Here is a 461,373-nt window from a genome sequence, read left to right on the forward strand (position 1 = left end):
GTTGGTGAGGATAATGCGCGAGGAGTCTCCGCCGAGAGACGTGTGCACGATCTCGCGATAGGTGGTTTCGACGGCGCCATACTTTTCAGGGGCGTTGGGCAGGGCGACCGGAGAGGTGGCCCAGGTTCCTACCCAGTGGTCTTCCGCCGCGGAGGCGGAGAGTGGAAAGCCGGTCAGAAGAAGGAAAAGGGCCGTAGAAAGGACAGTAATTCTCTTGTGCAGGTTCATGAGCTTCCTTGAGAGAAAATTCTTGACGGTCCATGCTACCGCTAATCCCATCCGCAAGACATCGGGCTTCCCGGGCTATTTGGCTGGACACGACTTCTTGGAACCCGAGCGGGTGAAGTATAGTTGCGAGGTTGATGTGAGATGTCTGTTGAGGATTGTGAAATCGACATGAAAGAGCTGAGGGGCCGGAGAATAATGACGATGCGATGGCTAACAGTTATGCTGCTTAGCATGACAACTGCGATAGCTGCACATGGATCGGTGACGAAGGCATCGTTTGGCACTACGCCGGACGGGACTGCAGTAGATATCTACACTTTGAAGAGCGATGCCGTTGAGGCTCGCATCATGACGTACGGGGCGCGCATCGTCTCGATCAAGACAGCGGATAAAAATGGCAAGATCGCCGATGTGGTGCTCGGGTACGATTCGTTGGCTGGCTATCTCGCGGACAAGAAGACGTATTTTGGCGCCGTCGTTGGACGCTATGGGAACCGCATCGCGAAGGGCGAGTTTAAGCTGGACGGCAAGACCTACCATTTGCCCACGAACAATGGCGTGAACTCGCTGCACGGTGGGACCGTGGGTTTCGATCAGCTGGTATGGAAGGGCCGCGAGATCCCAGATGGCGTGGAGATGACCCTGGTGAGCAAGGACGGCGATCAAGGGTATCCCGGCACCCTGACGGCGCATGTTCGCTACACACTGCACCAGAATGCCCTGCGGATCGACTACAGCGCCTCGACCGATAAGGACACGGTGGTGAACCTGACCAACCATTCCTACTTCAACCTGGGCGGACGCGGAAGCGGAACGATCCTGAACGAAGAAATCATGATCGGCGCCGACAAGTACACGCCGGTAGACAAAGGACTGATCCCTACGGGAGAGCTCGCACCGGTTGAAGGAACGCCTTTCGACTTCCGCAAATCCACCGTGATCGGCAAGCGGATCAACGACGACTACCCCCAACTCAAGCTGGCTGGAGGCTATGACCACAACTGGGTTCTGCGCGGATCGAACGGTGAAGTGAAGACAGCCGCCCGCGTCTATGATCCCGCCACGGGGCGTGTCCTTACGGTCACGACGACGGAGCCGGGCGTGCAGTTCTATGCGGGTGTCTCGCTGGACGGGTCGTTCAAGAGTCCGCAGGGATGGGCTTACGCAAAGAACACGGCCCTCTGCCTGGAGACGCAGCACTTTCCCGATTCGCCGAACCATCCTTCCTTTCCAACGACGGAGCTGAAGCCTGGACAGGCAAGACACAGCACAACCACCTTCACCTTTTCGACACAGAAATAGGTCGCCGGGTACCGAAGCATGAACAAGGTTGTTGCCTCAGCGGATGCGGCGGTTGCAGATATCGCGGCCGAGTCGACGATCATGCTCGGAGGCTTCGGCCTGTGCGGTATTCCGGAAAACCTGATCGCCGCCCTAGTGAGGCGGCGCATCACGGGACTGCACACGATCAGCAACAACATGGGAGTCGATGGCTTCGGCATGGGGTTGATGCTCGAGGCAGGAATGATCGCCTCGCACATCGGAAGCTATGTGGGGGAGAACCGCAAGCTCGAACAGATGGTTCTCAGGGGCGAGCTGAATCTTACGTTGATTCCTCAAGGCACCTTGGCGGAGCGGATACGGGCCGGGGGAGCCGGGATTCCGGCCTTTTATGTCCCTACCGGCCTTGGCACCGTCGTCGCCGAAGGGAAGGAGACGCGGGAGATCGGAGGGCGGAACTATGTTCTTGAGACCGCACTGCGTGCCGATGTTGCTCTGGTGAAGGCGTGGAAGGGAGACCGGCTCGGAAACTTGGTCTACCGCAAGACGACCCGAAACTTCAATCCGGTGATGGCGACGGCTGCAGCTCTGACGATCGCGGAGGTAGAGGAGCTGGTGGAGCCCGGCGAGCTCGATCCGGATCACATCGTTACGCCGGGAATTTATGTGAAGCGTGTTGTTGTAGGAGAGATGTATCGAAAACCGGTTGAATCCCGTTTTATCAAGGAACAGATCGCGGGAGGCGCAGCGTGAACGGTAAGGAGAGAATCGCTCGTCGGATTGCGCGTGAGGTCAGGGACGGCTTCTACGTGAATCTCGGCATCGGTCTGCCGACGATGATCGCCTCCTATCTTCCGGCTGGAATGGATGTCATCTTTCAATCCGAGAATGGGATGCTTGGCGTGGGTCCGCCGCCGAATGAGGCGGAGGCCGATCCGGATCTGATCAACGCCGGGAAGCAGCCGGTGACGGAGCTTCCGGGCTGCTCGTACTTTGGCAGCGACGAGTCCTTCGCGATGATTCGCGGGGGCCACATGGACATGAGCGTCCTCGGCGCCATGCAGGTGGATGAGGAGGGAAATCTTGCGAACTGGACCATTCCCGGCAAGATGGTGAAGGGAATGGGAGGAGCGATGGATCTGGTCGCCGGGGCGCGGCGCGTGATCGTTGCGATGGAGCACCAGACCCGGGAGGGCGAGTCGCGGATTTTGAAGCGCTGCACCCTGCCGTTGACGGGCACGCACGTGGTGCATGACATCGTCACGGAGCTGGGATGGATCGAGGTCACTCATCAGGGCCTTGTCCTGAAGGAGATTGCTGAGGGCATCAGCGCGGCCGAGGTGCAGGCTCGAACCGAGGCGAAGCTTTCGATTGCATCCAACCTGAAGACGATGAGCGTGGCTTAGACGATGCAAACTGCAGTGAGAACGCAAACCGCACGCCAGGACATCATCGAGATCTTCCAATATGCCTTTCAGGCCTCGCGGGTCGAGCAGGTCATCGAGGAGCGTATTCGTTTCGCAGGCGAGTCGATGGAGATCGATGGCTTCCAGTACGATCTCACGAAGTTCGGTCGATGCGTTCTGATCTCTCTGGGCAAGGCAGCCGAACCGATGTGCTCGTCCTTCCTGGCGCGAAGCGGGGAGGCTGCGGAGCGTTTCGAAGGCGTGATCGTCGCTCCCGATCCGGTTGCAGTTCCGTCGAACCGGTTTGTCGCGTTTCACGCGGGGCATCCAAGCCCGAACGCTGCTTCGGTTGAGGCTGCGGAGGCGATTCTTAGGGTGCTCTCCGCCCTGACGGAGCGCGACCTGGTGATCTTTCTCATCAGCGGCGGCGGGTCGTCGCTGGTGGAGCAGTTTCTCGATCCGGACACTCCGCTCGAAGTGATTGCCGCGACGCACAAGGCGCTGGTGGAGAGCGCAGCTCCGATTACAGCGATCAACACGGTGCGCAAGCATCTGTCCTCGGTGAAGGGAGGAAGGCTTGCTGCAGCGGCGGCTCCGGCGGAGCAGCTGACGATCGCGGTTTCGGACGTTCCCGCCGGAAAGCTGGATGCTCTGTCTTCTGGGCCGACGACTCCTGACGGGAGCACCCTCGCGGATGTCTATGCCGCGGTGGCGCAGTATGGATTGATGGAGCGGCTGCCGCGTGAGGTCACAGTACAGCTTGCCGCCCATTCGCTGGCGGAGACTCCCAAGCGCGGGGAGGCGATCTTTGCTCGCTCCCGCTGGTCGGTCCTGCTGGACAGCTCCTCGCTGGAGGCGGCTGCGGGACGACGCGCCGCGGAGCTGGGCTGGCATGTGGTCATCGACAATACCTGTGACGACTGGAGCGCGGACAAGGCCGCCGCTTATCTGGTCCATCGGCTCCGAGAGCTGCGACGGGGCCAGGAGCGTGTCTGCCTGCTCTCTTCGGGCGAGGTGACGGTGACGGTTCCGCATGGCGTCTCGGGGAGTGGCGGAAGGAACCAGCACTTCGTCCTCGAGGCTGCCAGGCTGATTGCGGGCGACAGGATCACGGTCCTTAGCGTCGGCAGCGACGGCGTGGACGGAAATAGTCCGGCGGCAGGTGGCTTGGTAGATGGAAGCTCGGTGGAACGGGCGGCTCAGGAGGGCGCTCCTGTCGAGGAGGCGCTCGGCGGATTTAATAGTTACTCTCTGCTTTCGAGGCTTCAGGATGTCATCGTGACTGGCCCCACTGGGAACAACCTCCGAGACCTTCGGGTGCTGCTTGCCCCCTGAGGGGTCCCCCCCGTACTTATTTGCGCAAAGTCTTCGAAAAATTGGACTTAGGTCCGGACTAGCGTTTGCAGTTCCTCCGCTTTTGGGTAGAGTCAAACTTTACATCTGCGATTTGAGGGCCTTTGGTCTCCTGTCAGGTTTTTGGGCGACACGGGCGAAATACAGGGATTCCTCGACTCCGCTTCGCTCCGCTCGGAATGACGTTTTGTGAGGGGTGCTCAGATAACGGATCAAGAACGGCGGATTGAAGGTGGGTACAGTTTTTCCTTGAGGTTTCTGCTTGCTTCTATTCTTGCAGAGCCAGCCGAACTGATCGGCAACTTTAAGTTGCTGAATCGAATTGGCTTAGAGCTTATTGTGACTTGACAGGTGGCCGCGGGTTATTCGGTGCGCAGGGCTTCCATGGGTTCGATGGCTGAAGCTTTGCGGGCGGGAAGGTAGCTGGCGAGGATGGCGGCGAGGAGCATGGCTGCACAGGCGGCGGTGAGGGCGACTGTCGTATTGGAGAGGGTTGAGATCAGCCCTTTACTTCCGGCGTAGATATTGTCGTTGAGCATGGAATGGATGAGGCGGGGAAGCAGGAGGCTGATCGCGGCTCCTGCGGCTAGACCGATCAGGGTGAGGTTGAGTCCGCGGCCGAGGATGAAGGTGAGAATCTGGCGACGGGTGGCTCCAACGGCGAGGCGGACGCCGATCTCACGGGTTCGCTGGGTGACTTGATAGCTGAGCAGGCCGAAGAGTCCGATGACCGTCAGCAGGAGTGCGAAGCCTGCAAAGGCAGTGACCAGCGAGGAGAAGAAGCGCGGACGAGCCAGCGAGTTGTCGATGATGGACTGCATGGTGACGAAGCGCGAGATGGGGATGTCCGGGTCTGCCTCGTGAATGGCCCGCTGAACGACCGCGGCAAGATCGACGTCTGCCGCGCTGCGTATGGCGAAGCTGGTACGGAACCAGCCATTGAGCATCTTGATGGTGACGTCGGATTGCTGCACGAAGGGCTCATACACCAGGAGCCGAGGATCCTCCGCAAGGGAGTGCGAGTGCGCATCGGCAACGACGCCGATCACGGTTAGCGGCGGCGCATTTTTTCCGAGAAAGGCTTTGATGTTCTCTCCCACCGGAGAGCGGCCCGGCCAGTGCTGCTTCGCGAATGCCTCGCTGACGAGGATCACAGGGGCTGAGTCGGCCCGGTCGGCTTCGGAGATATCGCGGCCGGCGAGGATGGGAATTCCGACCGTGTGGAAGTATCCGGGGGAGACGAGACGCAGCTCGACGGTAGAGGGCGTCCTGGAGTTCTTGGCATCGGGCAAAAGGATGTTAAGGCCTCGATCGAAGGGGAGTCCATTGATGGCTGCTACCTGCCTGACGCCGGGGTAGTGCTGGACCTGTTCGAGAACCTTCTGGATAAATTGCGTTGTCGGGAGGGTGGTCGCGTAGTCGGAGCCCTTGAGATTGACCTGCGCCACGCTGAGGTGTTGTGGCTGGACTCCTGACGGAGTGGAGCGAAGCCGCAGGAAGCTGGCGAGAAGAAGCGAGGCGGCGGAGAGAAGAAGGACGGCGACCGCGATCTGCGAGACGAGGAGGAGATTGCTGACGCGGGTGTCGGCCGCGGACGCTCCGACGGAGTGAGATGCCTGGAGAGCAGCCGAGGTGTTGCGGCGGAGAATGAGCCAGGAAGGCAGCAGACCGCACAGGAGGGTGACGGCGAGAACGATGGGTAGGGTAAAGGCCAGCAGGGTTGAGATGCCGGTGTGACTTGCCTGCGGGAGAGGAATGGGAGAGCTGTTCAGCAGGGCGGGCAACATGAGATGCGAGAGCGCGATTCCGAGTGCGGAACCGATGAGGGCGAGCAGGAGGCTCTCCGACAGCAGAAGCCGGAGGATGCCGGCGCGGGATGCGCCCAGGGCACTTCGCAGGGCGATCTCCCGTTGACGCCGGGTGGCGCGCGCCGCCATGAGTCCCGCGAGATTAAGACAGGCGACGAGCAGGACCGCGAGAACTGCACCGGTAAGGGCAAGAAGGCTGGTGCGAACGTTGCTGACGAGAACCTGCCGCAGCGGCCAGACGCGAAACTCCGGAACTGTTTTGGTGACGCCGAGCCACTGCCATAGGAAGGGAAACTCTTTGTAGAGGGACTTCTGGAAGGAGGCCAGCTCCTGCTGTGCCTGAGCAACCGTGACGGCAGGGCGCAGCCGGGCAAGCATGTTGTAGTTGGTGCCCGCATAGCCAGGATCGTGCGTGTCGAGCCTGAGAGGCCCCCAGATGTCGGCGACGGCGCTGAGCGATCGAGGGTCGTCGCTGCTGAAGGCGAGGCTGGGCGGCATGACGCCGATCACGGTCACGCTCTCTCCGTTGAGATGGACGACCTGATTCAGGACGGCAGGATTTCCATTGAAGAGGCTTTTCCATGTGCCATAGCTGAGGAGGATGGCCTTAGGACCGTTGCGCAGATCTTCCTCGGCGGAGAAGTTGCGCCCCAAGATGGGTTGAACGCCAAGTGTGGGGAAGAAGTTATGGTCGACCGCCTGTGCGGCGACCTGGACGGCGTTCTGGCTGGCGTTGTCGCCGAGGGCGAGGTTTGCTCCGGCACTGGTCTCGGCATAGACAGCCGCATTCTGGAAGGACTGGGAGTGCTGGATGAGGAAGTTTGCGGTGGGTCCTGTCTGCTCATTCGTAGGAGCCTGTTGCGGCTGGGTGAAGGCCACGCCCACCAATCGATCCGGCTGCGGATAGGGAAGAGGCTGAAGCAGGACGGAGTTGACGATTCCTGCCATGGTGATGGTGGCCCCGATGGAGAGGGCGAGGGTAAGGACTGCGGTCGAGGTGAAGCCGGGCGAACGGCGAAGCTGGCGGGCTGCGTAGCGAAGATCGGCAAGAAGTGCGGCGAGATGTCGGTCCATGGGCTCTCCCAGGCAGAGATTCAACGAGTGAGGTGCAGGTGGATCACCATACTTTATTGTTGCAATAGAAGGAGTTAGGCGGATTTGGCCGGTCGATTCCTGTCTGTTTTGGAATCAGATGTTCAGTTTTGAACACAACGGTGCAGGCCGGATTGTCAGTCCTGGATCAAAGCAGGATTAGGACGCTGGGTCAGAAGTCAGCGGGTGCCAAAGCAAAACCACAGATCCTTCGACGGCGCCTCTCGCGATGAAACCGCGAGAGGCTTCGCTCAGGATGACACTTTTAAACAGTCTTCAAGCTTTCTACGTTCCTCAAGCCTCTTCTTAGGTTACAGCCTTCGGACGGCATTAGCTCTGAAGAATTGTGAACGCTTCCGGCTCTGGCTTGGTCTTCGTGAAGGCACCCTTCATGGCTCTCCACGATTTACCCAATTTATCGGAAGCGAAAAACAGGTGCCCCGCGGTGAGCGGGCCGACAACGCGATGGTGTCCGACGGCGGCGAGTCCCATGGAGGCGATGCACCCGCACTGTGCGCAATCCGGCTCTCCACCAAACTGGCAGGGTGTGATCTTGGTCTTCAGATCGGCGGAGATGGTGTGAGTGGTCCTGGCGAAGATGCAATCCTCGGGGCTTTCGGGAGGAGAGAGGATCTCGTGGACCAGGCCTTCTGCCATATCCAGGATGGGATAGAGTTTCCGCAATCGAAGGAGGTCTTCCACGACGAAAACCCGTTGCTCGGGCGTGAGAATCTCCGGCCCCGTGGCTCCGATCTGCGGCGTGAACAGGCTGAACCACACTTTATTGATCTGGGGTTGGGCGCTCCAGAAACGCATGAACTCTTCGAGATATCCGGGACGCGACGCGATGTTTCCGGTAATGGTGGAGTGAATGGTGATTTTTGCGTCGGCGATGTTTTTGAGGATTCGCTCGTAGGTTGCGGGTTTGCGGCGTTCGTCGTGCTCCGGCTGGAGACCATCGATGGAGACCACTACGTTGAGGCGTTTAAACCTCTTCCACTCCGCCGGAATGACACGGAAGGCGCTGGTGACGACCTGCGTGTGCACGCCGCGGGCATCGAGCTGGGGGAGAAGGAGCTCCAGTTCGCGATAGCGGACCAGGGGGTCTCCACCGACGAGGGAGACATGCAGAGGCTTCTCGCGATCCACAATCGCGAGAATTTTTTGAACGAGGTCGTCGCCTTTAAAGTCGGAGAGTTGCCTCAGATCTGTTTCCCCACCCAAATGGGCTGCATCAAATGCGTAACAGCCAGGGCAACGAAGGGGGCACTCCTTGGTGATCTCAATTGAAAGGGATGGCTTATGTCCGGCGAGAATTCCGGCCCATGCTTGAACGACCTCACTTGTTTTCATCGGACCTCTATCTTTTCTAATAAGATGCTATTCCTTATCTGCCTGTTCGATCTAAATGGCCTAAATATGTTGCAATGGACAGGAGACAGGAGTTGCCCTTGACCGCAAACGGATACAAAACGGAAGACGAGCTAAGACGCAACCTGGTCAAATTCGGCAAATGGCTCTATCGCCTCGGATTTATGCCGGGCAGTTCGGGCAATCTGTCTGTGCGTGTGAATCCGGAGTGCGTGCTTGCAACTCCGACGGGGTGCAGCAAATACCTGCTGAAGCCAGAGGACATGGTGCTGGTGGATATGGAAGGGCGACAGCTGGGCGGATCGAGAAAGGTCACCAGCGAGATCGGGATTCACCTTGCGGTCTACGGCGCGCGGAAAGATATTAATGCGGTGGTTCATGCACATCCTCCGCTGGCGACGGGCTTCGCCTGCGCCGGGCGGGCACTGGATCAGCCGCTGTGCGCAGAAGCGATCATGATGCTGGGGCCGGTTCCGCTGGCACCGTATGCGACGACCGGAACCAAGGATCTTGCCGCGAGCCTTGCAGCGCTGATTCCGGAACACACCGCCATCCTAATGGCCAATCATGGCGCAGTGGCGTACGGCAACAGCCTTCTGGATGCTTTTCTAAAGATGGAGACGGTGGAGCACTTCGCGCATATCTGCCTTGTAGCGCATCAGCTGGGGTCCGCCTGTCCGCTGGAAGAGCCGGCAGTGGAGCAACTGCTCCAGGCTCGAGCGAAATACCTGCAAAACGTCTAAGCCGCCTGATCCTCCGCGAGGGAGCTACGCATCCTGTCGAAGAGTAGCTTCGACGGCGGCGCGATGGCGGAGGATGGCCGCGTTCAGATGCGTCTGCATGGCGGCGCGAGCCTGTTCTGATTCGTTCTTCATCACGGCCTGCAGAATTTCCTTGTGCTCCTTGACGGAGAGAGGCATGGCCTGCGGAAGCTGAAGGACCTTCGCGACGCCACGCTCCAGCTGGCCTCGAATGACCGAGACCAGATCGAGGATGAGCTTGTTGTTGGAGGCCCGGGCGAGGCTGAGGTGAAAGTCCAGATCGAGTGCGGCGAAGCGCTTTGCATCGCCGACCGACTCCTCCATCCGCGCAACGAGGTCCTGCAGCTTTTTCAGGTCTGCTCCCTGCGCATTGCGGGCGGCGCTTGCGGCGGTGACACCCTCGAGCGCGATACGGACCTCCATCAGGTCCTCGATGTCGTGCTGCTCGGTGCTCATGCGCCAGTGGAGCACGGTCTCCATGAATTTAGAGCCGTCCATCGCGACCGAGGTTCCCTCGCCGGGACGCGCAGAGAGCACTCCCATGATGGAAAGGCAACGGAGCGCCTCGCGCAGAGAAGAGCGGCTGGCGGCAAACTTCACGCAGAGATCGCGCTCGGAGGGCAGACGCTGGCCAGCCTTTAGATCGCCATTTGAAATCAGCGAGATGATCTGCTGCACGATGTCGTCGCTGATGGAGCTTTTGCGGATTGGGCGTACTTTGAGGCGCGTGTTTTTCTTTTGCAGACTCTTCGTCTCGTTCATGGAAGCAAACCTTCTACACCATACATCATGAGTCGAGCTTCAACTCCGGAGTGAAATTCTATCTTGACATTGGTATGACAATATGACAATCTTTCGGTAAATTCACCGCTCAAACACTGGCTTTCGTCGACAAAGTCGCGATGGCTATCCGGTTTTTCCGGAAGGAGATTTGTCGTGGCAGATGTTGGTTTTCTGGGTCTTGGAATCATGGGTGCGCCGATGGCGCGGAACCTTGTTGCCGCCGGTCATCGGGTGATTGTGTGGTCGCATAATGCGGAAAAGGCGGCCAGCTTCGCATCGCAACACGGCTGTGCGCTGGCAAAGACTCCGGCAGAGGCGGCCTGTAGAAGCCAGGTGAGCTTTCTTTGCGTGGGCGATACGGCGATGTCCCGTGAAGTGATTCTGGGTGACGATGGATTGGTTCACGGGGCGGCACCGGGAACCCTGATTGTGGACTGCAGCACGATTTCGCCCGTTGCCAGTAAAGAGATCGGAGCGCAGCTGGCGGGGAGGGGAATCCGTTTCCTGGATGCTCCCTGTACGGGATCGAAGCCGGGCGCCGAAGCGGGAACGCTGACCTTCATGATCGGCGGGGATCGCGAGGCGTTCGAGGAGACCCGGCCTCTGTTCGAAGCGATGGGCAAGTCCCTCTACTATTGCGGCGTGCAGGGGATGGGACTTCATGCCAAGGTGACGCAGAACCTTATGCTCGGAAATATTCTGCAGGCGTTCAATGAGGGACTGGTTCTAAGCACGAAGGGCGGTGTCGATCCAGAGGTCATGATCGAGATCCTCAACAATACGGGAGCGCGCTCCGGTTATGTTGCCTCGAAGGCGGACTCGGTCTTGAAGGGAAACTTTTCGACGACCTTCTCGGTGCGCTGGATGGAGAAGGATCTTGGCCTCGCCATTGAGCTTGCGTCGGAGCTAGGGGTGCCACTCTACACGACGTCCGCCTCGCAACAGCAGCTACGCACTGCAATCGCGATGGGCTATGGAGAGGACGACATCAGCGGATCGATCCGCGCCCTGGAAGAGATTGCGTCCTGCCAGGTACGAAGCACGAAAGCGTAATAGCGAACTACAGAAGCATTTGATCTTGCTGGTCTGATCTGAAATCTGTGACTCCATGAAGGAGGTTGCTATGTACCGGAGACTTTTCCTTGCTGTTTTTTCAGCCCTCACGTTGATGGCGTGTGTGGCTTCTCCCAGGCTGTTTGCCCAGAGCACTACGGCATCTTTACTCGGCGTTGTGCGCGATCCCGGAGGCTCCGTTCTGCCCGGTGCGGAGGTAACCGCGATGAATACGCAGACGTCGTTCACCCGGACCGTGCAGACGGATGGGGAGGGCAACTACCTGTTTACGAACCTGCCCATCGGGCCTTATCAGCTGAAGGTGACGATGTCCGGCTTCGAGACTTTCTCGCAGACAGGAATCACGCTGGTTGTAAACCAGAATGCGCGTGTCGATGTGGGGCTGGTCCTGGGGTCGACTTCGCAGACGGTCCAGGTGGATGCGCAGGCCTCCGGCGTCGATACCCATTCTGCGACGATGGGCGAGCTGGTGAGCCACGAGCGCATTCAGGAGCTTCCGCTGAATGGCCGGAACGCGCTGACGCTTGCAGCCGTTGTGCCCGGCGTAACCAATATCATCAGCCCGCCCACGGTGCAGACACAGAGTCGCTCCGGCGCAGGCATCACGGTTGCCGGAGGCCGCGATACACAGAACGAGTTTCGGTTCGACGGCGCCTCATGGAAGAACATCACGCAGAATACTTCTTTGAATCTGCCGAACCCGGATGCGTTGCAGGAGTTCCAGATCTTTACCAGCAGTCCCAGTGCGGAGTATGGACGCAACTCCGGCGGTATCTTCATCGCCGTCACACGCGCGGGAACCAACAAGTTCCACGGCTCTGCATACGACTACCTACGCAACACCGTATTGAATGCGCGCAACTACTTCACGCGCCTGCCTACAGCCAAACCCTCGCTCAAGCAGAATCAGTTCGGAGGAACCTTCGGCGGCCCCATTCTGCAAGACAAGCTCTTCTTCTTCGGTTCTTACCAGGGCACACGTGTCCGCCAGTCGCAGATCATCTCGCCTGCGTTTATTCCCACCGCAGCGCAGCGCAATGGATCCTTCGGGGCAAATACCGTCCTCAAAAATCCTATCCACGGCGGCACCTATCCTAATGGCCAGATTAATCCGGCTGACTTCGATCCTGTCTCCGTGAATCTGATGAACGCCTTCATCCCGACTTCGCCCACCGGGGCGGGTGTCGTTCAGCTGATTTCGAGTCCTACCAACGACGATCAGTACATCGTGCGCGGCGACTACAACTTTACCGAGAAGAATCTTCTCTTTGTTCGTTACTTCCGCGACAAAGGAATCCTCACCAGCCAGGCGGGCACGCTCACTCCCTACGCTCCCAGCGATACTAGTCTGAATCTGCAGAACTGGGCCTCGCAGTTCACCCATACCTTCAGCCCCGCTCTGCTCAACGAGCTTCGTATCGATGTCTCTCGCATTGACTCCAACGTCACCCAGAAGGACAACCGCCAGCTCTCCGACTTTGGAGCCAAGTTCCCCGGCGTCATCACACCGCAGCTTCCCAACCTCAACATCAACGGCTTCGTGAACATGAACACCACCGATCTGTTCAACGAGCACGACAACATCTACCAGCTTGGAGATACGCTGCGCTGGAATCGAGGAAAGCACTCCATCAGCATTGGCGGAGAGATCGAGCGGCTCGAGCTCTACAACTTCGGCTCATCCGGCAACAACGGCACATTTACTTTTGATGGCTCACAGACCGGCAACTCCTTCGCGGACTTCCTTATCGGCCGCCCCGTTCGCCTTCTGCAGGCCAGCCCCTACCACCGCAACGCCAAAACCTGGGACGGGTACATCTTCGCGCAGGATGACTATCGCGTCACGAACCGCCTCACTTTGAACCTAGGCCTGCGCTACTCGATCTTCCAGCCCTTTGGCATAACTCAGAACCACACCAATACCTTCCGCGCCGGTCAGAAGTCCACCGTCAATCCCAATGCTCCTCTCGGCATGGTCTTCCCCGGCGACACCGGCATCCCCAGCGGTCTGGTTCCCGGCGATTACAACAACATCGCTCCGCGCATCGGTCTGGCCTTCGATCCTCGTGGCGACGGCCGCACCAGCATTCGCGCAAGCTACGGCATGTTCTTTGAAGACCTCCGCTCAGATGTCTTCACGTACGCTGCCGTCAATCAACCCTTCGTCATCTCCAACACGGTCAATGCTCCCCGCAGCATGGTCGATCCCTACGCTGGAACCGTAGATCCATTCCCCTACGTTTACGATCCCCAGAACTCCAAGTTCACCTTACCGATGAGCCTCTTCACCGTGCCCACTGCGACGTTGAACGCTCCCTACGTCCACAACTTCAGCGCCTCCATCCAGCAGCAGCTTCCCGGAGGCGTGCAGTTCAACATCGGCTACGTGGGCAAACTGGAACACGGCCTCATCCGTATGTTGCAGGCGAATCCCGCCGTCTACACCGGTCCCTCGTCCACCGTCGCGAACACGGATTCCCGACGTCCGCTGCTGCCCGGTGTCTACGCCAGCGTGCGGCTTGTCTGCACTTGCTCTCCCGCGACCTATCATTCCATGCAGGCGTCGCTCTCCAAGCGCTATAGCAATGGACTCACCTTCATGACTGCCTATACCTACGGCAAGCTGCTGGATCAGTACTCTGCGACCAATCTAGGCCAGACCCCGCAGGACCCTGCAAATCCCGGCGCTGATCGAGGACGTTCCGACTTCGATCGTCGCCACGTCTTCGCCGGCTCCATCGTTTATCAGATTCCCTTCTACCAGGACGCCAATCCCATCCTGCGCGGCGTCTTCGCCAACTGGGGAGTTAACAGCCTGATTCAGCTTTCCAGCGGCAACCCTTTCTTGATTACCACTGGCCGCGATGCCTCTTTGACCGGCGTCAACTACGACCGCCCGAACGTCGTCGCCATCCCCTATCGCGCTTCATACACCAATAAGACGGATAAGATCAATCGCTTCTTCAATACCTCTGCTTTCACTGCCAATCTCCCAGGCACGTACGGGAACACGGGCCGGAATATCATCTCCGGTCCTGGTCTCGCCAACGTCAATTTATCTCTTGTAAAAAGCATTCCGATCACGGAGCACTTCGGAACGGTGCAGTTCCGCGCGGAGTTCTTCAACGCCCTGAACCACGCAAACTTCGGTCAGCCGGATGGCAATCTTAGCAACGCGTCCACATCCTTCGGCAAGATCACGACCGCTGGCGATCCACGTATCATGCAGTTCGCGCTACGTTATCAGTTCTGAGTCTTTGAAGATCCTTGTTGTTTTCATTTTTTCTTTCGGAGTAATGTCATGATGACTCGCAGAGATTTTTTACAGACGACGACTGCTGCTGCCGCCTTTGCCATGACCGCGCCGGGGGGGGCCGCGCCGTTGGTCTCCGCCGACTCCGAATGGTTCGATCGCCCCATGCGCTGGGCCCAGCTCAATCTAACGGAAGACGATCCCGCGAAGATGGATCGCGCCTTCTGGTTCGATTACTTCAGGCGCATCCATGCCGATGGGGCGTGTCTCTCAGCAGGTGGTGTCGTAGCTTTCTATCCAACGAAGATTAAATATCACCATCGCAGCAAGTGGCTCGATGGTAATGAAAGCTTTTACGCCGAGATGGTGGAGGGCTGTCGCAAGCAGAATATGGTCGTGCTCGCACGTACCGATCCGCATGCGACGTATCAGGATGTGTATGAAGCACATCCTGATTGGATCGCCGTGGATGCGAACGGAAAAAAACGTCCGCATCCCGACTATCCAAATATGTGGCTCACCTGCACGCTGGGTCCGTACAACTTCGACTTCATGACTGACGTTACCCGCGAGATTGTGGAGATGTATAACGTCGGGGGCATCTTCTCCAATCGCTGGACCGGCAACGGCATGTGCTACTGCGAGCACTGCGTTCGCAACTTCCGCCAGGCGTATCACGAAGACCTGCCCCGTAACCATGATCCGCGAAATCCCGTGTATCGCAACTACCTGATGTGGGAACAGGCGCGCCGCTTCGAGTTGTGGAACCTGTGGGATACCGAGATTCGCAAGGTTCGCCCTGACGCTCGCTATATTGCGAACTCCGGTGGCGGAGCCTTGAGCGGGCTCGACATGAAAAAGGTCGGGGAGCTTTCGCCGACGCTCTTCGCCGACCGGCAGTGCCGTGAGCGCGTGATGGTGCCGTGGGCCAACGGCAAGAACGGCAAGGAGTATCGCTCCACGCTGGGCAACAAGGCCATTGGCGGCATCTTCAACGTCGGCATCGTGTCGCCCTACCGCTGGTTGAACTCCACTAAGAGTGCCGCCGAGACTCGCGTCTGGGTCCAGGATGGAGTGGCGAATGGGCTGCGTCCCTGGTTCAATATGGTCTCCGGCCAGTTGCATGACAGGCGCGGACTGAAGGTGATTGAAGACCTCTACGTCTGGCACTACAAGAACGAGCGCTACCTGCGCAACACCGCTCCCGTCGCGCGGGTCGGCATGGTGTATTCGCAGCAGACGGCCCAGTTTTACGCTGGGGCGGCCGATGCGCATCGGCTGGTGGAAGATCCGCAGCTGGGTTTCTACCAGGCGCTGATTGAGGCACGCATTCCGTTCGAGATGGTGCATGACCACACTTTGACTGCCGCCAATGTCGATCGGTTCAAGACGCTGATCCTTCCTAACATTGCTGCTCTTTCTGATGAACAGTGCCAGCAGTTGCGCGAGTTCGTTCAGCGCGGCGGAAGCATTGTTGCTACGTATGAGACTTCACTTTGCGATGAGCATGGCGAGTTGAGAAAAGACTTTGGTCTCGCCGATCTCTTTGGAGCTTCTTTCGTCTCGCGCGTGAATACAAAGACGGCGTTGCAAAACACGTATCTCTATCCGCAGAAGCAAAGTCCTCTCTACGCCACGCTGCTGCGCGGCATGGAAGATGCCGACACGCTGATCGGAGGCACCTGGCAGCTGAACGTCAAACCGCACGCCGATCGTGCCCGGCAGCCTCTATCGCGAATTCCCGCGGTTGCGAATCTTCCCATGGAGAAGACCTTCTGGACGGTAGAGAAGACAGACATACCGGACGTCTTCATGAACCAAGTGGGTGCGGGGCGGGTGGTCTACTTCCCCTGGGATATCGACCGCGTTTACTGGGATGTGATGGCGCACGATCACCAGCGCCTGTTGCTGAATGCGATTGAGTGGGCCACGAACGAGCCGTCTCCTCTGCGTGTGACCGGGCAAGGGATGTTCGATGCTACGGCCTGGGAGCAGAAGAATTCCATGACCGTCCATCTCGTCAATTTCACCAACCCGATGGCCATGCGGCCGCAGATGCATGAGCTGATCGCCTCTCCGCCGCAGTCGGTTGAGGTTGAGATTCCCAAAGGAAAGCGCGTCGCTCGCGTGCACACTCTGATGAAAGAAGGCGCCATGCCGCATACGCTGACCGGCAGCACGCTGAAGTTTCATGTGCAGTCGGTTCTGGATTACGAAGTCATCGCGATCGACTTCGCATAAGATCGGCGTGGAAGGGAAATATTATGAGACGACCCTCTGCACTCGCTGTGGCCATTGGCTTCGTTCCCCTGGTTGGCATGTGCCTCACGGTGCCGTGGTGGGACCGTGTCACGCCCATGGTCTTCGGGTTGCCCTTCAATCTCTTCTGGCTCATTCTGTGGATCGTCTTGAGCAGCGGTTGCATGGCGCTCGCAAACCGCGTAGAGGAGCGCAGAAAGAGAGGCTCGGCCCTATGACGCCCAGCGTCATTGCGATGAGCGTGATCTTCTTCATCGTCCTGGTAGGGAGCGTGGTGGGCTTCTGTGCGGGCGCCGGTCGCAAGATGGACCTGGAAGAGTGGTCGATCGCCGGCCGCAGCTTTGGCCTGCTCTTCATGTGGCTGCTGATGGCGGGGGAGATCTATACGACCTTCGCCTTTCTGGGCGCAAGCGGATGGGCCTACTCGCGTGGCGGGCCGGCGCTTTACATCATGGCCTATATCACCCTGGGCTACGTCGTCTCCTTCTATATCCTTCCCTATATCTGGGAGCTTGGCCGACGTCATGGCCTGCAGACGCAGTCCGATTTCTTCGAGAAGCGATATCGCAGCAAGGGGCTTGCGCTTCTGGTCTCCCTTTTCGGCGTGATCTTCGTCATTCCGTATTTGCAGATCCAACTCACCGGCCTTGGCATCATCGTGCAGGTGGCCAGCTTCGACCAGATTCCGCGCAATGCCTCGATGCTTATCGCGGTTTCGCTGGTGGCGCTCTTTGTCTTCTTCGGTGGCATGCGTGCGGTGGCATGGGTCAGCGTCATCAAGGACTTCCTGATGATCCTTGCAGCGCTTTCGATTGGCATCTACGTTCCGCTGCATTACTTCGGAGGCGTCAGCCCACTCTTTCACACGCTTGCGGCAACCCATCCCACGCACCTGGTGATGCCAGGCGCAACAAAGACAATGGGGCACGCCTGGTTCATCTCCACTGTCATTTTGAGTGCGTGCGGCTTCTACATGTGGCCGCATACGTTCGGCGCGGCCTTTACCGCTAAAAGCGGAGAAACCCTGCGCCGCAACGCGATCGTTACGCCGCTCTACACGCTGAGCCTTGTCTTCATTCTGATTGCGGGATTTGCAGCCCTGCTTATCGTTCCCGGCCTCACCAATGGAGACATGTCGCTGCTGATGCTGGCGCGCAAGACGTTTCCGGCGTGGTTTCTCGGTGTCATTGGCGGTGCTGGTGCGCTTACCGCGATGGTTCCCGCCGCGATCATCCTGCTTACGGCGTCAACACTTTTCGCCAAGAATGTCTTCCGGCCCTTGTTCGCACCACAGCTTACGGAGGACAGCGTTGCGCGACTGGCGAAGGCAACCGTTCTGGTGCTTGCCATGGCGAGCTTCGGGCTGGCTCTGCATAGCTCCAGCACGCTTGTCGCGCTTCTGCTTCTAGGCTACGCGGGTGTCACCCAGTTTTTTCCGGGGGTTGTTCTTGGCCTCTTCTGGCCTCGCGTCAACGCCTTTGGGGTTGCCGCAGGTCTCGTCTCGGGCCTGCTCGTTGTCGCCATGCTGATGCTCTCGCATCGCGATCCCTTTCACGGATTTAATGCGGGGTTTCTCGCACTCGTTCTCAATTTCGTGGTGACGGTTCTGACAAGTCTTGCAACTCCCGCGCAGAGCAATCCGCTTCCCCTTAATGAGGAAGCGGAGCTCGGCGCATCTGTGCGCTGATTTCCGGGCTTTTCCTTATTGCGGTGAAGCAGGCGCCAGCCCCACTTCAAAGAAATGAACTGGCGTCGTCGCTCCCTCCATGGTGATTTCGAGCCTTTGCGTTGCGCCCTGTGCCACGCCGATCTTCCCCAGCGAGAGTGTTCCTACTTCTCTTTCACCCGCGGTTGCAGTGATTGGAGCGGTCAGAACCTGGGATCCAAACCGCACAACGAAGCGCGCGCCTGGGGTGAGGCTTGTCTTCGGCGTGCTGTAGCGCACGTCTACCGAAAACTGCGTGGGTCTATCGGCCCGCACGTTCCAGGAGAGCGCATTGCCTCGCTTCTCTAGCCCATCCACGTAATAGCGAGCTGTCTTGCCATCGCCGTAGCTGAACCCCTCTCCCTGTGTCGCTGCATCGAAGCCGAGCAGTATGTTTCTGTCGAATTCCGGTTGCAGAAGCCGGCCCAGAACTGCCTTCACCGGAACCTTACTCTCGACCACGATGACGGAATCCGCGCCGTCGGGCGCCTTCTCCGGCAGCAGCAGGCTGAGGTCGGTTGCGTTGACTCGAGTCACTTTGAGCGGCTGCCGTTTGGGGTCGCTCAAGAGGTATGCAGTCTGCACATCGCTTTGGAGGCCGCCTACGACGAGCTTTCTATCGCCGGGCCAATGGAACACATGCAGGTACAGCGTGTCTCCCTTCAGCGTGGAGTCGCCCCATGCCTGGCGATCCAGCGGGGTTCGGGTGGTGCCGCGGATACTCTCCTGGTTCACATTCATCCATTGGCCGATTCCCTCAAGAATGGAAACGTCGGGAGGGTTAATGGTGCCGTTCCCGCGTGGGCCGATGTTGAGCAGGATATTGCCGCCCTTTGCCGCCGCCTTGGCCACTAACTGAATGAAGTAAGGAACGGGCTTATACGTATTATCGAGTTGGTCCCAGCCATAGGATTCGTTCGTGGTCGGAATCGCCTCCCAGTCTCCGGCGGTAGGCCGCAGCTCCGCAGGACGGTCGGCGGTATTCAGGTAGTCTCCCAGGTTGATGGCTTCATTACGGGCGGCGCGACCGTTGATCACAATATCCGGTCCGGCAGCACGCACTGCCTTGACGATGGCGGCCTGCTCGAAAAACGGTAGCTTGGTCGGCGTATCGAACCAGAGAATGTCCGGGTGATAGCGAGAGATCAGCTCCTGGAGCTGTGGAATGGCTTTGCCGTAGACGTACTTCTCCACGCGCGGGATCAGCTCTGGATGCTCGATATACCAGTCGACGCCGCCGAACAGCTTCTTGTCGCCACCTGGATTGTTGTAGTCCCAGTCGTTGCCGGGAGCATTCGGGTCTTCCCAGTCGAAGGCATGCGAATAGTAGAAGCCCACGTGAAGTCCCTGTGCCCGCGCAGCGTCCACCAGCTCACGGAGCGGATCGCGCTTGAAGTGGGCGACGTCGCGGATGTTGTAGCCGTTCACGTTCGAAGGCCAGATCGCAAAGCCATCGTGATGCTTCGAGGTGATGATGATGTAGCGCATCCCCGCGGACTTGATCAGGCGGACCCACTCGTTCGCATCGAACTGATCGGGATGAAACTTCGCTGCTACCTCGTCGCGATATGTTGCCAGCGGAATGCGATCGACGCGCATGATGTGCTCGGCGTATCCGGGATTCGGGTTACCTTTCCACTCCCCTCCAAGTACGGAGTAGGCGCCCCAGTGAATGAAGCATCCGAACGTTGCTTCGCGCCACCATTCAAGCCGTTCATCGTGCGTCTTGAGCGCTTCCGCGTACCATCCGGTGCGAGCATCCTGGACCGCGGCTGCATCCCGCTTGGTCGCATCTCCCATCTGCAGCGGCTCATTGGCCGCCTCGCTGCGCCGCTGATCGGCTGCGGGGCTCTGCGCGGAGACGCAGGCGCTGAAGGCCATCAGAAGGATTGCCAGACAAACGACAGATACACGGGATTGAGTCATGCAGAAAATACTCCTTGAAGTGCTTGAAGTCAGGTACCCACCTCGCGGAGGTGAAACCGGCACGGGGAGATTCTAGCGGCAAGCATATTCCATATGCAAAACTAATATTTTTTAAGTAAAACATTGAATTGTCTTTAAACGACTCACAAACGACAACGCACAGGTTCTGCCGCCGTTTTGCGGGAGGGAATAAAATCGTTACCACCATGAATCACCGCGGGAGAGATCTACGCGAGGGCTCATCGTCAGAAGGAGAATCTGATTCGTAATGAGTGCGTCGTCGCCGAGTTCGTGTAACTCCTTTCTGATGCTTATTCTGTGTGCAGTCGTAAGCTTTTCTGCGCCGGCCTCTGCGCAGCAGGGAAGCCCGGCTCCCGCCGCCGATAAACCGGCCGAAGGCGCTAGTTCGAAGCCTGCGGCGAGCCAAGGAGAAGCTTCCTCTGCAAAGACGCCGCTCACTCCCGAAGAGAAGAAGCGCGCCGATCTGCTGGCTGACACGGAAAAGCTTTACAAGCTTACGCAGGAGTTGAAGGCCGAGGTGGCCAAGAGCAACAAGGACACTCTCTCGGTGCCGGTCGTCAAAAAGGCTCAAGAGATCGAACGGCTGGCGAAGAGCATAAAAGAGCGGTCCCGCAACTGATCTTCCCTCAGCGATCCGATCTGCGAACCTGTTTGCCTCTGTTTCTTCGAACGACGTACCGGTATGCTGATGGAGCAGTACTTCGGGCGCTCGATTGCCCGCTTAAGCCTGCTCCAGGAGGCACTAACGCGTGACATCTCTTCGCGCTCAAAGTGACTGGCCCCCGGTGGTCGTCGCCAGCGTGTTTCAGACGGGCTTGAACCTTATGCGCGATCTGCTTCGTCGCGGCGTGCGGACGGTTGGCATCGATTGCGACAGCAGCCACGAGGGCTTCAGCTCTTCATACGGAAAGTCCTATCTCTGCCCTAACCCGGACACTCATCCGGAGCAGTGGACGGCATTCATGATCGAGCTGGCGCAGAAACTGGGTGGAAGGCCGGTCATCATTCCGGCCGCAGACATCTTCGTCTCCGCCCTGGGCAAACACGTCGAGGCGTTAAAAGAGCACTACATCTTCTCCCTCGACTCCATTGCGGTCCAGGCCGCACTCGCCACCAAGGAGCAGCAGTACGCTCTTGCCGCCCAGCATGGCCTGCCTATCGCGCGTACAGCTTACATTCAATCGCGCGCCGATCTGGAGAACTTCGCCGCGCAGGCGCGCTTCCCCTGCCTGGTTAAGCCCCGCCACCAGCGCGAGTGGGACGCTCTTCCTGAAGGCAATCCTCTGCGCGGCCTCAAGCTCTTCACCGCCGATACGCCGGAAGAGCTTTTCGCCAAGTACTCTCACGCCGAGATCCTGCGTCCCGAAGCTGTCGCGCAGGAGATTATCGCCGGAGGCGATGACGCCAAGTACTGCTACCTCTCCGTCTATGGAGCGGGCAGCCGCCGGCTGGGCCATACTGTCGTCCATGAGCTGCGCGCGCATCCGGTTCTCTTCGGCAGCGGCTCGATGGTTGAGCCGGTCATCGACCCCGAGGTCGCAAACCTCTGCGACAAATTTCTTCGCGGCATCGGTTATGTCGGAATCTGCGAGATCGAGGTCAAACGCGATACGCGCGACGGCATCGTTCGTCTTATCGAGGCTAATCCGAGGTACAGTGTCACTGCCGACGCCTCCGTTTATGCCGGTGTCGATATCGGCTGGCTGCACTATCTCGACCTTATCGGGCAGCCTGTCGAGCCCGTCGAGCCGACCCATCTTGGCTATCGTCACGTTGTTCTGCGCCGCGACATTCCTGCCCTGCCGCGCTATGTGGAACGCGGTCTGCTCACCTGGGGCCAGATCCGGCAGACTTATCGCGGCGAGCTCGCCTTCTTCGACTTCGACCGCCACGACTGGCGCCCCACCGCGGCAACTCTAAAAGGTTGTACGCGCGTAGTCGCGGGAACGGTGCTTCGCTCTTTGGGCTTGCGACGAAAGCTTTCTTAGAGGGCAGGTTGAAGCATCCAATCCAGTCAGACTGTAAAGAGGAGAACTTTTCCCGAATGTCGAAGAGAGAACTCGCCGCCACGGCGCTCAAGAACTCAGGTGCCCTGGCCATCCTCGAAAGCTTCCGATCCAAGCCCGGCATCCTGATCGTCAATCACCACCGTGTCGGAGACGCAGCCTCGTCACGTTTCGACCGCGATGTCTTCAGCGCCTCCGCGGACGCCTTCGACATGCAGCTGAACTACTTCAAGCGACATTTCCCGATCGTGGCCGGCGAGGAGCTTGAAGCGCTTGTGGCAGGGAAGACTCCGCTCAAGCGGACCTATATAGCGATCACCTTCGACGATGGCTATATCAACGATTACTTAGTCTCGTTTCCGATTCTCAAGTCCAACGGCTGTGCTGGAACTTTCTTCCTTGTCCCTGAGTATGTCGGAACATCCCTTGTTCCGTGGTGGGACGAGATCGCCTATCTGGTTCGCAACTCACCTCGCTTGCAGATCACGCTCAAAAGCCCGGTCCCCACGACTATCAGCCTCAGCGGCGATCGAGAACAGGCCATCCGAAACGTGCTGCGCCACTACAAGCGCCCAGACAACGTAAACGGCGAACAGATTCTCAAGGAGCTTCGCGAGCAGGCAGGTTGTGCTGTTCCTGCCACGGGGCGGCGCTTTATCACCTGGGAGGAGGCCCGTGAGATGAGGGCCGCCGGAATGGTGGTCGGATCGCACACCCAGACCCACGGAATCCTCGGGCAGATGCCTCCGGACAAACAGGGCTGGGAGCTCAGCGAATCCAGGAAAAATATCGAAGCAGGCATTGGAGCGGAGGTGCGCAGCCTCGCGTATCCAGTTGGAATCCGGGGCGCCTTCGATGAGAAGACGGAGGCGATCGCGCAGTCCCTTGGCTACAGGATGTGCTTCTCCTTCTATGGAGGAATCAATACTCCGGCAAACATGCAGCCGATGAATCTGTTGCGTATGGCGACCAATCGCGATCCGCTCTTGTTCCGAGCGGAGACGGTGCTTCTTTCGCGGCTCGGAAAACTGCCCTATTAGGAGTCGGTGACGACATCGCCCTTCATGCGCTCTTCCGTGGGCTGCAGGGTTTTTCGCCGGCTGTAGGCGTTCACAAGGGCAGCGGGAAGCGCCGGCATCTGAACTCCCGGGTGGTAGGGACCTCCACGATTGAGCCAGCCGTCCCAGAGCCCCGCAAGAATGGCCTGGGAGCTCTCCGGTCTTGTCGTCAGACGATTGCGATGCCGGATGAATCCGTTGAAGCTATACCACGCCAGCCGCATGCTGGCCGCCAGACCAAGATGCTTCCTCCAGAACCGGCTCTCGTTTCTGGCCACGTAATACCAATAATGAGGCTTAATCTCGAACGGCTTCGTATTTCGGTTCTTCTCCAGATGCCGCACGACCGAATGGGGATCGACCACGTTCCGGAATCCTGCCTTCGTGCTTCGGGCAGAGTAGTCGATGTCTTCGAAGTAAGCGAAGAAACGGGGATCCAGCATTCCAATCTTCCGCATCAGCTCTGTCCGGACCAGCATCGCAGTTCCAATCACCAGGCCGGAGTTCGGATAGCGTGTATTCCACTCCTCGGCTACGGTGGGGTCATGGGTTTCGTTGTAAAGCGTGTCCTTGAGAGAGAGCACGCCGCCTGCAAAGGTCAGCCTGTCTTCGTCGAGAGCCGCAATCTGGGGCGTAACCAGCCCGATGGAAGGATCGGTTTCCGCCAGCGCAACGATCGACGAGAGGGTTTTCCGGTCAACGACCGCATCGTTATTCAGGAGCCAGACGTACTTTGCATCGATCTCCAGCGCCCGCTTCATCCCCAGGTTGCACCCTCCGGTGTACCCGGTATTGATGGGGGATTCCAGAATCTCTACCGTGTCCCCCGCGAGAGCGCGAAGCTTGACCAGGGAATCGTCTCCAGAGGCATTATCGACGATCAAAACGCGAAAGTTCGGGTAATCCATCTGGTGGACGGAGGCGACCGCTGTCGCAGTCTCTTCCGCGTCCTGCCAGTTCAGGAGGACGATCAGTACCAGAGGAAAATTTTCTCGAGATTGAAAATGCGATGAGTTTAAAGTAGCCATTTCCTGGTTTTATGAGATGCCGAAGCTCGGATTTGGGGCCGCCTACAAGGAGAGTACCCCAAAATTGACGTCTGTCTTTATTTACAGTTGCGCAGTGGTTCGACCATACTGGTCGTCATTCTTTTTAGCGCGAGGGCGAGCATTCTAAATCTTATTTCCATACAAGCCTTTTCTCCTGGCACGTCCCTCGTGTGTCTTCTATTGGAGCCAGCTGTGAAGTGGGCGCAAAGCTATGATCCTGCGCGCCATTGGCTCCTCTCTGCGGCATGGGCAGCGCTTCCGCTTTGCGTGCTGCTGGTCACCATGGGGGTCTTTCGGGTGAAGGGCCACCTGGCGGCTCTCGCCGGTCTGGCGACGGCCTTTGCAATCGCGATAGGCATCTTCCATCTACCTATAAAGATGGGGCTGCTCTCCACTGCCTACGGAGCGGCCTACGGACTCTTTCCTATCGCCTGGATCGTCTTTCCTGTTTTGTTTCTTTATCAACTGACCCATCGCTCCGGCAGCTTCACGCTTCTGCAGCAAAGCCTTGTTGGAGTCACGCAGGACAGCCGGCTTCAGCTCCTGTTGATCGCCTTTGCCTTTGGGGCCTTTTTCGAGGGATCCGCGGGCTTCGGAACCCCGGTTGCCATCTGTGCAACGATTCTTATCGGTCTCGGTTTTCCTCCGCTTCAGGCGGCGGGACTCTCCCTGCTGGCCAATACCGCTCCGGTTGCCTTCGGAGGACTGGGAATCCCGATGGTGGCGCTCCACGGAATCACCGGCCTGGATACGCTTCTGCTCTCGCGTGTGGCCGCACGCATGATCGCTCCCTTCTGCATCCTGGTTCCGTTCTGGCTGATCTGCGCGTATGCGGGATGGGCGGCGATGCTCGAGATCTGGCCGGCCATTCTCGTCGCCGGAGGAGTCTATAGCCTCACTTTGCTTCTGGTCGCGACCCTCCACGGTCCCTGGCTGGTCGATATCTTCTCCTCGAGCTTCACCATCGTGGCTCTGCTGCTGCTTCTGCGGGTGTGGAGGCCGAAGCGGATCCTCAACCCAACTCTTGAAGTGGTTCCTCCGATCTCTCGCACGTCTGCGAAGCGGCAGAAGGGATTTCTCAAGCAGGCGATCCTTCCGTGGGCTATTCTCTCTCTCTTCATCGTTCTTTGGGGACTGCCGAAGTGGTCGCGTTGGCTGGACTCCATCAGCACGATTCCTATCGTCATCCCCGGCCTGCATCACGTCGTCCTGCGCATGCCTCCGGCCGTGCCGACTCCCGTCGCTGAAGCTGCCATCTTCAACTTCAACTGGCTCTCCGCCACCGGAACCGGAATCTTCATCGCCGCCATCGTCGCAGGCCTGGCGATGGGCATCCGTCCCGGCATCATTGCGAAGACATGCGGCGAGACCTTCGTCTCCATGCGCTTCACCTTCATCACCATCGCTGCCCTGATGGCATTGGGTTTTGTGACGCGCTACGCCGGCATGGACGCAACGCTTGGCCTGGCATTCGCACGCACGGGCAAGTTCTATCCCTTCTTCGGAACCCTTATCGGATGGATTGGAACCGCTTCTACGGGGTCTGACACTTCCTCAAATGTTCTCTTCGGAAGCCTGCAAAAACTGACCGCACAACAGCTCGGCATCTCCGCCTACCTGATGGCGGCAGCCAACTCCGCGGGAGGAGTGATGGGAAAGATGATCGCACCGCAGAGCATTGTCGTGGCCACGACCGCGACCGATCACTATGGAAAAGAAGGAACTCTGCTGCGCTTTGTAATCCTGCACAGCTTCGCACTCGCCTGCCTTGCGGGGCTCTTAGTGCTGCTGTACACCTCGGTGCCAGCGATTACGAATCTGGTGCTGCGGTAGATCGTCTCGCAGACCATCACGAACCATTTGCCATGCCTCGCCGCACCATTCGCGTGGCAAATGGTTGGAACTCTGTTTGCGACGCAGGACTCCTCCATTCCTTCCTCGGAAGGGAAGACGAAACTGGGAGCCATGCCTGCTCAGCTTGCCATTGTGCCGCGCCAGACGGGTTCTGAACTGCAGAACGCACGCGCGACCTCCTGCTTCCACCTGATTGAGCGACACAAAGGGCATTCCTCGCGATGTTTTTCCAGCTGTTCCTGGACTGCAGCCATTTCGCTCTGCGCTCGGACCTGATCGGCCAGGGAGCTCGCGAAATCTTCTATGTCGTTCAATCGGCGATAGGCGTCTATCAGGCGCACGCCTAATCGATCCATACTCGGGCACCGTAAATCATCCATGACGAACCCCTTGCGGAACTCTGCGTTGGAAGTAAGCCATCACATACCTGGTTTTGAGGAAGTCGGCCTAACCGGAAAGTATTACTTAGGATCAGATGGAGTCGTTCGGCTGGTGCGTTAGATGTCGTGATAGGGAAGTGGGATGCCCGGAAATCTCAAGGAAATTCCGCTCATCTATAGGAACGAAGAGAGCGGCGCAAGCTATGTGTTGAAGTCGCGCGACATAACACCGTTCAAGGACGGGTTTCTTGCTCATGCGATTCGGATGCGTTCAGGATCTGACCGACGGACGGGGGCATCGGCTTATCTGCATTCTTGAGTAAGAGAGTTACTTCCCATCTTTCTTTATCAGACAGAGCATGCGAGAAAGAAGGCATACCCGTCAGTCGGATCCCGTTTGATACAACCCAGTAACTAAACCCAGGATCGTCATCGCTTACGCCAACTACCCCATGCGGGCCATGCTTTTTCCAGAGTTGAGGTGGGGCCGGAAACATTTGACTGGCAAGGGCAGCATCGTGGCCCGGATTCCCGTGGCACATGGAACAGTGCTGGCGATAGATGTCAGCGCCGGATTTAAATACGTCTTCACTGGCAGCAAAAGGAGGGCTTTGATTCTGGCGAGCGGTACGTGCTCTAACCGCAGTTCTGACAATTGGTTTTTCAAAGGGAAAAGGTGGATCTGTAACCGCAACTGGAACCGGACCAACCCTCAGATAAACATAGGCACTGAGGATGAATAGGATGAGCAAGATTGCAATGCCGAGAAGTACTTTGCCGTACCGTATGCCGGAGATGTTCTGAACCATGATGGAACCTCTTCTACAGATACAGGTTAAGCACATTCCTCAATCGGCCGGGAAGACTGTCAGTTACCATTCCAATCCATATCTACCTGCCTTTGTGCGAGCCTTGCTTTCCTCTTAAGGATAAGAAAAATGCCCGCAAAGATTGTCATGCAGATGTCATCCCTATCCGCAGCTTATTCGCAAGCATGCGCATCCCCGCCCTATTTCTAGGGCAGAGAATAAAGAGTGGGTTTTTAGTGGGTTTTGCCGATGGGCTAGATTTTATCTAAGGCTTTTTGTGGAGCACCGAGTGGGAATTGAACCCACGAATACTGGTTTTGCAGACCAGCGCGTTAGCCACTTCGCCATCGGTGCTCGTCGCTCCGCCGGACAGGAGATCCAGCGGAGGGCGTTGCAGAACAGATTACCTTACTTGGGCTGAGCCGTCGTACGGAGGTAGGGCTTTACCGTTTTGTAGCCGGGGAAGACCTTGTCCGCATCTTCGTTGGAAACGGCGCCGGTGATGATGACATCCTCACCCTGCTTCCAGTTTGCGGGCGTCGCAACCTTGTGCTTCGCGGTCAACTGCATCGAGTCCAGCACGCGGATGATTTCGTCGAAGTTGCGACCGGTGGTCATGGGGTAGGCCATCGTCAGCTTGATGCGCTTGTCGGGACCCACCACGAAGACCATACGCACAGTCGCATTGTCGGCAGGCGTGCGGCCCTCGCAGCTGTCGCCGGCATCTCCGGGAAGCATGTCATAGAGCTTGGCTACTGCGAGCTCCGTGTCGCCGATCACGGGAAAGTTAACGGGCGATCCGGTTACCTCTTCAATGTCCTTTGCCCATCGGCCGTGATGCTCGACCGGGTCGACGCTGAGGCCGATGGCCTTGGCTCCGCGAGCCGCGAATTGGCTTTCAAGCGATCCAACCGCACCCAGCTCCGTGGTGCAGACCGGCGTAAAGTCCTTTGGGTGCGAAAACAACACGGCCCAGTTATCGCCGATCCACTCGTGAAAGCGAATCGTGCCGTGAGTCGTTTCAGCGGTAAAGTCAGGAGCCACATCATTGATACGCAGTGCCATGTTCGTTCTACTTTCCGGGGACTTGCCCCACGTTCTGAAGTTGCTATGGGCCGAGACAGAAAACCCACCCCCGCGTGACCGCCTGGGTGGGTCTCTGTGCTATTCGAAGACGCTTACTTCGATTCGCTCATACACACACCCGCGCCTAGCTAAAGCGACAGCGCATCGGAAGTGTGTTCGGAGTCATCATCATCGCGTCAAAATATTTCGTACCGCGGCTAGCTCGGCTAGCATCAAGCAGGTTGGCCTGATTGCGGTCTAATCAAAACCATAGAACTCGGGAGCCTCCATGTCAACTCTACCGTCGCCGCCCTCTACAGCACACGTGGCCTTCGATTATGCGCTTGTGGACGTCTTTGCCGAGCGGCCGCTGGAAGGAAATCAGCTGGCCATTTTCACGGACGCGCGCGGCCTGACCGATGCGGAGATGCAAGCTTTTGCACGCGAGACGAATCTCTCCGAGACCACCTTCATCCTTCCCCGCTCCCCGGAGATCGATCGCGAGCGCGGCGTCCGGGTTCGCATCTTCACGACCGAGGAGGAGCTTCCCTTCGCCGGTCATCCTACGCTGGGCACCGCGAGCTGGCTCTATTGGAATCACCCCGAGCTGCGCGGTGCAGAATCGATCGCGCTCGACCTGACGGCGGGACGCATTCCCGTTCGGTTCGCGCCTCCGGATCCACATCAGCAGGGAATCTTCGGAACCATGCGGCAGAACGATCCGGTCTTTGGACCGGCGCAGGATCGCGCTGAGCTTGCAAAGGTGCTTGGTCTTCCCCTCGACGATATCGATCCCGCGTTTCCCATTCAGACCGTTACAACGGGCAATCCCTTCTGCATCGTTCCGCTCAGCTCGCTGGATGCGGCGCACAGGGTCGTCGTTCCCCAGAGTCCTTCTGTGCAGGCTTACCTGCAACGGCACGACGCGAAGTTCTTCTACTTCCTCACGCGCGCCGACAGCAGCAGCGGCGTCGACTGGCATGCGCGCATGAAGTTCTACAACGGAGAGGATCCGGCAACGGGATCTGCGGCTGGACCCGCAATTGCATGGCTTGTGAAGCATGGTCTCGCAGTCAGTGGGGAGACGATCCTCTTCGAACAGGGAGTGGAGATGCAACGTCCGAGCCGGCTTTCGCTCTCGGCGAAGCTCGCAGGAGACAAAGTTACGGAAGTGTTTGTCGGCGGTCGCACCATTCCTGTTGCAACGGGACGTTTTTTCCTGCCGTGATGCACTTAATTTCAACAGGCGCCTTTTGTGAATCGTCAATAAATTCGCGCCGAATTCACTATGCGGTGGATGTGCAAGGTCTAATCTTTTCTCTTTTCGCTCTAGCTTCGCCGTTGCGCTGCAGGCTGTCTCTTCATACTCTTGGCAAGCGTTAACGATTGTTTCGCACGCAACGTGCGAACACATCGCTGATGAGGTCTTTCGCCTGTATTACTGACAACCTGAGTTGAGAGACGCTCGACTGCCGCACAGTCGCGAGTCCTCGAAGCGCATCATCGCTGTCTGCAACCGCAGCCGACCGCGAGCCGACTTGTGGCTCCGCACCTACGGCATCTACGCAGACCGATCCTTTGCGTTCGACGAGTCTCGCGGGGCAACCTGCGCCGGACGAGTATCTCTCTCCCCCTGCGGTCCGGCTTCGATATGCCGGGCGGTGGGCACTGTTCCCACGTGGAAGCAGACAGGAGAGCTTTGCCTCTTCCGTCTGCTCCATCCGGGAGTGGACAGCCATCCTACGCCCGAATCGTCTCGGGCCGGGCCTGCGGGGACGCCTGAACCATCCGGGCTTGCGGACTGCTAACCAGCGATCCGCAAGCCTGGCCCATCCGCCGGAGCAGCCGTTACGGCTGCCCACCGGCAGAAGCGAGACTGCCTTGCGGCCGAAAAAGACGATCCTTTGCGTAGATGACAACGAACAAACGCTGTCTGTCCGAACTTTCCTGCTGGAAACCCGCGGATACCGAGTCATCCCTGCCCTCTCTCCCCAGCACGCTCTCGAGGTGGTCGAGCAGTCGATTCCCGGGTCGCTCGATCTCCTGCTCAGCGATCTCAACATGCCTCTGATGGACGGCAACGAACTGGTCCGTCGCGCGAAGCAGTTGCAGCCGGCGTTGCCGGCGATGATCGTCTCCGGGACCACCGGCTCCTCCGATCGTGCTTGCTGTGCCGATGTGTTTCTTCCCAAGGGAGCAAGCTCTCCGGCGGAGATGATTGAACGCATCCGCGTTCTCGTCGCTCGCAAGCGCGGCCCCAAGAGATCTGCCCTTACCCCGACCGTGGTCTTCGATTCCGCGATCGCATCCTGAAGACAGGAAGACGCGCCATGGGATGGGGGAAACAAAGAAGAGAGTGTTGATCGGAACCCAACACTCTCTCACCCCCGTCCCGACGTGGTCTTTTGCTTCTACGCCTCTACCAGTCCATAGCGACGCTGCCATTGCTGTTTCAGCCTTGCCCAGATCGCTTCGCGCTCTTCCCGTGTCATCGCAGGATCCGGCTTTTCTACGAAGCGTGCTGCTTCGGCTTTGGCCTGCTCGAGTGTCTTGCGGTCGCGCAACAGATTGGCGACGCGGAACTCGGGCATTCCCGCCTGTCGCGTTCCGAAGAACTCGCCGGGCCCCCGCTGTTCCAGGTCCAGCTCTGCCAGCTCGAAGCCATTCTGCGTTGCGACCATCGCGTCGAGCCTCGCTTCGGCCTGCTCGCTTACCCTGCCGCCTGTCATCAGGATGCAGTAGCTCTTTGCGGAGCCACGACCCACGCGCCCTCGCAGCTGATGCATCTGCGCCAGGCCAAAGCGCTCGGCATGCTCGATGACCATGACGGATGCGTTGGGAACATCGACTCCGACTTCAATAACGGTTGTCGCGATCAGGACATCGATCTCGCCGCGCTGGAAACGCCGCATGACGATTTCTTTTTCGTCGGCGCTCAGGCGTCCATGCAACAGGCCCAGACGAAGCCCCTTCAGTTCACCTGTGCGGAGCTTCTCGTGCATATCGGTGGCAGCGCGTAGCGCCTTCTTCGGGGCAAAGAGTTTTTCCGTCTTCGTAGTCTTCTTCGGCTTCGCTTTCGAGATTTTGCCGCGCGAAGATAAGAGAGGCGTCGTGCCTTCCGGAGCCTGCGTTCCGGCCTCCGTCTCGGCACTTGCCTCATCGCGTGCGAAGTCCAGTTCCGGCTGGTCGTCCCTGGTGCCCTCGATCACGGGGTACACGATATAGGCCTGCTGTCCGGAGGCTACCTGCTTGCGAACGAATCCCCAGACATCGGCGGCGCGCTCCTCTGTCGTTCGGCGCGTCACGATAGGAGTTCGTCCCGGCGGGAGTTCGTCGATCACGCTGGTATCGAGATCGCCGTAGAGTGTGAGAGCAAGGGTCCTCGGAATCGGAGTCGCCGTCATCACCAGGACATCTGGCTCTGCCGACCTTCCGTCCGGGCCAGGCTTCTTCATCAGCTGGAATCGCTGTTGCACGCCGAACCGGTGTTGTTCGTCTACGATCACCAGGCCCAGGTTGTCGAAATCGACCTTCTCTTCGATGAGCGCGTGGGTTCCGATTGCAAGCTCCGTCTCCCCGCGATAAATTCTGCCCCGCGCCTCGCGTTTGGCAACTTCATCCAGCGAGCCGGTCAACAGCGTCACGCGATAAGGCCTGCCAGTGCGCGGAGAGATTGCATCCCCCAGCAGCTTGCGCGCAGAGAGATAGTGCTGGGTCGCAAGAATCTCGGTAGGTGCCATCAAGGCTGCCTGGCAGCCATTCTCAATCGCAATCAGCGCCGCCTGCATCGCAACAATGGTCTTGCCCGATCCTACGTCGCCCTGCAGGAGCCTTCGCATCGGTTGGGTCCTGCGCATGTCGGTCGCGATCTCTCCCAGAACGCGTTTTTGCGCCGCGGTGGGATGGAAGGGAAGCACCTGCTTCAGCGCCGTGCGGACTCGATCATCGGTGCGGAAGGCGGTTCCTTCGCGCTCCCTCAGTCGGCGGCGTTTCAACTCCAGCCCGAGCTCGAGGTAAAACAACTCTTCGAAGATCAGCCGCTGGTGTCCGGGAGTCGTCGCTGACATCAGCTCCGTGATGGGCGTGCCTGCCTCAGGAAAATGGACCGCGCGAAGGGCTTCGAGTCTTCCAGGAAGGCGCAAACGCTTAAGCATTCCTGCCGGCAGAGTCTCCGGCACATTGCCTTCCTTCTCCTTCAGCTCGTCGAAGAGAGCCCAGACGACGCGCCGCAGCCAGCGTGAGGTCAGCTTCGCTCCCCAGGCCGTCGTTCCTCCCAGAAATTCATACACGGGAACGATGCGCCCTACCTCGAGCGAGACGAACTCCGCGTCCGGAGAGTCCGCCGCAGGCAGGATCTCAAACTGCGGCTGGATCATCTTGAACTTTCCCGCGGTGGAGCGCGAAGCTTCAAGCTTGCCGTAAAGCGCCACCATCTGCCCTGCATGAAACTTGTCCTTCAGGTAGCTGCCGTGAAACCACATGCACTTCACGGTGTCCATGCCCTGACCGATGGTCATCTCAAAGATCGGCATCGAACGAGTTCGCAGCAATGCAGAGCCACGTACTTCACCGACGATCGAAGCCATGCTGCCGGCCTTCAACTCTCGAATGGGGAGCGGATTCAGGCGGTCTTCGTAGCGGAAAGGCAGATGGTAGAGCAGGTCCTCCACGGTCTCGACTCCACGTTTCGCCAGTGCTTCGGCGACCCGTTCCCCCACCCGCTTCACATATTTAATAGGAGTCGATAGTTCCAGCACAGATCGATGCTACCAAGCCTCGGGACACGTGGCGGATGCTTCTATGGCAGGCCTTATAATTTGGAACGTTCCTTGACAGATTTTCAGCGTGATGGACAAACGTTTGCTCCCATTGGAGGGCTGCAATGACCTTGCTTGAGAAGTGGTTCGATGAAGTGTGGAATAAGGGCCACGCGGAAGCAATTGATGAGATGACCACATCCAGTTTCAGGGCCCATGGGCTTGAGCACCCCGATGGTACAGAAGTGCAGGGAAGAGATGCATTCAAGGCCTTCCATAAGCAGTTTCGCTCCAGTTTCACCGAGATCCATGCGGACGTACAGCAGACCGTCACCGAGGGAGAGTTAACCGTGGCGCGCTGTGTCATGACAGGAGTGCACACCGGCGACGGGCTGGGGCTGCCTGCCACCGGTAAGCGGGTAACATTTACCGGCATGTGCCTGGCCCGGCTTGAAGATGGCAAAGTCGCGGAGGCCTGGAATAACTTCGACCTGGCATTGATGTATCGGCAGCTTCAAGGGTAAAGCTGGGTTTTGTCCCGAAAGGTTATCCGAGGGCTCCTGCTAAACTGGGCCTAACTCGACATACGGAATTCCATGGCCATCGTTGAACTTCAGCAGGTCCGCAAAGCCTACGACACCAAAATCGCTGTTGATAATCTGAGCTTCCGCATTGAGGAGGGAAGCATGTTCGGCCTGCTTGGCCCGAACGGCTCGGGCAAAACCTCCTCGATTCGCATGATGATCGGGATGACGCTCCCGGACTCCGGCTCGGTTGACCTCTTCAACCAACCTTTCGATCGCAAGAATCTGCATCGCGTAGGCTATCTGCCGGAGGAGCGCGGGCTCTACAAGAAGATGAAAGTCATCGACCAGCTCATCTTCCTGGGACAACTGCATGGCCTCGACGCGATTACGGCCAGCAAACGTGCCCATGCCTGGTGCGAGCGCATGGAGATCACCGAGGCCATCCCGAAGAAGACCGAAGAGCTCTCCAAAGGCATGCAGCAGAAGATTCAGTTCATTGCGGCCTTGCTGCACGAACCGGAGCTCATCATCATGGATGAGCCCTTCAGCGGCCTCGATCCTGTCAATGCCAGCCTTCTGCAGGACACGCTGCTCGACCTGAACAAGCAGGGTCGCACAGTGCTCTTCTCCACGCATCGCATGGATCAGGTTGAGAAGCTCTGCGACACCATCTGCCTCATCCATCGCGGGCATCCCGTTCTCTCCGGCCCTATGCAGGAGATCAAGTCGCGCTATCCGAAGAACCGGGTCCAGATGGTCTTCGAAGGCGATGCCTCTTTCCTGAAACATCCGTCTGTGGAAGGTGCAAAGAACTACAACGGCATGGCCGAGATCAAACTCCGCGACGGCGCCGACGCGCAGCCGCTGCTTGCCGAGGCGGTGGCCCGAGCCCGCATCACTCGTTTCGAGGTGATGGAGCCCACCCTCGAAGAGATCTTCATCGAAACCGTAGGAGACCGCGTCGATGCATAATGTCTGGCTCATCGCCAAGCGCGAATACCTGGAGCGCGTGCGCACCAAGGCTTTTCTTATCTCCACGCTCATGATTCCACTGCTGATGGGCGGAGGTATCGTCGGGTCGGTCATTGCTGGTAGCAAGGCGAAGTCCACCTCGCACATAACGATCGTGTCCCCCGATCAGCAGCTTGCCGTCGATCTCCAGAAAGAGCTGGAGCATGGCAAGGATAGCGAGATGACGGTGGACGTCATCTCGCCCGGTAACAGCGCGACCAAGGCATCGCTCGATTCGATGCTGGCCGACAAGCAGATCGACGGCTATCTCTGGATTACCCCGGCGGCCGATCCCAATGCCCGACCCAGCTTTTCCTACACGCCGCGTTCGGCAGCCGACATCAGCACCAAGAGCACCATCACGACGGCGTTGCGCACGGTCCTGATGCGCGAACGCCTCTCTCATGACGGCCTGGTGGCGCACGATGTCGATTCGCTGATGGAACCGGTGAAAATAGACACTACCCAGGCTGGCAAAAACGCCGATACAACCTCGAGCTTCGTCGCCATCTATGTCCTGTTCTTCCTGATGTACATGGTCATCCTGCTCTACGGGATGAATGTTGCCCGCTCCATCATCGAAGAGAAGACCTCGCGGGTCTTCGAGGTGCTTCTGGCGACCATCACGCCGGAGGAGATGATGGCCGGTAAGGTGATCGGAGTAGGCTCTGTGGGCCTTACGCAGGTTGCGGTGTGGCTGGCTACGGCAGTTCTGCTCACCAGCGGGTCGTGGATCGGAGCGATTGCGGGCGGCAACATGCATGTCTCGCTCAGCGCCATGCAGATCGTCTTCTTCGTCGTGTATTTTCTGCTTGGCTACCTGCTTTATTCCTCCATCGCCGCGGCGCTTGGCGCGATGGTCAACTCCGAGCAGGAGCTTCAACAGCTCAACATGATCCTTGTGATGCCTCTGGCGGGTTGCATGTTCGCGCTTGCTCCGGTCATCAGCAATCCCAGCGGCATGATTGCGCGTGTGATCTCGCTGATCCCGTTCTGCACGCCGCTCATCATGTACCTCCGCATCTCGCTGGCCACGCCACCGGCATGGGAGATCGGGCTTTCCATCGTGCTGATGATCGTTACGATTTACGCCATTCTGTGGGTCGCCAGCCGAATCTACCGTGTGGGCATCCTGATGTACGGCAAGCGCCCCAATCTGGCGGAGATCATGCGTTGGCTCAAGTACAGCTAACGAATTTCGCCGGGTCGTGATTGGCCGGTTGGAGAAGTAAACTCGTTTACGTGCCCGAACCCGCAGCCCAAGGCTTTACGTTTAAGCAACGCGTTCTTCTCGCCATCGTTCCACCGCTGGCGTACATGATCATCTGCCTGCTCGGAGTTACCTTGCGGTATGAAGATATCTGCGAGCCGGGCATGGTGCCGCAATATCACACGCCTCCGCCGCTCATCTATGCCATCTGGCACCGTTGCCTGCTTGCCTGTGCCTGGCGCTTCCGCAATGGAAACCTGCATATTCTTATCAGCCGCAGCTTCGATGGCGAGTTGATCGCCCGCACCGTCGAGCGGCTCGGTTTCGTCGCCGTTCGCGGTTCCAGTTCACGCGATGGCGCTGTCGGCCTGCGAAATCTGCAGCGTGCGTACTACGAGAACCAGTACATCGCCGTCACCGCCGATGGCCCCCGCGGTCCTTCGCAAAAGGCGAAGCCCGGCGTTACGCAACTTGCTGCCTCGGTCAACGCGCCCGTCGGAGCAGTCTACGTGCATCCGGACCGAGCCTGGACCCTTAGATCATGGGATCGCTTTCTTATCCCAAAACCCTTTTCCCGCGTTACCGTGGGCTGGACTGTCCCGGTTCCCGCCGAAAGGGAAGCTGTACAGGCCGCTCTGGATCGTTCTGTCAAAATCGCCGAATCACGCACGGCATAGAGGTCTGGCGGTTGCAAAGCATTCGGAATCCACACCCCGTCTACAAACTAAAATCACTGGAGTGCGCGTATCCGACTTTCATTTCGATCTTCCGGAAGAGTTGATCGCCCAGTCTCCGCCTCCCGTGCGTGGCTCCAGCCGCATGCTCGTCCTTAACCGCGCTGCCGGCGAGTATCGTGACGACTTCTTCCGCAACTTGCCGCAGCTCCTCCATCCCGGAGACCTGCTCATCCTCAACGACAGCCGCGTCATTCCCGCGCGTCTCTATGCAACGCGTGTTCGCGGCCCGCATACGCAGGCCAGCTCGCCTGATCCGACTGGTCGCATTGAAGTTCTTCTGACCCAGCAGCTCAACGAGCACGAGTGGACCGCCCTGGTGCGTCCCGGCCGCAAGATACAGCCGGGCGAACGCCTGCACTTCGCAGCAGGGAACGACGCTACGCCTCTTCTCGAAGCCGAGGTCATAGCTGCTGCCGATTTCGGAGAGCGCACCCTGCGCTTTGCCCCCACATCCGAATTCCGCGCCATTCTTGATCGCATCGGCCATATGCCGCTGCCGCCTTATATCCACCGCAGCGATACCGAAGAGGATCGCGACCGCTACCAGACGGTTTTCTCCCACGAGCCAGGCTCTGCCGCAGCTCCCACCGCAGGCCTCCACTTCACCCCGGGGATCCTCGACCAGCTTCGTGCACGCGGCGTCCAGATTGAGACAGTCACGCTTCACGTGGGCCTGGGCACCTTTCAGCCGGTCCGTGCCGAGCGCGTCGAAGACATTCGTCTCCACTCCGAGCACTACACCCTTCCTGCTGCAACCGCCGATGCCATCAATGCGGCCCTGCGCGAGAAGCGTCGCATTATCGCTGCGGGAACCACGACCACGCGTACGCTTGAGCACTGCGCGCATATCGCGTCTGCCGACGCGTTTGAACCGCACGCCGGTCTTCGCCTGCATCCGCATTCGGGCGAGACCAGCATCTTCATCAGCCCCGGCTATCCGTTCCGCGTCGTCAGTGGACTGCTGACCAACTTTCACCTTCCTGAATCCACGCTGCTGATGCTGGTCAGCGCCTTCGCGGGAAGGGAAAAGGTGCTGGCGGCTTACCAGCACGCCGTCCGCGAGAGCTACCGTTTCTTCTCGTACGGTGATTGCATGCTGATCCTCTAGCGAACAAGTATTCAGCCAACGCGCTACCATCGAAAGGCTATGGCAAAGACGCCCACCAAGTCCGCTGAAACGAAGTCCACCGCGCCCAAGGCGAAGAAGCCACCCATCTACCTGCTCGACTCGATGGCTTTTATCTTTCGCGCCTATCACGCCATGCAGCGTTCGCGGCCTATGTCCACGCGCACCGGTATTCCTACAGCGGCGACTTATGTCTTCGTCAACATGATTAACAAGCTGCGTAAGGACTTCCAGCCTGAGTACCTTGCCGCCGTCTACGACGTGGGCGCTCCCGTCCATCGCAACGAGATGGCTGCGCAGATGAAGGACGTCAAGAAGTTCAACATCAAGACACAGCAGTTCGAGATCACCGAGTACGGCGGCTATAAGGCCAACCGTACCGAGACCCCGCCCGACCTCATCCAGCAGCAGCCCTACATCCGGCGCGCACTCGAAGCCTTCCGCATCCCCATCCTCTACTACGAGGGGTTCGAGGCCGACGATGTCATCGGCACGCTCTCCTGCAAGCTGGCTGCACTCGGCCACCATGTCTATGTCGTCTCGTCCGACAAGGACATGATGCAGCTCGTCAACGAAGATGTTTCGATTCTGAACCCCACCAAGGACAACCTTATCCTCGATCCCGCCGGCGTTGAGGCTGCTCTTGGCGTTCCTCCTGAGCGCGTGATCGATGTGATGGCACTGCGTGGCGACTCCATCGACAACATCCCCGGCGCGCCCGGCATTGGCGACAAGGGCTCGGTCGAGCTCATCCAGCAGTTTGGCACGGTCGAGGGCGCAATCGATGCCGCAACCGCCTCCCCCGACAGCATCAAGCGCAAGACCTATCGTGAATCGCTCGCCAACAATCGCGATAACATCCTGCTCTCGAAAGATCTGGTCACCATTCATACCTCGGTGCCGATCGAGTATTCGCTCGACGACATGCGCACGCAGGCGCCTGATCTCGCTGCCTGCCGCGATCTCTTCTCCGAGCTCGAGTTTACGACTCTCCTCAAGGAGCTGGCGCCCGCTCCCGACAATACCGTTATCACCTACGAGCTCAAACCCACCGCGGTCCAGCTCAAGCACCTTCTCGACGAGGCGCGCTCCCTCAATCCTGAAACCAAACTTCCCAACGGCCTCGCCATCGCAATCTTCGAAGACGCGCAGGCCATCGCCGAAGAGGTGGCAGCGGAACCCTCTGAAGAAAGTGGTGAGCCTGAGCCGCCCCCGGCCGAGAACATGTCCCTGTTCGGAGTGTCCTCGGTTCTGCAGGAACCGGAGGCCGCACCTGCGAAACCAGCAGAAGATCCAGGCTGCAGACTCGGACTTGCAGTCAACGACCAGTTCGCCATCGAGGTCTCACTCGACGAACCGGGCATAAAAGAGGCGCTTGCCGATGCCTCGCTGCCGAAAGATGTTCACGATCTGAAAGCTGTTCTCCGTGCTTTGGAAACGCACAATCTTCAGCTTGACGGCGTTCGCAACGATGTCATGCTTCTGAGCTACCTCATCAATCCCACGCACGGATCCCACACGCTTCCTGATATCGCCGCCCGCAGCACCAGCCGCGCGCTCGTCCATCAGCCGACGAAGGAAAATCCTGCGGACCCGAAGCGTCTCCCCGAGGCCGCAGCTGCGATCGTTCGCCTGGTTACGACACTCGCCAAACAGGTCACGGACTATGCCCCCGTCGCGCACAATATTCTCGCCGATGATCCCGCGCTGGGCGGCGCGGTGACAACCGAGATGCTCTTCGCCGATCAGCCGAAGACAGGGAGCAAGGAGCAGGGAACACAGAGCAAATCGGTCTCGCCTCTCCTTCATGTCTACGAGACCATCGACAAGCCCCTGGTTCCCGTTCTCCTGCGTATGGAGCAGACCGGAGTCCGCATCGATCCCGGCTTCCTCCGCGAGATGTCCACCCGGCTTGCCGTCGAAATCGACAACCTTGCCGAGAAGATCTACAGCGACTCCGGCCACCGCTTCAATATCAACTCTCCCAAGCAGCTCGGCGATGTCCTCTTCAACAGGATGCTGCTGCCCAAGCCCATGAAGTATGGCAAAGGCAAGGTCGTCTCCACTGCGCAGGACGTCCTCGAAGAGCTAGCCGAGAGTCACCCCATCGCCGCTCTGGTCATCGAGCACCGACAGCTCCAGAAGCTCAAGGGCACCTATCTGGACGCATTGCCGGTGCTGGCCGACTCCGAAGGCCGCATCCATACCACCTTCAATCAGGTGGGCACGGCGACCGGGCGTCTCTCGAGCACTAATCCGAATCTTCAGAACATCCCCATCCGCACTGCCGTAGGCCGCGAGATTCGCGCCGCCTTCATTCCCGCGAAGGGCAACGTGCTCATGTCCGCTGACTACTCGCAGATCGAGCTGCGTCTCATGGCCCACTTCTCGCAGGATCCCCTGCTGCTGGACGCCTACCGCACCGGCAAGGACATTCATACCCTTACCGCCTCCGAAGTCTTCGAAGTCGATGCCGCGACGATGGACAAGGAGACCCGCAATCGTGCCAAGGCCGTCAACTTCGGCATCGTCTACGGCATCTCGCCCTTCGGTCTTGCCGCCCAGCTCGGTATCGACCAGAAGACCGCGCGCGAGTACATCGAGCGCTACTTCGAACGTTATAAGGGCGTGCAGAGTTTCATCGAGGAGATCCTGGCTACTGTCCGGCGCGAGCAGGCCGTGCGTACCTTCTTCGGGCGCGCCCGTCCTATTCCCGACATTCAGTCCCGCAATCCCAACATGCGCGGCTTCGCCGAGCGCACAGCCGTCAATACACCGCTCCAGGGCACTGCCGCCGACCTTATCAAACTCGCCATGCTACGCATTGACTCCGAGCTGACCCGTCGCAGGCTTCGCTCCCGAATGACCCTGCAGGTCCACGACGAGCTTCTCTTCGACGTCGTTCCGGAAGAGGAAAAAGAGATGGAGACCCTCGTGAAGCACGAGATGGAGCACGTGGCGGAGTTTTCGGTTCCCATCGTCGTCGAGGTCGGCACAGGGAGGAACTGGCGCGACCTGAAATAGAGGTCTAGCTAAAGCCCACCCAGGCATTTTGCGGCGCGGCGCAGACCCGGTTACGGCCATCCGACTTGGCCTGGTATAACGCCCGGTCCGCGGCCTCCAGCAACCACTCCTGCTTGTCTTGCGTCGTTGGGTAAGCAGTTGCGACTCCGCAGCTTACTGTCGCCCGAATGCTCTGATCGTAGGGTCCCTGCGCGGGGTCAAGCGCTGGAAAACCCGCCAGCTCGACCATCTTGCGCAGGCGCTCTGCTACCTGGACCGCTGCCGTCTCGTAGGTGCCCGGCAGCAGGATGACAAACTCCTCGCCGCCAAATCGCGCCGCAAAATCATCTTTCACACGCAGGGCCTGCTGCAGCAGCGAACCAATCCGTTTGAGCACCTCATCGCCGTACAAATGGCCGTAGCGGTCATTTAGCTGCTTGAAATAGTCCACGTCGACGACGACGAGGGACAAGGCAGTCCCCGTGACCATGGCTCTCTTCCAGAGCTCGGAGTACTGGGTGTCGAAAGAATGTCGATTCGCGAGTCCGGTCAGGGCATCGCTCTCCGACCGTCGCAGCAGCTGGGCATTCAATCGGTTGAGATCCGTCACCAGAAGCTCGCCGCGTAGGTGCAGAAGGTAGTTCAGCCGCTCTTCCCGGCAGGCGCTATAGTTCGCAACCAGGGTGATCGCAGTGGCACCAATCGCCAGGCCCAACCCAAAGATCTTGTCCCCGGGCTGGAGCATCTGGTCCTTCAAGAGATACAGTGCATCCCCACCGAGCATCACCACGGAGGTTGCGATTGCATAGGGAAGCCTCAATCGCATCACGATGTTCGTGAACAGGATGACCGCCAGGACTGCCATCTGGACATAAGCAGATGCCACGCGGCTGCGATTCGATTCCAGGTAGAGCTGCGTTAAACCGGCCAGGCAAGCCGCCACCGCGATGCTTGACTCGCGAAAGACCTTCTCCAGGCGACGCAGCATGCTCGCATTGACCAACAGGCATACCGGGGTTACGACCAGCAGCCGGATGATAAAAGCCCGCCGAAACTGTTGGGGCGCGCCGTAGTAGTCCGCAATCAGAAACAGATCGAACAGGATGATCGCGATCAGGCCTTCGAGCCACAGGCGTCTTGACCTGCGCTCCATGGTTTCCTGCTCGAAGCGGCCCTCCAGCTCCCCTGGAAATGAGAGCCATTGAAAACGCAGCCCGGATAGCTTGCTGATCTGCCGGTTGACGATCTCGATCTGGATGGGCGGGCTTATCGACATAATGAATCGTTGCGCCTGACTACTATCGGCGTTCTTTTTCTTCTCCTTCGACCGTCTGCGGGCACGGCAGAGTACATAAGTGCTCATCTGCAATACATTGGACGCCTGAAATGCGTTGGACGCCTGAGCCGGATCTGTTTCTCCAGAAAGTCATTGTTTTGAATGGATGCAGTTTCACACCGAATTGTCTTTTTAGCAAAAAAACCTGTTCTGGGCCATTGTGGGTGGGAGACACCTCCTTCGACTGATAAACTGAAGCTTCGCACTGAGCATGTCGCGCCGGTGTGGAACTCTCTGCAGTAACTAAAGGAAGATTCAAACTCGTGGACCAACAGACTCGCCAAGCTCTCAAGCACGACCAGTTCGTCGACACCACACAGCACGGCCTCGAATGGGCCACCGAGAACCGACGTTCCCTGATCCTGGTCGGCTCCATCGTCGCTGCTCTCATCGTCATCCTTGCTATTGGCGCTCTTATCTTCAACCATCGCAGCGAACAAGCCAATAACGCCTTTGGGGAGGCTATGCAGTCGTATCAAACCCCGCTTGCCGCTCCCGGCCAGCAGGTGCCTCCAGGTGTGAAGACCTTCCCCTCGGCTGCCGAGCGCGCCAAGGTCGCCAATCAACTCTTCGTCAAGGTTGCCGACGGCTATGGCATGACCCCAGCTGGCAAACTGGCGCGTTACTTCGCTGGCTTGACCTACATCGAGGCCGGGCAGAATGCCCAGGGCGAAAGCACGTTGAAGCAGGTTGCCGGTGGCTGGAACAGCGATCTCTCTTCTCTGGCCAAACTGGCGCTCGCCCAGCTCTACCGTCAAACCGGCAAGGACCCACAGGCTATCGAGGTCTACAACGATCTGACGGCTCATCCCAGCTCCGCCGTCCCCGCGGGAACCGCCCAGCTCCAGCTCGCCGACCTGTACGAAGCGGAGAACAAGCCTGAGATGGCAAAGAAGATCTACGCACAGCTAAAGGATAAGGACGCCAAAGGCGCTGCCGGTATGATCGCCGCGCAGAAGTTGAACCCGGCTCCTGCAGGTGCGGGTGCGGGCGCTCCTATCGCCGCGCAGTAGACCTTTAGTGGTTGTGTTCGTCGTGGAGAAGGGCCGCAGCGGCGGCGCGGCCCGCAACTACCCCTCCCGATCGTCCTGCTTCTGCCTCCGAACGAATCTTCGAGAGCAGCCGCCACTGATCTTTCTCCTTCACCACGGGAACCCACGCTGGAAGCGGCATTCTCAGATAATCCGAGAACGCGCCGGCATGCGGCTCGTATAACCCGCGAATGGTGTGCAGGCGATCCGCCGAAGCCTGATCCCCGCAGAGCCGAAGCCTGACTTCACCCAGAACATCACAGAGCCGATCGAAATCCTTCTTCGGAAGCCGCTCCCTGCCTGCCTGATCCGCCCATACCTTCTGCTCCTGGATATGGAAGACGTTGCCAAGGTCGATCAGGGCATGCCGTGCCATCACAAACGTCAACTGCGCCTGCCTAGAAGCGGGGCCCTCGAGCACCGAGATAAGCAAAGCGCACGTATCCAGAATGGAGATCAGGGCCGATAGCCAGCTCTGGTTATCGTGCTGCGACCGGTAGTAGCACAGGATCGGATAGGAGATGTGCGACTCCAGCAGCTCCGCCGACCACCGCTCCCATTCCTCCAACAGGTCGATCAGGGCTTCTTCTCCGCCGTCGAAGCCATGCCTTCGCAGCAGCTCTGCCGCGGTTGGAGGGGACCCGGCCCGAGCATCCAGCAATGCAATGCTTACCTCCCGGCGCGAGAAGGATTGATAGAGCACCGGCAGATAGCCGATGACCAGGGCCACAAAGCCCAGGCCCACGCCGGACTCGCAGATGATCAGCGTTCGGGCTCCCATGCTGTGGGGGACCACGTCTCCCAATCCCAGCGTGAACATCGTTGTGCCGCTTACATAAAGAGCGGTGCGAAACTTCGAGAGCCCCGCCGCGCTCTGCACGCCCATTACATCGGTAAAGGGCGTTCCCAGGGCGAAGTAGAAGAGGGCGAATCCCAGAATCAGAAGCATCGCCCACAGAAGCAGGAGAAGGATCAGGGAGAGCGGACCGTAGAAGCTGTAGATCTGCTCCCGCGTCCTGGTGGAGCGGATTCGGTCCGTGAAGATCTTCCATGGCTGCCAGGTCGCGATCAGGAACAGTCGCGTGATGCGAAACCTTCCCGTGGCTCTGCGGGGCAGAATAATCGTCTGGAAAGCGTCCAGGAAGACTGCGGAACAGCAGACGGACCCGGCAATGAGTGCAAGAATCTGCAAGGTTAAATTATCCCTTCGGGTTGATCATGGCAGTCTTTCGCCACCTTAGCAGAGCTGCTCGATCTTCGCCATTTCAGCGCCTGTCTTTAGAGTTTTTTCGACTATTCATTCGACATTTCCCACATTCCGGGCTAATCTGATCGGCAAGTCAGGGCCAGTCTGGTATGCGAAGTGCTCATCCTTAACCGTGTTCTTGAGATCGCACCCAATGGTATCCCCCTCCCAACGCGTTTTGATCGTCGATGACGATCGTCTCGTCGCCGACACCCTTAGCCTGATCTTCGCCAGAAGCGGCTTTGCCGCCAATGCACGTTACTCGGCAGACGAAGCCCTCGAATGTGCGCGGGAGTTTCCTCCTGATCTGCTGCTCTGCGATATCTCCATGCCGGACCGTGACGGAATTGCCTTGGTGGATGACATCCACCGGGAATTGCCATCCTGCCGCATCCTGGTGCTGACAGGCTTTTATGGGAATCTCTATCGCGTCAGGGAGCACACGAAGAAACTGGCCCGGAACGTGGGAATTCTCACCAAACCTTGCCAGCCTGACGATCTCCTTCGCGAAGCGAATGCAATGCTCGCCATGGCTTAGAAATGAGCCGGTCCTATGCATGATCTAGGACGCATCTTCATCGCGCTTGGCCTTCTTCTCGTCGTGATTGGCGTTATTTTTCTTGCATTTACGAGGATGAACGTCCCCTTGGGCCGGTTGCCCGGTGATTTCTCGTGGAAGGGCCGCGGCTGGGCGGTCTCCTTTCCCCTCGCCAGCTCCATCGTGATCAGCGTGGTCCTCAGCCTGCTCCTCTGGGCAATCAGCCACTTTCGCCGTTAGAAGTTTTTTCCGCTGGATCATGCTTTTCTTCTCCAGCAGAGCCGTTTCCACCATGGCCTGGCCCTGACTTTACCCTGTCACCGCCTGCTAGACTTTGCTTTGTATGTCTATTCGGGAGCAGAATCCGCCCACCCTCGCCAGCCTTCGCGCTGGCCGGGAGAGAGCCCGCTCCTCGCGATCCCAGCGCATCCCGGATTCTTCTGAAACGCAGCCTGGCCTCCTCTTCGGCTCGGACAATCCTCCCGCGCGTGAGGCTCCACCCCCGCCACCTGTGGTCCAGCCACCCGCACGGGCTCCGCTTGTCGAGCGCCGCATCTGGACCGTAGCCGACCTGGTCGGCAGTATCCGCCAGCAGATCGAGACGACCCATGCAGACCTCTGGGTCGAAGGCGAGATCTCCAACTGCCGCCCCGCTCCCTCGGGCCACATTTATTTCACGCTCAAGGACGCTGATGCCCAGCTCCCGGTCGTCCTCTTCCGCCGTCAGGCGCAGCTCCTTCGTTTCCGGCCCTCCGATGGTCTTGCCGTTCTCGTTCGCGGACGCATCTCCGTATACGAGTCGCGCGGCCAACTCCAGCTCATCGCCGAGACTATGGAGCCTCGCGGCGCCGGGTCTCTACAACTTGCTTTCGAGCAGCTGAAGGCCAGGCTTCTTGCGGAAGGTCTCTTCGACGCGTCGAAGAAGCGCTCCTTACCTGCTTTCCCGCGTTGCGTGGGCATTGTGACCTCGCCTGCCGGAGCCGTTATCCGCGACATCGTCACCGTTGTGCGCCGCCGCCACGCGCGGCTGAACCTGCTGGTCTATCCCGCGGTCATGCAGGGCGCCTCCAGCCCGGGCTCGGTTGCGGCTGGAATCCGCTGGTTCAACCGCAATCCCTCGCTCGTCGACCTCATCGTCATCGCCCGCGGCGGAGGCTCCATGGAGGACCTCGCCTGCTTCAACGACGAGGCGCTGGCCCGTGTCATCGCCGCCTCTGAGCTTCCCGTCGTCTCCGCCATCGGGCACGAGACCGACTTCACCATCGCGGACTTCGTCGCCGACCTTCGCGCCGCTACTCCGTCCGCCGCCGCCGAACTCATCACTACCGCCCAGCACCGCATCGAAGAGCGCGTTGATGCGCTCTCCTTGCGGGTTCGCCGCGCCATCCGGCTTCACCTGCTCGAGAGTCGTCAGCGCTACGCCCGCCTGTCTGCTCCGTCTGTCCTGCGGCGTCTCTTCGACTCCATCAATCGACGTGGCCAGCGTGTCGACGAGCTGGCCTTGCGACTTGACCGCGCCTCATCGCGGCAACTCCGTGTTCGTAGCGAACGGCTTCGCCTTCTCGATCAGCGCCTTCGCCGGCAGGATGTCGGCCTTCGCCTGGCTGCGTCCCATCGCCGCATCGAACGCGCCACCGTACGGCTTGACCGCATCGTCACCGAGACGCTCTCCCTTCGCCGCGCCCGTCTGCACGCTGCCGCCGCGCGTCTTCAGGCGCTCTCGCCTTTAAACGTTCTCGCTCGCGGCTACGCTCTTGTCTATACCGAACAGGGAACGCTCCTCCGATCCGCAGAGGAAACCGCGACGGGGCAAAGGATTCGCGCACGTCTCGCATCAGGAACTCTTTCAGCCCAGGTCATCACGACCGATTCAATGGAGAACAGCAAGTGATGAAGAAGCTCTTTGGAACCGACGGCATCCGCTCCGTCGCAGGGCAGTACCCACTGGACGCCCCCACCGTGCACGCTATCGGCCTTGCGCTGGCACACAAGCTTTCAGCGTCCTCTCCCTCCCCGCGCGTGCTGCTCGGTATGGATACCCGCGAATCCGGCCCCGCCATCGCGGCCCAGCTCACCGCAGGCCTCACCGCAGGCGGAGCCACAGTCGAGAGCGCCGGAATCATTACCACTCCAGCCATCGCTCATCTCACCCATACGCACGGCTTCGCCGCGGGCATCGTCATCTCAGCCTCGCACAATCCCTGGCAGGACAACGGCATCAAGGTCTTCGGCTCGGATGGCTACAAGCTGCCCGACGCCACGGAGCTCGCGATTGAAGAAGAGATCTTCAAACACCTGAATAACGCAGGTACTCCATCTTCAATGCGCGGCAATCAGGCGAAGGTGGATCTGGACGCCCCCGCCGTCAACGAGGCCGACCGCGCCGATTACATCCGCTTTCTGCTCGATGCCGTACCCGGTCTCTCGCTCGACAACCACCGCATCGTCATCGATTGCGCCAACGGAGCCGCCTCTGCCGTCGCGCCCGAACTTTTCTCTCAGCTGGGCGGCAGCGAGATCCTCATCACCCATGCCTCGCCCGATGGCCGCAACATCAACGAGCAGTGCGGCGCTCTGCATCCGGAGATCGTCGCCGCCCAGGTCCGTCATCACAAGGCATCCCTCGGCATCACCTTCGATGGCGACGCCGACCGCGCCCTCTTCGCCGACGAGCATGGCTGCGTCGTCAATGGCGATGCCGTTCTTCTGCTCGCCGCGCGCGATCTTCAGGCACGGGGTCTGCTGACCAACTCCACCGTCGTTGCCACCACCATGTCCAACATGGGGCTCGAAGCCGCGCTCAAGCGCAGCGGCATTCATATGCTTCGCGCTGCCGTCGGAGACAAGTACGTCCTCGAGCAGATGCTCTCCACCAACGCCGCGCTCGGTGGCGAACAGTCCGGACACATCATCTTCTCCGGCCGCTCCACCACCGGCGACGGCCTTCTTACCGCGCTGCTCCTGCTCGACGTCGTCCACCGCAGCGGCAAGACTCTCTCCGAGCTCATCGCCGACCTCAAGGTCTTCCCGCAGGTCATCGTCAACGTCGAAGTCCGTGAGAAGAAGCCCCTCGATGCGATCCCCGCAGTCGCCGCAGCCATTGCAGCGGCTGAGGCCGAGCTCGCCGACTCCGGCCGTGTAGTCATTCGCTACTCCGGAACCGAAGCCCTCGCTCGGGTCATGATCGAGGCCGAATCCGAGCCTATTATGCGTCATCACGCCGATACGATCGCCGACGCTATCCGGGCTGAACTCGGCCTCTAGTTCTTCTTCCGCAACCGTCCAGCTTGACGATATCCTTTGTCCGGTCGCAGAATAACCAAGCTCCCCCGGGCCTTCGGGCCCATCCAGTCACAAGCTACGCTTAGGCCCGCACGGAACTTCATCCTCGGAGGCCACATGCTCTGTGCCACCCGTTTCCTCAAGAACGTCCGTCAGATTCAATCCATCGCGCCCGAGGTCTTCGCCTCCAAGAAGCCCTCTGAGGGCTTCTCGAGCGTCGTGCCCTTCGATGTCCTCAACCGCTTCCACAAGATGTCCGACGCCGAGCTGAAGACCTACCCCGTTCTCCGCGACGCCCTCCATCAGCTCCGCAAAAAGAAGCCCGCGCCCGAGCCCTCCAGCGTTCGTCCCCGCGGCCTCATCTTCTCCGACGATCCCTTCAAAGGCACCATCTTCTTCGCCCAGATTAAGTTCCAGGTCGACGCCACCAACTTCCTCATGACCACGGACGACGAAATTGCCACCATGCAGCAATACGCTGCCGCCGCTCTGCCCGTCATCTCGCAGTACTGCGCCAAGTATGGGGAAAACTCCCTCACCATCTCACCCAAGGTTCTCCATCTCACCGTCAACACCCCGCAGGGAAAATACGACGACGACGACCTCCAGGGCTGGATCCGCGGCCTTATGCTTACCACCGGCACGCCCGTTCGCAACACCTGCATCGTCGTCTTCAATCCCGGCGGCATGGTCAACACCGACGGCGACATCTCCCAGGGGACCCTCGGCTACCACGACAAGGTCAATGTCATCACCCCCCAGCAGCCCTTCCCTCAGGTCGTGCCCGCGCCCTACTGCTTCGTCAACGTTCCCGCCCAGACCGTCACTGTGGACGACCGCCTCGACCAGTACGCCGATACCCTGTCCCACGAGATCGCCGAGATGACCGTCGACCCCTACACCTCGTGGACCAATCCCGAGGTCTGCGATGCCTGCGCCGGGAACTGCAACAAAGACTGGCGCAGCTTCTTCTCCATTCCCCCCGGCGGCGGCTTCACCTATCTTCGCTCCGCCTCCGGAATTCCACCCTTGCCCTTCACCTACGACTTCTACACTGCCGCGATCGCCCAGACTGCCTACCCCGACAACTGTCCTTCCCCCGACTGGGGGTGCAACTACGCCCCTTCCACAAAACAGGGCGTCGGAGAACTTCTCTTCTACGAGCGGCCGACCGGTTACGCCGAGCTCTACTCCGTCGATGCCCAGGCCAACCTCGCCATTCAGACCGTCTACCCCGACTGGCGCGACACCTGGTCCCTCATCGTCCCCGGCCCCTACACCTCCAAGCCCGCTGGCAGCCGCAAAGACCTCCTCTTCTACACTCCCGGCCACGGAGAGTTCTACAAGACCGGCCTCATCGGCGACATGCACCAGTTCAGCGTCCACGATAACTGGCGCACCACCTGGTCTCAGATCGTTCCCGGCTCCTTCTCCGCCGCCAATGCCATGGACCTGCTCTTCTACGAGCCCTCCAGCGGCTTCGGCGAGTTCGACCACACCGACGGCAACGGCAATCTCAGCCTCATCATCAACGAGACCGGATGGGCAACAGACTGGCAGATCATCCTCCCCGGCAAGTTCTCCTCGAAGCCCACCACCGGCCTGCTCTTCTATTCGCCCTCCCGAGGCGTCGGCCAGATCTACGACATCGACGCCCATGGCATGTCCGAGCTCCAGACCTACACCAACTGGCGCAATACATGGACGATCATCGTCCCCGGCCACTTCTCCGACAGCGGCTACACCGACCTCCTCTTCTACTCCCCCTCCGAAGGCACCGGTGAGTTCTACTCCACCGACGGCCACGGCGGCATCAACCTCCTCAAGACCTACACCGACTGGCGCGGAAGCTGGACCATGATCCTCCCGGGCAAGTTTTCCAACAGCGGCTACACCGATCTGCTCTTCTACTCCCCCTCCGAAGGCACTGGCGAGTTCTACTCCACCGACGGCCACGGCGGCATCAACCTCCTCAAAACCCACACCGACTGGCGCGCCACCTGGTCCATCATCCTCAGTCTCTAAAGATTGAAGATTTTGGCCGAAACCAGGGTTAGGGAGATATGGGGGCGGTACTACGCTAAAATGCACTCATGTACGAAGACTTCAAAGTGACCGATCGCTGGACCGGCGAACAGCTCCACTGCCAGTGGAAGGGGACCATCGTCGCCATTGCCACGCGTCATGCCGATGCGACCGACATTCGCTTTTCGGTCAACAGCCGGCCCGTGTGGATCTCTCTTCCCAACGTCGCCTGGGTCGAGCAGAAACACCGCACCGGAAACGTCATCACCGACTACCTCGCTGCCCAGATCGCAGGCCGATACCTCAAGCAGGCGATCGAGTCTGGTTACGACAATGGCCGCGAGATGTACACCATGACCGTCGACGAAGTCCTCATGCATGCCGACGCGGTCGTTCGTGAGGTGGGACATACATCCAACCTCCCCAGTCTCCCCGTCATCAACGAAAACATTCGGGCTGAAGACGAGATGGGAATTCATCTTCCCGGCGAGCCGGCCTAGCTGCCATGATTACGCGCCGACGGTTCCTGCTGCTGTTTCCGGCCTATTCGGCCTCGGCTCAATATTTCACCTCACCCTTCCGCCGAAAGAAGCCTGTTCCTCCCGGTCCGGTTCGAGTCTTCATTGGAACCGACACCGCCAAAGGAGTGAGCAAAGGCATCTACCATTCCATCTTCAATGCGGCAAACGGCCAGCTCAGTGTTCCTATCCTCGCTGCCGAGACGCGTCGGCCCTCTTATCTTGCCCTCTCACCCCCTCGGGGTGGCCGCCAGTCTCTCTATGCGGTCAACGCCGTGCCTGATCCTTCGGCCACCGTGACGACCTTCGATCTCGATTCCAGGACAGGAACCCTCACCGAGAAGGGCAAGGTCACCTCCGCCGGCGCCGGTCCTGCCTATATCTCCGTAGATTCCACCTGCCACTCCGCCTTCGTCGCTAACTACGTCGGCGGAACCATCGCCTCCTATCTCATTCAGCCCGATGGCACCCTTTCGCAGCCGGTCGATACCTTCAACTACAACGAACCGAAGTTCGGCCATCATGGTCCCGTTGCGGGACGCCAGAACGGCCCCCACCCGCACTCCGTCTTCGTCTCACCCGACGATCGCTTTCTTATCGTCAACGACCTGGGAAACGATGCTCTCAGCGTCTTTCAGATCGACCCCACCACGGCAAAACTCACTCCTGCCACCCCATTACTTACCGGTGTTCGTCCCGGCTCCGGCCCTCGGCACATTGCCTTCCACCCCAATGGCCGCTGGATTTATCTGATCAACGAGCTCGACTCTACCCTTGACCATCTCCTCTGGACCACTACCCACTCCATCACCCATCCCCAGGGTCTTCTGGTCAATACCAACACCACGGTCAAGACGATTGCCCCTGATTTCCCCGGCGACAAGAACACCGCCTCCGAAGTGATGATCTCCCCGGATGGAAACTTCCTCTATGCCAGCAATCGAGGGGAAGACACGCTGGTCGTCTTTTCCATCGGCGACGATGGCGCACTCAAAGAGATCCAACGGATTCCCTGTGGAGGCAAAACCCCGCGTCACTTTACCTTCGACCTGACCTTCAACTGGATCCTCTGCGGCAACCAGGATTCGGCATGCATCACGGTCTTTCGCCGTGACCAGGGGAACGGAAAGCTTGCCGGTCCCGTCGAGACGGTCCCGGTCGATTCTCCCCTCTTCACGCTCTTCGCCTGAATTGCCGCAAAACTACATCGGGCCCGGAGAGCGTGTCCGCATCTCCGAGCCCGATCGTATTTCCGGATCCTGATAGGCCCTGTAGGCTATCCCGTTGCTTACAGAGTCTTCAGGTCCAGAACGAACCGATACTTTACATCGCTCTTCAGCACGCGCTCCCAGGCTTCGTTCACCTTGTCGAAGCTCGCCATCTCGATATCGGAGACGATGTTGTGCTCGCCGCAGAAATCCAGCATCTCCTGGGTCTCGCGGATTCCGCCGATCATCGAGCCTGAGAAGTTCTTTCTTCCCAGAACCGCAAACGCCGCGATTGCCAGTGGATTCCCCGGAGCTCCTACCAGGCAGAGAGTACCATCCCGCTTCAACAGCGAAAGGTAAGTGTTCATATCGTGGTCTGCGGAGACGCAGTCCAGGATGAAGTCGAAACTGCCCGCGTGTTTGGCCGCCCAGCCCTCTTCCTTCGTCAGGATGACTTCATCGGCGCCAAGCTTTTTCGCATCCTCGATCTTCGAAGCCGAGGTGGTAAACAAAACCGTCTTCGCTCCGAAAGCATGCGAAAACTTCAATCCCATGTGTCCCAGACCGCCCAGACCGACAATGCCGACCTTCTTACCGGGGCCGACCTTCCAGTGCTTCAACGGGGAATAGGTGGTGATACCGGCGCAGAGCAGGGGCGCAGTGGCAGCAGCATCCAGGTTCTTCGGGATCGACAGCACGAATCCCTCATCGACGACGATGTGGTTGCCGTAGCCACCGAAGGTCAGATTGCCGTCCTTGCCGCGCGAGTTGTACGTGTACACCGTCTGGCCCCGCTCGCAGTACTGCTGTTCGCTGTCCTTGCAGGATACGCACTCGCCGCAGGAATCCACCATGCAGCCCACGCCAACCAGGTCGCCTGCCTTGAACTTCTTTACCTTCGAGCCCACACGGGCTACGGTTCCGATCACCTCATGCCCGGGAACCATTGGGTATAACGAGTTTCCCCACTCATTCTTTGCCTGGTGAATATCCGAGTGACAGATGCCGCAGAACTGCACGTCGATCAGAACATCCTGTTCCCCCGGCTCGCGATGCTCATAGGCAAAGGGCGATACCGGTGTTGTCGCCGACTGTACGGCGTAACCATTTGTTGCAATCATTCGTTTCTCCAATTCCCGGAGGAATATCGGTTGGATGCGTCCATCTGCGCGAAAGACGCAGGTGCAACATACATGTAACAAAACGGAGGCAATTCTCCGTTTTGCTGTGCAGGCTCAGAATTTTTTTTATTCCCTTTATTCGTTGTAATGCAACAGGCTAAGCACGTCGTATTCCGGGAACTTCTCCCTGCCCTTCAGAAAATCCAGCTCGACTGCGAATCCCAGGCCGGCGATCACTCCGCCCATCTGGCGAACCAGTTGTACGGTCGCGGCCATGGTTCCTCCGGTGGCCAGCAGATCGTCGACGATGATGACACGCTGCCCCGGCTGGATCGCGTCCAGGTGAATCTCCAGCGAATCTGTGCCGTACTCCAGGTCATAGCTGACACGCGCCGTCGGGGCAGGCAGCTTCTTCGGCTTTCGCACCGGAACGAATCCCGCGTTCAAACGGTAAGCCAGCGCGGGGCCGAAGATAAACCCGCGTGCCTCGATACCCAGCACCAGGTCAATCTCCTTGCCGATGTAATAGGCTGCAAACGCGTCGATCAGCTGCGCGAAACCGGTCTTGTCCTTCAGCAGGGTTGTAATGTCATAGAACAGAATTCCCGGCTTGGGGAAGTCCGGCACGGTTCGTACGAGTGCTTTCAAGGGCTCGCAATTCATCAGGGTTGAGTTCGGCATTCTTCTCCTACCATGCTCCTTCAATCACAAACGGTCCAAGCTTTTCGTCTTCGCTTTGATCCAATTCCTCTTCAAGCACTGCATCCACGCGACTGCCGCGCGAACCCTTCCACAGCGCACTCTTCAACTCTGCCAGCACCTTCGGCTCACCCGAAGCGACCATCTCGACATGTCCGGTATCGGTGTTGCGAACCCATCCGCGCAGGCCAAGCTCAGCGGCCTCGCGATGCACAAACCAGCGAAACCCAACGCCTTGCACGCGGCCTTTTACGAGGTAGTAGCGCACCATGGAATCTTCAGTTTCGCAGAGCGTCCCAGCCCGCGCAAGCAGAGGTACAACAAAACAAAGAGGCAGAGCCATTAACTCTGCCTCCCCGCATAGAACTTTGCCCCGAACCTAAGCGCGGCTCATGTAGGCGCCTTCGGCCGTATCCACGCGAATCTTCTCGCCCTCGTTGATAAACGGAGGAACCTGCACCACCAGGCCTGTCTCCAGCTTGGCAGGCTTGGTGACCGAGGATGCGGTCGCCGACTTGATGCCCGGCTCCGTTTCCACCACCGTCATCTCGACTACGGTCGGAAGCTCGATGCCGACAGCCTTGCCGTCATGGAAGCTGACCGCGATGGTCAGATTCGGCAGCAGATAGTCCACGGCATCGCCCAGCGTCTCGCGCTTCAGGTGCGTCTGCTCGAAGGTCTCCATATCCATGAAGTAGTAATCGTCCCCGTCGTTGTACAGGAACTCCATCTTCACCTCATCCACGACCACGCGATCGATCGGGTCCGGCGAGCGAAAACGCTCTACAAACATTGCGCCCGTGCGGATGTTGCGCAGCTTTGCCTGGATGAAGGCACGGAGATTGCCCGGCGTCCGGTGCTCCACCGAAAACACGAGGTGAAGATCGTCCTTGAACTTGATAACCATGCCCGGGCGCATCTGCGTTGCGGGAATCGACATAGAAAAACCCCTGATCTTTCGCTGAAACTCAGCTTGTTTTGAGAGTTTTGCCGGAGGCGTGCCTGTATGGCAACCGAATCATCCGAACTCCCTTTATTGTATCGCAGGCCCCTTGGGAAGCCCGGTTCAGTGGCCTCCGAACAGCTTCTTGAAGAAGTGTCCGATTGCATGAAAGACATCCCCTGAAGATGGCGCAGGCGGTGGTGGCGGAGCTTCCGCTCTTCCCGCAACTGCTTCGGGCGTACCGGATGCAGCCGGCTTCTCGTTCTCTGCAGTCGCGGCAACCGCCTGTTTCGCTCCAGCATCCTGAGTGGAGCCCACGCTGGGATTCGTATCCGAAGCCGGTTCGCCATCCGCTGCCGTCGCCGCGCCGTTCGCTCCGTAGCTCAAGGTTGTCGAGACCTGCGCATGCACTGCGCCAGCAGGCGTCTGCGGAGGCCCGCTCACCGGAGCCAGTCCCGCGCTCTGTGCCGCCGGGAAGGGGTGCTGCTCGGCAGCGGCAGTCTTCGCCGCTACAACGCTTCCCGGCGCAGCCACTGTCGCGCCGGTAACTCCCGCATCCGCTACCGAGGTCACAGGCGCGGTAGGGCAGCCACACGGCTCGCTCTCGTTATCGACAACCTCTTTCAAGCTTCCGTGTTCGAACAGAACGTGCTGCCCCGGCCGAACCTCGTAGCTTGCTTCGCCAAACTGATCCGCCACATTCAGCACGGGCGCAGCCGCCCCGCGATTCTCAACGCAGGTATCTCCATTGCGTGCCACCCGCATTCGCAGATCCAGCGTTCCCGCCGACTTGATCGTGAAGCGCAGATCGGGTGTCATGACCACATCGCTGGTCGTGATCCGCGTCGCCATCTCAATTGCGCCGCGATCGAGCGCAAGCATCAAGGGAGCGTCCACCGCACCTTTGCCTGCCGTCAGGTGCAGTCCGCTGGTCGAGCACACCCGCACCATCCCGCCACGTTGCAGCGCCACCTCGGCGGTGTGATCCCGTGCCGTAACTGTCGAGGCGCCCACCAGAACGGCGCGTCCGTTCGACACCTCAAGCGCACCCGCGACCGAAGCATCCGCCAGTCCGACCGAGCCGATCGGCTGCTGCGCCATACAGCGCTTTGATGTTCCACCGATCGACAGGACGCATATCGTCGCCCAGGCCGCATAACCGGAAAAGGCCGTCATTCTGAGTGCAGCGAAGAATCCCCGCATTTGTCTTTGCCTTTATCCAATTCCTGCCGATGCTACATCTTTAGAAAATTCGCAATGATCTCTTTGCCATGCAAGGTCAGCACGCTCTCGGGATGGAACTGAACCCCTTCAATCGGAAGCTCACGATGCCTGAGAGCCATAATCGTCTCCTCACCCGTCACCGCATCGGTCGTCCGGGCCGAGACCTCCAGCTCCTGCGGCAGTCCCTTCGGGCTCACAATCAGCGAGTGATATCGCGTGCACGTCATCCGCGAAGGAATTCCCGCGAAGATCGTCCGCCCATCGTGGTCTACTTCGCTGGTCTTGCCGTGCATCAGCTTCGGCGCACGAATCACCTCGCCGCCAAACGCCGCGCCGATCGCCTGGTGTCCCAGGCATACGCCAAGAATCGGAACCCGTTTGTCCGATTTCGCGAAGCGCCGTATCAGCTCTATGCTGATCCCAGCATCCTGCGGTGTGCACGGTCCCGGCGAGATCAGGATGCGCTCCGGATTCAGCGCCTCAACCTCTTCCGGCGTCAGCTCGTCGTTGCGCCTGACCACCATCTCGGCGCCCAGCTCGCCCATATACTGCACCAGGTTGTAGGTGAATGAGTCGTAATTATCCAGAACGAAGACCATGGCTGAATATGATTTTAGCTCCTGTACCCCGCGCCCTGCTCCCTGTACCATTATCCGCGGTTATGGAAAATCGACGTAAGTTCCTCAAATCTGGTCTGGCGGCGACCGTTCTGACAGCAACATCGTCCCTCGCCGCGCAGACGAATAGCGCCCAGCAGCCCTCGCCCGTCAAGCGCAAGGGACGTATCCAGCAGTCCGTCTCCCGCTGGTGTTACAAGCAGTTCACCCTCGATCAGCTCTGTACCTATGGAGTGCAGATGGGGCTGAAGGGCATCGACCTGCTGGATATGCCGGATTGGGAGGTGCCCCACCGCTATGGGTTGGTGTGCACCATGGGCTATTGCGGTGGAGGAACGATCTCCGACGCGCTCAATCGCACGGAGAACCATGCCGCCATTGAAGAGGCCTTCCGCAAAAACATTCCCATCGCCGCTAAGGCCGGAGTGCCGAATGTCATTACATTCTCCGGAAACCGGCGCGGCATGTCGGATGAAGAAGGCGCGCGCAACACCATCGCCGGACTGAACCGGTTGAAGAAGATCGCCGAAGACAACGGCGTGAACATCTGCGTTGAGCTGCTGAACAGCAAGCGCAACCACAAGGACTATATGGCCGATCACACGGCCTGGGGCGCGCGTGTGATGCGGGAGGTTAATTCACCGCACGTGAAGCTGCTCTACGACATCTACCACATGCAGATCATGGAAGGAGATCTGATCGCCACCATTCGAGAGAACATCGATGTTCTTGGCCACTTTCACACCGGAGGCGTTCCGGGCCGGAACGAAATCGACGATACGCAGGAGATCTACTATCCGGCGCTGATGAACGCTCTAGTCGATCTGAAATTTTCCGGCTACGTCGCCCACGAATTCGTACCGAAGCGCGACCCGCTGACCTCGCTCAGACAGGCAGTCGATCTTTGTGATGTGTAGGAGTTCAGCAGCCCTGATCTTTCGCGAGGCAAACGCGGGCGGCTCTTAGGCGTCTTATAGAGCGATTGGAGAACGTTCATGCAATTCGACTTTAGTCGTTGGAAACACTTCACTGCCATGGCCATCATCGGCGACGGCGTCATGGGAATGCTCCATCCCCGCCGTGGAGCTCAGGCATGGCACTACGGTCCTCAGCCCTGGCAAAACCTCATGCAGTCTCTCGAGGAGCGTCCCAATCTCACGCGAATCATCTCTGCCGCACAGGTAGTGGGCGGGGTCCTCTGGGTTCTTCACAGCTCCAGGGAAGAGGCCAGCGCCTCCGCCAAACTCGAGGGCTCATCTCACCACATCGCCTGATTACACTCTTTCCATGGCGGTTCATCTTCGTCCAATTACGCCCCCACTCGTCTGGGAGTACAAGACGGTGCGGCTCCGCGCGCTCAAGGACTCACCCACCTCCTTCGGCAGCACCTACCTGCGCGAGTCGCAGCTTACCGACGCGGAATGGGTTGCGCGGATCCAAAACCTCAATGGCATTCGCGGCACCGGCTATCTGGCGCAGGCGGAGGAGAGCTACGTCGGGCTTGCACTCTGCCTCCTCGATGAAAACGATCCGAAGAAAGCGGAGCTCATCTCGATGTGGGTCGCGCCGGAGCAGCGGAGACTAGGCGTTGGACGTCTTCTGATCGATGCGATTACTGTATGGGCACGGGAGCACGGAGCCCGCGCCCTGCACCTGATGGTCACCGACGTCAATCACTCCGCAATGGACTTCTACAGAAGCCTCGGGTTCTCGCCGACTGGCCACACCGAGCCTTATCCCAACGACCCGGCCATTCAGGAATACGAGATGTCGAAGCCACTCGGATAATGCTCCGAAATCTTCGCCCAATCTCTCATCCGCGAAATTGGTTATCACGCGAAGGCGCGACTCATCCCGTTTCGGATAGTTACATTCCCCGCGCCCGCTCTATGGCCATCGCCGTACCCGGCAAGATGTACGGGTTCAACCGCTACATTCCCCGCGCCCGCTCTATGGCCCGCACGACTGCCTGAGCCTTGTTGCGGCACTCCTCGAATTCCTTCTCGGGAACCGAGTCTGCCACAATCCCCGCGCCTGCCTGGATGTATCCATGCGGCCCATTCATGTACAGCGTGCGGATCGCGATGCACGAATCCAGATTGCCGCTGAAGTCCGCATACAGAATGCTTCCGCCATACACGCCGCGCCGCGCCGGCTCCATCTCCTCGATGATCTCCATCGCGCGAACCTTGGGAGCTCCGCTTAGGGTCCCGGCAGGGAAACACGCACGAAACGCATCGATCGGCGCAAGTCCCTCGCGCAACTGTCCCTCAAGCGCGCTGACTAGATGCATCACGTGGCTGTACCGCTCCACGAACATCAGGTCTTTTACCTTTACCGAGCCGAACTCGCTTACGCGCCCCACGTCATTGCGGCCCAGGTCCACCAGCATGATGTGCTCGGCGCGTTCCTTCTCATCGGCCCGCAGCTCTGCTTCAATCCGGCGATCCTCCACCTCATCTGCGCTCCGATGCCGCGTCCCGGCAATCGGCCTGTACTCCACCTCGCGCCCATGCACTCGCACCAGCAGTTCCGGCGACGATCCCACAATGTGGTGCGCCACAGGCTTCTTGGCTGAAGACTTCTTCTTCGTTCCCTCTTCCAGCCCGAACCGCAAAAAATACATATACGGGGAAGGGTTCACAACCCGCAGCGCACGATAGATCTCGAACGCGTCCACTTCCGGCTCGCAGTCGAACCGCTGCGACAGCACACACTGAAACACATCGCCGGCCGCGACGTACTCCTTCGTCTTCTCCACTGCTTTCAGGAACGTCGCCTTGGAAGTCCGCGCCGTCAGCTTCAGTTTTCCCGCAGGCTTTTTCTTCTTGAACGCAGGCAGAGTGCCGGAGAACTTCTTCTCCAGCCGGTTCAGCCTTCGCACCGCGCGCGCATAAGCGCCCTGGCTCTTCTCCCGCGCCAGGTCGGTGGTGACGATAAGGTGAATCTCCTTCTTCACATGGTCGAAGACCAGCACCTGGTCGAAGAACATCAGGCATGCGTCCGGCACTCCCAGCTCATCCTTCGTGGTCGCGGGAAGCTTCTCGATCTGGCGCACGACGTCGTATGCAAAAAATCCCACCGCACCGGCGGTAAAGGGAGGCAGTCCCGACAGCTTCGCCGGTTTGTGTCCACTCAGCTCCTGCTTCAGCTCCTCAAAGACGTCGCCGGTAAACTGTCGTTCCTTCTGACCTTCGCGGACCGCAATGGCGTTGCCGCGAGCCACCATCTTCTTGTACGGCTCGATCCCGATAAACGTGTATCGGCCCACATGCTCGCCACCCTCCACGGACTCCAGCAGGAACGCCTCCGGCTCCTCTGCCGCGATCCTCAGAAACGCTGAAACCGGCGTCTCCAGGTCCGCAGCCACGGTTCTGTAGACCGGGACCAGCGTATGCGAGCGGCAGAGCTGCAGAAAATCGCGCTCTAAGGGCAGGGAATTCGTGGCGGAGACTGGCATAACTGTCTCCATCATACCCGCGCCTCCCCCCTGCCTCGCGGCTTGCCGAGTCCATGACGAACGTGGTACGCCATCCCCCTTGGTTGCATTGAAACTCCCGTTGCCGCGTCCTATACTCAGCAGGTTTGGCCACAGACCGGTCTGGTCAAAGCTGTATGCTTGCTTACCTTGGGGCTTTATCGGAGGCAGGACGATGGCCGGAGAATCGCTGATACCAGCAACAGAGAAAAAGGAAATCACGATGCAAACCTTGACCCTCGAGCAGGAGACCAACCCCTGGGAAGCCCAGGCTGCTCGGTTCGACTTCGCTGCCAAAAAACTCAACCTTGAGCAGGGCCTCTGGAAGGTCCTCCGCCAACCTTCCCGCGAGATCATCGTCCACATTCCCGTCAGCATGGATGATGGCACCATCGAGGTCTTTACCGGCTACCGCGTCCAGCACTCCGTCGCCCGAGGCCCGGGCAAGGGCGGCATCCGCTATTCCCCCGACGTCTCCCTCGACGAGGTCCGCGCCCTCGCCTCCTGGATGACCTGGAAGTGCGCCGTCGTCAACATCCCCTTCGGCGGAGCCAAGGGGGGAGTCATCTGCGATCCCAAAAAGCTCTCCCAGGGCGAGCTCGAGCGCATCACCCGCCGTTACACCTCCGAGCTGATCGAGTTCATTGGCCCTGAAAAAGATGTCCCCGCGCCCGACATGGGAACCGACGAGCAGACCATGGCCTGGATCATGGATACCTACTCCATGCACATGCGCCAGACCGTCAACGCCGTCGTCACAGGAAAGCCGGTCAACCTTGGTGGCTCGCGTGGACGTACCGCCGCCACCGGTCGCGGCCTCTCCGTCGTCTGCGACGAAGCCCTCAAGACACTCGGCATGCCCGTCGAAGGCTGCCGCGTCATCGTGCAGGGCTTCGGTAACGTCGGCTCCAACGCCGCCCGCCTTCTCGCCGACAAGGGTTACACCATCATCGGCATCGCCGAGTACGACGGCGGCCTCTTCAATCCCGACGGCATCGACATTCACGCCCTGCTCGAGCACAAGAAGCGCGCCCGCACCATCGTCGGTTTCTCCGGTGCAAAGGCCGCCGATAAAGACGAGCTCCTCACCTACCCCTGCGAGATCCTTATTCCCGCCGCCACTGAAAACGTCATCACCAGCAAGAACGCCGACAAGCTCCGCTGCAAGATTCTTTGCGAGGGCGCTAATGGCCCCACCACACCCATCGCCGACGATATCCTCGCCGAGAAGAAGGTCTTCATCATCCCCGATATCCTCGCCAACGCCGGAGGAGTCACCACCAGCTACTTCGAGTGGGTGCAGGACCGCATGGGCTACTTCTGGACCGAGTCCGAGGTCAACCAGCGCCTCGACCACATCATGGCCGAGAGCTTCCGCGACGTCATCACCTACGCCCAGAACCACAGCGTCAACAACCGCATCGCCGCCTACATGCTCGCCATCGACCGCGTAGCCTACACCACGCGCCAGCGCGGTATCTACGCCTGAACAACAATGAGCCCCGGAGAAGCGATGGTCTAAACTCCGGGGCTGGTTGCTGATTGGACCTCGATGGACGAGACGCGTCCGATCATCCTCATCACCAGCCTTAGTCCCACCAGCCCGTAGCCTCAATGGCGATGGATGCGATCAAATTTATGTAGGCTGCCTGTCTAGGATTCGTGATGGCTCACTCTTAGCCTCCGGATTAGCTTAAGGACATCTTTAAAGCAGAGGGCGCCAATCAGGAGGAGGATCGGCACAGAGAGCAAACCGCCGAGCGTTATAACGTGGTCGAGGCGGAAATCTGCCGAAGCATGAGAACGGCGTGGCATGCCCAGGTAGCCAAGAATAAATCGCAGCAGGAACGTTCCTCTCCAAACTTCAGGAAGCAGAAGGAGCCTGATGCAGATCACGCCGAACGTCGCCTCTACAAGCAACCGAATGACGAGCAGGACTTTTCTCATCCGACTATTGTTTCAGCATTCCAATGCTCTCCAAAGTGGAGTTCACGTCCGAGTGAAGCATCGTAAAACGCTCGTTGCGTAAGCGCCACCTAACCAAACGGTGAGAGGAGTATTGATTTACCTTCGCGACGGCCCCATCGTCGCTAAGGCGGGCCATTCGAACGAAGTTCGAACCGTCTCGTTAGCGGCACGGCTTTAGCCGTGCCGTACCCATCACAGAAGAAAGCGGCTGAAGCCGCTGAAGTCCACGCCTAAGGCGTCACCACCAGCTTCACCTTCTGCGACACCCCCGCTCCGCCCACACTCCCCGTCACCGTAATCGTGTAAGTCCCCGGCCGAGTCCCCAGATCCGTGCACGTTCCTGTCCCACATCCTGTCATCGTCCCCATCGCCATCACGGCACAAACCGCCGCCAGCAGCCCCTTCGCCATCCGTCGTCGCCCCGGAACCAGCACCAGCAGCAATCCCGCCACCGCTGCACTCTTCGCCGGAGCACCATAAGGCGTCGAAGACCCGCAATCCCGCGGAGCCGACGTTGCAATCCGAAGCGTAGCAGCGCCCGCTCCAGCCGCCGCACCCGAGCTGCCGGACACGTACGAGCACGAGGCTTCCTCCGGCAATCCGCTGCAGCTCAGGCTCACCGCCTTCGCCATCCCCGAGCCCATATTCACCACTACCGGAATCACTGCCGTATCGCCCGCCGCCACCGTGACCGTCCCCGTGCCAATCGTCAATCCTGTTCCGGGCCCCTGTCCTGACTGCTGCTGGTTCACCACCACGCTCAACGCCGCCGAGACGCTCCCGGCCGTCATCGCATCGCCCGCATAGTGGGCGACGATATTGTGGCCTCCGACGCTCAGCGCCGACGTGTTCCAGGTAGCCGCGCCTGCGCTCACCAAAGCGGAACCCAATGTAGCTCCGCCCTCGACGAACGTAACCGTTCCCGTCGGAGCAGTCTTTCCGCCCCCAGCCGCAACCTTTGCCGTGAACGAGACATTCGCACCCGCAACCACGGGATTCGCGCTCGCCGAAAGCGTAGTCGTCGTCGCTGCCAGCGTCCCCTGCACCATCTCGTGTAGCACGGTGCTCGTCGACCCCAGCGAGTTCGCGTCTCCCACATATCGCGCCGTAATGGCATGGTCTCCCGCCACCAGCATCAGCACGGAAAGCGCCGCCGTACCGCTTCCGCTCAGTGTTGTCGAGCCCATCGAAACGGTTCCATCCAGAAACGTCACTGCCCCGGACACCGGCCCATGTGCACCCGCGACCGTAGCCGTGTAAACCAGCCCTCCGCCTACCGCCACCCCCGGGCCAAAGAACAGCCTTCGGAGTAGAATTCCTCGCAGTCAAAAAGGGAGGCGGGAATGCTTACACGATCCACGGCACTCTTTATCGGAACGGTTCTCGTAGCGTCCATGGCCCTGGCAAAGGGCAAGCCGAAAGAGATTCTCCCGCCCTACGTCCTCTCTGCCCACACCGTCTCCGTCGTCATCGACCCACACGCCGGTATCTCCGTCGAAGACGATCCCAACGCCAACCAGATCGCCCGCAGAGACGTCGAGGCGGCTCTGCAAAACTGGGGCAGGCTTGACCCAGTCCTCGCCGGCCAACCCGCAGATCTCATCATCGTCATCCGCCGTGGACACGGTCGCCAGGTCGACGAAACCATACCCGACCCGCGCCAGAACGACCGCATCGGCGGCATCAACTCCTCCAATGACAGCATGTCGGTCGGAGGCCGTCAGGGCACCCCTCCCGGATCCTCTGGGCCGCCCGCCGCGCGATTCCCCCAGGCGCCCGCCGCCCCCCAGACCGAGATTGGCGGCGAGGACGACTCCTTCGCGGTCTATAACGGCACCATCACCAGGCCTCTCGACGCACCCCCTGCATGGAGATACACCGCCCACGATGCTCTCCGCCCCCACAACGTCCCCGCCGTCGACCAGTTTCGCAAGGCAGTCGCCGCCGCCGAGAAGGCCGCGAACCACCCCTAGTGTGTAGCCACATTTGGAGTGAAGTGAGCGCCAAGTGAAGCATAAATAGCTGATTTATATAAAGATTGTCATCCTGAGCGACTGCGCCTTCGCAGCTTCATTGCGAAGCGCAGTCGAAGGATCTGAGGTTTGATGACAGCCTCATCTGCTCGACTCAATCTCCAGCTTTCTCACCTTCAACACTTATCGGTGAGTAGGTCGATACCCGCTCGCAACAGCAGCCTCCCGGGCGGCCCACGCAGACGCCTGCCTTGATGTGGCAGAATGATGTCATTGACCGCCCGGCGCGAGCCCGCCTCCGAGCCTGTGCCATCATGCGATGAATCTTCCTAACTCCATCACGATGAGCCGGATCGCAGCCATTCCGCTGCTCATCTGGATCCTCTCGCCCGCCTTTCCCTTCCACGGCCACGGTCAGGCCGGGCTCCGGGGCGGCGAGCAGGAGATCATCGCCTCCATCGTCTTCATCATCGCCTCCATCACCGATGGAGTCGACGGCTACCTCGCCCGTCGCCGCGGACAGATCACCACCATGGGGATGCTGCTCGACCCCCTCGCCGACAAGCTCCTGGTCTCGGCCGCCTACATCGTCTTGGTGGCCTACAACCCGCGCATCGTCCCGCCCTGGATCGCCGTCCTTGTCATCGGCCGCGAGTTCCTCGTCTCCGGCCTGCGCTCCATCGCCGCCACTGAGGGCTTCACCATCGAGGCCTCCGAGATCGGCAAGCTCAAGACCGTCATCCAGATCGTTTCCGTCGTCGCCGCCATCCTCGCCCACCGCTGGGACTACTGGCTCTGGTTCCCCAACTTCCACGGCGGCTTCGTCATCGGTGTCCGCTTCATCGCGCTGACGGCCATCTACTGGATGACCATCGTCTCCATCATCTCTGCGATCGATTACTTCGTAGGCTTCTGGAAGAAGATCGACCACGCCAGCGAGCGCCAGCGCCGCCGCCGCGTCGTCCTCAGCCGCAAAGCCAAACCCTCCCAGCCCAGCCCCGAACACCCCTCCCGCATCGGCTGAATGGGATTGCCGAGGACAGCAAAGAACCCCAACTGACGAGAACCCGGCTTATCGCTACGGATGCCAAAATTGAAGGGGTACGACGAGGCAATGGCAAACGCTCACCCAGTAACATGTCAGATTCGGTACACGCTCGACTTGAGCAAGCTGAGTGCGTTTGAGAGCTATGCGCGCACTTGGATCGTGCTCGTCGAGCGCTATGGCGGGATTCACCATGGATATTTCATTCCTCGAGCGTCCCCGGACAGAGTTGGGGTGAGCTTTCCGGGACTTGGACATGATGGCCCAGCGGATGTTGCCGTGGCGATGTTCACCTTTTCAGACGAAGAAAGTTATCGGAGCTATCGCGAGAGGGTCGCAGCGGATCCCGAGTGCAAATCGGCTGCGGAGATCGTTCGAGAGACGGGTTGCTTCCTTCGCTACGAACGCCTCTTTCTCGAACCCGTGAAACTGGCATGAGAACGAGCGACACGACAGCCATTTGGTCGTGAGAAACTCGCTTCCCGTCATCGGCCGAAGGCATGCACTCGCCCCGTATTAGATCCAGAAAGGGTCCGCCCGAAAGGGACTTCACTTCGGCAGTTCGTTGAACCCCCGACCACTCAAGATCATGGGGATACATCTTTCTGCTCGCGCTGTTCTGGTGTTTGTCTGCTTAGCGCTTGAGATGTGGAAGATGTATGACTTTCTCCGGCCCGGCGTGAGTGCTTCAAACGATGCTCTCAGAGCCGCGTCGTCACTCAGCAAGGCCTCTAACTCCTCAGGAATGGCGTACTCGGATAGCTTCTTGCGCTCGACCTTCTTCCCGGACTCCTCCAGTTCGATGGCTTCGTAGAGGTACTTTCTCAGAGACGACTGCAAGGCCGTAATCTCTCTGAGTGAAGTGAACTTGATCCATCGCGCGGCCTGCGTGTGTTCTCCGACTTTGCTAAGAATATCTATGGGATCTTTGAGCAGAGCACCTTTGAAGAACGAGAGCGCACACGACTCCTTGAGCGGGATGATAATGGCGACGTTTTTCTTCAGAAAGGTGAAGGAGGGTTTGCCCCACTTGAGTTCTTCGATCAGATCACAGTCAAGGGCAATCTTTCGCAGCTTATCCGTTTCCTTCTGCCACTTCTTTGCGTAGGGAACCTGCATCGCTTCCGCCGATCCTTCAGCCCGTCAAAATTGACGTGTTCGCAATGAACCGCCGGCGAATCCAGTTCTATGGAAAGAGAATTGAACTCCTAACGGACGTGAAGTCAGCATACCGCGCCGCGTCGCATGATGCCCGATAAACGCCCTTGCCCGTAGCAAACTGATCCTCCGACCTCCGCCGTCCACCACTCCTGCCGGGTGCTCCATTCATTCAGCTTCATCGCATGGGGGTCCTTTCGCCCAAGGCGCGAATAAAATAAGCGGCTTTAGCCGCTGAAATTTACGGTATGCATTCGAGACAAAGTGTCACAATACAGGTAATAATCTTGTTGTCTGTCACCTTGTTTTGAACCCGCCTTGAAGTATCTCTTCTCCATGTTCTTGAGGTGAAATCAAAATGCCATTCCAGCTGAACATCAATCGGAAACCTCAAACGGCGGACGTCGCGGATGACACGCCGTTACTTTGGGTGCTGCGCGACACACTCGACATGAAGGGCACCAAGTACGGCTGCGGGATCGGCATGTGTGGTGCGTGTACCGTGCTGATGGACGGCAAGGCCATCCGCTCCTGCCTGACTCCGGTGTCGGCAGTGAAGGGGAGCATTACAACGATCGAAGGTCTGGGGGAGGACGGCAAACTGCACGCCCTGCAACAGGCCTGGGTTGACCTGGACGTTGCGCAGTGCGGTTACTGTCAGGGTGGACAGATCCTGAGCGCGGCCTCGCTGCTTGCGGAGCATCCCAAGCCCACCGACGAGCAGATCATCACGGCGATGACGGGCAATATCTGCCGCTGCGCTACATATAACCGCATTAAGGCGGCGATTCACCAGGCTGCGAACTCACACGTCGAGACGAAGGGAGACACCCATGCCGGTCTCTGAGACATTCGTACAATATGACGCCGATCTGCAGGCCATGATCGCGGAGATCGAGACGATGCCAGCTCCGACTGCGGGGATGGGGCGTCGATCGTTTATCAAGCTTGCGGGATTTGCCGGCGGCGGGCTGGTGCTGGCCTTCAATCTCAATACTCGCGTTGCCCGAGCGGCCGACGCCCACCCAACAGCAGAGTCCGAGACGCTGAATGCTTTTGTGCGCATTGCGCCGGACAACACGGTCACGGTCGTCTCCAAGGGGCCAGAGATTGGCCAAGGTATCAAGACAGCGTTCGGCCTGATCATCGCCGAAGAGCTCGACGCGGACTGGAAGACCGTCAAGGTCGATCAGGCTCTGATCAACCCCAAGGTTTATGGCTATCAGGGCGCCGGCGGATCCACCTCGATCCCGCGCGGATGGGATCAACTGCGGCAGGCGGGCGCCACCGCGCGCGCCATGCTGATCGCTGCGGCGGCCAAGCAATGGAATGTGTCGGCGAGTGAGTGCACGGCCGCGGCCAGCTGTGTGAGTCACAAGCCTTCCAAACGCATGATGTCGTATGGCGAGTTGGCGAAGGCGGCGGCTGCACAGCCGGTGCCGGATGTGAGCAAGGTGCCGCTGAAGACGCGAGGCGAGTACAAGCTGCTGGGCAAGCGTTACACCGGAGTCGACAATCTGAAGATTGTCACCGGCAAGCCTCTGTTCGGTATCGATGTGCAGATGCCTGGCATGCTCTATGCCAATTACGTGAAGTGCCCTGCCGTCGGCGGCAAGGTGAAGAGCGCCAATCTGGACGAGATTAAAAAGATGCCGGGCGTGGTCGATGCGTTTGTGCTTGAGGGCACCGGCAATCCGCTTGAGGTAATGCCGGGTGTTGCGATCATCGCCAAGTCTACGTGGGAGGCCTTCAAGGCGAAGTCTGCACTGAAGGTCGAATGGGACGAGAGCGGTGCGTCGAAGGATTCGCTAACCCAGGCAGACGCCAAAGCGAAAGAGCTTGGGCCCAAGATGCCTGCACCGGCCAACAATGTGGGCGATGTCGATGCCGCCTTTGCCTCCGCCGCCAAGGTGGTCGAAGCGAATTATGACTACGCGATGGTCTCGCATCAGCAGCTGGAGCCACAGAACAACACGGCGTGGTGGCATGACGGCATCATGGAGGTGTGGTCGCCAACCCAGCAGGGGGACCGCGGCCTGGCGATGCTCGTCAAGATGCTGAACCTGCCGGAAGAGAAGATCAAAATTCACCAGACCCGCGCCGGTGGCGGCTTTGGCCGCAGGCTGATGAACGACTACATGTGCGAGTCCGCGGCGATCGCGCTGAAAGTCAACGCTCCGGTAAAGCTGCAATGGAAGCGCGAAGACGACTTCGCTCACGACTTCTTCCGCGCAGGCGGCTATCACTTCCTGAAGGGCTCGGTCGACAAGGCGGGCAAGCTGACGGCCTTCCAGAACCATCTCGTCACCTTCTCCGCCGACGGCAGCCGCCCGGTATCGGGTGGCGGGCGCAGCAGCAACAGCTTCCCCACGGACATGGCGCCTAACACGCGCTATGCCGTCAGCCTGATGCCGTTGCAGATTCCGTGCGGCCCTTGGCGCGCTCCTACGGATAATGTTCAGATGTTCGTGGCGGGGAGCTTCCTTCATGAGCTCTCCGTGGCAGCAGGACGCGACCACGTGGAGTTCCTGCTGGAATGGTTCGCGCGGCCGCTCGCTGCTGCTCCTACTCAGGGTCCGCCGCCCGACCTCAGCCGTACCTTCAATCCCACCCGCGCCGCCGGCGTCCTCAAACTGGCAGCGGAGAAGTCGGGTTGGGGTAAGAAACTTCCTGCCGGACGCGGCCTGGGCATCGCCTTCAGTTGCGCCTACGGTGGCCACATCGCCGAAGCCGTCGAGCTGAGCGTCGATGCGAAGAAACACATCATCGTGCACAAGATCACAGTCGTCGGTGACATTGGTCCCATCATCAACATGAGCAGCGCCGAGAACCAGGCGCAGGGCGGCGCTATCGATGCACTGTCCACCGCGATGGGACTGGAGATCGGTTTTGAGCAAGGCCGCATCCAGCAGACCAACTTCGGCGAGTATCCGATTTTGAGGACAAACAGCGCGCCTCCGGTGGACGTCCACTTTATCCAGTCGGAGTTCCGCCCTGCCGGTTTAGGCGAACCCTGTGTGCCTCCTCTGGCCGCAGCACTGGGGAACGCAATCTTCGCAGCCAACGGGGACAGGGTGCGTACCATGCCCTTCAAGCGCGCGGGGTACACGATTTGAAGTGTCCGATAAGTGCCGAGAAACGCTCTTTCCGGTAGCAAGCTGATCCTCCGACCCCCGCCGTACTAACTCCTGCCGGGTGCCCATTCATTCAGCCTCATCGCATGAGTGGGCCCTTCGTTGCAAAGCGCGAACAGCAGTGTTACAGGCACGGCTTTAGCCGTGCCGTATCGGCGCGACCAAATAAGCCGCTTTAGCCGCTGCGGTACAGCTCTGCCAAAGTTTTCTGTTATAAAACCCGGCCTCGTCTTGAGATAGAGTCGTAGATCTATGTTGGTCCGAATCTGCACGCTCCTCTTCCTGGCAGCATGCGGTCCTTCTGCCTGGGCCCAGCAATTCCGCGAGTGGACCTTCCAGGCCCCTGCCGGCTGGCAGCTCTCCCAACAGCCAGAGACCGCCACCCTCACTCCTCCAGACGCCGCGACCGGCACCGTCTATCTCCGCCTCTTCCCCGCGCAGAATCTCAACGGTACGCTCCAGTCCTGGCTCGAGCAGCGCGTCCAGCAGGAGACACAAGGGCTCACCCTCATTCAGACCACACCCGCCGGGCCCCTCAGCACCAGCGGTCTTCAGAAGATGGTTGTCATTCAGCAACCCGACGGACAGAAGGCGGTCCGCATGTACATCGGCAAATCGCCGTCCTCCGGCATTGGCGAGTTGATGGTCTTCCACGCCGCCGTCGCCGTCGCCAAAAACTACACCCCGGTGCTCAACGCCTTCGTCAGCTCCATCCGGTTCGCGCCCGTCGAAGCTCCTCCCCCGGCCGCTCCCCATTCCAATTCCATCCAGCCCAACCCCATCCAGCCCGCTCCTGCTCCCACCGCCCCCTCAGGCAACTCCCCCGAGGGCCTCGTCAACGGAGGCACAGGACTCCAGGGCTGGTATGCCAAATCGGCCACCCGCGTCATGCCAGGCATGAACTTCACCACCTCGGTCAAGACTGTCTGGAAGTTCTACCGCTTCTTCCCCGACGGATGGGTCTACACCAGCCTCCCGCAACAGGGCTCCCTCAACGACATTCAATGCCCGCAGGCTGGAACCGGCGAAGGACGCTGCGTCCGTTATCAGATCACTGGCCGCTCCATCCGCATCGGCAACGATGAGTCCAAATCCATCGAGCCCGTCCCCGGCCCCGATGGTGAGATTCGCGTCAGCGGTGTAGGCATGTGGCCCCTTCGTCCTCTTCCCAGCACCCCCACAGGAACCTACCAGGCCGTCAGTGGCAGCGGAATGATGGGCACCGGCTCCCTCCGCCTCGAGGACATGACCTTCCTGCCCGGAGGCCGCTTCACCAGCTCCCGCTCCACCTCCGTCGCCAGCAACACCGCGAACACCAGTGCGGGCGCCTATCGCAGCGGCTCGGCAAGCGGTCAGTACCGCATCAACAACAACTTCGACCTCGAGCTTCAGTTCTCCGACGGCACTCGCACAATCACCCGCATCGTCGCTCCAACGCAGGACATCGAGATGCTGATGATCGGCGGGACGACCTTCGTAAGAAAAGGCGCGCGCTAGCCCACTTCCCATCGGCCCAGCAAAATTTATCCTAAGCTTGCCAAGAGTGCATCAATCAGTTTTCCCTCTTCGCGGGGATCGGTGTCTTTCTCTATGCAAACCGAGATGTGACCCTCACGGTAAGGACGCACATATTGATAAAAATTTCCGTAGGACACGATCAAAAAGCGCAGACCCCCGCAGTCGATGTCTCCACGCTGCTTTGCCAGCACTAAAAGCGTTGGGTTTACAAGCAGCTCTTCATAGCGATCACTCTCGCTGTCGGAAGCTTCCTCGACCATCTGACGTTGCCGGAAAATCAGCCGCTTTTCTTGATAAACAGCGACATACCGGATATTGCGCGACAGGTGGAACGCTTGCTCGATGAAGTCAAGAGCCGCTTTCTCATTCATACAGCAAGGATGGTATCAGTCCTGAGAAACGCTCTTCTCGTCACTCGAACCCAGATGGTCGCCGCCAGCGACGTCCATCTTAAGATGGATCTCCAGCACGATCCCTCAGGCGTAGACTGCCCGCAATGAACACCGAACCTATCGGCAGTATTCCTCGGCCGCTGCCCCTGCTTCACGCGATTGCGGCATTTCGCTCTGAACGTATCACCCGCGACGTATTGGACGAGGAGTATGCAAAGGCCCTTCGGGACACCTTGCAGCGCTTTGCCGAAACCGGTTCGCCTATCATCACCGATGGCGAGCAGACCAAGCCAAGTTTTGCCACGTATCCCCTGGCAGGGTTAGAGAACCTCGCGCCGGATGGCGTGGTCATTCCCTTCGCAGACGGCCATAAGCGCCAGTTGCCCCGTTTAACCAAAGGCCCCTTTCGCTATGCCGTCCATGCCGGTGCATACACTCGATCCGCCCGGCTCAACGCCACTCTCCCCATCAAACAGGCTGTTATCTCTGCCTCTGCTCTGAGCCTCCTCTATCCGTCCTCCGCCATTGCAGACTATCCACAGGATGCTTTTGTTGCCGATCTGATCAACGAGGCTGAAAAAGACATTCGTGATGCGCTCGATGCAGGCGCCGTTGTTGTGCAGATCGACTTCACCGAAGCCCGCCTCTCCTTGAAGCTCGATCCATCGGGAAAACTTCTCCGTAGCTTCATCGATTTGAACAATCAGGTGCTCGATCGCTTTACTGGTGAGGAGCGCAAACGGATTGGAGTTCACGTCTGCCCAGGAGGAGATTTCGATTCGACGCATAGCGCGGATGTCAATTATGCAGGACTGCTGCCTGACCTCTTTCAGATGAATGTCGGGCGCTTCTACCTGCAGATGGCAAGCGAACCAGATCGGCCCGGCACTCTTCGCATCGTCAAGGACGTCATGAAGCCGGACCATCTGGTGTTCATCGGCGTTATCGATCCCATCAACCCCATCATCGAAACCGCCGACCAGGTGCGGAGCCGGGTGCTTGAAGCAGCGTCGATCCTGCCTCCTGAACACCTCGGCACCACTGACGATTGCGGCTTCGCGCCGTTTGCCGACGATACTTCGACTGCACGCGACACAGCGTTCAGCAAAATACGCGCACGCGTAGAGGGAACCAAACTTGCCGCCGAAGAGCTTGGCATCGCTTCCACACGTTAAAGCAACAACGCTCTCGTGGAAGACGGCAGATTCCCTAGTCGCCTCCGGACTTACCTGAAGATCTCAGCGGTCTCGAATACCTCGGAAGGTGAGGATTTCAGACTTATGCTTTGCAACAGTAGAGAGCAGGCTGGCCAACAGCAATTTGTTCTATGGTTGAGTCGCTCTTACAGAGGGCACTTGTCGCGAAGTGCGGTAGAGTATAGGGGCAAGGGACACATCGCGATGCACGGGGACAAGCGTCAAATTCTTGTAAAAAAGGCCACCGCCTTATTTTCCGAACACGGTTTCCAAGCGGTTGGAGTGGATTCGATCATCCGCGATTCTGACGTTGCCCGCATGACCCTCTATCGGCACTTCGCCAGCAAGGACGAGCTGATTGGAGAAGTCCTGTCGCAACGCCACGAGCACATCTTCCAAAGCATCGAAGAGAAGATGCAGCCGATCACAGACCCAAAGAAACGGTTGAAATGTATCTTCGACTGGTATCAATCATGGTTTTGTACGGCTGAGTTCGCTGGGTGTTTATTTGAGCGGGCGCTTGCCGAGTTCGGCACGAAGAGGCCGTTGATCTCAGAGCCCGCGGTTCTTTTCCGGAATTCAATGACCGATCTGATGGCTGGCATATTGCAAGATGTTGTGTCTCCTTCGTCGGCGAAGCAACTGGCGCATGTTTTCATGATGTTGCTGGATGGCGCGACGGTGGAAGCTCGAGCGACGAATGATTCGCACTCTGCGGCCATAGCCTGGGGTACAGCGGAAAAGCTTCTTGAACAAGAAATCGGCAAGACAGGTAGGGTCGCCTCGCCGAAAGTTCGCAGCCATGCGCTTCTGAAAAAAAAGTCCAAATCCCAAAAAGCCTAAACCTCAAGCTAAAAATCGACGGTAATGAAGGTTCAATATTTTTTATTTTGACGAGAGGGAGACCGGTCAGTATCATTTTCTCCTAATGCCAGCTAAACCTGTGCTGTTCCTATAGTTAGGAGACCCGTGCAATGCTGAACCGCTGTTCGCTCATTTACCGCAAGTTTTTAGGAGTCATTGCCCTCTTCATGCTTGCTATCTGCCTTGCACCGGCTGCCGACGGACAAGTCGATGTAGTCGCATCCCTTAAACAGAAATATCGCATCACCGAGATCAATATGCAGGGGGTTGCGGCTAATCCCGGAACTGTATTCACGATCGAGGCCGATGGCATCAATGCGGAGCCTTATCCGACGATGATCACCTTCGAAAATCCGGTGATAGATGGTCAGGTAAAGCAGCGATCCAAGGGCTTCGGCCTGCTCAAGAGCTCGAACTTACAGATCCTGCAGCCCGGGCAGAAGGTGTATATCACCAAGATCAATGGCCACACCCAGGGGGACGGGGATTCTCTCAAGGTTACGATCCTGACCACCGATGCCGTTCTGGCCACGTATTCCAGCGGTGCATATAGTCAGTATCAGGCTGCCAAGCGATATTCCACCACATTGGCATTCAAGCTACCCAAGGGCGCTCTCGCAGAAATGTCTTTGGACGATGCGTCCAAAACGATTGAAGCTGTTCTCTCAGTCAACGCAGCCGATCAAGTCCGGGCCCGTGATTCCGGGACGGTGGCTCGTTCCTGCGAACCGCACTGCGCCGTTTCCACCACCACAGGTGCAGTCTTGGGCGGTGCAGTTGTAGCTCCAGTCAGCACACAGCCCACCACACAGCCCACCACGCAGACCATCTCCATAGGGCAGACCATCGATCAAGTGACTGCAACCATGGGACAGCCAACCCAAATCGTTGATCTGGGACCTAAAAAAATCTTCAAGTACCCCGATATGAAGGTGATTTTCGTCAACGGCAAGGTCAACGACGTACAGTAGTGCAATCATCCGCCGTTCTTCATGAACGGCGGATGCCTCAACGAAACGAAGTGCCGAACGTTCCGTCCAGGTCTTGTCCTCATAAACGCGCTTGTCGTACAAAAGCGATGCATTGTCGTTTGGAGAAAACGTAGCTTTAGCCCCAGTGTTGGTGGGTTGACTTTAGCCGTGCTACCGCGCCACGCAAATGCAGCTTTGCTAAAGTTCTCCTGCCATGAAATTTCTCCTCGTCCTCGCACTGGCCTCTGCCACGCTCCACGCCCAGCAGACCCCCGACGTCCCTGACTGGGCCCAGCCCGGCTCCTCCACCCACAAACAGGTCCCTCCACCCGCCGACTTCCACCGGCCCAGCAAAATCTTCAATACCCCCATCGGCATCTTCGACGGGCAAGCAGACATCGGCTCCGCCGTCGTCCCCGGCTCAGCCAGCTACGACGCCGCGACGAAGCAGTACACCATCCACTCCGCCGGCTATAACATCTGGTACTCCCGCGACGAGTTCCGTTTCCTCTGGAAGAAGATGTCGGGAGACGTCTCCCTCGCCGCCGACGTCACCTTCCCCAATCCCAAGGGCTACAACGACCGCAAGGGCGTCCTCGTCATCCGTCAGAACCTCGACGACGATTCCAAGGAAATCATGACCGGCGAGCACGGCACCGGCATGGTTCATCTCGCGGCCCGACCGGAGAGAGGTGCAAACTTCCGCGACTACGAGTACCGTCTCTCCGCCGTCGGTCTACCCTCCAGCCCCAATCCCTCAAGCCGTGTCGATATCCTGCCCAAGCGCGTCGGTATTGAAAAACACGGGGACGAAGTCTACCTCTACATCTCGCTCGAAGGCGAGCCGCTCCACCAGTTCGGGCCCCCGATTCGCCTGCACTTCGACGGTCCTTTTTATGTCGGCATAGGCTTTACCTCACACCTGCCTGCCACAGTCGACACCGGTGTCCTCTCCAATGTCATCCTCGAAAACTCCGCCGGAAAAGTCCGCTAGTTTTTCTCTCGCCATGAAAATAACCATCTCCCTCGCCTCGACCCTTCTTTTCCTGGCTTCCGTCGCCCAATCTCAACCCACCACCGACTTCCACCAGCATCTCTTCAGCCCCGCCTCGCACCAGCGCGCTCCCCAGGTCCAACCCTTCGTCGCCCACGACCTCGTCACCCTGCTCGACGCTGCAGGAGTACGCCAGGCCGTTATCCTCTCCCTCGCCTATCAGTACGGAAACCCCAACCAGCCGCCGATCGAAGATGAGTACACGAAGGTGAAGGCGGAAAACGACTGGACCGCGCAACAGATCTCCCTTTACCCGGGCCGTCTCTGGGCCTTTTGCAGCGTCAACCCGCTCAAGGACTATGCCCTCGACGAGATTGCCCGCTGCGCTCGTGACCCCATCCTGCGCACCGGTCTCAAGCTCCACTTTGGAAACTCCGACGTCGATCTCGACAACCCGCAACACGTCGCACAGCTGCGCCGCGTCTTCCAGGCCGCCAACGATCACCATATGGCCATCGTCGTCCACATGCGCTCCTCCGTCACGAGGAAGCGCCCCTACGGGGCCAAGGAAGCGCGTGTCTTTCTCACCCAGCTTCTCCCCGCTGCACCCGATGTAACCGCGCAGATCGCACACCTCGCGGGCTCAGGCGGATACGACGACCCCGTCGTCGATGACGCGCTCTCCGTCTTCATCGAAGCCATCGCAAAGCATGACCCCCGCATGAAGAACGCCTACTTCGATATCTCTGGAGTCGCGGGGGCCGGGCAATGGGAGGCAAAGAAAGACCTCATCGCCGCCCGCATCCGGCAGGTCGGCGTAAAACGCATCCTCTGGGGCTCCGATGGAGCCTTCGGCGGTGGTCCCACTCCACAACAGGCCCTGAAGGCCTATCAGGCTCTCCCGCTCACCAAACAAGAGTTCCACACCATCGATACCAACGTTCCACCCTATCTGCACTGATGATGTCACTCCCTCCCTGACAGCCCCCTTCAATAAGTCATCTCGACCGGGGCGCAAGGAGCGGAGTGGAGAGATCTGCCTTTCTGCGGCTCTGTCAAGCATCTAAAGCATGTAAACCATTACAAATCAGTAATATAAATCTGCCGATCAGTTGTCTCTCCCTTGCTATCCTGAATACAGGACGAAAAAGGGAAAAGGCCCACCAGACGGTGGGCCTTTAGGATCGTGGAGAAAAGTAGGTTCAAGGCTAAAGTCTATTTTTAGAAGACTTTGCGCAATTAAGTATGGGGGGCTACTACTGCAGAATCGGTACCCCGCCCAGCTCCCCGGCAATCCGCGCCTGCCACTCAGCCGGACCGGTGTGATGGACGCTCACGCCCTTTGAATCCACCGCCACCGTGACCGGCATATCGACCACGTCGAACTCGTAGATGGCCTCCATGCCCAGGTCGTCGAAGCCCAGAAGCTTCGAGCTGCGGATCGCCTTCGAGACCAGGTATGCGGCACCGCCGACCGCCATCAGGTACACGGCCTCGTGCTCCTTGATGGCCTCGATCGCAGCCGGTCCGCGCTCAGCCTTGCCGACCATGCCCAGCAGCCCGGTCTCGGACAGCATCTGCCGGGTGAACTTGTCCATGCGCGTCGCCGTCGTCGGCCCAGCTGGCCCTACTGCCTCGTCGCGCACGGCATCCACAGGGCCGACGTAGTAGATGAAACGGTTCTTGAAGTCGACCGGCAGATCTTCTCCGCGGTTCAGCATGTCGGTCATGCGCTTGTGCGCCGCATCGCGGCCGGTGAGCAGCTTGCCGTTCAGCAGCAGCACCTCGCCCGGCTTCCACGTCTTCACCTCGTCATGGGTGACGGTGTCGAGATTCACGCGTCGTGCCTTCGAGGAGTCGTAGGTCAGCTTCGGCCACGCCTCCAGCGACGGCGGCTCCAGCGCTACCGGCCCCGAGCCGTCCAGATGAACATGCGCATGTCGAGTGGCCGCGCAGTTGGGAATCATCGCCACGGGCAGGTTGGCCGCGTGGGTGGGGTAGTCGAGAATCTTGATGTCGAGCACGGTGGTCAGACCGCCCAGCCCCTGCGCTCCAATGCCCAGCTGGTTGATCTTGTTGTAGAGCTCGATGCGCAGCTCTTCGATCTTGTTCTTCGGCCCACGTGCGATCAGCTCCTGCATGTCGATCGGGTCCATCAGGGACTCCTTCGCCATCACCATCGCCTTCTCCGCGGTCCCGCCGATGCCGATACCCAGCATCCCCGGAGGACACCATCCGGCGCCCATCGTAGGAACTGTCTTCACCACCCAGTCGACGATCGAATCCGAGGGATTGAGCATGACGAACTTCGACTTGGCCTCCGATCCGCCGCCCTTGGCCGCGACCGTCACGTCCACGTCGCCGCCCTCAACCATCTCCACCGAAACCACCGAAGGGGTGTTGTCGCCGGTGTTCTTGCGAGAGAAGGCGGGATCGGCCAGGATACTGGCCCGCAGCTTGTTGTCGGAATGGTTGTAGGCTTGGCGAACGCCTTCGTCGACCATCTGCTGCACCGTCATCAGCGGCTGGCCGCCGTTATCCCAGCGAGCCTCCATGCCCACCTTCACGAAGGCGGTGACGATGCCGGTGTCCTGGCAGACGGGCCGATGCCCCTCGGCGCACATGCGCGAGTTGATCAAAATCTGCGCCATCGCGTCCTTCGCGGCAGGCGACTGCTCGAGCTCCCAGGCGCGGGTCAGGTTGGTGATGAAGTCCTCAGGATGGTAGTAGCTGATGTACTGAAGAGCGTCGGCGACAGACTGAATGAAATCGGCTTGCTTGATGGTGGCCATGAAGTGCGAAGTCCTTATTTCCGGATACGCTCAATTCTAGGATGTCCCGCGTATCGTTGTCTCATTCTGGCTGTAGAACTCAAGCATCTAATGTTTTAGAGGGACGAAGATGTCCGATATCCGTACCGAAACCGATTCCTTAGGTGAAGTTGAAGTCCCTGCGGAAGCTCTTTACGGAGCCCAGACCACACGCGCGGTCTCCAACTTCCCCATCAGCGGACTGAAGGCAAATCGCTTCCTCGTCCGCGCGCTCGCGATGATCAAGCTTGCGGCGGCGGAGGCGAATGCGGAGCTGGGTCTGATCACGGCGGAGCAGGGAAGAGCCATCGTGCAGGCAGCGCAGGAGATTCTGGATCACAAGCACCATGAGCACTTCGTGGTCGACGTCTTTCAGGCCGGAGCGGGCGTGAGTCTGCACATGAACACCAACGAGGTGCTGGCGAACCGGGCGAACCAGATTCTGGGTCAGGAACTTGGGACGTACAAGAAGATCCATCCGAATGACCATGTGAACTACGGGCAGTCGACCAACGACGTCTTCCCGACCGCAATGCGTCTCAGCGCTTTGCTTGCGCTGGAAGAGCTGTATCCGGTTCTTGAGAGGCTCAGCGAAAGCTTTGCCGCGAAGGCTGTCGAGTTCAAAGACATCCTCAAAGCCGGACGTACCCACATGCAGGACGCCGTGCCGATCACGCTGGGCCAGGAGTTCGCCGCGTATGCGGTTGCGATGCGTGAGGCTACGGCTTCCATCCGGCGCAACGCTGTAGCGCTGCACTCGCTTGGGTTGGGAGGCTCAGCCGTCGGGACCGGCCTCAACACGCATCCCGAATACCGCGAGAAGGCCATCGCAAAACTTGCCCACCTCACAAAGCTTGAACTGCACCCCGCCGACGATCTTCGCTATGCCATGCAGTCCTGTGCTCCGATGGCAGATGTCTCGGGCGCGCTGCGCGGCCTTGCGCTGGAGATGATCCGCATCTCGAACGACCTGCGGTTGCTCTCGTCCGGGCCGAATACGGGCTTCAACGAGATCCATCTTCCCAGCCTGCAGCCGGGTTCGAGCATCATGCCGGGCAAGGTGAATCCCGTGCTGGCCGAGCTGACCGCGATGGTCGCCTTCCAGGTAATCGGCAACGACACCACGACGGCGATGGCGGTGCAGGCAGGACAGCTGGAGTTGAACGTGATGATGCCCGCCATGACGCACGCCACGCTCCAGTCGATCACGATCCTGACCAATACCCTGCGCGAGCTGGATGCGCACTGCATCCGGGGGATTACGGCGAACCGGGAGCGCAACGCCTTTTACGCCTCCAGCACCATCGCGCTCGCGACCGCGCTGAACCCGTATATCGGTTATCGCAAGGCAGCGGAGCTGGTGAAGGAGTCGGTGGCCTCAGGCCGGTCGATCGTCGATCTGGCGCGCGAAAAGAAACTCCTCAACGAAGACCAGATCGCCGAGATTCTTGATCCCAAAAACATGACCGAACCTCACGTCAAAATCTCCTGACGGCAAGGTTCGGTCGTTGTTTCTGGATGAGCGCTACTTGATGCGGCCGAATCGATAGACGACGCCGAGGTTGACGCCTAAGTTGTTCTGGATGGTTCCTCCCCAGGTCGAGCCCAGATAGGTAGGAGTAATTCGGAAGGCGAGGTTCGGGTAGAAGTTGTAGTCCAGGTTTACGCCCGCAGAGAAGACCGCGCGGGTCTCGGAGGGCCACAACCCGAGCTGTTCGGCAGGAATGCCCTTGGATCCGCTGTCGAATTTGCCGATTCCCGCGCCCGCCGTGCCGAAGACGCTCGCTGCCATCTTCTCCCTGAGGTAGAAGCGGTAGTTCGGGCCTGCCATGAAGGTGTACTGGGAGATCTGCGGATTCTTGATGTTGAATTCCGTGTTGCCGACCTTGGCATTGCCATAAGCGCCGCGCACATCGGCGAGGATGCCCAACTTCGGGTTGAAGAAGCGAGTTCCAGAGACCCAGAAGGTAACCTCGTTGTTCCTCTGGAGGTCTTCTCCGGAACGGAAGCGAAGGTAGCCGCCACCGGCCCCGCCCTCCCACTTGTGGCTGTAGGTGTCCTGAATGGTGCGCTCGATACGCGCTCTGCGATTGGCATTGGTCTCTCGCCTGCGCGAAAACTGGGCTTGAAGGGGAGTCGATCCGCTGGCAACGAAAACGGCGGCCAGCGCTGCTGCCGCACACTTCACACTAAACCTGAAACCGAACATCAACGATTACTCCTGCACTAGCTGGGCTCTTGCTATGGTGGAACTTAGGGCCCGCCGCTGGAAACTCTCGCCGCGAGCCATCTCTCTTATTAGAACATCCGCGGCATCCGTGGAGCGGGGACAACGGATTTTCCATAGCGAATTCCTCGGGAAAGGTTTTGATTATGGCGAAAAAAAGTAGTGGAGGGGGTTTTGGCAAGCTGCTGCTGGGATTTGTCCTGGGAATTGCGGCGGTCGCTGCCGGTGGGTACGCCTATCTCAATTTCGGAAGCCTGCCTGTTGCTGTGAGCGATGCGCCTTTTCTGTTGGAGAAGCAGCTGGTCAGAATTCCATTGCATAGCCGCATCGACAGCGAGAAGAAGGACCCACCGTTCGGCATTGGCGAGGACGTCTTCGAAGGGGGTGCCAAGATATATCGGGCACAGTGCGCATCCTGCCATGGCACGCCGGGACACGATGTGGGGTATGCGAAGTTCATGTATCCCTCCGCTCCCCAGCTCTGGAGAAAGCACGGAAGCAAAGGTGTCGTTGGTGTGAGCGACGATGAGACTGGCGAAACCTACTGGAGAGTCGCTAACGGAATCCGGCTGACGGGAATGCCCGCCTTCAGGCACGTTCTTTCCGATACGGAGATGTGGCAGGTCAGTCTTCTGCTGAAGAACGCGGACAAGGAGATGCCGGACCCGGTGGAGCGACTTTTGCGAGGAGAAACGGCTAGTAAACCATAACTAAATTGTTCTTAAAAAGCTTACTGTATTCAATCAATTGCACGGCTGAAATTTATTTGCTTGACTCGCTGCAACTCAAGCTACATCATGAGTTACCGAAAATAAAGATAGTTTACATTTTGTCGTTATAGATCCTTTTAGATACTTCCGGGTCGCATCCTGTAGCGGATGCAGTGTTGTATCCAAAAAGGGGATTTACGTGGAATTTTTAAGAAAAATTGTTAGTTTCGGCTTTGGTTTAGTTCTGGTTAGCCCTCACGCTGGATTTACTCAGACATTTGCATATACAGGAAATCTCCAGCATGACAGAGCAGTCCACACTTCAACACTTCTGCCCAATGGTCAAGTACTGATCGCGGGCGGGCAAAATTCAGATGGAGGTACGATCAATAAAGCAGAACTTTATAACCCCTCAACCGGAACATTTGCCTATACTGGAAATTTGCAGCACGACCGTGATTATCACACCGCAACTTTTATACCAAGCATTGGCAAGGTTCTTATTGTGGGTGGCCTGAATGGTGATCATGAGGCTATGAATACAGCAGAACTGTACGACCCGTCGACTGGACAATTTTCTTATACGGGTAGCCTTCTACATGCTAGAGGAGATCATACTGCAACATTAATAACCAGTGGCGCTTTTGCTAATTATGTACTAATAGCTGGTGGTGTTACGAAACGTAATGGGACAGTGCTAAATACCGCTGAACTCTATAACCCCTCCACTGGAACCTTCTCTTCCACCGGTAATCTTTTGCAAGCACGTTCGGGGTTCACTGCCACGCTTTTGCAAGATGGCTCAACTGTCTTAGTAGCTAATGGCGCAACTGGATCTAGTGCCCTAAATACTGCTGAAATATACAACCCGCTAACTCAGAGTTTTTCTGCTGTTGGCTCTACGGTTCATCCTCGAGCTTATGGAACTGCGGTTCTATTGCAATCAGGAAAGGTGTTTATAACTGCCGGTTATTTTTCTAATCCCATTAGCTATGCTGGGACTGAATTATACGATCCCGCCACCCAAACCTTTAGCGAAACTGGAAATTTGATAGCAGGTCGCACAAATGTAACCGCAGTACTTTTGAATAGTGGTCAAGTTTTAGTTGCAGGGGGATCGGCTATAAGCATACAGAATCCTGCCCTAAACTCAGCTGAACTTTGGACCCCCAGCGTCGCAACATTTTCTTATACAGGATCGTTAAAGCATGACCGTGCAGGAGCTGGAGCGACTTTATTGCAAGATGGGCGTGTATTGATTACCGGAGGTGTAAATGACGATGGAGATACTATAAACAGCGCGGAAATTTATACGCCACCACCTCCGCCCGTAGCCCCACAATTCAATTAAAGATAAAGCCGGAGATAATCGCTGTCTTTCTCTATTGAGATTATCTCCGGCTTTTTTATTTGGATCGTAGTTATTTAAAGTTGTACGTAACACCAGTGACAAACTGCAAGCTGTTCTTGTTGAAGCCAGGGGCGGGAAGGTTCAGATAGTTATCCAGCAGGTTCACGCTGAGGCTGAACCGGTGGTAAACCGGAAGCGCCAGGCCCAAGGATCCGATCGCCGACCAGGCATCCGTGTTGTTCCACGACTGGATGAACGTGGCGCTCTGCGTCAAGATGATCTTGGCGGGCAGAGTCCTGTGATACGCCTCTCCAAAGGTAGAGCCGATGAGGTTCAGGTTGGGGGTGGGCGGAATCTGCGGTGCAGGTGGTGGTGCCACCTGGACAGGAGCGATATATCGCAGCTGGGAGTAGTGCAGGTCGGCCTTCGCATCGAGCTGCTGGATTGCGTCCTTCAGGATCGTGTAACCGGCGCCACCTCCGTAGATCTGCTGGAGCTGCATACCTTGAGAGAAGTTATGGTCCAAAGACAAGCCGCCCAGGATGTAGAAGCGAGGAGTCAGGTACTTGTCGTGCTCAAAATCGGTATGGAAGATGCTGGTCTTCGCTGCCGAGGCTGGCAGGTTGGTCGGATTCGGAATTACAGGCTGCGTCAGCTTGCCATAGGTTTCGAGCAGGTTAAAAGTCGTGCGGGTGCGAAGAGGAAGATAAGTGACCGCGGGAATCTCGCGGACCAGGGAGAGCGCCGCGGTTAGGGTCTGGCCATAGGTGCTCGACTGCAGGACGGTTGCGCCACCGGTCGCGGAGCCGTCCCAACCCTGGAAGAAGCCCGGATTTCCATTCAATTGTTTGTTATAAGTTGCACCATCGACGATATAGCCCACATTTTTGTTCGCGATCGTCTCCGCCGCGCCGCCGGGGGTGGTCTGCTTTACCTCTCCATCTTCGATCTCGATGGGAGTGGCCTGCTTCGGGGTACGGGTAATCTTTTCGTCCTTCTTCAGAACGACGAAGTTGCTGCTGGAACGCAGCTCCTTCACTTTATCCATGGAAATTGTGACCTCGCCTACGGCATCGCTCTTGAAGACGATATTGCCGCCTTCACTATGGTCAAACTTGCCGGTTAACTGGTCGCCGTTTTTGAAGACAACGACATCGGGTGTGGAAGCCGGCTTGTCTTGGGCTCGTGAGGCCAGGGGAAGCATCGTTGCCGCGAAACCGATGATCCCGAGGTGCCGTACAAATTTCTTACAGCCTCGCTGAAGGGAAAAAGAGTTGATATCCAGATGAGGTGTCATTGGGTACTGAATGCCTAACTTTAAAAATTTTTGGATTTTGAGCTAACTCCCACAGTTAGAGGGAGGTTCCAAGGTTCGGGTTGTCAGCGCTCATGAGAAAAGCGGGTCAGAGGACTGACCAATTTCTGGGGGAAAAGTAAGGGAACGAAGCATGACGAAATCACGGTCAGGATGCTTATGGTGTGCTTTCGGTGCATTTTTTTAGGTAAAAACCCTTGCCAATTGTTATTCAATCGGCTTAGTATCCGTTTCGGCTTCGGTACAGTGCGCTTATCGCTCACCCTACTTGAAGGCGAAAGTGTCGTAAATGAACAGCTTGTCTAACCTTTCGTTTCAGTATGAATTTTTCATTAACCAACTGCCTGACAGGGCGGCACCAGCCCTGCCTGCGCCATGGAAAGGTAAAAACGATGGCATGGTACGCCTATTGCATTGCAGAAAGACAGGCCTTTCCGGAGCTTTGCCGGCATCGTCGCCCGATGCCGCTGGCCGGAGTCACGGGTCTGTTTGGTAACCAGACCTTTCTCTTTCCAGCCAGCGATCTTGCGGTGATCGTCTCCGAGCACAATGCGGAGGACAGCGCACGCATGGATCAGCAATCCCAGAAAGATCACGCTCGTGTGATCGCTGACTGCTTCAAGCACTCTACGGTCCTGCCTTTCCGCTTCGGAACTTCCTTTCAGGACGACGACGCTTTGCGACGCTCTGTCCGTTCCAACCAACGCCATTTCCTGGCCAACGTCGAACGCCTTCGCGGCAAGGCCGAGATGCACCTCAAAGTCCTGGTCGACGACACCTGCCCAGGCAATACGCTTCGCGATATGACCGTTGGACAGCAGTATCTGACGAGCCTTCGTGAGAGCGCCAGCCGTCAACGGGAACGCCAGTCCAGAGCGCGGGCGCTTTCGGTGCAGATGCATCGCATGTTCCTTCCCCTGGCAGAGGAGATCACCTGCCGGCGGATGGACTCCGGCAAGATGCTTCTCGACATCGCCCACCTGATCGACAACAAGACCATCGAGCGCTACCAGAACAAGTACACCTCTGCCATGCAGCAGATGAAGGAATGCCAGATGCAGCTCTCCGGTCCCTGGCCTCCTTATCACTTCGTTCAGCGCACCAACCAGCACCAGCATCAGCATTCGGCCTGAAGAAGGCCAGGGAGAAAGGAGCGAATCGTATTCCGGCAGCCGGAAAGGATTCGCTCCTTTGTCTTTGGAAACAGGCTGGTTACAGTTCGAATCCATCGTCCAGGTACTCGCCTGCACCAGACTACTTTTTCCCCAGGCGCAGCATCGCACCATAGAGAAAAGCGCAGACAGAGTCCAATTCACACGCCTCCGGGTGACGTGTGTATTTGGGTCCGCCTATGGGACAAGGGAGAATGTGAATGTCGAAGATGAATGGTCGAGTTGTTTTTGTTGCATTTGTTCTGACCGCGGTTGGTTTTGTCGGCGGGTCGAAGCTAAGAGCTCAGGAACGGAATCCGATGGCGCAGCAGGCGCCTCCGGACGATAACAAGATCACCAAGGAATCTGAGGGCGTCTATCTCTATCGCGTGAAGGTGGTACAGCGCGATCTGGACGCGGTGAATTACCTGCATCGCAGCGGATCGACCCGGATCGCCTTCAAGGGTACGCCCCTGCTTCCCCTGGCGAAGGGAGATGCCAAGGTCACCAGCGAGCGCGGAGGCATCACGATCGATGCTCGTTTCGAGGGCCTGACCCCGGCGAATGGCTTCGGTCGCGAATATCTCACCTATGTTTTGTGGGCGATTACGCCCGATGGCCGTCCGGAAAATCTCGGCGAGGTGCTGCCCGCGGGAACGAAGAATAACATCAGTGTCACGACCGCTCTTCAGTCCTTTGGTCTCATCGTCACGGCAGAGCCTTACTTTTCGGTGACGCAGCCGAGCGATCTCGTCGTGCTGGAGAACCAGATCATTCAGGACAAAACCACGGGCGTACTCGAGAAGGTGAACGCCCATTACATGCTGTTGCCGCGAGGAACCTACGCAGAGACCGAGGGTGCAAAATCGGTCCTCGATCCGATTACACGCGATGAAAAGATGCCGCTGGAGCTGTACGAAGCCAACAACGCCTTGCGCATCGCTCAGCAGGCCGGCGCAGATAAATACGCGGCCGACATCTATAACGATGCGACTCTGGATCTCAAGAACGCGACGGACATTCTTACCGGAAAAAAGCCTGACACCAAGATGGGAATCACCTATGCACGACAGGCGGTGCAGCGATCTGAGGATGCCCGCCTGGTAACGTTGCGCAAGCAGGCGGCGGAACGGCAGCGCAACGCCGAACTCGCTCGCGATCAGGCGCAGAACCAGGCGCAGCAGTCCGCACTGGAGGCGGAGCGAGCGCGTGCAGCACAGGCGCAGGCCGATGCTGAGCGCGCACGTGCCGAGGCAGAGGCGGCCCGGGCCCAACTGCAGGCAGCTGAGGCTTCGAAGAGCGCAGACAGCGCTCGTGCGGCCCGTGAGCGTCTGCGCGCTCAATTGAATAGCGTTCTGGCGACGAGTGAGACCGCACGTGGTCTGATTGTGAACATGTCGGACGTCCTCTTCGACACAGCCAAGTACACCCTCAAGCCCGCCACGCAGATCAGCCTGGCGAAGGTCTCGGGAATTCTGCAGGCGTATCCCGGTCTGAAGCTTCAGGTCGAGGGATATACCGATAGCACGGGAAGTCCGGAGTTCAACCAGAAGCTGTCGGAGAATCGGGCCGGTGCGGTGCGGGACTTCCTGGTGACCCAGGGCGTCTCGAACGACAACATCGTCGCGACCGGCTATGGCATGGCCAAACCCGTGGCGGATAACAACACGGCGCAGGGGCGCGCGCTGAATCGGCGGGTGCAGCTTGTCGTCTCCGGGGATGCGATCGGGGTTCAGCAGAAGGGGCCGGATGCAGATGCAACTCCCATGCCGGCGCCTGCTCCCGCTCCGGACTCCAGGGGAACCTCCAACCCTCCTGAGTAAACAAGAAAGCTGAAGGCAATTCACAAAATGCTGGAGAGCCCAACGCGGCTCTCCAGCATTTTGTTTATAACGGAGTTATGGGATATCTAAGCGGAAAGACTGTACTGATCACGGGAGCGAGCTCGGGAATCGGCCGGGCAACGGCGCTGGCGTTTGCTCGCGAGGGAGCACGTGTGGCCGTCTGCGCGCGCCGGGAAGATCGCTTGAAGGAGCTCGAAGCAGAGCTTGGCAACGCAGGCGCGCCCGCTGTTCTGACCTTTGCACTCGACGTCACCAGGCGTGCTTCGGTGGACCAGACATTCGCCTCCCTTTCAGCGGAGTGGAGCGCGATTGACGTGCTCGTAAACAATGCCGGCCTGAGCCGTGGCCTGGCGAAGGTGTTCGAAGATGACCCTGAAAACTGGGAAGAGATGATCGACACCAACATCAAAGGGCTGCTCTATGTCACCCGCGCCGTGGTGCCTGGGATGGTCGAGCGTGGCAGAGGCCATGTGATCAATATGGGTTCGACGGCCGGCTATATTACTTATGCCAATGGAGCGGTCTATTGCGCCACCAAGGCTGCTGAGAAGTCCATCAGCGAAGGCCTGAAGATCGATCTGATGGGCACGGCGGTTCGAGTGACCTCGGTCGATCCCGGCATGGTGGAGACGGAGTTCAGCGAGGTCCGGTTTCGCGGCGACGCGGAGCGAGCCGCGAAGGTGTATCAGAACATCACGCCGCTGCAGCCCGAAGATATCGCGGATACGATTGTGTGGGCGGCTTCACGGCCGGCACACGTCAATATTCACACTGTTGTTATGACGACGATCGACCAGGCAAACTCGGTCGTCTTCCATCGGCACAGCTAGGCTTCTGCTGTTCGCCTACAGGTGCACGGTCCAACCCAGCTCGGCCATCTTCTCCTCAATGTCGGCCAGCGCATAGGTCAGGGCTGAACGGCGGTGAGGACTGGAGGTCCGCTCGGAAAGGATGCGCTCGCGCTGCAACTCGAGCGCCTGCATACGACGCTTGCGTTCGGCAACGTCGGAGCTGCTCTCCTGCGTGTCCGCCTTAGGGGCGGAGGCTTGTGCTTGCTGTTCTTCCACGGATTTACTCTCCCATCCACGCGACATGGTCTCATTCTACGCCGAGGAGGTGAAACTCCAGCGAGTTTCGCTGCATCCTCGCCCTGCTGTGGCCCGCAGGTAAGTCAATCCGGGAAAGATAATCGTACCTGCGGGAATGGAGCAGCTGGGATGGGACAATAGATCCCGCACTTCATGTAATCTGAAGTGTCGCGCAGGGGGAGGGACCACGGTGATCGTTGAGATCGAAGGCCTGAGGAAGGTTTACGAGGGCAAACAGCGCGTGGTCGCCGTTGACGGGATCGACCTGTCGGTAAGTCCGGGTGTGCTTTACGGATTTCTCGGTCCCAACGGTGCCGGTAAAACTACTACTATCAGCATCTGCACGACCCGCGCCTTGCCGACTGCTGGCAGAGTGCGGATCGCGGGGATCGATGTCGTCAAATCGCCATCGCAGGCGAGGCGATGCATCGGTGTGGTCCCTCAATACAACACGCTCGATCGAGCCTGCACGATCTACGAGAACATTCACTTCCATTGCCTGTATTTTGGCTTCTCGCAGGCCGATGCGAAGAAACGGACCGACCGCCTGCTCGAACAGTTTCACCTGACCGAGCGTGCCCAGGCCTATCCGGCGCAGCTTTCCGGAGGCCTTGCGCAGCGGGTCCAGATTGCGCGTGCCATCGCCCATCATCCCAAGGTTCTCTTTCTCGATGAACCGAGCGCCGGTCTCGACCCCCAGAGCCGGATCGCCATGTGGGAGGCGGTACGGAACCTTCGCGAAGAGGGAATTACCGTCGTTCTGACAACGCATTACATGGAAGAAGCCGATGAGCTCTGCGACCGTGTTGCCATCATCGACCATGGACGAATTCTTGTAGAAGATACGCCCTCCGCCCTGAAGAACTCGGTGGGAGCGCAGCGCATCTATGAATTGGACCTTCGCAGCGAACAGGGCATTCCCCAACTGCTGCAGACACTCCAGCGGCAGCCGGGCGTCGCCAGCGTAGAGAGCACCCAGAAGGGATTGCGCGTCTTCGCGGAAGGAACCGAGGGTCTGCTGTCCGAGGTCGTCCATGCTGCAAATCCATACGGCCTGCGCGACCTTACCATCACAGAACCCAGCCTGGAGACGGTCTTCATTCGGCTTACAGGCAGAGAGCTTCGCGAGTAATACGAGATTCTATGACTGAACTTGCCACAATCGAAACACAAGCTCCCGCCCCTATGACCGCCGGTGGTTCCCTCAGGATGCAGTACGCCCGCGCCTTCGCGGGCCTGTTTCGACGCGATCTGCACGTCCTGCGACGAGAGCTCTTTCCCTTTGTCATCCGCGTCTGCATGAATCCCATGCTGTTCCTCTTCGTCTTCACCTTCATCATGCCGCACATGAGCGGAGGCGCCTCGATGAATCCCACCGCGGCTGCGATGGGGGCGAACTTCAGCACGGTTCTCCTGCCCGGCCTGATGGCGGTTGCCATCATGTTCAGTGGAATCGCGGCAGTAGCGCTCCCGCTGGCACAGGAGTTCGGCATCACCCGAGAGATCGACGACCGCGTAATGTGCCCATTACCGGTAGCCGCTGTCGCCATCGAGAAAATCGTCTTCTCCGCGATGCAGAGCATCATCGCCGCCGCTGTCGTCTTTCCACTTGCGTACTACATCCCGTCCACGCCGGTTGTCGCGCACGTCAACAACTGGCCGTACCTGATTGCGATTCTGGTGCTCGCTTCGGTCACCTCGGGCGCGCTCGGCCTCACCATCGGCACGACCGTTGAGCCCAAGCAGATCGGCCTCATCTTCGGTGTCGTTGTAATGCCCATTACCTTCCTGGGCTGCGTCTACTACCCCTGGACGGCGCTCAGCCATATTCGCTGGCTACAGATCGGGGTACTCGTCAACCCGATCGTTTACATGAGCGAGGGCCTGCGCTCCGCGCTTACACCGACGCTTCCGCACATGCATCCCGCATTGATTCTGGGCATGTTGGTCGTCTTCCTGGTTCTCTTGACCTGGCTTGGGATTCGCGGGTTTATGCGCAGGGTGATCGGCTAAACGAGCCGCAGGTCTCAATCGAAGGCAGCAGCCGACACATTCTTGGCCAGCAGATCGGTCGCGATCTGCTTTCCGTGAAAGCGGCCGTTCTCGATGAAGATCTCGTTGGTCCGTTCGCCTGCGACAACAACGCCTGCAAGGTAGATTCCCGGTACGTTGCTCTCGAGCGTCGCCGGATCGCAGGCAGGGCAGCGATCGTTTGCTTCATCCAGTCGCACACCGAGAGCTTCCAGAAATTTGAAGTCCGGCTGATAGCCGGTAAGCGCAAAGACAAACTGGTTGGGCAGAGTACGCTCGCCCTCGGGAGTAGCCAGTGTGACGTTGTCTTCGGTAATGCGCACGACCGAGCTTGAAAAGTAGGCCGTGATCTCTCCATTTTTGATGCGATTGTTGATGTCTGGAAGAATCCAGTACTTCACATGGCGATGCATCTCTGCCCCGCGATGGACCAGGGTCACCCTCGCGCCGTGCCGCCACAGGTCAAGCGCTGCAATCGCAGCTGAATTCTTTCCGCCGATGACGACTACGTCGAGTCCATAGTACGGATGCGGGTCGTGGTAATAGTGCGAGACCTTGTTCAGTTCCTCGCCGGGAATGTTGAGATAGTTCGGCAGATCGTAGTATCCGGTCGCGATCACCAGCTTTCGCGCACGATGCGTAACAGGTCGGCCAAAGCGATCGACCGTGTGGACGGTAAAGTTACCGTCACTGCCCGTGATCCGCTCCACGGTCTCGTATTGCCGGACGTCGAGCTGATAATGCTCCGCCACCTTGCGGTAGTACTCCAGCGCCTCGTCCCGGCCGGGCTTCTGGTTGGGGCTCGGGAAGGGAATATCGCCAATCTCCAGTAGCTCTGGAGTGGTGAAGAAGGTCATGTTCGAGGGGTAATGAAAGAGCGAGTTACAAAGACAGCCCTTGTCGATGAGGATGACGGTAAATCCCGCCCGCTGCGCTTCGATGGCGCAGGCCATCCCGGTGGGACCTGCGCCGATGACTGCCAGATCCAGGGTCGCTTCCGTGGGGGCCAGCTGCTCGTTCATCTATTCATCTTACTGAACAGGATCGGAACGTGATCCCCGGGAAGGCTCGGCTCCTGGCTATTTCCAGCCTAGGCCTCCAGCGAGACGAGCTTGTGGGCTATGGCAAACAGTGCCAGCTCCAGGCGCGTCGAGACGCCTGTCTTATCGAAGATATTCGAAAGATGGCGCTTTACGGTCTCTTCGCTGATGGTGAACTGCTTGGCGACATCTTTATTGCTGCAGCCTTCAACGATGCAGGTGACCACCTCGAGCTCCCGCGGAGTCAGCCCGTAGGTCTTCTTTTCCTGGACGGCGGCAGCTTGCTTCATCAGCTCATTGAGAGCAGCTACCAGGTTCATCACGCGTTCACCGCCGATCCAGTAATCGCCGGAGAGCACGGCCCGCATCGCCTTGGTCAGGTCTCCGGCCACGGAATCCTTCAGGATAATGCCGCGTGCGCCAATCTGCAGGGCTTCAATAATCTGTTGGGTCGAGATGGTGCTGGTCAGCAGGATAATCTTCACTCGCGGCGACCGGTCCATGATGGCTCGCATCGCCTCCAGGCCCGGCAGTCGCGGCATCTGGACGTCGAGCAGAAGTACGTCCGGTTCAAGCTCCAGAGTCTCGGTAATCGCTACGTCACCATCCTCGGCTTCGCCGACGATCTCGAACTCCGGCTCGTTCTCAAGCATGTTTTTTACGCCAAACCTGACCACGGGGTGATCGTCGGCGACGACGATGCGGACTGGTGTGGTTGCTGCGTTGGACCTGTCGACAGATTTTTTCCCGGACTCCTTCATGCGTGACTTCTCCTCGCCGTCTCTTCGGCGGTCCCGTCGTGTTGTGTAGATCTACGTTTGCTCACGATACATTCGAGTCTGCCGCAGGCCCGCAGCAGTTCATCGAGTGTATCCATGAGAGTGGTCGTGACGCCATGTACTTCTATGTACTCCGCAAGGTTGGCCATCTCTATCGCGCCAACCATTCTGCAGCTTCCTTTAATAGCATGTGCCTGTTTTCGGCAGATTTCATCGTTTCCATGAGTCGCCTCCTGCCGTATTGTGGCAATGCGGCGCCTCCCATCTTCCAGGCACAACGCATAAAGCTCTGCAGTCTTCTTCTCGCCCATGGAGCCAAGGAGCTGTTCATAGATTTTCTGATTGAGGATCGGGGCGCGGTCTGCTTCCGGTTGCATTCTCGAGGAAAGGGGAATCCCCTCTCCTTCAAGAAGACGATCCAGTGCATCCATGGAGAAAGGCTTTCGAAGAAATCCATCGAAGCCATCCAGCGCTGCTTTGCCAGCCTCGCTTCCGCTCATCGCGATCACGCGGAGATTGTCTCCGCACATCGACCGTATTTTGTCGGCAAGGGGCTTGCCAGTAATCCCCGGCATCTGCAGATCCGTGAGTACGGCGTCAGGTTGAGCTTCCTTGTCCCCGAGAATCAGTAAGGCTGCCTCGCCCGACTCCGCCAGCTCAGCCACATACCCGTGCCGCGTGAGCAGCAATTGAAGCAACTCGCGGGTCATGGAATCGTCGTCCACCACAAGAACCCGGCTCGATCGACGCTCAATCATCCGTGAAGAGTATCAAGTGGGAGTTTTCCATGCCAGTGGACCGGCGCAGGCGGTACAGTAGTTTCCATGGGTCCGGAGGATCTTTCGCAGTCGCAGCAGGGTCAGGCAGATGAGTCATCCGTTGTGTCAGAGCTACGTCTGCTGACCGCCAGGGTAGAGGCACTGGAGCACCAGCTGGCAGAGATGAGGGGCACATCAGCTTCTCCAAGAGCCGTCTCTAAGGCTTCACCAGTACCGGTACAGATCCCGGCACCGCCTCCGCCAAAGCCAGACTCTATCCCGGATTCTCCGGTTGCCGCAGTCTCCACCCCCTCTTCCTCGCTGGAAAACAGATTAGGCGCGCAGTTCTTCAACCGTATCGGCATCATCGCCGTGATGATCGGCGTCACGTTGTTTCTCAAGCTCGCGATCGACAATCAGTGGATTGGCCCGGTCGGACGCATCCTCATCGGCCTGGTCGCCGGCGCGGGAATTGTCATCTGGTCGGAGCGCTTCCGGCGCAAAGGCTTCCCGGCCTTCTCCTACTCCCTCAAAGCCATCGGCTCCGGCGTGCTCTATCTCACGCTCTGGGCGGCCTATCAGCTCTACCATCTGTTACCCGCGGAGGCTGCGCTGGGCGGCATGATCCTGGTGACTGGGTGGAACGCCTACATGGCGTGGAGCCAGAATGCCGAGCTGCTCGCAGCCTATGCCCTTGCCGGTGGCCTCTCGACCCCGCTGCTGCTGTCGACAGGAGGAAACCACGAGGTCTTCCTCTTTGCGTACCTCCTGGCGATCGACGCCGCTACAGTCGCCCTGGTGCGGGTCAAGCCCTGGCCACGACTCCTGCTTGGCGCCTTTCCCGCAACGGTCCTTTACTTCATCGTCTGGTACTTCAGGTTCTATGCGGAACCCTCATTCGCAGTCACCACGATCTTCGTGGGCCTGTTCTTCCTAGCCTTCGCTGTCGTTCCGATCGGTCCCGGCGTGGGCGAACCCGAACCTCGTCGTGGCCTGATGGGATTCCTCGGCCGATTCACCCCACAGATCCTTCTGCCGCTTGGCAATGCAGCCTTTGTCTCCCTCGCGCTTTACTCGGTGATGCAGGACTCCAGCCGTCACTGGTTTCTGCCGTGGTTGATGTTGATCCTCGCCGCGGCCTATCTGCTGATCGCCCGCCTGCCCCAGGACGCGGTGCCAGCGGCAATGCATCTTTCGCTGGCTGTCGTCTTCCTTACCATTGCCATTCCGCTTAAGGCGAGTGGCCATTGGATCACCGTGGCGTGGCTCGTCGAGGGAGTTGCCTTGCTTTGGGTAGCCGCTCGCGTCTCCTCTTCTCACGCGACCGCTCTGGATAACCCAGCTCCCGGACGCCTCGACGCCGGCAATGTGCTGCGCTGGCTCTCTGCTGGCTCGTTTGTTCTTGGCCTGGGTGGGTTGATCGCAATGCCGTTTTGGTTCGACGGAGGAATTGCGCCGTCGCTCCTCAATCGCAATCTCGCGACCGCGATTACAGCCGCCGGCGCCTTTGCAGCAGCAGCATGGCTCGCTCTGCGCACACGCCGTACCGATCAAGCATCGTGGCCCGCGTGGTCGCAGTTCGCATTCCTTGCCGTCATTGCGGTGAACCTTGTGGCCGTTCTTCTCAGCCTGCGAGAGATTGGAACCTCACGTGTCAACGGGCAATCTCATCCACCGTTTCTTAACCCCGACTTCGGCATGGCGCTCATTGGTCTGGCCATCCTGTCGGCGGTGGCATGGCTTGCGCTGCGCATCGCTCTCGAGGATAAGGCGACGCTGTTGTGGGCGCACCTCTCCGGCGCCTCCATCATTGCGATCAATTTGATCGCGATTCTCACCGGGGTTCGAGAGATCGAGGCTCTATGGCCCCTTGCAGCGGCGAATCCCGACTCCGAGCTTCAGCGAGCCCTCGCCGTCTCAGCGTTTCTCATGGTCTATGGAGCTGTTCTGCTCGCAGTCGGCTTCTGGCGTCGCACCTCGTTTATTCGCTGGCAGGCACTTATTTTGCTGGTCTTCACGATCGGGAAGACCTTTCTCTATGACATGCGCAATCTCACCCAAGGCTACAGGGTTGTCAGCCTCCTGGGTCTGGGCGCGCTTCTGATGGCCGTCAGCTTTGCCTATCAGAAAGATTGGCTCGCTCTTCGCGATCCCGAGCCGGCGCAGAGATCCGAAACAACAGGGACAAGCCAGTGAAGCTGTTCCCTCTGATCTTCCTGCTGCTCTGGCAGGCGAGCGCGCCGCCGGCAGAACGCCAGTACTTCCTCTATCAGCGCGCGATTGTTCCCGCGGTCGTCGGGCTCAACTGCGCGGTGCTAGATGCCGCGACCTTCGCCCACGCATCGGCCTCCCTGAAAGATTTGAGGTTGTTCCCGCAGACCGCGCAGGCTCGAGAGATTCCCTATGCCGTCACTCTCAGTGAATCCGTGCAGCCTGACTCCGAGCCCGCACGCGTATTGAACCTGGGCCTCCAGGGGCGCGTCCTCACCTTCGATCTCGCGATGCCGCAAAGACCCTACACGGAAGTCGTTCTCGACCTCGCCGGCGCTGATTACATCGCTTCCGCGACCGTCACGGGCATGGAGCAGCCTGGAGGCTCCGACGGAACCCGGCTCGGCGAGTTCACCCTCTTCGATCTAAGCAGCCAGCGCCTCTCCCGAAGCACCGCACTGCCGCTGCAGGAAGCCAGCTTTCCTTACCTACATGTCGAGCTCAACATCTCCCCCGCGCCGGGCGTACGTGGCTTCGAACCTTCTCCTCAGATGGTGCGTGGAGCATCCGTTCCGCCCAGCCGCGAAGCACAGACCGTCTTCACGGTCGCCGCAGAGACACATACCGTCACACAGCGGGGACGTGAAACGATTGCCCGCTTTACCCTGCCGGAGCGGGTTCCCGTCGAGCAGGTGAGCTTCGTGCTCGCATCGGAGTTCAAAGGGAATTTCAGTCGCGAAGTAACCATTAGCGATCATGCCTCCGGCACTCCGGCCTCAGCCGGTGAAACTACCGCCGGCAGCATCTCTCGAGTTCGCTTGACCGAGGCTGGCCGGGAGATTCGCCAGCAACGCCTCAGCATTCCCACCACGATGGGCTCCAACCTGCAAAGCGCGGCTGAAGTCGAGATCGCGATTCATAATGGCGACGATCAGCCGCTTCCCATCAGCGCAGTCCGGCTGGAGATGCGACAGCGCAGGCTATGTTTTAGCGCCTCATCGACAGCCTCGCTCACTCTCTTCTACGGAGACCCGGCGCTCCTGGCGCCTGAGTATGACTTCGCCCGTACCGCCGTTCTCACCAATCAGACTCCCGAGGCTCGCGTAGGACCGGAGCAAAGAAATCCCATTTACACCGAGCGGCGCGATACGCGACCTGCCACCGAGCGCCATCCGGAACTCGTCTGGGTTGCCTTCCTCGCCGTGATCTGCATCCTCGCCGTGATCGCCATCCGCTCTTCTCGGCATCTTCCACGCTGAACTTCAGGCGGAGCTTCGTTACCGCATCGCGGCATCGACCTCTTTCATCCAGTTGGGCGACTTCAGGATCTCGCGCGGCTTCGATCCATCTGCCGGTCCCACCAGACCGTCGTTGTACATCATGTCGATCAAGTGGGCCGCCCGACCATATCCGATGCGCAGCCTTCGCTGCAGCAGCGAGGTCGAAGCCTTGCCGAACTCGAAGATCAGCCGGACAGCATCGTCATACATCGGATCGTCGGCCTCTCCGTCGGCACCGCCATCCAGGTCGCGGCCAGCCTCGTCCTTCGGTCCTTCGAGGAAGCCTTCCACGTACTCGGCCTGTCCCTGCGCCTTCCAGAACTCGGTGACCGCAGAGATCTCCTTCTCCGTGACGAAGGGCGCATGCACACGCTGCACGCGGCTTGTGCCCGGCGGGAGGTAGAGCATGTCGCCTCGGCCCAGCAGGCTCTCGGCGCCGTTGGAGTCGATGATGGTGCGCGAATCGACCTTCGTTGCCAGCCGGAAGCTCATGCGAGTCGGCACGTTTGCCTTGATCAGGCCCGTGATCACGTCGACCGAAGGCCGCTGCGTCGCAAGGACAAGGTGAATTCCCACGGCGCGGGCCATCTGCGCCAGTCGCGTGATCGCTTCTTCCACGTTGGCACGATCGAGCATCATCAGGTCCGCGAGCTCATCGATGATGATCATGATGTAGGGCAGCGGTTCCTGGTTTACATCTTCGAAGAGGTGGCCGCTGCCGCTATCGAACAGCTTATTGAACTGGTCGATGTTGCGGACATGATTCGCAGCCAGCAGCTTCAGGCGTCGCTCCATCTCGCGCACCGCGTTGCGCAGCGCGTTGGCCGCAAGTTTCGCCTCCGTGATGATGGGAGTAAACAGGTGGGGAATTCCCTCGTACATTCCCAACTCAACCCGCTTTGGATCGACCAGGATCATGCGCACCTGCTCAGGCGTCGACTTGAAGAGCACGCTCATGATCATGGCGTTGATCGCGACGGATTTGCCTGAGCCGGTCGAGCCTGCAATCAGAACGTGAGGCATCGCGGCCAGATCGCCGGTGACGATGCGACCGTTGATGTCTTTACCCAGTGCGATCGGAAGCCGCGATTTCGACTGAGCAAAGCTCTCGCACTCGACCACATCGCGCAGCCAGATCGTCTCTCGCTCCGTGTTGGGAACCTGGATACCGACCGTCGATTTTCCCGCCATCCTCTCGATCAGGATGCTCTCAGCGGCCATCGCCAGGCAGAGATCATCCGCCAGGCCGGTTACGCGCGAATACTTCACACCTGCATCCGGCTTGAACTCGAAGGTGGTCACCACGGGGCCCGGATTAATGTGGGTGACCTGTCCATCAACGTCGAACTCCGCGCATTTTTCCACCAGCACGCGGGCCTCTTCTCGCAGAGCGTCCTCGCGAACCGTCGCCTGCTCTTCGCTGCGATGCAGCAGGGAAGAGGGCGGCAGCTTGTAGCCGCGAACGCTCTTGGGAGTGATTGCCACAGCCTTGATATCGGCATCGGCTCGTCTGCCGAACGAGATGCCGCTCTCCGTCGGCGCCGCCTGCACGGGCTGAATCTCCTCCACGGGCCTCTTCACGGCACGTGGTGGAACTACCTCGCGGTTCGCAACCGGCGCGGACGCCTGGCGCTCGACCTTCGGGATGAAACCGGCGTCGTTGAAGTTCGAAGCATCGTCGATGGCTCGTACCGGTGCAGCTGCCTTCGCAAGCGCATCGGCGTAAGGAGCGGCCGCAGCGGCCGCGGTTCCCAACGGTGTGACCGGTGGAGCATCGACCATGGTCCGCGGCATTCCCTGCCACACCGAAGACTCGGCAACCGAAACCACTTCGTCCGATTCGGGCACGGTCCGTACCCTCTTCTTGCGGCGGCCCAGCCAGCCGAACAGACCTCCCAGCAAGGTCGGGCTCGGCTCCTTCATCTTCGCTTCGGCCTCGCGGGCCTTGTGTTCGGCCATTTCGCGCTCACGCTGTGCACGTAGCTCAGCACGCTCACGCCTGCTGCCGTACTGGTCAATGGGTAGGTCCGCTCCCCGACGGCTCTCACGCCAGGTCGACCAGCGTTCCCACATCCTCTGCGCGAATCCGAAGCGCATCGTCGCCCATTCGCGAGCCGTGTTGAAGGTGAAGGTCGTCGCAAGGTACAGAGACAGTGCAACCATCAGCCCGAGGACAATGGAAGCACCAGGAAGATTCAGAAAGGCAACCAGCATGTCTGCGAGCAGACGTCCGCTGGTCCCTTCGATGGGCAGGGCTCCACGCCACAACACGTGTCCTGGAAGCAGGGCGATCGCAGCAGGACCGAAGATGACCCACATCGCCAGCCCCACGGCCTTGGCCACCGGCGAGCCAGCAGGTTTCGACAACATCCAGCAGATCCCAAGCCGTCCCAGCACCAGCGGAAGGAAGAACGCCGCTACCCCAATCGTCTGCAGCACGGCATCCGAAAAATAAGCTCCCGCGATTCCCGTCCAGTTGTGCGCAGGTCTTCCCGTCACATACGAGCCGAGCGTATTGAAAGAGCGGTCTGTCGGGGTATAACTTACCAGCGCCAGCAGAAGCAGCCCGGCAGCTACCAGAACCGTCAGGCCGATAATCTCGTTCAGGCGGCGGTTGCGGGTCGGGGTCGAGACGAGTCTAAGGGTCTTCATCAGGGGTTCGCGCAGCCTCTCTCACATGCCGGCAGCCGAGTCTCTTCGTGCCCGCCGGTCGTAGCAGGTTCGCCACCGAGGCTGTAAACCACCAGAGCAACTTCGATTATCCCAGACCCGGGCAGCCGGAATGCGAAACAAAATCGAAAAACGGGCCGCAGGTACCCGGATGCAAACCTCAGCCAAAAACGTGCATCTATCCTTACAACTTCCCGCCGAATGATCTTCGGCGGCCCTTAGAATCCGGTGAGCAGGGGAGCGGGATTTTCGCGATTTCTCCTGCTTGCCGCCGGCGAAGGAGAATCGCTGACAGCCGGCGGACCCTGCTCAACTGGCCATTAAAATTTGAAATGAAAGAGGTTTCAGCATGTCCACTGACGCTGCCAAGCGCAATGAGATGAATCTTGCCCTGCGAGCTGTCATCAGCACTCTCATCGACAGCCAGAAGGGATTCGCGGAGATAGGGGATCACCTGAAGGACGAGACCCTCAAGCGATACTTCCTCGCCGAATCCCTGAAGAGAGCCAGCTTTCGTGGCGACCTCGAAGAGGTTCTCCATCAGAATGGCGTTCACGACATCAAGGAATCTGGAACAACGGCTGGCACCATCAACCGTGTCTGGGGTGATTTGAAGGCCAAGCTTGGCGGAGGAGATCACACCCTGCTGGCAACCGCCGAAGAAGGGGAAGACGCAATCAAAGAGGCTTACACCGATGCCCTGAAGCAGGATCTCCCCCTGCCCGTCCGCCAGATGCTGGCCGAACAGCAGGACCACATCCTTACGACACATGATTATGTGCGAGATCATCGCGATACGGCAGCCGCGAAGTAGTAGATCGAATCAAGAGTGGCGAACGGAATGACTCCGCTCGTCACTCTCGTTCTTTAATATCCAAGATGGTGCAGATAGAAGACCACGCCCGAAGCGACCAGGCAGTAGATGCCGAACAGATACCATCGGCCCTCTTCGAGCCATGCGCTTAACCATTTCAGGGCTACCAGGCCTGCGAAGAATGCAAGCACCATCCCGATCAGGCTCGTCGCCACGCTGCTCTGCAGATCGATGACGGTTCCCGCCGCCGCGGCCTCGTGCGAAGCCTTCACCAGTCGCATGACCTCACGCAGAACCACGGGGGGCGTCAGCAGGACGGCAAGCGCAAAGCTGAATCTCTCCGCGCGATCCTTTCCGGCTCCAGCCAGCATGCCGGTTGAGATGGTTGCCCCTGAGCGGGAGAAGCCGCGGAAGGGAAGGCATAGACCTTGCACCGCTCCCATCCACCCCGCCTGTCCCATGGTCACGCTGTTGCCGTAAACCTGCGTCGTTGCAGCGCCCTTGCGTTCCCGAAGGCCGGCGATCAGGATCAGAATCCCGGCTGCCAGAAGCGCCGGGGCAATCAGGTCCAGCCTGCCGAAGAGCTCTTCGATCTCCGCCTTCGGGGCGCCATGAAACATCGTCTTCTCGATTGCGACCTTCAGAGCTCCGCCGATCACCACCGTAAGAACCGTCGCCCAGACCGCGCGGATCAGGAACCGCTTGAACATATCGCCGCTTGCGAAATAGCTCTTCTTCCACTGCTTCCAGAAGTATGCGATTACCGCAAACATCGTTCCGGTGTGCAGCATCACCAGCAGCAGCGTCATCTGGGGAGAAGACGGATCCAATCCCATCAGTTTTTCAGCGACAACGACGTGAGCGGAGCTCGAGACCGGCAGCAGCTCTGCGAGTCCCTGCACAATGGCGAGCACAACAACCTTCAAAATCGGCATAAGTTTATGCTACATGCTCAGCCTTAATTCCCCGTGAAGATGCGTATCAGGCGTGATCGGAAAGTACCTTTTCGAACACGGCAGAGGTCTTCGTCTGAACGAAGCCCTCTCTCAGGTAAAACCGGTGCGCCCGCTCGCGAGTCATTCTCGAGGTCACACGAATTACCGGGACGTTCCTCTGCCGGCTCCAGCGGTCCACTTCGGCGCATAGCCTTTTACCGACTCCAAGCGAGCGGACACCCTCCTTCACCACCAGCCCCGTAATCAGCGCATGAACAGGCGACTGCAGGTGACGAACAACCTCCGCCTCAACCCATCCCACAACCTCATCGTGGATGCATGCTACAACCGCCAGATGATCGTCTGGGAGCGGAAGCATCGCTTCGATGCGCTCCTTCATCTCGCCGGAGGAGGCCTCATAGCCCAGCTGGCCACTCAGTTCCGCAATCGCGCCTGCGTCTTCAGGCACAATCTCGCGGATCGCAACCTCGTTCCGGTCAGTCGCGATCGTTGCCATAGATGGCGATCCCTTGCTGGACTTTATAGGCGATGCTCACGGCCCGGGCCGTATAGTCGGTCTGCGGAAACTTCGCCTTCATATCGGCGGCCAGCGATTGAGTCTTCGCTGCAGCGCCATCAGCCTTCTTTTTGTCATCCTGCACCGTGTACATGGTTACGACGGTAGCTTCGCGATAGACCGCGTTATAGAGCGCCTCTGCGGTTCGCGGACCGTCCGGAAACTGTTTCACATACTTCTCGTACTGTTCTGCTTCCATCTCCGGGCACTTTGGCAGACCCTGCCAGTCGCCGCACAGCTTGTTGTCAATCATCTCGAAGGCAGCCATCGCGGCGTACTTCGAGCCTGGATAATTCTTGATGACTTTTTTCATCTCGCCCTCGAAGAGCTTGGGGCGCAGGATGGCATCCTGCTCCTTGGCTGAAGGCAGCGTGCTGATGTCGCGCTTCTCCAGCTGCCAGCGAATGTCCGCTGAGCGCCACGCCGCCTCAGGCGCAAAGGTCGATTGCGGAAAATACTCCGCCACCCGGCGATATAACAGGTGAGCCTCCATCGCCGCGTCCTTCGGAGCGTTCGGCTTTGTGGCTGCGTCCTCGAGATTCGCTGCGGTGCCATAAAGAATCACGTCGCCATTGGGCGTTGTCGGCCCAACCACGCCCCTATCGCGAATCCATCCCGACGCGGGAGTAGGAGCAGCCTCGTCGCCAAACTCCGGCTTGTCCTCAGGATCTTCCTGGACATCCGTGTTCGCGAAGACCTTTACCCACGGCGAGCTGCGCTCTACGACGACAACCTCGTGACCGGGAGCCACCAACGAAACCTTTTGCGAGTTCGCATCCGAAGCCACATAGACAGTGGCCTCGTGCAGCACCGTCGCCCGGGCTGCGCGGTCATAACCGGCATCGTTCTTGTTCTTCTTCTGCGCCCCGGCCACCGAGCACACCAGCAACAGGGCAGCACCCGCACTCATCCGACGCAACCATTCGTTTCGCATAGCCGACATATTAGATTAGACGGAGTCGCAACGGCGTTCGTTCCTATACGGTTGCCCCGGCCGCAATCTCGCTGTCGAGACGCTCGCGCAACGCAGGCTCCAGGTTTCCCCCGCTCAACACCACCGCAACCTTGCGAGCCTTGGGCAGCTCATGGGCATGAAACAAGGCCGCCGCCAGGGCCACAGCACCACTGGGCTCCGCGACTAGTTTCGTTGCAGCCAGAATGACGCGCATCGCCGCAAAGATCTCGTCCTCTGCGATAACTGTGATTCCGTCGACATGGCGCAGAATATGCGCGAAGTTCAGCACCCCCAGGCTCTGCGTCCGCAGTCCATCGCCAATCGTCCGGACCGTCTTCTCGGCCGGCCACTCCACCAGCGTCTTCGAATAGAAGCTCTCCCGCGCATCTGCGGCCAGCTCCGGCTCGGCTCCCCACACCTTTACTTCCGGCGAGGCCAGCCCCTCCTGGGCCGCCAGCTTCACCGCGGTAGCAGTCCCGCTCAGCAGACCTCCGCCGCTCACAGGCGCGATCACGAGGTCCACATCCGGAAGCTGCTCCACGATCTCCAGCCCGCACGTCCCCTGGCCCGCAACGATCTGTGGCGCGTCATAGGGCGGAATCATCGCATATCCGAACTGTGCGACCAGCTCTTCCGCCTTGATTCGTCTCTCCGACGATGCCGGTCCAACCTCGACGATCTCCGCGCCTAACGCCTTCGTAGCCGCCTTCTTTACCTCAGGCGCGTTGGAAGGCATCACGATCACGGCCTTTGCGCCCAGCGCCCTTGCCGCGTAAGCGACTCCCTGGGCATGGTTGCCGCTCGAATAGGTAATGACTCCCCGAGACCGCTCCTCGGGTGAAAGCTGCGAGACCATGTTGTACGCCCCGCGCAGTTTGAAGCTGCCGATCGGCTGCTCGCTCTCCGCCTTGATGTAGAGGTCGAACGCAGGCTCCGCCAGTTTAGCCATCTGCAAACGCGCTCGCTCTACGCGGTAAAGTGGCGTTCTGACGGCGACACCGTTGATTCTTTCCTTGGCGGCCCGTATCTCGTCCAGGGTTACAAACTCGCTCATAGAGAGCATCATAAATTGCTTCGTCGATCTAAGAGGATAGAACCTAGAAGACCCGGCCCACTGAGAAAAACCACCTGTGATGATCGCTGTCGCCGATACTGAGGCCACCCATCACCGGACCGATGAGTGTCTTGATCACGACCGCACCGGCCACGTCATTAGGAGTATGAGGTGTCTGCGCATTTCCCCCATACATCTTGCCGATCTCGTAGACGCCTACGGCATAGATTGCGTCTGCAAAGATCGGGTTAAGTCTTGCCAGCAGGTGTAGATATCCAACCTGACCCAGGAAGTAATCCGTACCCAACAGCTCGTTCCTCGAATAGGCGCTCAATCGTAAAGGGCCGCCAAGGGTAAGCCCAGCCAGCCCAAGATTGCTGGCTCCGAAGCTTGTGCCCCCAAGAACCTGAGTGACGATGACACCCTTCGAGCGAATCGGCATAAAGTGTTCCAGCCGTCCCGTCATCTGAGAGAGGCCTCCCCCCTCGTTCGGGCGCTTCGTGAAGTAGTTATAGGTCGCCGATACGACACTGCCCGCGGTTGGCACCATTACGTCGTTCTGACCCAGATACTGAAACCGGACCCGGCTGACGAAGGGGATCAGGCTGAACTCCTGCAGTCCACCTGTGCCGATCGTGCGATGCGTATTGAACCACTGAACGTCCTCGCCCACACGCAACTCCGTTCGCCTATTGAACAGATAGCCAAGATCCAAGCCCAATCCGTTGCGATTCTCCCTGTACTGCTCTACCTGCTGACTTCCCTCGTAGTACGGGTTGATCTGGCGTGAAAGATAGGCGCGAGGCGCCACAAAGGCGCGCGAACCTGCTTTCCATGGCCTAAATAGCTCACCATTCAATCCTGCAGGCTGCCCTAGCGTGCCCTCCAGCCTTAGTTCCGAGCCCGGACCTGCGACATTAAAAAATGTCGCGCGTACGCCGATTCCCAGTGAGACGTCGTTGGCGTTGTTCGCGAGAATAGGAAACCCTAGATTCATGAACGGTGGTCCCCACGTTTTATTTCGTGGCCGGATCAAAAGGCCGTCCTTACCGTCCCGTTCCGTCATGTTGTAGTTGATCGTGGAGTAGAGTCCCGTTCCCTGCAGATCGGCAATGCTCTGCTCGATCTCGGTCGGATCGATCGGCTTTCCTACATATTTCTGAAACCTGGCTTGGATATCGCTCTGCTGCATCCCGCCAATCCCGTAAACCTCGACGAATTGAGGCACGGGAACGTGTGTCCTGCGTCGTGCATGCCGCTCGGCCATATAGGCGGCCCAGTCCGCGTCGTTCAGAGCGTATTTCTTGAGCGCTGTTGCCTCTAACTCCGCCGCCTTGTATCCCAGCGGAACAATCTGTTCGTTCTTCTCAAAGTCCAGCGTGCCGATCTTGCTCACATCCGAGGAGACAACGATATCGGAGTCTTTAAGGCTATTGATCTCGTTGGCCGCCACCATAATCGAGACGTTCCGCCCCACCACACCCGTCAGGGTTCCAAGAGCCTCCTGATTCGCCGGGCCTACGTTGAGGTAAGACGAGATTACGACCTGCGCGCCCATCGCCCGGGCAACGTCCACCGGCAGGTTATCCACGGCGCCGCCATCGGAGTAGAGGTCGTTGTCGTGATGCACGGGCGCGAACATTCCCGGAATCGACATCGTAGCTCGAAGAGCCTGCGACAGGGATCCATCTTCGAATACATGCGGTTGGCCGGTATGCAGCTCCGTGGCCACACAGCGGAACGGAGTCGGCAGCTCGTCGAAATTCTTCAGATCCCAGTAGGGAAGTAGTGCACGGTCAAATAGAAGCCCGACAGCCGCGCCCGAGTTGAGCGCACTCGGAAGACGAACTCCGTGGACTAAGCCGAACTCAAGCCGATTGGGATACGCAAGCTTGTCCTCCTTGCGCCGATAGCTCAACGCCGGAAAGGGAACCTGGCCGCTCAACACGGTGGCCCAGTCGATCTGTCTTACGAACGCCTTGATCTCATCCGGATCCATGCCTGAGGCATAGAGTCCTCCCACCAGGCCGCCCATGCTCGTTCCGGCGATGTAATCAGCCGGGATATGGTGCTGCTCCATCCACTCGAGCACGCCGATATGCGCAAACCCCAACGCTCCGCCGCCCTCAAATACCAGGCCGATCTTCGGCCTGTCTTTTGCCGAATGCGCGGGAGCGGGCTTTGTCTGCTGAGCGGGCGTAGGCTGCTGCTGGGCTGCCGCTGTTGTGCCCAGCGCCGACAGAACCCCCGCAAAGACCAGAGTCAGGTCACGGCAAAATGAAGAACTCAACATAGGTCACCATGCTTTCTCATCTGCCCGCTGTCTTCTTGTGTCTGCCGGAATATTGCCGGTTTGTCCGCTTTTTCTAGGTATTTCACAGTCGAAGTTCATCTTACGCCGGGTCAGGGCGGTTTTCTCCGGAACGTACCCTTGACGGCACCCTGTCTTCCATCAGAAGAAAAGCGCCCTAAAGGGCGCCTTTTCTTCTTAAGTTTTTGTAGTGCAACGGAGATCAGATCTCGAGGATCACCGGCATAATCAATGGCCTCCGGCTCATGCTCTTCTGGATAAACCGCTTCAGGTCCGTTCGGATCTTCTCCTTGACGACCCCATAGTCTGCCTTCTCTTCGCTGGAGGAGCCATCCAGTGTGCGCTGTACGACCTGACGCGCTTCTGCGATTAATTCCTCCTCCGGCACGGCCATCCCGCGCATCACGATCTCCGGCAGGTTTTCGAGCCTTCCCGTGCCTTTGTTGATTGCGATGATCGGCAGCACAATTCCGTCTTCGCTCAGGTGCCTGCGGTCCCGGATCACCAGGTCTTCCACGACATCGGAGGCCGCGCCTCCCGAATCGATGCAGACCCTGCCCACGGTTACACTTCCTGTCTTCGTCGCGGAATTCCTGTCCAGCTCCAGAACCTCGCCATCCTCCATCAGGATGGCCTTCTCAATCAGGCCCATCGACGAGGCCAGCTCCACGTGGCGCTTCAGATGACGGTAATCCCCATGGATAGGAACGAAGAACTTCGGCCGGACGAGATTGATCATCAGGCGCAATTCTTCCTGGCTTCCATGTCCGCTCACATGGATCAGCCCCGCTGTTCCATCGTCGTAGATCACCTTCGCGTCGCGCCGCTCCAGATGGTCAATCACGCGGTAGATCGACTTTTCGTTGCCAGGAATTACTCGGGAGCTCATGAGCACCGTGTCGCCAGCATCGATACGGGCAAACTTGTGATTGTTGACGGCAGCCCGGCTGAGCGCGCTCATGGGCTCACCCTGGGTCCCGCTGATCATGATGCACAGCTTCTCCGGCGGAAAGTCCTTGATCTGTCCGGGATGAATCAACAGACCGGGTGCAGGCTCCAGATAACCCAGGTCCTGTGCGATCTCGGTCGAGTTGTCGAGCGAGCGGCCAATGATTGCAATCTTTCGTCCATGCGCGGCTGCCAGTTCCATCGCCAGCCGAATCCTGTGGATCGAGGACGAAAAGCAGCTGAAGAACAGCTTCTTCTCCGTTTGAGCGAAGATCTCGTCCAGGCGCGGACGCACTGCTCTCTCGCTGGGCGTGTAGCCGCGGCGATCGACATTGGTGGAGTCCTGCAGCAACGCAAGGACGCCCTGCTTCCCAAGCTCCGCGAACGCCTGCAGGTCGAACGGCTGTCCGTCCGTGGGGGAAAGGTCTACCTTGAAGTCGCCCGTATGCAGAACCACGCCCACAGGCGTATGGATCGCCAGCGCCACGCAGTCGACCAGCGAGTGGGTCACCCGGATCGGCATGATCGAAAACGGTCCCAGTGTCACCCGCTGCCCGGGAATGATCTCGTTCAGCTCCGCATCGTCCAGCAGATGATGCTCTTCGAGCTTGCCCTCCACGAACGCCAGCGTGAACTCTGTGCCGTAGACGGGAACGTTCAGCTCCGAGAGGATCCACGGCAGGCCGCCGATATGATCCTCATGTCCGTGAGTCAGAACGATGCCGCGTACCTTGTCGCGATTTTCAGTCAGGTAGCTGATATCGGGGACGACGATGTCCACACCCAACAACTCGTCTTCGGGAAACATCAGTCCAGCGTCGATGACGAGTATGTCATCCTGCCAGCGGAGGGCCATGCAGTTCATTCCGAACTCGCCCAACCCCCCCAGCGGAATCAGCTTCAACTTATCTTGTGCCATGAATCTTAAATCTTAGCACCGTAGGCTCTACTCTTCTTCTCTCAGGAAGGATTGCTGAGGTTCCCGTGGCACGGGAACCTCGTCGTGGCACATCAGCAATTTCACGTTGAATTAATCGCAGAGAGAAGCTGGATCAGGGATGTCTCGACGTTCTTTCTTCATGTGCCTGATCACTGATCCATTTCATTACCGTTCTTGCGCTGTATTCTGCAGCGCATCAATGACATGCCTCTCTTCGATCTGCAGAAGCCGTACAACTGTAACTCCATCCTCAGACAACAGGAAGATTGTTCCGGTGTCGGGCCGTTTCACCTGCTGCTTTACTCCGGCAACCGTAGCCAATAAAACCTGCTTCGAAGGCCTCGACGTATCGACGACGTTGTAGCTTCGTGAGACATGGGACGGTTCCGGCAGCGCGTTTTTAGTGATGCTATCTGAGCTCAATAAGAGGCCTGTCGTTCCCAGCACCTCAGCGCCTCCCGCGTTTGCCAGCTGCGGCGACTCGCTGAAAAGCGGCCGTTTGTACTTCCTCAAGTCCAGAACGGCATAGCCGGGGTGATTGTGATAATGAACCAATACCGCGGAAGCATTCAAATTCTGAACAAAGTCGAAAGGACCGGACGCAGCAACCGGCACCCGCGCGATACGCTTAATGTCCCTCGGATCAGTGACATCTAAGACAGTCAGGTCGTCGCCGGTCTTCGATTCGATGTAAAGGAGGGTTCGCCCATCGCTGGTGTCATGAAGGTATATCGCGGCTCCATCCCTCTGTGCCAGCTGCGGGAACGTGGATGGAGATTCAACAACAATGGTCTTAGAATGTGCCTTCGTTGCACCCGGCATGCTGCTTCCGCCCGCCAAGATGCCTCCGAATATGAGTGTCTTGATCGCGATATTCATCTCTGTCCTTCTGCTCTGCCTTTCTGCAACTCGTCTCGCTGCGAACAAAGGAGAAACACGTGAGACTGTCGTTTTATTCCGACTGTGCAAAACCGAGGGACAGGCGAAGATGTTGTAGAGCTTGGTTAGTCGCCTGCTCTTAAAATTTTTTGAGGATGGCCTCAGCCACCCTCAAAGTCAAATAACTTACAAAGCGGTCTTTACCGCAGCACGTCTTCCAGCACCAGCGAGAGCTCCGTCTTCTCATCCCGATACTTCACAATGACCGGTGCAGCAATGCTAAGTCCCCACTCCGCGCCCTTGCCCTTCGTTACGGTTCGGGACCCCGGAACGACCACCGCCCCCTCTGGAATCACCAGCGGCGACTCCGCCGTCGCCTTATAAACCTCGCCCTTCTCCAGGTCGTACACCGGCGTCCCACGTGTCAATACGGTTCCAGCCGCGATGACGGCGCGCTTGCGTACGATCGTACCCTCGTACACTCCCGTATTGCCGCCCACCAGGGCATCGTCCTCGATGATCACCGGGCTCGCATTCACTGGCTCCAGAACGCCGCCGATCTGCGCTGCCGCACTCAGGTGGACGCGCTTGCCGATCTGCGCGCAGCTTCCCACCAACGCGTGAGAGTCCACCATCGTCCCCTCATCGACATACGCCCCTACATTCACATACGCCGGCGGCATTACCACCACGCCCTTGGACAAGTACGCCCCGCTCCGTACACTCGATCCGCCCGGAACCACGCGCACCCCATCGGCCACAGCAAACCGCCGCGCCGGATACGTCGCTTTATCGACGAATCCGAACCCGTCCTGGCAGCCCATCTCCACCATCTGGCCTAGCCGAAAGCCCAGCAGAATGCCACGCTTTACCCACGCATTGACCCGCCAGCCCAGCGGAAGGGAATCGTCGGGCTCCGCCGACCGCAGCGAACCAGCCTCGAGGGCTCCTCGCAGCTCCAGAAATGCCGCCTCTGCGTCCTTGTTCCCAATTGCCTCCGCGCCCTGCGCGAACCAGTGCTCAACCCTCTCCTGCAACGAACCGTTCAAGCTCACCTCTCACCTCTTCTCAGAAAAAAATCATCGTCTATCCGGGTGCCCCATCTTCGCCGCGAAGCGGCTAAGGTGGGCGTTCGAGCGAAAGCTCGAACCGTATTCCATTCCAGTTTCTGCAGCTATGTCTTTGTCCGGGACAGCATGGAAATAAAAGACTTCTTTAGGAATTGACCGCCTGGAGCAGTCCAATCTCTGCAACCAGTACCTCCAGCCGCTTCCGACCAGCATCGCTCACCGGCACCATCGGCAACCGCAGCACATCCTCGCCGCGTCCGATCATCTTCAACACAGCTTTCACCGGAGCCGGACTCGGCTCCCAGAAGTGCGCCAGCATCAGCCGGAAGTAGCGGCGGTTGAGGCTCCGCGCCTTCTCCCAGTCGCCTGCCAGTGCCGATCGCACCATCGTCGACATCTCTGTCGGAAGTACGTTTGACGCCACCGAAACTAACCCTGCACCCCCAAGAGCCAGCACCGGAAGCGCCACCGAGTCGTCTCCGGCGAAGACCTTAAAGCCTTTGGGAACAGTCGTCAGGAGTTCAGTAATCTGCGTGATATTTCCGCTCGACTCTTTGATCCCGATTACGTTCTTAAGCTCTGCCAGCCGAAGCACCGTCGCCGGCTCCAGGTTCGCTCCCGTTCTGCCAGGAATGTTGTACAGCAGCACCGGAAGGTCTACCGCCTCCGCAATCGCGCGAAAGTGCTGGTACTGGCCCTCCTGACCCGGCTTGTTGTAGTAAGGATTCGCGGTCAGGACTCCCGTGAGCCCTTTCACCTGCGCCAACTTCTTTGCCTTCTCCACAGCTTCATGGGTGGAGTTGTTCGTGCATCCGCCAAACACCGGAACCCGCCCGGCTGCTGTTTCGACCACCACTTCCACTACCCGCAGCCACTCGTCCTCGCTCAGCGTCGCCGCCTCGCCGGTCGTGCCGCAGGGAACCAGAAAGCTGATGCCGCTTTCGATCTGCCATTCCACCAGCGCGCGCAGCCCGCCCTCGTCCACGCTCGAGTCCCCGCGAAAGGGAGTCACCAGCGCCGTTCCACAACCCATCAATTCCATAATGAATGCAAGTTTACCGCGTTGCGGCAAGCCATGGACCAGGCAGAGAGCTCTCCCTGGGCAAATCTTTTGCAGCAAAAAGCCCCGACACATTTGCCGGGGCTTCTGTTTATCGATCCGCCAGCCCGTTAGCCGCGATACAGCTCCGAAGGAACGTGATACTCCGGCATGTACAGCGACGCTCCATTCACCGTGCCTGGCGCCGTGTCCATGCACTTTACGAACGCCGTCTGAAACTTTGCCATCTCCTGCTTGGTCCCAACCGTGACGCGAACGTAGTTCGGCATCGCCGGCCACGAACGGCCGATCGCGATATTCTCCTTGATCATGGCTGCCTGGAAGTCACGGCCTGGCCTCTTTACATCGACCATGAAGAAGTTTGCCTGCGATCCCGGAAGCACCTTGTAGTTGTGCTTCTCCAGGAACTCAAGCGTCTCCGCCCGAACATCGGCGTTGATCTTGCGACGCAGCGGCACCAGTTCCTTATCCTGCAGGCTGGCGCGGGCAGCGGCAGAGCTCGTGATCGAGATGCTGGCGAGGCTGCGGGCCGGGGCCGCAACCGTCGAGAACTTCGCCAGCAGATCGGGCCGCGCAACCGCGACACCTGCTCGGAGACCCGCCATGCCATAGATCTTCGAGAAGGTCCGCAGGACAATAATGTCCTTGTCCGCCGCAACCTGATCAATCACCGAATCCTGTTCCGAGAAGTGGTGATACGCCTCGTCGACGATCACCACCGAGCCCGCAGGCTTGTTCGCCAGCAGCCACAGAATGTCCTCGCGCGGAGTAATCGTCCCCGTCGGATTGTTGGGGTTCACGATGTAGTAAGCGCCGGGAGAAGGGTGTGCCTTCACCATCGCCTTTACGTCGTGGGCAAAAGCGGCGTTCAGGGGAACCGGAACCTTAGGGGCCTTCATGGTCTCTGCGGCGCGGAAGCCCTGCTCGTAGCTCGGGTCGCCATAGACGAGCGGCTTATCGGGTCCGATGTTCGACATCAGGGCCAGGTCCAGCGGACCGCCCGATCCAGGAGTCAATGCAACATAGCCCGGCTTCAGGCTGAACAGATCGTTGAAGACCGCAATCGTCTTCATCGTCTCTTCCTGGTGATAGCGGCCTCCCAGCGGAGCTGTCTCGCCGATCGCCGAAAGCGCCGACTGCGCCGGTCCAAGAGGATTTTCGTTGGAGCTGATGATGACGGTGTCGGGATTGAGACCGCGCGTCGCGCCCATACCGCCGCCAAAGCCGCGGCGCGTGCCGGGACCCTGCGCCGGAGCGCCCGTCGTCTGTTGGACCGCGGCAAGAGCCGGAAACGAGGACGCCGCGGCCGAGGCTGCCCCGAGAATTCGCATAAAGGACCTGCGTGAAACACCTGTGTGAATGCTGGAACTCATAAGGCTTCCTCCGAACGCGTTGAACGCGGGATATCGATTTTAGGGTGCAGGAATGTGACGACGCAGCGACGCGAAGTCGTGCGATAAGGCCAAGGTCGTGAATCGAACTTGCCCTGCGGAGCGTCACGGCTCACGCAGTAACTACGATGTGGTGGGGTTCACGGATACTGACGCATCAGCTCCGTGTTGAGTTTCAATTTACAGCGAAAACTGAGTTGACGCACAAAAAAAATCCCATGCCGGTAAAAAAATCTTCAAAAGCTGCGGATAATGCGGCTTTTTCGCCGTAGAAAGCGCAAAAAGATGCGGATGCCATAAAGCATCCGCATCTCTGATTCTCCGCTTCCGCGCTGCTTACTATACCCACGCACCCTTCCGCATAAGCGGCTCTGCCGTTCCATCTGCGTTGATGCCGTCTACATCCATCTCCGCCGATCCGATCATCCAGTCGACATGAATCAGGCTCTCATTTGCACCCAGAGTAGCCAGTTGTGCAGAGTCCATCTTCTCCCCGCCGATAAGGCAGGTCGAATACGCTTGACCCAGCGCAATATGGCTCGCCGCGTTTTCGTCGAAGAGCGTATTCCAGAACAGAATTCCGCTCTGCGCAATCGGCGAGTTATGCGGCACCAGCGCTACTTCGCCCAATCGTCGCGCGCCTTCATCGGTCGAGATCAGACGATTAAGAACGTCCTCACCTGCCGTCGCCGTAGCTTCGACGATCCTTCCGCCTTCGAAACGCACAGCGATGTTCTCGATCAAAGTGCCCTGGTGCGACAGCGGCTTGGACGCCCGCACCGTGCCATCGACACGATCCTTATGAGGAGTCGTAAAGCACTCCTCCGTCGGAATATTCGGCTGGCAATAGATGCCGTTGCCCGCTGTCGTTCCGCCGCCGGCCCACAGGTGATCATCAGCCAGTCCCACCTTAAGATCCGTTCCCTGACCCTTGAAGTGCAGGGCAGAGAAGCGCTTCCCGTTGAGCATGTCCACGCGCTTCTTCAAGCGTTCGCCGTGCTGCTTCCACTCCGCGACAGGGTCTTCCACATTCACGCGCGAGGACGCGAAGATTGCATCCCACAGCTTCGCAATCGCGGACTCCTCCGGCTCATCGGGAAAGACCAGCTTCGCCCAGTCGGGAGTCGCCGCGGCTACGATCGTCCAATTGATCTCGTGCCGAGTAATCAGCTCCATTGCCGGCTTACCCGCCTTCGACGCCGCAACATTTGCGCGCGCTACCTTCGCCGGATCCTGTTTGGCCAGCAGCGCCGGATTCGCACCCGCAATCGCCAGCCGTGCCGCTCCGCTGCGAAAGCCATTCGCGATTCCATCCTGCAGCCACGTCGGCGCATAATCGAAGCTCGCATCCTGCCCGTACTGGAACCGCGCCAGCACGCTCGGATCATCGCCGTAGAAAGTCGTTACCAGCTTTGCGCCTGCCTTGTAGGCCTGCTCCGTAATCTTGCGCGCCAGGGGTAGGGCATCCATCGGAGCCGACATAATCAGCTCCTGGCCCTCTTTCAATCCCAGCCCGACCTTCACGGCAACCTCTGCCAGACGATCCAGCTTTTCGTTTAGGGTCAATTCGTTAAATGGCGTAACTTTGACTGCCTCAGCAACACTCATGATGGCTCCTCACTCTTCTTTAGACGCGTGTGGCGCTGTGGAGGATCGCACCTACATCTGCGTATAAATATCTTGGAAATCGAAGCATCCGCGGCGTGTCGAGATCCACTCCGCAGCCCGAACCGCTCCCTCGGCAAAACCGCGCCGGGAATGCGCTTCATGGGTCAGGATCAGCTTGTCTGCGTTGCTCTTCGCCTCCAGTAAGTGCAGGCCGGCCGCATCTCCCACTCGATGCGCCTTGATCGGAACGTCCGCCACGCCTGCAGCCGACTTTACTGTAGCGGCGAGCGTCAACGCTGTTCCTGACGGAGAATCGACCTTCGTCACATGGTGCGTCTCTTCAATCGAAAACTCGTACCCGGCGCTCTTCAACAGCTCGCCCATCCGCTTCGCCATCTGCAGCATCACCTGCACGCCGACGGAAAAGTTCGTGCCATACAACAGGCCCGCCTGCTTTCGCTCTGCCAGGCCGCGCATGTCGGAAAGTCTGTCATACCATCCCGTCGTTCCTACGACCATCTTCGCGCCGTTCGCCAGCACCGCGCGCATGTTCTGCACCACCGCCTCAGGCGCGGTAAAGTCGATCACCACATCGAAGCCCGCAACGAACGGAGGTGTCAGCGCCGAAGCGTTTGCATTCTCCTTCGCATCCAGCACATGGACGCTATGCCCGCGTTCAGCCGCCACCTCGGCCACCAGCTTTCCCGTCTTGCCATGCCCCAGTACTAGTACGCGCATTGAAATTCCTTCCTAAACTCTGCTCTCCGCAGGCACCCGCGCTTCTACGTCAAAAATCGTCTCATCGGGATTGGCGAAGAAGTGTTTGTGCAAACTCCGCACCGCCTCCTCCACATCTTCCTCGTCGATCATGAAGCTCATGTTGATCTCGCTGGCTCCCTGCGAGATCATCCGCAGATTCACGTGGCTTACCGCCGTAAAGACCTGTCCCGCGATGCCGTTGTGACCGCGAATATCCTCGCCCACCATGCAGATCAGGGCCTTCTTGCCCTCCATCTTCACATCGGCAATCTTCGCCAGCTCCTCGCAGATCTCCGGAAGCCGCTCGTTCGAATCCACGCTCAGCGAGATGCTCACCTCGCTGGTCGAAACCATGTCGATCACGCACTTGTACTTGTCGAAGACGTCGAATACGGCCTTCAGATATCCGTGCGACATCAGCATGCGGCTCGCGACGATATCGATGATCGTCAGCTTCTTCTTCGCTGCAATGCACTTGAACGGGCTCTTGCACGGTGGCGCCACCGCTGTGATCTTCGTGCCCTCATTCTCCGCGTTGCGCGAATTCAGCACCCACACCGGAATGCTCTTCTGCACAGCCGGAAGAATCGTCGCCGGATGCAGCACCTTCGCGCCGAAGTAGGCAAGCTCCGCCGCCTCTTCAAAGCTGATCGACTTCACCCGCAGCGCATCCGGGCAGATTCGAGGATCGGTGGTCATAATGCCGTTCACATCCGTCCAGATCTCGATCGCTCCCGCATGCAGACCGCCGCCCACCAGTGCAGCCGTGTAGTCGCTCCCGCCGCGTCCCAGCGTCGTCGTAATTCCCTCAACGGTCGAGCCGATAAAGCCGCCCATCACCGGGGTCCGGCCTTCTTGGACCAGCGGAAGCACCAGCTCCGTCAGCTTCGCCTCAATCGCAGCCTCCTGAGGAGCCGCTTTGCCGTAGTGCGCATCTGTGATGATGCAGGTCCGCGCATCGACATGCGTCCCATTCAGCCCGCGCTGATCGAACGCCGCCGCCACCATGCGGCTCGAAAGCCGTTCGCCGAAGCTCACCACCAGATCGCTGGTCCTTGCCGTCAGCTCGCCCACGGCAGCGATCCCGCGCAGCAGATCGTCCAGAGCGTCGAACTCCTGGTGGATTGCCACCTGCAGGCCCGCAAACCGCTGTTCATCCAGCAGCTCCGTCGCCGTGTCGATATGGCGATTGCGCAGGCGTGCACTGATAGCCATGGCGCCGGATTTGTCCCCGCGTCCCGCCGCTGCGGCGCCGGCCAAAAGCTGGTCGGTCACCTTCGCCATCGCCGAAACCACGACGATCGCCTCAAGCCCCTTCTTCCTCCGTCCGCCGACGATCGCCGCCGTCCGGTCCATCGCCTTCGCGTCTTCGACCGAGGTTCCACCAAACTTCATCACCACAAGCTGTTCCCGCGCTGTGCTCAAGCCAACACCACCTGATCCTGCGCAGCTCCTGTAGGAACCCCCAGCTTATTCAGCTTGCCCATGCGAGCCAGCACCTCCGCGTTCAGCACGGCTGCGCCTGCGGCCCCGCGAATCGTATTGTGCGAAAGCACGACAAACTTCCAATCCAGCAACGAGCACTCGCGCAGCCGTCCAACCGTCGCCGCCATCCCATTGCCGCGCATCCGGTCCAATCGTGGCTGCGGACGATCCACCGCTGCATCGAACTCCACCGGAACCTCGGGAGCTGTCGGAAGTCCCTCGCCGCGCAACGGGGCGAATTCGCTCCACGCCTCCAGAATCTCCTCGCGCGTTGCCTTTTTGCGGAACTTGATGCTCACGCACTCGGTATGGCCATCTTCTACGGCCACGCGATTACAGTGCGCGCTCACCTTCGCGTCCAGCATGGCAATGCTGTCGCCGTTCACGTGGCCCAGCAGCTTGCCCACTTCTTCCTGCATCTTCTCTTCTTCGTTCTTGATGAACGGAACGACGTTGCCCAGGATGTCCAGCGAAGGCACGCCCGGATAGCCTGCGCCGCTCACCGCCTGCATCGTCGTAACGAACAGGCTCTCGATCCCGAACCGCTCCTCCAGGGGCTTCAGCGCCAGTACCAGACCGATGGCTGAGCAGTTGGGATTCGTCACAATGAATCCGCCGCTCTCCCGCCGCCACGACTGCGCCTCGATCAGCGGCAGATGGCTCGCGTTGACCTCCGGCACCACCAGCGGAACATCGGCGGCCATGCGGAACGCGCTCGAGTTCGAGATCACCGCGCAGCCCGCCGCAGCGAACTTCGGCTCCAGCTCCCGTGCGATATCCGCATCCAGCGCGGCGAAGATGATCTTCGGAAGCTCACCCTCGCACAGCTCCGGCACATTCGGCTGTACCTTCATCGCCGCGATCCTCGCCGGCAACTGGGTGTCCAGCTTCCACTTGCAGGCCTCGCCATACGTCTTGCCCGCGCTGCGGTCGCTTGCCGCCAGCCAGGCAATTTCAAACCAGGGGTGATTGTGCAGAAGCTGAATGAATCGCTGACCGACCATGCCGGTAGCGCCAAGAATGCCAACCCGTCGCCGTTCCATAGTCTTTTAAGAATAACGCGGCACGTTCGCTTGCGTCACGAATCCGTCATAAAAGACCTGTCTACAGTCTTCTGCAGCACAGCCGCCAAGGGTCACACGTCCCCCCGTCGGGTCCGATACGTGTGTCCGCCGCCCATCCACACTAGGATCGCCACCACCAGATGGATCACAAACCACAGGCTCAACCCTTGGTCCAGGTAAATCAGGTAAAGCACAAGGGCCCGGGGCAGAAGGACTGCGAACACCAGCGGAATCCATCCCACGAGATGAAAGGGAATCAGGATCCCCTGGATCCAGGCCACCACCAGCGAGACCCGTGGAAGAAAAAGCGCAAAGACCAGAAACCAGAAAGGAAGCCGATGAGAGATCAGTTCCAGCCTGAATCCGTGCCCCACGACCTCCTGCCACAAGACAGATGCCATCCCCATCCGCAAGCTCCTATTTCATCGAGTAAGTAAATTCAGCCTTCGCACTCTCCTTCGATGCAATCTTTACCGCGATCGTCTGCTCTCCCATCTTTTCGTGGACCGCCGCCAGCGTATACGTGCCCGGAGGCAACCCTCTGATCTCAAAATGTCCGTCCGCATCCGTTACCGCAAAGAACGGCGTTGCCGAAACGTTGATAAATGCATTCATCCACGGATGGTTGTTGCATCGCACCGGCATCATCGCCTCCGGCTTGTCGAATCTCTTTCGCTCCGGCGCGCCCTTCGGTCCCTGCGACACATCCACCCCCGGATTGTCCTTGGGCATCGTATGAATGTTGTGCATCGTTCCGTCGGAGTTTCGAAACTCCACCGTGCCGCCTGTCATCAGTGCGATCACATGCGGAACATAGCGGCAGCCCTTCTGGTCCAACACCACCGGACCAGGCGAAACCTGCCCCATCATCATCGCGGCGGGTGGCCCGTCTTTGACGTACACATAAACATTCGCCAGCTTCCCGTCATGCACGACATACTGTTCGGCAAGATTCTCGCCGCCCGTAGCCGAGCACACAGGGTCCTGGCTCATGTCGATCTTCAGGCGTTCCGGGCTCTTTCCGGTGAAATGGACCGTGCCCTCCAACGCTCCCGTCGTTGCGGGATCGATCGGAACTCCGGTCCTCGCCTCCGTCGGGCTACTCGATGGCTTTACCTCGTGGACAACCTCATTGTGGTTTGACCTGCAGCCCACAAGCCCGATGGCAACCGTCGCGGCCGCCAGTCGCCAGCCAGAAAATCTCATCTGCGCCTCTCGTTAGTTCACTGCTGCGGGAGAAGCCATCGCCTCCAGCACCGCATCGGCGAACGCCTTGGTCCCGCTCTGGCCGCCGACATCGCGCGTTAGTACCTTGCCCTCGCGATACACCTGCTCGATCGCGTTCTGTACCAGCTCCGCGGTCGCACGCTCGTTGATGTGATGCAGCATCAGCACGGCCGATTGCAGCAGCGCCGTCGGATTCGCCATATCCTTGCCGGCAATATCAGGCGCCGACCCATGTACAGCCTCGAAGATCGCGCACTCATGGCCAAGGTTCGCTCCCGGAACTAGTCCCAGGCCGCCGATGAACGCGCTGCACAGGTCGCTCAGAATGTCGCCGTAAAGATTCTCAGTCAGGATAATGTCGTACTGATAGGGATTCAGAACCAGCTGCATGCAGGTGTTATCGACGATGTGTTCCTTGTACTCCACCTCGGGAAATCCTTCGCCCACACGGCGGCAGCAGCGCAGAAACAGGCCGTCGGACAGTTTCATAATGTTCGCCTTATGGATCGCGTGGATCTTCTTGCGTCCATGCTTACGCGCATAGTCGAAGGCGAACTGGGCAATCCGTGTCGAGCCTTTGTCCGTAATAATCTTCAGTGACTGCACCACACCGGGCACAATCTCGTGCTCCAGCCCGGCGTACAGATCCTCCGTGTTCTCGCGAACGATGATGAGGTCGATGTCGGGATACTTTGTCGTCAATCCCGGCAGATTCTTCACCGGGCGGAAGTTCGCAAACAGGTCGAACTTCTTTCGCAGCGTGACGTTGATCGACGAAAATCCTCCGCCAATAGGAGTCGTCACCGGCCCTTTGAGCGCAACCTTGTTCTTCTCGATCGACTCGTACAACGCCTTCGGAATGTACTCCCGCGTCTGCTCAAAAGCTTCGGCCCCTGCGGCAAAGCGGTGCCACTCAAATCCCACTCCGTTAGCCGCTCCCGCGGCCTCTACGATCGCTACGACCGCAGCAGAAACCTCCGGTCCAATACCATCGCCCGGAATCAACGTAATCTTGTGCATTCTTTCAACTGCCATATCTCTCCAGCTTTCTCTTCCATAGCTCTCGAACCCCTGCCCGAGAACCTGTCCAACATCCTAAAACCCAGCCGTCTCGACCCCGACAACCCTAAACCTCGGACCACTCGAACCGCGTCATCTCGACCACCGAACCACGTCATCTCGACCGAAGGCGCGCAGCTTTATCGCGCGCCGGAGTGGAGAGATCCCTGTATTTTGTCTTCGCCCGTTCCTCATCATCTAATGCGCAGAAACGGTTCAGGGGATCTACTTCATCTTCTTCTTCTGGTCTTTGCTGTTGCCGGTCAGCAGCTGCTCCAGCTCCTGCTTGAACTCGCTCACATCCTTGAAGTCTCGGTACACGCTGGCGAAGCGGATATACGCGACCGTATCGATATCCTTCAGCCGCGACATGATCAACTCGCCTACCTCTGAAGTTGACCGCTCTCGCTCCGGCGAATCCACCACGTAGGCCTCGGTCTCATCGACGATCTGCTCCAGCTTGATCGCCGACACCGGCCTCTTCTCGCATGCGTGCAGCAAACCGCTCAGAACCTTCTGCCGGTCGAACTTCTCCCTCCGGCCATCCTTCTTCACTACCATGTAGGGAATTTCATCGATGCGCTCATAGGTGGTGAACCGCTTATTGCAGCCCTCACACTCGCGCCTGCGGCGGATTGAGTCCGCCTCCTTGCTCTCTCGCGAATCGACGACTCGATCCTGGATAAAACCGCAATAAGGACACTTCATCTTTATACGATTCTAGCAGCGGACCTTAGAAGGCCCCTCATGCCTAGCGTGGTGCTGTTCTTCTGAGCGCGGCGAATCCCAGTATTTCGTTCGTAGAGCCACAGCAGCCGGGTGCCCCATCTTCGCGACGGCTTCATCGTCGCTAAGGTGGGCCAATCGCGCAGAGAGCGATCCATCTCTACTCCTGCACCACCTCAGCCTCTTTCCCCGCCTCTTCACTCTCCGACGTAATCTTTCGCAGGCTCACGTGTTCAAGCTGAGCACAAATCAGCCCGGCCGGGATAATGCAGAGAAAGGTCACCACCAGCAGCAGGGCTCCGCAAGCCGTCGCCGCCTCAATCGGTGCGCCGTAAAAGGTGTGCATCGCGGTCGCTGTAACTGCGATCTGCGTAAACCAGCCCACGATGGGCAACTGCAGCACACTCCCGCCAATGCTCGCCGCCATCAGCAACATCGCTCGAGAAAAGGAAAGCTGTCCCAGCTCCGGCGTTGCAACAAACGCGTGCGCCGTCTGCACGTAAGCCGAAGCAATCATTCCCCACATCAGCAACGAGATTCCCGCCACCACGGCAAACTCGCGCCAGCTCTTCAACGCATTCAGGCCATCGCGAAAGCCGACGATCTTCTCCGCAATGCTCTCGGCCACCGGCTTTGACACCGGACCCAAAACCGTCCGCGCAAACCCAGCCACCGCGCCGCCCGCGACCCGCACCATGCCGGCAAACAAGGCGATCACCAGCGTAAACGCCAGGCTCCCGATACCGGCCCGCATAAAGACCTGCTGATGCGGCATGTCCTTCGGCATAAATGCCAGCGCGGTCGAAAAGATCGTTGCCGCCGCACCCAGGTCGAACATCCTCTCGAGCGTATAAACCGCGATCTGCGAGCTCAGGGGAAGCTCAATCTTCTTCGCTACCAGATAAGGACGTGTCAGGTCCGCCAGCCGGCCAAACAGTGCGACCGCCGTAAATCCAATGAACTGCGGCCCCACCAGAGCGGTCGCCCGCACCTCTTTCGTCGGTCGCACCAGAATGCTCCACCGAAACGCTCTCAACCAGTACGTCGCGTAGATCAGGACGATTCCCGCAATCGCGTGTCCCCAGTGAATATGCCGCAGCTGCTGCCAGAAATTGGTCCAGTCGAAATGAATGCGGTCACGATAAACAAAGACGATTGCCGCAAGCACAACCACCAGAACTGCCCACAGCACCCCACTACGCCTTTTCATGGAAGACCGCCTGCCTCGCCTACATTCAAAACTGTTGTTTTACTTTGCTTGCGCGATCTGTTCACCCGCGCCTGCCATCCGCTTACGCCGGTTGAACTCGCGGATCACCCGGGCCACGTACGCCCGTGTCTCACGATAGGGAGGCACGCCATGGTATTTGTCTACTGCCGCCGGACCCGCGTTGTAAGCCGCCAGCGCCAGTGCCACATTGTTGTTGTACCGCGTTAGCAATTGATCGAGGTAAGCCGTCCCCCCGGCGATATTCTCTTCCGGTCGGAATGCATCTTCCACTCCCAGCTCCCCTGCCGTCTTCGGCATCAGCTGCATCAGCCCCTGCGCGCCCACTCTCGAGACCGCTCTCACGTGGCCGCCGCTCTCCGCCTTCACCACGCTCGCCAGCAAATCCTCATCGATGTTGTGGTCATCCCCGGCGCTGGCCAGCATCGTATGCATCTCCTCGCGCGTCAGGACCGTGGCTACGACGGGATGTTGCTTCGGCACATCGCTCACAGGCGCCGGAGTCGCAGGCGCAGGCGGATCGGGAATCGTCTCTACCCGAACGATGGCATCTGCTGCCACATCCAGATAATTCGCTGCTGCATCCTCTACCGTTCCCTGGGGCGAGAAGAAGAGCCGCACGTGATCGCCGCGCAACTCCCTCCGAGCGCAGTCCAGCTCGAACCCATTCTTCAGCGTCACGTGCTCGGTCGCCCACGCAGGCACACCCATCGCCACCATGAACAGAACCGCCATTGCCCGCCGAAAATTCGACTGAATCATCCTCTAAAGCCTACCATCGCCTCGTTCGTTGACCTACTTCCATAAACCTCAACCATGCACGGAATTGCATGAAACCTCTTATGTGGATTCCTCAGACTGTCGCAACTTCCGAACATGAATCAACGCCTTCGTTAGAAAGGGAGATCCCGGCGAAATCGAGGAGACCCGCCATTCTACCCGCACCACCTGGTAGACCGTTGGTTCACCATCCTCGCTATCGACCGTCAGAACCTCTCCAACTGCCGGTGCGCGCAAATGCCACTGGACGGGAAGCGACGTGTCGTCCTCCGAAACGATGAAAACCTGAAAGCCGCGTCGCGCGTCCCCACTCACGCTGGCCCTTATCCTGGAAACCTCACCACGAGAACTTGATTCCGCGCTCTCCCGGATCAGGGTTTCACGAACGGTTTTCGCATCTGCGCCTCGCTCGAAGAGTATCTTCGCAACCCGCGACTGCGGGTCACGCAGAAGTCCCAGAAACAGGTGTTCGGTGCCTATAAAGTGATGCGAAAGCTCCGTAGCCTCCTCCGTCGCATAGCTGAAGACACGTCTAGCCTCGTCCGACAGCGGTAGATCGACCGAAGTGGGAGTCTCCGGCCCTTGATAGAGACGCTTTGCAATCTCTTCTCGCAGACTCAACTCCCCCTCCCCGTTGCCGAGCCAGCGCAGCACCGTATGCTTGTCCTCCCGCAAGAGACCGAGCAGCAGAAACTCAGCCTCAATCGATGGGTTGCCGAAGGAAGATGCCTCGTAACGGGCAAAAAAAATCACCCGGCGAGCTCTCTCGGTAAATCGCTCAAACATGGGAGCTCCCTTGAAGATGCTGGAATGGTCGAAGCCGTAGCCCGTCGTAATCTTTCGTGTCAGCAACCCCAAAGTCAAGATGCAGATAAGCGGCTACTTACTGGTCGCGAGCCACTCCCCCGCCAGCGCGGCCTCCACAGCAACAGCCACTCCATCCTCCGCATGGTGGCCCCCCACCGCCCACCCCCGCGCAACTCCCACTTTCTTTAGCTCTTCCGGAGCATTCGCCATCAGCACAGCGCTTCCCGCCGCCTCCAGCATGGACACATCGTTCCAGTTGTCCCCAATCGCCAGAATCTCTTCTTTGGCAACCCCGCGCTCCAGCGCCAGGTCTAGCAAGGCACGTCCTTTGCTGCAACCCGCCGGCAGAACGTCCACAATGCTCAGATTCCGCACAGGATATTCCGTTCGATGCAACGCCGCTTCCGCTCGTGGCCGAACCTCGTTGCCTGTGCGCCGGACCTCATCTCTCCGCAGCGGCTGAAGCCCCACGCCCAGCACCTTCGGATCCGTCAGCAGCCGGGCCTCCGCCTCCCGCATCCGCTCAATGGTGCCGGTCAGCATCATCTGGATCATCCCCTCCCGTCCCAGGGCTGCCTCCATCGGAACCACGCGCTCAATGTACGGCTCGTTCGCCGCCATCCATCGTTCAATGCTTCCATTCAACTCGTCGACCTCTTCCACCACCAGCGCTCCGCGCGTGTCCTCACCATTCGCCTGTATCCGGTCAAAGGTAATCAGCAAGTGGCGTCGAAACTCTCCCATATGTTTCACCAGCCACTCCGCGGTCGATTGCTCCAGCAAAGTCCGTTCCAGCAGCCGGGCTCCAAGCGTCCGAACCACCGCGCCGTTCGAGCTGATCAACCCGTTCTCCTCGCGCAGTCCCAGCCCCCTGAGCACCCGCATCGCAAAGCTGTGCCTGCGTCCGGTAGCGACAACAACCTCCACCCCTGCCCGCTCAGCGGCCTTCAGCGCAGCCAGATTCCGCGCGCTCACCTGCCCATCTGCGCCCAGCAGCGTCCCATCCATATCCACTGCAACCATGCGCATCTGCGTGTCGGCCATGCGCTCATTCTCTCACCGCAATCATCACGAAGACCGGTTTGCAGGATGCTCAGTCATTCAAGCTCGTACTCCACGAACGCAGTCCTCTAGTAGCATCGAACTCATGCCCCGCATCGCCTCCCTTGAGTGCTCCCGCTGCCATCATCACGTCTCCGCCGAAACCGTTGAAGCCGCTCCCCAGACCCTCTGCCCTGTCTGCGCAGGCTCCCTCTACGTCCGCTACGACATGGACACCCTCAAGCGCACAGCAAAGCGCGAAGCCATCGCAACGAAAGCCGCGGCCAGCCCCGCCAGCTTAGGCATGTGGCGCTACGCCGACGTCCTCCCCGACGTAACCCCGGTCACCCTCGGCGAAGGCTGGACCCCCATGGTCCACTCCCGCCGCTACCCCGGCCTCTACATCAAGGAGGAAGGAGCCAATCCCACCGGCACCTTCAAGGCCCGTGGCCTCGGCCTCGCCGTCACCATGGCGAAGCACTACGGCCTCCAGCATCTCGCCGTACCCTCCGCAGGCAATGCTGCAGGAGCCCTTGCCGCCTACGCCGCCGCCGCTGGGATCGCGGCCCACATCTTCATGCCCCAGGACGTTCCCTTCGCCAACTACGTCGAAGGCATCGTCTACGGAGCCGACGTCAACATGATCGACGGCCTCATCTCCGACTGCGCCCGCATCGTCGGCGAAAAGATCAAAGCCCAGAAAGAAGCCAACACTCCCGTCAACGAAGTCTGGTTCGACATCTCCACCCTCAAGGAACCCTTCCGCGTCGAAGGCAAAAAAACCATGGGCTATGAGCTCGTCGAGCAGCTCGGCTGGACCTATCCCGACGCCGTCTTCTACCCCACCGGAGGAGGCGTAGGCCTCATCGGCATGTGGAAGGCCTTCGAAGAGATGGAGCAGCTAGGCTGGGTCAGCGGCAAGCGCCCGAAGATGTACGCCCTGCAAGCCACCGGCTGCGCCCCCGTCGTCCGCGCCTTCGATCAGCACAAGCCCGCCAGCGAGTTCTTCCAGAACGCCGACACCTTCGCCGCCGGTCTCCGCGTCCCCAAGCCCTACGGCGACTACATCATCCTCGACATCCTCGAGAAATCCGGCGGCAAGGCCATCGCCAGCGACGACGCCACCATCCTCGAAAGCATCCTCGACTACGCCCGCAACGAAGGCCTCTTCCTCTCTCCCGAAGGAGCCGCGGCCACTGCAGCCTACGACCAGCTCTTAAAATCCGGCGAGCTGAAACCCACCGACAAGGTCGTCCTCTTCAACACCGGAGCCGGCCTCAAATACACCGACATGACCGCCGAAGCCATGCACCTCCGCCGCCCAGGAACCCTGCCCACCAGCCTGCCCGTAGGAGGCATCATCACCCCGCAGTAGGAATCTCATTCGCTCAGACAGAACAGGGTTCTATGCATTTCTTTTGTAAATTGATCCTTCGATCGATTTGTGTTTTCGCCTTTACGGCGGGACTTCCTGCGCTGACTGCTCAACAGACCCCTTGGCCGTCCTCCCCTGGTCACATACAGATTCCGATCTGGCCGGGAGCGGCTCCGGATGCACGCATGGCTAGTGGTCCAGAACATACGGAGACCGTTTCGGATCCGAAGGAATTCGTCGCCGGTAAGCCATGGCTAACAATCAAAGATGTCTCGCGGCCAACACTGACGGTCTATTCACCAAAAGGAAGGAATACCGCAGTGGTGGTTTTTCCAGGTGGCGGTTACCAGGAACTAGCCATCGATCTCGAAGGAACCGAAGCCTGTGATTGGCTCACTAACAAGGGGGTCACTTGCGTGTTGTTGAAATACCGGGTTCCGCTCCCGCGTTCGAGACCCTACTGGGGTGCCTATCCCGAGTCGCCAATGGCGTTGGAAGATGCACAGCGCACAATGGGACTCGTCCGAGCTCACGCTAAGCAATGGAATATAAACGCTCATAAAGTGGGCGTACTAGGATTCTCTGCCGGGGGCCATCTGGTTGCGGCATTGAGTGTTCATTTCGATAAGCGCATCTATACGCTCATCGATGCCGCGGACAACGAGAGCTGTCGTCCCGACTTCGCGGTCGCTCTGTACCCTGGTCATCTGTCGTTCAGGCAAGGGACCCTCGATCTTAATCCGGACATCGCGAAGAACGTCAATGCGCGGACGCCGCCAACATTCCTGCTCCAGAACGAAAACGATGATGTTGACAGCGTGTGCGACGCGCTAAGTTACGAAGCCGCACTCATTAGAGCGAAGGTTCCCGTCGAATTTCATTCCTACGCCGAGGGTGGTCATGCGTTCGGACTTCGCCAAACGAAGTACCCTGCGACGGGATGGCCGAACCTGGTTGAGGTCTGGTTACACACCATCGGGATCCTTGCATCCTGATGAATCTAGTCCAAAAACTCTAAACGACTGTCCCACCCGGCATTCAACGGAGCAAGAAGTTGCAGTCGAAATTCGAAGCCTGCAGTCAAACAACCTTCCCACAAAACGTTTTACAATCTGTTCTTCAACGAGGACACCGCCATGAACATCGTTGGAACGGTTGAAAGCCTCTGGCGCTACCCTGTCAAAAGTATGAGAGGAGAACAACTGCAAAGCGCCTTTGCAGGCTTCTCCGGTATCTATGGAGATCGCATCTACGCCTTTCGCGATGCCGCCGCTCCCGCTGGATTCCCCTACCTCACTGCTCGCGAACGCGAGCATATGCTGCTCTTTCAGCCACTCTTTCGCAACGCCACCCACGCGGCAAAACCCGCGAATCAAGACGAGGCCGAAGCACTTCCTCCCGGCGTCACCCCCATCTACGCCGACGCCGACGATCTCCTCGTCGATGTTCAAACCCCCGATGGCGCAACCCATGCCGTCGACGATCCCGCACTCATCCACCTGCTCAAGCAGGGCCTTCACGAACGACATCAGCTTCACCTCATGCGTTCCGAACGTGCCCTCACCGACTGTCGCCCTGTCTCGCTCTTCTCCCTGCAAACCGTCCAACAGCTCGGCGGTGACCTTGGAATCTCCCTCGACAAGCGGCGCTTCCGTGCCAATCTCTATCTCGACCTCCACGCAACGGACGGATTTGTCGAAGATCAGTTCGTCGGCCATACGCTTCGCATCGGCGAAAAAGTCACCCTTGCAATCCTCGAACGCGACCCCCGCTGCAAGATGATCACCCTCGACCCCGACACCGCCGAAGCCAATCCGGCAGTTATGAAGCACGTAGCCCACGCCCGCGACGGAAAGGTCGGAATCTACGCCGCAGTTCTCGTCGAAGGCACGCTCCGTGCCGGAGATCAGGTCTCCCTCCTCAATTGAACGTTCAGGCAACTCGCTGCGTAAGGAATCCATGCGCCAACTCGCCGCACTCCTCCTCTGCCTTGTCTCTCTCTCCGCCCTCGCCCAAACCTCCGCCGCGGATCCTACCCAGCGCATGCAGCAGATCATCGCCAGCTACACCGGCGACAAATCCTTCATGGGAACTGTCCTCGTCGTCAAAGACGGCAAGACCCTCATCGACCAGGGTTACGGCTCCGCCGACCTCGAGTGGAACATCCCCAACGACCCTTCCACGAAGTTTCGCCTCGGCTCCATTACCAAGCAGTTCACCGCCGCCGGCATTCTTCTCCTGCAGGAGCGCGGCAAGCTCAACATCGACGACCCCATCAGCAAATACATGCGCGACGCCCCCGCTGCCTGGTCGAAGGTGACGATCTACAACGTCCTCACCCACACCTCCGGCATCCCCAGCTTCACCAGCTTCCCTGACTACCGTTCTACAGAGTGGAAGGACACCAATCCCACCGAGCTCGTCGCCCGCTTTCGAGACAAGCCGCTCGAATTCGAGCCTGGCACAAAGTTCAACTACTCCAACTCCGGCTACGTCCTCCTCGGCTATCTCATCGAGAAGATCTCCGGTCAGACCTATGCCGACTTTCTCCAGCAAAACATCTTCACCCCGCTCGGCATGAAGGACACCGGCATCGACCCCAACGCCGCCATCCTGCCACACCGGGCCCAGGGCTACGCCCAATCGCCGAAGGGAATCGTGCACGCCGGCTATATCAGCATGACCGTCCCTTTCTCTGCAGGAGACCTCTACTCCACCACTGGCGACCTCCTCAAGTGGGAGCAGGGGCTCTTCGGCGGCAAAATTCTCAAACCAGCCTCACTCGCCAAAATGACCACCGCTTTCAAGAGCGGCTATGGCTGCGGCCTCTTCCTCCGGACGATCGAAGGCCACAAGCTCATCACCCACAGCGGAGGCATCGAGGGCTTCAACGCCTCGCTCAACTACTATCCCGACGACAAGCTCACCGTCATCGTCCTCGGCAACCTCAACGGCGGCGCTCCTCACCAGATCGCCTCCTCCATCGGTAAGGTCTCCATCGGTCAGACCGTCACTCTCAACTCCGAGCGCAAGCCGGTCGCCGTCCTGCCTGCCCTCCTCAGCGAGTACGTCGGGACCTACCACATGACCGACGCCCCCATCGACGACATCATCGCGATCAAAGACGGGCACCTCACCTCGACGCTCGCGAAGCAGCCGGAACTCGACCTCTTCGCCGAATCCGAATTAAAGTTCTACCTCAAAGTCGTCGACGCCCAGGTCGAGTTCTTCCGCGACCCCGCCACCCACGCCGTCAACCGCCTCGTCATCTACCAGGGCGGGGCAGAGCACGAGGGAAAGAAGCAGTAAGAAAAACCATGTTCTTTCCTATCAGGTACACCCGACCGAAGCAGTACGACAAGCGCTCCTCTCGTCATAAGGATTGCTTCCGGTAACCCGACTTATCGTTCCTGATCTTGCGTGTTTCGGCTAAAGTCAACACGGAGGCCGAGCGCCGATGTCATCTGTATCCCCTTTTTCAGACGAAGCATTAGAGCGAATTCTAAGCTTTGAATCCGCAGACAGCGATCGTCTGATTTCCCGAGAAAACAGCCGCCTTGAGTTCAAAGAGTCCTTCAACCTTGGTAGCGCAGATGAGTATGCGAAGACGGCAGCCGCCTTCGCGAATACGCAAGGCGGGTACATTGTTTTCGGAGTCAAAGACTCGCCCCGGCAGATGGTCGGGCTGAAAAGCAATAATTTTGAGAACTTCGATGCAGCCAGACTGACGAATGCCCTCAATGAGCGTTTTTCTCCGGAAATTCATTGGGAAAGCTACATCCATACAGAACGCGGTTACAAGGTTGGCCTCCTCTTCTTCTCTGAAGTAGTTCAGAAGCCCGTCGTCTGTACGAGAAATGGCGGATGTCTCCAACAGGGTGCGATCTACTATCGATACAGGGGACGTAGCGAGGCGATCAGATATCCAGAACTACGCAAGATACTTGATCAAGAGAGAGCGCGTGAGCGGGATCTATGGATGAAGCAGCTGCGGCGAATCAGTGAAGTTGGAGTCGATAACGTGGCGCTCCTCAATCTGAAGTCCGGTGAGGTTTCGGGTACCAACGGCAGATTCTATGTCTCCGAGGATTTGCTGCCCAAGCTCCAGTTCATCCGTGAAGGACATTTCGTCGACAATCAAGGAGCGCCTGCCCTCCGATTGCTGGGTGATCTTCAAGGGGCAGAGGGGCCTATGATCCAAGCAACGGTCCAGATGCCTACGCCGATTCGCGAGCCACAGATAATAAAAGCCTTCATCGACCGAGAATCGGTTCTTTCACCAACCGAGTACCTAAAGGCGATCTGCTTCGAACAGTCTTATTTCTTTCCCATCTATTTCTTCATTCAACAAACGACTGAAACAATCGACGATACCGTCGATCTGCTTGGAAGTCTGGATGTGCGCGGCACCGTCCGCGACAAACTCATCGAGAGACTTCAAACTCGTGATGAGAGACTGGCTATCGGAAAGCTCGGCGAAACTAGCCTCGCCGCTGTTGCACGTAGATCTATGGTCGAGCAGCTCAGAGCGCAATCCTTGCCTGCTGATCTGGTAGCCGAGCAGCCGATGCGTTTTTTCGAAGCCGTAACCCACATCAATGCTACAGATTTCGATCAGGACTACGTGTTCAAGCTCATTGACCAACTGATCTTGCCGCAAGCTCAAAAAATGAGCGCACCGACAAGGACGCACTTCCGCAAAGCACTCTGTCACTTGGATCTAACTTGGTACAAGCCGAGCCTACTCTGAGGACGGCGTCGGTCATCTCTTTGATTAGTCCTCATAAACGCCCTTCGCGCTACCGAAAAACAGCCTACGAAGCACGCACATCTCGTGCTGGGGGCCCACATTCATACCCCTCGCCTCTCCCGCGCATCCAACTCAGCGGAGGTTTTCCTTGTGATGCGATCCAGACTGTCTTCCACACTAGTCCTCTCCTTGGTGCTTGCGACCCCAGCCCTCCCTGTCCATGCCCAGAGCGACTCTCAGGCACAGACCAACCAGCAAATGACCAAGGACCAAAAGCAGGAGCTGAAGCAGCAGGAGAAGGCCAACAAAGCCCAGGCCAAGGCCGACAAGGCAAAGCGGAAGGCTCTCGACAGCGACAAGCAGAAGGACGCCGACAAGGCCCAGGACAAGGCCAATAAGGAGAAGGAAAAGACCCCGCCCGTTCAGTACGATCCCGTCCAGCGCTGATCCTCTTCCTGTCAAGTCGATTCATCACTTATCTCTCTAATAAAAAACCACTTAGCTTGTCCCGATTGGCTCCTCCCCGAACGCTATAATGGAATCAGCGGAAAGCCCCGGCCATCCGGGGCTTTCCTGTCTCTCAAGCACAGGAAAACAGGATGTTCTGACCCCTTCGCCGTGCGGCAAAAGCATGGCGATGAGATGGAAGTCCGGACCTAAGCCTAATTTTTACAAGACTTTGCGCAAATAAGTACGGGGAGGGGTAGGTGTCAATTCGTCAGCAGATCCGCCCGGTCCTCACCCTCGCTCTGCCCCTCATCGCCGCCGAGATCGGCTGGATGTCGATGGGAATCGTCGACACCGTCATGGTCGGCCACATGCAGAACCCGGCCATCAACATCGCCTCCGCCGCTCTCGGCCAGGTGCTCTACAACACCCTCGCCTTCGGAATCGCCGGGGTTCTGCTCTCGCTCGATACCTTCCTCTCCCAGTCCCATGGAGCCGGACGCTACGACGATGCCAACCGCTGGCTCTACCACGGCCTCATCCTCGCCGCCGGTCTCGCCGCCGTACTCTTTGGCCTGGTTGAGCTCGCCCCGCTCCTGATGAAGCGGACGCCCATCAACCCGCAGGTCCTCGGCGGAGCCGTGAGCTTCCTTCACTCCCTCAACTGGGGAACGGCCAGTCTCTTCCTCTACTTCACCCTGCGTCGCTACCTGCAGGCCTTCAACCACGTCCGTCCCATCGCCTTCGCCCTGATCACCGCGAACCTCTGCAACGTTCTCGGCAACTGGATCCTGATCTATGGACACGACTGGGGAGCGATCCATATTCCGGCGCTCGGCATCGTCGGCGCAGGACTGTCGACCTCGCTCTCGCGCACTTATCTCGCCCTGTTCCTCATCGCCGCCATCTGGCGCGTCGAGCACAGGCACAGCTACGGCCTGCGTTCCATGCTTCGCCATATCGAGACCTCCCGCCTCAAGCAGCTCACCCTGCTCGGAGCGCCTGCCGGAGCACAGATCTTCGTCGAGATCTCCATCTTCGGAGCGGTTACTTTCCTGATCGGAACCCTGGGGCCGCTCCCGCTCGCCGGACACGAGATCGCGCTCAACTGCGCCAGCTTCACCTTCATGGTGCCCTTCGCCATCTCGGCAGCTGCCGCCGTCCGCGTCGGCCAGGCCATCGGACGCGAAGCGCCCCGCGAGGCCGCCGCCGCTGGCTGGACCGCGATCCTCCTCGGAGCGGCGTGCATGGCGACCTTCTCCATCGTGCTGTCAGTCTTCGCTCATCCAATCGCCCGGGCCTTCACTCCAGACCAGACAGTCATCGCCGCGACCATCCCTCTGCTCTTCGTCGCCGCCGCCTTCCAGTTCTTCGACGGTCTCCAGATCACGGCCACCGGAGCCTTGCGGGGGGCAGGGAACACTCATGCCGGGCTCATCGTCCAGATCATCGGCTACTGGATCATCGGACTTCCCGTTGGCGCCTGGCTGGGCTTCCGTCTTCACCACGGAGCCGTCGGTCTCTGGCTCGGCCTGTGCGCTGGCCTCATCGTCGCCGGTCTTGCCCTGACCGCTGTCTGGAGTCGCACCACGCGCGTGCTCTCAAAGAAGACTCTTATCGCCTGACGCTCTTTCGCTCGAGCCTGATGACTCGAGCCTGGATCTTCGATAGATGGCTTAAGTACTTTGCTGCGCCAGCGCAATCGCAGTCCGCTCAAGCACTGCCGCCTGCCGCTCAAGGCGACGGAGCTGATGCTCCGCCGGAGTTTCCTCGACTGGAGGCTCCTTCGACTTGAAGAGGGCGGACGTCGGCGTATCAGCGGAGGACACTGGTTGTGGATCGAATATCCCATGCCCGAGTTCCTCAACCCGCGCGGCGATCTTTTCCGCGCGGCTGCGGGCCTCGCGATCTCCTCGGCCCAGCGAGGCCAGCGTGGTGATGGCACGTGTCATGCGGCGCAGGTAGGTCACGAAGGTGAGCGCCTCTTCCCATCGTTCTCCTGAAGCGAGCGGCACTCGCGGCTCAAGCATGATGCGGTCCAGCGCCTCCTCGGCGTCGTTGATCGCGAGCCCGCAAGCGCGGCGAGCTGGAGCCAGTACTCTCCGGTCGGCGGCAATCCGGTCGTTGTCCGAGGCGGCGCTCTCTAGCGCCGTCCAGAAGTTGAGCATGGCGCGGACATACGCGGCATCGGCAAGCGCTCCGCGCTCGAGCAGTCTCTTCAACTCCACCTTCACTTTTTCCGGCCATAGAAGCCTCATCGCCAGAACCGCGACCGTCGCGCCGAGCAGGGTCATGCCGATGCGGACGCCGGCGAAGTGCCAGTCGCGAAGATGAGGCAGGCTGAGCAAAACGAAGGTCGGCGTGAGGAAGAAGGAATACCACGCATAGTCGATCGCGTAGGTCGCCAGCGTCAGGATGCTGGTGACGGTAATGACGGCGATCAGGCCCTCCTGGCTGTGAACCCCGGCCGCGAAGATCGCAGCCAGGATTCCACCGGCGACGGTGCCGACCACCCGCTGTACTCCTCGGCGCAGTGAGCCTGTCGGCTGCAGCACGATGATAGAGGTCATTCCCAGCCACGCGCCGTGGCTGATGTGGACCATCCTCATCAGCAGAACATCTGCCGCGCCGACGACCAACATGCGAAGCGCATGCCGCATCATCATCGATTGCGGCGTCCAGTTTGCCCTGGCCGACTCGATCATGGTCCGCCAGACTCTGGCGACGGATTGCTCCGCTGGCCTGGACAATAGAGATCGCGTCTCCTGCGGCGTAGAGCCTGGAGAAACGATATGCGGCTCAATCCCGCTCCACAGCGCCCGGATTGCCTCGAAGGCCACTTCAACGTTCAATAGCCCGTCCCTCTCGTCCTGGGCAAGATGAACGAGCAAAGATTGCGAGGAGGTATCCAGCGCCTGGATGGCCGCTTCGCGTTTATGAAGATGTTCGATGGAGTGCGAGCCCTCGGGAGAGAACGAGGAGGCGCCATCTGCAGGCCTCTGAAGCAACGCCTGGGAGATCACGTGCTCGGAGCGCTCCAGCCAGCGCAGCCCATCCAGGATTGCGGCTTGTGACTTCGCATCGGAGGTAGATTCCAGCAGTTCGGTCCATCGAATGGTTCCGGCGAAGAGGAGATCGGCGGTCTCGAGAAGGACGGTCAGCGATCGTGCGCGAAGCGTCCTTGCGGTAATGCGGGCGCCGGTGGTGCCAATCGCTGTACGCGCTGCCTCCATGTTGAGGCGCATGCTGCGCTGGAACTCGTGCATGCGGTGTCTCTCGGCCTGACGATCGGCGGTGGCGGACGAGGTGACATGGACTTGTGAAGTAAAGGCGGCAAGCATCGCATAGCAGTTCGCCACACCCAGCCTGGCGGGACGGAAGGGGTCAAGCGGCCAGAGAAAGAGGCTGAGCGTTGCGGCCCATAGTCCGCCGAGGACGTAGGCCAGCGCGCTCCACAATGCCCCCGACAGAGTGTGCGTGGATCCTCCGAAGCCGGCGAAGTAGAGGACCATGATGATGACGGAGGTAGATGCGAGCTGGTTGGAGAGCACGCGTGCAAAGGTGATCGCGAAACAGAAAGCTGACGTGACCAGGACTGCCAGCCAGAGCGGAGTTGCGGCCAGCGACCCGGCGATGCATGCGATCGCTCCGCCGACCAGCACGGTCAGCATCGTCGTCAGGCGGCTGCGGTAGGGTCCGCCATTGTCGACCAGGATGGCTTCAAATCCGCCAAGCGCGGCCCATCCCATGGGCTTGCCGAAGTATTGGCAAACGACCATGGCTGCCAGTACGGCGATTCCGGCGCGGAGGCCGCGGGTCCAGTGCAGACGCCGCAGCGTGGCGGCCCATTGAGCGAACAAGCGCATGTGGAGAAAGTTTAGCCTTGATTGTTGCGTCAGCCTGCCGGCTGGTGTTCCGGCACGTGAGCTTTGGAGCGGGTCGTGAGTGTGATAGCTGCGACGAGAATCAGGCAGCCTCCAGTCCACGCTGTAGGTCCGAGATGTTCGCCGAGCGCGAAGACGCCGAGCAGGCTCCCCATCAGCGGCTCCATATTGAGTAGGACACCAGCCTGCGACGCCGGGACTTGGGTCATGCCCCAGTTCCAGAGCAGAGTGGTGGTGGCTGTGCACAAGACGCCGCTTGCTGCCAGTGCGAGCCATGCCTTCGTCGAGACGTGAGCCACAGGCGGCGCGCCGTAACGCAGCGGAACCCATACCAGCAGCATCAGGGTCCCCAGCAGAATTCCATAGGCGGTAACGACGATAGGGGAGTGGCGATCCATCAGGCGCTTGTTAAACAGAATCCAACCGAGTGCGATGGCAAGCGAGAGCACGACCAGAAGATCTCCCGTGAGAGAGGGCTGTCCCGCGCCGGTGGCGTGCCGTCCCAGCGCGATGAGAGTGGCTCCAGTCGTCGATCCCACGAGGGCGAACCAGCCGGTTGCATCCAGCCGCTCGTGCGCGAAGAGCGTGGCCCCTACGGCGAGGATGACGGGCATCGTCCCCACCATCAGAGCAGCGTGCGAGACAGTCGTGAGTGAGAGTCCGTAGAACTGGATCAGGAACTGGACGGGAACGCCGAGAAAGGCTGCCAGCGCCAGAACTCCCCATTCCCGCGGGTTCAGCCCCGGCCGATGCATTACCAACAGCGGCAGGAGTGGAAGCATCGCAAAGAGGAAGCGGTAGAGGACCATGTGAGCGAAGGACATCTCCGCCAACGCGATCTTGCCGAAGAAGAAGCCGCAGCCCCAGAAGGCGCTCGCCAGCGCACACGAAAGGAAGCCGATGGCGCGATGCTTGGGAGTGACTGGCATATCTCCACTGTCGCATTAAATGAGAAGGACGCGGCTGAAGCCGCGCCCTTCTGCTGTCATGAGTTGTCAGTTACCAGACGCGACAGCTGTTGGCTGGAACCATGGGTGAGCCCTTCTTGCACCCGAAAGCCGAAGCGAAGCCGGGCTGGTTGACGATGGCACCGTTGGCGCGGAAGTGGTCGGGGGAGTGCGGATCGGTGAGGACCTGCTGGCGAATCCCCTCGGGGCGGGAGTTCTCGCACCAGTTCTGCGCATAGCCGATGTAGAACCTTTGCGGAGCGTTATAGCCGCTGATCTTCGCGTTCAGATCGACCTTGTTGGCCTTCGCCCGCTCAAGGTAAGCGAGATAGGCCAAGACAAGGCCACCATTGTCGGCGGTGTTCTCGCCGAGCGTGAGCTTGCCGTTGACCTTGACGTCGTCCACCGCGGTGAAGTCTCCGTATTCGTTGATCAGGCAGTCGGTGCGGGTTTCAAACTTCTTCGCGTCTTCGGGAGTCCACCAATCGACCATGTTGCCCTTGGCGTCGAATTTGCGGCCCTGGTCGTCGAAGCCATGGGTGAGCTCGTGGCCGATTACGGCTCCGATGTGCCCGTAGTTCACCGCGTCGTCCTGCTTCCGGTCGTAGAAGGAGGGTTGAAGGATTCCAGCGGGGAAGTTGATGTCGTTCATGCTGGGATCGTAGTAGGCGTTGACGGTGGGCGGCGTCATGCCCCACTCGTTGTGATCGACGGGCTGACCGATTTTGTTGAGTTGACGATCATTCTCGAATGCAGTGCCGCGGAACTTATTTCCGAGCGCTTCGTCGGCTTTGATCTCAAGCTTCGTGTAGTCGCGCCACTTGTCGGGATAGCCGATCTTGTTGGCGACTGCGTGCAGCTTCTCTTTGGCTCGGACCTTGGTCGTCGCGGACATCCAGTCGAGCTGGTCGATGTCGTGGTCCATGGCGTTTTCGATGTCATGGACCATCTCCAGCATCTTGGCTTTGCTGTCCCCGGCAAAGTACTTGGAGACATAGACCTCTCCCAATGCCTCGCCCAGCGCGCTGTTGACTGCGTTTGAGCAGCGCTTCCAGCGTGCACTCTGCTCCGGCTGGCCGGTGAGGGTGCGTCCGTAAAAGTCGAAGTTTTCGTCATCGAAGCGCTTCGGCAGACGATTCGCCGCGCCGGTCAGCAGGTGGTAGCGCATGTATGCCTTCAGGGTGTCGAGGTCGGCGCTCTTCAGATTGGTCATCAACGCCGTAGTGAACTCCGGGTTGGTGTTATTGATCTCGGTGATCTCGGGGGAGTGGATTGCTTTACGGAACTCGTCAAAGGAGGCCCCGTCGACGGTCTCGGTAAAAACCGCGAGGGTTTGCAGGTGGTAAACCTTCTCGGGATCGCGCCGCTCGGTGATCGGCATCGAGGATTTTGCCAGCTTCGTCTCGAATGCCATGATGGCTTCGGCGTCCTTCTTGGCTTGTTCGGCGGGCGTTCCTGCGAGCGTCAGCATTTTGGCAACGTGCTCGACGTACTGCTTGCGAATGGTCTCATCCTTGGCTCCGGTGCGGAAGTAGTAGTCGCGCTCGGGGAGCCCAAGACCTGCCTGATCGAAGAAGGCGATCTGTTTGCTTGCGTCTTTGAAGTCCTGCTGCTCGCCGTAGCCGAAGAAGACGTCGATGCCGTTCCGCTGCAGTTCTCCGATGAGCGGAGCAATGTTGTCGATCGAACTAAGCGCATCGATCTTGTCCAGATACGGTTGCAGGGGAGCCAGCCCTTTTGCCTCGATTGTGTCTGTGTCCATGCAGCTCTTGTAGTAGTCGCCGATCTTCTGCTCGTTGGGGGTGCGGCTGGATCCGCCCGCCGCGGCCTTGGAGAGGATGTCGTTCAGCGATTGGGTGTTGACGTTATAGAGCGCATAGAACTGGTCGACCGCCGATTGGTCGGAGGGAATGGGATGGTTGGCGGCAAACTTGCCGCAGGAGAACTTATAGAAGTCTGTGCAGGGATCGACCGAGGTGTCGAGGGAGGTGGCGTCGAAGCCCGGGATCGGCTTGTAGACTTCGGCGGGTTTCGCTGTCTTGTCTGTTTTCGCCGAAGGCGCCTGTGCTCCTGCAACGGTAGCCAGTAAGACTGCGGCGACACCGATAATAATGTGGCTCCTCTGCGGCCCCTGTGCCTTTTTCTGTTCCGTCATCCCTGCGTTCCTTCCTATTCCATTTGAATTCTTAGTCTTTTGTACCATCGCCTTTGGAGTTGGCAACGAACCCGAGACTGCTCGCTTCCATTGGCGGGCGTCGCTCGTCTGTGAAAGAGTAGTAGCCAGTTGCCCCTTGGGGTACGCATCGCCCGTCATGCTGGTTCCCTGCATCATCCCCGCGAGTCTCTGGTTTGGCAAGGCGCAAGGCCGCCTCCTGCTCGCTGTAATGCTGGTTTTTGTGACGAACGGCGGGTGGGCGAAGGGGCCAGAGCCGATCAAGAGCATTCCGCTCGCGCCTCTTGGCTTTCAGACTCCCCTGACCCAGTTCATGCTGGCGGGCAGCTCAATGCTGACCGTCGACTATGTCGATACCAAGCATATTCTGCTGACTTACAGTGCGAAACGCCTGTTGAAGCGACTTCCTGAGTGTCCCCCTGCGGACCAGGACCGGGTCGTCGATGTGGTGTTGCTGGAATTGCCCTCGGGGAAGGTCGTGGCCCAGACGTCATGGCGTACTCATGACCATGGCCAGTATCTCTGGAATCTTGGACGTGGCCGGTTTGCGTTGCGAGTTCGCAATACGCTGTCGACGTTTGCCCCTGTGGCGAACCTGGCGAAGAGAGATGCCTTTGAGCAGTTGCCGTTTATCAGGACGGATCGGAGGATCGGCGGAGTTCTGTTGTCACCCGACGCAGACCTGATGATTCTGGAGACGATGGACCCTCCGCGAGCCGATGGAGAAGAGGCGAGACCGCAGGAGACTCCGGTTCAGATCAATTTTTTCAGGTTGACTACCATGAGTGGAGGAGAGATTGAGGCACACCCTGGTGGTGCGCTGCGCTCCCGGGTGCCGGGACGGATTCCTGCAAACTCAGCCGGCTATATTGCGATTTTGGACGAGGGGCAGCAGCATTGGGGCTTCAACTTTCAAAGTTATGGCGGAAAGACCAAGGAACTGGCGGCATTTGATTCAACCTGCAGACCATCGCCAATGCTGGTGAGCCGAAGCGAATTTATCGCCTTTGGATGTCATCTGAGTCATACCCCGCAGGTGATGGGAGCCTTCAATTTGCGGGGAGAAGAGATGTGGGAGCAGAACATCACGGAGAGCTATGTCTCTCCCACGTTCGCCTATGCGCCAGGAAGCGGCCGTTTTGCTTTCAGCCGCGTGCTCACCCGAACCTCGCTGGTCGATCTGGACTCCGTCTCCCCGGAGATGTTTGAGGGGCAGGTGGTTGTGGTGTATCAGACAGACAGTGGCCGGCAGCTGCTTCGCATCGATGCAGCCCCCGTCGCGCGGGCGGGGCAGAATTTCGCGCTTGCGCCGGATGGTCTAAGCCTGGCGGTCATTCGGAATGAAGCGGTCGAGATCTATAGCTTGCCTCCGCTGACATCCAAGGACCGGGAGGCGGTGCAGATGGCAGAGGCGTCTGCTCCGCAGATCGACGGGGATCCGTCGCTGCTGCTTTCTTCCGGGGCAGGGAGCAATTCGGCCCCGAGCGAGAGCGATCCAGCGCCGTCTCCTACACCGGAAGCAGCGCCTCAGAGTTCGGATGGGAGTGCATCCGACTCTGCACCGGCACCTACGCCACCTCCCGCGGATTCGGTTTCGGCCGGGATATCTGGAACGGCTGCACCAGCAAATCAAGAGAAAGAGGGCGCCGGTGCTGCACCTGCCGACAACTCGCCTGCCGACGGCACGTCCGAGCAGCCACGGAAGCCTCCGACGTTGTATGCGCCCGGAGAGAGTCATGGTGACAGTTCTTCGAAACCGGACCCACCAAAGTGAGGAAAGCAAAGGGCCAGCTTCATTGAAGTTGGCCCTTTTGCCTGAATCAAAAGATTTTGAGTAACGCGGTAGAGCCTCTTAGGCAGCCTTGGGGGCGACCACAGCCTTTACACGGGCATTGAGACGCGCCTTGTAACGGCTGGCGGTGTTCTTGTGGATGATTCCCTTTTGGACGCTCTTGTCGAGCACCGAGACGGTGGCGCTGTAGGCGGCACCCAGAGTCTTGGCGTCGCCTTTGGCGATGGCCTCGCGCAACGAACGCAGGGTTCCGCGGAGCTTGCTCTTGTTAGCGCGGTTCACCGCGGTCTTGGTCTCTGTCTGACGTGTGCGCTTCAGCGAGGAAACATGATTTGCCATTCTGAACTCTCTTCTACCCAGAACATGTCGGGGGAAATTTGGGATGCAGGCCTCAGGCTGGCCGGAAACACAGCCTGACCGATCCCCTGCAAACTCTAAGTGTAGAGAAAATGGGGTAGAGGGTCAAGAAGAACCGGGAATCTCCCTTTTCAAGAGACCGACGGACAGTGCTCCTGTGGCCAGTTACTCCTTTAGATTCATTTTCCTTGAGCAGCGGCCTTGACTGGCGGGTCCAGCGGGGCTAGTCTGTGCCCATCTTCGGCACACGATTGGCAACTTTCGCCAACCCGGTCGCAGCGCCTCAGTGGACAGTCCATTTTGTGCGTTTTCGCCGTCTCGCAACCTCGCCCACATCCTGTGTATCCAATCAAGAAGATAAAACCCCAGCTGTCCCTGACGGAGGTCAGAGCCCCACTTGATCAAACAAACCATTGAGATCACCCCAGGTATCGAAACCCTCTACGGAACCCACGACGAAAACCTACGCCTGCTGGAAGATGGGCTGCACGTGACGATTGACCTCAGGTCGGACGCGATTCACGTAACCGGCAACGCCGACAGCGTTGCCCGGGTAGATCGTGTTTTTGCGGATTTTGAGGCTTTGCGAAAGGCAGGAGTGAATCTGCACAACGGAGAGTTGCGCGGAATGCTCAAGATGATCGTCGCCGATCCGGCGGCGACACTGAAGTTGCTGATGGATTCAGGAAAACAGCGTTCGGCTGGCGTGAAGCGAATGGTGCAGCCGCGGTCCATCAATCAGAGTCGCTATGTCGAGGCGATCGAGCAGAACGACATGGTGTTTGGGGTAGGACCGGCGGGCACGGGAAAGACTTACTTGGCGGTGGCGATGGCGGTCTCGGCGCTGCTGGCCAAAAAAGTCAGTAGGATCATCCTGGTTCGCCCGGCGGTGGAGGCCGGCGAACGACTAGGCTTTCTGCCCGGTTCTTTGCAGGAGAAGGTCGATCCGTATCTTCGTCCGCTCTACGACGCACTCTACGATCTTCTTGATCCGCCGAAGGTGGACAAGATGCTGGAGACGAACGTCATCGAAGTCGCGCCCCTGGCTTTTATGCGCGGGCGAACCTTGAACGACGCGTTCGTCATTATGGATGAGGCGCAGAATACGACGACGGAGCAGATGAAGATGTTCGTCACGCGTCTGGGCAACAACTCAAAGGCCGTCATTACAGGAGACCTGACGCAGACCGATCTTCCGAATCCGAAGAAGTCCGGTCTGTTGGAGGCATTGCATGTGCTCGATGGCGTCGAGGGCATTCGGTTCTGTCATTTCGAGGACACGGATGTTGTGCGGCATCACCTGGTGCAGCGAATCGTGAGGGCCTACGACAGCTATGGCCGCTCGCAGCAGGAGCTTCCGCTATCGATGGGCGAATCGGTGCTTTCGGAATCGGGGATGGCAGGCGACAAGAACAAGCGTGCAGCTAAACCGCAGTAATCGCAGTGAGATACTATCGTCAGCAGGGATGAGTATGGAGGTTACGTACTTTCTCCCTGCTGACGCCGCACTTTGTCCGCTAACCATCGAGCGATGATTACCATCGAGCCTCCAAGTACACGATCCAACTCAACGGCGCTGGCCAAGCCCGGCCTTGTGCGCTTCCTTCGCCGTGCGCGGGAGGCGGTTGGCCTTGAAGGAGACGTGGAGGTGCTGTTGACCTCGGATGTGGAGATCCGGCGGCTGAATCGCACCTTCCGCGGCAAGAACAAGGCGACGGATGTTTTGAGTTTTCCGGCGCCCGAGGAGATTGCTGGCGAACATGCGGGCGATCTGGCAATCTCACTCGAGACTGCCGCGCAGCAGGCAGAAAGTTTTGGGCACTCGCTGGGGGCGGAAGTTCGCATTCTGCTGTTGCATGGCCTGCTGCATCTGGCAGGGATGGACCATGAGGTCGATTCGGGAGAGATGGCAAAGCGGGAATCTGAGCTGCGACGGGAGCTGAGACTTCCGACCACTCTGATCGAGCGAGTCTCGCAATCTCAGTTCGCTGCGCGGAGAACGACCACTGCAGGGAGACGCAACCGATGAACTGGATAAACCTGGTTTACGGCGTCATGCTGATGGTGCTGCTGGTGGTCCTTGCGCTGGCCTCATACGTTGATCGCGTCTACTCGGAGATGGGCAAGTTTCTCGCCCGGGAGTACCAGGACAATATCGACAGCTGGGAAGAGCTGATCGAGCCGCGGCTGCGACTGGGTCGCGAATCCATCGCACTCTCTGCCTCTGTGCTTCGCCAATTGTCGCTCGCGGCAATGTCGTTGTTCTGGGGGCTTCATCTGTACCAGGTGACCAGCGGCATGGTTGAGACTCCGAGCGGCGGCGCAGTGGCGCGAGCCGTGGCGGAGTTGATCCTGCTCATCCTTGTCTTCGATCGGCTGATTCCGCAGATTCTCTTTGCGCGCACGCGCGGACTTTGGGTTCGACGGATCAAGCTGTTGTTGCAATTGTTTTTTTATCTGATTCTTCCTGTCACGATCGTGTTGCAGCTCCTGCTCTCGATCGCGGCACTCGCCGAGCCAGAGGATGAAACCGAAGAGGAGCACCCGTCGGAGGCGATGGAGGCCCTGCTGGAGGCCGGTGAGGAAGAGGGCATCCTGGAAGAATCGGACCGCGAGCTGATGCGTTCGGTCTTGGAGTTTGGCGACAGGGTGGTGCGCGAAATCATGACGCCGCGTCCTGAGATCTTTGCGGTTCCTGGCACGCTGACCCTAAGGGAGTTTACCGCCGAGATTAATGAACATGCGTTTTCACGGGTTCCCGTGTACGCCGGCTCTTTGGATCATGTGACTGGAATTGCGTTTGCTCACGATCTGCTGAAGGTTCTGGATATCGAGGCAGGCACGCGAACGGTGGCGCAGATCCAGCGGCCCGCCGCCTTCGTGCCGGAGACGAAGATGGTAGCCGAACTTTTGCGCGAGATGCAGCGCGAGAAGCAGCACATGCGGCTGGTGATCGACGAATATGGCGGTGTCGCGGGCCTGGTGACGATCGAAGATCTGCTGGAAACAATCGTAGGGGATATCGCGGATGAGCACGATGAACCAGAGCCGGATGAGGCTCCGGTGAGAGAGCCGGATGGATCTTTTGTTGTGCCGGGCAGCTTCGAAGTCTCACGGCTGCGAGAGTTATTTGCCGATCAGCTGGAGCGAGCGTCTTCGCGGCCTGCGGAAGACGGTGAAACTCCAAAGGAGGCTCTTGAAGCACGAGAGGAGGAGCGAGAACTTCCGCTTCTTGCGGAGCCATACGAGTCGACGACACTGGGTGGACTTGTTTCGGAGATGGCGGGAAGAATTCCAGCGCCCGGAGAGGTTGTGCAGGAGGATGGGTTGCGCATGCAGGTGCTGGCCTCGACCGACCGGAGGGTCGATCGTTTGCGAGTAAGCCTGGGCGGCAATGTTGCGAATTCATCAACAGTTACGGCATGAGGCTTTAGCATTTCCTGAAATGACCAGAGTCCTGACGATCCGGCAGAACGAACGGCGCTTGATAGTATCGTCATAGTGGGCAGGTAATCGGGCCGAGGATATTTACAAGATGACCAAAAGTGCAGGGAAGCCACATGTATTTCATACCCTGGATATCCTGCGAGGAGTTGCCGCCGTCGCGGTGATGGCCTTTCACTTCGGTCTATCCGGCTCTGGATTGCTTGGGGTAAGTGTCTTCCCTCACGGGTATCTGGCGGTCGATTTCTTTTTCGTTCTCAGTGGATTTGTTCTGGCATTCGCCTATCAGGACAAACTTGATCTCGGCTGGTCGAGCGGCTCCTTTTTCCTGGTCCGAGTCATTCGTCTTTACCCCCTCTATTTTGCCGGACTGGTCCTGGGGTTTGCATTCAGTGTGTTGCAGAGCGTGTTCGGTCGTCACCAGGTCTCTGCGACGACAACGTTCCTGACCCTTGTGGCCAGTCTGCTGATGGTGCCAGCGTTCGGGCTGAAGCAGCAAACAGGCGAAGCGACGATCTATCCCTACAACAAACCTGCGTGGTCCCTCTTTTTCGAGATCATGGCCAACGTCTTCCATGCGCTTCTCTTGAGAAGAAGGAGTTGGAAGTTTCTGGCAGGAACACTTTGTGTTACCGGAGCCGCCCTCATCTATTCGTGTCTAAGGTATGGGTCGATTGGCTTCGGGGTAAATCGGTCGGAATTTTTATATGGCTTTGCGCGCGTGCTTTTTTCGTACACCGTTGGTATCTCCCTGCTGCGGGTATGGAAATCCGGGAGAGGGCGAATGCGTGTTCCTCCGCTGCTGATTGCCATCCTTCTTCTTATCGCCCTCGCTGTTCCCGTTTACCCTCGCTTCACGGCGCTTTATGATCTCGCGGCCACGTTCATTCTCTTTCCCATACTGGTTTTGGCCGGTGCCTGGTCTCAACCCGGTCCCTGGTTTATGAGAAGCTGCGAGTGGCTGGGGACCGCATCGTATGCGATCTATGTGCTGCATGTCCCCATCGCTGATTTTTTTGCAGAGGCCGTACGCCGGGTCTCGCATCGCGAGCCGGCGCTCTTCGCGCCGTGGACCGGAATCGCATGCATGCTGCTTGCGATCACGGCAGCCCTGCTTCTCGATAAGTTCTATGATGGCCGTGCGCGCACATTCCTTCGCAAGAAACTTTTACGCGGAAATGGCGCACCAGCGAGGCCAACCCCGAACGTCAAAGTAATCTCGTAAGCGTGAAGCGATTATGAATTTAGAGGGAGTCAGCCATGATGCCCGGCAAACTCAGGACCGGATCTTCACAGGATGAGTGAAGATCCGGTCCTCAGAGATTGAATAGATTTACCTGGAAGTGCCTTTAATCTGCACCGCAACGAAGCACAACTGATTCCGATTGGGATCAGTCGATGGAGATCTTGCGCAGGAGATTGAAGTCCGAGAGCATCTTTCCGGTTCCCAGAACGACCGAGGCCAGCGGATCGTCGGCGATTGAAACAGGAAGCCCGGTCTCTTCGCGGATTCGCTTGTCGAGGTTCTTGATCAGAGCGCCCCCTCCCGTAAGGACGATGCCGCGGTCCGAGATGTCGGCAGAGAGCTCGGGCGGGGTACGTTCGAGCGCGACGCGGATGGCATTGATGATGGTAGAGATGGATTCGGAGAGCGCCTCACGAATCTCGGAGTCGTCGATCGTGATCGTCTTGGGGACGCCTTCGATAAGATTGCGGCCCTTGACCTCCATCGAGAGCGGCTTATCGAGCGGGTAGGCGGAGCCGAGCTGCATCTTGATCTGCTCGCCGGTGCGCTCACCGATGAGCAGGTTGTATTTACGCTTGAGGTAGGTGATGACGGCTTCGTCCATCTGGTTACCGGCCATTCGGACCGAGCGCGAGTAGACGATGCCTGCAAGCGAGATGACTGCGATGTCGGTAGTACCACCGCCGATGTCCACGACCATGTTTCCGCCGGGCTCGGTGATGGGAAGGCCTGCGCCGATGGCGGCGACCATGGCCTGCTCAACGAGGTGGACTTCTGAGGCCTTGGCGCGATAGGCGGAGTCCATGACCGCGCGCTTTTCTACTTGGGTGATCTCAGAGGGCACGCCGATGACGATACGGGGATGCACCATCATCTTGCGGTTGTGCGCCTTCTGGATGAAGTAGTTCAGCATCTTCTCGGTGTGGCGGAAGTCGGCGATGACGCCGTCTTTCATGGGCTTGATAGCGACGATGTTTCCTGGAGTGCGGCCGAGCATCTCCTTGGCCTCTTTACCGACGGCTTCGACCTCATTGGTCACCTTGTTGACGGCGATGATGGAGGGCTCGTTGACGATGATTCCCTTGTTATGGGCGAAGACGAGGGTATTGGCGGTTCCGAGATCGATGGCTAAATCGCTGGAAAAGAGGCTGAAGAGAGACCGCATGTTATGAATGCGGGAGTACCGGGTCTGGAAGGAGTTCGAAGACATTTGGGCTGAGTGGCTTCCTGGTGGAACGGTGATTACGGCTATTGTACGGCCAGAATCAAGCGGTTTGCGCCGTGACTCGCATGGTGCAAGTTCATTTTGGGATAAGTGGGTGCTTTGACTCGCCCGCAGGCCTGCTCCTGGCTCAAACCTTCAACTCTTCCCCAAAATGGGTTCGCTGTTTCCGAAGTCTGAAGTCGTTTTCGAAGAAGCAAAATGGGGCGCACGGGAGATCATTGCGGGTAGTATAGCCGCTGCCTAAGGCACCCGTTTGCAGCGGGCGTGGATACAATCAAATTGGAGCGATAGACAATCATGGTGATCGGTGTACCAAAGGAAGTGAAAGATCACGAAAGCCGTGTGGGTGTGACCCCGGCTGGAGTGAAGGCGCTAGTGGAGGCAGGACATAAAGTTCTGGTGGAGCATGACGCAGGGGCGCTCTCCGCGATGCCGGATGACGAGTATCAGGATGCGGGAGCGGAGATTGTGGGTTCCGCGTATGATGTCTGGCGCCTGGCCGATATGGTGGTGAAGGTAAAGGAGCCGATTGAAAAGGAGTACAGGCACTTCCGGGAGGGGTTGGTGTTGTTTACGTACCTCCACCTTGCTCCGCTGGAGGAGTTGACCAATGCTCTTCTGGAGAAGAAGGTTACCGGGATCGCCTATGAGACTGTCCGGGATCGTGCCGGCACGCTACCCCTGCTGACCCCGATGAGCGAGGTCGCAGGCCGGTTGAGTGTGCAGGTGGGCGCGGAGTATCTGACCAAGGAACATGGCGGCCGCGGCCTGCTGCTCGGCGGGGTTCCGGGGGTCCCCCCGGCGTCCGTTTGCATCATCGGAGGAGGAATTGTAGGCACAAATGCCGCCAAGATCGCTCTGGGGATGGGGGCGAAGGTCACGCTGATAGACCTGAACCTGAACCGCCTGCGGGAACTGGACGATATCTTCAATGGGCGGGTCTTCACGATGGCATCAAACAGCTATAACATCAGCCGCGCAGCGTGCGAGGCCGACCTGTTGATTGGCGGCGTATTGATTCCAGGAGCAGCGGCTCCCAAGATTGTGACCAAAGCTATGGTCGCGAAGATGAAGAAGGGCGCCGTGATTGTGGATGTTGCGATCGACCAGGGAGGCTGCATTGAGACCGCGCACCCCACAACGCACAGCGACCCCTCGTATGAAGTGAATGGCGTAGTGCATTATTGCGTGACAAACATGCCTGCTGCCGTTCCGAACACGTCCACACTGGCTCTGACGAACGCGACTTTTCCTTATGTGATGAAGCTTGCGAAAATGGGCGCAAAGGCCGCAATTCAAGAGGACAAGGGGATTGCGGAGGGCGTGAACACCTATGATGGCATGCTGACCTACGAGGCAGTCGCGGCCGCACAAAAACGGGAGTGGAAGAAAGTAGCAGAGCTGGTCTGACTGTTTGAGCGGAGGTATCGATGAACGATAACAAGCGGAAGGTGCTGAGCATCGCGCTGGGAACCTGCCTGCTTGTGTTGCTGGCAGCCCTGGCAGCTCTGAATGCGTTCAATAAGCGATTCCTCGATCCCGAGACGACGGGGCAGATCTTTATCTACACCGGTCTGTCGATTGTGGCGTTTCTGCTCTTCGTCGCCGTGCTGGTTATGCTGGTCCGCAATGTATTGAAGTTGTATGCAGACCAGCGTAGCCGTGTGATGGGGACAAGGCTGCGTACGCGGATGTTGTGGGGAGCAGTGCTGGTGAGCCTGCTTCCTATCTCGTTCATGTTCGCGTTCAGCTATCTGCTTTTGAATCGCGCGGTCGAACGCTGGTTTTCGCAGCCGGTGACGGAGATGCGGGACGCGAGCACGAATATGGCATTCGAACTCGCACGGTACACGACGGCGAACGCCAGAGCGGAGGCGGAGTCCATTGTTACGACTCTGCCAGATCCCGGCGGGCAGCAATTGGCGTCGAAGTACTCGAGCGAAGTGCAGACCATTCTGCGCCGGCACGAGATTACCCTGCAGAGCGGATTTGTGGTGGTCTATCGCGATCAACGATTTGTGGCGTCGTTTCAGGTTCCTGAAGGAGATGGAGCTGAGGCTCGCGTAAAGCCGTGGGTTCCGGAGAGAGGTAGCCTCGGGAAGAATGCGAAGCGGAGTTCCGATATTGTTGCCGATGCAGTGGGTGGTTCGAAGAATGATGCGATTCTCGCGGCAGCGCGACGGAGCGATGCCCCCGCTTTCAGCTTAGGGGATATGGATTACGCTCTAGGCACGGCGACAGCGAAAGAGGGAGTCGTCGTAGTGGTGGGACTGCCGATGCCGCATGGGATGGCGGATACGATGAGCAGTCTTCGTGCTGCGGCCGATACTTACTGGGCGCTCTTCCGCAGCAGGCGTCAACTGCGGAATCTCTACATGCTTTTGCTGTTGATGATGACAAGCCTGGCACTATTTTCCTCAAGCTGGCTGGCGCTCCACCTGTCCAAGCAGGTGACGAAGCCAGTGGAATCGCTGGCAGATGCCATGGCCGCGATAGCGGCTGGAGACTATGCGCATCGCGTGAAGGAGAGCGCCACCCAGGAGTTAGGGGAGCTGGTGCGGAGCTTCAACCACATGGCCGCCGATCTTGAAGGAAGCCGCAGGGCGGTGGAGGAGTCCACGATCCAGCTAAGTGCGGCGAATGCGGCGCTCGAGGCGCGCAGGGGCGAGCTTGAGACGATGCTCGAGACCATTCCGAACGGAGTAGCTACCCTGGACGCCGACCGGCGAATCATCCTGACGAACCGGGCACTGAGCGAGATGATCGATCCGGGAGGGCAGCGGCCGTTTTTGGGACTGGCGATGGAAGAGGTCTTCCCTGTCGATGTGGCGGAAGTACTGGACCGTCTGGTCAAGCGAAGTCACCGGATGGGTTCTGCCTCGAGCGAAATCGAGATGGCGGTTCCAAGGGAAGAAGGGTTTGGAGCCCCGCGCAACCTTCTTGCAACGGTAGCCTTGCTCGAGACCCCTATAGGGAATGAACGGATGCGACGTGAGCACAGGGGATATGTGATCGTGCTTGAGGATGCGACGGAGCTTCTACGGGCGCAGAAGCAGTCGGCGTGGAAGGAAGTGGCACGACGGGTAGCGCATGAGATTAAGAATCCGTTGACGCCGATTGGCCTGAGTGCGGAGCAGATTCGCAGGCATATCGACCGGCTGGCGGAGACGCTGCGCTTTCATCAGCTCGATTCGCCCTCTCCAGGAGTGATTCGGAGATGCAGCGAGGTAATTTCGAGCTCTGTAGAAAGCATGCGCTCGCTTGTCGACCAGTTCTCTGCGCTGGCGGAGTTTCCGACTGCCCAGCCACGGCCTGCGGACCTGAACACCATCGTAGAGAACTCGTTGGCGATGTTTGCAGGACGCATGCAGGCGATCACCGTCGTCAAACGGATGAGCAAGGGGCTTCCGCTGGTGATGGCCGACCCTGAGGCTTTGAAGCGCGCCCTTGGCAATCTGATCGACAATGCGGCCGAGGCAATGCAGTCGAGCTTGTTGCGAGAGCTCAGGATTACGACGAGCCTATTGGAAACAGGCATGGTGGAGTTGACCATCGCGGATACCGGCTCCGGTCTGACAGACGAGATGCGGGAGAGATTGTTCCTGCCCTATTTTTCTACTAAACAGCGCGGCACGGGGCTGGGGCTGGCGATTGCGGCGAAGATCATTCAGGAACACCAGGGAACGATTCGCGCGGAGAAGAATGTCCCGGCAGGAGCAAAGTTCATTCTCGAACTGCGCGCCGTAACCGTGGTGGACGGTGAACCGGAGGCTTCCCCGGCGGTCAATATGAATGGAGGGGTGACGGCTTGAATCATGTACTGATCGTCGACGACGAGGGAGAGATCCGCGAATCGCTCGAGGGAATTCTGCGCGAAGAGGGCTACCTCGTAACCACGAGTGCGACCGCCGCTGAGGCGCTGGAGTTGGTGCGCGACGCTGACTACGATGTGGTGCTCCTGGACATCTGGCTTCCGGACCGGGATGGGCTGGAGACACTGGGTGAGATCCGCCGGATTGAGAATGCAAATATTCCGGAGGTGGTGATCATTAGCGGTCACGGCACGATCGAGGCTGCTGTGCGTGCGACTAAGCTGGGCGCGTACGACTTTCTGGAAAAGCCGCTGTCACTCGACCGCACGCTGATTGTCGTCAAAAATGCGATGCGAGCGCGACAGATGCGTGAGGATAATGCAGAGTTCGCGCGGCAGCTTTCGACAAGGGGAAACGTAACTGGTCAAAGCGTGGCGATGAAGGCGCTACGCCAGCAGATTCAGTTGATGGCGCCGACGAATGGACGAGTGCTTATCTTTGGCGAGAGCGGTACGGGCAAAGAACTGATTGGAAGGGCAATGCATTCCGCAAGCCTGCGGAAAGAGCGACCCTTTGTAGAGCTGAATTGTGCGGCTATTCCCGAGGACTATATCGAGAGCGAATTGTTCGGCTATCGACATGGGGCAGTTCAAGGCGGGCCGCCGGAGAAGCGCGGCACCTTCGAACGTGCCGATGGAGGGACGTTGTTCCTGGACGAGGTGGGCGACATGAGCCTGAAGACGCAGGCCAAGGTACTGCGTGCTCTCGATGAGCAAAGATTTCTTCCGGTGGGCGCGTCGCATCCTGTGCACGTAGATGTACGTGTGATTGCCGCGACGAATAAGGATCTCGAAGAGGAGATCGCTCGCGGTAACTTTCGCGAAGACCTGTTTTACCGCCTGAACGTAATTCCGTTTTATGTTCCACCCTTGCGTGATCGGAAGGAAGATATTCCGCTGCTGGTGAAGGAATTTCTCGAAGAGTTTGGCCCACGCTATGGGCGGCCGCACATGGAGATGGCCGAAGAGGCCCTGACGGCTCTTCGACAATACCACTGGCCGGGCAATGTACGTGAGCTTCGCAACCTGGTTGAGCGAGTGCTGATTCTGAACCCGAAGGTGCAACGCATTGAGAAGAAGCATCTGCCGATGCTGGTCTATCGCGGGCCGAAGCTGACGGAGTCAGGAAGAATCAATACGAAGACGGAGGAGTTCTCGAGCCTGGTGGAGGCACGAGAGGCTTACGAGCGTGAGTTCATCCTGAAGAAACTGGATGAAGTGCACGGCAACGTAAGCCGCGCCGCGGAAGGGTTGGGGCTGGAGCGAAGCCATCTCTATCGCAAGATGAAAGCGCTCGGAGTCAGCGTTAAAGAGTAGCTTCGGACATCAGACAAACTGATTGAGATTCATGCCGAGCGAATATGCTTCTGTGTCGGCTTCGATCTCCTGCCATGTCACGGTGCGTCCCGTCTCGGCGGATTTGCGGGCCATGATGCAGCTGCGAGCTGTTTCGACGCCAGCGACAATCTGATTCTGGAGCTTGCCGGTGACGATGCTCTGGACGAAGTCGCGGTCCTTCATCGCGTCGGCTTCGGCGAGGTTATCGCTGAAGGCTCCATTGGCGGCAAATTGGCCAGTAGACGCTGGTGTACCTGAATTCCAGGTCCATGGCTGGGTCCCGCGAATCTGAAGGGCCCCGCTGTAAGGAGCATCGGCGAGTCCCTCAGAGCCGAAGAAGCGCTCAGAGACGTCGAAGAAGTGATTCTTGTTGAACTGCGTTGAGGAGAAGCTGAGTTCGATATCTCCGGGGTAAGTAAAGATCACCTCATAGTTGTCGGAGGTATTCCCAGGATTTTGAACCACTTTGCGGCTGCTCTTGCCATAGGCGGCGATCGGATGCGTACCCATCACCCAGTTGCAGATGTCGATGACATGAATGTTCTGCTCCAGCAGCATATCGCCGGAGAGATTGCGGTAGAGCAGCCAGTTTCGCAGGCGGTATTCATCGGACGAGGGTGCGCCGCGATCGACCATCACGGCGGGAGGGGAGTTGTAGAACGCTGCGATCTGGGCGATCTTTCCGATCTGTCCTTCATGAATGCGTCGCACAAGCTCGACGAAAGGGGGCGCGGAGCGAATCTGGAAGCCGACGGCCATGCTCACTTTTCCATCTTCACGGCGGCCTATGTCGAGCGCCCGGCGGGTCTGTGGAATATCAACTCCGACCGGCTTCTCACAGTAGGCGTGTTTGCCCGCAGCGGTTATGGCGTCGAGATGCTCAACATGGAAGAAGGGTGGCGTAGAGATCTGTACCGCATCGACCTCCTTGCAGGCCGCGATGGCTTTATAGGCTTCGTGGCCGTGGAAGGTGCGTTGGGGATCGATAGCAGGCAGATTGAGAGAGGCATTGATGGCATCGAAGTGCTGCTTCCCGGCAGCAAGCTGGTCGGGAAAGATATCGGCAAGCGCGACGATCTCAACCCCGGCATTCTTCGCGAACGAGGTCGCTACGGCTGTGCCGCGCCGGCCGCATCCCAGAAGACCCCAGCGTACTCGGGAGTTTGCAGCGTAGCTGAATGCGGTTTCGGGCTTTACGAACATCAGGCCGTAGGCTGTGGCTGCTCCCTGTACGAACTTGCGTCGATCCATTTCGATGTGACCCTTCTAGGTTTTATTAGGTGTTTTTGAGCTGCGCGAGGATGCGCTCCAGATAGACCTTCTCCTGGCGAACGTCTTCCACTTGCTGCGGTCCGGAGGTCTCGCGCTCGATGCTGACGGCACCCTTGTAACCGGCCGCGCGAAGTCCGCTGAAGACCTTGGCGAAATCGACCTCGCCTTTGCCGATGACGACTTCTTCACCGAGTTCCAGAGGATTCGTCGGCCACTTGCCATCCTTGGCGTGCATGGCGCGCACATAGGGGCCCAAAATCTTGACTGCATCGACAGGGTTGGCCTTGCCATAGAGGATCAGGTTCGCCGTATCAAGGCCCACGCCTAAGGCAGGATGGTTGATGTCGCGGATAACTCGCAACATGGTCGTTGGAGTCTCCTGACCGGTTTCCATCAGGAAGCTCTGCCCATTACCGGCACAGTGTAGGGTTAGCTCCCGTATAGCCTGGACCGTTTCCTCGTAGAGTGCATCCTTCGGGTTTTCCGGAATGAAGCCGCAGTGGGTCTGGACTTTGTCGATACCGAGCTGTTTTGCGAAATCGGAGACCTGCTTCAGCGCATCGATGCGTGCGGCTCGATAGGCCCGCGGAACAACGCCAATCGTAGAAGGGCCATCCACGAAGTTCCACTTAAGCGGTAGGGGGCGAACGACCTCGACTGTGGTAGCGACGATCTGGTGTTTGTCGAGCGCGTCGCGCATGGTAGTTGCTAAGGCGGGCGTGAATTTGCCGATGTAGTCGTCTAGCGAGAGGAAGCAGGTGGGGATGTCGAGCTGGCGGACGAGAGCTATCTTCTGTTCGGGATTGGGGAATGGCTTGATGAGTAGGCCCAGAGCGAAGGGCTCATACTTCTTCGCTGCCGTGGGCTGGGCGGTGATTTCATGCGTAAGAGCGAGTGCGGCCGCAGCCTGAGTCGTGAGTTTTAGAAACCTGCGTCGATCGGTCTTCAGGCCGGAGGCCAGGGATTCGGAGTCCAACAGTTCTCCACCTTTCCTTGATGTGTATATGCGGAAATGTGATGCTGCCGTTAGCGATTACGAAGCCAAATCTTTCACGTGGGAGGAGAATATGGTCTTTTTCCGGGGAGCGTCAAGTCTGGGCTGAGGTTCTCACTCTTCAGTTTGTTTCGCAGCAATCTCTTCTAACTGACGACGCCAGTCGAGATCTTCGATGAAATCGGCGGAGCTGCGCCAGTCCTCGTGAATCTTGACGAAGAGCTCGAGGAAAACCCTCGTGCCAAGTAGGGATTCGATCTCCTTGCGTGCCGTGGTGCCGATGCGTTTGAGCATCTCGCCGTTCTTTCCGATGAGGATGGCTTTTTGCCCAGCTCGTTCGCAGAAGATGGCGGCTGCGATTTTGGTGACGGGCAGCTTGCCGTCCTTTGTCTTCCTCATCGACGCAGGCTCTTCGAACTTCTCGATGACGACTGCGGTGGCGTACGGAACCTCTTCGCCTGTCAGCAGAAGAATCTTCTCGCGGATGATCTCGGCCACCAGAAAACGCTCGGGTTGGTCAGTAAGCTGGTGCTTTGGAAAGTAGCGCTGGCCTTCGGAGAGTTGTGCCACAGTCTGATCGAGAAGAAGATCAAGGCCCTGCTTCTTTCGCGCCGAGATGGGGATGACAGCAGCGAAGCTGTGCATGGAGCTCCAATGAGCAATCAGCGGAAGGAGATCGGCTTTCGCCACAGCATCGATCTTATTCAGGACGAGGATCACGGGGCAGGTGAGCTTGAGCACAAAGGACAAAGCGAAGTCATCTTCTGCAGCGGAGAGTTTACGGCGCTGGGCGGTGGGAGACTTGTTGGTGCCATCGTTCTCCTTGGGAAGACGATGTGTGACGTCTACGAGGAAAAACACAAGGTCGCGCGACTCGAGGGCATCATGGACCTCCTGCATCATGCGGCGATCCAACTGAGTGGCAGGTTTGTGGATGCCAGGGGTATCGACGAGGACGACCTGCGCGGCGGCACGGCCAGGGTCGGTGGAAGTTTTTTTGCGGAGAGGGACTTCCAAAACGCCGTGGATACGGGTGCGCGTCGTCTGAGGTTTGTGGGTGACGATTGCGAGCTTCTGGCCGAGAAGAGCATTGAGCAGGGTCGACTTGCCCGCGTTGGGGCGGCCGATGATGGAGACGAAACCGGAGCGAAATGCCATTCCCCTTATTATGCGCTGGGAGCGGTGACTAGGACTGCGTACGCGCGCAGTTTCTATTTTCCCTTTTCCTGGGCAGACGTCTCTTTCAGGTATTCGGCGCTCAAGGTACCCTTCTCTTTTGCCTTCCCAAGCAGCGTGGGGTAGAACTGCACAAATGTTGTATCTACCGCTGCATGCTGTTGATGGCAGGAGTAGCAGTCCGCCGTGCGCTCAAAAGGCCGTCCGCTTACCTGGTTCTTGAAGTCGTAAAAGGTCCAACCGCTCTTTGAGGAGTCCTTGACGTGAACCTCCAGCCCCATGATCTCTGCGGACTGGGTATGACCGCGTTTGTTGATGGAAGCTGCACCTTCCGCTCCACGGATCTCGAGAATCAGTACCGTTTTGTCAGGCCAAGTGCCGGTTTCGCGGAAGACACGATAGGCGCTGGGATTAACAAAGACGTTGTCGAATCTGGAGTGTGACGGATTCTCCGTGGCCGAGTAGCTCATGTCGATTCCGGAGGTAAGAAACACCCACTCACGGTACCTATCGGGGAATTTCAATTCGCCGTTTGCCGTGTAGGCCGGTCCATCGTCAGCAGCCGGCGCATTCGATGTCTGTTTCGCAGACGGAACGGCAAAGAAAAAAAGAAGCAGCATCGAAAGAAGCATATGTGTTCCTTCTTTTCAAAGAAGATTTTTTTGGGATTGTACGCGGGAACCTTGGATTTTGGCCCTTTTTGATTGATCAGATTCGCCTGGGCTACACTTCTCGCGTATGGAAAATGGCGTCTTACATCTCTCATGGGGAGATAATCTTACCCCCATCCTGTTTGCAGGCAGGTAGATGCGCGGATGAGAACCTGCTGGATCTCGGCCGCGTTGCTTTGCACCACCCTGCCGGCTATTACTCAGAGCACACCTGTCTTCCGTTCAACCGAGATTCATCCTGACCGGACCGTAACCTTTCGCTTCTTCGATCCAAAGGCGAAGCGCCTGGATCTGGTGCTGGAGAACCGCCCCGACCGGATCCCAATGCAGAAAGAAAACAACAATATATGGACTGTGACCACTGCACCGTTAAGGCCGGAGATCTACGGTTATCGCTTCGCCATTGATGGACAGGCGAAGACGGTTCACGATCCTCAGAATCAGGCGCGGCGATATGGAAACGATCTCCTTCTGATCCCGGGCAGTCCCCCGGAACCCTGGGAGGATGCTGGAGCGCCGCGAGGTGCTGTCAAAAGTCATGAGTATGTATCGAAAGTGGTTGCAGGGCTACCGGGGAATCTAAGCGAATTCGTGGTCTATACGCCTCCAGGCTATGACGCGAAGGCGAAGCCGTATCCCGTGCTGTATCTGCTTCATGTTTGGGGAGACCGGGCCGATAGCTGGGACAAATTTGGGCAGGCAAACCTTGTACTCGACAATCTCATCGCGCAGGGTAAGGCCCGGCCCATGATTGTCGTCATGCCTCTCGGGTATGGAGAGATGAAATTTGCTGATAATTATGAGCTGTGGAATGATCACGCCGCAGTGGAGCGAAACCTGAGACTGTTTGAAAAAGCCCTTCTCACAGAGGTGATGCCGCTGGTCGAATCGATGTATAACGTGCGAAAGGATTCGGACGGGACAGGAATCCTGGGAGCCTCGATGGGTGGTCTCGAAAGCGTCATCGTCGGCCTGAATCACCGTGACCGCTTCGGATGGGTAGGAGGAGAGAGTTCGGCATTGAAAAATCTGGATTTCGAGGCTGAAATACCGTCATTTACGAAATCCGCCCGCAGGGTTTGGATGGTCTGCGGCCAGGAGGATGAGCTGCTGGAGAGCAACCGACGGTTTGCATTCTGGCTTCGAAGTAAGGGGCAGCCGGTCGAACTGCGGGAGCCAGAAGGAACGCACAGCTATATCATCTGGCGCGAGGGGTTGGTGCAGTTTGCCTCGAACCTCTTCTGATTCCGTTTCGGGCTCTACGCGGCAGGCATCACAGATGCCAATCTGCGCGATAGGCTCACTCGCGGGATAATTAGGAAATTCCCATGGAGTCTTTCTTCTCTCGATTCAAAAATGTGCTGGTTCTGGTGGCTGTGCTGCTGGCACAGACCATCGGCTTGGCAATTCAGGTGCGTCGGCCGGCGGAGGTAGGCGCTCCGGACGGGAGGAAGGTGACCCTGCTGCGGTCCTGGGTTGTGGCTGCGGTAACGCCTTTCGAGCGGTTCTTCCACGGCATTGGCCATAACGTTCGCTTTGGCTGGTCGAACTACGTCGACCTGCGTGACACGCGCCAGCGGAATCAGGAGTTGAAAGACGAAATTGCCCGGTTGCGCCTCGAACAAGCGCAGCTGGCCGAAGATGCGCTTCAGGGACATCGGCTTCAGACCTTGCTGAATTTTCAGCGAAGTTACGTGAGTTCGACAGTTGCCGCGCAAGTGATTGGAACCAGCGGCACGGATCAATCGCGTGTGCTGTACATCGACAAAGGTGCCAATGACGGTTTGAAGATTGATCAGGCCGTGATGACGCCCGATGGAATCGTGGGCAAGATTCGCGCGGCGTTTCCGCATACCGCTCAGGTACTGCTGATTAATGATCCGACTTCAGGTGCTGGAGTTCTGTTGGCGTCTACGAGGATTCGCGCCATTCTGCGCGGCAGCCAAGGCGGACACGTCGTGATCACCAACCTGACACCCGATTCTCGCATCAAGCCAGGGGAGAAGGTGCTGACCTCGGGCGGAGATCAGATCTATCCGCGCGGTTTGAGCGTGGGAACCATCGAATCGATTGCAGCGGACCCGGAGCACCAGCCTTATACGGTGATCCAGATAAAACCATCCACAAACCTCTTTCAATTGGAGGAGGTTCTGGTGATTACCGGGACCCAAGGCGATCTTCCGTTGCTTGCGCAGAAAGATCTGGCGAAGGGGGTCGCAACTGCGAAGGAGATGGCAGCAGCCAAGGCTGCCGCCGAAGAGGAAGCGGCTGAAGCCGCCGCGCAATCCGCGGCACAGATCATCTCTGAAAAACTGCCGAGCGTTCACGATGGAGAGCAAGCGGGTACCGACGCTCCCACCGATGCGGCCAAAGCCGCGGCGACAACCCCGGCCGTTCCGAAACCGTCGCAAACTCTGCGTCCTGACCGCTATACATCGGGCACGACTCCCCCGGCATCTTCTCTGAAGCCCGGCGCGGAACATGACGCAACTTCCTACTCAGCACCCTCCGCGCCGGTACCGCCTACCAAACGTGCCGCTCCGCAGGCCCGGCCTGAAGGAGACGAGGATGGGAGCGCGCCGGCAACCAATCCGCGACCCTCCGCCAGACAGAATCAACCGAAGCCAGAGAACGTCAGTCCGGACAACTAACTACCTTATGCCCAGTCTTAGCTATACATCCCGCCGAGAGCTCGAAGAACACAGTTTTTCGCCTGCGGTCACGCTGCTTGTGCCTGCGGCGTCCATTGTGCTGCAAGTTTTGCTTTCGAAGCTCTACTGGCGATTTTCGATGTTGGACCTCCCACTGATCGTGGCGATTTTCTTTGCCGTGTCGCGGCGAAGCCCCGCAGTGGGAACTTTGACCGGTGCAGCGATCGGTTTGGTGCAGGATGCCCTGACAGGCCGGCCCATCGGAGTCAATGGCATGGCAAAGTCGGTGATCGGATACATCGCCGCAAGCATTGGGGTTCAGGTGGATGTGGATAGTCTGACTACCCGGCTTGTGATGAACTTTGCATTTTCGATTTTGAATAGTGTCATTCTGTTTTTGATTGGACGCAGGCTCCTGGGGGTAGCGGAGATTCATCTGCAGCTGATTCCGGAGCTGCTTCGCGCCCTGGCGAATACCTGCGTGGCGATTCCGGTCTTTCTTCTGCTGGACACCACCAAAAGGGCGGATTGACGGGATGCGACGTCTAATCTACATCTCAGGAGAGATATGGAGCTGAATCCGCAAACCGAACTAGCGCTGGGGAAGCACGAGAAGCTGCCCCTGGGCAAGCTGCATATTGCGCAGTATCTTATTGCGGCGCTGCTTGTGGCGCTCTCCATCGGTCTGTGGCGGCTGGAGATCGTGAGCGCAGACAATTTTCGGGCCATGGCCGAGGCAAACCGGATTCGCAAGGTCCCGGTGATGGCTCCGCGGGGAAGACTTTTCGATCGCGAGGGGCGGCTTTTGGTGGATAACTATCCTTCAGTCTCGTGCTATCTGCTTCGGGAGCAGATGAAGGATCTGACCGCCGATCTGCCAAAGATTGCCTCCGGACTGCACCTCACGGTCGATCAGATCGAACTGACGATCAAGAGATACCAGTCCTCGCCGAAGTATCAGCCCATTCCCTTGAAACAAGACATTACCCCGGACGAGCAGGCCTTCATTGAGGCGCATCGAAACGAGCTGCCCGAGCTGGAGACGCTGGAAGAACAGCGAAGAGTCTATCCTCGCGGCGGATTCGCGGCGCATCTGATCGGATACGTCGGGGAGATCTCGGAAGAGGATTTGAACAAGGAAAAATACGCCTTCTATCAGCCGGGCGATGTTGTCGGAAAGTCGGGAGTAGAGGCGACCTACGACGCCCTCCTGCGTGGAGTGGACGGCAGCCGTGATGTGGTCGTCAACTCGCATGGCAAGGAGATTGGCCACCTGGGAGAGACGATGGCCCAGCCCGGCAAAGACCTGAAGTTGACAATCGATCTAGATATCCAGATGGCGGCCGAGAGGGCCATAGAAGGGAAGAACGGCGCAATTGTTGCCATGGACCCGCACACCGGCGAGATTCTGGCATTGGCCTCGCGCCCGACCTTCGATCCCAACCAGTTTGCCGTAAGGCTCTCAAAGAGCTACTGGAATGAGATTCTGACCAACCCCGAGCACCCGCTACTGGATAAGGCGATCCAGGCGCAATTAGCTCCGGGGTCTACATTCAAGATCATCATGTCCGTCGCCGGTCTGCAGGAGGGCATCGCACAGACCATGCACGTGCCTTGCAATCACGGGGCGACCTTCTACGGGCACTATTTCTCCTGCGACCGCAACCACGGCATGGTGACGATCGACAACGCGATCCCTTATTCGTGCGATACCTTCTACTACACGCTCGCCAACCGTCTCGGGATTGACACCATAGCTCGGTACGCCACGTCTGTAGGCATAGGGCAGAAGACCGGCATCGACCTTCCCGACGAAGCCACCGGCATCATGCCTTCGACGGCCTGGAAGCTCAAGTCTCAGCATGAAAAGTGGTACGCCGGAGAGACGATATCGGTCGGTATCGGTCAGGGCGCCGTCACGGCAACTCCCATCCAACTCGCCCGGGCGCTCTCCGGCATTGCCTCAGGGGGAGTCTTCCGCCGTCCGCATGTCGTCTTCCCGGATGAGGTTCCTCCGGATCAATTGGAGGCGATTCATGAGACCTTTCCCGGTTCCGGCGAGAAGACGATTCCTCTTTCCACCGAGAACTGGCAGATCATCACCGATGCCATGTACAACGTGACATCTTCACCGATTGGGACTGCCTACGCCGCCCGCCTGGAAGGCATCGACTTTGCAGGCAAGACCGGTACGGCAGACATCGTCGGCGGGCGCGAGAAGAACAGCAAGAACAAGAACACCATTCCAAACGCATGGTTTGTAGGAATGACACCTCGGCGCAACCCCGACATCGTAGTAGCAGTTCTTTGGGAGCACGGCTATTGGGGCAATAACTCCGCCAAGCTGGCCTCGGGAATTATCGACACCTTCGTGGGAAAACAGCGGAAGAATGCCAATAACATACGGATCGCCACAGTCGCTCCTGCACCAGTGACCGCAGGAGCAGCAGAGTCCTGGGATGGTGCTGCGAAAACTTCAGGTGCTGATCAGTCCAACTGATCAACGGATCTTTGTTGCGAGGACGATGGGGAGCAATCTGCTCCGGCTACACTGGGTACACAATCTCTAAAGATGGTTCGTCTTTCCTCTTACCGCGATTTCGACTGGGTCCTGCTCGGATTTGTTGGCGTGCTGTCAGTGATCAGCGTGCTCGAGATCAAATCCGCCACGCTGCATACAAAATTCCACGGCTTCGACCACAAGCAGATCGTGTTCCTCGCTGCCGGATTGTTGCTGATGTTCCTAATCTCCGCGATTGATTACCACCGTCTACTGGATATTGTTCCGTGGGCTTATGGAATCAGTATCCTGTCGCTGATCACTGTAAAGTTTGCGGGTCAGAAGGTGCTGGGGGCGCGGCGATGGATCAATCTTGGCGGCGGTGTTCATTTTCAACCATCTGAGTGGGTGAAGCTGGTGCTGATTGTCGCCGTGGCGCGCTACTTCTGGACCTTGTCCGGAAAACAGCTGACATGGCCGGACATCGGCAAGGCCGCTGCCCTGGTGTGTCTTCCCATGGCGCTCGTTTTAACCCAGCCTGATCTGGGAACAGCGCTTACCTATTCGCCGATCCTGATGGCGGGCCTGTTCCTGGGAGGAATCCGTCCGCGGCAGGTTGTCATCATTATGATCGTCCTGGCGCTGACCGGTTTGATTGCATGGAAGAGCGGCAAGCGGCTGAAGCCGTACCAGCAGGCACGCATCAATGCGTTCATCAACCCTGATTCAGATCCCCGGGGCTCTGGCTATCAAATCCGGCAATCGCTAATCGCTGTAGGCTCAGGCGGTATCTGGGGGAAGGGCGCTAACAAGGGCACGCAGACGCAGGGGGACTTCCTTCCGATTCCCTACACGGACTTTATCTTTGCTGCCTTCTGCGAAGAGCATGGCTTTGTGGGAGCCATGGGCGTGCTCCTGTTGTACTTCCTGATTCTGATGCGCCTGATTCAGAATGCCCAGACGGCGGCAGACCTGCCAGGGGCTTACATCATTATGGGCGTGGTGGCGGTGATCGTCTTCCAGATCGCGGTTAATGTGGGCATGGTCGTCGGGTTGATGCCGGTGACTGGAATCCCTTTGCCTTTAATGAGTTACGGCGGCTCGTCCATTCTGTTCACATTCCTTGCCTTAGGGATCGTCATGAATGTCCGGATGCGCCGATTTGTGAATTAGGCTCCCTCGCAATCTCATCCCTATTGAAAAGGTAAAGTCAGGGGCAAGGACAAAAGTATTGAATTAAGGGGATTTTTCCGCTTCGATGCAGGCGCGGTTTTGAAGTGGGAAGAGACTGGCGGCTGCCGTGACTTTAGTGCAATACTAGAGACAGCGCCCTGACAGGCTGTAGATGCCGGGTCAGTGATATCCCGCTCCCTTTCAGGCGCAGGCCGCCGGAGCGGCTAACAAGATTTGAAGAAAAGGCCGGCCAGGCGAGAGACGTCGATCCGTTGGCCGGACAGGTTTTACGGAAGATGAATGCATCCGGATGGCAAACGGCCCCGCCTCAAACCAAGTATTTTGAGGTTGTTCTGGTCACAAAGTCCGCATGCCGGCAGTTGCTCGAAGATTCTCCTGGTGTATCCGATCTCTATCGTTCCGTCCGGGCCGCATTCTGCGGAAGGGCTGCAGGAAGAGTTGTTTACCCATCTTTTGATCGTTTATTCGAGTCTGCACTTGTTCCAAATCCTGTCCGACCATCGGCGAGCTTTATCTAGTAGTTAGGTAAGCTCTCGATCGCTCTCTGCTTCGTCTGCCGCCCATTGGCTGGGCAGAAAAGAGCAGAAGAAAATGTCGAAGGAAATTTATATTTCAAGCACGCCGCACGAGACGCGGCTTGCCATCGTCGAAAACGACGCCCTCTCAGAGATTTATTACGAACGCGAGAATGAATACACACTCGCCGGCTCGATCTACAACGGTCGCGTAACCCGGGTGCTTCCGGGCATGCAGTCCAGCTTTGTAGATATCGGCCTGGAGCGCGATGCCTTCCTGTACATCACCGATTTCATGGAAGAGGCCGGGGATTCGGCTGAATTTGACAGTGATGGTTCGGCACGCGGCAGCCGTCGTGGTGGAGGCAATCGGGAACCGGCAACCCTGGAAGGAACGGCAGCGGGAGAAGAGCAGGGCCGCTCGGAACGAGGAGATCGGGGTGGACGCGGACGACGCGACCGCCGGGATCGTGGAGGCAATCGCGATCGTCAGGCCAGTTCTGAACAGGGAACCCCGCAGGGAACCGTGGAGTCTTCGGCCGAGAATGGTTTTGCTGCCGAGACCCTGGAAACCTCTGAGGATGGAAATCTCGAGAGCCAGGTTGAGGGTGTGGGAGAAGGAGCTCCCGGAGCGGATGGCAGTCGCAGGTGGCGCGGACGTCGTGGACGCCGTCGTGGGCGTGGCCGTCAACAGGCTGGTGATGCAAACGTAGAGGTGCCGGGTACAGAAGAGCCACTCGACGAGCCACCGCTCGAGATCGAAGCAGTGGCAGCGCCGGAAGTGGTCTCCGAACCATACGTGCAACCAGAGGAAGACGCCGAAAAACATAGCGAAAACTTCAATCGCCGCGAGAGAAGTGGGCGCGACGATCGTGGGCGGGGTGGACGCGACCGCGACCGTGCTGGCCGTCGTGGACCACGAGGTTTTGCGCCGAAGACATCGTCCTACAGCCTAGAGAACTCCTCGGAAGAGGGCTTTGGCCAGGATGAAGTTGCCCATGAGCCGATTGTGCTGCCGGGCGAGTCGCTCTCGAAGTATCGTAAGGGCGGAGAGACTGCGCCTGAGGCTGCGAAGACCGTTGCTCCTGCTGTAACGCCTTCAGCACCGAGTTACGAGATTCCGGCGGGCTGGGATGGAGGGTCGATTCTTCCCGGAGAATCGCTTTCACGGCATCGCAGAACGGAGCAGCCGAAAGCGACGCAGGCAACTGAGACAGTTGCAGCTGAAGTCACCAGAGAGTCCTTGCAAGAGGCATCCGCTAGTTCTGCCGCCGAGAAGAAGCATGAAGAGTCGACGGAGTACGAGCCGACGGAGGCATCAGCCTCTCACCGTTTCGATCCGGTTCCACCCAGTGAATTTCGCCAGGGTGCTCCCGTGGAAGAGCTGGCTTCGCCGGTAGAAGATATCGCGTTCGAACACTCCGAGCTGCCACACGCAGAGATTGAGCAGATTGAGATCGCTGCTCCAGCGGAGCAGTCTGTTTCGACCGAATTGTTCGAAGCCCCAGTTGCCCCGGAGGGCGATGGTGGTCATGAAATCACATCGATCCATGCGACTGGGGAGATGGTCTCTCCTTCGCCTGTTGTCGATCCGGTAGAGGCTGAAGCCACGCAGCAGGCCTTTGAACCCAGTGTCGGCGTGGTGGAGGAAGAGGTCATCGACGACCAGGACTACGACACGGCGATGCTGCATGCCTCCTCGATTGAGGAACTCGACGATCTGGACGAGGAGGAGACGCTGGAAGGGGCAGCCGATCTCGGCAGTATGATTCGCGAGATGTCGATCGATCAGATCACGAGCACAAATCTCGAAGAAGAGGATGAAGACTTCGAGGAAGAGGATGCCGTGGATGACGGCAGCTTCCTGAGCCTGGACTCTGAGGACGCAGCCTCTGAAGATGTCGAAGATATCGAAGAGGATCTTCCTCAAGACGAGTTCGCCGATGAGAGCGAGCCTGCTGTACTGACGGATGGCGCAGCTCCCGACCAGGGACAGGCGCGCGAGCGCGAGATTGACCGTCGTCGTGGTCGCCGGGAACGCAGGGGTGGAGGACGTGACCGTGGGCGCCACGCCGGAGGCAGCGGAGACCGCGAGCGTGGCGGAGGAGACCGCCGCCGGGGCCGTAGCTCCATGCAGGCGACTGACCTCCCGGCGATTACCGAGCTTCTAAAACCGGGCCAGGAGATCCTGGTACAGATTGCAAAGGAGCCGATTGCCAAGAAGGGCGCTCGCATTACGTCGCATATCGCGCTGCCGGGGCGGTTCCTCGTGTTCATGCCGACGGTGAACCACACCGGCGTCTCACGCAAGATCGAGTCGGACAGCGAGCGGCGGAGGCTGAAGGAGATTCTGCTGAGCGAGAAGGGCGATGCTGCTGGCGGCTTTATTGTTCGCACAGCTGCCTCGGGAGCGACCGAAGAGGAGCTACGTTCGGACCTGCGCTTCCTGCTGAACTTGTGGGCCGATATCAAGCAGCGGTCGGAGTCCTCGAAGTCGCCCGCGCTGATCTATCACGATCTCAACCTGGTGGAGCGCATCCTGCGCGACCAGGTGACGGATACCTTCTCGGCAATCTGGGTCGACACGGAAAGCGAGTACGAGCGGGTGCTGCGCTTCCTGCAGCGTTTTCAGCCGAGCCTAATTCGCCGCGTGAAGCTGTACACCAAGGAGACGCCGCTGTTCGAGCAGTTCGGCATCACCGAAGAGATCAACAAGGCGCTGCGTTCTAAAGTATGGCTGAAGTCGGGCGGATCCATCGTAATCAACCAGACCGAGGCGCTGGTCGCGATCGACATCAACACCGGCAAATATGTCGGCAAGACGGCACGGCTGGAAGATACGATCGTCAAGACGAACCTTGATGCGATTCCTGAGATCGTGCGCCAGATTCGGCTGCGGGATCTGGGCGGCATTATCATCATCGACTTTATCGATATGGATGAGCGCAAGAACAGGCATCGAGTGATGGCGGCGCTTGAAGAGGAACTGAAGCACGATCGGGCTCCGTCGAAGATTCTTCAGTTCAACGATTTTGGTCTGGTGGCAATTACGCGCAAGCGCGTGAAGCAGTCGCTGGAGCGAACGCTTTCGACGCAGTGCAATATCTGCGCCGGGACAGGAATGGTGAAGTCGCCGGTAACAGTGTGCAATGACATTTATGTCGAAATGCGCAAGATGTCCAAACACCTGGACCGCGGAGATGTGATGCTACGCGTGCATCCGGATGTGGTGAAGCAGTTGAAATCGTCCACCAAGTGGCTTCAGGAGATGGAGGAGGTGGTCGGCAAGACGATTCTGGTCAAGTCCGATCCGAGCCTTCACCCGGAACAATTCGATATCCACTAAAAGAAAACTTGCAGATAAAGAAAGCTTACAGACGATCTTGGTTCATGGACTAGAATGTCGTGAAGTGATTCTAAGATAGTGACAATTGAGACGGGTACTCGTACTTGGGTACCCGTCTCTTTATATTTGAGGTTATCCCAAATTCGATTTGGAGCGTCTTACACAACATATTGATTACGGTTGTGTTAAGCCTGGTACAGGAGTTCGAAGGATGCTTTTGACAAATGATTCGATCAAAAAGAATTGTTTCGCTGGCGTGATCGCACGTACAGCGACTATTGCCTTTTTAAGTGTTACGACGAGCCTGTGCCTTTCTGCGCAGTCTCCGGTCGCATCATCAGGGAAGGCCGTGGATTTGAAGACGAGTCTGATGGCCCCGATCGATCTGACCAAGCCAGCCGACCTGAGTTATAGCTCGAGCACTGGTGAGGAGGAGACGGCCTTGGCGAAAGACTTCGATCTGAGGCCTTCTGAGGATCAGCCGCCACCGCGGAGAAGGTATGGCCGTCGCACCAACTACAGCGATCGCTGGCACCATGCGGACGGTTCCAACAAGTACACTTTCGCAGCCGGAGGTGGTTTTGGTTTGCCCACAGGCTCAAGTGGCAAAGAGCTAGACCTGAATTGGAAGTTTCAGGTGGCCGGCGGCTACAACTTCAACAAGAAGTTTGCAGTGTTGTTGCAGTACGACTATGACAAGTTCGGACTTACGGGCGGCAATCTTGATCGGCAGTACCTCCGGTACACTGCACTGGACTTGGTCGACAATACTGGCGCATCAATTAGTTTCGCCGGTCTCGATGGAAACGCCCACATGTGGTCCCTTACTCTGAACCCGATGTACACCTACTATCAGGGGGATGCGCTGGGAGCGTATGTGATCGGCGGTGGGGGCTTCTACAGGAAGGTGACGAACTTTACTTTGCCGCAGACCGGCGTCTACTGCGATCCTTTCTTCGGGTACTGCTACCAATTCACGCAAAACCAGACCTTCGATCACTATTCGAACAATGCGGGCGGTGTGAGCGGAGGAATCGGATTTACCTATCGACTCTCCCGCTTCGCCTCTCAAAAGCTGTATGCCGAGGCGCGCTATGCCTGGGTCGACAACCAGCCCAGCGCCAACTCAGTTGTCTCCTACTATCCGGAGAACAACAAGCGCACGGGATACTTTCCTGTCACCGTCGGTATCCGCTGGTAAGGTTCGTGGGTGGAACGAGAAGGCCCGGCATTGGCCGGGCCTTTCTGTTTACGGGGCACTACTTCCGCATAGCTGCTTCGATCTCTGAGACTTCGTGCGGAAGCTTCGCGATCAGGTCGATGAGCTTGCCATCGGGGTCGACATAGACGACGTCTTCGATACGAACTCCGATGTTCTCTTCAGGAAGATAGAGGCCAGGCTCGATTGTGAACACCATGTTCTTGTCCAGGGGCTTCGTATAGTCCCAAGGATCATGTACGTCGATGCCGACGAGGTGCCCGATGCCGTGGACCATGTACTGGCCCAGGGGCTGTCCGTGCAGATCTTTGCCATGCTCGTTGATGTAATTGAAGGCGATCGTATCGAGGGAATCGGCATCCTTGTGCTGAGGGTCGTTGATCTTGGATTTACCTGCAACAAAAGCCGCCGCCGCCGCCCGCTGGGCCCCGAGGACGATCTCGTAGATCTCGCGCTGGCGCGGCGTGAAGCGACCATTGACCGGCATCGTGCGGGTGATGTCGGAGGCATACATGCTGTACTCTCCAGCTTCGTCGATCACGACGAGATCGCCGGACTTCATCGTGCGGGAGTTTTCGCTGTAGTGCAGTGTGGTCGAGTTCGGTCCCGAGCCAACGATCGGCGGATAGCTGGCGCGTTCGCAGCCGTCCTCCATCATCTTCGCAAGCTCGACCCCAGCGACAGTACGCTCGCGAACGCCGGGTTTGATCGAACGCATGCCTGCGAGCTGCGCGGCGATGGAAGCCTCTGATGCCTTGCGTATGAGTTCCACCTCGGCGGCAGATTTGATGGCGCGCAGAGCGATAAGAGGCTCGGAGACATCCCCTGCTGGGGCGATGGCGGAGGTTCCCAGCGTGGCTGCGGTGAAGCCCAGCGAAGCCTGTGATGGTGCGGAGTTCTTTTCCACCCAGACGTTGCGCATGCGCGTCCTGTCGGCAAGTGCGAGCTTGTTCAGCACCTCCGGAAGCTCAAGCATCGGCAGGACTTCATCGAAGCCGGTGGAGGTTGCGGCTCCGGGCGTCGCCGCGTCCATCTTGGCGCCGGTGTACTTCTCTACACGGGGATTGCGCGAAGGGAGAAACAGGATCTCGCGGTAGGGTTGGGCGGCGCGTGCTCCGAGACCGCCGGTGCCTGGTGTTTCAGCTACAGCATCGGCAGCGGGAATCACAACCATGGCTGCACCCGGCTCGTTCCATCCGGTGAGGTAGTAAAAGTCCTCGTCCTGCCTGTAGTCCTGGTACTCCATTGTTGGCTCTTCATTGGCAAAGAGAATCGCCACGCCGTCCTTCATCTTCGCTGCGAGGGCTACGCGACGTTGGCGGTATTCGGCCTTCGGGACCGAGTCCAGGGCATGCGATACGGTGCAGACGCTCAACAGCGTAACGAGAATCCTGATGCGGTTTTTCACGGATACTCCTTTTTAAATGCCCATCGGGTACGGCTTCTCGTGGAACTCCTGGCCCGCAGTCCCGAAGCGCTCAAAGCGGCCCTGCAACAGGCTCAGCAGACCGGTATACCAGTAGCCGAAGACGAAGAGCACGAGGAATGGCACCGTGAAGTAATTCTCCGTCGAGATGGCATACCAGACCGTGAACGCGAAGTAGCATCCGATCGCAAGCTCGATCCACGGAATGATGCCGAGGCGCTTACGATACTTCTTGGCCTGGCTCTTTTCGCCTCTTTTATTCACGCGATATTTCGGGGTACGGGCGAAGGCCGATTTCACTCCAAAGAGAGCTTCGAGAACTGCCTTGGCATTGGTGATCGTCAAACCAACACCGAGCGCCATCAGGAATGGGAGATACAGGAGGGTCTTACCCCAGTTCTTAGGGAAGAGCTCCTTCTGTGAGACGAGATAGAAGCTCGAGATCGACATGGTGCTCGCCATAAAGAGCGGAAGGTCGATCAGCAGCATCTGCAGCAGGCCTTGCCAGCTACGAATGATCATCGCGGGCATCAGCAGAGCGCTGAGGACAATCATCAACGGATAGCTGAGATTCGCAGTCAGGTGATACCAGGCTTCGAGTTTGGTGTGCCAGGGCAGGTCGCTCTTCATCACGCGTGGAAGAATCTTCTTGCCCGTCTGGATGAGTCCCTTGGCCCAGCGCGCCTGCTGAGTCTTGAAGGCCGTCATCTCGATGGGAAGCTCTGCCGGGCACTCGACATCCTGCAGGTACTTAAAGCGCCAGCCGACCATCTGCGCGCGGTAGCTGAGGTCGGTGTCCTCGGTCAGAGTGTCGTGCTGCCATCCTCCAGCGCTGCCGATGGTCTCGCGTCGCCACATGCCTGCGGTGCCGTTGAAGTTGAAGAACACCCCGGCGCGGGAGCGGCCGCCGTGCTCCAGCACGAAGTGGCCGTCGAGCATGATGGCTTCGACCTGGGTAAGGAAGCTATAGTCGCGGTTCAGGTGTGTCCAGCGCGTCTGCACCATTCCGATCTCGGGCTCGGCGAAGTGATGGATGACCTGCATCACCCACTCTCGAGGAGGCACAAAATCGGCGTCGAAGATGGCGACGAATTCGCCGCGTGCCGTATGTAATCCTGCATCCAGCGCTCCCGCTTTGAAGCCGTGGCGGTTGGTGCGATGGATGTAGTGGATGGGCTGCGGGTCCATCCCGGCGAAGCCGGTGGCGTAGCGGTCGACGATCTGCTGGGCGACGACAATGGTCTCGTCGGTGGAGTCGTCGAGGACCTGAATCTCGAAGCGGTCGCGGGGATAGTTCAGACGACAGCAGGCATCGATAAGCCGATCGATGACGAACTGCTCATTGAAGATAGGAAGCTGAATTGTAACGAAGGGAAGTTCGCCTTCAGGCCAGCGGGCAGGTGGCTCGTCCCATTTGGTGGCGTTCTTGCGGTTCTTGTAATAGAGCCACACCAACTGGTATCGATGGATGCCGTAAAACGCCAGGATGGCCATGACGATGAAATAGGGAATCAATAGTGAGGTGTCGAAGGCGTTCCAACGGTAGAGCCCTTTGAAGGTCTGATCGAGATAGTGCGACTTCCAATAGTGGCTGAACCCATGCGGGGCCAGCAGCAGCCCAAGGATCGACGTCAGACCCGGCATTGAGGATGGAATAAAAGAAGGCAGTTGCTGGCTCCGGCGAAGAGTGTCCTTTGGTATCGAACCGATTCTACCTAATTCAGGAACATCGTCCGGTAGAGTGTATCCCGTTGCACCGGCTTAAAGCCTGCATCGCGAATGATACGGCGCAGTTCCTCTTCGGTGGTGCAGTTGGAGGTTCCAGCCGCTTTCACGACATTTTCCTCCAGCATGACCGAGCCGACGTCGTTGCCGCCAAAGCGCAGCCCCATCTGCAGCACCTTCAGGCCCTGAGTGACCCAGCTGGATTGCACGTTTTCGATGTTGTCGAGGTACATCCGTGAGATGGCTAGGGTCTTCAGGTACTCGACCGAGGTGGCCTCATCCCATCCCCGTCCGCCGAGCGCGGTGTTGTTCGGCTGGAAGCTCCAGGGGATGAAGGCGGTGAAGCCCCCGGTCTCTTCCTGCAGCCTGTGCACGACTTCGAAGTGATTGATGCGCTGCTCGAAGGTCTCACCAACGCCGAACATCATGGTTGCCGTGGTGCGCATTCCCAGCTCGTGGGCGGTGCGGTGAACATCCACCCAGTCCTGCGTCTTGCACTTCAGGCGGGCGATGCGATGGCGAACGTCGTCATCCAGAATTTCAGCGCCGCCGCCAGGGATAGACTGCAGACCGGCATCGCGCAGGCGCATGATGGTGTCACGCAGTGAGAGCTCGGAGTACTCGGCGATGGCGAGGATCTCGCTGGCCGAGAGGCAGTGCAACCAGATGTTGGGGAAGCGCTCGCGAATGCCGCGGAAGAGGCGTTCGAACCAGTCGATCTTGAGGTCAGGGTGCAGGCCGCCCTGCATCAGCACACCGGTGCCTCCCATCTCTTCGGTCTCGCGGATCTTGTCGTAGATGGTTTCGAAGTCGAGGATGTAGCCTTCCGAGGCCATCTTTCCTTTGAGGGGACGATAGAAGGCGCAGAAGGTGCAGTACTCGGTGCAGAAGTTGGTGTAGTTGATGTTGCGGTCGATGATGTAGCTGACCACGCCCTCCGGATGCAGGCGGCGACGGATCGCGTCGGCCTCCATGCCGATGCCGATCAGGTCGTCACTTCTGAAACAGTCCAGGGCTTGTTCGCGGCTGATTCCCATAAGTTCATTTTACGCTTTGCCAGCGGGGATCACTACTTTCTAAGCAGGAGTCCAAGGATGATGAATAACAGGACCGTGATGACGCTGACGCCAAGCCTGATCCAAAGGTTAAGCCCACCGATGCGCTCTTCCAGGGTTTTGATTCGGCGGTCAGCCTGTTCGAGCGAAGAGCGAACCTGGCGAACGTCATCGCCGACCCCCGCAATCTGTGCGCTCTGCTCCTGAAGCTGGCGATAGAGCCCGGCATGAGCTTTTGTGACCTGACCGAGGTCAGCCTGGACGCCTTCGGACATGGCCGCGAGCGCCGCCATGTTGGCCTGCTCGCCGGCGGACTTCGAGGCAAAGTAACGGTCGGCTACCGGAATGAGCCGCGCTGCGTGAGGCAATAGTTCGACGAGCTGCATCAGTACCCTTGGCCACATAGATTTGTCGAGTCTACCTTTCCACTGTGTTCAGCTGCCGTGCTCGCATGGTCTGCAGGGCCAGCATGACGCCGGTCGCGAGCAGGATTGCGGTAAGAATGATCTGCGACCATAAGCAGTAGATGCACCATTTCTGGAGAACGAAGGCCTCGAGGTAGCTCAAAAAACACGCGCAGAGAAAGCCGATGAGCGATGCCTGGAACGCGAGCCAGCGCCATCCGGCCAGCGCGAAGGCGGCGATCAGCACGTAGCCGATAATTCCGATGGTTGCAACCGGAATGTGGTGGCCGCCGGTGGCGGGTTCATCGAAGGTGCGAGGAGGGAGGACCGCGAAGCGGCTGTGATTGACTGCACCGCAGTCGAACTTTTCCGTCACCGCGCAGGGCGGAGCCTGGGAGGGGTCCATATAGTGCACATGAAGCGCCATCGCCGAAACGACAAGACCTGCAACTGCCAGCAAAGCCACCAGATACTTCATCGTTCGATTCTAACTTCGTTTTGGACTACCTGTGCTAGCGTAGGGCGATGTCCCGTTGGAGAGTTGTACGCAGAGCCATCCTGGCAGTATCTTTTGCTGTCTCTCTCGCAGCGAGTTCACACTCCTTCTCACAACAGCTGCCGGTTCTCTCGGCTGATGCCGCTAAGATCCAGCAGCAGGTGGAACAACTCGTGCCGGGAAGCAAGATCAGTGTGATTCCCCGTCAGGGACAGGAGGCGTTTGGCTCGTTCGTATCGAAAGGGCAGAAGGAATTTACCTTTTACGACGTCGACACCAGGACCGATGCGACGCTGAAGTACGAAGAAGTTAAAGTCATCCGCAACGGCTATGGCGGGTACAACCATCTCCGCCACCGTCACACGGACAAAAAGCGCGCTCTGATCGTCGGAGTGGTGGTCGTTGCTGGATTGCTCGGTCTGGTATTAGCCGTAGCCCTCTCCAGCTAAAATTCATCCGTTCTTCATTCTGTTACAAAAGCGGCTTAAAATGAGCGCGTGACTACTCGCCGCGAATTCCTTACCCTCCTTGGCGCCGCAGGCGCTGCCGCCGCTGCTCCTGCATCGCTGATCGCCGCTCCTGCAAGCGAGTCCTTCACTTTTCTTTTTCTCACTGACACTCACATCCAGCCGGAGCTGGATGCGGCCAAGGGCACGGAAATGGCCTTCAAAAAAGCGCGTGGGATTAAGGCCGACTTCGCCATCCAGGGTGGGGATCACGTCTTCGATTCGCTCGCTGTGCCCAAGGAACGCGCGCTCTCGCTCTTCGATCTCTACGGCAAGACAGAACAGGATCTGGGGATGAAGGTTCACCACACTATCGGGAATCACGATGTCGTCGGGATCTTTCCCAAGAGCGGTGTGTCTCCGACGGACCCCCTTTACGGCAAAAAGCTCTTCACGGACCGGTTTGGCAAGACGTATTACTCGTTCGACCATAAGGGGCACCACTTCTTGGTGCTGGACTCGATCGGCGTCACCTCCGACCGAGCTTACGAGGGCCGTATCGATGCGGAGCAGATGCAGTGGATCTCGCAGGACCTAGCTGCTCTTCCCAAGGGAACTCCGGTTATCGTCTCCGTTCACATCCCGCTAGTTTCGGCGTTTTCTTCCTATGTTCCGATTCCGGCCTCGCCGGAGGCGCACCATGGCATGACGGTAGCGAATGCCAACGAGGTTCTGCCGCTATTCGAAGGCCACAATGTGCTGGGCGTGCTGCAGGGTCATACGCATATCAACGAGCGGGTGGAGTGGCACGGCATCCCCTATGTCACCAGCGGAGCCGTCTCCGGCAACTGGTGGCAGGGCGTGCGCATGGGAACCCCCGAAGGTTTTACGGTAGTGACGGTTTCCAACGGCAAGCTGACCACACGCTATGAGACCTACGGCTTCAAGTCCGTCGATCCTCACAACACCTAGCTTTTTGGCAGGTAGGCAGCCAATCTTCGCTTCATGATCTTCACGGCGTCGATGTTCTCGTCCACGAGTACGAAGCTGCGGCCATGCTTAGCCGCGGCCTCGCCCGTAGTTCCGCTTCCGGCGAAGAAGTCGAGCACGGTCTCGCCTGGGTTGGTGTGGACTTTCACAATCCGCTCGAGGATGCCCAGCGGCTTCTGTGTGGCATAGCCCGTTTTCTCCTTGCCCGTGGGAGAGACGATGGTGTGCCACCAGACATCGGTAGGGGTCTTGCCGCGAGCGGCCTTCTCTTCGCCGACCAGGCCCGGAGCCATGTAGGGAATGCGGTCGCACTCCTCGAGGTGGAAGGTGTAGCGCTTCGGATCTTTGGTGTACCAGAGGATGTTGTCGTGCTTGGCCGGCCATTTTTTCTTCGATCGCGCGCCGTAGTCGTAGGCCCAGATGATCTCGTTCTGGAAGCAGTCGCGGCCAGACATCGCCTCTTCCGTACTGAAAATCTCATCGAGCATCACCTTGCAGTAATGCACCTCGCGATAGTCGATGTGGAAGAAAAGAGAGCCAGTTGGGGCGAGGATGCGGTAGGCCTCTTCCATGCGAGGACGCAGGAAGCCCAAGAAATCGTCGAACTGATCGAGGTAACCGGCTCCAGCCCTTTCACCGGTTACCCGTTCGGTGCGGTAGCGGCGGCCTCCGAAACCGGTGCGATCCCCAGTCTCATCCCGGACAGTCCGGAGCTGGGGCCGGGTCTGCTTACGGCCGGTATTGAACGGGGGATCGACGTAGATCAGTTCCACGGATTCACTTCTCATCTGCCGCAGCGCCTGTAAGTTGTCTGCCAGCAGAATGCGGTTGCCGCCTTTGTCCATCCAACCCCTTTCGTTTCCTCCTAACACTAACTCAGTCTTTGCCTTCTTCCGATCAGCGTGTATTGTTTTCTGCGGGTCAGAATTTTTCGTGGCAATAAAGGACCTCATCTTCGCTATGTTGTCGGATCGCGGCCGGGTACGGCGCGGCAACGAGGATATCTGCGCTGCCTCGCCTGCATCCGGGGCCTTTGTCGTCTGCGACGGCATGGGCGGGGCTGCCGGGGGCGAGGTTGCCAGCCATCTTGCCGCCGAGACGTTTTTGTCGCAAATGGCGCTGAACGGGACTGTGGCGAAGCCTGTTGAAATCCGGATCAACGCGGCAGTCCAGGCGGCGAATCGCGCTATCTTCCAGCAGGCCCAGAAGACTCCGCAGCTATACGGCATGGGCACTACGCTGGTTGGCCTGGTGCACGCAGGGACGGCTGCGGACGATACCCCTGCCCCGCTGCCGGAGGACTCCCTGTGGCTGGTCCACGTGGGGGACAGTCGTTGCTACCTGTGGCGTGACCGGAATCTCGAGCGACTTACCGACGATCATTCGCTGGTGGAGGAGCAAGTCCGGGCCGGGCAGATTACGGCTGCCCAGGCGATCGAGTCGCCGATGCGCAATCTGATTACGCGCGCCGTAGGATCGCATGCTACGGTTGAGCCGGAGATTCGCAGCTATCCTCCGCGGGAAGGCGACCTCTACGTGCTCGCGTCGGACGGCTTGACCCGCGACCTCTCAGAGGATGAGATTGCTTCGATCCTTTGCCGGGTTCCTTCGACCGTCACGCAGGCGGTGTTGCACTCTACTTGCAGGGAGCTCATTGAGGCAGCCAACGCAAAGGGTGGTGGCGACAACATCACGGTGCTCCTGGTCGCCCTGAGGCGCGTGAGCGCCTGAGACATCCTCGAAGCTGATAGACTGCGGTCGCGTCCAACCATCCTATGAGTCATCCTACGAACGAGATCACAACCATCGCTGTTCTGGGTGCCGGGACCATGGGAAATGGCATCGCTCACGTTGTCGCGCGCGCGGGCTATCGGGTTCTGCTCTGCGATGTCGCGCAAAATCTGCTGGACCGCGGGCTTTCCACGGTCGAAAAAAATCTCTCCCGTGAGGTCTCCAAGGAGAAGATCACGCGGCAAGAGGCCGACGAAGCTCGTGCCCGTATCATCCCTGCACTGGATCGCGAGGCGCTTGCGATTTGTGACTTTGCCGTCGAAGCTGCTACGGAGCGGTTTGAAGTGAAGACCGATATCTTCCGCGACCTCGACCGCATCCTTCGGCCTGAGGTCATTCTCGCCAGCAACACCAGCTCGATCTCGATCACAAAGCTGGCGGCCCAGACCTCACGGCCTCAACAGGTCATCGGCATGCACTTTTTCAATCCGGTGCCGATGATGCAACTGGTCGAGGTGATCCGCGGTTTACAGACCTCGCAGGAGACGTTCGAAAGGGTTCAGGCGCTTGCCATCGCGCTGGGAAAAACGCCGGTCGAGGTGAACGATGCCACAGGTTTTGTCTCCAACCGCGTGTTGATGCCCCTGATCAACGAGGCGGTCTTTGCGGTGATGGAGGGGGTCGCGACGCCGGAGGCCGTGGACAAGATCTTTCAGCTTGGCATGGCTCACCCGATGGGCCCGCTGACCTTGGCCGATTTCATTGGCCTCGACGTCTGCCTGGATATCATGCGTGTGCTGGAGCAGGGAATCGGCGATCCGAAGTATCGTCCCTGCCCACTGCTGGTTCGCATGGTGGATGCAGGATGGCTGGGCCGCAAGTCAGGACGTGGGTTCTATACCTATTCTTAGGGACTGGGCCATCTGTTGCTTAGACTGCATGAAGGTAAACTACTCATCAGGAGATTTCATGCCGAAAGAGATGTTCTTTGAAGACTTTTATGTCGGCCAGAAGATGAACTCGGTCGGAAGCGCGAAGGTGACCGCTGAAGAGATCAAGGAGTTCGGCCAGAAATACGATCCACAGCCCTTCCATCTGGATGAGGCGGCGGGCGAAGGCTCCTTCTTCAAGGGGCTGGCGGCCTCCGGTTGGCTGACTGCGGCGATTGTGATGCGGCTGCGGGTGCAATCGGTTCCGGTCTCCGGCGGCATGATCGGCGCCGGGGTCGAGGAGATGCGCTGGACCCAGCCGGTGCGTCCTGGCGATGCCATTCGCACCGAGATCGAGGTCGTCGGCGTGCGGCATTCCAACTCGCGCCCCGACTATGGTGTCGTGCGCACGCGAACCCTCGCCTATAACCAGCGCAACGAGGTTGTTCTACGCTCGACGGTGAACTTTCTCGCGCCTCTGCGCCACTCCGTACAGAAGTGATCCTTACAGAGTGACCCCAGCTGAACGCGCTCTGCTTCCATCGCTGATCGATAAGGTGGTTGCCTTGGAGACGATCCAGGATGATCGCCTGGTGGCGCAACTCCTCTTCGTCTTCGACGAGGGAGAGACGCCTGACCTGTTCTGCCTCGAAGTGACGCGGAGTCCTGATGGCACGTGGATTCAGAAGGGTAGCGCCGGTTATTCCATCCTGCTTTCCGAGATTGCGCGGATCGAATTTCCGGTACCTCAGATTCCGGAACCAAACCAGTAAACCTGCCCGAAAACCCACAACGATCGGGCGTATTGTAGATCCATGATGCGTATGACAGTGCTAGCCTCCGGGTCCAAGGGAAACAGCACGGTCATCTCCTCTTCGCGAACGCGGGTTCTGGTGGATGCCGGGCTTTCCTGCCGCGAGCTTTTGAAGCGAATGCTGCTCGCCGGGGAAGACCCGGCGGCGCTGGACGCCATTCTCATCACGCATGAGCACCAGGATCACGTTGCCGGGCTGGGGGTTCTCGCCCGCAAACTGGACATTCCGGTTTACCTTACCGAGCCGACGCATCGTGCGTGGGTTCGCATGCTGACACCGCGCACGACGATGTCGTACGCACAGTGGCTCGACCATGTGCAGCAGGAGAAAGAAGCTCGCGCGAACGCCGTGGCCTCTGCGAGCGCACTTGAGCCAGGAATCTGCGACAGCATGTCAGCTGCAGCCGAGAGCGCTTCCTCCGGGACGGAGGGGGCTTCGGATTGCGCTGAACCTGAGGAGCCGGAGAGCGTGCAAAAGATTCCTGTGAAGGCCGATCCGACCTACCTGCCTGCGGTCGAGTACTTCCGCTCCGGACGCCAGTTCTCGATTGGCGATATCGAGATCACTCCCTTTACGATTCCGCATGATGCGGCTGATCCCTGCGGCTTTGTCTTTGCATCGGAGGGGATTCGCATGGCGTTGGCCACCGATCTTGGCTACATGCCGCCCAATGTCAAGGCTGCCCTGAAGCGCATCGACGTCCTGCTGCTGGAATCCAACCATGATCTCGAGATGCTGAAGGACGGACCCTATCCCTGGAGCGTTAAACAGCGTGTTCTTTCCCGGGTTGGCCATCTTTCGAACATGGCCACGGCAGAATTCCTGGAGCGAGACTACGATGGCAATGCGACCTACATTGTCCTAGGACACTTATCGGAGTCGAATAACGCACCGGAGCTGGCACGTTTGGCGGCGGAACAGGCTCTTGTGCATCATCCTGCGCTGTTGGGAAATCGAATTCTACTCGCAGAACAGATGGCTCCTTTGGCCCCTATCTCTCTGTAGATAAGTAGATTATCTCCAGATTGATTTAGACCTGGTATCGGTGCCGCCACCTGGGAAAACGAATCTTTTTCCGCTTTTGGGCTATCGAACAGGTAGAATGGAAGTCTGAAAAGACGATGAAAAGATTTGCATCAGTACCTGCCGCCAGTGTCCATGAGCGTTCCACTTCCTGCACCGATCAGGTCGTGGGAGCGATTCTCTCTGGTTGGCGCTATGACATTTCGGGCCTTTCGCCGGCGATGCGGACTGACTATGAGCAGCATTTTGAAGAGTGCAGCCATTGCAGACGGAGGCAACGCGTCGCCCGAACTATCGATGTTTTGTTGATCTCTGTTAGCACTTTATCGATCGTCGCGTTTCTGCTCGCAGCCGTAATCATTCACCGGGTCGAATTGATCACTCATATCGGCAAGGTTGAGCTTCACCTTTACCAGACCCATGCAGTAGCGATTTCGCTTGAAGCCGTTGCCGTGATTGGCCTCGTCCTCTCTACGCTGCTCTGGGTTTTGGTCGCGATTGCTACACCGCTCCCGGGGTTTCTGGGGGAGATCGTCCAGCAGCATATCCCCTCCGACCTCCGCAATCGGTTTACCAAGGCAGCCTGAGTTCTCTCAGCGAATCAGTATCAGGAGGGCCATCGAGCCCTCCTTCTTCTTGCTCCTATCCCCGCCTCGGCCTCGGCATTTGGTAGTTTAGAAGGAAAGACCTCATGTCATCCTCTCATCAACCTGAAGGAGAGATCCTTCCATCCGGTGATCCGCCGGGAGCCTATATCGCGGAAGATATTCCGACCCCTCGCCGGCGCGCGCGCAGTATTCTGTCGGCGCCGGGAACGTATGTGCTGGTCGGGATCAACTGTGCCGTCTTTCTCTGGATGGTCCTTCACGGGGTCGATCCGGCATCGCCGACTCCAGCTCAACTGATCCATTTTGGAGCTAATGTTCCAGCCCTGGTGCTGCACGGGCAATGGTATCGCCTGCTGAGCGCCACCTTTGTCCATGTCGGCCTGATCCATCTGTTGACCAACATGTGGTGTCTATGGAATCTGGGGCTGCTGGGAGAGCCGCTTCTGGGCCCATGGGGCATGGTGGCCGTCTATATGCTAACCGGGGTGGCGGGTAACCTACTGAGCTTGCTGGTCAATATCCTGATGCGGGATTTCGTCTCGGTAGGCGCGGGAGCTTCCGGGGCCGTCTTCGGCATCGCGGGAATCCTCATTGTTCTGCTCTCGAATCACAAGCTGCCAATTCCTGCATTTGAACTGCACCGCCTACGCCGGTCGGTCATTCAATTCGCGGGGCTCAACCTGGTGATAGGGCTTGCGACCATTGTGTTGCCGCTGATTCGCATCGACAATTCGGCGCACGTCGGAGGTTTTTTGTCCGGCCTCGCGCTTGGTGTCCCACTGGTTCCGCGTATGACCAGCGGCCGATCACGCTATCTGGCGCGGCAGAAGCTTACCTTCGCGGTGGCGGCGCTTCTTCTTGCGCTCTTCGGGCACTGGATCGCAAACCTGCGATAAGGCAGGGACTAGGGCTGGGAATAGGGACTAAAGATAAAGCATAGGAGAAGGCCCTGTTTAGCTCAGGGCCGTCTGGGCAAACTTTCTGACCATGGCCAGCAACAGCCTGCGATCGCTCTCGCCCAGGTTGGCGGAATAGCGTTGTATCTGGGTCAGGAAGCGGATCTCGTCTTCTTTGAGGTGAAGCGACGACATCTCCTTGCTGACGATCTCTTCGGCGAAGAACTCCGCCAGTTGCAGGTCAAGGGCGCGGGCGATCTTCTGCAAGGTCTCAAGCGAAGGGACGGTATGGCCATTCTCGACCCGGGAGAGATAACAGCGGAGTAATCCGGTGCGCTTTTCTATGTCGCCCTGCGACATACCCTTCTGGAGACGGTAGCCCCGGATCGTATTTCCAATATTCAGTGCAATCGAAAGAGTCTCGGCGGACTCATTTACAAGCTCGGCAGGAAGTGTTTGCATGGTGGCCATTAGCCACAAAGTAAACATCGCCAGAGCGGGGGTCAATCCCTATCTTTCGCCGTTACTGTGGTTTGTACCAGCCGAGGTTCATCTGCATCAGGATGGATGCCATAACCTGAAGTCCTACTTGAACCCCGCTAGGTTCTGGAACCTATTACGACAACAGACGGTTGGCGATTTATCAGACGTTTACGAGGCGTTTTGCGAAGAATTCAACCCCGGCGACCGGGTTGTCGTTGTAGCGCTGGACGGGGATAAAACCAAGGCTGGCGTAAAGGCGTCCAGCCTCCGGCATCGCTGCAGGAACCGTATCCAGATACATTGCCTGGTAGCCTCCCCGGATGGCCCAGGCGAGGGCCTCTTCGATGAGCTTGCGTCCTAGGCCAAGGCCGCGGAAGTTGGAGTTGACCCACAGGCGTTTCATCTCGCAGGCCTGCTCGTCCCTGGCGATCTCCCGCAGGGCAATGCAGCCGGCGGCGATGCCGTCGCTTTTTGCGAGCAGGATTGTTGCATAGCCTTCCGGCAGGCGCTCCAGCTCCTGCTCGTAGTTCGTGAGGCAGATGCTCGCGGCGCCGGAGGGGTTGCTGGCCAAGTGATCTCCGTATTCACGCATCAGCTGTCGCGCAGCGGCGATGTCTTCCTCTTCCCTGGCTTCCCTGATGGCGATCTGCGGCATTCGCTGTTCCTAGGTAGAAGCGGTTCAGGCCATGTGCATTCCACCGTTCACGTCCAGCGTGTGGCCGGTGATGTAGCTGGCTTCTTCCGATGCGAGGAAGGCGACGGCGTAGGCGACCTCGGAGTCGGTCCCGACGCGTCCGAGCGGGATGTACTGGGCGTTCATCTTCTTCTGTTCTTCGGTGAGGACGGCGGTCATCGCGGTTTCGATGTATCCCGGAGCGACGGCGTTGACGGTGATGGTGCGGCTGGCGAGCTCGCGGGCCAGCGACTTGGTCATCCCGATCAGTCCGGCCTTCGAGGCAGCGTAGTTGGCCTGTCCGGCCTGTCCCGTCTGGCCGACGACTGAGGTGATATTGATGATCCTTCCCCAGCGGTTCTTCACCATCGATGACATGACTGCCTGCGTGAGCAGGAAGGCTCCGGTGAGATTGGTGGTCAGAACACTGTCCCAGTCGGCGCGCTTCATGCGCAAGGAGAGCATGTCGCGGGTGATGCCGGCGTTGTTGACCAGGATTTCTACCTTACCGAAGTGGGCAATGACGGCCTTGGCGCACTCCTTGATGGAGTCTTCGCTGGCTACGTCGAGCGCGAAGGCTTTGGCGGTTCCGCCAGCAGCCACGATCTCTGCTTCCACGGCCGACAGTTTTTCGATATTTCTCGCGGCGAGTGCGACCTGCGCTCCTTTACGAGCCAGCTCGAGCGCCACGGCTCGTCCGATTCCCTGCGAAGCTCCTGTAACCAATGCGATGCGATTGCTGAGAGTACTCAATATTCCTCCAACTTCTATGTCTTTGCATTATACGAATCGACAGATTGGTCGCGGCGCAGGCACCAGATGTAAACCTCAAGCTCGCGAGCGAAGTGATTTGAGAATGCTGAACATCTCAGGGATAAGATGCCGGGAATTTTCCAAGGCTTCAAGTGACGTATTCTGTGGTTCACCATGTCGGACGAGAAAAAAGCCCTTTCCCCCTCTGCTGAGACCGATGTTTATGCGATTCACGGAGCCGATCCCGAGGTTCTTGCTTATGCGATGGCCAAATACTCGCGCTCCGCGTTGAGCATGAAAGAGTCGCTGGTCGAGATCAGCGCGCAGCGTGCCGAGCAGTTTCTGAACACGTTCTATTTTCAGTACGGGCACCGCTCGATCGCCGATCTTGCACATATCCCGTTTGCCATCGAGCGCCTAAGCCTGCTGGCAGCGATCGAGCTGGTGGATGAGCAGCGCTGGGACGGGCAGGAGCGTTCCACGCGCTATCAGGATTTTCGGCGCTCCGGCTGGTATACCCCTGAGCTGGGCGCAAAGACGCCCGTCTTTACCGCGGCAATCGAGGCGATGTTCAAGGCATACCAGCAGGTGGGGGCTGGCATGCTGGACGCGCTGAAAGCAGCGATCTCGCGGCCGGAAGAGATGAAGCCGGAGGCTTACGAACGCACACTCAAGGCGCGTGCGTTCGATGTGGCCCGTTATCTTCTTCCGCTGGCGACGAATACTTCGCTGGGGCAAATCGTAAATGCAAGGACGTTGGAGACGCAGGTCTCGCGGCTGCTGACGAGCCCATTTGCCGAGGTTCGCCAGATCGGAGAGAAGCTGCGACGCGCTGCGACGGAGCCTGCGTGGAATGTTTATCACGCCGACGCGCAGGTGCTGTGTGAGGAGATCGGCTCAGTGGACGGAAACTGCGCGCATCGCGCGACCGAGATGCTGATGCGTCCGGTAAAGACGGCGCCTACGCTGGTGAAGTACGCGACGCCGAACGCCTATCTTGAAGAGAGCCGTAAAGAGCTTGCCGTTGCAGCTGCGACGTTGATGAAGGGGCAGGCGATCGATCCTGCTCCCGTGGTCGATTTGCTGGACGATTCGGAGCCGCTGGAGGTCGAACTTGCGACCTCGCTGCTCTATCCGAACTGTCACTATTCCTACCGACAGTTGCGATCGAACGTGGCTGCCCTAACGGCATCGCAGCGTGACGAACTGATTGCGCTGGGAACGAAGCATCGCGGCAGGCACGATGAGCTGTTGCGGGCCTTCAGTGCGGGTCGCGGATTTCGCTTCGACATCCTGATGGATATCGGAGGTTTCCGCGATATGCACCGTCATCGCCGCTGTGTGCAGCTGTTACAGCCGTTCACGGATGCGCATGGATACGAGGAGCCAGTCTGCCCCGGTCAACCGACGTTGGCCGAGGCGAATCTCGCGAAGGAGTATAAGTCGGCGATGGATGCGGCACTGGGTGCTTATCGCGCGCTGCGCGATTCCGGTATCGATGAGGCAGCTCAGTCGGGGCAATATTGCCTTCCGCTGGGAACGCGCTGCCGGGCCATGTTCAAGATGGACTTCGCAGAGGCGCTCTATATCTCCGAGCTGCGTTCAGGGGTTGCGGGCCACTTCAGCTATCGGCGCGTGGCGTGGGAGATGTACAAGGCGGTGGCGGAGCGGCATCCGACGCTGGCCTCGCAATTCCGGATCGAGGATGTGAACGAACCGGTGGACCTGCTGCGGCGGTGAGCTACCGATTCCGTTCCGCTTTAGTTGTATTCGCCTTTTATTTGCTTTTAAGATTTTAAATGCTAGAATCCGCTTTGACATTACCGAGGAGAACGATCACGTGGCAGATGACCGCAACAAGGCAATAGAGACGGCGCTTTCTCAGCTTGAAAAGCAGTTCGGCAAGGGCTCGATTATGAGGCTCGGAGCCAAGGAGGCGATTGTCCCGATTGCGGTCATCTCCACCGGTTCGATCTCATTTGACGCGGCGCTGGGAGTTGGCGGTGTTCCGCGCGGACGCGTGGTAGAGATCTTTGGCCCTGAGTCGTCGGGTAAGACGACGATTACTTTACAGATTGTGGCGGAGGCCCAGAAGGCGGGCGGCTTGGCTGCGTTTGTGGACGCGGAGCACGCGCTTGACCCGGCCTACGCCAAGAAGCTGGGCGTGGACGTCGATAACCTGCTGGTTTCGCAGCCGGATTATGGCGAGCAGGCGCTGGAGATCGTCGAGGCGCTGGTACGTTCGGGAGCGATCGATGTTCTTGTCGTCGATTCCGTTGCCGCGCTGGTGCCGAAGGCAGAGCTTGACGGAGAGATGGGCGATTCGCACATGGGACTGCAGGCAAGGCTCATGAGCCAGGCGCTGCGCAAGCTCACCGGAACGGTTGCGAAGTCTCGGACCTGCCTGATCTTCATCAACCAGATTCGTGACAAGATCGGCGTGATGTTCGGCAACCCGGAGACAACGACCGGAGGCCGCGCGCTGAAGTTCTACTCCTCGGTGCGTATCGACATCCGTCGTATCGGAGCGGTGAAGGAAGGCGATGTCGTCACCGGTTCGCGCACCAAGGTCAAGATCGTGAAGAACAAGGTTGCAGCCCCTTTCCGCGATGCCGAGTTCGACATTCTGTACGGCGAAGGAATCTCACGAGAAGGCGACGTGCTGGATCTGGCAGTGCTGCATAATGTCGTCGAAAAAAGCGGTGCATGGTACAGCTATTCGGGCGAACGCATCGGACAGGGACGTGAGAACGTTCGCAACTTCCTGAAGGAAAACAAGGATGTTTTCAGCCGCATCGATGCTGAGGTTCGCAAAAAACTCGGCATCGTCGCGACCAACGGAGACGTCGAGGTTCCCGCTGTCCCGGCGAATGGCGCGACAGCTGCAACCGAAGCCGTCAAGGGCAAACGGTCCTAGATTCTGGCCGCCGCTATGGATTTAAAGAAAAGCCCCGCCAAAAGCGGGGCTTTTTCTTCCTGGTTCAAAATTAGCGATCGAGATCGACGTCGGGAGAAGGGACGCTTAGGTCGAGATTTGGGCTATCCAGATCCTCTGGAGCGATTCCTCCAATCGAAATTCCAATCTCCGGGCCTAAGTCGGGCAGGGGAGGAAGACCAAGCAGGCTAACAGGGCCTCCAGGATTCACTTTGAGAGTGCTGGGTCCGCCAGGCTGGGTCCTGAAACCCTCGGAGCCTCGAGGACCGGGGCCGAAGCCGGGACCTTCGGGTCCACCTTTGAAGTGGAACATGAAGCGCTGATTATCGCGCTGCTCGGCCTGCAGCTTGGTCCATTGGTCGGCGGAGAGGACGCCACGGATGCCGAGGAGCATGCGGGCGTTGGCTTTTTCGAGCTCGGCGCGAGCTCCAGCCACGTGATCGATCTGGGCGAGCACCTTGTTGGTGTCAGGGGGATTGGCTGAGAGCATGGGCTCGAGCATGACCTCCTGTTTCTCGACATTTGCTTTGAGATCGATGAGCTGGAGGCGGCTTTGCTGAAAGATATCGTCCATACGCTTCTGTTGATCGGAGGTGAGAGTGAGTTTCTGGACGATATCAGGATTCTTCCACCACATGCCGGGAGGAGCGATACGGAGATCCGGGCGCATTCCTGGATCCCCTGCGTTGATGGCGCGGTAGTGAAAGTCCTGAGCCCTGCCGCGCGGAGCCCTGGGACCTTCGACATGGACGCCGGGAGCGGGTGGGGCGGCAGGAGCAGGCTGCTGGGAGAGCGCTGGAAGAGAGAAGAAGACGGCGGGAATAAAGGCGAAGAGATGGTTTCGGGTCATATCAGTTCTTCCTTGGGGTGGAGTCGATCTGGCTGGAGCGACCCGCCGTGGGATCTGCGAGCGGCTGCATGGGGGATGGAATTGGTGAGGAGAGGGTCTGGTCGACCTCCTCCAGGAGGGCTTCATCTCCGATGAGGCTGGATGGCTGCGAAGTGGCAGCTGTTGCGGTATGAGTTGGCGTGGCGGATTGGTGATCGTGAAGCGCGATGGGAATTGCCGCAGCCAGAAGAAGTGCGGCGGCGAGCATCCATCCGGCCAGGTTACGAGAGTATGTGGGCAGGGTTGCGGCGGGAAGAGTCATCGGCGCCCATGAGTGGCTGGCCGAAATCTGATTGGCCCAGGCAGTGGTGGTATCCCGAAAGAGGGCAAGGGGGGTGCGAAGAGAGACCAGCTTATCGGCGCATGCAGGGCAGCCGCGGAGATGCTCCCGGAAGAGGTCGAGCTCGGGCGAGGTCTCCTGTGGGGAGGCGATCAGAACCTCGGAGAGCTGGTGATGAGTGAGATGGTTTTGGAGACTCATAAGGCTTTCCTTGTAAGTTCTGCATGACGCGTTCGGATGTGAGCGAGAGCGCGGTAGAGATGGCTTTTAACGGTGCTGAGGGGAATGCCGGTGGCGGAGACGATCTCAGTCAACTCCATCTCCTCTACGAAGCGAAGAAGGAAGATGGTGCGCTGCCGGGGGGACAGGGTGGCGATGATCTGCCAGATGAGAGTGACCTGCTCGGAGGCGATCAGGCGCGAATCTGCAAGCGAGCCGGGATGAGGAACAAGGGCTGCGATCTCACTGGGATCGACGGCCTGGACGTTAACGCGCCGCCAGAAACGGAAGCGATGGGTGCGGGTATGGTCGCGGATGAGGTTGAGAGCGATGCGGGTGAGCCAGGTGGCTATGGAGCAGTCGCCGCGGAAGCTGGAACGAGAGTTCCAGGCGCGGAGAAAGGTCTCCTGAGTGAGGGTCTCGGCGAGATCGGAGTCGCGGAGGGAAACGAAGAGGAAACGGAAGACGCGAGGGCGGTGGGTTTCGATGACGGCGGCGAGATTGTCAAAGGGCGTGGGGAGCACGGCAGCCTGTGGGGCTTCGAGGAGGTCCGGGGATAGGGCTTTTGTAGACATGCGTCCGCCGCAGGCTGAAGCGATTGCGCTTTCGCCTGGCTAACAGAACAGACGGGAGGCCGCAGGCGAAGACTACACGGGACCGGATATTTTTTTCGAGACAGGATATGCTGCTTTGGAATGCATACGATAAAAGCAATCTATCCGGGCACGTTTGACCCGCTGACGAACGGGCACCTTGACCTGATCGCTCGGGGGGCCAAGATTGTGGATCAACTGGTGGTGGCGATCCTGCGCAATTCGGAGAAGGGAACACCACTATTCACGGTTCCAGAGCGGGTGGAGATGATCACGGAGGCGACGCAGGGCGTGGGGAATGTATCAGTTGCGACCTTCGACGGCCTGTTGGTGGATTTCTGCAGGGAGCAGGGGGCGAAGGCGGTTCTGCGGGGGATTCGGGCGATCTCCGACTACGAGTATGAGTTTCAGATGGCGATGATGAATCGCAAGCTGGACCCGGAGTTGGAGACGCTGTTCATGATGCCGGCGGAGAAGTACACATATGTAAGCTCGCGGCTGATTAAGGGAGTGTTTGAGCTGGGGGGAGACGTCTCTTCGCTGGTGCCTCCACTGGTGGTTGAGAGGCTGAAGGCGAAGGTTGCGGGGCGTTGAGAGGTGCAGCCCGGCGCCGCCGCTCTCTTTTAAAAGGTATTACCGAGGCAGGGCAAAGGCGACGTAGACTCCGCCAGTTGCGCCGCGTGGGTTCAGGCTGGAGCCTCCGGACGCGATGACGAGGTACTGGCGTCCGTTGACCTGGTAGGTGACTGGGGTGGCGTTGCCGGCGAAGGGCAGGGTGGCTTCCCAAAGAAGCTTGCCGGTGGTTTTGTCGAAGGCGCGGATCTTGTGGTCAAAGTTGGTGGCGGCGATGAAGAGCAGGCCACCTGCAGTGATGGTGGGGCCGCCGTAGTTCTCGCTCCCCGTGTCGGCCATTCCTTGGGCGGCGAGCTCCGGGTATTGGCCGAGGGGGATCTTCCAGAGATATTTACCGGTCGCGAGGTCGAGGGCGTTGAGGGTGCCCCAGGGAGGAGCGGTGGCGGGGTAGCCGTCAGGGTCGTTGAATCGACGGTAGCCGGTCATGACGTATCGCGATGCCGTTGATGCGTCGGCTCTGGGCTCAGCAGAAGGTGAATCAGACGATCTCTCTTCCTTCGCAGGGAGAGGATCGGTGGGAGTATCGAGGTATGACAGAAGGTCGCTGAGAGATTTTCCCTGAAGCGGCAAGGCGGGCATGCGTCCGCGGCCTTCGTGAATGGTGGCGGTGATCTCGGTGGGCGAGAGTCGTTGAGTGATGCCGAGGAGCGCAGGAAAGGTCGGAGGCGAGCCCTGCCGATGATCGCCGTGGCAGGTGCTGCATCGGGTGAGGTAGACAGAGCGGCCCGGTGATTCGCCGGTGTCAACGGCAAGAGTCGCCATGGAAGCGTGGTTGTTGGCGTTGATGTAGAGAATGCCGGTCTGGGGATCGAGAGCGGGTCCTCCCCACTCGGCGCCCCCTTCGAAGCTGGGTGAGATCAGCGTGTCCTTCCCGACGCTGAGAGGAGTGAACTGACCTTCGTTGCGCATCTCGCGAAGGCGGTTGACGGCCCACTCATGCGCGGCAGGCGTTCGCTGGGTGAGGGTTGCTTCGGTGACAGTCTGTGGCGCGAACGGTTCGGGCAGGAGCGGATGAGGCTGGGTTTTGGCGGTGACCTCTCCGGGAGTAGTGCTGGCAACGGCAGGGCGCTCTTCGATGGGGAAGAGAGGTTTACCGTCGGTACGGTTGAAGAGATAGAGCACGCCTTGCTTGGTGGTCTGCGCTATCGCAGGAATTTGCTTCCCATCACGTTTCACGCTGAGAAGGATGGGAGGGGCAGGGAAGTCGCGATCCCAGATATCGTGATGGACCCCCTGAAAATGCCAGAGACGCTTGCCGGTTGCAGCGTCGAGAGCGAGGAGTGCGTTGGCGTAGAGGTTGTCGCCGAGACGGGAGGCTCCGTAGAAGTCTGGCACCGCGGAACCCGTAGGGACATAGACGACACCACGGTCAATGTCTACGGCCATGCCAGCCCAGTTGTTGGCAGAGCCGGAGGTCTTCCAGGCGTCGGCAGGCCAGGTCTCGTAACCCGGTTCGCCGGGATGCGGGATGGTATGGAAGGACCAGCGCAGGACACCGGTGCGGACATCGAAGGCGCGAATGTCGCCGGGAGGTGCTGGCAGCGTTTCAGGAGTACTGCTGCCGACGATGATGAGATCTCTGTAAACGACGCCCGGCGAGGTGAGCGCGATGGACTGCGCCTGGGGATCGCGGCCGAGCCCTTCGCGCAGATCGATGCGGCCGTTATGGCCGAATTCCTTAGCAGTTTTTCCGGTGGCTGGATCGAGGGCATAGAGGAAGTTTGCAATTCCTGCAAGGAGCCGCCTGTCCTTCTTGACTTCGCTCGTCCAGAAGGCAACGCCTCGACTGGGGCGGGTGGATTTGATGTCAGAGTCAAACTTCCATATCAATCTTCCAGTTGCAGCATCGAGAGCGATGATCTTCTGACTGGGCGTACAGGCGTAGAGCACGCCATCCACAACGATAGGGGTAGTCTCGAGGCCGCCGGATTCGTTGGTTTCGAATTTCCATGCGACCTTGAGCCGCGAGACGTTGGAGCGGTTGATCTGGTTAAGAGTGGAGTAATGAGAGTTGCCAGGAGTAGCCCCAGTCGTAGGCCAGTCGGTCTGGGCCTGCATTGGAAGACAGGGCAGAAGAGCGCATAACGAAAGGATCGTCGCCGAAAGATTCACGGCGCCATCATAGTGCATGGATTGCTTTTGGATTTATGAACTAGACGGAAGAAGCATGGTCGGCAGGGAGATCCTCACCATTCCAGATTCTGGCTTCGGTCCACGGCTTGGCGGGACCGGACCAGAAGGGATCGCTGGACGGCAGACCAAGGGGCAACCATGCGGCAGCGCATAGATAGAGGCTACCGGTGGAGATGTAGGGCTCGCCGAGGCTGGGCTGATGACCTGCGAAGCCGATAGTGAGCCAGCCTTTAGCGTCAAAGGTCCCGGGACGTTCGATCATGCGGCGCATTACGGCGGTGAGAGCGCAGCGAACCTGTTCCGGTGAAACATGTTCAGGAAGCTGTTTGCGCAAGGCCATGTCGGCGAGGAGATGGAAGGCTCCGAAGCGATAGGTGATCGAGCGGCCAATAACGGGGAAGGTGGCCTCGGGGCTGATGAGGCGCTCCTGGATGGCGGCGTAGCGCCGTGCGCGTTCGAGTGCGACGGGTTTGAGGTCGCGCCACATGGCAGACTTCTCCGGAACGGTTTCGAGCACCTGCAGGAGCATGGGCTGGATAACGAAACTGTTGTAGTAGTCCCAGTGGAAGTGCGCGCCATCGCCGTAGGTTCCATCGCCGACGAACCACTCCTTGTGCATCTGGAAGGCGTAGTCGACGCGGAGGGCGTCCCAGGATTCGCCCATGAAGCAGAGGCCGGCCTCGACCATGGCGGAGAAGAGAAGCCAGTTGGATTGGCCGGGGAGAACTTTGCGAGTCTCCTGGAGGGCTTTGACGAGATTGGCCCGCGTCGTGCGATCGAGCGGCTCCCAGAGCTGCTTTGGAGCACGCAGAATACCGAGGACGAGGAAGGCGGCATCGACGACAGACTGCGAAGTCATTCCGAAGTTCATGTAATCGGGCGAAGCAGGATCGGTTCCGTAGCGGAGGCCGTTGCGCGCCCATTCGCGATATTTCGATTGAAGAGATGCTTCAGTCTTGTCTTCGACAGTGCTTTCGAGCCAGGGAGCGATGCCGCAGAGCAGACGGCCGAAGGCCTCAAGATGCGTAGACTTTCGCCGTTCCTGCTCAAGCCCGGCGCCAGCCTCGACCGGCATCGTCGCACGGAGCTGCGCGTTGCCTACTGCTTCGAGGACAGGATTCGAGACGCGGCGCATAACTTCAATCAAGTAGGGACGATCTCCGCCCAGAGGCGATGTCGTTTGCGATTGCGCTGCACCAGCTGGAATTGTCGATGCAGCGCCGATGGCGAGAGCTCCTTTGAGAAACCCCCGTCTGGTAGAAGTCGTGTCTTCGTGTGAAGTGATCAATGTAAGTCCATCCGTTGTCATTGCCACCTTACTTCAGATGAGTTCAGGATCACAACGGACGGCGTATCAGCAGATGCAGCCAAAACGCGACGGCGATCGTCATCGTGGCGGGAAACGGGGCTCCATCTTTCGGATGATATGGAACTGTCTTTCGATAGAAAGATCGTGACTAAAACGTGACAATTCAATGATTTTGTACCTGAACTGCTAACAGCGGATGCTTGACAAAGATGCTCTTCAAACTCGTTAATGGCATCGCTGGAAAAAGTGTTTTTGCGAAGCTCCGGACGTGCGTTTTCGCCGGAAAAGGGAATGAACTTCGAGGAGACTGCCAATAAAAAGGCAGCTCTTATGAGCGCATTCAGTAAGTTTTTTTGGGGAGGTTGAGAGATGCAATATAGGTTCTGGAAAGTTTGGAACATTCTTCTGCTGGCGGTTACGGTCGCTTTTTCAGGTCTTGAGGCGCGTGCGCAGAGCAGCTTCGGACAGATCTCAGGAACGATCGTAGATCCAACCAGTGCATCGGTTTCCGATGCAGCGATCACGATCACTTCTATGAATACGCAGGCGACGCGCTCTGTGACATCGGATCAGAGCGGAAACTATATCGTCACGAACCTGCCAATTGGGGTCTACTCGATCACGGTGACGAAGACGGGATTCCAGACGGCAAAGCAGTCCGATGTCTCGATCAGCGCAGACGCAAAGGTGACGTCGAACTTCACGCTGCCCGTGGGGCAGGCTACCGAGACGGTCGAGGTGCAGGGTGGAGCAGTCGAGTCGCTTAACACAACGTCAGGCGAGTTAGCTCGCGTGATCGATTCCAAGCAGGTTGAAAACCTTGCATTGAATGGTCGCAACTATACGCAGCTTCTTACCCTGGTCCCTGGTGCTGTGGTAACGAATCCGGACATCTTCTCGGTAACGACTTCGCTGGCGTCGACAAACCAGACGATCAATGGTAATCGGTCCGATACGGGCAATCTTACGGTTGATGGTGCTTATAACCAGGTCGCGGGTTCAAACGGCTCCCTGATGAACAATGTCGGCCCTGACTTTATTCAGGAAGTTAAGATCGACACCTCCAACGCTTCGGCGGAGTTCGGTCGCACCTCGGGTCCGTCTTTCAACATCGTTACCAAGAGTGGAACGAACTCGTTCCATGGAGGAGCGTTCGAGTATCTCCGCAACAACTACCTCGACGCCACCAACTACATTGCACGGCAGAAGACGCAGCTGATCTATAACGACTTCGGATTCTTTGTAGGCGGTCCCATCATCAAGGACAAGCTGTTCTTCTTCGTGGGTGAAGAGTGGAAGCGCCTTCGCCAACAGGCGGTTGCGCAAACCTTCACTGTGCCCACGACGGCAATGTTGAACGGAGACTTCTCGGCCCTATGCCGAAGCGGCTTCAATGCCAGCGGGGTGTGCTCTACGTCGTCCGGTCAGCTCTACGAGCCCGGCACTGCAAATCCCATTCCAAATAACAATATAGCGTCGCGCATCACGCCGGATGGTCGCGCCATCGCCAATGTTTATAACACCATTTCGGCTGCGGGGCTCAGCTATCGGGACGGCGGCATTCCGAGCAACAACCTGACTCTGGCTCCGAGCAACCCTCTGGATTTTCACCAGGATCTGGTGCGATTTGATTACGTCATCAACCAGAAGCACTCCGTTTATGGCCGCTGGATTCATGATCAGAACACGCTGACCGATCCGTTCGGCACCTTCGCTAATGCTGGTATTTTGAATACGACTCCAACCATTCGCAATCGGCCAGGACAGAGCTATCTGGTGGCATACACCTGGGCGGCACGTCCTAACTTGATCAACGTGGCTCAGGCGAACACCAGTTGGGCGGCGCAGCGCATTCCTCCCACCGGTGACAATTGGAAGCGCGAGACGTACGGTTTTCAGTACGCAAAAATCTACCCCAATGCGGGTACATACCCCAACGGAATTCCACAGGTAAACATTACAAACTTTGCTGGAATGCAAGGGCCTAACTTTGCCCTGCTGTCACCCTCCACCGACATCCAAGTCGCAGACACTCTCACCTGGATCAAAGGCAATCACACCGTCAAGACAGGTGTTGTTGTTATTCGTGATCGCGTCGATCAGAATGGGCGCGCCAACTACACGGGCACTGCAAACTTCCAGCCCGCAACTTGCACGGCTGCCAGGGCTTCTAATGTCAACACAACCTGCTATTCGCTCGCGGATGCTTTTTTAGGAAACTTCAACAGCTACTCCGAAGCGAGCGCCGATCCGATGGGCCACTTCCGGTTTACCCAGCCAGAGGCCTTTGTTCAGGATTCGTGGAAAGCGACCCGCAAACTCAGCCTGGAGCTCGGTCTACGTTGGCAGGGCATCTTCCCCTTTTATACGCAGGGCAACAATATCTCTAACTTCGATCCAGCTGTTTATGCTGCATCGACGCCAGTTACGATTCTTCCCAACGGTAGAATCGACACGACCAAGGGCGGCAATCCCTATGCCGGACTCGTTCGAGCCGGCGACGGTGTTCCTGCCGATCAGCAAATTCGCGTACCTAATGTAAACACGGCACTGTTTCCCCTGATTCCCGCCGGCGCGCCGCGCGGATTCTATAAGATGCATGGTGCGTTCGGTCCGCGGTTAGGATTTGCCTATTCGGTAGACGACAAGACGGTCGTCCGTGGCGGCATTGGTCTTTTCTTCTATCGCGCTCAGGGTAACCTGATCTTCAGTCAGTTGAATATCGCGCCGTTCCTGTCCAATACCAACCTGGACTTCGGCAACCTCGCTACACTCAACAGTGTTGCTGTTGCCGCAACGACTCAGGGAACGATCAACGCTATCGATCCAACTTCACACAATCCCTACACCTACCAGTACAGTTTTGGTGTACAGCGTCAGCTCACACGTACTGTCCTGCTGGAGCTCAACTACGTTGGCAATGTGGCGCATCGCCAACTTGCCACGCCAAACGTCAACTTTCCCAACCTAGGAGTCGTGGCGGCGAACAGAGCGAATGGTATCACCAACACCACCTACTCCAATCCGTATCGAGGGTTCACGACCATCAACATGAACCGCTTCTCCTCAAACTACAACTACAATGCGTTGCAGGTGTTTGCTTCCAAGCGTGCAGGCTTTGTAACCAGCACGATTGCGTATACCTTCTCGAAGGCTCTGGGCGACTCCAACAACGGTAATAACAATACCCAAACGTTCGAGAATTGGAGCAACCTCAGTTACAACTATGGTCCACTCTCCAACGATCGCCGACACGCCTTTGTCGCTACCTTCGTGATTCAGGGACCGGAGTTCCGTGGTCATAACTTCGTGATTCGCGAAGCCATTGGAGGCTGGCAGGTGAGCGGTGTAGCCCGTCTGCAGAGCGGCGGATACAGCAACGTGCAGGCTGTATCGGCTCTAGGTGTCGGTAACGTGCGTCCAAATTACACTCCGGGCACGAAGATCGTGGCTAATAACCACGCAGGCCGCAACGGCTATGTTTGCGGTGCGACAAACTCCGGCTGCCCGAATCCATTCACAGTTCCCACCGGAGCAAATTATGGCAATGCTCCTTACGCCGCTGTATTAGGACCGGGGCTGGCGCAGACGGATGCGACGCTCTCGAAGTTCTTCCCGATTACTGAGCGTGTTCGTGTCAAGTTCCAGGCCGACGCCTTCAACATCCTCAATCGGACGAACTTCAACGGTCTGAACCTGACCACCACAAACAGCAACTTTGGAACGATCTCTTCTGCCTTCCCGCCACGGCAGCTGCAGCTTGGTCTGAAGGCTCTCTTCTAGAAAAAAACCCATCAACAAAGGAGGAGCAGCCACAAAGGCTGCTCCTCTCTTTTGTGCTTGATGTTATTCAGCCTTTCCAACCGATCGATCTTTGTAAGTCTTTTGAAACAAAAGGAATGCCTGCTTCTTCTCGCCCTTCTCTGAGAGCAGACCCTTACGGTTGTATCCGTCCTGCAATTTGGGAATATTGCGAACCGGGGATCGGAAGTCCATCAAGACCCACGGCACGAGACCCCGAACCTGCGGGATCTTGTTGATCATCACGAACTGATGTTCATAGACGTTGACTTGTTGTTCTTCGGCCCAGCGCTCATTCTTGCCGCCGTGGACACCGAACTTTGCCTCGGCGCCAAACTCTGAGAACAGAATGGGCTTCTGCGGAAGCGTCCATGTCATCTTGTCCGCATCTTCGGGCCGTCCTTCGTACCAGCCTATGTATTCGTTCTGGCCGACGATATCGAGCGCATTGGCCAGCGGGTCATCCTGCACCATCTGCGTGCCCTTCGGATGAGGTCCGATGAGGGCTGAGGTGATGGGACGAGTGGAATCCAGCCGCCGCGCTTCATTGGCGAGGTCAGTCAGGAACTTCGTGCGGGTGGGATTGTTCGGAGTCTCATTAGAGACCGACCACATAATGACGGAAGCCTTGTTGCGGTCGCGTCGAATCATCTCATTCAGCATGTTCGTCGCCTTGGCGTAGACCTCGGGCTTTTCGTAGGAGATGCGCTGCCAGATCGGAATCTCAGACCAGATCATCACGCCTTCGCGATCCGCCATTCGTTCCATTCGCTCGTCGTGAGGGTAGTGGCACAGCCGTACGAAATTGGCGTTGAGATCCTTGAGAAAGCCGAAGATGTTCTTTACGTCCTCATCGTTATTGACCCGGCCGGTGCGATAAGGAGCCTCCGCATGCATGTTGGCGCCCTGCAGAAAGACTGGCTTGCCATTCAGCAGAATTCGTGTGCCGTCGACGCGAATATCACGAAAGCCAATATCGTCAGTGAGCGAATCTTGGCCTGAAGAGATCTGCACCTTGTAGAGTTTCGGAGTTTCAGGCGACCAGAGGTCAAGGTGATTCGCTTTGACCTCAAAGGCTGCTCGGCCCTCAGCGTCCGTCTTCACGGTAGTATCGACGCCGGCTTCCACGACTTTGACCGTGACGGGAGTCCCGGTGGGCGCGCCTTCGACATGGACATATCCGCTCAGCGTCTCCGCGTTGGCAGCGGAAAAGGTGGCATCGTGCTTGAGATGAACGTCGTAGTCGTCGATGAACTGTGCGGGAAGGGTCACCAGAGAAATATCCCGATGCAAGCCGCCGTAGTTGAACCAATCGATGCCGATGCCGGGAATGTCGTCGACGTGACGAGTCGAGTCAACCGCGATCACGACAAAATTGCTGCCCGGCTTGAGCGCGGCGGTGACCTCGCAATCAAATGGCGTGAATCCGCCTTCGTGATCGCAGATCCGCTTCTGGTTTAGCCATACGAAGGATTTGTAGTTGGCCGCGCCGATGTGCAGAAACGTTCGCGCGCCGGGCTTCGGCTGGAAGTCGAAGTCCCGCTGAAACCACACGACGCCTTCGTAGTGAAACAACGTGGGATCCTGAGTATTCCAGTCTCCGGGAATCTTCATCGTCGGCGCTGTCGAGAAGTCATATTCCTCGTTGTGCAGCCCGCTGCTGATGTTCGGGTGGGTGTTCATGCCATAGCCGTTATCCCGAACCTTCCCCTCCAGGGTGTAGAGTCCCCTGGCGGGCGGCTGGTCAACAAGGTAGTGCCAGTCTCCATTCAGTGACGTCACTGTGCGATGATCGACGCCTACCAGGAGGGTCTTGAGGGGCTGTTGCGCGTCTGCGATGACGGTGGTGCAGCAGACGAGAAAAGCAGTGGCAGTGCAGGAGAAGAGCCTCTTCTGCGCAAACAAGGAAAAATGAATCATGTCCCACCTAACTCTTTCTTATGGAATGTGAAACGGAGCGGGAGGCGAAGGAAGCATTGCCTTAGCAAAGGCGTTTTGAGCCCTGTCCGCCTCGCCGAAAATCGTACCAGAACACAATCTCTGTCGGTTTGATCGGGCTGCCGATCATCTCGGCTTTATCTCGATGAACAAATCTGCCACACTAGAGATATGAGCACAGCGACGGCAACCAAGATCTTTGCGGACCGCATCGGCCGCATTGAAGTTTCGGCAACGATGGCAATCACGGCTGCGGCCCTGAAGCTGAAGTCGGAGGGCGTGGACCTGGCGGACTTTGGCGCGGGAGAACCGCACTTTTCGACTCCACGTCATATTAAAGACGCTGCCATTGATGCAATCGAAAAGAACTTCACCCGTTATACGAACGTTGCCGGCATCCCTGAGATTCGTAAGGCGATCGTCGACCGACACGCGGCGGATTTCGGTTCTGCGTATACGCCGGAGGAGTGCGTCTTTACGACCGGCGGAAAGCTGGCGCTCTTCAACGCGGTGCAAGTACTGGTCGATCACGGCGACGAAGTCATCCTGCCTGTTCCCTACTGGGTTTCGTTCAAGGACATTATTCAGTATGCGGGCGGCGTCGTGGTTCCTGTCGAAACCGAAGAGGCGCAGAACTTTCGTGTGACGGCAAAGATGATCGAGGCGGCAATTACGCCCAAGACCAAGGCAATCATTCTGAACACACCGTCGAATCCCTCCGGAGCCGTAGTTTCGCCGGAAGACCTGGAAGCCATCGTACGCCTGGCGCACAAGCGCGACATCTTCGTGCTGCTGGATGAGTGCTACGTCTACCTGAACTTTACGGGCAACATCGTCAGCGGCGGCAGTTTCAAGGACTGCAAGGAGCATGTGGTCGTCCTGGGATCGCTTTCAAAGACCTATGCGATGACAGGATGGCGTGCAGGTTTTGCCCTGGGCCCGAAGGCAATCATCTCAGCCATGAGCAAGCTGCAGTCGCAGAGCACGTCGAATACAGCCAGCATGGTTCAACGGGCATCGATCGCAGCGGTGAGCGGATCGCAGGATTGTGTAGCAGAGATGCGGGCGGACTACATCAAGCTTCGCGACCGCGTACTCGAGGGTTTCAAGACAATTCCGGGTCTGACATGTACAGTTCCGGAGGGCGCATTCTATGTCTATCCGAACGTAAAGAACTTTATCGGCAAGGGGGGAGTAACCTCAGCCACCGATCTTGCAGCGAAGCTTCTCAGCGAAGCTCATGTCGTGGTCGTTCCCGGTGAGGCATTCGGCACGAAAGAACACATCCGCCTGTCCTATGCGGTTTCGCACGATGTAGTGGATGAAGGTGTGAAACGCATGCGACAGTATTTTGCTTCGCTTGGCTAGACAGTGATCAAGAAGGGCCGCATTGGGAAGATCCGGTGCGGCCCTTTCTATTAGGACGGGAAAATGGGGCAAGCTGGAGATCTGGATGGGGAAGCGAAGTTTCGATTCGCTCCGGTGATTCTTGCGGGTGGAAGCGGAACACGTTTCTGGCCACGGAGCCGCAGATCGCGGGCGAAACAGGTTCTGGCTCTCGATGGGGAGCGAACCATGATCCAGCAGACTGTGGATCGCCTTTTGCCTCTGGCATCGGCTAACGATATTTGGGTGATCACGAACGATCTTCTGAATGAGGAAATCCTTGATCAGCTTCCGAATGTGGCTCTAGAGCATGTCCTGAGCGAGCCCGCGGCAAGAAATACGGCCCCAGCATGTGCCCTGGCAGCTTTTCTGTTAGAAAAAACGGAGCCCAATACAGTCATCGGCATTTTTCCCTCAGATCATGTCGTGAAGGATGGAAACAGGTTCACGGAGATCGTGAAGGCTGGCGTGGAACTTGCCGCCAGCGGCGAGAAGATCGTCGTACTGGGCGTTCCAGCGACGAAAGCCGAGACGGGATATGGCTACATCGAGCATGGTGATGCGGTCGAGCGAGTGAATGGCATCGATGTCCGAAGGGTAAAGAGGTTTACGGAGAAGCCGCACCAGGCGCTGGCAGAGGCTTTTGTGAGCTCCGGAAACTATGCCTGGAACAGCGGCATGTTCCTGTGGAGCGTGAAGACACTGGTGGGAGCGATACGCGAACACAGCCCGACTATTGCCGTGCACATGGAGAAAATTGCCGCGGCGTATGGAACAGCGAGATTTGTGCAGGTTTTCGCCGAGACCTATCCGGAGTGCGCAAACATCTCGATTGATTATGCTGTTCTGGAGCCACGGTCGGCGAAAGGAGAAGAGGCATCGGAGATCTATTGCCTCCCCGGAGATTTTTGCTGGAACGATCTGGGATGTTGGTCGGCACTGCATGAGCATGTGGCGGACTGTGGGCCTGAAGATTTGGCAAAGAAGAATGTCTTCGACAAGACGAATCAGCCCTGCATCGACATCGATGCACAGGGCAATTACGTGTATGCGCCGGGCAAGGCAGTTGCACTTGTGGGCGTGAGCGACCTGGTCGTAGTGGAGACCGAGGACGCGTTATTGATCACGACTCGCGAACGCTCCCAGGACGTTGGCAAAGTCGTCGCAGAGCTGAAGCGGGCGGGCCGAGAGGATCTCGTGTAGATAGGCCAGAATCATAAAGTGAAAAGCGAATTTGCCACACAACGAATTGGAACCCAAAGGCCACGAGGAAACAGAACACAGCGGATTTATGACAGAGATGAAGACGGTTGTGAAGTTTGGAACGGATGGCTGGCGCGGCGTAATCGCCGATGACTTTACCTATGCCAATGTTCGTGTAGCCGCAGCGGCGATTGCGAACTACGTGCTCGAATATGAGGACGCGAAGGCCGGCGCGTGTATCGGATGGGACACGCGGTTTGGTTCCCGATCGTTTGCGGTAGTGGTGGCCGAAGTGCTCGCGAAGGCCGGGGTCCCTGTACAGATTGCCAGTAAAATAACGCCGACTCCCGCGTTGTCCTATGCGGTACGCACGAGAAAGGCTGCGGGCGGAGTCATGATCACGTCGAGCCACAATCCTGCGGAGTGGAACGGCGTGAAATACAAGGCAAGCTATGGCGGGTCGGGCAAGCCTTCGATCATGACGTCCATCGAGAGCTATCTTTTGAAGCCGATTCCGCAGGCAGAAAAACCGGCTCCAATCGAAGAAGTCGACTTTGGACCGGATTATATTGCGGCGCTTGAAAAGTTTGTCGACCTGAAAGCAATCAAAGCAAGCGGATACAAGTTCCTGATTGACGTGATGTACGGTGCGGGGCGTGGGGTGGTTGCGGGAATTTTCTCCCGTGCGGGGATTCCGTTTGTCGAAATACGCAATGAGATTAATCCCGCATTTCCAGGAATCAACCCAGAGCCCATCCTTCCCCACATTGCGGCAACGCAGCAGGCTGTTGTTGCTGAGAAGTGTGATGCGGGTCTAATCACAGATGGCGATGCTGACCGCATCGGCGCAGTGGACGAGCATGGCAACGTAGTAGACGCGCATCGAATCTTTTCTATCCTGTTGTGGTGGCTGCTTGAGCGAAAGAAGTGGCCGGGTGAGATAACGCGCGCCTTCAACACGACAAAGATGATCGATCGCATCGCGGCTAAGTATGGGCGCAGATTGAACGAGCATGGAATCGGATTCAAGTATGTGGTCGACCTGATGCTCGAGAAAGAAATTCTGATTGGGGGCGAAGAGTCGGGCGGCGTCGGAATCAGCAAGCACCTTCCGGAGCGCGATGGCTTGTTGAACTCGCTGCTGCTGGCTAACGTCATGGCCGATGAAAAGAAGACCCTTGGCGAGCTGGTAGCCATGCTGCAGGCCGAGTTCGGCGTGCACGAATATGGACGTGTGGACATGCACATCGATGAGGTGGTGAAGCAATCGGCAATCGAACGGGCGAAGGCGGGGATTGCGGAGATTGCCGGCATGAAAGTACTGCGGAAGGAGACCTTGGACGGGATCAAGTTCTTTCTGGAGAACCCGGAGTGCTTAGGTAAGCCGAATGCCGCGGAGACCTGGTTGTTATTGCGAGCATCGGGTACCGAACCGCTCCTTCGAGTCTATTGCGAAAGCTGTTCTACGGAGTCGGTGACAAAGGTGCTGGAAGCTGCGCAATCGTTTGTGTTGAAGGGAGCTGCAGTTTGAGTGAAGTAGTTCGTGTGGAGACGAGGGGCCTGCTCTTCGATATGGACGGGGTGTTGGTGAGCTCGATCGGTTCCGTGGTGCGGTGCTGGAGAATCTGGGCGAAGAAGTACGATGTGCCGAATGCTGAGACCTACGAGGTTCCACATGGGATGCGAGCGATCGATATCATCCGGAGTCTTCGGCCGGATATCGATCCGCTGCAAGGCCTTCGCGAGATTGAAGACCTGGAGATCGCCGACACCTCGGATCTGAGGGTGCTCCCAGGCGCAAAGGAACTGCTGGAGAGTCTTCCTCCAGAGCGATGGGCGATCGTAACGTCGGCGACACGGCGACTGATGCTTGGCCGGCTCGAAGTCGCTGGTTTGCCTGCTCCTGAGCGGATTATCAGCGCCGACGATGTGGAGCGGGGGAAACCCGACCCAGAGCCTTATCGCCGTGGTGCAGATCTGTTGGGTTGCCGGCCGGAGGAGTGTGTCGTGGTGGAGGACGCACCGTCTGGCGTAGGAGCGGGCAAGGCGGCTGGATCCCAGGTGCTGGGCGTCGTCGGAACGCATACCATGGCGCAACTCCATCAGGCGGATTGGGTGGTGCAATCTCTGGCGGGAGTCGTTGCAACGTCGCACAATGGCGGTCTGGAACTGCGCTTTACAGCGGAGAATCGCTAGCGTGTCAGCATCGACTCCACGAGGCGAAGATCCTCTTCGGTATCAACGCCGATGGTATCGAACGGAGTAGGTTCAACGTAAAGGCTGACGCCGTTTTCCAGGAATCGAAGCTGCTCCAGGCGCTCAGTATGTTCGAGCGTACTGGAGGGTAGCGAGGGGAAACGCTGCAGCGCGGCCTTGCGATAGGCATAGAGGCCGATGTGTTTCCAATACTGTGCGGGATTGCCGTCACGGTTGTAGGGAATAGTGGAGCGTGAGAAGTAAAGCGCACGTCCGTCGGAGGCAGTGACAACCTTGACGGCATTGGGGTTGTGAATATTTTCCGGCGTGCAGAGCACCTTCAGGGTCGAGACCTCGACCTGCGGCTTCGCAAAGGGTCGTAGAAGTGCTGTAAGATGCCCCGGCTTCAGCAGCGGTTCGTCACCCTGAATATTGACGTAAATATCGGCATCCACAAGCTGGGAGATGGCGTGGACGCGATCGGTCCCGCTGGGGAGTGTGGGTGAGGTGAGCTGGTACGACCAGCCGCTCTCACGGCAGAGATCGGCGATCTCTTCAGAGTCTGTAGCGACGAGAAGATCATCGAGCTGGGGGCAGGCGCGGGCGGCGTCCCATACCCAGGCGAGCATGGGTCGGCCGGCGATGGGGCGGAGGATCTTGCGTGGCAGCCGTGTAGAGGCGAGTCGCGCGGGAATTACGCCTATGACGCGTAAAGGATGGTCTCCGTTGGGCTTTTCCGCCTGAGAGGAATCAAGTATGATGGAATCTGGCTGTGCCGCGGCGATTCTCCTCGATCCGCGATGGTTCTTACGGAACCGGAAAACAGCCTTTCAAACATCGGCGGTGTAGCTCAGATGGTTAGAGCGACGGACTCATAACCCGTAGGTCGACAGTTCGATTCTGTCCACCGCCACCAAAATGCTGTTCCTGCCCGTATCGCGGAATCTCCGTACGAGAGTATCATTTTGCTAGTGTGTTTCGTCTAACGCCTGTTGGGTGATCTCCATCGCCCGGAGAGTCCTTTATCTATGCCGAAGATTTCGAAGATCCTTCTGCTGTCCGTTTCGGTAGTGCTGGTGCTGACTGTATTTCTCGGCGTGAACGCCAGTGGCGTAAGTGCCGCGACTGATGACCAGGATGGAGCTTACCGCCAGATTAATGTGTATAGCGAAGTGCTCCGGCATATCCAGACGGACTACGTGGAAGAACCGAATATTCCAACCGTGACGAATGGAGCCTTACGGGGTCTGCTGGAGTCACTCGATTCAGACTCGAGCTATCTGACTCCGGAAGATTACAAGGCCTACAAAGCGGACAAGGGCGGCAAGGCGCAGGTTGGTATCAATGTCTCCAAGCGATGGGGATATGCGACCGTAGTCTCGGTAGTTCCCGGAAGCCCGGCCGACAAGGCGAATCTAAACGATGGCGACATCATCGAAGCCATCGGAACGCAGGATACCCGGGATATTTCGTTGGCGATGATACGGATGTTATTGGAAGGCGCTCCGGGAAGTGAGCTGTCGATATCGGTCGTCCGCCCCCGCAAGGCTGCTCCCGAAAAGGTAACCATGACGCGTGCGGTGACGAGCATGCCCCCGGTTACCGAGACGATGTACGAAAATTCCTCGATCCTTTATCTGAAGCCCGGAGTGCTCGATCACGAACACGTGCAGCAGGTTGAGAGCAAATTGAAGGGAATGCAGAAGGCGGGCAATAAAAAGATTTTGCTGGATCTGCGCGATGTTGCAGCGGGTGACAATGCCGAGGCGATGCGAATGGCGAATTTTCTGCTGAAATCCGGAACAATCGCCACGCTCGAAGGCCAGAAGGTGGAAAAACAGACCTTCGCGGTGGAGTCATCGAAGTCGATCAACACGACCTCACCCGTGGTGGTTCTTATCAACCGCGGAACCGCAGGTCCTGCCGAAATCGTTGCCGCAGCTTTGATGGACAACAAGCGTGCAGACCTGGTCGGTGAGAAGACGTTTGGCGAGGGCTCGCAGCAGAAGACGTTCGAGCTGCCGGACGGGGCCGCGTTGGTTCTCTCCGTAGCGAAGTACGAGTCGCCTTCAGGCAAGAAGCTTGAAGATGAAGGCGTGACGCCGGGGATCCAGGTAGCCTCAAACATCGACGACAATGGGCCTGTGGATGAGGACGCTACTCCGCCGGAATCTCAGCAGCCTGAGACAAAGAAACCGAGTGTCTCAGTGGATGAGCAGTTGAATAAGGCCCTTGACCTGCTCAAGAGCAAAGCGGCCTGATTTTTTTTACGGGATCTGTTGAAATTGGGGTCTCTGGAATCGGATAGGACATCTGCTGCCTGGCCTGTCGATCATGCTATGGTGAAGGGCAGTGCCGAGCTTATTCAGACGCGAAGATGAAGTCGCGAAGTTTGCATCCGAGCCAGTCTGGCAGCGACTTATAAGGCAACTGGCAGCCGGGCCGGAGTATCCGAGCAGGCGGCGGGCTCGTCTTGTGACCTTCTATGTCCTCCTCGGCCTCTCCGCGGTCTTCGGGGCGATGTGCGGTCTGATGCTTGTCTACTCGATCGACCTTCCCGAGATCGATGACCTTACTCGTTACAGGCCGAACACGACGACAGAGTTGCTGGATGTGCACGGCCGTCCATTTGGATCCTTTGCTCTGGAACGACGGGTTGCAGTGCCGTATTCGGAGTTTCCTCCCGTCCTGAAGCAGGCGATTCTTTCGATTGAGGACAAGAGCTTTGAGAGCAACTGGGGTGTAAACCTGGTACGCGCGGTAGGGGCGGCCTATCGTGATCTTCACTCTCAGGGCAAGGCGCAGGGCGCCTCGACGCTGACCATGCAGTTATCGCGGAACCTGTTTCTCTCAAGCGAAAAGACCTATGGAAGGAAGTTCCAGGAAGTCATCCTCTCGATGCAGATCGAGAGGCGATTCACGAAGAACCAGATCTTCGAGCTATATGCGAATCAGATCTATCTGGGGCGCGGAACGTATGGGTTTGAGGCAGGCTCGGAGTATTACTTCAATAAACATGTCCGTGACCTGAGCTTGCCTGAAGCTGCTCTGCTGGCAGCTTTGCCGAAGGGGCCGGAGTATTATTCGCCAGCGCGTTATCCGGAGCGCGCTCTGAAGCGTCGCAACCTGGTGCTGAGCGAGATGAAGCAGGATGGCAGGATTACTGCCGAGCAGGAGGAAAAGGCAATGACGGCTCCGCTCGGCTTGCACATCGAACCGCCTGCCAACAGCGTGGCGCCCTACTTCGTAGAAGAGGTTCGTCGACAGCTCGAGAAAGAATATGGTGTCGAAGAAGTCCATGGGGCGGGGCTGCGTGTGTATACGACGCTTGACCTCGACCTCCAGGCGGTGGCGAACAAAGCAGTTCTGGAAGGAACTGCGGCCTATGAACGTCGCGAAGGATGGAAAGGAAATCTTCCGAACATCGTGCTCTCGGGCTGGGATGTTGAAAGTTACAAGCATCCGGACTGGGTGCAGCCCGTTGCGAAGGATGCATACATACACGGCGTAGTGACGGCCGTCGAGCCGAGGAGGTTGACGGTAAAGCTGGGTTCACAGATCGCTGTCCTGACTCCTGAGGACTGGCAGTGGACAACATATGCCGAGGCCGACAGCTTTCTGCGCAATGGTGATCTTGTCTATCTTAGGATCACCGCTCCAGGACCTGAGGGAACGTGGAAGGCTACGCTGCAGCAGGACTCCGGAGCGCAGGCAGCATTAATGGCGGTCGACAATGCCAGCGGTGAGGTAGTGGCGATGGTTGGTGGCCGCGACTTCAATCTGTCCCAGTTCAATCGGGCTACCCAGGCCAGGCGTCAGGTAGGCTCGTCGTTCAAGCCCTACGTTTATACGACCGCTATTGAGGCCGGCGCAAAACCGACGGACATCATCGTGGATGGACCGGCCACATTTCCAACACCAAACGGACCCTATACTCCTCACAACTATGAGGGGAACTACATGGGCCCGATGTCGCTGCTATATGCGTTTGCGGACTCGAGAAATATCCCTGCTCTGAAGCTGGCCTCTCATGCAGGGATTCGCAAGGTGATCGATACAGCGCATCGGTTCGGGATCACAAGCGATATTCCTCCATTCCTGCCCGTGGCGCTTGGCTCGGCGGACATTACCCTGTACGAACAGGTGGGCGCGTACAGCGTCTTTCCGAACGACGGTATACGAATCGCACCGCATTACATCCGCAAGGTCTCGCAGGCAGATGGCCTACCCCTCGATGAGAAGCCGACCGATGTGCGCGAAGTGATCTCGGTAGAGACAGCGCGGACGATGATGCAGATGTTGCAGGCGGTGGTGCGCATGGGGACTGGCGCCAGGGCTTCGCAACTCAATCACCCACTGGGGGGCAAAACCGGTACGACGAACAACTATACGGATGCCTGGTTCATCGGGTTTTCCCCGTCGGTAACGTGCGGGACTTGGATCGGCTACGACAACCGGCAGTCTCTCGGAGACAAGGAGACCGGAGCACGGGCGGCCCTTCCCATGTGGATGGACTTCATGCGTGCCGAGATTGCGAACAAGCCGAACGAGGTCTTCCCGGCGGATGGAACGCCCAAAAAGACTCTCAGCGTGGCTGTGAATAAAACAGTGGCGCAGGCCAGGCAGGCGGAGCCCCCTGGCTCCGATGATGGAAGTGATCATGAGGCTGGGAGCTCGACGGCTCCCCGCTAGCCTCGGCCCTTGTGGTTTGCCTGATCTATTCAGATCAGAGATCCGGAATGATCAATGTGAAGCCAGCAAGTGGCACAGATGGAAGTAGCGCGCGGCGTGACGCACATCGCGTCCGATCTGTTCGCGCAGAGCCTCCGGAGAGGGCCAGCGGATCTCATCGCGCAGGCGCTTGAGGAAGGCGAGTTTCAGTGGCGTCTGTTCGGTTAAATCGATGGGATGAAAGTTGAGAAGGTGGGACTCGATGGTAAAAGAGTCCTCTCCGAAGGTAGGCCGATTGCCTACGTTGGTAACGGAATCAAAGTGTTCGCCGGCAATGGTGAGCTCGGTGATGTAAACGCCGATTGCAGGAATGAGCTCAGGATAGGGGGCAAGGTTAATTGTGGGAACGGTGTACCTCGTCCCATAACCTCGGCCAGAAGCTGGCGTGCCGGTTATCGTGAAGGGGCGGCCAAGAAGAGCCCGTGCATGGCTGACGTCCCCGGCTGCGATGAGTTGACGAATGCGGCTGGAGGAGACAGCATGACCACGCAGCATCCGTGGCGAATAGATAGAGACCCGAAAGCCAAGCTCGCGGCCAAGAGCATCGAGTGATTCCACGCCGGCCTCGGCGCGATAGCCGAAACGGAAGTTTTCGCCTTCATGGAGTTCAAGGATATTGAGTCTTCGTTTAAGTACCTCTTCAGCGAAGGACCGTGCGCTGGTACGAGAGAGCTCCTGCGTGAAGGGAAGAACGAGTACGGCATCGATGCCGGTGGAAGCCAGCAGGTCGAGCTTCTGCGCAAGCGGTGTAATAAGGGGCTGTCCTGTCTCGGGACGGAGCACATGGGCAGGATGAGGATCGAAGGTGATGGCCAGCGAACGGGCCTTAAGCGCACGGGCCCTGGCGATGACCTCGCCGATAACCCATTGATGCCCGCGATGGACACCGTCAAAGTTGCCGATGGTGGCGACGCTTGGACCAAAGGTGGCAGGAAGTTCAGAGAGGGAGCGATAGACCTGCATGCGGCTCGTAGTCGTACTCGGCATCAGGCGATCTCGAAGGTTAGTTGAAGGCCATCATAGGCGAGGCGGACATAAGGGGGAAGCTCAGCCTCAGTGGCGGCATGGTCTAGGTCGTGGCTGATGTGGGTGAAAAAGGCCCTCTTAGGCTTTAATTGCTCGACAAAGGCCAGAGAGCGTTCAAGATGCGAATGGCTGGGATGCGGTTGGCGTCGAAGCGCGTCGAGGATGAGAATATCGAGATCCTGGAGCAGGGGGACGCTTTCGGGAGGGATGTCGCTCATGTCGGTGAGATAGGCGGCGGAACCGAAGCGATAGCCAGTGATCGTCTGATTCCCGTGGGTGACGGGGATTCGCTGGAAGCAGGTGCCAAACAGGTCGAAACCGGCGCCAGGAGCCTCATCGATGCGATGAAGCTGAACACGGGCGCTGGTGGAATAACGATCCTCGGTACTGAAGGTGTAGTCGAAGATGCGTTCGATGGTACGTGCGGTCTCATCGTCGGCATAGAGCGGCAGACCCTCTCGTATCTGAAAGCTGAGAGGCCGCAGATCGTCGAAGCCGAGGACATGATCGGCGTGGCCGTGGGTGTAAAGAATGGCGTCTGCGTGTCGGATATTCTCGCGGATGGCCTGTGCATGGAAGTCCGGGCCGGTATCGATCAGGACAATGTGACCGTTATAGGCAAGGCGCAGCGAGGGACGGGTACGGCGGTTGCGGGCATCCCCGGCAGGCGAGACCGCCGAGGCGCAAACCGCACAGTCGCACCCGAGCGTCGGGACGCCCATTGAGGTGCCGGTGCCAAGGAAGGTAAGCGTCGCCTCCATTCGTTAGCGGACGATGCTCGGCTTTCCAGGGCCAGAAACAGCCGGGTTCGGGGTCTTGCCTGCTGCGGACCGCGCAAGCGCCTGGGTAATCTCGAGGAAGCCCATGCGCACTTCAAACAGGGCGCTATCGAGAAGGCGTTCCTCCGAGGTCGTCAGATTTCCTTTGGTTTTTTCAGCCAGGATGTTGAGCATATCGATGCTCTGGCGTGCGCCCATCAGATCGACCTGGGGCTGCTGGCCCTCGGGGGTGGCTCCGCCAAGCTGAACGATGGTCGTCATGTAGATGGATTGGACGAGTGTCTCGAAGTTCATCGCGGGAGGATGGTCTGCTCCCGGGTTGGCAGCCCGAATCGCCGTGTCAAGGCGCTCGGAGGTAGCCTCATAAGCGGCGCGGGCCTGTCCAGCCTGCTCGGCAGTGGGTCCGACAGGCAGTTCTTCGTCTAGATCGCCCTCTTCTGTAATCGGAATCTCGGCCTCGGTCTCGAGGGCGGATGAGACTTCAACAGGACTCGTTGTCTGTGCCGTCTCGCGCTCGTCAGTCTCCGGGGAAGGATCAGCATCGGGCCGCGGCTCGCCATCAAGGTTGAATTTTCGACGATCGGTAACGACAAACGGTTTGTTTTGCTCGGACATGATTAGTCTCTCTTTGGGGAATCAGATGCTTGGGACGGTGATTCGGTCTCCGTCGCGAAAAAAGGGGATGAAAACGGATATGCCACTCCGCCCGCATACTGAAGTGGCTCACGGCGATCAAGTGCCTCGCGACGCACGTAGCCAAGTGCAAATTGAAGATTGGATCCCGCGGAGTTGGAGAGCGGAAGAGCAGTGACGCTGGTTAGCTCGCCCGCCTGCTTGCCGGCAGACTCGAGAATCGCGCCGGCCTGGGGAAGCGTTCCTTCCAGGCGGAAAGCGCTGAAGGTTCGATGAACATTACCGCGAGACCGTATGCGTTCGACGATCTCCTGACCCAGGTAGCATCCCTTGTTGAAGTGCAGGGCGCGCGTCTGATTGGTCTCTTGAGGCAGGTCGCGATCGCGAATATCAGTGCCATAGAGCGGCGTTCCCTCAAGGATGCGAAGCCACTCGAGGACAGCAGAATCACAGGGAATGGCACCCACGCTTTCGAGCGTCTGTCGCAGGGCGTGGGCATCCTCTTCTTTATCCGTCCACAGCTCATAATGGGGAACAACGGGGCCGTGGGCACGGAGGAGGGTGACGGTAGTGGACTTCCACGGGTACACACGCGTCTCAAGCTCATTGAGCGAGTCCGTGGACAGGTCGATCTGTGCGAGAAGCGATGATGCCTCGGGGCCAATGAGAGTAAATCCGTGGCGCGTGTTGCTGATATCGGCCAACTCGACGTCATCCATGATGATGTAGTGGTCGAGATAAGGGATCAGTGTGGCGACCTGCCGGCGATTGGTCTCGATGCGGAGCTCATCCGGCAGGGCAAAAATTATGCCATCGGCCTGGATGCGTCCCTGTGCGTTCAGGAAGAAGTTATAGGCGCCAGCGCCTGGAGCGAGGTCCTGCACAGAATTGGTCGCCATGCCGTTGAGCCAGCGAACCCGATCCGATCCGCTAACGCGAATCCAGCCAGTCTCTTCGAGAGCGGCAATGCACGCCTTCTGCAGGAGTCCATTAAGCTGCGGATGAGGGCTGGAGGGCCGGACGTCGTGTACTTCTGAGGAGGGCGTATTGGAGGTGGCTGCCAGTGTCATAGGCGTCATCGCGCGACGGCGCGAGGGAACTCTGCGTACACTTGATTATAGCGGTCGGATCGAGAGGCGGGTTTGCAGCGAAGGATAGTCGAGGCGAGGTTCGGGCGGATACGGGTTTGGATTGCGGGAGCGCTCCTGCTAACGAGCTGCAACATAGCCGCTTGGACCCAGGCCCCGGGACAGGACAGCGGCGATGAGAACAAGCCGCATGCTCCCATGACAAAGGACCAGGCGAAGGAGCTGTTTCGCTCGGTCGATCAGATTTTGAACTTCGTCAGTTCGGATACGAAGCTTCCCATTGAGCACAGCGTAAAACGCAAGCTGATCTCCCGCGAAGAAGTTAACAAGTACCTGAAAAAGAAGTTCGATGAGGACGAAAGTACCCGAAGGATGGAGCGCTCGGAGCTGGTGCTGAAGAAGTTCGGCCTTCTGGACCGGGACTTCCATTTGCGCCCGTTTCTGCTGTCACTGTTGACAGAGCAGATCGCGGGATTTTACGACAACAAATCCAAGACGGTGAACTTGCTTGACTGGATCGAGCCGGACGAGCAGAAACCCGTTCTGGCTCACGAGTTGACCCATGCATTGCAGGATCAGAAGGTAGACCTCACGAAATGGTCGGATGTAAGCCTGGAAGGAGTCTCCCATAACGTGCAGGAAGACAACCGTCACCTGCAGGTCGATGAGGCAGACACGGCACGCGAGGCTGTCGCCGAAGGACAGGCGATGGCAACGTTCATCGACTATACGCTGCAGCCCTCCGGCAAGACGCTGGCCGATGCACCGGCTGAGATGATGACGCGCCTGAAAGGCCTGGTAGGAGACACGACGGGATCGCCCATATTGGCGCGAGCTCCCCTGTTGCTGCAGGAGTCGCTTCTGTTTCCCTACAGCGATGGCCTGAATTTTGAGCATGCCGTGCTGGTGAAGGGCGGTAAAGACGCAGCCTTCGCTGGAGTGCTCGCAAACCCGCCCTCTTCAAGCTTTGAAATCCTGCACCCGGAGCAGTACATGGCGCATGCTCCGGTTCCCGTTCTCCGAATGCCGGATATTCATCCGCTCATCGACGCCGAGTGGGAGCCCTACGATCTTGGTGTGATGGGCGAGCTGGATGTGAGAATCCTGGCGGAGCTCTTCGGCGGGCGCGAGCTTGCCGAGGGCCTCGCTCCGGCATGGAATGGCGGCATTTACTATGCTGCGCAGCGCAAGGCGGCGACACCCGCTATCAAGCAAACCACGGCTTCGCTCGGGTTGTTTTATTACTCGCGGTGGAAGAATTCTGACTCCGCAAGCACCTTCCTGCGAATTTATGGCGCACAGCTCGCCAGGAAATATTCGGGCGTAGTGCGGCGTCAAAAAGATGAGGCAGGAGACAACGAGCAGGTCTACTCGACCAGCGAAGGAGATGCCTTGCTGTCGATCTCTGATTCCAGCGTCTTCGTGAGCGAAGGATTTGATCTTGCAACGGCTCGCAAGCTTCGGGACAGCATCGCGGAGGTGCAGGCGAAGGGCCCCGTGCGCATGGCTCAGGCAGGTACTGAGCCTGCTCTATCCCTATCGCACCTGCTCCGGTCTTATGGCATGGTAAGTCCGTCCATGTTCGGACGGTATACTTCCGAAGGGCGTTCCACACTCAACCCAGCGCATTGAAATAGGAGACAGGCACTTTGAAGAAGGCAGAGATTGGAATCATTGGCGGCAGTGGTCTTTATGCCATGCCGGGGCTGACGGATGTACACGAGGAAAAGGTGACGACTCCGTTTGGAGATCCGTCAGACGTCTTCGTTCTGGGAGAGCTGGAGGGGCGCAAAGTTGCATTTCTGGCCCGGCACGGGCGCGGGCATCGCCTGTTGCCCACCGAGCTGAATTTCCGTGCCAACATCTATGCAATGAAGGTGCTGGGAGTCGAACGCATCCTCTCGGTGTCGGCTGTCGGCTCTCTCAAGGAAGAGCACAAGCCCACGGATTTCGTGATGCCCGACCAGTTTATCGACCGCACCTTTGCTCGAAAATCGACTTTTTTCGGAGAAGGCATTGTGGCGCACGTCGCCTTTGGGGATCCGGTCTGCTCCACGGTCTCGACAGCCTTCCAGAAGGCCTGCGATGCGGTCGGTGTAGTCGGAAAGAGCGGCGGCACATATGTGTGCATGGAAGGGCCGCAGTTTTCGACGCGAGCGGAGTCGAACCTGTATCGCAGCTGGGGCGCCGATGTGATCGGAATGACGAACCTGCAGGAAGCCAAGCTGGCCCGCGAGGCCGAGATCTGCTACGCAACCATGGCGATGGTTACGGACTACGATTGCTGGCGCGAGGGGCACGACGATGTAACCGTCGACCAGATCGTTGCCGTGATGCATCAAAATTCTTCGAACGCCGAAAAGGTGGTTCGCGCAGCGGTAGCAGCGATGCCGAAGGAAAAGACCTGCGCGTGCGGCGATGCACTGAAGTATGCGATCCTCACCGATCGCAAAACGATTCCCACTGAGACTCGGCAGAAGCTAGCTTTGCTGCTCGACAAATATCTATAAGTACTCCAACCTCGCATCGAGCATATAGAAAGAGGATTAATGTCCATACTCGTCGTAGGATCGGTAGCGTTCGACAGCATTCAGACCCCCAGCGGTTCGGTGGAAAACTGCCTGGGTGGCGCGGCGACGCATTTCGCTCTGGCCGCTAGCTACTTCACGGACGTTCGCGTCATTGCGGTCGTCGGCAAAGACTTCACCGAAGAGCACGAGGCGGTATTTACCCGCCGCAAGATTGATACCCAGGGCCTCGAGCATGCGGATGGCCTGAGCTTTCATTGGACCGGATCGTATGTGAACAACCTGAATGAGGCACAGACGCTCGGCACCGACCTCAACGTCTTTCAGACCTTCGAGCCCAAGATCCCCGAGGCCTATAAAGATAGCGACTTCCTCTTCCTCGCGAACATCGACCCCGTTCTCCAGGCTCGCGTACGCAGCCAGATGAATAACGTGCGCATGGTTTGCGGTGACACCATGAACTACTGGATTGCAGATCACGCGGCGAATCTCGCGAAGGTCCTGCGTGAGCTCGATGTGCTGCTGATCAACGATGGAGAGGCGCGCATGCTGGCTGGAGATCGCAACCTCGTTGGAGCCGCGAACAAGGTTCTGGCGATGGGGCCGAAGACCTTGATCGTCAAGCACGGTGAGTATGGCGCGACCGCCTTCTTTGGAGATCGATCGTTCGGGTCAGGGACGCGTGCGTTGCATCCCTTCCGCGCACCTGCGCTCCCCCTGGCTGAGGTGGTCGATCCGACCGGCGCCGGTGATTCTTTTGCAGGTGGCTTCTATGGATACCTTGCCTCCCAGCCGGAGCTGACGCCTGAAGCCTTCCGAACGGCGATGTTTTACGGAGGCGTGATGGGTTCCTTCGCCGTGGAGCGATTCGGCACCGAACGGCTGCAGAATGCGACTCGCGAAGAGATTGATGAGCGGTTCAGGCTTTTCAAGGAGATCTCGCATCTTGAGTACGCGAGCTCATAGGCGAAGGCTGCGCGGTGAGACGGTCGAGCGCCCTGCGCCGCTTAGCTTCGAGGTACGTCCATCGAAGCGCGAAGAGGCAATGCCAGTCGCAATAGCCGCGGTAGCATTCTCTTTCATTGCCCTGATTGTCTGTATGGGGCGCAATTATCTTCTACTCTACGGCGATGCGGTGGCCCATCTTGGCATCGCACGCCGCATTCTTGACACTCGGAATCCCGGACTGATTCAGCTTGGGGGCGTGTGGCTCCCGCTGCCTCATCTGTTGATGCTCCCATTCGTCCAGAAGATGGAGTGGTGGCAGAACGGACTAGCGGGAGCGTGGCCCTCGTTGTTCTGTTACGTCTTGAGCGTGACAGGCCTTTATCGTCTGGCGCGGCGATTGATGGCGCCGCAGTGGGCTTTGGTTGCCACAGCTTTCTACGGCCTGAATCCTAATCTTCTTTACCTGTCGACCACGGCGATGACGGAGCCGTTGTTTCTTGCCATTGTCATCTGGACAACGCTGCTGGCGATGGAGTGCGCAGCAGCTATACGCGACGCTCGCATTCCCGCGGTCAACGGACGATTGATCGGCCTCGGCGTACTGATTCTTGCCGCCGTTTTAACCCGCTACGATGGCTGGATCTTCGGAGCGGCGGTGTGGTGTGTCCTGGCTTGGAAGATCTTTCGAGCAGATAAGGTTCGACCTCGCGTCACCGCCTCTTTTGCGCTTTTCACCCTTCTTGCTGTCGCTGGACCGATCGCGTGGCTTGTTTATAACCAGCACTTCTTTCATGATCCTCTCGATTTCATGCGGGGACCGTACTCGGCTTTAGCGATCGAACGACGTACATCGGGCTCAGGTTCGCCTCATCCCGGTTGGCATAATCCCTTTTGGGCCGCGGTGCTTTATCTGCGGACGTCACAACTGGACGCAGCGGCCTGGGAGACGGGCTTTGTCGTCACTGCCATGGCAGTCGCTGGGCTTGTCCTGGCGGTTCGTCGGCGGCTCGATCCGGTTTCGACGCTGGTCTGGATTCCGCTCCCTTTCTACATCTATTCCATCGCCTACGGATCGATTCCGATCTTCATTCCGCCTCTGTTTCCGCATTCGTATTACAACTCCCGCTATGGCATGGAGATGCTGCCTGCATTGGCAATCTTCGCCTCTATCGCAGCCGGATGGCTGCAACAGCGCTGGTCCTCCTCGCAGCCGCTACTGGTGCGGCTGATGCCGCCGGTCGCTCTGTTTCTGGTCGCAATCAACACCATTGCAATGACGTACCGGGTTCCACTGGTCCTCAAGGAGGCAATGATGAATTCAACGACGCGCATTGCCTTTGAGCAGGCGATTGCGAACGAGCTGAAGACCTTTCCGCCGGGCGTTCCGATTTTGATGTACAACTCTGACCACGTGGGGGCGCTGCAACGAGCGGGCATACCCCTCAAACAGACCATCAGCGAGACGGATTACGATACCTGGAAAGTTGCACTCGCTGACCCGGCAAAGCATGCAGCCTATGTCATCGCGATTGCGGGTGACCCTGTCTCGTCGGCAGTAACAGCTCACCCGGACGGACTGACGGAGTTGGTCGTATTATGCACGACCGGGCAGCCATGCATGCGAGTCTATCGTTCTTCGCACTTCTGACACGCCTTATCTTGAGATCTGGACGGCGCAAGGTGCTACCATCTCTCGCAGAACCCAGATGCTTGTTCCCCAGTTTCATTTCAGTCAGATCGATCAGGAACTGCTGTCGACAGGCACGGCTGCACGGCTGCTGACGGCCTGTCTGCTCGGCGCGGCGATCGGCATAGAGCGCGAGCGGCGTCACAAGGCAGCGGGGCTGAGAACGAATCTCTTACTGTGTCTGGGATGCGCTTTCTTCACCATGCTTTCCGCAGTGCTTGCCGGAGACGGCAATCCGGACAAAGGCCGCGTAGCTTCGAATATCGTGCAGGGCATTGGCTTTCTCGGGGCCGGAATTATTCTGCATACCCGGGATCGCGTGATGGGTTTAACCAGCGCAGCTACCGTGTTTGCTGTTGCTTCGATTGGAATGGCCTGCGGAGCTGGTCTGTATATCGAGGCTTTGCTGGCGACGCTGATTACGCTCTTTGCCTTGGCCTTCGTCGGTTACATTGAATCGAAGGCAGGCTGGAAACGTATCACCATGCTCTATGAAGTGCGTGGCACCGATCGCAAGGCGATGTATATCGGTGTGCTCAGTGTTCTCGATCGAATGGGGATACGACTCGATGTTCTCGAACACGACAGTGTGGAGGGGTTCGAACGAATGACATTCTCTGTCCCGGCAAGCCGAAGCCTCCACGTGGAGCTGATCCGTGATCTTCGCAGCAGCGGGAAAGCCGAAGAGGTTGTGGTCTTCCGCGATCCTGAGGAAGAATAAGGATAACGATGATCCCCTTTGTGAAAGCTCATGCATGCGGCAATGATTTTCTAATTCTTGAAGAGACGGTTGCAGCGCGGCAGCATGCCGCATTGGCACGAAAGCTCTGCAGTCGCAACACCAGTGTCGGCGCTGACGGCATCGAGTTCCTGGAGCGCAGGCCGAACGGTGAGTTCTTTCTCCGGCTATTCAACGCCGATGGAAGCGAAGCGGAGTTGTCTGGCAATGGAACCCGTTGCGTAGCTGCCTGGCTGGCGAGCTCAGAGGGAATCGATGAGGTCGTCCTCGGGACACACGGCGGACCGAGAAGCTGTCGAATTGTTGAAGACGCGGATCCGCTCTACCTGATTGAGAGCGAGATGGGAGTTCCGCGTGTCATGGAGCGCACGATCGAGCTTCCCGGCGTCGGCCATGTAGCCGGAGCGATGGTGAATGTGGGAAATCCCCACTTCGTAATCTTTGTCGACTCTGAAGACTTCAGCGCGTATGGACTCTCCTGGCAAACGTTGGGAGGACAGATCAGCGTGAGCCCGCTGTTTCCGCATGGAACCAATGTGGAGTTTGTGAAGGTTCTCTCTGCAGACGAGATCGCGTTTCGGATCTTCGAACGAGGCTGCGGGCCGACGACCTCCTCGGGCACAGGAACTTGCGCGTCTTCAGCGGCTGCGATGGCGCTACGCAATGTCAATCGCGAACTGAAGGCCGTGGCCGAAGGTGGTGCACAGCGCACAGTATGGTTGGCAGGCAGCCAGGGGATGCAGCTGACGGGTCCTGCCGAGGTCATTTGCCGTGGAGAGGTGGCAGGGCTGTGAGTTCCTCGGGCCGCATTTGGATTAAGCCGCGGGCGCTGCGTCCCGGCGCGATGCTGGGTGTGATCTCACCTGCGAGCACGCCAAAGAGAGAGCTGGTGGAACGCGGCCTGGCCGAGCTGGAGGCGGCGGGATACCGTACCCGACTCGGCAAATATGTATTTGGCGGCGGTCCGCTCTACTACGCGGGAACTCTGGCTGAGCGGCTTGAGGATATGCATGCGGCCTTCACCGACGACAGCGTGGATGGAATCATCTGCACGCGCGGAGGATGGGGCTCGGCTGAGCTTCTGCCTTATCTGGATGTGGATCTGATCCGTTCCAATCCGAAGGCGTTTATTGGGTATAGCGATCACAGCTCGCTGCATAGCTGGTTTCAGAATGAGGCGAACCTGACGACCTTTTATGCTCCGATGGTCGCAGCCGACTTTGCCCGCGACGGCGGTGTCGACCAGACGAGCTGGCGCAATACCTTTGAAGGTGCAAGCGAATGGTCGCTGGGTGCGTCGGACGGTCTGCGCGTGCTGCAACCGGGCACCGGCGAGGGCAGGTTGCTGGGCGGCTGCATCTCGATCCTTGCGGAAGGCCTTGGAACGCCGTTCGCCCCGCAGCTTCGAGGGAGCGTGCTTTTTCTTGAAGATATCGGAACGAGGCCGTATCAGTGGGACAGGATGCTGCTTCATCTCCGTTATTCAGGCAGGCTTGAAGATGTTCGCGGCATCGTCTTCGGCGATATGGCTCAGTGCGTGGGATCTGACGAACAGAATCTGCTGGAGCAGGCGATCCTGCACGGTCTGCGGGGGTTTGAAGGACCGGTTGCGATCGGACTGCGGTGTGGTCATGTAGATGGTGCAAACAGGACGCTTCCGCTGGGAGTCTCTGTGCGGCTCGATCTCGAGGATGAGAAGAATCCGCGGCTAAGCTTCCTCGAGGCCGCGGTTTCGGGTTAGTCTTTCTGAGGCGCAATGCAAAAACACATCTACCTCATAGGAATCTGCGGCACGGCGATGGCTTCGCTTGCCGGAATGTTGAAGCAGCAAGGTCATGAGGTGACCGGCTCGGACGCGGCTGCCTACCCGCCGATGAGCGATCTGCTGCGTGAGCTGGGCATTCCTGTGCACGAGCCTTATGCGGAGCGAAACCTCGATCGTCGACCCGATCTTGTGATCGTGGGCAATGCGATCTCGCGCGGAAACGTGGAGCTGGAGCGCGTGATGGATGAACGAATTCCGTTCTGCTCCATGGCCTCTGTGCTGCATCACGAATTTCTTGCAACCCGCGAACCCCTGGTGGTTACGGGAACGCACGGCAAGACGACGACGACGAGCATGCTCGCGTGGATCTACCAACGGGCTTCGCTACAAGATCCGGAGCTCGCGCCTTCGTTTTTGATCGGCGGCGTGCCGGAAAACTTTGGAACGAGCTTCATGGTTCGTCCGACGAAGCCCTTCATCCTCGAGGGCGATGAGTACGATACGGCTTTCTTCGACAAGGGGCCGAAGTTTCTCCACTATTTTCCGGCCGCCGCGATCCTCACCCATGTCGAGTTCGATCATGCCGACATTTATGCCGATCTGGACGCTGTGAAGACGGCGTTCAAGCGGTTCGTGAACCTGGTGCCGCGGCGCGGCCGCGTGGTGGCTTACGACGGCAGCGAGAACGTCACCGAATGTGTTGCGAAGGCGTTCTGCGCGGTGGAGCGTTATGGATTCCACGAGGACTCGTGCTGGAGAATCTCCGATCTGCGCCACGATGGTCCGTTGACACGATGGACCTTGTCGCGCGGCGGCGAATTCTTCGCGGAGCTTAGCCTGCCGATGGCGGGCGAACACAATGCCCTGAATGCGACTGCTGCTGCGGCGCTGGCGGCGGGGCAGGGCGTTCCGGTCGAGGCGATCGTAGAGGCCTTGCGGACGTTCCACAGCGTGAAGCGCAGGCTCGAGGTCAAGGCGGTCGCAGAGGGCGTCACCATCATCGATGACTTTGCGCATCATCCGACGGCGATCCGCGAGACGCTGCGTGCGCTGCGGGAGAGTCATCCGGGGCAGCGGCTGATTGCGGTGCTGGAGCCGCGATCCAATACCCTGCGGAGAAATGTCTTCGAAGGCGCGCTTATCGAGAACCTTGCGCTGGCGGACCGGGTGGTGCTGGCCGGAGTCTTCAAGTCGGAGAGTATTCCGGCGGCTGAGAGACTCGATCCTGAGCGGGTGGTTCGTGGGCTGGTGGAGCGTGGCGTTCCCGCCGCGGTCTATCAGGATGCCGATGCGATCGTGGCGGCACTGGTTCCCGAGGTTCGTAACGGCGATATCGTCGCGATTCTTTCCAACGGCGGTTTCGGAGGGATCTACCAGAAGTTGCCGCGGGCAATCACCGAGGCTGCGGTGGCGGACCGGATGGCAGTCAAGTTTGGGTAAGCCCCCTACTGATTTTTGACAAAGTCTTGATTTCAGGGTGTTTAGGTGCGGACTTGTTGTTCAAAGTATTGAGTCTAAACAGCTTAATTTTCAAATTATTGTAAATAAACAGCTTATTGGGCAGCTCTATGCTCTTCCGTGCTAAGGATTCTGTTCTTCCCAGAGGATCCGAGAGGTCGGGCCTGGAATGGGAGAGTCTTCCTCTGCGGGACTTGTGTTTCCTGATCGTTGCCTGTTTCGGCCGATCTTTGAGGTCCATGCGTCCTTAGTTAAATTTTAACCAACTCACCGGAACTAATCGGCAGGTATTGCCCGTTTATTTTGTGTGTCTTATAAGGTTTATGGCTTGACAGGGCTGGCGAGGATGCCTGTGAGCGGGAGAGCGTGAGATATTCTGCGAAGTGGAATGTTTGCGACTCTGAAGCTGTTGTTTGTCTATCTGACCCTGGGGGTTCCGGCCGGGGTTATTGGGATTCCTTATTCGCTGCTGGTTGGTAACGTCAAACGGCTGTATCGCATTGCAATGTGGATTGCCAACGCTGGGGTTCGGGCGGCGGGGATCCGGATTGAGGTGACGGGGCTGGAGAATGTTCCGGTGGGAAGGCCGTGCATCTTCATGTGCAACCACGTGTCGAACCTTGACCCGCCAGTCGTGCTGCCGATGCTTCCAGGGCAGAGCTCGGTGTTTCTGAAAAAGGAGCTGATGAGCATTCCCATCCTCGGGCGCGCGATGCGGATGGGGAGGTTCATCCCGGTGGAGCGGGGAGGGAGGCGAGATGCGGCGCAGGCGAGTGTGACGGCAGCGGGGAAGGCGCTTGGCGATGGGCTAAATATCCTGGTCTTCCCGGAAGGGACGCGATCGCGGGATGGCCGGCTGTCCGTGTTCAAGAAGGGGCCATTCTTTCTGGCGATGGAGACGCAGGCTCCGGTGGTTCCGGTGGCGATCTCGGGGACCGAGAGGATGATGCGGAAGGGGAGTGCTGCGATTACGCCGGGGGTGGCGAGGGTGCGGCTTCTGCCAGCGATCGAGCCGAAAGATTTCGAGACGAGAGAAGACCTGTTGCGGGCGGTCCGGGAAGAGATTGCGGAGGCACTGCCGGAAGAGATGAAGCCTTGGGATGGGTGAGTGGGTACTTCAGGCATTCTTTCTTTGTTAGTGGCACCCCGATTCGGCTTGCTCGATAACAGATAGAATCCGTTGCCCAGAGAAAACAGGCAACAGCAAGAACAAAGGCCAATACAGGGATCTCTCCGCTGCGCCGCGCGATGAAGCTGCGCGTCTCCGGTCGAGATGACGTGAGTGGCTGAGTTATGTGGTGTGCGATGAAGCTGTGCGCCTTTGGTCAAGATGACGTTTGTTGTTGTTTTGAGCAGGTTAAAGATTCCGAGATGAGTCTGCTTTAGCCGCGATGATGGTTGCGACGAAAAATGGGCACCCGATTCTGCAGGTGGATCAGCAGTGCAGTTGGACCCAGAGGGATTGTGGAGAGACGAAGGTCGCTCCGCCCTGCCATTCGACGTTGCGGGTGAGTTGAGCGGTTGTGAAGCGAGATAGCAGGGGAACGGTGATCGCGACGGCGATCATGCGGAGCAGGCCTGCTCCTACGCAAGCGTGGGGGCCCATGCCAAAGGCGAGGTGGGTAGCGCCGCGGCGGGTGAGGTCGATCCTTTCCGGGTGAGGGAAGGATTCAGGGTCTCGGTTGCCGGAGTTCAGGCGAAGAAGGATGCGCTGTCCTTTGCGAATCTGAGTACCGTTGACGCTCATATCTATGGTCGCCAGTCTGGTGAGAATGCGGGTGAAGCCGGAGTAGCGTATCAGCTCTTCCATCGCCTGTTCCGTCCACTCTGGATGAAGATGGAGGCGTCGCCATTTGCGCGGGCGCTGCAGCAGGGCGAACCACGCGTTGCCGAGAAGTGCAGGCATGGTTTGTGTAAGAGCGACGAATCCGGAGCTGCGCAGGCTTTCCGGTCCAGGCGGAAAGAAGGGTCGGAGTTGAGCGGTCGCAGATTTTGCCGGAGTGCGGAGGCTGGTGTCATAGGGATCCGCAGCGAAGGCGGAGCTGGCGCGCGCGTATTTACAGAGCTCCGATGGTTTATCGTGCCGGAGGTGCGTAACGGTGGAGGCGAGAGAGAGACAGAGAGGACAAACGTATTCGCCAAGCAGATCTACCGATTTGCCTTCGGGAAGAGACTGGACGAGTTGTTCGGAGTGGCGGACCAGTTGATCCTTCCAGAGGCGCAGGTCGGAAGCTGAAAGAGCGGCAAGGGTCTCGGCGCGCATCTCCTGGTTCTCTTCGCCGCCATGCTTTGCCGAAGTGTCTGCCTTCGTGAGGGATGCAGGAATTAGAGAAGGGTTTCGAAGCGCAGAGACGATATCGGAGTAACGGCTGAAGACCCAGGCTTTGAGGGTTGTGTCGAAATAAGGAGGCTCGGCGAGCTGAGAGGCAGAAGAATCCGGTCGATCGTGACTCCACAGTGCTTGCGACGGAATTTCAGTCGAAGCGGTCATAACAGGGTCAGTATAGAGGGCCTGCGAGCCGGAAGTTGTCAGGCGATTGTATCTCTGGTTCCGCCAATACCCCACCTTAGCCGCGATCAAGCTGTGGCGAAGATGGGGCACCCGGTTGGGTAGCCTAGAGAAAACAGGCAACAGCAGGAACAAAGGCTAAATACGGGGGTCTTTCCGCTCCGCCGCGCGATGAAACCTGCGCGTCTCCGGTCGAGATGACGTTTTTAGTTTTTTTAACAGGTTTGAAGATGAGATCAGGGTTTCCATTCCAGGCGGTCTCCTGGAAGGAGGACGATATGGCTTATCGAGTCCCAAGTTCTGGGGAACTTCACCTCAGCGTAGCCTCCGTCGACCAAGGGGCGAATCAACGATGCGGTCTGGAGCGCCCGATCTGTGGCAGCGTTGCGGCCGCCTGAGGTTGAGGAAGCTATCTCGATCACGTACCCCATCGGTGTGCCGAAGGGCTGGGGCTCTGTCCTGCTGTTGATCCGAACGGAAGACAGCAGACTTACGGCGGTCTGATTTCCGAAGGAGATGCAGTCCAAGGCGGCCTGGGAGTCGGGACATCTGGTGCGTCCGTTTTCTTCGACCCTGCGGGTCGCCTCGTCGAGGTCGTGGATGCTGCTCGCACCGAGGAGGATGGCGATCGGTTCCTCTCTGGCATCGCCGATGGACTGGAGGAAGAGCCTGAGCAGGGGATGGGGTTTGAAGCGGGCCGAGAGATCGAAGAGGAGATTTGCGTCTGCTGCGAGAGATCTTGCAGCTCGCCGATTGGCGGTGTGGGAGAGAAGAAGCTCGACGCCGATGCTGGAGGGTGCGGTCACGCGATAGTCGGCCTCGAGAGAGCCTTTGTAGTTTGCTCGCGCGGTCGAGGTTGCGTTTTGGATGAGAGGCCGCTCGATCCTGATCAGCATGCCGGGAGCGAGATCGACGAATCCGCTTCCGCCGAAGGAGTAGGAGAAGAAGGCTGCTTCATTCGCGGGTAAGGGAATGGTTTCGGCGATCCTGCGACGCATGCTGTAGAAGGTTTCCTTGCGGGGAAAGCAGGATTGGTGTTCAACCTCCAGAAGATCGCTAAGGAAATGGTTCCACTCGGCGTGCATGTCGAGATTGCCTGCACGCCTCTGCCAGCCCTGGGCGCTGAGGCTTTTGATGGTCCACTGGTTTGACTTATTGCCGGGGCTGAGGGAGAAGACGGAGCCCTGGATGACGCAAGGATGGATTGGGCGGTCGGCAGGTCGTTTGCCGCCTGGAAGGGTGAGGGTGCTGGTCTGGAAGTCCTGATCGCTTGCCTGGGTAGAGAGGGACGGCACGAGCAGAGAGTAGCCGGAGTTTTCCTCGAGTGTGTAGGTCCCGCCGAGCGCGGGAGCGCGATGGACGCAACCGTTGTAGAGGAGAAGGGACGGGAGGAAAGCGAGAAGGGCTACGGTTGAGGACGTTCGCAGATAAGACAAGGTTCAATTCGTCTTTCGAGAGCAAGGTGTTGTGTTGAGGGTGAGGAGGGGGCCGGTCTAGTGAGATGCGCTGGTTTCCGGTTTTCGATGGTCGACGATCCGGTAGCCTTCGGGGATTTCGAAGAATTTGGGATCGGGCTCGGAGGTTGTGAGCCTGTCGACGGTGAAGACTTGTTTGCCGATGGTGGGGCTATCGACTTTGGAGATGAGATTGATGCCGAGGTGGGGGGAGTACCAGAACTCGCGGGTGCCGACGAGGGGTTGGTCGTTGCCCATGACGCCGGGGTTGAGGGTGGTGGTGTCGCGGTAGCCGGTCACGTCTTCGCCGCTGGTGTTGCTGGTTCCCAGGTCCTCGTGCTGGCGGTAGCCCTTTCCGTCGGGGAGAGGACCGGTGACGCCGAGAGACGGCTTGTAGACCGTGTCAGTACGCATGTTGAAGTTGAGCAGCTCACAGATCCTGGACCGGACGGCGCAGTTGTACCAGGTGTGTTGTATGGGGTCCATGATCTGGAGGATCTCGACCTCCGATTTCTGGGTGCCTCCCTTGGGTACGAGGAACCAGCGCTCCTGGTAGATGCGACCTTTGCCGTCGCGCATGATGGGGCGCTGGTTGGTGAGGGTCATGGTTCCGCTGCCTGCGAGGGAGCGGGACCATTCGGTGATGAGGTTGAGGCTGAAGGGGGCGCCGGTGATGGGCGGGACGGTGATGCTCTCCATTCTGCCGGTGGTTCCTCCGTCGTGGATCACATAGACGTTATCGTTATGCGGCGGAGGGTTCTGGGCGGAAAGGAGGGGTGCCAGGAGGACTGTGGCGAGGAGCATCGCGGACGCAGGGCGCATGAGGGTGGGTCTCCGTGACGGAGACAGTATAGGCGCGATCCAAGATAGTTCTTTTGAATTTTTCTGCTTGCCGGGTGTGGGGTCTATTTGACGATGGCGTTATAGCCGTCTGCGCTGAGGCGCTGCTTCATGACGTCAGCGTCCTTGCGGGTGGGGAATGGGCCCAGCTGAACGTGGAGGAGCTTGTCCTGAGGCTCGTGACGGACGGCTACGGTGTAGCCGCGGCGCTTGAGGGCGTTGACGAGGATGTCGGCGTCTTCCTGATGGGAGACAGCTGCGATCTGGACGAGTGCAGGAGCGCCTGGGGCTGCGGAATGCGCGGTGGCGGGGACGGCCGGGGCCTTGACGGCTACGATCGCTGGCTTGAGCTGCGACGGAGTGGGTGGGGTGGCAACGGTGCGCTCGAGATGCGCCTGAGGGGCTGGGGTTGCGGCGATGCGGGCAGGAGGCGTGGACTCAGCTTTTTCGGATTGCGAGGCTTCTGCGGCGGCGTCGGCGGGGGTGAGGTCCTCGGATTGGCTGGCGAGGGCGGGGGACGGCTTGGTGTCGCCGGAGGTCTTGAGGGGGGCGGTCTCGTTGGTTTCAGCGGCGGTCGCAGAAGCCATTGCGGAGCGGTGGCCCATGCTGTAGCCGAAGCCGAAGAAGACGGCGCAGATGATGGCGAGCAGGAAGAAGATGCCGAGGAGTGTGGAGGGGCTGAGGGAAAGCTCGCGGGCGTTGGAGTCGAGGTCTTCGTCTTCGAGATAGCGGGAGTTCACGATGGGGTTCCTTGAGTTGGGCAGGAGCCGTCGTGATGGCGCCTACTCGATGGGGTCGGCTGGCGAATTTCTCGCGGGCGGTGGGACGGGAGCCTGCGAAGCGCCGGTTCCGCCTTGATGCCCGAAGAGGATCTTCGTAGCGTCCGCGGTCTGGACTGTTTTATTCAACAGGTTCATCAGCTCCATGGGAAGCGGAAAAACGATGGTCGTATTCTTCTCGACACCTATCTCGGTAAGCGTTTGGAGATAACGGAGTTGCAGGGTCATGGGCTGGGTGGCCATGAGGGCGGCGGCATCGACGAGCTTCTGGGCGGCGTTGAATTCGCCCTCGGCGTGGATGATCTTGGCGCGGCGCTCGCGCTCGGCCTCGGCCTGCTTGGCCATGGCGCGGAGCATGGTCTCGGGCATGTCGACCTGCTTGACCTCGACGGAGACGACTTTGACGCCGAAGGGGGCGGTGTGGCCGTCGAGGATGGTCTGGATGCGCTGGTTGAGGCGGTCGCGGTGGGCGAGGAGCTCGTCGAGCTCGACCTCGCCGAGGACGGAGCGGAGGGTGGTTTGGGAGAACTGCGAGGTCTGGTAGATGTAGTTGGCGACCTCGATGACGGCCTTGGTGGGATCGATGACGCGGAGGGTGATGACGGCGTTGACCTTGAGGGTGACGTTGTCACGGGTGATGATGTCCTGCGGGGGGACCTCCATGGCCTCCTGACGGAGGGAGACGCGGACGATCTGGTCGAGGGGGCGGAAGACGAGGATGACGCCGGGGCCCTTTGAGGGCGAGATACGACCGAGGCGGAAGACGACGGCGCGCTCGTACTCCTTGAGGATTTTGATGGAGCTGATGAGGTAAAGGGCAACGATGACAATGAGAAGGAGAATGGGTGTATCGATCACGGAAACCTCGTTTGGACCGCCGGATGTGATTGTACGCGGTTTGTTTCGGTGGGATTGGGTATGGCTGTTCGTGGAAGCGATGGCGGGTTACCCCAGGGGCTGAGGCTGCGGCGAAGAATGGGACACCCGATTTCGGTAGAGAGAAGCAGTGTTGAGCCGCGTTAAATTCTGGAGATAGTGAGGGATATCGGGGCCAGAAGGTTGACGAGGGGTGGAGGTGGTCCTAGTGTCTGTAGGTATTGGGACCGAAGCACGTTCAACGAGGAGAGTTTATGGGCGGCGGCGTGGAACAGGTTCGTCTGCAGGAAGCGAAGAGCGGGGCTAAGGCGTGGAAGGAGTGGGGGCCTTACCTGAGCGAGCGGCAGTGGGGGACGGTGAGGGAGGACTACTCTCCCAACGGGGATGCGTGGAACTACTTCACGCACGACCAGGCGCGATCTAGAGCGTACAAGTGGGGTGAGGACGGGATTGCGGGGATCTCGGACGACCACCAGCACCTGTGTTTTGCACTGTCGCTTTGGAATGGGAAGGACCGATTCTGAAGGAGCGGCTGTTCGGATTGACGAACTCCGAGGGCAATCATGGAGAGGACGTCAAGGAGTATTACTTTTATCTCGATTCGACGCCGACGCACTCGTACATGAAGTATCTGTACAAGTATCCGCAGGCGGCGTTTCCGTATAACGACCTGGTGAAGACGAATGCGGGGCGGACGAAGTTCGAGCCGGAATATGAGCTGATTGATACCGGGATCTTCGATGAGGATCGCTACTTCGATGTGTTTGTGGAGTATGCGAAGGCCGATGCGGACGAGATCCTGGTAAGGATTACTGCCGTAAACCGGGGCAAAGAGGCGGCGGTACTTCACATGCTGCCCACGCTGTGGTTTCGCAATGAATGGTGGCAGGAGAAGAATCGGCCGAAGCCAGAGCTTCGCGTAAAGAGCGAAAGGGTGATTGCGGCTGATCATCCGCGGCTGGGGGAGTACTTCCTGCATTGCGATGGCTCAGGGGAGCTGCTGTTCACGGAGAATGAGTCGAACCAGAGGCGATTGTCGGGAGCGGGGAACCCGACGCCGTTTGTGAAGGATGCGTTCCATGAGTACGTGATTCATGGAGCGAAGGATGCGGTGAATCCAGAGCGCACCGGGACTAAGGCGGCTGCGGTCTATGAGATGAATGTCCTGCCGGGTGGCGAGATGGTGGTGAAGCTGAGGCTCTCGCGCAGTGGAGAGATGGTGGCTGGATTCGGGGCCGGTTTCGATGCGGTATTTGCGGACAGGATTAAAGAAGCGGATGAGTTTTACAAGGCAGTGTGTCCTCCGTCGTGCGAGTCCGGAGATCAGACGATTATTCGGCAGGCGCTGGCGGGCATGCTGTGGTCGAAGCAGTTCTATTACTTCGATCTGGACCTCTGGCTGCGGGAGCATGGGTATAGCCCGACGGGACCGGGACGCAGGATGACGTTGCGGAACGCGCCTTGGTTTCACATGCTGAACGCGGATGTAATCTCAATGCCGGACAAGTGGGAGTACCCGTGGTACGCGGCGTGGGATCTCGCGTTCCATACGGCGGCGTTGGCAATGGTGGATGTGGAGTTCGCCAAGGATCAGCTGGAACTGATGATCAGCGAGACGTACCTGCATCCGAATGGGCAGCTTCCGGCCTATGAGTGGAATTTCGGAGATGTGAATCCCCCTGTCCACGCGTGGGCGGTGTCGTATGTATATCTGACGGAGAAGAGCCTGCATGGAGGAGAGGGCGATCTCGAGTTCCTGAAGAGCTGTTTCAGCAAACTGCTGTTGAACTTCACCTGGTGGGTGAACCGGAAGGATCGCTCGGGGCACAACATCTTCGAGGGCGGATTCCTGGGGCTGGACAATATCGGCGTCTTTGACCGGAGCTCTCCAATGCCGGATGGCGGCTACCTGGAGCAGGCGGATGGAACGGCATGGATGGCGATGTTTTCGCAGAGCATGTTGAGCATCGCGCTGGAGCTGGCGGCCCATGATGAAAGCTATGAGGACGTAGCGGTGAAGTTCCTGGATCACTTCCTGTGGATTGCGGGCGCGATGGATCCGCAGGGGGATAGTTCCAACGAGCTATGGGACCATGAGGACGGATTCTTCTATGACGTTCTGTATGACCCGGATGGAACGGGCTGCAGGCTGCGGCTGAAGTCAATGGTGGGCTTGCTCCCGCTGGCGGCGGTCTCGATTCTGCCTGCGGCGCTGGTGGAGAAGTATCCGCGGCTTATGGAGAAGGCGAAGAACTTCTTCGAGCGCAGACCGGAGCTGGCGGCGAACCTGCACGAACCGGATGTTCCTGGAGAGTACGGAAGGTTCATGCTTTCAGTACTGAATCGTGAGAATCTGAAGCGGGTTCTGGAACGAATGCTGGACGAGGAGCAGTTCCTGGGGCCGTATGGGATTCGCTCGATCTCGCGCGAGCATTTGAACCACCCTTATCTCTTTGACCTGGATGGCACACGATACACGGTGCAATATGAGCCTGCGGAGTCGACGACCAGGCTGTTTGGAGGGAACTCCAACTGGCGCGGGCCGGTGTGGATGCCGGTGAATGCGCTGCTGATCCGGTCGTTGCTGTTGTTGTTTCAGTATTACGGGGATTCGTTCAAGGTGGAGTGCCCGAAAGGTTCGGGGGTGGAGAAGAACCTGTTCGAGGTGGCGCGCGAGATCGGCGATCGGCTGGCAAATATCTTCCGCGTGGATGGGACGGGAAGGAGGCCGGTGTACGGGGAGACCGAGAAGTTTCAGACAGATCCGAACTGGAAGGACTACCTGCTGTTCTATGAATATTTTCATGGCGACAATGGCGCCGGCATTGGGGCGAGCCATCAGACCGGATGGACGGGTCTGGTCGCACGTTTTCTGCATTTGTTTGACAGTGTGAAGGCGAGCGATGTTCTGAATGAAGGCACAAAGTCGCTGATATGGGCAAAACCGTTGGCGGCGGCTGAAGGTGTGGTGCCGGGAGAAAAACTCGTTGCGATCAAGTAAGACGGGGTCGCTGCACGCGATGTATATGCCGTAGCGGTCGATTTTCCGGCGGTACGAGACGGATGTAAGAAAGATTGCGCTGGTCGATTTGGTAGCTCTCTGTAAAATGATGAGCAACAGACCCGTGCTTAAGCCGAAATTTACCTTGTGGTAATGCAACCCGCCGCTTTTGTGGCCCTATGGGAGTTCGTAAATGGCACCTGCAAGCTTTGATGGATTGAGGATTCTCTCACTCGAGTCGCGACGGTCCAGCGAGATGACGAAGCTGATCCGGACCTACGGGGGTGAGCCGTTCGTGGTGCCGGCCCTGCGCGAAGTGTCGCTGGAGTCGAACCGGCTGGCGCTGGAGTTTGTCGAGATGTTGATTGCCGGGGAGTTCGACCTGGTGATCTTTCTGACGGGTGTCGGCGTGCGGGCCCTGGTGAATATCGTGGAGGAGGCCGGCAAGCGGGACAAGTTTCTAGAAGCGCTGAAGAAGACCCGCATTGCAGCACGCGGGCCAAAGCCGGTTGCAGCGTTGAAGGAGCTTGGGATTCCGGTTGCGGTGGTGGCGCCAGAGCCGAATACCTGGCGTGAGGTGGTTTCTTCGGTTGAAACGGAGTTTGGAGAGGCTCTTACCGGGTTCCGAATTGCGGTTCAGGAGTACGGCACCTCAAACCCTGACTTGTTAGAGACGCTGACCGAGAAGAGCGCCAGCGTAACCAAGGTTCCGGTGTACCAGTGGGCTCTGCCGGAAGATCTGCGTCCGTTGCGCGAGGCGGTGTTGGGAGTGGCGAGTGGAGGAGTGGACGTGGTGCTGTTTACCACGGCGGCGCAGGTGATCCACTTTTTCCAAGTGGCAGAGCAGATGGATTCCGTGGACGATCTGCGGACGGGACTTCGATCGATTGTCGTGGCTTCGATTGGGCCGACGACGACTGAAGCGCTGAACCAGTATGGAGTTACTCCCGATTTCGAACCGTCGCACCCGAAGATGGGTTTTCTGGTAAACGAGGCGGCGCAACTGGCGGGCAATCTGGTGGAGGAGAAGAAGAACAGCTACACACGCAGCATGAGCACGCGTCAGGCAGGACTTCGTTTGACGGTGTCTCAGACGCCAGGGACGGCGAAGTCGCCCTCGTCGGCCTCGTTCGAGAACCAGCAAGCGATGGCCCCGATCGACTTTCTTCACGAGATCACGAGCCGCATCGCTTCGGCAGATTCCTTCCATAAAGTCCTAGGCAGAATTGTCGATTTTGTGACGACGGTGATTCCGTGCGACTCCTGTTTTATCTATGTGCTGGAGGGCGAGAAGCTGACGCTGCGAGCCTCGAAGAATCCGCACGCGGATGTGGTGGATCACCTGGGCATCAAGATGGGCCAGGGCATCACGGGCTGGGTAGCAGAACATCGCGAGCCGGTTGCGCTGGCCTCGAATGCTTCGGAGGATCCGCGGTTCAAGCCGTTCAAGAATCTTCCAGAGGACCGGTTCGAGGCGATGCTGTCGACGCCGATTCTTTGCGCGAGCAAGGTCGTGGGTGTCATGAACCTGCAACATCGACTTTCCTATCAGCACACTACGAACGAGGTGCGTTTGCTGTCGACGATCGGCTACCTGGTGGGAGCCGAGGTGGAGCGGGCACGCCTTGAGAACGAGAACGCGCAACTGACGGGAAGGCTGGAAGCACGCAAGGCCGTGGAGCGAGCCAAGGGAATTCTGCAACGCGATATGCGGGTGGGCGAAGAAGAGGCTTACCGGATGATGCAGCGGGAGAGCCGGCAGAGAAGAAAGTCCATGCTGGAGATTGCGGAGGCGATTTTGCTTGGCGAAGAGATTCGCAAAGGGCAGATGACCCCAGAGCAAAAGCCCGCTGCCGGAAGTTGATTCATTCTCCGAGCGTGTAGGGAAGTGCGAAGCGCCCGATCTGCAGAATGGGATGATCGGCGGGGGGCCAGATGCGAAAGCTCTCGACACGAGATCCAGTGCCAAGGTGCTGGGCGAGGGCGGTTCCACGGTTGATGCCAGTGGCAGCATCGTAGAAGGTTACGGAGAGCGAATCTTCTTTGCGGGTCCAGCCGATGACGTAAGAACCGGGCGCGAGGGCTACGCCACCGAATGAGATGGGCGACTGTACCAGAAGGAAATGCGAGTACTTGCCATCGGCGGAGTAGCCGGCGGTGATGAGCACAATACCGGCGATCAGCTTTCCGCGCGTGTCGATGATTCCGGAGGCGGTGCGCATCTCGGTTTCGATACGCTCGCGCTCGACGGGAGCTCGTGCAGGCAGAGCGGCCGCCAGTTCTTCGGTGGTGGCAGCTCGCCATGAAGCTTTTGACTGCGCAGTAAGCACGCACGTTGGCGTGAGTGAGAGCGCGAGGACGAAGGCGAGGAGTTTTTGAGCATGCATGGTGGATGCCTGCCTTATTTGAGATGAACGATGCCGCGCTGGAGGGCGACGGTGGCGGCATGCGTGCGATCGCCAACGCCGAGCTTTCCGAGCAGGCTGTTGATATGGGTTTTCACGGTGGCTTCGGAGATGTTGAGATCGGACGCGATCTCTTTGTTGGAACGGCCGGCGACGATGCGCTCGAGCACATCCTGCTCTCGCGCGGTGAGAGCCTGGCTGCTCATTCTTCCGGCGAGCTTATCGGCAATGGCGGGCGAGATGCGCGTTTTGCCAGCATGAACGGCTTTGATGGCGGATGTCAGCTCCTCGACGGTCATGCCCTTGAGAAGGTAGGCACGAGCGCCGGCTTCGAGAGCGCGGAAGATATCTTCATCGCCGTCAAAGGTGGTGAGCACGATGAATCGCGCCGCGGAATCTTCGTTGCGGATGCGGCGAATGGCTTCTACGCCAGACACACCGGGCAGCTGAAGATCCATGAGAGTGATGTCGGGCTTGAGGGTGCGGTAGAGGCTGATGGCCTCGTCGCCATCGGCTGCCTGACCGACGACGGCAATGTCGGGCATGATGTTGAGAAGAGCGACGAGGCCCTGGCGTACGACGTGATGGTCGTCGACAACAAGGATGCGAATTGGTTCAGCCATGGATGCGTTCCTCTTTCTGGCTGGTTAGGGGAATCGTGAGATGGATTTGCGTCCCCTGGTCCGAGGAGCTGACGACGGAGAATTGAGCGGCGATGTGCTGGGCTCGCTCGCGCATGCCCTGAAGTCCGAAGTGTCCCTGGGCGGAGAGCGCCTCCTGCTCGGCGGGAGAGAAGCCTCGGCCGTCGTCGGAGATGTTGAGCACGAGGCGTGTCGGGTCATAGGTAAGGTTTAGGGTAGCGGACGTTGCGTGAGCATGGCGGACGATGTTGGTGAGAGCTTCCTGGGCAATTCGCAGGATTTCGTTCTCCGTGTTTGTGTCGAGCGGGCGATAGGTGCCGCCGATGCGAATCTGAAGTTTGAGGCTTTCGGACCGGAACCGTTCGACGAGCTGGGCGAGGCGTGTGGGCAGCGTGTTTTGCGCAGTGGCGGCGCGTAGATCCCAGATACTGCGACGGGCTTCGGCGATGCCCTCGCGGACGTAAGCGCCGGTCTGTTCGAGCTGCTGGCGCGCGGCGTCGACTTTTTGTTGAGCGAGGAGTTGGGTGGCGAGCTCCAGCTGAACGGAGACTCCGACGAAGCTCTGGGCCAGAGTGTCATGAATCTCGCGGGCCACGCGGTTGCGTTCCTGAAGCACAGCTGTGAACTGTGACTGGAGGCGGCGCAGTCGCAGATAGTAGACGAGATAGATGAGTCCAGCAAGGAGCGCAGCCGCAAGGAGAAGGAACCAGAGGGTGCGGTAAAACGGAGGCCGGATGGAGAAGGCGAGCTCCGCAGAGTGCGGGTTCCAGAGGCCGTCGTTATTGGCTGCCTGAACGAGAAAACGATAGTGGCCGGGAGGAAGGTTGGTGTAATACGCGGTGCGGCGCGAACCGGCTTCGGTCCATTGTTTGTCGAAGCCCTCAAGCAGATAGCGGTAGCGAACGCGGGCGGGAGCGACGAAGCTGAGGCCGGCATATTCAAAGGCCAGACGGCTATGACCGGGTGGGATGGTCACGCCGCTCACCTGGTCGGTGTCGTCGACGGTGAAACGCTCGATCACGACGGGAGGAGGAACTCGATTGAGGAAGAGATGGGCGGGATCGACGATAGCGACGCCTTTGCGAGTGGCGAACCAGAGTTGTCCTTCCGCTGTTTGCCATACCGAAGGATGGCCGATGGCGGAGACCTCTTCCGTGGGCATGCCGTCTGATGTGCCGTAACGGTTGATATGGAGGGTGCAGGCGGGCGAAGCAGCGCAGGCCAACAACTCAACGGAACGCACGCGGAGAATTCCGTGGGCCGTGCCAAGCCAGAGCGAGCCGGTGTTGTCGCCAATGATGGAGTCGATTGTCTGCGGAAGATCGCCGCGATGCAGGGCGATGAAGCGGCCCTCGACGGTGCGAACGGTAAGTCCGTTGCCTCGGGTCCCGATCCAGAGATTGCCTTCGCCATCTGGAAAGAGAGCGGTGATGATGTTTCCGGAGAGGCCATCCTTTGTAGTGAAGGTTCTGATGGACCCGTTGTGAAGCAGCGACAGGCCGTTGAGGGTAGCGATCCAGAGATCGCTTGAGCCGGGGGAACGAACCAATGCGCCGATGAGATCGCTACCGAGGCCATTGTTATGGGTGAGGGTGGCGATCTTGTCTCCGTCGAGATGGGCGAGGCCGCGACGAGTCCCGATCCAGAGCGTGCCGTCCGGGTTGAGAAGCAGGGAGCGAACGAAGTCGTCCGGCAGGCCGTCGGCGGAGGTGATCGACGTTACGCGGTTTCTTTGAACATGGCTGAGCCCATCGGGCGTTCCTACCCAGAGATCTTCCGCGGGTCCAGGTGCGAGAGAGAGGACGATGTCGCTTGGAAGACCTTCGCGGGTTGAGATCGAATGTTTTTTTCCGGAGAGCCAGCGATCAAGGCCGTCCCCGTTGGCTCCGATCCACATGGCGCCGTCGCTGGTCTGCGTGATCGCGGTGACCATGCCGGTGGTGATGTCGGGCAGGGAGTGGAAGTTATGGTGGCGAAGGACGTGAAGGCCGCTGGTTTCGGTGCCGACCCAGAGATCGCCTTCGGCGTCTTCCTGGAGAGAGAGGATGCTATCGGTGCCGAGATCGATCTGAAGACGCGGTTGGGAGAGCGGATCGTCGAGGTGATAGAGCCCCTTGCTGGTGCCAACCCAGAGGTCTCCCCGAGAGCCGGAGAGAAAAGACTGGATCCGTGCGCCATTAAGCGCGGTCGAGCCTAGTGTACGGAGGCTGCCGTTTGCGGTGAACGACAGATCGGTCGTTGTGCGCTGCCAGGAGGTGTGGTCGGGAAGGTATCCGAAGGCGTGAACGGGCTGGTTCGCAGGCGAGAGTTTTTGATAGGCAGGCGCGAGGGTATCTCCGCGATATTGCAACAGGCCGGATGCGGTGGCGATCAGAAGACTATCGCCGGAGAAAGCGATTGCCGTGGGGGTAGAAGGAGTGACGACGGATGAGAAGGTGTTGCCATTGAATCGCGCCAGGCCGGAACCGGTGAGGACGTACAGGGATCCATCCTGGGAGGCGATCGAGAGAACGTCCGGCGAGGGTAGAGCCTGCGCAGTGCTGTAACGGTGAAATGCACCGCCGCTGTAGCGCAAGACGCCATCAGCGGTGCCGATCCAGATCGTGTTGTCCGCGTCGCCCTGCGCGAAACAGGAGATATCGTCGCTGGTGATCGCAGGCGTATTTTCGTGCTGAAAGATCTTGAACTCGATGCCGTTGAAACGAGCGATGCCGCCTTCGGTTGCGATCCACAGATAACCGTCCCTGGATTGGAAGATGGCGTGGATGCTGTTCTGTGGCAGACCATTTTCCGTCGTCCATGATTGATGACCAAGGTTCGAGGGCGTTTGCGCGGAGGCGGAGAAGCTCAGCAGAAAAAGCGACAGCAGGGAGAATGCGCGATGGAGAGAAGACCTCATGTGGAGTGCTGTAGGGATGGTAGTGCGTTTGGCTGCCGGGGTCTTCTAATTTCTGCTGCTATGGCTTCTTCTCGGTCTTGTCGTCATCGCGAAGGGAGTGCAGATAGCTGACGAGATCGTCGGCCTCGCGGGCCTCAAGAATCTGTCCGAAAGAGGGCATCTGCTTTCCACCCTTGAGAATCTGAGAGCGAATCTGCTCCTCGCTGAGGCGACGGCCGACTGCGGTGAGGTCGGGGCCTTTGGTGCCACCCTGGTGCCGGATGGTATGGCATTGCGGGCAGCCATTGTCCGTGAAGGCTTCCGCGCCGCGAGTTCGGGGATCATTGCTCGCGGGTGTGGAGGGCTTTGCGGCCGAGTCCTGTTGGCAGAGCGCCGGTGTGGTGGAGAGAAGAAGCAGCAGGGCTAGGCGGCAAGGGTTCATTGGGCCGGCGTTCCACCCGGTTTCTGCTGTGAGGGTTCAGGCGCGAGATCGGAGTGGGTATGCCAGGGGACGGTCTCGTTGGCGACATCGGTATGGCGGCGCAGGTACTCGAGCGCGTAGGTGCTGGCGGTGGGATCGTCCTTCTGATCGGCAAACATTGCAGCCTCATGGGCAGCTTTATCGTTGATGCCGAGACGGCGATAGACGATGGAGAGAATATAGTGCGCGGCGAGGTCGTCGGGGTCGATGGACTGGAGCGTCTCGTACTCGGTGCGGGCGTCATCGTACTTGTGTTGTTGGTAGTAAGAGAAGCCCAGCTCACGGTGCGCATCGCGGGAGCGAGGGAACTGCTCACTCACTTCGCGAAGGTCGGCGATGGCGGCTTCCAGGTTTCCCTGATTGCGTTCGACGAGAGCGAGGTAGTAGAGAGCGCGCGCATTGTGCGGGTGGAGCTGCAGAGATTTTTCCAGATCTGTGCGCGAGTCGCTATAGCGCTGCCACTGGAAGTTTGCGATGGCGATATTGGTGTAGGCATCGGCGTAGTCGGGGCGAAGCTTCGCCACCTGCTCGAAGGCTCGTACACTTTCGGCGTACTGTTGCGCGTCGAGCATGGCAATACCGTAGTTGTTCCAGCGCATCCATAGGGGATTGTCGGCAGGGTCGGGCTGAGCGGCGGCCGGATTGGCGCCCAGCTGGAAGGTGCGAGTGCGAGAGGCCATGTCGACGACCGGCTGAGGATATTGTTTCTTTTGCATGGCGAAATCAATGAAGCGCTGATCGAAGCGCCGGTAGTTGACTCGGGCGGTGACGGAGATAGGACCCTTCGCATCGGCAGGGATGCGGAACTGATAGCGCACGATCTGCGAACGGCCCGAAGCGATGGTGTTGTTGTAAGCGGCGACACGGGTGTCCCATACCTGGTGAAGATCGTTGATGCCGCCCTTCACATTGACCAGTCGATTGGTGAAGCTGTGTGCGCGGGGATCGAGATCGCCGTTTGCCTGGATGGCGCCAGAGTGAGAGAGGTTCTGGCCCGTAGAATCCTTCGCTTCAAACTCGACCCAGCTCTCGTACATGTCGCGTTGCTCGGGGACGTGACTGTGAGCGATCCCCTTGTTCTGGATGACAACGGATACGGTGACGGTATCGCCCGGTGCGATGGAGAAGGGTTCTGCGCCGAGGGGGGCGGACATACTGCCGCCGTTCTTCTCCAGGCCGAAGAGGTCGATGTTGAAGACGTTGTTGCGCAGAAAGGCCACAGTCTTTTCCATCTGCTCGTCGTAGTTGTAGAACTTCGACATGATGGTGTTGGCGCCGAGCCAGCGATGACTGGCGAACTTGCCTTCCTTGGCTCCGGGATCGGCAAGCGTAAGATCCGTGCGTGCCATGTGGCAGGTCTGGCAGGTGGAGACGGAGTCCTTGGTGTAGAAGGGCAGAGGCGATTGTTTTGCGAAGCTGGACTGCTGCCACTCGTCGTAGAGGAAGATGGCGCGTTGCCACTTGTAGTTGTTGAGCTGTTTTGGAAGCGCGGCTTTGTGGCACGCGGCGCAGAACTCGCTGGTGCGGTAGAAGTCTTTCATCACCGCCTTGGAGTGGCGATCGAGATGGGTGAGAATCTGCTTGTCGGAGACCTCGCCATAGACGGGTTTGTCGTTATCATCGACCAGCACGGCTGGTTGAGCAAGGACGTAGCTTCCGGTACCGCGTGTGTCCGTTTTCTGGATGGAATGACAGACCGAGCAGGTAACGCCGTCTTCATCGAATTTGCGATTTACCGATGAGCCCTTAGTCAGAGCACCGGAGGTCAGAGCGGTTGGATTGTGACAGCCTTCGCAGTGGCGTGTAAATTCGACGCCTTTTTCCTCGGTCAGAAGATTTACGTTGCGGGTGTACCAAGGTGTGCGAAACGAGTTTGCATGGGCGGATTGACGCCATTCGGCATGAGCCTGCTGGTGGCAGCGACCGCAATATTTTGCAGTGGGGAAGGCCTTGGAGTTGATGAATTCTCCGTTGTCCGTCGTGGCAAAGGAGGGGAGGAAGGGTTGTCCGGCTCCGAAGCGATAGTTGTAATGCTCGGCAGTGGATTGAGAGTAAGCCTGTCGCTGCGAGGGTTGCGCGGGATCGTTATCGGCGTACGCCTTTGGGATGCGCGCTCCTACGATGAAGCATGTTGCGCTCGCGGCCAGAAGGGTTCCGATCAGGACGCGGCCGATTCGCCGGGACAGAAAGCTGAGTTTCATTGCGGGCCGATTTTATTGAACTGGAGACTGAGTTGGCTATCCATCAAAAGGTTGAGCGGCTATGGGCGCGTGCCTTTGCCTTCGGTCAAGGTGATGATCTGATCGGGTTTAGGGGAGGGAAATTTTTCGATGATGCCGCTGGGCCAGTGGACCTCGATGGCATCGATCGTGGAGGTTTCTCCCAGGCCGAAGTGGATGCGGGGATCGTGGGTGGAGGCGTAGCTGGCACCGGCGATGACGTCTCCCCGTTGCTTTTTGCTGCCTGCGGTGAGGTAGACGGTGGCGCCTACGGCGTCGCGTGGACTCTTCGGGCCGCCAGCGAGCTTCAACTCGATCCAGTGGTGCTTATCGGACGAAACATTGCGGAGAAGCAGGGGATGACCATCGATGACATTGATGACAGCATCGAGCTTTCCATCGTTGAAGAGATCGCCGATCGCGAGGCCGTGTCCAGCGACGACGCGCGCGAGGCCTGAGCCTTCGACGGGGGGCACGGGATCGAATTTCTTGCCTTCGATGTTACGGAAGAGCAGCGGGCGCTGAGCGTAGGTCGTTCCCCAGGGCATACGGTCGACGAGCGGATAGACGTGGCCGTTGGCGGTGATCAGATCTTTCCAGCCGTCGTTATCGAAGTCGAGGAATGCATCTCCCCATCCGAGGAAGGGAATTGTGGGCTCGGCGAGGCCAAGCTGATAGCTGACGTCGGTGAAGTTGGCATTTCCATCGTTGCGATAAAGCGGGTTGTAGTCATCGGAAAAAGTGGTGTTGTAGAGATCGACAAGGCCTGTGTTGCGGTAGTCGCCGATCGCGATTCCCATCGATGCCGTTTCGCGTCCGCTTTCGTTGAGAGCATAGCCGGAGGCGTAACTGACATCCTCAAAGGTTCCATCTCCCTTGTTGAGGTAGAGATAGTTTGGCGTGGAGTCGTCGGCGACGAGGAGGTCTACCTTGCCGTCGTTGTTGACGTCGACAAAGGCGGAGGCCAAGCCATAGTAGGTGTTTTTGTCGGCCACGCCTGCCTTTTCGCTGACGTCAGTGAAGGTTCCGTCGCCATTGTTGTGAAAGAGATGATCGGATTCGCCCTTCAATCCGCGCGGCCCGCACATAACGTCTTCGCCACGAAACTGGCAGAAGCTGTTGGAAATATTTTTCTTATCGGGAGCAAGAGCCGTGGCGACATCGTAGTGGACATATCCGGGAACGAAGAGATCGAGTTTGCCGTCGCCGTCGTAGTCGCCCCAGGTGGCTCCTGTGGACCAGTTGCCGAGGGTTACACCGGCTTTTTCGGCGACGTCGGTGAAGGTTCCGTCGTGGTTGTTGTGGAAGAGGCGATTCTTGCCGAAGTTGGAGACGTAGATGTCGGGCCAGCCATCGTTATCGTAGTCGGCGATGGCCGCGCCGAAGCCCCAGCGTTCGTTGGTCACGCCAGCTTTTTCGGCAACGTCGGTGAAAGTTCCGTCGTGATTGTTGTGGAAGAGAGCGGCCTTTGGCGCAGGAGTTTTGTCTGCAAGCGCGTCGTAGTTGGATCCGTTGACGAGATAGATGTCGAGCCAGCCATCGTTGTCATAGTCGATCAGGCCGACGCCGGAGCCGTTGGCTTCGAGGATGAAGCGTTTCTCCGGAGTGCCCATGGAATGGGTCCACGCGGCAAGCCCGGACTTCGCGGTGATGTCTTCGAAGATGACGGGGCCGCTTTTGACAAAGCCACCAGCGGTGATAGGGCGATGTTGTTGATCGTAGACGGCTGAATGGGTTCCACCGGTGTTGACGCCACCAGCGGCAGGAGGCTGGCCGCCTTCCTGCGGACGATCTTGTTGAGAACCGGATTGTGCGAGGCAGAGCGCTGGTGTCATGGCGAGCACATTGCAAAGAGCGGCGGTGAGGAAGAACCGAATCATGCTGAATCCTTGTTGGGCGCGTGGAGGCAACGATGCTCCGGGCCGTCAACATATTTACCACGCCATGCGCACGAGATGTAAATCTCGGGTTTTCGATCAGGCCCAGGGAGACGCCACCCGAAGATTTCTGTTTGTTCGCGCGAAATGCCAATTGTGTTTAATGGAACCCTGAATCGGGATTGCAGATATTGGCAGGGAGGCTTTGAGTGAACGTAGGTAAAACGATTGCGGTCTGGGCGTTGATTTTTGTGGCAGCGGTGGGCTTTGTCGAGGCCAGGGCGCAGGAACAAAAGCCGGATCTGGTGCTGCAGGGAACCATTGTCGAGACACAGCGTGAGACGTATGTCGAGGTTCCGTTTACGGTGCCGGCAGGAGTAGTGCGAGTAAGCGTGGAGTTCAGCTATACAGGACACGAGAAGAAGGCGACGCTCGATCTTGGGTTGCTGGACAATGAAAGATTTCGCGGATGGAGCGGAGGAAACAAGAGCGCATTCACGGTTTCGGAGACGGATGCGACTCCATCGTACCTGCCGGGGCCGGTGAAGCCGGGGGTCTGGAAGCTGCTGCTTGGCGTGCCGAGTATGCCGGCGGGAGTGCAATCCAGGTATACCGCGAAGGTTTATTTCGGACGTGAGGGGCAGAGGATTGGAGCATCGACGTTTGGTGCGACGGCGGTTCCCGAGCCGGTGCGCGAGGGGCCGGGATGGTTTCGTGGTGATCTGCACATGCACGACGCGCACAGCGATGGAAGCTGCACGAGCGAGGCGGGGAAGAAAGTTCCTTGCCCTCTATTCAAGACTGTAGAGGCGGCGCAACCGCGGGGGCTGGACTTCATCGCGGTCACGGATCACAACACGGTCTCCCACTTCAATGAGGTGCGAGAGCTGGCTCCTTACTTCGACAAGATGCTGCTGATTCCGGGACGGGAGATTACGACATTCGACGGGCATGCGAATGTGTTTGGCACGACGGAGTTCATTGATTTCCGGCTGACGAGCAAGTCTGTGCCTACTTTCAACGATCTGCTTAATGAGGTGGAGAAGAAGCACGCACTGATCTCGATCAATCATCCGGGATTGCCGACGGGGGCGGCGTGCATGGGTTGCGGCTGGTCGGTGAAGGATACGGATTTCAGCAGGGTGCATGTGATTGAGGCGATCAATGGAGGGTTTGTGGATGGACCGCTGTCGGGGATTCCGTTCTGGCAGAAGCGGCTGAATGACGGATTTCGCGTGACCGCAATCGGCGGAAGCGACAACCATAATGCTTCGTATGCTCCAGAGCATGAATCGGCAATCGGGAAGCCGACAACGGTCGTCTATGCAGCAAATCTTTCAGAAGGCGCATTGCTGGAGGCGATTCGGGCGGGACATGTGTTTGTGGATGCGCAGGGGTCGCGGGATCGTGTGATCGAATTTATGGGGACTTCTGGAACGCAGACCGCGAGGATGGGAGACGCGATGAAAGCTCCTGCGGGATCGCGGGTGCACTTCGCTTTGACGATGGAAAACCTGGTGGGAGCGCGGGCCGAGGTGGTTCGGGATGGTGTGGCTCGCGGGCTCGGGGACGCGGTGCGGAATGCGAAGGAGACGCGGGAGTTTGATGAGGCCTCCGACGGCGGGAGGCACTGGATTCGGGTGAATGTGCGAGGAGAGGATGGTAAGTTGCTGGTGCTAGGGAATCCGGTGTATCTGAATTTCTAGATGGGTTTGATTTTCGCTACGCGAAAGTTGGCCATCTTAGCGAAGATGAGACCGTCGCTAAGATGGGCCCCGGTTTTTCGGGATCGCTTCCATCCCACGATCTCAGAAACCTTTGTCGCGGAAGAGATAGATAAGCTCGATAACGAGGATGATGACGACGGCGGATTCGAGGAAGAAGGCCCTGCTCTGGTTGAACTGATCGACCATGAAGCGGTAGAGGTCTTCGGCGGTGTTGATCTTCTGGTTGACGAGATCTTTGTAATCAGGGACGCCGACTTTCGCTGCGGCGAGGCGGTAGAGACGCGCGGCGAACATGTCGCTGAGGAACTTGATGGCGTTGTCGGCGTGCTCGGTTAGTTCCATGACCTCGATCAGGACGGTATGGAGGCGCCTGGCGGAGCCTGCGCGACGCCAGCCGGAGAAGACGCCGGAACGCTGCTCGAAGGAGTCGTAGACGGTATCGAGAACACGGGTGAGTAGATCGTCGTAATGGCGGAACTCGAGGAGCTGGGAGTTGGCATATTCGAGTAGCTGAATGGCTGCTTCAGCACCTGCGGGAGTGTCGTAGAGAAAGGCGGCATTCCAACCGATGACAGCGAGGTCCGTGGGGTAATAGGAGATGCTGGACTGCAGGACTTCGTGACACTCCTGCGTGGCTAGCGGCAGGGTATCGCCGCGGACGACCTGGGCGATACGGGGGCCGTGGGCAGCGATGAGGTCGGCTGCGTTGGGAGAGCCGGTAGCTTCGCGGACCTGGACGATGAGGTAGTCCTCGGAGAGCCATTCCGCGTATGGCTTGATGAGTGCAGGGGCGGCAGTCTGAAGGCGCCGGCGGACCAAGGCGGAGGCATGGGCGGCGAAGTCGATCTCCCAGGCCCAGCGGCTGGCGAGGGCGATCAAGGTCTCCCAGGGGCCAGAGAATGGGAGATGGAGAACGACACTAACGACACCATAGTCGTAGTACTTGATCTCTCCGAAAAGCCGTTCGCCTGTATCGAGGACCAGAGGCTCGGTGGGCTCGACGACCGGTGGCCGCTTGTAGCGCACGTAGCCTGGTGCGGGGTGTTTGAGGGCGGGTTGCTGGACGGTGGGGGCGCTGAGAAGCTCGCGGAGCCGGTCGAGACGGATCTCCTCAGAGACATCGAACTGCAAAAGGATGTGAACGGAGCCCGAGAGAGCAAAGGGTTGAGGCACGAATTGGATTTGATCCAGCATTCTGTGAAGGATAGCGCCGCCCACGGGGACGAGAAAGAGGCTGGGTTATTCGACGAGCGTGTTGAAACCAACCCAAGGTTGAAACCGAATTGCGGAACACCTGTTCCCGTCGCCTATCGCTGCTTACGAAAGTGTTTTGCCGGCCGATGGCCACGGATCAGGCCATTTTCTTGGTTCAATTCTTTTTCAAAATCAGTGTGTGCGGTTATTTTTATAAATTGTTAATTATTTTCAAAAAACTCTTGACATGGGTTCTAATCGGCAAAGATCATTCGGTTTCGAAAGGTAACCAGCATGATTTCGATGACGCCGAGGCTTAGAGCACTCGTGTTTTGCCTGTTGGGGATGGTCCTAACACCATTTTTGAATGCGCAGATATCCAGGGGTACTTTGAATGGCCGCGTGACGGACGCAGATGGAGCGGTTGTGCCGGGAGCCAATCTAGTTGTGATGGAGACATCTACCGGGGCAAAATCCGTTGCGGTTCCGAATGGGGATGGCAATTACACGATTCCGTTTCTCGCGCCCGGAACGTATCAGCTCACGGTGACGTCAGCGGGCTTTAAAAGCTCGGTCCACAACGACATTATTGTTGGAGCGAACGAGCATGTTGCCGTGGATGTCGTGTTGACGATCGGCGGCCGCAACGAGGTGGTTTCGGTTGCGGCGGACAACACGATGCTCGAGACGACGATTGCCTCTACGGGGCAGGTTCTGGACAAAGAAGATATCGAAAACATGCCGGTCAATGGACGTACTCCCATGATCCTCGCACAGTTGACCTACGGGGCGCTCTCTACCGGCAACCCGCAGTTCAACCACCCTTTTGACAACAGCGGCCCGTCGAGCATCGCTCTTGGAGGCGGGGCTTCCAAGCAGAACGAGATTCTGATCGATGGTGCTCCGGACGGCGGTGCGGATGGCACGCTGGCCTTCAGTCCCCCGATGGATGCCATGCAGGAGGTGAAGGCCGAGACCTTTCAGGCCGATGCCGCGTACGGACACAGCAGCGGCGGAACCATCAATCACATCACGCGCTCTGGAACGAACCAGTATCACGGCTCGCTGTATGAGTATCTGCAGGTCTCCGCGCTGAACGACACGCCCTACTTCAACAAGCATGTGGCGGGAACGCCTATTCGCAAGTCGGTGACGCGGTTTAACCAGTGGGGCGGCACGATTGGAATGCCGCTCTCTATCCCGCATCTCTACAACGCCCACGACAAGCTCTTTCTATTCTTTGCGTATGAGGGAATCTCCGATAATACGCCTTCGCCCAGCATCATCACGGTCCCGACGGAGGCGGAGCGCAAGGGGGATTTTTCAGCGCTTCTGTCTCAGGGAATCGTGATCTATGATCCGGCGACCGGCGTCAAGGATGGAAACAGGGTCAAGCGCCAGCCGTTTCCGAACAACGTTATTCCGGCCTCGCGTCTGAACCAGGTAGGGCTCAACCTGGCGAGTTACTTTGCCGCGCCAAACATTCCAGCAGGCAAGCCGGACGGTGAGCTGAACTATTTCTTTCCCGGCAACAGCACCGACACCTTCGACAGCGAGATGGGGCGCATCGATGCGAACATCAGCACCAAAGACAAGATGTTCTTCGCCTTCCGTCACAACAATCGCTATCACGCTTCGAATAACGCCTTCAATAACATCGCTACTGGAAGCGTCCTGATTCAGCCCAACTGGGGCTCGACGCTGGATTACGTTCACACCTTCAGCGCAAATACTTTATGGGACAACCGGTTCAACTGGTCTCGGAACACGGAGTCCCGTCCTCTTGCTGTGTCCTACGATTTTTCTCAACTCGGATTTCCCCCAGCCCTCGCACGGGCTTCAACGGCACTCGGATTTCCTGTGACCAGTGGAACCAAGTTCGTCGACTTTGGCTATTCGAAGGGTGACTACATCCCTTATGACAACTTTCAATACTTCACGATGTTGAGCCACACTGTCGGAAAACATAGCCTCTCTGTCGGCGGCGACCTGCGGTTGGAGAGGGAATACAGCTTCCGGTACGGGAATTCTGCGGGCCTTTATCAGTTTGGATTGAACGGTGGGCAGGGTTGGACCAATGGTCCGAACGACAACTCCGGCGCCGCCGTGATTGGGCAGGAACTGGCTTCGATGCTTCTCGGTCTGCCTACCGGGGGAAGCTTCGACATCAATGGAAAGCAGATCTCGCAGGCGAAGTACTTCGCTCTGTATCTGCAGGACAACTATCGGATCGCGGCCAAGCTGACTTTGAATTTGGGCTTGCGTTACGAGCGCGACCTTCCGACGACGGAGCGCCACAACGCGGCGGTTAATGGCTTTGACGCCTCGGCAACGAATCCCATCAACACACAGGCGCAGACGAATTTCGCTGCGAACCCGGTTGCCGGAGTTAACTTTCCGTCTACACTCACTGGCGGCCTTACCTATGCCAGTGCAGACGATCGGGCACTCTACCAGACGAGTTCGACCAACTTCAGCCCGCGCATCGGCTTTGCCTACACTCCTGTGCAGACCATGTCGATCCGTGGAGGCTTCGGCATCTTCAACGACAGTGTGGGGCGCACCGATCCGATTGCCACTGGTTTCAACCAGACGACACAGCTGCAAGCCTCGCTGGATGGATATCTCACACCGAACGGTACGCTCTCGAACCCTTTTCCATCAGGCCTGGTCGCGCCTCCAGGAAGCGCCCAGGGGCTTGCCACGAATCTGGGACAGGCCGTCAGCTTTTATCCTCACAGGCTGTTGAACGATTATGCCGAGCGGTGGGATCTGGACCTGCAGCAGCAGCTACCGGGAGGAATTCTCTTCGAGATGGGCTATGTCGGACAGCGTGGCGTGCATGTTGGGGTTAGCCGCAATATCAACTATGTTCCGAGGGAGTATCTGAATGTGGGGCAGTATCGTGACCCGGCGGTGTATGCCAATCTGACTGCGAATGTCGCCAATCCTTTCCGCGGTATTGCCGGCTCTTCCATGAACGGATCGACCACTACGCGGCAGCAGTTGCTCCTTCCCTATCCAGAGTTCACCACTGTGACGATGAGCAGCTATCCTGCCGGTGCGTCTTACTTCAATGCTTTTGAAGCTCGCCTGGAAAAGCGCATGTCGCATGGTGTCCGCTTTCTCGCGAACTATGAATGGTCCAAACGGCTGGAGCGTGTCGCTTATCTGAACCCGCAGGACATAGCCCCGGAAAAGCGCATAGCAGCTGACGACCGCCCGCAGCATCTGGTGGTCTCCGGTACCTGGGAGCTTCCCTTCGGTCGTGGACGCCGTTATACGGTCGGTGTTCCGGTGGCAAGGTATCTAGCAAGCGGGTGGAATGTTACAAGCATCTTCACCTATCAGCCCAAGGGCGCGCCGCTGGCCTGGGGAGATGTGATCTACAAGGGGACCAACCTGAATGATCTCCAGGTCGATCCTCACGCACCCGATGGTGCGTTCGACGTAACCCAGTTCGATCGCGTGACCGGCAATCAGCCGGTTACCGGGACTCACATTCGCACGCTTCCCACACAGGTCACCAATGCGCGGCAGGATGGGATCGTTACGCTTGATATGTCGGCGATCAAAAACAACCGCATCACCGACAGGGTCCAGGCGCAGCTTCGGGCTGATTTCTTCAATGCTCTCAACCATCCGAATTTTTCGGCTCCGAATCTGACGCCGACCAGCGCGGCATTTGGGACCATTACCTCGCAGGCCAATCTTCCGCGGACGATTCAACTGGGATTGAGGCTAACTTTTTGAGGGGGTATTTCTGGATCAGCGCCAGCGGAATTCAGGTTACAACGATGAGTATTTATATGGACGTCGGGGATGGTTAGCCGGCACCCAAGACCCCGGCCTTCATCCTTGACTAAGTCGTTTGATACCAGATATTTTCGAGGCCGTGCCAATTTGCGAGTGTTCGGCCGAGATGCGTCGATTGGAGCGGCGTGGCTTTTGGGAAAAGAAAGTCTTCTGTCGTCTTGGGTTCTTTCCTTGGGAGTGCTCCATTTGTAGAGTGCGTCGCCTCTTCCGAGATCGAGGCCGAAGTTTAGGTCAATGAACACCTATATTGTGTTGGGTCTTCATACCCTGCGAGTATGGAATCGTGAAATGGCGGAAGGCCAGAATGAAATTAAAAATCCTTGCAGCCGGTCTCCTGTTCCTGCCAATAGTCGTCGTCAGCCAAGATGGGGCCGCGCATGGCGCAACAGAGTCAACGGAATCTAAATGTGTCCTCGCGACAGCCAGGAACGGACAGACGCTAACAGTGAAGGGAGGAGCCAGAAGTACGGCACACGACCTGATATTTGATATACCCGGCTGTGGTGATACTGTGCTGCTTACGTTCGCTGGCGAAGAAGGCAGCGGTCTGAGCATCTCCGAGCTACGCCAAGACAAGGAGCTGAAGCGCTTTAAGAAGTACACAAACTCGGTCTACGAAAGCAAAGGGTCGAACATCTGTATGGCGTGCGCCAAGTATGGCGACGTTGAGGCAGAGCTGACCGGCAAATTGGATATTGCGCAGATGCCTTCAGGTTCAACCAAGGACCTACTTGGTTTTATCCGTGATGTATCGGGGAAAATTATCGGTAAGTTTGGCTGGGGACACCCTGTTCCCTTCGCCTCCTATCGGCTTGTCATACAGTCTGTGACCGATGTGAAAGCCAAAAAACTATCCAACCCCGTTTGAGGGTGGGGGTGGGTCAGGTCTTGAAACAACCACTAATAAAAGCCCTTTGCCGCTCAAAAATTCCCACACTAGAGCAAAAGGCTGTTCGCGAGAGACGATTAAAGGCACTTTCCTCGCGTTTAGTGGATTGTTCGGGTTGAGACGTTTTGAAGGTATTGCCGTTCGCGGATGAACTGCTCGAATCGCTCTTCCATGTTTTCTCCACACAGGGATGCAAATTGTGAGATAAATCACGTAAGTCATTGAATGGTCGGGGCGAGAGGATTCGAACCTCCGACCCCCTGCTCCCGAAGCAGGTGCGCTACCAGGCTGCGCTACGCCCCGACTCTGTGTGGCGATAATTGGCCGGAGAGGGGTGCGTTCCGCGAAACTCAGGAGTCGGGCGAAGTTCGGGATCGCCACGGGCTTGCCTGTTGGAGCGCTGTTTCCGACTGGTTTAGTTTACCAGACTTTAGCGTTGGGTTGCGGGAGGGGGGAGAGGCTTCTATAGTTAAAGGGATGGTTCTGTTTACCCAGCGCGGCTGTTGTTGTTGCCGGATGCTCCTGTGTCCGTGCGTGCGCTGTTGTCGGTAGACGCGACCGCTATTCCTTCCCTCTTTTACAACGAACGGTGTTGGCAGATTGGCCGACATCATCGATTTCAGATCGGATCCCAGGGTAAGTGCCATTCCTGGAGTTTCGGAAAGTGATCTCACTTATGACCCAGACAGTTGCTTTTGATCCAGATACGGCTCTTTCGCCGGCGAAGCTGAATCATCTGCAGGCCCTTGAAGCCGAGAGCATCGCCATTTTGCGTGAGGCGGTGGCGGAGTTTGCGCGACCGGTGATGCTGTACTCCATTGGCAAGGATTCAAGCGTGATGCTGCGGCTGGCGCAGAAGGCCTTTTATCCGGGGAAGATTCCATTTCCGTTGCTTCATGTGGATACGAGCTACAAGTTTCCCGAGATGATCTCGTTTCGCGATGCCTATACGAAGGAGATTGGAGCGGAACTGATCGTTCACAGGAACGAGGAGGCGATTGCGGCGGGAGCGAATCCTTATACGCTGGGGACGCAGAACTGCTGCGGCCTGCTGAAGACGCGGAGCCTGCTGGATGGACTGGCGGAGGGTGGCTTTGATGCGGCCTTCGGCGGCGCGAGGCGCGACGAAGAAAAGAGCCGGGCCAAGGAACGTGTTTACAGCTTTCGCGATGCAGCCGGGCAGTGGGATCCGAAGAATCAGCGTCCTGAGCTTTGGAGCCTGTACAACTCTCGGCTGAGGAAGGGCGAGAGCATACGGGTGTTTCCGCTGTCGAACTGGACGGAGCTGGATATCTGGCTCTACCTCTATGCGGAGAAGATTCCGATTGTTCCGCTGTACTTCGCGAAGGAGAGGCCGCTGATCGTGCGTGGCGGGCAGATGACGCTTTATCAAGATGGGATGAAGCTGTTGCCGGGTGAAGAGGTGCGAAGCGAAAAGGTAAGAATGCGTTCGCTGGGCTGCCTGCCGTGCACGGGAGCCATGCGGAGCGAGGCGGATACGCTGCCGAAGATCATCGAGGAGCTGCTGACCTTCAAGAGGAGCGAACGTGAGAATCGCGCCATTGACCATGATGAAGAGGGGTCGATGGAGGTAAAGAAGCGGGAGGGCTACTTCTGATGAGCACGATTGCAACTACAGGATTTGAAGAGTTTCTCGAGGCGCATCTTGGGCAGGAGATGCTGCGGTTTACGACGGCCGGAAGTGTGGATGACGGCAAGAGCACGTTGATCGGCAGGCTGCTGCACGATACCAAGAGCGTGTACGAGGATCAGCTGGCAGCGGTGAAGAAGAGCCGCGTGAATCGTGCGGCGAACGGGCATGTGGATTTCTCGCTGCTGACCGATGGCCTGAAGGCGGAGCGCGAGCAGGGCATCACGATCGATGTGGCCTATCGGTATTTTTCGACGGCGCGGCGGAAGTTCATCATCGCGGATACGCCCGGACATGAGCAGTACACGCGCAATATGGCGACGGGGGCTTCGACCGCGGATGTGGCGGTGGTGCTGATCGATGCGAAGGCGTACCTGCGCGAAGGCAAGTTGCTGCCGCAATCGCGGAGGCATACGTATATTGCATCGTTGCTGGGAATTCCGCATGTGGTCGCGGCGGTCAACAAAATGGATCTGGTTGGGTATGCCGAGCAGACCTTCCGATCGATTCGCGAAGAGTTTGTCGAGTTCGCTTCGCAGCTGGGATTGAAGAGTGTGACCGTAATCCCGGTGAGTGCGCTCGAGGGCGATAACGTCGTCACTCCAAGTGCGGCAATGCAGTGGTATGACGGCCCGACCCTGCTGGAGTTTCTGGAGACGGTTCCGCTTGCAGCTGGAGACAATAACGGTCCGTTGCGGTTTCCGGTGCAGCTGGTTCAAAGGCCGGATGCGAACTTTCGCGGCTTTGCGGGACAGGTGGCCCGAGGCGTGCTTCGCGCAGGCGATCGCGTGATAGCGTTGCCTTCGCAACGTGAGACGGTGGTGAAACGCATCGTGACCTGGGATGGCGATCTTGCGGTAGCCGCATATCCGCAGAGTGTGACTGTAGAGCTGGAAGACGAGATCGACCTGAGCCGCGGCGAGATGCTGATCGCTGCGGGAGTCGATGGGAAGCGAGAGTTTCCGGAGATAACCCGACGCCTGCGTGCGATGGTGGTGTGGATGCATGAAGAGCCTCTGATGGTGGGGCGGACTTATATTGCAAAGCACACAACGCGGACGGTACGGGCAACGGTGAAGGCGATCCGGTATCGGGTGGATGTGGGATCGCTTGAGCACGGACAGGCGGATCATCTGTCGATGAATGAAATTGCCGAGGTAGAGCTGGAGACCAGTCTTCCGCTTTTCTTCGACGCTTATGTGGAGAGCAGGACGACGGGTTCGCTGATCCTGATCGATGGCTTGACGAACGCAACGGTTGGCGCGGCGATGATTGTGGGACCTGCAGAGAACGCAGGCGGGCAGGACTCTCGAGCGGCCATGGTGTTGGTGGCGGGACGAGCTGGATTGGCGGAACGCGTGCGCGATGCCCTGGAAGCCCGCGGGCAGCGCGCTGTCGTGATTGATGATGCTTTGATTCCGGACGATGCATTGGTAGCCGCAGTACGGGCGCTCGAAATTGCCGGAGTGACGGCGATCACGGCTCGTGAACTTTCCGCTGACAGGCTTGCCGCTGTCGTGCATGCGGTAGAGGGATTCGCCGAAGGTGCCGTTGTTGTTGGCGAGGGATTCGACGAAGACGAGATTCTACGACTCTCGGGGGTACGGGGATGAGCGTGATCGAAGCAGAAGTAGATTATGAAGCTTTGGCAGCGGAGGATCTGGTGGCGCAGGTCGCGGAGATGGCTGCGAAGGGTTCGGTGTGCCTGACGTCGAGTTTCCAGACAGAGGACATGGTTGCGCTGCACATGCTCAGACGGCATCTGCCGGAGGTTCCGGTGATCTTTCTCGAGACCGGGTATCACTTTACCGAGCTGATCGCATATCGGGATCGCATGGCAGCGGAGTGGGGTCTGAAGCTGGTGAACGCGATGCCTGCTACCACCGTGAAGGAGTTCGAGGGACAGTTCGGAAAGCTGCATATCGTGCAGCCAACGGCATGCTGCCAGGCTCGGAAGGTTGAGCCGTTGATGCGGTCACTGGAGCCCTATGACTGGTGGTTCACGGGACTGAGGAGAGAACAGTCGCCGACGCGCGCGGGGTTGAAGAAGGTTGAGGATCACAAGCTTCCGACAGGCAGGCATTTGAAGAAGGTAAGCGTGCTTGCGGATTGGGACTGGGCGCGGGTTACTGCGTATGCAGAACGCGAGGGCATTCCTCAGTTGGAGCTTTATGCGCGCGGGTATACGAGCATCGGCTGCGAGCCTTGCACTGCAATTCCCGAGGCAGGTTCAGATGCGCGAAGCGGCCGGTGGGGTGGGAAGAAACTGGAGTGCGGGATCCATACATTCTCTGAGAAAAGCTAAGAAGAGCCTCCGCTAGCGCATAGCAGCTTTCGAGGACTAAGCTCTAACTAATGATGGAGCGGCGACAGGTCGTTCGGCTATGGCGGCAGGGTGGGGCTCGCGTACTGGCGACTGTGATTCGCGTGGAAGGCTCGAGCTATCGGCAACCGGGGGCGAGGCTGTTGCTCGGCGCCGCTGGAGAATACGCGGGAACGATCAGCGGTGGATGTCTTGAAACAGAGGTGATTCGCAGAGCAACCTGGAAGGTGCGCGAGGGCGCGGTGGTGGAGCGCTACTCAACCATGTTCGACGATACGGACGAAGTTCCTTTTGGCCTTGGATGTGGCGGGGTCGTGGATCTTCTGCTGGAGCCGGTAGAGACGCCGGAGTGCCGAGCACTCCTGGAGGCGATGGAGCGGTCTTTCTCCAGAGAGCAGTCGATCGTGATAACGTGGCTGCCGGGTGAGGGCAAGTTGCTCAGTCGTGTGATTCTGGGGATGGATGGTGTAGTGAAGTTCTCCAGTGAGGGGCTGGCGGAAAAGAAGCTCAATTGTGCTCGTGGATTGCGGCCGGGGGAATCTTATGAAGGAAGATTCGTTGAGGAACTGCGCGGCCCGCAGCGGCTTTTTGTCTTAGGCGCGGGTGATGATGCGCGTCCTCTGGTTGCGATGGCGTCCATGATGGGGTGGCATGTGACCGTTGCGGACGGACGGCAGCAGTTGGCACGGCCGGAACGGTTTCCAGGCGCCGAGCGGGTCGTGACTACAAGTGCAGAAGATGTCCGCGAACTTAATATCTGCGAAGACGATGCCGTTGTGGTGATGACGCACAGCTATGAACAGGATCGTATGCTGTTGGCTGCGCTGTTGCCCTTGGCACCGAGGTATCTGGGCCTGCTGGGCGCTCGCCACAGGAGCTCCTTATTGGTGAGTGAAGCGGCGGCAATGGCTGGTCTTACAGTGGAACAATGCTGCGAAAGAATATGGGCTCCCATCGGGTTGGATCTAGGCGGGGAAGGTCCCGAGGCGATTGCTCTGGCAGTAATGGCGGAGGCGCAGGCGATGAGCATGGGCAAGATGGCGTCTTCGCGACGGCTTACTCCAGACGATGTTGCGCGATATGTGAATGAGGGTGGGGCTTCGCGCTATCTGCGGACGCAATGTGCGGTGGATGTTGCCTCGTGAGCGTGGCGGCTATCGTATTAGCGGCTGGGGCCTCACGGCGATTGGGGGAGTTGAAGCAGCTGGTTCGTCTTCAGGACGAGACGCTGGTTGAACGCGCTGTACGAGTGTGTCGCGAGGCAGGATGTAATCCGGTAGTAGTAGTTCTGGGGGCTTCGGCGGATCGAGTGCGCGAGACGTGCTCCTTCAAGGATGCGTTGGTTATCGTGAATGAAGGGTGGTCCGAGGGCATGGGGGGCTCGGTACGCGTGGGGGTAAATGCGCTAGGTCCGGGTGTGAACGGATGTGTGATTACGACGTGCGATATGCCTGCGGTCTCGCCGGAGCATCTACGGAAGTTGATAACCGCAGACGAAGTCACGGCATCCTTCTATGCGGGGAGACATGGGGTTCCGGCGTATTTTCCGCGGGCGATGTTCAGGCGATTGATGGAGCTGCAGGGGGATACAGGGGCTCGTGAAATGCTGAAGAATGCTTCCGCGGTGGAACTTGCAGGTGGTGAGATGGATGTGGACACCGTCGAGGACCTGGCGAATGCTCGAGAGACATTCGGATAAATCTTGTGTACATCGCGCTGGGGCTAGTGCGCCTTCAATTCGACTGGCTGGCGCAGGTCGTTGATGATCTCTTGAATAGCCTGAATCACAACATCGGGTCGGTCGATGATGACTCTGTGCGAGCTGTTTTGTGCGATTTTCTGCCTGCTATTGCCAGATAATGCCAACAAGCTTGCTTGTAGCTCGGCATATCCGGTAGCTGCATTGGGCGTGCTGATTACGATGAGCGGCAAATCTCCCAAAAGGTGAGCGTGTTGGGCGGTGAGCTGTTCGATGTGAGCGACGCAATCGTTAACCATGGCCTCGCCCGGTTTCAACGGGTGCTGTGACACTGCCCATCGGTGAAGCTGCTGATCGCGTTTGGGGAGTCGGCTGAAGTTAGGATCGTCTTCATAGCTCATCGCAATTGGAGCCTTTGAGATGAGAACAGGCGGCGTATAGGAATGTGGTGGAGGAGAGGCTCGATGGCTGGGATCGTCTGAGCTGCCCAGGAAGGCGTGGTCCACGATTACCATCCCCTTGATGTTGTCCGGATGTTCCATCGCATAGAGCCGTGCCCAAAGCGCGCCGGTGGAGAATCCCACCAGCATATAAGGGCCTTCGATCGGTATTCGGGTAATGAGGTTATGGAGTTCTTCGACCCGGTGTTCGCAGGTGGGTGCTTCGCCTGTAAAAGGATACGGGTCGCTCCACGCAGTGCCCGACGGATCGAAGCTACAGACACGGGTAAACTTCGCAACTTCGGGTTGGATGAGCGCCCAATCGAAGGAGAAGGCGGCGCCTGCGATCATCACCGTGGGAGAGCCTTGACCCGTGCAGTAGAGGTGAACGCGGTATCCGCCGACGTCGACGAGCCCGCCGATTGGGGCAGGCTTCGCCGGTGTCGGCGCAATTGTTTGTGCGGCTACGATTCCCGCTACCAAACTTAGAGATGCAACGCCGTGAACCAGTTTGGAGATGCGGAAGATAGAAGTCCGGTTCTCTTTCCAGAAGAGCGCCAGGCTTGTTTGTTGCATGTTATCGACGGCCACGAGAGGTTTTCTTGCCTCGCTTGAGCGTGAGAGTAGGTGGTTTGCGCTTGCCAGGAAGTTTTTTACCGGTTGTGGCCCGTTTATGGCTCGAAGATTTTTTCGTGGTGGTTTTTTTCTTTTTGCCCTTGGTTGGCTTCTTCTTGGTGGGACTTGCGGCAGGATTGATCGCGGCGATAAGTTGAGGAGCGATGGGTGAGCCAAGGCCGGTGCAGGCATCCCAGCCGCTCGAGGCTTTAAAGGCTCCGTTGTTGCCCTGGACGATGTCGCGGAAGGCTGGCTTGGCCTTGGCCGTGTAGATGACGGGGTTGATAAAGCCGGCGATCTTCCCGTTCTGTTGATTGGCCAGTGCGATGAGACCGGCCCACAGGGGCGCGACTGCGCTGGTTCCACCGATGACCACGGTCTGTCCATCGACACGGATGGTGTAACCGGTCTGCGGATCGGCATTGCCGGCAGCATCGGGAACGCCACGCCCTCCTGCGGAGGCGATCGGTTTAGGAACTCCAACGCTGGATTGCCAGGATGGCAGGGCGAAGATGTTGCTAACGCCTCCGCCCGTGGCTCCGCCGTTCTGGTCGTTCCAGACGGTCTCTGAGGTGATGGCGCCGTTGGAACTTTCGAGATTGGTCCCGCCGCAGGCGAGCACGTGCGGACTGGAGGCGGGAAAGTCGACGTGATTCTTATTGTCGCTTTCGCCGTCGGAGGAGCCGTTGTCGCCTGAGGCTACGGTGATGGTGATGCCCAGTGCTGCTGCGGACTGGCAGGTGGCGTCGAGCGCGTTCATCGCCTGCGCGGTCCAGTTCGCCTCGGCGGCTCCCCAGGAGATCGAGATGACGCTTGGCTTGTAGGTTGTATCGTGGACGGCGGTGGCGATGGCATCGATGAAGCCCTGGTCGGTGTTGGGAGCAAAGTAGACGACGATGCGGGAGCCGGGAGCGACTGCCGCAGCGACCTCTATGTCGAGCATGACTTCTCCATCAGCACCATTCGCGTCGCCTGGCGTGTTTTTCCCTCCCGATACGGAAACGGCTACGACCTTCGGTGCCTTCTGGCCGAGAGATTTAAAGTAGGCCGTGATGTCTGCCTGGCGGAAGCCGCCGCCGAGTTCGATAAGTGCGATGGTCTGATCTGCTGCAGTCGCCTTGGCAGGAACCCCATAGAGTTGGGCAACCTGGACGGGAGTGTAAGAGATGTTGGCCCTGACATGGGGGCGTGCAAATCCTCCGGCCTGAGCGATGTTTGCGGCGGCGGCTCCGGTTTGGCCGGCGATGCGGAAATGGGGTTGGGCCTGAGGGCGGTTATCGAGTCCGAGGACGGCGACGACATAGCCGATGAGTTCGTCGGGCAGATGGATTCCGCCCTCGCGGACCCGGCAGGTACGGCCATGGAGGTCTCCGTGCATCAGGGAGACCCCGAAGGCTCGCTGTAGATTGGCGATGGTGCCGGCGAGCTTGATGGTACGGCGGCCGGGAGCAGGGGTTCCGGGCTGAACGGTGAGCCCGTATTCTTTGGCGAAGGCACGGACCAGGCGAACGGCGGCAGGATCGGGTCCGTGGCTGGCGCGGAACTGGGCGTGAGTAAGGCGTTGTCTGCCCGTCAAATATGCAGGGGCGAGGGATTTTTTGCGTCGTACGATCACCGAGACGGTGACCCGAGTGCCTGGGGCCGCAGGCGTTTGTGAAGTAGCCGGAGCGGCGGCGGGCTTTTCGCTGCCAGGGAGAACGGTGCGGGGCTGGGTGGAGAAGCGGGGAAGAGATTTGCGGGGAGCCATCAGTTTCCTCCAGTGCGAGTGTGATGCTCAAAACATGAGTTTACGTACAGGAGGCCAGTTGGCGTTATGGCATGTCGGAGGTTTTAGCAAAAAAGAGAAAATGGTAGTGGAGATGGGCATCGGGTCCCTATTTTCACGATTGGAAGTATAGTTTTGAATATGACGGAATAGGAGCGACGGAGTGGGGAAGAGGATTGATGCGCATCACCATCTGTGGCGGTACTCGGCAGACGAGTACGGATGGATCGATGGGACGATGATTGCGCTGCAACGGGATTTTCTTCCGTCCGATCTGACGACGGAGATGCGCGCTGCCGGTGTGGACGGCGCTATCGCGGTGCAGGCAAGGCAGACCCTCGAGGAGACGCGATGGCTGTTGGAGATGGCGGAACAAAACGATGTGATCTCAGGTGTGGTGGGATGGGCTCCCATTGCGAGCGAGAGGTTTGCGGCATCTCTCGAGGAGTTCAAGGATAGATCGAAGCTGAAAGGACTGCGGCATGTCGTTCAGGCAGAACCGGATGATTACTATCTTCTACGCGAGGATTTCAACCGCGGGATCAGCGGACTGCTTGAGACCGGGCTGGTATACGAAGTTTTGATCTATGAGCGGCATCTGCCGCAGGCGATCGAGTTCGTGGACCGTCATCCGAATCAGGCATTCGTTTTCGATCACATTGCCAAGCCTCGGATTCGTGATGGCGTATTGGAGCCATGGGCAACTCGGATGCGAGAACTGGCGAAGCGGGAAAATGTCTCGTGCAAGGTTTCAGGGATAGTTACAGAGGCCGACTGGAAGGGGTGGACGCTGGAAGGGATCCGGCCTTACCTCGATGTCGTGGCGGAGGAGTTTGGGCCGCAGCGCATGATGGCGGGTTCGGACTGGCCGGTATGCCTTGTGGCAAGTGGATATGCGCGGTGGTTTGGAGTTCTGGAGGAGTACTTTGCCGGGTTCAGTACGCAAGAGCGCGAAGCGGTGTTCGGCGGCAATGCTGTCCGGGTGTATGGGTTATAGCTAGGGTGGAAATCACAGAGCCGAGAACAGGTTCAACCATGTAGGATTTGTCGCGACACACAAACGAGTTTCAGGAGGCGGAGAAGGAATGCAGACTTCAGTACCGGTGACGACACGAAGCAACTCAAATACGGCTGGGGGGAAGCACCCGGTATTTCCTGTCGGGCAAATGCTGCCGTTCGTGCTGGTGACGGTGCTGTTTTTTCTGTGGGGGATGTCGAATAACCTGACGGACATCCTGGTCCAGCAGTTCAAGAAGTCGTTGGAGCTGTCGCAGTTCAGCGCGCAGCTGGTGCAGACAGCGAATTTCTTCGGCTATTTCTGCATGGCGATTCCAGCTGGTCTTGTAATGCGCCGGTGGGGCTACAAGACTGGAATGGTGACAGGGTTGTTGATCTTTGGGACAGGGATGCTTCTGTTCCTGCCCGCCGCAATGCGGGGCGAGTATGTGATGTTCCTGGTTGCGTTGTTCACGGTCGGTTGTGGTGCTTCGATCCTGGAGACGGCGGCGAATCCATTCATCGCGCAGTTTGGCGATCCGGTGACCTCGGAACAGCGATTGAACTTTGCCCAGGCGTTCAATCCTCCGGGCACGGTGGCGGGCGTCCTGGTGGGGACCTACTTCATCTTCTCCGGGGTAGAACCGAATGCGGCCGATATCGAACAGATGAAGGTGGCTGGAACTTACCACGCCTATCTTCATGGCGAGATCATGCGAGTGGTACCGACGTACATGGCGTTTGGGCTGGTGGTGCTGTTTTGCGCGCTGATCTTATCGAGAACGAAATTCCCCGTGATCCAGGTTGAGCACGAGGGGGAGGGTGAGGATCACGGAAGCTTCGGCGAGCTGCTGCGAAATCCCGCAATCTGGATAGCGGTTGCGGCCAACTTTTGCAATGTGGGAGCGCAGATCTCGTCGTGGAGCAGCCTGATTCCGTACATGAAACAGTACACCGTCGTGAGTGAGCGAACCGCTGCTCATTATCTGACGGCAGTATTGGTAACGATGTTAGTCGGAAGGTTTATTTCCACCCCTTTGATGCGCTACATACGGCCTAGCCTGATGCTGGGTGTCTATGGTGTCTGCAACGCGGTGATGATGCTGGTGACTGTATTAAAACCAGGCATGATCGGGGCGTGGGCGGTTGTGGCGAGCGGGTTCTTCATCTCGATTATGTTTCCTACAATCTTTGCTCTTGGATTGAAGGGATTGGGAAGAAATACGAAGCTGGGTGGATCGCTGCTGGTGATGGCGATTGTGGGTGGCGCGGTCTTCCCGCCGATTGCCGGATTGATTGCGCGACAGACTGGCAGCCTGGCTCTGGGGTACTTCGTTCCGCTGGTGGGGTTTGTGGGAGTTGCGATCTTCGGGTTCTACCAATCGACTCAGAGGACCCTGCTCTCAGGACCGGCTTACTGAGGTATCGCTGGACAAGGGTGCAATGAGGGATGGAACTCCATTGCGCCCTTCGTCTAGGAACAGAGTGCGCCGCATACCTCATTAGGGTCTACAAGGCGGGCAGAAGTGTGTTTACTGCTTCGTGCAGGAAAGAAAGTTAGAAGTGGCGTAACGTCTCGCTGGCTGCCTGAGATTTATAGGTAGGGTCCGGGGGAATTACTTCGTTATCCACGTTTTTCTCAAGCGAGCGGCTGACAATGTCCCGGGAGCCGAGGCCGATGGCGAGTGAGAGGGTCAGGACGATTCCGCCGAAGAGAATGCCGAAGGCGAGGTCGACGACGGTGCCACCAATTTCGAGATGGTCGAGGACGGTTGCCGCAGTGAGAACAAGGACGAGCCACTTGACTCCCACGGAGAGAAAGCGAGCATACTGCAGGCGCGCGTTAACCGCCTCGATGAGGACGGTGCGGGCAAGGAAGCGGGCTAGAAGGGTTCCGGCGATGAAGAGAATAATGGCTCCCACCGAATGGGTGAGATACGGGAGCAGGAAGAAGGACATCTGCGAGTTGCCGGCGTAGGCGGCGTCGAAGGCCGAGATCCCGATAAGGAAACCTAGGACGACACTAGCCCAGAATACGGCCCGAGCGACGAGAAGCGTGGGCCCATGAGCGGGTGCCCAGTCCAGCGGTATAAGAGAATTGCGAGACAGGCGCTCGTCAAAACGGATTGTGGTAAGCAGACGCTTCAGAAGGGCTGCCAGCAAAGCGCCAATGAAAGTGAGGATGAGGACTGCTAGCAGAAGGGCAAGCAGGCCGGGCAGAAAGTTGGCCAGGGTAACGAGGGCCCGGTGTGCGGATTGACTCAGGGCGAGTTCGACTTGTTGCCACATGGGCGGATCTCCTTACGTTTCTATATGCGCTGAAATGACAGCTATGGGTTGAAGCGGTCGGGCCAGCGCCAGCGCGATACGAGGTACGGTTTATCAGTTTCAAAGGCCTGAGCGACATCTTCAATATGACGCTCGGGCGGAACGCCGCTCTGAACCAGAATAAGATGCGAGGCGACCCATGCCAGATAGAGGGGCGTGAGTGCGCCGAGCAGGTGACCACGATTGATGGTTCGCAATCGGTAGGCGAGCACGAAGTCGTAGACGATGCGCGCCCACAGGCTGTCGGCGACACGAAAGGCTTCCTGTGGCATGACCGAGAGACGCTTGAGTCCAAGAAGTGTCTGGGGGGGAAGCACCAACGCCCAGATCTCGTGCAGGTTTGAGTAGGCGAGGTGAAAGGATTCAAGCATCTGGTTTACGTCCAGTGGCTCGGAAGGCAATAGAGCGGCAGGAATATTGCGAGGAGGCACGACGGAGCGCATGCGCTGCCAGAAGGAAGCTCTGGCGTCGATATCGGCGAAGAACGAGCCTAGGATCTGGCTGAGAAGAGCGTTGAGGTCGGCGGTCGCTGGTTGAGGCGTCGCGCGTGCGGGAAGGTCGGCTTCGGCGACTGTAAAGCCGGCGAGAGCAGCCTCGGAGACTGGCCAGAGAAGAGCATCGTTCTGGTTCGCCGCAGTAAAACGTTGTGCAGAGACGGCTAGACGCTCGGCCATGCGGAGCGAAAGGCCGAGGTCGATGGCGAGAGGGAAGCGGGGTCTCGTACCGAACAGGGCGCGGGTAAGGGGATACAAAATCGCGGAGTTGACCAGGCCTTCGCGTGGACCGAGGTGATAGCGCGAGACGATCAGATCCGTCAGCGAAGAGTTAGTGGTATGGGCCAGTTCGCGGATAGACTCCGGCTGGATGGTATGGGAGTCGGCTCCAAGCAGAAGACAGGTGGAGACATCATGTTCCTGGGCGAGTTTATAGGTGTTGAGGTAGTCGGCTGCGGTGAGCACCCAGCTTGTCGCAGAGGGGGCGGCTGGCGCATAGGGAAGCAGACGAAGATTGTCAGAGGTATGAACCGAGTTGAGGTTGGCCATCTCTGGTACTGCGATGAGTACCGGTTGGCTGGGAAACGCAGCTGCCAGGTTCAACAACGCCGGCTCCAGGGTTTCAATGGAGACCGTGCTGAGATGGATGAGCAGATTTGCGCTTGCCGGCGAAACAGTATCCGGAACTGCGGCAGCGGTATTAGTCGGCGTAGAGGCCATCGTACGTTGCGAGTGTCCTTGTGTCCGTCCAGTGCATTCGAGGCGGTCTTAAGAGGTGAGATGCTAGCCGGCAGCTAAAGTTAACTGCTGGCAGGATTCAAAAATATTAAGCAGATGCATCGAGCGCATCCGCAACGCTAACCAGAAGAAAGTATACGGGGCAAGCGTACCTGGATAGGGTTGATTGATGATATGCGGAAAGAAATGTCCTCAAAATACTTCGGTGGGTCGGGAGACAAGGAAAGTCAGCTTTGCCTTTCGAAGGTGGCAGGTGGACAGTACAACCCCTGGCTGCTGTTCGAGTTCTAACAGGAAAGACCGGAGCAGTCGAAGTTTCTTTCTGATTCTAGCCTGTTATTTCCCCTAACTTTCCTGATTAGGTTGTCCATGCCGCGTGTTCCAATCTCTACGTATCGCCTCCAACTTCATAAGGAATTTACCTTTGACGACGCTGCGGCGACTGCTGACTACCTCCGTGATCTGGGGATCTCCCATGTATATTGCTCTCCCTATCTGCAGGCCGCTCCGGGAAGCACCCATGGCTATGACGTGGTGTCGCACCAGGCGGTGAACGAAGAGCTGGGAGGAGGAGAGGGGCACGAACAGTTCTCGAAGCGGCTGAAGGACCTGGGAATGGGCCAGGTGCTGGACATTGTGCCCAACCATATGTCACTGGGCAAGGAGAACCGGTATTGGTGGGATGTCCTGGAGAACGGCGCCTCGAGCCGCTACGCATCGTTTTTCGATATCGATTGGCAACCGGTTGAGGAGAGACTGAGGGATAAGATCCTTGTGCCGGTGTTGAGCGATCAATATGGCAGGGTGCTGCATCACGGTGGGATTCGCGTGGTTCGGACAGGAGACAAGTTTCAGGTAGAGGCCGCAGGGCAAGCGTTCCCTGCCGCTCCGCAGTCGCTCCAGGCGATCCTTGGACGGGCCGCCGAACTGTCGCGATCCAAAACGCTGAGCTTTTTGGCGGTCTCCTTTGGAAGGCTACCATCGCCTCCCTATGAAGATCGACGCAAGGTGCTGGCGCTACACAACGACAAGATAGTGCTCTCAACGTTGCTGCGAAGACTGTGCAGTGAGGAACAGGGCGTCTGCGACGGAATCGATCGGGCTCTCGAAGAGTTGAATGCGAGCGAGGATCTGCTGGACGACTTCCTCAACCAGCAAAATTATCGACTGGCCTACTGGAAGACTTCAGGACAGCAACTGGGATATCGCAGGTTTTTCGATGTCAACTCTCTGGTTGGACTGCGCGTGGAACGGGAGCATGTCTTCGAAGAGACTCATGCGCTGGTGCTGGACTGGCTGGAGCGCGGGATTCTCGATGGAGTTCGCGTGGATCATCCTGATGGTCTTCGTGATCCCCTGGAATATTTTGAGAGATTGCGAGGTCGGGCACCGGATGCCTGGATCGTGGGTGAAAAGATCCTGGAGCCTGGGGAGTTTCTACGCGAGAACTGGCCTATCCAGGGCACGACCGGATATGACTTCATGAATGCCGTAGGGGGTGTGCTTTTATGGCCTCAGGGACTGGCGGAATTGACCGGCGTCTACCAGGGGTTTCTGGGCAAGGAGATGGCGGCAACTCTCACGGACTACCCAGCGCTGGCACATGACAAGAAGATCAATGTTTCACACGAGGCTCTGGGGAGTGATGTAAACCGATTGACATCGATCTTCGTTGAGATCTGTGAGTCCAATCGTGATCAGAGAGACTACACGCAGGCCGAGGTGCGGCGGGCGATTCGCGAAGTGGCGGCATGCACCAATATCTATCGCACTTATGTGGTTCCAGAGCGAAACGAGATCACGGATGAAGATCGTATGCAGATTGCAGAGGCAACGGAGTGTGCCAAAGCTCGACGGCAGGATATTGACGGAGGACTGTTCGATTTTCTTCGCGACGTGTTGACCATGGGTGTCACGGGACGGAGAGAGAACGAATTCGTGCTGCGTTTTCAGCAGTTCACCAGCCCGGTTATGGCAAAAGGTGTAGAAGACACGGCGCTGTACTGTTACAACCGTCTATCGGGAATGAATGAAGTAGGGAGCAATCCAGAGAGCAGTGGTCTTAGTGTCGCGGAGTTCCATGCTTATTGCGAGAAGATGCAGGCGACGCACCCTCTGACCATGACGGCGCTCGCCACGCACGATACCAAACGCAGCGGCGATGTGAGGGCTCGGTTGGCGGTTTTATCTGAGGTCGCTCCACGGTTTGGATCGGCAATTCACCGCTGGTCACGAATGAACACAGGCTTTCGCAGGAGAACGGCTGCCGGAGCGATGCCCGATGCCAATACCGAGTATCTCTACTATCAGACACTGATTGGCGCATGGCCCCTTAGTGTGGAGCGTGCGCAAACGTACATGCTGAAAGCGGTGCGTGAAGCGAAGCTGCAGACAACATGGGTCGCCAACAATAAGGAGTTTGAGAGCACCCTGATGGAGTTCATCGCGAAGACCCTTGAGCACGCGCCATTTCTGAAGGACCTCGAGCAATTTGTCGATCGGGTAAAAGATGCGGGGAGGGTGAACTCACTGACGCAGACGCTTGTGAAGCATACGGCACCCGGGATTCCCGATCTCTATCAGGGAACTGAAGTCTGGGACTTGAGCCTTGTGGATCCTGACAACAGGAGGCCCGTGGATTACGACCGCCGCCGTCAACTACTCGCAGACATACAGGCGCTTGACGGCCAGAATGTGGCATCGCGTGTGATGGCGCGGGCTGAAGAGGGGCTGCCAAAGATGTGGCTTGTGCATCAGGCGCTCCTTCTTAGACGAGAGCATCCGGAGTGGTTTGGCGCTGAAGCGGCTTACACGCCGATCCCTGTTGAAGGCTCGAGATCGGACTATGCCATTGCCTATTTGCGAGGGGATAGGGTGGCGACTGTAGTTCCCCGATGGACAACAAAATTGTCTGGAGCATGGCGGGACACCAGTGTGCTGCTTCCCAGGGGTGTATGGGTGAATCGATTGACAGGAGCCGCGATGGAGGGGGGACGGGTAGCTTTGAGGACACTGCTTCGCGAGTTTCCGGTGGCATTGCTGGTGCGGGAGAATAGCCATGCATGAGTTTCGTGTTTGGGCCCCTAGAGCGGACAAAGCCGCAGTGCGCATCGGAGAGAAGAGCTATGCGATGACCGTAGCAGACGATCGCGGAAGGTGGAGCGCGAAGGTAGAGGATGCCGGTCCAGGGACGGATTATGCCTTTCTACTCAATGACGATCCGACTCCCTATCCTGATCCAAGGGCGATGTGGATGCCCAATGGAGTTCATGCGGCTTCTCGCGTGTATGACAGAGGGAAGTTCACATGGAGTGATGAACGATGGCAGGCGCCGCCACTTTCAAGTGCCATCCTGTATGAAATGCACGTGGGCACGTTTACCCAGGAAGGAACGTTCGATGGCGCAATCACCAAACTTGCGCACCTGGTGGAGTTGGGCGTGACTCACATCGAGATCATGCCGGTTGCCGAATTTCCCGGTGACTTCGGATGGGGATACGACGGCGTGGCCCTGTTTGCGGTGCGCCAGGCATATGGCGGCCCAGATGGGTTAAAACGTCTCGTGAATGCGTGCCATTCACATGGTCTGGCGGTACTGCTGGATGTTGTATACAACCACTTTGGCCCAGTGGGGAACTATACGAGCAAGTTTGGACCATACCTCACCAACAATCACTGCACGCCATGGGGAGATGCGGTAAATCTGGAGTTCGAACAGAGCGACCAGGTGCGACGATTCTTCTGTGACAATGCGCTGATGTGGATGGAGGAATATCACATCGACGGCCTGCGTCTGGATGCTGTGCACGAGTTCGTAGACCGTTCCGCGATTCACTTTATGGAACAGCTTGCAAGAGAGGTGGAAGAGCTTTCGACGCGGCTTGGCCGGCGCCTGGTGCTCGTGGCCGAGAGTGATCTGAATGATCCACGAGTCGTGCGGCAACGAGAGGCAAACGGTTATGGAATGAATGCGCAGTGGAATGATGACTTCCACCACGCATTATTTACCGTGCTGGATCCAAATGGAGAAGGAAAGGGCTATTACAGCGATTTTGGCTCAATGGAGCGATTGGCGAAGGCCCTGACGCAAGTGTTCGTGTACGACGGCATCTACTCCCCTTATCGCAGACGTGTCCACGGACGCCGAGTCGAGGGCCTGTCTACGCATCACTTCGTTGGATTTATCCAGAACCACGATCAGGTTGGAAACCGCGCGACAGGTGACAGGCTGGAACATATTATCGGCCTGGATCAGGCAAAGGCGGCGCTTGGCCTGGTGATGACAGCGCCGTTTCTTCCCTTGCTGTTTCAAGGAGAAGAGTTCGCCGCCTCTACGCCATTCCAATACTTTGCCCATCATGAAGACGAGCAGATGGCGCGTTCGGTTTCAGAGGGAAGAAAACGGGAGTTTACAGCCTTTGGATGGCGGCCTGAAGATGTTCCCGATCCGGACAGCAGAGAGACGTTTGAGAGGTCAAAGCTGAAGTGGGACGAGGTCCAAAACGGCACCCATGCAGAGATGATGGATTGGTGCAAGCGGTTGATCGCTCTGAGGAGGGGATCGGCCGCGTTGAACGATGGCGAGCCTGGACAGACGAAGGTGCGTTATGACGAGGCGAAGCGTTGGCTTGTGATGGACCGAGGTCAAGTGCGTGTGATGTGCAACCTGGGAAGTACCGCGGTAGAGCTTGAGAACCAAGGCGGATATCGTCAGGTCCTGTCCTCGCATAGCGATATCCATATAGAGGGTGAAAAGGTTCTCTTGCCTCCCGCACGGTTTTCCGTTCTTTCGAGAGAGTAGGACGAGTAAGTTTCCCGCTGTGAGATGACAGATCTAAAGCGGAACTGGAAGGTTTGTGCTGCCCTATAACTTCTCCGGTTCCACCTTGAATCTGGTCACTCTCAGGAAACTTTTCATATTTCCCATCGTCTTTCACGTACAGACCCTTACGGAGAGACGGGCGGCCGGGCGCGAGCGCGACCGGTTATAGAACAGTTTGCATATTTGCATGGGACGGATAGACATGATGCGCATGAGAACGAGCGTTTGCACGGCTTCGTTGGCAGCGGCCCTGATTTTAGGTGCGGGAGCGGGGCAGCACACGTCCGCTGTAGCACAAACTGCACCAGCGGCCGGAAGGCAGATCGGAACCGTGAAGGCGATCTCGGGAAATACCCTTACCCTCGCGGGTGATGGCGGAGCGCAAGTAAGCGTTACAGTAGCCGATGGGGCGCACATCCTACAGCTCGCACCTGGAAGCACGGACCTGAAGTCGGCGCAGCAGATTACGCTTGGGGACATTGCAGTGGGAGACCGGGTTCTAGTGACCGGCAAGGCGGCAGACGATGGCTCGCTGTCAGCTATGCGAGTCATCTTGATGAAGTCTACCGATATCGCGCAAAAGAATGAATCGGAGAAGGCAGACTGGCAGAAGCGGGGATCGGGAGGCCTGGTCAGCGCGGTGAACGGCTCCTCTCTGACCATCACTGCTGGAGCGAGAAAGATCCAGATCGAGACAACTCCAGCGACGAAGTTCAGGCGCTATGGAGCAGATTCGGTGAAGTTCGAGGATGCGAAGCCTGGGACGCTCGATCAGATTCGACCAGGAGATCAGGTCCGGGTACGCGGCAGTAAATCCGACGATGGTTTGACGATTCAGGCTGAGGAGATTGTGAGTGGATCGTTCAAGAATCTGGCGGGAACGATCGCGAATATGAATGCAGCTGGCGGAACGCTGACCTTGAAAGACCTAGCCACGAAGAAGACGATGACCGTCAGCGTAACCTCGAACTCCGACCTTCGGAAGCTACCGCCGGAGATGGCAGCACGATTCGCCGCTCGTGCACGGGGCGGTGCTTCAGGGGCCAGAGCAGCGAATGGTGGTGGGGCTCCTCCTGCGGAGAGAACGGCGACGGATGCTGCTGCGACTCCGGGACGTGAAGGTGGGATGGGTGGCACAGGACGTTCCGCGGGAGGCGATCTCTCTCAATTGCTGTTGCGGCTGCCGACGGAGTCCCTTGCCGACCTGAAGACCGGTGACGCCGTGATGATTGTCGCCTCGGAGCCAAGTCCGGGGAGCGACAAAGTCACCGCGGTGACGATGCTCTCGGGAGTGGAACCGATTCTGGCGGCTACTCCGAACGGAACACCGGCAATGACTCTTTCGCCCTGGAATATGGGCGGAGGAGGAGCCGCGGCTTCGGACGGCGCGGGTGGCGGTCCGCAGTAGAACGTATTTACCGATTTTCTCGTTTATTGGTTTGAGGAGAAGGAATGAGATTCACCAGGACACTGAAGTTCTTTTTGTTTTTTTTGACTGCCTTGACATCTCTGGAGATGAGAGCGCAGCAGCCCGCGGGCACCTCGGTGCATGGAGTCGTTACCGACCCGGATGAAGCAGTGATCCCCGGGGCTGTCGTAACCCTGACTCCTGCAAAGGGCAAGGCAATCGTAATTCACTCAGGAAGCGATGGAGCGTATACCGCCTCCGGCATTGCTCCGGGTACCTATGTGGTGACCGTGACGATGAACGGTTTTGCCACGTTCGTGCGGCAGGGCGTCCGTGCCGCGGCAGGCCAGTCGCTCGCGCTCGATATCAAGATGTCCCTGCAGGTGGAGTCGCAGGAGGTTCAGGTCACGGCGCAGAGCCAGCAGGTAAGCGTGGATGCCGACAGCAACGCCAGCTCCACGGTAATCAAGGGCAAGGATCTGGACGCGCTCTCGGACGATCCGGATGAACTTTCTTCGGAGCTTTCGGCTCTCGCAGGCCCGGCCGCGGGACCAAGCGGAGGTCAGATTTACGTTGATGGATTCACGGGTGGCCAACTTCCTCCTAAATCATCGATCCGCGAAATCCGCATCAATCAGAATCCGTTTTCGGCTCAGTATGACAAGCTTGGATATGGACGCGTAGAGGTCTTCACCAAGCCAGGCACCGACAAGTATCACGGAAACTACAGCATTCAGGGAGGGGACAAGGCATTCAATACGTCCAATCCTTTTCTCGGCCAAAGCAACGACCAGCCGGACTACCACACCGTCTTTATGATCGGCAGCATCAACGGCCCGATCAATCACTTTTCGTCCTTCACGGTGGGCGGATCGCATCGTGATATCCAGGACAACTCGATTGTGAATCCGGGCGGCTATTATGCCAGCTCGGCGGACGCTACCACGCCGTGTTCTCCTGGGGATCGTAGCTGCTCCTACTTCCCCTCGGTCCCGGAATCGATTCGCGCAGTGCCTCATCCGCAGACACGCAGCGATATCTCTCCCCGGGTTGATTTTGCTCTCGGTGACAAGAACACACTTACCGTTCGCTATCAGTACTACGTGAACGGGATAAAGAATGCTGGCATTGGAAATACGAATCTGCAGAGCTCCGGATACAACACCGAGGCGACCGAGCACACGGTGCAGATCAGCGATACGCAGATTGTGAGCTCGCATGTCATCAACGAGACCCGGTTTGAGTACCAGAGAGAGTATTCAACCCAGGATCCGCTGAGCACTGATCCCGCACTTTCCGTACAAGGCATCTTTACTGCAGGTGGATCCAGCCAGGGAACGCAGCGCAGCACCGCAAACCACATCGAGGTGCAGAATTACACCTCAGTCGCTCTCGAGAAGCATTTTCTGCGGCTGGGTGGAAGGCTTCGCACGACGGGCGAATCAGTAACCTCGAGGCAGGGGGAGAACGGCACCTTCACGTATTCCTATCTTCTGGATCCGTGTACGGATCCGAACCCGAGCATCAAGAAACCGAGCAACTGCGCGCAGAACGTTACTACACCCTGCGATCAGGCGAACGCCAGCATCTCGTCGTATCAGTGCGGAATACCAGGCCAGTATGCAAAAGCTCAGATCAACGAGCCTACGGTCCACGCGCGTCTAACGGATGTGGGCCTGTATGCGGAGGACGACTGGAAGGCACGGCAGAACCTGACGATCAGCTTCGGCCTTCGCTATGAGGCGCAGAACGTGATTAATAGTGCCCACGATATCGCTCCGCGCGCGTCGTTTGCCTGGGGAATTCCGCGAGGCCAAGGCAAGTCTCCGATCACAGTCGTGCGCGGAGGATATGGAATCTTTTATGACCGGTTTACGATCGATAATTATGTAAGTACGTTGCAATTGGACGGCAATGCCCAAGTGCGGTCGACCTTCATCAACCCCGGAAGTTCGTGCGGTCCAAATAACACGAACGGTTGCGGATCTTCGACAACGAGCCGCGCGACGATCTATTCTCTGGGCAACGGTATTCGAAGCTCTTATACGCTGCAGGCCGCATTAGGAGTCGACCAACAGCTTGGCCGAGTTGGAACAATCTCGCTCAACTATCTGAATGCGCGCGGTGTTCATGAATATCTGAGCCGGAACTTTTTCGATGCGAGCACCGCTGGATCTCCCTATGACTATCAATTTCAATCCGGCGCAGTCTACCGTCAGAATCAGTTGATGGTGAATGGAAATGCGCGAGTCCATGCGGTGAATCTCTTCGGCTTCTATGCGCTGAGCTTTGCGGATGCGAACACCTCCGGTGCAACCTTCTTCCCGACAAGCAATACCAATACGCGGGTCGACTATGGTCCTGCCACTTTCGCGCGGCGGCAGTTTGGTGTTGTCGGCGGAAGCATGCAGTTCCGGTATGGCATTACGGCAAGCCCATTTGTGATTGCACAGGCAGGAACGCCTTATAACATTACGACCGGTCTCGATCCATTTGGATCGTCGCTCTATAACGCCCGGCCGTACTTTGTGAATGGCGATCAGGGTAATTGCGCGAACTCGGCAGACTTCAGTGCAACCCAAACTGGAAGCCTAGCGCCGGTGCCGATCAACTACTGCACCGGGCCAGCGAACGCGACATTCAATCTTCGTCTCTCGAAGGTCTTTGGCTTTGGCGAAAAAACTGGTGCAGCGGCTGCAAGCGGTTCAGGACAGCAAGGGCAGAATCGGCGCGGCGGAGGCGGCGGCAATCGCGGCGGAGGCGGTGGTGGAGGCGGCCGCGGTGGCGGAGGCAGCCCGATGGGAATGGGAGGCGGCAACTCCGGACGGCGGTACTCTTTTACCATTGGAGCGCAGGCTCTCAACCTGTTCAATATGGTGCCGTACGGTACTCCGACGAGCAGCTTGAGCTCTCCTCGCTTCGGCCAGTTCACGACGTTGGCGACGGGACCGTTCAGCTCTCAGACGGCGGTGCGGCGCATCATGTTGCAGGCTTCCTTCAACTTCTAAGCTGACAAAAAAGAAGAGGCGCGACCAGGAAATCGGCGCGCCTCTTCTTTTTTTTGCCTCTACCAACCCGATGTCCGCAGAAGTGGGATATGCCGATCTCGGCGCGATTTTTTTCTCAATCATTTGCACTGACCTCTGGATAGGTAGAGGCAGGAATATCGTTTGTTGACTCATCACCGGTTCGATGTCTCCTGCGTAGCTTCGTTCGTAGCGATCGAATATGTTCTAATTTCCGCCAGGTTTTGGGTTTATGGAGGATGGATGCGGAGATGGATCACGGTTTGTTTCGTATTGCTTGCAGCGCGAATCGTGCCAGCGCAGATCCCGGATGGCGGCAAGGCTCAGATCGAAGGTGCGGCCGGAAGCCTGATTCTCGACAATCGGGTAATTGGGATGAGGTGCACTGCGGGTGAGCAGGGGCTGCATGTTGAGGTGAAAGATATGCTCTCCAATCGCACGGTACAGCTGGACGGGCCATTCAGCGTTCTATTTGGCGACGGCTCGATTGTGCGCGGGGATCGAATGCATGTAATCGAGCGCCCTGTTGCCGTGGACATCAAGGCCGACCCCGAGGCCTCTCGCGAGTCCGAACGAATTGCGGGTAAGGAAGTTCATGCTCTGTTGGAAGATGAGCGAAGTGGCCTGCGGGTTCGATGGGAGGCAGAACTGCGCGATGGCTCGAGCTACATACGCCAGATCTTTACGCTGGAGGCTCCAGGGCATGACCTCGCTATAAGCCTTCTTCGCCTGATCGATATCAAGCCCTCAGAGGTGGTGCTTCACAACCTGCGCGTGGTGGGAACTGTCGCTGGTTCACCGATTGCTTCAGATGATTTTTTTCTTGGCTTCGAACACCCGCTTTCCGTGAGCCGGGTTGTGCGCGGCGAAGGGACAGCAGAGCTGGAACGCACACTTCCGCTCGTGAAAGGCCAGTCGATTCTCTATTCATCCGTTGTCGGAGTGGTATCCGGCGGTCAGCTGCGGCGCGACTTCCTGACCTATCTCGAGCGGGAACGCGCGCACCCATACCGAACTTTTCTTCACTACAACTCGTGGTACGACATGGGGTATTTCACGCCGTACGATCAGGCGCTGGCGATCGATCGCGTGCGGACCTTCGGCCAGGAACTGCACGAAAAGCGTGGAGTAACCATGGACTCGTTTCTCTTCGACGACGGCTGGGATGATCATGCCTCGTTGTGGAGCTTCAATAAAGGCTTTCCCGACGGCTTTGTGCCGGTGCGCAAAGCCGCACAGGAATATGGGTTTGCGCCGGGCGTGTGGATGTCACCGTGGGGAGGCTATTCCAAGCCGAAGCAGGAGCGTGTGAAGTTCGGTGAAGCGCAGGGATTCGAGATCGTCGGAGGAGGTTTCGCTCTGTCAGGGCCGAAATACTATGAGCGGTTCCGCGAAGTCTGTTTGAAGATGATTCGGGAACAGGGAATCAATCAGTTCAAGTTTGATGGCACAGGCAACGTCAACCATGTAGTTCCTGGAAGCCACTTCGATAGCGACTTCGACGCGATGATCCACTTGATCGGTGAGTTGCGCGAGGCAAAGCCGGATCTTTATATCAATCTGACGACGGGGACCACGGCATCGCCCTTCTGGCTGCGTTATGCAGATTCCATCTGGCGTGGCGGCGAGGATGACGATCTAGCTGGAGTGGGAACGAAACGAGAGCGCTGGATCACGTATCGAGATGCCCAGACCTACGATCGGATCGTAGCAGAAGGGCCTCTGTTTCCTCTAAGCTCGCTTATGCTGCATGGGATCATTTATGCGCGTGATGACAAGCGGCTCAATGACGATCCAGGCAACGACTTCGCGAATGAAGTGCGCTCCTACTTCGGCAGTGGAACCCAATTGCAGGAGATGTACCTGACCCCGGATCTTCTTTCCGCGAAAAATTGGGACATGCTGGCTGAGGCAGCGCGTTGGTCGCGAAACAATGCGAACATCCTGAAGGACACGCATTGGGTGGGTGGCAATCCTGAATGGCTGCAGGTGTACGGCTGGGCTTCGTGGTCGAAGGGAAAGGGAATCCTGGTGTTGCGCAACCCTTCAGAAAAAGAGCAGCAGATATCGCTGGATATGGCCGCTGTTCTTGAGCTTCCTGGTGGAGCGGCTCGGCATTTCTTCGCTCGAAGTCCCTGGAAAGAAGATGCAGGCAAGCCTGTAATTTCCCTTCAGGCAGGCGTGTCGCATCGCTTCGAGTTGAAGCCCTTCGAAGTTCTGACTCTGGAGCTTCAGCCCAGCCACTAAAGCTCCCACGCGCGATAGGACGAAAGAAAGAAAAGCGCCTCGTAAAAAGGCGCTTTCCTTAGGCATCGCTTTTCTATTTGGCAGCCTTCTCCGGCTTTGTAAGTGGAGTAGTAATGTCATCGAGGTAGGCTGGTGTTCCATTGCTTCGCTGCAGCGACGGGTACCGCTCCCCTTCGTGGTAATCGATAGCCGCCGTTGAGACAAAGGTGTCAGCCTGCAGGATGAAATGAATTGGTTCGGTTTTGCCTTTCGCCTCCTGGATCGCAGTCTTCAAGGCATCGGCGGAGAAGATATTGCCATTAACGGCAAGGATCTTCTGGCCAGGAGCGAGGTTTGCCTTGTCGGCAGGCCCTCCCCAGCGGACGTCTGAAATGACGCCTTCGCCGGTGAGACGCAATCCCAGGGAGTACCAGACGTTGATTCCGCTTGCGCGACGGCCTCCTGCAGACACCATCGTGTGCTCGGAAGGGCTGGGCTTGTCGGTGAAGACTAGCTTGTAGCCGCCGCGCTCAATCCCGTCGAGGTCAGCGTGCGGATTGACGTTGTCGATGCGCTCATGGATGAATGCCGCCCAATCGTATTTGACGACCTGGTTGAGGTCGGCGACCAGCTCGTCACGGTTATAGGGAACGATGAGAGGACCCGTGTTGCCGCCTTTGGCGAGGAAGATGTGCAGGAAGTCGGTGAGGGACTTCTTGTTATTGGTCTGTTTGCGGATGAGGGTATCGGCATCGAGCCAGAACAGCTCACCTTCCTGGTAGTAGTCCTGACCGCGTCGCCAGTTCGACAAGGCAGCGTTGCCCCCGCGAAGGATGCTGGCAGCGATTGCGGTGTCTTCGGTCGAGCGCCACTGGCGGCCCGGCTTGTAGTCGAGGTTCGCTGCGGACATAGCCAGCAGATCGCGGTACTCCGCTTGTGACTTGAGCCCGGAACGTGCGGCCAGCACGTTGCCCATATACTGTGTCATCCCCTCGTAGACCCATAGGAGAGAGCCCTGCTGCATCTTGGCAAAATCGTTCTGATAGAGGTTATAAGGCCGGCGATATTTGCCATTCCAGGAGTGCGTAAACTCGTGCGCTAGCAGATCTGCTTCTGCGAGCTGATGGGCGTCGTCGGAAAAGCCTTTTTCGCCTACGCCATTGTCGGAGGACTGACCGTGTTCAAGTCCCTCACCGCCGGCCACGTCAGAGAGCGTCAGCAGGAAATGGTAGACGTTGTAGTGTCGTGAGTCGTAGGCGGCACCGGTCTCGCGAACAAGGTTGTTCAACTCCGCAAGCAGAGCAGGGCGCAGATTAGAGTCTCCGGGTTGGTCTGAGACGACATCGATGTAGTGCTTCGGCGTGACTTCAGGGGCAAGGGCAAACTCATGGAAATATTCGCCGGTTATAACAGGAGAATCTTCGAGCTGCTCTACAGTTGTGGCGGCATAGTGGTTCGTACCGCCAGCGGGATGCTGAGGATCGTATCCGTCCGTCGGAGTAAGCGCTGTGCCAATTCCCCAGCCCTTCGGGACGGTGACGGATGGTTGAATGGCGATCTCTTTTACCGGAATGTTGGCCGGATAAAGGAGGAGTTTCTCCCATTCCAACACCGCAAGCTTCTGGCTAATACGAGCGGTGACGATGCAATCGAGATGAGCGTGAAGGGTCGTGACGCCTGCAGGGATCGTGACATGAAACTGGTAGAGGTCCTGATCATCCCGCCTCCAGGAAAGAGGCTTGCCATTCGCTGTGAAAACAACGCCAGTGATGTCACTCACCGGCCCGGTAGGGCGGTGGTTTCCGGGAATCCACTCCGGCGTCGTCAGAGAGACGGTTCCTGCGCTGACCGGAATATCGACCTCAGCGTGATAGATCTTGCGCGGCGCGTCTGACAGATCGGCGGTGATTTGAATTGGAGCCTTCTGGGCGAAGGCAGATGTTGCTGCTAGCAAGGCGAGGGGAAGAACGTCAGAGCGGATGAGCATGAGCGGGCTTAATCCTTCGAGACGGAGTATTTGGGGTATTAAACAAAGGACGGATAAGCCCGCATCTGAGACGCAGGGAGGCGAAATTTACGCGGAAAGCGTGGATTCAACGGCGGTAACGATCCTGGGGTCGTCCGGCGTAATTTCGGGTGAAAACCGTGCGACCACATTCCCCTCGCGATCGATAAGAAATTTCTCGAAGTTCCAAAGGATTCCCGGTTCAGGATTGGTTGTTGCGCCGTCGTGTTTGTCGCGCAGGAAGCCATTGAGTTGTTCGCGGAAGCCGGGGCGAGTCTCTCCAATGGCGTGCGGCTGCTGATCAACAAGAGTTTGATAGAGAGGATGGGTACCCGGGCCGGTGACCGCGATCTTTGCGAACAGGGGAAATTCCACCGAATAATTCGTTCGGCAGAAGGAGGCGATCTCTTCGTCGGTTCCGGGTTCCTGGGCACCGAAGTCGTTGGCGGGAAAGCCGCACACCACCAGGCCGGTGTCCTGGAACTGCGAATAAAGCTTCTCGAGAGCCTCATATTGAGGGGTCAACCCGCATTGTGATGCGACATTTACGATGAGCAGGGCCTTGCCACGGTAGTCTGAGAGCGTTACGGCTTCACCGGTGATGCGCTGGACAGGGATGTCATAGAGGTTTGCCATGATGGCTCCAGTGTAGCTCCGAACAAACAAAGTTGATCGGACTACTGACGAAGCAAGTTACTATCGAATACGGCCATGTCTTTTACCGATGTACTTTTTGGGCGGCCTCTGGCGTCCAGTGACGAGCGCGCCGAGCATATCGGAGTTGCTGCGGGAATACCCATCTTCGGGCTCGACGCTCTGACAAGCGCGGCGTATGGTCCCGAAGCAGCCATGACGCTCCTGATTCCAATGGGAATCGTGGGGCTCGACCACATGATCCCGGTAATCACCGCGATTTTAATCTTGCTGGTGATCGTATTTTTCAGCTATCGCCAGACGATCGCGGCCTATCCGGGAGGCGGTGGCTCCTATACGGTTGCGAGCGAAAATCTGGGCGAAGGTGCGGGCCTGCTTGCCGCCGCGGCCCTGATGATAGACTACATCCTGACAGCGGCCGTGGGTATCTCCGCTGGTGTCACTGCGCTTACTTCGGCGGTGCCTCAACTCCATTATCACCGGCTGTCCATCTGCCTGGTTATCCTTGTGCTTCTGGCGGTCGTGAACCTGCGCGGGGTGAAAGATACCGGTGCGGCCTTCATCATTCCGACGTTCCTGTTTGTAGGCTCGTTGCTGGCCGTAATCGTCGTGGGTGCGTTTGATTTCTATCTGAGCGGCGGACATCCGGTGCCTCGAGTGATGCCGCCTCCCCCAGCGGCGGCAACGATAAAGTATCTGAGCCTGTGGCTGCTGATGAAGACCTTCGCCAGCGGGTGCGCGGCGATGACCGGAGTCGAGGCTGTATCGAATGGGGTGATGGCATTCGAAGAGCCGCGAGCTAAGAAGGCTCAGAGGACACTCTCGATTATTGTTGTAACCCTGATCGTTCTTCTCTTCGGAATCACCTGGCTGTCAAAGGCATATGGCGTCACGGCGATGGAACCCGACGCCCATAACTATCAAAGCGTGCTTAGCATTTTGACGACAGCAGTCTTTGGTCGCGGATGGTTTTATTTTGTGACCATGGGAAGCGTGCTCCTGGCATTGTCCTTGAGCGCAAACACTGCCTTCGCGGACTTTCCACGCCTGGCACGGGCCATCTCCATGCACGACTACCTGCCGCACGTGTTCACCCTTCGCGGCAGGCGGCTTTTGTACTCGCATGGCATTTATGCGTTGACAGGTTTTACCGCCGTCATCCTTATCCTCTTCGGAGGTGTCACCGATCGTCTGATTCCGCTCTACGCGATTGGGGCATTTCTGGCATTCACGCTCTCGCAGGCGGGAATGGTGGTGCACTGGCTGAAGACGGAGAAGCACCCGGGACGGCTTTGGCACATGTTCGTCAATGCCTTCGGTGCGGTTGCGACGGGCATCACTCTCCTCGTTGTGCTGGTGGCGAAGTTCGCGGCTGGAGCCTGGGTGACTGCGCTTCTGGTGCCCTTCCTGATCGGTATTATGTTGGTGGTAAAGCGACACTACACTCGTGTCAGACGCGAGATGAAGGACATGACGCCGCTGAATCTCACCAACCTGCAGGAGCCGGTTGTGGTCATCCCCATGGCTCGCTGGGACCGCATCGCTGAAAAGGCGTTGCGCTTCGGGATGCTGATGTCCAAAGACCTGAAGGTCGTCCATGTTCACTCAGACGATGAGCCCATGGGCCTAGAGGAAGAATGGGATGAGAAAATTATCGCCCCCATTCAGAAACAAGGTCTTCGCGTGCCGGAACTAGTCACCATTCCCTCAAGCTATCGGTTCATCATCAATCCTCTGATGGACTATATCCTTGAGCTGGAACACAACAATCCGGGTAGGAAAGTCGCGGTGCTCCTGCCCGAACTGGTTGTGCGGCACTGGTGGGAGAATGCTCTGCATAATCAGCGCGTGCAGCTGCTGAAGCTGCTCCTGCTTTTGAAAGGAAACCAGCGGATCATCGTAGTGAATATTCCCTGGTATCTCTAAGTCAGTTTTCGAAGGACTCTATTCCGTCGTACTGAGCTGTAGGGATTCTGGACCTTGCGTTATGCGCAAGGGAAGGCCCCCATCGAAGTTTGCGCAAGCTACAAAGGAAGGTTGGAGAACGACGGAAGATTACTATGCCGTCGTTGTGATCGGAGCTTTCTTGTACGAGGGGGATAGTTCTCGCAGATGGGCTACAGCCTCCGGTATTAAACGGAGCGCTTCTTCGACCTCCGCCTCCGTAGTGAGCTTTGAAAGCGAGAAGCGGATACTCGCTCGTGCACGGGCCGCCGAGAGTCCCATGGCTGTCAGGACGTGTGAAGGCTCGCTTGCACCGGACTGGCAGGCACTGCCACCGCTAACCGAGAGACCCTTTAGGTCAAGCGCGATCAGCAGGGCTTCCGCTTCAACATGGTCAAAGTAGATGTTGGTCGTGTTGGCGACGCGCGGTACGCCAGCGCCACTCACCCCGGTTTCTTCAATCTGCGAAAGGATGCCCTGCTCCAGCCGGTCACGAAGAGCCGCAAGCTTGGTGTGGCCGTCGTTCTTCAGCCACTCGGCGGAGATCTCCGCTGCCTTGCCAAGACCAACGATACTCGGAACATTTTCTGTCCCCGCGCGACGCTGTCGTTCGTGCGATCCACCATGGAACATGGGCGACAGCTGAACGCTGCGCCGAACGTAGAGCACGCCGATTCCCTTGGGGGCATAGATCTTGTGTCCTGAGAGCGTCAGCAGATCCACGTTCTTCAGAAAGCCGTGTGGGCTGACATCGAGCGGAAGTTTGCCGCCAGCCTGAACCGCGTCTGTATGGAAGAGAGCTCCGCCGGCACGAGCGATTCCCGCGAGAGCATCGATGGGCTGGATGACCCCGGTCTCATTATTGGCGTACATGATGCTGACCAGACGGGTATTCGGCTTGAGTGCCCCAAGCAGGGCAGCCGGCTCGACGATTCCCTGCGGTGTAACCGGGAGGAAGGTCACCTCGACCCCGCGGGATTCGAGAGACTGGGCAGCATGCAGCACGGCATGATGCTCGATCGCAGTCGTGATGAGGTGATCGCCTGGAGACAGGACGCCAAAGAGAGCGAGATTGTCGCTTTCGGTCCCTCCGGAGGTGAAGACGATCTCGGCTGGACGGCAGTGCAGCAATCCGGCGACAGCTTCGCGGGCGCGGTCGACAGCCGAGCGGGCCTGCTGACCCTGCTGGTGAATCGAGCTGGCGTTCCCGTAATGCTCGAGGTAGAAGGGCCGCATCGCCTCAAAGACCTCCGGAAGCAGAGGCGTGGTCGCGTTCGCGTCCATGTAGATTCGCTGCATAGAGTTATTTTACTTCTAATCCGAGAAAGGCCTTTATTTGGGATGAGCGTTGTGTCTGCCTGCAAAGGGTTCTGATAGCCTGAGCGCGACATCTGCGGCCTGGACCGTGTGTCGAGCAAAGGGAGAGAAGAAAATGCACAAACGAATCATGATGGTATGGGTACTGGCAGCCTGTTGTGTCACGGGAGCGAAGGCGCAACAGTCCGGTGCGGCAGCTCCAAAAGTCGAGGCCGGAACGATGATCGAACCGGCAAAGTCGTTCGATACGGCACTGAGCGCCTTCGAAGGACAGTTTATGGGACTGGCGAAGGCCATGCCCGCGGAGAAGTACAGCTTCGCGCCGAGCGCTGCGATCTTCGTACCCACGCAGAAAACAGATTATCTATCGCCAAATAACCAGGGGGTCAGGACCTTCGGTCAGATGGTGGCGCATGTCGCACAGGCGAACTATTTTTACGGCGGCATGGTAGGCGGAGCGAAGCCCGATGTCGACGTAAAGGCGATCGGAGCACTTAAGGACAAAGAAGCGATCGTCGCCGCGCTGGAGAAGTCCTTTGTCTTCGTGCACCAGGCAATCGGCACCCTAACGAGCCAGAATGCCTTTGAAAGCGTTCGCGGAACCCAGACCCGGGCAAGCCTCGCCGCTGGCGTGATCGCCCATGGCTTCGATCACTACGGCCAACTGGCAGAGTATCTGAGGATGAATGGAGTCATTCCACCGGCCAGTGAGAAAAAGTAATCGCGACGAAGGGACAGAAAAGAAGCGCGCTCATAATGAGCGCGCTTCTTTCTGGCTACGCTGCTCTCAGCGGCTGCCGATGGGAGTGTAGGCGGCAGGATACGCCGGCCCGACGTACTCCGCGCGAGGCCGGATCAGGCGGTTGTCATCGTGCTGCTCGATCACATGAGCGGCCCAGCCGGCGATACGGCTGACGGCAAAGATCGGTGTAAATAGGTCGATATCAATGCCCAGCAGGGTATAGGTCGATGCCGAGTAGAAGTCGACGTTGGCATTGAGCTTTTTTTCCTGCTTCACAAACTGCTCGATCTTGCGCGACATCTCGAACCACTTCATGTTTCCGGAAGTTTTGCTGAGCTCTTCCGACATGCGGCGGAGATGCGTCGCACGAGGATCCTCGGTGTGATAAACCCTGTGACCGAAACCGGAAATCTTCTTCTTGTCGACGAACATCTGGCGCACATACTCGACTGGGTCCGCTCCCTCCTTGTCGATGGCATAGAGCAGGCGCATAGTCGCCTCGTTGGCTCCGCCGTGGAGTGGTCCCTTAAGAGCGCCGATCGCCCCGGTAATAGCCGAATGAATGTCTGCGAGCGTCGCTGCAATCACGCGCGCCGCAAAGGTGCTGGCATTCAGTTCGTGATCCGCATGAAGGATCAATGCGATATCGAAGGTTCGCGTTGCTGTCTCCGAAGGCTTTTCTCCGTTCAACATCCAGAGGAAATTGGCTGCGTGCGACAGCGAGGGATCCGCCTCGACGATATCCTTACCCTTGCGGATTCGGTCGAACAGCGCGACGATCATCGCGATCTGCGAGGTCAGCCGGTAGGACTTCCGCACATTCGCATCGTGCGAGTTATCCGCTTCGTCGGCGTCGTAGAGGCTCAGAAGCGAGACAGCGGTGCGCAGCACCTGCATGGGGGTAGCGGTAGGCGGAACGCTGCGAAGCAGGTCGATGATTTTGGAATCGACCTTGCGAGCTTCGCTCAGCTTCTTTGAAAACTCCGCAAGCTCAGCGGCGTTGGGAAGTCGTCCGAACCAGAGCAGATAGGTTGTCTCTTCAAAGGCCGAGCGCTGGGCAAGTTCGTGAATATCGATGCCACGGTACGAGAGCACTCCAGTGTCTCCATCGATCCAGCAGATGGATGAGTTGGTGGCTACAATGCCTTCCAGGCCCTTCGGTGCAGCGACAGTGGACATAATGAAACTTCTCCCCCCACGAAACTAATTACATCTGGTTATAGCGCAGCGGAGAAACGATTGTCACGGGAGTGGGCGAATATCGTAACCGCTGTGCGATCCTGGAGCTAGCCCTGACGTAAGGGAGAAAAGGGGTTCAAATCCACCGCAGCTTTCTCGCCCGAGAGAATTTGAGCCATCACTAGAGCCGTAACTGGAGCCAGGAGAATGCCGTTGCGATAGTGTCCCGTCGCAAGAAAATGCTTCTCCCCCACCTCGCCAAGGAGCGGCAGCCCGTCACTTGTTCCCGGGCGCAGCCCCGCCCAGGTCTCCACCTCGACCGCATCGGCAAACTCTGGTAACAGCTCCGCTGCACGGGCACGAAGGCGGGCGATCTCGCCTGGATGCACTGTTTTGTCGAACCCCGCGTCTTCGACCGTTGCGCCTATTACGGCGCATCCGGCAGAGGGGCCCGTGATTCGGGGAACTATATAGATGTCAGGGGTGCGAACGACGAGATGCAGGGGCAGGGAGCGGGGAAGCTCGACGGAGAGCATCTGTCCCTTTCTGGGAATTGCATGTACATGTCCAGAAGGAAGCTGAGTCAGTCCCCAGGCCCCGGTGCAATCTACCACGCGTGAGGGAAGCAGGACCTCGGAGGCAGTGTGGACCGCGATGCCTCCCGCACCGGAATCAAGGCAGTGGACGGGGGTATGGCTGCGAAGATCGATTCCTGCTGCACGAACCGCAGCGAGCAGAGCCTGTGCCAGCTCACGGGGATTCAGGCTTTGCTCGCTGAGCAAGGCAAAGCGGCGAGACTTGACTGTGAGCTGCGGAAGCAGGAGAGAAAGAGTTTCAGCACCCAGGAGAGTAAGGTCTCCGGACGTCTCAATCTGAGGTGGATGAATCTCCTGCAGGGTCGTGCTTGTTTGAAACTGGACGGCGATTCCTGAGAGGTTAAAGAGCCGATCGAGAAATCTGGGATAGAGTGCGCCGCTTAACTCGGAAAGAGGCCGCAGTTCCAATGGATTGTCCGGATCGCTCACGGCCAGCATTCCAGCGGCGGCGGTCGATGCCTCCGTGAGAGGTTCTCCCTGTTCGAGAACGGTAACGCGCGCTCCACGGCTGTGAAGCTCAAGCGCGAGGGAGAGTCCGATGATGCCTGCTCCAACGACGCAGATGTCAGAAGAAACCATAGGTACAGTTTATGGTCTTCGACGAGCGGAACAGATATATAGTCTGTTTGTACCCACACGTCGTCGTTTTGCCGGCGAGGAAAACGAAAATGGGGGAAGCGAATGACTTCGCTGGGTCGGAAGGAGAGTGCGATGGCGGATACAGAGTACGTAGAAGAGAGGTCGGTCTCTGGAGCGCTGCTTGCAGTTGTGGCGATCTCATTGCTAGCAGCCCTGGGCGGATTGATCTGGTGCTATAACCTGCAGAAGAATCTGGGAATCGCCGAGCGCAAGCTTGCCGTAGCAGATCAGAAGAATGTCGATCTGGGCCAGAAGCTTGAGGCGACGAATGCGCGCCTGCGTGCAACCAGTGAGACGTTGGGTCAGAGCGTCGGCATGACCCAGAAGAAGATCGAATTGAGGGCGCAGAGCATCCTTGCCCAGCAGAAGATCGCCGACGAGAAGTTGGAGCAGGCGCAGGCAGCGACCCAGAAGCAGATCGGCGCTGTCTCCAGTGAGGTTTCCAGCGTGAAGACGGACGTCGGTGGGGTCAAGACTGATGTCGCTGCAACCAGAACAGATCTTGAAGCCACCAAGACACAGCTCACCCGCGTGGTGGGAGATGCAGGCGTTATGAGCGGCCTCATCGCGAAGAACCACGATGAGCTCGAGATCCTGAAGCATAAGGGCGATCGAAATTATTACGAGTTCACCCTGCAGAAGGGACAGCAGCCGACGCTGCTTTCAACCATCAAGTTGCAGTTGAAGAAAGCCGATCAAAAGCACTCCCGCTATACCCTCAACGTAAGCGCCGACGACCGCAATATCGAAAAGAAGGACAAGAGTCTCGACGAGCCGGTTCAGTTCTATACCGGGAAAGACCCTGTGCTCTATGAGCTGGTGGTGAACTCGATTGAGAAGAACAAGGTCTCCGGATATCTTTCGACCCCGAAGGGTGGTAAAACCGCTACGCCATAGCGGAGTTAGTTTTTGCAGACACGAAAACGGGGGACGCGATTAGCGTCCCCCGTTTGCTTTGCCTGTTGTTGTTTTACTTCTTCTTTGCGGCCTTCTTGGTTGCCTTCTTGACCGGTGCTTTTTTGGCTGCCTTCTTCGTTGCCATTTGCCTATTCTCCCTAGTGATTAGACATTGACTCTGCAATACACTTCATTGCAGCTAACGAAGGTATAGATTTACGAAAATTAACTGTCAAGAGAAATCGATGCGTTTCGAAAACTTTTTTCAAGGACATCTTTCCCTCCGATTCTGCTTCGCATGGAAATTTTCGCAAAGAGGAGAGTGAATGTTGTCTTCAGATGCGATGAGTCAGGACAGAGTTCTATACTTTTTTAGCTTCAGAGGTGCGGAATGAATGATGTCGTGATTGTCTCCGCGGTGCGGACACCGGTAGGAAAATTTCAGGGAGCACTCGCCGATCTCTCTGCCGTGGAACTTGGCGCGATTGCGGTTCGCGAAGCTGTTCGTAGAGCGCGGATCGACATGGTCAGCGTAGACGAGTGCGTGATGGGATGCGTTCTTCCGGCGGGGCTCGGGCAGAACCCCGCGCGTCAGGCAGCGCTTCGCGGCGGCCTCGCCGATACAGTCTCTGCGGTTACGGTAAATATGGTTTGCGGAAGCGGGTTACGCGCCGTCGCTCTTGCTGCGCAAAATATTATGGCAGGTGATGCAGAGATCGTCGTTGCTGGAGGCATGGAGTCGATGTCCAATGCGCCGTACCTTCTCCCTGCAGCACGGAAGGGACTTCGCATGGGCGACGCTACGGTAGTCGACTCTATGATCCGCGACGGCTTATGGTGTTCCTGCGACGATCAACACATGGGGATGACTGGCGAGCTGGTTGCGGAAAAATACGGCATTACGCGGGAGCAGCAGGACTCCTTCGCTCTCGAATCGCACCGCCGCGCAGCCGCCGCATGGCGGGAAGGCCGCTTCGATGCGGAGGTGGTTCCCGTCACCCTGCCTTCAAAGAAAAAGGGTGGTGATCCGACGGAGTTTCGTCGCGATGAGAGTGTTCGCGAAGATGCTTCGCTTGAGGCGCTGGCAGCTTTGAAACCAGCTTTTAAAAAAGATGGAACGGTTACGGCTGGTAATGCACCCGGAGTAAACGACGCCGCTGCCGCGTTGGTGATCATGTCGTCGCGGAAGGCAGCCGACCTGGGGCTTGAGCCGCTGGCAACAATTCGAGCACAGGCTGTGAGCGGCGTTGAGCCACGCTGGGTAATGATGGCACCTGTCATCGGTGTCCGGAGGGTGCTTGAAAAGGCCGGATGGGATCGTGACGAGGTCGACCTCTACGAGCTTAACGAAGCCTTTAGCGTGCAGGCTCTTGGGGTGACTCATGAGCTTGGGCTGACGCTCGATAAGGTGAACGTGAACGGGGGAGCGGTTGCGCTCGGTCACCCGATTGGCGCCAGTGGCGCGCGTGTGCTGGTGACACTGGTGCACGAGCTGATACGGCGCAATGGAATAAAAGGAGTTGCAGCGCTCTGCCTGGGAGGTGGCAACTCGGTAGCGATGGCGGTGGAGAGAAACTAGGAGCTTACACACGGCAAATGCTGTCCTGGATACTCCAGCGCTCAGGTGTGCATCCAAATCATCCATGAGCGAAGCGAAAGATCGATTTACAGGACGGGTTGCAGACTACGAACGCTATCGAACTCGCTATCCCGCACAGGTGATCGATATTCTCTCCGAGCGATGTGGTCTTACGCGAGAAGCTCAGGTTGCAGATATTGGCGCCGGTACGGGGATGTTGTCTGAGCTCTTTCTGGAATATGGAAATTCCATTGTCGCGATCGAACCGAACGACGAGATGCGCGCAGGCAGCGAGCGTCTTGCTCAGGCGTGGCCTGGGTTTCTGGTGAAGAAGGGCATCGCGGAAGCCACGGGGCTTGAGGATTCCTCGGTTGACTATGTCGTAGCAGGTCGAGCATTCCATTGGTTCGATTCAGAGCCTGCGAAGGTCGAATTCAAAAGAATCCTGCGACCTGAAGGCTGGGTGGTCTTGGTCACGAACAGCCGCGTTCGCGACGAATCGCCACAATCGCTGGACTACGAGGCTCTACTGCGAGAGCACGGGATCGACTACAAGGAAAACCGTGAGCGTTACGAGATTGCACCGAAGATCGATTCCTTCTTCGCTGGTGGTGAGGTGTTCCGTGAGGAAATTTCCGGTGAGCAAAGGCTTACGCTCGAGGATCTGATTGGCTTGACGCAATCGCTCTCCGTCTCTCCGCTACCGGGCGATCCACGCTATCCGGGAATGCAGAAGGCGCTCGAGGAGTTCTTTTCAAAATGGGAGAGAGAAGGAACGGTCGTTGTCGCGACAGTTTGCCGGATGGCCTGCGGCAGATTCACCCAGCAAACGAAGTCGATGATGGGATGACCTTTATCAAGCTCGTTCTTACAGCTCTAAGGAGTATTGAAGGCCTCGCTGCGCAGATGAATTGCCATCCCAATGGGGCGTAGCAAAGTGAAGGGCAGGCTCTAGCATTCGATGATGTTCAAGGCTAAGCCTGCCAAGGAAGTCTCCTTATAGCGCGACTGCATGTCGATTCCCGTCTGATACATCGTCTCAATCACCTGGTCGAGCGACAGTTTGTGATCACCGGTCTCGTGGATGGACATCCGGGCGGCGTTGATGGCCTTGACCGCTCCCATTCCATTGCGCTCGATGCAGGGGATCTGGACAAGCCCTCCAATCGGGTCGCAGGTCATGCCGAGATTGTGCTCCATTGCGATCTCCGCCGCGTGTTCCACCTGTTCGTTGGTTCCATCCATGGCCGCAACCAGACCTCCCGCAGCCATCGAGCAGGCGACACCAACCTCTCCCTGGCAACCAACCTCGGCTCCGGAGATACTGGCATTTTCTTTGTAAAGAATTCCGATAGTCGCGGCGGTCAGGAAGTAGCGCAGGATTCCATCTTCATTGGCTCCTTCCACAAACCGCATGTAGTAATGCGCGATCGCGGGAATCACTCCCGCGGCTCCGTTAGTCGGTGCGGTGACGACTCGGCCTCCGGCGGCGTTCTCTTCGTTGACCGCCATCGCATAGACCGTCACCCAATCCATAGGAGCCAGCGGATCGCTTGTGCTGCCGGTCTCGAGTCTCCGCGCGAGCCGCGGCGCTCGGCGGCGAACGTTTAGGCCTCCCGGAAGAATGCCGTCGGTGACAAGACCACGTTCTGTGCAGGTTTGCATGGCGCGCCAGATCGCAAGGATGTTCGCTTTCACCTGATCCTCACCCGTGATTGTAGAGGTGTCTTTAACTGGAAGCGGGCGACGGATGGAGCTGTCGGCAAGCAGAGCGACCTCATTGGCCAGCAGAAGATCGGCGATGGCGAGCTTGTGTCGGGCAGCTATGGATAGCAGCTGGGCGGCGTTCGAGAAGGGATAGGGTACCGTGCGGGTTGACGTTATCTTTGCGCTCTGTTGTGCCTCGAATTCGTCTGCGGAGAGAATGAAGCCTCCGCCGATGGAGTAGAAGACGTCTCGAGCCAGCAGCGAGTCGTCGGTGGCAAACGCTGAGAAGCGGATTCCGTTCGGGTGAGTCGATCTCTCAGGATCGGGATACATCTGATCTCTGTGAAACAGCAGGTGTTGAGCCTCGGTGAAGGGAATCGCCTCGCGATCGAGAAGATAGAGAGTCCCTGTCGTGCGGATGGCGGCGAGTTCCGCATCGATGACCGCGGGATCGACCGTATCGGGAGCTTCGCCCATGAGCCCCAGAAGAATCGCACGGTCGGTTCCGTGCCCGTGCCCCGTCAGCGCGAGCGATCCATAGAGATCCACGGTGACTTGTGAGACCTCGGCAAGTCTTCCTGTTTGCTCGATCGCCTGAGCGAACCGCAGTGCCGCTCGCATCGGACCGACGGTATGCGAGCTCGAGGGACCGATGCCGATCTTGAAGAGCTCGAACAGACTGGTATTCACAGACACATTGTAGGCGTCGCTGAAGAGCTTTGCTCCTATTCCTTGCTTCCATCGAATCGTGTCTGCCACTTCAGTGGAAGAAGAGATCTGAGGGCTCGATGCTATACTCGGCCCACACCAAACTGCCTCAAGGACATATCAGGCTCGACGATGCTTTTTAAGGCCCGCAGTGCCGCCGTTTATGGAATCGACGCTCACCTGATCGATGTCGAGGTCGACTTCTCACAGATCAAGCTTGATAAGGAACAGTTCAGCACAGTGGGGCTCCCTGACGCCGCCGTGCGCGAGAGCCGTGACCGTGTACGCTCTGCGATCAAGAACTCGGGCTTCGAGATACCGCCGACCAAGATTACGATCAATCTCGCTCCTGCCGATCTGAAGAAGGAGGGCTCCGGTTTTGACCTTCCCATCGCAATCGGAATTCTCGGAGCTTACGGTGCGCTGGCGATCAAGGACCTGGACGATTTTCTGTTAGTCGGGGAGCTCGGACTGGATGGCTCATTGCGCGCGGTTCCGGGAACGCTGCCGATCGCGGTTGCGGCTCGATCGAATGGAATCCGCAACGTCATCGTCCCGGCCAGCAACGCGCGAGAGGCCGCAGTCGTCGAGGGCGTGAATGTCTATCCAGTGAAAAGCCTGATCGAGGTTCGCGAGCTTTTGAACTCGGCCGCAAACGGAACGATGAGCGTCGCTCCGCTGGCGGTAAAGGCAAGCGAGCTGCTGAACGAGACGCAGCATTTTCCATTCGACTTCAAAGATGTTCGTGGCCAGCATGTCGCAAAGCGCGCTCTCGAAGTCGCTGCGGCAGGCGGCCACAACATTCTGATGATTGGACCTCCAGGATCCGGCAAGACGATGCTTGCGAAGCGACTGCCTTCCATCCTTGCGCCGCTGAGATTCGAGGAGGCACTGGAGACGACGAAGATTCACTCCGTTGCCGGAGTACTCGACGGGGAGCAAGGGCTTGTGGCCCAGAGGCCATTCCGGTCTCCTCACCATACAATCTCCGATGCCGGGCTGATCGGTGGAGGCATGGTGGTGCCTCGCCCCGGTGAGGTCTCGCTGGCGCATAACGGGCTGCTGTTCCTCGACGAGCTTCCAGAGTTTCCTCGCAATGTGCTGGAGGTTTTGAGACAACCGCTCGAGGATGGAACTGTGACCATCTCGCGCGCCGCAATGAGTCTGAGCTTTCCAGCGCGTTTTATGCTGGCGGCGGCAATGAATCCCTGCCCGTGCGGCTATTTCAACGACAAGCGTCGTGAATGCATGTGCACCCCTCCCATGATCCAGCGCTATGTCTCCAAGGTTAGCGGGCCGCTTCTCGATCGCATCGATATCCATATAGAAGTTCCCGCAGTCGAGTACAAGGAGCTGCGGGGTGGAGCGGCAGCTGAGGGATCGACGGAGATTCGCGAGCGAGTGCTCGCGGCTCGCCGACGCCAGCATGACCGATTCGCCGAGACAGCGGAACGAACGAAAGGATCGAGCAAGGGAGCAGCTCGCAAGGTCTTCGCTAACGCTCAGATGAATACGCAGCAGATCCGGACCTTCTGTGTGCTTGAATCCGATGCCGAGCGTTTGCTGGAGCGCGCCATGCAACAGCAGGGGCTTAGCGCGAGGGCCCATGATCGAATTCTCAAGGTAGCGCGGACGATTGCGGACCTGGATGTGGCGGAGAGCGTAGGCACCCGACATATTGCTGAGGCGATCCAGTACAGGACATTGGATCGAAGCTACTGGGCTTGAGCGGACTACTTATATCCGTTTATCGGCAAGCTCTTGAACCCTATTTTGATTCTGAAGCCCACGGACGAGCCGGTAAATAAAGGGCTATAACACCTCTTCCAAATTCATGATCACCTCAATATAAAGGGGTTACGTGTTCAAGCTCAAACTAAAGCTCCGCTTTATGGAATTTCTTGAAGAGGAAGTTTCCAAAAATAAGTATTGACCTGTGGTCATTGAGGATTTACTTTTCTAAGGGTTGAGGCTGTTTCCATAGATACGTAAGGGAATGGTTCAACATTCAGGGCACCAGGCATACCGGGTGTTCCCCTCTGCTCCTTCTGTTTTATGCCCAGGCGCTTGAGCCGCTGACGATACCAGGAGAAACAGGGTTAGATCGAACGTATCCCTTCCTTTTAAGAGATGCGTTAGATTATCTCGTCTGCTCGACGTTTTGGGGTGGATCAGGTTTGATTTGAGAGATTTACAAAGAAATTCGAATCCATTTTCTAGGGTTCGACGTCTAATGAACAGTGGCAGGCGGAAGACAACGGACCTGCTGAACGATGGCTTTTAATTGCGGGGAGTGGGCGCAAGGCGCTTTTTGCCGCAACGGAATTGAATAAAGGAGAAAATGATGCGCTCGGATCTTGTTTTTGGAGCCCTCACTCACGTGAAGAACCGCTATGAGCTTTGTCAGCTGGCGTCGAAGGCGACCCGGAAGCTGCACAAACCAAATACCCGCTTGCAGGACACAACGAACGAAGTTCTGGACCGCTTCAAGGATTCAGTTCCGATGGGCGATGCTGAGACCCCAGTCCAGAAGATAGAGCTGCAGGAGCGCCGCGCGGCTTAACGCGCGGCCTTCGGCCACTTAAAAACTTAACCCCTAACCCTTTCCGCATCACCCAATTCCATCCTAAAACTTCAGATCTCTTCCAGGCCCTTTGCAGGATCTCCTTTCAGGCATATCCCGCCCAGTTCCCAGACATTTAAATACATCGCAAGGTAAAACCATGACAATTTCAGAGTTGAAAGAACACAATATTGCCGAGCTGGGTAAACTGGCGCGCGGCCTGGATATCGCAGGCACCAGCGGCCTTCGCAAGCAGGACCTCATCTTCAAAATTCTTCAGGCACAGAGCGAAAAAGAAGGTCATATCTTCGCTGAAGGCGTGCTTGAGATCCTTCCTGACGGCTATGGCTTCCTTCGTTCTCCCGATTACAACTATCTGCCCGGCCCCGACGACATCTACGTTTCCCCATCCCAGATCCGTAAGTTCGACCTGAAGACCGGCGACACGATCAGCGGCAATGTACGTCCGCCGCACGAAGGCGAGAAGTACTTCGCACTGGTAAAGATCGAAGCGATCAACTTCGAGTCCCCGGAAGAGACCCGCAACAAGATTCTGTTCGACAACCTGACGCCTCTCTACGCTGAAGAGCGCGTAAAGATGGAGACAGTGCGGGACAATATCTCCGGCAGGGTTATGGATCTTCTGACCCCGGTAGGCAAGGGACAGCGCGGCCTGATCGTGGCTCCTCCCCGTACCGGAAAGACCATGCTGCTGCAGTCGATCGCCAACTCCATTACCTCCAACCATCCTGAAGTCGTGCTGATCGTCCTGCTGATCGACGAACGTCCGGAAGAAGTCACGGACATGCAGCGTTCAGTGAAGGGAGAGGTGATTTCGTCCACCTTCGACGAGCCGGCGGCCCGTCACGTGCAAGTAGCCGAGATGGTCATCGAGAAGGCCAAGCGCCTGGTCGAGCATAAGCGCGACGTGGTCATCCTGCTGGATTCCATCACACGACTCGCTCGTGCTTATAACACCATCGTCCCTCCGAGCGGAAAGGTTCTCTCCGGCGGTGTGGATTCGAACGCTCTGCAGAGGCCGAAGCGATTCTTTGGAGCTGCCCGAAACATCGAAGAGGGCGGTTCTCTGACGATCATCGCGACAGCTCTGGTTGATACGGGTTCGCGAATGGACGAAGTGATCTTCGAGGAGTTCAAGGGTACCGGCAACATGGAAGTCATTCTGGACCGTAAGCTGGTCGACAAGCGTGTCTTCCCGGCGATTGATATCCAGCGCTCGGGCACGCGTAAGGAAGAACTTCTCATCCCGAAGGAAGACCTGCAGCGAATCTGGATTCTGCGCAAGGTTCTGAATCCGCTTTCGCCGGTCGAAGCCATGGAGCTGTTGACCGACAAGCTGGCCAAGACCAGGAACAACCAGGAGTTTCTGCACAATATGAGCTCGATCTAAAAGTCGATATAAGTTGTCACCGGGTCCGGGTGGTGCTGGTCCGGTGATGCAAAAGGGCAGTCCTTTGAAGGGGCTGCCCTTTGTGTCTGTGTAGGAAGGCCGGATCCGGGGAGTCAGAATTAGCGGAGCCCGCCGGATGCAAGCAGGGTCTCGCCTGTGAGCCAGCCCGAGTCGGCAGAGGCGAGGAAGACGGCGACAGGCGTGATGTCGCCAGGCTGCCCGGCACGTCCGAGCGGAGTCTGAGCCTCCCGCTTCTTCTGCCAGTCTCCTCCGATGAAACCGATTGCGCGCGTGCCTTCTGTCTCGACCAGGCCGGGATTAATGGAGTTGACGCGAATCTTCCGCGAACCAAGTTCTTTGGAGAGAACCTTGGTGATTGCATCTACAGCACTCTTCGAGGCGGTATAGGTGACCCCGCTGGGAGGATAGGTGGAGGTTACGCTGGAGTCGATATTGATGATGCTGCCGCCATCTTCGCCGAAGTGTTTAACAGCTTCGCGGCTGGCAAGAAGAGGACCGAGTACGTTGGTATTGAACTGGCGATGAAAGTGTTCTTCGGTAAAGTCGTCGATGGGAGCGAATTGATAGATTCCGGCGTTATTGACCAGGATGTCGAACCGGCCGAAGGCCCTTATAGTTTCGGAGAAGATCCGCTGCACATCTGCCGCGTTGGCGATATCGCCTTGAATCGCGATCGCCTTTCCACCCTGGCCAGTAATTCCAGCGACGACCCGATCAGCGCCTTCCTTGCTCGATGCATAATTAACGACGATCGAAGCTCCTTCTTGGGCAAAGCCGCTGGCGATCCCGGCCCCGATTCCCTTTCGATGCTCCTGTTACGATGGCCACCTTCCCAGACAATTTACCCATGAACGCTCCTTCTTTCTGTGGATGAGATTTGAAATAGCGAAGAGGCGCAGCTTTGTGGCCGCGCCTCCTTGTACTACCGGTGGATAATTTAGCGGAGCCCGCCTGAAGCTACGACAGTCTCGCCAGTGAGCCAGCCTGAGTCGGTAGAGGCGAGAAAGACCGCAATGGGAGTGATGTCACCGGGCTGGCCGATGCGTCCGAGCGGGGTTTGTCCCTCGAATGTGGTCTGGAAGTCGGAGCCTATGAAGCCAGCCGTGTGTGTGCCTTCGGTTTCGACCATGCCGGGGTTGATAGAGTTGACACGAATCTTCTTCGGCCCAAGCTCCTTCGCGAGCACAGCGGTGATGGAGTCAAGGGCTCCCTTGGTAGCCGTATAGATCGAGCTGGTCGGTGGATGAATTTCCGTTACGGCCGATCCGATATTGATGATGCTTCCGCCATTGTCACCGAAGAGCTTAACCGCTTCCCGGGTGGCAAGAAGAGCTCCCAGGACATTGGTGTTGAAGATATTGTGGAAGCCTTCTTCCGTGATCTCTTCGATGGGAGTGAACTTGTAGATGCCGGCATTATTGACGAGTACGTCGAGCTTACCGAAGACAGTTTTCGTCTCGGAAAAGATACGCAGGACATCCGCCTCTTTGGCAACATCTCCTTGAACAGCAACAGCCTTGCCGCCAGCCTTGGTAATCTCGGCAACAACTTTGTCGGCCCCTTCCTTGCTGGAAGCGTAGTTCACGACGACAGACGCGCCCTCTTTTGCCAAGCCTCTTGCAATATCGGCTCCGATGCCTTTCGATGCCCCTGTGACCACGGCAACCTTACCCGCTAACTTGCTCATTTTCTTACGCCCTCTCTCGGTAATACTTAGACAGCCATCTAATTGATGTGAGGTGAGAGCAAAGGATTCTTCCTGCCAATAAATATTGGGTAACACAGGGGGCCGGAAGGGTTATGGATCGTCTCGCTTTTGGAGCGCAAGCGGTCAAATGGCGAGAATACACACGCCATAACCGGTCCCGAAGGGTTCTATCGGGAATGGTGGGGGAGCTGGACTACCTGCTGAGGCTTCGTTCGAGAACCTGGAGAAATTGCGCAAGCCAGGCTGGGTGCGCCGGCCACGCCGGACCGGTAACGAGATTACCGTCGGTAATTGCTTGGGTCACTTCGAGAGAGACGAAGATTCCTCCTGCAAGCTCCACTTCAGGGGCGCAGGCAGGATAAGCATTAAGACGTTTGCCGGAGAGGACGCGCGCGGCGGCTAAGAGCTGCGGACCGTGGCACAGCGCGGCGATGGGTTTATCCGAGTTGGAAAAATGACGGATGATATCGAGCACACGGGAGTTGAGGCGGAGATACTCAGGGGCTCTGCCGCCAGGGACAACGAGGCCGTCGTAATTTATCGGATCGATCTCGTCGAAGGTCGCGTTCAGAACAAAGTTGTGTCCGGGCTTTTCGGAGTAGGTCTGATCTCCTTCGAAGTCATGGATCGCTGTACGGACGCGGTCGCCGGACTTCTTGTCAGGGCAGATGGCGTGAACGGTGTGGCCGACCATCTGGAGCGCCTGAAAGGGAACCATGACCTCGTAGTCCTCGACGAAATCACCGACGAGCATGAGGAGCTTTGCCGGCTTGAAGGGCACATGATACGAAGCATCTGTCACGGGAGACATGCGAGACTCCTTTTTCTGGCGCTAGTAGCCGTTGGCGATCAGGTAGTGTTCGGTGAGGATAAAGCCAACAGCTTTTTCTCCGTGGCGTTCTGCATATTTTCCGAGCACATCGACCTCGATATTAAGGGCATCGCCGGGTGAGAGCGTGCGAAGACTGGTGGCCGCATAGGTGTGAGGAATGATCGCGATCTCCACCTTGTTTCCATCGATCGCGGCGACGGTGAGGGAGATGCCTTCCACAGTAATGGATCCCTTTTCGACGACGTAGCGGATGAGGGTGTCTGGGATCGTGAATCGCAGCCGATAGTCGGTGATCTCGGTATCGGGAGTGAGAGGCTCGAGAGAGATGAGGGTTCCTGTGGAGTCGACATGGCCCTGGACGACATGCCCGCCGAGAGGAGCCCCTGCTGGAGTGGGAAGCTCAAGGTTCACAACCGCATCGGGTTTGAGACGGGAGAGAGTCGTGCGCGCGATAGTTTCGGCGGCAAGGTCGGCGGAAAAGCGCGCAGGAAAGGCATTTGGTTCGATGTCCAGCGCGGTGAGGCAGACGCCACTAACGGCAACCGAGTCGCCGGTGGAGAGGCGACCAACGAGTGCTGCTGGCGCGCCGATGGTGATCCGCGTGATTCCGGCGTCAGGCATGACGCCGAGGACCGTTCCCGTGGTTTCGATCAAGCCGGTGAACATAGTTACAGAGTAACGCGAAGAACGAGAAGAGAACGACTGCGAAGCTAGCGATTTAGGGTAACCGGTAAAACCGTTTTGAGTGGTTTTCCAAGGGAGCAGCTACTCCTGCGGAGCCGACTCGGAGGCAGGTCGCTGTCTAAGCTCGGGATGCCGCTTAAGGTAGTCGGCGGCGAGGGGGCAGATGACATCGACGCGCAGATGATTATCGCGGGCGTATTCGAAAGCGGTTCGCACGAGCATTCCGGCTATACCTCTTCCACGGAGAACGGACGGAACCTCTGTGTGAAGGAGAGTGATCCAGCCGCGATCATCGGTCTCGAAGTCGAGGTAGGCAAGTTTGCCATCTTCTTCGTACTCGAATCTGCTGGGCGTGACTTTGTTGGGGGTGCTCATGGTCGCGGCTTATTCAAGATTACTACTCAACGGCGGGGTGGTTTGGAAGAAGGGGAGGCAGCCGGCGGTGATGCGTCCGTCGGGCCCCATTTGGGATCTGCACGTGCCCAGTCGAATTGAAGCCAAGGAGGGGGTTGAGATTGTCGGCACATTCAGGGAGCCGCCCATTTTTGAAGGGAGTCATTTTTCCAGCCACGGATCGTGAAGGTAGCCGGCGACACAGTTGTCGGGGCCGAAAGCAGTGTGGGTGACGTGATGGAGGGAATGTTCGAATTCAGCGGTGGACGCGATGCCTTCAGCAAACGGAACCGCATCTTCGCCCAGAGTTATTCCTGCATGGAAGAGGATTGCCTTGCCGACGAGATTCTGACCGAGGAAGGCTCCGTTGAGATGAGGACCGGCTTCCAGAAGGACGCTGAGAATCTTCCGTTCGGCGAGTGCAGCGAAGACGGCGGGAAGCGAGAGGCGGCCTGCAGAGTCAGGGATAATCTCGACCTCGACGCCGTCTTTGCGGAGGTCGTCAATCTTCTCAGCCGGAGCGGACGCACTGGTGAGGATTAGAAGGTCGCGATTGGCGGAGCGAAGAAGCTGCGAGGTGTGCGGAAGGCGCAGGTGGGTGTCGAGCACGACGCGGAGCAAAGGCCTGCGTCGCGGAGCTTGGGTGCGGTCGGTCAGGAGGGGATCGTCGGCGAGAACGGTACCGATACCAGTGAGGATGGCGTCGGAGGCGTGGCGAAGACGTTGAACCTCATCACGGGCAGCGGATCCGGTAAGCCAGTGCGGCTGGTTGGGGAGACGTAATGCAGAAGGCGGAGCAAGCTTGCCATCGGCGGAGAGCGCAGCCTTCAAGGTGACGAAGGGTTGCCCTGTCCGGATGAAGTGCGCGAAGGCCTCGTTGAGATTGCGAGCCTCGTGCTGGAGCTCGCCGACGCTGACCTCGATGCCCGCGGCCCGTATTCTTTCGAGGCCTCGGCCGCTGACGAGGGGATTGGGGTCGGTGGTTGCGACGACGACACGCGCGATGCCGGCGGCGATGAGGGCGTCGGCGCAGGGGCCGGTGCGACCTTGATGGCTGCAGGGCTCGAGAGTGACGTAGGCGGTGGCTCCCTGGACGGAGAGGCCGCGAGAGGCGGCCTGTTTGAGGGCCACGATCTCGGCGTGGTCGTAGTTGTCGTAAAGATGTGCGCCTTCACCCAGGATCTGGTCGTCGCGGGAGATGACGCAGCCGACCTGAGGGTTGGGGCTGGCAAGCGCGACGGTGTTGGCGGCAAGGTTGAGCGCGCGCCGCATAAGCTCCGTGTCGCGTTGTTCGTGTTCGGAAAAGTCCATCTTCTAAGGATAAAACGCGACTCAGCCCACGAGCGAATCGATGAAGGCGGTGCTGTCGAAGGGAATCAAGTCGTCGATCTTTTCGCCGATGCCGGCGTAGAGAACGGGCAGCTTGAGTTCGGTGGCGATGGCGAGGACGATGCCTCCCTTGGCGGTGCCGTCGAGTTTGGTGAGTACGATGCCAGTGACGCGGGCAGCCTCTGTAAAAAGGCGCGCCTGCTGCAGGCCGTTTTGCCCCGTGGTTGCGTCCATGACGAGGAAGGTCTGGTGCGGGGCTCCTGGAACGAGCTTCTCGGCGGTGCGGCGCATCTTGTCCAGCTCCTTCATCAGGTCGGTCTTGGTGTGGAGGCGACCGGCGGTATCGGCGATGAGGACATCGGTGGATCGTGATTTCGCTGCGCTCAGCGCATCGTAGAGAGCCGCCGAGGGATCGCCGCCCTGCTTGGTCTTGATAACAGGAACGTCTGAGCGCTGTGCCCAGACCTCAAGCTGCTCGATGGCGGCGGCACGGAAGGTGTCGGCTGCGCAGAGCAGGACGCTGCGGCCCTGCGAGCGATAGAGGTTGGCGAGCTTGCCAGTGGTGGTGGTCTTGCCGGTGCCGTTGACTCCGACCATGAGTATGACCTCAGGCGGAGCTACAGGATGCTGAATAGGACGAGCTACGTTGTCGAGAATCTGTTTGAGTTCGGCCTTGAGGATCTGACGAAGCTGGGCCCCGCTCTCGATGCCGGTACGCAAAGCGCGCTGGCGAAGGTTCTCCATAATGATGGCGGTCGTGGCACTGCCTATATCCGCTGCGAGGAGGCGAGGCTCGAGCTCATCAAGGGAGGCCTGATCGACCTCGCGGGTGAGCGCGACGACGGAGCTGATGGAGTCGGAGAGAGACTCGCGGGTGCGCGTGACCGCCTGCCTCATGCGGTCGAAGAGGCTGAGTTTCGGTTGTTCGGGCGCCGGCTCCGGCGACTCGGATTCTGCTGGACGTTTGCCGAAGAGAGAAGAGAAGACCATGCTTGGTCTAGTTTATCGCCTCAGGAGGGGCCTGGTTCGCGCAGCTTTGACGGATTCGGGCTTAGTAACCGGCGCGGGCAATGAGAAGCAGATAAATGATCAGGATCGCGACCAGAACCAGTGCGCCAAGAACGACGTGCAAGGGCCTGAAGCCGAGCACCCGCCGCTCCCGTGGAGGGTCAGGCGGTGGAATGTGCCCTTCGGAATGATGGTGTCCGTGATTGAGTTCAGCCATGATTCTCCGGCGAAGATTTCGGGAAGTCGATCGTACCGGAACCTTCGCCGCGAGTCTAGCCTGCAGAGGCCAGCGGTATTGTCAGGCTGGAGGCGGGATGATTGTCCTGCTGTTGGGGAACCATTTTGTGACCTTTGCCCTTGACGAGAACAATCGCGCCAATCAGGATGACGATCAAAGCGATGGCTGCGAGAATGACGACGGGTAAAAAGCGCGAGTCGCCGGTCCGCGCTTCGGGCGTCGGGTCGTTGAGGGTGGGTTCGATCTTTTCCTCTTCCGAGGAACTCAGCGGGTGCTTGCGAAGTGGATCCATCGGATCAGCCATGCACCTTTAGATGCGGAAAGTGAGCAACGTGTAAATGGTCTAATTGTGTTCGTTGCGGCCGGGGCGGGACATAAGTTCCCGTATTGCTTCGCTTGGATGTTTATTGCGATGAAGAATCGCGTCCATCTGCTCGGTAATAGGCATCTCAACGCCGTAGCGTGAGGCGAGACCTAGCGCCGCAGTAGTGGAGCGGACACCTTCGGCAACCTTGCCGCCCATGCCAGTGAGGATTGCGTCCAGCTGCTTTCCGCGTCCAAGCTCAATACCGACGGAGCGGTTGCGGGAGAGTTCTCCGGTGCAGGTCAGGATGAGATCGCCGACTCCCGAGAGCCCGGATAGGGTCTGTCGACGGCCGCCGCAGGCTACAGCAAGGCGAGTCATCTCCGCAATTCCCCGCGTGATAAGAGCGGCGGCTGAGTTGTGGCCGAGATTGAGCCCTTTGACGACGCCGGCTGCCAACGCGATGACATTCTTGAGGGCACCGCCAAGCTCGACCCCGGTGATGTCGTCGTTGGTATAGATTCGCAGGGCCGGCGAAGAAAATTCGCGCTGGATCATCTGGGCGATGCGAATGCTGCTGGCTGCGGCAACGATCGCGGTGGGGCTGCCGGCGGCGACCTCTTGGGCGAAGGAGGGACCGGAGAGGACGGCGCAGGCATTGTCCGTGACCGACGCGATGACCTGCGACATGCGCAGGAACGAGTCTTCTTCGATGCCCTTCGAGGCAGAGAGGATGACCTGTTTGGGAGTGAGCAGCGGGGCGATGTGCGAGATTACCGATCGCAGGTGCTGCGAAGGCATTACACAGACGATGAGATCGGCCTCGAAGATCGCAGTGGGAAGATCGCTGGTGACATGGACGTCGACGGGAAGAATGAAACCGGGAAGATAAGTAAGGTTCTCGCCTCCGTCGTGCAGCTGTTCGGCCAAAGCAGAGGAGTGAGACCACAGGCAGAGTGTGTGTCCGCCACGGCGGGCAAGGGAGATCGCCAGTGCAGTTCCCCAGGCCCCGGCTCCAAGAACGGCAATCCGACTCAAGCAACCACCTTGCTTGAACCGAAACGATTCTCTGTGCCGGAGAGAAGCCGGCGGATGTTTTGAGAGTGTTTAACGATGACGATGAGAGGGATAAGAATATAGCCTGCTATGACGATCGGGGTTCGGGCCGGTGCGTGTGGCAGGGCAAAGATGGGAAACAGTGCAGCAGCGATGATCGATGCCAGCGAAACATAGCGTGTGGAGAACACAATCACCAGGAAGACTCCCAGAACATAGAAGACGGTGGTGAGGGGAACGAGCGCGAAGAAGACGCCGAGCGCGGTGGCTACACCCTTGCCTCCGCGAAAGCCCAGCCAGACAGGGAAGCAGTGGCCGAGAACGGCGGCTAGCCCGGCAGCGACTGCGATGTCGTAGGCCTGGGGGAAGCCGTAGGGATCAGCGATACGCTGGGCGATGACAACGGCGAAGAATCCCTTGAGGACGTCGAGAACGAGGGTGAGGAGGCCAAGACCTTTTGCCCCGGAACGTGCGACGTTGGTGGCGCCGATGTTGCCGCTGCCCGTCGCCCGGATGTCCTGATGCCGGAAGATGCGGACCAGAAGGTACCCACAGGGGATAGAGCCTAGCAGGTAGGCCAGCGGAATGGAGATCAGCCAAGGCGTCATGGTGTCTGAATTTCGAGTTTATCAAGTTGCCGTGTTTTGCGTTACGGCTGGCAGAGAGAGCGCGGTTAAAGTAGTGTCTTCCGTATGAACTCAAGGGCGTTCTGCGAAGACCACCAGCGGATGTAGTCGCGGTCGCCGGTGAGATTCAACTCTTTTACTTGCGTGTCGCGTCCATCTGCCAATCCAATGTAGACCAGTCCTACGGGTTTCTCCGCATCTGGGCCCGGAGGCCCTCCGCCAGGACCGGCGAGGCCGGTGATGGAGATTCCAAGCGAGGTTCCGGTTCGTTCGCGTATTCCCTCGGCGAGAGCTCGAGCAACTTCGGGACTGACAGCTCCGTGAATATCGATCATCTCACGGGGCACCCCGGCAAAGAGCATCTTGGTCTCCGGCGTATAAACGACCGCTCCGCCGACAAACGCTCGCGAACTGTTGGGAACTGCGGTGAGGCGCTCGGACAAAAGACCTCCGGTGCAACTTTCAGCAACGGATAGGGTGAGATGGCGCATCTCGAGCATCAGCAGGACGACCTCTTCAAGACTTTCGCTCTGCGAAGAAAAGATGGCCTCGTCCATCTCGGCCTCGATACGTTCTGTAAGCTCGTCAACGCGAGCCTGTGCCTCCAGCAAGGTCTGTTTGGCCGTCATGAAGTGCAGCTGAATCTCACCCTGGCCTGCAAGAATCGTAGTCTGGACATCACTGTATTCGTTGTAGATGGGCGAGGTCCGGGAATCGACAAGCGACTCGGCGATGAGCGCCATACGGAGGGTGCGGCGCGCGATATGACGCGGCGGAAGAATTGCAGCTAGGAGAGGGTTTACAACCTCTTCAAAGAGAGGCTTGAGCTCGCGTGGGGGCCCGGGCAGGAGGATGACAATCTTTCGGTAGTCGTCGAAGACGGTGTCGAGGAATTGGCCTGGGGCGCTGCCTTTGGAGTTCGCAAGAACAGTTGCCCCGTCGAGAATGTCGGCCTGTTTGACGTTGTTGCGCGGCATGGCCATCTGGCGTGCGGCGAAACGTTTGTAGAGAGCCGTCAGAATTTCTGCATCGCGATGGAGCGAGATGCCGAGCGCGGCGGCAACGGCCTCGCGGGTGAGGTCATCTTCGGTAGGGCCGAGGCCTCCCGAGAAGATGACGATATCGACGCGGCTCAACGCGACGCGGGCAGCATTGGTGAGGTGGGCGAGGCTGTCGCCAACGATGGTTTTAAAAGCCACCTCGACACCGAGGCTGTTGAGTTGTTCGGTGAGGAAGAGGGAGTTCGTGTCCTGCCGGTGCGGCGTGAGCATCTCGGAGCCGGCTGCAATGATTTCAGCGATCATGTTGGATTTCTGTGTCCTCTCATGTCCACGAACAGGGCAGACACGAGGCGCGGAAAAAGAGGCCTCGTCCTCCATGATAGAGAGTTTTTTTGCTGTAGAGGATTGGTCAGCCGGATACTGCGACGTGGCGAAAGGTCAGATTGATGCGAAAAGAGCCGGTAAGGGCGTGGATTCCAGCGGCAACAGGGGCGACTCCGTGGAAGATGAGTCGCGCAGGGCCTCCCCAGACGAGGACGTCGCCGTGCTCGATGCGGATGCGTCGCGGCGTTTCGGCGCGACGCAAGGTGCCGAGGAGAAAGGTTGCGGGAAGACCCAGTGAGACGGAGACGATGGGCTGCGTGTAGTCCTCCTCGTTCCTGTCCTGATGAAGGGAGAGCCGGGCTCCGACGGAGTACCGATTGATGAGGCAACTGTTGGGAGTGAAGCCGGGAAAGCCGCCCGCAGCAGCAGCTCGCTGAGCCAGGGAGAGCAGAGACGATGCCATGGCGGGCCAGGGAGTCCCTGTCTCCGGATCGACGGTTGTATAGCGATAGCCCGTGCGATCTGTCGTCCAGCCGAAGGTGCCGGCATTCGTCATTGCTACAGACATGGTGTGCCCGCTCGGAACGACCATCTGGCGGAAGGGCGAGATCGCTTCGACACTTGCGATGGCGTCATAGAGTGTCGCGGCCTCTTCATGACAGAAGGTGCGAAGAAGTGTGACCCCTTCGATAGGATGCTCTTCTGTGGGCTCTGCAGGCTCGGGCCAGAGTTTGTCGTTACTGTGCATCGTGAAAGATGACTCCAAGGGTGAAGCGATGGCCGGAGCGGATGACGCTGACGCCATGGCGCATGGCTACTCGATAGACGCCACGAGTGCCGCGTTGCGGGCGATGATTCACGGCGAAGAGGACAGCCTCGCCCTGGTGCAGAGGAACGACGGCGGCACGGGACTGCATGCGCGGCCGCTGTTCCGTCAGGACGAATTCGCCACCGGTGAAATCGCGTCCGGGCTCGCTAAGAAGGAAGGCAGCCTGGATGGGGAAGACGAGTTCGCCGTAGAGATCCTGGTGGAGGCAGTTGTAATCATCCTGCTGGTATTTGAGAAGAAGCGGTGTAGGACGTGTCTGTCCAGCCTGATGGCAAAGCTGCTGGTACTGCCGGTGTACAGGCGGGTACGTCACCGGATTTCCCAGGTGGTGATTCCACTCGTTCGCAATCGAGGCGAGAGGAGGATAGAGAACATCACGAAGCGACTGAATCAGCGATGGAAGAGGGTAGCTGTAGTACTGATACTCGCCACGCCCAAAGCCGTGACGAGCCATCACCACACGGCTGCGAAATCGAGATGGATCGTCATAGCCTGAGGCAAGTTGGAGGCATTCCTCTGGAGTAAGCAGCGGGCCGGTGGTGGCATAGCCTTGCTCGCTAAGGGTGGCCGCGATACAAGCCCAATCAAGAGATGCGATCTTTTCCGTAAGGTCCATGGCTTTACTCTGGCCTTAAAGGTGAGATGCAACACTCCGGTTTGTATCGTCGATATCGGCAAAGAAAACGGCGGCCCGCTGTCTGCAGACCGCCGTCAGATTGCGAAGAGCGCGGTTAGACTTTGGGAGCCCAGCCCTTTTCGTACTCGCGATCCCAATGCTTCATCGCTTCGGTGTCATTGAGAACATGGCCGTTCGCGGTGTTGAGTGACAGGCCGCGGTTGAGCTCCCAGGCGACGTTGGAGAGCTGCAGCATGGTCACGGCGACGTTGCCAACCTCAATAGGCGCATGAAGCTTCTCGCCCTTGCGGATACCGGCGATGAAGTTGGCGAAGTGGAGATCGGTCATCGAATCGGCACCTACGAGATCGGCTGCGGCGGATGACTTTTCTGCCCTGAACTCACTGGTCTTTGTGCCTTTGAGATCGTAGATCTCGTAGCCGCCGCGGTCGACGACGACGGTCCCGGTAGTTCCCATGATGGAGGCACCGCGGTCGCGGTTATAAAACTTCATTCCCTGACAGCACTTGCCCTCCCAGGAGATGATCTTGTCGTCGTACTCGAAGCTCGTGACCAGCGTGTCGTAGAACTGCCAGTCGTCCTTGAACTGATAGCGACCACCGGAGGCCGAGACGTGTTTGGGGAAGTCGACGCCGAGCGCCCAGCGGCAGACGTCTACCTCGTGGGTTCCGTTGTTGAGAGTCTCGCCCGTGCCCCAATGTTTGAACCAGTGCCAGTTGTAAGGATGGCAGTTGTCCATGTAGGCCTTGCGTGGCGCTGGTCCCTGCCAGAGGTCCCAATCAAGGGTGGCGGGCACGGCGACGGGCTTGCCGGTGCCGATGGACTTGCGAGTGTTGCTGTACCAGGCCTTGGCATAGTAGGCCCGGCCGATCAGTCCTTCGTGGATCTTTCCAACGATCTCCATGGTATGCGGGGAAGAACGCTGTTGGCTTCCCATCTGCACCAGTTTTTTGTACTTGTCGCGCGCGGCAACGAGCATCGCTCCTTCGCCGGGGTTGTGGCTGCAGGGCTTTTCAACGTAGACGTGTTTGCCTGCCTCAAGGCCGGCAATGGCCATTGGTGCATGCCAGTGGTCCGGTGTCGCGATGGTGATGGCGTCAACGTCCTTCGAAGCCAGGACTTTGCGAAAATCCTTCTCGGTCGCAGGTTTGTACCCCAGTGAGGTCGCAGCCTTGCCCGCGAATTTGTTGAGAATAGTAGTATCCACGTCGCAGATATGAGTGATGCGGGAAGCTTTCTCATTGGCCTTGAGGGAGGAGAGATGAGCATAGGCGCGGCTGTTGAGTCCAATGACCGCGAAGTTGACGCGATCGTTGGCTCCAACGATCTGGGCGTAGCTCTTTGCATTGGTACTGACGGCTGCCCCAGCAGCCGTAATGGCGAGTGTGTCGAGAAATTCGCGTCGGGTAATCACTTTCATCTCCTCCAAGGAGTTAGTTCGATCTTTGAAGCAATAGGGACCAGTAGGCCCTATAACGTTCCAAAGGGGATGCGGAATAAATGTACACGACCGGATAGAAGATGGGCCAGAGGGAGCAAAAGACAGAAAAGGCGTACCGAAGCCGGTACGCCTGAAGTGAAGAAGATGCCAGTAGTTAGAAGGTCAGGCGGAGTCCAAGCTGCGTTTGTCGCATCGCCGAAGCCCCGGTGATGCGGCCGGCGGTTGAGAGATTTGCCAGCGATGAAGTTGGTGTGGAGAGGTTCACATTATTGAATACATTGGTGAACTCGCCACGGAACTGGAAGGTGTATCGCTCTCCGAACTTGAAGTTGCGGAACAGGGCGGCGTTCACGTTCTTGTATCCGGGACCGTCGAGCAGGTTGCGAGGTGCGGTCCCATCGGTCCCTACCTGGGGAATGGTAAAGGCGGTGGGATCAAACCAACGCGCTTTCACATCATTCCGTGAACGCTTCGGGCTGAGGATCGGGTTCCCCGTCACGTTGGGGCGGTCGTTGTTCGTTCCATCCAGGTTGACGTCGGTCCCGGAGGTGACGGTGAATGGATCGCCGCTGCGCAGCGTGATGATAGGAGAGAGAGACCAGCCATTGACGAGGTTCTTCATCAGGAACTGGGAGCCGTGATAGTAGTCCAGCATCCAGACGAAGGAAGCGACGAAGGTGTGGCGAAAGTCGTTGTCTGCTCGTCCGCGTTCGAGATACATCTTGGTGGGGTTCTCGACCGTCGCGGTGCTGCTCTGCATACCGGCGCTGGACCAGTTCTTCGCCCAGAGATAGTACGAGCGCAGGCTGAAGTTATTGCTCATCCGCTTGGTGGCTGTGACCTGCAGCGCATGATAAGCAGACGTCTGCTGGGAGGCGAAGATGCTGATCCCCTGATAGGTTCCCGGCAGAATCGGACGACGCGCATCGACATTGGTGGAGGTGCTGGTGGTGATGCAAGTTGGATTGCAGTTCACTGGATTCTGTGGTGTGGCGAAGGTGGGATAGTTGCTATCGGTGCCGAAGGGCAGGTGGCGGCCGAGGTTACCGACATAACCAACCGAGGTGGCGAAGGTGTTGGTCCATTGCTGCTCGACGCTCAGATTCGCCTGGTAGGCGGAGGTCCAATCGAAGTTTCTGTCAATGCCTCCGAGACTAAAAGGATAGGTGAAGATCGGTGTTCCGCCCGGCACGTAGTTATAGGGGAAAGGCGATCCACCTGGATAGTTTCCGTAGGGGTTGGTCATCGACTGAACGTTGTTGAACTGCTGGCGAACGGTGAAAGGCTCGCCCGCCCCGGCCCATTCGTTGCCCGAGATCGAGCCCCAGAACCATCCGAAGCCACCGCGTACCGCGGTCTTTCCATTGCCGTAGACGTCCCAGGCGAAGCCGGCACGCGGACCAAAGTGATTCCAGCGGGTCGGAAGAACTCCACGCGGCACTCCTTTATCCCCTATGGTGACCAGGCCGAGCGGGGCTGTCGGAATTCGAGTTGACTGCTGACCCAGCCTGAAGGTTGTGATCATGTCGTTGGTGTCCACAGGCGGTGTTTGAACATCCCAGCGTAGCCCGAGATTGAGTGTAAGATTCGGGCGGACTCGGAAGTCGTCAAGGATAAAGAGGCCGCCGTTCCAGCTGTTCATACGCTGAATACTCGGAGCGTCCTGGTTCATGGTGTTGGGCAATCCAAGAATAAAGTCCGAAAGTGCATTCCCGCTGCGTGCACTGCTTGAGGAGGTAAAGGAGAAGACGCCGTAGTTGTTCAGCAAGGATTCCTGAATGTCCTTGTCCAGCGCAGCGTTGCCTCCGAAGCGGATAGAGTGACGCCCCTGCGTCCAGAGCACGGTATCGCGAACCTCGTAATAGTTCGATCCCGCGCGTGGGCCTGAGATCGCCTCGCCAGCAGTGAAGTAGCCGCTGACACCGATCTGCGGCAGGGAAGGAGTGCCCTGTACCTGAAAGGCGGAGCCGTAATCACCGATGGCAACGGCCGGGGCGTTGACGCGGCCGCCGAGATTTCGCGCATAGCTGAGCCATGCCTCGTTTACCCAGTTGGGGTTGAACGTATAGGTGTCGCTCAGCACAGCATTCCACTGGCGGAAGACGTAGTTCTGCTTCGACCAGGTGAGATTGCCTCCAGCATTGGCCGTGTTTACACCACCATTCTCGAAGACCTCCCCTGAGAAGCGGTGATTGGGCGAGAAATTGTGGTCGACCTTGAACAGGTATTCGTCAGTGTTGTAGGGAAGCGTGACGTAGCCCTGGAAGTAGTTGTCGGCGGCATTGGGCAACGGAATGGAGGGCAGGGTTCCGTTCGTGTTGACCAGGTTCTGCACCGTCGGGTCGAGCATGCTCTTGGGGATAATATTTCCGGCCAAGGGCTTCCGTGTAATCGGATTGCAGACGATGAAGTTGCCTGCCTGCGTGTCAGCAGCGTTGAGCTTCTGCGTGCAAGAGGTGATGGCTCCGCTCTGGGTCGGAAGGTTGGCCGAGAAATCTCCGCCGCGCTGGGCACCGGTGGGAACAACCCCGGAGTTTAGAAAGGTGGTTGTGATCTGACGAAGCCCGCCATAGCTGAAGAAGAAGAAAGTTTTGTCTTTGAGGATGGGACCGCCGATAGTGCCGCCGAACTGATGACGATGCAACGGCGAGGCTTCAGGCGAGTTATAGCTCTTGGCATTGAGTGCGGTCTCGCGCCAGAACTCGAACGCCGAGCCATGCCACTTGTTTGAGCCAGACTTGGTGATGACGTTGATGACACCGTTGGGGAAACGTCCATACTCGGCGCTGTAGTTGTTGGTCTCGACGCGGAACTGATCGACGGCGTCGGGATTCGGTTGCACGTTGCCGGTGTTGCGCAGGCCAGTCATGTTCGTGCCGCCATCGAGGTAATAGCTGGTCGAGCCGGAATTGGCGATCTGCACGCCGCCGTTGATCAGCACCTGTTGCTGCGGATAACCGAGAGTGAAGGATTGATCGTTGGTCTGGACGCCGGGCACGAGCGAGAGCAGGTCGTAGACGTTGCGATTGACGATAGGGAGATTCTCGATCTCGAGGTTCTGCACGGTGGCTCCCACCTCGGAACTGGTGGTGTTGACCAGTGGCACGGAGGTGGAGACATCCACCGTCTCGTTGGCGCCCCCAACTGAAAGCTGCGCGTTTAGATTGGCCGACTGGCCGAGATCCAGCACGACGCCGGTCTGCTGGAAGCTCTTGAAGCCGGTGGCTGTGATCTTGACCGTGTAATTGCCAACGGGCAAAAGATTGATGCGGAATTCGCCGGAGGCGTTGGTGTCAGCCGGGAACGCAGCATTGGTGCCGGTATTCGTGGCAACGACATGGGCTCCGGGAACGACACCGCCGGTCGAATCGGTAACAGTTCCGGAGAGCGTGGCCGTGATTTGCTGCGCAAAGAGTGTGGTCGCTGGAAAAATCAGGACAAACGCCAAAACGGATAGAAAAGTGTTTCTGAGCCTACGTATTTTCATGGGGGGGTAAAGCGGTGGCCTTCCTTCTATGGGTGCAAACGTCATTTTCTGAATAAAAACGACGTCTGCCAGTCTGCCTACCGCCCATGGTGAATGTCAACCAGAGAAAGTACATTTCATTATGTGAAAGTTATTCGATAGGCAAGCGAGGCGCACGAAGGCGCTGGTTTGAACCCGGGATAGCCGGAGAATCAGTCGATCAGGGAGCGGCCTTCAATATCGAGAGCCACGTGATAGAGTGCATCGCGGGTCGCTAATACAGCGCACCCGTCTTCGACGAAGGTCAGCCCGACGAGGTTGTTGCCGGAGACGGCAAAGGTGGCTTGGCGCGACGGGGTAATACGGACGATTCCACGCTGGCCCTGCAGGCTGGCAGCGACATACAGGTTGTCATCCACGTCAAAAGCCATTCCCTGCGCCCTGCCGAGACCCTGGAAGAAGACGGAGAGATTGCCGTCTCGATCGATCGCATGGATGGCTTGATTGGAAGATGTGGTAGGTCCGGTTACCAGGAGCGTCCCAGCGGCGTTGAAGGCCAGGTGATAAGCGGAGACGGAAGGCTCAAGCGTTGCGAAGACGAAGATCTCACGTTCCGGATTGATCTTGAAGATGGTCCCGGAGCGATCGCCGACGTAGAGATTGCCGTCGCGGTCGAAGGCAATTCCGGTCGCGATTCCCATCCCCTCGGCGTAAGTCGCGATGGCTCCTTCCGGAGAGATGCGATAGACCGTGCCTTCGGCGCGCGAGCTGGCGTAGAGGTAGCCCTCGCGATCAAAGGCAAGCCCTGTGGGGTTCATCAGCTCGCGAACGAAGGGAACCATCTGAAAGTCGCGCTGAATGCGGAAGATGGAGACCGGTGTTGCTTGCCCGCGCGATCCGGACAGCGTCGTAAAGACCTGGCCGGTGGCATCGACCGCTGGGTTGGCGACGGGATGAAGATTCTCGGCCATCGGGACCGCGATATGCACCAGGAGAGGGTTCGAGACCTCACCGTTGCGGTGCAGGACCAGATCGCCGGAGATGCTGCCATCCGGTACGAGAACCGTTGCGCGGTCAGGCCGGCTGAAAAGGACGGGTGCAAAGGTGTCACCGATGCTTGCATGGGGAAGACGGCTTCCCGCCGGATCAAGATGAGTGCCCTGAAGCTCGATCTCGCCACCCGGCATCGCTGCGGGTGGCTGAATGCGATTCAGATGGGGACCATCTGCGGAAATTGGGTGAAATAGACTCATCCGTCCTTCTAAGGTAGAACGATGGCTGTGGCAATACAAGGACATCGCTCAAGAGATCAGAAGAATAACTGGATAAGCTGCGCGCACAAAAGCGCAAGTATACCAGCAGCAACGTCATCCATCATGATTCCCGTTCCCTCCGGCAGACGTTCAAGCTGGCGAACCGGTGGGGGTTTCAGAATGTCAAAGATACGGAAGAGCAGGAGTGAGATAACGGCATGACGCCAGTCGGGTGTGATCGCGATCAGTGCGATCAGTTGTCCTGCGACCTCGTCGACGACAACATGGCCGGGATCTTCCCGTCCGGACTCGCGCGCAACGATCGTGGAAGCGCGAATGCCGAGGAGCGTAATTACGGCGGCTGCGATCGTGGTTCCGATGGCAAGTGTGAGTGGCGAGCGGTGGAAGGTGTGCGCGGCGCCATACCAGAGCAGCACGGCCGCGATGGAGCCGTACGTTCCCGGGCCGGGTTGCAACAGGCCAGCGCCAAAGAAGGTTCCAAGAGCCCAGGCCCAGAGGGTCTTCTTCTCAGACGGAGGGTGAATCTGTTTGCTGGAATTCGCCACTAGTCTTCGTCATCGCCGCTGGGCTTGTTGCGTTGCGTACGGGACAGCTCTTCGAGGAGATCGGGATCCTGGATGGGGGTGGAGACTTTATAGTCTCCCGAGGCCCACTTGCCGAGGTCAAGAAGCCTGCAGCGATCGCTGCAAAAAGGAAAGTTCTCGTTGTCGATGAGGACAACGTTGCGACAGGTCGGACAGAAGAGTGCTTTCGGCATTGCAGTATCGATTGTAAATCCGCTCTGCGGCGGCGTGCACATACTCTATGCTCACTTGACCACAGAGGGATTAGATTGCTATGCGATGGAACGCAGCAGACCGCCTTCGGCGCGCAGAGCGGCTCCATTGGTTGCTGCGGAGAGCGGGCTGGCGATGAAAGCTACCAGGCTGGCGATCTCTTCGCTTTCGATCAGGCGTTGCAGCAGGGAACTGGAGCGGTGTTTCTCGAAGAACTCTTTTTCGGCCTGTACAGGAGTCGGGTTCTTGATGCTCGACATGCTCTCGAGGAACTCCACGATCGCTTCCGAACGTGTTGGCCCGGGCATGATGGTGTTTACTGTGACGGCAGTGCCTTTGGTCAGCTCGGCGAGACCGCGCGAGATCGCGAGCTGCGAAGATTTGGTGACGCCATAGTGGATCATCTCCGAAGGCGTCATGATGCCGGACTCGGAAGAGATGAAGATGACGCGGCCAGAATTTCGCTCGAGCATGCGCGGGAAGTAATGACGCGAAAGGCGGACTCCACTAAGGACGTTGGTCTCGAAGATCTTGAGCCAATCGGCGTCGGTGATCTCGGCAAAGGGCTTGGCTTCGTAGACGCCGAGGTTATTGATCAGGATGTCGGTATCGGGGACCTGCTGGATCAACGATGTTGCACCTTCAGCAGTTGCAGCATCGGCCACGACGGCGTTGACGTTGCTGATTCCTGCGAGTGCTTTATCGAGCTTCTCTTTGCTGCGGCCAGGAACTGTAACGGTGACGCCTTCGGCAGCCAGAGCCTTGGTGATGGCGAGGCCGATGCCTGCGGAGCCTCCGGTTACGATTGCGGTTTTGTCTTTGAGCTGCAGGTCCATCGAATCTCCTCGTTCTAGTCAGATAGATGTCTAGATCTGGAGGATGGATTCATACGGCTTTGCGCTGCTATTCAACGATACGGGCGACTACGTCGTAGTCGTGCGACTCGGTGATCTCGGCGCGGTAGAAAGTGCCGGGGACTAGTTCTTCGTGGGGGCCGAAGTCGTTGATGAAGACCTTGCCGTCGATCTCGGGGGCGTGTTGGATGGTGCGGCCCTCCCAGAGAAGCTCGGTCTCTTCGGACTCGCCTTCGACGAGAAGGTCGACCTCGCGGCCTACCCATTCTGCCTTTGCCTTCGCGCTGATCTTCTGCTGGAGCTTCATCAGCTTGCGGCGGCGGGCCTGGATGGTGCGCTCGGGGACCTTGAGTTCGGCGTCGAGCTCGAACGCTTTGGCGCCCTCTTCGTCGGAGTAGGTGAAGACTCCGAGCCAGTCGATGCGCGCGGCCTTGATGAAGGCTTCGAGTTCTTTGTAGTCGGCTTCGGTCTCGCCGGGGAAGCCGACGATGAAGCTGGTGCGGATGACGATGCCGGGAACGATGCGGCGGGCCTTCTCGATCAGGTCAAGGAAGATCTTTGCGTTGCCGCCGCGCTTCATGCGCTTGAGGACGCTGGCGCTGGCGTGCTGGAGTGGGACGTCGAGGTACTTGGCGATGTTGTCGTGTCTTGCCATCGTCTCGAGCAGCCGCGTCGTCACCTTGTTGGGGTAGGTGTAGAGGAAGCGAAGCCATTTGAGGCCGGGCAGCACGGCGAGGGCGTCGAGCAGTTGCGCGAGGCCCTCGGTGAGGCCGAGGTCTTCGCCGTAGCAGGTCGTGTCCTGGCCGATGAGGGTGATCTCGCGGACGCCTTGCGCGATGAGCTTTTCCGCCTCGGAGACGATGGAGGACATGCGGCGCGAGCGGAATTTTCCGCGCAGCTGCGGGATGATGCAGAAGCTGCAGGGGTGGTCGCAGCCCTCAGCGATCTTGATGTAAGCCGAGGCGCGCGGCGTGGCGAGGATTCGGGGCGTCTCGTCAGAGTAGAGGTATTCGGGCAGTGCGGCGGTGGCTCCATCCCAGGAGGTTCGGGAGAAGCGGCCCTGTTGCTCACGATGCGTACCTTCGGCACGGAAGGAGACCGCGGGTCCTTCGACTTCGGAACCCGCTTCGTGAGTTCCTTCGCTTAGGATGACACTTCCTTCTGCGGCACTTCTTTTTTTGCCGAGCTCTCTTTCCGTCTCGATCTGGAGTTGCTCGCCCTGCTCGGTTGGATGCGAGTGCTGGTGGACGGCGCTATGGGCGCGGCCGGCGAGCGCCTGCGGCTGCATATTGGCCTGCGGCAGGATGTTGAAGGGCGAGTCCTGTGTCTGCGCGGGTTGAGGAGACAGGCCCGCTGCGTTCAGGATGGCCTCGAGCTCTCCGGTTCCGACGACGGCGTCGACTTCGGGGATGTTCTTTCGGATCTCGTCGCGATAGCGCTCGACGAGACAGCCGGCGACGATAAGGCGTTGGGCGCGGCCTCCGTTGGCCTGCTTGTGCTGGACCATCTCGAGGATGGTGTTTACGGACTCCTGCTTGGCGGAGTCGATGAAACTGCAGGTATTGACTACGAGGATCTCGGCGTCTTCGGCGTTGGGGGTGAGCTCGCCACCGGCAGAGTGGAGGAGGCCCATCATGACCTCAGAGTCGACCAGATTCTTGGGACAGCCGAGGGAGACAAAACCGATCTTTGGCCGGGATCCATTCGGATCGGCCGTGGGACTGGTTTCAATTGTTGCCGGAAGAGTCACAGTCTTTTAGTTTACCAGCCTTCAATCCCCGCGAGGAGGTGCCCCTCCCCCTATCCTTTTAGTGCAAAGTCTTGATTCAAAAATATTTAGGTCCGGACTAACCCTGTAATATCCCTGGCGGAAAATATGTCCCGCGCAACTTCCTGGAAATAGGGGCAAAACGAGTCGTTCCCTGGCCGATTCGCCTTTTCGTTGTGGCTCAAGTTTCGGGGTTCAGAGCCTTTTCTTCTATTTTATCGAAGCGGGCGAATTGTTTCGGCAACTTTGTGGTCCGCTGAAATCTCATTAAGCTGTTTATTTTGTTTGCCTTAAAAACCTGGTGCCAATGGAGGAGGTTGACACAGATCTTCGGTTAAAAGAATTTCGCCCATCGAGACCGCACAGGATGCGAACTCGATGGGCGACCATAGGGATTCATTTGCCTGAATCGATACGTTGAAGTTTCAATGGGGACAACGATTACGACAGGCGACGCTTGAGGGCTCCTGCAGCGCCGATCAGACCGGTGCCGAGCAGCATGAGGGTGGAGGGCTCCGGAACCGCCGACGGACTGCTCAGCGCTGTTGCCTGGAAGGTCACGATTCCGTTGGTGTTGGTTGTAAAGAAGAGAGAGAAATCAGTTGGGTCGAAGGCCGAATTTGCAGAAACGATCGAGCCGCCGCCGATGCAGTTGTTGAAAGACCCAGCCAGCTGGCAGGAGATGCTGTCAAGTGTCAGGGTAAGGAGGGTGCTGCCACTACCGAATGCAAGCGAAGAGCTGCCTGCAACGTAGCTCGCATAGTTGATGGGCGAGGTGATTGTGCCGGCTTCATTGGGAGTGAGAAGGGTATTGAAGTCACCCTGGATCGTATTTGCCGCGCCGACATTAATGGTGTTGGGATTGAAAACCAACTCGGTTCCGGTGTCCTGAACGGAGGCGCCGGTAACAGAGAACTGGCCTGAAATAGGTGTGGCATAGAGGGCCGGGGCAACCGCCACGGCTGACAGAACTACCAGAGAAGACAAAAGTTTCTTCACGAAATAAATCTCCTAAAAGATAAAAGTTGGGTCGCGCAAAAAACCACTTTCTATTGCTGGTAAGTAGTAGATGCCCCTAAAGTTGTATTGCCTAGACTGAAAGATTTTTCTGGTTAATGTGCACAATTTTGCGCAAATAGGTTTCTCCATTGTTTGTGCAGATATCGCTGATTTGGAATGGGGAAACCTTCATGTAATTTTTAAAAACCGAATGCAAAAAATTGCAGCTTGATTCTTGAATTGCGGCCGATTATCGGAGTGGCTCTCGCTGGGATGGAGCCCCGGGAAATTCGTCCTCAACTCAGAACCCCACGTCATTTGGGCGAATTGAGAGTTTCCCCGTGCTTCTTCCCGGCTTCCGATAAAGCGGGACTATGACGGATGAAGTTGAATTGGATTGCAGGGAACAACGTATGCAAACGCCTTCTTCTTTATGACTTGCGAGCCGAGACCGGAGTGATTGCGTGAGGAGGGTTCTGCGGAGAAAGGGTGACCGGCTCGGTTACAGATGAAGGGACATTTATTTGGATCTACGCTTTGCCGTTTTTGCGCGCTTTTCTCCCCGGGATTGCAGGGTGTAAGCGTTGACGATGGAGGCGATGAGTCCTGGAAAGCGAGCATCGACCTCGGCGCAGCGCGAGGTGTTGTACATCTCGACGCCTTTACGCTCGGCGCGGATAAGCCCTGATTCGCGAAGAACCTTGAAGTGCTGCGAGAGGGTGGACTTTGGGATAGGCCGATCGATGATGTTCTGGAAGGCGGAACAGGTGGCGGAGCACTGGGAAGTGGCGATCTCCGCGAAGATAGCAACGCGTATGGGATCAGAGAGCGCGTGGAGGACAGACTCTACGGCGATGTCTTCGATCGAAGGATGAAATAAGGGCTTCACTCTAATCCTTATGATAGGTGGCGAGGAAGTTTCGATTCAATAGTTCATATTTCCGGAACTTTTGGAATATGAAGTGAATCAAACCATCTGCAAAACCCTAAAGGAGTGATATGTCGAAAAAGCTTGAAGGAAAGATTGCACTGGTAACGGGTGGCAACAGCGGGATTGGACTGGCTACGGCAAAGCGTTTCGTTGCCGAGGGCGCGAAGGTGATTATTACCGGACGGCGCAGGGAGAACCTGGATGCGGCGGTGAAGGAGATTGGGTCGAATGCGACGGCGATCCAAGCCGATGCGAGCAAACTGGAGGACATCGACAGGGTCTATGCGGAGATCAAGAAGCAGTATGGACGCGTGGATGTTCTGTTTGTAAATGCGGGAGGCGGAGAGTTTGCCACGATCGACCAGGTGACCGAGGAGCACTTCGACAAGACATTCGATACGAATGTGAAGGGGGTTTTCTTTACCGTACAGAAGGCACTTCCCCTGATCCCTGCTGGCGGCACGGTCATCTTGAATGCGTCGATCGTCTCGGTGAAGGGTATGCCGGCGTTTGGCGTGTATAGCGCGACCAAGGCGGCGGTTCGTTCGTTTGCGAGGACGTGGACGAATGAGCTGAAGGATCGCCAGATTCGGGTGAACGTGGTGAGCCCAGGTCCGATTGACACTCCGGGCGTGGATGGACTGGCGCAGGATGCGGAGCAGGCCAAGCAGCTGAAGGCCGGGCTCACCTCGCAGGTTCCGCTGGGACGCATGGGAACGGCGGACGAGATTGCGAAGGCGGTAGTGTTTCTTGCCTCGGATGACTCGAGCTTTGTGGCGGGCGTGGAGTTGTTTGTAGATGGCGGTATGGTGCAGGTCTAACGATCTGATCGTTGCATTCGAGAATCAGAGATCAGTTTTTGACAATCAACGAACGAGATCGTTTGACAATCAACGAAGGAGATAGAGAAATGGGAAAGCTGACTGGAAAAGTGGCGGTGGTTACCGGGGCGTCGAAGGGAATTGGCGCCGGTATTGCGAAAGAGCTTGCAGCCGAGGGAGCATCGGTTGTGGTGAACTACGCGTCGAGCAAAGAGGGCGCGGAGAAAGTAGTTGCTGAAATCGTAAAGGCTGGTGGCAAAGCAATCGCGGTCGGAGGCAGCGTGTCGAAGGCCGCGGACGTGGATGCGCTGTTTGCCGAGACGAAGAAGGCCTACGGCAAGCTGGACATTCTGGTGAACAATGCGGGCGTGTACGAGTTTGCGCCTCTGGAGGGCGTTACCGAGAAGAGTATCGACTTGATGTTCGGCACCAATGTGACGGGGCTGCTGCTTGCCACAAAGGCTGGCGTCGCATTATTCCCGGCGGAGGGTGGCGTCGTGATCAACATAGGATCGGTAGCGAGTGATCAAACGCCACCGATGTCGGTGGTGTACAGCGGCACCAAGGGTGCAGTGGATGCGATTACGAGGGTTCTGGCGAAGGAACTTGGACCGAAGAAGATTCGCGTGAATGCCGTGAACCCGGGCCCCATTGTGACGGAGGGTTTCAAGGCGTCCGGCGTGGAGGGCAGTGACTTCGAGCAGCAAATGCTGCAGGGAACCCCGCTGGGGCGTATCGGAACTCCGGAAGACGTCGCGCCGGTTGTTGCGTTTCTCGCCTCGGACGAAGCGGGATGGATCACCGGATCCCTGATTCAGACAGCGGGTGGGATGCGCTAAACGCAAGACAGCGGGAGGGCTCCGTGAGTATGGATTTTTCGGAGCCCTCTCAAAGGCTTTGCGAGGAAGTTGTGGCGATGACCTCTTTATAGAAGTGTGCACTCAGCCTGGGAGTGCGTTTCCGCGTTTTGAAGACGCTCGGGAATAACTCAGCGGCTTCAGTGTTTTTCAAGTATCAGCGTATGAAAGAAATAATCAAACGCTACTTTGTCACACTTTTGAGGTTGGTGATGGAATTTGTTTCGCTTGTCGTACAGACAAGAGCTGGTGGAAGAGCATTATGAATCGACGGGATTTTCTTGCGGGAGCGTCTGCTGCTGCCTTCTTTCGCGGGGTCTACCTTCCTGCGGCTCCAGTGCAACGAAAGGTCGTCGTCGTTGGTGGAGGGCTGGCGGGTATCTCCTGCGCATACGAGTTAAGAAAGCGCGGTTTGGAAGTGATCGTCCTTGAGGGGCAAGGGCGCGCAGGAGGCAGGGTTCAAACGCTGCGGGAGGGACTGGATCCGGCGGTCTCTGCCGAAACGGGGGCTACACGCATCCCGGATACCCATCAATTCACGCTGGACTATGTGCGCGAGTTTGGACTGACGCTGGAACCGTTCAAAGGCGGGGATCTGGCGGATGTCGTTCATCTACGCGGACAGAACTTTGTTGCCGGGAAGGGCCCTGAACCGGATTGGCCACTTCAGCTGCGTCCGGAGGAACGCCGCCTGGGCCGCGCAGGCTTAGCGGAGCGCTACCTGGGGGCACCTCTGAAGCTTGCGAAAGGAGGTGAGCTTTCGCCCAACGTACCAGAGTCCATTCTGGCGCAGGATCACTTCACGCTTCGCGAGTACCTGGTGAACCAGGGCCTCTCCTCGGATGCAATTGAACTCATCACTTTGGGAGTCGATACGACAGTGAGCGCCGCATTGCTTCTGCTGGTCGAGTTCAACGAACAGGTATCCCAGGGATACTTTCATATTCGCGGTGGCAACGATCTGCTTCCTGCAGCGCTGGCCAAGCAGTTGGGCGGAGCGATCCGATATGGATGCCGCGTGACCAGCATTGGGCAGGACGACAGCGGTGCGTGGGCAGTCATCGAACACGAGGGCGGCCGCGAGACGGTTCGTGGCGATTATGTTGTGTCCGCCCTCCCGTTTTCAGTCGCCAGGAATCTGTTCCCTGAAGCGCGCCTGTCCCCTGAAAAGCAACGCGCCATCCGGGACCTGAAATATTTCCCGGTGGACAAGGTGTTTCTTCAAATGCAGAGACAGTTCTGGAAGGCGAAGGGCCAGAGCGGGTTTGCCAATACGGATCTACTGTCGGAGCGATTCTGGTCGCTTGGCCCGGACTCACCTGAACAACGCGGCCTGCTGTTGTCATACGTGATTGGAGCGAAGGCCGCGAAGCTGGACGAGATGGATTTACAGAGCCGTGTAAAGCAAACGCTTGCTGATGCAGAAAGCGTATTTCCTGGTGCGCGCGAAAACTTTGAAGCGGTTCGAGCAAAGAGCTGGAGCCAGGATCCGTGGCAGCGAGGTGGTCTTACGGCATTCGGTCCCGGCGAGCTCAGCCTGATTCCCGTGAACGCGCGCAGAGAGGGCCGCATCTTCTTTGCCGGCGAACATACGTCTCGCTGGAATGGCTGGATGCAAGGTGCCATCGAGTCGGCGCATCGGGTGGTCGAGGAGATCTTTGTATGAAGTTGAAGACAGCCGAACTATGAGATCGAGACAGGAACTCATGGTTCGGCTGTCGAGAGAATCTACGCTAGGCCGTTTCGGGCAATGACTTCTTTGTAGAAGTGAGCACTCAGCTTGGGTGTGCGCTTCTGGGTTTTGAAGTCGACGTAGTGTAGGCCAAAGCGATAGGCGTAGCCGTCGGCCCACTCGTAGTTGTCCATGAAGCTCCAGCAGAAGTAGCCTTTGACGGGAACGCCTTCGGAGACTCCGCGGCGAAGCTGGCTGATGTAGTTGCGGAGATACATGACGCGGTCGCTGTCGTAGACGTGGCCGTCGGGGGTGAGGACGTCGGTGGAGGAGGCTCCGTTCTCGGTGATGTAAATCTCTTTGACTCCCCAGGTTTCGGCGATGAGCTTTGGACCCCAGTAGAGGCCCTGGGGGCCGACATGCAGCCATGAGCTCATCATGTGCGGATAGGAGGCTGGATCGCGGATTACGGCGTAGCCTGCGGGAGAGCTGTCGGCGCGGATCCAGGTGGCGGTGTAGTTGTTGAGGCCCACGAAGTCGATGGGCGAGCCGATGGCCTTCATGTCTGCTGCGGTGAACTTAGGTGCGTTGGCGCCGTGGTGCGCGAGATAGGCGTCGGTGTATTTGCCTTCCATGACGGCGGTCAGGTAGCCGGCGTTCTCTTCGCGCATGGCCTTGCGGGCTGCGGCGATGTGCTCGGCGGTCTCGATCACCGGGGAGCAGGCTTCGGCGTTTTCGGCGAGGCCGACTTTGATTCCGGCCTTGGCGTGGGCGCGGATGGCCTGGACCCCGAGGCCGTGGGCTAGGACGGCGTGGTGGCGGACCTGGTTGACCTTGGCGACGGAGAGCTTGAGGCCGGGCGCATGGCGGCCGTCGCGGTAGCCGATGTCGACGAAAGACTTCATCTCGTTGAGGGTCATGAAGTACTTGACGCGGTCGGAGAGGTGCTGGGCGACGTATCCGGCGTAGACGGCGAAGGCCTCGGAGGTGTCGCGGGACTGCCAGCCGCCTTTGTCTTCGAGGGCCTGGGGGAGGTCCCAGTGGAAGAGAGTGCAGTAGGGCTGGATGCCGTTCGCGAGAAGCTCGTCGACGAGGCGGCTATAGAAGTCGATGCCCTTGGGATTGGGGGTTCCGGTTCCGTTGGGGAAGATGCGCGGCCAGGCGACGGAGAAACGGTAGGTCTTGAGGCCGAGGGCCTTCATGAGCTGCACGTCTTCTTTGTAGCGGTGGTAGTGATCGTTGGCGACGTCACCGGTGTCGCCGTTGTTGGTCTTGCCCGGGGTGTGGGAGAAGGTATCCCAGATGGAGACGCCGCGGCCGTCTTCTTTGACCGCGCCTTCAACCTGATAGGAGGCGGTTGCCGATCCCCAGAGGAAGCCCTTAGGGAAGGGTTGCGGTGCGGGTGCGGCGGAGTGAGGGTTCGCGGGGGCTGCCGCGGCGAGGGCGGGAAGAGCGGCGGGCGCGAGGGCGGCGGAGCCGAAGAGCTTCGCGAACTGACGTCTGGAAAAACGATTTAGCACTGGACTTTCCCCTGGTTGAGGTGTCAGGGGAGTTTAGCTGCTTCTGTCTTCGGTTGCCAAATCGGACGTTAAGATTGTTATCGGCTGCGGATGAGCACTGCGGTGGCGTCATCGGCCCGGTCCGATGTCTGGCCTGCCGCATCTCCGAAACGCTGGACCTCCTCAATCAATCCTTCGATGCAGGCATCCGGTTGAAGGAAGTGCTCGAGCAAACGGGCGGAGCCGTATTCTTCGTCGGCACGGTTCATCGCTTCCGTGATCCCGTCGGTGTAGAAGAGGAGTTTTGTTCCGGGGTTGAGTTTGATGGTGTATTCGGGATAAGAAGACTCGCCTAATCCCAGTGGGAGTCCGGTGTCGATGTCGAGGAACGCGCACTCTCCGTTGATGAGCAGGGGGAGCAGATGCCCTGCGCTGGCGATGGTGATCTCGCGCGAGCGTGCATCGAGCACAGCATAGATCATGGTCACAAACTTCCCCATGGGGAAGTCTTCGCACAGGGTCTGGTTGAGACGCTGCAGCGTCTGGCTGGGAGAGGCGTCGAGCTTCGCGAGCGAGCGCAAAATGGCACGCGTTGCAGACATAAGAAGCGCTGCGGCCATACCCTTTCCGGAGACGTCGGCCAATGCGATGCCGTAGCGGTCGTTGCCGAGATCCATGAAGTCAAACCAGTCACCCGCGACGACGCGGGCTGGATGCCAGGCGGTCTCAAAGGCGAATCCGGGGACGAGGGGAACTGCTTTGAGGAAGAGTGCCTGCTGGACAGCTCGCGCTTCTTCGGCGTCGTTCTGGATGCGTTCGCGTTGCAGACGCTCGTGTTTGAATCGGCGTGCGTTTTCGATGGCAACGGCGATGTGTCCTGCCAAAGCCTTGAACACCTGCAGCTGATCTTTGGAGAAGGCATTCGTCTGTTTGTGATCGATGGAGAGGACGCCAATGACTTCGCCGTCCACCTTGAGTGGCAGGTCCGCCGAGGAGCGAGTCTCGGGCTCACAGGGGATGTAATACGGATCGAGGGTTACGTCGGGGGCGTAGCGCATGTGTCCGGTGGCAGCGACGTGGCCGACCATGCCCTCGCAACCAATTCGACGGCGGGCGCCCTTCTGGTAAAGGGTGCAGCCGCGAACGCCACGGAGAACCATCTCGTCGGTCTCGGGATCGCGCAACCAGACGGAGACTTCAACGCACCCGATGGAAGCAGCGATGTCGTTGACGACGCGGTCGAGAAGAGGATCGAGGTCAAGGGTGGAGGTGATCAGGTGCGCTGCCCGCTGCAATTTCATGAGGGCCTGAACGAAGTCGCAGGATGTGTGAAGGCGCAGCCTTGGAATACGGGGGGTGCCGATTGTTCGAGGTGAGGTCGTTGCCATCCGACGCTCCTTGGAGGGCAGACCGGCGGGTGCGAGTCTGACTCTGGCTACTGATTGAAGTTTAGATGTTTCGGAGCGCGCCGCGATGCCAATCTTTGGCCCGTGCCGGTTTCCTCTGGCCCCGGATGCCTTGCCGCTTTGGCGATTGCGAACCGAAAGGCTCAGGGAGTTCTCACTCGTGGTTCATGCTTCCTTTGCAGCAGCGGAAGTTACGGTGAGGTATCGGGTGCAGCCGCCGTGGCGGTCGGCCAGCTTCAGCTCGCGAGCACGGTTCCGAGGGTTTTGGCGTCGTCCCCGACCTTGCTGCGAATCAAGCGGTTCATAGGCTCAGAAAAGAAGGCGGATACCAGCCATCCCAGGACGCCTGCGGTTACGACGGCTGCGATGAAGAGTAAGGGTACGAGATGGAGGGGTTTGCCGAGCTTCACGAAGATCGCGAAAAGGGCCATGACGACGAAGATGTGAGTCAGGTAGATCTCGTAACTTTTGCGGCCGAGGATGAGAAGGGGAGACAGCAGACGTGGAGCTTGCCAGGAGGATTGTGTGGCCGCGACGATCACCAGGCAGGTGCCGACAGCGAGCAGCGTCATGTTCAAACCGTTTCTGCCGAGACCCCAGATATAGGCCTTGATGGAGAAGCACAGGCTGAAGGTAAGCAATGCCAGGCCGATGGCTCCGCTGAACCGGATGGATCTCTTGGAGAGACGTTTGTTCGAGAGAAGCAAGGCGGTCAGGAAGCCGAGGGCGATTGCGTCCATCCCTCCCAGATAGGAATATTCGCGCCAGACTGGATTGGGGTTGAAGGCTCTGGCTCGCGCGAACGGGCCTGCGAGGACAAAGAGCATGAGGAAGGGGATGAGGAGCTTTTTGGTTCGCAGGAGACGAACGGCCAAGGGAAAGAACAGGTAGAACATCTCCTCGACGGAGAGCGACCAGAGAATGTCCCAGCCGGCGGGAAGATAGTCACGCGTGGCTTCGAGGAAGTTGATGTGAAAGGTGAGTGCGGCAAGAAGAGCTCGACCAAGTCCACCGGTCTTTGGAGAGACGATGTATCCGGTGACGTGCGCGAGGTGCAGGCCGCTGAGAATGCAGAGCAGGAGAAGCATTAGCGGCGCGATGCGGGCGAAGCGGAGGAGGTAGAAGTCCTTTACGGAGAGGGAGCTCAGAGTTGGCCAGCGTCGAAGGCTCGTTGACGTAATCAGGAAGCCTGAGATCACGAAGAACATCTGGACTCCGAACTGACCGTTCCATACGAGAGAAGAGACGAGCTGCGCGGGCAGCCCCTTTGTGTAGGGAACCTTTGCGGAGAGCAGACGCATGTTGACGTGGTTCATCAGGACGAAGAGGATCGAGAGCCCGCGCAGAAGATCGATGCCGTCGATGCGACTCCAGCTTCGCGAGGTTACGGATGACGGGGATGAGTTCACGTTTGGATGAGGATGATACTTTCTGATTTCTCTGCGATGCGCAACTTACGGGAGTTTCTTTGCCTCTGCAATGGGGTCCCAGTGATCTTTACCGCGGAGAAAATTCTGCGGGAGAAACTGCTTTGCTGCCGCGGTGGTGAGCTGGTGTGACCATGGGGCCCGTGCCGTGATGTTGGCGCCAGGGCCGGAGTTATCGAACTCGGCATAGTAGGCTGTCTGTTCGTTGGTCACCTTGCCCCAGTTGTTCCAGCCTTGCGGGGCAAGAGTGGCGGGCAGCTCAGTGTGGAGATAGACGACGCGCGAGTAGGGGCGCCAGGGGCGGCCGAGGAAGAAGTGATGATCCGCGAGCGCGGACTCGTCGGCGGTGACGCTGCTGTTAGCGATGACGTAGCCGGTGGTCTGTTCGGCTGAGGTGCGTGATTGCGCGGTGAGGTAGCCGGGGGAGAGCTCGTGGAGCTGGCTGTGGTCAAAGACAGCCTGCGCGTTGCCGAAGATGAAGTCGACGGTGCCCTCGATGTAGGTGTCGAGGTAGTACTGGCGTCCGTAGTCGGCGAAGAGCGTGTCCTGATGGCCGAGGATACGGCAGTGCTTAATGACAGCGCGGTCAGAACGAATGGCGAGGGCTACTGCCTGACCGGTGTTGCCAGCGGTGTTCTCGAAGGTAAGGTTGTCGGCCTCAAAGCCCGGGGCGTCGATACGGACGGTCTCGGTGAAGAAGGTTCCGCCGGCCTGCTTGGCATTGAAGGAGTTAGTGATGACGACGTCTTCGGGATTCTTACCCATGCCGACGAAGGTGATGTTGGGGTGATTCTGGGTGACGATGACGCGCTCGTGATAAATGCCGGGCTCGATCTCTATATAGACGCGGCCCGGCTTTCCGTCTTTACCGGCGAAGGGGTGGTGGTCCATGGCCATCTGGATTGTGGGGAACTCCGCTGTGCCTTCGATGCCCGTCTTGACGCCATGGGCTACACGGACGTGGACGTCCTGAGCGAGAGAAGGCACGGCAAAAGAGCTTACGGAGGTGGCAAGCAAAAGTGGCAGGACCAATCGCATGGGTGCAAGGGTAACAGCTGAAGGAGGCGGCTGGAAATGAGGGGCTTAGGGGAGTTTTGGGTGTGGATTTCCGGATGCTAGAATGAGACGTGTGCCGGGTCCTACGCGACGTAATCCCGCCAACCCCGCCAGGTCCGGAAGGAAGCAACGGTAACGGGTCATTACGGGCGCAGTAGGTCGCCCGGTACATTTTTAATGCCTCACGAGAATTGTGCCGGTCGTTGCGCAATGTGGCAGTAAGTCACCGAATACAGTTTTATTTGAAGCATTTTCAAGTGACTGCTTGAATCGATCTGCCCTCTTTCCTAACTTCAAAACATTTGAACCCAGGGATCGGTTACCCATGCGTCCTGCGGGTAGAGGCATGCGTCATGAGTGACATGCCATGTTTTCTCGGAGAGAATGGTTCACGGAAGTCATTGCGATTAAGCATTACCCAGGATTGAGGTGAAGGTTTGAGTCTGACGTTGAAGCCCCGGACACAGATGCGGGCAAAGATTACTTCAGTAGGAGCTTATGTTCCACCGCGAGTGCTTACGAATGGGGACCTGGAAAAGATGGTCGAGACCAACGACCAGTGGATTGTGGAACGGACGGGAATTCGCGAGCGGCACCTGGTGGCACCAGGGGTAGCGACAAGCGATCTGGCCTTTGAGGCTGCAAAGTGCTGCCTGGCGAAGCGAGGCGTCGATGCAAGCGAGGTCGAGGTCATCATCGTCGCTACGGTGACGCCGGACATGCTGTTTCCTGCAACGGCCTGCCTGGTGCAGGAGAAGCTGGGAGCGAAGGGCGCGTGGGGGTTTGATCTGTCGGCGGCTTGCTCAGGGTTTCCTTATGCCCTGCAGGTAGGGGCCAAGCTGATCGAGAGCGGGATGCATCGGAAGATCCTGGTGATCGGTGCCGATGTGATGAGCTCCATCATCGACTATACGGACCGGGCAACCTGCGTGATCTTCGGCGATGGTGCGGGAGCGGTGCTGCTGGAGCCGTGCGAGGAGGGCGAGGTCGGCCTGATCGACTACTGGCACGAGATCGACGGAGCGGGCGCTGTGGCGCTGAATATGCCGGGAGGCGGAAGCCTGCATCCCTCCACGGCAGAGACGGTGGCGAAGAAGATGCACTACGTCCATCAGGATGGACAGGCAGTCTACAAATTTGCTGTCCGCAAGATGGCCGAGGCTGCCGAGACCGTGCTGAGTCGGAATGGACTTGAGGGAAGCGAGCTTTCCTGCTTTATCCCACATCAGGCTAACAAGCGGATCATTCTTTCAACCGCAGACCGTCTGGGACTGCCGGTGGAGCGAGTGGTGATCAACATCGACCGCTTCGGCAATACGACGGCAGGAACGATTCCACTGGCGATGCAGACGGCGCTGGACGAGGGACGCCTGAAGAAGGGCGATCTGGTGCTGCTTGCCAGTGTAGGCGCCGGATTCACAGTCGGGGCTACGCTTCTGCGCTGGGAGTTCTGAGGAAAGACAGGCGGACTGCACTGGATCGAGAGTCCTCCCTGAGACACCGTTTCAGGACGTCATGAAATCGATGCGGGACGGAGATCCTCGGACTCCGTGTGTCGTGAGGAAACTTGCGCCCGGGCACGAGCTAATTCCCTGAGAGCTCGCTCTTTTTTTCTTTTTTAGACAAGCAGATCCTTTGCGGAACTGTGACGGATGAAGTTGCGTAATTACTATCTGAAAGATATATATCTATTAGATATGTCAAAGAAGAAAACGAAAATTCGAACAGGGAGTTCTACGACAGATGCGGTGCTGGGTGTGCTGAGCATGGCTCCGATGTCCGGCTATACGATCCGCTCCGTCGTCTCGCAGTCGATCGGACACTTCTGGAGCGAGAGCTTTGGCCAGATCTATCCCGCGCTCAGGCAGCTGACTTCAGAAGGATTCGTGGAAAAGAAGACCGAGCGGCAAAAGGGGCGTCCGGACCGGAATGTGTACTCGCTGACCGGAAAAGGAAGAGAACGGCTGCAGGAGTGGCTGATGACGCCATCGGCAGAGGCGGTTCCGAGAAACGAGCTTCTGCTGAAGCTGTTTTTCGGAGGGCAGGCTCCCGTGGGTGCCAGTCGAGAGGATGTAACGGCCTTCGTTCAGAGGCAGGAAGCTGCTCTTAATGTCTATGCCGGGATTGCAAAAGATTTGAAGAAGAACAGGGCCAACGATCCACAGCTCCCTTTCTGGTTGATGACGCTGAGCTATGGCAGCCACTACAGCGAAGCAATGGTGCAGTGGGGAAGAGAGACGCTCAGGCAGTTGAGTGCGATCGAAAAAGCAGGGATGAAGAAACAATAGAGGAGGAGAGATGAACGGACATATTCACGATCCCCTGTGGGTGAAGGTGTTTCTGGCGATCCATATCGCGGCAGGGACGATGTCGTTTCTGCTGGCGCCGGTCGCATTAGCGACGGCCAAGGGCGGAAAGCAGCATAAACGCTGGGGAAAAGTATATCTGTGGTCGATGGGGGCTGTTGCTGCGACGGCAGTGCCGATGGCGTTCTTCTTTCCGGTGAGATTCCTGGCCCTGGTGGCGGTCTTCAGCTTTTATATGGCGTTTGCGGGATATCGCGTGCTGAGGTTGAAAGACCTGTCCCGTGAAGGAGACGCGAAGCCGATTGACTGGACTGCCGGAGTCGTTACTTTTGCGGCGAGCGCTCTGCTGGTCTGGCTTAGTGCGTTCAGGCCAGCGTCGGTTGAAGTAATTCCTACCGTTGGGGTCATCTTTGGGTTGATCGGGATTAGCGCGGCGATGCGGCAGATGATCTCGTTTGTCTACAAACCGAAAGAAAAGATGTTCTGGTGGTACGGGCACCTGGGGAACTTCATCGGCAGCTATATTGCGGCGTGGTCGGCCTTCAGCGTAGTGACACTCGGCCAGATACTGGGGAATACGTGGTACCTGTGGCTGTGGCCCTCGATCCTTGGAGTCCCGGCTGTGGCTGCGACGACGGTCTACTACAAACGGAAGTTCGCGCCGAAGCTCCGGAGCACGAGCGCGGCCTAGCTTCCAGCTGCTGTTACATCCGGGGCAAGATCGTGTGAGCTTCCGACGGTCTTCGAAGCCTTGTAGAGCTGCCAGAAGGCAATGGCGCAGCTTACGAGGATGACGCTCCAGGTGACGATAAGAAGTGTGGTCGCATACTTCTCTGAGAGTTGATTCCAAAGGCGAAGGATGTGCCTGCCGTAATAGAGGCCGAGCCCGACTGCGATGAAGTGGCGGGCCGTACGGCTGAGGATGAAGGCCCAGAGGAATTTGCGCTTCGACATCTTCAGGGCCCCAGCTGCAAGGACAAAGGGAGACAGGGGCATAGGCGGGGGAAGGAGTGCGGGGATTGCGACAGCCAGGATGGCGTGATGCTCCATCCACTCCCGGACGAGTTTAAAGATTCGTGGGGGGACGCGTTTTTCAAGGAACGCCATTCCACCGGACTGTCCGACACGATAGCTCAGATAGCCGCCGATCGCGGAGCCGACGGAGGCCACAAGGACGAGCACGAACCAGTTCGCGTGCCGGGCGGCCATAAGGACAAGCATGATGTCGGTGATACCGGGGATCGGCAGGGGTACGAACGACGAATCGATGATGGAGACCAGGAAAAGGCCGAATGGGCCGAAGGTGAAGAGGAAGTGCAGGAGAGGAGAGCGGTGCGTGTGAGGAGCCACGACCTTGAGCGCGGCGCGGGCCGCGTAGTCAGCCACGATCGAAGTGGCAGCCGTGGTAGTCATACAGGATATGACGCTCAGGGATGGTGCAGAGTCGCGGTGAGTTACGGAAAAACTATACTCCAGCGCGATTTAGAGGAAGCGGAGGCTGGGAAGAGGGGGCAGTATACCGGACTCAGAGGCGTAGCTGCGGAAGAGCTCGATGGTGCGAATGCAATCCGGGGTCAGGGTGTAGTGGATGTTAACCGAAAGGTAATGATGGATGGTCTCGGACGGGATCGCGATTCGCGGAGTCCACTCGCGGACGAGGTCGTCGATGTGGGCGAGGCCGTGGTCGCGGGAGCCGGTGAGGTCGTCGGTGAGCTGAGGGGACGTGAGGTGGCTTGCGGCGAGCGCCTCGGGCCGGACAGCCCAGACTGCCGCAACCCACGGAAGTCCGGTGCGGGTGAGCCATTCGTGGGCGAGGTCGATCCACTGACAGGGGCCGACGACGGCTTCGATCTGCTGGCGGGATTCGAGGGCGAGCAGAGCGGGATCGCCGATGAGGAGGGCTGCATCCGCGTTCTGGAGCATCGCAATGGGATCCGCGGATGCGGTCAGGAATTGCGGCTCGGTGTGGAGGAAGTTGCGGAAGAGAATCTCGGCGTAGGCGCGCGAGCTGCGGGAGGCATTGTCGGCGGCAACGGTGCGGACGTCTTCGAGAGGACGATTTCCTTTGACGATGAGCTGGATGGAGCGGACGCGATCGAGGGAGGCGATGGTGCACCCGGGAACGACGGCGAGCTCTGGGGTCAGCGAGGCGATGGGGATGAGGCCGAGGTCGGCGCGGCCCGCAAGGAGCTCGTCGGCGCAGAGGGAAGGAAGGGTGTAGTGGAGCTGATAGCGTTCGGCGAGCGAGGCGGCGAGCGGAGGGTGCTCGAAGTCCCACATGAGAGGAGCCGGATTGAGGAAGTTGATGGCGGCTACGCGAACGGGATGGAATGAAGTGCCCAAAGATCTAGTGTAGAAGATGCGCGAGGAGACAGAGGATGCGGCGTGCGATCATCGGCTTCCATAAGGATGAGGAGAACCACTGGGTCGCCGAGCTGGAGTGCGGGCATGGGCAGCATGTCCGGCACGATCCTCCGTGGACGGTTCGCGAGTGGGTGACGACCGAATCGGGGCGGGCGTCGCGGATCGGTATCGAGCTTGAATGCCGCCGATGTGACGAAGAGCCGTGAAGTTTCTGTTAGGACTGAGCCGAATGGGGTTGTAGGATTCTTGGCGTGTGCGAGGAGCTGACGCAATGGATGGACTGATCCGGGTTGGCCGGCTGCTGTATGCCGTGGCGATCTTTTTCTTTGGGATGCAGTGCCTGGCGTCAGCGAGCGGAAACAGGTTTCTGGTTCCGTCGGCTGGCCCCCCGTGGACGCAAGGCGAGCGTGGCCTTGCTGTGTTGGTGGGCATCGGGATGATGGCAATTGCAGTGTGCCTGGTTCGGCAATGGTACGGACGGCTGGCGGCGAACCTGCTTGGATTTGGGGCGCTCGTGCGCGGGCTGGTGATCTATCTGCCATGGCTGCTCAAGGTACCGAGATATCCACGGCCGTGGGTGAGCCTTTTTGAGTTGGTGGCGATGGGAGGAGCCGCTCTGGTGATCGGGGGTACGCTGCCGGGGGTGGTTCGCGAAGGGAGAGAATCGGAGCTACGGCTGGTGGGGCTGGGACGCTGGATGTTCACGGTCGCGCTGGCGGTCTTTGGAGGGCTGCACCTGATCTATACGCCGAATGTGGCGGTGCTGATCCCGGCGTGGATTCCCTGGCACATGTTGTTGGCGAAATGGATAGGATTTGCCTTCCTGCTCGCGGCGGTGAGCCTGATGACGAAGGTGCAGGCCGGATGGGCAGGAGCCATGCTGGGACTGATGTTTCTGCTGTGGGTGCTGCTGCTGCACGTACCGAGGGTTGCGAGGGCTCGGCATGATGGGAGCGAGTGGACGAGCGCGTTTGTCGCTCTGGCGATGAGTGGAGCTTCGTTTGTGCTGAGCGGGGTGTTGGCAAGGAAATGGAGTCGAGCGTGAGGGAAAGAGGAGTGATGGATCGTCGAAGATTTCTTTCTACAACGGGCGCAACGGCGCTTGTGCTAGGTTCGGGAGCTAAGGGGTCGCCAGCGGCTGCTGCGCCAAAGCCAGCGAAGATGCCGAAGGCGATGATGAAGCTCGGTTGCCAGAGCGCGCCGACGACCGATGCTCATTTGAAGTACCTGGCACGGTATGGGGTAAAGCATATCTGCGGGTATCCGCAGACTTCGGAGGGTCGGATCGCCTCCACGGTGGACGAGCTGAGTCGGATGAAGGAGCTGGCGGAGAAGAACGGAATCGAGATCGTCTGTGTCGGGCCGCCGATCCTGGAGTCGAGCTATATCGACCGGGAGAAGCACCCGGCGATCATGCTGGCGAAGAGCCCGGAGCGCGACCGCGATATCGAGCAGTTACAGATCTTGATCCGCAACTGCGCCCAGGTGGGGCTGCCTTCGATCAAGTACAACATGAGCATTCTTGGCGTGCTGCGGTCGGGCAGAGTACCGGGACGCGGCGACGCGAGCTACAGCCAATGGAAGCTTGCGGAGGCGAAGCCGAAGACTCCGCTGACGATTGCGGGACACGTGGATGCGGATGCTTTCTGGGAGAGGATCACGTATTTTCTCGACCGAATGATTCCGGTGGCGAACGAGAACAAGATCCGCATGGCATGCCATCCACAGGACCCTGGGGTTCCGCCAGAGGGCTACCAGGGTGTGGATCGGGTGCTGGGGACCGTGGATGGTTTGAAGAAGTTTATTTCGATCCGGGAGAGTGAGTATCACGGCCTGAACTTCTGCCAGGGGACGGTGTCGGAGATGCTCGCCGATCCGGGAACCGAGATCTTCGACGTGATTCGTTACTTCGGCACGCGGAAGAAGATCTTCAACGTTCACTTCAGGAATATCCGCGGCCATCGGAATGACTTTGTCGAGGTGTATCCGGACGAGGGCGATGTGGATCTGTGGAAGGCGATCCAGGTCTACAGGGAGGTCGGCTACCCCTATATGCTGATGCCGGATCATGTTCCTGTAGCCGAGAGCGATCCGCAGGGGCTGCAGTCGTTCGCTTACTGTTATGGATATATTCGCGGATTGATCCAGGTTGTGCAGTCGCAGGCGTAGCGACTAGGAAGAGGAACGAATTGAAGTTGGGCCAGCAGGAAGAGAGAGCGACCGAGGGAGTACGGGCGGAGGCGCAACTGGCATGGCTGGCGCTGGTGCTGACGCCGGCCATGGGGGCGACGCGGACGTGGAGGGTGATGCGGCAGCTTGAGGAGCCGGAGCGGCTCTTCGAGGCTTCGCTGACCGAGTTGGAGGGGCTGGGAATGCCCGCGCACTCTGCGCAGTTTGTCTCTGAGGGCAAGGCAAGGGCGGCAGCGGAGGATGAGTGGACTCGCGTGACGCAGAGTGGTGGAACGATTCTGACGCCGGTTGAGAAGGCATACCCGGAGAGGCTGCGCGAGATCTACGATCCTCCGGCGGTGCTGTGGATTCGCGGCGATGCTCGGCTGCTTTCGCGCCCAGGCATTGCGGTGGTGGGAACGCGTCATCCTTCGCCCTATGGAGCTGGGATGGCCGAGATGCTGTCGCGCGACCTGGCGGCTCGAAGGCTAACTATATTAAGCGGGATGGCTCGCGGGGTGGACACGGCGGCTCACAAGGGGGCGCTGGAGGCACGCGGCAAGACGGTTGCGGTGTGGGGTACTGGAATCGACGTAATTTACCCGAAGGAGAATAAGCGGCTGGCCGAGCAGATCGTCGAGAGTGGAGGGACGATTGTGAGCGAGTATCCACTGGGAACGTTTCCGGCTCCGCAGAACTTTCCGATCCGCAACCGCATTCTGAGCGGGATGAGCGTGGGAGTTCTGGTGATTGAAGCAGCGGAGCATAGCGGGACCCGGATCACGGCGCGGCTGGCAATGGAACAGAATCGCGATGTCTACGCGGTTCCCGGGAATGTGACGAACAAGAACGCCTGGGGACCGAATACGCTGATCAAGCAGGGCGCGAAGCTTACGGCGACCTGGGAGGATGTCTGGGAGGACCTGGCTTCCGAGATTCGTCTGCAACTTGAAGAAGAAATTGGGGTTACAAGCAGTAGTGAATCGAAAGACGGTGGATCCGCATCTTTATTTACCGAAACGCGGCTTTCCGATCATGAGCGAATGGTTCTCGAGCGTCTGAGACAGGATGAGACGACGCAGCTGGATGAGCTGATCGAGAACCTGGATGGCGAGCTTGGATCGGCAGAGATCTTTACCGCGCTGTTTGAGCTGGAACTGGCAGGGCGCGTAAGGCAGCTTCCGGGAAAGAACTATATCCGGACGATGTGAGCTGGTCCGGGAAGGGCAGGCGAGCAGTGGAAAAAATCTTTCTTACCCCCTGCTAACTAACTGTGGTGCATTGGTTTGTCGTATCGGAGCACGAAATGCTGTGCGTCCGTTGAGCCGGTTCGAGGTAGTAACGTTTTGGCACTGTCTTCGTCTGTTGGGAATTGCGGGAGGATGACGTATCCGGCGAACCGTGTTAGGTTCGCAAGGGAATCCTCGCAAGATAAGACAGAGAAGAAGTGAAGAAAAGATGGAACCTCCGGCTACGGCGGGACGTTCTGGTGAATGAAGGGAACGAATGGCTAAGTCACTCGTGATCGTAGAGTCGCCGGCGAAGGCGAAGACGATCGGGAAATATCTCGGCAGCGACTACGTGGTGGAGGCCTCGATTGGCCACATCATGGACCTGCCCAAAAACGATATTGGTGTGGAGCTGAAGAAGAGGACCTTCGAGCCGACGCTGATCATCTCTCCTGGCAAGGAGAAGGTCGTCGACCGCCTGAAGAAGCTGGCGGCGAAGGCCGATGCAGTGTACCTGGCGCCTGACCCGGATCGCGAAGGCGAGGCGATTGCGGCGCATCTTTCGATGCAGCTGACGCCGGTGGTGAAGAACAAGAAGATGGTCCGCCGGGTGACGTTTAATGAGATCACCCAGAAGGCGGTAAGAGCCGCATTTGAACATGCGCGGGATGTGGACGAGAACCTGGTGGACGCGCAGCAGACTCGCCGTGTACTGGACCGGCTGGTGGGCTATCAGATTTCACCGCTGCTGTGGGACAAGGTTCGGCGCGGACTGAGTGCGGGGCGAGTGCAGACAGTGGCGCTCCGTCTGATCGTCGAGCGGGAGCAGGAGATCAACGAGTTCAAGGCGGTGGAGTACTGGACGATCGACGCCGATCTTCTGCCGGGAGCAGGCAAGCAGGGATTCACGGCGCGATTCGTGGGAGTGAACGGCGTGCCTTCCCGTGTGGCCAACGGAGTGGACGCGGACGGCAAGGAGCAGTTTCTCGCCAACGCCCTTCCGGATCAGGATGCCGTGGACGAGGTTGTCGGTGAGCTCAAGACCGCGAAGTGGAATGTACAGTCGGTCGAGAAGAAAGAACGCCGAAACAACCCCAAGGCACCGTACACGACGAGCAAGCTGCAGCAGGATGCCGCTGGGCGGCTGGGTTTCAATGTGCGCCGCACCATGGGCGTGGCACAGCGTCTGTATGAGGGCGTTGAGATTGGATCCGAGGGTACGGTCGGTCTTATTACCTACATGCGTACCGATTCAACGCGTGTAAGTCCGGATGCCATCACCGAGGCGCGAGAGTTTATCGGTAAGCTGGGGAATCAGTATCTTCCAGCCAAACCGAATGAGTATGTCGGTAAGAAACAGGTGCAGGCCCAGGACGCGCACGAGGCGATTCGTCCGACTTCGGTGAAATTTACCCCGGACTCGATTCGGCGATACCTCTCCGATGAGCAGTACCGACTGTACAAGCTGATCTGGCAGCGCTTTGTCGCCAGCCAGATGACGCCTGCGATCTTTGATCAGACGACGGTGGAGATCGAGGCGAAGGCGAAGCTGACCTATGACTTCAGGGTCACCGGCAGCGTGCTGAAGTTCGACGGGCACCTGAAGTTTGAGGAGGAAGAGAAGCGGGTTCGTCAGTCGGCGAAGGAGAAGGCCGCGAAGGTAGAGCGACTGGCGCAGCAGAATGATGTGGAGGCTGATGGCGAGGAGGATGCTGACCGCAGGCTCCCGGAGTTGACGGCAGGTGAGGCTCTGAAGCTCGAGAAGCTCGATCCGCAGCAGAAGTTCACGCAGCCGCCGCCGCGCTATAACGAGGCCAGCCTGGTGAAGACGCTGGAGGAGAAGGGCATTGGCCGTCCTTCGACGTATGCGTCCATCATTAATACAATTCAGGATCGCGACTATGTGAAAAAGATCACGGGGCGGTTTGTGCCGACCGAGATCGGGATCGTCGTCACCAAGCTGCTGGTGAAGAACTTCCCGTACATCTTCGATACGCAGTACACGGCGACGCTTGAGGGCGAGCTGGATGCCGTGGAAGATGGCCAGGAGCGCTGGACAGATCTGCTCAACGGCTTTTACGACCACTTTGAAAAAGAACTCAAGGTCGCCGAGAAGAGCATGGAAGACATCAAACGGATGGAGGAGCCGACCACCGAGGTCTGCGACAAGTGCGGCTCTCCGCTGATTTTGAAGTGGGGCAAGTTCGGCAGCTTCTTCTCCTGCTCGAACTTCACCAAGTCGAAGCCGATGAATGTTGCAGCGGGTCCATGGAAGAAGGATCCCAAGGCGGTAGCAAAGAAGATCACGTCCGCTTTCACCTTCCCGATGACGGTGAAGGCGGTGACGGAAGATGTCACTGACTTCAGTCGTGAGGCTGCGGATACGAAGGAGCTTGCCGCCGCGATCAACGAAGCTCAGTGTAAGGGCAAGAAGGTAGTGGTGGAGACCTTCAGCTGCGATTTCACCAAAGAGAACTATGCAGCGAAGCCGGATCTAAGCGCCCCGGGAGCCGATGAAGTTGCAGAGGAGGAGTTCTGCGACAACTGCGGCCGCGTGATGGTGCTGCGCAACGGACCCTGGGGGCCGTTTATGGCGTGTCCTGGGTACAACGAGGATCCGCCGTGCAAGACGATCCGCAAGCTGAGCCAGAAAGTGCAGCAGAAGCCCCCGGTGCAACTGGAGGAGAGCTGCCCGAAGTGCGGTAAGCCATTGCTGTTGCGGCATGGACAGTACGGCGAGTTCGTCAGCTGCAGCGGATATCCGAAGTGCAAATACATCAAGCAGGAGCTGCTGGATGTGAAGTGCCCGAAGGACGGTGGAGATATCGCCGCCAGGAAGACCAAGCGCGGAGATGTCTTCTACGGCTGCGTGAACTATCCGAAGTGCGACTTCGCCTCGAACCAGAAGCTGATCAATGAGACGTGTCCGAAGTGCGAGAGCGCCTATCTGTTGGAGGTGTCCAACGACAAGGGAACCTTCTGGGTATGTCCGAACAACCACGAGGCCCTGCCGAAACGCCGGAAGAAGAAGGGCGCGGAAGAAGAGGCTCCCACAGCGCCACCATGCAGCTACGAGAAGAAGGTTGGCGAACCGGTATTGAATCCGGAAGGCGCAGCGGCCTGATACGATTCGAAGATAGTCTGGAGAGTAGATGGCAACTGCGGCTGATGCGGAGCTGGTACTGAAGCTTTACGAGATGCGACGCGAGGAGACACTGAGAAAGTCGCGTCGCTTTATGGTCTTCGATTTTCAGCCAAAGACGCTGGAAGAGCTAAGAGCGGTCTCACGCGATGTGGGCTCGCAACATAACGCCGCGTGGAGGCAGGCAATCGGGTATTGGGAGATGGCTGCCTCGCTGGTGCTGCGCGGGGCACTCGATGCGGATCTTTTCCTGGATTCGAACGGCGAAGGCATCCTGATCTACGCAAAATTCCACCATTTTCATGTGGAGAGTGAAAAGCAGTCAGGCAATCCTTTCATGCGGCAAACAACCGCCGTGATCGAAAAGTATCCGGCCGCGGCGAAGCTTCATGAGGGCTTTCTACGATCTTTAGGGCTGACAAAGGCATAGACTGCCGGTATACCGCTTTTCCTTTTTTGCATCGTTTCTGTTACAACTACTAAAGTAGTCTATGGCGACTGATGTATGTGCGCCGCCTGAAGTTGCCTGGGCGGCTTTGCTGTAAATTATTGAAAAGACGGGTTGCAGACTATGGCGAAGGCAGTTTGGAATGGTCAGGTGCTGGCTGAGAGCGAGACCTACGAGACGGTGGAAGGCAACATTTACTTTCCCGATGAGTCGGTAAAACGAGAGTTTCTCAGGCCGAGCTCAACGACGTCGAGCTGCCCCTGGAAGGGTCAGGCGCGCTATTACACGATTCTTGTGGACGGCCAGGAGAATCAGGACGCTGCGTGGTATTACCCCGATCCCAAGCCTGCGGCTCGTAACGTGAAGCATCATATAGCTTTCTGGCGCGGCGTCGAAGTAACGAAGTAGCCTCCCTCTTATTTCCGCGGGACTGCGTCCAGCGAGCGAGCCGATCGTTTGAGATCGACGATTGTCGTCGTGACTTTTTCTGCATGAGATCTGACAAAACCCCGCTGAAGATTATTGTTAAGGTCTATGAGCCAGACTTTGACAGAGAATGACGACGACAGTGTTCGTCTGAATGAAGCGAAAAAGACGCTTGATCCTGGAACGGATGCGGAGTGGTCCAGCCTGCGCACTCTTGGGCACCGGATGGTGGACGAGATCTTCAACTACCTCCAGGGCAGGCGGGAACAGCCAGCGTGGCAACCGATTCCTTCAGACCTGCGGCAGGCGATCGAGAAGGAACCGATTCCCCGCCAGGGTGAAGGCGCTTCAACTGTCTACGAGAGCTTTGTGAAAAACGTACTGCCGTACGGAATCGGCAATACGCATCCTCGCTTCTGGGGATGGGTGATGGGGAGCGGAACTCCGGAGGGAGTGCTGGCGGAGATGCTGGCTGCCGGGATGAATCCGAATGTGGGTGGATTCGATGACTCCGCGACGATGGTGGAGGAGCAGGTGATCCGGTGGATGGCAGAGCTGATGGGAATGCCTGCCGGAACAAGCGGACTGTTGATGAGCGGCGGCACCATGGCGAACCTGATCGGGCTGGCGGTGGGACGTTATGTAAAGGCGGGCTTCGATGTGCGGGCCGAAGGGGTTCGTGGCGGGCCAGAGCTGCGGGTGTACTGCTCCAGCGAGGCGCATAGCTGGCTGAAGAAGGCGATGGAGCTGATGGGAATGGGGCGCGTGGCTCTACATGCCGTTGGCGTAGATGCCGGATACTCCATGAAAGTGGATGAGTTGCGAGAGGCGATTGTTTCGGACCGAGCTGCCGGTCTCAGGCCGGTTTGCGTTGTGGCAACGGCCGGTACCGTGAATACGGGGGCCACGGATGATCTTTCTGCCATTGCGGATCTGTGCGTGCAGGAAGACCTATGGTTCCACGTGGATGGGGCATTTGGCGCGCCAGCGTACTGGTCAGAGAGATTACGCCCGATGGTGCAGGGAATCGAGCGAGCGGATTCGCTGGCGTTCGACCTGCATAAATGGGGCTACATGCCCTATGACATTGGCTGCGTGCTGGTGCGCGATGCACAGGCGCACCAGGCTGCCTTTGCCACCGGGGCCAGCTATCTGTCCGGGATGGAGAGAGGACCGGCTGCTGGCGGGCTTCGGTTTGCAGACCGCGGCGTTGAACTGTCGCGAGGATTCCGGGCGTTGAAAGCATGGATGAGCCTAAAGTCGCAGGGAGTGGAAGCGATCACCGCTGCGATCGAGCAGAATGTCGATCAGGCACGATACCTGGCGTCTCTGGTGGGGGCATCTCCCGAGCTGGAGCTGGCGGCGGAGGCTCCTTTGAATATCGTCTGTTTTCGTTATGCGGGTGCCAGCGACGCTGAGAACAAGGAGATCCTGATGCGGCTGCAGGAGAGCGGGATTGCGGTGCCTTCCGGAACCATGCTGGAGGGCCGGTTCGCGATTCGTGTAGCGATCTCGAATCACCGTTCGCGACGAAGTGATTTCGATCTGTTGGTAGAGGCAGTGACGCGAATTGGGCGGGATGGAGTTGGGAAGACAGGCAGCGCCGCGCAAAGCTAGTTGCGCGGACGCCGCCTTCTGCGATCAGTAAGCCTGAGCCTGCTCCAGGGGGAGGCGGACTTGGAAGCAGGTCGTTCCAGGTTTCGATTCGACTTGAATGTAGCCCGTGTGACGCTCGAGGATACGTTGCGCCGTATCGAGCCCGAGGCCGAGCCCGCGACCAGGGGCCTTGGTGGTGTAGAAGGGTTCGAAGATGCGGCTCTTGAGCTCCGGCTCGATACCGGGACCTGTATCCCACACCTCGATGAAAGCCATCCTTCCCTGCTGCCGGGTACAGACCTTCAGCGTTCCGCGATCGTTCATCGCGTCGAGTGCATTTTCAATCAGCGCGGTCCATACCTGGTTGAGCTCTCGCCCGTAACCGGCGACGGGAGGAAGAGTCGGATCGAAATCCGTTACGACCGAGACATGCTGCAGGCGCGATTTGAACATGGCCAGGGTGTTCTCCAGCGATTGCGCCAGATCGATGTCCTGGATCGGCGCCTGATCCATGTAGGAGTAGTCCTTGATCGCCCGGATGAGATCGAAGATACGCACGGTTGAGTTCACTACCGTCTCGGCCATACGCTCCACGCGTAGCGAGCTGGCGAAGGTAGCGACGGCGACCGGAAGCGCCTCGGAGGTGACAAGGCCGGCCAGTTCGTCGAGTTGAGTCGAGGCGATGCCAGTCTCAGCCAGCGAAGGTGCAATAGCCCATGGATTGGGAATGTTGTGCGTCTCGAGCCAGGTGAGCAGATCGACCTCACGATCGCTGATGGCGAGAGCATCAGACGAGCCTCCATTGGAGGCTTCCTGTTCCGCGAGGATGGAGCGCGTGCGTGCCACCCAGGAACGATACTGCGAGGTGAGCGTATCGGAGAGGCAGAGGTTGCCAAGCCGATATTTCTGATCTCCGTATTGGCGCAGTTCGGAGAAGAGGCTGGACGCCGAACGCTGCGCGGCGGAGGCCGGGTTGTTGAGCTCGTGCGCGAGATTGGCTGCAAGCTTGCCGAGAGCAGCGAGCTTTTCTGCCTGTTGTTCCATGCGCGTGACTTCGCGAACGCGATCCATCATCGTAGACACACAGCGTTGAGCCATGGAGGGAATCGCTGCAAGCATCTCGGGGAAGAGAGATTCGTGAATCTCGAGCGCCCATCCTGAACCGACCAGATAGGCCTCGCCTCCATAGACCTTCATGCGAGAGAAGGGAAGTTTTGCGGTCATCTGACCGGCGCGCCCAATCCACAACGCCATGGGGCCGGCGTTATGACGGCGTACATGGACCTCGCCCTTGAGGATGAAGATCATCCGATCGCAAGGACTGCCTTCGGTGAAGACCATTGCGCCATCTTCCCCAACTCGCTCCGTGCCATGAGTCGCGAACCAGCGATACTCTTCTTCGGTAAGACCGTCGAGTGCGGAGATGGTGCGTAATGCTGCAATGATCTCTGCCTGCGGCGTCGGGTGCGGAGGGGGAGCGGTGAAAACCTGGAGCCCGAGCTGCTGGGGAAGTATGGCTTCGTAACTGCTGGGGGCGGCCATGAGCGAATCTCCTTCTGCCGTCGTGGGCAGGAAAAACAGGAACCGGCGACTCTTGTTCCATTGTGACAGGTTTGTAAAGGGGAATGGAGCAGAGCTCGTGAGGAATTCGTTGTGTTTGTGACGAAAAGAAACGCGGCATCCATGGGATGCCGCTCCTAACCCAGACGATGAAAAGAATTTAGGGCCTGCTGCGACCGCTCGATTCGATCCGACTCAGTTGGGCGAGCATGCGCTGGACCTGTTTAGGATTTTGTGCGGCAACGTCATGTTTTTCTGAAGGGTCAAGCTTTCTATCGTAGAGCTGCGGCTGAGGAGCATTTCCCAACTCCGTTTTGGTGTTTTCGTCGTATGCCGGATTCTTGCTGCTACGAATCAGCTTCCAATCTTTTTCAACAAGGGAGAGCGCTCCGGCTTCTTCAACGAGAGTGTCTCGACCGTGGATAGACATGCCAAGGAACGCGGGCAGCACGTTCATGCTGTCCGGTGCATCCTGACTTGCGATCGGTTGCCCGGTAAGCGAAGCGAAGGTCGCGAGAAGATCCACCTGATCGATCAGGGCGTTTGATGTGGTGCCCGGCTTTATGTGGTCCAGCCATTTCGCGATGAACGGAACGCGGGTTCCTCCATCGAAGTTGCTGTATTTTCCACCGCGATAAATTCCTGCTGGTTTATGGGTACCTAATTTTTCCACGGCCTGATCCTGGTAGCCGTCGTCTACAACCGGACCGTTATCGCTCGAAAAGATAACGAGTGTATTTTTTTCGAGGCCATTCTTTTTGAGAGTATCCAGGATCTGGCCGACGCTCCAGTCGAGCTCCGCAATGGCGTCTCCGCGCGGGCCCATCGTGGTCTTTCCCTGAAAGCGTTTGTTGGGAAGGCGAGGCACGTGAATATCCTGCACGGGGTAGTAGAGGAAGAATGGCTGTTGCTTGTTCTGCTCAATAAAGTGGATCGCCTTCGCTGAAAGCACATCGACGATATCTTCATCGACCCAAAGTGCGGATTTGCCTCCCTCCATGTAGCCGATGCGGCTGACGCCATCGACGATAGCCATGTCGTGTCCGTGGCTGGGTTTCATCTTGAGTAGCTCAGGATTGTTGCGCCCTGTTGTCTCGCCGGGGAAGGGTGCTTTGTAGCTGACGTGAATGGGATCGGAAGCGTTGGCATTGACAACGCGATGATCTTCCACGAAGACGCAGGGAACTCGATCTGGTGTAGCGGGAATGATGAAGGAGTAGTCGAAGCCAACCTCGAGCGGGCCAGGTTTGATCTCAGTATTCCAGTCGAGATTTCCATTCCCTAATCCGAGATGCCACTTCCCAACGATTCCGGTCTTGTAACCGCTCCGCTTGAGCACGCCCGGTAACGTGAGTTGTTTGGTATCGATGATCAGAGCGGCGTCGCCGGGAAGGATGCCTGTGCCCGGTTTACGCCAGGCGTATTGACCCGTCATGAGGGAGTAACGCGAAGGCGTGCACGTCGCCGAAGTGGCGTGCGCATCGGTGAAGCGAAGACCCTCCTTCGCGAGGGAGTCAAGGTTAGGAGTCTTGACCGATTCTGCGCCATAGCATCCGATGTCGCCGTAGCCGACATCGTCGGCGTAGATGAAGACGATATTTGGATAGGAGGAGGGCTTCGCAGCGCCAAGCAGTCCTGTAGCGGTGACTGCGCTTATCGTCTGGAGAAACTGTCTTCGGTTCATCGCACACTATGGTACGCGATGGATTGCAGTTCCTTGCATGTTTCCGTGAGCTAGGAAACGGGAAACTCCAGGTCGGGATCGGAGTAGTGGCCGCTGGTCATTGCGCCTGCGTTGCGGGGAAGGCCGATCGCTTCGATAGCGGGAGCCAGGGCAAGAACCGATGTGCAGAGGATCGCGATATGAAAGTCGCTGATGTGCGGATTTGCGGGGAGGTGCCCGCTGGCCCTCGCCACGAGGCGAAGCATGACAGCACCGACAGCTACTCCCATACCCATGGAGAGCTGCATGACGGCGGACAAGAAGCCATTGGCTCGGGACATTCGCTCAGAGGGGATCTCGGCGTAGGCCAGGGTCGTCATGCAGGTGAACTCGAGTGAGCGAGCGGCTCCGTGAAAGAAGAGGATCGCCGAGATCAGTGCAGGATGCGTGTGGGGCGTGAAGGTAGCGCAGAGCGCGACGGAGACGGCGACGATCAGTCCGTTGAAGATGAGTAGCCGACGGAAGCCGAAGCGGCGAAGGACGGGCAGCACGATCGACTTCATACTGAAGTCGCCACCGAAGAGAGCGAGCAGATAGAGGCCGGACTTGAAGGCGCTGAGGCCGAAGGCGACCTGAAACATCAGCGGAAGCAGAAAGGGAAGGACACCGACGGCGATACGAAAGAGGCTTGCACTGTAGACACTCAATCGATACGACTTCAGCCGCATGGATTCCAGATCGATGAGCGAGACAGGATTGCGACGCGCGGTGACGACCGCCAGGTATCCGCTGAAGAGACTGAGTAGAAGGACGGCGACCGCTGTCGTCCAGCGGCTGTCTCCGGCGCCAAGCGTCTCTAGCGCGAACACTACGCCGGTTGAGGCAAGGCCGGCGAAGAAGAAGGTCAGCCAATCGAGCGGATGCTTCTCGTCGGATCGCGTGTTCTCAATCCAGAGAATCGTTAGAACGAGTGCAAGGATGCCGATGGGCAGATTGAGTAGAAAGATCCAGTGCCAGGAGAAATAAGTCGTGATAAAGCCGCCGACAGGAGGTCCGATGACCAGAGCGGCGAGTCCGGGCCAACTGATATAGGCAATCGCCTGGGCGATCCTGTCTTTTGGAGTAGAACGCAGGACGATTAGGCGCCCCACGGGCACCATCATGGAGCCGCCAATACCTTGCAGGATCCGCGTGAGCGTAAAGGCAGTGAGAGTAGGAGCGGCGGCGCAGAGAAGAGAGGCAAAGGTAAAGATTCCGATGGCGGAGGCGAAGATGGTGCGGGCGCCGAATCGATCTGCTACCCAACCGCTGATCGGGATGAAGACGGCGAGGGTAATCAGGTAGGCCGTCATGCCTATGTTGAGCCGGACCGCTCCCACACCGAAGCTCTTCGCCATCTGCGGCAATGCAGTAGCGATGATGGTGCCGTCGAGGTTCTCCATAAAGAAGGCGCCGGCGATGAGCGTAGTGACGTAGAGAGGCGAGCGAGGGCTCTTCATTGGTCCTTTTTATAGTCGAGTGAATTTCACAGTCGAGTGACGCAAAGAGGCCCGGCTCAGGAGCCGGGCCTCAGAAAGACAACCCAACTTATGCTTTGACGACTGCTCCGTTTTCGACCTTGACCGGATCAAGGAAAGGCATAGCCTTACGAAGCTCGGCGCCGACCTTCTCGATGCCGTGTGCAGCTTCTTCCTGGCGGATGCGCGCGAACTCGTGGCGACCGGTCTCGTTCTCTTCGATGAACTTCTTGGCGAAGGAACCGTTCTGAATCTCCTCGAGCAGCTTCTTCATGGCCTTCTTCGTCTCGGGTGTGACGATGCGTGGTCCGGCGACATAGTCGCCCCACTCCGCGGTGTCGGAGATGGAGTGACGCATGTAGGCAAGGCCGCCGCGATACATCAGGTCGACGATGAGCTTGAGCTCATGAAGAACCTCGAAGTAGGCGAGCTCAGGCTGGTAGCCTGCCTCGGTGAGAACTTCGAACCCTGCCTTGACGAGAGCAGCGGTGCCTCCGCAGAGGACAGCCTGCTCGCCGAAGAGATCGGTCTCAGTCTCCTCGGTGAAGGTTGTCTCGAGAACTCCGGCGCGGGTGCAGCCGATGCCCTTTGCATAGCTCAGGGCGAGCTCGAGCGCCTTGCCTGAGGCGTTCTGCTCGACAGCAACCAGGCCAGGTACGCCGCCGCCTTCGGTGAAGACCTCGCGGACGCGATGGCCGGGAGCCTTGGGGGCGACGAGCGAGACATCGACGCCTGCTGGAGGAAGGATGGTGCCGAAGCGGATGTTGAAGCCGTGCGCGAACATCAGGGTCTTGCCGGGAGCGAGGTTGGGTTCAACCTCGGCCTTGTGAACCTTTGCCGCAGTCTGGTCAGGGGTGAGGTTCATGATGACGTCCGCCCACTTGGAGACGTTGGCGACGGTGTCGACCTGAAGGCCGGCTTTGCGTGCACGTTCGGCGTTGGGCGAGTCGGGGCGAAGGCCTACGCGGACCTCGACGCCGGAGTCCTTGAGGTTGAGCGCGTGCGCGTGGCCCTGCGAGCCGTAGCCGATGATGCCGACTTTTTTCGCCTGGATGAGGGAGAGGTCTGCGTCTTGATCGTGGTAAGTCTTTGCCATTTCTGTTTTCCTTTTCTTTATTTCGTTAATCGTAAATGGAGGGAGCTAAGCTTCGTCTTCGGCGAACTGGTTAGGAAGATCGTCTGCCTCTGGGCGTTCGGGAAAGGCGATGGGAGTCTCTTCGGTTGTCTTGGTGCCGAGAGCTTTGAGGACGCGGCTGGTGTGATGGCCGCGACGCATAGCCATGCGGCCGGTACGCGAGACCTCAAGAACCTCGAAGCTGGATTCGCGCAGCACCTGCAGCAGGCCTTCGATCTTGCTGGCGGCTCCGGTCATCTCGAGCATGATGGATTCTGGCGCGAGGTCGACGACTCGGGCACGAAAGACATTTGCGAGCTCGAAGATCTGCGAGCGCGAGTGCTGGCCGTGCGGCGAATTGGGACCGGCAGCGACCTTGATGAGGCAGAGCTCGCGGATGACGGCTTCACTGCGGCCCAGCTCGTCGACGTCGCGGGTGATCTCGAGCTTATAGAGCGAAGCGCGGATGCGGTCGGCAGCGTGCTCGGGCGCGTCGCAGACAATGGTCATGCGCGAGATGCCCTCGCGCTCGCTCTCGCCGACGGTGAGCGAAACGATGTTGACGTTGAGACGGCGAAAGAGCGAGGCGACCCGGGTGAGGACGCCGGGTTTGTCGTCTACGAGAGCTACGAAGGTGTGGAGCATTTGACCTCAGAGGAAATGGTGTAGGAAGCAGGTGCGAGAAAACTCTCAGGAGATACCGGCACTGGCGGTGTGGATGGCAAGGGTGGTTTTGGATACGACGGAATGAATGTCTTTGGAATTTCGTAGAGAATCAGTTCGCCCGGCTTTGCCTGCGGCCTTGCATTACTGCAGAGATTCCCGGTTGTAATTCCATTCTGGTGAATCTCCGCGATGGAATAGTTGGTGTAGAGTTCACCCCTTGAGCGGCAGTCCCCGTACATGTTCGAGAGAATACGAATGACAGTGGCATTGCCTGTGGTCACGTCGATGATGCCATCTGTATCAGTAGGCAAGGCGACGGAACCGATCTGGTCTTCACGGAGAGCCACGTTCAGGCGTTCATCTGTGACGGGCTTATTGGTTCTGGCGTTGATGACCTTGATCGTTACGTGCGGCGTGTTATCGAACTGGCCGTCATGGATGACGAAATTTATCCCGCCATCAAGATGGCCTGTGAATACGAGCCAATCCTTCTCAGTGGCTTTGATCAATTCCCGGTATTGCGGTGTATCACGAATCTGATTGCTCCATTGAATGGGCAAGACTGTTGTGCGGTCGTTGTCAAAGATCACCGGAGTACCGTTGCCCTGGGAAAAATGGGATCGAATGGTGACTGTCCTGTTTTCAAATCGCGCTGCATTTTTCCGCAGATCGGCAAGGCTCGTAAAGGGCCCAGTCTGCTGTGCGACGGCGGCCGAAGTGAGCCAAGTCGTGCCGCACAACAGGGACATCGCGGAGAAGCGAGCGAAAAGCATCTACTCGTCCTCTGCGGTTTCGATCAGCGGGTTGGGGCGGCGGACCATCTCGTGAAGTGCAGCTCCGGGAGCAATCATCGGGTAAACGCCATCTTCTTTCTCAACTGCAAAGTTGATGACGAAGGCTGTTGGAGAGGTGCGTGCCTTGGCGACTGTGGGTGTCACATCTTTACGCTCAGTGACGTGCGCGCCGGGGATGCCATGAGCGTCGGCGAGCTTGACGAAGTCAGGCGAAAGGATAGGCGAGCAGGCGTAGTTCTTGTCATAGAAGGCCTCCTGCCACTGGCGCACCATGCCGAGGAAGCCGTTGTTGATGACGGCGACGTTGATGTGGAGGTTCTCCTGCTGGATGGTGGAGAGTTCCGAGGCGGTCATCTGGAAGCCTCCATCCCCGGCGATGCACCAGACGTCGCAGTCGGGCCGTGCGATCTTGGCGCCGATGGCTGCGGGCAGAGCGTATCCCATGGTGCCGAGGCCACCTGAGGTGATGAGCGTGCGCGTGTCCTCGTGCTTGAAGTACTGCGCCTCCCACATCTGGTGCTGGCCTACGTCGGTGGCGATGATGGTCTTGTCGAGGCGGCCCGCAGCCTTGGCCTCCTGCCAGATGTCGTTGATGACGTGCGCAGCGTAGAGGTGACCGTTGTCGGGCAGGTTGATGATGTCGCGTACAGTGGCATCGCCCTTCATGGAACGGATCTCGCGCATCCAGTCCTTGGTGTTGTTATTCGCACTCGCTTCGGCAAGGTAGTTCTTGTCGTGGATGAGGGGCTCCATCGTGCGAAGAACCTCTTTCAGGTCGCCAATCAACGCGACGTCCACCTTGACGTTTTTGTTGATCTCGCTGGGGTCGATCTCGATATGAATCTTCTTTGCATTGGGGGCGTAGCTGGTAAGGTTGCCGGTCACGCGATCGTCGAAACGCATCCCGAATGCGAGCAGAAGGTCTGCCTGCTGGATGGCGTGGTTGACCCACGATTCGCCGTGCATCCCCATCATGCCCAATGCCAGCGGATGCGAGGCAGGGAAGGCTCCGAGGCCGAGCAGCGTAGTGGCGACAGGAATCTGGTAGCGCTCGGCGAAGGCCAGAACCTCGCGTTCGGCGCCGGAGTGGATGATGCCGTGACCGGCGAGGATGACAGGCTTCGTCGAGGCCCGCATCAGCTCGATCGCGCGGTGCATCTCGGCGGATTCGGCACGCAGCATGGGATGAGGGCGGAAGGTGGCGGGTGCGGCTTCGTCGAAGTTGAAGAGCGCGGTGCCCTGCTGGGCATCCTTGGTGATGTCGACCAGCACGGGGCCTGGGCGGCCGGAGGCAGCGATCTGGAAGGCTTCGCGGATCATCGGGGCGATGTCTTCGGCGCGCGTGGCGACGAAGTTGTGCTTGGTGATCGGCAGTGTGATGCCGGTGATGTCGACCTCCTGAAAGGCATCGGAGCCGAGGACTTTGGAGGAGACCTGCCCGGTGATGCAGACGATCGGGATGGAGTCGAGCATCGCCGTAGCGATTCCGGTGACAAGGTTGGTCGCGCCAGGGCCCGAGGTGGCGATGGCGACGCCGACCTTACCCGAGGCACGCGCATAGCCATCGGCCATGTGCGAGGCACCCTGCTCATGCCGCGTGAGGACGTGGTGGATAGGGAATTTGCGCAGAGCATCGTAGGCGGGGAGGATGGCTCCGCCGGGGTAGCCGAAGACCGTGGTGACCCCTTCGCCTACAAGCGTGGCCCATAGGATCTCGGCTCCGGTTAAGGTGGGATGCTGGTTCTTCTCTGTCATAAGCTACTTACCTCTTTAGAAAACTGTGAATGATCGGAACAAAAATTCTCAAAATGGCCAGAAATCCAATTACTCCAGCAATACTTGCTTCGATTCTGGCACCGCCGTCAGTACGCAAACGACTCAACACTCTATGTCGAAAAGGAGAGCCAGTGGGATAGGTCGACTCAGCATCTCTTATTGGGTTGATGATCATCGAGATCATCAACCCTGTAAAAGCTACGAGACCAACAATGGCAAAGCCTATTTCGAATTTGCTCACGTAGTAGCCTCAATGATTAAGTAGTAACTGCCCCTTCACTCGCGCTGCTTACACTGTTGGCATACTTCGCAAAGACTCCACGCTTGAAACGCGGCTCTGGCTGCTTCACTTCCTTCAAACGTTTTGCAACGTCTTCTGCAGGAACCTCAAGCCGCAGCTCTCGCTTCTTGATGTCGAAGGTGATGGTGTCTCCTTCGTGCACGGCGGCGATAGGGCCGCCCATAAAGGCTTCGGGAGCGATGTGGCCGACCATCAGGCCGCGCGTGGCTCCGGAGAAGCGTCCGTCGGTGAGAAGCGCGACGGTCTCCGAGAGCTCCGGGATGCCCTTGATGGCTGCGGTGACCGCGAGCATCTCGCGCATTCCGGGGCCTCCGCGAGGGCCTTCGTAGCGAATAACGCAGACGTCGTTGGGATTGATCTTTCCAGCCTCGACGGCGGCGAAGCAATCATCCTCGGAGTTGAAGACACGAGCAATACCCGTGTGCAGCACACGCTCGTGGCCCGCGACCTTCACAACACAGCCTTCAGGAGCGAGGTTTCCTTTGAGGATGACGAGGCCGCCGGTGGGCTTGAGTGGCTTGTCGATCGGATAGATGACGGGCTGGTTGGGTGTCTCGACGGCGTGGGCGGCCTCTTCGGCCAGCGTTTTGCCAGTGACGGTGATCTGGCCGCCGTCGATCAGGCCTGCATCGAGAAGACGCTTCGCAAGGAGACGGGAACCGCCCGCATCCTGGTAGTCCTTCGCGGCGTACTTGCCACCAGGCGAAAGGTCGCAGATATGCGGCGTGCGATCACTGATCGCGTTGAAGTCGTCGATGGTAAAGGGAATGTTGAACTCGCGCGCGATGGCAAGAAGGTGAAGTACGACGTTGGTCGAGCCTCCACTGGCGCACGCCGCGGCATAAGCGTCCTCGATGGTCTTGCGGGTGACGATCTTCGACGGGCGAAGATCCCTGCGGGCGAGGTCCATCACAAGACGTCCGGCTTCGCGCGAGGCGCGAGCCTTCTCCGGTGACATGGCGGGGACACCCGTAATCTCGATGGGCGAGATGCCGAGGAACTCTCCGGCCATGGCCATGGTATTGGCGGTGAACTGGCCACCGCAGGCTCCGGGGCCGGGGCAGGCGGCAGCTTCGACGGCTTCTAACTCGTCATCGGTAATCTTGCCTGCGGCGTGCGAGCCAATGGCCTCGAAGACCTGCAGGACTGTGATCTCTTTGACCGTGCCGTCGGGCTGAGGCAACTTGCCGGGCGCGATGGAGCCGCCATAGAGCATCAGGCCGGGAATGTCGAGGCGGCCGAGCGCCATGATGGCGGCTGGCATGTTCTTATCGCATCCGGCGATGCAGATCAGACCGTCGAAGGAGTTGGCGCGAGTGACCAGCTCGATGGAGTCGGCGATCACCTCGCGCGAGATCAGCGAGGCCTTCATGCCCTGCGTACCCATGGTGATGCCATCGTGGACGGTGATGGTGTTGAACTCCATCGGTGTTCCGCCCGCCTCGCGCACACCCTGCTTCACGGCCTCGGCTACCTGGCGGAGATGGAAGTTGCAGGGGCCGACCTCAGTCCAGGTATTGGCGATACCGATGATGGGCTTGTGCAGATCTTCCTTGGTGAAGCCGACGCTGCGGAAGTAGGAGCGCGCAGCCGCGCGATTAGGACCTTCGGTGAGGACAATGGAGTTCTTCTTTGCCGGATCGAGTTCGTTGCTCACTTGCTCTTTACTTCCTCTCTAAGTTGTTGCGGCGCGGCTGGAGAAATGCTGCTCAGAAATGACGACGTTATCAGGCGGCGTTTTTCGGTAAGGACCAGAAGTCCTTGTTGTGTTTCGATTCGAAGCTGTCGAGTTTCTTTTCATGGCGCAGCGTCAGGCCAATGTCGTCGAGTCCGTTCAGTAGGCAGTACTTGCGGAAAGGGTCGATGTCGAAGTGCGCGTTGAAGCCAAGTTCATCGGTGACGGTCTGGGCTTCGAGGTTGATGGTGATCTTGTGCTCAGGGTTGGCGGTTGAACGCTCCAGCAGCGTCTTCACCTCGTCTTCCGTCAGACGCGCGAGGATGATGCCGTTCTTGCCTGCGTTCGAAAAGAAGATGTCGGCGAAGCTGGGCGCGATCACGGCGCGGAAGCCGTACTGGTTGATGGCCCAAGCGGCGTGCTCTCGCGAGCTGCCGCAGCCGAAGTTCTTCTCGGCGATAAGAATCTCGGCCCCCTTATGCTCGAGCTTGTTGAGCACGAAATCCTTGCGCTCCTCGACGTGATCGGGCGTCGAAAGATCGTAGCGCCAGTCGAAGAAGAGGAACTCGCCGTAGCCGGTGCGCTCGATGCGCTTGAGGAACTGCTTCGGGATGATCTGGTCGGTGTCGATGTTCGGAAACGGCAGCGGCGCGGCCTTCGAGGTGAGGATGTTGATCGGTTCCATTAGCGTGGGGCTCCTTCCGTCTGCTTCCACTTGCGGATGTCTGTGAAGTGACCGGTGATGGCTGCTGCTGCTGCCATCTCGGGCGAGACCAGGTGCGTGCGTCCACCGCGTCCCTGGCGTCCCTCGAAGTTGCGATTGCTGGTGGAGGCGCAACGTTCTTCGGGCTGCAGGATGTCGGGGTTCATGCCAAGGCACATGGAGCAGCCGGGCTCGCGCCACTCGAATCCCGCAGTCTTGAAGATTTTGTCGAGGCCTTCTTCTTCTGCCTGGCGCTTGACCGCCTGCGACCCAGGAACCACCATGGCGCGGATCTTTGTCGCGATGTGGTGACCTTTGACGACTGCGGCTGCAGCGCGCAGGTCTTCGATGCGGCCGTTGGTGCAGGAGCCCAGGAAGACCGTGTCGATCTTGATCTCTTCCATCGGAGTGCCGGGTTTCAGTCCCATGTACTCGTAGGCACGCTCGAAGCTCTTGCGATCAGCCTCGGTCTTCGCGTCAGCAAGCAGGGGAACTTTGCCATCAATGGTGGCGTGCATGCCGGGTGAGGTTCCCCATGTGACTGCAGGAGCGAGCGTGGCTGCGTCGATGTGGAGTTCGCGGTCGAAGGTTGCGCCTTCTTCGGTGGGCAACGTCTTCCAGTGCGCGACGGCCTCATCCCAGGCTGCTCCCTGCGGCGAGAAGCGGCGGCCCATCAGGTAGGCAAAGGTGGTCTCGTCGGGAGCGATCATGCCGGCGCGCGCACCTGCCTCGATGCTCATGTTGCAGATGGTCATGCGGCCTTCCATCGAGAGTGCGCGGATGGCCGAGCCTGCATACTCGACGGCATAGCCAGTTGCGCCATCGGTGCCAATCTTGCCGATGATGTCGAGGATGATGTCCTTGGCGGTGACGCCGAAGGGAAGCTCGCCATCGACGGTGATCCGAAAGGTCTTCGGCTTAGACTGCGGCAGAGTCTGCGTAGCCATGACGTGCTCGACCTCGCTGGTGCCGATACCGAAGGCCAGGGCTCCGAAGGCTCCGTGCGTCGACGTGTGCGAGTCGCCGCAGACGATGGTCATGCCCGGCTTGGTCGCGCCCAGCTCCGGCCCGATCATGTGGACGATGCCTTGCGAGGCATCCTGCACATCAAAGAACTCGACGCCGAAGTCGGCGCAGTTCTTGCGTAGCGCGTTCACCTGGGTGGCTGCGATCTGGTCGACGATGTGAAGGCGGTCATAGGCGCTGGTAGTGGGGACGTTGTGGTCCACCGTGGCGATATGGCGATCGGGGCGGCGCAGCTTGCGCCCTGCCAGGCGCAGACCCTCGAAGGCCTGCGGGCTGGTGACCTCATGGACAAGGTGCAGGTCGATGTAGAGGATCGAAGGCTCGCCTTCGGGCTCTGCGACAATGTGTTGCTGCCATACTTTTTCGAACAAGGTTTTCGGTGCTTTGCTCATATCGTTCTTTCCTACGCTGCTGGTACTACGGGGTTGGAATCGTGAAAGCGGGTGGCTCCGGTCTGCGACGCAGGAATCTCGTGCGGCTTTCCGCTGGGATCAATGACGAAGGCGTGCGTCACGAGCGGTGGAACCTTACTGCCGTTGAGTTGTGCCGAGAAGATGGCCAGGCTGCGCTTGAGCGCAGGCGACAGATGCGGCACCTCGTCGGACGAATTTGCTGCGGCGAGAGAGCGGTCGGGGAAGATCCAGAGCGTGTACTCGGAGTTGTCGTCCTTCACGTCGCGAGATTCGCGACTCCAGTCGATGGCAGCGAAGACAACTAAAGGATGCGAGCTTCCGATATCAACGAAGAGCATTCCACGGGCAGGACAAAAGTGAGGAACGCAGCCGGTGGCGGTGAAGTAGCGGTTCTCGTCGGAACGCGCGATGCCGGGCACTCCCATGAACTCGACCGCGACATCCCATAGCGGTTTGCCGTTGCCCCAGAAGCTCTGCGGTGCGGTCAGATGTTTCTTCAGGAAATCGAGGAAGCGCGGATCGTTGGTAAGGCCGTTCTCGTGGCCGTCGGGCGCGGGCTTTGCGTACTGCCACATCCACGAAAGATCCTCTGCAACGGGCTTGTCGCTGTGAAGGTGAATCTGCGCGCGAGACCCTGCAGCCGTGGTGAGCAGAAGTGCAGCTGCGGCGAATTGGAGTGTGCGGCGCATTACTTTGTTGAAGCAGACCTCTTTGCCGTAAGCAGGATGAGCACGTTCACCAGAAGAAACATGACCAGCCCGGTAATCACCAGCGGGACGATTGCTGCGCCCTGTCTCCATCGATAGATCAGGGCTGCGGCGACCGCGCAGTTCATCAGGAAAAGTTTGATTCGCCAGCTCATCGTTCTATACGGCGTGCATCGCCTGGCGACGGTCAATGGACTCTGTCAGTGCCTGGTGGACGCGCTTGCCCATCTCCTGCGTGGAGACAAGCTGCACGTTCTCGCCTCCGCGTGCGATGTCCGCGGTGCGATAGCCCGCCTCCAGAACTTTATGTACCGCCTGCTCCACTGCGCGAGCATCCTGCTCGAGATTAGCGGAGTGCCGCAGAACCATGGCGGCGGTAAGGATCGCTCCCAACGGATTCGCCTTACCGGTCCCTGCAATATCAGGAGCCGAGCCGTGCACAGGCTCATAGAGATTCACCGCGCCGCCAATCGTCGCCGATGGCAGCATGCCGAGCGAACCGGTGATAACGCCCGCTTCGTCGGAGAGAATATCGCCGAAGAGATTCTCGGTGAGCACAACGTCGAAGTTGCGCGGGATATTCATGATGTGCATCGCCATCGAATCGACGAGCTGATGCTCGAGCGTGACCTCTGGGTAGTCCTTGGCGATCTCGGTTACGGTCGCGCGCCAGAGCTGCGAGACTTCGAGAACATTGGCCTTATCCACTGAAGTGACTTTCTTGCGACGCTTCGACGCGAGCTCGAAGGCGATTCGTGCCACGCGGACAACCTCATCGCGGCTATAGCGCATGGTGTTGATGGCTTCGTTCGTTTCCTTGTTCCACGAGCGCGGTGCACCGAAGTAGAGGCCGCCGAGTAGCTCGCGAACGAACAGAATGTCGACGCCTTCGGTGACTTCGGGGCGCAGCGGAGAACTGCCGGCAAGCGAGGTGTAGGCAACCGAGGGACGAAGGTTGGCGAAGCCGCCGAGCGCCTGACGGATCTGCAATAGTCCCGCCTCGGGGCGCTTGTCCGGCGTCAGTGCATTGAACTTGTTATCGCCGACCGCACCCAGCAGCACCGCGTCGGAATCGAGAGCGGCATCGAGTGTCGCGGTCGGGAGCGGCGTTCCCGCGGCTGTAATCGCAACGCCACCGATCAGACCTTCGACGAAGGTGAACTCGTGTCCGCCCAGTTCGGCGACCGCGCGCAGGATGTTCGTAGCTTCCCGTGTAACTTCAGGACCGATGCCGTCGCCGGCGAGGACTGCAATCTTGAGACGCATTCGCTATTCCTTCTTACGAGGTGTTGAGGGCTTCGTGCCCTGCATGGACAGATCGAATCAGACGGTTGCTATGTCGACTACGGCCGAGGCCTTTTCAGGCTTCAAGAGCCCGAGAATGTCCTGGTCGTAGATGGACTTCTTGCGGTCGGCAAGTTCCGTGAAACGGTGATAAACCTCATCCAGCTGTTCCCGCGTGAGGGTGTATCCAAGTTTTTCCAGTCGGTCGGATAGAGCGCGCCGACCGGAGTGTTTGCCGAGTACGAGATTCGTGCTGCCCGCGCCGACCGAAGCCGGGGTCATGATCTCGTAGGTCAGCGGATTGGCCAGCATGCCGTGCTGATGAATGCCCGATTCGTGCGCGAAGGCATTGGCGCCGACAATCGCCTTATTAGGGGCGGCTCCAAAGCTGATGCACTCGGCCAGCTGCTGGCTGGTCGGATAGAGCTGGTCCATCTTGATGTTGTTCTTGTAGGGGAACTTGTCGCGGCGCACCATGATCGCGGCTGCGATCTCCTCGAGCGCCGCATTGCCGGCGCGCTCGCCGATGCCGTTGATGGTGCACTCTACCTGCCGGGCTCCCGCCTGAATCCCGGCCAGCGAGTTTGCGACGGCCATACCAAGGTCATCGTGGCAGTGCGTCGAAAGCACGACGTTCTCAATGCCTGGAACGCGCTCGCGCACCATGCGGAATATGGCGGAATACTCTTCGGGCGTGGTGTAGCCGACGGTATCGGGAATGTTGATGGTTGTGGCGCCCGCCTGGACCGCGACCGTGATCATCTTCACCAGAAAGTCGGGATCGGTGCGGGTGCCGTCTTCGGTCGAAAACTCCACGTCGTCGGTGTACGTCAGAGCCTGTTTTACCGACTCGGCGGTCTGGTCGAGCGCCTGCTCACGCGAGATGCGCAGCTTGTACTCCAGATGAAGATCCGAGGACGCCAGAAAGATATGGATGCGGTTCGATTTGGCGGGCTGGATCGCCCGACCTGCCGCATCGATGTCCTCACGTTTGCAGCGTGCGAGCGAGGCGATGCGGGTTCCGGTTACTTCGCGGGCGATCGTCTGAACGGCATCAAAGTCGCCTTCGGACGCGATGGCGAAGCCGGCCTCAAGAATGTCCACGCCAAGGTCGCGAAGCTGATGCGCCATACGCAGCTTCTCGTCGTGGTGCATGGTGCAACCGGGGGACTGCTCGCCGTCGCGGAGCGTGGTGTCGAAGAAGACGATTTGGTCGGGATTTCGCATGGTTCTGGTCACTCTCGATCCTGAGCGTTATCATAACGCAGGCTTATGTTGGTTTGCGCGTGTATCAAAACTTCTAATTGAAGTATTCGCGCGATCAAAGACATCGGCCCGAAGGAGATACAAGTGGATCTGGTCCAGATGGAAACCTTTCTGGCCGTAGCGGAGGAGCGGAGTTTCTCACGGGCCGCCTCACGGCTCCATCGTACCCAGCCAGCGGTAAGTCAGGCAATTGCCAAGCTGGAGGGGGAACTCGGAGAGGTCCTCTTCGACCGTTCCTCAAGGGATGGAACCCTGACCGATGCCGGCGAGGTCCTGCGCGAGTATGCCGCTAAAATGTTGAACCTACGGAGCGAAGCCTCCGGGGCGTTGACGGAGTTACGGTCATTGCACCGGGGCCGCCTGAACCTGGCCGCCAACGAGTACACCAGTCTGTACCTGTTGCCTCTGCTGGACGAATTTCGCAGGCAGAATCCGCGGATCAAGCTGGCTGTGCAGCGGACGCTGGCCAGCCGGATTCCCGACGAGGTTTTGATCCATTCGGTTGAATTCGGAGTGCTCTCGTTTCGCCCCGACGATTCCCAGATCAGGTCTATCGTGGTGTACCGCGATGAACTGGTACTTGTCGTCAATCCCCGCCACCCCCTTGCCGGAGCCGGCAAGGTCTCTATTCGACAGCTTGGGGCGCAAAACTTCATTGCGCACAATATCCCTTCGCCGCAGCGCCAGAAGGTGATCCAGACATTCAAGAAGCACAAGACTCCGCTGCAAATGGGTGTTGAGCTGCCATCCCTGGAGGCGATCAAGCGGTTTGTGGAGATGGGGAATGGGGTGGCGCTGGTTCCGCGGCTGACAGCCGTCCCTGAGTTGCGGAGCGGGACGCTGGTCATGCTGGAGGTGCCGGAGTTGCAGACCGAGCGAAAGCTACGCCTGATCTATCGGCGTCAGGCAAACCTCTCGCATGCCGCGGCCGCCTTCCTGAAGGTAGTGGAATCGTATGCCGCAACCCAGGGCGACCCCTATAGCTTCCAAACCGACCGCGGGGCGTGACGGAAAAGATAATTCTTCACTTTCGCAGAACATTTTTCACCGAAACGACGTCTGTAGGAGCAGACTTCGAACGCCATCTTCCGGCCGTTCCAAGTGCGAGGTGAAATCGATGACGATAACCGTATTTCGCAAAGCAGGTATGCGGATGGCCATGGTCGCCCTTTGTTGTGGCGCGCTGTGTGCTCTTCCAATGATGGCGCAGGATACCGCGCCGGCAGCACCGCAGCAGGGAATGGATGGGCACGGCCACCATCGCGGCGGCGATGCAACAGAGATGCTGACCAAGAAACTCAACCTCACTCCGGACCAGCAAACTCAGGTCAAGGCCATCGACGACGATCAGCGGTCCCAGATGATGGCTGTAAGAAATGACACCTCGATACCCCAGGCTGACAAACGCGGCAAGATGATGGATATTCATAAGGCATCGAGCGACAAGATTCGCGCCATCCTCACGGACGATCAGAAGACAAAGTACGATGCGATGCAGGCTCAGATGAAGGAGAGGATGAAAGAGCACGCACAGGGTGATTCCGCCCCACAGTAGCCCTGCCGCAACCCAACCGATCATGATACAGGCCGGAGGAAGACTGTCCTCCGGCCTTTCTCTGTTCAGAAGCGCCATGGGTTGGGATTGTGCGGTTACAATGAAGGGACAGTGACGAAGGCGCTGGAAGTTGCTGCGGCAGGTACCGTTGCCGACAAATCAGCACCAAGTTGTTCTGGACGAATTCGAAGGGATCTAGCGAAGAATGAAGAAGACGATGTTGTTGGGCGCGCTGATGCTGATGGCGTCTTTCGGGTACGCACAGGAGAGCCGGCAAGATGTAAGTATGAGCGCGATCGGGATATTGACGCCGCAGGTGAACGGAAACGCAGTGCAGTTGAACACGACGAAGACGGTCGGATTCCTGGGGAGCTATCGATATATGCTGACGCCCCGCAGCGCGCTCGAGGCGAACTACTCTTTCGCGCAATACAGTTCAAACTACAGCACCAGCTTTCTTCCGAATGTGCGTATTCATACTCGCCAGCAGGAAATCACCGCTGCCTATGTCTACAATATGAACTTCCGGAACTTCAATCCCTTTGTCGAAGGCGGCGTCGGTGCCCTGATCTTTACGCCGATCCGCGACTACCGGACCACGAACTTCGACACCAAGGGGAACACAGGGATTGGCGCCCTGTTCGGAGCCGGTGTGGCATATGAGCTGAGCCCCAGCTGGGATATCCGTGCTCAGTATCGCGGTTTCGCCGTAAAGGCTCCCGACTTCGGCTTGGCGAACTTCAAGACGAATCGCTGGGAGGTTATTTCGATGCCTACGATCGGTATGGCCTATCACTTCTAATTCTGAGCGAAAATACAAAAGGCCCCGGCGAAGCCGGGGCCTTTTCTTGTCTTGAAGCTGGCTCTAAAAGCGGTAAGCGGCTCCTATCGTGATAACCGAAGGGGTCAAGCCATTCGGCGGAAAGCCAAACCAGCGCTGGTACTCGTACTCGCCGCGAACATTTACGTGGGTAAGCAACTTGTAGTCCAGGCCTCCTCCAGCAGCTAGCATGTTGTAGGGCAGGTTGGCCGTGGTCTTTCCCAGGTAGGTGAAGTTGAAAACACCTCTTCCGTAGAGCCCTTTGACGTAGGGAGAGAACCGGCCATGATAGGTCCGGGAGTAGCGTGGGCCTATCTCGTAGGTCTTCTCGTACACATTGGTCTTTCCATCCTTGATGTAGCGGAACTCGCCCTCAACGCCCAGGTGGTGGTAGAAATCCCAATCGAAATAGATTGTGGTCCCATTGACCCGGTTGGGCAGATAGTCGGTATCTGCATTGGAAAATCCAGCGCCGACCTGCACCGAGGATCGCTTGATAGCTGTAGGACGTGCTTGTGCGTGCAATGCCGAGGAAGAACCGAATACCGTTGCAGCTATCAAAATCTGTTTAAACAATCACGATCCCCTGAAATAGGCCTTTTAGCAACGAGTGAGGCAGGCCCAAAAAATATTTGTTGTGGAAGGCTGCTCTGCCGTAAGTATCGGCAGAGCAGCGACTGCCATTACATTCTAGAAGCTATATGCTGCGCCGAAGGTAAAAACATAAGGGCTCAGGCCATTCTCGCGAAACCCGGGCCACCCCTGGTACTCGAAATCCACCGCCCGGATGTTGATATGCGGAGTTGCATGATAATCAAGACCGCCGCCCAGGGAGTAAATCTTATAGGTATTGGCGTAGTTCGGCATTAAAGAGCCCGGATCGAAATCGGTCTTGAACCGGCCAAAGCCGAGCTGACCTTTGACATAGGGCTTGAAGCGTTTTTTGTAGTGAAACGAATAACGCGGCCCAACAAGGTAGGAATCTTCGCCGATATCGGTCGGTGTAATGACGCTGACCCGGTGAATATTGCCCTCTATGCCCCAGTGCCGGGTAAAGTCATAGTCTCCATAAATCGTGAAGCCCTGGATCTTCTTCTGACCATAGTCTGGACTGGCGAAAGAATAGCCTGCTCCAATCTGGACCGAACTTCCGCGAGTGGCCGTTGGAGTGGCCTGTGCGTGAGTTATCCGGGCTGTCGTCCCCAATAAAAAGGTAATTGAAAGGATGGAAAGGATACGTTTCAATATTGTTCCTCCAATAGGACTTTCTGGCTAAGTTGCAGAGATATGGGTACCCCTGCATGATGGTCGAAAGTGGGGATCGCCTTGTTGAGACGACCCCCGGGCGGAACGGTCGAATCAGTTCTGCGGCGGATTTGGGGAGGCAGCCGGTGTTGCTGGCTCTGCCGTTCCAGCGGGAGTATTCGCTGGCTCGGGCTGTGTGTTTGGGGCTGGAGCTCCGGCGGTAGGTGCCGGAGTTTCAGTCGGTGGTTTGTAGTAGCCCAGCTTGATATAAACCGGGCCAGCTTCGAAAGGCATCTTGTCAGCTGGCGAAAGCAGCGTCTCGAAGGCCGGATGCAGCGTGATCATCTGATCGGTCCAGGGATCGCGGCGCAGAAAACTGGATAACGGCATGGCTGCCTGCTGTTTCAGGTTGGCCATATCCAGCTTGGGGCTCTTCGCAATCAGGGGGGCCATCCAGAAAGTCTGGTCATTGTCGCTCTTCACCAGGCCGTCACCGATCATGGGTTGATTCAGAGCCTTGAGCGCTGGGAGGCGCTCCTGCAGCTGCTGGAGATACAGACCGAAGTACTGCTGGCCCCCCACGAGCTCCTTGGCGTTGAGGAGTTCCAAGGCTTTTTTGGCGGCAGCCGTGTTGTCAGCGTCGGTATGGTGCATCGGGATGCGAGTAAAGACCGAGTTAGCCGGGAAGAGCAGGCGATCGTTGAAGGCGAACTTGGTGTCCAGCCGGTGGCCAAGAATGATGTGAGCAAGCTGAAAGGCGAGCAGCGCATTCAGATTGCCCATCTGCTGGGCCCCGTCCTGGCTGAGAACCGCAGTCGTGTCGATCAGGCTCTTGGAAAGAATGATCGTGTTTCCGACGGAGAGAGACTCCAGTGGCTCCGTCAACAGGGTGCGGCAGTGAATCGGGCGGGAAAGCGTGATGTTGTTGTAAGCCAGAATATTGGTGGCCAGGGCTTCAAGTGTCTTGTCGAACTCGCTCGGTGCATCGAGAAGGCCAGCCTGGAACAGCCGCTCCACCACGTTGTCCTCCGCCTGCTGAACCCAGGCGCGCTGTGCCCCCAACGGACTCAGATCCTGGGCTTCATTGCTGACGTCGGTTGCTCCCACCACATCCATGGAGGTGTTCTCTGAATCTTTCTGGGGAACCTTCAGAACGTAGCCCCAGATATGATTGATCGCTTTGAACTTCAAAGTGCGAGTGACGCTCTTGGAATCGCTCTCCTCCACGTAGAAGGAGGTCGGGAGCCAGAGATCCGGCTGAACATTGGTCCGCCAGCTGTCAAAGTGGTAGTACTCTCGCGAATCCTTCTCCGAGCCGGCGAAGTTGCCATTGAACCGGACCACGTTCCCGTCACGCGTCTCAATCCAGATACGGCCAAAGAAACGGCCCGTCTTGTCCTTGCCGATGGGCGCAACGTCGAAGACCGCAGTAGGAGTATTGCCGAGAAACTCGTTGCGAACATAAACAAACTGGTAGTGCTGCCGATCGAAATCATTCGAGTCCATCAACAACATCTGGACGAAGCCCACCTCGCTGAAGTTGAGGTGCAGGCTGCTGCCCAATCCGGTGACAAAGGAAGTGGAGTGCTTGAAGAAGCCGAACTTGCCCCCCGAGTTAGATCGGTTGGTCTCGTACTCATTTCCGCCGATGATACGGTCGAACTCCACGCGTCCCAGAAAGTGCTGATCCGACTCCGGAGCCTGGCCAACCACGTTGTCGGCCTTCATATTCTGGATATAGGTCTCCACCAGGGGAGCGCGCTCCTTAATGGTCTTGATGACAACTTTCTCCCTCGCTACCGCCTTGTCAATCAGCTGACTTTGGCTGGCCGTCAGCTTGGTCGCCGGCAGGTCCTGGGTCGCTTTTTTCCTGCCCAGAAGGGGGCCAGCGAACATTGCCTGGGCGGAAAAAGCGGTGACGAGCAATGCCAGCGTTAAACCAGCAGTGGGTTGTTTCCGAAAGATCATGTCTACGGCTCCTGCGGTGACCTCTAGGTCATCCATGATGTCTTGTTGCGATTAGTGACAGTACATACAACTAAGTAAATGGCCGAAACGGCTTCAAAAGCTATCCTGCGAGCTGGAAGGCGACGTTTACGATCCCTTCCCAATCAACGGGATTTCCTGAGGCGTCGGTAGCAGGCTGAAACCGCGTTGCCTGCACCGCCCGGATGGCAGATTCCCCCAAACCGTGTCCCAGGTCGCTTGTGACGCCAAGAACCTGCACCGCCCCGCTGGCGGAGACACGCAACCGAACCGAGACCGTGCCCTCGATTCGAAGCTTGATAGCCTCCGGCGTATATTCCGGGCGAGGCTTAAAAAGAACCTTCGGAGCCTTCGCGGCTGCTGCGGCGGCCGCTGGCTTCGGCATTGGAGGAGGGGCGTTCTGACCCAGGTTGACGGGGCCGACCGCGGCTGACCGGCTGGTCGAGTTCAGAGGGCCGGTGCCCCCGGGGACTCCGAGCTTTACGCCCTGCACGGGACGAGTGCCGTTACCCGACATGCTCTGGCTTCCCGGAGAACCTGAGCCGAGATTCACGGCAGTTGCGCGTGGACCGGTTCCGGTGTTCGAGGCAGGCATGCCGGGCATGCCCCTCTGTCCCAGATTCACCGCATTCGTAGCAGGCCGGTTCGACGGAGCGATGGGATTATCCGGCTGACCGAGCGCAACAGCGGTGGGATGGGGGGTGTTGTTCACCACCGAAGCGGCCTGCGGGTGCGCCAGGGATACCGGCTTGGGCGCTGCCGGAGCGGTGACCCTCTTCGGAGGGGCGGGAGGAACTTCCGGAGTAGGTTCAGGCATCTTGACCGCAACCGGTTTGATCGGTTCGGGCTGCTTGATCTCCGGCATCTTGATCTTGGGTGGCTCCACCTTGGTTACAGGTGGAGTGGGGAGTGGCTTGGGAATGATCTTGGGTTTGATCGGCTCTATTGGCTTGGGGGGCGGAGAGAGAGAGATCTCCGTCAGCTTAGGAGCCTCCAGAGTCTTTTTGGCTGCCGCGCCAACAATACAGACGATGATTGCAAGAATGACATTGATTGTGACGGAGGTGAACAGCGATCCCTTGCTTTGCTGCCCATCATGCAGAACGCCAAAATGCGAAAACTGCACACTGCGGGGAGTGGGATCGTCACTGTGAAGTGGCTTAGCCATTAACAAGTCCTTTTTGTTGACACCGCTTCTGCAGAAGAGGTGGAACATTGGGACCAATCCGGGTAAAAATACCGGAGGACTGGTGTACCGGGGAGAGTGAACCCTAGCCCAACTGGGAAAGTCATCGAGCAGAACTCGATGCGTCGTTTGTTGACGACAACACGCTGCTGCCGTCGTGGATATACAAAAGACAGACGTGAAGAATTGCGTCAGGGTTGTAGCAGGCCACCGTGCAATCGGGAGTCCAAACCGGTCCTGTCGCCGGCACTCTGCCAATTCACTACTTCAAGTATAGTGCCCCAATCCCATTTGTCTGACACTGGTACTTTTGTGGTATGCAGAAATAAGGGTAAGGAGCCATAAATGAACATCTTAGTAACGGGCGGCGCGGGATATATCGGAGGCACAGTGAGTCGCCTCCTACTGGCTGCGGGCCATAGGGTTACGATTTACGACAACCTCTGCCATAGCCGGCGAGAAGCTGTCGCGCCAGGAGCGCAGTTTATCGAAGCAGATCTGGCCGACCGACAGCGGATCGAAGCGACCCTTCGGGAGAATCACTTCGATGGGATTATGCACTTCGCTGCGCTGATTGAAGCGGGCGAAAGCATGAAGGTCCCCGAGATCTACTTCCGCAACAACACCATGTCCACTTTAACCCTGCTGGAGGCCATGCTGGCGACCGGTCACGACCGGCTCGTCTTCAGCTCCACCGCCGCCTGCTACGGCGAGCCGGAGTCAACTCCGATCACCGAGGATGCCCGCCTGCTGCCGACCAACGCCTACGGCGAGAGCAAGCTGCTGGTCGAACAGATGCTCACCTGGCTGAATCGCATCCATGGCTTCCGCTACGCCAGTCTCCGTTACTTCAATGTGGCCGGGGCGATCGAAGGCTACGGCGAGGCGCACGAGCCGGAGTCGCACCTGATCCCCCTGATCCTGGACGTCGCGGCAGGCCGCCGCGCCAACATCAAGATCTTCGGTCAGGATTACCCGACCAAGGATGGCACCTGCGTCCGCGACTACATCCACGTGAGTGATCTCGCAGACGCGCACTTCCTCGCTCTCAACGCACTCGATCGCAACAGCCGGCTGATCTACAACCTCGGCAGCGGTCAGGGCTTCACGGTGCGCGAGGTCATCGACTCCGTGCGTCGCGTCACGGGCCTCCCTGTCGCAGTGGAGGAGCACGAGCGCCGCCCCGGCGATCCTGCCGTCCTCGTCGCAAGCTCGGAGAAGATCAAGTCAGAGCTCGGCTGGCAGCCGAAGTTTCCCGAACTCGATCAAATCATCGCCAGCGCCTGGAAGTGGCACCAACAGCGTTATGCCTAAGACGCCGATTCGGGCCGCAGGCATCCAAAGTCGCACGAGGAGTTCTCTGTGATCGACAGCATGTTCCATCTGCACCTGCCGCTGCTGGAGAAGATTCTGCGGCCCGTGATCGTTTATCTCTGCCTGATTCTCTTCGTGCGCCTGTTCGGCAAACGCGAGCTGGCGCAACTTAACCCCTTCGATCTGATCGTTCTCCTCTGCCTCTCGAACACGGTGCAGAATGCGATCATCGGCGACGATAATTCCGTCTCGGGCGGAATCGTCGGCGTCTTCTCTCTGCTGACGATCAACTTTGTCCTGACGAGAATCCTGTTCCGCATGCCGAAGCTGAATCAGATGCTCGAAGGCAAACAGGCCGTTCTCATCCGGCACGGGGAAGTGGATTGGGAAGCCATGAAAAAGGAAGCGCTCAGCGAGCTTGAGTTGAAGACGGTCCTGCACAAGCAGGGGCTCAACGATTACAGCCAGGTCGAGCGCTGCGTCCTCGAACCCAGTGGAAACTTCTACGTCGAACAGAAGGATCCACTGCGCGAAACCAAGGAGCGCGGCGAAATTCTGCAACAGATAGCAGCGCTCACCGCCGAGGTGAAGGAGTTGAAGACCCTGCTCGCTGCCCGAGGCTAGCGTGACAGGGCTTCAACCGTATCGGCTTGCTGCATCGTGGGGCGCCGAAGCGCCTGCCAGCGCTTTCCCAGATAGCGATTCCAGTACATCAACACACCGGTCGCGCTCAGCACGGCCAGGGAAATCCCGAAGAGACACCAGAGGACTTTGATCGGCAGTCCCCATAGTGTTCCGAAGTGCAGGGGATGCATCGCCCACAACACCCAGTCCCCGAGGCTCTGGTTCTGGCCGTAGTGCCAGACGGTAAGAACGCGCCCGCTGGCTGCGTCGAGGGTTACAAGATCGCGGTGAGAAAAGTCTCCCGGCCTCCCGAGATCCATCATTGCCATCAAGGTTGGCTCGTTCAACGTGGCATTCGTCAGGCCGCCTAAGTGCCCGGCCGGTGACGCTTTTTGAGCCGCTTCAAGTATCTCTGGTAACGTTGCGTGCGATGTGCCCGCAGGCAGCGGCACACTCTTCGGCGGTGTCGGCGGAAGCATATTGCGCAGGGGCGAAACCATGTTGACGACGAAGCCAACCTGTCGGTACCACCCGAAGTACACGCCTGAAAACGCCCACCATGTCACGATGGCGAGGGTCCAGAACCCGATAGCGCTGTGCGCGTCATAATTGATCCTTCGCCAGCTGTGCCGGAACGAGACCCGCAGCCCGCGAGTCCACACCTTCAATCCCGGCCACCACAACACCAGACCGGTTGCGGCGAGCAGAAGCAGAATGGCTGCACCTACGCCGTTGACCTGGGCCCCGTGCGCCTCGCCCAGAAGAAGATAGATGTGCAGATCATGCACGACATTCAGCCAGTTGCGTGGCTTTACCTGGAGGGCACCTGTCACTGGATCACCCACCACATGAAACTCGTGTCTCTGGCTATCCGTCGCCGTAATCTGAAACGCGGGAATGGCACGGTTCGGCAGCGCGAGGTACCCGATCTTCGCATCCGGAAATCGAGTGCGAAAGTCTTCAACAGCTGCGAGCAGCGGCACACTCTGTGCCGGATCGTAGCGATGAAGTCCCGCCGGAAGAGTCTTCGAGGTCAGTTCGTCTTCGAAGACCAGCACCGCTCCCGTCAGTGCAATGACGATCAGGTAGAGCGAGAGCAGGACGCCGGCCCAGAGATGAATCTGGAAGAGCGCCCTGCGCAGCCACAGTTTTCTAGGATGATGCACAGCACTGTGCAGGAACTTCATGCCGATTCCTCTCAGGACGCAGATCTACAGGGACGCAGAATGCATCGCTCCCTACCTCGCGAAATGTTCAAGGGTGCGTTTCCGATCTCTCCGCCGCTCAACCGCTTCGCCAAAAGACTGCTGAGTCAGGAAAATTTCTTTCTTCTCTTGATAGAAGACTAAATTAGTCCTATATGGAGCGCAAGCAAATGTATAGGGATGACTTTCCAGGATGTGGAGGAGAGACGGGTCCCCGCCCTGTCTTTTTGGCGAAGCGGACAAGGGACCCGGAGATCGGCAACCAAAGGCTGACGACAGTCTCAGATTATTCCCCCGGGTGGGGTTTCACAAGTTCAACTCTTCGGGGCATTTTGGGAGGCTTGGAACTTCTTGAGCTCCGTCAGATAACGCTCCGTTGGCTCCGGGCGCTGTGACTCGCGGATCGCGGCCCGATAGCCACCCATGTAGATCGAAAACATCACCGCCAGCGAACACCCCATTCCAAGGGAGAAGCCAAGAAATAGCCCCATGCCGGCAGACCAGTAAAGCAACGTGGTAGGAGACATTCTGACCTCGAGTCTATCTCCACCGCGTACATGCGGCCAGGTCATATGATGGCTGCTGCCGTCTGATTCCCGAATAGCCCATTCTCTATGCCGGAGATCTTATGTCCTGCTGGTTGTTCCGTTTTTGTCTTCTGGCTTCCTGCCTTGCAGCCACAGCACTGCCTGTTCTTGCCCAATATCACGGACTGGATCCTGCGCTCGATAAGGCTGCCAAAGAGTATGACCGGGCGCAGATTGTGGGAGACCGTGCCGCACTCCAGCATCTCGTCGCCGACGATTACCTGCTGATGCGGGCCAATGGAACAGTCGTTGGAAAGTCAGGGCTGATCGACCTCATCGCACACCAAGGCCTGAAGACAGATCCCTATACCGTTCAGAAGCCCTTTTCCCGAAGCTATGGCGATACCGTCATCCTTGGCGGCTGGGTTCATCTCTCAGGTACAGACGAAGGCAAGCCGTTCGTCCAGAATGCCCGCTTCGCCGATACCTGGGCGCGGCGTAACGGACGCTGGTATGTCGTTTTCACCAGTGTGGCCCTCGCGGACAAGCCATAGCCCGGATCACTTCTGTGTCGCTGCCAGTACCCTGAGAATCTTCAGTGCGCTTCGCAGCGTTAAGCTGAACCACCGCGTGGTGGAAAGGATAACCCGGCCGATCGAAAGATGGATCGCTAAACCTATTGCTGGCCGCGCTTAGCCGAAAGAAGAACGGAAAATTTTACAAAGATAAAGATTGCCGTCCTTTAGCCGAGACAATTGTCCTAGCTCCAGGTTGCCGCTCGTACAAGCGTTAGCGTACCTTTTTTATACGAGATCAGTGGAGGAATGTTTGTGACGGCGATTGTAGAAGGAACGGAGAATCTGGATTCGAGCTTGCGGGAGAACAGGGTCTTTGAACCCACACAGGAGTTCCGCTCTAAGGCTCACATCTCCAGCCTCGGACAGTATGAGCAGATGTATCGCCGCAGCGTCGAGAAGCCGGAAGAGTTCTGGGCCGAGGCCGCCTCCGAGCTGGAATGGTTCGCTCCCTGGAGTCGTGTTCTTGAACCCGGCCGCGACGGCTCTGGCATGGGCGCGAAGTGGTTCGTCGACGGCAAGCTCAACCTCTCGCATAACTGCGTCGACCGGCATGCTACCGGCTCCCGCCGCGATAAGGTAGCGCTACTCTGGGAGGGTGAGCCGGGTGAGGTTCGCAAGCTGACCTATGGCGATCTCCACGCCGAGGTACAGCGCTTCGCTAACGTCCTCAAGGGGCTCGGAGTTCGCAAAGGCGACCGTGTCGCAATCTACATGGGAATGTGTCCGGAGCTCGCTATCGCGATGCTCGCCTGCGCCCGCATCGGCGCGGTGCACTCGGTCATCTTTGGCGGATTCGCCGCTCATGCGATCGTCGATCGCGTCAACGACTCCGCCTGTGTCGCGCTCATCACCCAGGACACCTCCTTCCGCAGGGGCTCCGAGATTCAGTTGAAGAAGATCGCGGACGAAGCCCTGGAGCAATGTCCGACGGTCAAGAATGTGGTTGTCTATCGCCGCAGCGGAACTCCCGTGCAGATGAAGGAAGGCCGTGACGTGTGGTGGGACGAGTCCATGCTCACGGCGGAAAAAGAATGCCCCGCCGAGTGGATGGACGCCGAAGACCCGCTCTATCTCCTCTACACGTCGGGCACCACCGGGAAGCCGAAGGGACTGGTCCACACGACCGGCGGCTACTCCGTGCAGACCTACCTCACCGCGAAGTACGTCTTCGATCTCAAAGAGGAAGATGTGTTCTGGTGCACAGCCGATGTCGGCTGGGTCACCGGACACAGCTATGTGGTCTACGGCCCGTTGCAGAACGGAGCCACCGTGGTGATGTACGAAGGCGCTCCCAACTGGCCGGAGTGCGACCGCTTCTGGAAGATCGTCGATGCTCACAAAGTTACGATCTTCTACACCGCGCCGACGGCGATTCGCGCCTTCACCAAGTGGGGAACCGAGCATGTGCGGAAGCACTCGCTCGCATCGCTACGCCTTCTGGGAACCGTTGGCGAGCCCATCAACCCTGAGGCGTGGATGTGGTTTCACCGCGAGATCGGCAAAGAGCGCTGCCCCATCGTCGATACCTACTGGCAGACAGAGACCGGAGCTATCATGCTTGCCCCCATCCCCGGAGCCGTCTCTACCAAACCCGGCTCGGCGACCCGGCCCTTCTTCGGCATCGTGCCCGAGATCGTGACCAAGGAGGGCAAGCTGGTCACCGACGGCAAAGGAGGCCTGCTGGTCTTCCGCACTGCCTGGCCCTCGCTGGCGCGGACTGTCTACGGCAATCCGGAGCGCTACGAGCACGCCTATTGGGTTGAAATTCCCGGAAGCTACTTCACTGGCGATGGAGCTCGCCGCGACGCCGACGGCTATTACTGGCTGATGGGGCGCGTCGACGACGTGCTCAACGTCAGCGGACATCGTCTCGGCACCATGGAGGTGGAGTCCGCGCTGGTTGCGCACTCCAAGGTCGCGGAAGCCGCCGTTGTCGGCAGGCCGGACGAACTAAAGGGGCAGGCTATCTGCGCCTTCGTCACGCTCGAAGAGGGCCACGTCGCCTCCGAAGAGCTCAGGCAGGAGATCCGCCACTGGGTTGCCAAGGAGATCGGTGCCCTCGCCCGTCCCGATGACGTCCGCTTCGCCGAGGCGCTTCCCAAGACCCGCAGCGGAAAGATCATGCGCCGCCTCCTGCGCGAGCTCGCCACCAACGGCGAGGTCAAGGGCGACACAACGACGCTTGAGGATTTCACGGTGATCGCCAAGCTCCGCGAAAACGACGAATAGACTGGCGTCTCTCGCGAGGAGATTCCACAAATAAATCGACCGGATAACCGCTGCCGCCGGGCAGGGAAGACCCTCTACCGCAGATTCATCTTCGGCCGGGTCGGCAGCGTGAAGTGGACCGTCGTGCCCTCGCCCGGTGCACTGGTGGCCCAGATCTTTCCGCCGTGCTGCGTGATGATTCTGCGACAGATCGTCAGGCCCAGCCCTGCCCCTCCAAGGGCTCGCGAATCCGAGGCGTCTCCCTGCTGAAAGCGGTCGAAGATATGTTCGAGCTTGTCAGCGGGAATTCCACGCCCATGATCCCGTACTTCGAACAGAGCCTCGTGATTCTCGAAGCTTCGCGCTGTCATGCGAATCTCCCCTTCCGGCGCCGAAAACTTGATTGCATTGGAAAGAAGGTTATGCAGCACCTGCAGAACTCGCTCCGCGTCAGCCCAAACGCTGACGTCGGTAGGCGCGAAGACAATGCGCGCGCTCACCTCCGGCGTCTCCGCCTGGTGCCCTCCTGCAGCCCTGCGCAGCAGATCCTCCGCTCGAACCGTCGCAAGATGCAGCTCGCTCTTCCCGCTCGAGATTCGCTCGAGATCGAGAATATCGTTGACCAGCCGAACCAGCCGGTCCGTATTGTTGATTGCGATCTCGAACATCTGCTGCGATTTCCCCGGCCGCGCCTCCAGCGCGCCTCCGCGCAGCAGGCCAAGCGCGCCGCGAAGTGAGGTAAGCGGCGTCCGCAATTCGTGCGAGACCGTCGAGATGAACTCATCCTTCATCCGGTCCAGCGCTCGGCGCTCAGTCGTGTCCGTAAAGGCGACGACGACGCCGATTGCCCGGGTCTCGCCGCTTTCGCTCGCGTGCGAATCGATCAACGGCCTTGCGACATACTCGACCGGGAACCAGGTTCCATCCTTGCGCCAGAAGATCTGGTCCACCACGCGTGCCGTGCCGTAGTTCGAAAGGCTCTTGCGAACGGGCGATTCTTCCACGGGATAGGCTGTTCCATTCGCCCTCGTGTGGTGAATCAGGGCGTGCATCACCTTGCCGAGCATCTCGTCCTGGCGATAGCCCAGCATCTGCGCTGCGGCGGAGTTGACCACCGTCACCCTGCCCTCCAGGTCGATGCAGAAGATCCCGTCTCCCACGGACTCCAGAATCGAGTTCGACTGCCGCGTCAGCGTGCGCAGCTTTCTCTCCGCGCGTACCTGTTCGGTGATGTCCACTCCGAATCCGAGAATATAAGGGGCGCGCTCGTGAACCGTGATCAGCTTGTTGCGATAGGCAATCACGCGGACTTCACCGTTCGAGTGCGACAGGTGCAGCACGCCCTGTGCCTCGCCCACCTCGCTCACCATGCGCAGATAGTCGTAGATGGCTGTCTGCCGTTTCGCCGGGATAAACTCCGCCAGCGAATGTCCCACCATCTCATCGACCGTGCGGCCCACCGTCTCAGCGCCGTGCGCGTTCAACGAGAGCAGTTGCCCCTTGGTGTCGTGGGTGAAGACCATGCCGAGCGAGCTCTCCACCAGCTGGCGGTAGCGTGCTTCGCTCTCGCGCAGCGTCAGCTCCGCGGACTGCTTCGCCGTGACGTCCATTCCCGTGGCGATAAGAAACACAACCTGTCCGTCGGTATCGCGCAGCACGGTCGCTGACCAGGCAAGACGCCGGACCGTTCCGTCACGATTCAGCCATCGGTTCTCATAGGTCGCGGGAAAGACACCATCGCGCAGCTTGGCGAACGACTCGATGGCCGTCGAAATTTCATGGGGAGGTACGAGGTGATCCCAGGCGTAATTTCCAGCCACGGTAGCGAAACTGTGTCCTGATACGTCTTCGCACGCGCGATTGAACCGCACAATCCGCCCTTCGGCATCGAAGACGACGACGGGCATACCGATCGTATCCAGCACACCTGAGACAAAGTTTTTCTCAACCGTCAGTGCAGACTCGATATGCTCCTGCGAGCGGAATGCCTGCTCCAGCTCCCGGATCCGGTCCAGGGTCTCCAGCCTTGCGATCACCTGCCGGCCCAGGGTGCTCAAGGCTTCGGCCTGAGCGGGCGCCAGTTTTCGCGGATGCACGTCCAATACGGCGAGGGTTCCGATGTTTGTCCCGGACGAAATGGTCAAGGGCGCGGCAGCGTAGAAGCAATATCTCTGTCCATCGACCAGCAGCCCATCCGGTGAGAAGTCGGGCTCCAGTCGTGTGTCATGGATCTCACAGATCCCCTCGCCCTGAATCGCCGTTGCGCAAGGCGTGCTTCCGGGCGCAAGAGTGGTCGACGTAATCCCCGCAGCCGCTTTCAGGCGAAGGCTCTCCGCATCGATCAGACATACCATCGCGGCGGGGGTATCGCATATCTGGGCTGCGAGTCCTGCCAGGTCGTCGAGGATGGGGTCTGTCGCCGGAATGAGCGCTTCGTCTTGTTCAAGAGCCCGACTTCGCAGGGCTTCGTCTTTGACCAAAAGAGCGTTCATACTTGCAACTCGATCCTAGGGAAAAGAGAGGGTACAGGGTATCCAACTTTAGGTGTAGCGGGGGCTTATGGCTTTGGCACTGCGCAGCACTCGCCCGCGGCGGGGGGCTCGTTGGAGCTTGCATCCATGGCGACCTTCCAGCTCCCATCCGGCATCTTCTTCCATACCGTCATATAGCGGCCCGAGATCACCACCGGCTTTCCGTTCTTGTCCTTGGAGTGCCCCTCATAGTGCCCCCAGGTAAATCCCATATCGTTCGAAGGCCCCATCTGCGCCCCCTGGGGAGTCCAGGTCAGCTCATACGTCTTGGGATCCCACTGAGCCTGTGCCGCAATTGCTCTCTGGCCTAAGGTTGCAGGCTGGCCATTGTTCAGAACGACGGCGTCGTCCGTAAACCACTTCGCAAACGCCTTGCCTCCACCAGCCGCTACGGCCTGGGCAAACTTGCCCTCCAGTTCCATCAGCTGAATCACGCCCTGGGAAAGCGTCGGCTGCGTCAGTGGACTCAGAACCGGCCCCTTCTGGCCCAGTCCGTCCAGCGCAGGCGATGCCGGCATCTGCGCTTCGATCGGAGAGAGTGCGGCCAACAGGAAAGCGCAGAAGGCAACGACGGGAAGATATAGATTTTGCTTTCGCATAACATCAGACCTCGGTGCAGATTTCCCTTGCGAAGGGAATGCGTGCTTCAGACGCCGCTCTCCGGCGGCCATCGTTCTCCGCGAACGGAGCGTGAGCCAGAGGAGGAGTGCGCCTCAATCACAGCCCAAAGATCTTTATACCAATAAATCCTGAGGGAGGGTTGGCCGCGCCCGATTCTTAGAACCGGCATCACCCTCCCATTCTCCTGCTGGTATTCTTTCGCGAAGTGAGAGCACATTCTTCCGGATCGATACTTCTTGCCACGGCAAGTCTTCTGCTCTTTGCGGGGATCGTCATCGCTTTGCTTCCTGCGCCGTCTTTCCTCGCTCTCGCTCTTCGATGGCTCGCCATAACCCTGCTCGCGGTCTACGCCGTCCGTCGTCGAACCCTTACCCCGTGGATCTTTGTCGCCATGGTCGCCGGTGCCGAGCTGGGATTCGACGCACCGCACTTCGCGGTCTCCCTCCGGGTCTTCAGCGACATCTTCCTCCGCCTCATCAAGGCCATCGTGGCTCCGCTCATCTTCGCCACCCTCGTCACCGGCATCGCCGGTCATGGCGATCTGAAAGGCGTTGGCCGCATCGGCATCAAAAGCCTCATCTACTTCGAGGTTGTCACCACACTCGCGCTCGTGGTCGGGCTCATTGCCATCAACCTCAGCCAGGCTGGACGAGGCCTCACCATCCCTGCTTCCACGGTCGCTCTCGAGACCGCGCAGGCAGCACCCCCTGCGACCCACTGGCAGGACTTCCTCCTCCACGTCTTTCCCGAAAACATCGCTAAATCCGTCGCTGAGGGACAGATCCTCCAGGTGGCCGTCTTCGCCGTCTTCTTCGGGATCGCCCTCGCGGGTCTCAACGAAACAAAGCGCGCCCCCGTTCTCAACCTCTTCGAAGGCCTCAGCGAAGTCATGTTCCGATTCACGAACATCGTCATGTACCTCGCTCCCATAGGAGTCGGCGCGGCCATGGCCTACACCGTCGGCAACATGGGGCTCGGTGTCCTGTTCAACCTGGGCAAGCTTCTGCTCACCATCTACGGTGCCCTCGTAGCCTTCGGCGTCTTGGTTCTTCTGCCAGCCGCGCTTATCTTTCGCGTTCCTGTTCGCCGCTTTCTCGTAGCCGTGGCTGAACCCGCCACCATCGCCTTCGCTACCTCGACCAGCGAAGCAGCCCTACCTCGTGCCATGGAGTGCATGGAGGCGCTCGGCGTTCCCCGTCGCATCGTCTCCTTCGTCATCCCCGCGGGCTACAGCTTCAACCTCGACGGCTCCACGCTGTATCTCGCCGCCGCAAGCATCTTCGTTACCCAGGCTGCCGGAATGCACTTCTCTCTCGGCCAGCAGGTCATGATGATGCTCACCCTCATGCTCACCAGCAAGGGCGTTGCAGGCGTGCCCCGCGCCACCCTGGTGGTGCTGCTGGCCACTGCAGCAACCTTCGGCCTACCCACTGAGCCCATCTTCGTTCTGCTGGGCGTGGACGCCCTCGCCGACATGGCCCGGACTACGGTAAACGTCGTCGGCAACTGTCTCGCCTCCGTCGTTGTCGCGAAGTGGGAGGGAGAGTTCGATTCAGAACCCATCAGTCAGACTGTCCTTGAAAGCATCTCGGAATAACAGCAGAGCGGTGTCCATCTTCGCCACGCAGCGGCTAAGGTAGGTCACTCGCGCGAAAGCGCGAACCGACTCGTTACGAGCATCGCTTCATCCGACCATCGAAGCCGCCTGCAGAAAACTCTTGGCCCCTTCGGTTAGACTGTCAGACCTGATCACAAACTATCCTGACTTGTCTCCGGAGATTCTTTCGTGCAAAGAAGAAGCTTTCTTAAGACCGCACTTGCCACCTCTGCCACGGCGTTGGCTTCAGGGGCTGCTCTGGCGCAGACGCCCTCTGCTGGCTCGCGAGAGTATTACCAACTGCGGAAATACACCCTGCGCAGCGGTCCTCAGACCCGTCTGACGGATCAGTTCTTCTCAGCCGCTCTCATCCCGGCGCTCAACCGTCTCGGACTCACTCCCATCGGTGCCTTCCGGGTCGAGTTCGGCCCCCAGACGCCTACGATCTATCTGCTCATCCCAGGCTCGAATCTCCAGACCCTCGTCGATGTCGATCTCCTGCTCGCGAAAGATGCTGACTTCCTCAAGGCGGCCGAACCCTTCTGGAACGCCCCCGCAAAAGAGCCGCCCTTTGAGCGCATCGAGAGCACGCTCCTCAAATCTTTTGATGGATGGCCGAAACTCAAAGTCCCTGAGGCTACGGCGAAGAATGGAAAACGAATCTTTCAGCTTCGTACCTACGAAAGCCCCACGCCGGCCGACCATATCCGCAAGGTCGAGATGTTTCACCAGGGTGAGTTTCGGATCTTCGACAAGGCGGGCTGTGGAGACGTCTTCTTCGCGGATGCTCTCGTCGGTCCCAATCTTCCCAAACTCACCTACATGCTCTCCTTTCCCGACATCGACGCCCTCAACTCGGGGTGGGAGCGCTTTCGAGCCGATCCGGACTGGAAGAAGCTCTCCGCCGATCAGCGCTATAGCTTTGAGGCAATCGTCAGCAACATCGACAGCCTCGTTCTCTCTCCCGCTCCCTACTCTCAAATCTGAGGAAGGAATTTATATGGCAGAGATCACGACATTCTTCTGTCAAGCCGATTTTCCCGTAATCGCCACAAAACAAGCAACTTCGAGTTGCAGATTTGCCACCTGCGTTTTGTTAGAATAGAGATGTGCAAGAGGAAAGCTCCGGAAGGTCCGGAGCTTTCGCTGTTTAAACTACTTTATTTCAAGACTTTATCCGTAAGCTCATTATTTTCAATATTTTGCAACCCAAGTCCTGGCATAAGTCATTATTTGTGAAGACTTTGCGCAAAATAGTGCAGGGGGAATCTGGAAGAGTTCCGGAGGGAACGAACAGGTTTCCCCACCGTTATACTTAAGGGCTGTCGGAACAAGAGGCCGAAGAGTCTCATGAAAGTCAGTTGCGTCGAATCTAAGTAGGCCAGAAGCAGGAATCGCCCGATGGACGAAATTTTAGGGAAAATAAAATCGCCAACCGATGTGAAGAAGCTTTCGCTGGTTGAGTTGGAGCGGCTCGCTGAAGAGATTCGCGAGCGTCTTATCACCGCAGTCGCCAAGACCGGGGGCCACATCGGTCCTAATCTCGGCGTCGTCGAGCTGACGATAGCGCTCCATTACGTCTTCGATACCCCGACCGATAGCTTCGTCTTCGACGTCAGCCACCAGGCTTACGTTCACAAGCTTCTTACCGGCCGCGAAGAACAGTTTCATACCATCCGTCAACCGGAAGGTCTCAATGGCTTCATGCTGCGCACCGAGAGCGAGCACGACAGCTACGGTGCAGGGCATGCAGGAACCGCCCTATCCGCCGCCCTCGGAATGGCAGTCGCACGCGATCTCTCCGGCGGCAGTGAGCACGTTATCGCGCTCGCCGGCGATGCCGCGTTCACCAACGGAATCTCGTTCGAAGCGCTGAACAACATCGCTGCGCAGACGCGCCGCATGATCATCGTTCTCAACGACAACGACTGGTCCATCGACAAGAACGTCGGAGCCATCGCCGAATACTTCCACAAGATCACCACCACCACCACCTTCAGCAACCTGCACGATAAGGCCGCTGGGCTGATCGAGAAGTTCGGCGGCAAGACAGCCCGCCACGTCGTTCGCAAGGCCGAAGAAGCAGCCAAGGGCCTCATCGGCCCCGGTATGCTCTTCGAGGAATTCGGTCTCAGTTACTACGGTCCTATCGATGGCCACAACATGCCCCTGCTGATCGAGACCTTCAAGTTTCTCAAGCAGCAGAACAAGCCCGTCGTTCTTCATACCATCACGCAGAAGGGCCGCGGATTTCAACCTGCCCTTGAAAAGCAGAAGAAGTTCCACGGCCTCGGACCCTACGACCCCGAATCGGGCGAGACCAAATCCGCGGGCCAGAAGACCTACTCGGAGATCTTCGCCGAGAGCCTTACCAAGCTCGCCACGGCGAATAAGAAGGTCGTTGCAATTACCGCCGCAATGCCCAACGGAACCGCCCTCGATCTTTTCCGTCCGCATCATCCGTCGCGCTACTTCGACGTAGGAATCGCAGAAGAGCATGCGGTGATCTTCGCCGCGGGAATGGCCACCAAAGGCTACAAGCCCTTCTGCGCCATCTACTCCACCTTCCTGCAGCGCGCGTTCGATCCCATCGTTCACGACGTCTGCCTGCAGAATCTTCCCGTCGTCTTCTGCATGGACCGAGGCGGTCTGAGCGGAGATGATGGTCCGACCCATCACGGCCTGTTCGATATCAGCTACCTTCGCAGCATCCCCAACATCATCCACATGGTTCCCAAAGATGAGGATGAGTTGCAGGACATGATGTACACCGCCATGCTTCACGACGGTCCCTCCGCGATACGCTATCCGCGGGGAACGGGGCCCGGGGCCGAGGTGAAGGCTCAACCAGTCGCGGTCGAAATCGGCAAGGCTGAAATTGTCAATGATCCGGGCCGGGCAGATGTCGCCATCTTCGGTCTGGGGGCCATGCTTCCCGAAGCTGTTCGCCTGAAGGAGATGCTGGAGCATGAAGGCTTTTCAGCCGCAGTCATCAATCCGCGCTTCGCGAAGCCCGTCGATCGAGACTGTCTTGCGGACTTCGGCTCTCGTTCGGGCCTCGTCATTACGCTGGAAGACCACGTTCTCGCCGCGGGCTTCGGCTCTGCCGTGATGGAAACGCTGAACGAACTGGATTTGAATGTTCCTGTTGTTCGCATCGGCTGGCCGGACGCCTTCATCGAGCACGGCAAAGTGGAGGCGCTGAGGGCAAAATATGGCATCACGGCGGAAGCTGCCCTTGCAAAGGCAAGACCGTATCTGAACAAGCTGATGGATAGGGTTCTGGCGAAGCACTCCTGATCGCCAGCTCTTTCTGACGCAAAAAGCCCCTCCAGTCCTGATCTTTCGGGTGGACGTTGACATTTCCTCCGGGAGCCCGTCAACTGAGAATCAGGATGGAGAGCGAGCTAACAACCGATCGCAGGTGGATGCAGCTTCGCTCAACCACGCGCAACGCTGGCAGACATCGAGATCGCGGCCTGATGGCGATCGGACTCTTCAAGCTGGGTAAGGCAGTCTTTTTCTTCCTCCTGGGATTCGGAGCCATTCACCTGCTGCACAAGGATCTGGGCGATGAAGTCATGCGCCTGGCCACAGCACTCAAATTCGATCCGGAGAGCAAGTTTGTCACCTTGCTGCTGGATAAAGTCGACCTGATCGATGCTCACCGCCTGAAACAGATCAGCCTGGCGACCTTCGCCTATTCAGTCCTGGCGCTGACGGAGGGAATTGGCCTGATGCTGGAAAAGGTCTGGGCAGAGTACCTCACCCTCATCCTGACCGTCTCGTTCCTGCCGTGGGAGCTCTTTGAACTGAGCCGCCATCCGAACTGGTTCCGTCTCAGCCTTCTCCTTATCAATCTCCTCGTTCTGGGATATCTGGTCTGGCTTCTGCGAAAGAAGAAGGTCTCTCACTCCCTACAAAGCGATTGAGGGCTCACGGATCGGAGAGCACTTACTAAGTGTGTCGGACTTTCGCTTTTGATTCGCCTACCAGACCCATCCGTGGCTTCGCAAGTAACCGATTTGATATGAACCGGCCTCGTTAGCCCAATATGTAGTGGTTATCTCTTTGGCTAACCCAATTTGATGAGTTATCCACATCCCATTGTGGGAATCATGTCCTTTTCCCTGAATTCTTTCCTTTACACCAACTCGTCACGTACGAGACTATGTGGACGGAAGTGGTAAAAAGTGGAGTTAAAGGGACTAGTCCAAAGCAAGATTTGAACAAAAGTCTACCTCCACCGCCTTCCCCTTCTGAAGCAATGAGTTGGAACAGGTATCGAGGTTGTCATGTTCAGGGGAAATCACCCAACCCGCGTGGACGAAAAAGGCCGGCTGAAGCTTCCGGCTGAGTTCAAGCGCAGGGTGGATGAGATGTATGGCCCCCAGTTCTACATCACGAGCAAGGACGGGAAGCGGGCAGAGATCTACCCGTTGAAGGAGTGGGAAAAGATCGAGGAGAAACTGGCCGCGATTCCTTCCATGAACCCGGCAAGAAAGAAGTTTCTGGACGTGACGAACTACTACGGCCAGATGGCGGAGATGGATGCTCAGGGGCGCCTGTTGATGCCGCAGCTTCTGCGGGAGTCGGCAAAGGTGACCGGAGATGTGGTCGTGCTGGGCTCGCAGACGTTTCTCGAGGTTGTGAACCACGATTCGTTCAAGGCGGAGCTTGAAATGGCTCCGATGACCGAAGCGGATCAGATGGCGTTGTCAGAGTTCGGTTTATAGCAAGTGAAGTTGGCCCCCAGGGGCAGCACAGAGGGCGGAGAAGATGACGAGACCGCAGCATGTGCCAGTTCTTTTAGAAGAGGTAATGGAGTACTTGAATGTGCGGCCAGGCGGTGTTGTGGCTGACGCGACGCTGGGACTCGCGGGGCACTCTTCGGAGATTGCGAGGAGGCTCGGTCCAAAGGGAACGCTGATCGGTTTTGACCGCGATCCCGAGGCGATGGAGCTGGCGAAGGCGAGATTGGAAGAACTTCGCGCCGAGCTTGGTTCGGAGATGCCGGAGGTGAAGTTGATCTCCAAGGCGTTTTCCGAAGCAGCGAGCGAGATTGAGGCGGGCAGCCTGGATGGTCTGCTTGCGGACTTTGGAGTCAGCAGCCTGCAACTGGACGAGGCGCACAGAGGATTCAGTTTTCGGTCGGATGGACCCCTGGACATGCGGATGGATACACGCATGGGGGAGACGGCCGAGCAAGTGGTAAATCAGGAAAACGAAAACGAGCTCGCCGACCTGATTTACGAATTCGGAGAGGAAAGGAGGTCGCGGAGAATCGCCAGAGCCATTGTGAGGGCCCGGCCGATTACGACGACGGCGGAGTTAGCCAGAGTGGTATCGGCCGCGGCCCCATCAATGAAAGGCGACAAGATTCATCCGGCGACCAGGACCTTTCAGGCACTTCGAATTCGAGTGAACGACGAGCTGGGAGAGATTAGGACGCTGCTTGAGAGCGCGCCATCTCTACTGAAGCCGGGAGGAAGGCTGGTGCTGATCAGCTTCCACTCGCTGGAGGACCGGCTGGTGAAAGATGCGTTTCGGGAGGCCGGACGCAACAAGGTGTACGAGGTTTTGACGAAGAAGCCGGTGGTAGCCGGCGAAGAAGAAGAGGGTCGTAACCCTCGGTCGAGAAGCGCGAAGATGCGGGCGGTAGCAAAGATTTGAGTTGAAGATTTGGCTTATGCAGCAGAGCAGGGAGCAGACAAGTGATCGGGCCGGGGTTGTCCCACCGTGCTTTCAGGCGAAAGACAACCAGCAGCAAAAAGTCCCTTCCTCCAAATAACGATCCCGGCCCGGTTTCGTTCTTGAGGGTGGCAGAGAAGCAGAGAAGAGTGAGAGGTGCGCGATGGCAGCGTCGGTGATGGCAGGACAGCAGATTGAGATGATGGGTGCGGCGGCGGCAAAACCCCAACGCCGTACCGAGTCCGTTGCGGAGCGTAACCGCGCACTGCTTGAAGCGCAGGGCAAGGCGCGCCGCGGGCCGACCCCCGAAGTCTTTTTTGCTAAGCACATTGACAACACGCGGCTGGTCAAGGCGGATGATCCTGAGCGTCGCCGTGAGATGCGTCAGTTCGCTGTCGTCATGAGCATGCTGTTCGTGCTGGTGATGGTCTATGTATGGCAGCACTTTCTCGCCATCGAGATCGGCTATCGCGTCGAAGCCCAGAAGCAGCAGGTGGAGCAGCTGCACGAGCAGAACCGCCAGCTTCGATTGACCGAGGCGCAGCTGACCGATCCGGAGAGGATCGACAAGATCGCGAAGCAGCTCGGGCTCGATGCGCCTCAGCCTGGTCAGGTCGTCCGGCCGGATGGAAGCGAGATGACGAACGGTCCGGTGTGGGCTGAGGCCAACGCTCCGGCAATCATCGCTCGGTAAGTTTCGGCCAGTAGGTAAGACAGTAATCCGCAGATTGAGATTGGAAGATCCGTCATGAATAAGGCGCCACGGCAGACACTAACCGCTCCGATTCGGAGGATGCGGTTTGTCAACGTGGCGCTGTTCTTTGTCTTCTGGACGGCAGCTATCGGGGTCAGACTGATCTGGCTGCAGGTCGTCCGGCACGGCGATTTCGTCGAGCGGGCCGCACGGCAACAGCAGCGCACCTTTGAGGTCGCCCCGCGACGCGGCGTGCTCTACGATCGTCAGCTGAAAGAGCTGGCGATGACGGTGCTGGCCGATAGCATCTACGCGGTCCCGAATGAGCTGGGCGAGAATCGCGCTGAAACCGCGGATATTCTGGCGAAGATTGTCCATAACGAGCACGAAAGCTTTACCTCTGAGCCGCAGATGCTGGCTCGCTTCAACGCGTCGAGAAACTTCGCCTGGGTTGCGAGGCGCGTCAATGCCGAGACCGCGGAACGTGTGCGCGAGCTGAATCTGAAGGGCGTTTATTTCCAGAAGGAGTTTAAACGCTTCTATCCGAACAACGACCTGGCAGCGCAGGTTCTCGGCTATGTGGGTACGGACGATACCGGACTTGGTGGACTCGAGGCTCACTTCGACGACGAGATGCATGGAACGCCGGGACACGTAATGACTGCCGTGGATGCGAAGCGGCATGTCCTGGGAAGCCAGGAAAGCCAGCCGATGCCTGGCGAAAACCTGGTGCTTTCCATCGATGCGAATATCCAGTACATGGCGGAGCGGGCGCTCGACGCGCAGATGGCGAAGATGAAGGCCGCGCACGGCACCGTTGTCGTGCAGGATCCGCACACGGGGCAAATTCTTGCGCTGGCAATAGCACCGAGATTCAATCCGAACGATCAGCGTCATATGGACGCGAGTGTGCTGAAGAACCTTGCAGTGAGCGACGTGTACGAGCCTGGATCGACGTTCAAGCTGCTGACCTATGCCGCGGCGCTTGATGCCGCCGGCGTACAGCCGACCGACATTGTGGACTGCCAGGGAGGAGCCCTGACCATGTATGGACGCACGCTGCATGATGACAGGTCAGACGGTCATCTTGGACGCGTGACGGTGCAGTATGCGCTGGAGCGCTCAAGCGACGTGGGCGCGGCGAAGATGGCGCTGAAGTTGGGCAATCAGAAGTTTTACGACTACATGCGCGCCTTCGGTTTCGGCGATCGCTCAGGAATTGAGTTGCCGAGCGAGACGCGCGGGCTGCTGCGCAATCCAAAGAAGTGGGATGCGACCAGCATCCTGTCGCTTGCGATTGGGCAGGAGATCGGGGTAACGCCGATCCAGCTTGTAACGATGGTAAGCACGATTGCGAATGGCGGCGTATATATGCCGCCGCATGTGCTGCTGGAGTCCACTGATCAGATGAAGGGCGATCCAAGGCTGAAGCCCATCGCCTTCCGTCCGACGAACCAACTGCCGGCCACCCTGCCGGATGGTGCTCATCGCGTGATCAAAGAGATGACCTCGGCCAAGATGCGGATGATGATGCAGAGTATCGTCACCGAGGGTACGGGTAGGAAGGCAGCGCTGAATGGATACAGCGCGGGGGGAAAGACGGGAACGGCGCAGAAGATCGATCCCGCGACGCACACCTATTCGCATACCAAGCTCGTGGCCAGCTTCGCGGGCTTTGCGCCGGTCAGCAACCCGGCGATCTCGATAGCGGTGGTGATCGACACCCCGACAGTCGGCACGCGTTATGGAGCCGAGACGAGCGCGCCGGTTTTCCAGCAGGTGGCGCAGGAGGTGCTGGAGTATCTCGGGGTTCCGCACGATCAGCCGCTCAAGACGAAGCAGCAGATGATGCTTGCCGCAAACGAAGTTGTTACCGAAGATTCGTCTGACAACGGCGCAGATCTCAACCAGATGTTTGCCGATATCAACAGCCTTCCGGCCGACGATCCTTTGCGCACTCCAGCCAACGACACGTCGACCTCTGTTTCTGATGTGGATGATAAGTCGATGATTGCGGCAAAGACGGAGAGTTTGCCCGCGAAGAAAACGGCAGCCACGGTCGCGAAGGGCAAAGACTCGGAGCTGCTGAATCGCCTGCCTGAGAAGGTCCTTGCCGCGCTCCACTCAGGCAAGGATGAGTCTGCACAGGCTGTACCCGTGGCTTCTGTTCCCCGAATTATTCCTGCGGTACAGACGCGAGGGGATGGCGGCATCGTTGTGGATGCGAGCCATCGCGTGGCCGTGCCTTCTTTCGATGGTGGCTCTTTGCGCACCGTCGTCGAGCGTGCGGATCAGATGGGCTTGCGGGTACAGCCCATCGGAAGCGGGCTTGCCAAAGAGCAGGCGCCAGCTCCCGGTACTATGGTTCCGGCAGGAACTGAAGTCGTGGTCAGGTTTGCGCGATAGGGTCCTGCTCCTGAACACTTAGAATCGTAATTATGGATTGGAACGACGTGCTTCGCGAGATTGCCGCGGTGAAATATGCCGAAGCCGCAGTGACCGTGCACGGCGTTCAGTACGATTCCAGGCGGGTGCAGCCCGGCGATTTGTTCGTTGCGATGCGCGGTGGCGCAACTGACGGAAATCGTTTTGTTGATAAAGCGATGGCACAGGGCGCGATTGCGATTGTGACCGATTCTCCCGATGTTTATGAAGCTCTCCGCCGCGAGCACCCGGGTACTGGTGTGGCTCTCGTGGTGCATGGCCGACGTGCCCTGGCCGAGGCAAGCTCGGCGGTCTTCGGTCATCCACAGCAGCATCTTGCCCTCAGCGCGGTGACGGGAACGAACGGCAAAACGACGACGGCATTTCTGCTCGAAGCGATGTTGAAGGGGATCGGTCGAAGCTGCGTGCTGATCGGAACCATCGAAACTCATATCGTGAAGGAGGTACGCGAGTCTCCGCATACCACGCCGGAATCTCGCGACGTCTTCGAGCTGTTTTCCGACGGTGTAAAGGCAGGCGCGACCGAGGCCGTAATGGAGATGTCGAGCCATGCGCTCGAGCAGGAGCGCGTCTGGGGATTGCCCGTCGATGTCGCAATCTTCACGAACCTGACGCAGGATCACCTGGACTTCCACGGCAGCATGGAAAATTACTTCGCCGCGAAGGCGCGCTTGTTCGAAGGCGTAGGCGCGCCCCCTCCACGAGTGGCTGTGGTGAACATCGACGACCCGTATGGACAAAGACTCGCAGCGACGATCGACCGATCGCAGCTGGTGCGATATGGGTTCGGAGTCGCGGCAGATTTCTGTGCGGAAGACGTAAGAATGCGAGCAGGAGAGACGAGGTTTCGCCTGCGAACTCCCCATGGTGCAGTCGAGATAAGGTCGCCTTTGACGGGACGAGTGAATGTATACAATCTGCTGGCAGCCTCTGCAGCGGCTTGGGCGCGTGGCCTTACGCTGGACCAGATTGCCACCGCCGCAGGTGCAGGCGCACAGGTTCCGGGGCGATTCGAGGTCGTTCCTTCCAACAATGGTGTGACCGTTGTTGTCGACTATGCCCATACGGATGATGCGTTGCGAAATCTGATTGCTCTGGCCCGGGAACTGGTGAACGAGCAGGGAGGTCGCGTGATCACGTTATTTGGTTGTGGAGGCGATCGCGACCGCACGAAGCGTCCGCGTATGGGACGCGCGGCAGGTGAGGGGAGCGACCTGGTGGTGTTGACGAGCGACAATCCGCGCAGCGAAGAGCCAGGCGCGATCCTCGCTGAGGCTTTGGTCGGCGTGAAGGAGATAGGAGCCAGCTGCATTGTGGAAGAGGATCGCGCTTCTGCGATTGAGACTGCGATTCGATCTGCTCGCAAAGGAGACATCGTTTTGATTGCAGGAAAAGGTCATGAGAAAGTGCAGGTCCTGCGGAATGGATCCGTGCCGTTCGACGACGTAGCTGTGGCTGCGCAGGTATTGGAGGGACTCCGATGAAATTGACGGTGGGACAGATCGCGGACTGGATTCACGCCGAAGGCATCTTCGACACCTCTGCCGAAGCGGCGGGATATTCCATTGACTCGCGTACGGTCGGAGCAGGAGACCTCTTCTTTGCCGTAAGGGGAGAGAGGCTCGATGGCCATGATTTTGTAGCCGCCGCACTTGCTGACGGGGCAGTCGCCGCGGTGGTAAGCAACCGCTGGCTGATCCCTGCCAATGTAGACGAGACGAAGTTGCTGCGCGTGGCGGATTGTGAGGACTGCGTCTTAAACGCTCTGCAGCAACTGGCTCATGCGGTACGACGCACCTGGGCGGGTCGGGTCATCGGCGTAACCGGGTCCGCTGGCAAGACCACGACGAAGGAGGCGGTTGCACAGGTCCTCAGCGCGCGGTTTTGTGTCCTTAAGTCCGCCGGCAATCTGAACAATGCGTTTGGACTCCCGCTGCAGTTATTGAGGCTCGAGCACGAGCATGAAGTAGCGGTGATCGAGATGGGAATGAATCACTCTGGCGAGATCGCCGCGCTGGCGAAGATTGCGGAGCCAAGCTGGGCCGTCGTCTCCAACGTCGCTCCGGTCCATATCGAGTTCTTTCCTGATGGGCTTGCCGGCATCGCTCGAGCGAAGTACGAGCTGGTCGAATCTCTTCCTGCAGACGGGATCGCTGTTTTGAATGGGGACGACTCCTATGTGCGGGAGTTCGGGCGCGGCATGGGAGATCGGGCGGTACTTTATGGAACGGAAGAGAACGCGGAGGTTCGTGCCGAGAAGATCGAAGAGGTGGGGATCGAAGGCGTGCATTTCGACGTCGTTGCCGGGCAGGAGAGGGCGCAGGTCCATCTCAAAATGCTGGGACGGCACAATGTGTTGAATGCCCTGGCCGCGATTGCTGTTGGTCTGCGCAGCGGTATTCCTCTGGGCGAGTGCGCCGCCGCCGTCGGTGAACTGCGGCCAGCCGATAAGCGCGGCGAAGTGTTGTCGTGGCGTGGCGCCACACTCATTAACGACTCCTACAACTCGAATCCGCGCGCTTTGGATGCGATGATCGATGCCCTGATGGCGATGCCGGGCGAGCGCCATATTGCAATCGCCGGTGAGATGCTGGAGCTCGGTCCCGAGGCGGCCGCACTGCATCGTGCCTGTGGACGGAGAATGGCGGAAAAAGGTGTTACGACTGTGCTTGGGGTAAGGGGAGCAGCCGCAGAGCTGGTAGGTGGCGTGCAAGCCGGCGGAGGTGATGCGATCTTTGTGGCGACTCCCGAAGAGGCAGGTGAATGGATGCGTTCGAGCCTGCGACAAGGAGATGTGGTGTTGCTGAAGGCGTCGCGCGGCGTGCGGCTGGAGAAGGCGCTCGCCCGGCTGGAGGACGGAGCGTAAATAGAATGAAGTTTGGTTCCCGCGTGGAAAATCCTGCGGAAACCTGCATCACCGGGCTGTTAAGATACCTTTAGCCCGCGGTCTTCATGCGTGCCTATCCTGCGGATCTCACTCGAAGGCGGATGTTTTGCTCTATTGGCTGCTGTATCAGAAGCTCTTCCCCTACTTTCGCCTGTTTCGCATCTTTCGCTACCTCACGTTTCGCACGGTCTTTGCGAGCCTGACGGCGTTGCTGATCGGCCTGCTGATCGGCCCCTATGTGATTGAGCGTCTCCGCGAGTTTCAGATCGGCCAGTACATTCGCGAGGAGGGGCCGCAGTCGCACCAGAAGAAGAGCGGAACGCCGACGATGGGCGGGGTGCTGATCTGCATTTCGATTCTCGTGCCGACCCTGTTGTGGTCGGATCTATCGAACCCATTTGTCTGGCTGGTGATGCTTTCGACATTGGCCTTTGGCGCAATCGGCTTTGCCGACGATTACATCAAGGTGGTGCACCGCCGAAATCTTGGCCTTACGGCGCGAACGAAGCTGGGCCTGCAGCTGCTGGCCAGCGCTGGAGTCGCTCTTGCTCTTGTTCATCTACAGAGCCATGGAAACTACTCCACAAAGCTGATGTTTCCCTTCTTCAAGCGTTTTCGCCCGGATCTCGTCTGGGAGTCGCTAGGGCAGATTCCTCATATGCACTGGCTTGCATTTCTGCCGTTCGTCGTCTTCGTCATGATCGTGATTGCCGGTGCAAGCAATGCGGTCAATCTTACCGACGGGCTCGACGGCCTGGCGATTGGATGCACGATTATTGCTGGGGGTGCTCTTACGGTTCTGACCTACGTCAGTGGACACGTGGTCTTTTCGGACTATCTCGAGCTGCAGCGCATGCCTATGGTGAGCGAGTTGACGATCTTCTGCGGAGCCATGGTTGGCGCGAGTATCGGCTTTCTTTGGTACAACGCGCATCCGGCTGAGATCTTTATGGGAGATGTTGGCAGCCTGGCGCTGGGAGGCGCCATCGGAACGGTCGCGGTTGCTATTAAGCAGGAGCTGCTGCTGCCCTTCATTGGCGGCGTCTTCATTCTCGAAGCGTTGAGCGTGATGCTCCAGGTGGGGAGCTACAAACTGCGGAATGGAAAGCGCATCTTCAAGATGGCCCCGCTGCATCATCACTTCGAGCTTCTCGGCTGGTCTGAGTCCAAGGTGATTGCGCGGTTCTGGATTCTGGCATTGATCTTCGCGCTTCTGGCGCTGACAACGTTGAAGTTGCGATGAGGCTGTGATCTGATTGAAAACTGCTATGGAATTGAAGAATAAGCGTGTGCTGGTGGTGGGACTGGGTAAGTCGGGGATCGCGGCTGCCATGTTTTTGCGGCAACAGGGAGCCCGGGTGACGGTGAGCGATGCGCGCAGTGCGGTCGCGCTAGCGAAGGAGATACCTGCGCTTCTCGACGCCGGAATCATGGTCGAGAGCGGGGGACATGGGCTGCTCACCTTTCGCCGCCAGGACCTGATCGTGATCTCGCCGGGCGTTCCCCTCGATACACCTGAGGTGAAGCAGGTGATCGGTTATGGGATGCCTGTCATCGGCGAGCTCGAGTTTGCCAGCCGGTTTCTTAAGGGACGGATACTGGCGATCACTGGCTCGAATGGAAAGACTACAACCACCACGCTTGTGGGACGGATCCTTGAGGAAGGCGGCGTGGAGACGCTGGTGGGGGGAAACATAGGAACGCCGGTGATCGACCTGGTTCCGAAGAGCACTGACGAGACCGTAAGTGTGCTTGAGGTCTCAAGTTTTCAGCTGGAGACGATCGAGCAGTTCCGTCCGTGGATTGCGGTGGTGTTGAACATTACGCCCGATCACCTGGACCGGCACGGAAGCTTCGAGAACTATGCGGCCATGAAGGCCCGCATCACCGAGCGTCAGGAAGCGGAAGACTATTTAGTGCTGAATGCGGAGGACAAGCCTACGCAGATGGTTGCGGCGAAGACGAAGGCGCAGATCTTCTGGTTCAGCACGCGTCGACCCATCAAGCAGGGAGCCTTTGTACACGGGGAGAGCATCGTGTTCGTCGCTCGCGAAGGGGCGAAGGCTGAGCCGGTGATGCCCGTCGCGGAGATCCCGCTCAAAGGTGCGCATAACGTGGAGAACGTGCTGGCCGCAGTCTGCGCGGCGCGGCTTGCCGGGGTTCCAGCGGAGAAGATCCGAAGCGCGGTCGCTGGCTTCAAGGCAGTCGAGCATCGGCTGGAGTTCGTTAGCACGGTGCAGGGAGTCGAATATTTCAACGATTCGAAGGCGACGAATGTGGATGCGGCGATGAAGGCGGTCGCGGCGTTTCCGGGCGGGATTCACCTGATCCTCGGAGGCAAGGACAAGGGTTCGGACTACACGTTGCTGGCCCCGCTTCTCCGCGAACGGGTCAAAGCTGTTTATACGATTGGTTCTGCCGCGGAAAAGATTGAGCGCGAGCTTCACGGAGTCGTGAAGATGGTGGGAGCGGGAACGATGGACGTAGCTGTTCGCGAGGCCCAGAAGGCCGCCGTCGCCGGGGATGTCGTGCTTCTGTCTCCGGCGTGCTCAAGCTTCGATCAGTTTGAGAACTACGAGCACCGCGGACGGACCTTTCGGCAGATCGTTCACGAATTGAGTTAGCAGCAGGAAGTGTAGACATGGCGAAGAGAGTTGGAGTGGACAAGTGGCTCTTCGGAGTGGTGCTGCTGCTGGTGCTGTTCGGTCTGGTGATGGTCTTTTCGGCCTCGGCCGTGATGGCGAAGGCGCAGACCGGATCTCCTTACCCTTACATGCTGAGACAGGGCATGTGGGCGGTGATGGGAATGATCGCGCTGGCTCTGCTGATGCAGGTCGACTATCGGCGCTATAACAATCCCAGGTTTGTGTTTACAGCGGTTGCCGTCACGATGGTGCTGCTGATCGGCGTTTTCGCGATGCGCGATTCGCACAATACGCATCGCTGGTTCCGGTTCGGCTTCGCGAGCTTTCAGCCTTCGGAGCTGGCCAAGCCTACGTTGGTGTTGTTTCTCGCTTACTTCCTGCAGACGCGAATTCACAAGATGGACGACTGGCGCGGGACAGTTCTTCGCGCCGCGCTGCCGCCGTTGCTGTTCGTCGCGCTGATCCTGAAGGAGCCCGATCTGGGGACTGCGATGGTCTGCGCTGCAGTGACGGCGTTGATGCTTTACCTGGCCGGGATGCAGCTGAAGTATCTCGGGATCGGCTTGTTGTGTTCGGCTCCTGTCCTTTATTACATGCTGTTCCGGGTGCCGTGGCGCAGGGCGCGAATGCTGGCGTTCGTAAATCCCGAGGCTGATCCGAGGGGAACGGGCTTTCACATTCTGCAGTCGCTGATCGCGGTAGGGACGGGCGGTCTGCGCGGACTGGGGTTGATGGAAGGACGGCAGAAGCTGTTCTATCTTCCGGAGCCGCATACGGACTTTATCTTCGCGAACGTCTGCGAAGAGCTGGGGTTGATCGGCGCGATTCTGATCATTGCGCTTTTTATCACGTTGGGCTATCGCGGCCTGCGTGCGGCGTACCTCTCTACCGATCCGTTCGCCCGGTTTCTGGCTTTCGGGATCACGTCGACGGTGCTGATCCAGGCTTTCTTCAATATGAGCGTTGTGGTCGCGCTGGTGCCGACCAAGGGAATTACCCTTCCGTTTATCTCCTTCGGTGGAACGTCGCTGTTTGTGATGCTGGCGAGTATGGGCGTTCTGTTGAATGTCACTCGCGAGATCGATTGAGATGGCCGAAGCTCTGCGGGTGTTGATTGCAGGCGGTGGAAGCGGCGGTCATGTGGTTCCTGCGCTGGCGATTGGGAGAGAGCTGCGCGATGCTCATGGAGCCGAGGTGCGGTTTGTTGGAACCGCGCGGGGGCTGGAGACACGTCTGGTTCCGGAGGCTGGGTTTCCGCTGGAGCTGATCAAGGTGGGTCAGCTCAAGAATGTGAGTCTTGCTACCCGGGCTAGGACCCTGTTCGATCTTCCTTTGGGCATTTTGCGATGCGTCAAGCTTCTGAGGAGTTTTAGGCCTCAGGTTGTCGTGGGCGTCGGGGGCTATGCTTCCGGTCCGGCGATGCTGGCCGCGATCCTGCTGCGGATTCCTACGCTGGTTTTTGAGCCGAATGCGGCTCCCGGGCTGGCGAACCGGCTGGTTGGCAAGCGCGCGAACGCCGCGGCTGTGAACTTTGCCGAGACCGCAGAGTGTTTCCACAACGCCCGCGTCACCGGAACGCCGGTCAGGCCTGAGTTCTTCGCTATCGAGCCCAAGGCTGAAGGAGAGGCGAAGCGTCTGCTGGTGTTTGGCGCGAGCCAGGGAGCGCGTGTTTTGAACCAGACCATGCCGAAGATCATGACGCGGCTGCTGGCGAAGTTTCCGAACCTTACGGTCGTTCACCAGACCGGCGCGCGGCATGGCGAGACGACGGTTGCGGCCTACGAGCAGGAAGGCGTGGGCTTCGAGCGGGTGCGGGTCACTCCCTACCTGGACGACATGGCGGCTCAGTTCGCGGCAGCGGACCTGATCCTCTGCCGCAGCGGAGCCAGCTCGGTAGCGGAGGTGGCGGCGGCAAGCCGTGCTGCGGTTCTGATTCCATTTCCGCTGGCGGCGGACGATCACCAGAAGAAGAACGCTGCGGCCTTCGTGACTGCGGGAGCCGCGGAGTTGATCGTCGAGGCGGAGCTTACACCCGAGCGATTATTGCAGGTGCTCTCGGATCTGCTGGCGGACGACCGGCGGCGGGCTGAGATGGGACAGCGGGCCAGGACTCTGGCACATTCCGAGGCGGTGCAGGAGATTGCCGGGATGGTCGTGGAGCTGGCGCGGTAGGGCTATCCCACTCCCGTCGAATTTGTGCAAAGTCTTGATTCGATTTGATTTAGGTTCGGACTTCATTTGCAAAGTCTTGATTGTAGGTGATTTAGTTGCAAATTATTGATTTGTCTAGGTTTATCGCAAAATTCGTATTGGGATCTACTTCCAGATTACGTGATCGGGTGGAACTAATCGGCAAGTTTATGTTGGTTGGTTTCTGTGGGTTGAGTGGGGTGGCCTCTTGACAGGGCTTTCGTGGGCCCTCGAGCTGAGCAAGTTGGCACAAGAGCAGGATTTTCATCAGCGAAGTTGTTCACTTTGAGGAGCTGGGATTCGAGTTGATTACGCCCGGATTCTACAGAGTCTACTTTCGAGATCTGGAGCGGCGAGCTGAATGCGGAAGAGCTTTAGGTCTGCCCGAAGGGTTGGTTAGAACCCATACCTTGAAGGTCCAGAGAGGAGCGATCAGTCCACTAGGGTGACTCATCGGTGCCATCGAAGGCGAGATGCGAACAATTGCCCAGAACTCAGTTTAGCGGCCAAGCAAGATTGATTTTGGGGTTGTTGGTGGGCTCGGTCCGCTGGAAATAGCATGGTTGACGATATCGTGATCTTCAGAGGGTTATCGTGAGCTGCGGACGGCTTCAACTGGTGGTGCTTAGGATAGCTATGCTTTCGTGCTTTCAACTTCCCGCTGTTCCTATTGGACTCTTCGCGCAGACTGTCGCGATCCATGTTCGTGTGCTTGACGGGCGCACTGGACATTCCCTGTCCGGAATGAACCTCGCATTCGTTGACTACCATACCGACGAAAACGGCGGATACCATGATGACCTCAACGGAAGAAATACCGTCAAGACCTCAGCGGAAGGAGATTCGTACATCGCAAGCCCAGACGCTCACGGAGTCTTAGTTTTCAACGGAATGGGTATAAATGGGATGTGGACACCTTGTACCAGACAAAGATTCTTCGATAGCAATACTCGAACCTATGGAGATGAGTATCTCTATCCGGTTTCTACGATCGTATCCTCCGGCTTGGTAGCCAAAAACACTTGCAGCAAATTGAGCGCAGTGGCAAAGCGTGGCGAACTCGTCATTTTTATTCGGCCCACAACTTGGTGGGAAAGGTTTGTTTGGGGCATGCGGTCATAGCGCGTTCGTGAACTCATTCATGAGTACGACGAAGGCGCTTGTCGTCATGCCTTCAAGGCCGAAGCGACCTTGCAAAGTCAATGCTGCGCGGTGGAAATGACGAGAATTGGAAAGCATGGAAAGCCAAAGACCGGCTTTCCACCCTTCCCAATTCTCTTGGAAATCCCTTCGGGATTCCCACATTCCCACCGCTTCGAAGGCGAGTCCATATTTGAAGAACGAGACCGCAAGGGGGTTGTAACGGATGTCTCAGGTCCACAGCGTAACGTATGTCCCCGGTACACTCAGAGCTTCGCTTCGGTCGGAATGCAGATTTGTGTTGATTTCTTGTGTGGTTGAGGCGCTAGCATTCTAGGCTCGTTGGGAGAAATACAGGGATCCTTCGACTGCGCATCTCGCGATGAAACTGCGAGAGGCTTCGCTCAGGATGACGCCTCATAAAGGAGTCCATCACGGACTGGACGGGTATCGTGGTCTGGGTTGATCTCCCCTAGATTTTTTGCCGCTCGGGGATGCTGGAGCGTAGGGCTTCGAGTCGCTGGTGGAGATGAGTTTGCAGGTCGGCGTATTCGGGTTTGCCGTAGAGGTTGGCGCGCTCGGTGGGGTCGGCTTTGAGGTCGTAGAGCTCGCCCTCGGTGGGGTCCATGACGTACTGGATGAGCTTGTATTGCTCGGTGCGGATGCCGCGGTGGGGAGCGACCTTCTCGGGGTTGGGCCATTCGTAGTACTCGTAGTACCACTCCTTGCGGAAGTTGGGCTCCGGTCTGGATGCGAGGGGGAGGATACTCATGCCCTGCATGCGGGAGGGAGTGGGAACTCCGGCGAGATCGAGGAGGGTGGGAGCGATGTCGATGTCGAGGACCATCTCGTCGCGAATGGTGCCGGGCTGAACGCGTTTGGGGTAGCGGAGCATGAGCGGGACGCGCAGGGAGGGCTCATGCATGAGGCGTTTGTCGAAGAGACGCCATTCGCCGAGGAAGTAGCCGTGATCGGAGCTGTGGAGGATGGCGGTGTCGTCGAGGATGCCCTTCTTTTCGAGGTGGTCGAGGACGCGGCCGATGTTGTCGTCGACGGCGACGAGGCCGGCGTAGTAGTCCTTGGTCATGCCCTCGAGTGAGGCGCAGGCGACGTGAGAGTTTGTCGTGCCGACCTTGTTTTCGGCTTCGATGAAGCTCTTGGGCTTGCCGGGATAGCCTTTGAGATCGTCGTCGAAGGTTAAGGGCTTGGGGATGGGAACTCCGTTATAGAGATCGAGGTGGCGGCGCGGGCGGAAGAAGGGCTCGTGGGGAGCGACGAACCAGATGAGGATGCAGAAGGGCTTGTCGCCACGGTCCTGATCGATCCACTGAAGGGCTTTGTCGGTGGTGAGGTCATCGGGATAGACGTCGTGGTACTGCATCTGGGGGCCGACGGTGCCGTTGCGGCCTTCTTTGAAGAGTGGGCTCTCGTAGTTGTTGCCGGGATCGTTGTGGCCGAAGTAGTAGTCCCAGTGACGCTCTTCGACACCGTTGTGCATATGGACCTTGCCGAGGATGGCGATCTCGTAGCCAGCTTCGCGGAGGAGATCGGTGAAGAGGGGAATGTCGGATGGAAGCGGTGTGCGGAGATGCTCGTTGGAGAGAGCTCCGGTAGAGCGGGAGTACATGCCGGTGAGCGCGGCTGCGCGAGCGGGCGCACAGAGGGCGTTGGTGCAGAAGGCGTTGTTGAAGCGCATGCCCTCGGCGCCGAGGCGGTCGTGATTGGGAGTTTTGAGGATGGGGTGCCCGGCGATGGAGAGAGCGTCGGCGCGCTGGCCTTCTCCGAGGAAGTAGACGAGGTTGGGGCGCTTTGGTTTTGTCTGGGCTTCTGCTGGCGCGGCTGTTACGCCGGATGCGGCGAACGTGCCTGCCACGGCGAGTGCGCCCTGGAGAAAGTCGCGCCTTGTGGCCTTGCCCTGTTCCTGCACTCCGTCTTCGGGGGTGTAGTCCTTCATGCTCGACATTGAAAACTCCCTTTCCATCTCAAAAGGACAGAGTAAGGGATCGCATGGTTTTAGAGAAAGAAGCCGAAGGAAATGCAGGGTGCAAAAGCTGTCAGATTTTCTGTTGTTCAGGGAAAACAACCGCAGGTCCCGTTCGGTTTCGTTCAGGGCGGGCTCTTCGACTCGTCTCTCGCGATGAAGCTGCGAGGGGCTTCGCTCAGGATGACACTTTACTCAAAATAAAGACGGGCTGAGAGTTGATCTCAGCCCGTCGCGAAGGATTCAGATTGCGGGTGATGATTTAGCGATGTCCGCCACCGCCGCCGTGTCCGCCGCCACCACCGTGGAAGCCTCCACCGCCGCGGAAACCGCCTCCGCCTCCACCGCCGAAGCCACCGCGGGATCCTCCGTTGAAGCTACCGCCGCTATTGCCACGGAAGGCTCCGGAGTTGCCGCCGAAGCTGGGGCGCGACTGGGAGCTGGCGAAGCTACCACGATTGCCAAAGCTCTGGCCGCCGCGGTTTGCAAAGTTGCCCTGGTTGGGGCTGATGGAGCCGCGATTCCCGAAGCTGCCCTGGTTGGATCCGCCGTAGAAGTTATGCTGCGAGCTGCCGACACCACGGTTTGAGCCGAAGCCGTTGCCGTTGTAGTTGCGGCCCGTGGAGACGTTGGTGGCTCCATGGAAGTTGCCGAAGCCATTGCGGCTGCTCTGTCCGAAGCTGTTGCCGCGGTTGTTGTAGTACGAGCCGCGATTTCCGGCGAAGTTGTTGCCGCGGTTGGCCCAGCCGGATCCTCCGGGACGACCGTCGAAGTGACCGGCGTAGGGACGGTTGTAGGCGTATCCGCCACGGAAGCCAGGACCGAAGCGGTTGTAGCAGCGGTTGTACCAGAAGTGTCCGCCGCCCCAGTAGCCGCCGTAGAAGCCTACGCCGAAGTAGCCGAAGCCGTAGTTAATGCCGCCATAGTAGCCGACATTAGGCCCCCAGTAACCGGCGTTCCAGAGGTAACCGCCGGTTCCGTAGCCCCAGTAGCCGGGAGTCCACAGGGCGCCAGTGTAGGGGGGGAGAACCCAGGCACCGTCCACCCACTCATAGCCTTCACCGCTCCAGGCCCAATAGCCAGGAGTCCAGATATAGCCATCGCCGGGCATCACCGGCTGAGCGTAGACGGGAATTGCAGGAGGGGCAATTGCAACAGAGACAAAGACCCGCGCTTCGGCGGTTGTGGGAGAGAGGAGTGCTGCACCAGTGAAGAATACGGATCCAAGAACGGCTGCTCCGAAGACATTACGAACTTTACGGAAGAGGTTCATTGCCTGCCTTCGCCGAGGATCCTTCGTTTTCCCCGAAACGCGCTGGGTTTCGCGGATGATCGGCTGAGGTTCCTGTCCGCTTTGCCCGTTTTGCTATGCGGATCAGGCACTCGGATAGTTAGACACGAATTGTAAAGTTTCGTTGCGGTTAAGTGAATGGGGATTCAGAGGGGTGAGTTAGGTGTTTGGATTGAGTTAGTTGCGGATGGCTTTCTCGTTGGAAAAGCCGTCAGCGGATTTCTGGAGGTGGGCGATATTCGGTGTTTCGAATGCTGCGAATTTGTTGCCTTGGCTCTAACGGTGCTGCGGGGTCGCCTTGGCCCGCTTCGCGTTCGAAGACGGGGCATCCTTTATTGTGTGCTTCCGCTGGAGGGTGAAGGAGCTCATTCTTCTGCGTTCTGCCTATCTTGTGGGCCAGAAGTCGCTGCTAGAGTGGATTTATGCCTGTGACACTTGCCTCTTCCGGTCATCAGTTCTTTGCTCCTTCGCTTCGGATTCATTTCATTGGGATTGGTGGGATCGGGATGAGCGGGATCGCGGAGATTCTGCTGACGATGGGGTATGCCGTCTCGGGGAGCGACCTGCGGCGGTCGGCGGTGACGGACCGGCTGGTGGGTATGGGAGCACGGGTCTTTGAGGGACATGCGGCCGCGAACGCTGCGGGCAGTGATGTGGTGGTGACCAGCTCGGCGGTGAATCCGAAGAACCCTGAGGTGCTGGAGGCACGGGCGCAGAAGATTCCGGTGATCCAGCGGGCGGAGATGCTGGCCGAGTTGATGCGGCTGAAGTATGGGATTGCCGTGGCGGGAATGCATGGGAAGACCACGACGACGAGTATGGTGGCTTCGGTGCTGGCAGCGGGGGGCCTGGATCCGACGGTGGTGGTGGGGGGAAGGGTGAACGCGCTGGGGTCGAATGCGCGGCTGGGGAACTCGCAGTATCTGGTGGCGGAGGCGGATGAGAGCGACCGTTCGTTTTTGAAGCTGTCGCCGGTACTGGCGGTGGTGACGAACCTGGATCGCGAGCACATGGATTGCTATCGCGATATGGCGGATGTGGAAGCGGCGTTTGTGGAGTTTATGGACAGGGTCCCGTTCTATGGAGCTTCGGTGGCCTGCGCGGATGACGCACTGTTGCGAGCGGTGCTGCCGAAGGTGAGGCGGCGGCTCTATACGTATGGCGAAGGTGAAGATGCGGATTTCCGCGTGAAGGTGCTGGAGCGGGATGGGCAGGGACTGTCGAGGTTCGAGGTGAGCTATCGGGGAGCTTTACTGGGGCCGTTCGCTCTGCACGTTCCGGGAAAGCATAACGTGATGAATGCGGCGGCTGCGGTGGCGATTGGGGTACAGCTTGGGGTGGTTCCGGAGCAGATTGCGGCGGGGCTGGATGGGTTTCGCGGGGTGGACCGGCGGTTTCAGATCAAAGGAACGGTACGGGGCGTGACGGTTGTGGATGATTACGGGCATCATCCGACGGAGATTGTCGCCACGCTCAAGGCTGCGCGGGAGTGTGGGTATGGCAGGGTGCTGGTGCTGTTTCAGCCGCATCGCTACACGCGGACGAGAGACCTGATGGCTGAGTTTGTGGGTGCGTTTGGAGATGCGGATCGCGTGGAGGTGCTGGATATCTATGCGGCGAGCGAGGAGCCGATTGCCGGGATTACTGGGGAGGGGTTGGCGAAGGCGATTGGACGCGATGGAGTCGAGTATGCGGGTTCTGTCGCCGAGGCGGTGGAGGCGTTGGTGCGGGAGTCGCGGGAGGGGGATGTGATTTTGACGATGGGGGCGGGGAGCGTCTCGCAGGCGGCGGGGATGTTGCTGGAGCGGCTGGGAGGGTAGCGGGCGGGGCGCCTTCTCGCACAGGTAAAGGGAAACATAGCAGGAAGGTGGGAGTGACAGGCGGGTGAGTTCCTGAAAGGGTACAAGGGAGAAGTTGAGGGGCCGGGCAGGCCGTTTGGCGGGATATAGTCGAAGTGGCGATTCTCGCGGCCCTGCTCGGGTTTGCGAAGTAGCGACGAATCTTCGAAGCGCGGAACGGCGGTGCTAGAGGCGCCAGAGGTTGAGTGCGCTCAAGAGACAGGCCCACTGCCGAGAGGATCGTTTGCGCCGAAGAGGATGATGGCCCGCGAGTTTACAGATTACGAGGAGAGTTTCGACGACGACGATTTACTGCCGGGACGACGGCGGCAGAACGGCGTGCGGGTGAAGCTGCGCGGAGGTCTGCCCCGGTCGCCTGCAGGAAAGATTGCGGTGGCTGCTGCTGTTTTGGGATTGTTGGGGCTTTGCGGAGCGCTGGGAATGGCGGCGAGAAGCGCGATCCTGCACGATGAGCGGTTCATGATTCCTTCCGCGACGGCGATCGAGACCGAGGGCAACTCGCATGTGACGAGAGCGCAGCTGGTGTCGCTGTTTGGGGAAGACATCGAGCGGAATATCTTTCGGGTTCCGATGGCGGAGCGCAAGGCGGAGCTCGAAGATCTGCCCTGGGTGGAGCATGCCACGGTGATGCGGCTTCTGCCGAATCGATTGCGGGTTTCGGTGATGGAACGGACTCCAGTGGCGTTTGTACGGCAGGGAAATCGTATTGGGCTGGTGGACGCGAACGGCATCCTGCTGGATATGCCGACCGACGCGAAGACGAAGATGCATTATTCGTTTCCGGTGGTGACGGGACTGGAGGCGAAGGATCCGCTGTCGCTGCGGTCGGCGCGGATGAAGCTGTATGAGAGATTCACGAGCGATCTGGACGGGAGTGGAGAGAAGATCTCGGAGAAGTTGAGCGAGGTGGATCTGTCGAGCCCGGAGGATGTTCGTGCGGTGATCCAGGACAAAGGCGGCGAAGTGATGGTGCACTTCGGCGAGGACAACTTCCTGGATCGATACAAAAAGTTTGAGGAGCATCTGCCGGAGTGGAGGATGCAGTATCCCCACCTGGCCGCTGTCGATATGCGATACGAGCGGCAGGTGGTGCTGGAGATGCAGCCGGGGACGACGGCTCCAGTGGTGGGAGAGCAGCAGGCACCTGCAACGGAGAGCGGCGCTGGCAAGAAGGCGGCTTCGGATGCGCCGGCCGCGACAGAAAAGGTGGCTCCGACGCACAGCAATGCTGCAACGACTATGAACCATGCCGTGACGGCGAAGAAGAAGGCGGTCGCGAAACCGTCGGCGAAAGGCAAGAAACCGGCAGTGAAGAAAAGCGTTCCTGCAAAGCGCGGAGCCGTGGAACAGAAGACTCCGGGCGTACCGGCTTCGACTCTGAAGGCGGGCGGGGAACCATTCCGGGTTCCTCTTTGGATTCATTCGGGGCAGTTAACGACGGAAGCAGGACGGGGTTCGAGTATAGATGTGAAGTATTCTCCGCCGCAGGTGGTTCACTCATGAAGAATCAGAAGCTAGAGAATCTGATCACGGTGCTGGACGCAGGGAGCTCGAAGAGCTGCGTACTGGTGGCCGAACTGCACGATGGTGTGCTGCGCTATCGCGGACATGGCATCGAGCCGTCGAAGGGCATGCGTAAGGGACTGATTGCCGAGCTGGGGCCTGCGGCGGAGGCGATCAACCGGGCGGCGCTGACGGCGGAGCGAACGGCAAAGGCAGGGATTGAGACGGCGGTGGTGGGGATTGGCGGAACGCATGTGCGGGGCATGAACTCGCGGGGCGGGATCAGCCTGGGCAGCCGGATGCGCGAGATCACACGCGAAGAGGTGAGGGCCGCAGTGGACCGGGCGCGCAGCGTGGCGCTTCCTCCGGATCGCGAGATGCTGCATCTTCTGCCGCAGGAGTTCATTCTGGACGACCAGCCGGGAATCCACGACCCGATCGGGATGGTGGGGAACAAGCTGGAGGTGAACCTTCATCTTTCGACATGTTCGGGAGGCGTGGCCCAGAGCGTGATTACATGCGCCAATCGTGCGGGGCTCGAGGTGACGGATACGGTGTATGAAGGGATTGGATCGGCGGAGGCGGTGCTCTCTGCCGATGAACGCGAGCTGGGTGTGTGTGTCGCGGATATCGGATCGAGCACGACCGAGCTGGCGGTCTTCTTCGAAGGCTCGGTAGCGCATACCGCGGTATTGCCGATCGGCGGAGATCACTTTACGAACGATCTCGCCGTGGGACTGCATGTCACGGTGGAAGAGGCCGAGCAGTTGAAGAAGACGTACGGCCACTGCGTGGTGACTGCGGTTCCGCAGTTGAACGAGATTGAGGTGGGCGGGGATCTTGCGATCTCGGGAGGGCAGCCGGCGCGGATGGTGCGGCAGCGATTCCTGGCGGAGATTCTGGAGCCGCGCGCGCGCGAACTTTTTACGATGATGCGGGACAATCTTCGCCACGGTGGAGTTCTGGAGGCGCTGGGAGCCGGATGCGTCTTCACGGGCGGAGGCGCATTGATCGCGGGCCTGTTGGATAACGCTGAGAGCCTGTTGAGAGTTCCGGCGCGTATCGGATATCCGGTGCTGCTGTCGCGGATGCCGGAGGAGCTGGCGAAGCCGGAGTTTTCGGCGATGATTGGAATGCTGCTGTACACCCACAGGACGCAGGTCAGGAAGGCGAGCGAGGAGCAGGGGCTTCGGTCGAAGCTGAAGTCGATCTTCGCGGGCAGCTTCTAAAGAGAAACGCAAGCCAAATAGAGGATCCTTTTCCCTAGACGCACTCTGCCTGACCAAAGTTGGGATGACGGTCGATGACACCGAAGCAAAAACTTAGCGCGGGGCTTTTGATGTATCGACGTAGAGGCGATGCAATCGAGGTCTTTCTGGTGCACCCCGGAGGGCCATTCTGGGCCAAGAAGGATCTGGGGGCGTGGACTCTTCCCAAGGGAGAGTATGAGCCGGACGAGGAACCGTTGGCTGCGGCCCGCCGGGAGTTTCAGGAAGAGACCGGCTTTCCAGCGCAGGGCAAGTTTCTTGAGCTTGGTTCGATTCGACAGAAGAGCGGAAAGGTTGTGGTTGCGTGGGCCTTCGAGGGGGACTGCGATCCGGGTCAACTCATCAGCAACACATGCGAGATCGAATGGCCTCCGAAGTCGGGGATTCGGAAGGAGATTCCTGAGGTGGATCGGGGAGAGTGGTTTTCACTGCAGGGGGCCAAGGAGCGCATTCGAGCTGAGCAGGCGGATTTGCTGACGCGACTGGCGGAGCAGGTTTCAAGCCTCGATTAATGCATCGGGACAACATGCGACAGGTTGGAAGATATTTGGCGGCACGGGCAAAATACAGGGATTCCCCGGCTTCGCTCGGAATGACGGTGGGAGAGTTTATGCCATGTGCGAGCATAGGGGTACAGGACCGCCGACAAGCTGCTGTGCCGCATCCGGTTGAGGGATGTAGGATGTCGAAGAGTTCTCGCAATGTTTCCAATCTGTTTCAACCAAGGAGAGTGCATCGCAATGGAATCTTCGCAGGCCGAGCTTCTGAACTCCGTTCCTCCCGTCGCGGTAGCGGCACGAACAAAGGCAAGCTTCTTCAAGCGGGGTATCAGCGGCCTATTCGTAACGGCCCTTGCCATAGGATCTATGACCCATTTGTTGGGACAACAGAAGCCGAAGATACCTGGGAATGATTGGATTCAACTCTTCAACGGAACGGACCTGACGGGCTGGACGAAGATTGGCGCGGAGAGCTGGACTGTAGAGGGAGACGGCCTGCTGCATGGTCGCGGCTTGACCAAGGCCTATGGCTATCTCGAGACCGAGAAGGACTACAAGGACTTTCAGCTCTCGCTTCGTTTCAAATGCGTTGGGGATGGGAACAGCGGCGTCTTCTTCCATACAGGGTTCAAGCCGAACTCCGTGGATACGACACAGGGCATGCAGTTCGAGATCGATTGCACGATGATGCACCATACGGCTGGCGTGTATGCGGAGGATGGCCGCGGGTGGGTGGTATGGCCTTCTCCTGAAAATGAGGGCGTTGTGCGCAAGGGCGAGTGGAACGACTACTTTGTGGAGGTGATCGGCAACCGGTATCGCTCGCGTTTGAATGGCGTGCCGATGGTCGACTTCACAGACCCGAAGCCGGGAGCTGGAGACGGGAAGATCGCTCTGCAGCTTCATGCGGGCGGCGCGGGGAATATGCAGTTCAAAGACATCTGGATCCGGGATCTTTCGTCGCGCTAGATTCCGACTCTTTGCGTCGGGCCGGTGCGGAAACGTGCGTTTCGTACCGGCTCGATGGGTGTCTCTCTATAAAGAAAGAGCAAAGGATAACGAAAGTGCAAGGTCCAGGGAAGATGTATCGATCGTTGCGGCTGGGTTGCTATGCGCTGGCGTGCTGGTGCTCGGTTGGCCATGCGCAGGCACCGCACACTACGTGGAGCGACTACGGCGGAGCGCCGGATGGTGCGCAGTATTCCGCGCTGAAGCAGATCAATCGAACGAATGTTAGTAAGCTCAAGCAGGCCTGGGTCTTTGAAACGGGGGATGAGCGGGGGTACTCGTTCAACCCGCTCGTCGTTGGGAAGCGCATGTATGTGCTGGCCCATAACAATTCGGTGGTGGCGCTGGATGCAGCGAATGGGCGAGAGCTGTGGTCGCATAGCCTGAACGCGAAGACTACGCTCATCATGAATCGCGGCATTAATTACTGGGAGAGCGCAGACAAGAAGGATCAGCGCCTGATTCTGACGGTCGACAACACGTTGCAGGAGCTGGACGCGAACACCGGTACGCCGATTACGAATTTCGGGGCTGCAGGGCGTGTGGATCTGCGCGAGGGGCTGGGGCGTGATCCGAAAAGCCTCACGCTGGTTCAGTCGTACAATCCGGGACGCATCTTTCACGATCTGCTTATCCTCGGTTCCGCCACGAATGAAGAGTATGACTCCGGGCCCGGAGATATTCGCGCCTATAACGTCCTTACGGGTCACCTGGAATGGACCTTTCACACGATTCCGCATCCTGGCGAAGTTGGCTATGACACCTGGCCGAAGGATGCATGGAAGTCTGTGGGCGGTGCGAATGCATGGAGCGGCATGGCGCTGGACGAAAAGCGCGGGATGGTCTTCGTGCCTACCGCCAGTCCGAAGTACAACTTCTACGGTGCGAATCGCACGGGCGCGAATCTCTTCGGCGACTGCATTCTTGCGTTGGACGCACGGACCGGCAAGCTCATCTGGTATTACCAGACGGTTCATCACGATATATGGGATTACGACAATGCAACCACACCGATGCTGCTGACGGTACAGCACGGCGGCAAGAAGGTGGATGTGGTGGCGGTGGCCAGCAAGGTGGGCTTTGTATGGGTCTTCGAACGCGAGACCGGTAAACCTCTGTGGCCGGTGGAAGAGCGCCCGGAGCCGAAGTCCGATATGTCGGGGGAAGAGACTTCGCCGACGCAGCCGTTTCCTTCGAAGCCGCCGGCGTTTGCTCGGCAGGCGTTTACGGAGAAGGATCTCAGCCCATTTCTTGAACCGGCGGAGCGGGAACAACTGGAGCGCCAGATAAAGGCCGCGCGGAATCACGGCCTCTTCACGCCTCCGGGGCTGGAGGACACGGTCGAGATGCCGGGCAACAATGGCGGGGCAAACTTTGGAGGAGCCGCGATTGATCCTACGGCGGGATATTTTTATGTCGTCTCCAAGGACGTGCCGTCGATGCTGAAGCTGACGCTGGCAGCGGAGCCTCTGAAGACCGGCTCGCCGGAGGTGCGCGGCCGGGCGTCGTTTGAAGCGAACTGCAGCTTGTGCCATGGGAGCAACAGGGAAGGGAAGCCGCCTGCGATTCCCTCGCTGGTAGATGTGCGTTCGCGGTTGAACGAGAAGCAGATCGAAGACGCGGTGCATTATGGCAAGGGGCCGATGCCTTCTTTTGCGCGGCTTTCGCAGCCAGAGATCGATTCTCTGATCGCCTATCTGACGCGACCGGATCTGGCTCCAGATGTCCCGGCTTCCAGCGTGCCCGCGGCAAAGGTTGCGACTGGCGATCCTGCCAAGGCGCACTATCGCAGCGGGTTCGGCTTTATGTTTGCCAGCAGTGGTCTCCCTGTCATCGCACCACCCTGGACGACGATGACCGCCTATGACCTGAACAAAGGCACCATTCGGTGGCAGATTCCGCTGGGAGAGGTTCCAGAGCTGGCGGCGCAAGGCTTTACGAAGACTGGCTCCCACTTCCCGAAGACCAATCCGGTTGTGACGGCGGGCGGGCTTATCTTTACGGGCTCTCGCGACAAGAAGGTCCGTGCGCTCGATTCGGACACGGGTAAGGTGTTGTGGGAGGCGGAGCTTGGAGCCGCACTCGAAGGCATGCCTGCCGTTTACGAGATGGATGGGCGGGAATATATCGTCTTCTGCGCAGCTGCGCGTGCTACGACCCACACGCACGCTATTGCCGGGCATCCTGCTTCGCAGGATCCTATTCATGGATCGTATGTTGCATTTGCCCTGCCTGAAGCAGGTGGAAAGAATTGAGGATTTTCCGCGCAAGTCGCGGCTCCAGTCTTAGGTGAGCACCTGCTGAATTTATTTTTGGCGTGTGGAGTGGGAGCATGGGCATCACCCGACGTGACTTTATTGCAGCGAGCGCGCTCTCCGGTCTTGTCTCTGCTTCCGTCCCTTTGTTCGCGAAGAGGACGGATGCGCTTGTAGTTCCGTTGGGTGTGCATACCTTCAGCTTTCACGAGATTATGGAAGGCGGTATGCCCGCGGTGGACGAGATCCTTGCGGATACGCGTCGGCTCGGATTGAATCTGTAGAGCTCTTTGCACCACAACTCAGCCCCTTTCGCATGCCGGAAGGCTTTTACAAGCGGTGGTGGGAGGCAGCTCATCCAAACGATGCGATCGCCGCTCCTGCTTTGGCCGAGACTCCGCAACAGCGTAGAGAGAAGCTGCGGCAATGGCGCGCTAACGTTTCGCCGGATTACTTTGGAGCTGTACGTCGCAGGTTTGCTGCGGCGGGCGTGGAGATCTTCGCGCTCAACTACAGCTTCGATGCTTCGATGACGGATGCGGAGCTCGATAGCGGCTTTGAGCAGGCCAAAATGCTTGGCGCAGAGATCATTACATCTTCCAGCACTCTCTCGCTCGCGGAGAAGCTGGTGCCTTTTTCCGAACGACATCGCATGGCGGTGGCCTTTCATAACACGACCAGTTCCGATCCGGATCGTGTTGTGAGCCCTGGTGCTTACGCAAAGCTGCTCTCCATGTGCAAGTGGTACAGGATCAACCTTGATGTCGCGCATTTCTTCGCTGCGGGTTATGATCCTGTTCGTTTCATCGAAGAGCAGCACGTTCATATCGCGAGCCTGCATCTTCACGACCGCAAGAAAGAGAACGGCCCGAGTGTGCCGAATGGCGAGGGGGATACGCCGCTGCGCGAGATCCTGCAACTGCTGCACGATCGGCATTGGAAGATTCCATCGTTTTATGAGCTGGAGTGGGTTGGCTCGGGTGAGCCGGTTCCAGAGATTACGAAAGACTTGAGCTATCTTCGCGGGCTTATGGGCGGCTAAAGAGAGGTCAGATACTCGAAAGCCGCTATGGATGCTGCACTGCGGGGCAGCAGTGCCAGCTCTGCATCGCTGAATAGGATCTGAGTCGATGCCAGGAAGCGCGGCAGGAGGTTGTTCTCCATGGCTTGCTGCGTCGCCGCACGAAACACGCCGTTTTCAAATCCTTCCATGTCCGTGAAGAACACGCACTGAGGATTGTTCAAGTGAATCAACGATGCTACCGCAGTGCCCACAGCGTTACCCGCGTTGCGCAGAAGCTTTGTCGCCGTTGCGTTGCCCTGCACCGAAAGTATCTCCAGATCGCGCATACCGCGAACGGGCAGACCTGCCTGCTTTGCCATGCGGCGCAGGGCCGAACCGCCTGCGATCGTGTCCAGGCATCCCTTGCGACCGCACCGGCACAGCGCTCCCCCGGGGTCCATAATGATGTGGCCAATTTCGCCGGCGCTTCCATCGTCGCCCCGGTAGAGCATCTCGTTCATGTAGTGGGCAGCGCCAATCGTACGTCCCAGAACGATGCTTGAGAAGTTGTGGGAGTTCCGGGCATGGCCAAAGAATTTTTCTCCCACCGCAATGGCATTGGCATCGTTCTCAACCCATGCCGGCAATCGCAATCCCTTGCCGATGAGCTTTGCGATGGGGACATCGCGCCAGTTCAGCGCCGCAGAGTAGCGGCAGATTCCTTCAACGGCATCGACGATTCCGGTTACGGTGATTCCAACGCCCAGAACCCGGCTTCGCGGAATGGATGCGTTTTTCAAGAGACGGGAGAAGGCAAAGCGCACGGCTTGTAAGAGTTGTTCCGGTGTCTTGCAGAAGGGAAGTGGTTCCTGGGCGAGGATTTGCCCACGCAGGTCGGTGATGACCATTGGCATTGCAGATTCGGCGATCCCGAGGCCAACAAAGTATGCGTAGGAAGCCTGCAACTCAACCTGCATGATTGGGCGCCCGCGCCGCCTTTCCGTAGCCTGCGATGGGGATTCGATCACTAACCCACGCTGTAGAAAGACTTGGATTACATCGGTGATGGCGGCTGGGCTTACATCCGCAATCTCACTCAATTCAGAACGTGAGAGTTGAGGCTGCCGCAGAAGTGCCATGATTACTGCGTGCCGAGCCGAGTGGCCATTCATTCTCACTGGCTTGTCTCGAACGATTGTCAAAGACCCATCCATGTGCTGCCAATATGAGATGCAGAGAGCCACGAGGCGTGATTCGCAGCTTGACGCTTGCCAAGGACGTGCATATGATCCACCTACCGAAGCATTCTTTTGAGGATTTTATAGAACCATACCAGCGGAACTGTCCCTAAGAATCTTTAATTTTTTCAGTAAGTGAATAAATTCGCTTCTGATCTGCTCCCTACTGCCAGCTTTCCCACCCTGCTGTTTGCGGTTCGACGTAGCTGCTTCCGTTTTCGCAACGTTTGCTAAGTACACATTCGTGAACTGAAAGATGGGTTTGACCATTTTGAGGAGGCTTTCATGAGGCGCACATTCATTCTTGGATCCAAGCAGAACGCATGTAGAACAGACAGCCCAACCCCATCGCACAACGTTCTGAGACGTTGGCTGCACCGCGGAGCGGTGGGTATCCTAACCGTCGCGATTTTTTCCAGCCTGCCGCTGCTGGCCCAGAACACCACGGCAGATGTGATTGGCACTGTAACCGACAGCTCGGGCGCTGCAGTTCCGAATGCGACGGTTGAACTGACCAGTGTAGATACTCATGAGACGCGTACCGTGAAGTCCGGCGGCGGAGGAGAATATACCTTCACACTCCTGAAGCCGAGCCGGTATTCACTTACGGTTACCGCGCCTGGGTTCAAGTCGTTCCAGATCTCCTCTTTTGGACTGGCCGCTGGTGACCGCGCCCGCGAAGATGCCCATCTGGATATTGGCGGTACGAATGAAACCGTAACTGTAGAGGCCACGTCGCCAGCGTTGCATACCGATACCGCTGCCTTAATTACGACGGTGACGGAGAAGGCGACGCAGGAACTTCCGTTGAATGGCCGTAACTATATCAACCTGGTGCAGGTGACTCCAGGCGCAACGGAAGGCTTGAACAATGGCCTGGCCAGCGGCAACCGGCCTGACGATCGCCGCCAGACCTCCTCGGTTTCAGTCAATGGTCAGGCGGACGTGATCAACAACCAGATGATCGACGGCATGGACAACAACGAGCGTGTCATAGGATCCATCGGTGTTCGTCCTTCGGTCGATGCGATCCAGGAAGTGAGTGTCCAGACGAATGTCTTCACGGCGGAGGTAGGCCGCTCTGCAGGCGCAATCGTCAACGTTATTACGAAGTCCGGTACCAACCAGTTTCACGGTACTGTTTATGAATTCTTTCGCAACGACGTGCTGAATGCGAATCCTTACAAGTTCGGCGCGAATATTCCGAAGCCGAAGTACCGCCAGAATCAGTTCGGCGGCAGCCTGGGCGGACCGATCATCAAAGACAATACTTTCTTCTTTGCCGACTATGAAGGCCTGAACATTGTTCGCAACCTGAATCCGACTACGGCTACGGTACCGACGTTGTTGGAGCGCCAGAACGTCGGCAACTTTACGGACAACAACACGACTGACGCAACGGGCAAACGGATTGTGACGTATCCCGTTGTTGCGGCAGGTAATATTGATCCCATTGGCCTGCAGTACTTCAATCTGTTTCCTCTTCCGACGAATACCTCACTAGCCGGCAATTACGTTGGAACGCCGCGGAACACCCAGTTCAACAAAACTGCAGACGGCCGCGTGGATCATCGCTTTGCTGACGGCGACCTTTTCTATCTTCGCTACACCTACAACTCCGCGGACACCAACATCGGCAGCCTCTTTCCGCTGGTCAACTCGGCTGCCGGCAATATTTTTCCTGGCGGGAACCTGGGCAGCTATCCGGGGCCAGCTGTGAGCCATGCGCACCAGGCCCAGTTGAACTACATCCACACCTTCACGTCGAATGTACTGGTGGAGTTGAAGGCCGGTTATACGTTGTTGGACAATGCGCAACTGCCCTTGAACTACGGCAACAATATCAACACCGCTTTTGGACAGCCGAATATCAATACAGACTCGCGGACGGCCGAGTTGTCGGCCGTCACTGTGACTCAGGGTACAAATCTGGGCAATCGGCCACCGATCATCTATCACGAGAACACCTTTCAATATGAGGGTGTCCTTAACTACATCCGCGGCAAGCAGACGATCAAGATCGGTGCAGGTGTGATCCGTCGGCAGGGCAAGACCACACAGACTGACACGGCCAATGGCAACTGGACCTTCAACGACTTCTCGACTCTGCTTGCGGGCGAGTATGTATCGGGAGGACGCAACTCCATTTTGTATACGCCGCGCAACCGGACATGGGAGCCGCACGGCTTTATCCAGGACGACGTGCACTTGACGCCAAACCTGACACTGAACCTGGGGATCCGGTACGACCTGTTTACCCCTTACACAGAGATTCAGAATATCCTGTCGAATTTCGACACGGATCTGGGGCGCGTGGTCGTTGCCGGGCAGCCCGGTGTTACGCCTAGCGGCAACGTGAGGACAGACTACAGCAACCTTGCTCCACGCGTGGGCTTTGCCTTCACGCCAGTGCCGCGTACGGTGATCCGTGGAGGCTTCGGCCTGACCTTTGCACCAGAGAATATGACATCGGGAGCTGCGCTGGTGAACCAGCCGTTTACCGCGACGTTCGGTCCATTCACACCGGCACAGGCTGTTGCAGCACCCAACGGCGGACCGCAGTACCTGAAGTTTGCCGGTGGTTTGCCTACGCCAACGATCAACAGCGCCACCAACCCAAGTGGCAGCATCACGGCTGCGTTGGATCCGCACTTCCGCTCCACGTATATTGAGCAGTTCAACCTGACGGTAGAGCGCGAATTCGGTGGTTTTGTTGGGACGTTGTCCTATGTGGGTGAGCTAGGCCGTCGCATTGCCTATTATCTGTCTGACTACAACACAGTCACACCGTCTATCTGCACTTTTAATCCTGCCGCGGCAAGTTGCCCTGCTGGATACAACTTCAACAACTACCGCCGTTTTCATGCCACGGTGCCGAACGTCACCAGCATTCCGTACCTGACCAGCAACGCGATCTCGAACTATCACGCAATGCAGGCTGTGTTGAAGCGCCGCTTCAACAAGGGGCTTGATCTGCAGGTCGCCTATACGCTGGCTCGCCTGCTGGACGATGCCGAGACCATCAGCAATAACGGCGGCAATGGCTTTGGCTCACAGGCTGAACTGATTCCGACGTTGGAGTATGGCAACGGAAATCTGGATGTGCGTCACCGCGTAACCGGCACGTTCAACTACTTGCTGCCGTTTGGGGCGAACCTGCATGGCTTCAAGGGGGTGATGGCCAGAGGATGGCAGGCGAATGGCCTCATTGTCTGGAATACGGGTATGCCATTCTCCGTGACGAACGCCAATAATCGTTCGGGTACACGTCCGGCTACTACGAACTCTGACCGGCCGAACATGATCGGTTCCGGTAAGGTTTCGAATCCCACGCTAGCGCGCTGGTTCGACACGAGTGATTTCGTTGCGCAGCCGCAGGCGACGTTTGGCAACGAGCGCCGCAATCAGCTCTACGGCCCTGGGTTGCAGCGCGTGGACCTGTCGCTGTTCAAGAACTTCGACATTACCGAGCGGTTGATTCTCGAGTTCCGGACGGAGGCCTTCAACGTGCTGAATACGACGCAGTTTGCAAACCCAACGGCGTCGCTTGGCAATGCATTGAACGGCCAGATTACTGGCACAACGAACTCCTACAACCCGCGGCTGATCCAGTTTGCGGCCCGATTGAAGTTCTAAGCAGACAGAAGGGGCGGCATTGGGGAATGATGCCGCCCTTTTTTTGCTCTCCACTTTCTTATTGAAATTCTTCGGGGTAAAAGATGCAGCGTAGATCGTTTCTCAAGACCTCGTCCATGGCATCGGTTGCAATGGCAGGCACCCGCGGCTGGGCTGCTCTCAATAGAAAGGCGCGGATCGCCTATGGTGGCATCGGCATCGAGTGCAGTACCTATAGCCACATTCGCGCGCGCATGGAGGATTTCACGATTTTGCGCGGTGAAGAGGCCTCCAGGAACGAGCGCTTCAAATTTTTGAGCCGTTACTCCGTTCCATTCATGCCTACGCTGGTCGCCACCGCGGTTCCTGGTGGTCCCGTGGATTTGAAGACGTACCAATCGATCAAGGCCGAGTTTCTCGATCGGCTGAAGGCGTTGTTGCCGCTCGATGGCCTCTATCTTCCTATGCATGGCGCGATGTTTGTCGATGGCATGCAGGATGCAGAAGGGGACTGGTATGAATCGGCGCGCAGACTTGTCGGCGCCAAGTGCCTGATGTCTGCGAGCTACGATCTGCACGGGAATATCAGCAAACGTGTGATCGACAACCTCGACATGCTTTCTGCTTTCCGCACGGCACCACACATTGACCGCGAAGAGACGATGGTTCGGGCCTGCGATATGCTTACGCGATGCCTGGGGGAGAATATTCGCCCGACACTGATGTGGGCTCCTGTCCCGGTGCTTATGCCCGGAGAGCGCAGCAGCACGGAGTGGAATCCGGGCAAGAGATTGTGGGCGCAACTTCCGGAGATGAATAAGACGCCGGGTGTGCTGGACGTTTCCATGCTGGTGGGTTATGTCTGGGCCGATGAGCCTCGGTCCACGGCGTCCGTTGTGGTCACCGGGACTGACGTTGCGGCTGAAAAGAAGATTGCAACGAACCTTGCGCAGCAGTACTGGGATGCGCGCAAGGAGTTCGACTTCGGGACCGAAGTCTGTAGCGTGGAAGAGTGCGTGAAGCGCGCAATGAATGCTAAGACACGGCCGGCGATTCTGGCTGACTCGGGCGATAATCCTACGGGCGGCGGCAACAGCGATCAGGCTACAGTGCTGGAGGAACTGCTTCGCGCGGGTGCGAAGGATGTGGTCTTTGCGGGGATTACCGACCGGTCTGCAACGCAGGCATGCTATGCCGCGGGTGTCGGGAAGACGATCCCGCTATCTATCGGCGCCACTCTCGATCCGCTTGCCAGCAAGCCCGTAAAGGTCGAAGCCACGGTGAAGTTTCTTCTGGATGAGAAGGACGCCGCAAAACGTGAGGCTGTGGTACAGATCCAAGGGATCACGCTGGTATTGAGTGCGTATCGACGACCCTACCATGACATCGTCGACTTTACGCGGCTCGGGCTGCAGCCGAAGTCGTTCAAGATTATTGTGGTGAAATCCGGTTATTTATCTCCGGAGCTGAATCCTATAGCCAATCCGAGTCTTATGGCGCTTTCCGACGGAGCCATCAATCAGGATATTGTTCACTTACCGCCCAACCAATACAGGAAACCTTCTTATCCCTTCGTTGCGGATTTGACCTTTACGCCGGAGGTCTATACGTCGGCGCGCAGCAGGACATGATGAAGTGACATTCGATCGGATATTCTAAGCTTCTCAAGAGATTGCGACCGAATGGCTTTCTCAAAAAATGTCGTGCTGACGCTTGCTTGTAAGCAAGGGTGATTTTCATTCGGGAACGAAAGAATCGGTTGGTGTTTCGGAGAGCATAGAAAGGAATTCAGACGCAAATGAAGCTTGCGGTACTTGGCTATGGGTTTATGGGAAGCGCTCACCTTGCGGCGATGCAGCGCATTGCGGGAGTTACCGTGAAGTCCGTCTCGTCGCGCACCCGCCCATCTGCAGATGGACCGGCACGCGGCAATTTAAAGCTGGAGAGCGGTCCATTGCCGGAACACGTTGCATGGTACCCGGACTGGAGGGAGATCCTGGAAGATCCGGAGATCGATGCTGTGGATGTGTGCTTGCCTACTGACCTCCATAAGGAGTTGGTGCTTACCGCATTGGCTGCGGGCAAGCATGTGTTTTGCGAAAAGCCCATGGCGCTGACCACGGAGGATTGCGACGCAATACTTGCTGCGGTGGAGGATGGCGGGCCGGTCTTTATGGTGGGGCAGGTACTTCGGTTTATGTTCCCTTATCAATATGCTGCCGATTTTATCGCCGAGGCGGGTCGCGATGCGGTGACTCGATGCGTTCTGCGGCGCGGCTCAGGCTTTCCAGGTTGGGGCGGATGGCTGGCGGAGGAGAAGCGCAGCGGGGGAGCGATTCTGGATATGCTTAGCCATGATCTCGACCAGGTTCTCAAAATATTCGGCCCTCCAAAATCATTGAGCGCTGTTAGCCAGGGAGAGGTCGACACGATGCGGGCGAATCTGCATTATGGCAATGGCCTGGTGGTTCAGGTAGAGGGTGGCTGGTTTGCCTCGGATGTGCCGTTCTTTGCGAGCTTTGAGATCGAGGCGAATGGCGCACTGCTATCGTTTCATGAAGGAGAGCTTCGCCGCCGAGATGAAGGTGGAGAGCAAATCGTCGAAATCCCACAGCATGACCCATACCTCGACGAGATCGCTTATTTTATTGATTGCTGCCGACGCAATGCCGCTCCGGAACTTTGCCTGCCAAAGGAGTCGGCTGCTGCCGTTCGGCTTTCGAATTTACTCAGGACATCTCGCGAGGAGAATGGAAAGGAAATGGAATGGCAAGCGTAGATCCGATGGAGATCGGACTGATGATATGGGCTGAAGATGGTGCGGAAGCAACTCTGAAGCAACTTAAAGCTTTTGGCTTGCGTGCGGGGCAACTTGGCGTGCCGCCCACTGTTGATTGTGACAAGGCGCTCCATGACTGGAAGATTGCGCTCGCAGCCTCGGATGTCACCTTCACCAGCGCAGTTTGTTGTTATACGGGAGAAGACTACTCCAATCTGGAGCGGGTACACGAGTCGGTGGGTTTTACTACACCAGCCTATCGTCAGGAGCGGATTGCAAGGACACGTGAGATTGCGAAGTTTGCGCACGCGCTCGGCATCTCCGCTGTCTCGTGCCATATTGGATTCATTCCCGCTGATCCAGCAGACCCGCTCTATACAGAGCTGCTCGAACTTACTCGTGTGCTTTGCGATGCATGCGCACAGCATGGACAGGACTTTGTTCTTGAAACCGGGCAGGAGTCTGCGGCGGTGCTGCTTGAGTTCATCGCGGACGTAGATCGAGGCAACCTTAAGGTGAACTTCGATCCGGCGAACATGATTCTTTATGGATCAGGCGATCCCATTGAGGCACTTAAGCAATTGCGCGAACATGTGCTCTCAGTCCACTGCAAGGATGGCCGCTCACCGGCTCATTCAGGTTCGCTTGGCTCAGAGTGCGCTCTTGGAGATGGCGAGGTAGACTTCCCAGCATTTCTACGGCAGTTGCAGCATATGGGATATACGGGGTTACTGGCCATTGAGCGTGAGGAGCCAGATCTTCAGCAGAAGAAGACAGATATAGAAACGGCTATCCAGCGGCTGAAGCAGTGGAAGGTGGAGGCGGGGCTTTAAAAATCAAACGGCATGGAGCCATGTTCCCTGGCTCCATGCCGAGTTCAACTATCGCGAGACTTTGAGTTATAGGGCTGCCATGACTTCGCGATATAAGTACTGCGCGCCTTCCACGCCATCCCACGGGCCGTCTTCGTATTCGAGTGCGAAGATGCCGGTGTAGTTGTTATTCAGCATGATGCGTACGCCTCGCTGCACATCCGGCTTGTCCCATCGGTTCCAGAACTTGGCGTGCACGGTTGTGTGCGCGTAGCGAGCCAGATCGTTGAGGGCGTGGTACATCAGGTACTTGTGCTCCCAGTTGCAGAAGTCCGGGCTCGCCTCGCAGTAGATGTTGTTCACTTCTTCAATGATGATGCGGATGTTGATTGGATTTGCGGTGAGGCCCCAGTGGTTTTCCAGCGTTACTTTGACGCCGACCTTGGCGCCGTGGTCGGCCATTTCCTTGAACGATTCGATGCAGTTATCCAGGTAAACCTCGATCTTCGGGTTTTTCGGATATCCGGTGTCGTTCGCCTCCGGCGAAGGAGCGATGCGTGGTCCGCCGCTGTTTACGCGCATACTCTTGGCCCCAAGCATGGCTGCGCCGTCGAGCCATTTTTTCGCTACCTCAACGCCTGCCTTTCGTTTGTCGGGGTCCAGCTCACAGATATCACGCGGAGCATTGTTGGAGATATGGTGGCAAAATACGCCCGCTTTGACTTGCGCATTCGCCATCTTCTCCAGCCACTTCTTACTGTTTGTTGTGGATGGATCGAACTCCAGGATCTCGCGCGGCTTGCCCTGCATATTCATCACAGTGACCTTGGCGAACTGACTGTCGTCGCCGGGGTCACCGAACAGACTTGACCACATATCCATCTTAGTCACGCCAGGGAAGGTCTTCTTCGTGAACTCGGGATATTCCAGAAAGTTGAGTTCTCCGTACTTCGCCTTCATGCTGGCGACTGTTGCTTTATCCCCAACGTTCCCACGTGTCTTAAATATCCAGCGTAACGGATAGCTGTTGGCGGCGATGCGCTTGACCTTCTCCGTGTCGGTCAGGGGCCGGAAGACGCCCGCATGTGTGATGGGTTCAGGGGTGACCTGCTGTCCAGCCGCATCCTGTGCTTCAGTCGAGGTCGCGGACGATGCCAGCAGAACGCCAGCCGCCAGGCTGCCACCTGCACCACGGAGGAAGTTACGTCGATCGAGCGTTGTACGGCGTGAACTCATGATTCGCTTGTTCTCCTTTGCTCTGATAACAGGGTGTGAGGGCGCCGAACGTACGAACCCGTCCGGATCAGGGTCTGGTGGGAGACAGTGCAACAAGAGATGAAAACTTGCAGTAGTAGTACTACATGCCAATTCGCATGTACAGGGCAACGAATTTATCTAGTGAAGGATGAACGACCATAGCGTGTCGCCAGACGCACAAATGATGTATTGATGGTCATCCAGCTCAAAAGTCTGCGGAGCGTTGGAAACCTGACCGATGCGTGTGTTCCACAGAGCTTTACCTTTAGCAGCATCGTAGGCCGCAAGACTGCCGGACCCATCGCCGGTAAAGACAAGACCCCCGGCAGTAGCCAGAAGACCGCCCCCGCCGAAGTGGTCGCTATAAAAGCGATGCCTCCAGCGCGCCTGACCTGTCTTGTAGTCGATTGCAGTCAGATAACTGCCCACGGAGCCGACCTGCACCTCTTCCTTTCCTCCCAGGCCCATAGAGCCACGAGGATCGGGATCGGTGAGGTATAAAAGCGAAAAGGTATCCGCCTCGTAGGTGTACAACAGACCGGTAACCGGTGAAAAGGCAACTGGCTCCCAATTAATAGTGCCACTGGAGTTCGGCGAGCTGAGCGATCCGGCAATGATTGCGTCTTTGCCTGGGTCGCGCTGAGGTCCCCCCGCAGGTGTCAGGCCCTTGGTCCAGTTGGTCGTCAGGCCATACTTGCTGGTCACCAGGTGCTCGCCAGTTACACGATCCAGTGTGAAGTAGTATCCGTTACGCGCCGCGGTTGCCACCAGCTTGCGCATCTTGCCTTTGAACATGCCATCGAACAGCACCGGTGTCTGCGCGGAGTCGTAATCGTGCATGTCGTGCGGTGAGGTTTGGAAGTACCAGGCCATTTTTCCGGTATCTACATTCAGCGCAATCAGCGAACAGGTGAAGAGGTTGTCCAAGTCGCCACGACTGCCCGTGGTATAGGCGGGCGTAGGATTGCCGGTGCCGAAGATATATAAGTGGGTCGCGGGATCGTATGCGCCAGTAATCCAGGTTTGCGCACCACCGTGCCGCGCCGCGTCCATAGTTTTCCATGTGTCCGCCCCCGGATCACTCTTTTCCATGGGCACGGTGTAGAACTTCCACTGGAGCTCACCGGTTTCAGCGTCGTAGGACTGGAGAAATCCGGGAGAGTCGATATCGTTGCCGACGCCTACCAAAACATGATTGCCTATTACGATCGGCGCGGGCGTGGCGAAGTAACCTTGGTCTACGTCCGCGATCATCCTGTGCCAGCGTTCCTTGCCGGTCTTCGCGTCTAGTGAGACCAGGTAATCGTCCGGCGTCTCCATGTAGAGATAGCCATTCCACATGCCAAAACCACGATTGCCAATGTGGGTTCCGCCCTTGGTCTTCCAGAAGTAGTGCCATAATGGGTGCCCGTCCCGTGCATCCACGGCCCATGCATTGTCGGGCATGGTTACGTACAGCGTTCCATCCACAGCTAGAACGGATCCCTTGATGGAACCAGAGCGGATGTTCATGTTGCCGGGGCCCTCGCCACCAACCGTGAGATTTACTGGGGGACGCCTCCCACGCGGACCTGGGCCGGGTGGGGTTGACTCGTCACCCGGTGTGAGTTGAGAAGACCATGCGAGGCCCAGATTTTTGACAGTCTGGCGATTCACTGCTGTCAGTGCGCTGTAGCGTTTGCCGGTGTAGTCGCCGTTGTAGGTTGGCCACGACTTCGCCAATGGCTTCAGCAGTTCTTCCGGCGAGACTCCGCCGCCCTGCGCAAAGGAGATGGCTGGAAGAAGAAAGAGGGAAACGAGAGGAAGCGCGTGTCTGATTTTCACTTCAGGGTCACCAGATATGCGGTCACATCGTGAATGTTTTCGTCCGTGTAGGTTGGCAGCATGTCTCTGTGCTTCTGCAAAGGATTGTGCACTACAACACGCGGAATTGCGCGGTTTCGGCGATAACTGCGCTCTGTGCCATCGCTCATGCGGAGCGTCACCAGGAATTCGTCAACGTGGACCAGAGTTCCGGTGATGGTTTGTCCGGGAGCGGTCGTCACATCCACGGTTGCCTTGGTTGCCGGTCCATCCTCGATTAGCGTGCCGCCTGTCAGCCAGCGCGCCTGGAGCGCCTTTGGCTCGGGAAAGCGGCTTGCAATGCCTTTCAAATCTTCCGTCGCCGAATGGCACGTGCTGCAGTGCGCGGCAAAGTACGCGCTTCCGTGGTCCGGGTTGCCGACTACGATGTTCAATGCTTTTTCTTCTCCCGGCGGCTTGCCTTGACTTCCAATTGTGCCGATTACACTGCGTACATAAGCCGCGACGGCGTCAGCATCCTCGTTGTTCAGGCCGATATTCGGCATCCCTTGCGCCTGGCGCGCACCCTGAATGATGGGGACGATCATCTCGCCGTGCTGATCGCTGAGCGCTGCCTGCGAGCGCAGGAGGTTGGGGCCTCCGATGTCGCCCCCGCGCAGGTCAACTCCGTGGCAGGCCTGGCAGCTGATGCCATAGAGCGTTTTGCCTCGGGCCACTATTGCTGGATCTTCAGCTGCACGTACCTGGCTGGAATTGAAGGAACCGGGCGAATGAGAACGCGTTTGTTGAGCCGCTGCAGCAGGCAATAGGGGTGGGCTCCAACAAAACATAGCCAGAGCGGTAATCAAAGACGTTGTACCGACGACGAATCGAATTGGCATCATAGCTGAAAAACTGCAAGAGAAATCAAAAGCGATAGAGGTTATCCTGTCGCCTTCACGCATAAGCTTCGCCTTCCATGTGGATGCCATAGAAAGTGAAGCGCGTTCGCGCTGACTTGAACTTAACTGCAGTTCTACTACACAGTTTCATGTCTGTACAGGCGGACCGCAAGGAGGCCGTTGTACGGAAAAGGTGTGGTTTACGAACCGTCAAGTTGATGATGAGGGTGAATTTTTAGAGGGAATGTCAGAGATCTGACCATCAGGTACTGGTCTGTGTGCGGCGCAGTTCTTCTGAGAGAAGGATTGCATCCGCAATTTCGCGCATCGATTTACGGCGCTGTCTGCTCTCCCGATGCATCATCTGGTAGGCTTCGTCCTCACTTATGGAGAGATCGCGTTGCAGGACGCTTTTCGCGCGATCTACGGACTTCCGCGTTTCCAGGCGGTTTGCCAGTTGTGAGTTTTCCGTTTCGAGACGCGCACGCTCGATCTCAGCGCCGACCAGATGTCCCAGTGTCGACAGCAATCGCACTTCGTGCGTCGTATGCCGATACGATAGGCGATGTTGCAGGTTGATCACTCCGACTACGCGCCCGGCGCACATAATTGGGGTGCAGAGCATGGCTTCAAAGTGATCCTCGGGAAGATTTTTGAAGGCTTTGAATCGCGAATCGTTCGACGCCCCCGATGCGAGTGCCACGGCTTGCCTATGCTTGGCGACCCATCCCGTGACGCCTTGCCCGATCTGAACTCCAATCTGATCGACGAGGTCGGCATGCGGGTTTTTCGATGCTCTCATGACCAGGTTGTCTTCTTCTAGGACATAGATAAAACAAGAGTCGCAAGGAATCACGGTGGAGATGAAGTGGACGATCCGGTCTAATACCAGGTGCAAGGAATCTGCAGCGGCAATCCGGCTGCTGATCTCATGCAGAAAATCAATCTGACGCAGGCCATCGCGGAACCCGGCCATCGTCGGCGTGGAGGCCTCGACTCGACGGACAGGCTTGCCGTCTTCGCTGTTGTCTTCATCCTCTTCCTGAGGATCCGTGACGATGCCTTCGATCTTCCGGTTGCGCTTCTGCTCCAGGAGCCGCGCTGAATATTGTGCTGCTTCGTTGACCAGAAAACCCATCTTGGGGCGCGATGGCTCGAAATCTGGCTGAATGCCGTAATGGGCCAGCTCTTCCGATGTCGTCGGCCCGATGGACAGCACTACCGTGGACTGAAGAGCTTCACGTAGCTGGGATGCAACGCTCATTTGTTCCGCTACCTGAAACAGGTGAATTACCTGGACGGCAGTCATGAATAAGACGACGTCGATCGTGCCATTCAGCAACCCGAGGATACTCTCACGCAGCGGTTGAAGGTCTTCAGGCAATGTCCATTGATAGACCGGAACTTTGGTGAGGGTGCGGCAGCGCCCGCTTAGCTCAGAGAGGAACTCGGGGTTCGATGCTCCGTATTCCTGAACTGCCACGCTCATCTCTGCAAGCGAATTGCCGAATTGCTTCTCCACGGCTTCGAGCAACTCACGCCAGGTGCTTGGTTCTTCGGAGATGACGTGCACAGGAACCTTCAGTTCCCTGAGCGCGGTGGTTGGCTTTGCTCCCCTCGCACCAATCTTCGCTTTGCGAAGAGATCCCAGAAACTCTTCCCGGTCGAAGCGCTCCTGGGCGATGTCGAGCATTGCGCGAACGCCTACGCCGGTCAGAAAGAGGACAAGGTCAAACTCTCCGCGTAGGAGCCCAGCGGCGAATTCAAGAACTTCACCGTTTGATTCGAGCCCGACCTCACGCATGGCAGGCACGACAATAGCCTCGCCCCCGTAGGTGCGGATCAGCTTCTCAACCTCTTTTGCGCGACGGGACTCCAGCGAAAGTATACGAAGTCCTTTGAAGCTTGCGTGCGCCACGGATCCTCCGATGGGTAGCCGTCCATCTTTTTTGCAACTATCAGGCCAGGATTTTCAAAAAAAGTGAATTCAGTGAGTTTGCAATAATTTTATCTTCTCTTATAGATTACGAGGTTCTGTCTGTTTGGGCCGCCAATACCCGATCAGAATGTCAGGCGGCTGGTGAGGATCAGACCATGGTTATAGCTATGGTAGCTTGACGTGGCGATCTGCATCGCGCCTCCGACAAGCAAGGCAAGCCTGTCCCTGGGATCGCTTCTGAGCTTGAATTTGCTAACCATCAGGCCCGGGGTCAGGAAGGTCTGATTTTTCCCATTATTGGGGCCGCCGTGGAAATAACTGGAATTGACCTCCAATTCAGGCCACAGGTATTTGCCTACTCTATATTGGACGACGGTATTCCAAAGAATCGTTTTTCCGATTGTGTTCCCTGAACTTGTTGGTAACACTCCGCCAATACCGGACTGGATATCAAATTTTCCGAAACCTTTACCGCCAACGAACGATGGCGTCACGGTAGCCGCGGCGGTACCGTTTTTATAGCTTCCGGTTGGGATGGAGAATGCCACCTGAACTGCCGTCGAGTAGTTTCCACCTTCACTAGCGGCGAACATTCTGTACTTCGCAGCGAGTGCGATATCGCCCGCGCCGTCCGCGGTCTTCGGCGTATTGTGCTGAATGTACGGCGGAAGATTGATATCAAATTCGGTGCGTGCAAAGGGGATAAAGTTGACCCCCTTTCCATTGTCGTAATTCCATGTGAGGGTGTGGGTTGACGTGTACTGCCTTACGAAATCCACTCGGGCCAATTGAACGATGGTTGATGCAGGCGCCACAACAGGAACCGGCCAGGAGGGTTGTTTTGCCGAGGTAGCACGTACGCGATTTTCCCAGGAGTGAAAGAATCCCTCCTGCGCGCAAAGAGTACTGCAGGCGAGTGAGAGGGCGAGAAGGGGGAAGGCTATGAATCGAGCGATTAGACGGGTCATAATTCTCCTTGATTTTGCGCAGGCTTCCCGAGACATGCGTCACCCTGTGACGAGTGTTTCCGGTGTCCATCAACATCACTGGTGTGTCCAGTTCCACGAGGAATCCGTTACACAAGACGTGCCAGTGTGTTTTGTTTTGAATGTTGCTGGATTTTGGGCAGACAAAGGGTCCACCCGCCCGGAGGGCCTGCATTTCTGCAAGCCATGACCGCGACACATCAAGGTGTCAATTATGGGCTGGAGATATCCGTATCCTGTCACGAGTTTCTGATTCCAGCAAGCAGGATTTCTCGCATTTTCAAATTCGCTTGCCGTTCCGCTTGTTTGCCGCTATTATCGGTTCAGCGAACGTCCCCCTGTTGACGTTCAGCGATTCAACCTTCAACCAATGCGTTGAAGGGAGCTTTTCCCAAACAAACAATTTGTCTTAGCTCCTTGAAGAGCCCTGATCGTAATTCGCAGCTTGCGCTGTGATGCCTTCTGGCCAGAGTCTCCGTGTCTCCTCTCGCGGCGCTCGTAATTCATTGTTCTGTGCATATGGACAGAACCGTGGTTTCAAGGAGCTTGTATGAACACAGATATCGCGACAAATCCGGCCGAGTTTACTTCGGAGCAGAAGCAATATCTACAGGGTTTTTTTGCCGGTATCGCGCAGCGAGGGGCAACGCCTTTTGTCGGGCATACTTCGAACGGACTCATCACTTCCGATCCGGCGAGCGGTCTTGCTAACCAGGCGGACAGTGAAGTCGAGCCGACCTGGTTTAATACACCTGTCTCCGACCTATCGAGAGAGGAGCGTTGGAAGCAGGAGCAAGATCCCTTTGCAATCTGGGACAAGATTCTGCAGTACAACAATCAAAATCTTCCACCCACTGACGATGATCGTTTTCGGCTGAAGTATCTTGGGCTTTTCCATGTCGCTCCGGCGCAGGACTCATTCATGCTGCGCCTTCGCGTGCCGGGGGGCATCCTGTCGGCCCATCAACTCCGCGGACTAGCTCAGCTCGCTGAAGAATGCGGCTCTGGGAACGCCGATCTTACGACGCGCAGTAATCTGCAGATTCGTGAGCTGCAACCGCGTGACATTGTTCGCGTACTCAACCGCATTCAAGCCATAGGGTTGAGCTCACGCGGGTCTGGCGCTGACAATATTCGCAACATCACGGCTTCCCCTCTGACTGGCTTTGATCGGCACGAACTTATCGATGTCGCTCCTTTCGCCGAGGCGATGCAGGCGTATATCACGAACTCGCGCGATATGTATGACCTTCCGCGCAAGTTCAACATCGCCTTTGATAATGGTGGTTCCATCTCCGCTGTGGCCGACACGAATGATATCGGCTTTGTCGCGGTCTCGGTCCGGGAAGAACGCAGCGTTCCTGCAGGAGTTTATTTCCGTGTTCTTTTAGGAGGCATTACAGGGCATCGTCAATTCGGCGGAGATTGTGGCCTGCTCCTGCGCGCGGAAGATACTGTCGCGGTTGCAGCGGCCATGATCCGGGTCTTTATTGCGAATGGTGACCGAACCGACCGCAAAAAAGCTCGCCTGAAATACCTGATCGATAAGTGGGGCGTAGAACGCTTCCTGGAAGAGACTGAAAAGCTTCTTGCCTTCCCGCTGATCCGGGTGCCGTTCACGGAGTGCGAACCGCGCAAAGATGTTGATCGTCGAGCTCATCTTGGTTTTCATCCTCAGAAGCAGCCAGATCTGCACTATGCAGGCGTCTCGGTTCCGGTTGGACGTTTATCTGCAGCGCAGATGCATGCAATCGCAGCTACAGCGGATGAGTTCGGTACAGGGGAGATTCGCCTCACGGTCTGGCAGAATCTTATTCTTCCCAATATTCCTACCGCACAACTGGAGGCTGCGAGCGAGGCTATTCGCGGCATTGGTCTGAACTATGAGTCGGGGACCGTTCTTGGTGGAACCGTCGCCTGCACGGGTAACAAAGGATGCCGTTTCGCAGCCACCGACACAAAGTCACATGCCGTTGAGTTGGCGCGGCATCTGGATAAGCGCTTTCCTGTTCTCGATCAGCCGATCAATCTTCACGTCACAGGTTGCCATCACTCGTGCGCGCAGCACTATATAGGCGACATAGGTTTGATGGGCGTTAAGGTTTCCGGTGACGAAGGATATCAAGTCATGATCGGCGGTGGCGCCGACAATGACCAGGGAATCGCCAGAGAGCTGATCCCCGCTGTTCGCTTCAGCGAGCTAGCGCCTCGGCTGGAAAGCCTCTTTGCTACCTATGCCGCACAGGGCGAGCCGGACGAGACCTTCCTGCAGTTTGCTCGGAGGCACGATATTGCGAAACTCCAATCCTTCTGCAATCAGGAGAAAGGATAGACCATGCAGACTGTTCCTTTTATCCCAGATAACGCTCCTTTTACGCCAGAGCAGCGCAATTGGCTGAATGGATTTCTTGCGGGGATCTATTCGCACGTGCCCGCTGCGGCAGTGAGCGTGGATCCACCTCCATCACTAAAAATTGCCGTTCTTTATGCTTCGCAATCCGGCACCGCTGAGGGGCTTGCTCGCAAGGTGGTTAAGGATTTGAAGGCCAAAGGGCATATTGTCTCCCTTACTTCTCTGGAGGGTTATACACCCGCATCGCTGTTTGCCGAATCCTATGCGATCTTTATCGCCAGCACTTATGGCGAGGGTGATGCTCCGGACGCGGTTCGTCCGTTTTATGAGCAGCTATGCCTGGAGGCTTTTCCGTGCTGTCAGGATCTTTCCTATGCCGTACTGGCACTGGGCGATTCTACCTACGAGCATTTCTGCAAATTCGGAATTGATCTCGACAACAAGCTAGCTTCTTTAGCCGGAACAAGAATCTGCAATCGCGTCGACTGCGACGTTGATCTTGACGAGAGCTTTGCCCGTTGGAAGGAGGCGCTCTACGCCAATATCGACGACATTGTTGCCTCACGTCCTTCTCGAAAGGCAGAGCCCTCTTTGGCCGCAGGGACATCTTCCACAGCAAATCAGTCCAGCAATACTGTGACTTATACGCGCGATAATCCCTTTCGAGCGCCGCTTATCGATAAGCACGCGCTGACCTGTGATATGTCTAGCAAACTCACGTTGCACGTCGCCTTCAATATCAAGGATTCGATGCTTCGCTATGAATCGGGTGATGCCTGCGGAATTATCCCCCAGAACGATATCCATCTTGTAGAAGAGATTTTGCATGCCCTAAATTTCAGCGGTTCCGTCCCAGTGCAGCTTCCAAAATCCGGTGCGACAAATCTTTTTGACGCGCTTCTTCATCATCTTCAGATCTCTCGTCTTAGTCGTAAGATCCTTGAGGCCTATGCAACGATTGGTGGCTGCCAGGCCCTGTTCCAACTTCTGGCTCCAGAGCAGCAGGAAAGCCTCAAAAAATATACTTACGATCGTGGTCTCGTCGATCTGATTCACGACTATCCGGGAGCTCTTCACGAGCCAGCCGATCTGGTTGCAATGCTTCCACGGCTCACACCACGGCTCTATTCCATCTCGTCGAGCCCCAGCGCGCATCTAGGGGAGATTCATACGACGGTGGCAGTTGTCCGTTACCGAGCCCATAATCGCGAACGCGGTGGCGTATGTTCAACACTTCTTGCGGATCGAGTTGGCAGGGGCGAATCGCTGCCTGTCTACATTCAACCCAACAAGCGTTTTCGGCTCCCAGCTGATTCCAATGCGCCCATCATCATGATAGGTCCGGGTACGGGGATCGCCCCCTTCCGTTCTTTTCTTCATGAACGACGCGCTCTGGGGCACACGGGCCGCAACTGGCTCTTCTTCGGCGAGCGTTCCGCCGCGACTGACTTTCTTTATCGCGATGAGCTACATGCTATGAAGTCCGACGGGCACCTTACGCATCTCGACCTTGCATTTTCACGCGATCAGGATCGAAAAGTTTACGTCCAGGATCGCATGCGTGAACAAGCTCCCACCTTCTGGCAGTGGCTGCAGGAGGGGGCAAGTATGTATGTCTGCGGAGATGCGACTCATATGGCCAAAGATGTGGATACCGCCCTTCATACCATCGCGCAAGAGCAAGGCCGATTGAGTGATGAAGCTGCAATCGAATACGTGCAACAGCTGAAAGATCAGCATCGCTATCACCGCGACGTTTACTGAGTCTCGCCTCTTTATGCGACAGCAAGGACCCGGCATGGCGCTCCCGCTTCACGAACTCGCACACTCCGAGACACCGAACAATATCGTTCGGCTGACAGAGAACGGCCTTGAGATTGTGCCGCATGACGGTGGAGAAGTTCAATCTTCGCTTATACCAATGCGCTCGTTACAGCCGGGGGAACAATACCGCTTTCATTTCGATATGACGAAATGCATCGGGTGCCGGTCTTGCGAAGTTGCCTGCAATGAGCAGAACGGGAATCCTGCCGATCTTCGCTGGCGGCGCATCGGAGAGATCGAAGGGGGGACCTGGCCCAATACGGTGCGCCACTACCTTTCCATGGGTTGTAACCACTGCCTGTCAGCGGATTGCGTTCGCGGCTGCCCCGTGGACGCTTACAAGAAAGATCCTGTCACGGGAATTGTTCTTCACTCCGCCGAGGCTTGCATCGGCTGTCAGTATTGCGTATGGAACTGTCCCTACTCTGTGCCGCAGTTCAATCCGGAGCGCGGCGTGGTGGGCAAGTGCGACATGTGCCATGGCCGCCTAACATCTGGACTCGAACCAGCATGCGTCAATGCATGTCCTGAGAACGCTATCGAGATTGAAATTGTCGATCAATTGGAATGGCGAAGCGATCATGCAGCTGCCGATGCTCCGGGAATGCCTTCCGCAGGGCATACCCTCTCTACTACACGTATTACGCTGCCACAAAACGCGACAGCCTCTCTTGAACGCGTTGACATAGAGACGATCCGCCCCGAGCACCCTCACTGGTCTCTTGTCTGGATGACTTCGCTCATCCAGCTCTCGGTTGGCGCTCTTGTCGTCTCTGTGGTCTCACGCAATGCCGGTCCTATCGCCCTTACTCTGGTCCTCACTCTTACCGCCCTGACTCTTAATATCTCCATCTTTCACTTGGGACGCCCTGCCTATGCGTGGCGTGCTCTCAAGATGTGGCGCCGTTCTTGGCTTTCGCGCGAGGTTTTTTTATTTGGCGCTCTGTTTATTGCTCTGGTGTCTCTTACAGCGGCATCGTGGCTCACGGCGATAAAGATGTTTCCGGCATCGATTCTCCCTGTGCTGGAGGTGCTTGCCCCGGTGATCGGTATTGCCGGAATTGTCGCCAGTGCGCGGATCTACCTCGTTCCCGCGCGGCCCGCATGGAATACGTCGCACACTATTGCCGATTTTCTAATTAGTTCCGTACTGCTGGGCAGTGCTGCCATGCCTTTGTTATTACGAACGACAGAACACCTAGGTCACATCCCTTTTCTAAGCACGCACGGCTTCTCGCATGGCGCGGTAGATTTTGCTTTCTGGCCGCTTGCTTTGGGCGCTGCACTCTGGACGTTGAATCACGTGGTTCGTATCGTTCGTCTCCACCGTTCCGAGGTCTATGAACATCGCGCCGCAGCATCTTTGCTGAACACGCATAATTTGCGCGGAACTTTTCTTGTCTCTTTCGCTTTCGTGGGTCTCGCGCTTCTTCTATCCATCGCTGGACAGCCTCTTCTAGCGCTGCCTGCTGCATTGGCTGGAGTCATCTCCGCTCGCTATCTTTTCTTCGTGTCTGTCGTGCCGCTCAACATGGCTCTTACCTTCGTGAGATCGGGTCACGCATGAGCAACGCATTCTTAGCCAAACTAAAACAGCTTACGGGGATCGATACGCGTCGCGAGAAATACGCTTACGCCGAAGATCCCATTTATGGCCATATCTCTGAGTCGCGCATCGCGGACCGGTGGACCAAAACGACCTGCGGTTACTGTTCTGTCGGGTGCGGCATGCTTATCGGTACTCGCGAAAACAAAGCTGTAGCGGTGCGCGGCAATCCGGATCATCCGGTTAATCGAGGCAAGCTGTGCCCAAAGGGGCTCTCCGAGCACCATATTCTTTCGGCTCCTGGTCGTGCTCGACAACCACTTCTCCGTAAAGACGGCGTCCTTACGCCTGTTTCCTGGGAGGAAGCTCTCGACACCATGGTCTCGCGTATTCGCGATATCCAGAGCCGCTATGGCAACGAATCGCTTGGCGTCGTCGGTACCGGGCAATTGCTCACAGAAGAGTGCTACACACTCGGCAAACTGGTTCAGCTAGGTTTCGGGACACGCAACAATGATGGCAATACCACGCTCTGCATGGCGTCCGCCGTATCAGGCTATAAGCTTTCCTTTGGTTCTGATGGTCCTCCTGGCTCCTATACCGACATGGAGGATGCCGATGTCATTTTGTTGATCGGAGCGAATGTTGCCGACAATCATCCGATTCTTTGTCATCGTCTCGACCGCACCTCTCCCGGATCCAAGGCTCGCACCCTGATTGTCGTCGATCCACGAGTTACGAAGACAGCCATGATGGCGGACATTCATCTTGCGGCAAAGCCGCGCAGCGATATCGCACTTCTCAATGGGATTGCTCACATTCTCATATGTGAAGGCCTGATCGATGCGGACTACATCGCTCGACATACCACGGGCTATGAAGAGTTCGCGAACTTTGTCGCGACCTTCACACCAGCCCATGTAGCGTCGATTACCGGTCTTACCGAAGAACAACTCATCCATACGGCGTTGCTCTATGGCCGGGCTAAATCTGCTTTTATCGGCTGGACCATGGGGGTCAATCATTCCACTCAAGGTGCTGTCACCGTTGCTGCGATCAACAATCTTGCGCTGATCACGGGTAATATAGGTCGCCGCGGGGCCGCGCCTTTCTCCATCACAGGTCAGTGCAATGCTATGGGAACGCGAGAGACTGGATTCACCGCATCCCTCCCTGGCTATCGCAAGTACGACAATCCCCAGGATCGCGAAGATCTAGCTCGCATCTGGAACATTGATGTCGATCGAATACCCACAGCACGAGGCCTCGCCTATCCCGACATTATTGAGGCTGCCGTGCAGAATCGCATCAAAGCCCTGTGGTTCGTCGCCACCAACCCGGCGGTTTCCTTTCCGAATTACAAGCTGCTTGAGCATGCTCTGCGTAATGTCGAATTTCTCGTCGTTCAGGATGGCTTTCATCCCACGCCTACAAGTGAATTTGCGCACCTTGTTCTGCCTGCTGCTATCTGGGGCGAGAAAGAAGGAACCTATACCAATTCGGAGCGCCGAGTCTCAAAGGCTAATCCCGCAGTTACACCTCCTGGAGAGGCCCGGCCAGATTTCGATATCTTTCTTTCCATTGCAGAAAGATTAGGTGTTAAAGAGGAACTGTATCCGGGGTGGCGAACTACGCATGACGCCTTTTTAGAGTGGCAGAAGGTCTCTCGCGGTCGCATGTGCGACTATTCAGGTTTCACCTGGCAGCAGATAGATGATGCGAACGGCTTGCAATGGGGTGGCCCGTCCCTCTACCAGGACGGCATCTTTCCCACTGACGATGGGCGTGCCAGAATTCATTCCGTTCCATGTGAACCTTTTGTAGAACAACCTGACTCGCACTTCGATTTCATCCTCAATACTGGCCGCACGGTGGAGCACTGGCACACCAGAACAAAAACTGCTGAGGTTGAGCTGCTTAACAACATGGTGCCAAACGCCTGGCTTGAGATGAATCCAGTGGACGCCACCCGGCTCGATCTTAAACCGCATGACCGAGTCACTGTGCGTAGCCGCCGTGGCGCCGTTGTCGATCTTGAACTGCGAATTACCGGTATTGTGGCGCCGGGACAGGTCTTCATGCCCTTCCACTTTTCCGAGACGAACTCCAACATCGTAACCCTTGGAGCATTTGATCCCATCTCACGGGAGCCCAATTTCAAGCAGTGTGCTGTTCGTATCGAGCGAACGCCGCTGAGTAGCAGGCGTACTGCATCAACCCGTAAGTGAACACAACCAATGACGCGAAAAAGCAAATGAGACGGAGACCATCGGCAATATGGTAAATTTCAAAACATTTCTCAAAGCTGGACATGCGCCTACGCTCTTCAGTGCTTTCCTCTACTTTGATTTTTCCTTTGCAGTATGGGTTCTGAACGGAGCCATGGGGCCGTTTATCTCCGAACAGTTTCATTTAAGGCCAGCGCAAATCGGGCTGATGGTGTCGACGCCCACGCTTGCGGGAGCGTTGATGCGTTTTCCTCTAGGAATTCTGTCTCAATATATCGGGCGAAAAAACGCAGCTATTGTGGAGATGACGGCCATCCTGATGGCTCTTCTTTACGGATACTTCTTTGTGCATACGTTTCATGATGTGCTCGCCATGGGAGTTCTTCTCGGCATCGCCGGCGCGAGTTTTGGCGTAGCGCTTTCGCTGGGGTCGGGTTGGTTCCCAAAACAATATAAGGGGCTCGCGATGGGCATTGCGGGCGCAGGGAATAGCGGAACAGCGCTTGCAGCTCTCCTTGCTCCGCGTCTGGCTCAGCACTTCGGCTGGCAGAAAGTGTACGGATTTTCGGCGATCATGATGTTGCTGCCACTTCTGGTGATGATTTTGTTCGCCAAGGAGCCACCCGATATCGACCGCCAGACCCTGCGTCAACACCTCTCTTGTCTTTGGGAGAAGGATGGGTGGGCGTTCAACCTTATCTATGTGATTACGTTCGGGGGATTTCTAGGCCTGGCCACATTTCTGCCGTCGTTTTATTACTCTCAGTTTCACGTTTCGAAAGTTCAAGCCGGTTCTTTAACCGTGTTAGCCACACTTACAGGTTCGCTGACACGCGTTCTAGGGGGATGGTCTGCCGATCGAATCGGTGGAATTACGACGCTTTCCGTTGTCTTTCTTATCGCCATCGCGGGTATTCTGGGGCTCGTAGCTCAGCCGTCTCTCGTGTTGACGACACTACTCTTTATGCTCTGCTTTGCTGCTCTGGGAGCGGGCAATGGAGCTACTTTTCAGCTGGTTCCGCTTCGATGGCCGCTTACTACGGCTGTTGCTGGCGGAATGATCGGCGAAATCGGAGCTCTGGGTGGAGGCATTCTTCCGAATCTGCTTGGCCAATCGAGACAGCGCACTGGATCTTATGCGGCTGGATTTATTTGTTATGCCATCCTGGCGGTTGCGATCCTGGGCCTAATACGGATTGTCTCGCGCAAGTGGACTCGGACCTGGGTAGGAGCCGGTGGTCGTGCCATTGTTCCATTGCCGTCACATTCTCCATCCTCCTCGTTGACAGCTTCTATGAGTCAGGCTCAAGAGGTAGCCTCTGAAGTTTAGAACACACGCAACACCCGGCCCTTCAATACATACATGGCACGTCGAGAATGCATCCGCGCATGGAGCATCGTCGATGTGCCAAATGTTTTAAAGGCCCTGCAACTCAAAGAGGGTCTTCGTTTATCTGCAAAAACTCTCGATATAGGCGTCGAATGAGGGCTTTTGTGGACTTCCCGTCTGCGATTAGATGATGTTGTGCGCTGCTTTCTTTCTATTTGACACGCTTGAATCGGTGCTGATAAGTTCCCGTTCGAAGTTCAAACAATAGGTTTTTACGAGAGGCAGAATCCGCCTCTCGTCTTTTTCGGGAGGATCGGTGCCATGAAATCGAAGCTGTTTTTTGTCTGGGTTGTTTTGTGCTCGTTGACCTTATCTTCATCGTCATTCGGACAAGCCGTTAGCGCGACACTGCTGGGTACCGTTTCAGATTCAACGGGAGCCACTGTTGCCAACGCAAAGGTCACGGCAACTGCGACGGCGACCGCGACGGTGTATGAGTCGGTGACGAACGAAGGTGGCAACTACACCATTCCGAACCTGCCGCCGGGAACCTATTCCGTTACAGTGACTGCGAGCGGATTCAAGAAAGAGACGCACCAGAACATCGATGTTCTGATCAATTCTTCGACGCGCGTGGACTTTGCCATAGCGCCGGGCAGCGTGTCGGAAGAGGTGATGGTGACGACGGCGCCTCCGCTGCTGCAGACAGACCGCGCAGACATCAGCACGAAGCTCGAGACGCAGCAGCTGCAGAGTCTCCCGATGGGGACAAATCGAAACTTCCAGTCACTGCTGAATCTTGTGCCGGGATCGACTCCAGCGACGTTCGAACACTCGCAGTTCTTTAATGCCCAGGGTTCGCTACAGACACGCGTGAATGGAATACCACGCATGGGCAACCTATATCAGATCGAAGGCATTGACGACGATGAGCGCACGGGTCTTCTGCAGATCATCGTTCCTCCCACGGATGCGATTCAGTCGGTGGACATCACAACGAATAATTTTGATGCCGAACTGGGGCGTGCGATTGGCGCGGTAACGAACGTTGTCCTGAAGTCTGGAACAAACAAATTTCACGGTTCGGCGTTCGAGTACATCCAGAATAATGCAGTGAATGCGCGGAGTTACTTCGGGCCTAAGCTTGGTCATCTTTCGTACAACAACTATGGCGGGTCGATTGGCGGTCCGATCTTCAAGGACAAGCTGTTCTTCTTTGGTGACTACCAGGGAAGCTCTGATCACGAGACTGTAGGCGGCACGTTTACGATTCCGGATGCGCGGTACTTTACGGCGAATGCACAGGGAAACATCGATCTGAGCTCTACGCTGCAGGCCAAAGGTGTGGGTCAAATTTTCGATCCGGCGACTGGCGACGGACGACCGGTAGCCCAGGGTGGAACCCCGCGCACAGCATTTGCGAATAACCAGATTCCGATCAGCCGTGTGAACCCAGTATCGCTGGATATTTTGAATAGATTGAAGGCAGCGGCAGCTCAGTACGGCACGCTGACGCCTTCGGCGTCGCTGCTGACACCGGCAAACAACTACACGACAATCCTGCCGTTTACCAAGGGTACGAATAGCTGGGATACAAAGATCGACTACGCGATGAACGAACGGAACCACGTCAGCGGTCGGTTCAGTTGGCAGCGGGTGAATACAGTCCAGGCTCCCGCGTTCGGACCATTCCTGGGAGGACCGGCAGGAGGTGGCGGCTTTCAGGGCAATGGAACGCAAACGTCATACAGCACAGGTGTGAACTACGATCACGTCTTTTCGCCGACGCTGTTTACCCAGGTGCGATTCGGGGTGGCTCACCTGCGGAACAATGCTCAGCCAAGCAACTATGGATCGAACGATGCCGATGCGCTGGGAATTCCGGGCGTAAACATCAATCAGTTCAGCAGTGGACAGGTGGGAATATTCCTTACTGGTTTTGGTCAGACGAATCAAGACTATCCGTTGATAGGCTACTCCGCCTCCATACCGTGGATCCGTGGGGAGTCGAACATCGACTTCGTGAATAACTGGACGAAGATCATTCGCAACCACACAATCAAGTTTGGAGGCGACCTTCGCAGGATTCGTGACGATCTATTGCAGGACCAGACCTTCAGCCCTCGCGGCATCTTCCGTTTTGCTGACCAGCAGACGTCGGATGCGTCGAGTTCCGGGACGAACCTGGGCAATAATATTGCGAGCTTTCTTCTCGACCGTCCGAGCCAGGTAGGACGTGACGTTAATACATTCTTCCCGGCGTATCGCCAGTGGTGGTTCTTCGCGTTTGTCACCGACAAGTGGCAGGTGACGTCGAAGCTGACACTGGATCTCGGAGTTCGCTGGGAGTTCTACCCCCCGGCGACACCGAAGATCGCGAGCGGGTTTACGAACTATGACCCGGTTGCGAACAACCTTGTGGTTGCGGGTGTCGGCGGCAATCCGTCGAACCTGGGGATGCAGACGCGATTTCGCTACTGGGCTCCGCGCACGGGCTTCGCGTACCGCGCCACGGATGACACGGTCATTCGTGGAGGGTTCGGCGTGAGCTACATGCCGTATGCTGACAACAACTACGCCTACAATTATCCGGTTCGCTCGAACAACGCCTATAATCCGCCGGGCGGTAGTCCATACACAGCGGCGGTATTAGCCGATGGTAGTACCTTAGCGACCTTCCAGGCTGGATTCCCGCCGCCGGTTCCTGTTCCGATTCCGCAGAACGGCATCATTCCGGTGACAACGCAGACCCTGGCGGCGCAAAACCTGTTTTACGTTCCGTTGGATTATAAGAATCCGTACGTCATGTCGTGGAACGTTGCGATCCAGCAGGCGCTTCCGTATGACATGTCGATGCAGATTGCATACGTCGGAAACCATGGCACCGGCATTCCTTCCAATCTCGACATCAACAACCCTACGGATATTTATGGTGGAGGCAATGCTTCGAAACCGGAGTACAACTGCGTAGGATGCCCATCCACAGTCCATCGCACGGCCGCGACGAATAAGATCTTTCAGGGATTTTCATCGAACTTCCAGTCTCTGCAGTTGCAGCTTACGAAGCGGTATACACGAGGGCTGGCATTTACCTCGGCGTTTACGTGGGGTAAGGGACTCGGATATGTGACGAGCGATGACGGCAACGTTATCTTCCTGACGACCGCGAATCTGCGACGGAACTATGCGCCGAACGATTTCGACCGAAAGCTGAATTTTGAGCAGAGCTTTACGTATGAGCTTCCGGCCGGACGTGGAAAAAAGTATCTGAATTCGGGCGTGGGCGCTTATGTATTGGGCGGTTGGAAGTTGGCGGGAACCATATCGGCGGTCTCCGGTCTACCGTTCTCGGTGTACGCGAATGGCGGTACCCTGAACACTCCAGGAACGGCGCAATTGGCGAACCTGACCGGCGTCTATAAGGTGCTTGGTGGACTTGGACCCAACAACCCATGGCTGGATGTGTCGGCGTTCTCGCAGCCGGGAGGATGTCCGACAACGGGTTGCAATGCATCGAACGTCCGGCTGGGCAATACGGGTAGAAATCAGTTCCGAGGGCCAGGCTTCATCCAGAACAACGTGTCGATCTCCAAGAGCTTCCCCCTCTGGCATGAGAAGGCTGCTCTTGAGACGAAACTCGATGCATTCCAGCTGAGCAATACACCTCAGTTCGCAGTTCCGAACTCCGGTAGCGGCAATCTGTTTACATCCGGAAGCTTTGGGCGCATCACCAACACGCTGGGCAGCGGTCAGGGGAGCGTGAACGGCGTGGGCGGTGGCCGCAGTCTGCAGGCCTCGGCAAGAATTACGTTTTAGAACGATAATTGATGCGGCGGTATAGTCGGCGGATCGGCTCTAAGGAAGAGCCGATCCGCTGCCTTCATAACGAATGGGGCGAAATGGACGTGATATCTCGAAGGGGTTTTTTACGAAACGCAGTAACTGCGGCAGCCGTAGGTTTTGGAACACAAAGGGCCTTTGGTTTTGCGGGAGCACAGCAGTTCAAGGTGGCAGTGATTACCGATGAGATCGCGCAGGATTTCGATCATGCGTGTGCCGTTGCCTCAAAAGAATTTGGAATGCAATGGGTCGAGCTCCGTGGAATGTGGAAAAAGAGCTTGATGGCGTTGACGGATCCGGAGCTCGCTGAAGTCCATAAGATCCTGTCGAAATACAACCTGCAGGTGACTGACATCGCCAGCCCGTTGTTTAAAGCTCACTGGCCGGGCGCGCCGCGCTCCACCGAAGGCCCGAAGAAAGATGTTCCCGGGGATGTCTTAAAACTGCAGGATGAAGTATTAGAGAAGAGCATCGCCCTGGCGAAACAATTCAAGACGAACAAAGTAAGGTGCTTCGATTTCTGGAGACTCGAGGACGTTACGCCCTATCGGGATGCGATCGATCGCAAACTAGCTGAGGCGGCGGAGCGATGCAAAAAAGAGGGTATCTTACTCGTCGTGGAAAATGAACCTGCCTGCAATACCGCAACCGGGCGGGAGGCCGCTCGGCTGCTGGGAGCTGTGAAGTCATCTCATCTGGCTCTGAACTGGGATCCCGGCAATGCCGTAATGCGCGGAGAGCTCGACGCCTATCCTGTGGCGTGGAAGATGCTGCCGAAGGATCGCATCCATCATTGTCACGTTAAAAATGCGGTCAAGGGGCCGGATGGCAAGATCGCATGGTCTCCGACCGGAGAGGGAATTATTGACTGGACGGGACAATTTCGCGAATTGGCCAAAGCAGGCTATCGCGATGCGGTCAGTCTGGAGACCCATTGGCACGGTGGGGCGACGCCTGAGGAATCAAGCCGGATCAGTTGGGGTGGCATGAAGAAAGCAATGCAAAATTCGGGTACTTACTCGTAACGGTATGATGGATGGAGCCGTAAGTTGCACATAATGGAACCGGGGTAGCGCGGTGGGGCGGTCTTTTCCTGCTCGTGCATTCCGGCTGATATTATGATCGTCAAAATAAATGAAGACTCTTCCAAGCAAACTTGGGGGTAACGGCAGCTCGCCCTCGCCCGCACAACATTATGGAGTGCGAAGGATAGATTTGTCTTCAGCCCAACTGGCATCCAGTGAGATGGCTCGGGACATTAATCGCGACATCGTTCTGGAATTTATCCGCTTTCGACAGCCCGTGTCCCGGGTCGATTTATCCCGGTTTTCCGGGTTGCAACCCAGTACCATCTCCGCGATTGTAGAAGACCTGATAGACGAAGGATGGGTAAAAGAAGGCCCTGTGGTGCGAGGCGGCCGCGGCAGGCCCTCGACGATGCTCTCCGTCAACGATGACCTGGTTACACTGGCACTCGACATACGTCCGAATCAGGCAATCGTTGCCGTGGTTGACCTGAGTGGTCGCTTTCTGTCGCATGAGTCCATCATGACCGCTTCAAGTCCCGAGGCCGCGATCGCGAAGATCATTAAGAAGATGCGATCGCTACAGGGCAAATACAAGAACAAGACCTTTGAAGGTATTGGGGTAAGTGTTCCAGGGCGAATAGATCCAGCGACCCACCGGCTTCTGATGGCGCCAAACCTGAAGTGGGACGGATTTGATATTCGATCGGCTTTAGAGAAAGCGATGGGTCTGCAGGTCGAGATCGATAATGACGCGAATGCCTGCCTCTTATCGGAGCTATGGTCAGGGCGCCTGGAGGGGGTTAGAAATGCGGTACTGATCGCAGTCTCCGAAGGTTTGGGGACGGCTATTCTCGCTGGCGGTCAACTGCATTCCGGGTTTAATGGTCTGGCTGGCGAGTTCGGGCATATCCCAATCGATCCAAAAGGGCCAGTCTGTGGGTGCGGTCAGAGAGGTTGCTGGGAGATGTTTGCCTCATCTCGAGCTGCTATCAGAACCTATCGAAAGCTGTCGCGTAGATCCCATCTTACGGATGTGCAAGGTTTACTACGGCTGGTGCAGGATAAAGACCCATTTGCGCTGAAAGCTATCAAGTCACAGGCGGTGGCGCTGGGACGTGGCTTGCGCCTGGTGACGGCAGCGCTCTCTCCCGAAAAAATTCTAATTACTGGCGAGCTGACCTCATGTTGGGATGTGATTGGCCCAGTCGTGCAGCAAGAGCTCGAGGCTGGAATGCTGGCAGGGCCCGCGCCGCAATTGACCACTGCGGGAGATGGATATCTGGCGCGTTTGAGTGGAGGTGCAGCCCTGCTTCTGCAGAGACACTCCCACTATCATCGATCGACGCATGTTTCACGCACGATAAAGCGCGGGAAAAGATCGCGGGTATGACCTCAAATGGGTTGATGCGTCCTCCGGTATGATAAGGGTTTCAGTAAACGTTTTCTCCGCAATCGAACGAGAGCAGTAAAGACCAGGTACCTGCATGGAGGAAAGGGATGTATCTCGGAATTGACTGTGGGACGCAGGGTACCAAGGCGTTATTGATCGATGAGAACGGCAGGCCTTTGGGGCGAGGATATGCGCAGCATTCTCTAATCGAACGTGAAAATGGAGCTCGCGAACAGGACCCGCAATGGTGGATCGAGGCTTTACGCGATGCAGTCCGGCAGGCAGTCTCGCAGGCCCCGACCACAAAGGTAGTTGCACTGGGCGTCTCAGGGCAGCAGCATGGCCTGGTTGTGCTGGACGATGCGATGCAGGTAATCCGTCCGGCGAAGCTCTGGAACGACACGGAGACAGCTCCACAGAATGACGAGCTCATTGCGAAGCTGGGGGGAAGTGCAGCCTGCCTGGAGAAGATCGGCATCGTTCCTCTCACTGGCTATACGGCGTCAAAATTGCTTTGGATCAAAGAGAAGGAACCAGAGAATTTCGACCGTATTCGTCATATTCTTCTGCCGCACGATTATCTGAACTTCTGGCTGACAGGCCAGCTCGTTGCCGAGTATGGCGACGCCTCCGGGAGTGCGTTTTTCGATGTCCGCTCGCGAGATTGGTCAAACGAAGTGCTTGATCGAATCGATGGCGGATCCGGACTGCTGAGAAAGGCTCTTCCAGCCCTGCTCAAGCCGGAAGATGTCGTTGGCACACTCCGTCCCGAGGTTGCCGCGAAGCTTGGCCTTTCGCCCGACTGCCTCGTCTCCTCAGGGGGAGGCGACAATATGATGGGAGCCATTGGAACGGGCAATGTGAGAGAAGGCGTGGTAACCCTTAGTCTTGGAACTTCCTCCACCGTATATTCCTTCTGCGAGCACCCTGTTGCGGATTCGACCGGGTCGGTCGCTTCGTTCTGCTCTTCCTCGGGAGGCTGGCTGCCATTGGTCTGCACCATGAATGCTACCAATGTTGTCACCAAGACTTTGAACACTCTTGGCAAGACGGTGAATGACCTCGACGCAGCGTTGGCCGAAACCCAACCTGGGGCAGATGGCATGTCCTTTCTGCCATTTCTTAATGGAGAGAGAACGCCTGACCTTCCACGTGCCCGTGGGACGATTGTCGGGATCTCTTCCAATAACTTTACGAGCGGAAATCTGATTCGCGCTGCAGTGGAAGGTGTAAGTTTCGGGATTCTGAATGGTCTCGACCTGATTCTTGACGGAAGAGAGCCCAGTGTAATCTTTGCGATCGGTGGGGGCGCACGTTCGAGAGAGTGGCGACAACTCCTGGCGGATGCTACGGGCGCCACCATACAAATGCCCGTAGAGGAAGAAGCCGGTTGCCTGGGAGCCGCGATCCAGGCGATGTATGTTTTTTATCGCGCCAAAGGCATTCCCACAAGCATTGTTGAGATTGCAGATCGGTGCGTCGCTGTTTCAAAGGATGGTAAACAGGTTCCGCGGCCGGATCGTCGCCAGGCTTATCGACGAGCGATGGAGACCTATCGAACTGCGCTGCAAGAACTTTATCTTCATTAAGTATTGCTAAGGTTATAGACTGTCGAAGTTATTTCGAGGCAAAGAATAAATTCCGCAACTGACTTGTTAGGGTTAGCCTGATGCCAATCTGTTCTCCACAATTGCTGCTGTTTTTTGCATCTCGCCAGTTAACGGCTCTGGCCCCCATCGACATCGCGGTTCTCGCGCTCTATTTCGTTGTCGTGATCTTCATTGGCTTCTACGTGAAGGGCTCCACGAATACCAGCGAGGAGTTTTTTCTGGCGGGCAGAGAAATGTCCGCCTGGATCGCGGGTTTGAGCTTCGTCTCCGCTAATCTCGGTTCGCTGGAGTTAATGGGATGGGCGGGAGCAGCCTATCAGTACGGAATTCTGGCGGCGCACTGGTATTGGATTGGCGCAATCCCGGCGATGCTCTTCCTCGGCATTGTGATGATGCCGTTCTATTACATCTCAAAAACGCACTCGGTCCCGGGATATCTCCAACTCCGTTTTGGGGAGGGAGCGCGTGGCGTGAGTGCGGTTTCGTTCGCCTTCATGACAGTCCTGATGAGCGGCGTCAATATGTATTCCATGGCGCTGGTCATGAAGGTGGTCCTTGGCTGGAATATCAGCTTCTCAATCTGGGTTGGCGCGGTAACCGTCGCTGTGTATGTGATGTTGGGCGGATTGCGCTCCGCCATCATTAATGAGGTTCTGCAATTCGTGCTGATCTGGGCGGGCGCCGCACTGATTCCGATCCTGGGCCTGATTGAGGCCGGCGGATGGCAAAATCTTAAAGCGCAGATTGCCACAAACATCGGATCGAACGACTACACCCACCTCTGGAGCACCCTCGGCAGCTTCAAAGACAATCCCATGGGAGTTCACTGGACGGGAATTGTCTTTGGGCTCGGTTTCGTCATCAGTTTTGGATACTGGACGACAGACTTTCTCGTAGTGCAGAGAGTCCTCGCGGCGAATAACCTGCGTGCAGCCAAGATGGCGCCCATCATCGGGGCTGCGTTCAAAATGGCAGTTCCTCTCATCGTCATCGTGCCGGGACTGCTGGCGTTGACGGTGCTCAAAAATCCAGATGGCAGCCTCATGCACCTGGTTGGCGAAGACGTGGCTGCGGCCACTGGTCAACATAGCTATAACGAAGTGCTCCCTCTGATGCTGATCCGTTATTGTGGCCCAGGTCTTCTGGGACTGGGAATTACGGCGCTCGTGGCAGGTTTTATGAGCGGCATGGCGGGTAATGTCAGCGCATTTTCGACCGTGTGGACCTACGATCTTTACGGCGCTTACATGAATAAGAACGCACCGGATCGTCACTATGTATCCATGGGACGATGGTCGACGATTGTTGGCATGTTGATCTCGGTAGGAACGGCTTACCTGGTCGCGCATGCCGCCAGCATTATGGATTATGTGCAGGCGCTCTTCAGCTTCTTCATTGCTCCGTTGTTCGGAACTGTCGTTCTTGGCATGCTCTGGAAGAGAGCTACTCGGGCAGGAGGATTCTGGGGCCTGCTCTCCGGTACGATCGCCTCGATCGCCATGTGGATCTGGGTACAACGCGACGCGGGAGCACTTCGATATATCGCACTCTCTCCTGACGCTAAGCCGATGGCTGAAAATCTCTACCGCGCTCTCTGGAGCTTCCTGATCTGTGTTGTGATCACATATATCGTGAGCATGATGACTGAGCCGACCCCGGATGCTCAGCTTGCCGGCCTCGTCTATGGAGCTACTCCCATTCCGGATGATGGCGCACACGCTTTGTGGCAGAAACCCATCTTCTGGGCCTGCATCGTAATTGTGGTGTTCTTTGTTTTGAACCTGATCTTCTGGTAGGAGTAAACATTATGGCTGAGGGAACAGGCCGCGGGGAGCGACTCTCGATCTGGTTTTTTGTGGGCGTCCTTCCATTGCTTTACGGGCTAATTCTGTTGCCGTACGGAATCTACGAAGCAATGGGACATGAAGCCCCGACGACTTTGAACGAATTGCATCCCACGTTGTGGTGGAGTCTGCTTCTTCTCATCTTCGGCATTTTTTATGTGATTCGTTTTCGCCCTGGTAAAGGCTAGGGAGTCCTTAACGCCGTTCGCGGCAGATAAAGAAGTATTTGGGGGAGAGATGGGCAGGCAGATGACATTTGGAGTCATTGTAGGGAATCGTGGTTTTTTTCCAAGCCACCTGGCAGCCACAGGCCGGACGGAGATCATAGCCGCCCTGGAGCGGCAGGGGCATAAAGCAATCGTTGTCACTCCAGAGCAGACTGCCTTTGGAGCCGTTGAAAGCTACAGCGAGGCGAAGATATGCGCTGAGCTGTTTCAACGTCATGCGCGTGAGATTGATGGGATCATCATTACCCTTCCAAACTTTGGTGAAGAGCGCGGTCTTGCCGATGCTGTTCGACTGTCCAATCTCCAGGTTCCGATCCTCATCCAGGCTACCCCGGACGATGCGGGAAAGATGAGTATTGCTTTTCGGCGAGACAGCTTCTGCGGCAAGATGTCCATTTGCAATAATCTTCGGCAGTATGGAATTCCCTATACCTTGACCACCCTGCATACAGAGGCACTGGACTCGGAGCAGTTTTCCAATGATCTAAGAGACTTTGCTGCGACCTGCCGTGTCGTGCGCGGATTCCGCAATCTCCGGATCGGAGCCATCGGAGCCAGGCCCGCGGCGTTCAACACCGTGCGCTACTCGGAAAAGCTTCTGGAAAAGAGTGGCATCACCGTCGATACGCTGGACCTGAGCGAGGTGCTTGGACGAATTCAGCGTCTCCAGGACGGCGAGCATGAAGTGCAGGAAAAGCTTAATGCCATCAAGAGCTATCTTCCCGTGCATGACGTGCCGGAGGCTGCACTTCTAAAAATGTCAAAGCTTGGGGTGGTCATTGATGCCTGGATGAAATCCAACGCGCTCGATGTCACCTCTGTTCAGTGCTGGACCTCGATGGAGGAGTTTTTCGGAGTCGTGCCCTGCACCGTGATGAGCATGATGAGCGAAAAGCTTTTGCCCAGCGCATGCGAGGTCGACACAATGGGAACGGTCTCTATGCATGCCCTTAGCCTTGCCAGCGAAACTCCTTCGGCCCTGCTGGACTGGAACAACAACTACGGAGCCGATCCCAATAAAGCAGTCTGCTTCCACTGTTCCAATCTGCCAAAGCACTTTTTCCGCGAGGGCGTGAAGATGGACTTTCAGCAGATCATTGCTGGAACGGTAGGCAAGGAAAATACTTTTGGCACGCTGGACGGAAGGGTGAAATCAGGGCCTATGAGCTTTGTGCGCTTTTCCACCGATGACTTCGATGGAACGATTAAGGGGTATGTCGGGCAGGGAAGCTTTACGGATGATTCTCTTCAGACGTTCGGCGGCGCGGGCGTGGTCGAGATTCCCAATATGCAGCAGTTGCTTCACTATATCTGTGAGAATGGCTTCGAACACCACGTCGCCGCGAACTTCTCGCATGTCGCCGGCCCAGTAAAAGAGGCAGCCCAGAAGTATCTCGGCTGGCCGATGCATCTGCACAATTAGGCATAACGATTACCGTTTCATATTGTATTTCGCCATGAGCTTCAGACTGGGTATGATCAGACCTTCCAGCTGTGTCCGACCCGGAGGGTGTATTGATCTCAAGTTTGAAGAAAGAGAACAAAGTAGATTCTTTCTCTTTTCTAAAAGGCCGCCTGATTGTCTCCTGTCAGGCGGACCCTGGCGATCCGATGGACGACCTCGATACCATCACCAGGATGGCAAAATCGGTTCTTCAAGGGGGAGCCGCCGGCCTCAGAGCCGATGGGCACCAGGCCGTCAAGGCGTTTCGGGAGATTACCAATATCCCAATTATCGGCATGGTGAAGGCAAAAGACTCGAACCGCGAAGTCTATATCACTCCAAACTTCGTTGCCGCCCAGTCCGTCTCAGCTGCGGGCGCCGATATTGTTGCTCTCGACTGTACTCATCGCCGATTGAGCGAAGCGGAGCCATGGCCGGGAATGATCCAACGCATTCAGAACGAACTCAGTAAGCCAGTGCTGGCGGATATCGCCAGTCTCGAAGATGGGATTGCCGCACAGGAGGCAGGTGCGAATGCGGTCGCAACGACTCTTTACGGCTACACCGCCGAAACGGCAGGAATCAGGCAAGTCTCATGGCCTCTTTTGCAGTCTCTGGTAGAGAACCTGAAAATTCCGGTCATTGCGGAAGGCCATCTTCAACAGCCTGAGGATGTTCGCAAGGCTTTAGATCTGGGAGCGCATGCGGTGTTAGTGGGCTCTGCAATTACGCGGCCTGCGACAATCACCGCCCGCTTTGTCGCGGCAACGCTATAAGAATCCATGCAAGAGGGATTTATTCGATTGTCGTGGTCGGAACCCGGATGAGCGCACGATAGCGATCGCCGCGATACCGTGAACAAGCCACTTCGATCGGTGTCTGCTCGGTGGTAATGATGACGCGCGATATGGACAGCACGCTGGCTCTCTTGGGGATAGTCAAAAGTTCCGATTCTTCGCGTGTGGCGGGAAGGGCTTCGATGATCTCGTCTGCCCAGCCGACCCTGACTCCATAATTTTCACGGAGAATGTAATAAAGCGACTGCTTCGCAAAATTGATCCGTTCCAGCCCGGGAAATGGCCGCAAGGGAATGAACGATTCTTCCAGCGCCATAGGGGTGCCGTCGGCCAGCCGTAGACGGCGCAGCTTCATCACCGTATTCTCGGGGGCGATCTTCAGATTCTCCGCTAGGTCTTCACCAGCTTTTACGACAGTCTGCTCTAGAAGTTGTGAACTAGGCTGCATTCCGCGCTGCTTCATATCCTCGGTAAATCCCCGGAGGTGCATGATATTTTTTTCAAGCTTCGGCCGGGTGACAAAAGTTCCTCGCCCCTTTTGACTGAGAGCATAGCCACGCGACTTCAAGCCATGGAGAGCCTGTCTGGCTGTCATCCTACTGACGCGATAGGTACGCGCAAGTTCCTCTTCAGAGGCGAGCAGGTCTCCCTCTGAAAGTTCTCCAGAGTGAATCTTTTCCATTAGGACACGTTGAATCTGATAGTAGAGAGGAATGAACCCGTTTTTATCAAGCGTGTGGACGGATGGCGCAGCATGAACTGGAGCTTTTGACACGGTCTCTATCTCTCTCCTGATTTGCGGACCACGCGATTGTCGCCCGCTGTCCGTTTCTATCTACATTGTTCGGTGTTTGTCTATAACTACGTGAAAAAACCGGAATTTGTTCAATCTTTGATTCATTCGATGAATGAAGAATTTTCCTTTGTACCAGTATGGTTGTCTATACAGAAAATCGACTTTCTTATCCTAATCGATAGCAAACCTCGGGACACATGGTTATGGAGCAACCTCGGGTGTCGCAATATCCCGCGCGGCTGGACCTGAAACCGGGATGTGCCATACTCCTCCGCCGAATGTCGAGATATACACCTTGTTCGAATCTTCCGGATCAGGCTGAACTCGGTGACCCCACTTGAAGTTAAAACCAGGAATACGAGTCCAATGTTCGCCACGGTCGTGCGAGATCCATGCCGAAGACTCAAAGCCTGCAGCGTAGAGTGTGTTAGGGGCACGTGGATCGATCGTCACATCGTAGATATGGCGGTCGTGTTCAAGGATCCATCGCCAACTCTGGCCTCCATCCGTGGAGACAGCGACGCCACCATAGATCCCGTTGAGGACGACTGGAGATGTGTCAGATTGTTTTCGAGCAGTCGAATTGTTGCGGGTCAGGTCTTTTAAATCGGTTTGTGGCGCAGCACGCGGCCACAGGGCCAGGTAGATGCGATTCGGGTCCTCGGGATCAATCGCGATTCCATTGGGAGCGTTGGCTCCGAAGGGCAGTGCGACTGGCGACCAATGATCTCCGCCGTCGTTAGAGCGATAAAGCGCCCCATCGCCTGGATTGCCGATGCTGCCATCTTCGCTGCGGCGGGCGATCAACGCATAGAGCGTTCCATCTGAAGCACGAGCAAGACGCCATGCCAGGGCGTTCTTTTGTGTAATCCCACGATTTACCGGCGACCAGGTATGTCCATCGTCAGTAGATCGGTAGATCCCATAACCCATCGTCGCCGCCCAGAGCCTACGATGGCCCTGCGGACTGGTCGGTTCGAGAAGAATGGAAGTAGGTGCGGTAGGCGGCATCCCTTCGCTTGACGACTGCCATGTTCGGCCGCCATCCACGCTGAAGCATATGCCCCCGATGTAATCCGAGGTCGATCGATGACGCCACATCTTGGGACGGGGAAGATCGTGGATATCGCTCATGGCCGCCCACATCTTTCCCTGTATCTGAGGATCGAACACGAGCGAGTAGGTCGTGTTCCGCCAGCGCCCTGGAACTCCCGATACTGAGCGCGTCCATGATTTGCCGGAATCTTCGGAGCGGAAGAGACCGATATCAGTCGTCAGGATGAAACGACGTCGGGAATTGAAAGGGTTGGTCAGATATCCATAGGTTGTCGTCACGTCAAGACCGGTGCTGGTCCACGATCTTTCAGTCTGGGATGAACTCGTCGCGGCCTCGGAATAGCGGGCCGTCCAGGTCGCTCCTCCATCTGTCGTAGCCATGGTTCTCCCCAAATCCGTTGCATAAACGAGATTTGGATCGCGATCATCTACCGTCATGCTGAGTGGTTCTTCAGTCCACTCCGGCGTCATTGCATCGGCGATCCACGCATCGTGAACAGTGGCCGCTTCCTGGTGGATGGTCGATTGCCATACTGGTGTCCAATGCTCGCCGGAGTCGTTCGTTCGAGCGATACCCTGAAATCGTTCGCCACCAAGCTGCATGCCCTTGTACGAGGCATAACCGACCTCCGGATGGTGAAGACTGGTTGCCACGGTGCGGGGGTGTGCTCCATTTCCCGGCAGCGGCGATGGGTTCCATGTCACGCCACCGTCTGTAGTCACAAGTACGGTCGAATCGGGCCGTGTTCCATTCGCTATGGCATAGAAAGAGGGTTGTGTCCCATCCCGGGCAGGAAAGCCCGCTGAAAGGTCGGTAAAACTGATCCCGGCAGGTGCAGCCCTCTGTCGCCACCTGCCATCGATACGGGAACCAATACCGTGGGCGGTTGCAATGTAGAGGCTGCGTCGATTCTTCGGAGATCTCGGATCTACCCAGATGTGCAGGGGCGTCTCCGAAAGCGACAGGACTATTTGCCAGGTCGTGCCTCCATCGCGCGAGATGACCAGCTTTGTACGATCCTTCTTTACAAAGGCCGCATAAAGCGTTCGTGCAGCCGTCGGATCGATCGCAAGAGCAGCAATCTTGCCGAGAGTATCGTGACCGGCAATCAGCATCTCGTCTGCATGATCGGAGTCCATGAGAATGGCTCGTACATTAGATGGCCGCGGCCAGACAAGCTTCCACGTCCTCCCATCGTCAGCGCTTCGCCACAGAACATCCGTTGCTGCATAAATAGTGCCGGGACGAACAGGATCGAAGGCGAAAAATTGGATTCTGCCTCGCAGGTTGAACATCCGCCAATGATGGCCACCGTCGTGGCTGATATACGCTCCCGTCATATCGCAGGACAAAAGCACTTCATTTTTATTGTTGGGATTGATGGTGACTTGAAACATCGCGCCACCGCCACCTGGTCCGGTAATCCGCGGCTCCTGAGCCTGAAGTAGAACTGCGGATAAGAGAAGTACTACGCTGAGGCAGAGCACGTCTCTCCATTGTGAGATCTTTTCTTCGCAACGTTTAGTCAAATTGCCACCGTTATCCGCGTTCATTAAACTCCCGTGGAGTTTCTTTTTATTGTGCAGCCTGCAGTCCGCTTTAGTAGCTTTAGACTACGTAGTCCACATTTGAGATGGGGTTTGAATGCAAAAAATAGGCATCATCATGAATGGCGTCACGGGGCGTATGGGAACAAACCAGCATCTGGGACGATCCATCGCCGCAATCCGTAAACAAGGCGGTCTCCGGTTACGCAATCAAACTGTAGTGATGCCTGAACCTGTATTGGTCGGAAGAAATGAGGAGAAACTTCAAGCGCTGGCGAACGAATGGGGTGTCGAGCGATGGTCGACCGATCTAGACCTTTGCCTCGCGGATAAGGAAAACATCATCTACTTTGATGCCCAACTCACCCAGATGCGTGCCAAAAGTGCGCATGCGGCACTAAAGGCGGGGAAGCACGTCTATTGTGAAAAGCCATTGGCGGCGACCTTAGAGGAAAGCCTTGACCTGGCTCGCGCAGCGGTTAGCGCCGGAGTAAAAAATGGTGTCGTTCAGGACAAGCTGTTCCTTCCTGGAATCCTAAAGCTGAAGCAGGTCATCGCAACCGGTTTGCTGGGAAAGATTCTGTCTGTGCGCGGCGAATTCGGCTACTGGGTATTCGAAGGCCCTCTGCCACCGGCGCAACGGCCATCCTGGAACTACCGCAAGGAAGAGGGCGGCGGAATCATTCTCGATATGTTTCCGCACTGGCAGTATGTTCTATCGAACCTGTTTGGCGAAATAAAAGCTGTGAGCTGCACGGCCAGAACAACCATTCCCCAGCGCGTGGATGAATCCGGTCGAACGTATTCCTGCACGGCAGACGACGCCGCTTATGCCACCTTCGAACTTCAGGGCGGAATCGTCGTACATATCAATTCGTCGTGGGTTACCCGCGTCGACCGAAACGAGCTGCTCGAGCTGCATGTCGATGGCACTGAGGGTAGCGCGGTCGCAGGTCTGCGAGAATGCAAGGTACAGCCGCGCGCCGTTACGCCGAAGGCCGTGTGGAATCCGGACATTCCCAATCCAATTCCTTTCCTGGATGGATGGCAGACCGTTCCGACGACTGTCGCGGAAGAGAATGCATTCAAGGTTCAATGGGAGATGTTCCTGCGCCATGTGCTCGAAGACTCTCCTTTTCCCCATACCTTTCTGGAAGCGGCAAAAGGCGTTCAGCTTGCAGAAGCAGGGATACGCTCCTGGTCGGAGAGAAGATGGATCGACCTTCCCGAGCTTACGCTGAACTAACCAAAGCTGTGTCCGCATCGTATTTCTAATTTCGAACCAGGAAGAGATCATGAAGATTCGACTTCCACTCGAGGGTGGAATCACTGAGTACCAATTGACGGCTCAAGGTCCCCGGCAGGTTTCTCCAGGGCCTCCTCCCCGTTCGCGTAGAGTATTCGCGGCAGCCCATGTCGTCATCGATCCCCTGCATCCGGAGACGCTGGACATGGACGCCACCATGGCTTTTCGCAGGCATCTATGGTCGCTCGGCTTTGGGGTTGCTGAAGCGATGGACACGGCACAGCGGGGAATGGGGCTGAGTTGGGAGACCGCGCGTGAACTGATTCGTGTCTCTGCCAGCGAGCGAGGAGGAGAGATCGCTTGCGGAGCCAATACCGATCAGCTGCAGCCGGGGACCGCCTCAAGCATCGAAGACGTGATCGCCGCCTATGAAGAACAGTGCGAGACGATAGAAGCTGCTGGCGGGCGCGTCATCCTCATGGCAAGCCGTGCGTTGGCTCGTTGCGCACGCGGCCCCGAAGATTACATGCGAGTGTACAGTCGATTGCTTGGCGGCTTGCGGCAGCCGGCGATTCTGCACTGGCTGGGAGATGCCTTCGATCCGCAGCTCAAGGGATATTGGGGATCCTCTTCCATTGAAGAGGCCATGGAAACCTGTCTTGCTGTTATTCGGGAAAATCGCTCGAAGATCGATGGCATGAAAATATCGCTCCTAGATAAGCACCAGGAGATCAGGATGCGCCGGCTCCTGCCTGAAGGTGTGCGGATGTACACAGGCGACGACTTCGACTACGCCGAGCTGATTCTAGGCGACGAGCTTGGCCATAGCGATGCTTTGCTGGGCATCTTCGACGGAATCGCACCGGCTGCGGCACTCGCTCTAAGGGCGCTCGATGCAGGCGACTTTGACGCTTACGAGGAGATTCTTGCGCCCACCGTTCCATTGTCGAGGCACATCTTTCAGGCGCCGACGTTCTTCTATAAGACGGGGCTCGTATTTCTTGCCTATCTGAACGGACACCAGAAACACTTCCGCATGCTCGGCGGTCAGGAGAGCACAAGATCGATCCCTCATCTTGCGCAGCTCTTTGTGCTGGCCGATCAAGCAAGGCTGCTGGCAGATCCCGATCTTGCCGTTCACCGAATGAAGCTGGTGCTCGAGCTTGCCGGGGCGGAGGGTTAGTGGCCAATCTCGGGAGGCTGAGTTTCAACCAGATGACAGCCGGTAAGGCAACGCTGCGTGAGGTGGTGGACGCCTGTCTGAAGCACGGGGTTCAGTGGATCGCGCCCTGGCGCCACGCTGTTGGCGATAATCCGGCAGCGGCGGGAAAAACTCTGCGCGATGCAGGACTGAGAGTGTCGAGCCTGTGCCGCGGAGGGATGTTTCCGGCGGCTACTGCTGAAGAGCGGCTGCAGAGGATCGACGACAATCTGCGGGCGATCGATGAGGCTGCCGCAATTGGCACGGACCTGCTGGTGCTGGTTAATGGGCCTGCGCCAGACAAGGATATCGATGGAGCGCGGCAGATGGTCGTGGATGGAATCGCTGCGGTCCTCGACCATGCCGAGAAGTGCGGTGTCCGCCTCGGCGTGGAGCCGCTTCATCCTATGTTTGCAGGCGATCGAAGCGTGATTGTAACCATGGGTGAGGCCAACACGATCGCGGAGCAGTTCCAGCCGCGGCAGGTTGGACTGGTCGTCGATGTTTACCACGTGTGGTGGGATCCGCAGGTCTATCGCGAGATTGCGCGAGCTGGAGAACGCATCTTTGCATTTCACGTCTCGGACTGGATCGTCCCGCTACCGGATACCCTGATGGGCCGCGGATTGATGGGCGATGGAGTCATCGAGATTAGGAGATTGCGAGAAGCGGTCGAGGCTGCGGGGTATCGCGGTCCGATCGAGGTGGAGATCTTTAACGAGAAGCTCTGGTCGCTTCCGTCCAACGAAATCGTCGAGATCGTTTGCAGCCATTTTCTGGAAGATGTATAAGACAGAAGCCGCTCGCAGTCAGACAGTTTCTGAACTGAAATACAATGGCAGCCTGCAGTACGGTAGCATGTACGGCTCTTGGATCTGTGCCTGTCCTAAGGAGATGCTGCTATGGGCTATTTCCGGATTTTCGCGATCCTCATCCTGGCGTGCCTTGGGTTGACCAGCCAGAGCGCTTACAGTCAGGGCGTTCCGACCGGAGATCAGCTTGATCAGCTCGTCGCTCCAATCGCACTCTATCCCGACACCCTGCTGGCCCAGATCTGCGCTGCGACAACAGACCCACAGCAGATCCTGGACACGGATGCCTGGGTGAAGCAGAACGCCAGTCTTAAGGGGCAGGCGTTAGTCGACGCTGCGCAAAAGAAGGGATTCGATGCGGCGTTTATCTCGCTGGTGAACTTCCCCTCCGTCCTCGATATGATGGCGGCGCACATCGATGATTACGCTGCCCTTGGGAGCGCATTCAAAGCAGATCAGACGAAAGTAATGGCTTCGGTCCAGAAGCTGCGGCAGGCAGCCTACGCGAACGGAGCGCTGGACAGCAACGAATACCAGAAGGTCTCCACGACGACGCAGGGTAGTACTCAGGTAATTGTGGTTCAGCCTGCCAACCCGCAGGTCGTATACGTTCCTCAATATCAGCCGCAGCAGGTCTACACCGCTCCTGCTCCCGCTCAGGCCAGCGGGCCAAGCACGGGTGACGTCGTAGCGGCTTCGTTACTCAGCTTTGGTCTTGGTATTGGTATCGGCGCATTGATTGCTCATAACAACGAACCATGGGGCTGGGGTGGCTGGGGGTGGGGCGGTCATGGAGTCTACGTGCACAACAGCGTGTTCGTCGTGAACAACCGCTATATGGCGCCGCGGCCTTACTATCGTCCACGACCTCCGGTCTACGGTCGCCCCGTCTATGCTCGCCCCCCCACTAACTGGTATGCGCGGCCGGGATATCGTCCTCCACCTGCGGGATACCGAGCCTATGGTCCGAATTCTCCAGGCTATCGTGCCGGTTATCACCCCGCGCCGACACCCTACCGTGCCCCAGGAGCGGCAGCGTATCGTCCACCGGCAAGTGGATATCGCCCGCCTGCCAATACATATCGTCCGCCTGCCTACAACGCCACTCGACCAGCGGGAGGTGTGGGAGCGACCGCACCTGCAACCAGACCAGCGGCGCCAGCAGGAAACGTTGGAGCGACCCGTCCTGCCGGAAACGTTGGAGCGACGCGCCCGGCTGGAAGTTCTTATAACGGACGGCCCAATAATGCGGGTTCCGCTCCGAGGCCCCAGGATACGGGCAGACGGCCCGGCGGCTTCAACGGCAGCAACAACGGTGCTGCAGAGCGGCAGGCCAGCCAGCGTGGGCATGCCAGCGCGGGCAGCCACGCCCGCTTCGGAGGGCGAAACAAATGACATCGATCAAAGGTCAATTTTTGTCGGTAGTTCTGCTCGCACTTGCGTTGCTCGCCCCGTCTTCCTCTTATGCACAGGATGTGACGACCTATCCGTCCTACAAGGATGCAGCCGAGGCTCTCTTCAATGCGGTAAAGAGCGACGATAAAGAAACGTTACGCGCGATGCTGGGTCCGGATGCGGAGAATCTCCTCTCCTCCGGAGACGCAACCGAAGATCAGCGTGAGCGTAAGTCGTTCCTCGATAACTATCAAAAGGCTCACGCCTTCCAGCTGCCTTCGCCAGAGGAAGCTGTTCTTACTGTAGGTTCGTCGGCCTGGCCGCTGCCGTTTCCTATCGTCCGGTCCAATGAGAGGTGGCACTTTGACGCCAAAGAAGGCGCTCAGGAGCTTGTCTATCGGAGGATCGGACACAACGAGCTCGACACGATCAAGGTGCTCAAGGCGCTCGATCAGGCTCAGAAGCAATATGCCGCCAAGGGACACGACGGTTCTCCGGCAGGTTCGTTTGCCGCCCGGTTGGTGAGCTCACCTGGGAAGCAGGATGGACTCTACTGGGAGACGAAAGCGGGCGAGCCCGAGAGTCCCGCGGGACCCCTTGTAGCCGAGGCGACCGAGCAAGGGTATTTCCAGGGAGGCGAGCATAAGAGGCAGCCCTTTCATGGCTACTTCTATCACGTGCTGCAGGAACAGGGGCCACATGCCTCCGGCGGAGCGAAGAGCTACGAAAAGGACGGGAGGATGACCGGATTCGCAATTCTGGCCTACCCGGCCGAGTATGGAGCCAGCGGCGTGATGACGTTTCTGCTAGGGCCGCGCGGCACGATTTATCAAAAGGATATGGGGCAGGGCTCCGACAATACGTCCAGCAAGATCACGGCCTACGATCCTGATAAATCCTGGAAACTGGTTCCGTAACGCTCTTGCGGCCATGCAATTTCCCGCGAGGCGTTTTACCATAGAGGGATGAGCGAAGTTCTGGAACAGGAAGCGAAAACCGGGGCGGGGCACGCCCAGAAGTACACGCGCAACAGTCCGTATGCGTCTCTTGTCAACGTCAACTACCTTCTGACCGCTGAAGGGTCGGAAAAAGAGACGCGCCACGTCGAGCTGGCGCTTGAAGAAGGCATGGCCTACACCCCCGGCGATGCGGTCGGCATCATTCCCGAGAATCGGGCCGAAGCTGTTGCGGACGTTCTGAAGGCGCTGGGCTACAAGGGCGATGAGCGTGTGCTGGACCACTACAAGGTCGAGATCACCCTTGAAGAGGCTCTGCGGACGCGGCTCGGAATTGGCAAGCTGGCGCGAGGCAGCGTTGGGCAGTACGCCAAGCTTGCTCCAGAGCTGGAAGGCCTGAAGGTATTGACCGGGGCGGAGAACCGCGCCCGAGCCGAGGAGTACTGCTGGGGCCGCGAGTTCGTGGACCTGGCCGCGGATTTTCCCGGCGTCGTTACCGATCCGCAGCAGCTGTTCAACGTGCTGCAGCGGCTGACGCCGCGGATGTACTCCATCTCCTCGAGCCAGAAGGTGCATTCCGACAGCGTTCATACGACGGTTCGCGTGATCCGTTACGACGCCCATGGACGCAATCGCCAGGGCGTAGCCAGCGGCCACCTGGGCGACCGCGCCGGCGAGGGAACGACGATACCGATCTTCCTGCACTCGAACAACAACTTCCGGCTTCCGGAGGACCCCATGGCTCCCGTGATCATGATCGGGCCCGGGACAGGCATCGCTCCGTTCCGCGCGTTCCTTGAGGAGCGCCAAGCGGATGGAGCTAAGGGCGACAACTGGCTCTTCTTCGGAGAGCAGCGCGAGAAGATGGATTTCCTCTACAAGGACCAGCTTCAGGGCATGGTGAAGGACGGCGTCCTGACCCACCTGCATACGGCGTTTTCGCGCGATCAGCACAACAAGGTGTACGTTCAGGACCGCATCCAGGAGAACTGCAAAGAGGTCTTCGATTGGCTGGAACGTGGAGCCTACTTCTACGTTTGCGGCGATGCCACGCGCATGGCGAAGGACGTTGAGACCGCTCTGCTCGACGCTATCGCCAAGGGCTCGAATGGAACCCTTGAACACGCTGCCGAGTACCTGGCCACGATGAAGAAGCAGAAGCGCTACCAGAGGGATGTCTACTAGGTCAGGTACCCCCCTGTTTTTGCGCAAAGTCTTCTAAAATAGAATCTTAGGTCCGGACTTCGCGTTTTCGGATCAAAAAGAAGAAGCCCGGAGGAAACTCCGGGCTTTTCTCTGCTGTTTCTATTGTAATGAAGAGACAGGATCCGATCGGCATTAATATCACCCTTGTTTTGTTACATTTCCGCAGAATCCGGCTTGACATCGCGATTTATTCGGCGCGAAGGGACGATACAGCCGCCTTCTTTGCCGTGAGGGCATCGGCAGGCGGCGATCTGGGAAACAAGCAACGGCAAGAACAAAGGCTAATACAGGGATCTCTCCACTCCGTCGCGCGATGAAGCTGCGCGCCTCCGGTCGAGATGACGCGGTGGTTGAGTTAGGTTATCTGCTGCGCGATGAAGCTGCGCGCCTCCGGTCGAGATGACGAGTTCTTTGGTTGTTGGAAAGGATCCTCAGAATCTGTCTTTCCCGGGTGATCTTCGATTTCGAAAGAGAGGAAATTAAACAACAAATGTTGTGCATCTGATAAATCCCCGGTTTCATCTGAAGTAAGGAAGGAACCCAGGAGGCAAGTGATGAACGTTGTGGTTTATGGAGCTACAGGAAATTCAGGTTCCGAGATCGTCAAGGAGCTGCTGCGGCGCGGACACAAGGTGACGGGAGTTGCGCGGAAGGTAGATTCGTTGAAGTCGCAGCCAGAGGTGACCGCGAAGACTGACGATCTGTCGAATGTGGATGCAATCGCCGCCATCGTCAAGGGAGCGGATGCGGTGGTCTCGGCGTACCAGCCACCCGCCGATAACACCGATGCCCTGGTGGATGTGACGAAGAGACAGGTTGAGGCGGTAAAGAAGACGGGAGGACCGCGGCTACTGGTTGTGGGCGGGGCAGGGGTGCTTGAAGTGGCCCCGGGGGTAACGCTGATCCAGTCGGGACACCTGCCGGCAGAGTACATGCCGATCGCAGTCTCGCATGAGAGAGCGGCGCAGGTGCTGAAGAACTCGGATATCAACTGGACGTATCTGGCTCCAGGGGCATTCTTCGTTCCGGGAGAGCGAACGGGTAAGTTCCGTCTGGGAACGAAGGAACTGGTGACGGATGCGAAGGGCGAGAGCAAGATCTCGTTTGCGGATTATGCGATTGCTTTGGTGGATGAGATCGAGAAGCCGAAGCACGAGCGTCAGCTGTTTTCAATCGGGTATTGAGGTTTTGTGAGAAAGAAAAAGGCGGCCGAAAGGCCGCCTTTTCTTTTGCTCTTTGCTCTTGTTGACCTCTCTGCTCCCATCGAAAAATCGCATTTTTTATGTGCAGGTCGCGGATGTCACGGCTGATCTTTCCATTCAGTGATATGCGAAAGCATGATAATTTTGCAGGCGAGACCTGAGGGGATCCAATGCTCAAACCAATTCCGACAGTTCACCCTGTCATTCAGTTCGGTTCTCTAGCGATCCTGGCCGGATTGATTTATTGGAACTTACACAGCGGACTTCAGCGACCTGAAGCTTGGGTATCCATGACAGTGGTCGTCGTGATTTCGATGGCCTGCACCGATTCCCTCAGGAAGCGTGCCAGAGCGATCCACAACAAGTACTCAAAAAACTAAATTGAGTGATCTAGCGCTATTCCATTTGGATCTCTCATTTGCGCTGCGGGATCATCGTTCCTTGCTTTTGTAGATTTCGCTGTTTGCATATTTTCTATTCCGTTCGCAGGGCCTGCATGGGCTCGATGCTGGAGGCGCGGCGGGCTGGCAGGACGCTCGCGGCGACGGCGCTGAGAATGAGGACAGCGCAGGCGACGAGGATGGTGCGGATATCTGTGCCTCTTACCTCGTAGAGCTGCGATTGAAGCAGATGGCCGGCGAGGAGGGCCATGGGGATGCCGACTGCGAGGCCGATGCCGATCTGGATGGCAGCTCCGTGAAGGATGAGGCGGACGACGTTGGCGCGATCGGCCCCGAGTGCCATGCGGAGGCCGATCTCGGGGATACGGCGAGCGACGCCGTAGGCGGTGACTCCGTAGAGGCCGATGGAAGCGAGGATAAGGGCGACCGCTCCGAAGATGGCGGTGAGGCGGACGACGAGGGTCTGGCGGGTGAAATAGTTGCCGACCTGTTCGTCGTAGGTGGCGAGATAGAAGATGGTGATGTCGGGGTTGACCTGATTGAGCACGCGGCGCACAGCGGCGGTAGCGGCGGCGACGTCGCCGTCGTAGGGGACGACGATTCTCGAGGCGAAGTGGCTGAACTGCTCGTTCTTCATGTTTTGATCGCGGAGTTCCTGTGAGGCGTCAAGTTGCTGGTAGTCGGTGGTCTGCGAGAAAGGCATGAAGAACATGGGGCGGGTTGGATCCGAGGGGTTGCCGTACTTCGAGTCGTCGACGACGCCGACGATTTCATATGCGGTAGTCATGCGCGGATCAGGGCCAAAGAGTGCGCCGATAGGCTGCTTGCCGTTGAGGTACTTCTTGACAAACGTCTGGTTGACGACGGCGACGTGGCGGCTGGTGGAGGTGTCCTCGTCGGTGAAGATGCGGCCGTAGAGGACACGGGTGCCTACGGCGTTGAAGAAGCGCTGCGAGACGAAGGTGTAGCTTGCGCGCATATTGGCGTTGGGATCGCCACCATTGAGCGCTATGCCCGTATTCCAGTTGTTGAACGACATCGGGCTGTAAGTGGCCCAGGCGGTGTCATGCAGGTTGTGGGCGGAGGCGAAGGCTTGATCGAACTGGCGGTAGAGGTTGTCGAGCTGGTCGAAGCGGATGCCTGCGGCCTGAAGGTCGACAAAGGCGATGAGGCGACCGTGGGTCTCGAAGCGGAAGTCCTGATGCTGAAGCCGCTGCAGGCTGAGGATGAGGAGACCGGATGTACTGAGGAGAGCGACAGAAAGCGCGGCCTGCAGGATGACGAGAGCGCGTTGGAGGCCGCTGATGTTGCCGGTGGTGCGGTTGGCTCCATGCAGCGCTTCGGCGGGGTTGAGCCGCGAGGCCATGAGCGCAGGAGCGATGCCGAAGAGCACCCCGGTGACCGCGGAGACGCCCAGGGCGAAGAAGAGAACTGGTAGAGAGGGCGATGCGCTGAGCGGATCGACGGAGACGCCTTTCATGACGACAGCGAGGATGGCTTTGACGCCAGCGTAGGCGATGAAGAGTCCGAGTGCGCCGCCGAAGATGGCGAGGGTGACGGACTCGACGAGCATCTCGCGGACGAGGCGCGAGCGGGAGGCGCCGAGGGCGCTACGCACGCTCAGCTCCTGGCGACGTGCGACGCCGCGGACGAGCATGAGGTTGGCGAGGTTGGCGCAGGCGATGATGAGAACGAAGGCAGCGATGAGTTGCAGCATGGTGAGGCTCTTCTGATACTCGTCGCGAAGGTCGTTGATGCCGTCGCTGGCGGGTGCGAGCTCGGTGGTCTGTTTGGCGATCTCGGTTTCGGGGTCGGTTGAGCCGGGGTCACGATGTGCACGGAGCCAGCGTAGAAGCTCTACACGGATGGCGCTCTCAGCAGGGCCGACGTTTTGGGGATTGGAGATGCGGGCGATGATATCGAGCCAGTGTGCGTTGGGCTGGTGGTAGAGATGACGGGCGTTGAGGACCGGCTCCTTGGTGACGGGGACCCATACACCTGCGGGGTCGCCGGTGTTGCGGTCGCCGAGGAAGTTCTCAGCGGTGATGCCGACGATGGTGAAGGGATGGCCGGTGAGTATGACGCTGGAGCCGACGAGGCTGGGGTCGCTATTGAATTTGGACTGCCAGATGGCATGACTGATGACGGCGACCGGAGGTGCGCCTTCGCTGTCATCTGCGGGTGTGAGAAGGCGACCGGCGAGCGGCTTTACGCCGACGACAGAGAAGTAGTTGCCGGAGACGAAGCGGACGTCGAGCGGCTGTGCGGCGGTATCTCCCTGACGGCGGGAGCTGACGGCGAGTGAGCCTGCCTGCACGGCAGCGAGCCCGTCGATGCCGGGGGTTTCGTCGCGCAGGGTGCGATAGAGGTCGTAGGAGAAGATGCGAAAGTGGCCCTGCAGGCTGCCGTCGACGCAGCACTCGATCTCTTTACCGACTTTGTAGAGCTGTTCGGGGTGCTCGACGGGCATGGAACGGAGGATGACCTGGTAGGTGAGGGTGAAGATGGCGGTGGTGGCTCCGATGCCGAGGGCGAGGGTGGCGAGCGCGGTGAGGGTGAAGCCAGGTGCGCGGCGCAGGCGGCGGAGTCCGTGGCGCAGGTCCTGCAAGATGGTTTCCATGGTCGTCTCTTTCTCCCGGTCGCAGTGGAGTACGACACGAGGAATGCCTCAGTTCTTAGATGAGCAAGGAGAAGACCATTGGAGTGGGCTGGATGGGAACGGGATATCAATGATTTATGCGATGTCGGGAGAGAGGACGAGCGCCTTGATCGTCCGATTCCATACATGGATGTCCGGTACTGGACAGGGTGGAAGGTCATTGAGCAAGAGATCTTCCTCGCCAGATCCCTTCGTGGCAGTTTTGAGGATCTCTGCTCTCAGACGCGGTGGTGATCGGCGCGCCAGTTGGTGATGCTTTGCTTGATGGCGTTGGGCTCGAGCTCCTGGGTCAGGGCGCGGTGAGCGAGAGCGGCGACCTCTTCGTTGGAGGCAAAGCGGAGGGCGGCGAGTTGCCGGATGGTGAAGTCGTTGATGTGAAGGAGTTCATTTGCGGGGAGGAGCGAGGCGAGGCGCAAACGTTCTTCGAGGCGGATGATGCGGTCCTGTAGTTTGATGTCGTTGAAGCGGCACTTGAATGCGAGGATGAGGAGCGCGAGCGAGATGACGATGGACCAGTGACCAAGCCAGGGATATTGGTGGCGGAAGTGGATGGCGATCCAGATGGCGACGCCCAGATTGATGGTAACGACAGGGAAGACGAAGAGGTGTATCGCCGGGTCGAGCCGGCGGTGGTTGGCATAGTTTTGCGGAGTAGCCATAGGGGATCCTTTCGATCGGAACGCGGCCTCAGCATAGCATTGCAGGATTTACATGCCTTGGCTGCGTTAGGCTTAAGGCATGGCTACGAGGAAACGAATTGGTGTGCACGTTGGAACGGCTGGTGGAGTATGGACGGCGGTGGATCGCGCAGTCGCGGCTGGAGCGAATACGTTCCAGATCTTTTCATCGAGTCCGCGGATGTGGAAGGCCTCGCCGGTGAAGCCTGCGGATGCGGCGAAGATGCAGGAGCTGCGTGCGAAGCATGATGTGGGGCCGGTGGCAGTGCACGCGAGCTACCTGATCAATCTCTGCAGCCAGACGGAGAGTGTGAGGGAGAACTCGACCACGGCGTTTCGCGGTGAGGTGGAACGCGCGCTGGCGCTGGGTGCGGAGTTTCTGGTGCTGCACCCGGGGAGCTGGAAGGGGCTGACGCGCGAGCAGGGACTGACGTTTGCGGCGCAGTCGATCGAGAGGGCGATTGATGGGATCGATTTCACCGGCAAGAACTTTAAAATTCTGATCGAGAATACTGCGGGCGCGGAGTTTTCGCTGGGCGGGAAGCTGGAGCAGGTGGCGGAGCTGGTGGAGTGTCTGAAGGCATGTGCTCCAGTGGCGGTGTGCCTGGATACGTGCCATGTGCATGTCTCGGGCTACGATATTGTCTCCGGGGACGGCTATATCGAGACGATGAAGCTGGTGGAGTCGACGGTGGGGTTCGATACGGTGAAGCTGTGGCACTGCAACGACGCCAAGGCGGCGCTGGGGTCGAAGCTGGACCGGCACGAGCATATTGGAGAAGGAACGATTGGGGCAGAGGCGTTTCGGCGGCTACTGCATGATGGGCGTTTCAGCCACTGCGCGTTTATTGCGGAGACGCCGGTGGATGCTCCGGGGGATGAGACTCGGAATGTGGGCGTGTTGCGGGCTCTGGGTGCGGGGTGAGCAAGGATGATTCTTCGCGGAAAGGTCGTCTCGGGAATAGGCAACTTTTCGTTCTGGATAGAGAAGTTATCTGACCACTACGAGCGAAAGACGAAGATGAAGCTGTTTCCGGGAACGCTGAACGTCGAGCTGCCGGAGCCGTATTGCCTGCCGGAGAAGGTTCTGCGCCTTGAGGGCGAGGAATATGGCGGGAGAGTTTCGGTGAATATCGTTCCGTGCCGAATCTTCGGCCGGCCCGCGTTTCTTTTGCGAACGGACGCGAATGAGCAGGGACGAGGACATCATCCGAGGACGGTCGTCGAGGTCGCGACCGATGTGAAGTTGAGAGATCATTTTCAGTTGCGCGATGGAGACGCCGTAGAGATCGAGATTCCCGGCGACTGATTCGATTTCAGGACTGACCCAGGGAGCACTGGCGCGTCATGGTTTTTGGGTGGGGCGCAACAGGACTTCGCTGACGAAGGATTGCGGTGCCTGGGTGACGAGCATGGCTACGACGTGGGCTACGTCTGCGGGCTGGATCTTCTTTGGGTTGCCGGGTTCGCCGCGGCCGAAGCCGGTGTCGACCGAGCCTGGGGCGATAACCGAGACGCGGATGTTGTGCGGGCGCAGCTCTTCGGCGAGGGAGTAGGTGAGGCCGTTGAGTCCCCACTTGGAGGCGGAGTAGGCGGCTCCCTTGGGAAGAGGGTTGCGGCCCGCGAGCGAAGAGATGTTGATGATGTGGCCGGATTGGGCGGCGATCATCAGCGGGGCCAGGGCGCGGATCATAAGGTAGGGGCCGCGCAGGTTGGTTCCCATGAGGGTGTCCCAGTCGGAGGGGGACATCTCGACGAGGGGCTTGCCGAGGAGGCCGATTCCGGCGTTGTTGACGAGGATGTCGCAGCGGTGGTGCTGGCTTTCGATGGTCTTTGCGAGGCTGGCGATGGAGGACTCGTCAAGGAGGTCGAGTTCGGCGATGTGGGCAGTGCCCCCGGCGCTTTCTATCTCCTGTTTGACCTGATTGAGGCGTGCTTTATCGCGGGCGGCGAGGATGACGGTAGCTCCCATGGAGGCGAGTTGCTTGCTGATGGCTGCCCCGATGCCGCGTGCGGCTCCGGTGACGACGGCGAGTTGGCCTTTGAGTTCTTCGGTCATGTGGGGTTGGATGCGGGGAAGGCTACCGCAGATCCTTCAATTGGTCTGATTGCGGCACGGCTGAAGCCGTGGCCTTAATCAAGGCGGTCGAGCTTCGCTCGATGTCCATTCATGACGCGGTGAAGCTGCGTCATGAATAGGGCACCCGGCGACGATGAGACTGTCGCGAAGGCGAGGCGCACGTCAGGAGTGGGAGGAAAAGCAGATTCCTCCACTTCGCTACGCTCCGGTCGGAATGACACTTTCCAAAATAATTCGCTATAGAGGTCGTATTTAGGTGTAGAGCTCGGTGGTGATGAGCTCGTTGCGGAATTTGCCGCTGGGGTCGTATTGCTGGACGAGGGATTTGAAGTCGGCCAGCTTTGGATAGACCTGGCGGAAGTGCGCGCCTTCGTAGGTGGAGAGCTTGGCCCAGTGGGGGCGGGGGTTGAAGGGCGCGAGCTTCTGCTGGATGAGGGGAAGGATCTTCTGCACCTCGGGCCATTGACGCTTCCAGGTGAAGTGGATGGCGAGGGAGTCCTGCTGATAGGCCATGCTGAGCCAGAGGTCGTCGGCGGCGATGACGCGCAGCTCGGTGGTGAGCAGGTGCGGGGTGATGTGGTCTTTGAGCGTCTCCACGGCGCGGATGGCCTCGTAGGCGTGGGCGCGGGGGACGAAGTATTCGGTCTGCAGTTCTTCGCCGCTGGAGGGGGTGAAGTTCATGCGGAAGTGGGGCAGGCGCTCGTACCAGGGGCCGGGGACGCCCGTCTGCGGTGTGCAGTTGACGGCGTCGAGCGCGGGGATGGGGTGGAGATTTTTGGTGGCGAGCTTGCCGTTGTAGAAGAGGGCGGGCGTGTCGAGTTTTTCGCCGGGCTTGACGAGGCGCTTGAGCCAGAGCTCGGTGGCGCGGCCGTGTTGCCAGTCGGTGAAGATGCTGACGCTGTAGCCGGCGGAGAAGATGTCGTCGAAGTGATGCTCGAGCTCGCTGAAGGGGAGGTCGGTGTAGACGGTCTGCGCGATCTGAAAGGTGGGTTCGACGTCGAGGGTGATGTTGGTCATGACGCCGAGCAGGCCCAGGTTGACGACGGCTCCATTGAACTTGTCACCGTCCTTGGCGCGCGAGAGGGTCTGGAGGGAGCCGTTGGCGTCTACGAACTCGATGGCGGCCACTGAGGACGAGAGATTTTTGTTGTGGATACCGGAGCCGTGGGTTCCGGTAGCGATGGCTCCGGGGACGGAGATGTGGGGCAGGGAGGCGAGGTTGTGCAGGGCGAAGCCCTTGGCGTCGATGACGGGGGCGACATCGCCGTAGCGGACGCCGGCTCCGACGGTGACGGTTTTTGCAGCTTCATCGAGCTTGATGTCCTTGAAGTGGCTGAGCGCGACCTGAGCGTGGGTGCTGTCGGCGAGACCGTTGAAGGAGTGGCGGGTGCCGAGGGGGCGGATGCTGGGGTGGTCCTTGATGACCTGCTGGAGCTCGGCGACGGTGGAGGGCTCGAAGAGATTGTCGGTGTGGTAGGTCAGATTTCCTGACCAGTTGGTTCTGGGTGTCATTTTTTTCTGCTCAGCCATGGAGAAGCCGGGTAAAAGGGCGGTTGTGGCGAATGCACCGGAGGTTTTCAGAAATTGTCGCTTATCCATGGTCCCTTTAGGTCCCTCTCGAAGGTCAATAACAGAACGGGGCCATGGTAATGGTTGATGCGCCGGGTAGGGAAGAGAGGCGGCCTTCCTTCCCCTATGCGGGATTTTCCGTCTGGATATTTACAATCAAAGGATATGTCAGAGATCGAGAAGAACGAGGCAGAACAGCAGGCGCGGTATAACCCGGCGGAGATCGAGCCGAAGTGGCAGGCTCGGTGGGACGCCGATCCGGCGCTTTATGCGGCGGAGGGCCACGATTCGGGCAAGCCGAAGTTCTATTGCCTGGAGATGCTGCCCTATCCCAGCGGCCAGCTGCACATGGGCCACGTGCGGAACTATGCGATCGGCGATGCGCTGGCGCGCTACATGTGGATGCGCGGACATAACGTGCTGCACCCGATGGGATGGGACGCCTTTGGCCTGCCGGCGGAAAACGCGGCTCTGAAAAACAACACTCCGCCACGGGAGTGGACGCTGAAGAACATTGCGGCGATGAAGCAGCAGATGCGGCGCATGGGGTTGAGCTACGACTGGTCGACCGAGGTGACGACCTGCCTGCCGGACTACTACCGGTGGAACCAGTGGTTCTTCGTGAAGATGTTCGAGAAGGGGCTGGCCTACCGGAAGAAGAGCAAGGTGAACTGGTGCCCGGACTGCCAGACGGTGTTGGCGAACGAACAGGTGATCAATGGGCGCTGCTGGCGCCATGAAGACACGATCGTCGAGCTGCGCGACCTGACGCAGTGGTTCCTGCGCATTACGAAGTACGCCGATGAGTTGCTGGATGGACTGGAAAAGCTGGAGGGCTGGCCGGAGAAGGTGCGCACGATGCAGCGCAACTGGATTGGCCGCAGTGAAGGCGCGTTGGTGGACTTTGCGGTGGATGGGGACGTGAAGGAGCCAGGCTGCGCGAAGATTACTGTCTTCACGACGCGGGTGGATACGATCTACGGCGCTACTTCGGTGCAGCTTGCTCCGGAGCACGCGGTGGCGAAGGCTTTTGCTGCCGAGGATCCGGCGCTGGCGGAGAAGATTGAGGCGTTGCTGGAAGAGCAGAAGAAGGCTCGCGAGGCGGACGACTTCGGCGCGATTGAGAAGCATGGCGTGAATACCGGGCGGTTTGCGGTGAATCCGTTCAATGACGAGCGTGTGCCGATCTGGGTGGGGAACTACATCCTGGCCGACTACGGAACCGGCGCGATCATGAGCGTTCCGGCGCACGATGAGAGGGACTTCGAGTTCGCGCAGAAGTATGGGCTGGCTGTGCGCCGCGTGATCGCCACGAAGGAAGGCGGCGATCAGCCGGAGCTTCCGTTTACGACGGAGGACGATGGGGTTCTGATCAACTCGCGCGAGTGGGATGGGCTGAGCTGCGCTGAAGCTCAGCAGAAGATGGCTGCGTTTGCGGAGAAGAATGGCTTCGGCTCTGCGACTGTGACCTACCGGCTGAAGGACTGGGGCGTGAGCCGCCAGCGTTACTGGGGCACCCCGATCCCGATGGTGTATTGCGAGAAGGGGCATCCGGGCGTCGAGCCGGGCGGCGTGGTTGCGTTGCCGGAGAGTGCGCTGCCGGTGCTGCTGCCGCCGCAGGTTGAGATTACGCAGGAGGGCGGATCCCCGCTGGGGAAGGTTGCCGAGTTCCTGAATACGACGTGCCCGGTGTGCGGAGGTCCGGCTCGGCGCGAGACCGATACGATGGATACCTTCGTGGATTCGAGCTGGTATTTCTATCGCTACACGGACGCGAAGAGCGATACTGCTCCGTTCGAGAGCGACAAGGCGAACTACTGGTTCCCGATCGATCAGTACATCGGCGGAGTCGAGCACGCGATTCTGCACCTGATCTACTCGCGCTTCTGGACGAAGGTGATGCGCGACCTTGGCATGATCCACAACGACGAGCCTGCGGAGCGTTTATTTACGCAGGGGATGGTGATCAAGGACGGCGCGAAGATGTCGAAGTCCAAGGGCAACGTGGTCTCGCCCGACGACATGATTGCGCGCTATGGCGCGGACGCGACGAGGATGTATGCGCTGTTCGCCGCGCCGCCGGACCGTGATCTGGAGTGGCAGGAAGAAGGGGTTGCCGGAATCAGCCGGTTTCTGGGACGTGTGTACCGGTTGACCTCGAAGTACGCCGAGCTTACACGGGATGCGGGAAGGCCGCGGCTGGCCAGCCGCACCGAGACCGACCAGGTGCTGCTGCGCAAGCTGCATCAGACCCTTGCGAAGATCACGCTCGACTTCAGTGGGCGCTGGCACTTCAACACGTCCATTGCGGCCATCATGTCCCTGGTGAATGAGATTGTCGCGACCGAGGCCGCCATCGATGCGGAACAGGCATCTCCTGCGGCCGTAGGCGAGATCGTTCGCAACCTGGTGCTGATGCTGGCGCCGTTTGCTCCGTTTTTCGCAGCGGAGCTTTGGGAGCAGATTGGCGGCGAGGGTGTCGTCTTCAGGACGGCGTGGCCGGCGGCGGATGAAGAGCTTGCACGCGAGGATGAGATCGAGATTCCGGTCCAGGTGAACGGCAAGCTTGTGAACGTGGTCAAGGTTCCCGCAGGCAGCAGCGAGGCGGAGATCAAAGCGGCAGCGCTGGATGACGAAAAGGTGAAGGCGCGCATTGAAGGGAAGACGGTGGTGAAGGTGATTGTGGTTCCGGGCAAACTCGTTAATCTCGTGGTGAAGTAATGGATCGAGTAGGACTGGATCGGGATCGGGGAGATCTGGTTTCTGCTGCGGACGGGTCTGTCCGCGGAACCCAATCCTTTGTTCGAACGCTGTCGGAGTGCTGGTCGCGGCCTTCGCTGACGGCTCTTGAGATTCTGTGGCGCTGGACCTACGGGGTACCGGCCCTGCTGTTGCTGGGGCATGTGGCGAAGCGCATTCTGTCCGAGACCTCGCTGGACCTAAATGCCTTGCAGGCGATGACGGTGACGAGGCCCCTGGATGCCGCCCAGACGCTGGCCGCAGCGATGGCGGTTCTGTTGCCACCCGTCAACCGCGAGGCCATTTGGCTGGTGCCTGTCCTGCTGATTGCATGGGTGGTGTGGTCTTCCCTGGGAAGGACGATCGTGTTGCGCCGCGCGGACAGAGAGCTACATGCGAGGCCGTGGACCATGATGGTGCTGCAGCTCATCCGTGTCCTTGCACTGGGTGGGGCTTTTATCTTGTGGCTCTTATGCCTCCGAGGGGCGGCGGCCGATACAGTGACAGGACCTCTGGCTCGCGGGGCAGACCCCAACCTGGTTACCTACTTTGCGTTCGCGATCGTCTCGACGTTGGGGGTGTTCGCCCTGTGGGCGGTGATCAGCTGGTTCCTTAGCATTGCGCCACTGCTGGCGATGCTTCGCAACCAGGGCGTGGTGCCGAGTCTTTCCGCGGCTCTCAGGTTGGGGCCGCTCAGGAGCAAGCTGGTTGAGCTGAATCTGGTGATGGGGATTGTCAAAGTTGCGCTGCTGGTGTTGGCGATGGTCTTTTCGGCCACTCCGTTGCCGTTTGAAAGCATCGCCACAACGGCCTTTTTGAATGTGTGGTGGGTGATCGTGGCTATCGCCTACTTTATGGCCTCCGATTTCTTTCACGTCGCCCGTGCCGTTGCCTATCTCAAGCTTTGGCGCGCCTACGAGCCAGCTTCTGCGGTCCAGGAGCGGCGAGCCTAGGCTCCTGCGATCCTCAGGGATCATTTGGATCTGACGCGATTTACACTAGAGATGTGGACACCTCTACGATCGTCATCCTGGATTTTGGATCGCAATATACCCAGCTGATCGCGCGCCGCATTCGCGAGTTCAACGTCTTTTCGGTGGTCTTGCCCTGTACCGTGTCTCTGGATGAGATTCGTGCGCTGAATCCGAAGGGGCTGATTCTTTCCGGCGGCCCCTGCTCCGTCTACGATGCAGACGCTCCTGCGGCCGATCCGGCCATCCTCTCCATGGGCGCGCCGGTGCTGGGCATCTGCTACGGATTGCAGTTCATCACGCATCATCTCGGCGGCAAGGTGGAGTCCGCACCTGCGCGCGAGTACGGCCATGCCCAGGTGAATCTGGTTGCGGAGACGGCCCTGTTCCATGGATTGCCGCAGACGCTGGACGTCTGGATGTCGCATGGCGATGAGGCGAAGTCTCTGCCTGAGGGATTTCACCTGACGGCGAAGACCTCGAATGCCGTCGCCGGAATCGCGGATGAGTCGCGCAAGATCTGGGCGGTGCAGTTTCATCCCGAGGTCGCGCACACGCGGCAGGGTATGGAGTTGCTGAAGAACTTCTGTCTCAACATCTGCGGCGCTAAACAGGATTGGACTCCGGAGCACTTCATCCAGGCGACAGTGGAGAAGATTCGCGCACAGGTTGGCGAGGGGCATGCTATCTGCGGGTTGAGCGGAGGCGTGGATTCTTCGGTTGCAGCTGTACTGGTAGCGCGTGCCATTGGCGACCGGCTGACCTGCATCTTCGTGAACAACGGCGTGCTGCGCAAGGATGAGTTCAGCAAAGTGCAGAAGACGATGCGCGAGGGGCTGGGGCTGAACGTGATTGCAGTCGATGCGGGAGAGCGCTTCCTGACGAAGCTGGCAGGCGTGACCGATCCGGAGAAGAAGCGGAAGATCATCGGCAACGAGTTCATCGCGGTCTTCGACGATGAGGCGACGACGATCTTTGAGGCCGAGAAGAGCGCGGGCGAAGAGATTGCGTGGCTGGTGCAGGGAACGTTGTATCCGGATGTGATTGAGTCGTCGAGTGTGCATGGCCCGTCGCACACGATCAAGAGTCACCACAATGTAGGCGGCTTGCCCGAGAACATGAAGCTGAAGCTGATTGAGCCGCTGCGCGACCTGTTCAAGGATGAGGTTCGCCGCATCGGTCGTGATCTGGGGATGCCGGAGGAGATTCTGGAGCGCCAGCCGTTCCCGGGGCCAGGCCTGGCGGTTCGTATTCTTGGCGAGGTGACGGCGGATCGCGTTGCGCTGTTGCAAGAGGCCGACGAGATCGTCGTCACGGAGATTAAAGCGGCAGGACTTTATCGCAAGGTGTGGCAGAGCTTTGCGGTGTTGCTGCCGGTGAAGAGCGTAGGCGTGATGGGCGACCAGAGGACCTATGCCTACACCTGCGCGATCCGTGCAGTCGAGAGCGAAGACGGGATGACGGCGGACTGGGCTCCGTTGCCGTATGAGGTGCTGCGGACGATCTCAAGCCGCATTGTGAGCGAGGTGCGCGGGATCAACCGCGTGGTCTACGACATCACCTCGAAGCCGCCGGGCACGATCGAGTGGGAGTAGAAGGTTCCTAGCGGGGGACCGGTTTCAGGACGCTGGATTTGCGGACCGTTGTCTGGAGAACGATGCGGCTGTCGCGGGGAAATGCGACCTGGTGGCCGCTTGCGATCCAGCGTCGATAAAGGGAGAGGGCGGTGCCATAGGCTCCGATGCCGGCGGCGATGTTGCTCGAACCGCCTGCCCATCCAATGATGTTGCCGACCAGGCCGAAGCCGTTTGCTCCCACGAAGTTTCTTCCACCCTGAAAGTCCCGGTCTTCATCGAGCGGACGGGTGGCGAGAAAGGCGAGGATGAGCGGCACGACAAGCTTGTCCTGGGGTTTGGGCTTCACCTTTCCCTCGGAGTCCATCTGGAGATTGGCTGTAGAAGTGGAGTCGACTCCAGTGAGAGCGGTCTGCACGCTCTGCTGATGTCCGTCAGGCAGAATCAATTGATCGAAGTTGAAGCCAAGCGCTCCGGCGCGGGCGAAGGAGCGGGCCGGCTTTACCTTGGTTACGGCGCCGACTAGCGTTGCTCCCTGCGGCACGGCGATGGTGTGGTCAGGATTGTAGATCGGCTCGGATACCGTTGCCTTGACCGGCTGACCGACCTTTGCGGTTGCCGAGGTCAGGCCTTCGCCAAGATAAGCCTGAATGGTCCAGCTCTGCTCCGCTTCGTCGGACGCCTGTGAAGTGGTGTTGGGAGTTGGGAGCTGCAGGGCGAGTTGTGGCGGGATCGAGACCGGCTTCAGCGTCTCGATGGTCCATGCAGTGCCGCTTTCCACTCGTTCGGGATGGTAGGGAAGCTGGTGATAGAAGAGCTGGAGAAGGCGGTCGCCCTTGTGGGGAGCGGTGATCACGCTCACCTGATCGTGGAGGATCTGCATGCCTGCGTCGTATTGCTGGCGGAAGAATCCTCCCTTGCGTGGCGGAGGAGTGACGAGGCGATAGATGGGGGCGCCGTCCGTCGCCGTGCTGGCGGTCATGACAATCGATCTGCCATCGGGAAGCGTAATGCTGGTGAAATCGACCGCAGGGATATGGAAGGAAGTGAAGTCGCCGCTGAGGCGGGCATTGTTGCGTTCGGATTTGTTGGAGCGAAGCTTCGTAATGGCTCCGGTTACCACTGTCTTCTCCGGCAGAACGAGAGCGTTGTCGACATAGACGGGATAGATGAGATGGGCAGTAATCCGCTGACCGACACGCATGGGGAGATGGTTGTCGATGCTGACGGGCAGAGGCGTGCCGGCTGGTATCGTCACTGCCGGTGTCTGGCAAAGGGCGACGGGTGCTGAGAGCAGGGCTGCGAGAAGGAGAAGCTTACTGGAGTGTCTCAGGCGTCTTGGAGATGCTGGGGCCATCGAGCAGAGAGTAACGATGGAAAGTGAAGCCACACTGAAGGTCTTGGTCGCTTTGACCCACTGGCTGCTGTTTCCAGGTTATTAAAAAGCGGAACAAGATCTCTGTTTTCGTCACATTTCTGATGACCTCGGGTTGACTTCTGCGTCGATATCTGTAGACTCCAGACTAAGATCGCTTATGAATCGACAGAAACACATCTCGAACAAGTTGCTCTTCGGCGCCATTTTCGCCGGTTTGAACTTGTTGTGTTTTCTGGGCGCCCTGCATGGCCAAAAGGCCGTTCCCCATACGCGAATTAATTATTCGCATATTCCGGCGCATGGTTCGCGCCGGTCGGGTGCGCGTGCTGGACTGGTGGCATCGGTCGATGCCGTGGTCGAGCATGCAGTCGTGGTTCATCCTTCCGATAGTCAGGCCATCACGGCCTTGCAGGGTGGATCCTCCCTGGGTCATGGAGTCGCAGCGGCTCCAGTTGCGTTCACGCTGCCTGTTCCTGAAGAAAGCATAGAGCTGCTGGCACGGGAAAACGTACTGGCTCTCGGTAGCGCACCGCGCGCACCCGGACTGGGTCGCGCTCCTCCAACTGCATAAATCTCCCTCGCACAACTTCATCCGGCGCTGATCCTGTTTGTCGCTAAAGGATCTGCATGGCGGAAATCTCCTGTCTGGATGATCTCTTCGTCGCCGAGGTGTCTCTGTTTTCGCGATTCAAAGGCATAGCGCCTGTCGGCAGCTTTGTCTACGGAGAGGTGTATGCAGCAATTGATTGATGGTTACGCACGTTTTCGATCCAACGTATTTCCGCAGCAATCCGTACTTTTTGAGAAGCTGTCGAAGGGACAACAGCCTCAGGCGCTGTTTATCTGCTGCTCCGACTCTCGTGTCGTTCCCGAGATGGTGATGCAGTGCGATCCCGGGACGCTGTTTCCATGCCGCAGTGTCGGCAATCTGGTTCCTCCGCCCACGGAGACGGCGAGCGGGATCGCGGCGACGATCGAGTATGCCGTTCGCGTCCTCAAGATTCCCGATTTGATCGTATGCGGTCACTCCGATTGCGGAGCGATGAAGGGCATTCTTGAGAGCGAGAAGATCGAAGCTCTGCCTGCAGTTCGGTCTTACCTCCAGCATGCGGGACCCTCTTCAAAGTGGCTGACCCGGCTGCTGAAAGATGCAACATCGCTTTCGTTCGAGGAGAAGCTGAGGCTACTGACCGAGGCAAATGTGATCGTACAGTTGCAGAATCTACGGGCTCATCCGACGGTGGACGAGGCCTTGAAGAAGAAGACGGTCCAGATCCATGGCTGGGTCTATGACATCGGCACTGGCGGAATTCGGCAGTTCGATTCCGAGCAGGGCTGCTTCCGCTCGCTTCTGTCAGAAGAACAGGCCGCAGCCATCCCGCCTGGCCGCCAACAAAAGATCGCATAAGGAGATTTCATGCCAACTCAACTTCACCATGTCGCGAAAGAAACGGCAGCCGGGAGCGGGGCGCTCATGCGGGATCTTTCCGCGTCGCTTGTGGTCTTTCTGGTTGCTTTGCCGCTTTGCATGGGCATCGCGCTGGCTTCGGGGCTGCCTCCAGCGGCGGGCCTGGTTACGGGAATCGTCGGTGGTCTGGTAGTGGGATTTCTCGCCGGGCAGCCCTTGCAGGTCAGCGGCCCAGCCGCGGGCCTTGCGGTCATCGTCTTCGAGCTTGTTCGCGAGCATGGCATCGCTTCACTGGGGCCGCTGTTGATGATCGCTGGAGCAATTCAGCTGGTGGCTGGCCTGCTTAAAGCGGGTCGCTGGTTCCGGGCAATTTCCCCGGAGGTCATCCACGGGATGCTGGCCGGAATCGGTGTATTGATCGTCATCCAGCAGTTTCATGTGGTGCTCGATCGATCTCCGAAACACAGCGGACCGGCCAATATCGTCGGGATGTGGGACGCCATCTTCGGCGGCCTGTTCCCTCTGAACGGAAGCAAGGAGGAGGCCGCGGCGCTGGTCGGGCTGGTGACGTTGGCCGTCATGATTTTGTGGGAGAAGTTCCGCCCGACGAAGATGAAATTAGTTCCGGGTGCGCTGCTTGGAATTGGGGCGGCGACGGCGATAGCGCAGATCTTTCATCTCGGCGTAAACCGCATCAAGGTTCCTGAGAACCTGGTCCAGATGATTTCGATGCCGCACCTGAGCTCGCTTGAGGGAATGTCTCTTTCGTCGATCGCTGGAACAGCGCTTGCCGTGGCCTTTATCGCGAGCGCGGAGACG

At 58.1% G+C, this 461,373-nt stretch carries 375 protein-coding genes, 3 tRNA genes, 1 other RNA gene and 1 pseudogene (2 of these 380 cut by a window edge); 210 read left to right on the forward strand and 170 right to left on the reverse strand.

Annotated features, from left to right (window positions below; genetic code table 11):
• Nucleotides 1–228, reverse strand: the 5' end (the start) of a protein-coding gene (locus AC5S26_RS14610) for an SGNH/GDSL hydrolase family protein (protein ID WP_494185638.1). The gene continues 996 nt to the left of window position 1, outside the view; 228 of the gene's 1,224 nt are visible here — the first part of the coding sequence; the start codon lies at nt 226–228; its stop codon lies beyond the left edge, outside the window.
• A 201-nt stretch (nt 229–429) separates the two neighbouring features.
• Between AC5S26_RS14610 and AC5S26_RS14615 the strand changes: the two genes are divergently transcribed.
• Genes AC5S26_RS14615 through AC5S26_RS14630 form a run of 4 tightly spaced genes read left to right on the forward strand, consistent with a single transcriptional unit; the run spans nt 430 to nt 4,250 of the window.
• Nucleotides 430–1,530 (forward strand): aldose epimerase family protein, encoded by a 1,101-nt coding sequence (locus tag AC5S26_RS14615; RefSeq protein ID WP_494185639.1) that lies wholly within the window; start codon nt 430–432, stop codon nt 1,528–1,530.
• A gap of 18 nt (nt 1,531–1,548) precedes the next feature.
• Entirely contained in the window at nt 1,549–2,262 is a 714-nt protein-coding gene (locus tag AC5S26_RS14620; protein WP_494185640.1) for a CoA transferase subunit A, read from the forward strand.
• Nucleotides 2,259–2,915 carry a CoA transferase subunit B gene (locus AC5S26_RS14625; RefSeq protein ID WP_494185641.1) on the forward strand — a complete coding sequence of 219 codons (657 nt, stop codon included), beginning with the start codon at nt 2,259–2,261 and terminating at the stop codon, nt 2,913–2,915. The genes AC5S26_RS14620 and AC5S26_RS14625 overlap by 4 nt, the downstream gene beginning before the upstream one ends.
• A gap of 3 nt (nt 2,916–2,918) precedes the next feature.
• Nucleotides 2,919–4,250: a glycerate kinase type-2 family protein gene (locus tag AC5S26_RS14630; protein ID WP_494185642.1), complete on the forward strand. Its 1,332-nt coding sequence runs from the start codon at nt 2,919–2,921 to the stop codon at nt 4,248–4,250.
• A 380-nt stretch (nt 4,251–4,630) separates the two neighbouring features.
• On the opposite strand, the gene AC5S26_RS14635 is transcribed toward AC5S26_RS14630, so the two are convergent.
• Together AC5S26_RS14635 and AC5S26_RS14640 are read right to left on the reverse strand one after the other, a co-directional pair.
• Nucleotides 4,631–7,150, reverse strand: coding sequence for an ABC transporter permease (locus AC5S26_RS14635; RefSeq protein WP_494185643.1), 2,520 nt, complete (start codon nt 7,148–7,150; stop codon nt 4,631–4,633).
• Nucleotides 7,151–7,498: 348 nt separating this feature from the next.
• Nucleotides 7,499–8,521, reverse strand: coding sequence for a radical SAM protein (locus AC5S26_RS14640; RefSeq protein WP_494185644.1), 1,023 nt, complete (start codon nt 8,519–8,521; stop codon nt 7,499–7,501).
• 92 nt (nt 8,522–8,613) lie between these two features.
• On the opposite strand from AC5S26_RS14640, the gene AC5S26_RS14645 reads away from it, so the two are divergent.
• The gene (locus tag AC5S26_RS14645; RefSeq protein WP_494185645.1) at nt 8,614–9,282 is read left to right on the forward strand and encodes a class II aldolase/adducin family protein; all 669 of its coding nucleotides are present in this window, start codon (nt 8,614–8,616) and stop codon (nt 9,280–9,282) included.
• Between the two features lie 24 nt (nt 9,283–9,306).
• On the opposite strand, the gene AC5S26_RS14650 is transcribed toward AC5S26_RS14645, so the two are convergent.
• The gene (locus AC5S26_RS14650; RefSeq protein ID WP_494185646.1) at nt 9,307–10,062 is read right to left on the reverse strand and encodes a FadR/GntR family transcriptional regulator; all 756 of its coding nucleotides are present in this window, start codon (nt 10,060–10,062) and stop codon (nt 9,307–9,309) included.
• A gap of 174 nt (nt 10,063–10,236) precedes the next feature.
• Between AC5S26_RS14650 and AC5S26_RS14655 the strand changes: the two genes are divergently transcribed.
• The 5 genes from AC5S26_RS14655 to AC5S26_RS14675 all read left to right on the forward strand — a co-directional run bounded on the left by AC5S26_RS14655 (nt 10,237) and on the right by AC5S26_RS14675 (nt 18,356).
• Nucleotides 10,237–11,136 carry an NAD(P)-dependent oxidoreductase gene (locus AC5S26_RS14655; RefSeq protein ID WP_494185647.1) on the forward strand — a complete coding sequence of 300 codons (900 nt, stop codon included), beginning with the start codon at nt 10,237–10,239 and terminating at the stop codon, nt 11,134–11,136.
• A 70-nt stretch (nt 11,137–11,206) separates the two neighbouring features.
• Entirely contained in the window at nt 11,207–14,410 is a 3,204-nt protein-coding gene (locus AC5S26_RS14660; protein ID WP_494185648.1) for a TonB-dependent receptor, read from the forward strand.
• 48 nt (nt 14,411–14,458) lie between these two features.
• On the forward strand, nt 14,459–16,651 hold the full coding sequence (locus tag AC5S26_RS14665) for an alpha-amylase family protein (RefSeq protein ID WP_494185649.1): 2,193 nt from the start codon (nt 14,459–14,461) through the stop codon (nt 16,649–16,651).
• A gap of 23 nt (nt 16,652–16,674) precedes the next feature.
• Entirely contained in the window at nt 16,675–16,887 is a 213-nt protein-coding gene (locus AC5S26_RS14670) for a DUF3311 domain-containing protein (RefSeq protein ID WP_494185650.1), read from the forward strand.
• Nucleotides 16,884–18,356, forward strand: coding sequence for a sodium:solute symporter family protein (locus AC5S26_RS14675; RefSeq protein WP_494185651.1), 1,473 nt, complete (start codon nt 16,884–16,886; stop codon nt 18,354–18,356). Before AC5S26_RS14670 ends, AC5S26_RS14675 begins: the two co-directional genes overlap by 4 nt.
• 15 nt (nt 18,357–18,371) lie before the next feature.
• Here AC5S26_RS14675 and AC5S26_RS14680 read toward each other — a convergent pair whose 3' ends face one another.
• Nucleotides 18,372–20,300 (reverse strand): alpha-L-fucosidase, encoded by a 1,929-nt coding sequence (locus tag AC5S26_RS14680; protein ID WP_494185652.1) that lies wholly within the window; start codon nt 20,298–20,300, stop codon nt 18,372–18,374.
• A gap of 307 nt (nt 20,301–20,607) precedes the next feature.
• On the opposite strand from AC5S26_RS14680, the gene AC5S26_RS14685 reads away from it, so the two are divergent.
• From AC5S26_RS14685 to AC5S26_RS14695, 3 genes are all read left to right on the forward strand, one after another.
• Nucleotides 20,608–20,940 carry a hypothetical protein gene (locus AC5S26_RS14685; RefSeq protein WP_494185653.1) on the forward strand — a complete coding sequence of 111 codons (333 nt, stop codon included), beginning with the start codon at nt 20,608–20,610 and terminating at the stop codon, nt 20,938–20,940.
• Nucleotides 20,941–21,070: 130 nt separating this feature from the next.
• Nucleotides 21,071–22,309 (forward strand): carboxylate--amine ligase, encoded by a 1,239-nt coding sequence (locus AC5S26_RS14690; protein WP_494185654.1) that lies wholly within the window; start codon nt 21,071–21,073, stop codon nt 22,307–22,309.
• Between the two features lie 56 nt (nt 22,310–22,365).
• Complete coding sequence (locus tag AC5S26_RS14695; RefSeq protein WP_494185655.1) at nt 22,366–23,367, forward strand: polysaccharide deacetylase family protein; 1,002 nt, start codon at nt 22,366–22,368, stop codon at nt 23,365–23,367.
• Here AC5S26_RS14695 and AC5S26_RS14700 read toward each other — a convergent pair.
• Nucleotides 23,364–24,413 (reverse strand): glycosyltransferase family 2 protein, encoded by a 1,050-nt coding sequence (locus tag AC5S26_RS14700; protein ID WP_494185656.1) that lies wholly within the window; start codon nt 24,411–24,413, stop codon nt 23,364–23,366. The genes AC5S26_RS14695 and AC5S26_RS14700 overlap by 4 nt on opposite strands.
• A gap of 213 nt (nt 24,414–24,626) precedes the next feature.
• Here AC5S26_RS14700 and AC5S26_RS14705 point away from each other — a divergent pair, with 213 nt between their 5' ends.
• The gene (locus AC5S26_RS14705) at nt 24,627–26,267 is read left to right on the forward strand and encodes an L-lactate permease (protein WP_494185657.1); all 1,641 of its coding nucleotides are present in this window, start codon (nt 24,627–24,629) and stop codon (nt 26,265–26,267) included.
• 634 nt (nt 26,268–26,901) lie between these two features.
• Here the strand turns inward: AC5S26_RS14705 and AC5S26_RS14710 are convergent.
• The 3 genes from AC5S26_RS14710 to AC5S26_RS14720 all read right to left on the reverse strand — a co-directional run bounded on the left by AC5S26_RS14710 (nt 26,902) and on the right by AC5S26_RS14720 (nt 28,542).
• Nucleotides 26,902–27,477 (reverse strand): c-type cytochrome, encoded by a 576-nt coding sequence (locus AC5S26_RS14710; RefSeq protein ID WP_494185658.1) that lies wholly within the window; start codon nt 27,475–27,477, stop codon nt 26,902–26,904.
• Nucleotides 27,478–27,755: 278 nt separating this feature from the next.
• A tRNA-Cys gene (locus AC5S26_RS14715) sits at nt 27,756–27,831 on the reverse strand.
• 54 nt (nt 27,832–27,885) lie between these two features.
• Nucleotides 27,886–28,542, reverse strand: a complete 657-nt coding sequence (locus AC5S26_RS14720) for a peroxiredoxin (protein WP_494185659.1) — start codon at nt 28,540–28,542, stop codon at nt 27,886–27,888.
• 289 nt (nt 28,543–28,831) lie between these two features.
• Here AC5S26_RS14720 and AC5S26_RS14725 point away from each other — a divergent pair, with 289 nt between their 5' ends.
• The gene (locus tag AC5S26_RS14725; RefSeq protein ID WP_494185660.1) at nt 28,832–29,770 is read left to right on the forward strand and encodes a PhzF family phenazine biosynthesis protein; all 939 of its coding nucleotides are present in this window, start codon (nt 28,832–28,834) and stop codon (nt 29,768–29,770) included.
• A gap of 350 nt (nt 29,771–30,120) precedes the next feature.
• Complete coding sequence (locus tag AC5S26_RS14730; RefSeq protein WP_494185661.1) at nt 30,121–30,855, forward strand: response regulator; 735 nt, start codon at nt 30,121–30,123, stop codon at nt 30,853–30,855.
• A gap of 98 nt (nt 30,856–30,953) precedes the next feature.
• On the opposite strand, the gene recG is transcribed toward AC5S26_RS14730, so the two are convergent.
• On the reverse strand, nt 30,954–33,299 hold the full coding sequence (recG, locus tag AC5S26_RS14735) for an ATP-dependent DNA helicase RecG (protein ID WP_494185662.1): 2,346 nt from the start codon (nt 33,297–33,299) through the stop codon (nt 30,954–30,956).
• A gap of 125 nt (nt 33,300–33,424) precedes the next feature.
• On the opposite strand from recG, the gene AC5S26_RS14740 reads away from it, so the two are divergent.
• From AC5S26_RS14740 to polA, 6 genes are all read left to right on the forward strand, one after another.
• Nucleotides 33,425–33,823 (forward strand): ester cyclase, encoded by a 399-nt coding sequence (locus AC5S26_RS14740; protein ID WP_494185663.1) that lies wholly within the window; start codon nt 33,425–33,427, stop codon nt 33,821–33,823.
• Nucleotides 33,824–33,895: 72 nt separating this feature from the next.
• The gene (locus tag AC5S26_RS14745) at nt 33,896–34,798 is read left to right on the forward strand and encodes an ABC transporter ATP-binding protein (RefSeq protein WP_494185664.1); all 903 of its coding nucleotides are present in this window, start codon (nt 33,896–33,898) and stop codon (nt 34,796–34,798) included.
• The gene (locus AC5S26_RS14750; RefSeq protein ID WP_494185665.1) at nt 34,791–36,029 is read left to right on the forward strand and encodes an ABC transporter permease; all 1,239 of its coding nucleotides are present in this window, start codon (nt 34,791–34,793) and stop codon (nt 36,027–36,029) included. Before AC5S26_RS14745 ends, AC5S26_RS14750 begins: the two co-directional genes overlap by 8 nt.
• 50 nt (nt 36,030–36,079) lie before the next feature.
• Nucleotides 36,080–36,724 (forward strand): lysophospholipid acyltransferase family protein, encoded by a 645-nt coding sequence (locus AC5S26_RS14755; RefSeq protein ID WP_494185666.1) that lies wholly within the window; start codon nt 36,080–36,082, stop codon nt 36,722–36,724.
• Between the two features lie 61 nt (nt 36,725–36,785).
• Nucleotides 36,786–37,892, forward strand: coding sequence for a tRNA preQ1(34) S-adenosylmethionine ribosyltransferase-isomerase QueA (gene queA / locus AC5S26_RS14760; RefSeq protein WP_494185667.1), 1,107 nt, complete (start codon nt 36,786–36,788; stop codon nt 37,890–37,892).
• Nucleotides 37,893–37,931: 39 nt separating this feature from the next.
• Entirely contained in the window at nt 37,932–40,934 is a 3,003-nt protein-coding gene (gene polA, locus AC5S26_RS14765; RefSeq protein WP_494185668.1) for a DNA polymerase I, read from the forward strand.
• A gap of 4 nt (nt 40,935–40,938) precedes the next feature.
• Here polA and AC5S26_RS14770 read toward each other — a convergent pair whose 3' ends face one another.
• Nucleotides 40,939–42,276, reverse strand: a complete 1,338-nt coding sequence (locus AC5S26_RS14770; protein ID WP_494185669.1) for a GGDEF domain-containing protein — start codon at nt 42,274–42,276, stop codon at nt 40,939–40,941.
• A 236-nt stretch (nt 42,277–42,512) separates the two neighbouring features.
• Here AC5S26_RS14770 and AC5S26_RS14775 point away from each other — a divergent pair, with 236 nt between their 5' ends.
• A complete protein-coding gene (locus AC5S26_RS14775) occupies nt 42,513–43,262 on the forward strand; it encodes a tetratricopeptide repeat protein (protein ID WP_494185670.1) in 750 nt (249 codons plus the stop codon).
• Nucleotides 43,263–43,266: 4 nt separating this feature from the next.
• On the opposite strand, the gene AC5S26_RS14780 is transcribed toward AC5S26_RS14775, so the two are convergent.
• Nucleotides 43,267–44,472: a potassium channel family protein gene (locus AC5S26_RS14780; RefSeq protein WP_494185671.1), complete on the reverse strand. Its 1,206-nt coding sequence runs from the start codon at nt 44,470–44,472 to the stop codon at nt 43,267–43,269.
• Nucleotides 44,473–44,680: 208 nt separating this feature from the next.
• Between AC5S26_RS14780 and AC5S26_RS14785 the strand changes: the two genes are divergently transcribed.
• From AC5S26_RS14785 to AC5S26_RS14815, 7 genes are all read left to right on the forward strand, one after another.
• Entirely contained in the window at nt 44,681–45,064 is a 384-nt protein-coding gene (locus AC5S26_RS14785) for a response regulator (RefSeq protein WP_494185672.1), read from the forward strand.
• 15 nt (nt 45,065–45,079) lie between these two features.
• Nucleotides 45,080–45,304: a DUF2905 domain-containing protein gene (locus tag AC5S26_RS14790; protein WP_494185673.1), complete on the forward strand. Its 225-nt coding sequence runs from the start codon at nt 45,080–45,082 to the stop codon at nt 45,302–45,304.
• A 103-nt stretch (nt 45,305–45,407) separates the two neighbouring features.
• On the forward strand, nt 45,408–46,955 hold the full coding sequence (xseA, locus tag AC5S26_RS14795) for an exodeoxyribonuclease VII large subunit (protein ID WP_494185674.1): 1,548 nt from the start codon (nt 45,408–45,410) through the stop codon (nt 46,953–46,955).
• On the forward strand, nt 46,955–48,328 hold the full coding sequence (gene glmM / locus AC5S26_RS14800) for a phosphoglucosamine mutase (RefSeq protein WP_494185675.1): 1,374 nt from the start codon (nt 46,955–46,957) through the stop codon (nt 48,326–48,328). The genes xseA and glmM overlap by 1 nt, the downstream gene beginning before the upstream one ends.
• Before the next feature lie 135 nt (nt 48,329–48,463).
• The gene (locus tag AC5S26_RS14805) at nt 48,464–50,371 is read left to right on the forward strand and encodes a hypothetical protein (protein ID WP_494185676.1); all 1,908 of its coding nucleotides are present in this window, start codon (nt 48,464–48,466) and stop codon (nt 50,369–50,371) included.
• A 68-nt stretch (nt 50,372–50,439) separates the two neighbouring features.
• A complete protein-coding gene (locus AC5S26_RS14810) occupies nt 50,440–50,871 on the forward strand; it encodes a hypothetical protein (RefSeq protein ID WP_494185677.1) in 432 nt (143 codons plus the stop codon).
• A gap of 5 nt (nt 50,872–50,876) precedes the next feature.
• Nucleotides 50,877–52,079 (forward strand): lactonase family protein, encoded by a 1,203-nt coding sequence (locus AC5S26_RS14815; protein WP_494185678.1) that lies wholly within the window; start codon nt 50,877–50,879, stop codon nt 52,077–52,079.
• A gap of 98 nt (nt 52,080–52,177) precedes the next feature.
• Here the strand turns inward: AC5S26_RS14815 and AC5S26_RS14820 are convergent, their stop codons facing one another.
• The 6 genes from AC5S26_RS14820 to AC5S26_RS14845 all read right to left on the reverse strand — a co-directional run bounded on the left by AC5S26_RS14820 (nt 52,178) and on the right by AC5S26_RS14845 (nt 56,683).
• Nucleotides 52,178–53,218, reverse strand: a complete 1,041-nt coding sequence (locus AC5S26_RS14820) for an NAD(P)-dependent alcohol dehydrogenase (RefSeq protein WP_494185679.1) — start codon at nt 53,216–53,218, stop codon at nt 52,178–52,180.
• 135 nt (nt 53,219–53,353) lie between these two features.
• Nucleotides 53,354–53,899, reverse strand: coding sequence for an adenine phosphoribosyltransferase (locus AC5S26_RS14825; protein WP_494185680.1), 546 nt, complete (start codon nt 53,897–53,899; stop codon nt 53,354–53,356).
• 7 nt (nt 53,900–53,906) lie between these two features.
• Nucleotides 53,907–54,260: an acylphosphatase gene (locus AC5S26_RS14830; RefSeq protein ID WP_494185681.1), complete on the reverse strand. Its 354-nt coding sequence runs from the start codon at nt 54,258–54,260 to the stop codon at nt 53,907–53,909.
• A gap of 36 nt (nt 54,261–54,296) precedes the next feature.
• Nucleotides 54,297–54,857, reverse strand: a complete 561-nt coding sequence (efp, locus tag AC5S26_RS14835; RefSeq protein ID WP_494185682.1) for an elongation factor P — start codon at nt 54,855–54,857, stop codon at nt 54,297–54,299.
• A 126-nt stretch (nt 54,858–54,983) separates the two neighbouring features.
• On the reverse strand, nt 54,984–56,063 hold the full coding sequence (locus tag AC5S26_RS14840) for a nuclease (RefSeq protein ID WP_494185683.1): 1,080 nt from the start codon (nt 56,061–56,063) through the stop codon (nt 54,984–54,986).
• Nucleotides 56,064–56,095: 32 nt separating this feature from the next.
• The gene (locus AC5S26_RS14845) at nt 56,096–56,683 is read right to left on the reverse strand and encodes an anthranilate synthase component II (protein WP_494185684.1); all 588 of its coding nucleotides are present in this window, start codon (nt 56,681–56,683) and stop codon (nt 56,096–56,098) included.
• Between the two features lie 62 nt (nt 56,684–56,745).
• Here AC5S26_RS14845 and AC5S26_RS14850 point away from each other — a divergent pair, with 62 nt between their 5' ends.
• From AC5S26_RS14850 to AC5S26_RS14860, 3 genes are all read left to right on the forward strand, one after another.
• Nucleotides 56,746–57,618 (forward strand): hydroxypyruvate isomerase family protein, encoded by an 873-nt coding sequence (locus AC5S26_RS14850; protein ID WP_494185685.1) that lies wholly within the window; start codon nt 56,746–56,748, stop codon nt 57,616–57,618.
• Between the two features lie 78 nt (nt 57,619–57,696).
• A complete protein-coding gene (locus AC5S26_RS14855; protein ID WP_494185686.1) occupies nt 57,697–57,975 on the forward strand; it encodes a hypothetical protein in 279 nt (92 codons plus the stop codon).
• A 13-nt stretch (nt 57,976–57,988) separates the two neighbouring features.
• The gene (locus tag AC5S26_RS14860; protein WP_494185687.1) at nt 57,989–58,489 is read left to right on the forward strand and encodes a GNAT family N-acetyltransferase; all 501 of its coding nucleotides are present in this window, start codon (nt 57,989–57,991) and stop codon (nt 58,487–58,489) included.
• Between the two features lie 142 nt (nt 58,490–58,631).
• Here AC5S26_RS14860 and trpE read toward each other — a convergent pair whose 3' ends face one another.
• A complete protein-coding gene (trpE, locus tag AC5S26_RS14865) occupies nt 58,632–60,161 on the reverse strand; it encodes an anthranilate synthase component I (RefSeq protein WP_494185688.1) in 1,530 nt (509 codons plus the stop codon).
• Nucleotides 60,162–60,402: 241 nt separating this feature from the next.
• On the opposite strand from trpE, the gene AC5S26_RS14870 reads away from it, so the two are divergent.
• Nucleotides 60,403–61,668 (forward strand): Glu/Leu/Phe/Val family dehydrogenase, encoded by a 1,266-nt coding sequence (locus AC5S26_RS14870; RefSeq protein ID WP_494185689.1) that lies wholly within the window; start codon nt 60,403–60,405, stop codon nt 61,666–61,668.
• A 709-nt stretch (nt 61,669–62,377) separates the two neighbouring features.
• On the opposite strand, the gene AC5S26_RS14875 is transcribed toward AC5S26_RS14870, so the two are convergent.
• On the reverse strand, nt 62,378–63,430 hold the full coding sequence (locus AC5S26_RS14875; protein WP_494185690.1) for an Ig-like domain-containing protein: 1,053 nt from the start codon (nt 63,428–63,430) through the stop codon (nt 62,378–62,380).
• A gap of 60 nt (nt 63,431–63,490) precedes the next feature.
• Here AC5S26_RS14875 and AC5S26_RS14880 point away from each other — a divergent pair, with 60 nt between their 5' ends.
• The 3 genes from AC5S26_RS14880 (at nt 63,491) to AC5S26_RS14890 (ending at nt 65,603) form a co-directional block, all read left to right on the forward strand.
• A complete protein-coding gene (locus AC5S26_RS14880; protein WP_494185691.1) occupies nt 63,491–64,120 on the forward strand; it encodes a hypothetical protein in 630 nt (209 codons plus the stop codon).
• Between the two features lie 319 nt (nt 64,121–64,439).
• On the forward strand, nt 64,440–65,144 hold the full coding sequence (gene pgsA / locus AC5S26_RS14885) for a CDP-diacylglycerol--glycerol-3-phosphate 3-phosphatidyltransferase (RefSeq protein WP_494185692.1): 705 nt from the start codon (nt 64,440–64,442) through the stop codon (nt 65,142–65,144).
• 90 nt (nt 65,145–65,234) lie between these two features.
• Complete coding sequence (locus tag AC5S26_RS14890) at nt 65,235–65,603, forward strand: NIPSNAP family protein (protein WP_494185693.1); 369 nt, start codon at nt 65,235–65,237, stop codon at nt 65,601–65,603.
• Between the two features lie 111 nt (nt 65,604–65,714).
• Here AC5S26_RS14890 and AC5S26_RS14895 read toward each other — a convergent pair whose 3' ends face one another.
• Nucleotides 65,715–66,284: a YdeI/OmpD-associated family protein gene (locus AC5S26_RS14895; RefSeq protein ID WP_494185694.1), complete on the reverse strand. Its 570-nt coding sequence runs from the start codon at nt 66,282–66,284 to the stop codon at nt 65,715–65,717.
• A gap of 397 nt (nt 66,285–66,681) precedes the next feature.
• Here AC5S26_RS14895 and AC5S26_RS14900 point away from each other — a divergent pair, with 397 nt between their 5' ends.
• From AC5S26_RS14900 to AC5S26_RS14910, 3 genes are all read left to right on the forward strand, one after another.
• On the forward strand, nt 66,682–67,170 hold the full coding sequence (locus AC5S26_RS14900; RefSeq protein WP_494185695.1) for a (2Fe-2S)-binding protein: 489 nt from the start codon (nt 66,682–66,684) through the stop codon (nt 67,168–67,170).
• Nucleotides 67,157–69,439 carry a xanthine dehydrogenase family protein molybdopterin-binding subunit gene (locus AC5S26_RS14905; RefSeq protein ID WP_494185696.1) on the forward strand — a complete coding sequence of 761 codons (2,283 nt, stop codon included), beginning with the start codon at nt 67,157–67,159 and terminating at the stop codon, nt 69,437–69,439. Before AC5S26_RS14900 ends, AC5S26_RS14905 begins: the two co-directional genes overlap by 14 nt.
• Nucleotides 69,440–69,709: 270 nt before the next feature.
• On the forward strand, nt 69,710–70,954 hold the full coding sequence (locus AC5S26_RS14910) for a hypothetical protein (protein WP_494185697.1): 1,245 nt from the start codon (nt 69,710–69,712) through the stop codon (nt 70,952–70,954).
• Nucleotides 70,955–70,980: 26 nt separating this feature from the next.
• On the opposite strand, the gene AC5S26_RS14915 is transcribed toward AC5S26_RS14910, so the two are convergent.
• On the reverse strand, nt 70,981–71,346 hold the full coding sequence (locus tag AC5S26_RS14915; protein WP_494185698.1) for a hypothetical protein: 366 nt from the start codon (nt 71,344–71,346) through the stop codon (nt 70,981–70,983).
• 125 nt (nt 71,347–71,471) lie between these two features.
• Here AC5S26_RS14915 and AC5S26_RS14920 point away from each other — a divergent pair, with 125 nt between their 5' ends.
• The 5 genes from AC5S26_RS14920 (at nt 71,472) to AC5S26_RS14940 (ending at nt 76,353) form a co-directional block, all read left to right on the forward strand.
• Nucleotides 71,472–72,542, forward strand: coding sequence for a cobalamin-independent methionine synthase II family protein (locus tag AC5S26_RS14920; protein WP_494185699.1), 1,071 nt, complete (start codon nt 71,472–71,474; stop codon nt 72,540–72,542).
• A 225-nt stretch (nt 72,543–72,767) separates the two neighbouring features.
• A complete protein-coding gene (locus tag AC5S26_RS14925; RefSeq protein ID WP_494185700.1) occupies nt 72,768–73,406 on the forward strand; it encodes a TetR/AcrR family transcriptional regulator in 639 nt (212 codons plus the stop codon).
• 131 nt (nt 73,407–73,537) lie between these two features.
• Nucleotides 73,538–74,398: a hypothetical protein gene (locus AC5S26_RS14930; RefSeq protein WP_494185701.1), complete on the forward strand. Its 861-nt coding sequence runs from the start codon at nt 73,538–73,540 to the stop codon at nt 74,396–74,398.
• A gap of 214 nt (nt 74,399–74,612) precedes the next feature.
• Complete coding sequence (locus AC5S26_RS14935) at nt 74,613–75,392, forward strand: biopolymer transporter Tol (protein ID WP_494185702.1); 780 nt, start codon at nt 74,613–74,615, stop codon at nt 75,390–75,392.
• Complete coding sequence (locus AC5S26_RS14940) at nt 75,355–76,353, forward strand: amidohydrolase family protein (protein WP_494185703.1); 999 nt, start codon at nt 75,355–75,357, stop codon at nt 76,351–76,353. Before AC5S26_RS14935 ends, AC5S26_RS14940 begins: the two co-directional genes overlap by 38 nt.
• A gap of 295 nt (nt 76,354–76,648) precedes the next feature.
• Here AC5S26_RS14940 and AC5S26_RS14945 read toward each other — a convergent pair whose 3' ends face one another.
• Nucleotides 76,649–78,184 (reverse strand): fumarate hydratase, encoded by a 1,536-nt coding sequence (locus AC5S26_RS14945; protein WP_494185704.1) that lies wholly within the window; start codon nt 78,182–78,184, stop codon nt 76,649–76,651.
• Between the two features lie 109 nt (nt 78,185–78,293).
• Between AC5S26_RS14945 and AC5S26_RS14950 the strand changes: the two genes are divergently transcribed.
• Nucleotides 78,294–79,694, forward strand: coding sequence for an aspartate ammonia-lyase (locus AC5S26_RS14950; RefSeq protein ID WP_494185705.1), 1,401 nt, complete (start codon nt 78,294–78,296; stop codon nt 79,692–79,694).
• Nucleotides 79,695–79,727: 33 nt separating this feature from the next.
• Here the strand turns inward: AC5S26_RS14950 and AC5S26_RS14955 are convergent, their stop codons facing one another.
• A complete protein-coding gene (locus AC5S26_RS14955; protein WP_494185706.1) occupies nt 79,728–80,411 on the reverse strand; it encodes an outer membrane protein in 684 nt (227 codons plus the stop codon).
• 164 nt (nt 80,412–80,575) lie between these two features.
• Here AC5S26_RS14955 and AC5S26_RS14960 point away from each other — a divergent pair, with 164 nt between their 5' ends.
• Together AC5S26_RS14960 and AC5S26_RS14965 are read left to right on the forward strand one after the other, a co-directional pair.
• Entirely contained in the window at nt 80,576–81,139 is a 564-nt protein-coding gene (locus tag AC5S26_RS14960; RefSeq protein ID WP_494185707.1) for a c-type cytochrome, read from the forward strand.
• Nucleotides 81,140–81,338: 199 nt separating this feature from the next.
• A complete protein-coding gene (locus tag AC5S26_RS14965) occupies nt 81,339–82,490 on the forward strand; it encodes a Kelch repeat-containing protein (RefSeq protein WP_494185708.1) in 1,152 nt (383 codons plus the stop codon).
• 70 nt (nt 82,491–82,560) lie between these two features.
• On the opposite strand, the gene AC5S26_RS14970 is transcribed toward AC5S26_RS14965, so the two are convergent.
• Nucleotides 82,561–83,694, reverse strand: coding sequence for a DUF481 domain-containing protein (locus tag AC5S26_RS14970; protein ID WP_494185709.1), 1,134 nt, complete (start codon nt 83,692–83,694; stop codon nt 82,561–82,563).
• Between the two features lie 503 nt (nt 83,695–84,197).
• On the opposite strand from AC5S26_RS14970, the gene AC5S26_RS14975 reads away from it, so the two are divergent.
• The 3 genes from AC5S26_RS14975 to AC5S26_RS14985 all read left to right on the forward strand — a co-directional run bounded on the left by AC5S26_RS14975 (nt 84,198) and on the right by AC5S26_RS14985 (nt 87,630).
• Entirely contained in the window at nt 84,198–84,938 is a 741-nt protein-coding gene (locus AC5S26_RS14975) for a GvpL/GvpF family gas vesicle protein (protein ID WP_494185710.1), read from the forward strand.
• Between the two features lie 239 nt (nt 84,939–85,177).
• Nucleotides 85,178–86,779, forward strand: coding sequence for an OmpA family protein (locus AC5S26_RS14980; RefSeq protein WP_494185711.1), 1,602 nt, complete (start codon nt 85,178–85,180; stop codon nt 86,777–86,779).
• 77 nt (nt 86,780–86,856) lie between these two features.
• On the forward strand, nt 86,857–87,630 hold the full coding sequence (locus AC5S26_RS14985) for an SDR family NAD(P)-dependent oxidoreductase (protein ID WP_494185712.1): 774 nt from the start codon (nt 86,857–86,859) through the stop codon (nt 87,628–87,630).
• 15 nt (nt 87,631–87,645) lie between these two features.
• Here the strand turns inward: AC5S26_RS14985 and AC5S26_RS14990 are convergent, their stop codons facing one another.
• Nucleotides 87,646–87,867, reverse strand: coding sequence for a hypothetical protein (locus AC5S26_RS14990; protein ID WP_494185713.1), 222 nt, complete (start codon nt 87,865–87,867; stop codon nt 87,646–87,648).
• 211 nt (nt 87,868–88,078) lie between these two features.
• Between AC5S26_RS14990 and AC5S26_RS14995 the strand changes: the two genes are divergently transcribed.
• Together AC5S26_RS14995 and AC5S26_RS15000 are read left to right on the forward strand one after the other, a co-directional pair.
• Complete coding sequence (locus AC5S26_RS14995; RefSeq protein ID WP_494185714.1) at nt 88,079–89,020, forward strand: ABC transporter ATP-binding protein; 942 nt, start codon at nt 88,079–88,081, stop codon at nt 89,018–89,020.
• Nucleotides 89,021–89,031: 11 nt separating this feature from the next.
• Nucleotides 89,032–89,901 carry an ABC transporter permease gene (locus AC5S26_RS15000; protein WP_494185715.1) on the forward strand — a complete coding sequence of 290 codons (870 nt, stop codon included), beginning with the start codon at nt 89,032–89,034 and terminating at the stop codon, nt 89,899–89,901.
• Between the two features lie 14 nt (nt 89,902–89,915).
• Here the strand turns inward: AC5S26_RS15000 and AC5S26_RS15005 are convergent, their stop codons facing one another.
• The 3 genes from AC5S26_RS15005 to AC5S26_RS15015 all read right to left on the reverse strand — a co-directional run bounded on the left by AC5S26_RS15005 (nt 89,916) and on the right by AC5S26_RS15015 (nt 92,496).
• The gene (locus AC5S26_RS15005) at nt 89,916–90,941 is read right to left on the reverse strand and encodes a YpdA family putative bacillithiol disulfide reductase (RefSeq protein ID WP_494185716.1); all 1,026 of its coding nucleotides are present in this window, start codon (nt 90,939–90,941) and stop codon (nt 89,916–89,918) included.
• 68 nt (nt 90,942–91,009) lie between these two features.
• A complete protein-coding gene (locus tag AC5S26_RS15010; RefSeq protein WP_494185717.1) occupies nt 91,010–91,720 on the reverse strand; it encodes a response regulator in 711 nt (236 codons plus the stop codon).
• Nucleotides 91,717–92,496 carry a response regulator gene (locus AC5S26_RS15015; protein ID WP_494185718.1) on the reverse strand — a complete coding sequence of 260 codons (780 nt, stop codon included), beginning with the start codon at nt 92,494–92,496 and terminating at the stop codon, nt 91,717–91,719. The genes AC5S26_RS15010 and AC5S26_RS15015 overlap by 4 nt, the downstream gene beginning before the upstream one ends.
• Nucleotides 92,497–92,619: 123 nt before the next feature.
• On the opposite strand from AC5S26_RS15015, the gene AC5S26_RS15020 reads away from it, so the two are divergent.
• Both AC5S26_RS15020 and AC5S26_RS15025 read left to right on the forward strand, forming a co-directional pair.
• A complete protein-coding gene (locus AC5S26_RS15020) occupies nt 92,620–94,692 on the forward strand; it encodes a DUF2339 domain-containing protein (protein ID WP_494185719.1) in 2,073 nt (690 codons plus the stop codon).
• Nucleotides 94,689–95,966, forward strand: a complete 1,278-nt coding sequence (locus tag AC5S26_RS15025) for a hypothetical protein (RefSeq protein ID WP_494185720.1) — start codon at nt 94,689–94,691, stop codon at nt 95,964–95,966. The genes AC5S26_RS15020 and AC5S26_RS15025 overlap by 4 nt, the downstream gene beginning before the upstream one ends.
• A gap of 18 nt (nt 95,967–95,984) precedes the next feature.
• Here the strand turns inward: AC5S26_RS15025 and AC5S26_RS15030 are convergent, their stop codons facing one another.
• Complete coding sequence (locus AC5S26_RS15030) at nt 95,985–98,639, reverse strand: DNA translocase FtsK (RefSeq protein ID WP_494185721.1); 2,655 nt, start codon at nt 98,637–98,639, stop codon at nt 95,985–95,987.
• Between the two features lie 367 nt (nt 98,640–99,006).
• On the opposite strand from AC5S26_RS15030, the gene AC5S26_RS15035 reads away from it, so the two are divergent.
• Nucleotides 99,007–99,471, forward strand: coding sequence for a PA2169 family four-helix-bundle protein (locus tag AC5S26_RS15035; RefSeq protein WP_494185722.1), 465 nt, complete (start codon nt 99,007–99,009; stop codon nt 99,469–99,471).
• Between the two features lie 53 nt (nt 99,472–99,524).
• Here the strand turns inward: AC5S26_RS15035 and AC5S26_RS15040 are convergent, their stop codons facing one another.
• From AC5S26_RS15040 to AC5S26_RS15145, 22 genes are all read right to left on the reverse strand, one after another.
• Nucleotides 99,525–100,406 carry an undecaprenyl-diphosphate phosphatase gene (locus AC5S26_RS15040; protein WP_494185723.1) on the reverse strand — a complete coding sequence of 294 codons (882 nt, stop codon included), beginning with the start codon at nt 100,404–100,406 and terminating at the stop codon, nt 99,525–99,527.
• Between the two features lie 46 nt (nt 100,407–100,452).
• On the reverse strand, nt 100,453–100,923 hold the full coding sequence (locus AC5S26_RS15045) for a GNAT family N-acetyltransferase (RefSeq protein WP_494185724.1): 471 nt from the start codon (nt 100,921–100,923) through the stop codon (nt 100,453–100,455).
• Nucleotides 100,904–101,893: a tetratricopeptide repeat protein gene (locus tag AC5S26_RS15050; RefSeq protein WP_494185725.1), complete on the reverse strand. Its 990-nt coding sequence runs from the start codon at nt 101,891–101,893 to the stop codon at nt 100,904–100,906. Before AC5S26_RS15050 ends, AC5S26_RS15045 begins: the two co-directional genes overlap by 20 nt.
• Nucleotides 101,894–101,960: 67 nt before the next feature.
• Nucleotides 101,961–102,992, reverse strand: coding sequence for a threonine ammonia-lyase (locus tag AC5S26_RS15055; RefSeq protein ID WP_494185726.1), 1,032 nt, complete (start codon nt 102,990–102,992; stop codon nt 101,961–101,963).
• A 43-nt stretch (nt 102,993–103,035) separates the two neighbouring features.
• Complete coding sequence (locus tag AC5S26_RS15060) at nt 103,036–105,285, reverse strand: patatin-like phospholipase family protein (protein ID WP_494185727.1); 2,250 nt, start codon at nt 105,283–105,285, stop codon at nt 103,036–103,038.
• A 220-nt stretch (nt 105,286–105,505) separates the two neighbouring features.
• Nucleotides 105,506–107,170: a ribonuclease J gene (locus tag AC5S26_RS15065; protein WP_494185728.1), complete on the reverse strand. Its 1,665-nt coding sequence runs from the start codon at nt 107,168–107,170 to the stop codon at nt 105,506–105,508.
• A 186-nt stretch (nt 107,171–107,356) separates the two neighbouring features.
• Nucleotides 107,357–108,070 (reverse strand): hypothetical protein, encoded by a 714-nt coding sequence (locus tag AC5S26_RS15070; protein WP_494185729.1) that lies wholly within the window; start codon nt 108,068–108,070, stop codon nt 107,357–107,359.
• Between the two features lie 200 nt (nt 108,071–108,270).
• Nucleotides 108,271–109,125 carry a 2,3,4,5-tetrahydropyridine-2,6-dicarboxylate N-succinyltransferase gene (locus tag AC5S26_RS15075; protein WP_494185730.1) on the reverse strand — a complete coding sequence of 285 codons (855 nt, stop codon included), beginning with the start codon at nt 109,123–109,125 and terminating at the stop codon, nt 108,271–108,273.
• A gap of 160 nt (nt 109,126–109,285) precedes the next feature.
• Nucleotides 109,286–110,182: a 4-hydroxy-tetrahydrodipicolinate synthase gene (gene dapA / locus AC5S26_RS15080; protein WP_494185731.1), complete on the reverse strand. Its 897-nt coding sequence runs from the start codon at nt 110,180–110,182 to the stop codon at nt 109,286–109,288.
• Between the two features lie 128 nt (nt 110,183–110,310).
• Entirely contained in the window at nt 110,311–111,531 is a 1,221-nt protein-coding gene (locus tag AC5S26_RS15085) for an aminotransferase class I/II-fold pyridoxal phosphate-dependent enzyme (RefSeq protein WP_494185732.1), read from the reverse strand.
• Between the two features lie 399 nt (nt 111,532–111,930).
• Nucleotides 111,931–113,199, reverse strand: a complete 1,269-nt coding sequence (locus tag AC5S26_RS15090) for an aminopeptidase (RefSeq protein ID WP_494185733.1) — start codon at nt 113,197–113,199, stop codon at nt 111,931–111,933.
• A gap of 51 nt (nt 113,200–113,250) precedes the next feature.
• Complete coding sequence (gene dapB, locus AC5S26_RS15095) at nt 113,251–113,937, reverse strand: 4-hydroxy-tetrahydrodipicolinate reductase (RefSeq protein ID WP_494185734.1); 687 nt, start codon at nt 113,935–113,937, stop codon at nt 113,251–113,253.
• 12 nt (nt 113,938–113,949) lie between these two features.
• Complete coding sequence (lysC, locus tag AC5S26_RS15100; protein WP_494186120.1) at nt 113,950–115,353, reverse strand: lysine-sensitive aspartokinase 3; 1,404 nt, start codon at nt 115,351–115,353, stop codon at nt 113,950–113,952.
• A 26-nt stretch (nt 115,354–115,379) separates the two neighbouring features.
• Nucleotides 115,380–116,486 carry an aspartate-semialdehyde dehydrogenase gene (asd, locus tag AC5S26_RS15105; protein WP_494185735.1) on the reverse strand — a complete coding sequence of 369 codons (1,107 nt, stop codon included), beginning with the start codon at nt 116,484–116,486 and terminating at the stop codon, nt 115,380–115,382.
• 92 nt (nt 116,487–116,578) lie between these two features.
• Nucleotides 116,579–116,908: a hypothetical protein gene (locus AC5S26_RS15110; RefSeq protein WP_494185736.1), complete on the reverse strand. Its 330-nt coding sequence runs from the start codon at nt 116,906–116,908 to the stop codon at nt 116,579–116,581.
• A 16-nt stretch (nt 116,909–116,924) separates the two neighbouring features.
• Complete coding sequence (locus AC5S26_RS15115; RefSeq protein WP_494185737.1) at nt 116,925–117,713, reverse strand: beta-sandwich domain-containing protein; 789 nt, start codon at nt 117,711–117,713, stop codon at nt 116,925–116,927.
• A 12-nt stretch (nt 117,714–117,725) separates the two neighbouring features.
• The gene (locus AC5S26_RS15120; protein ID WP_494185738.1) at nt 117,726–118,769 is read right to left on the reverse strand and encodes an isocitrate/isopropylmalate dehydrogenase family protein; all 1,044 of its coding nucleotides are present in this window, start codon (nt 118,767–118,769) and stop codon (nt 117,726–117,728) included.
• A 249-nt stretch (nt 118,770–119,018) separates the two neighbouring features.
• Nucleotides 119,019–119,501: a transcriptional regulator NrdR gene (gene nrdR / locus AC5S26_RS15125; protein ID WP_494185739.1), complete on the reverse strand. Its 483-nt coding sequence runs from the start codon at nt 119,499–119,501 to the stop codon at nt 119,019–119,021.
• 178 nt (nt 119,502–119,679) lie between these two features.
• Nucleotides 119,680–120,729, reverse strand: a complete 1,050-nt coding sequence (locus AC5S26_RS15130; protein ID WP_494185740.1) for a lysylphosphatidylglycerol synthase transmembrane domain-containing protein — start codon at nt 120,727–120,729, stop codon at nt 119,680–119,682.
• 39 nt (nt 120,730–120,768) lie between these two features.
• Nucleotides 120,769–121,482, reverse strand: a complete 714-nt coding sequence (locus tag AC5S26_RS15135) for a lytic transglycosylase domain-containing protein (protein ID WP_494185741.1) — start codon at nt 121,480–121,482, stop codon at nt 120,769–120,771.
• Between the two features lie 105 nt (nt 121,483–121,587).
• Nucleotides 121,588–122,379 (reverse strand): Clp protease N-terminal domain-containing protein, encoded by a 792-nt coding sequence (locus tag AC5S26_RS15140; RefSeq protein WP_494185742.1) that lies wholly within the window; start codon nt 122,377–122,379, stop codon nt 121,588–121,590.
• 27 nt (nt 122,380–122,406) lie between these two features.
• A complete protein-coding gene (locus AC5S26_RS15145) occupies nt 122,407–123,378 on the reverse strand; it encodes an HAD-IIB family hydrolase (RefSeq protein WP_494185743.1) in 972 nt (323 codons plus the stop codon).
• Nucleotides 123,379–123,481: 103 nt separating this feature from the next.
• Between AC5S26_RS15145 and AC5S26_RS15150 the strand changes: the two genes are divergently transcribed.
• The 8 genes and pseudogenes from AC5S26_RS15150 to AC5S26_RS15185 all read left to right on the forward strand — a co-directional run bounded on the left by AC5S26_RS15150 (nt 123,482) and on the right by AC5S26_RS15185 (nt 131,572).
• Entirely contained in the window at nt 123,482–124,750 is a 1,269-nt protein-coding gene (locus AC5S26_RS15150) for a threonine synthase (RefSeq protein WP_494185744.1), read from the forward strand.
• A 185-nt stretch (nt 124,751–124,935) separates the two neighbouring features.
• Nucleotides 124,936–125,745, forward strand: coding sequence for an alpha/beta hydrolase (locus AC5S26_RS15155; protein WP_494185745.1), 810 nt, complete (start codon nt 124,936–124,938; stop codon nt 125,743–125,745).
• Nucleotides 125,746–125,886: 141 nt separating this feature from the next.
• A complete protein-coding gene (locus AC5S26_RS15160; RefSeq protein ID WP_494185746.1) occupies nt 125,887–126,678 on the forward strand; it encodes an MOSC domain-containing protein in 792 nt (263 codons plus the stop codon).
• A gap of 31 nt (nt 126,679–126,709) precedes the next feature.
• Entirely contained in the window at nt 126,710–128,059 is a 1,350-nt protein-coding gene (locus tag AC5S26_RS15165; protein WP_494185747.1) for a serine hydrolase, read from the forward strand.
• A 148-nt stretch (nt 128,060–128,207) separates the two neighbouring features.
• Nucleotides 128,208–128,606: pseudogene (locus AC5S26_RS15170) on the forward strand (AlbA family DNA-binding domain-containing protein); the annotation flags it as partial.
• Nucleotides 128,607–128,729: 123 nt separating this feature from the next.
• Complete coding sequence (locus tag AC5S26_RS15175; RefSeq protein ID WP_494186131.1) at nt 128,730–129,500, forward strand: hypothetical protein; 771 nt, start codon at nt 128,730–128,732, stop codon at nt 129,498–129,500.
• Between the two features lie 153 nt (nt 129,501–129,653).
• On the forward strand, nt 129,654–129,947 hold the full coding sequence (locus tag AC5S26_RS15180) for a hypothetical protein (RefSeq protein ID WP_494185748.1): 294 nt from the start codon (nt 129,654–129,656) through the stop codon (nt 129,945–129,947).
• A gap of 260 nt (nt 129,948–130,207) precedes the next feature.
• A complete protein-coding gene (locus AC5S26_RS15185; RefSeq protein WP_494185749.1) occupies nt 130,208–131,572 on the forward strand; it encodes an MATE family efflux transporter in 1,365 nt (454 codons plus the stop codon).
• Between the two features lie 51 nt (nt 131,573–131,623).
• On the opposite strand, the gene AC5S26_RS15190 is transcribed toward AC5S26_RS15185, so the two are convergent.
• The 3 genes from AC5S26_RS15190 to AC5S26_RS15200 all read right to left on the reverse strand — a co-directional run bounded on the left by AC5S26_RS15190 (nt 131,624) and on the right by AC5S26_RS15200 (nt 137,134).
• The gene (locus AC5S26_RS15190) at nt 131,624–133,813 is read right to left on the reverse strand and encodes an FUSC family protein (protein ID WP_494185750.1); all 2,190 of its coding nucleotides are present in this window, start codon (nt 133,811–133,813) and stop codon (nt 131,624–131,626) included.
• A 29-nt stretch (nt 133,814–133,842) separates the two neighbouring features.
• Nucleotides 133,843–134,760 carry a DMT family transporter gene (locus tag AC5S26_RS15195; RefSeq protein WP_494185751.1) on the reverse strand — a complete coding sequence of 306 codons (918 nt, stop codon included), beginning with the start codon at nt 134,758–134,760 and terminating at the stop codon, nt 133,843–133,845.
• A 70-nt stretch (nt 134,761–134,830) separates the two neighbouring features.
• Nucleotides 134,831–137,134: a M13 family metallopeptidase gene (locus tag AC5S26_RS15200; protein WP_494185752.1), complete on the reverse strand. Its 2,304-nt coding sequence runs from the start codon at nt 137,132–137,134 to the stop codon at nt 134,831–134,833.
• On the opposite strand from AC5S26_RS15200, the gene AC5S26_RS15205 reads away from it, so the two are divergent.
• Nucleotides 137,091–138,725 (forward strand): hypothetical protein, encoded by a 1,635-nt coding sequence (locus AC5S26_RS15205; RefSeq protein WP_494185753.1) that lies wholly within the window; start codon nt 137,091–137,093, stop codon nt 138,723–138,725. The two genes, AC5S26_RS15200 and AC5S26_RS15205, sit on opposite strands and share 44 nt — an antisense overlap.
• 78 nt (nt 138,726–138,803) lie before the next feature.
• Here AC5S26_RS15205 and rpsT read toward each other — a convergent pair whose 3' ends face one another.
• The gene (gene rpsT, locus AC5S26_RS15210; protein WP_494185754.1) at nt 138,804–139,082 is read right to left on the reverse strand and encodes a 30S ribosomal protein S20; all 279 of its coding nucleotides are present in this window, start codon (nt 139,080–139,082) and stop codon (nt 138,804–138,806) included.
• Nucleotides 139,083–139,497: 415 nt separating this feature from the next.
• Between rpsT and AC5S26_RS15215 the strand changes: the two genes are divergently transcribed.
• The 4 genes from AC5S26_RS15215 to AC5S26_RS15230 all read left to right on the forward strand — a co-directional run bounded on the left by AC5S26_RS15215 (nt 139,498) and on the right by AC5S26_RS15230 (nt 143,769).
• Complete coding sequence (locus tag AC5S26_RS15215; RefSeq protein ID WP_494185755.1) at nt 139,498–140,538, forward strand: PhoH family protein; 1,041 nt, start codon at nt 139,498–139,500, stop codon at nt 140,536–140,538.
• Nucleotides 140,539–140,631: 93 nt separating this feature from the next.
• Nucleotides 140,632–141,129, forward strand: coding sequence for an rRNA maturation RNase YbeY (ybeY, locus tag AC5S26_RS15220; protein WP_494185756.1), 498 nt, complete (start codon nt 140,632–140,634; stop codon nt 141,127–141,129).
• Nucleotides 141,126–142,526, forward strand: a complete 1,401-nt coding sequence (locus AC5S26_RS15225; RefSeq protein ID WP_494185757.1) for a hemolysin family protein — start codon at nt 141,126–141,128, stop codon at nt 142,524–142,526. The genes ybeY and AC5S26_RS15225 overlap by 4 nt, the downstream gene beginning before the upstream one ends.
• 109 nt (nt 142,527–142,635) lie before the next feature.
• A complete protein-coding gene (locus AC5S26_RS15230) occupies nt 142,636–143,769 on the forward strand; it encodes an acyltransferase family protein (RefSeq protein ID WP_494185758.1) in 1,134 nt (377 codons plus the stop codon).
• Between the two features lie 166 nt (nt 143,770–143,935).
• Here AC5S26_RS15230 and AC5S26_RS15235 read toward each other — a convergent pair whose 3' ends face one another.
• Entirely contained in the window at nt 143,936–145,000 is a 1,065-nt protein-coding gene (locus tag AC5S26_RS15235; protein WP_494185759.1) for a rod shape-determining protein, read from the reverse strand.
• A gap of 312 nt (nt 145,001–145,312) precedes the next feature.
• Between AC5S26_RS15235 and ald the strand changes: the two genes are divergently transcribed.
• The 3 genes from ald to AC5S26_RS15250 are packed head-to-tail and all read left to right on the forward strand — an operon-like array spanning nt 145,313 to nt 150,203.
• Nucleotides 145,313–146,425 (forward strand): alanine dehydrogenase, encoded by a 1,113-nt coding sequence (gene ald / locus AC5S26_RS15240; RefSeq protein ID WP_494185760.1) that lies wholly within the window; start codon nt 145,313–145,315, stop codon nt 146,423–146,425.
• Between the two features lie 20 nt (nt 146,426–146,445).
• On the forward strand, nt 146,446–148,827 hold the full coding sequence (locus AC5S26_RS15245) for a sensor histidine kinase (protein WP_494185761.1): 2,382 nt from the start codon (nt 146,446–146,448) through the stop codon (nt 148,825–148,827).
• On the forward strand, nt 148,824–150,203 hold the full coding sequence (locus tag AC5S26_RS15250; protein WP_494185762.1) for a sigma-54-dependent transcriptional regulator: 1,380 nt from the start codon (nt 148,824–148,826) through the stop codon (nt 150,201–150,203). The genes AC5S26_RS15245 and AC5S26_RS15250 overlap by 4 nt, the downstream gene beginning before the upstream one ends.
• A gap of 9 nt (nt 150,204–150,212) precedes the next feature.
• Here the strand turns inward: AC5S26_RS15250 and AC5S26_RS15255 are convergent, their stop codons facing one another.
• The 4 genes from AC5S26_RS15255 to AC5S26_RS15270 form a co-directional block, all read right to left on the reverse strand.
• A complete protein-coding gene (locus AC5S26_RS15255) occupies nt 150,213–151,475 on the reverse strand; it encodes a Gfo/Idh/MocA family protein (protein ID WP_494185763.1) in 1,263 nt (420 codons plus the stop codon).
• Between the two features lie 25 nt (nt 151,476–151,500).
• Nucleotides 151,501–152,472 (reverse strand): sugar phosphate isomerase/epimerase family protein, encoded by a 972-nt coding sequence (locus AC5S26_RS15260; RefSeq protein ID WP_494185764.1) that lies wholly within the window; start codon nt 152,470–152,472, stop codon nt 151,501–151,503.
• A 132-nt stretch (nt 152,473–152,604) separates the two neighbouring features.
• Entirely contained in the window at nt 152,605–153,648 is a 1,044-nt protein-coding gene (gene era, locus AC5S26_RS15265) for a GTPase Era (protein ID WP_494185765.1), read from the reverse strand.
• A 53-nt stretch (nt 153,649–153,701) separates the two neighbouring features.
• Nucleotides 153,702–154,298: a cytochrome P460 family protein gene (locus AC5S26_RS15270; protein ID WP_494185766.1), complete on the reverse strand. Its 597-nt coding sequence runs from the start codon at nt 154,296–154,298 to the stop codon at nt 153,702–153,704.
• Nucleotides 154,299–154,481: 183 nt separating this feature from the next.
• Here AC5S26_RS15270 and AC5S26_RS15275 point away from each other — a divergent pair, with 183 nt between their 5' ends.
• From AC5S26_RS15275 to AC5S26_RS15305, 7 genes are all read left to right on the forward strand, one after another.
• Nucleotides 154,482–155,582: an alpha/beta hydrolase-fold protein gene (locus AC5S26_RS15275; RefSeq protein WP_494185767.1), complete on the forward strand. Its 1,101-nt coding sequence runs from the start codon at nt 154,482–154,484 to the stop codon at nt 155,580–155,582.
• An 83-nt stretch (nt 155,583–155,665) separates the two neighbouring features.
• Complete coding sequence (mreC, locus tag AC5S26_RS15280) at nt 155,666–156,988, forward strand: rod shape-determining protein MreC (RefSeq protein ID WP_494185768.1); 1,323 nt, start codon at nt 155,666–155,668, stop codon at nt 156,986–156,988.
• Nucleotides 156,989–156,995: 7 nt separating this feature from the next.
• On the forward strand, nt 156,996–157,520 hold the full coding sequence (gene mreD / locus AC5S26_RS15285) for a rod shape-determining protein MreD (protein WP_494185769.1): 525 nt from the start codon (nt 156,996–156,998) through the stop codon (nt 157,518–157,520).
• Nucleotides 157,521–157,556: 36 nt separating this feature from the next.
• Nucleotides 157,557–159,488 (forward strand): penicillin-binding protein 2, encoded by a 1,932-nt coding sequence (gene mrdA, locus AC5S26_RS15290; RefSeq protein ID WP_494185770.1) that lies wholly within the window; start codon nt 157,557–157,559, stop codon nt 159,486–159,488.
• Nucleotides 159,489–159,560: 72 nt separating this feature from the next.
• Entirely contained in the window at nt 159,561–160,661 is a 1,101-nt protein-coding gene (rodA, locus tag AC5S26_RS15295; protein ID WP_494185771.1) for a rod shape-determining protein RodA, read from the forward strand.
• Nucleotides 160,662–161,273: 612 nt separating this feature from the next.
• Entirely contained in the window at nt 161,274–164,543 is a 3,270-nt protein-coding gene (locus tag AC5S26_RS15300) for an Rne/Rng family ribonuclease (protein ID WP_494185772.1), read from the forward strand.
• A 211-nt stretch (nt 164,544–164,754) separates the two neighbouring features.
• A complete protein-coding gene (locus AC5S26_RS15305; RefSeq protein ID WP_494185773.1) occupies nt 164,755–165,744 on the forward strand; it encodes a hypothetical protein in 990 nt (329 codons plus the stop codon).
• A gap of 58 nt (nt 165,745–165,802) precedes the next feature.
• Here AC5S26_RS15305 and AC5S26_RS15310 read toward each other — a convergent pair whose 3' ends face one another.
• The 5 genes from AC5S26_RS15310 to AC5S26_RS15330 all read right to left on the reverse strand — a co-directional run bounded on the left by AC5S26_RS15310 (nt 165,803) and on the right by AC5S26_RS15330 (nt 170,850).
• On the reverse strand, nt 165,803–167,170 hold the full coding sequence (locus AC5S26_RS15310; RefSeq protein ID WP_494185774.1) for an aminopeptidase P N-terminal domain-containing protein: 1,368 nt from the start codon (nt 167,168–167,170) through the stop codon (nt 165,803–165,805).
• Nucleotides 167,171–167,182: 12 nt separating this feature from the next.
• Nucleotides 167,183–168,832: a cellulose synthase family protein gene (locus AC5S26_RS15315; RefSeq protein ID WP_494185775.1), complete on the reverse strand. Its 1,650-nt coding sequence runs from the start codon at nt 168,830–168,832 to the stop codon at nt 167,183–167,185.
• A gap of 71 nt (nt 168,833–168,903) precedes the next feature.
• Nucleotides 168,904–169,950, reverse strand: coding sequence for a cyclic dehypoxanthinyl futalosine synthase (mqnC, locus tag AC5S26_RS15320; protein WP_494185776.1), 1,047 nt, complete (start codon nt 169,948–169,950; stop codon nt 168,904–168,906).
• 32 nt (nt 169,951–169,982) lie between these two features.
• Entirely contained in the window at nt 169,983–170,372 is a 390-nt protein-coding gene (locus tag AC5S26_RS15325; protein ID WP_494185777.1) for a hypothetical protein, read from the reverse strand.
• 13 nt (nt 170,373–170,385) lie between these two features.
• The gene (locus tag AC5S26_RS15330; RefSeq protein WP_494185778.1) at nt 170,386–170,850 is read right to left on the reverse strand and encodes a vitamin K epoxide reductase family protein; all 465 of its coding nucleotides are present in this window, start codon (nt 170,848–170,850) and stop codon (nt 170,386–170,388) included.
• Between the two features lie 47 nt (nt 170,851–170,897).
• Between AC5S26_RS15330 and AC5S26_RS15335 the strand changes: the two genes are divergently transcribed.
• Both AC5S26_RS15335 and AC5S26_RS15340 read left to right on the forward strand, forming a co-directional pair.
• Complete coding sequence (locus tag AC5S26_RS15335) at nt 170,898–171,317, forward strand: hypothetical protein (RefSeq protein ID WP_494185779.1); 420 nt, start codon at nt 170,898–170,900, stop codon at nt 171,315–171,317.
• Between the two features lie 48 nt (nt 171,318–171,365).
• The gene (locus AC5S26_RS15340; RefSeq protein ID WP_494185780.1) at nt 171,366–172,286 is read left to right on the forward strand and encodes a metallophosphoesterase family protein; all 921 of its coding nucleotides are present in this window, start codon (nt 171,366–171,368) and stop codon (nt 172,284–172,286) included.
• Here the strand turns inward: AC5S26_RS15340 and AC5S26_RS15345 are convergent.
• Entirely contained in the window at nt 172,283–173,149 is an 867-nt protein-coding gene (locus AC5S26_RS15345; protein ID WP_494185781.1) for a DNA-methyltransferase, read from the reverse strand. The genes AC5S26_RS15340 and AC5S26_RS15345 overlap by 4 nt on opposite strands.
• An 88-nt stretch (nt 173,150–173,237) precedes the next feature.
• Between AC5S26_RS15345 and AC5S26_RS15350 the strand changes: the two genes are divergently transcribed.
• The 7 genes from AC5S26_RS15350 to AC5S26_RS15380 all read left to right on the forward strand — a co-directional run bounded on the left by AC5S26_RS15350 (nt 173,238) and on the right by AC5S26_RS15380 (nt 178,306).
• Entirely contained in the window at nt 173,238–174,035 is a 798-nt protein-coding gene (locus AC5S26_RS15350) for a PP2C family protein-serine/threonine phosphatase (protein WP_494185782.1), read from the forward strand.
• Nucleotides 174,036–174,079: 44 nt separating this feature from the next.
• Nucleotides 174,080–174,946, forward strand: a complete 867-nt coding sequence (locus tag AC5S26_RS15355; RefSeq protein WP_494185783.1) for a 3-hydroxybutyryl-CoA dehydrogenase — start codon at nt 174,080–174,082, stop codon at nt 174,944–174,946.
• Between the two features lie 58 nt (nt 174,947–175,004).
• Nucleotides 175,005–175,466, forward strand: coding sequence for a MaoC family dehydratase (locus AC5S26_RS15360; RefSeq protein ID WP_494185784.1), 462 nt, complete (start codon nt 175,005–175,007; stop codon nt 175,464–175,466).
• Between the two features lie 10 nt (nt 175,467–175,476).
• Nucleotides 175,477–175,737, forward strand: coding sequence for a hypothetical protein (locus AC5S26_RS15365; protein WP_494185785.1), 261 nt, complete (start codon nt 175,477–175,479; stop codon nt 175,735–175,737).
• A 42-nt stretch (nt 175,738–175,779) separates the two neighbouring features.
• Nucleotides 175,780–176,784: an MBL fold metallo-hydrolase gene (locus AC5S26_RS15370; RefSeq protein ID WP_494185786.1), complete on the forward strand. Its 1,005-nt coding sequence runs from the start codon at nt 175,780–175,782 to the stop codon at nt 176,782–176,784.
• Between the two features lie 116 nt (nt 176,785–176,900).
• Nucleotides 176,901–177,389 carry a hypothetical protein gene (locus AC5S26_RS15375; RefSeq protein WP_494185787.1) on the forward strand — a complete coding sequence of 163 codons (489 nt, stop codon included), beginning with the start codon at nt 176,901–176,903 and terminating at the stop codon, nt 177,387–177,389.
• Between the two features lie 104 nt (nt 177,390–177,493).
• Nucleotides 177,494–178,306: a rhomboid family intramembrane serine protease gene (locus tag AC5S26_RS15380; RefSeq protein ID WP_494185788.1), complete on the forward strand. Its 813-nt coding sequence runs from the start codon at nt 177,494–177,496 to the stop codon at nt 178,304–178,306.
• A gap of 57 nt (nt 178,307–178,363) precedes the next feature.
• On the opposite strand, the gene AC5S26_RS15385 is transcribed toward AC5S26_RS15380, so the two are convergent.
• The 3 genes from AC5S26_RS15385 to fabG form a co-directional block, all read right to left on the reverse strand.
• Nucleotides 178,364–178,768, reverse strand: a complete 405-nt coding sequence (locus AC5S26_RS15385; protein ID WP_494186121.1) for a helix-turn-helix domain-containing protein — start codon at nt 178,766–178,768, stop codon at nt 178,364–178,366.
• Nucleotides 178,769–178,949: 181 nt separating this feature from the next.
• Entirely contained in the window at nt 178,950–179,444 is a 495-nt protein-coding gene (locus AC5S26_RS15390; protein ID WP_494185789.1) for a GNAT family N-acetyltransferase, read from the reverse strand.
• 24 nt (nt 179,445–179,468) lie between these two features.
• Nucleotides 179,469–180,215: a 3-oxoacyl-[acyl-carrier-protein] reductase gene (gene fabG / locus AC5S26_RS15395; RefSeq protein WP_494185790.1), complete on the reverse strand. Its 747-nt coding sequence runs from the start codon at nt 180,213–180,215 to the stop codon at nt 179,469–179,471.
• Between the two features lie 174 nt (nt 180,216–180,389).
• On the opposite strand from fabG, the gene AC5S26_RS15400 reads away from it, so the two are divergent.
• Together AC5S26_RS15400 and recA are read left to right on the forward strand one after the other, a co-directional pair.
• Nucleotides 180,390–181,955 carry an FAD-dependent thymidylate synthase gene (locus AC5S26_RS15400; RefSeq protein ID WP_494185791.1) on the forward strand — a complete coding sequence of 522 codons (1,566 nt, stop codon included), beginning with the start codon at nt 180,390–180,392 and terminating at the stop codon, nt 181,953–181,955.
• 100 nt (nt 181,956–182,055) lie between these two features.
• The gene (recA, locus tag AC5S26_RS15405; RefSeq protein WP_494185792.1) at nt 182,056–183,132 is read left to right on the forward strand and encodes a recombinase RecA; all 1,077 of its coding nucleotides are present in this window, start codon (nt 182,056–182,058) and stop codon (nt 183,130–183,132) included.
• 70 nt (nt 183,133–183,202) lie between these two features.
• Here recA and AC5S26_RS15410 read toward each other — a convergent pair whose 3' ends face one another.
• From AC5S26_RS15410 to AC5S26_RS15420, 3 genes are read right to left on the reverse strand one after another with little or no spacing between them, the layout of a single operon-like run.
• On the reverse strand, nt 183,203–184,000 hold the full coding sequence (locus tag AC5S26_RS15410) for a Spy/CpxP family protein refolding chaperone (protein ID WP_494185793.1): 798 nt from the start codon (nt 183,998–184,000) through the stop codon (nt 183,203–183,205).
• Nucleotide 184,001: 1 nt separating this feature from the next.
• Nucleotides 184,002–184,520 carry a hypothetical protein gene (locus tag AC5S26_RS15415; RefSeq protein ID WP_494185794.1) on the reverse strand — a complete coding sequence of 173 codons (519 nt, stop codon included), beginning with the start codon at nt 184,518–184,520 and terminating at the stop codon, nt 184,002–184,004.
• Entirely contained in the window at nt 184,517–185,113 is a 597-nt protein-coding gene (locus tag AC5S26_RS15420) for an RNA polymerase sigma factor (RefSeq protein WP_494185795.1), read from the reverse strand. Before AC5S26_RS15420 ends, AC5S26_RS15415 begins: the two co-directional genes overlap by 4 nt.
• 120 nt (nt 185,114–185,233) lie before the next feature.
• On the opposite strand from AC5S26_RS15420, the gene coaD reads away from it, so the two are divergent.
• Entirely contained in the window at nt 185,234–185,725 is a 492-nt protein-coding gene (gene coaD / locus AC5S26_RS15425) for a pantetheine-phosphate adenylyltransferase (RefSeq protein ID WP_494185796.1), read from the forward strand.
• A gap of 39 nt (nt 185,726–185,764) precedes the next feature.
• Here coaD and AC5S26_RS15430 read toward each other — a convergent pair whose 3' ends face one another.
• Together AC5S26_RS15430 and AC5S26_RS15435 are read right to left on the reverse strand one after the other, a co-directional pair.
• On the reverse strand, nt 185,765–187,894 hold the full coding sequence (locus AC5S26_RS15430; RefSeq protein ID WP_494185797.1) for an outer membrane protein assembly factor BamB family protein: 2,130 nt from the start codon (nt 187,892–187,894) through the stop codon (nt 185,765–185,767).
• Between the two features lie 22 nt (nt 187,895–187,916).
• The gene (locus AC5S26_RS15435; RefSeq protein ID WP_494185798.1) at nt 187,917–189,185 is read right to left on the reverse strand and encodes a DUF2264 domain-containing protein; all 1,269 of its coding nucleotides are present in this window, start codon (nt 189,183–189,185) and stop codon (nt 187,917–187,919) included.
• A 390-nt stretch (nt 189,186–189,575) separates the two neighbouring features.
• Between AC5S26_RS15435 and AC5S26_RS15440 the strand changes: the two genes are divergently transcribed.
• Nucleotides 189,576–192,989 (forward strand): carboxypeptidase-like regulatory domain-containing protein, encoded by a 3,414-nt coding sequence (locus tag AC5S26_RS15440; RefSeq protein WP_494185799.1) that lies wholly within the window; start codon nt 189,576–189,578, stop codon nt 192,987–192,989.
• Between the two features lie 63 nt (nt 192,990–193,052).
• On the opposite strand, the gene AC5S26_RS15445 is transcribed toward AC5S26_RS15440, so the two are convergent.
• Complete coding sequence (locus AC5S26_RS15445; RefSeq protein WP_494185800.1) at nt 193,053–194,927, reverse strand: glycoside hydrolase family 2 protein; 1,875 nt, start codon at nt 194,925–194,927, stop codon at nt 193,053–193,055.
• Between the two features lie 189 nt (nt 194,928–195,116).
• On the opposite strand from AC5S26_RS15445, the gene AC5S26_RS15450 reads away from it, so the two are divergent.
• From AC5S26_RS15450 to AC5S26_RS15465, 4 genes are all read left to right on the forward strand, one after another.
• Entirely contained in the window at nt 195,117–196,313 is a 1,197-nt protein-coding gene (locus AC5S26_RS15450) for a pyridoxal phosphate-dependent aminotransferase (RefSeq protein WP_494185801.1), read from the forward strand.
• 63 nt (nt 196,314–196,376) lie between these two features.
• A complete protein-coding gene (locus AC5S26_RS15455; RefSeq protein ID WP_494185802.1) occupies nt 196,377–197,534 on the forward strand; it encodes a mannose-1-phosphate guanylyltransferase in 1,158 nt (385 codons plus the stop codon).
• Nucleotides 197,535–197,631: 97 nt separating this feature from the next.
• Nucleotides 197,632–199,065, forward strand: a complete 1,434-nt coding sequence (locus AC5S26_RS15460) for a phosphoglucomutase/phosphomannomutase family protein (protein ID WP_494185803.1) — start codon at nt 197,632–197,634, stop codon at nt 199,063–199,065.
• Complete coding sequence (locus tag AC5S26_RS15465; RefSeq protein WP_494185804.1) at nt 199,062–199,730, forward strand: HAD family hydrolase; 669 nt, start codon at nt 199,062–199,064, stop codon at nt 199,728–199,730. Before AC5S26_RS15460 ends, AC5S26_RS15465 begins: the two co-directional genes overlap by 4 nt.
• Here AC5S26_RS15465 and kdsB read toward each other — a convergent pair.
• On the reverse strand, nt 199,727–200,515 hold the full coding sequence (kdsB, locus tag AC5S26_RS15470) for a 3-deoxy-manno-octulosonate cytidylyltransferase (RefSeq protein ID WP_494186122.1): 789 nt from the start codon (nt 200,513–200,515) through the stop codon (nt 199,727–199,729). The two genes, AC5S26_RS15465 and kdsB, sit on opposite strands and share 4 nt — an antisense overlap.
• Nucleotides 200,516–200,569: 54 nt before the next feature.
• Here kdsB and AC5S26_RS15475 point away from each other — a divergent pair.
• The 3 genes from AC5S26_RS15475 to AC5S26_RS15485 all read left to right on the forward strand — a co-directional run bounded on the left by AC5S26_RS15475 (nt 200,570) and on the right by AC5S26_RS15485 (nt 204,422).
• Nucleotides 200,570–200,646, forward strand: a tRNA-Met gene (locus tag AC5S26_RS15475).
• A gap of 112 nt (nt 200,647–200,758) precedes the next feature.
• Complete coding sequence (locus AC5S26_RS15480; RefSeq protein ID WP_494185805.1) at nt 200,759–201,991, forward strand: S41 family peptidase; 1,233 nt, start codon at nt 200,759–200,761, stop codon at nt 201,989–201,991.
• A 91-nt stretch (nt 201,992–202,082) separates the two neighbouring features.
• On the forward strand, nt 202,083–204,422 hold the full coding sequence (locus tag AC5S26_RS15485) for a penicillin-binding protein 1A (RefSeq protein WP_494185806.1): 2,340 nt from the start codon (nt 202,083–202,085) through the stop codon (nt 204,420–204,422).
• A 51-nt stretch (nt 204,423–204,473) separates the two neighbouring features.
• Here the strand turns inward: AC5S26_RS15485 and AC5S26_RS15490 are convergent, their stop codons facing one another.
• From AC5S26_RS15490 to ygfZ, 4 genes are read right to left on the reverse strand one after another with little or no spacing between them, the layout of a single operon-like run.
• Nucleotides 204,474–205,448, reverse strand: coding sequence for a bifunctional riboflavin kinase/FAD synthetase (locus AC5S26_RS15490; RefSeq protein ID WP_494185807.1), 975 nt, complete (start codon nt 205,446–205,448; stop codon nt 204,474–204,476).
• Entirely contained in the window at nt 205,448–206,248 is an 801-nt protein-coding gene (locus tag AC5S26_RS15495; protein WP_494185808.1) for an MBL fold metallo-hydrolase, read from the reverse strand. Before AC5S26_RS15495 ends, AC5S26_RS15490 begins: the two co-directional genes overlap by 1 nt.
• 3 nt (nt 206,249–206,251) lie before the next feature.
• A complete protein-coding gene (locus tag AC5S26_RS15500; protein ID WP_494185809.1) occupies nt 206,252–206,881 on the reverse strand; it encodes a DUF1844 domain-containing protein in 630 nt (209 codons plus the stop codon).
• A gap of 2 nt (nt 206,882–206,883) precedes the next feature.
• On the reverse strand, nt 206,884–207,969 hold the full coding sequence (ygfZ, locus tag AC5S26_RS15505; RefSeq protein WP_494185810.1) for a CAF17-like 4Fe-4S cluster assembly/insertion protein YgfZ: 1,086 nt from the start codon (nt 207,967–207,969) through the stop codon (nt 206,884–206,886).
• 72 nt (nt 207,970–208,041) lie between these two features.
• Between ygfZ and AC5S26_RS15510 the strand changes: the two genes are divergently transcribed.
• The 9 genes from AC5S26_RS15510 (at nt 208,042) to AC5S26_RS15550 (ending at nt 218,220) form a co-directional block, all read left to right on the forward strand.
• Nucleotides 208,042–209,619, forward strand: a complete 1,578-nt coding sequence (locus AC5S26_RS15510; protein ID WP_494185811.1) for a hypothetical protein — start codon at nt 208,042–208,044, stop codon at nt 209,617–209,619.
• 17 nt (nt 209,620–209,636) lie between these two features.
• Nucleotides 209,637–210,497 carry an S-methyl-5'-thioadenosine phosphorylase gene (gene mtnP, locus AC5S26_RS15515; RefSeq protein WP_494185812.1) on the forward strand — a complete coding sequence of 287 codons (861 nt, stop codon included), beginning with the start codon at nt 209,637–209,639 and terminating at the stop codon, nt 210,495–210,497.
• A 39-nt stretch (nt 210,498–210,536) separates the two neighbouring features.
• Nucleotides 210,537–211,481 carry a PfkB family carbohydrate kinase gene (locus tag AC5S26_RS15520; protein ID WP_494185813.1) on the forward strand — a complete coding sequence of 315 codons (945 nt, stop codon included), beginning with the start codon at nt 210,537–210,539 and terminating at the stop codon, nt 211,479–211,481.
• Complete coding sequence (locus tag AC5S26_RS15525) at nt 211,462–213,111, forward strand: ArnT family glycosyltransferase (RefSeq protein ID WP_494185814.1); 1,650 nt, start codon at nt 211,462–211,464, stop codon at nt 213,109–213,111. Before AC5S26_RS15520 ends, AC5S26_RS15525 begins: the two co-directional genes overlap by 20 nt.
• Nucleotides 213,112–213,169: 58 nt before the next feature.
• Complete coding sequence (locus AC5S26_RS15530) at nt 213,170–213,871, forward strand: MgtC/SapB family protein (protein ID WP_494185815.1); 702 nt, start codon at nt 213,170–213,172, stop codon at nt 213,869–213,871.
• An 8-nt stretch (nt 213,872–213,879) separates the two neighbouring features.
• Entirely contained in the window at nt 213,880–214,683 is an 804-nt protein-coding gene (dapF, locus tag AC5S26_RS15535; RefSeq protein ID WP_494185816.1) for a diaminopimelate epimerase, read from the forward strand.
• Nucleotides 214,680–215,630: a S66 peptidase family protein gene (locus AC5S26_RS15540; protein WP_494185817.1), complete on the forward strand. Its 951-nt coding sequence runs from the start codon at nt 214,680–214,682 to the stop codon at nt 215,628–215,630. Before dapF ends, AC5S26_RS15540 begins: the two co-directional genes overlap by 4 nt.
• Nucleotides 215,631–215,645: 15 nt before the next feature.
• On the forward strand, nt 215,646–217,094 hold the full coding sequence (mpl, locus tag AC5S26_RS15545) for a UDP-N-acetylmuramate:L-alanyl-gamma-D-glutamyl-meso-diaminopimelate ligase (RefSeq protein WP_494185818.1): 1,449 nt from the start codon (nt 215,646–215,648) through the stop codon (nt 217,092–217,094).
• Between the two features lie 406 nt (nt 217,095–217,500).
• On the forward strand, nt 217,501–218,220 hold the full coding sequence (locus AC5S26_RS15550) for a lysophospholipid acyltransferase family protein (protein ID WP_494185819.1): 720 nt from the start codon (nt 217,501–217,503) through the stop codon (nt 218,218–218,220).
• A gap of 327 nt (nt 218,221–218,547) precedes the next feature.
• Here the strand turns inward: AC5S26_RS15550 and AC5S26_RS15555 are convergent, their stop codons facing one another.
• From AC5S26_RS15555 to AC5S26_RS15575, 5 genes are all read right to left on the reverse strand, one after another.
• Nucleotides 218,548–219,603 (reverse strand): cytochrome P450, encoded by a 1,056-nt coding sequence (locus tag AC5S26_RS15555; RefSeq protein ID WP_494185820.1) that lies wholly within the window; start codon nt 219,601–219,603, stop codon nt 218,548–218,550.
• A 254-nt stretch (nt 219,604–219,857) separates the two neighbouring features.
• Nucleotides 219,858–221,057 (reverse strand): hypothetical protein, encoded by a 1,200-nt coding sequence (locus AC5S26_RS15560; RefSeq protein ID WP_494185821.1) that lies wholly within the window; start codon nt 221,055–221,057, stop codon nt 219,858–219,860.
• Nucleotides 221,058–221,114: 57 nt separating this feature from the next.
• The gene (locus tag AC5S26_RS15565; protein WP_494185822.1) at nt 221,115–221,897 is read right to left on the reverse strand and encodes a hypothetical protein; all 783 of its coding nucleotides are present in this window, start codon (nt 221,895–221,897) and stop codon (nt 221,115–221,117) included.
• 83 nt (nt 221,898–221,980) lie between these two features.
• The gene (locus AC5S26_RS15570; protein WP_494185823.1) at nt 221,981–222,655 is read right to left on the reverse strand and encodes an SPOR domain-containing protein; all 675 of its coding nucleotides are present in this window, start codon (nt 222,653–222,655) and stop codon (nt 221,981–221,983) included.
• A gap of 42 nt (nt 222,656–222,697) precedes the next feature.
• Complete coding sequence (locus AC5S26_RS15575) at nt 222,698–223,552, reverse strand: slipin family protein (RefSeq protein WP_494185824.1); 855 nt, start codon at nt 223,550–223,552, stop codon at nt 222,698–222,700.
• Nucleotides 223,553–223,824: 272 nt separating this feature from the next.
• On the opposite strand from AC5S26_RS15575, the gene AC5S26_RS15580 reads away from it, so the two are divergent.
• The 3 genes from AC5S26_RS15580 to AC5S26_RS15590 all read left to right on the forward strand — a co-directional run bounded on the left by AC5S26_RS15580 (nt 223,825) and on the right by AC5S26_RS15590 (nt 228,435).
• Nucleotides 223,825–224,094, forward strand: a complete 270-nt coding sequence (locus tag AC5S26_RS15580) for a hypothetical protein (protein ID WP_494185825.1) — start codon at nt 223,825–223,827, stop codon at nt 224,092–224,094.
• Between the two features lie 17 nt (nt 224,095–224,111).
• Entirely contained in the window at nt 224,112–226,571 is a 2,460-nt protein-coding gene (locus AC5S26_RS15585; protein ID WP_494185826.1) for an MGH1-like glycoside hydrolase domain-containing protein, read from the forward strand.
• Between the two features lie 193 nt (nt 226,572–226,764).
• On the forward strand, nt 226,765–228,435 hold the full coding sequence (locus AC5S26_RS15590) for a uroporphyrinogen-III synthase (protein WP_494185827.1): 1,671 nt from the start codon (nt 226,765–226,767) through the stop codon (nt 228,433–228,435).
• A 1-nt stretch (nt 228,436) separates the two neighbouring features.
• Here AC5S26_RS15590 and AC5S26_RS15595 read toward each other — a convergent pair whose 3' ends face one another.
• From AC5S26_RS15595 to AC5S26_RS15620, 6 genes are read right to left on the reverse strand one after another with little or no spacing between them, the layout of a single operon-like run.
• Nucleotides 228,437–228,958: a hypothetical protein gene (locus AC5S26_RS15595; protein ID WP_494185828.1), complete on the reverse strand. Its 522-nt coding sequence runs from the start codon at nt 228,956–228,958 to the stop codon at nt 228,437–228,439.
• A gap of 14 nt (nt 228,959–228,972) precedes the next feature.
• Nucleotides 228,973–229,599: a response regulator gene (locus tag AC5S26_RS15600; protein WP_494185829.1), complete on the reverse strand. Its 627-nt coding sequence runs from the start codon at nt 229,597–229,599 to the stop codon at nt 228,973–228,975.
• Nucleotides 229,592–232,516, reverse strand: coding sequence for a sensor histidine kinase (locus AC5S26_RS15605; protein WP_494185830.1), 2,925 nt, complete (start codon nt 232,514–232,516; stop codon nt 229,592–229,594). The genes AC5S26_RS15600 and AC5S26_RS15605 overlap by 8 nt, the downstream gene beginning before the upstream one ends.
• Nucleotides 232,517–232,574: 58 nt before the next feature.
• Complete coding sequence (locus tag AC5S26_RS15610; protein ID WP_494185831.1) at nt 232,575–232,937, reverse strand: c-type cytochrome; 363 nt, start codon at nt 232,935–232,937, stop codon at nt 232,575–232,577.
• Nucleotides 232,934–235,177 (reverse strand): tetratricopeptide repeat protein, encoded by a 2,244-nt coding sequence (locus AC5S26_RS15615; RefSeq protein WP_494185832.1) that lies wholly within the window; start codon nt 235,175–235,177, stop codon nt 232,934–232,936. Before AC5S26_RS15615 ends, AC5S26_RS15610 begins: the two co-directional genes overlap by 4 nt.
• Nucleotides 235,178–235,236: 59 nt before the next feature.
• Complete coding sequence (locus AC5S26_RS15620; RefSeq protein ID WP_494185833.1) at nt 235,237–237,075, reverse strand: CRTAC1 family protein; 1,839 nt, start codon at nt 237,073–237,075, stop codon at nt 235,237–235,239.
• A gap of 206 nt (nt 237,076–237,281) precedes the next feature.
• On the opposite strand from AC5S26_RS15620, the gene AC5S26_RS15625 reads away from it, so the two are divergent.
• Nucleotides 237,282–238,778 carry a CehA/McbA family metallohydrolase gene (locus AC5S26_RS15625; RefSeq protein WP_494185834.1) on the forward strand — a complete coding sequence of 499 codons (1,497 nt, stop codon included), beginning with the start codon at nt 237,282–237,284 and terminating at the stop codon, nt 238,776–238,778.
• Between the two features lie 102 nt (nt 238,779–238,880).
• On the opposite strand, the gene AC5S26_RS15630 is transcribed toward AC5S26_RS15625, so the two are convergent.
• The gene (locus AC5S26_RS15630) at nt 238,881–239,972 is read right to left on the reverse strand and encodes a hypothetical protein (RefSeq protein ID WP_494185835.1); all 1,092 of its coding nucleotides are present in this window, start codon (nt 239,970–239,972) and stop codon (nt 238,881–238,883) included.
• Nucleotides 239,973–240,338: 366 nt separating this feature from the next.
• Here AC5S26_RS15630 and AC5S26_RS15635 point away from each other — a divergent pair, with 366 nt between their 5' ends.
• Both AC5S26_RS15635 and AC5S26_RS15640 read left to right on the forward strand, forming a co-directional pair.
• Nucleotides 240,339–243,746, forward strand: a complete 3,408-nt coding sequence (locus AC5S26_RS15635) for a carboxypeptidase-like regulatory domain-containing protein (RefSeq protein WP_494186123.1) — start codon at nt 240,339–240,341, stop codon at nt 243,744–243,746.
• Nucleotides 243,747–244,113: 367 nt separating this feature from the next.
• The gene (locus AC5S26_RS15640) at nt 244,114–244,677 is read left to right on the forward strand and encodes a hypothetical protein (protein WP_494185836.1); all 564 of its coding nucleotides are present in this window, start codon (nt 244,114–244,116) and stop codon (nt 244,675–244,677) included.
• 247 nt (nt 244,678–244,924) lie between these two features.
• Here the strand turns inward: AC5S26_RS15640 and AC5S26_RS15645 are convergent.
• Nucleotides 244,925–245,001: transfer RNA gene (locus AC5S26_RS15645), tRNA-Pro, on the reverse strand.
• A gap of 373 nt (nt 245,002–245,374) precedes the next feature.
• On the opposite strand from AC5S26_RS15645, the gene cysD reads away from it, so the two are divergent.
• Genes cysD through AC5S26_RS15670 form a run of 5 tightly spaced genes read left to right on the forward strand, consistent with a single transcriptional unit; the run spans nt 245,375 to nt 250,371 of the window.
• Nucleotides 245,375–246,316, forward strand: coding sequence for a sulfate adenylyltransferase subunit CysD (gene cysD / locus AC5S26_RS15650; protein WP_494185837.1), 942 nt, complete (start codon nt 245,375–245,377; stop codon nt 246,314–246,316).
• A complete protein-coding gene (cysN, locus tag AC5S26_RS15655) occupies nt 246,316–247,962 on the forward strand; it encodes a sulfate adenylyltransferase subunit CysN (RefSeq protein WP_494185838.1) in 1,647 nt (548 codons plus the stop codon). Before cysD ends, cysN begins: the two co-directional genes overlap by 1 nt.
• Entirely contained in the window at nt 247,959–248,654 is a 696-nt protein-coding gene (locus AC5S26_RS15660) for a phosphoadenylyl-sulfate reductase (protein WP_494185839.1), read from the forward strand. The genes cysN and AC5S26_RS15660 overlap by 4 nt, the downstream gene beginning before the upstream one ends.
• Nucleotides 248,655–248,704: 50 nt before the next feature.
• A complete protein-coding gene (locus AC5S26_RS15665) occupies nt 248,705–249,817 on the forward strand; it encodes an XdhC family protein (RefSeq protein WP_494185840.1) in 1,113 nt (370 codons plus the stop codon).
• The gene (locus AC5S26_RS15670) at nt 249,814–250,371 is read left to right on the forward strand and encodes a nucleotidyltransferase family protein (RefSeq protein ID WP_494185841.1); all 558 of its coding nucleotides are present in this window, start codon (nt 249,814–249,816) and stop codon (nt 250,369–250,371) included. The genes AC5S26_RS15665 and AC5S26_RS15670 overlap by 4 nt, the downstream gene beginning before the upstream one ends.
• Before the next feature lie 23 nt (nt 250,372–250,394).
• Here AC5S26_RS15670 and AC5S26_RS15675 read toward each other — a convergent pair whose 3' ends face one another.
• Together AC5S26_RS15675 and AC5S26_RS15680 are read right to left on the reverse strand one after the other, a co-directional pair.
• Entirely contained in the window at nt 250,395–251,402 is a 1,008-nt protein-coding gene (locus AC5S26_RS15675; protein ID WP_494185842.1) for an alpha/beta fold hydrolase, read from the reverse strand.
• On the reverse strand, nt 251,389–253,173 hold the full coding sequence (locus AC5S26_RS15680) for a S53 family peptidase (RefSeq protein ID WP_494185843.1): 1,785 nt from the start codon (nt 253,171–253,173) through the stop codon (nt 251,389–251,391). The genes AC5S26_RS15675 and AC5S26_RS15680 overlap by 14 nt, the downstream gene beginning before the upstream one ends.
• 181 nt (nt 253,174–253,354) lie before the next feature.
• Between AC5S26_RS15680 and AC5S26_RS15685 the strand changes: the two genes are divergently transcribed.
• Together AC5S26_RS15685 and fucP are read left to right on the forward strand one after the other, a co-directional pair.
• On the forward strand, nt 253,355–254,188 hold the full coding sequence (locus AC5S26_RS15685) for an amidohydrolase family protein (protein WP_494185844.1): 834 nt from the start codon (nt 253,355–253,357) through the stop codon (nt 254,186–254,188).
• Between the two features lie 88 nt (nt 254,189–254,276).
• Nucleotides 254,277–255,608 (forward strand): L-fucose:H+ symporter permease, encoded by a 1,332-nt coding sequence (gene fucP, locus AC5S26_RS15690; RefSeq protein WP_494185845.1) that lies wholly within the window; start codon nt 254,277–254,279, stop codon nt 255,606–255,608.
• Nucleotides 255,609–255,744: 136 nt separating this feature from the next.
• Here fucP and AC5S26_RS15695 read toward each other — a convergent pair whose 3' ends face one another.
• The gene (locus tag AC5S26_RS15695; RefSeq protein WP_494185846.1) at nt 255,745–256,476 is read right to left on the reverse strand and encodes a hypothetical protein; all 732 of its coding nucleotides are present in this window, start codon (nt 256,474–256,476) and stop codon (nt 255,745–255,747) included.
• A gap of 41 nt (nt 256,477–256,517) precedes the next feature.
• On the reverse strand, nt 256,518–257,729 hold the full coding sequence (locus AC5S26_RS15700; RefSeq protein ID WP_494185847.1) for a hypothetical protein: 1,212 nt from the start codon (nt 257,727–257,729) through the stop codon (nt 256,518–256,520).
• Nucleotides 257,730–258,116: 387 nt separating this feature from the next.
• Here AC5S26_RS15700 and treY point away from each other — a divergent pair, with 387 nt between their 5' ends.
• The 5 genes from treY (at nt 258,117) to AC5S26_RS15725 (ending at nt 269,250) form a co-directional block, all read left to right on the forward strand.
• The gene (treY, locus tag AC5S26_RS15705; protein WP_494185848.1) at nt 258,117–260,813 is read left to right on the forward strand and encodes a malto-oligosyltrehalose synthase; all 2,697 of its coding nucleotides are present in this window, start codon (nt 258,117–258,119) and stop codon (nt 260,811–260,813) included.
• Nucleotides 260,806–262,548 carry a malto-oligosyltrehalose trehalohydrolase gene (gene treZ, locus AC5S26_RS15710; RefSeq protein ID WP_494185849.1) on the forward strand — a complete coding sequence of 581 codons (1,743 nt, stop codon included), beginning with the start codon at nt 260,806–260,808 and terminating at the stop codon, nt 262,546–262,548. Before treY ends, treZ begins: the two co-directional genes overlap by 8 nt.
• A gap of 232 nt (nt 262,549–262,780) precedes the next feature.
• Complete coding sequence (locus AC5S26_RS15715) at nt 262,781–263,977, forward strand: DUF5666 domain-containing protein (RefSeq protein WP_494185850.1); 1,197 nt, start codon at nt 262,781–262,783, stop codon at nt 263,975–263,977.
• Between the two features lie 44 nt (nt 263,978–264,021).
• Complete coding sequence (locus AC5S26_RS15720) at nt 264,022–266,985, forward strand: TonB-dependent receptor (RefSeq protein ID WP_494185851.1); 2,964 nt, start codon at nt 264,022–264,024, stop codon at nt 266,983–266,985.
• A 261-nt stretch (nt 266,986–267,246) separates the two neighbouring features.
• The gene (locus AC5S26_RS15725) at nt 267,247–269,250 is read left to right on the forward strand and encodes an alpha-amylase family protein (protein ID WP_494185852.1); all 2,004 of its coding nucleotides are present in this window, start codon (nt 267,247–267,249) and stop codon (nt 269,248–269,250) included.
• 73 nt (nt 269,251–269,323) lie between these two features.
• Here the strand turns inward: AC5S26_RS15725 and AC5S26_RS15730 are convergent, their stop codons facing one another.
• Nucleotides 269,324–271,216: a M61 family metallopeptidase gene (locus AC5S26_RS15730; protein ID WP_494185853.1), complete on the reverse strand. Its 1,893-nt coding sequence runs from the start codon at nt 271,214–271,216 to the stop codon at nt 269,324–269,326.
• A gap of 87 nt (nt 271,217–271,303) precedes the next feature.
• Nucleotides 271,304–271,870, reverse strand: a complete 567-nt coding sequence (locus AC5S26_RS15735; RefSeq protein WP_494185854.1) for a glutathione peroxidase — start codon at nt 271,868–271,870, stop codon at nt 271,304–271,306.
• Between the two features lie 75 nt (nt 271,871–271,945).
• Between AC5S26_RS15735 and AC5S26_RS15740 the strand changes: the two genes are divergently transcribed.
• Complete coding sequence (locus AC5S26_RS15740; protein WP_494185855.1) at nt 271,946–273,814, forward strand: APC family permease; 1,869 nt, start codon at nt 271,946–271,948, stop codon at nt 273,812–273,814.
• 132 nt (nt 273,815–273,946) lie between these two features.
• Here AC5S26_RS15740 and AC5S26_RS15745 read toward each other — a convergent pair whose 3' ends face one another.
• A complete protein-coding gene (locus tag AC5S26_RS15745) occupies nt 273,947–275,131 on the reverse strand; it encodes a cysteine desulfurase family protein (protein WP_494185856.1) in 1,185 nt (394 codons plus the stop codon).
• A gap of 133 nt (nt 275,132–275,264) precedes the next feature.
• Here AC5S26_RS15745 and AC5S26_RS15750 point away from each other — a divergent pair, with 133 nt between their 5' ends.
• Nucleotides 275,265–275,870 (forward strand): DinB family protein, encoded by a 606-nt coding sequence (locus AC5S26_RS15750; protein WP_494185857.1) that lies wholly within the window; start codon nt 275,265–275,267, stop codon nt 275,868–275,870.
• A 66-nt stretch (nt 275,871–275,936) separates the two neighbouring features.
• On the opposite strand, the gene AC5S26_RS15755 is transcribed toward AC5S26_RS15750, so the two are convergent.
• Complete coding sequence (locus AC5S26_RS15755) at nt 275,937–277,070, reverse strand: citrate synthase (protein ID WP_494185858.1); 1,134 nt, start codon at nt 277,068–277,070, stop codon at nt 275,937–275,939.
• Between the two features lie 107 nt (nt 277,071–277,177).
• The gene (locus AC5S26_RS15760; RefSeq protein ID WP_494185859.1) at nt 277,178–278,245 is read right to left on the reverse strand and encodes an NAD(P)/FAD-dependent oxidoreductase; all 1,068 of its coding nucleotides are present in this window, start codon (nt 278,243–278,245) and stop codon (nt 277,178–277,180) included.
• A gap of 132 nt (nt 278,246–278,377) precedes the next feature.
• On the opposite strand from AC5S26_RS15760, the gene AC5S26_RS15765 reads away from it, so the two are divergent.
• The 3 genes from AC5S26_RS15765 to AC5S26_RS15775 all read left to right on the forward strand — a co-directional run bounded on the left by AC5S26_RS15765 (nt 278,378) and on the right by AC5S26_RS15775 (nt 281,631).
• Nucleotides 278,378–279,202, forward strand: coding sequence for a hypothetical protein (locus tag AC5S26_RS15765; protein WP_494185860.1), 825 nt, complete (start codon nt 278,378–278,380; stop codon nt 279,200–279,202).
• Between the two features lie 391 nt (nt 279,203–279,593).
• A complete protein-coding gene (locus AC5S26_RS15770; protein WP_494185861.1) occupies nt 279,594–280,781 on the forward strand; it encodes an acetyl-CoA C-acetyltransferase in 1,188 nt (395 codons plus the stop codon).
• Nucleotides 280,782–280,845: 64 nt separating this feature from the next.
• On the forward strand, nt 280,846–281,631 hold the full coding sequence (locus AC5S26_RS15775) for a class I SAM-dependent methyltransferase (protein WP_494185862.1): 786 nt from the start codon (nt 280,846–280,848) through the stop codon (nt 281,629–281,631).
• Nucleotides 281,632–281,732: 101 nt separating this feature from the next.
• Here the strand turns inward: AC5S26_RS15775 and AC5S26_RS15780 are convergent, their stop codons facing one another.
• The gene (locus AC5S26_RS15780; protein WP_494185863.1) at nt 281,733–283,178 is read right to left on the reverse strand and encodes an L-serine ammonia-lyase; all 1,446 of its coding nucleotides are present in this window, start codon (nt 283,176–283,178) and stop codon (nt 281,733–281,735) included.
• A 150-nt stretch (nt 283,179–283,328) separates the two neighbouring features.
• On the opposite strand from AC5S26_RS15780, the gene AC5S26_RS15785 reads away from it, so the two are divergent.
• The 3 genes from AC5S26_RS15785 to rho all read left to right on the forward strand — a co-directional run bounded on the left by AC5S26_RS15785 (nt 283,329) and on the right by rho (nt 287,170).
• Nucleotides 283,329–284,924: a YifB family Mg chelatase-like AAA ATPase gene (locus AC5S26_RS15785; protein ID WP_494185864.1), complete on the forward strand. Its 1,596-nt coding sequence runs from the start codon at nt 283,329–283,331 to the stop codon at nt 284,922–284,924.
• Nucleotides 284,925–285,540: 616 nt separating this feature from the next.
• Nucleotides 285,541–285,759, forward strand: a complete 219-nt coding sequence (locus AC5S26_RS15790; protein WP_494186124.1) for a DNA-directed RNA polymerase subunit omega — start codon at nt 285,541–285,543, stop codon at nt 285,757–285,759.
• A 160-nt stretch (nt 285,760–285,919) separates the two neighbouring features.
• Nucleotides 285,920–287,170, forward strand: a complete 1,251-nt coding sequence (gene rho, locus AC5S26_RS15795) for a transcription termination factor Rho (RefSeq protein ID WP_130420768.1) — start codon at nt 285,920–285,922, stop codon at nt 287,168–287,170.
• Between the two features lie 119 nt (nt 287,171–287,289).
• Here the strand turns inward: rho and AC5S26_RS15800 are convergent, their stop codons facing one another.
• The 23 genes from AC5S26_RS15800 to AC5S26_RS15910 all read right to left on the reverse strand — a co-directional run bounded on the left by AC5S26_RS15800 (nt 287,290) and on the right by AC5S26_RS15910 (nt 309,627).
• Nucleotides 287,290–287,988, reverse strand: a complete 699-nt coding sequence (locus AC5S26_RS15800; protein ID WP_494186125.1) for an SDR family oxidoreductase — start codon at nt 287,986–287,988, stop codon at nt 287,290–287,292.
• Between the two features lie 140 nt (nt 287,989–288,128).
• On the reverse strand, nt 288,129–288,878 hold the full coding sequence (locus tag AC5S26_RS15805; protein WP_494185865.1) for an SDR family NAD(P)-dependent oxidoreductase: 750 nt from the start codon (nt 288,876–288,878) through the stop codon (nt 288,129–288,131).
• A 214-nt stretch (nt 288,879–289,092) separates the two neighbouring features.
• Nucleotides 289,093–289,710, reverse strand: coding sequence for a DJ-1/PfpI family protein (locus AC5S26_RS15810; protein ID WP_494185866.1), 618 nt, complete (start codon nt 289,708–289,710; stop codon nt 289,093–289,095).
• Between the two features lie 21 nt (nt 289,711–289,731).
• Nucleotides 289,732–290,397: a riboflavin synthase gene (locus AC5S26_RS15815; RefSeq protein WP_494185867.1), complete on the reverse strand. Its 666-nt coding sequence runs from the start codon at nt 290,395–290,397 to the stop codon at nt 289,732–289,734.
• Between the two features lie 99 nt (nt 290,398–290,496).
• Nucleotides 290,497–290,790, reverse strand: coding sequence for a GNAT family N-acetyltransferase (locus tag AC5S26_RS15820; protein WP_494185868.1), 294 nt, complete (start codon nt 290,788–290,790; stop codon nt 290,497–290,499).
• A gap of 180 nt (nt 290,791–290,970) precedes the next feature.
• A complete protein-coding gene (gene ribD, locus AC5S26_RS15825; RefSeq protein ID WP_494185869.1) occupies nt 290,971–292,119 on the reverse strand; it encodes a bifunctional diaminohydroxyphosphoribosylaminopyrimidine deaminase/5-amino-6-(5-phosphoribosylamino)uracil reductase RibD in 1,149 nt (382 codons plus the stop codon).
• Nucleotides 292,120–292,140: 21 nt separating this feature from the next.
• Entirely contained in the window at nt 292,141–293,127 is a 987-nt protein-coding gene (gene ftsY, locus AC5S26_RS15830) for a signal recognition particle-docking protein FtsY (RefSeq protein ID WP_494185870.1), read from the reverse strand.
• 61 nt (nt 293,128–293,188) lie between these two features.
• Nucleotides 293,189–293,362 (reverse strand): hypothetical protein, encoded by a 174-nt coding sequence (locus AC5S26_RS15835; RefSeq protein WP_494185871.1) that lies wholly within the window; start codon nt 293,360–293,362, stop codon nt 293,189–293,191.
• A gap of 55 nt (nt 293,363–293,417) precedes the next feature.
• Complete coding sequence (locus AC5S26_RS15840) at nt 293,418–293,687, reverse strand: hypothetical protein (protein WP_494185872.1); 270 nt, start codon at nt 293,685–293,687, stop codon at nt 293,418–293,420.
• 39 nt (nt 293,688–293,726) lie between these two features.
• Complete coding sequence (locus tag AC5S26_RS15845) at nt 293,727–294,725, reverse strand: NAD(P)H-dependent glycerol-3-phosphate dehydrogenase (protein WP_494185873.1); 999 nt, start codon at nt 294,723–294,725, stop codon at nt 293,727–293,729.
• On the reverse strand, nt 294,722–295,351 hold the full coding sequence (gene plsY, locus AC5S26_RS15850) for a glycerol-3-phosphate 1-O-acyltransferase PlsY (protein WP_494185874.1): 630 nt from the start codon (nt 295,349–295,351) through the stop codon (nt 294,722–294,724). The genes AC5S26_RS15845 and plsY overlap by 4 nt, the downstream gene beginning before the upstream one ends.
• A gap of 65 nt (nt 295,352–295,416) precedes the next feature.
• The gene (locus AC5S26_RS15855) at nt 295,417–296,673 is read right to left on the reverse strand and encodes a competence/damage-inducible protein A (protein WP_494185875.1); all 1,257 of its coding nucleotides are present in this window, start codon (nt 296,671–296,673) and stop codon (nt 295,417–295,419) included.
• A gap of 106 nt (nt 296,674–296,779) precedes the next feature.
• Nucleotides 296,780–297,442, reverse strand: coding sequence for a DNA oxidative demethylase AlkB (gene alkB / locus AC5S26_RS15860; protein ID WP_494185876.1), 663 nt, complete (start codon nt 297,440–297,442; stop codon nt 296,780–296,782).
• Entirely contained in the window at nt 297,432–298,139 is a 708-nt protein-coding gene (locus AC5S26_RS15865; RefSeq protein WP_494185877.1) for a 2OG-Fe(II) oxygenase, read from the reverse strand. Before AC5S26_RS15865 ends, alkB begins: the two co-directional genes overlap by 11 nt.
• A gap of 115 nt (nt 298,140–298,254) precedes the next feature.
• Nucleotides 298,255–299,574, reverse strand: coding sequence for a Gfo/Idh/MocA family protein (locus AC5S26_RS15870; protein WP_494185878.1), 1,320 nt, complete (start codon nt 299,572–299,574; stop codon nt 298,255–298,257).
• A 181-nt stretch (nt 299,575–299,755) separates the two neighbouring features.
• The gene (locus AC5S26_RS15875; protein WP_494185879.1) at nt 299,756–303,049 is read right to left on the reverse strand and encodes a TonB-dependent receptor; all 3,294 of its coding nucleotides are present in this window, start codon (nt 303,047–303,049) and stop codon (nt 299,756–299,758) included.
• A gap of 230 nt (nt 303,050–303,279) precedes the next feature.
• The gene (locus tag AC5S26_RS15880) at nt 303,280–304,320 is read right to left on the reverse strand and encodes a gluconolaconase (RefSeq protein WP_494185880.1); all 1,041 of its coding nucleotides are present in this window, start codon (nt 304,318–304,320) and stop codon (nt 303,280–303,282) included.
• Nucleotides 304,321–304,376: 56 nt separating this feature from the next.
• Nucleotides 304,377–304,886 carry a phosphatidylglycerophosphatase A family protein gene (locus tag AC5S26_RS15885; RefSeq protein ID WP_494185881.1) on the reverse strand — a complete coding sequence of 170 codons (510 nt, stop codon included), beginning with the start codon at nt 304,884–304,886 and terminating at the stop codon, nt 304,377–304,379.
• Nucleotides 304,886–305,098: a DNA gyrase inhibitor YacG gene (locus AC5S26_RS15890; protein ID WP_494185882.1), complete on the reverse strand. Its 213-nt coding sequence runs from the start codon at nt 305,096–305,098 to the stop codon at nt 304,886–304,888. Before AC5S26_RS15890 ends, AC5S26_RS15885 begins: the two co-directional genes overlap by 1 nt.
• 78 nt (nt 305,099–305,176) lie before the next feature.
• On the reverse strand, nt 305,177–305,953 hold the full coding sequence (locus tag AC5S26_RS15895; protein WP_494185883.1) for an SDR family NAD(P)-dependent oxidoreductase: 777 nt from the start codon (nt 305,951–305,953) through the stop codon (nt 305,177–305,179).
• A gap of 67 nt (nt 305,954–306,020) precedes the next feature.
• Nucleotides 306,021–307,721, reverse strand: coding sequence for a 30S ribosomal protein S12 methylthiotransferase RimO (gene rimO / locus AC5S26_RS15900; protein ID WP_494185884.1), 1,701 nt, complete (start codon nt 307,719–307,721; stop codon nt 306,021–306,023).
• Nucleotides 307,722–308,180: 459 nt separating this feature from the next.
• On the reverse strand, nt 308,181–308,738 hold the full coding sequence (locus tag AC5S26_RS15905; RefSeq protein WP_494185885.1) for a PEP-CTERM sorting domain-containing protein: 558 nt from the start codon (nt 308,736–308,738) through the stop codon (nt 308,181–308,183).
• A gap of 520 nt (nt 308,739–309,258) precedes the next feature.
• Entirely contained in the window at nt 309,259–309,627 is a 369-nt protein-coding gene (locus AC5S26_RS15910) for an ArsR/SmtB family transcription factor (protein WP_494185886.1), read from the reverse strand.
• A 110-nt stretch (nt 309,628–309,737) separates the two neighbouring features.
• Here AC5S26_RS15910 and AC5S26_RS15915 point away from each other — a divergent pair, with 110 nt between their 5' ends.
• The 3 genes from AC5S26_RS15915 to AC5S26_RS15925 all read left to right on the forward strand — a co-directional run bounded on the left by AC5S26_RS15915 (nt 309,738) and on the right by AC5S26_RS15925 (nt 313,013).
• Complete coding sequence (locus AC5S26_RS15915) at nt 309,738–310,490, forward strand: glucose 1-dehydrogenase (RefSeq protein WP_494185887.1); 753 nt, start codon at nt 309,738–309,740, stop codon at nt 310,488–310,490.
• An 89-nt stretch (nt 310,491–310,579) separates the two neighbouring features.
• Nucleotides 310,580–311,329, forward strand: coding sequence for an SDR family NAD(P)-dependent oxidoreductase (locus AC5S26_RS15920; protein WP_494185888.1), 750 nt, complete (start codon nt 310,580–310,582; stop codon nt 311,327–311,329).
• 280 nt (nt 311,330–311,609) lie between these two features.
• Nucleotides 311,610–313,013 carry a flavin monoamine oxidase family protein gene (locus AC5S26_RS15925; protein WP_494185889.1) on the forward strand — a complete coding sequence of 468 codons (1,404 nt, stop codon included), beginning with the start codon at nt 311,610–311,612 and terminating at the stop codon, nt 313,011–313,013.
• 62 nt (nt 313,014–313,075) lie between these two features.
• Here the strand turns inward: AC5S26_RS15925 and AC5S26_RS15930 are convergent, their stop codons facing one another.
• The 4 genes from AC5S26_RS15930 to AC5S26_RS15945 all read right to left on the reverse strand — a co-directional run bounded on the left by AC5S26_RS15930 (nt 313,076) and on the right by AC5S26_RS15945 (nt 318,389).
• Nucleotides 313,076–314,539, reverse strand: coding sequence for a GH1 family beta-glucosidase (locus tag AC5S26_RS15930; protein WP_494185890.1), 1,464 nt, complete (start codon nt 314,537–314,539; stop codon nt 313,076–313,078).
• Between the two features lie 77 nt (nt 314,540–314,616).
• Nucleotides 314,617–315,906 (reverse strand): PP2C family protein-serine/threonine phosphatase, encoded by a 1,290-nt coding sequence (locus AC5S26_RS15935; protein WP_494185891.1) that lies wholly within the window; start codon nt 315,904–315,906, stop codon nt 314,617–314,619.
• Between the two features lie 254 nt (nt 315,907–316,160).
• Entirely contained in the window at nt 316,161–317,333 is a 1,173-nt protein-coding gene (locus AC5S26_RS15940) for an acyltransferase family protein (protein WP_494185892.1), read from the reverse strand.
• Nucleotides 317,334–317,378: 45 nt separating this feature from the next.
• Nucleotides 317,379–318,389 carry a pectinesterase family protein gene (locus AC5S26_RS15945; RefSeq protein WP_494185893.1) on the reverse strand — a complete coding sequence of 337 codons (1,011 nt, stop codon included), beginning with the start codon at nt 318,387–318,389 and terminating at the stop codon, nt 317,379–317,381.
• A gap of 92 nt (nt 318,390–318,481) precedes the next feature.
• On the opposite strand from AC5S26_RS15945, the gene ffs reads away from it, so the two are divergent.
• From ffs to AC5S26_RS15965, 4 genes are all read left to right on the forward strand, one after another.
• Nucleotides 318,482–318,579: signal recognition particle sRNA small type (gene ffs / locus AC5S26_RS15950), an RNA gene on the forward strand.
• A 265-nt stretch (nt 318,580–318,844) separates the two neighbouring features.
• Complete coding sequence (locus AC5S26_RS15955; RefSeq protein WP_494185894.1) at nt 318,845–319,861, forward strand: beta-ketoacyl-ACP synthase III; 1,017 nt, start codon at nt 318,845–318,847, stop codon at nt 319,859–319,861.
• A gap of 243 nt (nt 319,862–320,104) precedes the next feature.
• Complete coding sequence (locus AC5S26_RS15960; protein WP_494185895.1) at nt 320,105–320,695, forward strand: PadR family transcriptional regulator; 591 nt, start codon at nt 320,105–320,107, stop codon at nt 320,693–320,695.
• A gap of 10 nt (nt 320,696–320,705) precedes the next feature.
• On the forward strand, nt 320,706–321,404 hold the full coding sequence (locus AC5S26_RS15965) for a DUF2306 domain-containing protein (protein ID WP_494185896.1): 699 nt from the start codon (nt 320,706–320,708) through the stop codon (nt 321,402–321,404).
• On the opposite strand, the gene AC5S26_RS15970 is transcribed toward AC5S26_RS15965, so the two are convergent.
• Nucleotides 321,401–322,126 (reverse strand): YqaA family protein, encoded by a 726-nt coding sequence (locus AC5S26_RS15970; RefSeq protein WP_494185897.1) that lies wholly within the window; start codon nt 322,124–322,126, stop codon nt 321,401–321,403. The two genes, AC5S26_RS15965 and AC5S26_RS15970, sit on opposite strands and share 4 nt — an antisense overlap.
• A 69-nt stretch (nt 322,127–322,195) precedes the next feature.
• Nucleotides 322,196–323,056, reverse strand: coding sequence for a menaquinone biosynthetic enzyme MqnA/MqnD family protein (locus AC5S26_RS15975; protein ID WP_494185898.1), 861 nt, complete (start codon nt 323,054–323,056; stop codon nt 322,196–322,198).
• A 35-nt stretch (nt 323,057–323,091) separates the two neighbouring features.
• On the opposite strand from AC5S26_RS15975, the gene AC5S26_RS15980 reads away from it, so the two are divergent.
• The 8 genes from AC5S26_RS15980 (at nt 323,092) to AC5S26_RS16015 (ending at nt 332,108) form a co-directional block, all read left to right on the forward strand.
• Nucleotides 323,092–323,283: a DUF3565 domain-containing protein gene (locus AC5S26_RS15980; protein ID WP_494185899.1), complete on the forward strand. Its 192-nt coding sequence runs from the start codon at nt 323,092–323,094 to the stop codon at nt 323,281–323,283.
• Between the two features lie 65 nt (nt 323,284–323,348).
• Nucleotides 323,349–324,122 (forward strand): hypothetical protein, encoded by a 774-nt coding sequence (locus AC5S26_RS15985; RefSeq protein ID WP_494185900.1) that lies wholly within the window; start codon nt 323,349–323,351, stop codon nt 324,120–324,122.
• Nucleotides 324,123–324,136: 14 nt separating this feature from the next.
• A complete protein-coding gene (locus AC5S26_RS15990; RefSeq protein WP_494185901.1) occupies nt 324,137–325,246 on the forward strand; it encodes a mannonate dehydratase in 1,110 nt (369 codons plus the stop codon).
• Between the two features lie 20 nt (nt 325,247–325,266).
• Nucleotides 325,267–326,457 (forward strand): DNA-processing protein DprA, encoded by a 1,191-nt coding sequence (gene dprA, locus AC5S26_RS15995; protein WP_494185902.1) that lies wholly within the window; start codon nt 325,267–325,269, stop codon nt 326,455–326,457.
• A 295-nt stretch (nt 326,458–326,752) separates the two neighbouring features.
• Nucleotides 326,753–329,599 carry a type I DNA topoisomerase gene (gene topA / locus AC5S26_RS16000; RefSeq protein WP_494185903.1) on the forward strand — a complete coding sequence of 949 codons (2,847 nt, stop codon included), beginning with the start codon at nt 326,753–326,755 and terminating at the stop codon, nt 329,597–329,599.
• Between the two features lie 28 nt (nt 329,600–329,627).
• Nucleotides 329,628–330,047 carry a DUF4760 domain-containing protein gene (locus tag AC5S26_RS16005; protein ID WP_494185904.1) on the forward strand — a complete coding sequence of 140 codons (420 nt, stop codon included), beginning with the start codon at nt 329,628–329,630 and terminating at the stop codon, nt 330,045–330,047.
• A gap of 141 nt (nt 330,048–330,188) precedes the next feature.
• The gene (locus AC5S26_RS16010; RefSeq protein WP_494185905.1) at nt 330,189–330,473 is read left to right on the forward strand and encodes a DUF427 domain-containing protein; all 285 of its coding nucleotides are present in this window, start codon (nt 330,189–330,191) and stop codon (nt 330,471–330,473) included.
• A gap of 126 nt (nt 330,474–330,599) precedes the next feature.
• Nucleotides 330,600–332,108, forward strand: a complete 1,509-nt coding sequence (locus AC5S26_RS16015; protein ID WP_494185906.1) for a pyridoxal phosphate-dependent decarboxylase family protein — start codon at nt 330,600–330,602, stop codon at nt 332,106–332,108.
• 24 nt (nt 332,109–332,132) lie between these two features.
• Here the strand turns inward: AC5S26_RS16015 and AC5S26_RS16020 are convergent, their stop codons facing one another.
• The 14 genes from AC5S26_RS16020 to AC5S26_RS16085 form a co-directional block, all read right to left on the reverse strand.
• On the reverse strand, nt 332,133–333,629 hold the full coding sequence (locus tag AC5S26_RS16020) for a sensor histidine kinase (protein ID WP_494185907.1): 1,497 nt from the start codon (nt 333,627–333,629) through the stop codon (nt 332,133–332,135).
• A gap of 178 nt (nt 333,630–333,807) precedes the next feature.
• Nucleotides 333,808–335,331, reverse strand: coding sequence for a sulfatase family protein (locus AC5S26_RS16025; RefSeq protein ID WP_494185908.1), 1,524 nt, complete (start codon nt 335,329–335,331; stop codon nt 333,808–333,810).
• A gap of 50 nt (nt 335,332–335,381) precedes the next feature.
• Nucleotides 335,382–336,809, reverse strand: a complete 1,428-nt coding sequence (locus AC5S26_RS16030) for an MFS transporter (RefSeq protein WP_494185909.1) — start codon at nt 336,807–336,809, stop codon at nt 335,382–335,384.
• Between the two features lie 88 nt (nt 336,810–336,897).
• On the reverse strand, nt 336,898–337,923 hold the full coding sequence (gene ilvC / locus AC5S26_RS16035; RefSeq protein WP_494185910.1) for a ketol-acid reductoisomerase: 1,026 nt from the start codon (nt 337,921–337,923) through the stop codon (nt 336,898–336,900).
• A gap of 45 nt (nt 337,924–337,968) precedes the next feature.
• Nucleotides 337,969–338,586 carry an acetolactate synthase small subunit gene (ilvN, locus tag AC5S26_RS16040; protein ID WP_494185911.1) on the reverse strand — a complete coding sequence of 206 codons (618 nt, stop codon included), beginning with the start codon at nt 338,584–338,586 and terminating at the stop codon, nt 337,969–337,971.
• Nucleotides 338,568–339,380 carry a hypothetical protein gene (locus AC5S26_RS16045; RefSeq protein ID WP_494185912.1) on the reverse strand — a complete coding sequence of 271 codons (813 nt, stop codon included), beginning with the start codon at nt 339,378–339,380 and terminating at the stop codon, nt 338,568–338,570. The genes ilvN and AC5S26_RS16045 overlap by 19 nt, the downstream gene beginning before the upstream one ends.
• Nucleotides 339,381–341,156, reverse strand: a complete 1,776-nt coding sequence (ilvB, locus tag AC5S26_RS16050; RefSeq protein WP_494185913.1) for a biosynthetic-type acetolactate synthase large subunit — start codon at nt 341,154–341,156, stop codon at nt 339,381–339,383.
• A 278-nt stretch (nt 341,157–341,434) separates the two neighbouring features.
• Complete coding sequence (gene ilvD / locus AC5S26_RS16055; RefSeq protein WP_494185914.1) at nt 341,435–343,135, reverse strand: dihydroxy-acid dehydratase; 1,701 nt, start codon at nt 343,133–343,135, stop codon at nt 341,435–341,437.
• A gap of 70 nt (nt 343,136–343,205) precedes the next feature.
• A complete protein-coding gene (leuD, locus tag AC5S26_RS16060) occupies nt 343,206–343,838 on the reverse strand; it encodes a 3-isopropylmalate dehydratase small subunit (protein ID WP_494185915.1) in 633 nt (210 codons plus the stop codon).
• Complete coding sequence (gene leuC, locus AC5S26_RS16065) at nt 343,838–345,274, reverse strand: 3-isopropylmalate dehydratase large subunit (protein WP_494185916.1); 1,437 nt, start codon at nt 345,272–345,274, stop codon at nt 343,838–343,840. The genes leuD and leuC overlap by 1 nt, the downstream gene beginning before the upstream one ends.
• 11 nt (nt 345,275–345,285) lie before the next feature.
• Nucleotides 345,286–345,984: a hypothetical protein gene (locus AC5S26_RS16070; RefSeq protein ID WP_494185917.1), complete on the reverse strand. Its 699-nt coding sequence runs from the start codon at nt 345,982–345,984 to the stop codon at nt 345,286–345,288.
• Nucleotides 345,984–346,157: a hypothetical protein gene (locus AC5S26_RS16075; protein WP_494185918.1), complete on the reverse strand. Its 174-nt coding sequence runs from the start codon at nt 346,155–346,157 to the stop codon at nt 345,984–345,986. Before AC5S26_RS16075 ends, AC5S26_RS16070 begins: the two co-directional genes overlap by 1 nt.
• A 4-nt stretch (nt 346,158–346,161) precedes the next feature.
• Nucleotides 346,162–347,268 carry a 3-isopropylmalate dehydrogenase gene (gene leuB / locus AC5S26_RS16080; protein WP_494185919.1) on the reverse strand — a complete coding sequence of 369 codons (1,107 nt, stop codon included), beginning with the start codon at nt 347,266–347,268 and terminating at the stop codon, nt 346,162–346,164.
• 57 nt (nt 347,269–347,325) lie between these two features.
• Nucleotides 347,326–348,513, reverse strand: coding sequence for a 2-isopropylmalate synthase (locus AC5S26_RS16085; RefSeq protein ID WP_494185920.1), 1,188 nt, complete (start codon nt 348,511–348,513; stop codon nt 347,326–347,328).
• A gap of 123 nt (nt 348,514–348,636) precedes the next feature.
• Here AC5S26_RS16085 and AC5S26_RS16090 point away from each other — a divergent pair, with 123 nt between their 5' ends.
• The 3 genes from AC5S26_RS16090 to AC5S26_RS16100 all read left to right on the forward strand — a co-directional run bounded on the left by AC5S26_RS16090 (nt 348,637) and on the right by AC5S26_RS16100 (nt 350,909).
• Complete coding sequence (locus AC5S26_RS16090) at nt 348,637–349,560, forward strand: LysR family transcriptional regulator (RefSeq protein WP_494185921.1); 924 nt, start codon at nt 348,637–348,639, stop codon at nt 349,558–349,560.
• Nucleotides 349,561–349,669: 109 nt separating this feature from the next.
• Nucleotides 349,670–350,107 (forward strand): Spy/CpxP family protein refolding chaperone, encoded by a 438-nt coding sequence (locus AC5S26_RS16095; RefSeq protein ID WP_494185922.1) that lies wholly within the window; start codon nt 349,670–349,672, stop codon nt 350,105–350,107.
• Nucleotides 350,108–350,312: 205 nt separating this feature from the next.
• Nucleotides 350,313–350,909 (forward strand): outer membrane beta-barrel protein, encoded by a 597-nt coding sequence (locus tag AC5S26_RS16100; RefSeq protein WP_494185923.1) that lies wholly within the window; start codon nt 350,313–350,315, stop codon nt 350,907–350,909.
• A gap of 63 nt (nt 350,910–350,972) precedes the next feature.
• Here AC5S26_RS16100 and AC5S26_RS16105 read toward each other — a convergent pair whose 3' ends face one another.
• The 4 genes from AC5S26_RS16105 to AC5S26_RS16120 form a co-directional block, all read right to left on the reverse strand.
• Entirely contained in the window at nt 350,973–351,503 is a 531-nt protein-coding gene (locus AC5S26_RS16105; RefSeq protein WP_494185924.1) for an outer membrane beta-barrel protein, read from the reverse strand.
• Nucleotides 351,504–351,617: 114 nt separating this feature from the next.
• Nucleotides 351,618–352,172, reverse strand: a complete 555-nt coding sequence (locus AC5S26_RS16110; RefSeq protein WP_494185925.1) for a porin family protein — start codon at nt 352,170–352,172, stop codon at nt 351,618–351,620.
• Between the two features lie 114 nt (nt 352,173–352,286).
• On the reverse strand, nt 352,287–354,176 hold the full coding sequence (locus AC5S26_RS16115) for a hypothetical protein (protein ID WP_494185926.1): 1,890 nt from the start codon (nt 354,174–354,176) through the stop codon (nt 352,287–352,289).
• 64 nt (nt 354,177–354,240) lie between these two features.
• Nucleotides 354,241–355,326: an energy transducer TonB gene (locus AC5S26_RS16120; protein WP_494185927.1), complete on the reverse strand. Its 1,086-nt coding sequence runs from the start codon at nt 355,324–355,326 to the stop codon at nt 354,241–354,243.
• A gap of 363 nt (nt 355,327–355,689) precedes the next feature.
• Here AC5S26_RS16120 and galE point away from each other — a divergent pair, with 363 nt between their 5' ends.
• Entirely contained in the window at nt 355,690–356,658 is a 969-nt protein-coding gene (gene galE / locus AC5S26_RS16125; protein ID WP_494185928.1) for a UDP-glucose 4-epimerase GalE, read from the forward strand.
• 48 nt (nt 356,659–356,706) lie between these two features.
• Nucleotides 356,707–357,282 carry a DUF421 domain-containing protein gene (locus tag AC5S26_RS16130; RefSeq protein WP_494185929.1) on the forward strand — a complete coding sequence of 192 codons (576 nt, stop codon included), beginning with the start codon at nt 356,707–356,709 and terminating at the stop codon, nt 357,280–357,282.
• Here AC5S26_RS16130 and AC5S26_RS16135 read toward each other — a convergent pair.
• Nucleotides 357,279–358,469: a PepSY-associated TM helix domain-containing protein gene (locus AC5S26_RS16135; protein ID WP_494185930.1), complete on the reverse strand. Its 1,191-nt coding sequence runs from the start codon at nt 358,467–358,469 to the stop codon at nt 357,279–357,281. The genes AC5S26_RS16130 and AC5S26_RS16135 overlap by 4 nt on opposite strands.
• Before the next feature lie 332 nt (nt 358,470–358,801).
• Entirely contained in the window at nt 358,802–359,014 is a 213-nt protein-coding gene (locus tag AC5S26_RS16140) for a hypothetical protein (RefSeq protein ID WP_494185931.1), read from the reverse strand.
• Nucleotides 359,015–359,115: 101 nt separating this feature from the next.
• Here AC5S26_RS16140 and AC5S26_RS16145 point away from each other — a divergent pair, with 101 nt between their 5' ends.
• On the forward strand, nt 359,116–359,568 hold the full coding sequence (locus AC5S26_RS16145; protein WP_494185932.1) for a nuclear transport factor 2 family protein: 453 nt from the start codon (nt 359,116–359,118) through the stop codon (nt 359,566–359,568).
• Between the two features lie 276 nt (nt 359,569–359,844).
• Nucleotides 359,845–361,821, forward strand: coding sequence for an acetate--CoA ligase (gene acs, locus AC5S26_RS16150; protein WP_494185933.1), 1,977 nt, complete (start codon nt 359,845–359,847; stop codon nt 361,819–361,821).
• Nucleotides 361,822–361,895: 74 nt separating this feature from the next.
• Here the strand turns inward: acs and AC5S26_RS16155 are convergent, their stop codons facing one another.
• On the reverse strand, nt 361,896–364,292 hold the full coding sequence (locus tag AC5S26_RS16155) for a PAS domain S-box protein (RefSeq protein WP_494185934.1): 2,397 nt from the start codon (nt 364,290–364,292) through the stop codon (nt 361,896–361,898).
• 65 nt (nt 364,293–364,357) lie between these two features.
• The gene (locus AC5S26_RS16160) at nt 364,358–364,930 is read right to left on the reverse strand and encodes a YybH family protein (protein WP_494185935.1); all 573 of its coding nucleotides are present in this window, start codon (nt 364,928–364,930) and stop codon (nt 364,358–364,360) included.
• A 227-nt stretch (nt 364,931–365,157) separates the two neighbouring features.
• Here AC5S26_RS16160 and AC5S26_RS16165 point away from each other — a divergent pair, with 227 nt between their 5' ends.
• The 14 genes from AC5S26_RS16165 (at nt 365,158) to murG (ending at nt 383,083) form a co-directional block, all read left to right on the forward strand.
• Complete coding sequence (locus tag AC5S26_RS16165) at nt 365,158–366,549, forward strand: dicarboxylate/amino acid:cation symporter (RefSeq protein ID WP_494185936.1); 1,392 nt, start codon at nt 365,158–365,160, stop codon at nt 366,547–366,549.
• A gap of 189 nt (nt 366,550–366,738) precedes the next feature.
• Nucleotides 366,739–367,536 (forward strand): NIPSNAP family protein, encoded by a 798-nt coding sequence (locus AC5S26_RS16170; RefSeq protein WP_494185937.1) that lies wholly within the window; start codon nt 366,739–366,741, stop codon nt 367,534–367,536.
• Between the two features lie 414 nt (nt 367,537–367,950).
• Nucleotides 367,951–369,849, forward strand: coding sequence for a 1-deoxy-D-xylulose-5-phosphate synthase (dxs, locus tag AC5S26_RS16175; protein WP_494185938.1), 1,899 nt, complete (start codon nt 367,951–367,953; stop codon nt 369,847–369,849).
• Between the two features lie 95 nt (nt 369,850–369,944).
• On the forward strand, nt 369,945–370,481 hold the full coding sequence (locus AC5S26_RS16180; RefSeq protein ID WP_494185939.1) for a DUF2127 domain-containing protein: 537 nt from the start codon (nt 369,945–369,947) through the stop codon (nt 370,479–370,481).
• A gap of 363 nt (nt 370,482–370,844) precedes the next feature.
• The gene (locus AC5S26_RS16185; RefSeq protein WP_494185940.1) at nt 370,845–371,285 is read left to right on the forward strand and encodes a division/cell wall cluster transcriptional repressor MraZ; all 441 of its coding nucleotides are present in this window, start codon (nt 370,845–370,847) and stop codon (nt 371,283–371,285) included.
• 43 nt (nt 371,286–371,328) lie between these two features.
• Complete coding sequence (rsmH, locus tag AC5S26_RS16190; protein WP_494185941.1) at nt 371,329–372,222, forward strand: 16S rRNA (cytosine(1402)-N(4))-methyltransferase RsmH; 894 nt, start codon at nt 371,329–371,331, stop codon at nt 372,220–372,222.
• Nucleotides 372,223–372,403: 181 nt separating this feature from the next.
• Nucleotides 372,404–372,934, forward strand: a complete 531-nt coding sequence (locus tag AC5S26_RS16195) for a cell division protein FtsL (protein WP_494185942.1) — start codon at nt 372,404–372,406, stop codon at nt 372,932–372,934.
• 54 nt (nt 372,935–372,988) lie between these two features.
• Entirely contained in the window at nt 372,989–375,340 is a 2,352-nt protein-coding gene (locus tag AC5S26_RS16200; protein ID WP_494185943.1) for a penicillin-binding protein, read from the forward strand.
• 32 nt (nt 375,341–375,372) lie between these two features.
• Nucleotides 375,373–376,863, forward strand: coding sequence for a UDP-N-acetylmuramoyl-L-alanyl-D-glutamate--2,6-diaminopimelate ligase (locus tag AC5S26_RS16205; RefSeq protein WP_494185944.1), 1,491 nt, complete (start codon nt 375,373–375,375; stop codon nt 376,861–376,863).
• Nucleotides 376,860–378,245: a UDP-N-acetylmuramoyl-tripeptide--D-alanyl-D-alanine ligase gene (locus AC5S26_RS16210; protein ID WP_494185945.1), complete on the forward strand. Its 1,386-nt coding sequence runs from the start codon at nt 376,860–376,862 to the stop codon at nt 378,243–378,245. The genes AC5S26_RS16205 and AC5S26_RS16210 overlap by 4 nt, the downstream gene beginning before the upstream one ends.
• A gap of 127 nt (nt 378,246–378,372) precedes the next feature.
• Nucleotides 378,373–379,509 (forward strand): phospho-N-acetylmuramoyl-pentapeptide-transferase, encoded by a 1,137-nt coding sequence (mraY, locus tag AC5S26_RS16215; RefSeq protein ID WP_494185946.1) that lies wholly within the window; start codon nt 378,373–378,375, stop codon nt 379,507–379,509.
• Between the two features lie 25 nt (nt 379,510–379,534).
• Nucleotides 379,535–380,890 carry a UDP-N-acetylmuramoyl-L-alanine--D-glutamate ligase gene (murD, locus tag AC5S26_RS16220; protein ID WP_494185947.1) on the forward strand — a complete coding sequence of 452 codons (1,356 nt, stop codon included), beginning with the start codon at nt 379,535–379,537 and terminating at the stop codon, nt 380,888–380,890.
• Between the two features lie 17 nt (nt 380,891–380,907).
• Nucleotides 380,908–381,999: a putative lipid II flippase FtsW gene (gene ftsW / locus AC5S26_RS16225; protein WP_494185948.1), complete on the forward strand. Its 1,092-nt coding sequence runs from the start codon at nt 380,908–380,910 to the stop codon at nt 381,997–381,999.
• The gene (murG, locus tag AC5S26_RS16230; protein WP_494185949.1) at nt 381,977–383,083 is read left to right on the forward strand and encodes an undecaprenyldiphospho-muramoylpentapeptide beta-N-acetylglucosaminyltransferase; all 1,107 of its coding nucleotides are present in this window, start codon (nt 381,977–381,979) and stop codon (nt 383,081–383,083) included. Before ftsW ends, murG begins: the two co-directional genes overlap by 23 nt.
• A 1,630-nt stretch (nt 383,084–384,713) precedes the next feature.
• Here the strand turns inward: murG and AC5S26_RS16235 are convergent.
• Nucleotides 384,714–386,204, reverse strand: a complete 1,491-nt coding sequence (locus AC5S26_RS16235; protein ID WP_494185950.1) for a sulfatase family protein — start codon at nt 386,202–386,204, stop codon at nt 384,714–384,716.
• A 280-nt stretch (nt 386,205–386,484) separates the two neighbouring features.
• Entirely contained in the window at nt 386,485–387,495 is a 1,011-nt protein-coding gene (locus AC5S26_RS16240) for a YXWGXW repeat-containing protein (RefSeq protein WP_494185951.1), read from the reverse strand.
• A gap of 440 nt (nt 387,496–387,935) precedes the next feature.
• Here AC5S26_RS16240 and murC point away from each other — a divergent pair, with 440 nt between their 5' ends.
• The 8 genes from murC to AC5S26_RS16280 all read left to right on the forward strand — a co-directional run bounded on the left by murC (nt 387,936) and on the right by AC5S26_RS16280 (nt 396,948).
• The gene (murC, locus tag AC5S26_RS16245; RefSeq protein ID WP_494185952.1) at nt 387,936–389,333 is read left to right on the forward strand and encodes a UDP-N-acetylmuramate--L-alanine ligase; all 1,398 of its coding nucleotides are present in this window, start codon (nt 387,936–387,938) and stop codon (nt 389,331–389,333) included.
• A 276-nt stretch (nt 389,334–389,609) separates the two neighbouring features.
• Complete coding sequence (locus tag AC5S26_RS16250; protein WP_494185953.1) at nt 389,610–390,875, forward strand: cell division protein FtsQ/DivIB; 1,266 nt, start codon at nt 389,610–389,612, stop codon at nt 390,873–390,875.
• Nucleotides 390,872–392,104, forward strand: coding sequence for a cell division protein FtsA (gene ftsA / locus AC5S26_RS16255; RefSeq protein ID WP_494185954.1), 1,233 nt, complete (start codon nt 390,872–390,874; stop codon nt 392,102–392,104). Before AC5S26_RS16250 ends, ftsA begins: the two co-directional genes overlap by 4 nt.
• 74 nt (nt 392,105–392,178) lie before the next feature.
• A complete protein-coding gene (locus AC5S26_RS16260; RefSeq protein ID WP_494185955.1) occupies nt 392,179–392,655 on the forward strand; it encodes an NUDIX hydrolase in 477 nt (158 codons plus the stop codon).
• A 228-nt stretch (nt 392,656–392,883) separates the two neighbouring features.
• Entirely contained in the window at nt 392,884–393,612 is a 729-nt protein-coding gene (locus tag AC5S26_RS16265) for a 3-keto-disaccharide hydrolase (RefSeq protein ID WP_494185956.1), read from the forward strand.
• 95 nt (nt 393,613–393,707) lie between these two features.
• Nucleotides 393,708–395,906 carry an outer membrane protein assembly factor BamB family protein gene (locus AC5S26_RS16270; protein ID WP_494185957.1) on the forward strand — a complete coding sequence of 733 codons (2,199 nt, stop codon included), beginning with the start codon at nt 393,708–393,710 and terminating at the stop codon, nt 395,904–395,906.
• Nucleotides 395,907–395,983: 77 nt separating this feature from the next.
• Nucleotides 395,984–396,190 (forward strand): hypothetical protein, encoded by a 207-nt coding sequence (locus tag AC5S26_RS16275; protein ID WP_494185958.1) that lies wholly within the window; start codon nt 395,984–395,986, stop codon nt 396,188–396,190.
• A 32-nt stretch (nt 396,191–396,222) separates the two neighbouring features.
• Nucleotides 396,223–396,948: a sugar phosphate isomerase/epimerase family protein gene (locus AC5S26_RS16280; RefSeq protein ID WP_494185959.1), complete on the forward strand. Its 726-nt coding sequence runs from the start codon at nt 396,223–396,225 to the stop codon at nt 396,946–396,948.
• Here the strand turns inward: AC5S26_RS16280 and AC5S26_RS16285 are convergent.
• Nucleotides 396,945–398,048 carry an ROK family transcriptional regulator gene (locus tag AC5S26_RS16285; protein WP_494185960.1) on the reverse strand — a complete coding sequence of 368 codons (1,104 nt, stop codon included), beginning with the start codon at nt 398,046–398,048 and terminating at the stop codon, nt 396,945–396,947. The two genes, AC5S26_RS16280 and AC5S26_RS16285, sit on opposite strands and share 4 nt — an antisense overlap.
• A gap of 384 nt (nt 398,049–398,432) precedes the next feature.
• Here AC5S26_RS16285 and AC5S26_RS16290 point away from each other — a divergent pair, with 384 nt between their 5' ends.
• The 4 genes from AC5S26_RS16290 to AC5S26_RS16305 all read left to right on the forward strand — a co-directional run bounded on the left by AC5S26_RS16290 (nt 398,433) and on the right by AC5S26_RS16305 (nt 405,374).
• Nucleotides 398,433–401,783, forward strand: coding sequence for a TonB-dependent receptor (locus AC5S26_RS16290; RefSeq protein ID WP_494185961.1), 3,351 nt, complete (start codon nt 398,433–398,435; stop codon nt 401,781–401,783).
• A gap of 83 nt (nt 401,784–401,866) precedes the next feature.
• Nucleotides 401,867–403,393: a M81 family metallopeptidase gene (locus AC5S26_RS16295; protein ID WP_494185962.1), complete on the forward strand. Its 1,527-nt coding sequence runs from the start codon at nt 401,867–401,869 to the stop codon at nt 403,391–403,393.
• Nucleotides 403,394–403,560: 167 nt separating this feature from the next.
• On the forward strand, nt 403,561–404,541 hold the full coding sequence (locus tag AC5S26_RS16300) for a Gfo/Idh/MocA family protein (RefSeq protein ID WP_494185963.1): 981 nt from the start codon (nt 403,561–403,563) through the stop codon (nt 404,539–404,541).
• On the forward strand, nt 404,529–405,374 hold the full coding sequence (locus tag AC5S26_RS16305) for a sugar phosphate isomerase/epimerase family protein (RefSeq protein ID WP_494185964.1): 846 nt from the start codon (nt 404,529–404,531) through the stop codon (nt 405,372–405,374). The genes AC5S26_RS16300 and AC5S26_RS16305 overlap by 13 nt, the downstream gene beginning before the upstream one ends.
• 66 nt (nt 405,375–405,440) lie before the next feature.
• Here AC5S26_RS16305 and AC5S26_RS16310 read toward each other — a convergent pair whose 3' ends face one another.
• The 5 genes from AC5S26_RS16310 to AC5S26_RS16330 form a co-directional block, all read right to left on the reverse strand.
• Entirely contained in the window at nt 405,441–406,589 is a 1,149-nt protein-coding gene (locus tag AC5S26_RS16310; protein WP_494185965.1) for a TIM barrel protein, read from the reverse strand.
• A 159-nt stretch (nt 406,590–406,748) separates the two neighbouring features.
• The gene (locus AC5S26_RS16315; RefSeq protein WP_494185966.1) at nt 406,749–408,434 is read right to left on the reverse strand and encodes an acido-empty-quinoprotein group A; all 1,686 of its coding nucleotides are present in this window, start codon (nt 408,432–408,434) and stop codon (nt 406,749–406,751) included.
• Complete coding sequence (locus tag AC5S26_RS16320) at nt 408,431–409,129, reverse strand: c-type cytochrome (RefSeq protein ID WP_494185967.1); 699 nt, start codon at nt 409,127–409,129, stop codon at nt 408,431–408,433. Before AC5S26_RS16320 ends, AC5S26_RS16315 begins: the two co-directional genes overlap by 4 nt.
• Before the next feature lie 427 nt (nt 409,130–409,556).
• Nucleotides 409,557–411,212, reverse strand: a complete 1,656-nt coding sequence (locus AC5S26_RS16325; RefSeq protein ID WP_494185968.1) for a uroporphyrinogen-III synthase — start codon at nt 411,210–411,212, stop codon at nt 409,557–409,559.
• Nucleotides 411,213–411,355: 143 nt separating this feature from the next.
• Nucleotides 411,356–412,201 carry a transporter gene (locus tag AC5S26_RS16330; RefSeq protein WP_494185969.1) on the reverse strand — a complete coding sequence of 282 codons (846 nt, stop codon included), beginning with the start codon at nt 412,199–412,201 and terminating at the stop codon, nt 411,356–411,358.
• Between the two features lie 568 nt (nt 412,202–412,769).
• On the opposite strand from AC5S26_RS16330, the gene AC5S26_RS16335 reads away from it, so the two are divergent.
• The 13 genes from AC5S26_RS16335 (at nt 412,770) to AC5S26_RS16395 (ending at nt 433,659) form a co-directional block, all read left to right on the forward strand.
• Nucleotides 412,770–414,551 carry a NirA family protein gene (locus AC5S26_RS16335; protein WP_494185970.1) on the forward strand — a complete coding sequence of 594 codons (1,782 nt, stop codon included), beginning with the start codon at nt 412,770–412,772 and terminating at the stop codon, nt 414,549–414,551.
• 3 nt (nt 414,552–414,554) lie between these two features.
• Nucleotides 414,555–416,336: a sulfite reductase subunit alpha gene (locus AC5S26_RS16340; protein WP_494185971.1), complete on the forward strand. Its 1,782-nt coding sequence runs from the start codon at nt 414,555–414,557 to the stop codon at nt 416,334–416,336.
• 13 nt (nt 416,337–416,349) lie between these two features.
• The gene (locus tag AC5S26_RS16345) at nt 416,350–417,963 is read left to right on the forward strand and encodes a DmsC/YnfH family molybdoenzyme membrane anchor subunit (RefSeq protein WP_494185972.1); all 1,614 of its coding nucleotides are present in this window, start codon (nt 416,350–416,352) and stop codon (nt 417,961–417,963) included.
• Nucleotides 417,960–420,170: a molybdopterin oxidoreductase family protein gene (locus tag AC5S26_RS16350; protein WP_494185973.1), complete on the forward strand. Its 2,211-nt coding sequence runs from the start codon at nt 417,960–417,962 to the stop codon at nt 420,168–420,170. The genes AC5S26_RS16345 and AC5S26_RS16350 overlap by 4 nt, the downstream gene beginning before the upstream one ends.
• Nucleotides 420,171–420,219: 49 nt before the next feature.
• Nucleotides 420,220–421,500 carry an MFS transporter gene (locus tag AC5S26_RS16355; protein ID WP_494185974.1) on the forward strand — a complete coding sequence of 427 codons (1,281 nt, stop codon included), beginning with the start codon at nt 420,220–420,222 and terminating at the stop codon, nt 421,498–421,500.
• Between the two features lie 321 nt (nt 421,501–421,821).
• Nucleotides 421,822–425,316, forward strand: a complete 3,495-nt coding sequence (locus AC5S26_RS16360; protein WP_494185975.1) for a TonB-dependent receptor — start codon at nt 421,822–421,824, stop codon at nt 425,314–425,316.
• Nucleotides 425,317–425,507: 191 nt separating this feature from the next.
• Nucleotides 425,508–426,365, forward strand: a complete 858-nt coding sequence (locus AC5S26_RS16365) for a sugar phosphate isomerase/epimerase family protein (protein ID WP_494185976.1) — start codon at nt 425,508–425,510, stop codon at nt 426,363–426,365.
• A gap of 190 nt (nt 426,366–426,555) precedes the next feature.
• A complete protein-coding gene (locus AC5S26_RS16370; RefSeq protein WP_494185977.1) occupies nt 426,556–427,758 on the forward strand; it encodes an ROK family transcriptional regulator in 1,203 nt (400 codons plus the stop codon).
• A 107-nt stretch (nt 427,759–427,865) separates the two neighbouring features.
• Nucleotides 427,866–429,347, forward strand: a complete 1,482-nt coding sequence (gene xylB, locus AC5S26_RS16375; RefSeq protein WP_494185978.1) for a xylulokinase — start codon at nt 427,866–427,868, stop codon at nt 429,345–429,347.
• A gap of 80 nt (nt 429,348–429,427) precedes the next feature.
• The gene (locus tag AC5S26_RS16380) at nt 429,428–431,164 is read left to right on the forward strand and encodes a sodium:solute symporter family protein (protein WP_494185979.1); all 1,737 of its coding nucleotides are present in this window, start codon (nt 429,428–429,430) and stop codon (nt 431,162–431,164) included.
• Between the two features lie 11 nt (nt 431,165–431,175).
• Nucleotides 431,176–431,400 (forward strand): hypothetical protein, encoded by a 225-nt coding sequence (locus AC5S26_RS16385; protein ID WP_494185980.1) that lies wholly within the window; start codon nt 431,176–431,178, stop codon nt 431,398–431,400.
• Between the two features lie 61 nt (nt 431,401–431,461).
• A complete protein-coding gene (locus AC5S26_RS16390; RefSeq protein ID WP_494185981.1) occupies nt 431,462–432,862 on the forward strand; it encodes an L-fucose/L-arabinose isomerase family protein in 1,401 nt (466 codons plus the stop codon).
• A gap of 92 nt (nt 432,863–432,954) precedes the next feature.
• On the forward strand, nt 432,955–433,659 hold the full coding sequence (locus AC5S26_RS16395; protein ID WP_494185982.1) for an N-acetylmannosamine-6-phosphate 2-epimerase: 705 nt from the start codon (nt 432,955–432,957) through the stop codon (nt 433,657–433,659).
• Between the two features lie 19 nt (nt 433,660–433,678).
• Here AC5S26_RS16395 and AC5S26_RS16400 read toward each other — a convergent pair whose 3' ends face one another.
• Together AC5S26_RS16400 and AC5S26_RS16405 are read right to left on the reverse strand one after the other, a co-directional pair.
• Entirely contained in the window at nt 433,679–434,455 is a 777-nt protein-coding gene (locus AC5S26_RS16400) for a GntR family transcriptional regulator (RefSeq protein ID WP_494185983.1), read from the reverse strand.
• A 222-nt stretch (nt 434,456–434,677) separates the two neighbouring features.
• Nucleotides 434,678–437,020 carry a WD40/YVTN/BNR-like repeat-containing protein gene (locus AC5S26_RS16405; protein ID WP_494185984.1) on the reverse strand — a complete coding sequence of 781 codons (2,343 nt, stop codon included), beginning with the start codon at nt 437,018–437,020 and terminating at the stop codon, nt 434,678–434,680.
• 157 nt (nt 437,021–437,177) lie between these two features.
• Here AC5S26_RS16405 and AC5S26_RS16410 point away from each other — a divergent pair, with 157 nt between their 5' ends.
• The 7 genes from AC5S26_RS16410 to AC5S26_RS16440 all read left to right on the forward strand — a co-directional run bounded on the left by AC5S26_RS16410 (nt 437,178) and on the right by AC5S26_RS16440 (nt 445,080).
• On the forward strand, nt 437,178–438,326 hold the full coding sequence (locus AC5S26_RS16410; RefSeq protein WP_494185985.1) for a Gfo/Idh/MocA family protein: 1,149 nt from the start codon (nt 437,178–437,180) through the stop codon (nt 438,324–438,326).
• A 49-nt stretch (nt 438,327–438,375) separates the two neighbouring features.
• Entirely contained in the window at nt 438,376–439,509 is a 1,134-nt protein-coding gene (locus AC5S26_RS16415; RefSeq protein ID WP_494185986.1) for a dihydrodipicolinate synthase family protein, read from the forward strand.
• Nucleotides 439,509–440,318: a sugar phosphate isomerase/epimerase family protein gene (locus tag AC5S26_RS16420; protein ID WP_494185987.1), complete on the forward strand. Its 810-nt coding sequence runs from the start codon at nt 439,509–439,511 to the stop codon at nt 440,316–440,318. The genes AC5S26_RS16415 and AC5S26_RS16420 overlap by 1 nt, the downstream gene beginning before the upstream one ends.
• Before the next feature lie 111 nt (nt 440,319–440,429).
• On the forward strand, nt 440,430–441,734 hold the full coding sequence (locus AC5S26_RS16425) for a DUF3300 domain-containing protein (protein ID WP_494185988.1): 1,305 nt from the start codon (nt 440,430–440,432) through the stop codon (nt 441,732–441,734).
• Nucleotides 441,731–442,651: a DUF2950 domain-containing protein gene (locus tag AC5S26_RS16430; protein ID WP_494185989.1), complete on the forward strand. Its 921-nt coding sequence runs from the start codon at nt 441,731–441,733 to the stop codon at nt 442,649–442,651. Before AC5S26_RS16425 ends, AC5S26_RS16430 begins: the two co-directional genes overlap by 4 nt.
• 48 nt (nt 442,652–442,699) lie before the next feature.
• A complete protein-coding gene (locus AC5S26_RS16435) occupies nt 442,700–443,875 on the forward strand; it encodes a diflavin oxidoreductase (protein ID WP_494185990.1) in 1,176 nt (391 codons plus the stop codon).
• Nucleotides 443,876–444,450: 575 nt separating this feature from the next.
• Nucleotides 444,451–445,080 (forward strand): NAD(P)-dependent oxidoreductase, encoded by a 630-nt coding sequence (locus tag AC5S26_RS16440; RefSeq protein ID WP_494185991.1) that lies wholly within the window; start codon nt 444,451–444,453, stop codon nt 445,078–445,080.
• Between the two features lie 492 nt (nt 445,081–445,572).
• Here AC5S26_RS16440 and AC5S26_RS16445 read toward each other — a convergent pair whose 3' ends face one another.
• Together AC5S26_RS16445 and AC5S26_RS16450 are read right to left on the reverse strand one after the other, a co-directional pair.
• Entirely contained in the window at nt 445,573–448,119 is a 2,547-nt protein-coding gene (locus tag AC5S26_RS16445; RefSeq protein ID WP_494185992.1) for an ABC transporter permease, read from the reverse strand.
• Nucleotides 448,120–448,376: 257 nt separating this feature from the next.
• Nucleotides 448,377–448,817 carry a DUF6526 family protein gene (locus AC5S26_RS16450; RefSeq protein ID WP_494185993.1) on the reverse strand — a complete coding sequence of 147 codons (441 nt, stop codon included), beginning with the start codon at nt 448,815–448,817 and terminating at the stop codon, nt 448,377–448,379.
• Nucleotides 448,818–448,896: 79 nt separating this feature from the next.
• Here AC5S26_RS16450 and AC5S26_RS16455 point away from each other — a divergent pair, with 79 nt between their 5' ends.
• Complete coding sequence (locus tag AC5S26_RS16455; protein WP_494185994.1) at nt 448,897–449,760, forward strand: deoxyribonuclease IV; 864 nt, start codon at nt 448,897–448,899, stop codon at nt 449,758–449,760.
• A 6-nt stretch (nt 449,761–449,766) separates the two neighbouring features.
• On the forward strand, nt 449,767–450,144 hold the full coding sequence (locus tag AC5S26_RS16460) for a DUF120 domain-containing protein (protein WP_494185995.1): 378 nt from the start codon (nt 449,767–449,769) through the stop codon (nt 450,142–450,144).
• Between the two features lie 36 nt (nt 450,145–450,180).
• Here the strand turns inward: AC5S26_RS16460 and AC5S26_RS16465 are convergent, their stop codons facing one another.
• Both AC5S26_RS16465 and AC5S26_RS16470 read right to left on the reverse strand, forming a co-directional pair.
• Nucleotides 450,181–450,894 (reverse strand): SDR family oxidoreductase, encoded by a 714-nt coding sequence (locus tag AC5S26_RS16465; protein WP_494185996.1) that lies wholly within the window; start codon nt 450,892–450,894, stop codon nt 450,181–450,183.
• A gap of 273 nt (nt 450,895–451,167) precedes the next feature.
• On the reverse strand, nt 451,168–452,514 hold the full coding sequence (locus tag AC5S26_RS16470) for a D-arabinono-1,4-lactone oxidase (protein ID WP_494185997.1): 1,347 nt from the start codon (nt 452,512–452,514) through the stop codon (nt 451,168–451,170).
• A gap of 135 nt (nt 452,515–452,649) precedes the next feature.
• On the opposite strand from AC5S26_RS16470, the gene leuS reads away from it, so the two are divergent.
• Genes leuS through guaA form a run of 3 tightly spaced genes read left to right on the forward strand, consistent with a single transcriptional unit; the run spans nt 452,650 to nt 457,789 of the window.
• Nucleotides 452,650–455,205, forward strand: a complete 2,556-nt coding sequence (gene leuS / locus AC5S26_RS16475; RefSeq protein WP_494185998.1) for a leucine--tRNA ligase — start codon at nt 452,650–452,652, stop codon at nt 455,203–455,205.
• Nucleotides 455,205–456,176: a hypothetical protein gene (locus tag AC5S26_RS16480; protein ID WP_494185999.1), complete on the forward strand. Its 972-nt coding sequence runs from the start codon at nt 455,205–455,207 to the stop codon at nt 456,174–456,176. Before leuS ends, AC5S26_RS16480 begins: the two co-directional genes overlap by 1 nt.
• A 53-nt stretch (nt 456,177–456,229) precedes the next feature.
• Complete coding sequence (gene guaA / locus AC5S26_RS16485; RefSeq protein ID WP_494186000.1) at nt 456,230–457,789, forward strand: glutamine-hydrolyzing GMP synthase; 1,560 nt, start codon at nt 456,230–456,232, stop codon at nt 457,787–457,789.
• 7 nt (nt 457,790–457,796) lie between these two features.
• On the opposite strand, the gene AC5S26_RS16490 is transcribed toward guaA, so the two are convergent.
• On the reverse strand, nt 457,797–459,158 hold the full coding sequence (locus AC5S26_RS16490) for a TraB/TrbI/VirB10 family type IV secretion system protein (protein WP_494186001.1): 1,362 nt from the start codon (nt 459,156–459,158) through the stop codon (nt 457,797–457,799).
• 145 nt (nt 459,159–459,303) lie between these two features.
• Here AC5S26_RS16490 and AC5S26_RS16495 point away from each other — a divergent pair, with 145 nt between their 5' ends.
• The 3 genes from AC5S26_RS16495 to AC5S26_RS16505 form a co-directional block, all read left to right on the forward strand.
• Complete coding sequence (locus AC5S26_RS16495; protein WP_494186002.1) at nt 459,304–459,717, forward strand: hypothetical protein; 414 nt, start codon at nt 459,304–459,306, stop codon at nt 459,715–459,717.
• Between the two features lie 162 nt (nt 459,718–459,879).
• Nucleotides 459,880–460,554: a carbonic anhydrase gene (locus AC5S26_RS16500; RefSeq protein WP_494186003.1), complete on the forward strand. Its 675-nt coding sequence runs from the start codon at nt 459,880–459,882 to the stop codon at nt 460,552–460,554.
• Between the two features lie 9 nt (nt 460,555–460,563).
• Nucleotides 460,564–461,373, forward strand: the 5' portion of a protein-coding gene (locus tag AC5S26_RS16505; RefSeq protein WP_494186004.1) for a SulP family inorganic anion transporter. It continues 735 nt past the right edge of the window; only the first 810 of its 1,545 coding nucleotides appear in the window; it begins with the start codon at nt 460,564–460,566; its stop codon lies off the right edge, out of view.

The sequence above is a fragment of the Edaphobacter sp. FHG110511_03 genome (assembly GCF_059115365.1).

Bases quoted from the DNA above. Each gene is read 5' to 3' on its own strand.
- AC5S26_RS14860 (WP_494185687.1), top strand. From the start codon at position 57,989: ATGGCGGTTCATCTTCGTCCAATTACGCCCCCACTCGTCTGGGAGTAC.
- AC5S26_RS14635 (WP_494185643.1), bottom strand. From the start codon at position 7,150: ATGGACCGACATCTCGCCGCACTTCTTGCCGATCTTCGCTACGCAGCC.
- AC5S26_RS14665 (WP_494185649.1), top strand. From the start codon at position 14,459: ATGATGACTCGCAGAGATTTTTTACAGACGACGACTGCTGCTGCCGCC.
- AC5S26_RS16025 (WP_494185908.1), bottom strand. From the start codon at position 335,331: ATGAACCGAAGACAGTTTCTCCAGACGATAAGCGCAGTCACCGCTACA.
- AC5S26_RS16100 (WP_494185923.1), top strand. From the start codon at position 350,313: ATGAAGAAGACGATGTTGTTGGGCGCGCTGATGCTGATGGCGTCTTTC.
- mreD (WP_494185769.1), top strand. From the start codon at position 156,996: ATGCCCAGTCTTAGCTATACATCCCGCCGAGAGCTCGAAGAACACAGT.
- efp (WP_494185682.1), bottom strand. From the start codon at position 54,857: ATGTCGATTCCCGCAACGCAGATGCGCCCGGGCATGGTTATCAAGTTC.
- AC5S26_RS15810 (WP_494185866.1), bottom strand. From the start codon at position 289,710: ATGTCTCCCGTGACAGATGCTTCGTATCATGTGCCCTTCAAGCCGGCA.
- AC5S26_RS16500 (WP_494186003.1), top strand. From the start codon at position 459,880: ATGCAGCAATTGATTGATGGTTACGCACGTTTTCGATCCAACGTATTT.
- rodA (WP_494185771.1), top strand. From the start codon at position 159,561: ATGGTTCGTCTTTCCTCTTACCGCGATTTCGACTGGGTCCTGCTCGGA.
- ygfZ (WP_494185810.1), bottom strand. From the start codon at position 207,969: ATGACACTGGCAGCCACCTCCAATACGCCCTCCTCAGAAGTACACGAC.
- AC5S26_RS15010 (WP_494185717.1), bottom strand. From the start codon at position 91,720: ATGAAGGAGTCCGGGAAAAAATCTGTCGACAGGTCCAACGCAGCAACC.
- AC5S26_RS14650 (WP_494185646.1), bottom strand. From the start codon at position 10,062: ATGAACGAGACGAAGAGTCTGCAAAAGAAAAACACGCGCCTCAAAGTA.
- AC5S26_RS15980 (WP_494185899.1), top strand. From the start codon at position 323,092: ATGCGGCGTGCGATCATCGGCTTCCATAAGGATGAGGAGAACCACTGG.
- galE (WP_494185928.1), top strand. From the start codon at position 355,690: ATGAACATCTTAGTAACGGGCGGCGCGGGATATATCGGAGGCACAGTG.
- AC5S26_RS16385 (WP_494185980.1), top strand. From the start codon at position 431,176: ATGGCTGAGGGAACAGGCCGCGGGGAGCGACTCTCGATCTGGTTTTTT.
- AC5S26_RS16345 (WP_494185972.1), top strand. From the start codon at position 416,350: ATGCGACAGCAAGGACCCGGCATGGCGCTCCCGCTTCACGAACTCGCA.
- leuS (WP_494185998.1), top strand. From the start codon at position 452,650: ATGTCAGAGATCGAGAAGAACGAGGCAGAACAGCAGGCGCGGTATAAC.
- AC5S26_RS15700 (WP_494185847.1), bottom strand. From the start codon at position 257,729: ATGGCCTCTACGCCGACTAATACCGCTGCCGCAGTTCCGGATACTGTT.
- AC5S26_RS15720 (WP_494185851.1), top strand. From the start codon at position 264,022: ATGAGATTCACCAGGACACTGAAGTTCTTTTTGTTTTTTTTGACTGCC.
- AC5S26_RS16275 (WP_494185958.1), top strand. From the start codon at position 395,984: ATGGGCATCACCCGACGTGACTTTATTGCAGCGAGCGCGCTCTCCGGT.
- AC5S26_RS16135 (WP_494185930.1), bottom strand. From the start codon at position 358,469: ATGAAGTTCCTGCACAGTGCTGTGCATCATCCTAGAAAACTGTGGCTG.
- AC5S26_RS14810 (WP_494185677.1), top strand. From the start codon at position 50,440: ATGTACGAAGACTTCAAAGTGACCGATCGCTGGACCGGCGAACAGCTC.
- AC5S26_RS15445 (WP_494185800.1), bottom strand. From the start codon at position 194,927: ATGATTCATTTTTCCTTGTTTGCGCAGAAGAGGCTCTTCTCCTGCACT.
- AC5S26_RS15055 (WP_494185726.1), bottom strand. From the start codon at position 102,992: ATGAGCGAGTTTGTAACCCTGGACGAGATACGGGCCGCCAAGGAAAGA.
- AC5S26_RS14830 (WP_494185681.1), bottom strand. From the start codon at position 54,260: ATGGCTCTGCCTCTTTGTTTTGTTGTACCTCTGCTTGCGCGGGCTGGG.
- AC5S26_RS14985 (WP_494185712.1), top strand. From the start codon at position 86,857: ATGGGATATCTAAGCGGAAAGACTGTACTGATCACGGGAGCGAGCTCG.
- AC5S26_RS16210 (WP_494185945.1), top strand. From the start codon at position 376,860: ATGAAATTGACGGTGGGACAGATCGCGGACTGGATTCACGCCGAAGGC.
- AC5S26_RS15920 (WP_494185888.1), top strand. From the start codon at position 310,580: ATGGGAAAGCTGACTGGAAAAGTGGCGGTGGTTACCGGGGCGTCGAAG.
- AC5S26_RS16340 (WP_494185971.1), top strand. From the start codon at position 414,555: ATGCAGACTGTTCCTTTTATCCCAGATAACGCTCCTTTTACGCCAGAG.
- AC5S26_RS15005 (WP_494185716.1), bottom strand. From the start codon at position 90,941: ATGAACGAGCAGCTGGCCCCCACGGAAGCGACCCTGGATCTGGCAGTC.
- AC5S26_RS15840 (WP_494185872.1), bottom strand. From the start codon at position 293,687: ATGGCTGATCCGATGGATCCACTTCGCAAGCACCCGCTGAGTTCCTCG.
- AC5S26_RS15620 (WP_494185833.1), bottom strand. From the start codon at position 237,075: ATGATTCGGTTCTTCCTCACCGCCGCTCTTTGCAATGTGCTCGCCATG.
- AC5S26_RS15695 (WP_494185846.1), bottom strand. From the start codon at position 256,476: ATGTGGCAACAAGTCGAACTCGCCCTGAGTCAATCCGCACACCGGGCC.
- AC5S26_RS15380 (WP_494185788.1), top strand. From the start codon at position 177,494: ATGTCATCCTCTCATCAACCTGAAGGAGAGATCCTTCCATCCGGTGAT.
- AC5S26_RS15180 (WP_494185748.1), top strand. From the start codon at position 129,654: ATGCGATCCAGACTGTCTTCCACACTAGTCCTCTCCTTGGTGCTTGCG.
- fucP (WP_494185845.1), top strand. From the start codon at position 254,277: ATGCAGACTTCAGTACCGGTGACGACACGAAGCAACTCAAATACGGCT.
- AC5S26_RS15855 (WP_494185875.1), bottom strand. From the start codon at position 296,673: ATGATCGCTGAAATCATTGCAGCCGGCTCCGAGATGCTCACGCCGCAC.
- AC5S26_RS16095 (WP_494185922.1), top strand. From the start codon at position 349,670: ATGACGATAACCGTATTTCGCAAAGCAGGTATGCGGATGGCCATGGTC.
- AC5S26_RS14980 (WP_494185711.1), top strand. From the start codon at position 85,178: ATGTCGAAGATGAATGGTCGAGTTGTTTTTGTTGCATTTGTTCTGACC.
- AC5S26_RS16360 (WP_494185975.1), top strand. From the start codon at position 421,822: ATGAAATCGAAGCTGTTTTTTGTCTGGGTTGTTTTGTGCTCGTTGACC.
- ftsY (WP_494185870.1), bottom strand. From the start codon at position 293,127: ATGGTCTTCTCTTCTCTCTTCGGCAAACGTCCAGCAGAATCCGAGTCG.
- AC5S26_RS16180 (WP_494185939.1), top strand. From the start codon at position 369,945: ATGGAGAGCGAGCTAACAACCGATCGCAGGTGGATGCAGCTTCGCTCA.
- AC5S26_RS15330 (WP_494185778.1), bottom strand. From the start codon at position 170,850: ATGAAGTATCTGGTGGCTTTGCTGGCAGTTGCAGGTCTTGTCGTTTCG.
- AC5S26_RS15410 (WP_494185793.1), bottom strand. From the start codon at position 184,000: ATGACCCGAAACCATCTCTTCGCCTTTATTCCCGCCGTCTTCTTCTCT.
- AC5S26_RS16015 (WP_494185906.1), top strand. From the start codon at position 330,600: ATGAGCCAGACTTTGACAGAGAATGACGACGACAGTGTTCGTCTGAAT.
- treZ (WP_494185849.1), top strand. From the start codon at position 260,806: ATGCATGAGTTTCGTGTTTGGGCCCCTAGAGCGGACAAAGCCGCAGTG.
- AC5S26_RS14845 (WP_494185684.1), bottom strand. From the start codon at position 56,683: ATGGTCTTCGTTCTGGATAATTACGACTCATTCACCTACAACCTGGTG.
- murD (WP_494185947.1), top strand. From the start codon at position 379,535: ATGGAATTGAAGAATAAGCGTGTGCTGGTGGTGGGACTGGGTAAGTCG.
- AC5S26_RS15090 (WP_494185733.1), bottom strand. From the start codon at position 113,199: ATGAGTGTTGCTGAGGCAGTCAAAGTTACGCCATTTAACGAATTGACC.
- AC5S26_RS15195 (WP_494185751.1), bottom strand. From the start codon at position 134,760: ATGCCAGTCACTCCCAAGCATCGCGCCATCGGCTTCCTTTCGTGTGCG.
- polA (WP_494185668.1), top strand. From the start codon at position 37,932: ATGGCAAAGACGCCCACCAAGTCCGCTGAAACGAAGTCCACCGCGCCC.
- AC5S26_RS14820 (WP_494185679.1), bottom strand. From the start codon at position 53,218: ATGATTGCAACAAATGGTTACGCCGTACAGTCGGCGACAACACCGGTA.
- AC5S26_RS15615 (WP_494185832.1), bottom strand. From the start codon at position 235,177: ATGAAACTCAGCTTTCTGTCCCGGCGAATCGGCCGCGTCCTGATCGGA.
- AC5S26_RS15030 (WP_494185721.1), bottom strand. From the start codon at position 98,639: ATGAAGACCCTTAGACTCGTCTCGACCCCGACCCGCAACCGCCGCCTG.
- plsY (WP_494185874.1), bottom strand. From the start codon at position 295,351: ATGACGCCTTGGCTGATCTCCATTCCGCTGGCCTACCTGCTAGGCTCT.
- AC5S26_RS16280 (WP_494185959.1), top strand. From the start codon at position 396,223: ATGCCGGAAGGCTTTTACAAGCGGTGGTGGGAGGCAGCTCATCCAAAC.
- alkB (WP_494185876.1), bottom strand. From the start codon at position 297,442: ATGCACAGTAACGACAAACTCTGGCCCGAGCCTGCAGAGCCCACAGAA.
- AC5S26_RS14750 (WP_494185665.1), top strand. From the start codon at position 34,791: ATGCATAATGTCTGGCTCATCGCCAAGCGCGAATACCTGGAGCGCGTG.
- pgsA (WP_494185692.1), top strand. From the start codon at position 64,440: ATGAATCTTCCTAACTCCATCACGATGAGCCGGATCGCAGCCATTCCG.
- rho (WP_130420768.1), top strand. From the start codon at position 285,920: ATGACAATTTCAGAGTTGAAAGAACACAATATTGCCGAGCTGGGTAAA.
- mrdA (WP_494185770.1), top strand. From the start codon at position 157,557: ATGGAGCTGAATCCGCAAACCGAACTAGCGCTGGGGAAGCACGAGAAG.
- AC5S26_RS14925 (WP_494185700.1), top strand. From the start codon at position 72,768: ATGCACGGGGACAAGCGTCAAATTCTTGTAAAAAAGGCCACCGCCTTA.
- AC5S26_RS16265 (WP_494185956.1), top strand. From the start codon at position 392,884: ATGGAATCTTCGCAGGCCGAGCTTCTGAACTCCGTTCCTCCCGTCGCG.
- AC5S26_RS16200 (WP_494185943.1), top strand. From the start codon at position 372,989: ATGAATAAGGCGCCACGGCAGACACTAACCGCTCCGATTCGGAGGATG.
- AC5S26_RS14970 (WP_494185709.1), bottom strand. From the start codon at position 83,694: ATGCTTCCCCTGGCCTCACGAGCCCAAGACAAGCCGGCTTCCACACCC.
- AC5S26_RS15890 (WP_494185882.1), bottom strand. From the start codon at position 305,098: ATGCCGAAAGCACTCTTCTGTCCGACCTGTCGCAACGTTGTCCTCATC.
- AC5S26_RS15895 (WP_494185883.1), bottom strand. From the start codon at position 305,953: ATGGACCTGCAGCTCAAAGACAAAACCGCAATCGTAACCGGAGGCTCC.
- ilvB (WP_494185913.1), bottom strand. From the start codon at position 341,156: ATGACAGAGAAGAACCAGCATCCCACCTTAACCGGAGCCGAGATCCTA.
- AC5S26_RS15355 (WP_494185783.1), top strand. From the start codon at position 174,080: ATGAGTCATCCTACGAACGAGATCACAACCATCGCTGTTCTGGGTGCC.
- AC5S26_RS15580 (WP_494185825.1), top strand. From the start codon at position 223,825: ATGGGCGGCGGCGTGGAACAGGTTCGTCTGCAGGAAGCGAAGAGCGGG.
- AC5S26_RS14900 (WP_494185695.1), top strand. From the start codon at position 66,682: ATGCCATTCCAGCTGAACATCAATCGGAAACCTCAAACGGCGGACGTC.
- AC5S26_RS14940 (WP_494185703.1), top strand. From the start codon at position 75,355: ATGTCATCCTCGAAAACTCCGCCGGAAAAGTCCGCTAGTTTTTCTCTC.
- AC5S26_RS16480 (WP_494185999.1), top strand. From the start codon at position 455,205: ATGGATCGAGTAGGACTGGATCGGGATCGGGGAGATCTGGTTTCTGCT.
- AC5S26_RS15415 (WP_494185794.1), bottom strand. From the start codon at position 184,520: ATGAGTCTCCAAAACCATCTCACTCATCACCAGCTCTCCGAGGTTCTG.
- AC5S26_RS15985 (WP_494185900.1), top strand. From the start codon at position 323,349: ATGGATGGACTGATCCGGGTTGGCCGGCTGCTGTATGCCGTGGCGATC.
- AC5S26_RS15965 (WP_494185896.1), top strand. From the start codon at position 320,706: ATGAACGGACATATTCACGATCCCCTGTGGGTGAAGGTGTTTCTGGCG.
- AC5S26_RS14740 (WP_494185663.1), top strand. From the start codon at position 33,425: ATGACCTTGCTTGAGAAGTGGTTCGATGAAGTGTGGAATAAGGGCCAC.
- AC5S26_RS16185 (WP_494185940.1), top strand. From the start codon at position 370,845: ATGTTCAGGGGAAATCACCCAACCCGCGTGGACGAAAAAGGCCGGCTG.
- AC5S26_RS15740 (WP_494185855.1), top strand. From the start codon at position 271,946: ATGTCTTTTACCGATGTACTTTTTGGGCGGCCTCTGGCGTCCAGTGAC.
- AC5S26_RS15040 (WP_494185723.1), bottom strand. From the start codon at position 100,406: ATGCCGATTTTGAAGGTTGTTGTGCTCGCCATTGTGCAGGGACTCGCA.
- rsmH (WP_494185941.1), top strand. From the start codon at position 371,329: ATGACGAGACCGCAGCATGTGCCAGTTCTTTTAGAAGAGGTAATGGAG.
- AC5S26_RS14825 (WP_494185680.1), bottom strand. From the start codon at position 53,899: ATGCCGAACTCAACCCTGATGAATTGCGAGCCCTTGAAAGCACTCGTA.
- asd (WP_494185735.1), bottom strand. From the start codon at position 116,486: ATGGAACGGCGACGGGTTGGCATTCTTGGCGCTACCGGCATGGTCGGT.
- AC5S26_RS14930 (WP_494185701.1), top strand. From the start codon at position 73,538: ATGCTGAACCGCTGTTCGCTCATTTACCGCAAGTTTTTAGGAGTCATT.
- AC5S26_RS14790 (WP_494185673.1), top strand. From the start codon at position 45,080: ATGCATGATCTAGGACGCATCTTCATCGCGCTTGGCCTTCTTCTCGTC.
- AC5S26_RS15235 (WP_494185759.1), bottom strand. From the start codon at position 145,000: ATGTCTTCGAACTCCTTCCAGACCCGGTACTCCCGCATTCATAACATG.
- AC5S26_RS14870 (WP_494185689.1), top strand. From the start codon at position 60,403: ATGCAAACCTTGACCCTCGAGCAGGAGACCAACCCCTGGGAAGCCCAG.
- lysC (WP_494186120.1), bottom strand. From the start codon at position 115,353: ATGAAGTTTGGTGGAACCTCGGTCGAAGACGCGAAGGCGATGGACCGG.
- AC5S26_RS14960 (WP_494185707.1), top strand. From the start codon at position 80,576: ATGGCGAAAAAAAGTAGTGGAGGGGGTTTTGGCAAGCTGCTGCTGGGA.
- AC5S26_RS16205 (WP_494185944.1), top strand. From the start codon at position 375,373: ATGGATTGGAACGACGTGCTTCGCGAGATTGCCGCGGTGAAATATGCC.
- AC5S26_RS15155 (WP_494185745.1), top strand. From the start codon at position 124,936: ATGGCTAGTGGTCCAGAACATACGGAGACCGTTTCGGATCCGAAGGAA.
- AC5S26_RS14850 (WP_494185685.1), top strand. From the start codon at position 56,746: ATGGAAAATCGACGTAAGTTCCTCAAATCTGGTCTGGCGGCGACCGTT.
- AC5S26_RS15595 (WP_494185828.1), bottom strand. From the start codon at position 228,958: ATGCATGCTCAAAAACTCCTCGCCTTCGTCCTCGCGCTCTCACTCACG.
- AC5S26_RS14710 (WP_494185658.1), bottom strand. From the start codon at position 27,477: ATGGTTCAGAACATCTCCGGCATACGGTACGGCAAAGTACTTCTCGGC.
- AC5S26_RS15805 (WP_494185865.1), bottom strand. From the start codon at position 288,878: ATGAGCAAGTTAGCGGGTAAGGTTGCCGTGGTCACAGGGGCATCGAAA.
- AC5S26_RS16115 (WP_494185926.1), bottom strand. From the start codon at position 354,176: ATGGATGACCTAGAGGTCACCGCAGGAGCCGTAGACATGATCTTTCGG.
- ilvC (WP_494185910.1), bottom strand. From the start codon at position 337,923: ATGGCAAAGACTTACCACGATCAAGACGCAGACCTCTCCCTCATCCAG.
- AC5S26_RS15790 (WP_494186124.1), top strand. From the start codon at position 285,541: ATGCGCTCGGATCTTGTTTTTGGAGCCCTCACTCACGTGAAGAACCGC.
- AC5S26_RS14620 (WP_494185640.1), top strand. From the start codon at position 1,549: ATGAACAAGGTTGTTGCCTCAGCGGATGCGGCGGTTGCAGATATCGCG.
- AC5S26_RS14975 (WP_494185710.1), top strand. From the start codon at position 84,198: ATGGCATGGTACGCCTATTGCATTGCAGAAAGACAGGCCTTTCCGGAG.
- AC5S26_RS16290 (WP_494185961.1), top strand. From the start codon at position 398,433: ATGAGGCGCACATTCATTCTTGGATCCAAGCAGAACGCATGTAGAACA.
- AC5S26_RS15325 (WP_494185777.1), bottom strand. From the start codon at position 170,372: ATGTGGCCAAGGGTACTGATGCAGCTCGTCGAACTATTGCCTCACGCA.
- AC5S26_RS16495 (WP_494186002.1), top strand. From the start codon at position 459,304: ATGAATCGACAGAAACACATCTCGAACAAGTTGCTCTTCGGCGCCATT.
- AC5S26_RS15115 (WP_494185737.1), bottom strand. From the start codon at position 117,713: ATGAGATTTTCTGGCTGGCGACTGGCGGCCGCGACGGTTGCCATCGGG.
- trpE (WP_494185688.1), bottom strand. From the start codon at position 60,161: ATGCCAGTCTCCGCCACGAATTCCCTGCCCTTAGAGCGCGATTTTCTG.
- AC5S26_RS16020 (WP_494185907.1), bottom strand. From the start codon at position 333,629: ATGGCCGCCCCCAGCAGTTACGAAGCCATACTTCCCCAGCAGCTCGGG.
- AC5S26_RS15130 (WP_494185740.1), bottom strand. From the start codon at position 120,729: ATGAAAAGGCGTAGTGGGGTGCTGTGGGCAGTTCTGGTGGTTGTGCTT.
- AC5S26_RS15865 (WP_494185877.1), bottom strand. From the start codon at position 298,139: ATGGACCTTACGGAAAAGATCGCATCTCTTGATTGGGCTTGTATCGCG.
- AC5S26_RS14615 (WP_494185639.1), top strand. From the start codon at position 430: ATGCGATGGCTAACAGTTATGCTGCTTAGCATGACAACTGCGATAGCT.
- AC5S26_RS15190 (WP_494185750.1), bottom strand. From the start codon at position 133,813: ATGCGCTTGTTCGCTCAATGGGCCGCCACGCTGCGGCGTCTGCACTGG.
- AC5S26_RS15205 (WP_494185753.1), top strand. From the start codon at position 137,091: ATGCTGGTTCCCTGCATCATCCCCGCGAGTCTCTGGTTTGGCAAGGCG.
- AC5S26_RS15725 (WP_494185852.1), top strand. From the start codon at position 267,247: ATGCGGAGATGGATCACGGTTTGTTTCGTATTGCTTGCAGCGCGAATC.
- AC5S26_RS14695 (WP_494185655.1), top strand. From the start codon at position 22,366: ATGTCGAAGAGAGAACTCGCCGCCACGGCGCTCAAGAACTCAGGTGCC.
- AC5S26_RS15000 (WP_494185715.1), top strand. From the start codon at position 89,032: ATGACTGAACTTGCCACAATCGAAACACAAGCTCCCGCCCCTATGACC.
- AC5S26_RS16045 (WP_494185912.1), bottom strand. From the start codon at position 339,380: ATGCTTTTCGCTCGCTTCTCCGCGATGTCCCTGTTGTGCGGCACGACT.
- AC5S26_RS15270 (WP_494185766.1), bottom strand. From the start codon at position 154,298: ATGCTTCTTTCGATGCTGCTTCTTTTTTTCTTTGCCGTTCCGTCTGCG.
- AC5S26_RS14955 (WP_494185706.1), bottom strand. From the start codon at position 80,411: ATGTTCGGTTTCAGGTTTAGTGTGAAGTGTGCGGCAGCAGCGCTGGCC.
- AC5S26_RS14840 (WP_494185683.1), bottom strand. From the start codon at position 56,063: ATGCGGGGATTCTTCGCTGCACTCAGAATGACGGCCTTTTCCGGTTAT.
- AC5S26_RS15135 (WP_494185741.1), bottom strand. From the start codon at position 121,482: ATGGCGGTTCTGTTCATGGTGGCGATGGGTGTGCCTGCGTGGGCGACC.
- glmM (WP_494185675.1), top strand. From the start codon at position 46,955: ATGAAGAAGCTCTTTGGAACCGACGGCATCCGCTCCGTCGCAGGGCAG.
- AC5S26_RS15345 (WP_494185781.1), bottom strand. From the start codon at position 173,149: ATGGACAAAGGCGGCAACCGCATTCTGCTGGCAGACAACTTACAGGCG.
- AC5S26_RS16350 (WP_494185973.1), top strand. From the start codon at position 417,960: ATGAGCAACGCATTCTTAGCCAAACTAAAACAGCTTACGGGGATCGAT.
- AC5S26_RS16120 (WP_494185927.1), bottom strand. From the start codon at position 355,326: ATGGCTAAGCCACTTCACAGTGACGATCCCACTCCCCGCAGTGTGCAG.
- AC5S26_RS15915 (WP_494185887.1), top strand. From the start codon at position 309,738: ATGTCGAAAAAGCTTGAAGGAAAGATTGCACTGGTAACGGGTGGCAAC.
- AC5S26_RS16310 (WP_494185965.1), bottom strand. From the start codon at position 406,589: ATGAGTTCACGCCGTACAACGCTCGATCGACGTAACTTCCTCCGTGGT.
- AC5S26_RS16155 (WP_494185934.1), bottom strand. From the start codon at position 364,292: ATGAACGCTCTTTTGGTCAAAGACGAAGCCCTGCGAAGTCGGGCTCTT.
- AC5S26_RS15550 (WP_494185819.1), top strand. From the start codon at position 217,501: ATGTTTGCGACTCTGAAGCTGTTGTTTGTCTATCTGACCCTGGGGGTT.
- AC5S26_RS15835 (WP_494185871.1), bottom strand. From the start codon at position 293,362: ATGGCTGAACTCAATCACGGACACCATCATTCCGAAGGGCACATTCCA.
- AC5S26_RS15765 (WP_494185860.1), top strand. From the start codon at position 278,378: ATGGCGGATACAGAGTACGTAGAAGAGAGGTCGGTCTCTGGAGCGCTG.
- AC5S26_RS15990 (WP_494185901.1), top strand. From the start codon at position 324,137: ATGGATCGTCGAAGATTTCTTTCTACAACGGGCGCAACGGCGCTTGTG.
- AC5S26_RS15335 (WP_494185779.1), top strand. From the start codon at position 170,898: ATGTCCCGTTGGAGAGTTGTACGCAGAGCCATCCTGGCAGTATCTTTT.
- AC5S26_RS16450 (WP_494185993.1), bottom strand. From the start codon at position 448,817: ATGGCTACTCCGCAAAACTATGCCAACCACCGCCGGCTCGACCCGGCG.
- AC5S26_RS15175 (WP_494186131.1), top strand. From the start codon at position 128,730: ATGAAGCAGCTGCGGCGAATCAGTGAAGTTGGAGTCGATAACGTGGCG.
- AC5S26_RS16330 (WP_494185969.1), bottom strand. From the start codon at position 412,201: ATGACCCGTCTAATCGCTCGATTCATAGCCTTCCCCCTTCTCGCCCTC.
- AC5S26_RS15370 (WP_494185786.1), top strand. From the start codon at position 175,780: ATGATGCGTATGACAGTGCTAGCCTCCGGGTCCAAGGGAAACAGCACG.
- leuB (WP_494185919.1), bottom strand. From the start codon at position 347,268: ATGCGTCTCAAGATTGCAGTCCTCGCCGGCGACGGCATCGGTCCTGAA.
- AC5S26_RS15315 (WP_494185775.1), bottom strand. From the start codon at position 168,832: ATGCCGGGTCTGACGTCGATCCTTGGGCTGCTGCTGGCCCCGCATGGG.
- AC5S26_RS15555 (WP_494185820.1), bottom strand. From the start codon at position 219,603: ATGACCGCTTCGACTGAAATTCCGTCGCAAGCACTGTGGAGTCACGAT.
- mreC (WP_494185768.1), top strand. From the start codon at position 155,666: ATGGAGTCTTTCTTCTCTCGATTCAAAAATGTGCTGGTTCTGGTGGCT.
- ftsA (WP_494185954.1), top strand. From the start codon at position 390,872: ATGAAGAATCAGAAGCTAGAGAATCTGATCACGGTGCTGGACGCAGGG.
- AC5S26_RS15680 (WP_494185843.1), bottom strand. From the start codon at position 253,173: ATGGCTCCCCGCAAATCTCTTCCCCGCTTCTCCACCCAGCCCCGCACC.
- AC5S26_RS15495 (WP_494185808.1), bottom strand. From the start codon at position 206,248: ATGGAGGCGACGCTTACCTTCCTTGGCACCGGCACCTCAATGGGCGTC.
- AC5S26_RS15305 (WP_494185773.1), top strand. From the start codon at position 164,755: ATGCTTTTGACAAATGATTCGATCAAAAAGAATTGTTTCGCTGGCGTG.
- AC5S26_RS15110 (WP_494185736.1), bottom strand. From the start codon at position 116,908: ATGGCATCTGTCTTGTGGCAGGAGGTCGTGGGGCACGGATTCAGGCTG.
- AC5S26_RS15730 (WP_494185853.1), bottom strand. From the start codon at position 271,216: ATGCTCATCCGCTCTGACGTTCTTCCCCTCGCCTTGCTAGCAGCAACA.
- ilvN (WP_494185911.1), bottom strand. From the start codon at position 338,586: ATGCTCCACACCTTCGTAGCTCTCGTAGACGACAAACCCGGCGTCCTC.
- mqnC (WP_494185776.1), bottom strand. From the start codon at position 169,950: ATGGGAATCAGCCGCGAACAAGCCCTGGACTGTTTCAGAAGTGACGAC.
- AC5S26_RS14640 (WP_494185644.1), bottom strand. From the start codon at position 8,521: ATGAAAACAAGTGAGGTCGTTCAAGCATGGGCCGGAATTCTCGCCGGA.
- AC5S26_RS15760 (WP_494185859.1), bottom strand. From the start codon at position 278,245: ATGGTTTCTTCTGACATCTGCGTCGTTGGAGCAGGCATCATCGGACTC.
- AC5S26_RS14920 (WP_494185699.1), top strand. From the start codon at position 71,472: ATGAACACCGAACCTATCGGCAGTATTCCTCGGCCGCTGCCCCTGCTT.
- AC5S26_RS15400 (WP_494185791.1), top strand. From the start codon at position 180,390: ATGTCGGACGAGAAAAAAGCCCTTTCCCCCTCTGCTGAGACCGATGTT.
- AC5S26_RS15520 (WP_494185813.1), top strand. From the start codon at position 210,537: ATGTCCATACTCGTCGTAGGATCGGTAGCGTTCGACAGCATTCAGACC.
- AC5S26_RS16470 (WP_494185997.1), bottom strand. From the start codon at position 452,514: ATGGATAAGCGACAATTTCTGAAAACCTCCGGTGCATTCGCCACAACC.
- AC5S26_RS16070 (WP_494185917.1), bottom strand. From the start codon at position 345,984: ATGCGCCGCACACTCCAATTCGCCGCAGCTGCACTTCTGCTCACCACG.
- AC5S26_RS16380 (WP_494185979.1), top strand. From the start codon at position 429,428: ATGCCAATCTGTTCTCCACAATTGCTGCTGTTTTTTGCATCTCGCCAG.
- AC5S26_RS15750 (WP_494185857.1), top strand. From the start codon at position 275,265: ATGCACAAACGAATCATGATGGTATGGGTACTGGCAGCCTGTTGTGTC.
- dapB (WP_494185734.1), bottom strand. From the start codon at position 113,937: ATGCGCGTACTAGTACTGGGGCATGGCAAGACGGGAAAGCTGGTGGCC.
- AC5S26_RS15360 (WP_494185784.1), top strand. From the start codon at position 175,005: ATGCCGAAAGAGATGTTCTTTGAAGACTTTTATGTCGGCCAGAAGATG.
- AC5S26_RS15970 (WP_494185897.1), bottom strand. From the start codon at position 322,126: ATGACTACCACGGCTGCCACTTCGATCGTGGCTGACTACGCGGCCCGC.
- AC5S26_RS15770 (WP_494185861.1), top strand. From the start codon at position 279,594: ATGAATGATGTCGTGATTGTCTCCGCGGTGCGGACACCGGTAGGAAAA.
- AC5S26_RS15640 (WP_494185836.1), top strand. From the start codon at position 244,114: ATGAAATTAAAAATCCTTGCAGCCGGTCTCCTGTTCCTGCCAATAGTC.
- xseA (WP_494185674.1), top strand. From the start codon at position 45,408: ATGTCTATTCGGGAGCAGAATCCGCCCACCCTCGCCAGCCTTCGCGCT.
- AC5S26_RS16430 (WP_494185989.1), top strand. From the start codon at position 441,731: ATGACATCGATCAAAGGTCAATTTTTGTCGGTAGTTCTGCTCGCACTT.
- AC5S26_RS15635 (WP_494186123.1), top strand. From the start codon at position 240,339: ATGGTCCTAACACCATTTTTGAATGCGCAGATATCCAGGGGTACTTTG.
- cysN (WP_494185838.1), top strand. From the start codon at position 246,316: ATGAGCACGATTGCAACTACAGGATTTGAAGAGTTTCTCGAGGCGCAT.
- AC5S26_RS15880 (WP_494185880.1), bottom strand. From the start codon at position 304,320: ATGAGTCTATTTCACCCAATTTCCGCAGATGGTCCCCATCTGAATCGC.
- era (WP_494185765.1), bottom strand. From the start codon at position 153,648: ATGGCATTTCGCTCCGGTTTCGTCTCCATCATCGGCCGCCCCAACGCG.
- AC5S26_RS14915 (WP_494185698.1), bottom strand. From the start codon at position 71,346: ATGAATGAGAAAGCGGCTCTTGACTTCATCGAGCAAGCGTTCCACCTG.
- AC5S26_RS15925 (WP_494185889.1), top strand. From the start codon at position 311,610: ATGAATCGACGGGATTTTCTTGCGGGAGCGTCTGCTGCTGCCTTCTTT.
- AC5S26_RS15255 (WP_494185763.1), bottom strand. From the start codon at position 151,475: ATGGATCGACGCAAGTTCGTACAGGGAGCAGCCACAGCCTACGGCCTG.
- AC5S26_RS16390 (WP_494185981.1), top strand. From the start codon at position 431,462: ATGACATTTGGAGTCATTGTAGGGAATCGTGGTTTTTTTCCAAGCCAC.
- AC5S26_RS15085 (WP_494185732.1), bottom strand. From the start codon at position 111,531: ATGCGAATTCTCGGGGCAGCCTCGGCCGCGGCGTCCTCGTTTCCGGCT.
- cysD (WP_494185837.1), top strand. From the start codon at position 245,375: ATGACCCAGACAGTTGCTTTTGATCCAGATACGGCTCTTTCGCCGGCG.
- AC5S26_RS14685 (WP_494185653.1), top strand. From the start codon at position 20,608: ATGCTTATTCTGTGTGCAGTCGTAAGCTTTTCTGCGCCGGCCTCTGCG.
- AC5S26_RS16030 (WP_494185909.1), bottom strand. From the start codon at position 336,809: ATGAAGAGCCCTCGCTCGCCTCTCTACGTCACTACGCTCATCGCCGGC.
- mpl (WP_494185818.1), top strand. From the start codon at position 215,646: ATGCAAAAACACATCTACCTCATAGGAATCTGCGGCACGGCGATGGCT.
- AC5S26_RS16410 (WP_494185985.1), top strand. From the start codon at position 437,178: ATGCAAAAAATAGGCATCATCATGAATGGCGTCACGGGGCGTATGGGA.
- AC5S26_RS16425 (WP_494185988.1), top strand. From the start codon at position 440,430: ATGGGCTATTTCCGGATTTTCGCGATCCTCATCCTGGCGTGCCTTGGG.
- AC5S26_RS16140 (WP_494185931.1), bottom strand. From the start codon at position 359,014: ATGTCTCCTACCACGTTGCTTTACTGGTCTGCCGGCATGGGGCTATTT.
- AC5S26_RS14805 (WP_494185676.1), top strand. From the start codon at position 48,464: ATGCTCTGTGCCACCCGTTTCCTCAAGAACGTCCGTCAGATTCAATCC.
- AC5S26_RS15015 (WP_494185718.1), bottom strand. From the start codon at position 92,496: ATGATTGAGCGTCGATCGAGCCGGGTTCTTGTGGTGGACGACGATTCC.
- AC5S26_RS14855 (WP_494185686.1), top strand. From the start codon at position 57,697: ATGCAATTCGACTTTAGTCGTTGGAAACACTTCACTGCCATGGCCATC.
- dxs (WP_494185938.1), top strand. From the start codon at position 367,951: ATGGACGAAATTTTAGGGAAAATAAAATCGCCAACCGATGTGAAGAAG.
- AC5S26_RS16160 (WP_494185935.1), bottom strand. From the start codon at position 364,930: ATGCGAAAGCAAAATCTATATCTTCCCGTCGTTGCCTTCTGCGCTTTC.
- AC5S26_RS15455 (WP_494185802.1), top strand. From the start codon at position 196,377: ATGGGGCAAGCTGGAGATCTGGATGGGGAAGCGAAGTTTCGATTCGCT.
- AC5S26_RS14945 (WP_494185704.1), bottom strand. From the start codon at position 78,184: ATGGCCACCATCAAGCAAGCCGATTTCATTCAGTCTGTCGCCGACGCT.
- AC5S26_RS15420 (WP_494185795.1), bottom strand. From the start codon at position 185,113: ATGTCTACAAAAGCCCTATCCCCGGACCTCCTCGAAGCCCCACAGGCT.
- ribD (WP_494185869.1), bottom strand. From the start codon at position 292,119: ATGGACTTTTCCGAACACGAACAACGCGACACGGAGCTTATGCGGCGC.
- AC5S26_RS15065 (WP_494185728.1), bottom strand. From the start codon at position 107,170: ATGGCACAAGATAAGTTGAAGCTGATTCCGCTGGGGGGGTTGGGCGAG.
- AC5S26_RS15430 (WP_494185797.1), bottom strand. From the start codon at position 187,894: ATGCACTATGATGGCGCCGTGAATCTTTCGGCGACGATCCTTTCGTTA.
- AC5S26_RS14720 (WP_494185659.1), bottom strand. From the start codon at position 28,542: ATGGCACTGCGTATCAATGATGTGGCTCCTGACTTTACCGCTGAAACG.
- AC5S26_RS16195 (WP_494185942.1), top strand. From the start codon at position 372,404: ATGGCAGCGTCGGTGATGGCAGGACAGCAGATTGAGATGATGGGTGCG.
- AC5S26_RS14905 (WP_494185696.1), top strand. From the start codon at position 67,157: ATGCCGGTCTCTGAGACATTCGTACAATATGACGCCGATCTGCAGGCC.
- AC5S26_RS15735 (WP_494185854.1), bottom strand. From the start codon at position 271,870: ATGGCAAACCTCTATGACATCCCTGTCCAGCGCATCACCGGTGAAGCC.
- AC5S26_RS16005 (WP_494185904.1), top strand. From the start codon at position 329,628: ATGGCAACTGCGGCTGATGCGGAGCTGGTACTGAAGCTTTACGAGATG.
- AC5S26_RS15490 (WP_494185807.1), bottom strand. From the start codon at position 205,448: ATGCCGAGTACGACTACGAGCCGCATGCAGGTCTATCGCTCCCTCTCT.
- leuD (WP_494185915.1), bottom strand. From the start codon at position 343,838: ATGGAACCGATCAACATCCTCACCTCGAAGGCCGCGCCGCTGCCGTTT.
- AC5S26_RS16435 (WP_494185990.1), top strand. From the start codon at position 442,700: ATGAGCGAAGTTCTGGAACAGGAAGCGAAAACCGGGGCGGGGCACGCC.
- AC5S26_RS16240 (WP_494185951.1), bottom strand. From the start codon at position 387,495: ATGAACCTCTTCCGTAAAGTTCGTAATGTCTTCGGAGCAGCCGTTCTT.
- AC5S26_RS15660 (WP_494185839.1), top strand. From the start codon at position 247,959: ATGAGCGTGATCGAAGCAGAAGTAGATTATGAAGCTTTGGCAGCGGAG.
- AC5S26_RS16285 (WP_494185960.1), bottom strand. From the start codon at position 398,048: ATGGCACTTCTGCGGCAGCCTCAACTCTCACGTTCTGAATTGAGTGAG.
- AC5S26_RS16445 (WP_494185992.1), bottom strand. From the start codon at position 448,119: ATGGAAACCATCTTGCAGGACCTGCGCCACGGACTCCGCCGCCTGCGC.
- AC5S26_RS15460 (WP_494185803.1), top strand. From the start codon at position 197,632: ATGAAGACGGTTGTGAAGTTTGGAACGGATGGCTGGCGCGGCGTAATC.
- AC5S26_RS16335 (WP_494185970.1), top strand. From the start codon at position 412,770: ATGAACACAGATATCGCGACAAATCCGGCCGAGTTTACTTCGGAGCAG.
- AC5S26_RS16460 (WP_494185995.1), top strand. From the start codon at position 449,767: ATGATTCTTCGCGGAAAGGTCGTCTCGGGAATAGGCAACTTTTCGTTC.
- AC5S26_RS15230 (WP_494185758.1), top strand. From the start codon at position 142,636: ATGACCAAAAGTGCAGGGAAGCCACATGTATTTCATACCCTGGATATC.
- AC5S26_RS14895 (WP_494185694.1), bottom strand. From the start codon at position 66,284: ATGCAGGTTCCCTACGCAAAGAAGTGGCAGAAGGAAACGGATAAGCTG.
- ybeY (WP_494185756.1), top strand. From the start codon at position 140,632: ATGATTACCATCGAGCCTCCAAGTACACGATCCAACTCAACGGCGCTG.
- AC5S26_RS16075 (WP_494185918.1), bottom strand. From the start codon at position 346,157: ATGAGCTGGCGAATCAAACTTTTCCTGATGAACTGCGCGGTCGCCGCA.
- nrdR (WP_494185739.1), bottom strand. From the start codon at position 119,501: ATGAAGTGTCCTTATTGCGGTTTTATCCAGGATCGAGTCGTCGATTCG.
- AC5S26_RS15120 (WP_494185738.1), bottom strand. From the start codon at position 118,769: ATGGCAGTTGAAAGAATGCACAAGATTACGTTGATTCCGGGCGATGGT.
- AC5S26_RS15745 (WP_494185856.1), bottom strand. From the start codon at position 275,131: ATGCAGCGAATCTACATGGACGCGAACGCGACCACGCCTCTGCTTCCG.
- AC5S26_RS15775 (WP_494185862.1), top strand. From the start codon at position 280,846: ATGAGCGAAGCGAAAGATCGATTTACAGGACGGGTTGCAGACTACGAA.
- AC5S26_RS15755 (WP_494185858.1), bottom strand. From the start codon at position 277,070: ATGTCCACTGTCGCTGCACCGAAGGGCCTGGAAGGCATTGTAGCCACC.
- AC5S26_RS14725 (WP_494185660.1), top strand. From the start codon at position 28,832: ATGTCAACTCTACCGTCGCCGCCCTCTACAGCACACGTGGCCTTCGAT.
- AC5S26_RS15385 (WP_494186121.1), bottom strand. From the start codon at position 178,768: ATGCAAACACTTCCTGCCGAGCTTGTAAATGAGTCCGCCGAGACTCTT.
- AC5S26_RS14700 (WP_494185656.1), bottom strand. From the start codon at position 24,413: ATGGCTACTTTAAACTCATCGCATTTTCAATCTCGAGAAAATTTTCCT.
- AC5S26_RS16295 (WP_494185962.1), top strand. From the start codon at position 401,867: ATGCAGCGTAGATCGTTTCTCAAGACCTCGTCCATGGCATCGGTTGCA.
- AC5S26_RS15610 (WP_494185831.1), bottom strand. From the start codon at position 232,937: ATGAACCCTTGCCGCCTAGCCCTGCTGCTTCTTCTCTCCACCACACCG.
- murG (WP_494185949.1), top strand. From the start codon at position 381,977: ATGTCACTCGCGAGATCGATTGAGATGGCCGAAGCTCTGCGGGTGTTG.
- AC5S26_RS16355 (WP_494185974.1), top strand. From the start codon at position 420,220: ATGGTAAATTTCAAAACATTTCTCAAAGCTGGACATGCGCCTACGCTC.
- leuC (WP_494185916.1), bottom strand. From the start codon at position 345,274: ATGAGCAAAGCACCGAAAACCTTGTTCGAAAAAGTATGGCAGCAACAC.
- AC5S26_RS14770 (WP_494185669.1), bottom strand. From the start codon at position 42,276: ATGAGCACTTATGTACTCTGCCGTGCCCGCAGACGGTCGAAGGAGAAG.
- topA (WP_494185903.1), top strand. From the start codon at position 326,753: ATGGCTAAGTCACTCGTGATCGTAGAGTCGCCGGCGAAGGCGAAGACG.
- coaD (WP_494185796.1), top strand. From the start codon at position 185,234: ATGCATACGATAAAAGCAATCTATCCGGGCACGTTTGACCCGCTGACG.
- treY (WP_494185848.1), top strand. From the start codon at position 258,117: ATGCCGCGTGTTCCAATCTCTACGTATCGCCTCCAACTTCATAAGGAA.
- dapA (WP_494185731.1), bottom strand. From the start codon at position 110,182: ATGGAATTGATGGGTTGTGGAACGGCGCTGGTGACTCCCTTTCGCGGG.
- AC5S26_RS15150 (WP_494185744.1), top strand. From the start codon at position 123,482: ATGCCCCGCATCGCCTCCCTTGAGTGCTCCCGCTGCCATCATCACGTC.
- AC5S26_RS14950 (WP_494185705.1), top strand. From the start codon at position 78,294: ATGTCCGATATCCGTACCGAAACCGATTCCTTAGGTGAAGTTGAAGTC.
- AC5S26_RS16085 (WP_494185920.1), bottom strand. From the start codon at position 348,513: ATGCGAAATCCCGACCAAATCGTCTTCTTCGACACCACGCTCCGCGAC.
- AC5S26_RS15945 (WP_494185893.1), bottom strand. From the start codon at position 318,389: ATGCGATTGGTCCTGCCACTTTTGCTTGCCACCTCCGTAAGCTCTTTT.
- AC5S26_RS15600 (WP_494185829.1), bottom strand. From the start codon at position 229,599: ATGGCTGAACCAATTCGCATCCTTGTTGTCGACGACCATCACGTCGTA.
- AC5S26_RS15590 (WP_494185827.1), top strand. From the start codon at position 226,765: ATGGCACCTGCAAGCTTTGATGGATTGAGGATTCTCTCACTCGAGTCG.
- AC5S26_RS16455 (WP_494185994.1), top strand. From the start codon at position 448,897: ATGGCTACGAGGAAACGAATTGGTGTGCACGTTGGAACGGCTGGTGGA.
- AC5S26_RS15275 (WP_494185767.1), top strand. From the start codon at position 154,482: ATGAGAACCTGCTGGATCTCGGCCGCGTTGCTTTGCACCACCCTGCCG.
- AC5S26_RS14670 (WP_494185650.1), top strand. From the start codon at position 16,675: ATGAGACGACCCTCTGCACTCGCTGTGGCCATTGGCTTCGTTCCCCTG.
- dapF (WP_494185816.1), top strand. From the start codon at position 213,880: ATGATCCCCTTTGTGAAAGCTCATGCATGCGGCAATGATTTTCTAATT.
- AC5S26_RS15060 (WP_494185727.1), bottom strand. From the start codon at position 105,285: ATGTTGAGTTCTTCATTTTGCCGTGACCTGACTCTGGTCTTTGCGGGG.
- AC5S26_RS14660 (WP_494185648.1), top strand. From the start codon at position 11,207: ATGTACCGGAGACTTTTCCTTGCTGTTTTTTCAGCCCTCACGTTGATG.
- AC5S26_RS16300 (WP_494185963.1), top strand. From the start codon at position 403,561: ATGAAGCTTGCGGTACTTGGCTATGGGTTTATGGGAAGCGCTCACCTT.
- AC5S26_RS14815 (WP_494185678.1), top strand. From the start codon at position 50,877: ATGATTACGCGCCGACGGTTCCTGCTGCTGTTTCCGGCCTATTCGGCC.
- rpsT (WP_494185754.1), bottom strand. From the start codon at position 139,082: ATGGCAAATCATGTTTCCTCGCTGAAGCGCACACGTCAGACAGAGACC.
- ald (WP_494185760.1), top strand. From the start codon at position 145,313: ATGGTGATCGGTGTACCAAAGGAAGTGAAAGATCACGAAAGCCGTGTG.
- AC5S26_RS16415 (WP_494185986.1), top strand. From the start codon at position 438,376: ATGAAGATTCGACTTCCACTCGAGGGTGGAATCACTGAGTACCAATTG.
- AC5S26_RS15960 (WP_494185895.1), top strand. From the start codon at position 320,105: ATGTCAAAGAAGAAAACGAAAATTCGAACAGGGAGTTCTACGACAGAT.
- AC5S26_RS16465 (WP_494185996.1), bottom strand. From the start codon at position 450,894: ATGACCGAAGAACTCAAAGGCCAACTCGCCGTCGTCACCGGAGCCGCA.
- AC5S26_RS15530 (WP_494185815.1), top strand. From the start codon at position 213,170: ATGCTTGTTCCCCAGTTTCATTTCAGTCAGATCGATCAGGAACTGCTG.
- AC5S26_RS15300 (WP_494185772.1), top strand. From the start codon at position 161,274: ATGTCGAAGGAAATTTATATTTCAAGCACGCCGCACGAGACGCGGCTT.
- AC5S26_RS15500 (WP_494185809.1), bottom strand. From the start codon at position 206,881: ATGTCCGAGCAAAACAAACCGTTTGTCGTTACCGATCGTCGAAAATTC.
- AC5S26_RS15815 (WP_494185867.1), bottom strand. From the start codon at position 290,397: ATGTTCACCGGCTTGATCGAAACCACGGGAACGGTCCTCGGCGTCATG.
- AC5S26_RS15045 (WP_494185724.1), bottom strand. From the start codon at position 100,923: ATGGCAACGATCGCGACTGACCGGAACGAGGTTGCGATCCGCGAGATT.
- AC5S26_RS16010 (WP_494185905.1), top strand. From the start codon at position 330,189: ATGGCGAAGGCAGTTTGGAATGGTCAGGTGCTGGCTGAGAGCGAGACC.
- AC5S26_RS14630 (WP_494185642.1), top strand. From the start codon at position 2,919: ATGCAAACTGCAGTGAGAACGCAAACCGCACGCCAGGACATCATCGAG.
- AC5S26_RS16250 (WP_494185953.1), top strand. From the start codon at position 389,610: ATGATGGCCCGCGAGTTTACAGATTACGAGGAGAGTTTCGACGACGAC.
- AC5S26_RS15480 (WP_494185805.1), top strand. From the start codon at position 200,759: ATGCCGAAGATTTCGAAGATCCTTCTGCTGTCCGTTTCGGTAGTGCTG.
- murC (WP_494185952.1), top strand. From the start codon at position 387,936: ATGCCTGTGACACTTGCCTCTTCCGGTCATCAGTTCTTTGCTCCTTCG.
- AC5S26_RS15605 (WP_494185830.1), bottom strand. From the start codon at position 232,516: ATGAGGTCTTCTCTCCATCGCGCATTCTCCCTGCTGTCGCTTTTTCTG.
- AC5S26_RS15935 (WP_494185891.1), bottom strand. From the start codon at position 315,906: ATGGCAACGACCTCACCTCGAACAATCGGCACCCCCCGTATTCCAAGG.
- AC5S26_RS15245 (WP_494185761.1), top strand. From the start codon at position 146,446: ATGAACGATAACAAGCGGAAGGTGCTGAGCATCGCGCTGGGAACCTGC.
- AC5S26_RS15665 (WP_494185840.1), top strand. From the start codon at position 248,705: ATGATGGAGCGGCGACAGGTCGTTCGGCTATGGCGGCAGGGTGGGGCT.
- AC5S26_RS15035 (WP_494185722.1), top strand. From the start codon at position 99,007: ATGTCCACTGACGCTGCCAAGCGCAATGAGATGAATCTTGCCCTGCGA.
- AC5S26_RS14675 (WP_494185651.1), top strand. From the start codon at position 16,884: ATGACGCCCAGCGTCATTGCGATGAGCGTGATCTTCTTCATCGTCCTG.
- ftsW (WP_494185948.1), top strand. From the start codon at position 380,908: ATGGCGAAGAGAGTTGGAGTGGACAAGTGGCTCTTCGGAGTGGTGCTG.
- AC5S26_RS15565 (WP_494185822.1), bottom strand. From the start codon at position 221,897: ATGCGCCCTGCGTCCGCGATGCTCCTCGCCACAGTCCTCCTGGCACCC.
- AC5S26_RS16440 (WP_494185991.1), top strand. From the start codon at position 444,451: ATGAACGTTGTGGTTTATGGAGCTACAGGAAATTCAGGTTCCGAGATC.
- AC5S26_RS14910 (WP_494185697.1), top strand. From the start codon at position 69,710: ATGTTGGTCCGAATCTGCACGCTCCTCTTCCTGGCAGCATGCGGTCCT.
- AC5S26_RS16305 (WP_494185964.1), top strand. From the start codon at position 404,529: ATGGCAAGCGTAGATCCGATGGAGATCGGACTGATGATATGGGCTGAA.
- AC5S26_RS15160 (WP_494185746.1), top strand. From the start codon at position 125,887: ATGAACATCGTTGGAACGGTTGAAAGCCTCTGGCGCTACCCTGTCAAA.
- AC5S26_RS14880 (WP_494185691.1), top strand. From the start codon at position 63,491: ATGCTTACACGATCCACGGCACTCTTTATCGGAACGGTTCTCGTAGCG.
- AC5S26_RS15440 (WP_494185799.1), top strand. From the start codon at position 189,576: ATGCAATATAGGTTCTGGAAAGTTTGGAACATTCTTCTGCTGGCGGTT.
- AC5S26_RS15375 (WP_494185787.1), top strand. From the start codon at position 176,901: ATGAAAAGATTTGCATCAGTACCTGCCGCCAGTGTCCATGAGCGTTCC.
- AC5S26_RS16260 (WP_494185955.1), top strand. From the start codon at position 392,179: ATGACACCGAAGCAAAAACTTAGCGCGGGGCTTTTGATGTATCGACGT.
- AC5S26_RS16235 (WP_494185950.1), bottom strand. From the start codon at position 386,204: ATGTCGAGCATGAAGGACTACACCCCCGAAGACGGAGTGCAGGAACAG.
- AC5S26_RS15165 (WP_494185747.1), top strand. From the start codon at position 126,710: ATGCGCCAACTCGCCGCACTCCTCCTCTGCCTTGTCTCTCTCTCCGCC.
- xylB (WP_494185978.1), top strand. From the start codon at position 427,866: ATGTATCTCGGAATTGACTGTGGGACGCAGGGTACCAAGGCGTTATTG.
- AC5S26_RS15820 (WP_494185868.1), bottom strand. From the start codon at position 290,790: ATGAGCACCCCCAACAAAGTCACGCCCAGCAGATTCGAGTACGAAGAA.
- AC5S26_RS15450 (WP_494185801.1), top strand. From the start codon at position 195,117: ATGAGCACAGCGACGGCAACCAAGATCTTTGCGGACCGCATCGGCCGC.
- AC5S26_RS15785 (WP_494185864.1), top strand. From the start codon at position 283,329: ATGCTTTTTAAGGCCCGCAGTGCCGCCGTTTATGGAATCGACGCTCAC.
- AC5S26_RS15390 (WP_494185789.1), bottom strand. From the start codon at position 179,444: ATGCCGCAGATCGCCATCAGGGAAGCCAGGGAAGAGGAAGACATCGCC.
- AC5S26_RS16145 (WP_494185932.1), top strand. From the start codon at position 359,116: ATGTCCTGCTGGTTGTTCCGTTTTTGTCTTCTGGCTTCCTGCCTTGCA.
- AC5S26_RS15050 (WP_494185725.1), bottom strand. From the start codon at position 101,893: ATGAGTGCGGGTGCTGCCCTGTTGCTGGTGTGCTCGGTGGCCGGGGCG.
- AC5S26_RS15145 (WP_494185743.1), bottom strand. From the start codon at position 123,378: ATGGCCGACACGCAGATGCGCATGGTTGCAGTGGATATGGATGGGACG.
- AC5S26_RS15070 (WP_494185729.1), bottom strand. From the start codon at position 108,070: ATGAATATCGCGATCAAGACACTCATATTCGGAGGCATCTTGGCGGGC.
- AC5S26_RS14745 (WP_494185664.1), top strand. From the start codon at position 33,896: ATGGCCATCGTTGAACTTCAGCAGGTCCGCAAAGCCTACGACACCAAA.
- AC5S26_RS15715 (WP_494185850.1), top strand. From the start codon at position 262,781: ATGAGAACGAGCGTTTGCACGGCTTCGTTGGCAGCGGCCCTGATTTTA.
- AC5S26_RS14785 (WP_494185672.1), top strand. From the start codon at position 44,681: ATGGTATCCCCCTCCCAACGCGTTTTGATCGTCGATGACGATCGTCTC.
- AC5S26_RS14935 (WP_494185702.1), top strand. From the start codon at position 74,613: ATGAAATTTCTCCTCGTCCTCGCACTGGCCTCTGCCACGCTCCACGCC.
- AC5S26_RS14890 (WP_494185693.1), top strand. From the start codon at position 65,235: ATGGCAAACGCTCACCCAGTAACATGTCAGATTCGGTACACGCTCGAC.
- AC5S26_RS15225 (WP_494185757.1), top strand. From the start codon at position 141,126: ATGAACTGGATAAACCTGGTTTACGGCGTCATGCTGATGGTGCTGCTG.
- AC5S26_RS14680 (WP_494185652.1), bottom strand. From the start codon at position 20,300: ATGACTCAATCCCGTGTATCTGTCGTTTGTCTGGCAATCCTTCTGATG.